This is a genomic window from Patescibacteria group bacterium, from assembly GCA_041660565.1.
Classification (GTDB): Bacteria; Patescibacteriota; UBA1384; order CAJBMM01; family CAJBMM01; genus JBAZWC01.
Map to the genome: position 1 here is coordinate 1 of JBAZWC010000002.1, position 374,447 is coordinate 374,447.

A 374,447-nucleotide genomic window follows, 5' to 3' on the forward strand; every position below is an offset into this window, starting at 1 on the left:
ATTTTAAATGAATAAGTGCCGAATGCTTAAATTTTTAAAAGGTTCCTTATTTAGTCATTTAAAAATTGGCTACCTTTCATTTGAAATTAAAAATTAAAAATTAAAAATTAAAAATTTTTATTCGCAATTCACCTTCAATATAGCACAAATTAGTAACGCGACGACCCCAGCTGGGATCGTCGCGCAACGACGTATCATATTCGGACAAACCCCCTTTAGGCAGTGTGCCGCACAGCGCGGCCCATCATGACGATCATGTCTGCCGGTGGTGTCATAGAACCAACACCCAAGGCAGACCAGTGGGTTTCGGAGCCCCACCACTCCTTCATGCGTGCCCATTGGTATGTCCTCTGCGACGCATGAACGGGTATAACAGGATAAGAACCGGAACAACGAGAACAGTAGAGACGATTGCTCCGACTGTCATCGCGACCCCGGTCAATGCCAGACTGACTCCCGGACTAATTCTCATCACTCCCTCCCTTCAGCCCATCTGGATATTGGGGCGTTGCTGGGCAGATTCGACGCTTTGCCCACCCGGCACACTGCGAAAGTGAATCGGGTTGACTGGTGCCACCCCAATCACTTCATCCATGCACCGCCCATTGCGACATCCGGGTAAAGCACCTGGGAACCCCGGCTTGAAGTACGGACAGCGGGCGCACGTCCACAAGTCGACTGTTCTGTGTCCCATAACTCTCTCCTTCAGAGTTGGTTGTGACTGATTCCGACCAGTACACCTCCGCGGTCGGCCAGTCTTCCTCGGACGTTGTCCGAGGGCTTGAACTTGCAAGCCGAAAGGGCGCAAGCCGGCAGAGCAGTCAGACATCCACCAGCCGGTACCAACTGCGCCGAAGTTGACGGGCGTCGGTGTGCACACCCGCTACACTTTGACGAATCGCCTCTTACTGTCCTCATTGAGCCCCTCCTTCCAGAGAGCACAAGCCAACAATATGTTAAGGCACTCGACAAACCAGCCGTCTAATGGTATTATATACTCATATAATCAAATGTAAAGGGTAATATGGCAACGGTAGCACTAATTGGACGACCAAATGTAGGAAAATCGTCCATTTTTAATCGATTAATTGGTCAACGTGTAGCGATTGAGGCACGAGAGGCGGGCACAACTCGTGATCGTATTTTTGGTATCGCCAACTATCGCGGTACCGAGTTTACGGTAATTGATGTAGCCGGAATTGACTCAGCCAGAACCGATTTTAATATGTCGGTTAGAGAACAAATAGAAACGGCTAAACTTCAAGCAGACGTAGTAATTCTAATTTTAGATAGTCAAACCGGCATTTTAACCGAAGATCAAATTGTAATTGATCAAGTTCGCGCCATGGGCAAACCAACTATTGTAGTAGCCAACAAGGCCGATGGCTTAGGGCAAACCAACGCGGTGGAAAGCTGGCCAAGCATTGGGTTTGGCAAAATATTACCGGTTTCGGCCATTCATAACAACGGCATCGATGATTTACAAAAACAGATTCTAGCCAAGTTGCCAAACAAATCAGACGCGCCTAAACAGCCCAAAAATATGGTTAAAGTGGCCATAATCGGCCGACCAAATGTGGGAAAATCTACTTTGCTAAATAATATTGCCGGCGAACAACGCGCGGTAGTATCAAATGTGGCTGGCACCACAAGAGACAATATCGACATCACCTTGCCATACAAAGAGATGCAATTTCAATTTATAGACACCGCCGGCATTCGCAAACGAGGAAAAATAGAAGTTGGAATCGAAAAATTTGCCGTAACCAGAGCGGTTGATGCGGTGCAAAAGTGTGACGTGGCTTTTTTATTGGTAAACGCAATGGAAGGCCCAACCGCAAACGACGCTCACATAGCCGGAATTGTGTTGGAATTTGGCAAGGGATTAGTGATTGCGGTTAACAAATGGGACAGCTATCTAAAAGATTTTGCCGAAAAAAACGCTAAAAAAACCAATGCGGAAACCGGTAATCTGGATGATTTAGCTCAGCGCGAGTTTTTGGCTGATTTACAAGCTACTTTTGCTTTTATTCCATGGGTTGTGGTGATTTTTATTTCCGCAGCAGACGGGCTAAATGTACACAAATTATTAGAGCAAGCGCACAAAGTTTATCATACTCGTATGATAAATCTGGAACAAAGCCAACTGGACAACATTGCCACAGTGGCAATGGCGAACAATGGCAACTTACCGCTTATATATAAGATAGAACAAATCGGCTCGAACCCTCCCACGTTTGCGGTCTATGTTAATCGCCCACAAACCTGGCATTTCTCACAATCCAGATATATCGAAAACCTTATTAGAGATCACGAACCGTTTCGCGGCACGCCAATTAAAGTTGAGTTAGTACCCTACTCTAAGTCGCAACCAAAAAAGCACTAAGCACCAAATTCTAAAAAAATTCGAAATAAAAAAATTCGAAATGTTTTTGAGTGTTGATTTACGTATTTTGGATTTATTTAGTGTTTGAATCTTGGAATTTAGAATTTACCTAGTAGGTGGCGTGGGCAATTAGTCCAAAATCGCTAAACGGATAAACAGTTACCCAAACTTTGCCGACCAAATTTTGTTTTGGCACGGTACCCCAACTGCGAGAATCGTCTGAATGATCTCGATTATCGCCCATCACAAAATATTGGTTGTTCTCAATTAGCCATGAACGCTCGGCGGTATCACCGTTAACCGATGTAACTTTTCCGGCGTCTAAGTAGCCCTCATTAAGCACTAATCCTTTTGGATTATCTGTATTGGTAATGATAACTTTACCATCAGAGATAGTTAGCTTATCCCCCGGTAAGCCGATTACTCGTTTAATATAATTTAAACTAGGATTTAAGGGGTATTTAAATACGATTACGTCGCCGCGCTCGGGCGCTTTTATTGCATAACTAATCTTTTGTACCATTAAAAATTCGTCGTTATGAAAATTTCTCTCCATCGAGCTGCCTTCAACTTGAAAAGGCTGAATTAACAAATAGTGCACTAGCGTATAAATTACCAAAACAACAACAACAGTTTTGCCGATTTCGTAAATAAATCGCAAAAACTGACCCAGCGGATGCTCGGCAATTGGGTGCTGAATATGTTGCGCGGCCTCTGTGTTCTCTGGCCGCGGCTTTTCTATGATATCTTTCAAACTATCTCCGTCTAGTATTAGATTACATAATAATAAGCTAGCTGACAATGAGCAGGTTATACACAACTATAACTATGACAAGACGCAGATACAAAAGTACCACGCTTAGCGTGGTCAAAAAAATCCATTCGTATATATTTGGTGGGACGCTGAGCGTCCCAATTACCACGCTTAGCGTGGTGGAACCGAGTGGACTTGAACCACTGACCTCTGCAATGTGAATGCAGCGCTCTAACCAACTGAGCTACGATTCCATAATTTCTTGCTTATATCATATCATTTTTTATCTAAAAGAAAAGATCCCCGCGAGCAGTGCGCCCGCGGGGGTTCGTATTCCAAGGAGCTAAGGATTGTCTGTCGTCCACGATAAACTCGAACCAGTGACTTCATAACCCCGGGTCTTATTTGCCGCCTTTCCGAAGCCACCCCGCTTGAGAATCTCTTGCGGAATTGGATCGTCAATCCGGCAGATGTAGACTCGGTACTCCACTGGTGTAACTGAATCATCATAGTTCGAGACAGCAATCCCCGTACTATCTGGAGACCATGCAAAGCTCTGAATCCCACTTCCTAGCGGGGGCATGATCTCGAGAACCGTGGCTAGGGTAGTCGCAGAAACCACTCCGACCCAACTGGAGTGCTGAACTGCAAGGTATTTACCGTCCGGTGATAGTTCGATGTTATACACGGTCCCCAAGTCACCATCAACACGCGCTACGATCGACTTGGTCTCCGGGTTGAAAAGCACCATCGATTTGCCGTAGGCAAATACAACATTCCCTTCTACCGTTGCCTTCAGGATCACTTGCTCGTTGAAGCTTGTGTCAAACTTGATGAGGTTCTCGGTTGGATACGTACGCGCCAACATTGAAGTCACAGTAACCCGTCTGAGGTAGGCGTACGTGCCATGCTCGTGATGAACGAAGTAAACCCACTGCCCATCACGAGAGAATGCGGGGTTGTGGCCATAAGTGGCAGCCGAGTCACTAGCAAGTTCCTCTATCGTCCCGTTTGTCAACAGCCTATTGAACGGCCCAAGACAGAATCCGGTCAGGATTCCAGAACTATCTGGAAACCATTCGAATGCAGAATCCCACGTTCGATCCCAGGTCAGTATCCGAGTACCATCTCGGTTGACTAGATGCCGGCCATCAGTAATATACTTCCCATCAGGTGACCATCTGATGAGCTGATCACTACCAAAGCCGGCAATCTCTTGCGAACCTGTTGGCGTGATGAGATTCGCGAAAGTTCGAAAGGGTCCATCCGAAACATCACGTTGGCTGTAGGCGATTAACCCGCTCCACGGCTTAAACTCGTGAGGGTTGTTGACAATGAACTTCCGCGCCATGCTCACTTCTTCCACCGGCCCAACTGCACGGAAGTTCAAGTAGTGAACACCATTGGTCAAGAGTGTGGTATCCAACGGAAACGAGTCTCCGGTGACCAATGTCTCTTTGCCACTATCGACCCGCCAGAACCCATCCGTGGTGTTCTGAAAGACGAATTTGGCGTTAATGGTGCCAACCACTGTTTGTTTTTCAGTTGGCGATGACACCGTGATCACCGGATGGGCGATGGCGGTGCCAGTGATCGGCGTTGTTGGCTGGTCTTTAGCGCCAATAACATGCGCTGTCAGGGTGAAACTACCAATAAAGTTCGGTTCACCAGTGAAGGTGTACGAACCATCATAGTTTGCGCCTGACATCTTGCCCGCGTCCACTGGTGCAATCGTCCATGTTGCCGGCACGTTAGTCGGTGCACGAGACGGCGCCAATGTGGCGATCCGAACGATCGTCTTGCCTGAAGTACGCGAGTTATCTGCTTGTGCCGCTACGATCATCGTGCCACCTTGGGCAACACGAAAGTCGGTTGGCGACACACTCGTACCCACAGGTGTAAGAGTGATAGTTGCCAACTGATCCGAGATTTCCATCCCGGCATCAGGGTCATCAGTCCCAGTGGGGTGATGCGCGCTGTACAAGAACGCAATTGTGCCCGACGCTGTGTTGTTAACCAAACGAAGGGACCCATCAGCGTTGATCGTCAAAGTTCCTAGATCTTGATGCATGCGCACCGAGTCAAACTTCACCGGGCCGTAATCAACGAATGGGTGCGTGGGCCCAATCCAGTGAGCGACAAGAGACCGCCCTTTCAGCTCATTGGAATCAAAAACCGACTGCATGAACCTGATCTCCCGCGTCCCCGGTGGGAAAATTGATCCCCCGCCAGGTCCCCCACTGCCACCACAACCAGCCAGAAACAACATCGCCATCACCGCCCCGAAAAGCTGCGCTTGCCGTTGCATTTTCTTGCCCTTTCGCGTCTCAAGCCGTCAGACGCCTGATCGTGGACCGTCAAGGGTTCTGTATTAGAGAGGTAAACCTAGAATGTTAAGGTTCACCTTAACACAACTATATCATTTACCATACAATACAAATATATTTATAATATGTCAATAGTCTTCATATGTAAATCCAAAAAATAAATGTCATTTTGATATTGAAGAAAATCGGCAATGCTTGCACTACAACCAATATTTTCTGTTACAATAATGTTAAGGAGGGAAAATGCATCCGATATTGTTTACTGTTGGATCGGTCACAATTTTTTCATTTGGATTATTTTTAGCACTTGCTATCTTAGTTGGGTCACTCTGTTTTGCCATACTTGCCAAATACAGCCGCCTAAACTTACCCGGTTTTTTTGACAACATACTTTTTATGATTTTTGTGGGCGTAGTTGGCGCCAGAATAGCGTATGTTATTACTTATCCGCAATACTTTCGCTTCCCTCAAGGCAGCTGGACCAACGCATTTGCTCTTTGGCAGGGCGGATTGGTATTTTACGGCGCAATTTTTGGCGGATTGTTCGCGGTTTGGTTGATATTGCGTAGCGAAAAACAGTACATCTTAAAATGGTTAAATATCTTAATTCTGGGCTTTTTGCTTGCAGTTGCGCTAGGGCAAACCGGCTGTCAGTTTGGCGGATGTGCTTTAGGGCAAACATCATCAGCGAAATTAGCGATTGATGGTAGATTGCCGATTGCACTGTATGAGGCTATCTTCTCATTATTACTTTTTGTCTTTGGATTAGTAATGTATCTTAAAAAACCACTGTGGCGCAAAGATGGCAAATTATTCTTCGTGTTATCGCTTGTTTACTTAGTCGGACGAGTGCTGTGTGACTACTTTAGAGAGCCGCTAGTAATGTGGAGAGGCCTATCTGCTTCAATTATTGTAGATATTGTATTGATATTTGCAGTAACCATAACTATGCTAATTGCCGCCAGAGTAAAGATGTTTAAAAAAGACGCCGAAGTAGTTTACTAAGGGCCAATTTTAAATTTCAAATTTGTTTCGAATTTCGTATTTCGAGCTTGAAAATAGTTAGTTCATTACCTGTTTGACCAGAGATGTAAACGCTTCCGGCTGTTTTTCGGCCATCTCGGCCAAGGCTTTGCGGTTTAGATCAATTTTTTTAATAGTTAATTGGTGAATGAATTGCGAATACTTGACGCCTTCATTTTGTAAGGCAATGTTGATGGTAGTAATCCACTGTGAGCGAAAATCGCGTTTTTTATTGCGACGATCTCGGTAAGCAAAAATTCCCGCATTTAAGGTGGCTTGTTTAGCCATGCGGATCAAATTATTACGCGTACCACGATAACCTTTGGTTAACGCAAGTAAATTTTTATGTCTTTTTCGGGAGATCATTCCCCGTTTTACTCTGGCCATCTTATTCCTTTATTGTTCAGACTTCGCTGTAAGCGAAGCTGAACTACGTGCCCCTATCGCCGAACGATGGGAGCTCGATCGGTGCGGCAACATTCGCTTAATTCGTTTAATATCTTTGCGGTCAATTTCTACCATTAATTTACTACGGTCGGATTTGTTCACGCGCAAGTGGGAAACAGCTGCTAATTTACGCATAATTTTACCGGTTCCGGTAATTTTGACTCTTTTTAACATGGCTTGATGGGTTTTGGTTTTCATAACTTCTCTTTATGCAATTGTAATGGATATTTGGTTACCTAGTTTGCTTGGGGACTGTTCGATCTTACCACCGATTTTCTGACCGATTTCGTTAATGGTAGCGAATGCTCTTTCCGCAAAAATCTGCTCTCTACCCTTCATTTTTATGACCACTCTAACTTTATTTCCCTGCGTTAGAAATTTTTTGGCCTGATTAATTTTCAGCTCCAAATCGTGATCAGAAATTTTTAAACTTAAGCGGATTTCTTTTACATCAATGGTTTTTTGGTTTGCTTTGGCTTTTCGCTCCGCTCTGGTTTCTTCGTAAATCATCTTGCCAAAATCTAGAATTTTACAAACCGGCGGAACAGCCATTGGCGAAACTTCAACCAAATCGAGGCCAATACTTTCAGCTAACTCTAACGCCTGGGCACGACTAACCTCACCTTGTGACTGACCGTTTTGATCAATCAGTAACATTGACGAGGCGGTTATTTGATCGTTTATTCGAAGCGATTTGCTACTTATAGTAAAGCCTTTTAGTTATTGACTCTTGAATAATAACACAATTTTACATTCATTACAACATTCTACTACTTAAATCCGTAAATTATTATGTCATTTCGACAAAGGGGAGCTGGCTCGAGCGACTACGTTGGCTCCGCCCGTAGACTACGCCCTAAGAGGGCAGGAAGCCAACAGTTCGACAACGCTCACAGGGTCGAGATGACAGGTAAAGTAATCTCCTGTGGATTAATTTCCGGATTCACGGCTAAAATGCTTGGAATTTGATATTTTGAATTTGTTTAGGATTTCGAATTTCGGATTTAGTGCTTAGTACCTACTCCGCCTCGGTATGTAACTGTCTAGCGGTAATAATTCGAACCGATTGCGGGATAACCGACAAACTAATGGGCATTTTGGCGATTGCATGACCATCTTGCACCACATCGCAATCTGATTCAGATTGAATTACAGCTGTATCTGAACGCATCAAAGTTTCAACGTTAAATGCGGGCTTACCAAAAATCGATTTGCTCCAAATTGGGCCGTTTTTGGCTGTGGTGTAAAAATTTAGCAATCCGGCAAAAGCAAACGGCATCTCACCGGTACAAAGGGTGATTCTAATGATATTGGAAAAAATCTCGGCCGAAAAACGATCGGTATGAAGATAAAAATGTTGGGGTTTAGCGGAATTTATCTTCACTTCCGAGAGGAAAAACAGCTCCGCGTTAATTACCCCAATGTCACGCAAAATAATTTTACGATGCCTAAGCGCTTTAATACCCACCCGCCAATCGGAATAACCAATTATTTGCGCTAAATCTGGCGATGCGTTAATTGGCAAAACCCCAAGCGCAATTGGTTGATCATAAATAGTACCGGCAATTTCAGCGGCTAAATATTCATTTCCCACCGCTACAATGGTGCTATATCCTTGGTCGATAGCTGATTTTGCCAATGTGGCCGCAGATTGTCCGGGTGTACGAAAAACGAACTCACCAGCGATGCCGTCTGGGATTAATCTGGCCCTAATTGCCGCGACCGCAGTTTGATCAACCTTGGTTTGTGGCGGATCTGCGATATAAAAATACAAAGTGATATCTCCTGGAGTAATTTAATTTTAAGGAATTATATTTTATGAGACATCAGAAAGTACCTATACGAATAAAATTACTAATGACTAATTACTAATGACTAATCAAATCCAAATTTCTAAAAAATCCATTAGACATTCGGTATTAGACATTAGGCATTATCAGCATCCGGCTCTGACTTCCCATTTTTATCGTGAATTACTTCGCTTTTGCCCACAAAAATTGCACCCATTTTGATCACCAAATTGCGAGTGGTAATATCACCATAAAGTTTGCCCTTGGGCTGAATTTCCAAACGATCATCGGCAAAAATGGTGCCGCTAACCTCACCGGAAATATCTACCACTTTGGCTTTAATTGGCCCGCGTACCACCGCGCCGGCACCCACAATCACCAAAGACTCGGACTTAATTTCACCCTCAACCGTCCCATTAACTTGAATGGCCCCTTGGTTACTTAGGTTCCCCTGCATTTTGACGCTCTGCCCAATGATCGTATCAAATGTTTCCATTTTCATTCCTCTGTTAATTGTCTAGGCACAACGTAAACTATTTTTGGTTTGAATGCAACAATGCCGCTAAAAACTCAGTATTGACAGGTCAAAGATGCCTTGCTAGTGTTAGGACGTGGCTGCGTTTGACCTATGGACGATGAAACACTAACCGTCGCCTATGGGTAGCAGGAGCAAGTGGCTCATCACACCAAAATTCAAGGGTTTAGGAGGGGGCATCTGGTATGTTTCTGTTTTGGTGTAAGCTAGTGCGCAATCAATAAATATCATGATTGCATAAAGGAGTGATGATGAGTCAATTCAAAAAACTATTTAAGACTTTATTGGTAGCCATTTTTGCCATAACCAGCTTGGCTAATATGTCTTTATTAGTACCCCAAGTGGCAAAGGCTGCGGATCCTTGTAGTCTTGATAGTGGATTATTTCATCTCGCAATAATTGCCGACCAAGGAACAGATCCGCTCACAAGAAATGTCGGACAAATAACCAAATATTGGGCACAAATTCAGGATAGTAGTGGAACGCCCGCGTGGTCATCATGCACTACGTATATAAGTATTGGTTTTGATAATTCAAACGTTATTAAAACCAATTCAAGTGGTACCGCTGATCCTAGAAATATTTCAATAAGTGCCACAACAGGCTCGACGCAGTACACCAGGGCAAGTTTTTATATAAAAGGGATTACGCCCGGATCGACTGCAATAACTGCCGAGACAACAACAGGGAGTAACTCTCCTTCCCAGCAACTCCAGTCTGGAGTTCAAACCGTAAATATTGTTGCCCCAGCGCCTGTATCAGATAAATTAGTCTTTAATGACGTTGCCCACGGTAACCCAGACTCGGTTTCGGGTATTGCCGGTGCATTGCCAAGTTTAAGTGGGATAAAAGCCCGGGCGTATTCCGACCTAGCGTTAACAAACCAAATTGGCACAGACGTTGATGTAAACTCAATTGATGGATCTTTTCCGGCAATTGAAACTGGCGATGACCAATATCGAACAGTTTTTATCGTAGCAGTTTACAATGGAACAACGTTAAGCGCGCCAACAGTTGTAACTCAAAACTACCCTTCCGAGGTGGCTCTTACAGTCAATCGCGTTAATAGCGATGTCCCGGTACTTACTTGGACCAATTTTGACGCTGGAAATACGTTTGTGATTTACCGATCAGATTTAGCTCATCCGGCTCTAACCCAAATAGGTACGTCACTTACCCCAACCTTTACCGACACAACCGCGAATCCAGAAATTCGATATACTTATGCGGTTAAACAGGTTAACGCGGCCGGTAGTTATACTCCCGAGTTTTTACCGACTCAGAATATTCGAATCGACATAACCAACGTGAACTATGATCCAGCGCGAATTAATGTCCAAAACGCATCGACAAAACCAGCTATCACCGCTAACGTTACACCGACTTTAGCGAGTGTTTGGTCAACCGCCATTACGGCATCGTGGACGAATAACGCCACGCAAGTAACAACTTTGGCAACGGTAACAATCAACGGGAATAATCTAACCGCCACATTGCCAGCCACGTTGCCTGACGGCAACTACACCGTCAGTATAGTAGCCAGAGACACGACACTTGATATTGATGATGCCGTTACTATCTCAAACAATTATCTAATTGACACCGTGGCGCCAACAGCACCGGTACTTTCAAATTTGCGATTTTCTAACGGCATTATCTCTGGCGTTATCAACTCGGTCGAAAAATCAATTTACGTAAATATTTACGACGCTAGCCATGCAATTGTCGCTCAACATATTGTTGCCGGCAGTGACGGATCATTTATTTCCGCCGGTTTACTGGCAAGTGACAAATATTACATCGAAGCCGAAGATTTTGCCGAAAACGTAAGCCCACAAACCTTATTTGATGTAACCCATGCGCCGTTTATTGACTCAAGTAAAATAACTATGCAGCAAAATGTGCCAGGCACTAGCGACAAAATCATCGGCGCAATAGGATCAGTAACCCCCGGCATCACCGTAAAAATTTACGGGTCGGACCCGGCGCTGACTAATGGTTTAGTACCAATTTATCAAACTATCGCCAATTCCGACGGCAGTTTTACGCGTGAAGTTGGGGATAACTTGGCTAACACTTTTTGGGTAACGGTTTGGAGCGGTTCCAATTTAGAAAGTGCCGCCGTTAAACTGGCAAACACAATTTCCATAAACCCCCCAACTAGCTTCACCGCCAAAGCTGGCAATGGATCTGTAACCTTAAATTGGACGCCGGTCTTGGGAGCAGAATACTATTTAGTAAATGTTTACGATGTTACTACCAAAAATAATGTAGCAGCGGTAACGATTAGCGGATTACAAACTACGTGGAAATTTGTGGGCGAGAACAGTCACACTTATCGATTTTATGTTAAGGCTCAGGATAGTTATGGTAACGTTAGCGCATATAAAGAAGTTGAAGCTACCCCTACTGCTCCGGTAGTGGCAGCCACGATCAAACAAACTACCCACACCACAACCGCGGCAACAGCTAAACCAATTGCAGCTGAAGAAATTGTAGCATCACCATCACCAGCCTCGACTCCGACACCAACAAATAACGACACAGGAAAAAATTGGACTGGTTGGATTATTGGGCTAGGGATAATAATTTTAGGCATCGCGCTTTCGGCGGCGTACCTACTTTGGGGCAAACCGGTGGAAACGGTGATTGTGACTAAAAAACCATCCATTGAGCCAACACCGGCGCCAAAAGCTGAAAAGATCGCAAACAATGATCAGTTGCTATCCGATTCGGTTGATGTAGAAAAGAAAGACGATGTCCCACCCAAGCCAAGGTGGTAGTGGGAAAATTTGATAATCGCGAGTAACCTTCGAGTGATTTCGATGCGAAGCGTCTAATTAGAATTTATTTCGAATTTCGGATTTAGTGCTTAGAATTTACCATATTTGTGGTATGATATGGTCAATGGCAATACAACATTTTCAAGAAGAAACACCCCGTTATCAGCCGAATTTTTTCCCATTGCAATATCTGGGAGTGCTTTTGGTGTTTGGTTGGTGTGTCTTTTTGGTATTCAGCAGTGTTTGGAAAGGGGTAAACCAATCTAAACAGCTTACGAGTTACAAGGATGATTTAGACCAAATCAAACTGGAAGTAGCGGTAAAAGAGCGCTACATAAAATATCAAAAAACCGATAGTTTTATTGAAAAACAAGCACGTGAGCATTTTGGCTATGCCAAACCGGGCGAAACTATCGTTAATTTGCCCGAGAACTCAGACCAATCGGCAGTTGTTAACGATGAAGAAGCGGCGGCCAGCGCCAAAACCAGCGAGTCCGTCAAACCATCATACGTCCGGCTCTGGTGGCAGTACTTTTTTGGAAAATAATATGATTATATTTATTTCTGGATTGAGTGGTACTGGGAAATCGGCATTGTGCGAGTATTTTCGAAACCACCCGATCTCGGGCTGGTCTTTCTACGATTTTGATAAAGGCAACGAAAAATGTCCCGAAGATCAAACTGAGCATTTGTCTTGGCGTACTCGACAAATGGAATACTGGCTTGGTGTCGCTAAAGATGACCAAAACACAAACACCATGATATTTGGCCTGACTATTTATCCAAATCAGATCATGGATTTAGCAAAACAACGTCAAATTGATCCAAAGACGATTCATTGTGCGTTGATAGATTGCGCTTCTGACGAGAGAAAGTCGAGAATATTTAAGCGCGGCACTCCTCAGCACTGGCAAGGCCATAAAGATTGGTACGACGAGTTTTACACCGTAATGCGAAATGAATGTGAGAATGAATTTAATACGACAAATAAATCCGTCGAAAAATCCGCTAAGGAGATTAGAGATTGGATAACATCGCTAGGTTGAAATGTCGCGGCGAGTGAAGACAACTAGAGCCACAATCAAACTAACCACCGCCACGCCACCAAACATCCAATAAGTGTACTGATCAATTTGGTTATAAATTAGCGCTTTCGGCGGATTGTAGTAGTAGAAAAACGAAACATATTTAATATCCGACAAGCTTTCTTTTAGTGTAGAGATAATGTTGATTACATACATCAAAACCGTGAGCCCGATGGATAAAAAGAACACTTTACCTTTTTCGGAGAAAATGGCAGATAACATGATGGCTAAATTATATATTGCCACGCCAAACAACAGCGAGAGCCATACAAAAGTATAAAAGTGGCTTGAACTAAGATTTATATCATACAGTTTGCACAACGGAATTGCCGCAAGAATGGTTAGCGGTGTGAATACTACCAACATTACCAACCCAACAAGATATCGGCTAAAAAAGAAATTTAGGCGCGATACCGGCTTAGCTAGCAAAAATTCGATTGTCCCCTTTTCAATTTCGCCGGCAAAGGCGTAACCACCGTAACCAACCGTTAGAGCAATCATCAACATTGGCCAGATAAACGAAAACTGCTCGGTGCTCAAAAATCCTTGAATAGTCACGAAGCTATTAATATCAAAGTTGAATGCTTTCATCATCCCCTCCGGGAATGCATTCATAAACGAGGTGTCAACTTTGCTAAAACTGGGGAAAAGCGCAATGTACATCCACATTAACGCAATGGAGAAAACGGTGTAGATGGCAAACATTAGCCAACGGTCTTTTATGGTTCGAAGAAAAATTGTGACCATTATTTGCCCCCATCGCGATAATATTCTAGAAAGATTTCTTCCAGCGTAGCATGAGTAATTTCCAGATCAATAACTTTATACGCGTTTAGTTTCTTAATAAGCGGATCAATTTCGCCTTTGACATCGATAATAAAGCCATCGGGTAGATCTTCCTGAATTTCACCCACTGAAGCAAAATCATCTTTCTTGAATTTATCGGCAAAATGAACGGTAGCGGTGTGGATACGCTTTTGCTTTAGATCATCAATACTTTCATTGGCGATTAGCTTGCCTTGTTTAATGATGGCAACACGATGGCAAATGCGATCTACTTCGGCCAGGTTATGAGACGACATAAAGATGGTGGCGCCGTTTTTTTGTTGTTGCTCCAAAATTCGATAAACCGCGTGTTGCAGCAGCGGGTCTAAACCAGATGTCGGCTCATCCAAAACAATCAGTTTTGGTTCGTGCATTAAGGTTAAAATGACCCCAAGTTTGCGTTTGTTGCCGGTAGAAAGGTGATGAAATTTGATTTTGGGATCAAAGTCAAAAGATTTGATGAGCTCTTTAAGTATTTTTGATTTACCATTTAGACCTTCACTAAAGTCAAAGTGATCTTGGCCGGTCCAGGCGTCGTTTAGGCGGACATCTGCGGGTAAGTAACCAATTTGTTTTTTAATTTCAGCGGAATTTTTTTGGGCATCAAGACCAAAGATTTTTATTTCGCCACTAGTAGGGTGAATAAAATCCATTATACAGCGAATAGTGGTGGTTTTGCCGGCGCCATTTGGGCCAAGAAAGCCAAACACTTCACCTTTTTCGACGTTAAAACTAATATCATTGATCGCTTTAACGGTACCAAAACTTTTTTTCAAATTTTTGACTTCTAAAATGGCCATTGCATTATCTTTCTATGAGTATAGATTATACAAAACCACGCATTGGTGTCAAATAAATAGGATGTGAACGCAAAAATTATTATGTCATTTCGACCCTACGAGGGTGTCAACCCGAGTGTGTTGGAGAAATCTGAGAATAAATCCCTTCCAGTCTTTTTTGAGATCTCTCCAACAGTTCGACAACGCTCACAGGGTCGAGATGACACCAGAATCTGGAATGACACCAAAAGCGGGAGGACATATGAGTCCTCCCCTACAACGGTCGTGACGCTAGCTGTTAATCAAAGTCTCAAGTTCTTTAACTTTTTGATCTACCAGTTCTTGAGATTTGGCTTCCACGTTGATGCGCAACAATGGTTCATTGTTCGAACCACGCACGTTAAAGCGCCACTCGCGGTCGTTATCTACCGATAATCCGTCAAAATGATCCAATTTATATTGGCCATACTGTGATTCAACTTTTTGCAAAACCGCTTTTTGATCTTTGACCGTAAAGTTGATTTCGCCCGAAATAAAATACTTTTCCCGAAATGGCTTAGCAAGCTCTGACAGTTTTTTGCCCTCAGAAACCATTTGCCAGATGATTAAGAACGGAATAAACCCGTTGTCGCAGTAGTAGAAATCTCTGAAGTAATGATGTGCCGACATTTCACCACCGTAAGGTGCGTTGTGCTCACGTACTTTTGAGCGTAGATAGATGTTGCCCACCTTGGCCATAACCGGTTCCCCGCCCATTTCTTTAATTACGTCTACCGTCGCCCACCATTGTCTAATATCGTAAGGAATTGGGCTTTTTGGATATAGCTCAAGAAAATATCGCGCTAAAATACCAACAATGTAGTATCCATCCACAAAATCGCCTAATTCATCATAAAAGAAACAGCGATCGCCATCGGCATCCCACGCCACGCCAAATGATACATCACTTTTCTTAATTAAATCGATGGTTTCTTGGCGCGTTTCTGGGCGCAGCGGGTCCGGACGGCCTTTCGGAAAATTACCGTCAGGTTCGGCATTTAGTGGCACCGGCTCAAATTTTACTTTTTCGAGCAATTTTTTATACGAGTAGCAAACCGAACCAAAATTAGGATTTAGGGCAATGCGCAGCGGTTTTAGTTTGGAAATATCGACAAATGACAGACATTTATTAAGGTAATCTTCCATAATGTCTTTTTGGGTAACGGTGCCGGCAACCGGAGCATCGGCGAACTGATTTTTAACCGCTAAATCGCAGACCTCGTTAACCCCGTTATCTCGCGTAAATGCCGCACCGCCTTTTAGGGCGAATTTTAACCCGTTGTATTCGGCCGGATTATGCGAAGCGGTTACAATTAAACTGGCGTCAAAATCATACGCGGCGGAAGCAAAATAGGACATGTCCGTGCCAATCATTCCAATGTCAACCACGTTCACACCGGATTTGGTTAGACCGGTAATAACAGCTTGCTTTAGTTCAGGGCCACTTAGGCGTACATCCATCCCTACTGCTACGGTTTTAGGATGGAAGAAAGTGGCAAAAGCCCGAGCCAGCCGTTCGTGCGAATCGGCGTTAACCTCGGTAGGATAAACCCCTCTAAAATCGGTGCGAAAAATAGCTGGATTAAAAGACATAGCGTCCTTTCTTCGAAAGGAAAATTCTAAGCACTAAATTCTAAATTCTAAACAAATTATAAATTAAAAAGTTTAAAAATTAAAAATTCAGATTTTGAATTTTCCTACAAATATAAATGTTTACCTTCATCCTTTAATTTATCTAACAATTTTTTAACATCGTGAGCTTTGGATTTGTCGGCGATCAGCAGTACGTCCGGCGTATCTACCACAATCACGTTACGCAAACCAACAGTGGCGATCATTTTCTCACCGGCGTAAACCAAACAATTTTCAGTATCATATCCGGCATGGTGACCTTTGGAAATTAGATGATGTCCGGTAATTGTGGTTAAAATGTCGTGCAACGAGCTCCACGTACCCACATCAGACCAACCTAAATCGGCCGGAATAACCGCGATTTTGTTGCATTTCTCCAAAATAGCCACATCAATTGCCACCGCATCCACTAAATCATAATGCTCGGCTAATACTTTGTGATATTCCGGCGTACCGATCGCTTTTTCTATTGCCATTAAATGTTTATATGTATTTGGCAACAATTCTTTGAACAGATCAAGCAACGTATCTACGCGCCACACAAAATATCCGGCGTTCCACAGGTACTGGAAGCTAGATAGGAATTTAACCGCGGTAGCAGCATCTGGTTTTTCCACAAACCGTTTCACTTTGTAAACTTGCTCTTCATCAATCACCTCAAACGCCCCATCCATTTGAATATAACCTAGTTCGGTTGAGGGGGTGATTGGGTTGATGCCCACGGTCATAATGTATTCAGGATGATGCTTAATAGTTTCGCAGGCAATGTGAATGGCTTTGTGAAAGTTACCCACCTCGGTCACGATGTGATCAGAATGAAGCGAGACCATAATGCTTTGCTTATCGCGGTGATACAAATGAATGGCAGCTAAACCAATAGCCGCGGCGGTATTCATCGCTTTTGGTTCGGCAATAACGTTTTCACGCGGTATTTGGGGAACCTGTTTTTCGATCTCGGGTACATATTTGGTGCCAGTAGAGACAAAGATATTTTCTTTTTCGGTTATGTTCTCTACACGTTCGTAGGTTTGTTGAATTAAGGTTTTATCCCCCACCAATTTTTGTAGTTGCTTAGGTAAATTGGTCCGACTCATTGGCCAAAGCCGTGTTCCACTACCACCAGCTAACAGAACAATGTTTATTGCCATATATGCCTCCGAATTGTATTAGATAGAGCTCGTCTACGTGGACGAAGCAATTTTGTTGATTATGAGTTACGTTTTATTTTCGATCTGTCCCAATTATAGCATAATTGGTGGATGGAGGATAGATATTAAACAAATCCCCGAGCGCGTGCGCCCGGGGGATGGTGTGCTAGCTTGTTGGTGGCGGTCCGGTGGGTGATGATCACCTCTACCTTTTGCCCCGGCCATGCAAAGCGCTTGATCGCCTTGACGATCTGGGTTTCAAGCTCTTGCCAGTGCTTGCCGTCGGTGGCATACACAGTGAGCGAGTGGACATCGGACTCAGTTGTCCGAACTGAATCAGGGACATGGACATCCACTTGCAACTGCGTCCAGCGTCTATCCGACCAGACTGAATCCCCTTTCCTAACGCGAGGCAGAAACACCACATCGTTGACGGTGAACGTCCGAACCGTCTCGGACTCGCGAGTGACAACAATCTGGTGCTTGACCGGCTGAGACAGGACGGCCATCAGCGCGAACGCGGCGACGAACATTCCTTGCCTCCTTGATCGGGGGAGTTACAGCGGAGCGAACGCCTCGAGCAATAGCAACGTGGAGTCGATGGTCTTCTCGTCCCTGATGTAGGCGAGACGAAACAGGGTTTCTGTCACGATGTCGCCTTTGCCAGCAATCGTATCGTACAGCTCATAAACTTCCCATGCCCGGAGGAGATGTACCCCGAGCCGCTCGCTGAACAGCTTTTCGAACTCTACCCTGTCCACGCTACGTCATCTCCTCTCCGGAATCTGACATGGATTAGCTAAGGTTGAAACCCTTCGACAGATCATCCAAGGTCGCTTCAATCTCCGAGCCTCCATGGATCACGTCGACTGCGAGGACTTCGACGACCGTATCGCCCACATCAGCTGCTTCATATCTACGCCAGACCTCCAGAGCGCGATTGAAGTTGTTACCAAGCGCAACCTCGAACAACATCCTGAACCATTGCTCGCGCATTCTTTGTCATCTCCCTTCTGGAATCTGACCTCTAACCTGACGATGGAGTTATTATAACAGAATACTTTACAAAAGACCAGTCGGGGAAACAATTTGAAATTTGAAATTTGAATTTGCGGAAAATCTTTCATAGACTGGATTCCCGTCTTTACGGGAATGACAGCTCTGACACTTTCGCAATTTTACACACATTCAGCTAGAATATAAGTAAGAGGAGGGACTGTTGGGTAAGTGGGGACATTTTTCGGCGGACGGCAAAGAATACATCATCACGCGCCCAGATACGCCGCGTCCGTGGATTAACTATTTAACTAATGGCAAATACTGCGCCATCTGTTCACAAACTGGCGGCGGTTATTCATTTATCGGCGATCCGGGATACAACCGCATTACCCGTGAGCATCCCGGCGACGAAATCTTTGAAGATCGTCCGGGCCGCTACATTTTCGTCCACGAACTCGAAACCGGCAACACTTGGTCATTAAACTGGCAACCAATGTTAAAACAGGTAGATAAATTTGAAGCCAGAGTTGGTTTGGGCTACACCAAAATTAGCACTTCATCTAGGTTATTAGACAGCGAAATCACCTATTTTGTCCCGACTGATGATAATATTGAGTTTTGGATGGTTAATTTGGTTAACCACTCATCACACAAGCGTACTTTTAGGCTTTACACTTATAATGAATGGACTTTGGGTGATTTTCACAGTGACATCATTGACCGTAGCTTTGTTAATCTATTCAACAAAACCTGGTTCGCTAAAAATATTTTATTCGCCACCAAAACCCGATGGACCAACCCGGAAGGCAAAATTATGCCATGGGACAAAGTTGCCTTTACCACCTTAAACATACCGGTTGATGGCTACGAAAGTATGCGCGAGAAGTTTTTGGGTGAGTACCAATATTTGAACTCGCCCAAAATGGTGATGGATGGCGTTTTGCCGGAACACACCGGCGATAGTGCAGACGCAGTTGGCAACTTGTGCGTTGATATCACTTTGGACGCAAACGAATCGGTAGATTTTGATGTAATTTGCGGCGCAGTAGAAAAAGAAGCCGAGGCGACAAAATTGAGGCAAAAATATCTTAGTCACAGCTCGGTTGAAAAAGCGCTTGAACAAGTGCATCAATATTGGGAAGACTATAATAATCACTTAATTGTAGAAACGCCTGACGCCAGTTTTAACACCTCGGTAAATATTTGGAATCGATATCAATGCTGGGTTACCTCGCAATGGTCCGAGATGGACAGTTATTATATCTCCGGCAGCGGCACCTACGGTTTTAGAGACGAATCGCAGCATATTTTTGGTATTTTGCCTCATGATTCCGAGCTGTACCGACAAAAGCTAACCAGTCTAATGACCCATCAATTTAATAACGGCATGACGGTGCATAACTGGAATACATTTAATCAAAAAGGCGAGGTTACCCATCATTCCGACGATCCGCAATGGCTGGCGATGGCAATATTAAATTACATTAACGAAACCGGCAATTTGTCGTTTTTGAGCGAGCTAGTACCATATTACGATAGCGGCTCAGGCGAAGTATATGATCATCTGATTAAAGCGATCGATTATTCACTGGTGCGAGTAAGCAAGCGCGGCATTAGCCTACGCCAGACCGCAGACTGGAATGATGCTTTAGGCGGATCAACCGATGGTCGTGGCGAATCGATGATGGTGGCGAATCAAATTTGCCGCAACATTCAAGATTTATTGCCAATCCTGCTAGCCAGACACAATCAAGAGGCATATGACCACTACCAAAAGCATTTTGATCGCTTAAATAACGCGTTAAATAAATACGCGTGGGACGGCCGATGGTATGTGCGTGCCACCTGTGATAACGGTCAAAAAATCGGAAGCCATACCAATGAAGAAGGAATGATTCACCTAAACGGGCAAACGTGGCCAATTATGTCTGGAGTGGCAGATAAAATTCGAGGCGAAACCGCCATGGATCAGGTATGGAAAAAACTAATGACTCCGTTTGGTCCGGCCATTTTTCTGCCGCCATTTACCGCCAAAAATGCCGATTTGGGAATTATTGCCCAATTTACCCCCGGCACCAAAGAGAATGGCACCATCTTTTTGCACCCGGCCGCTTGGTCGGTTATTGCCGAAAGCGTGCTTGGCCGTGGTGATAAAGCGTTTGAAATATGGCGACGCTCTTCGTTCATCACCCGAAGCCAAGATCCTAAATATAAATCTGAGCCATACGTTTATCCCGAATACATGTACGGCCCGGCACACCCTAAGTTTGGCCAAGGGTCATATACCTGGATTACCGGTTCCGCAGCCTGGTTTTACCGCGCCTGTACAGACTGGATTTTAGGCGTTCGTCCTACACTAGAGGGATTGTTGATTCTGCCCGCAGTACCAAAATCATGGAAAAACTGGAATGTCACACGAGATTTTCGCGGCGCCAGATACGAAATTAGCTTCATAAAATCAAAAAACCGCCATAAGCGGATTAAGATCTCTGTTGACGGAACGGAAATTGACGGAAATGTGGTACCAGACATGGCCGATGGTAAGACACATCAGGTAAAGGTTGAGATATAAGCACTAAATTCGAAGCACGAAGCACGAAAAAAATCACAAATCCCAATTTTTAATTTTTAAACCTTTGAATTTTATATTTGATATTTATTTCGAATTTTTGTTTGGCATGGCCATCTCTAACGCTGCCAACAAATACATAATAGTAGATTCGGCACCACGGTTTTGATTCAAACTGTTACTATGCAGACCGTCAAAGCATGATCCAATTTTTGGGTCCGCAACCTCTAAACCAACCATATTTTTACCGCTAAACCAATCAAACCAAAGTCTGGCCGAGTTTAAGTATTTTTTATTTTTTGTGACGGAATAGGCTTGTTTCAAGGCCAATATAGTCAGAGCAACATCTATTGGTTGCTGGTCAAAAAATGCTCTCTCCCCATCTTTGACAAACCAGCCGTTACTACCAATTGGTGCGGCCACTTTAATATCGTCAGCCAGTGCCATTTCAGTTTGAGATAGTATCCAGTCTAAAGATTTAATCCCCAGATCGATCATTTTTTGATCATTAATCGCCTGTCCACCCCCTAGCAACGCCATCGGAATAAGTGCGTTTGAGTAGGCTAAAATATTTTCAAACCACGGCCAGTTATTTGTTGAATATCGTTCAAACCCTTTTTCAAGATGAATCAATCCGTGCTTAATAATTTGTTTCCCCTGCTCAAAATCAGGATTTTTTCGCACATATGCTGATAATCCGCACAAAGCATAGGCAATTGCCCGAGGAGCGTTTAGCTCTTTAATATGAACGCAGCTAGCCAGTAATAGTTCTTCAGCTAACTTTGCTTGCGATTTATCCACCAAGTTTTCGCATGCCTCACCTAATCCCCAAATTGCGCGCCCAAACGAATCTTCAGAACCGATATCATCTACAAAATGTCGATCGTAACTAACAAAGTTATGCATTTTGCCGTCTTCGCGTTGGCACAAATTAATATATCCTAAATAAATACTGCACAACGAGGTAAATTCTTTGTTTTTAGGCTCAATCTGCTGGCAGCGCGATGCAAAAATCAACGCTCGAGCGTTGTCGTCTAAACAGTACCCATAGCGCAAATCCGGTACATCATATCGAGCGTGTTGAACAATACCGGTTTGATCGGTCAATTTTTTCAGAAAATAGATTGACGGAATTTTAACTTGAGAAAACCGGTTTAATTTCATTTTACCTGTTCGCAATTATTTTTGTCGCAAATACTAGTGAATAAATCGAGATGCTTTAACGCCACATTGTCCCATGTCATCTGACGGCCATAAGCGTAGGCATTTCGGCGAATTTTAAGAGCATAGTTTTTATCGGTCGCCAGCTTAACCACTGCCTTGGCTATCGAATTTTTGTCGCGATATTTTGCAAGCACTCCACGATTCTCATCCAACACTTCTTGCGCATAAATATACGGGGTAGAAACACAAGGTAGCCCGGCGCCAACCGCGTATGCCAAGGTACCGGAGGTAATTTGCTCCGGGTTTAAATATGGGGTGACATAAATATCAGTCGCTTGAAGATATGATATCAGTTCGTCTAAGGTTAGGTATCGATTTTCAAATCGAACGTGCTTTTTGATTCCTAAATCTTTAACCAGTTTGTTTAATTTGCGACGATATTTCTCGCCCTCTTGGCGCTTGACCACCGGATGCGTCTCTCCCAACACCAAATAAATCAAGTTCGGCACGGTCTTAATAATTTCCGGAATAGCACTAATAGCATATTCCAAGCCTTTGCCCTCATTTATCAAACCAAACGTAGACATTACCGTGCGATGTTTTAATCTAAATTTACCTTTGGCTGGCGGATTGATGGCAAAAGTGATGTCTGGCACACCGTGAGGGATCACCACCACTTTATGACGATCGATTTGGTAGTCTTGTTCTAATCGATCAGCGGCAGCGTTAATCATTACAATAATAGTTTCGGCAACCTCTGCGATTTGCTGTACGACATGTTTCAGAGAGTCATCCGGATGAGGCAAAACGGTATGAAAAGTAACGCAAATCGGTTTGTTTAATAGTTTCAAAAATTTAACAATATTTTCGCCATAATGACCACCAAACAGCCCAAATTCGTGCTCTAAGCACACGATCTCGGCAGAAGATTGATTGATGTATTTTGCCGCATCGGTATAAGTTTTCCAGTCATTTTGATCAAACCGAAATTTAACTTCCCACGGATAATCGTAATGATTTTCTGGCGGATTAACTGCCACAATTTCCGCCAAGCAAAGCGGATTTAGTACGTTAATAGAACTGGTTAGATCTTTGGTAAAGGTGGCGATACCGCATTGGCGGGGAATATAGCTACCGATATAAATCGCCCTAATGTTTCGTTCTTTTTTTGCCAGAACTTGGGCATAGTTAATTGACATAAACATATCATACCAAATAATCGTTAAATAAGCAATCCAATGACACCAATTCAACTAATTTATCCAATCTGTGCCGATAAATGACAGCCATCGAAAAATGTGGTATATAAACAGTGTTAAGGAAGGAGTCTAAAATGTCCGGACACTCTAAATGGGCCACCACCAAACATCAGAAAGCCGTTACCGACGCCAGACGTGGAGCGGCGTTTACCAAAATTGCCAATATGATCACCGTAGCCGCACGTGAAGGTGGCGATGTGGAATTTAATTTCAAACTGCGCCTGGCGGTGGAAAAAGCCAAAGCGGCCAGTATGCCCAAAGACAACATTGAACGAGCAATTGTGCGCGGATCGGGCAAAGGTGATGGAGCCAATAAATTAGAAGAGCTGACCTACGAGGCCTACGGCCCAGGCGGATCTGCCATGATTATCACCGCTTTGACTGATAATAAACTTAGAACATATACCGACATTCGGGCGATAATGAACAAGGCGAACGGCCGCATTGCCGAAGCTGGTTCGGTGATGTACTTGTTTAAGCATAGTGGCGAGATTATCGTTTCGCACGCACCGGAAAAATCAGACGAAGTACAGCTAATTGCCATAGACCAAGGCGCAGACGATGTTGAAAGCGATGAAGGGCTAACCCGCGTCATCACCGCCGTACCGGATCTGCAAAAAATCCGTCAGGGTCTACTTGATGCGGGATTGACGGTGGATGACGCCAAGTTGCAATGGATCGCCAAAACTCCGCATATTTTATCAGATGAAGATTTAGCAAAATTAGATAGATTAATTGAACTATTAGATGAACTAGACGATGTCACCGAAGTAGCAACAAACGTTGGATAGTAAGGGCGTTTAGGGGGCTTGGGGGAGTTAGGGTCATTGGGAGAGCCAAATGGTTCCCCAAAACCCCTAACCACCCTAAAATCCCTAACGCCTTTCGAATTTTTGACAAAAGAAAACGCCCCGTGCCATACAGGCCACGGGAGCGTTAGTGCGGGCGGGCTACTGCTCTGCCAGATACGCGGTGTATTCCCGCGCGTCCAGATCATAGGTCAGGATGCACCTGTCTCGGTTACCCGGAGTCAGGCTGCAATGTCGGGTAGTAGCGCCGATGGCGCTTGCGGGCGGTTCCACGCCGATGGGGGCGGGGACAACTGGTCGTCCTTGGAACGCACTCTTGACGCCCGTACCATCTGGGTGCCAAAGAATGTAGGCGGGTATTGCTTGCATAACCTTCTCCCGTGATATGAATCATCAGTGCAAGTTGGCCTTACGCCTTTAGTGTCTGTTTTTATATTCGCTTTGTCAAATATGTAAAGAAAACGCCCCGTGCCATACTGGCCACGGGGACGTTGATAAAAGCGAAGCCTAACCTTTTGCCGGGTAGGCGAAGTAGACAGTTCCCATCTTTACCAGCACGCAGTCTTCCTCCTGCCCGACTGTGGGGTATTGTGTTCTGGTTTTGGCAGATAATCCCGTCGGGGGTTTGTCTCCAAGGCGGGACGGGAAAACCGCCGCCCGCAGGTAAAAGGCCTTGACAGGATCTGTACCGGGGTTGTGACGGAGATGGCGACGCGGGTTATCGCCCCACGTTACCGTAAAACGAACGACCAGTTGTTGATCTTGCACCACCACGTCAGTCTCCTTTGTGGTTGGTGAAACGCCCCCGGCCGGGTGGCCGAAGGGCGTCGTCAAAGGCATGCTACTTGGTTGGGTTCAACACGATGGTGATTCGTCCGTCGGGGGACTTGGTGACCCCACCGAGCCGATATCCATCAGCGAGAGTCAGCACATTACCGTCGATATCGTATGTTGTGCATACTATAACCTCGACGACATCACCCTGATCCATGACTGGGAAAGCGAAGTACGTCTTCCCGGATGGACCAGGGACAAGAATGCAATCCTCCGAATCCCCAACAACAGGATACCTCTTTCGCGCCACCGCCCCGGAATCCTCTGGGGGGATATATCCGAGGTCCGACGGGAAAACGATCACGTTGCCGTGAGCTGCAACGCAGTTGCTGGAGCCAGGTTTCCTGTTCCAGCGCTCATTCTTCTGCCACGTGATAACGACACGAACACGGTCAGGTACTTCCGGCATTGCAATGTCCTTTCATTAACTAAAATGAGAGGCTGCCACAGTATCAGTATTAGCATATTGTCACATATAGAATAGAATGTCAATATGTTATTCGTTCGGTTTAGAGGTTATACTACAATGTGAAGTCGGATTAGGTTCGCCACAAAGCGGGCGGACATGCTAGTCCGCCCCTACACCACAGGGAAGAACAAGGAGGAAAATGAGAATTTTAGGAATTGATCCGGGTACCGCCATTATTGGCTACGGGATGATTGAATGTGATCACGGCGAAATCGTGTGCGGATATCATCACGCCATCTATGGCGCAATTCAAACCGACAAAGATCAAACCGCATCGGCACGCTTGTTAGTTCAGTACGGTCAACTTACCGGATTAATCAGGTCTGCTAAACCTGACTTAATTGTCACCGAGAAACTGTTTTTTGCCCGAAACGTTACCACTGCCATTGCCGTTGGGCAATCGCGCGGCATTATTTTGCTTACCGCCGAACAAGCCGGCGCACCATTGTTTGAATACACGCCAATGCAGATTAAGCAGCAGATTACCGGTTACGGCAAGGCAGATAAAAAGCAGATTCGCGAAATGGTTAAGAAAATTATGCAATTAGACACCGAACGCACTAAATTAGACGATGCGTGGGACGGCTTGGCCATTGCGATAACTCACTGCTATCTTGCGGGTTTGGCAGTCCGACCAGAGTTTATAGTACAAAATACGAAGCACTAAGCACGAAATACGAAACAAATTCAAAATTAAAAAAGTTTAAAAATTTCAAATTTCAAATTTCAAATTTTCATTATCGCCAAACAAAACGTATTGGATTCTGCCATCCACAATGACACCGCACACTTTTTAATCTAGAATAAAGTTATGCCCAGAATTCGTCAAAATATTGTTACCGGGGAATGGGTGGTGGTGGCACCTGAACGCGCCAAACGCCCCGAAGAATTTAATAAACGGCCTTTTTCGGCGGCCCTGCTGCACGACCAAGAATGTTTCTTTTGTGTTGGCGGTTCGGCGTGGAACGAACGACTAGACCGCGTTGGTAGTAAAAATATTTACGTTATTCCAAATAAATTCCCCGCTTTTACCAAAGAAACTAATATTGAAGAGACCGGACACGATTTTTTCTCCGACAACTCGGCCGAAGGTGTTCACGAGGTGATTATATTATCCAATCCAAATGATGCACTGAATAAAATATCGTCTAAAAATTTAGCGGATTTATTACAGGTGATGCGTGATCGCACCCGATTTTATCAACAAGACGTCAGTATTCGATCGTTTACCCCTATTTACAATCACGGCTTGGGTTCCGGCGCTTCGGTAAATCATCCTCACGCTCAATTTTTTGGCAATAATTTAGTGCCACCCAGACTACTCAATGAATTTATGGGCTCGGAACAGTACTTTCACCATCAGCGCAACTGCGTTTTTTGTGATTTATTAACTTTTGAGCTTAAAGAAAATTCGCGTGTTGTTTTTAAGAATGACGGCGCGGTGGCCGTGACCGCATACGCACCCAGATTTCCGTTTGAAACTTGGATTATCCCTACCGACCACTTGTCCACTTTTGCCGGAGCGTCTGACAAAACTTTGAAACAAGTTGCCGAAGCCTTGCGATCAATTATGAAACAGTTTGACCAAAAATTAAGTAATCCACCCCTAAACTGGTTTATCCACACTTCACGAAGTTTTGATTATCACCAAAAAATGACCTACCACTGGCATTTGGAAATTACACCACGGCTTTCCACCTACGGTGGTTACGAACTAGCCACCGATATGACTATCGAAACAGTAATGCCCGAAATCGCCGCCAGATTCCTTAAATCATAAGTAAATCTCACGAGCATCGTAGGGGCAATACCTCGTTTCACTTCGGAAACCAGAGGTTAACACGAATTGCCCGCGGGCGGTTCATGAACCGCCCCTACGGATTTTCTAAACATTTGTCTTTTCGATAAACTCCACCAAATAAAAATTAATATTGCCAAATACCACGGGAATAACCCGCCTTTTTGCCATGTAAATGATGCGTAGGGAATTTGACTCCCCAAGGCAATCACCCACAAAAACCCATGCAACGGATAGTACAAAATTGAGCTGGTAATTAAAGTAATTTTTAGCGGAATAGCCATCAAAATCACTCCCGCCAATCCAACTAACATCATTAGTGGAATCAGTGGCAAAATAACCAAATTACTTAAAGGTGAGATGATGGTTAGCTGACCAAATGCACCGAGCAAATATGGTAAGGTGGCAATTTGGGCGCCCACGGTTTGGCTAAATATCAAACGCAAGCTGTCTAGCCGTAGCCATTTGGTTTTAGGATAGAGCATCGGACCGATTTCAACCAAACCAAAAAATGCCAAAAACGACAAAATGAATCCGGCGTCATCTTTAACCGCAAACGGATTAATTATTGCCATAATAGTGGCCACGCTACAGATAAGTAGCAAACTGTGTGGCGCACGACCAATCAATTTACCCAACAGCATCACCCATGCCATTACCGCCGCGCGAACGATAGATGATGGCGCACCAGTAAAAATTACGAACAGCAAGACCAGCGCTGCGGAAAAACCAATCGCCCATTTTTTGTGCACCAAACCGGCCAACACTATTGGCCACAAGCTAATAATGGTTAAGTTATAGCCCGAAACGGCGGTCAGGTGCGAAATGCCGAGGGTGCGAAACTGGTCGGTAATTGCTTTGGGCAACAACCCCGATCCGCCAAATAGCAATCCAAACAACAAACCGGATTCGTTGTTGGGCAAAGCAATTTGATTGCGTGACTTAATGTAATCTTTAAATTGATAAAGATAGTGAGTCAGCGGATTGCCGCGGTTAGTACTGGTGGTTTGAAATTGAGTGATTGTGGTTTGGTATTTCGCACCGCGCACCCGCCAATATCGCGCACCATCAAATTTACTGGTAGCGGTAATTTCAGATAATTTGCCCGAGAATTTGACTTCATCACCGTAGTTTAGGGTGGCGGATTGCGGGAAATAGGCCAGAATCTGCGGGTGTGATGGAATGTTGGTGACAGTTAAGACTGCTTGTTTATTATACAAACCATCGTTAAGCGGCGTAGCAAGATGCCCGGTAATTTGCATGGCAGATCCGGTTGGAAGATTCACGTTCCAGCGGTTAAAATTCGTTTGCCATAATCCAATTCCGCCAATCAATCCAATTACACCAATTATTCCAATACGCACCCTTTGATTTGGCCAAGAAAGCACCAAGCTAACCAACAGCCCTAAGCCAAGCCAAAAAAGTGGCAGACCGGCGGGTACAAATTCGGCTACCACGCAGCCACCAATAAATCCGAGACACAAAAAACAAATCAGATTAAGCCGATCTCGCAGTTTCATAGCTCTACAATATCAGAAAACGGATGACGGAGGACAGAAGACGGAGGACGGATCGTCGTTATTGTCAAACCCCCAACCCGTGAATCCGGAAAATAATATGTCATTTCGACCCTAGGAGATTGTCAAATCGACTATGTTGGAGAAATCTGAGAAAGAATCCCTTCCAGTCTTTTCTGGAGATTTCTCCACCCTCGACTTGAATGTCGAGGAGTCGAAATGACAAACCGTAGATATTTTTATTTAATTTCCGGATTCACGTCCCAACACCCCTAATCCCCCTAAACTCCCTTACACCCCTACACAAAACCATCTTTTTCTGCCATAATTGAAGCTGACAAACGGAGGAAAAATGCCTAAAAAAGTTAAACCCGAGATTAATGAATACGAACAAAAAGCGAACGAATATTTGGCCGGATGGCAACGCGCCCAGGCCGATTTAGTAAATATGCGAAATCGCCACGAAGAAGATCGCAAATCGCTACTATCCTACGCTCACAGCGACATTGTAGAACAAATCTTGCCGGTTTTTGACAATTTTATGCGCGCCGCAGAGCACACTCCAACCGACGAATCAGCTAATTGGACCAATTGGGCTAACGGTATTAAGGCAATTGAAAAACAATTTGAAACTGTCTTAAACCAATGCGGTGTAAACCAAATTAAAGTTGCGATTGGCGACACATTTGATCCAAATTTTCACGAAGCGTTGATGACCGAAAAATCAGAGCTGGAACCGGATAAAATCCTTGCCATAATTGAACCGGGTTATATGTTGAATGATAAAGTACTCAGACCGGTTAAGGTTAAGGTGAGTAGTGGGGAGTAGATCGCACCTGTCATTTCGACCCTGCGAGCATTGCCGAGCTGTTGGAGAAATCTCCAAGAAAAACCGGAAGGGATTCTTTTCTAAGATTTCTCCACCGTGGTCGGGTTGACACCCTTCCCGAGTCGAAATGACAAAGAAAATAAGAAGGTTGACAAAATGTAAAGGATACTTTACATTTATTAGTAGTTAAATTAAGATTATAATTAAAGATCAGGAGGTTTTATGGGTAAAATAATCGGTATCGATTTAGGTACTACCAACTCGGTTGGCGCCGTAATGGAAGCTGGCAGCGCCAAAGTAATCCCCACCGCCGAGGGCGGTAACATTGTGCCATCTATTGTTGCTATCAACAAAAATAATGAGCGACTGGTAGGGCAAATTGCTAAGCGCCAAGCGGTCACTAATCCCGCCAACACTATCTTTTCCATTAAACGTTTTATCGGACGCAAATTTGACGATAAAGACGTTCAAGACGATCTAAAACATATTCCTTATAAAGCGGTTAAAGCAGCCAACGGCTCTGTTTCGGTGATGTTAAATGATAAAGAGTACACCCCGCAAGAAATTTCCTCGTTTATTTTAGCCAAAATTAAGCAAGATGCTGAAAGCTATTTGGGCGAACCGGTAACTGATGCGGTTATCACCGTGCCAGCTTATTTTGACGATGCCGAACGCCAAGCCACCAAAGACGCCGGCAAAATTGCCGGGCTGAACGTGCAACGTATCATTAATGAACCAACTGCTGCCGCACTGGCTTACGGCTTGGAAAAACAGAAAAATGAAAAAGTGGCGGTTTTTGATTTAGGCGGTGGTACGTTTGATATTACCGTGCTGGAACTATCCGCTGCCGATGGCGAATCAAGTTTTGAGGTAATTGCCACCAACGGTGATACGCATTTGGGTGGAGACGACTTTGACCAAAAATTGATGCAAGAATTACTTGAAATCTTTAAAAAGGATCAGGGAATTGATCTATCAAAAGACATCATGGCATTGCAACGTATTAAAGAAGCGGCCGAAAAAGCCAAAATTGAGCTTTCTAACACTTTGGAAACCGAAGTTAACTTACCGTTTATCACCGCAGACGCTAACGGGCCAAAACATTTGGTCACCAAAATTACTCGTGCGCGCTTGGAACAACTAACCGAAGATTTGGTTCAGCGCACCTTAGAGCCCTGCAAAAAAGCGCTAGCCGACTCAAAACTAAACCCATCCGATGTTAACGAAGTCATTTTAGTTGGTGGGCAAACCCGTATGCCACGAGTAATTGCGGCGGTCAAAGATTTCTTTGGCAAAGAACCAAACAAAAGCGTAAATCCGGATGAAGCAGTAGCAATTGGCGCCGCTATTCAAGGTGGAGTGTTGGGCGGCGATGTTAAAGACGTATTGCTGTTAGATGTTACCCCGCTGTCTTTGGGATTAGAAACTTTGGGTGGAGTAATGACCAGATTAATTGAGCGCAACACTACCATCCCGACATCAAAATCACAGGTGTTTTCTACTGCTAGCGATAATCAACCGGCTGTGGAAATCCACGTCTTACAAGGTGAGCGCGATATGGCCGCGGACAACAAAACCTTAGGCCAGTTTGTACTGGATGGCATCCCACCAGCCCCCAGAGGCGTGCCACAGGTTGAAGTTACGTTTGACATAGATGCTAATGGTATTGTTCACGTTTCAGCCAAAGACAAGGCCACCGGTAAAGAACAAAAAATCACCATCACTTCTTCTTCCGGATTATCCGACGAAGAAATTAGTAAGATGCAAAAAGACGCCGAAGCACACGCGGACGAAGATAAGAAGAAACGCGAACTTGTGGAAAGCAAGAATATCGCCGATAATATGATATATACGGCCGAAAAAACATTGCGCGATTTAGGCGAAAAAGCCGATCCGGAATTAAAACGAGCGGTTGAAGACGCGGTGCTGGCAGTCAAAAACACCCTAACATCTAACGATGCAGCGCAAATTGCCAAAGCAACCGAAGAGTTAAGTAATCACCTATCCAAACTGGGACAAGCGGCTTATCAAGAACCAGAAAAATCTGAAACAAAAACCGACGAGGCGGGGGAGAAGCCAAAGGATGACAAAGAGGGGCAGGATCAATCTAAATAGCCAGACAAGGCGAATGGTATGAATAAACGCTTACTGTTCGCTGTGGTTGGTATTGTAGTTGTACTTGGTGCAATCGCAGTAGTGTTGATGGTGTTTGCAAACAAAAAAACTGGAACCACCACCCCAACCTCTTCGCCTAGTGCCGTATCCAGCACTTCCCCATCTGCTTCCTCCTCGGCTTCGGCATCCACAGATTCAATTCTTTCCGCCGATACCAAATTAGCCACCGAGAACAGCATTAACCGTTTTGCTACCGCCAAAAGTCGAATTAGCCAATGGCCAATGTGGAAAAGCAACGCCACGTTTAGCGGGTTATTTATCTCGCTTAGCGCAACTCTAAAATTAGACAGCGCCAATGAAGTGTATGTTTTTGACTCAACCGATGACAACGCTAATCACTACACTATTAGTATTTCGCAAAGTACCGGCAGTAGCTTAAGAGCAATCATCCCCAAATCCGATTATCAAGGCTCTTTGTTGGCTATCGACACCGCCTATTGGAAATCCAGCTATGTTGATGCGGTGCAAATTGCAGATCAGAATGGGGGCAGTCAATTTTCATCATCAAATAAAGTGACCGGGGTAGATGTAAATTTACAAAGATCTACACCGAATAATTATTTATATTGGATTGTTACCTACAAAACTGCGGATGCCGGAACTAGTTTGGTGGTAAAAATCGACGCAAACTCGAAAACGGTGGTTAAGGAATAACGAGCATTTTCTGTCATTTCGACCCGAGGAGGTTGTCAAATCGACTACGTTGGAGAAATCTCAAGAAAGAATCCTGTCAATAATTTTAAATTTTAAAGGCTAAATTTTAAATGAATAAGTACCGAATGATTAAATTTTAAATGGTTCCTTATTTAGTCATTTAAAAATTGGCAACCATTCATTTGAAATTAAAAATTGAAAATTAAAAATTCTAATTGTTTTAGATTTCTCCAACGTAGTCACGCTGCGGCGCTCCTCGGGTCGAGATGACAGGTTATGGAAGTTATACGATCTTGAAAATATCCAATAAAAATTGTAGAATATCGGTATTACAACCAAGAAACGATTAATTGTGGCTAAAAATTATTATGAAATTTTAGGCGTTTCAAAATCTGCCTCGGCGGATGAAATTAAGCGTGCATATCGTAAATTAGCCCACGAGCATCACCCAGACAAGGGCGGTGGCGCCGCAGCCGAAGCCAAATTCAAAGAAATTAACGAAGCTTATCAAGTTTTATCTAACCCGCAAAAACGCCAATCTTACGACACCTTTGGCACCGCCGATGGTGCGCAATTTGGTGGAGCAAACCCCGGCGGCTTCGGTGGATTTGGCAATATGGGCGGATTCGATTTTGGATCTGGCGGAGTACACTTTGGTGGCGGTTTGGGAGATCTGTTTGAGGGGATTTTTGGTCAAACCATGGCGCAAGTCCAAGTTGAAGTTGAAATATCAATTACCCAAGCGGTTTTAGGCGATACCTTGCATTTACAAGTTGAGAACAAAAAAGTTGACCTAGCAATACCGGCTGGCACACAGGACGGCCATTCATTCCGTCTACGTGGGCAGGGGCGGGCGTTTCGTGGCGGGGTTGGTGATTTGATTGTCTCGGTTCGCATACGCGTGCCAAGACATCTTAGTCGCGAACAACGCGAACTATACGAAAAACTAAAAAATTTGGAATAAAGAAATAGCCGCCCACCATCTTTCGGGGGCGACTATTTGGCACATCAGCGGCAGGTAAGCCACCGAAGAAGAGCTCGTGGCCCTTTGGCCGGGCTAGGAGGCGGGCCACAGCAAGGCCGAAGCAGGGAAACAGCGTACTGAAGTGCCTTGTCTTCAGTCATCTCGTGTTCCTTGGCGTATTCGGCCAGAATTCGGTGCGACCTTGCTGTCAGGCTGAGTCGGCTTTTTTCTGGCACCGACGCGGGCTTCGTCATGACCGCATCTTTTCCCGCCTGATCGATTCGAGCAATGCGGCCAGCACTGATTTCCGCGAGCGCTTTGTCATTCCGGATTTAATCCGGAATCTATATAAAAAAAATTTCCATCATTTCAAATTTCAAATTTCAAATTGTAAATTATCTACATTTAGTCAAAACCGTGCTTAAAAGAGAACCGTCCCCTATTTCTGCCTTTCCATCCTCCATTCTCTATCCTCTATCCTCCAAATGTGCTATAATAATAATATGAAATTAAAACTGGTATATGCCCCAAGCCCAATCTTAAATCGCAAAGCCATCAGTGTGCCAAAAATCACGCCAGATTTGGTGAAGCTAGCCAACAATATGCTGGAAACAATGGTAGATGGCAATGGCATCGGCCTAGCCGCTCCCCAAGTTAATCAGAATGTTCGTTTGATCGTTGTGGGAAATTCACCCGAAAAAGAGGGTGAAGATTACATCCCAACCACCATTTTATTCAATCCTAAAATCACCAAATTCTCGTCGGAAAAAGAGTTCGCCACCGAAGGCTGCTTGTCTATTCCGGGAATTACCGGCGTGGTTGAACGATCAAAGTCGATTACGGTTGAATTTCTTGATGTTGATGGAAATAAGCAAACGCTAAACGCAAGCGACTTGTATGCGCGCGTAATTCAACACGAGGTTGACCACTTGGAAGGCGTACTGTTCACTGATCGTCTAAGACACTATTCGATCGTCTTTTACGGCACCTCCGATTTTGCCGTACCGGCGCTAGAAGAGTTGCTTCTGCACCCACAGTTTGAACTTAAAGCGATTGTAACCGAAACCGATAAACCGGCTGGCCGCGGACATCAGCTAACCGCGTCACCGGTGAAAAAATTCGCCCTTGATAATAAAATCAAAGTGCTGCAGCCAATGTCGCTTAATTGCCAACACAAAAACGCCACCAAAGCCCAGTCAGCCACAAATGCTTTTCAAGACTTAAGCAAAATTAAGCCTGATTTTCAGATTGTGGCCAGTTATGGAAAAATCATCCCGCAAGAATTTTTGGATTTAGCAAAACTGATCAACCTAAATATTCACCCATCACTATTGCCAAAATATCGTGGCGCCAGCCCAATTCAATCTGCCATTTTGCACGGTGAAACTCAAACCGGCGTGGCAGTGATGGCAATGGCGGCGGAAATGGACGCCGGCCCGGTAGTAACAATGTATCGCCACAATATCGACCCGGACGAAAATGCAGATCAGTTATCAAAACGGTTGGCTGAGTCTGGCGCAGCGCAACTGATTATGACCTTAGAGGAAATGTTAAGCAATAAATCGTCACTGTATGAGCAAGACCACACCAAAGCCACTTTCACCAAAAAGTTTGAAAGCGTGGACGGATTAATTGATTGGACCAAATCTCCAATAGATTTGCATAACTTTGTCCGCGCGCTAACCTCTAAACCGGGCGCGTTCACCCAGATTGATGGCCAAAACGTCAAAATACTGAAAACCCATTTGACAGAGGGTAAATTGACCATTGATTTGGTGCAATTACCCGGTAAAAAACCATTTTCAATGTCGGATTTGAAAAATGGATATCCAAAAATGTATCAAGAATTATTAAATCAATCCAATAAGTAATTGACCTTTAGCCAAAAATAAGGTATAAATAAAGTAAAACAAGATAAGGAAAAGAAGATATGTTACGCATCCGCCTAGCCCGACGTGGCCAAAAACATCAGCCGACTTATCGCTTAGTAGTTGCTGAGCACACCCGACCAACCACCGGTAAGTTTGTCGAGATTTTGGGTCACTACATTCCGACCACAAAACCAAAAGTGTTCGAAGTTAAAAAAGACCGCGTTTTGTACTGGATTGAGCGCGGCGCTCAGCCAACCGATACTGTGCACAATTTGTTAGTTGATGCCGGTGTGTTGACAGACAAGCGCGACATTCGCTACGCTAAAGAAAAGATCGAGGAGGACAAAGCAGAGAAGGTCGAAAAAGTCGAAGACGCCGCTAAAGATACAGTGCCCGAGGAAGTTCCAGAAGAATCAGTTGATAATCCTGTTGAAGACGCCACCGAAGAAAAAGTTGAAGAAGCTACCGAAGAAGTAGTTGAACCCGACGCCAATCAGTCATAAACATATCAAAAAATGGAGATAAGATGACGCAAATGTCAGACCAAGAGTTCGTCCAAACGATCGTTAAGGCGATTGTGGATCACCCCGAGGATGTCAAAACCGAGCGTGTGGTAGACGACAAAGGAATTCTAATCTCGCTAACGGTAAACGAAGAGGATATGGGAAAAATAATTGGTAAAGGCGGACGAACCGTCAACTCAATCCGCAAATTATTGCATGTTCTAGGTGCCAAAACCGACGAACGTATCAATCTAAAAATTTACGAGCCAGATGGCCAAGAGGTTTCCACCCCAACCGAAGACTCAGTAGTTGAAGAACCAGAGAAAAAAGAGGAAGTCGTTGAAGAAAGCGCTCCAGAAAAACCCAAAGATGAGCCGAAACTAGACGATGTCCCAACCGACGTATTAGTCTAACCATTAACAAAAAACAAAAAGCCACACCATATGTGGTTTTTTGTATAAAAATCATCACAATAAATCTATGCAATTTGATATTTTAACTTTATTTCCCAAAATGTTTGATGGCGTTCTAAATGATAGCATTCTTAAACGTGCTCAGAACGATCAAATTATCGGCGTAAAAACACACAACCTACGCGATTTTGCGCCGGACAAACATCACACCGTAGACGACACACCGTACGGTGGCGGGACCGGTATGTTGCTAAAAGTGGACGTAGTAGATAAAGCGCTAAAAGAAATCATCAGAAATCAGATTGAACGACCAAAGGTTATTCTACTTTCGCCCCAAGGCAAACGTTTCAACGCCAGAATGGCACAAAATCTGGCCAAAGAAAAACAGTTGGTGCTAATTTGTGGGCATTATGAAGGTTTTGATCAGCGTATTCGAGATCATTTAATTGATATGCAAATTTCGATTGGTGATTACGTTTTAACCGGCGGTGAACTACCGGCGATGGTTTTAGTAGATGCGATTTCGCGATTTGTACCGGGAGTTTTACCCGAGGGCGCACCAAACGATGATTCGTTTTCAATAAGGCAGGATGGCAAAGCGATGCTGGAATATCCGCAATACACCAAACCTGCCGAGTACAGTGGCTGGACAGTGCCAGATGTTTTGCTCTCAGGAGACCACGCCAAAATAGAACAATGGCGCAAATCTCAATTAAAAAAGATTAAATAGAGACATCTCAATCTGTCATTTCGACTCGGGGAGTGCGTCGGCACGACCTCGGTGGAGAAATCTAAATAAAAATCCTTTCCAGTTCTTGACGGGATCTCTCGCCCCGCTTCGCGGTGGTGTCGAGATGACATATTAAAAAAAAATCAGGGTAGCAAGTCTTACAGACCTACTACCCGGGTTTGACCAGTAACTCCCGCCATGGAGACTGCGTTAGATCCAGCGGTCCCAGATCCTCGTGGACCATTTCCCAGTGCACTCTGGTTAGCCCCTCCGCAATCGGGTTACCCTCTAGCACGGCGATCATCATGGCAACGCATGCGGTCATTTTGGTTTCCATCGCACCGAGCCAGTTGCCAACGTCCACCAGCCAGAAGTACCGATACAGGTTACCATAATCGGTATCTGGGCTGCTGTAGGCATAATCGGCATAGTGAGACGGCTGTTGCCCATTAATGTCAAGCGCGAAACACAGCGCCATATTGTACATCGAATGAGCAGCGACATGAACGATCGACGCGTTGAAGTCGTAATCCACAAACCGCTTTGGCAACAGCGATGCCACGGTTAACCGATTTGGGTAGCCTAACCCTCGTCGCACTTCATGACAAGTACCCTGATGGTCCAAATAGACGTCGACGAATTGAGCGATAGCGCTGATTCGTCGTTGCACTTCTGGCCAATCATGAACCCGCTGCACGTGACGCGATATTTCCAGTTCTCCAGTGAGCACCGGATTCGACAGTAACGGGATGCGCGGACGGAACTTGGCTGCTACTTCGGGGTAGTATTGCAATATCCCCGCTCTTTCCGCGCCCAGCTGTAAAGCTTGTGCGCCTTTTGAGCGCACTGATGTCCATGCGCTCATTTCTGAGTTTCTCCTTTAGAGAAAGCAGAGGCTCCCGGAACGTTATACAACGCGGGAGCCTTGAGTGTGCAGGAGCGGCGATCAGCGGGGAATACGGCGCGGGCCATGGGGCATGTTCGGCCTCTTGCCGGCGGTGAAGCCGGCGGCGGAATCCGTCGTGACCGGCACCCCGCTGTGGGTGCCTCCGAGCCCCCACGGCTTCCGTTCCGCGATCTCGGCGTCGCGAAGCGCGACGTACTCGTCTCGGGATATCTGACCGTTGTCCAGCTTCTCACGAAGATTGCTAGCCATCTCGATCCGACTCCTTCCAGAGAATGTGTGCCGCGATTGCCGGATGCGGCACAAATGATGGGTTCGCCCGGAGCCTGTCTGACGAAGCTCCAGCGTATGCATATATTGTATCAAAAATTTCAATACTTGTCAATAGCTGAAAAAGATGTTATGGTAGAAGTCACAATATAGTTCTCGGACACCAAGTGTCCTCGAACAAGAAATGTTACTTTCTCGTTCGAGCGTAAGCGAGAACTACCGCACAAGGATAAAAGGAAATATGACCAAGTTTGAATTACATGCCCCATATTCGCCATCGGGCGACCAACCAAAAGCGATTAATAATCTAACCGCCAACTTAAGTGCGGGCAAAAAACATCAAACCTTACTAGGCGTTACCGGATCGGGTAAAACTTACACCATTGCCAACATCATCAATAACGTCCAAAAACCCACGCTGGTAATCGCCCACAACAAAACGCTGGCGGCGCAATTAGCCAGTGAATTTCGCACCTTTTTCCCAAACAACGCGGTGCATTATTTTGTCTCGTTTTACGATTACTATCAGCCCGAAGCCTACATCCCCACGTCCGACACTTACATTGAAAAAGATTCGACGATAAACGACGAGATCGATCGCTTGCGCAACGCCGCCACTCAAGCACTAATGACGCGTAAAGACGTTATTATTGTGGCGTCGGTGTCGTGTATTTACGGTTTGGGATCACCTGACATTTACAAAACCGCGGCGATTCCACTGAGCGTTGGTGAGCAGATTGGGCAGCAAAACCTGATCCGTCGGCTGAACGATATTTTATACGAACGCAACGATTATGATTTGAAACGGGGCACTTTTCGGGTAAAAGGTGATGTGGTGGAACTATTTCCCGCGTATGACGATAAAACCATCCGTATTACTTTTGACAACAATCAAATTGAATCAATTTACACCGTAAATCAGATTGATGGCAATAAGTTAGAACAATTCAGTCAGATTGATATCTTTCCGGCGCGTCATTTCTTAACCGAATCTCGCGATCTCACCCCAACTTTAAAACAGATAGAATCAGATATGGAACGTGAAGTAAAACTATTCGAGAAGGAAGGACGATTAATAGAGGCGCAGCGTCTACGAGAACGCACCACTTTTGATTTAGAACTAATTCGCGAAACCGGCATCTGCAACGGCATCGAAAACTATTCACGCTATTTTGATATGCGCCCGGCCGGCTCCCCTCCATCGGTGTTGCTGGATTATTTCCCGTCGGATTATCTGTTAGTCATAGACGAATCGCATATGACCGTGCCGCAAATCCGCGGGATGTACAATGGAGACAAAGCGCGAAAAGACACTTTGATTCATTATGGATTTAGACTAAAAGCCGCACGAGATAATCGACCATTAAAGTTCGATGAGTTCTCAGACCGCATTAATCAGGTTATCTACACCTCCGCCACCCCAAACGATTACGAAAAAGAGTTGTCGGGATCAGATGGAATTGTGGAACAGATTATTCGCCCTACCGGCTTGGTTGACCCGGTAATCGAAGTCAAGCCAACCACCAACCAGGTTGACGATTTAATGCATCAAATTAATTTACGCGTCAAAAACGGGCAACGGGTTTTGGTAACCACTTTGACAAAACGACTAGCCGAGGATTTAACCGAATATCTGTCTGAAACCGGCATCAAAGTGCAATACCTGCATTCAGATGTGGCCACGTTGGATCGAACTGAAATTTTAGCAAATCTGCGTAACGGCAAGTTTGACGTTTTGATCGGTATTAACTTGCTTCGGGAAGGGTTAGATTTACCGGAGGTAGGGTTGGTGGCAATTCTGGACGCAGACCGAGAAGGTTTCTTACGTAACGCTACCAGTTTTATTCAAACCATCGGACGAGCGGCGCGAAATGTGAATGGCCTGGTGATTATGTATGCCGACACCGTGACAAAATCGATGAAAACCGCCATTGACGAGACTAATCGTCGGCGTCAAATTCAGATGGATTACAACCTAAAACACCATATTACGCCGCAATCAATCGCCAAATCACTTCATTCGGCTCTAGTTTTTGAAGAAAAAATTGAGGTAGATGAGATTCCGGAAAATCTACCAAAAGAAGAACGTGCTCGATTAATTAAATCTTACTTACAAAAGATGGAAAAAGCGGCCGGAAATTTGGAGTTCGAAAAAGCCGCTGATCTCCGCGATAAAATCGCACAACTACGAGGTTAATATTTTCACGCGTCATTTCGACTCGGGGAGAGTGTCGACTCGACCACGGTGGAGAAATCTGAGAAAGAATCCGTTCCATCATTAAAAATTTCAAATTTCAAATTTCAAATTCTCGCTTAAAATTCCTCCACCCTCGAGACAATCCGCCAGCTGACGGACGTCGGGGATGACATAGAGTGTTGAATTGCCCCAAACTATATTTAATGTTAATCTACATTTATGAATAAATTGACCATAAACATCGCCAAAATTAACCCAAATGCCATCATACCGGAATACAAAACCGACGGTGCGGCTTGTTTTGACATTTCAATTTGCGAAGATGTCGCCGTTGAACCAAACCAAACCGTTCTACTCCCCACCGGCTTAGTAATTGAAACACCACCAGATTATGCTCTGTTTATTGCCCCTAGATCTAGCATGGCCAAAACCGGCCTTATTATGCCCCACTCTTTTGGAATTTTAGACCCGGATTACTGCGGCCCAGAGGACGAGATGAAAATTTTAGTCAAAAATATCACCGATCAAACCATTTCTGTTACAAAAGGGCAAAGATTGGCACAAGGGTATTTTCTACCTATTCCCAAAACTGAGTGGAATATTATTGATAAATCTAAGCTAAAGCAATCTAGTCGAGGTGGGTTCGGCTCTACCGGATCTAAATAAATCACCTCTCGCTCATATTGTTTCGACTCGGAAAGCGCAACAACAGTGGTGGAATTTGTATAAACAATTTTAAATTTTAAAGGCTAAATTTTAAATGAATAAGTACCGAATGATTAAATTTTAAATGGTTCTTTATTTAGTCATTTAAAAATTGGCTACCTTTCATTTAAAATTAAAAATTAAAAATTTATTATTCTCGTTATATAGATTTCTCCAACATGGGCGGACATATGAGTCCGCCCCTACATGGTCGAGATGACAACTGCACGATGCGTTATATAGTCTGAGTGCTGGTTCTGCGGTGACTAACAATCGATTTAACCAATACCGGGGCGTAAATTGCCACTGCAAAATACACCGGTACGATAATTAAGTTACCAAGCAACATATTACGATAAAACGGAATACCCATCACATAGCACTGCATTAATCCGCTCCAAGTTTTGGGGTAAAAAATGCCATCACCCATCAACCATACCCCAAAGTTGGTATAAAAGAAGAAGAAAAATGACGATAACACAGCCGCAATAGCCGAAACGCCAACGGTTTTGATATTTTTTTCATACTTTTTCATACTTACACTAAGTAAGCCAATCAACCCAAAAGCGCTCCAAGTAAAAATAAAGATATTGGTATTGCCTATTAGTTTGTCGGTGATAACCATTACTGCCAGCGGCACAACAATGCGATAGTATTTGGGCAAAAATGCGGCGGCTAGTAACGTACCGGCGGTAATGAACTCCAGATTTGGCATATACATATATTGATGGTTTATCAATCGCCAGATTATTGCGATACCAATCAGTAGCGATGCGATACAGATGTGTTTTAGATGCTCTTTCAACTTTCCTCCTTAGTTATTAGAATGTGGCGATTTTCCATAAAATAGTGTCAGTGGATTTGGTGGTGTAACTGCCGGCACCAACGCTAGCTGCTGCGCCATTCACTAAGAACGACCAGTATTCTTTCTTGCTGTCAGAAGCAGCGCGACCATTAATTGAGGTCACGAAAGCATTTACGCCTTCACCGCTTGTTACCACCGTTGCTTTAGATTTTAGCAGATCTAACGCGGTTTGGCCATCTTGCCCGGAGTAGCTAAATTGGTCCGATGTAGTAGGCGATGGGGAAGCAGAAGTGGATGGAGTTGAGTTAGATACATATTGATTATACGCAAACCCACCCGCGACTATTATCACCAATACCACTACTATAGCCCAAATATTCCTTTTCATATTTTTCCTTTCTCTGAACAGTGCCAGAATTTGTTTAATATATTTAAAAATCAATAGTCTTCTTAGCCAAGTATCCTTCGTCGTACGGATGCTTTATTTTGGTCATTTCCGTCACTAAATCCGCTTTTTTAATCAGGTTGGGTAATTTGTCGGCATGCCGACCGGTAAAAACTATGTCAGTATCAACATGCTTGAGTTTAATGATTTCTAGTAAATCTTTTTCGGTGATTAACCCGCCTACCACGGCCCCAATTGACTCGTCAAGTATGACAACATCATACTTTTTTTGTGCTAAATGTTGCTTAATTACCTGTAAAGCACCTGCTGCTGCAGCTTTGTGTTCATCTGCCGATATTTTGTCACCCAAAATCTGATAAAAACCTTTTCCGGCTTGGATAAATTCAATGCTAGGTATTTTTTTAAGGGACTCAATTTCACCGGTGAACCAGCTTTTAACAAATTGCACGATTAATACTTGTTTATCATAGCCTGCGGCGCGAACTGCCAAGCCAATAGCGGCGGTAGTTTTCCCCTTACCTTCGCCTGTATAAATTATGACCAGTCCGCGTTTAAGCTGTTTCATATTCGTACCATTAACATTTAGAGAAACCACAATTTTCACATTTTTGGCATCCTTCAATGAATCGAAATGTCGCCATGCCACAATCCGGGCAGATATCGGCGTTTCCTTTTCTCTCTGGCTGGTCCATTTGCACCGTTTCGGTTTTTTCGGGCATTACTTCGATACCTTGCTTGTCAGATTCATGCTCTTTTAGCACCTTTGACACAGCATCGGCTAATGAACGAATGCGCATCGCCCCAAAACCGGTTGACCCTGCGCCACCAATACCGGTTAGCTGTTCAACCACATTTTGAGCAATACGCTCAGAAGTGTAGTGGGTAGGGATACGGAAGGTAAGGGAAATTAATCGTCCAATTGCTTCTGCGTCGGCAGTGATATCTGAACCGGCATGCCCCACGTTAATAAATACCTCAAAAATATTTTGATTCTCGTCTTCGTTAATAGAAATAAACGCTTTACCCACCGGCGTATTTACTTTATAGGTGCGACCGGTTAAAACGTGAGGACGCGGGCGTAGGGTAATCGGTTGGCTATCGGCTAAATCGATAACCGAGGCACTGGTCTTGCCCGCCATTTTATCGTAATAAGAATTCTCTTTTTTAGTCTCTAAAATCTGCTTTTCTCGGCTACCATCGCGATAAATTGTGATACCTTTGCAATTTGTCTCGTAAGCCATCCAATACGCCGTGCGAACATCTGCTACCGTAGCGCTGTTTGAAAAGTTAATAGTCTTGGAGATGGCATTGTCAGTATATTTTTGCAACGCGGCCTGCATCTTTAGATGCCACTCTGGCGCAATATCCCCAGCCACCACAAACACCTTCTTTAATTCTGCCGGAATTTGCTCCAGCGCTTGAATTGAGCCGTTATTACTCTGAATTTTCTCTAAAATGTCATCGTTGTGTAATCCATGGTCCTTAAGTGCCTGCAAAAAGTGCGGACTGGTCTGAAAAATTCGTTTTCCTTCGATGGTATTTTTGGCGTACGCAAGGGCGAACAACGGTTCGCAACCAGACGAACAATCCGCCAACATAGAAATTGTACCGGTAGGGGCAATGGTGGTTCTGGCGCCGTTACGCGGTTTGATTTCGCCTTTTTTATTGTAAATTGAATCCGGATACAATGGGAACGGCCCGCGCTCTTTTGCTAACAGTACCGAAGCGTTATCGGCCTCTTTTTGCATAAATTTCATTAGCTTTTCGCCAACTTTTAACCCCTCATCGGTATTATATCCAACACCTAACAGCAACAACGCATCGGCAAAACCCATTATTCCAAGCCCAATACGGCGAATGCTGCGAGTCATTTTTCGCACTTCATCTATTGGATATTCATTCATATCTAACACATCGTCCAAAAATCGGGTGGCGGTATGGATTGCCTCTCTCATTCCGTCCCAATCAAAATCTTTTCCATTCACATATTTTGCCACGTTAATACTACCCAACGTACAAGCGTCATAAGGTAACAGAGGTTGTTCTCCGCACGGATTTGTAGCTTCAATTTGGCCGAGTTTCGGTGTTGGATTTGCACGAGATTCGTTAATACGATCCAAAAAGATCATGCCCGGATCGCCGTAGTTCCACGCTAATCGGGTAATTAAATCGAACACTTTTTTGGCATTAAGATGACCGGCGATGGTTTTGTCATGCGGATTAACTAAATCATAACCATAACCGGGTCGGCTTTCGTTGCACCACTCTCTCAGTCGCTCAACCACTTTGTCCAACAATACCGTTTTAAGATCAATATCTCGGGTTTGGTGCGCGGTTCTGGCTTCTTCAATAATCTGATCATAATCGATATCTTTTTCGTATGTTGCCGGCAAACCCTCGGCATCAATTTTAACTTGATTAAAGAACTGTTCGGTTACCGTAACCGAGATATTAAAGTTGGTCAGCGAAAACTCATCCACTTTATAAATGGAGAACAGTAAGATATCTGGGTGATTGTAATTCAAAATACCCATATTGGCGCCACGGCGCACCCCACCTTGACGAACCGACGAAGCGATATCGTTATACATCTGCATAAACGAGATGGGGCCGGTGGAATGACCCTTGGATGATTTTATCACCGTGCCTTTTGGACGCAGGCGTGAAAACGAAAAACCGGTGCCACCGCCAGATTTGTGAATTTTGGCCATGTCGGTAGCGGTTTTCAAAATACTGGTTAAATTATCTTCTATTGGCAACACGAAACAGGCTGAAAGTTGCTGTTCCGGTTTGCCCGCATTTAACATCGTTGGAGTGTTCGGCATAAACTGCTGACATGCCATCATTGTATAATATTTTCTAGCGGTATCTAAATGCGATTTTTCCGGATTTTCTCCAAATTGGCGCTCGGCAGTGGCTACATTATAAGCAACCCGCCAAAACATATCCCGAGCGGACTCTTGTGGATTTCCCTGCTCGTCACGAACCGCATAACGAGTCTTACCAATATACCACGCGTTATCACTTAAACTAGGCTCAGGTAGGTCAGCTGGAGCTTTGGGGATGTCTTTACCAATTTGGTACAACTGCTCAACCGATGACGGCGCAGTAACGATGTCGTCCTTAAACAGTTCGGTGGGTTGTTCTTGATTTGTGGGCATATCGCGCCTCCTTTGTTTTACTGTTTTGTTGCCATTTCGAGGTATTCGCATCATTTTGTCATTTCGACCCTATGAGAGTGTCAACTCGAATATGTTGGAGAAATCTGAGAAAGAATCCGTTTTCCAATTCTCTTTTGAGATTTCTCCACCCTCGAGACAATGCTCGAGGAGTCGAAATGACATTGGAGATTAGCGTAAAAAGAAACCGTCTCGCATGGCTCGTCAACTTCGATTTTGCAAATGCTTCGCGTTAGGAAAAAAAGAGACCATTTCGCTCCGCTCAATCGGTCTCGATTTTCTTAATACTACCGTATTAAGAAAAATAAAAAACCGACCATCGTCCCTCGATTTGCCGGTTTAATACCGCAAGCCATCAGTGTTGTCAAAAAAATCGCTGTCAAAAGCAATTACTGACATGGTCAGATTGCTGCTAACTTAGCAACACTTTTTATTTGAGGGGCGTTTCTATCATAGCATAGATAATATTGGCATTGCCAATGGCCAATATTTTAAGCACCAAATCACAAACCCCAATTTTTAAACGAGTAATTATCTGAAATTTTAAAAATTATTAATTGAGATTTATGATTTTTCATCCCCCTGTGCAAAACTAGAAACAAAAAACGTTGATAAATGCAAATTCAACCATATCCACTATATCCCACGGACTTTTTGCGTTATCATATAAATAGGAAAAGGAGGAGAATGAAAGCGCTACAACTAGTTGGTACCCAAAAACTAAAATTTGTTGATATCCCGATACCAGAAATTAGTGAAGACGAAGTGTTGATTAAAATTAAAAAGGTGGGCATTTGCGGCACCGATCTCCATTTATATAATGGCGGCATGAAAGTACCGTTGCCGATTATTATGGGACATGAATTTGTAGGCGACATCGCCAAAGTTGGAGCCAACGTATCTAACATTAAAATCGGCGACAAAGTGGTGGCAGAACATGTAATTGGATGTGGTAAATGCCGATACTGCCAATATGGCAAAAAGAACTTGTGCGTTAAACCGACTGTTATTGGGCTGCAGATTCAAGGCGGGTTGGCTGAATATTTAGCTGTACCGGCAAATCTGGTCTATGTTTTGCCTAGTAATTTGGATTATGACGACGGGGTGTTGGTGGAACCAATCTCAATTGCAGTTTACGGAATCAGAAAAGCGAACGTTGGCGTTGGTGATAGCGTTGCGATCATCGGACAAGGCCCGATAGGACTATTTTTGGATCAAATTGCCAAAGCAGCCGGTGCCACCGTTTTCGGTATCGACATAATGCAACCTCGACTGGATTATGCTCTGGATCATCATTTAACCGATTTTGTGATCAACTCTAAAACCGAGAATGTGTTGGCTAGTTACCACAAGCATACCGGCACCGAAGGTGCTGACATCGTGTTTGAGGTTGTAGGGGTAGAGCCAACTATTGATCTGGCATTTGGATTAGTACGGCCCCAAGGTAAAATTGTAGTCCTAGGCGTGTTTGAGCACGATGTAAGCGTTAATATGATGGAGATTGTTAAGCACGAAGTAACGGTAATGGGATCGTGGACATGTGTTAATTCATTCGGGCCAACTATTAATTTACTCGAAAGCAAACGCATTAAAATTAATGGACTAATCACCCACCGATATCCGTTTGATCATGCCCAAGATGCATTTAAAGATTCGCTTAACTACTCCGACAAGCGCATTAAAAGCGTAATCGAGTTCTAATTTGGAGGATAATCTGACGGAAGATCGGCAACCCTATGAATTATCTCGTCCAGCTGAGACAGACAACCCAGTCGAGCATTTTAATCGTGCAGTTCGGTGGTTCATGAAAGAAGCGGATGAAAAAATTGTCCGAGACTATGAGCAAAATGAAAATCCTGACAATAACCTAAGCTATCATGACCACGAACATACGGAAGATGTAGTAAACTTGGCCAATAAAATTATTAAAAACCTCGATTTTGAAAACGATTCTGACCGTCATCACACTGCTGGTTTAGCCGTTATTGCGGCCGCAATGCACGACATTCACAAAAGCTGGCACGAGAAGCAAGTAGCCGATAGCAATGGCAATATTAGAATGGTGCGCGCAGACGGGATAGATCCGAAAAATGGCGAACCCTCAACTGATGAAGACGAGAGCGCTCTTGTGGCCAAATCGTTAATGCAAAAATATAACATCGATAACGGCCAAATTTTCAGCCAAGACGAAATAGATACTGTGGTAGAGGCAATTCGATCGTCGAAAACTACGATGGATAGCGATTATGTGATTCATCACCCGCAAATTACCGCCGAAAGCCCGCTAATCGCTCGGGTTTTGGCCTTAGCGGATATTGGACGGGCCGGATATCATCCGGGTTCATTTTTGGGTGACGGTGACAAGTTATTTGTTGAACAAAATCTTGACGTCTCTAGACGTTTACGAGAGGTTAAAGATACGCCACTAGCCGAGGCAGAACAGCGTATGTTTGCCTGGCGTATTTTGGATTGGAGCTTCACTCAAATAAAAATCGCTCAAGGGCTTAAGGATCACTTAATTGACGAGGTTTGTGATGGCCTAACCGACCAACAGAAAACGGACATTTCGTCGGTACTCAGCCACTTTGATCAAAGTATTGAATCGGCGCGAATCCAATACAACCAGCGATTTGTTATTTACCAAAACGGCGACTATGCCGAGTTAATTGATAGCGTCTACTAGGTTTTCTTTTTGCTTCTGCCGCCACGCTGGCCAGCCGCTCTAGCTTCTTCAGATGTAAAACGATGAGCGGAACCTTTAGCGTGAGCAGATTGTCCGCCTAAACGGGCGATTTCTTGACGACGCTCCGGAGACATTGATCCAAATCCACGTTTCTTAATATTATTCATATTTCTCTACCTCTTTTACTTATGATAAAGATCAGCTGTGGTTACAAAACGGAGAATTGAAAGATTACTGGTCACACTCCAGCACACTCGAGATGACTGTGCGATCAACTAATGATACAATTTGAGTAGAGGGACAGATGAAAATAGCCAATTTTGACTATATTTTTAATCCAAAATCGATTGCGGTCTTAGGCGCATCAAACGCAGCCGGCTCGGTTGGCAAAATGGTAATGGATAATTTAGTGTGGGGAAACTACACTGGAAAAATATTTCCGGTTTGCCAAACCCCGGAACAGTTTCCGAATCTCACCACCTACCCGTCTGTTCATGCCATTGACCAAAAAATCGAACTGGCAGTAATCATTGCCAATGAAAAAGATATTATTAAATCGATCAAGCAGACAATTGAGGCGGGAATAAAGGCGTTGATACTAGTTTCCACAGGCGAACAATTTTCTGAAAATACGCGAGACAACATCGTTAAAGTTTCTAATGACACAGATGCAATAATTATTGGCCCAAACAGTTACGGGGTAATAAACCCAAGCGCAAATGTGAATCTATCCAAAATCGGCGTAGCTCCCAGCAAGGGGTCAGTTGCTTTGGTCTGTGATAATGGTGCAATTTGCAGCGGATTGTTAGATTTAGCTAATGCTAATTCAATCGGAATTTCGAAAGTAATAAGTCTAGGTGATAAAATATTTTCTGATCTAGATTTATGGCAATATCTTGCAGATGATGATCAAACCAAAGCGATTGTGGTTTACGCAGATCACCTATCACCACATTCAGACTGGATAGAATCTGTTCGCAAAATCACTGCAAATCCAAACCACCCTAAACCGATTATTCTTTTATATAACGGCGACAACGATAGAGAAATAGCTGATGCGTTTTGCCGTCAGGCCGGAATCATTAAGGCTCACGATATTAACCAATTATTTACTCACACCGCATCTGCCATGCTTAACCCGGAAATGAAATCTGCGGACATAACCGTGGCCAGTAACACTGAAGCATTAACCACTTTGGCGTTAAGTGCCCTCAAACAAAACGGGCTTAATGTGATTAATCAGCTAGAAGTAAAAACCGACAAAGATTTTGTTGGATTAGCAAAACACCTTCAATCCTCCGCCCTACTAATTACGATTGCGCCGCAAATGAATTTGGATTTGCAGACTATCACTAAAGCGATATTCCAGCTTAAAAAAGACCATCCGCACCTAGCAATGTCCGTCTGTTTAATTGGAAGTGATTTAGTCCGAACCGCGGCGTCAACACTAAGGAGAGCGGATATCTGTGTGTCGTCATCCCCATCCGAAAGTGCAACGCAGCTTAAAGTGGCGCTAGATTTCTGTCAATCGAGCGGGCGCAAAATTACCTATCCCGCTCTGCCCAAAACTAACCATGTTGATATTGATAAATATCTGCCCAAAAAAGTTACGAATAAAACCACTGTTTTGGATTCCGAAACAGGTGCAAAAATTTTGACTGAGTTTGGGCTACCAATAGCAAATGACGCATTGGCGAAAACTGCCATCGAAGCCACAGCGCTTGCTCACGAAATTCAGTCTTTGGCCACTTTTGCCACAGTCTCAGTTGAAAACAGTGGCGGTTTAGTGATCGATTCAATGGATCATATTTCCGAATCAGAAAGTTCAAAAAGTTTTGATCAAATTATTAAGGCTACCAAAACTAAGCCTGACGGTAAAATTGATGGTGTGATTGTCTATCCTACCCAAAAGGCAGGCGACGCATATGCTATTACCATAAAAAGAGATCCAATATTCGGATCGATCATTCATATTAAATCACCAAAAAAGCACGAAACATTTATCTCCCCAATTAGTTCTGAAGATGCAAAAAGTATGAAAGAGTATGAAAATATCATTCTGCAATTAGAACAAATAATGCTTGCATGCCCGCGAATTGTCGAGGTAGGTTTAGAACCAATCGTTACAACCGACAGCAACAATAAACTCGAAATTTTATTTTCTAAGATCGTAATTAACTAAGATCAACGACACGACCACTGTAGGGGCGATACCTCGTTTCACTTCGGAAACCAGAGGTTAACACGAATCGCCCGCTGGATTCCGGATCAAGCCCGGAATGACAGTACCTAGCATCACGCACCAAAAATGTGGCTACTTATCGATTAATTTAATGTCTGCACCGAGTGCGGATAGTTTGGTAATTATTTGATCATATCCACGCAATAAATGACTGGCGTTATCTAAAGTTGTCTGATTTTTACACAGCATTCCGGCCATAGTTAAAGCAAATGCAGCCCTAAGATCAGTAATTTGGGCGTGCCCACCGTGAAAAGTGACTGGGCCATTGATGGTGGCATTATGATTATACTCACCCGCAAAACGACACTGCTTAAACGGATCGCATTCGGTTTTTACTTCAAATTTGCCACCCAGTAAATTGAGCTGCTCAAAATAGGCAAACCGTTTATCAAAAACAGTTTCATGAATCCGGCTAACACCCTCGGCTTGAGACAACATTACCGCAAAAACTTGCTGAAAATCAGTAGCGAAAGCGGGGTGTGGGTCTGTTTCTAAATCTATTGGACGTAAATTTGCACCACGCTTCACTAAAATGGTCTGACCTTCAATTTTAATATCAGCTCCGGCTTTGCGAAACATGGTTAACGCTGTAATAATACTATTCTGGTCAATTCCCTCTAACGATATTTCTCCATCGGTCGCCAGCGCCGCCGCCATATACGAAACAGCCTCTACACGGTCACCTATTACTCTTATAGGCACATTAATCTTTAATGGCTTATCTACGCCGGTAACGTGAATGTGCCCTTCTGAATCATATTCAATCAACGCGCCAGCCTGCTGCAACACCTTGATCAGTTCAATTACTTCTGGTTCATTAGCATGATTTTTAATGATTGTTTCGCCCTTTGCATACACTGAAGCTAACAAAACACCTTCAGTAGCACCCACACTTTTATATGGAAATTCAATCACATTGCCAGTTAGCTTACCTGACAAACTGATTAATCGATCGTCCTCGTTAATGGTAATACCAAGTGTGCGCAAATAATATAAGTGCAAATCTAGCGGGCGCTCACCAATCCGACAACCACCCGGTTTCTCCACCACGCATTTTCCAAAACGATGCAGCAGTGGCCCGGCCAATAAAATTGACAGTCGGTTACCTCGGCCTTCACCAAAAATGGCCTCATGGCGATTAATATGAGTTGAATCTACTACTAGCGTGTGACGAACTTTATCAAATTTAATAATAGAGCCCAAATGATGTAATAGTTCGGCCGTAATGGCTACATCGTCGATATCGGGCACGTTTTCCATCACCAAAGGGGTATCAAACAACGCACTTGCCACCATAAGTTTAGTGGCTTCGTTTTTTGCTCCGGAAATTTTGACCGTGCCTTTTAATGGCTTCCCACCAACAATTTTTATTTGTTCACTCATAAGCTTAATTATGGCAAATTTTTCACCATTCAGCAAATCGATTTTACCTATTCATCACATCCTGTCATCCCCGACGCCCACTCCGCCTCCGTCAGTTGTTGGACAGCGGAAGCGGGTATTATTCGGGGATCCAGAAAAAAAGATGATGAACATTTTTTCATAGACTGGATTCCCGCCTTCGCGGGAATGACATAGATTGCTGTCTTAAATTAAGATATAACAATAATTGTTAGTTGTCCTACTCACAGGAGGCGCAATCGTGAGAAAGAAAACGACAGAACCGCTGGGCAACGACGATAAAGATACGTTGCACCAGATGGAAACGCGACAACAGCTCGGTCTCCCTCACGGTGAGTCGGAACTCGATACCGATGAAGAGGGAGAATATCTGACTACCACTCACCAGACGACAGCCACCACAGACGCCAACGGGCGGGGATAAGATCCTCGCCCGTTATTCTTTAGTTTATTTACCCGAATTTATTCCATATCTTCAATTTTGTCTTTGACCTCTTTGCCTAGTTTTTTGGCCTCAGACTCCACCTTTTTGGCCATTTTGGTAGCGCTATCTTTAACTTTGCCCGCTACCTTTTTGAGTTTAGCGCGTTTTTTGGGATCGGCCAAATTAGTTGCCGCTACTCCAATAGCCACGCCCGCTGCTGCTCCAAGTGCTGCAGCTACGGCTGGATTCATTTCCTTTTTCTCGGTCATATTACTTCCTTTCTTTGTGTGTATTATATCACATCGCGTCAAAAGCTAGTTGAATTATTTATTCTACTCTGTGTTCCTGTACAACATGGGCTTTTTCAGGATGAAAAATTAAAAAACTATCATGGCCAGAATCCATGTCTCCCTCACCACCTTCGGTCGCAATTAAACCATCATAGCCGAGTGACTCGACATATTCGGTGAAAAGCGGCGTGAAGTAGTATGTTACTGTCCTTAATCCTTTTTTGACAGGATCACCGTTATCAATTGCTTCGATTGCTTCCGCTAAATTCTGAGCATAACCCCAGTTATCAGATCCAATACCACCGATATCAGACAACCTCTGCTCAAGAACTTTACGATACCCAGGCATAATTATTTCGATGTTTTCATTTTTTCGCAAATCTAATAATTTTATATTTTCAACATTTACTTCATAAATGACAGGGTGGCTTTTGGCGTCTCGTCTAGATCGACGATGGGCATATCCAATCGCGTCAGTGGCTTCCGAAGTAAAATATGCACCCGAGCCAATAGTATCCTCCTCTGCCGCATCCATAGTTTGAATATTGGGAATATTTGAACCATGATAAAGAGTTTTCTTTTTAAAAAGCACGCCCAACCCATCATCAACTACCTCTTCGTACACATTCTGACGCTCGGCGATTACATTTTTTCTGGCATCCCAATATTCAGGCGTCTCTTTGGCTTCATCCAACACACCCGCTCGCTCTTCTTTTGGAGTGTCTTTTAATTCATCAGCTAATGATTGCCGATATGATTCTGGGCTAAATCGTTCCATATCTTCAATATACTATTATTTCGTCTCGAAGCAATTTTTCTGTTATAATCAAGACATGAATCAACCCAAAGTTTTACAAGGTTTTCGTGATTATTTGCCCGCCGATATGCAAGTGCGGCATAATTTGATTGAAAAAGTACGCGCGGTTTATCAATCTTTCGGTTTTGAACCGCTAGACACGCCGGCGTTGGAATACGCCGAATTATTGATGGGCAAATACGGCGAAGACGAAAAACTAATCTATCATTTTGAAGACCACGGGCATCGCGATGTAGCGTTGCGTTACGACCTTACCGTGCCACTGGCGCGAGTGATGGCCGATCATCCCGATCTACCCAAACCGTTCAAGCGATACCAAATTGCAAATGTGTGGCGGGCAGATTCGCCCCAAAAAGGGCGTTTCCGTGAGTTCTTGCAGTTTGATGCAGACACGGTAGGCACATTGTCTCCGCTGGCCGATGCCGAAATGGTACTGATGATGGGCAAGGTAATGGATGCCTTAGACCTTCAACATTATCAAATTAAAGTTAACCATCGTGGTGTCTTAAGTGCAATTTTCCGTGCGCTCAAAATCAGTGCAGCGGACATCAAAACAGTAATGCGACAAATGGATAAGCTGGATAAAATTGGCTCATCTGAGACCAAAAAAATGCTTGCTTCTATCATCTCCGCTAAACAAATTGAAACGCTTTTTGACTTAATTGATGAAGTTGCCGAAACCAAATCAACTAGCTCAATTGCCCAACTAATCGAGACTGACCAAGACGGATTGAAGGAATTGGCCAATTTTGACGAAATTTTAAGCTTAATTGATCAAAAGAATCACCTAAAAATCGATCTGTCAGTAATGCGTGGTTTAGATTACTACACCGGTATTATTTACGAAACCGTTTTAACTGAAGGCGATAGTGTGGGCACAGTGTACGCCGGTGGGCGATACGACAAACTAATGTCAAATTTGGCAAACGTTGATTTACCGGCAGTTGGAGCTTCGCTTGGAGTTGACAGACTGCTCGCGGCGATTCAGAAGGACCGAAAAGTTCAGTCCGATCTGATTTTTATGCCCGTTTTTGCCGGTTTTGAACGCGAGACCTTTGCCCTAGCCGAAAAGTTGCGCTCAACCGGATTAAACGTTAGTTTATCGTTAACCAGCAATAAACTAGGTAAACAGTTGCAATACGCCAACACCATTGGCGCAAAATTGGTATTACTTTTTGGCGAAGACGAGATCAAAAAAAGTATGATCATTGTGCGAAATATGCAAACTGGTGATCAAAAAGAAATCAGCATTAGTGATATAAAAGAAACAGCAATAAATCTGAAGGAATTACTACCTTAGTCATCTCGAGTATAACGAGAGATTCCGTTAGTTGCCGAACCCATACGGGATTTCTCCCCGACGCGACGTCGGGGGCGAAACGACAATTCAAAAATGTTTAAAAATTTAAAATTTAAAATTTAAAATTTTCCCGGAGGGATATATGTGGTACGTTGGAATAGACATTGGTGGCACGAATATCGATTGTGTTGCGGTTGACGAAACTGGCGCTCAGTTTGAGATGCACAAAATCAGGCCGGTTAATCAGCCTTCAACTGAAGTAGCACTAGAAGTTCTAGAAGCGCTACTGAAAAGCATCCCAGCAAGCAAAAAACAGCTTAAAACAGTGGCTATTGGGTGGAAACACGGCCGAAACAAACAAAAAGTAATTGAAATAACTCGAGTTTTTGCCAAAAAAGGCATTCGGGTGGAAACGTTTTGGGATGCCGAAACTGCTTTCACCGGCGCTATTCCGGGCAAGCAAGGTATTTTAGTTTTATCCGGCACGGGGTCGTGCGTATATGGAAAAACTAAAAACAGTAAAGTAATTAGTAGTGGCGGCTGGTCACCATTATTTGGTGACCCGGGATCTGCCTTTGCCATCGGCCAACAAGCAGTGGTCACTGCCTTACGATGCTTGGATGGCTCGTGTGACAAAACCGACTTAGTCAAACAGATTCCCGATCATATTAAAATGTCACTGGATGATTTAATTGTAATGGCAGACGCTAATTTACCCGGGTCCGTGCCGATAATTGCGTCTATCGCTAAACTAGTTTTTCGGTTAGCAGACGAAGGGGACAGCGAATCAATTAGAATTCGCACCGAAGCCATCAGTCATCTATGCGAACGCATTGATTCCGTAATTCAACAATGGCCGAAAGACAACCCGTTAACTATCAGCTATGCCGGACAAGTGATGCTATCTCAACCCCAATTTAGGCAAGCAATTCAGGGTAATTTGACTAAAATGGGTCATAAAACTACTTGGCACGAACCGGTGTTTCGCCCACCATTTGGCGCCATTTTACTAGCTTATCCAAAACTACTTCCCGTACTCGAAAAAGCCAGCCAATCTCTCGATTGGCACCATGCGGATGTGGACTAAGAATTAAGCATCATAATTTGTCATTCCGGGCAAGACCTAAGAATCTATATATTAAGAAATCTTTTATAATCTGGGTCCACGGACCCTTGTCCGGGATGACTGCTCGTGATATTTAATATCGCACTCTTCCAAACGGAATCCTATCCGGGGCGGTTTGTTTAGCCGACATCATACTGCCGTTATAAATTGTATCTCGTCCGTATTTATCGTTAATTGTGTCTAGCGCCCGAGTTAGATGCAAAGTCTTTGCCACTTCGGGAAAAAGTGGCTCGGGCTCCACCGTCCCCGTTACTAAATCCGAAGCGGTTAGCGCCAGCTGAATAATATATTCACCATCATCCGGCCGGAGATCGAAAAGGCGATTAGCCAACTCGGTAATGGTGTGGCTATCACAGTACGGCATCGTATTTGTATAGTTTTCATACTTTGTATGATTTACATAGTGAATCAACAAGGTAGTCTTCTTAGCCCAAAAACTTTCATTACGTAACCGCTGACCAACCTTGTGCGCCAGCCGATTTAATACCTGTCGCGCTTTTTCGGGATGCCGCCACTCTGGTGCTAACACGTGCGAGTGCCCAATGTTTGAACGGTTAAACTGTACATCATCTATTTCATACCCCCGCAACCGATACCACCACAACAACCCATTAAACCCTAACATCCGCCGCCACGCTAACTGATCCATCTGGTAAAGTTGGCCGATGTGATGCACTCCCTCAGCACGCAGCCGCCGCGAAATCCCACCCGAAATACCGGTTAAATCGGTTAAATCCAAATCGGCTAATTTTGATGGCGCGTCAGCAACCGTCATAAAACCAAAACCGTTTGGCTTGCTCATTTCACCCGCCATTTTGGCCAAAAAGTAGTTGGGGCCAATGCCAACTGAAGTGGTGATGTACTGGCCAATCTCTTTTTTCAAATCTGATTTGATTTTAGAAGCAATATCTCTGGCTGCAAAAAAGTTCTGTTCCGATGGCGATAATTTCATACTAAATTCGTCAATACTCCTTGGATCCACAAACGGCGAAATTTTATTTAACACACTGGCAATTTGATAATGGATTTGTTTGTATAAAGCCGGACGCGCCTCTACTAAAATTAAATCCGGACAGTTTTTTCTAGCCAAATAAACCGGCATACCGGTTTTAGCCCCGCGTTTTTTGGCCTCAATAGAGGCAGCAATAATGCAACCGGATTCAACTAGCTGAGGGGTAACACCAACCGGCTTGTAGCGCAAAGCGGGATTTAACTGCTGCTCGCAAGAGGCAAAATACGAATCCATATCTAAAAACAGCATCGAAAAGTCTGTGGGTTGTTGGCTAAAGATAGACATAAATTAAATGTATCACTAAAACGAACAAAAAGCGAACAAGTTATTCACAAGTCCGGGATGACAGGCCTTGCGGTCTGTATAAAATCGGCTAGTTTTATGCTAAGCTGGGATATTAGATAAAGGACGCAAATGAAAATAAATATCACCGCCACCTCGGCCAGTCGCGCCGAAACCGACCTATTGGTCATTGGCCTAATAGACCAGCCTAAATTACCTGATTCGATTTTAGAGCTGGGCAACGCGATGACCGAAATAATCGATGGCCTGGTAAAACGTAAATTAGTGAAAAAAGAAGCCAAATTTGTCTTCATTTTCCCCACCTTGCACAAAATCCCCGCTAAAAACATCGCGTTAGTGGGTTTGGGCAAGAAAAACAAACTGAATGCCAATTTGATGCGTGAAATTGGTGGCATTATCACATCTGCTGCGGCGCAGCATCACCTTACTCACCTTACTATCAGCCCAGAATTGCTTAGCTTTCCCGCTGCAACACTTGAAGGATTACTTCTGGCCAATTATCAATTTCACGAATTCAAAACCAAACATTCGCCGAATTTAATCAAATCAATCAAACAAATTGATCTAACAGTTTTAGAAAACCAGCAAAAAGATTATCAAAAAATTGTTCACCAGGTTGAAACTGCCGTAAATGCCACCAAATTTGCTCGGGATTTAGTTAATCGCCCACCGTCTCTTATGCACCCGCAAGCCATAGCGCAAGCGGCAAGCGACCTCGCCAAATCTGGCGTTATCACCACTACTGTTTTTGATCGCACTAAATTAGCCAAAATGGGCGCCGGGGCAATTTTGGCAGTGGCCCAGGGCTCGCAATTTGATCCATATTTAATTCATTTGGAGTATTCTCCCGCCAACGCCAAAAAATCGGTCGCGTTAGTGGGTAAAGGCGTTACCTTTGATTCGGGCGGGCTATCACTTAAACCTTCTGCCAGTATGGAAGATATGAAATCAGACATGGCCGGCGCCGCCACCGTGCTCGGAGTATTCAAAGCGTTAGCTGACTTAAAACCAAGCGTCCATGTGTATGGCGTTATTCCAGTGGTGGAAAATATGATTTCAGACAAATCAATTAGAGTTGGCGATATTGTTTCTACCTTAAGCGGCAAAACGGTGGAGATTATGAATACTGATGCCGAAGGGCGGCTGATTCTAGCCGATGCCTTAACCTACGCCGAAAAACTTCAGCCAGACGCTATCATCGATTTTGCCACTCTAACCGGCGCTTGCATTGTGGCACTGGGCGATAGCTTTGCCGGATTGATGACGCGAAACTCTGACATGGAAAAAAGCCTGCTACAATCATCAATTTTAACCGACGAAAAACTATGGCCATTGCCGTTACCGGAAATCTACATCGATAAAATGAAAAGCAGTGTGGCTGATTTGTCCAATATTCATAAGGGTAACGGGGGAGGCGCGATAATGGGCGGGCTGTTTTTGCAACAGTTTGTAAATAAAACCCCGTTTGCGCACATCGATATTGCCGGCCCGTCTTTTGGTAAAGAGAACATAAACAGCTTTACCCCTGCTGGCGCTAGTGGATTTGGGGTAAGGTTGATGTTAGATTGGCTTGATAATATATAAAAGAAACGTGGCCGGAAACGCATATTGTAAAAATGTTAGTTTTGTGATATAAAAATAGTATCCGCCCGATATTCCAAGGAGGCAACGATGACTGACACCATACTAAGCCTGGGTCAAGTTGTGCAAGTTGACGTCCGTGGGAAAGGAAGACGCGGGCACATTCAGACGCTACAGCCAGACAAATGCATCGTCTGGCTCGACAAGGACCCGGACATTGGAGACGAACCCGTCAAGCAGCGCGCCGTCGAGCTACCGTTGACCAGCGAGGCAATCCGTCCCTATGCCTAGGAGCACTCAACCATGACCCGTCGCGACGATTGCGGCGGGTCTGATTCTTTTTTACATAGATTCCGGATCTAGTCCGGAATGACAGCTAGTAATATTTATTTCGTGTTTTTGATCGCGTCATCTAGGGCTTTTTTGAGCTCGGGATAGGCATATGAGCCGGTATATTTTACCCCGTTAATATAAAAAGTCGGTGTGGCTTCAACGCTGGCGGCAATACCATCGTTATAGTCTCGGTCAATTTTTGATTTATAAGTATTGGCTTGCACCGATGCTTTAAGCTTATCTACGTCTAACCCCAACGTAGACGCATATCCGCTAAAAATATCCAGTGGGGCAGAGGAATCGCTCCATTCTGATTGTTTTGAATAGAGCATATCGTGCATCTGCCAAAACTTACCTTGTGCCCCGGCTGCTTCGGCAGTTTCGGACGCAACCAGTGCGTTGGCGTGATAAGACAACGGGAAATTACGAAAAACATAGGTAACGCTATCTTTATAGTCACTGGCAATTTGGCTGATGATCGGAGCGGCCTGTCCACACGCCGGACATTCGTAATCTGCAAACTCTACCAGCGTTACTTTTTTGATGTCAGATGTAGATTTATACGAATCGCTTTTAATTAGAACAGATTGATCTACTTTTCCAGAAGAGCTGGTTGTGCTGGGCTTTGAACTAAACATTAGCACACCAAGCACCAAAAGAATCGCCATCCCGGCGATGGTAAGAATTGAACTAGTATCATTTTTTTTACTCATTGCGGCCTTTCGTTCGATACGAGTATCTTATCAAAATTACGAGATAATGAAAGTAGGGGCGGGTCTCGCCCCGCCCGCGGGCGGAACGCTGAGCGTCCCATTGCCCCGCTCAGTGTGGCGGACATGTTAGTCCGCCCCTACGAAGCTCATTATGCAGGATTTTGTCCGAGATGACAGCACGGAGTGAAAAATGCTATTATTAGATCGATGAACATTGTAGAAGTTAAAAATTTAACCAAAAATTATGGCAAAAACACCGCCGTTGATGACATTAGTTTTGAGGTACAAGAAAAAGAAATTTTCGCGCTCATTGGCCCAAACGGGGCCGGAAAATCAACCACGCTGCGCGTACTAGCCACCCTTTTATCACCAAGCGGCGGGTCTGCCACTATCGCCGGTTTCGACGTGCACAAGCAGGCCGATAAAGTGCGTGAAGTAATTTCATATTTGCCCGAAGAAGCCGGTGCGTATAAAAATCTATCCGGCATTGGTTATTTTAATTTTATGGCCGGGCTATATTTTGACGATAATCATAAACGCAAAGAGGCGGTTGACTTTGCTCGCGAAATTTCTGGGCTAGAGAACAGATTAAAAGATAAAATTAGCACCTATTCCAAAGGAATGTCGCGCAAGATTTTGCTAGCTCGCACCGTTATGACCAAACCAAAATTAGCGATATTGGACGAACCAACCAGCGGGTTAGATGTCATAAACGCTTTTGCCATTAGAAATATTATTAAAAAATTGTCAGAGCATGGCATGTCGGTTTTGCTCTCTAGCCATAATATGTTAGAGATCGAATTTTTGTCTGATCGTGTTGGTTTAATTAATAAAGGCAAGATATTAGAGATTGGCACGTCTAAACAGTTGAAAGAAAAATACCATGCAAATAATTTGGAAGAGGTTTTTGTGAAGATGGTTGAGGAGAAATGAAAAAATTTTGGGTCTTGTTAAAAAAAGAGGTCAAAGAATTAATCACTCCTATTATGGTAGTGCCACTTTTGGCTACGGTGGTATTGTTTATGGGTATTGGCAAAGTGTCCGATATCGAAGCAACCAAAGCCAAAACCCAACCGATCGAAATTGCGGTCATTGATCAAGATTCAACCGCCGCCTCCGCCGAAATTATTACCGGGCTAAAATCAGCCAAATACATCGTTAACTTGCCAACAGACTCGGTTCAGAACGTGCTTGACACCGCCAACAGCAACAAAAACGTAGCAATTATCATTATTCCAGCCGGATTCGGCAACAACATTCTCAGCGGTACAAATGGACAGATTGAGTTTTATTCGGTGGTCAAAAGCCTGTCTGCCACTGCCAGCCGAAATCAGCAAACCGTTAAGGCCATCATTCAACTAATCAACGAGCAGGTAAGCAACTCAATCATCAAATCTCAAAGCTCGTTTAATCCTAACTTTGTCAAACAACCAATCGTTACTTCTGATCACATTATTGTCGGCGATAAAAATGCACCAATTAGCATGGATCAGATGATGGCAGTGGTGCAAAATCAAACCTATTTTATTCCAATCATTTTATTCTTAGTGATTATTATTGCGGCGCAACTAATTGCCACCTCGGTAGCCACCGAAAAAGAGAACAAGACACTGGAAACGCTGCTTTCAACCCCAATTAGCCGTCGGGCGATTGTAACCGCCAAACTAATGGCAGCCGGAATTGTGGCAGGATTGTTTGCGGTTGTATATTTAATTGGCATGCGTTCGTACATGAACGGGCTGTCTGGTGGTGCTTTAACCGCCGGTCAATCCGCAGACGTTTCGAATGCCCTGCACACCCTTGGGCTAACCTTTGGCACTACACAATATATATTGCTTGGACTAACGCTATTCCTAGGCATATTGTGCGCGCTGGCGGTAGCCTTAATTTTGGGCGCGTTCGCCGAGGACGCCAAAAGTATTCAGGGGATAATTACGCCGTTAATGATTTTGGTGATGATTCCATATTTTTTGGTTTTAATATTGGATTTCAACTCACTTAGTCCGGCGATAAAATGGGCGGTTTACGCCATCCCGTTTGCTCACCCGTTTTTGGCGGTGCAAGCGATATCTCTGCACCAATACAGTTCGGTCATTTACGGCATCATTTATCAAGCAATTGTGTTTGTGATATTTGTTTCAATCGCTGCCCGTATTTTTTCGACTGATTTGATTGTTACCTTAAAATTAAATTTCAATAAAAAGGTCAAGAATAATTGAAAAAACTACTCTTTGTATTCATTTTTGCACTCTGCCTTGTTCCAACCAAAACTTTAGCCGCAGACACCGGCTGGACTATTACCAGTTTTAACTCAGACGCAAATATCCAAACAGACGGAACCGTATTGTTTAAAGAAACTATTGCGGTAGATTTTGAAAGCGCCAAACACGGCATCTATCGTGAAATTCCTTATATTTATCGAAACAGTGATAAAACGACATATACCAAAGTAGATATACAGTCTGTACTAATTGATCAGCAAGGCGAGCAGTTTACCTCTAGCAAGAACGGTGATTATGTTGAATTAAAAATTGGCAACCCTAATCAAACAATCACTGGCAAGCATACTTACGACCTAACATATGTTGTTACCGGTATTTTACTTGGCTATGCAGACTACGACGAGCTTTATTGGAACGTCACCGGAAATCAATGGGCTGTCCCAATAGAGCATGCCACCGCCAGCGTTACATTACCATTAGACGGCATGGTTCAATCTAGCTGCTACGTAGGGGCAGCCGGATCAACCGAAAGCTGCACCAAAAACGAGACTTCGTCCGGAAAAGTTACATTTAGTTCAACAAAGGTATTGAACCCGGAAGAACAACTGACATACGCGGTGGCTTTTATTAAAGAGATGGTGCCGCTGTTGACGGTTTCGTCGGACAACCAAACTCATTCCGATAGTTTTTATGCTGCAATGATTGGCACATTTTTACTGGTATTAATAATTGGTCCGGCAATGCTAGTTCGAAAGTGGTGGAAAAACGGGCGAGACCGAAAACTAATTAAAACCGCCAACAGTCAAATTGAGTCTAGCGTGGGCTTGTTTGAACACGAAACCATTGCCCCCGAGTTTGCCCCGCCTCTAAACTTACGTCCGGCCGAAATGAATGCGGTGTTAACCGAGAGAACAAAGCCAGCTGGCATTGCCGCCACTATCGTAGATCTTGCCGCTCGCGGGTATCTGACCATTACCGATCAGCCGAAAACAAACATTTTTAGCCGAGTAAATTTTGTAATGACTAAAACTGACAAGGTACCAAGCGATCTCTCTGAGTACGAAAAATATTTATATGACCAGCTTTTCCTTGGCCGAAATGAAATATCGACCAACGAGCTAAGCCGAAAATTTGTCACGCAAACACTGGAGATTAATAAACTAATCATGAACAAGGTTACTACAGATCAATACTTTACCGGCAACCCAGATGTTGTCCGCCGTCGCTATCTAATATGGGGGATAGTTTTGGCGTGCCTATCACCATTTTTAGTCTATTTTACCATCTTTATTGGACCGGAGTTTGTGAACGCGGTAGCTTATGGACTAGCTGCGGGGCTAACCATTTTCGGTGCTTTTATGGCGATATTTGCTTACGCCATGCCGGCAAAAACCGCACTTGGACACGAAACGGCCAATAAAATTTTAGGATACAAAATGTTTATTGGTTCAACCGAAAAATATCGGGCCAAATTTATGGAAAATAATAATATCTTTATCGATGTCCTGCCGTATGCAATCGTGTTTGGGTTGACAGATAAGTTGGCTAAGGCCTGTGCCGAGATGGGAATTGAGCCGAACAACCCAACTTGGTATCGTTCATCTACCGCGTTTAATATGATGGCATTTTCGACCTCAATGAACAGTTTTTCCACTTCAATGAATGCAGCCGCCGCCCCATCTGGTTCCGGTAGTGGCGGTGGAGGATTTAGTGGGGGAGGATTTGGCGGTGGCGGTGGAGGAAGTTGGTAAATCAGAAAATAGATGATCGATTTTTCGCGTTCGAACGGAGAGAGAACTAATCAGAACAACGCCGGAAAGTTCTCGTTTCACTCGAACAAGAATGTATAACCTGTCATTCCGGAAAAAATCTCTGAATCTATATAAAAAAAGAAGAAGCGCGGGTGGCCGGTTTGGCCCTCGCGCTCTTTTGAGTTGATCACGCCCCATGACGATGACGCCGATAGTCGATGAGGCAAGGAATGAACCACACAAGCGCCAACCAGCGACCCCTGTATGTCTTAGCCGCAAACATGTGGATCATGACGGATAGACAATAGGCCGCGCCCAGCATCACGATTCCGATCGAGATCCAACCGCGAGACCAGAGCGCCCCCATATGATGCCATCCCCCGATTACCCACAGTATGATCGCGGCCATCACCGGCGCGATCCACGACTTCCAGCATGCGAGCATCCTCAGGCCTCCCGTGAACAACGTCGCTTGCGGCGATCATTGAGCCACAGCTTGGGCCAAACAAAAGCCGTGAAAACCCGTTTGGGATCAACGGTGCCGATAAACGCCATCGTTATCGAGCAATATGCCGAGCCGGCGACATACAACACCAGTAGCAACCATCGGCCGTCGTTCCATCGCGAGGATACAAGATCCCAGCCTGCAACCAGGAAGAACACGAACCAGAGCAGAGACACCACCTTCATTCGCCAAGTCATTGCGTTTCCCTCCCGGGAGTCAAAACGGTAGTGGCCGTGTTAGGCCGATCGGTAATGATTGCGTATTTGCAGGTAGACGGTGTATGGCCACAAAAACGCCTCGATCCTGCCCTTGTCGTCGTCAGCACCAAGCATACATATCACCGTCATTGGAACGTATATGCACGCCAACGCGCCCACCACTTGCCAGAACGCCTGACAATCAAGGATGCCGTTGCACCATCCGTTATCCGCAACCAACAGTGCAACAAGAACGAGAGCTGGAGCAGCCAAAGGCCAACTACGCACAAGCATTGTACACCCTCCTTGCCGCAGAGTAGGGAAGTGCTGACCATAATATACCCTAAATTGAGGTAAATGTCACGGCATTCCCTCGTTATCCTTCAAAATCCTTAGTAATCCCTTAGTCCGACGAGACGGTCGAGTGGGGGATTGTCAAAAAACTTTTTACAAAACTATTTTTTCTTGTTCAACGGTAATTTTTTGTAATGAATAAAAATTCATTTTTTTAAGAAGATAAATTATTAGTGAATTCAAAACTAATACCAGCTGAAGAGCGATCTTGCCCACGAAAACCGCTAGTGAGAACATAATGTAAGCCACAGTCAGTGGGAGATAGCGCCCTACCCCACTAATAATTTCTTTTTCTTTACTACCAATAATTGTAGTTATAATATCTGGACGCTCGTTTATTGTCTCGTTGCCGGTTAGGTTCAAGTCCCCTATCCCCAGCTTGTCTAGTAGCTCTTGTCTAACATCTGCCGGCAATTCAGCGTCAATTGGTTGGTTTGCAAGAACATTAATGGTTTGGTTGACCGTTAAATTAGGATTAAAACTGGGCACCACCATTTGGATTATCTTAACTTCATATTTATATGGGATGTTGATACCATTTTTCAAGTTCTGTACCTGTGGTGCAGAGTAAGAGACTACCGCAATCACCACCGCCAGGCCCCAAAACAACAGCGATAAACTCTTATTCGCAATTTGATCTACCTGTGGCTTAATATAGAACTGCTTAGTCCTAATTGAGGTTGATATTCCCACGTACATTAAGATTGCTAAAAGCACCGTACCTAATAAAATGTATAAATTAAACGGCACGAATAGCAATAAAATTGCAGATGACAAAATAACGGCAAAGATATTAAACACCCAATCATCCAGCAAAACCGTCACAATACCAAAACATAGAGGCATAACCAAAAAAGTAAGAATCAAACTATAATAATGACCGTTTAAGGCCGCGTGTAATCCGTAAAATGAAATAAATGAAGACAACGCCAGCAAAAACACAAGCGCTGTTTTTTTGACTATTGAATTGCCCATTCCCCTCCTTTGACCTTATTTCGAATAGTGAGCCAATGAACTAGAGATAAACAACGCTAGCGCCACCACCACAATTGTTCCCCCACTAGCTAGGTTGGCGTAATACGACAAGAATAATCCCAAAGTTACCGCTACCAGCGATAAAATAACCGCATAGCCCATTACTTGCTTAAACGATTTGGCTAAACTGGTGGCGGTAATGACCGGAATAACCATCAATGCACCGATTAACAATGCTCCCACAATACGCATCGCTAACGCAATTGTGATTGCTGCTAGCACCACCAAAATTACATTAATTATGCCGGTTTTGATCCCAGAAGCCTGTGCATAATCTTCATCATACGAAATTAAGAAAAATTGGCGATAAAATAAGGCAATACAGATAATAGTAATGATACCGAGCGCTGCAGACACATACACATCGGTGTTAGTGATAGTAGTGATGCTACCAAACAGATAGCTGAACAGGTTGGCGTTAAAACCTTTGGCCAAACTGACCAAAACCGTGGCAATGGCCAGGCTACCGGACAGAAACAACGCCAATAGTGATTCGTTATAATATCGGTTTGATTTGCGCAAAAATTCGATAAAAATCGCTGCAACCACCGCGGTAAATAGTGCAACATAAAACGGATAAACGTTTATTAGTAACCCAATGGCCACGCCCATCAACGACACGTGCGCCAAGGTGTCGGCAAACAATGAGTAGCGCTTGACCACCAAAAACGATCCGATCATCGGCGCGGTTACCGCAATAATTAAGCCGGCAACGAACGCCCGAATCATAAAATCGTATTGAAATATCTCTAACATAATCACCTTGGTTTTAAAATTGTAAATTTAAAATTGGCCACTAGTGGTGGTGGTGAATAATACTGGTGCTGGTGCCGTATAATTTTTTTATCGCGTCGTTATTGGTCATCTCTTTTGGTGATCCGTGATACACCAGCGTATGGTTAAGGCACATTATCACGTTTACCTCATTGGCAATCACATCGATATCGTGTGAAACAAAAATGATGGTTAGCCCAAGCTTTTTGTTAATATCGCACAAGTAAGTATAGAACATCTCTTGCGATTGGCTGTCGATGCCCACCGTGGGCTCATCCAATATCAAAATTTTTGGCTCGCTAGCCAGCGCGCGGGCGATAAATACCCGCTGACGTTCGCCACCGGACAACGTGCTAACTTGGCGATTGGCCAGCTTCTCTACCCCCACCGCTTCCATCGCTTGATGTACCAAGTGCGCATCATTTCTTTTATAAGATGAAAGTAACCCCAAGCGTGCGGTGCGGCCACTCTGCACAATTTCAGACACGGTGGCCACAAAACTGCTATCGGCCCCCGCCACGCGTTGAGGCACATAGCCAATTAGATAGCGTTGATTAAAATCATCAGCAGTTTTGCCAAACAATTTAATTTCACCTTTGTCGGGCTTAATTAAACCTAGTAAAATTTTTAGCAAGGTGGTTTTGCCACCCCCATTTGGACCAATTAACCCAACGTATTCCCCGGCATGAATATCAAAACTAACTTTATCTAAAACAGTTTGGCCGTTATAGCTAAAATCTATATTTTTAAATTGAATTATTGCTGGCTGTGACATTATGTGCTGAAACCTTCATTATGACGTTTATCCCAATTGGACTAATTGGCTAAATTGGGCCGATTGGAATCGAGGTTAATTTTTATTTACATCCTAGGGCGACCCGCAAGTTTGTTAAGTTATCTTGCATTATTGTAACATAGTCCTGGCCGGACTGCTCTTGATCTGTCGTTAAACCTTCAAGCGGATTAAGTACCAGTGTCTTTGCGCCGGTTGCACTGGCAATGGTCTCTGATAACTTTGGACTGGTTAAAGACTCAAAAAAGATGTATTCAATCTGTTTTTGCGTTACCAAATTTGAAATCTCGGCCATTTGTTGAGCACTCGGTTCAGAATCGGGCGAGATACCGGATATCGCAATCTGATTTAAATCGTATCGCTTGGCTAAGTAAGCAAAAGCATCATGAGCGGTCACAAAATCGGTTATCTGACAGTTGTTTAATCCATTTTGATATTGTGTATTTAGACTGGTCAGTTTGGACTGCAAAATTAAGGCGTTTTGGTCGTAAATACTTGCATTTGCCCAGTCAATCTCAACCAACCGGTCTCGAATTAGAGATGCTTGCTGCTTAACCAAAACCGGGTCCAACCAAAAATGTGGATCATTCGGAACCGCAAGATTTACCTGATCCGACATTTTTAGCACCACTACATTTTCGGATTTTAGCTGCCCAGCTAATTTATCACCCCAAGACTCAACTAAACCGTTATAAATGAATAGCTTAGATTGGTACATCTGCACAATATCCCCCGCTGAAGGTTCAAAATCGTGCGGTTCGGCCCCGGCTGGAGTGATATTTTTAACGTCAACTAAATCCCCGCCAATTTGCTTTGCCAAATAGGCATATGGGTAAAAACTAGCCGAAATGGTCAGTTTATTCTGATTTTTGGCGGGTTGATTTGCAACCGCGTACGCAATCCAACCACCAGCAATGATTAGAACGGGCAAAATTGTGATTAGTAGTTTTTTCATTTATCATTTATCCCAATTCGAATATACCGTCATATATCAGTATATACAAATTAGTTGCAAAATGTGTTATTATTGCAAATAATTAGCAATAAAAGGATACTGAATGACTAAACGTCAAACTCAAACAAAAATTGCGGTTAGCCAATATTTGGCCAACATCACTAAGCCGGTTACAATCAAAGATATTTATTCAGCCATAAAAATTAACAATCCAAGCGTGGCGTTCTCCACCGCTTATCGAATTATTCATCAAATGGAGCAACAAAAAGAAGTTATCAGAATTGATTGGCGCGAAAGAGGCAGTTATTATGAGCCTGCTCACCTAGAACATCACCATCATATCGTTTGTAATAGTTGCGGATTGGTTATTGATGTTGATCACGCCACAATTAATCTGAACTTTCATCGAATAGAAAGTCTTACCCATTTTATTATCTCAGAGCATTCAGTAGAGTTCCGCGGGTTGTGTGAGAAGTGCCGAGAGAAATCATAATTTTTCAACTTTTGGACCAGATTTTTCGTCCAAAACGGAATAACCCAGCTTTGCAATCTGGCCGCGAAGCTCGTCTGACCTTGCCCAGTCTTTATCTGCCCGGGCTTTATCCCTTTGGCTAACCAGCGCCTCGACATCGGCTGGAATCTGACCAACTTTATCAGCCAATAAATCTAAACCAAAAACTTGGTCAAACCGACTGATTAAATCAATCTTGTCTGATTTTGACAATGCCGCATCACCTACCGCCTCCCACAATACAGCCAACGCCACCGCCGTGTTCAAATCTTGATTCACTGCTGCGGCAAATCGGTCAAGATATTTGGTTTGGTTTTCCAAATTAGATGTTTTGCTGTCGTCTTTTTTTATTTCTGCAATTTGATTTTTGAGGCGAGCCAAACTGTTCTTTGCCCCATCCATCGCCGCAAACGAAAAGTTCATTTTGGTGCGATAATGTCCACCGAGCAAATAATAGCGATAATCTAGCGGATCGTAACCCTTGTCGATGATGCTTTGCAGACGCAAAAAATTATCGTCCGACTTTGCCATTTTTACACCGTCTTGTACCTGCAAAAAGTCGTTGTGCATCCAAACATTTACCCATTTGTGCCCAAACGCCCCTTCACTTTGAGCGATTTCGTTGGTGTGATGAACCGCAATATGATCGACTCCACCGGTGTGAATGTCGATATGCTCGCCCAGATATTTGGTAGCCATGGCACTACATTCAATATGCCAACCCGGGAAACCCTTCCCCCACGGCGAATCCCACATCATGGCGTGATCTAAATATTTATAGCGGGTAAACCACAGCACAAAATCGGCTGGATGTTTTTTATTCGGATCGATTTCTACTCGAGATTCGGTTTGCTCCGTAGCGACTTTTGATCCTGACAATAGCCCGTAATGGTCAAATTTTGAGGTGTCAAAATAAACATTACCATCAGCGGTGTAAGTTAACTCTTTTTTTTCTAGTAAGTGAATTAGACTGATCATTTCTTTAATATGATCGGTTGCTTTTGGCATCACGGCGGGCGTTTCAATATTCAATAACTTCAAATCATCCAAAAACTGAGTGGTGTAAAACTTAGCCACTTCCCACACCGTTTTGCCCTCACGCTTGGCGCCTTTTTCCAGTTTGTCCTCGCCGCTATCGCTATCGCTAGACAGATGACCAACATCGGTAATGTTCATAACCTGCTTGACCCTTAGTCCGTTAAATTCGAGCATACGCCTAAGCGTGTCGGCAAAAACATACGCGCGTAAATTACCAATATGAGCATAATGGTAAACGGTCGGACCACAAACGTACATTTTAACCTCGCCATGTTTAATCGGCTCAAAGATTTCTTTCTGCCGCGCGAGGGTGTTATACAAATAAATTTGAGGATTTTTAATCGCAAACTCCACTCTTAAAATACCTCAATTTCGAGTAAATAGCAAAGCTTCGGCGCCTGTCATTCCCGCGAAGGCGGGAATCCAGTCTATAAAAAATCTCCCACAATTTCAAATTTCAAATTCATTATTAAGATTTCTCCACCCTCGAGACAACGCTCGAGGCTCTACCCGTAGGCGACGCCCGGAGGGAGTCGAAATGACAGCCGCTGGAACTAATCACTCGCCAAACGTTGCTTTGCCTAATTTGTATCCGGCCCAAATGCCCAGCAAACCGCCGATTCCGTTGCCAACAACCGACCAAGTTGATAGCCAACTGGCGCCAAAAATAGTGGGGATATATCCTCCCAGAGTTGAACCTATCAAAACCCCAATCCAGATAAATGTTTTAGTTGTCATACCACTAGTCTATCACAAACTATATCGCCACCACAGCAATCATTAGTCCACCAACTTCCCGTCCTGTAGTTTGAAAGTAATCGCGGCTTTGTCGGCGATGCCTTTATCGTGCGTGACGGCAATGATGGTAGTGCCCTCTGTTTCGGCCAGTTTTTTAAGTAGCTCGATAATGACGTGTCCGGTGGCACTATCCAGATTTCCGGTTGGCTCATCTGCTAAAATTAAGTTTGGTTTATTGGCCAATGCACGAGCGATTGCCACTCTTTGCTGCTCTCCACCCGATAACCTAGTAGGACGGCGATTAAACTTATCGTCGGTTAATCCAACCGACTTTAACAGCTTTTCTGCCCGTGTTAATCGATCTTTATATTTCACCCCGGCAAACTCCATTGGCAACATTACGTTATCGATTGCAGTCAAGTTAGGTACTAAGTTGTAGCCTTGAAACACAAAGCCAATTTTGTCGCGACGATATTTAATCAACCTACGGTCACCCATTTTGGTCACGTCTTGGTCATCAACCACTACCTCACCCGAGCTTGGGCGATCCAAAGCACCAATCAGCGAGAGCAAGGTACTTTTTCCGCTGCCGCTTTTGCCAATAATCGAGGCAAATACACCATTGGGCACTTCTAGTGTTACATCATTAACCGCCGTAACAACGCTATCACCAGACTGAAACTTTTTGGAAATTTTTTTAACTGAAAGCATAATTGTCCTTTCTATTCAGATCTTAATACTTCGGCCGGGCGTACTTTAGAGATAAGATATGCCGGAATGGCGCTTCCAATAATTGCTATGAGGATGGCCGCCAAAAATCCGTAAAGTAAAATATCATATCCCACATTGGCATTTAAGTTACGAAGCGCATCGCCGGTTTCGGATCCAATCCGAGCAAAAACCCGGCCAGCACCGCCGCCAAACCCACCCGGTCCACCGCTGGTAGAGGTGGAACTACTTGAATTATTAACTAATACATTTAGTACCGGGTTGGATAAAAGTAACCCCAACACCACTCCAACCGCCCCACTAATTAACGTTAAAATAAGTGATTCCGAAACAAACTGAGTGACAATAATGGCGTTTGATGCCCCGATTGCCTTAAGCACCCCAATTTCGCGGCGACGTTCGCGCACAATCATTACCATGGTTAGAAAGATGATGACTGCCCCTGCCGCTAATGAACCAATTAAACTGTATAAAGAAATAGTTTTGATATTTTGAAGTGGTGTAACAGCGTTGCTTGAACTATCTTGTTGCGAAACCACATCAACCGCGCTACCCAGCTTGGTTTTAATGTTAGTTTCAACACTTGAGACCTGATCAATTGAGCTAGCTTCTACGATCACTTGAGAAATCTGCCCGCTTTGGCCAGAGAGATTTTGCAATGCGGCAATTGGCATTACTAAGCCAGAGTTGGAAAAGGTGTTGCCGCCATCAAATATTCCAACCACTTTCACGTCTTTCCCGTACGCCTGAAAAGTAGAGCCAACCGACAAATTATTTTTAGTGGCCAAATCTTTGCCTACCATTGCCACGTTGTCCGATGTGTTAGCATCAAACTTTTCACCGCTAGTTACATCAAACGAGCTTACCCCAAGTGCGGCCGTAACCGATAAATCATTTACACCAGTGACCGTAACGGGCAGGGTAAAGTTTACCGGTGGCGTTGCGGCGGAAGTGCCGCTACCGGGATCGCCACCAAAATCGATATTACGTTGGCGGTTGCCAAACGACCCCGGATTGATAGCCGATGTTAAACTGGTATTAGTACCGTTAGTTAAACGATCTTCTGTAACTTTTACAGTTTTGGTTACGTTGGCAATTTTTGTAATATCAGACACATTCGCGTCGGTTAATAATGTGCCACCACCTTCGAATCCGCGAATACCTGCCGGAGAAACGGTGATGTAGTTTCCAATAGAGCTTTTGACGTTATCGATTTTTTGTTGCACCGTTTGCATTGAAATCAACATCACCAGCGACATTCCTAAACTAATTGCTAATATTATTACCACCGACAACGTCCGCACATTATTACGAAAGGCATTTTTAATTCCGCGCCGTACTGCACCCATATATTACACTCCTATTTTTTTGACTTATCTAATAGTTATACTCGTGGCCGTAATATTACCCGAGCTATCCGAAGTACCAAAAACTTGAACAAAATTACCAACAATAACATCGGACTGTTTGGCTACCGCCCCATTTTTGGAATACGATGTTGAGCTAGAGACATTTACCAAGTAAGCTGTTCCATCAAACGCGGTTACTGAAAAAGTATTGCCGTTAATTTTTGCGATATCGCCAGACAAAACCAACTGGCTTTCGTCCTGGCGATACATATGGCCGCGAGCAGCGAATCCATCGCGCATCCCGTTGCCCATCATCATTCTAGACGTGCCAAATTTAGCCATCTTACTTTGACGATGCCAGCTTCCCATTCGTCCCAATCCGAACCCGACTCCACCGATAACCACCAAAACTATCAGAATCAAAGCCATTTTCAACGCGTGAGGGTAATGATAACGAGTTTTTTCAACTATCTCGCTACTTTTTTCTTCTTTTCCCATTGTTATTCCTTTCTTAATATTACAGAGTTCATATTAAGATCGGAGGCTGAAATTATGCTTAACAATACTAATATTGTGTCAACAGTAGTTCTCGCTTCGCTCGAACAAGAAAAGGTTGTTCTTGTTCGAGAAGTCGCGCGACGAGAACTATCCCCCATTATTTAGTGCATTATTCTATCGGCAAGGTTACCGTAAACGTTGATCCTTCGCCAATTACACTACTTGCCGTGATTTCCCCATCGTGCAAATCGACAATATTTTTAGCAATAGATAAACCTAAACCATACCCATCAATTTTGGTTTTAGCCCGTGAGTTGTCTGATCGAAAAAAGCGGTTGAAAATCAACGGTAAATCAGATTGTTTAATACCATAACCCTGATCTTTTACTGCCACGTTGGCGGTTTTTTCGTCTTGGCTGATATTAATCGAAATAGTCGATTTTTCGGGGCTATATTTGATAGCGTTATCCAACAAAATCACGAACAGCTCCACCAAGCTGGCTTTATCTCCAAGCACCGCAACATCGACAAATTCATTATTAAATTCGATTTGTTTTTTATCAGCCAAATGCTGTACTTTTTCATACGCTTCGGTTACGGCGTTGGTTAGCTCAACTTTTTTGAACTCAGTTTTAACCTGTTCTTGATATTTAGCCAGACGCAACAGCGCGCTAGATAAAGATTCTAGTTTGCTAATTTCGTCCAAATTACTAGCCATCAACTGTTTTGCCTCGGCTAGTTTTAATTTCGGATCGCGTAAGGTCACCTCAATCTCGCTACGCATCGCGGTTAGCGGAGTGCGGAGCTCGTGCGAAGCGTCTGCAGTGAATCTATTTTGCGATTCCACCATATCTTCTATCGGCTGCAAAGTCTTTTTCGCGAACAAATAACTTGAAAGGGTGGATAGCAATAGAATTAGCAGATTAAAATAGAATAAATTCCCCTTTAACCGATTTGCGCTATCGGTTACTTGCGACTCTCGATTTTGCTCCAATTGCTTCATACGCGCCGGAAGTAATTCATCCGGAAAGTTAGAAAAAAACTGAGTCTGACGATTTAATCCTCGATTAATTTCAGCGGACGATATCTTATATACCGTCACCGAAAAAGCAACACTAATAAACATTACAATTAGCACGTAAAATAAGGTTAGACGTAAATAAGCGGATTTAAATGTAATCATAATTGGCCAATTTTTAATTATTAATTTTTAATTTAAAATTCTTTTATATTGTTTATTGTCATTCCGACCACGTAGACCTCCGACTCTACAAGCCGATATGCCTAGAGAGAGAATTCTAAGAAATAAACCCCCTCCATCATTTCAAATTGTAAATTTCAAATTTCAAATTGCTTTACCCTATTCTATACCCAAACCCACGCACCGTGTTAATTAATGCTGGTTTTTTGGCAAACGGCTTATCGATTTTATTTCGCAAATATCCAATAAACACTTCCACAGTATTCGGCAAAATGTCGGCATCATAATCCCAAACATGATCAATAATATTGTTTTTAGTCTGAATTCGGCCAGCGTTTCGCATTAGAAACTCCAATAGAGCAAACTCTTTATTCGATAATTCAATATTTTTCCCATCGCGCGTTACCGTAAAATTAACCGTATCTAACGCTAAATCTTGCACCTCTAGCACGTTTTGCTTAATGTCTGCGGGGCGTCGCATTAGTGCACGGGCGCGAGCTAGCAGCTCTTCGAACGCAAACGGTTTGACTAAATAGTCATCTGCGCCAGCGTTTAAGCCTTCAACTCTATCTTGAACCCGATCTTTAGCGGTTAACATGATTATTGGTGTTTTTTTCTTTTCTTCACGCATTGCCATGCAGATTTTTATCCCATCTACTTCGGGCAACATTCGATCTAATACAATTAGATCGTAACTGATGGTCATGGCAGACCCCAGACCATCTTTACCATCGTAGGCAACATCCACCGCGTACGATTCCTGCTCCAAACCTTTTTTGATTGCGCCAGCGATTTTATAGTCATCCTCAATCACTAAAATTCTCATATCTACCTCGTATTATTTATTGCATGTCTATCATACTCCAAATAATCTTAATTTCTACTGAGAAAAAAGCTAGTCGTTCTTAAACTGTACGAATAGCTAAATTATAAAAGATAACCGCTTTCTAGCTATTCCTCTGATTTGAGTTCTAAACGGCTAAAGACGTAAAAACCGGGGAAAAATGGCAGCCAATATAGCAACCCGCGAAACGCCAACGTAATAACCGCCGCCACCGAAAAATCGAGCCCAAACGAGGTTAGAGTAGAGATCATCGCCGTTTCTGCTACCCCAACACCTTGAGGGGTAATGGACACCACCGTAAACAGCAAACACGCCACATAACCAGCCAAAATAGCCAAAATATTAAATGTATTAGCAAAAGCGATAAAGATTATGGCAAATGTGACTAAGTTTAGTAAATGCGTACAAATAGCCAAACGCAAGCTGGGCCAAACCATCTCCAGATTAGTCCGTAAATCGGCACCGGTTTCTTGAATGATTTGATGAACGTGGCTAATGTTAACATTCTTTTGCCCGGCAAATTTGGCCACTACTTTAATCATCAACAAAAATAATTTATTAAGCGGTTTCTGCTGAATTGCCACCCGAACAATAAATAACAGCGCCAGCAACAGCAGAAACACTAATATCAGCAAGGTGTAGATCATATACAGCGGCGGGTGGTCAAAAATCGATAATGTCACCATCACCGCCGATGCCAATATGGCAAAAGCAACCAACTCAAATAAAAGCACAAACGAAATCCCAATACCCACATTAAGTGGTTCGTTACCATTGCGTTTGCCGTTACGCACAAAAATCGCCACCTGCCCCAAGGTAGCAACCGGTAAAGCGACATCAGTAAATTTGGATGCAAGATAGATAGGCAAAATTTGTTTACGTAACAATTTGACCTTAAAAATCTTAAAAACGCCCTCCACAAAATAGGCGTAAAAAGGATAGTAAAATAGTTGAATAATCACCGCCATCAATACCCAATACCACTGACCCTGGGCTAAAACGGTCAAAATATGTTTAGTTTGAGCGAAATACGAAACCGCAATCCATAGAAAAACGATCATCAAAAAAAAGAAAATTAACTTACCCGAAAAGATCTTGCGTCGTTTCATATTTTATTTTTGATTATTCTTTTTTGTCGTCAGATTCAGACTCAACCCGTCGCCACATCTGGTTATACCAGCGTTTCGGGCGCATCAAAATCCACAAACCGCAAGCAATGAACAACAACGGCCAAATTAACTGCGCTAAACTAGCGGTAATAATCCCTAAGTTGGACAATAGCCAGATAATTCCGACGATCACCAAAATCATTCCAAACATTTTATCTCCTTTGTTTATTCATTATACACGAATGAAATCGGCAATGAAAATGATTGTTTCAAAAAATTTGGTGTATAATCAAGCTGTAATAAGAAAGGAACTATATGAAAGGATACCACGCTAATATAGAGGAATTAACCCGAGCAAACGCCACATTTCGAACCGTTTTGTACACCTCGAAAGGTTTACAGTTGGTAGTGATGAGTCTGAAGCCAAGCGAAGAAATTGGGATGGAAGTGCATGATGTCGATCAATTTTTTCGTTTTGAAGTTGGCAGCGGCAAAGTAGTGATAGATCAAAATGAGTACAGCGTAGGTGATGGCGATGTTATTGTAGTACCTGCCGGAGCGCAACATAATGTGATTAATTTGTCAGCCGAAGCAGAGCTAAAGTTGTACACGCTTTACTGCCCGCCACACCACACCGATGGCACGGTGCATCAAACCAAAGCAGACGGCGAAGCAGATTCCGAACATTTCGACGGCAAAACTACTGAGTAGAGTTCGTTGTTGTCATTCCGAACTAGATCCGGAATCTATACGCATAAGAATAGGGGCGGGACATCGCTGTCCCGCCCCTTGCGGTAAACCTACTTCTTCTTGCTCTGCGACTTCTTCGCCGCAGAGCGGGCAAGCCACTCCGCGTCCTCAGCCGAGGCCTCGCGCCGTGCGGCAGCGAGAACCTTGCCCTCGTTACCCATGAGATCGGGGACCGTCACCCACTCCGGGTGGTCGGCCACGATGACCGGCGCCTGCTTCCGATGGTCAGGCCGGAACCCGCCCCGCTGAGGCGTCGCCTTGGCCTTGGCGTCGACAACCTCGCCGACGCTCAGATTCCCACCGTTCTCGATATGGTGCCGGCGCTCCACGGCGTTGAGTACTTCGTTGGCCTCGCCGAGCAGGTCTATCCCACGCTCCGAGTTACCCGCATCACGAGCATTCTTGGCGCGGGAGACCCATGTGTCGTACTCCGCCATCTCTGTGCCTGACACCCCGCCCGAGGTATTCAGCGCGATGTAGCGATCTTGAACGACACTGATCGCCACTGAAAACTGATCATACTTGCCCATCGTCGTACCCTTTCCTTGCCCGCGCGAATGGCGCAGGCTGGTCATGCCCCAACTTCGGGGCGGAATTCATGGTCAGGCGAAGCAGTCCTCACCGTAGTAGCCGGCAGCCCGACTCATTGCCGCATCGGCTGCTGTGATGATGAGCAACCCTTGCATCGGCTTGTTGTCGATGTGGGCAACTACCAGTGCACGGTCCGCCTGCTTGAAGTAATCGCTAACAGCTGACCCGTACAGTAGACCGGCGTGACGAAGTTCACAATACCTCTCTGCGATACGGGCAAATCCACATACGAACTTCTCAAGATCGCTCATCGACTGCTCCTCAAGCCCGATGTGGGCGAAACACCTGTGGATAGTTGCGAAAGTTCCTCGCAACCAGAATTGCTTCTTTCAGCAGTTCTGATTTTGATAGCAACAGTATATCACATAATTAACACTATGTCAATAGTTTATGAGTTCGAAATATTGATAAGTTAGTTATTGAGAAATTTATCGAAAAATTGAGTGATTGGCCTTTGCCATATATAAATCAATTTGCTCAGTCGCGCCGCTTTCACCATAAAACATCACGTAGCTATTGTCGTTAATTGGCACTACATCCGGATCAACAATTACCCCACTGGCACTTTTTTTATCCAGTACTTTTTCCTGCTGTACCCATGTTAAGCCATCCTTTGATGTTGCTTTGTAAATGGCGTTGTCACTTGGATTTAATTTAGAATAGTACATTACCCATTTTGCAGTTCCGCCCACAATGACATCCGGATCAACCGCAGAATCTTCTAGCCTGTATCCGCTGTCTCTGACCCATGTTTTTCCGTTGTCGCTCGAAAGCACCGAACCAATGGCATTACCGCCTGAAACATAATACATTCGAATTTGATTATTAGGTAATAAAATCATATCTGGCACAGAAGCAAAATAATTGTCTAATATGCTACTATCTAGTACTAATCCGGCTTTGGAGAACGTTTGTCCATCGGTTGAAGTAGCCAAGTATAAATTACGCTGATTGGTTGGCCCCGGGGGATTATTCTGATTGTTTGAGCCAGGTTGTTTAATTGGTTGTTGCTCGTAAATCATTATCCAATTGCTGTCGGTAATTTTTAATACGCTTGGGTTAGACATAAATTTACCCGCATCTTCAGTAATACCGGTTGATTTTGACGCACCAAATGCAAAGGTGCTGTCAGATTCGGCGTACACCATCTGCCCGTTTGACATGTAGTACATCCGATAAGAGTTGTCAGCTAATTTATGAGTATCGGAAGACGTTGTGCTGGTTAAAACCGAAGACGTGCCCGCAACCCAAACATCTTTTTGTACCGACGCCACAGGAGTAGCAGTGCTAGTCGAAGTTGCACTCTCCTTAGTTGTGGGGTTGGCTAACTTGTACCAACCTATCACAGCCACTGCAATCAATGCGATAATAACAACAACCCCAACCCACATCCAAACACGATTATTGCTTCTAAGTTTTGGCTCTGTAGTATCCATCTCCCCTCCTATTCATTACTACCATTATACCGCCACAACACAACACAACAATAGGGGGCAGGAGAATTTGTTCAGTTTTGATCATCCAAAAATGCTAGTACCCCGTCAGAAATACCTCTGGCAGACAAACTTGGTTGTTTGATAATAGTTTTGCGATCAGTTGCGTTAGTAATATATCCCACCTCAATTATTACACCGGGGGTAGAGGCAGAAATGGCGTGCTGATACTTAATAAAGTTAAAGGCGTAATATTCGGTCATATCCGTAGTAATATTTTTATCTTGATCCATTTTAGTGGAGGTCTGGTAGGCAGTTTCGATCAATTCAGCTAGCTTAGTAGATCGCGAAGAGGTGTCAAATACAGACGATGCCACTTTATAACCGCTCACATAATCATAATCATTGCCATCGGCATGTATTGAAACAAAACAGTCCGCTTCATAGCCTTCCGGTATCGTCGCCGGCAGCAAATCAACCATCACACCTTTATCGTTAAGATATTGTTTGGCCAATTCAGCAATTTTGGTTACGGTGGCAATCTCGGTATAATTACCAACTTGCGCCCCAAAATTCCACCACAACTTTGACAGCTCACCCGGTAATTTATCTACATCTAAATGACCAATCTGAATTCCTACCCGAGGAGCCGGATCGGCAGTGGACAAAGGTTGAGATGCGGTTGCGGACGCTGAAGTAGATAAGGGTTGATTGTTGGCGTTATACAACAACAAAACCGCGCAACTTAACACGATAATAAAAAAGACCGCAGACAGATTGATAAATTTATGAGTAATTATGCGCTTAACGATAGTATTATATCCTGATAATCTACTTAAATATACCCAGACCATCCATCAATCAAAAACATCTAACTCGAACTAGAAGCCTAGATGTCCCAGCAATTTGTATATTACTACCGCTGGCCAGACTATTGCCTCCAAAACTCCCAATACCCCAACCCAAAAAGTGTCGGCATGCTGAATAAAGAAAACTAATGCTCCTATTAAGCCAAAACCATAAACCGCTCCAGCCGGTGCTGTGCATGTATTCTTCATTACTCCTCCGTTATTTTACTTTTGCTACAATGACCACGTAATTGTGACCATATTTTTTGGCGCATTTGGGACAAGTAGTGTACCACATATACCATTTTTCGACATTTAACTTATTGTCCTTGGCGATTTTTTCAAAATCGTCGCACCAAGCCTTTGTGTCTTTAAAATCACCCTCATATACTTTACACAAAAACTTTCCACTTAAGGTAGTGTTTTCCGCGCTCGGAACTGGTTGATCCACAGCGACATAAAGATCCATATTCCACTTTGAGGTGTGCTCAGATAGCACCAAACCGTCTAGCATTTTAGCGTCGGATTTTTCGACTTTATCCACCACTTTTGTCATCACCGCGCCAAAATTAAGCGGAATAAATAAAAATGTGCGCACACTGGTTTTGATAAATTTCTTGTTATCCCACTCCAAAGTTTTGCCATCCCAAAGCGTGGGATCAAATTTCGGACAGCATTCGTTGTTTGTTTTATTCATATCTATATATTAGATTATTAGTTCAGTATTTTCAATTTTTGATTTTGGGCATAAACGCAACGTACCCAAGTTAAAAAGTAATTTTATTTTGAGCCTATTTTCGCTTCTAATTTATACCGCATTTCATCAGAAAATGGGCGGCACAAACAATTTTGGCTATGTGCAATATGCCAATCTAACCTCTGTTTAGGTGTTGGATTTTTCGGCATCTTGTTGACCAAATGCCACTCTTTATTTATCTGTCCCACATAACACTCCTAAATATATAATTAATTATCCATTTGTCCAGTTCCACCATTTTAGTTTTTCCGGATCGGGGTTTGGATTTTCGGCATAATAAACTGCCTCGCGAAAAACATATAACAAACACCGATCTTGAATTTTGCCTTCAAAACGATTTGACATCTCAAAAAGCTTTTCCGGATCTTTACTTTTCAAATCAGCTACCGTTTGAACGCCAATATTTCGCAAATTTAAAGCAATACTTTTGCCTATACCGGGAATAATTTGTAAATTATTTTTATCTTTTATAATATTCAATATTTTATATCCCCTATCATCGATTCGTATTCATTTAAATAGCTTAATAAAGTATATTCTGCATGTACAATAAAATTACTATCGGTAATATTTTTTTGCACCGGTGGCGGAAAATAAAGTTGGGCAAGAACCATTACCGTTCTTAATTTCAATTGTATCGGTATCAATTAAGTGAACATAAACCCAATCATTACTAAAACCTTTATAACACACCGACTGACCAACCAAAACGTCCTTGGGCAATACTTTAGGACTATAATCAGTGATTCTCAGATTCGTTTTCTCACTGTCATTTTTGACTACCAAATCGACTTGGCTAAAAGTTGCTCCAATAAGCAAAAATTCGCCATCCATATCTGTAGATTTATCATCTAAGAACCACCCTCCAGAAATTGTGCCGGCAATATCATAGGTAATTTGTCCGCAACTCTCGGCTTTAATAAAACCCGTATCTGAACTTAACCCGATTTTTTGATAATACTTAGTTTTAATGTCTTTTGTGAATAAGTCATAAGGACAAACAGAATAAAGTGATTGCTCCCACTCCCAGCGGGACGGCTTGATATGGAAAGTATTAAGATTGGAGTCTGTTACCAAAAAATCAAATGTCCTACCTTGAGCAGTACCGTCAGAATACCCCAAAAGAGTTCCTGCTTTTATTGGAATAGACAATGAATCGTTGGTAGCAGTCGAGGTGGATGGTTCGGCCGGTGCATATTTACTCAATTCATCGGAAATGCTATCTAAGTGATCAAGCAAAAATGTTGTGTCACATCCGGCATTAAACTTGAAACCGTATTCGCCACGTTCAGCGCCTGCTCCCCGAAAAGCATAAATTATCGATACCAAATTCGCATCCATCGGTGCGTAAACAGGCACAGTTTCTCCTTTTGAAATTGTGATGTAGCTGCGACCGCGTGAAGCACCAGTGATTGAGCCGATCGGCTGAAATGCGTCTATCTTTGAGAAATCAGTAAATTCTGCCGTAAAAACGACAGAGCCTTTAGAGCAACTTTCTTCTTGCTGGTCAGTTTGAGATTGGTTATTATTCGAATTATCCTTGCTTGTATCTTTCTTATCTTTTTGAATCGCAAATAAACTTGCTCCAACAATTACAATTATTAGAATTATCGTCCACCACAATTGGCGAGAAATAAATCTTCTTTGACCGCTCTGTTCCATTTTTCCTCCTTGCCTAGTTAAATTTGCAAAGTGTGACATTTTGTCACAGTTTCATCCCCGCCCTCTTTTTGCAACCGCTCATTTAGTTTTCGCTAATACGCAAGCGAATCAATACTTGTGATTAACACCGCAACAATGTCGGTAATCGAAAAATACCAAAGCTCTTTTTCAGTGTCTCAAAATCCACATTAAGCGTGGCGGAGAGGGGGAGATTCGAACTCCCGATACCCTTGCGGATATAAACGCTTTCCAAGCGTTCGCACTAGGCCACTATGCGACCTCTCCAAATAAAAAAGCCTGAGAAACCTCACGCTTACTTTAACATTTTTTTACCAATCTCTCAAGAAAGAAGATGGGGCGACAACGTTACAACGCCGACGCCCCACTTTGAGCCGAGAAAATCACGGGGACACGATAGGCGGGTCAGGGCCAAGGGGTAGTTAAACACCCTCATCGACGCCCAAAACCAGCAGCACACCCAACTCGGCTCGGTCAATTACACTTCTATTGTATCCGATAATACCTATATTGTCAATAGCTCTACAATATTGGTAAAGTAATTATTTATTCGTATCTTAGTGCCTTTAGCGGATTTAGACCGGCGGCACGTTTGGCAGGATAGAATCCGGTAACAGCGCCAACAACGGTCGAAAACAAAATAATTGCAAAAATAAACCACGGTGGACTGTAAAAAATGTTGGCTTGTTGCCCCCCGTAAACTCGGGCCAAGACGTTTAATATCGAGTTAGCTCCAAACGTCAGCAATAACCCTAACAAAACCCCCGCCAATCCACCACAAAATCCGATAATCGATGACTCTGCGATAAACATCTTCCAAATATCACTTTTGTCTGCACCTAAGGCTTTCATAATACCAATCTCTTTGGTGCGCTCTAAAAGCGATACTGTCATGGTGTTAAACATTCCAATCGATGAAATAATTAGAGCAATTAACCCCAAAGTGGCTAACGTGGCTTGAACCACAGCAAAAACCTGATTAAGCTGCTCCAATGTTTCCAGCGGCGCAGACGCAACATATCCCAAACCGCCAATCGCGTCCTTTACCCCAATTACGTTATTACGATCACTCGCTTGCGCTTTTAAGTTAGCGTATGGCACGGTTTTAACCAGCGCTTTCGCGTCTGTCATAGTAACATAGACAAACGAGGAAAAGTCGGGGTCTTTAATGATGCCGGCAACTGTATATTTTTTATCGTCTGGAAAATCCTGCGTTTTGGCGGTTGGTTGATTCGGATCGACAATGCTATAAGATAAGGTAAATGTTTTTCCAAGAGAAGCTTGATCTACCGGAAGGTTAAATTGTGACAAAAATGCGTCAGAAACTACCGCCTGATGGTCCGATTTATCACCTAACACATTGCCAAAATCGGCTCGGATGTCTCCAAGGGTAAAATAAGTTGGCGAAACTGCGTGCACAACCGTAGTGCCAAGGCTAGTTAAATTAATTTTAGCCTCTAAATCCATTTCGCTGGCTACTTCTACCACATTTGGTAACGCTTTGATTTTTGTAACCGCGTCATCATCTAACTTAATGATAGACGAGGATGACGACGTTGTGACATCAACAGTGGAAATGGTGGCAGAATTGGCGATCTGTTGTACGGTTAAGATCTGTAAACCATAACCAAATGAAACCAGAAACAAAATTGCCGAAGTCGCAACCGACACCGCCAGAATGGTTAAAAACGTACGCAATCGGTTGGTACGAAAGTTTCGTGTGGCTAACCTAAATACGTCAATTAAGCGCATTATTGATCTTTCTTGTCTTCGTCTTCTTTAATAGATGATAGTGCGGCGGTGCGCAATAGTTGTTCTTCACTCTCGGCTGGGATTAAAGTATCGTCTGCGACGGCTCGATTAACCACCGTACGGATAATTCGACCGTCACGCATATATAACACCCTGTTAGGATGAGTGATGTATTCGGGGTTGTGCGTAACTAGCAAAATGGTACGTTTTGATTTTTCGTTTAGGTCTCTAATTAGCGACATCACTTCATCAGCTGAGCGCGAATCCAAGTTACCCGTTGGCTCGTCAATTAACATAATCCACGGATTATTTACCAAAGCCCGAGCAATGGCGACGCGCTGCTGTTGCCCACCGGAGAGCTCATTTGGGTTGTAAAAGCGATAGCGCGAAAACCCGAAAATCTCTAACAAATGTTCTGCTCTGCGAACACGTCTCTTTAGGTGTAGCCCAGAGAAAACTTGAGGCAAAGAGATATTATCTAATACGTTTAATGACTTAATTAAATTAAACTGCTGGAATACCATTCCAATTTTGGTACGATGCTGCCTGGCAAGTTGTTTCTGATTATATTTAGTAATGTCGTCACCACGAATTTTGACCGAACCAGTACTAACCGGCTCTAGGCCGGCAACGATGTTAAGTAATGTAGATTTTCCGCAACCAGATGGCCCAAACAATATCACATACTCACCGGAATAGACTTCCAAATCGATATCGTGCAGAACTTCGACTTTGTTATTCCCGGTAGTGTATGATTTTGACACACCTTTGCAATCAATAACTTTTGACTTGGACATTTGCTGTCCTTTACGGTATTAGATCGTTTTCAGTTGGATGCTCGGCCGCAGTCACTGTTGATAACAATAGCCGCTGCTCAACCGATGCCACCAGCTTTCGGGTTGAAACGGCCACGTCTGGATTAACCGAAACCGAGGTGGAGCCAGATTTGACCAAAAGTTCGGTGATTTCCGGAAACACCGACGGCGCCTGACCACAACAAGAAACCGTAATGTTGTGTTTACGACAGACTTTACAAATATGCTCGAGTGACGCCACCACCGCATCGTCACGTTCATCAAATTCGGCGGCCAAAACCTGATTATCACGGTCAAGCCCCAAGGTTAGCTGGGTCAAATCATTACTACCAATGGATACACCGTCAATACCGGCTTCACAGAATTGATCAAGTAGAATAACGGCAGATGGAATTTCTACCATAATCCATAGTTTAAATTCGTTTGACTGCTTCAGGCCTAATTTGGCCATCATATCTCGAATGGTGGTGTATTCGTTCACCGTGCGCACGAATGGAATCATGGCATGCACGTTTTTTAAGTCGTATGCTTCGCGCACTTTTTTAAGAGCAGCAACTTCTAGCGCAAACACATCGGGCTCGCGAATGTAGCGGCAAGCTCCACGATAACCGATCATCGGATTATTTTCCTGAAACTCAAACTCGGCGCCACCTTTAAGATTTCGATATTCATTGGTTTTGAAATCGGTAAAGCGATAAATTACCGGACGAGGTGCAAACGCGGCAGCAATAGTATGAATGCCTTCGGCCAATTTATCAGTAAATTCTCCGCCACGCCCCGCTTTAAGCATTGCGCGTGGATGCTCACCAATACCAGCAATAATGAACTCGGCGCGCATCAGCCCAACCCCGTCTACCGGTAGCTTGGCAATTTTCTCCGCTAATTCTGGCTCACCTAAATTAACATAAACCTTGGTACCGGTAACCGGAACAGATTCGGCCGAAACCGATGTACCCGAAACTGCGGCGGCTGCGGCTGCTTTTACATTATTATTTAATTCCACTTTCCCTTTGTATACCTGTCCATTTTGACCATCTACCGTAATCATTTGACCGGTTTTGAGCACCGAGGTAGCGGTACCGGTACCAACCACACATGGGATGCCTAATTCACGGCTGACAATGGCAGCGTGACAAGTGCGACCACCGGTGTCGGTTACAATTCCGGCGGCGCGGCGCATTGCCGGTACAAAATCTGGCGTGGTCATCTCGGTTACTAACACGTCGCCCTCATTAACCTTGTCTATTTCGGATGGTTTGTGAATAATTTTAACCGGGCCAAACGCCGAACCCATTGATGCCGGAGCCCCTTTTAGCAAAATCAGATCGGCGGAAACTTTTACCGGTGCCTCGGCCGAATTATTTGCCGCGGCTGCAGTATCAACGTCTTTTAAGGTAGTCACCGGACGAGATTGAACCATAAAGACATGGCTGCCTTCTATTGCCCACTCGGTATCTTGCGGCGAACCATAATGATCTTCAATTTTTTTAGCGATAGCGGCGAGCGCCAAAATTTCTTCGTCGCTTAATTTTTGCACACTCTGCTCACCTTTTGGCACATTAACGTGCTTATCACCCTGTTTAGATTTAACGATCTTCCAAGTCTGAGTATGTAATTCTTTATTGGCAATTTTCATCGTTGCTTTATCAACCACATACCGGTCTGGTGTCACCGAACCGGAAACAATCGCTTCGCCCAAGCCCCACCCGGCTTCAATTACAATTTTGGTCAAATCTGAAGTAACCGGATCAACGGTAAACATAATACCGGATTTATCGCTTTCCACCATCCGCTGCACCGGCACCGCCAGCGCAACTTTGAAATGTTCGTATTTATTGATAATGCGATAGTAAATGGCGCGGGCTTCGAATAACGAGGCATAAGCGCGTTGTACCGCGTGCACCACTTCGGCATCGCCCGAAACATTCAAAAATGTGGCTTGCTGACCGGCAAAAGAGGCATCGGGCAAATCTTCGGCGGTGGCGCTTGATCTAACCGCCACCAAAACATCGTCTCCCATCATTTGATACGAATCGATAATTTCGGTTTCCAACGCTTTGGGCATTGGAGTGGCCATGATTAGTTTTTTAATATCTCGGCTAATGCTCTGTAGTTTTTTAGAGTCTTCGGGATTAACGTCTTTTAGCATTGTTACTAGTTTGCTAGCCAAGCCGGTTTTTTTAACGTAATTAAAATAAGCGTCTGCGGTAACGATGAATCCGGATGGCACTGGCAGGCCAGCCTTGGTCATTTCACCTAAGTTTGCCCCCTTACCGCCTACTAAGGCAACGTCATCTTTACCAACTTCGGAAAACCACACAATTTGCTTCATTTACCCTCCTACTTTAAAACTCGCCTATGTTTAGGCCTACTATTAGTCTATCAATCAGAGACAGAAATGTATAGGGGATGGATGACAGAGGATAGATTGTCTTCTGCCATTCCGGATTTAATCCGGAATCTATATAAAAGTCCCTTCTCCTCGAGAGGAGAAGGCGTCCGGAGGGCGGATGAGGAGGACAATCAATTGTTAAATGATAAATAAAGGAGTAAATTAAAGCTGAAATCACGGCCGTACATTCACAACCAGAAGGGTGGTGAGATAAGATGCATTCTATGACTGCGTCCGATGCCGTCGAGAGAAGATGCGACCGTCCACGGTGCTTGCCCAAAAGCCAACCGATGATGAAACCACGATTTCTCATCAAAGGCATCGTTGCCAAATTCGACAAGGGTGTCAGAGTCTGGTGCAAAACCTACTTGCCCGAATTCCACGTGGCACCCGTCGGACAAGCTGAGTGCGTACTTGATCAGGGATCGGTTTATCTGATCGGTCCTGTGGATGGAGTCGAACACGCCCGGTGTCAGTTAACCGACTATGGAGATGCCCTGCCTGGGTTCTACGCGGCGTACGCACTCGGCCGAAAGGGAGCGCTTTCTCCGATCATCAAGGGACCCGCGTACAACGTCCATGCGCCAGGTGCGGTTGTGCCACTTGCCGCTCTGCCAACCGCAGAACAAGTAGCGGAACATGCAAGACGATGCAGATGAGCAAGGAGCGGATTGATGTCAGATACAAACGCGCAAGTAGTTGAACCACTATCCGATGTTGATCGACTGACCAAACTCGAGCAGGAGCAGGCGAGAATGCGTGATCAGTTTACTGCGCTAGAACGTCGAGTGAGCCAGCTCGCCACCGAGAACGAACGGCTTAACCGACGAACACTGCCGATGCAGACGTTTGGCGGCCCACCGAATGATGGCGGCGGCCTATTGGACGACACCCTAGACGGTATGCCACCCTTGTAAGCACAATAAGGAGGTGATGCTACTTGTCAGACAAGCCAAATCGCCCATGGCACCCGACGCGATTGTCCAAGGCAGGTCTAGAAACAACTCTCACGTCGAAGTGGAATGACGCCGGCAACCCGGACAGATGTGTCGGCGACTCAAGCGTACAAGGGCTCGGGCTTGGGGAGCTGATCAATGAGTTGGCACTCAGAGGTACAACCAGAACGCGACCCGCCAAGTAGCGCCATACGGAGGAGACAATGCCGAACGACAGCCATGTTACTCCGCTTGCGCCTGAGGGAATCTCCGAGATTACCGATCAAGACGGCACTCTGACCGAAGAGCTTGATTCCCAAGCCCTGGAGTCGTTCGCCAGCAGGAGCAAGTACATCCACGAACGGACCAAACTGCTAGCCGCGTACTATCGGGGCCACCCCTTCGAGGACTTTCGGATAACCGCATGACCACGCACAACAGGAGCCCCGGCAAACCAGCCGTGCGGCTCCTTCTTTTTATCTAACTCGCCACGAGCTGTCATTCCGGGCTCGACCCGGAATCTATATAAAAAAATTCAACGTTAATTGTTAACTGTTAATAGTTAATTGTTTAATCACCTTTTATAATTCGATAAACCGCACCACTACTAAACCCGCGGGATTGTAAAAATCGGGCTAGCTTTTGTTTCGTTTCTTGATCGTCCAAATTATGATAATGAGACAGTTGTTTTTCGGCTACTTTTTTTGCCAAATCGTACTCTTCCTCAGCCGATAACTTGCTAGCGTCAGCAGCAATCTCTTTACTAATGCCGCGTTGACGTAATTTTAATTGCAAATATCGCCCGCCAATTGGCGCACTTCGCGAACGATAAGCCACATAATCGTGTGCGTACTTAACGTCATCAATTAATTTCAATTCCTCAAGCCGAGCAATGGTCTGGCTAATAATTTCGTCTTTAAATTCGCGCTTTTTTAGCTTCTCTATCATCTTAAATCTGGTCTGACTGGCACGATTTAAGATTTTTAACGCATCACCAAAACATCTTGTTAGATCTTGTTCTGACATTGTACCTCCAATTAGGGAATTTTAGGGTGATTAGGGACTTTGGGGGATCCGTCGGTTATCCCAATGACCCTAATGCCCATAATCCCCCTAATGTATTTAGTCTTCTGGCAATGCCACTACTGGCGCAACCGCTCCGGATAGATATTTTTCACGAATAGTATTTTCAATTTTATCAGCTAAATCTTGATGAGCTCTTAAGAAATTACGCGCCGCTTCTCGGCCTTGCCCTAATTTTTCCTCACCCAAAGTGAACCAAGACCCGGATTTGTCTATTACCCCACAGGCAACACCCAAATCTAAAATTTCGCCTTCATGGCTGATACCCTGATTATATAGGATATCGAACTCAGCTACCTTAAACGGTGGGGCTACTTTGTTCTTAACCACTTTAACCGTGCAGTGTGAGCCGATTACGTTTTCACCCTCTTTAATCTGTTCTTTGCGGCGGATATCTAACCGTACCGAGGCATAAAACTTAAGCGCATTACCACCGGTGGTGGTTTCGGGGTTGCCAAACATTATTCCAATTTTCATTCTAATTTGGTTAATGAAGATAACAATTGTTTTTGATTTAGAGATAGCACCCGCCAATTTACGTAATGCCTGGCTCATCAATCGCGCTTGCACTCCCACCATCGCATCACCCATTTCACCTTCAATTTCGGCACGTGGCACCAATGCCGCCACCGAGTCTATCACTACCACATCTACCGCATTTGAGCGTACCAAAGTCTCCACAATTTCCAGCGCTTGCTCACCGGTATCTGGCTGTGAAATTAGCAACTCATCCAAATTTATACCTAATTTACGCGCGTATTCCGGATCAAAAGCGTGCTCGGCATCTACCACTGCCGCCGTACCACCTTTTTTCTGTGCCGATGCCGCAATATGAATGGCTAGAGTAGTTTTACCTGAGCTTTCAGGCCCATATATTTCAATAATGCGTCCGCGCGGTATTCCCCCACCCACAGCGATATCCAGCGATAGCGACCCAGAGGGGATAGTTTCCACCTGCATTCCCACTGCTTCGCCCAACTTCATAATTGCACCCTTGCCAAACTGCTTTTCGATTTGCATCATCGCCATTTTCAACACTTCGGCTTTACCGCTATCTACCGGGCCGGTTTTTTCAACCACTTCTTTGACTTCTTTCTTTGCCATCACATTCCTTTGTTAATTGTTAATTGTTAATTGTTAATTGTTAATTGTTTTTTCAACCTTAATACTTCGAGTAATTGAACGTAACTTCCCCGTTCTGGATTCTGCGGTGATGATGATGGTGTGAATACCCACTTCGCCCGCGTTAACTTCTTGCGCAAAATTGCCGTTTTCGTCCACCGGAATCACTTGGCTACCCACCTTAACCGTTACTCCAGGCTCGGTTTTTCCCGATACCGTAAAGGTGCGAGAACTAACAACCGCTTGTTCAGACGGGCTGGAGATTGAAACCATTGGCACACCACTAAAAAAGTAAACTTGCGTGGCCAAATACCCAACAATCGCAATGACAGCCAGCGATATCACCGAAACCCAAATCAATTTTGGGGTAATGGCAAATCGACTCAGCCGCAGGTTAGATTTATACGATAGGTTTGACAACGACGCTTGATTAGCCACACCGTACTCTTTTTGGAACTGAGATAGTAGTTTAGTCGGATTAAGTTTCAAAAAACTGGCGTAATTCTGCAAAAATCCGGAAACATAAACCGAGTTAGGTAGCTGATAATACTTGGCGTTCTCTAGTGCTTCCAAATATTTAGCACGGATTAAAGTGCGCCGTTCGGCTTCTAACAGATCAATACCCATTTTTAAGCGCGCACGACGCAATTTTTCGCCCACAGTCAGCGGCACCTCAACAGATTTAGTTTTTTTACGTTTTGAAGCATTTTTTTTACTTAAAACAGCGTCTGAAGACGGTAGTTTAGGTAAAATTGAGGCGGATTTTACGGTTGTCATTTGCCCCTATCATAACGCAACGGAGGCAAAAAACAAGAGGACGCATTTTCCCTGTCATTCCCGCGAAGGCGGGAATCCAGTCTATAAAATAATTTTCTTGCTGGATCCCCGAATATTCCGCCAGCTGGCGGAGTCGGGGATAACAAGGGGTTCAGTCACTCCGAGACTAACTCAGAGAGTGGGCTGTTCGTGTTAGCCCCCGGTTTCCGAAGCAGAGCGAGGTACCGCCTCTACAATGCTCGTGATACATTCCTCCATCTTCCATTCTCTCTATCCTCTATCTTCTGATTTGTGTTACTATATTAGTGTACAAGGAGGGCTATTGCCTCGACATAAACGTCGACAAACCGGCCCGCGTTTTTGGCAACGCAAAAAAGATCGCGGCAAAGGTTATCAATTTGATTTCGGCATGAAAGAAGAGACACGTCGCGAAACCGTGGCGATTGTCAGTTTAGTGTTATTCCTTATATATATGTTGGCAATCTTTGGTTACGCCGGTCATTTTGGCAACTTTGTCTTAACTCAAACGCGCATTTTAATTGGTTTGTTGGCCTATTTGTTGCCATTTATCTTTTTGACCGTTGTCGCCAGCATTGTAAACCCCAAAATGTTTGAAATTCGCCTGTCCACCGTGGTTGGCATTATCTTATTCTTTTTCAGTTTTGGCGGATTATTGCAGATGCTATTAAATAATGACAACCCGGTTAGCTTAGCTTATTCCGGTAGCGGTGGCGGCTTAGCGGGATATTTTTCAGTCTATATTTTGTCATCAGTAGTAGGCAGTATTGCCACTTTCTTGATTTTATTTGCGGTGATGTTACTTTCGGTCTCAATGTCGCTTAATACATCGATTCTAAAGCTATTTGCATCTTTCTTTAACAACGAAGAAGACGACCGCCGCATCACCGTAAACGAGGGCGGCAACAAAGTTTCGGTCTTTACCACAGTCAAAAAAGGCTTTTCCGGGTTTAGATTTGGCAAAAACAAAGACTTGCCGTCTAAGGCACCGGTGTTAGAGGTAAAACCAATTGGTATGCCTAAGTCTGGTGGTGATGGAGTTTGGAGTCCCCCGCCAATGGATTTGCTGGAAATTCCCGAAAATAACAAAGCTAATCCGGGCAATATTCAAAAGAATGTGGAAGTGATAGAAAAAACGCTGCGAGAATTTAGCATTGACGTTACAATGCAAGACGTTAACATTGGGCCAACGGTAACGCAGTACACGTTCAAACCAACCGAAGGGGTAAAGCTGGCCAACATTACCGCCCGCAGCAACGATTTGGCGTTAGCGCTTGCAGCCAAAAGTTTGCGCATGGAAGCACCAATTCCGGGGCAATCGGCGGTTGGAGTGGAAATTCCAAACAAGCAAACCGCGCGGGTTACGCTGCGTGAGCTGCTGGAATCAAAAGAATATCAATCTAGCAAAGGTAAACTAACTATCCCTCTTGGAAGAGATGTTGCCGGCACCCCAATGGTAATTGACCTAGAAAAAATGCCTCACTTACTCATTGCCGGCGCTACCGGCTCTGGAAAATCAGTCGCCATTAACTCTATTATTATTAGTTATATAATGAATAACGCCCCGGCCGATTTGAGATTACTATTGGTTGATCCGAAACGGGTTGAACTAACCGGCTACAACGGCATCCCGCATTTGTCCACCCCGGTGATTACCGAACCGGAAAAGACCGTCAATGCCTTAAAATGGGCAGTGAGCGAGATGGAAAATCGATATCGATTATTTGCCGATTTAGGCGCGCGCAACTTAGCGGCATACAATGAAAAACCGGGCCCATTAGGCAAGTTGCCACATATCGTCATTATCATCGACGAGTTAGCAGATTTAATGGCAGTATCGGCCAATGACGTTGAATCATCAATCGTTCGCCTAGCCCAGATGGCCCGCGCCATCGGTATTCATTTAATCGTAGCGACACAGCGCCCAAGCGTAGATGTAATCACCGGATTAATTAAGGCCAACATTCCCTCCCGCATCGCCTTTACTGTGGCCAGCCAGGTTGACTCGCGCACCATTTTAGACGTTGGCGGCGCTGAAAAACTACTTGGACTTGGTGATATGTTATACATCGGCGGAGATATTACCAAACCAAAACGTATTCAGGGCTGTTTTGTGAGTGATAAAGAGATCAATAGCATTACCAACTTCTTGAAAAAAGACCAGTTTGTGCAATATGATGAGTCTATCACCGAATACCACTCTACCGGCGCATCTGTTGCCGGCAGCGGTAACGGCGTATCCGAGGATGATTTATATAATGATGCGGTGTCGGTGGTAGTTCAGGCCGGAAAAGCCTCGGCATCACTATTGCAAAGACGAATGCGCATTGGTTACGCACGTGCTGCCAGATTACTTGATCTGCTTGAGGCAGAGGGCGTCATTGGCCCACCGGATGGCGCAAGACCGAGGGACGTGCTGGTTTCACCAACCGAATTGCATACAGAGGACAGATAATAGAAATTTCAAATTAATTTATTATGGAGGTAGCATGAGTCACCACGACGACGAGCCGATAATCCCAATTGCTAGCGAGGAAGATCAATCTTCTTCACAGAGGGCAAAATTAGAGATTTTACATAAAACAACCACCGATAGAATTGTTGAATTGCGTACCGCCGAAGACGCGATTATGCAAGAGATCGAAAAGGGCGTTGCCGGTCATCTTGGAGACGATAAAATTAGTGAGTTAAGATCTAAACAATCCGAGATTCATACCGAAACCGAACAGCTATCGGTAAAATTAACCAAAATTGAGTTCGACCTTGAACAACTAAAGCAACAAGAGCCAAAAACTGAAAATTCGAAGCACTAAACTCGAAGCACGAAACAAATTCAGAAATATAAATTAAAAAAACCATAGTACAAGCTTTAGCTTGCTTTCAAATTTGTGCATAAACACGCTAAAGCGTGGGCCACGTTTTTTGTTTTTTTTCGTATTTCGAAATTCGGATTTCGTGCTTATGGTTTACTTGTCACTATTCGCCACATGCGCTCGACTGTGGCGGATTAGATCTATGACCGAATCAGGCGAAGAAACGCCGTGTAAAATCACTGTGCGTTCGCTAGTCTCGCTTTCTAACGTTATTGTGCCATAGTTCAATAACTGCCCTATTATCCCAGCATGACCCTCTACTCTGGATAAATCATGCAAACTGATGTATTTTTTTTGGTGAGTAATAAAGCCCTCAATCACCTCAATAGTTGATTCAGTCAAAATATAATATGTGCTGTACCAATCCATTAAAATAATAAACGCAATAATGCAAATACAAAACACAATTACCAATATTACTAGTCCAATTGCACCATAAGATAAATCTAAGCCATTACTAATATTCAAAAAAACGCCAATTAGCCCTAAACCAACCAAAAAGAACACCGCCATTGGCCCAACCAAAAACCAGCGCGATTTATGCACCTTAAAAATTTGCATTGGTTTGTCCGAAGTAGGTAAGTTGTCTTCCATAGCTTGCATTATAACACACTTTTCTCGTTGTCATTCCGGCGCTATGAGTATGTCGATCCGAGTACTCTGGCCTCCGGCTCTACAAGCCGATAGGCTCGGAGAGAGAAATCTAATAGAATATCACATGAATAATTTTAAATTCTAAAGCATGAAACTTGCGAGCTCGGCTCGCACAGTTACGAAATTGCTGAAGCAATTATAAATTTTAAAAAGGTTCCTTATTTAGTCATTTAAAATTGGCAACCATTCATTTGATAATCCCGAGCGTTCCGCGAGTGATTTCGATGCTAAGCATCTAATTAAAAATTAAAAAATTTATATTTCACTTTCACGGATTGTGAAGTTTTGCTTGATCTACTATACTAATTCTATGCCACCTAATCCGCAAGTTATCACCACCACACGTGCTACAGCCGTACCGATGCTCTCATCTGAAACGGAGATTTTTCGCGTACATAAAAGTTACTTTTTCCTAATTGCCCCGATTATTTTTGTCTCCCTGGTTGGAATAGCACTGATTATCGCCATAAACGTGCTCTCAAATCAGATCCCAACAAACTTAATTAACTACTTACGTATTGGCATTATTGCGATGATCGTCTTTATTGATGCTTTAATTTGGTTTGATTGGCTGACTACTATCTATACCTTAACCAATCGAAGAATACAGTACCGTTTTGGTGTTATTGGCGAACAAACAAAAACTATTGCCCTAGATCAGATCACCGACAACAAGGTGGTTATCGGTATTTTTGGACGCATTTTTAACTATGGCGATGTGGTAATAGATGCCGCCCATATTAATAGCACTATTTCATTCAAAGGAATCGGCTCTGCTGAAAGCCGAAAAGATCAGATTGACAATGCAAAAGGGTAAATTTTTAGGGCCGGCCGCGTAACAACGCAACCGACCCTACCTCCCCCTCGTCAAGTCAGACCCTCCTTAGGTCTTTGATATAGTCTCGAATCTCCGCCACTAGGACGATAACCAACGCGGGCAGAAACTCGAACCACACTCCGAGAATCTTCATCGTGCTGCCCTCCTCAATCCTGAGAAAGACTACCGCCGAAGTGGGTGATGATGACCCACATCCCGATCACCCACTCCAGGGCTGCACGGAGCACCGATATCATCTTGCCATCCTCCTTCTGACCTCTACCCTTCCCGGGTGACGAGGTCGCGGAGACATCCGAGCACGACCACCCTCGGTTGTGATCAGTCGGAGAGGGCGGTATTCCTGTCGTCGGCGGGCGCGCCTGACCTTGACGATCAGATACAGCCCCACCATGCCAACCGCAACAGCGTAAAAGCGGTTGATGTTGAGCCAGTCGGTGATCTGTATTGTGCCCAGATCCTCGAAGGCTGTATTGTACAGCCAGATGGACGCCGGGCGAATCGCCCATACCCACGCGGCCCAAAGCGAGCCGCAGCAGATGGCGATGATCCCACCCCAAACGGTGGAGTTAATCATCGCCCAGCGGTTGTCCGACAACCACTGGCGGATCGAATCGCGGCAGATGTACGCCGACGCAATCGCCGAAGCGATTACCATCGCCGCGAGCCACATCACGGGGGAGTCTTGCCCCCACATCGCACGATAAAACGCGTGCGACATGTTGTAATCGTCGTTCATGTCCGTTACCTTCCTCCCGCTTCATCGCGAGAAAAAATGAGACGAAACTGTGTTGTTCAAGAGCAATCTCAGCTACTTACAGCTCAGCATTATTACTTATATTATACACCCTACGTGTGTGTTTGTCAACCCTAAACCTCTATCACTACCGGTACCACCATCGGGCGGCGCTGGGTTTTAGTATACAGAAATTCGCCCAGTTTTTCCCGAATATCGTTTTTGAATAAGTTTGCATCTAGCGCACGAGTCTCGGTATGTCTGGAAAAGTGCTTTTTCACTTCGGCTCGGGCAGCATGCACCAAATCTTCATTTTCACGCATATAAATGAATCCACGTGAAATGATATCGGGCGATGTTACCATCTTGCCGGTGTTGTGATCTAGCGTAACAATTACCACAAAGATACCGTCTTCGGCCATCACGCGACGATCACGCAACACAATATTACCCACGTCACCGATACCTAAACCATCTACCATTACGTAACCGGCAGGCACACGCTCTTCGCTAACTCGTCCCACACCGCCGGAGAACTCTAGTACCTGACCATTATCACAGATCAGTACGTTTTCGGCCGGAATGCCCAAACTTTGCCCCAGTTGCCCGTGCATCACCAATTTATGGCGTTCGCCATGAATTGGCACCAAATGTTTTGGTTGCACTAGCGAGAGCATTAGTTTTAAGTCTTCTTGGTAGGCGTGGCCGGAACTATGGATGTCAATCATCTTGTTATAAATAACTTTAGCACCCTGTCTAAGCAGGTTATCCATGACAGATGAGATTGATTTCTCGTTACCCGGAATTGGTGATGTGGCAAGCACAATCGTATCACCTTTTTTGACCCGTACTTGACGATGTTCACCGGTTGAAATACGGTACAATCCCGACATTTCTTCGCCCTGTGCGCCGGTTGAGATAATACAAATCTTGTCATCTGGGTATTTACCGATGTCTCTAATATCAATCAGCGTATCCGCTGGCAATTTGATTGCGTCAATCGATAGCGCGGCGTCCACATTATCCACCATACTACGTCCAACCAGCGCTACTTTGCGTCCGGTTTTGGCCGAAGCGTTTAGCACTTGCTGAATACGTGAGATAAGCGAGGCAAACATTGCTACCATAATGCGCCCGTTGGTGTGATTTTCAAAAATATCTACCAAGTTTTTTTCGATTTCGCGTTCGGAAATTGAGTGACCTTGTTTATCAATGTTAGTCGATTCCGAAAACAACGCCAACGGCTGAGTAGCCGATAGTTGAGCGATACGACGCAAGTCGGTTGGTCGCCCGTCGGATGGAGTATGATCTAACTTCCAGTCGGTACAGTACATTAACATACCTTCTGGGGTAAAGACCGCTAGACCCATTGCGTCTGGAATAGAGTGCGCCAAGCGGAATGATTCCACTTTGAACACGCCGAATTGCAACACGTCAACGCCAATTTGAATAACGTTAACCGCCACTTTACCAACCAAACCAAACTCTTCCAGTCGTTTTTCCACTAGTTTTGCGGTTAGAGGTGAGGTAAATATCGGCGGATTACCCAGTTTGCCAATCAAATAAGGCACGGCACCAATGTGATCCAAGTGACCGTGAGTAATTACTACGCCGCGAATTTTATCTTTGCGTTCTTCTAAGTACGAGACATCCGGGATGACATAGTCGATACCCAACATCGCCTCGTCTGGGAACATCAAACCCATATCAATAATCATGATGTCATTACCATATTCGATGGCGGTCATATTTTTACCGATTTCTTCCACACCACCCAACGGGATAACGCGCAATTTTGGTGTGGCGGTCTGGCTGGACATTGGCTGAGTTGGAACTGCAGCGTGTCCGCTATCGCCGTTATGAATTAAAGCTTTACCGGTAAAGAAGTCATCGATGCTTTTTTTCTCACGTCGGTTACGCGTATTTCGACGGGCAGGACGACTGGTTCTGGTGTCATCAGCTTTATGAGCCGGTGTTTGAGTTGGGCGGGTTGTAGTTGGACGTTGAATGTTAGTTCTTTCTGGAGCACGATACTCCGAAACCGGCTGCCGCGAAATTGCTGCAACCATGTCTGTGGCTGGCTTTGGCATCTGGCCATTACCGCCTTTGGTTAAATTTGATAATACTGATTCCGCTGACGGAAATTTTGAGGCCGGTTTTTGGGCTTCCTCGGATTGGCGTTTGATTCTTTCGATATCAAATGCCGGCTGGCTACCTTGTGCAGCCATAGGTTGATTGTTGTTTGGTGTTTCTTCCACCATGTTCCTTTCTGTATTGAAACAAATAGTTCGTTTCAAAATTGTTATTTTTTGTCGATTAATTGATCGATTTTTTTAATTATTGCTGGGATGCGGCCAAAATCGTCCATTAGCGTCTGGCGCAAACCACCGTTATGCAGCGCCGCAGCCGGATGATAAAGGGGTAAAATGTATAAATCGCCACGATGCTTGGGTTGGCCATGAACTTCGGATATCTTAAAACCGGGTAAAAAATAGTTCATTGAATGCCTGCCTAAACAGACGATTAACTTTGGATTGATAAATTTGATTTGTGCTTCTAAATAGGGCAAACATGCCGCTTTTTCTTCGTCTTCCGGATCACGATTTTCCGGTGGACGGCATTTGACAATGTTGGTAATAAAAACTTGGGTGCGATCTAAATTGATACTGTTAAGCATTTCGTCTAAAAATTTGCCGGCGTTTCCCACAAACGGACGCCCCAACTTGTCTTCGTTAAATCCCGGGCCTTCGCCCACAAACAGAATTTCTGATTGAGGATTTCCTTCACCCGGAACCGAATTTAATCGAGTGCGATGCAAGGGGCAACGCTCACAGACGCGGACTTGATTTGCCACATCGGACAGATCATTAAACCCTAGTACATCGGGCACAAGACTCCTTGAAATAGGTTAGTTGATGAAAAACATATTTTTAGTACAAAATATTTACGTTCTAAGTGTAGCACATAGGATTAATATTGTCAATAGCAAAGTGTTGCGTCAGAATCGAAAAAGTGATATAACATAGTTAGCTACATCATCCCGATGGAGGAGAAACGCGATGACGGATCAGGTAATTCATCACGCTGTAACGCCCTCAGAAGAGGAGCCGATCACGCTGACCAAGCGCGAGACCGAGATCCTTACGCTGGTAATCGAGGGCCGGTCAAGCCAGGAAGTAGCCGACATGCTGTACGTCTCCAAGCGGACAATCGACTTCCACTTGGCGAACATCTACGAAAAGTTGCAGGTGAGCAACCGCGTGCAGGCCTTCCGGCGAGCAGCTCGCCTAGGCTTGATCCCGTTCGACCCGCACTTCGGAGAATCCGAGTGACGACCCAGCCCAGTTTACGCGCCCGCGACAAACCACCGTCATCGGGCGCCTTCTTTTTGCAGACACTTGACCCCGTCAGAGGTAATCGTCTCTAACGGGGTTGACATTACTCACCTAATCGCGTATTATAATGGATGTGCGAGGAATGGAGCACGCGCACAGTCGCACTGTTCGAGTTGCCACCCCGCTTAGCGGGGTAATCGGGACGTCAGCGGGACGCCCAGCGTCCTTAGCGTTCCACCATTTCGCCTACCTCGTCGGCCGGGGGGGAGAGGCAGGCGAAACGCCGGGTTGACGCGGGACTGTTTGGTACCCCCTTCCGGTCCCGCTCCCCGTCGCAATCATACCGCTCCTTTTCGGGAGCGAACGTCTCACCCGGGTGCCAACAGTGTTGTTGGTGCCCGGTTTTCTTTTATCTAAAATTCCAATTTATCCAATTTGCCTAATTAAGCCAATTTGAACTGTTTTTTATCACTCCGGCCGTCGTAACAGTACCACTTTTTATTCTGACCAAAATGTATTTCAACGCTAGCCAAAACCCCCAAAACTGCTCCCACCGCCGATGGACTAAAGCGTTAACTACGTGAAACGGCATCCAAAATAAATGCACCAGCAACATGGGCAAGTTGTCTATCGCCCGCCAGGTAAAAAGATACGCACCCTTCCAGCCATGGGCTTTTTTTATTAATGGCGTTGCCACCATCGAAGTAGTTGATTCATGATGGTGAATACAGCGGCTTTTTGGCACAAATATCGATTTCCAACCTTTTTTCCAAGCCCGAAAACACAAATCGGCATCTTCCCAATAAAACGGCCGAAAAATTGGTGAAAATCCACCTAAATCTAAAAACTTTTGCCGATTAAAAGCGCCGGCGCCACCACTAACGTAGAAAGTGTTTATCGGATCGCTAAATTTACGGTCAGGATACATCTCAAACACCGGCCGATGGCGCAACAAGCCCCGTTTCCACTCTGCCACCGTTCCCCCATCGTCGTATTCATGATCACCAGCAACGACACGCTGATACGCGCCAACCGCAAAAACTTTGTCATCCTCTAATTCTTTATATAACGGACTGAAAAAATCACCCTCGGTTTGAATATCGGTATTCAGCAACACCACAATGTCTGTTTTGGTCATTTTCACCGCGCGGTTATAACCATCGCCAAAGCCGTAATTCTGATCAAATGGCACCCATTTGGCGATTTTATGATCTTTAACCACCTGCGCACTGTTATCTTTTGAGCCGTTATCAACCACAATCACTTCAGTTGAAATGCTCGCCAGACTAGCCGATTTTATCACCGACGCCAAATTCCGGCGCAGCAACCCCTCGCCATTGTAGTTTAAAATAATTACAGAAGCAGTTTTTATATCGTTTCTTTCTGCACTCAGATTACCAAAATCTGATCCGTTATGATAGGTTGGACTAGCCCTGAGGCGATATTTGTTGTATAACTAGACCAGGAGATAACAAATGTCACTAAATATTGGGATTGTTGGACTGCCAAACGTGGGAAAATCGACGTTGTTTAATGCGCTGACCAAATCCGGCCAAGCCGCGGCAGAGAACTACCCATTTTGCACCATCGAGCCAAACGTGGGCATTGTGCCGGTGCCAGATGATCGCCTGCAAAAACTGGCAGATGTAGTTAAAACCAACAAACTAATCCCCGCCACCGTGCAATTTGTCGATATTGCCGGGCTGGTGGCCGGCGCGCACAAGGGTGAGGGTTTGGGCAATCAGTTTTTAGCCCACATTCGCGAAACCGATGCTATCGCCATGGTGGTGCGCTGTTTTACCGATGAAAATGTGATCCACGTGACGGGCACTGTTGACCCCAAATCTGACATCGAAACCATCAAACTAGAACTAATCTTAGCCGACCTGCAAACGGTGACAAAAATGCGCGGCGTGGCAGAAACCAAAGCCAAAGGCCACGACAAAGAGGCAATGGTTCTGTTTACCGCGTTAAATAAAGTTGAACACACCTTAAATCAAGAACAACTTGCGAGCCTTGCCGATCTTGGCGATGACGAGCGAAGCGCTATCAATTCGATTCAATTATTAACCAACAAACCGTTTCTTTACATTGGCAATGTTAGCGAAGCAGATGTGAACAAAGATCCGAGTGATTTTGGCCTACCAAGTGACGCAATTTTGATCTCGGCCAAAGTGGAATCGGAGTTAGTATCGCTTACTGACAGCGAACAAGCGGAATACCTAGCTGCACTTGGACTAAATGAATCTGGTTTAACCCGATTAATCCATCGCGCCTACAAAACTTTGGGCTTGCAATACTTTTTCACCGCTGGGCCAAAGGAAGTGCGGGCATGGACTATTCACCAAGGCTCAACCGCGCCAATTGCCGCCGGCGTTATTCATACCGATTTTATTAAAGGATTTATTCGCGCCGAAGTAATGTCTTATGATGATTTAATTACTCTGGGATCTGAACTAAAAGTAAAAGAAGCCGGCAAATTGCGCATTGAGGGCAAGGATTACGTGATGCGCGAAGGCGACGTGGTACATTTTAGGGTAACGAGCTAGTATTTATTGTCATTCCGGATTTAATCCGGAATCTATATAATTAAATTCTTTTTATAGCATGAACTCCGGGTCATGCCCTTAAGTGACAGCTGCTGACGTTTGACATATCAAATAATAAGCGTAAAGTAGTTTTTAATGCCTCAATCGCTCGAATGAGGAGCACTTTTCACATACATGTCGGCTCGGTAGGCCAAAAGGAGGCCAGCGTGGCGATACAGGAAGACGGAATCCCCAACGACCAAGACTGTATCCCCGCACCCGGGGAGAAAGCCGTGCGTCTGCTACTCGAGGACAATGCCAACCTACGCAGGGTGAACGAGGAGTTACGCGCGGCCAATGCAGACCTTCGCAGCAAGCTGATGGCAGCAACAGGACGGATTACTGCCCTGACGCGCCGGACAGATGTTCAACCCGCCACCCCAACGCGCACGTGAAGGAGAGAACGCATGTGCCCACCGCATTCCGTTGAGGAAGCGTCGACTGACCCATACGACACAATCGACCTTCTTGAACAAGACATCGAGAGTCGCGACCGAACCATTGCTGATCTGCGCCGAGAGAACGCCCAGCTGTTGACCCGCGTCAACGAGCTTGGTCAGCAGAAAGCCACAGCTGAGACGCTAGCTGAGGATCTCCAGCGAGACATAGCGCTGTTGCGCCGTGAGATCCAGCGCTTGCAATGTCAGGACACAACCACGCAGCCTGAAGATGCACCGCCAGCAACGCCATGGTTTGCGAACATCAGTTTCAGCACGAACGCATGGGAAGTGCTTGCCGTGCGTGCACCGGCGGTTGCCCGCGAGTTCAGCGAGAACTACGTCTCCACAGAGCATCTGTTGCTCGCGATACTCCGAGTTCCCGATTGTACTGCGGCGAAGTTTCTGGACTATCGCGGTGTCACCGAGCGCATCATTGCCGAGGTAAACCGGCAAGCGATGCGGGGAGATGATCGAACAACGGCTGAACCGCAACTAACCCCGCGCTGCAAGCGATGTGTCGAATTAGCGATCAACGAAGCTGCGGGCGACACTTTCGGCACCGGATACATGCTGCTCGGTTTGATCCAAGACGGTGAAGGTCTGGCGGCTCGTGTCTTGACCAAGATCTGCGGCGTGACACTCGAATCGGCTCGACGGGAGCTTCAAGCGCTGCGCCAACCCAATCCCACCCCAACGCCTGCGTAAAGGAAAGAGCGCCATGCCGACAGACGATAGCCCCGAAGCGAGGATCGAGAGTCAGCGAACGTACATCCAGCAACTCGAGAGAGAGAAGGCTCAGCTGTCGCAAGAGCTCGCCGACGTCAGGCAGGAGATCCAGACCACCAGGAACTCGCTGCGGGAAGCACAGGAAACGCTGGCGGGGGTCGCGCCGGAAAAGCTCGAGCTTCTCGGACAGCTGCGAACCGAGCAGACGCGAAACCGCCAACTGGAGGACCGATTGGGTCTGCTCCGGTCGGTTAGCGACCAACTTTCCGCCCTATCCGCGGAATACCCTCCGATCGAGTAGCCCACTTGCCCCCATCCGCTTGCGGACATGGGGGCTTGCTTTTTTGAAAAATATCTGTTAAATTAATAGTAATATAAACCAACTTTTTCCCGCGGCTAATTTGCCTCGGGTCGGGAATGAAAAAATATCCCGAACCACAGAAAGGACATTACGTGAAAACGTACGAAATTACCTATATCGTTTCAGACACCGTTGCCGAAGACAAAGTTAGCAACGAAATGGCCGAAGTCTCTAAAGAGCTCGAACGCCTTGGTGGCGTCATTGTTAAAGAAGAACCATGGGGCAAAAGACGTTTGGCATATCCAATTAAGCGAAGCCAGTTTGGTTATTATGTTACCTTGCAAAGTCATATAGAGAATAGCAAGGTTAAAGAATTAGATCGATTTTTCAGACTTCACAGCACCATTTTGCGCCATCTAATTTTAGCCTCAATTCCGGAACCGGTTAAAGCAGCCGATGAGACCGAATTGGTTGAGTCGATTGAGAAACGGGTTGAAGCATCCAAAGAGGCCGCCAGCGAAATCGTTGCCACCGAAACCAAAACCGCTTCGAGTGAGGAAGAGAAGCCAAAAACCACTCGCGTTAAAAAATCAGTCAAATCCAATGAATCAGAGAAAAAAGCTGAAAATGATGATGAGCGCCGCAAGCAGGTTGAAGAAAAATTAAGTGAGATATTAAAAGACTAATAAATCTCTTAAAGGAGAAAATATGTACAGTCTAAATCGTGCTCAAATACTGGGAAATTTGACTCGGGATCCGGAATTAAAATCTACCCCAAGCGGGCAAATGGTAACCTCGTTCAGCATTGCCACTAATCGCAGCTGGCAAAACCCGGATGGCACCCGCCAAGACGCCGTTGAATATCACGACATCGTGGCGTGGGGCAAATTGGCCGAAATTTCATCGCAAATTTTAGCCAAAGGCAAACAAGCGTATGTTGAAGGTCGCTTGCAAACTCGTAGCTGGGATAGCCAAGACGGTCAAAAACGACAAAAAACCGAGATTGTGGCCGAAAATATCATTGCTACCGGTTCAAGAGGCGAAAGAGACATTAAAATGTCTGACGACTCTGTGCAGTCATCCCCTAACGTTGGCAAACCAGAAAGAAAAGATAAAAAAGATGATGTAAAATCATCCGAATCTGCCAAAACAGATGAAGAAATTAACATCGATGACATCCCATTTTAAAGTAAAAGGAGCTTAATGCCAAAACCATATTACACCAAAAAAGAATGTCTATTTTGCAAAAAGCGCATGAACAGCGTGGATTACAAAGACGTTTCGCTATTATCTAAATTTACTACCCATTGGGGTCGTATTGAAACCGCCAAGAAATCCGGTACTTGCCATAAGCACCAACGCTTGTTAGGCACTGCAATTAAACAAGCAAGACACTTGGCCTTGATTCCGTTTACCACGAAATAATCATGCTAAGTATTACCGATCTACGTAACGGCACATTGGTTGAAATTGATGGCGATCCTCATATCGTGATCAACTATTCGCATCACAAAATGGGACGCGGTGGGGCTGTGGTTAAAACCAAACTTAAAAACCTCAAAACCGGCGCCACCTATGAGCGCTCTTTTCACGGTAACGACAAGTTAGATCAGGCTACACTGGACGAAAAACAGGCCAGTTTCTTGTATAAAGAAGGTAACAAATATCTATTTATGGATTCAAGCACCTACGAACAGTTTGAGCTACCTGATTCGGTGATTGCAGACAGCATCCCATTTCTGGCTGAAGGCATTGAAGTTAAAGTGATGTTTTTTGATGGCTTACCAATTGCGCTAAACTTACCGATTAAAATGGAATTTAAAGTTACTCATACCGAGCCGGGCGTTAAAGGTGACACGGCGCAAGGTGGCACTAAACCAGCCACCATTGAAACCGGCGCTTCGATTATCGTACCGCTATTCGTCAATATAGGTGACGTAATTAGAGTGGACACACGAAACTCTAGCTACATCGAACGAGTTAAGTAATCCTCATTTGCATCTTGATGCAGTCAAAGGTGTATAATGGAGTCGATATGCTTATTGCCGCATCTAAATTACAAAACGTGCCGTTAATCGGCATGGAATCTCACAGTAGGCTCGGTACCATTAAACAGTGCATTTTTCACCCCGATACCGGACAGCTTTTAGCGTTCGCAATTAACCTAAATTCCGTTATTCCAAGAGTGAACTACATCTCTTTTAACGATATTGTCTCTTTTGAACAACACGCGGTGGTAGGAGATAGAGAATGTCTTTTTGATTTGGATGACTACACCAAGGTCAAAAACATCTTGAGCCAAAAACGGCCTATTTTGGGTCAGAAAGTGCTCACCCGTGACCAGAAATATCTCGGAGACGTGACGGACGTGATGATTGAAAAAACCACCGGCCAGATGGTGGAGTTTGAAGTACATCATCTTTTTTCAAAACGAATCTTCCGTTTTAATGATATCGACCAAATTACCACCAAAGGCGTAGTGGTAAAAAATGATTTGGAAATGGTCAAATCTGGGGTAGCGGTTGAGACAAACACCGCATGACACGACATGGTTGTTAATTCGAGCATGTCAGAGAAATCTTAAAAATGAATCCGACCCAAATTTTAAATTTTAAAGGCAAAATTTTAAATGAATAAGTACCGAATGATTAAATTTTAAATGGTTCCTTATTTAGTCATTTAAAATTGGCAACCATTCATTTGAAATTAAAAATTTATAATTTAAAATTGTCTCGAATTTCTCGCTCTAGCTGATCCACATCATCCACCACCACTACGGCGTGGCTTTTTTGTAAGGTCTGTTTATCTTGGTAACCCCAGCTGACCGCAATAGACTTTACTCCAGCCGATTCTGCCTCAATTACATCGCCAGAAGTGTCGGTTATCAAAATTGATTGCACTGCGTCAATGCCAGTGTCAGCTAAGACGCGACGAATTTTATTGGTTTTGCTGTGGTCAACATCACCCCCTAACACTTGGGTAAAATACTCAGACAGGTTGTTTTCATCCAAATACCGCTTGATCGAGGCGGTGTAAGTGGACGAAATAATGACCAACGTAAAGTCTTTGGCCAAGTCTGGCAATAACGGCGCAATCCCATCTTTGACGGGGTCATGGACGATTTTAGCGTCATACTGATCAAAGAAGTTATCTACCGGAACGATTCCGTCCTGTTGGATTGACCTGTAAACTCCAGTGTTAAATATCTGACGGTACTCATCTTCGGTCAAATTTGGGTTCGTCTGGCGCATAATATTGTACGCATCAAAAAAGGTATTAACAATCACTCCGTCAAAGTCAAAAAAGATTATTTTTTTAGGCATTTTTGCTCCAAATATTTACCATCATCATAACACAAAATGCGGCGCACAGCGCCGCATTTTGGCTTCCCCCCTAGCAATAGATTGCTAAACCAGAGGACTAGACGATATTATAGTCTAGGCCTGGTTACAGAAGAGTTAGCCCCACTTCGCCCCGCAAAAGCGGAGCTACGAGGGGCGTCGTCGCTACCGCTCCTAGTAGTCCATTCCACCCATGCCACCGGCCGGCATACCCGCCGCAGGGGCATCTTTTTTCGGAATGTCAGTAATGGTTACTTCCGTGGTTAAAACTACTGCAGCCACGCTAGCAGCGTTCTGGAGGGCACTGCGCACCACTTTAGCAGGATCAATAATGCCAGCTTTGATCATATTCTTATATTCATCGTTCGCAGCGTCATAGCCATCGCCTTTTTGCATATTACGCACCTTTTCTACCACTACTGCGCCATCTTTACCTGCATTTTCGGCGATTTGTCTTAGTGGCGCTTCCAAAGTTTTGCGTAAAATTTGCAATCCGATTTTTTCGTCTCCTTCTACTTTAACTGAATCCAAAACGGTAATCACATCTACCAGCGCTACACCACCACCAGAGACAATTCCCTCTTCTACCGCTGCTCGAGTAGCATTTAGTGCGTCTTCGATTTTGAATTTGCGATCTTTAAGTTCGACTTCAGAGGCTGCACCAACTTTGATAACCCCGACCCCACCGGATAATTTTGCTAATCGTTCCTGCAATTTCTCTTTGTCATAATCCGAGGTTGATTTGGCAATTTGGGCTTTAATTTGTTCAACTCGAGATTTGATGGCCGCTGCTTCACCCTTACCATCCACTATCGTCGTATTTTCTTTAGTGGCTACCACTTTGCGCGCCCGACCAAGCTGGTCGATAGATACATTGTCCAATTTTAATCCTAAATCTTCAGAGATCACCTGGCCACCAGTCACACAGGCAATATCAGCTAACATTTCTTTGCGACGATCGCCAAAGCCCGGCGCTTTTACCGCGATGGCCGAAAACACCCCACGCAATCGGTTAACTACCAAGGTAGCCAACGCTTCGCCTTCAACATCTTCAGCCACAATCACTAATTCTTTTTTGCCGGCCGCGGCCAAACTTTCAAGTAGAGGCAAGATTTCTTGAATACTGCCGATTTTTTTGTCGGTGATTAAAATATAGGGATCATTTAAGACCGCTTCCATCCGCGCCGAATCGGTTACCATGTAGGCTGAGATGTAGCCAGAGTCAAATTGCATTCCTTCAACTACTTCTTTGTCTAAGCCCAACGTCTGCGATTCTTCTACGGTGATAACGCCGTCTTTACCCACCATATCCATAATTTCCGCGATTAAGTTACCTACTTCTTGATTGTTAGCCGAAATGGACGCAACCTGTGAAATTTCGGCTTTACCGCTGACCGGGGTAGACTCTTGCTTGATCGCTTCTACCACCGCTTTGGTACCTTTTTCGATGCCGTGTCGAACTGCTAACGGATTAGCGCCAGCGGCTACTACTTTTAAGCCTTCATTAATTAGTGCTTGCGCCAAAACCGTGGCAGTGGTGGTGCCATCGCCGGCCGCATCGTTGGTTTTTTTTGCTACTTCGATCACTAACTGAGCACCCATATTCTCAAATTTGTCTTCTAGTTCAATTTCTTTGGCGATGGTCACGCCGTCATTAGTGCTGGTTGGCGCGCCAAACCCTTTGTCTAAAACCACGTTTCGGCCCCTTGGCCCCATGGTTACTTTAACCGTATCGGCTACAATGTTAACGCCTTTTTTTAAACCGGTTCGAGCTTCTTCACCAAATAAAATTTGCTTTGCCATATTTTTCCTTTCCTTGTGTTTCTGATGTTAAATGTTAATAGTTATTCTACGATTCCCAAAATATCCGACTCATTCAAAACCAACAGTTCTTCGCCATCTATCTTAATCTCTGTTGGGCCATATTTGGTAAACATTACTTTCTGTCCCACTTTTACTTCCAATGGTTTCAATGTCCCATCAATATATTTTCCACTACCAACAGCAATTATTTCGCCCTCCTGCGGCTTTTCTTTAACCGTATCTGGTAGTACAATTCCAGATTTTGTTACTTCGTCTTTTTTGAGTGCCCTAACCAAAACGCGATCACCAAGCGGCTGAAACTTCATCCTAGCTCCTTTTCGTTTTATGTGTTGTCTAGGCTCAAGTTTATCGTTTGGGCGATAAAATGTCAAGTATACTTTGCATTTTGCGAATGTAGTTAGGACGATGATCCACCGAATGCATTTTAAGGATGTTTGGGGCGCATACCAGCAGTTTTGAATTTGCAAACTCCGAATCCCGCATTATTTTGCGCTGGCTAAGATGGAAAATGATTTTTTCTAGCACGCCATATTTTCCGACGTCCAACCCCTGCTCTTTGTCCCCCGCTAAATGCGCAACCTGATGCTTTTTCCAATTCGGCAACAAATCAAAAATATAATCGTTGACTTTAATAAATTGATTGTAAGTTTGGACACCAAACAACGGCACCATGGTAGCAATCCACATAGCATTGGTACGATCATCACACCGGTACTTTCTTACATCCAAATTGTCTTCAGTCAGCCAATAACCCAAACAGGCGCGCCCAGCTTGTAAATGATGGTTTTTGTGCAAACCAAGAATTTTTAATTTGATTAACGCTAAGGCTCTGGCAAAGTATAGATGCCCGGGCGCGGTGATGACCAGAAAATCAATGTCACTTTCTTTGCGATTTGTCTGCATTGCCACGCTATTCATTAAAATAACCGATTGTATGTACGGCGTAGAACTAATTATTGAAGCAATACGTAAGGCTCTCTGACGCAAAATGGTAAGCGTAGTCTGCCGGTTGATTGTGGCGGTGATGCTACTCTGAGAGAGAGCAATGTACCCACAGTCAACCACCAATTTATGTTTATTGCATAAATTATTGACTGTGTTAGCCAGTTGCTCGTCTGACAATGGCTGCTGGTATAAGAAATTTTTGATCTCAATAAAGGTTAGCGCCCGTTGCCACTGACCAAAATATGCCACGACTTCTAAGACTGAAAGTTCTTCTTTGTTCATAGCCAAATAATAGCATAAATTAAAAGCTTCCAAATATCCAATTAGCCCAATTCATCCTATTTATCCAATTCGGACTTTTACTTTTTGCCCGAGCCAAAGATGCTAGACCAAAAAGAGTTGTTTGCTTTCTTTTTACTTGTTGTCGATTCCGCCGGAGCGGTTAGTTGCTTCACTTGGTCTTTTAGGGTTTCGACTTGGTTTTGATAATAACCTAGCTGTCCGGCCATATTAAAGTTTTTCTCGCCAAATTCTTTTGATTCCTGACGCAGTTGCTCTTTTTCTTTTCTTAGGTTTTCTAACTCTTTTTCCAAAACCTCAATAGCATGGGCTATGTTAGGGTCTGCTGATGCAGTGTTAGGGACACTGTTTGTAACAGTATTTTTAACAGCCTTATCAATAGGCTTTCTACCAGTGTTAACCGGAGTGTCTTTAAGGGTCTGCTTAAGCTCTACTAATTCCTCGCGATTAAGCCGCATTTCTTGGCCGTTAAAGCCTTCAACATACTGCTTGCTGAGCTTGTTACTACGCACGTATGAGCGCACCGTGGCTGACTTTTTTCCCAAGATATCCATTGCTTCCCGCAAAGAAACATCGTAAACTTTTTCTGCCATATTTCACACTCCTCTTATTACCCTAAACATTAGGGTGTTATGAAACGGTTGTCAATAGGGGTGATAATAGAGTGCTGCTATAAGAAGAACAATTATAAATTTTAAAGGCTAAATTTTAAATGAATAAGAGCCGAATGATTAAATTTTAAATGGTTCCTTATTTAGTCATTTAAAAATTGGCTACCTTTCATTTGAAATTAAAAATTAAAAATTGGCTATGGTGTTGCCACTGGCCCTGTCCCAACCAGATATCTCGCCTGCCACGGTACATAATGGCTAACAAAGGTTTGTTTATTTCTTTCAGACCCATCGGCGTTCAAAACGGTGTACGTAAAGCTTGCGTTAGAGCCGGCATGGGCTTTTTCGATCTGTTTGGTAGTTCCGGTGGGTAACGTGTCAGTATTGACATAGACGGGGTCTGGGGGCTGTACAACATCATATACGCTAGGAGCTGTCTGTTGAACAGTACGCCCATCCTTTTTACCGTAGATATCAAAGGTAATTTTAGTGCCATCAACATGAGATTGGATTAGAATATTCGACGCGGTATCGTTTACAAATTTAAAGTCTGGGCTGCCTTCATAAATTGTGGCGTCCATGCCCACCGGTGGCTCATAATAGCCCACTCGATAAGAGTGGTTTCGACGATCGGTGATTTTCAATCCGGAGTTCATTGAGGCTCGAAAAAGCGTGGTTGAGACCTGACACAGTCCACCACCAAATTCCGGCTCGGTGCGATTTTCTTTAATCACCAATTCGGGTAAATAACCGGACGCACCATCAATCTTGCCTAAATTCTTAAGAGTCGAAAACTCCTCACCCGGTTTGATCAATATCCCATTCAGCGCCGCTGCACCAACTGTAATGTTATGAACACGATTTTGGGGACTTCCGGAAAAACTGGTAGTGCCACTCCCAATTAAATCCACAATACCCAGGCTGCTAATATTGCTCTCATTTACCTGCGGTTTGGTGACAATAATCACGGCCGGAATGGTAATAGTATCGTCACTCTTATTATTTTGAATAAAATCTTGCACCGCTTTTACCACGTTGGCATCGGTCTTGGCAACGTCAAGCTGTCGCCCATCCTGCCCGGGCACGGTAATGGACACGGTACTATTTTGCAAGGTCAAGCGCGATTCGGTTGGGTCTTGATTAATCTGTGACGTAATTTTATTTAACCAGGCCTTAACTGCTTCAGCGTTTACTCCAGCTTGAATTTGTTGATGCACCATCTCGGAGTTTATCCAACTATCAAGTTCGCTTTGAGATGGAGAGTAGGTTTTTGTGCCATCGCTAAGTTTAATTTTGGCTTGACGTAATTTTTTTGCCTGTGCGATAGCATTATCGGTGTGGCCGGCTAGATATAAAGGCGTCACTACCAACCGCTCAAGCAAAATCTGGTCTGACGACCCCAATTTCCACCGCGACACAATTTGTTTAATCGCCATATCTTGATCTAATCGATATCCCTTAGCGCCACTAGTCTCAACCACCTGCCCATTGTCAACTTTAATACCGGCGTTAACCTCGGGCTGATCCACTTTGGCGGCAAAATCACTCACCAATTTAGCTAATTTTTCTGCGTCATAGCTAATCACATAATCCACGGTTCGAGGATAAAAAATCTGCACCAAAGCTTCTGACATAGACGGGAAAATACTACTGCGCCGCCCGATTGCATAGGTGTTGATGGCGGTAGTTTTAGCATCGTAGGTTAGTCCAACGTCGGCTGCATGAATTTCTAAACTTTGTTTATTTACTTCTAATTTAACCGTAGCATTGGCCACCGTCTGAATTTGCGCTTCAAGTTTACTACCGGAATCTGGTAATGAAAGCCCGCTTAAATCTTGGCTAGCCACATAGATGTTAGGAAAAACGCGCGTGGAGTAGTACCACATATATCCGGCAAATCCACCCACGACCAAAACAACCGCTATCACCCCATAAGCAATCAACCAACGCCGACTAAAAAAGTGTCGAACGTTTTTTTTAGTTTTTTCTTTTTTTGTCGATACCATTTAAATGGTTCCCCTAATGGCCTAATCAGCTAATCACCTGCCTACGATATCAGTTCGTTCAATACCGCTTTGGTGGTCTGATCTTGGCGTTTTTGCGCCATGTCAAACTGCTCCACCGTGATGGCAACGTCATCACCTACTTTTAGGTTAACAGGAATGATTGCCTTGGGGCAAATAAAACTATCGGTCGCGTTAGTTAAGACCGCTTGATCATTCTCGATCGAGTCGATTTTGTATTGATGCAAAACCGGAGGATAAATTGTTGATCCCGGTACGTTACGAGTTGTCATTTCAGTTCCAAATCAAGTAAATTCGAAGCACTAAATCCGATAATCACGAGTATTCTGCGAGTGATTTCGATGCGAAACATCTATTTCGAAACAAATTTCAAATATAAAATTCCAAAAGTTTTGAATTTGATTTTTGGTGATTTGCGATTTTTTCGTGCTTCGTATTTCGTGCTTAGTGCTTTGCTACTTCGCTTCTTGGCTAACTTTGGGTCGGCGCAAATACGCAACAACCAACAGAACCACCACAAACACGGCCAATACAATCCACTTAGCTTGGCTTGTCAAAGCATGTTCGGTCATTAATGAGATAATCAACAACGCCACAATGTTCACCACTTTAATCATGGGGTTGATGGCCGGACCGGCGGTGTCTTTATATGGATCGCCTACAGTATCGCCGGTAACGGCGGCCTGATGAGCAAACGAACCTTTTCCACCAAAGTTACCAGATTCGATGTATTTTTTAGCGTTATCCCAAGCGCCACCGCCCGAAGTCATCGAAATTGCCACGAAGATACCAGTGACGATAGATCCAACCAGCAATCCACCCAAAGCCGATGGCCCCAGCAAGAATCCAACCAAAACAGTGGCTACGATAGGCAATACAGCCGGAATAACCATTTCTTTAATTGCAGATTTTGTCACAATATCCACTGCCGCCCGATAATCCGGCTTCTCAGTTCCTTTCATAATGCCCTTAAAGACTCGGAACTGGCGTCGAACCTCTTCTACTACCTGTGCGCCCGCTTTTCCCACCGCTTCCATAGACAACGCGGCAAAATAGTAGGGCAACAGACCACCAATAAACAGACCAACCAAAACGTACGGGTCGGACAACGAGAAAGTCAATTCTTGGCCGGTCAAAGTCTTCAAATCGGCCACATAAGACGCAAACAACACAATGGCGGCCAAACCAGCTGAACCAATGGCATAACCCTTGGTAACGGCTTTGGTGGTGTTACCCACGGCATCTAATTCATCGGTAATGGTGCGGATTGATTCCGGCAGCTCGGCCATTTCGGCAATGCCACCGGCGTTATCAGTGATCGGACCATAGGCATCAATAGCGACGATGATTCCCGCCAGCGACAACATCGCAACCACTGCGATGGCAACACCAAAGATTCCGGCCAAGCTGTACGAGGCCAAAATGGCGGCGCAAATAACCAAAACTGGCATTGCGGTTGAGCGCATCGAAACTGCCAAACCGGTGATCACGTTAGTACCGTGGCCGGTTTGTGAGGAGGCGGCAATTGATTTAACCGGCGCATATTTGGTGCTGGTAAAGTATTCGGTGATGACAACCAAAAGCGCGGTTACGGCCAAACCAATCAATGATGCAAAAAACAGATTGTTCACGGTATAGTCGGCACCATAGCTGGTTAATCCGGACATAAATTTATTCGTCACAAACCAGAACGCCACCGCCGATAACACGCCAGCGACGATCAAACCGTTGTACAGCGCGGCCATAATGCCTTGCTTGCCAAAACGGCGCACGAACCAAGTACCAATAATAGTGGCGACGATGGATACGCCACCAAGAGCCAATGGGTACAACAGCACGCTTTCGTTGCCCTTAAACAAAATGGCACCAAGCAACATTACCGCAATCATGGTAACACAGTAAGTTTCAAATAGATCGGCGGCCATTCCGGCGCAATCACCCACGTTATCGCCTACGTTATCGGCAATGACGGCCGGATTTCGCGGATCGTCTTCTGGAATTCCGGCTTCAACTTTACCCACCAAATCGGCACCAACGTCGGCGCCTTTGGTGTAAATACCGCCGCCCAATCGAGCAAAGATGCTAATTAATGATCCTCCAAAACCCAAACCAATTAAAGCTGAGGTGTCTTTGAAAATCGCGTAAAAAGCGGTGACGGCCAGCAAGCCCAAGCCCACTACCAACAATCCGGTTACGCTACCACCTTGAAAAGCCACTTTCAAAGCTGCGTCTAAGCCAGATTTTGCCGCTTCGGCAGTACGAACATTGGCGCGCACCGAGACGTTCATCCCAATGTAACCAGCCAACGCCGATAATGTTGCTCCCACCAAAAAGCCAACCGCAGTGTGCCAGTTAAGCGCGTAGAGCAGCACCACGAATAGGACAACGGCCACAAGTGCCACGGTTGAGTACTGGCGATTAAGAAAAGCCATTGCACCTTGTTGGATGGCCAACGCAATGTCTGCCATCTTTTTGGTTCCCACCGGTTTCTTTAGAATATTTAAGGCGGTCAATATGCCATATACAACCGCAAGGGATCCTCCGCCAAGTGCCAGGGTAAGCGCTAACTGGTAGGTGCTCATAGTTCATCTTCCTTTCAGATTTTGATAGGGTTTGTTTTCGTTTGTTTTCCTTATTTATATCAGTTTGAGACCTCAATAGCAAGATTTTAGGCCCTCCAACGTGCGGAGGGCCTATGGCTGGCGACTTCACCAGTCGATTGTAACGATGCGAGCAAACTGGCTAGATGCGGTCATGGGATCGGCATACAGCTTGACATAGGTGACGTCCAGGCCATCTTCGACCAGATACATCACCGCCCACAGCTTCCTCGATCGATCAGGAACCCCCGGGAAAACGTGTAATCCGGGCACATACAACGGAAAGTTCATATCGCTCCGACATTTCAGCCAGATAAACTGCATCACCCGCGCCAACGGGATCGGCACCCCACCTGCCTCATCGAACATCTGCTGGTAGGTTGCCCGACGCCCCAAGTTGTTGACGGTCACCGAACAGGGCAGCGGCTCTTGCATCAACACGTCGTCCCCAAAGACATCGTGGAACGATTTGTCGATGGACCATTTGGTCAGGCCATAACCAGATACCAGATCGCCGGTGGCCAAATGCAGTGGCACAAGGTTGTTAACCAGCGGCAAGTTCACCGAAATGGTCGGCTTCAGCAACCCCGTCTGTGATGCGGGCTCGCGCGGTACTGGCGACATCAACAACCTTCGCAACTCCGGACCAAGCAAGCTAGTGTGACCTTGCCAAAACCGTACGGCGTCAGCGGGAACTTCTTCAACGGGCATTGGAGACTGCTGCACTAGCATTGCATGCAGCTCTTTCAGCATTCTTGCTTGGGCTCTCTCATGTTCTGGCATGAGCTATCCCCTTTACGTTTTACGCCCGCCGGCGTAACGGCTCGCCTGTTCGAGCCGTTTGAATCCACACAAAAAATACCACAAAAAGTGGTAAATGTCTAGAATGAAATCGGCCCCGGGGGTTAGCCGGGGCCGGAGTGTTTGACGTGCCTGATGTCAACTGGCGTAGACCAGCACATTGGCTTGGACCGGATCATCCAGCGGGTGAGCATCCAACATAATCCACGACTTACCCGTGCTGTGATCCGGAGTAGCGCAAACGACAACATGAGCGCCATTGCGGTTCGGGACTCGGATGAAAGCGTGGCTGGTGTCACCCATACTGATCAAACTCTCGCATGACCGACACGCCACATGGAGGTACTGCCACACCCGTGCCAACGACAACGACCGCACCGGGTAGGCTATCGTCCCAGCAACGTCTTGGTAGGTATCTCTTTCTTTCGGATGTACGCGATTACAGACTGTCACGTTCCCAGCTAGCCACAGGATTATCGGCCCGATCCCTCTGAACGCCTCAGTGAACGAATCATCAAGGATCACGCCCCAATTGTTGATGGCAACGCCGTCAGATTTGTCAAAGCGCCGATTGTGCCAGTACTCATCCGGCGGCAACTGGATGGTTATCAGTTTCTCCAGTACCGTCTCGTCAAACGCCGGTGGAAAGACGCATCGTAGGCCAGCTTGCATCGCCTCCCCTAGCAGGCTCTTGTGCGCTAGCAGATATTCGACATGTTGCATCGAGATGCCAGCACCGGGAGTCGGCGCCTTCGCCAAGACAGCAGTGTACCAATCATGAACGTAGCCCGCAGTCAGCAAATCGACTCCCCGATCTCTTGCCTGGGCTGTCTCACGGTCCGTAGACATGAGCTATCCCCTTTACGTTTTACGCCCGCCGGCGTAACGGCTCGCCTGTTCGAGCCGTTTGAATCCACACAAAAAATACCACAAAAAGTGGTAGGTGTCCATATTTGACGTAAGGGTAGTTTGGGAAATTAGGGGTTTTAGGGGCATTAGGAACTCCCAATTTCCCTAATCGCCCTAATGCCCCTAACCGGCTTTATTTTCCCAACAGCTCTTCTATCCTTAATAGCTCATTATATTTGGCGATGCGTTCGCCGCGGGCCGGCGCGCCAAATTTAACATACGGCACTTGCAACCCCACCGCCAAATGCGCCAAAATTGGGCTTTCGGTATCGCCAGAGCGGTGCGATAACACTGGCGCATAACCCAACTTTACCGCTTCGATTATTGCTTCCACCGAACCGGTTAACGTGCCAATTTGGGTTGGTTTAATCATAATTGCGTTGGCAATGTGGTCAGTGGCGCCTTTACGTAACCGCGTGGCGTTGGTGGAGAAAATGTCATCGCCAATTACCATAATTTTATCGTTCAATTGGCGCGACAACTCAATCCACCCATCCCAGTCTTGATCTGCCAAACCGTCCTCAATACCCATCAACGGAAAGTTGGCGTGCAACTTGGTAAATTTGTCTATTAGATATTGTGCCGGTACATCACCATCGTGATGAGAAAGATGATACAATCGCGCATCGGTGTACAGATTATTCGCTGCCACATCCAACACAATGCCATGTCTTCGGCTTTGTAGCCGGCCAACTGCGTGCCCTCAACAATCAGCGACATACCCTGATCGGTGGTAGCGTTTGGCACCGAATACCCACCTTCATCGCCCACCTGCTTGCCAAACCCACTTTTCTGCAAAATGGTGCCTACAGCATGATAAATATCCGCCCCAACTTGCAACGCTTGCCTAAAACTAGAGGCATTTTTGATCACAATGTTAAATTCTTGCGCGTCGGTAGAGAAAGCCGCCAATTTGCCACCGTTAAAGATGTTAATCATTGGCTTAGGGATTTCTAATTTGGCGCTCGGGTCTAAATCTTCCCTAAGCATTCGAAAGCTAACATACGCCGGCTGTTTTTGACGATCTGCTTCGGCCATTGCATACGCATACGACAGGCAGAGGATGCCGTTGGCGCCGTAATGCTCCAAACTGGGAGTGCCGTCTAGGCCAACGATGTACTGATCAAAAACTTTTTGATTATTAAATTCCATCCCGATAATTTGCGGCGCTAGATAATGATTAACGTTTTCTACTACGCGGGTAACGCCGCGGCCTCGCAAACGGCCTAAATCGCCATCGCGTAGTTCATGCATTTCGTATGAGCCAATAGAGGTGCCACTACCAACGTTAGCGGAAGTAACGCCACCGCCGTCTAGGGCGATGTCAACTTCTACCGTCGGGTCTCCTCGCGAGTCGATAATTTCTCTGGCTTTTATGGTGGTTATTTTAGACAATAAAACCCCTCTGCTAATATGATAACAGAAAACAGATGACATGGGACAGAGGACAGACGCCACGACCTGTCATTTCGACCCTACGAGAATGTCAATTCGAGTATGTTGGAGAAATCTTAAAGAAGAATCCCTTCCAGTATATAAAAAGAACGCCTCCCAACTTGCAGGGAGGCGTCGAGTACACGTCAAGCAACGACGACGCGGGCGCCAGCGTTCAGCTCATCCGAACCATGGGCGATGTTGAAATGTACACGATTTTTTCCTGCCCAGCGTGTGAAATCCATTCTTACACCGTGTACATGTCCCAAATGGTCGAGCACGTATGGAATGTAGTATCGCCACGCCCAAGACTGGTCATCTTGGATGTACAACGCGACATACTGCCATACACGAGCCAAGGTTATTCCGATCTGACGGTGTAATTCTGGCGACACTCCGGTGCAGTCTGTCATCGAGGTGGTCTTGAGTATGTGAAGCTTAGCCGACATGCGCTCGTCAAGCCGATTTTCACTGTCGAGCATATCAGACGTGAAGATGGAACGGAACTCATCGCTCGTCTTCTCTATTCTCACCTCATCGCCAATAAACGCGCCCTGGGCAAACTTCTCCCTGAGGTCAAACCCCGTCAACGCTGGTAGTACAACGGAATACCAGAGCTCCAGAAGTTGTCGTCCCGCTGGTCTCGGCAGTTTGGACTTGACGTAAGTGACAAACTGGTCTGGGTGTTCGATCAACGCTTTTTGGAAGTCATCGTCCCCAACCCCACGCTCCTCCAGTAAGCGAGCCAGCTCGCCCACCTTTCTTGCACTAATAGGCTGCACGGTTGCCACCGCAACACCTATTTGCCTTTCTGCGCCCTTCGACGCGGCCTTGGCCCGACAGTTCGGACCGTTGGTAAAGAACTAGCCAAAACGATACCACTTTAATCCGTATTTGTCCACTGTCATTCCGGATTTAATTCGGAATCTATATAAGAAGAACGCCTCCTAAGCATCAGGAGGCGTCGAATACCGGTCAACCGATGACCAGACTGAATGATCTGAACGCGTCAAAGTTCCATCCGCGTCTGTTGTAACCGAGACGACAGATGACATCCGGATCGAACTTGACCCACACTCTGACGTGTGTGCCATTTACCGGCAGTACTCCGTCTGCACCTCGTCCCTGTGGTTTGATCAGCTGAATCAGGTGGGCGGGGTGGATCGGGATTGGTTGGTCGCCACTACCGACTCCCACGATCATCATTCCCGATGACTCCGAGGTGCGAAATGGGCGGTAAACCACGTCTACTGATGGAATAATTATGGGGGTTTTGTCGAAATCGAGTGCCGTCGCCCAAAAGTCTGGAGAAAAAGCATCGATCTTGACACCGTCACCTAGGTCCACGGTCCCGTTGTAGAGATCAGACACCACGACATTGCGTTGTTCTGGGAGGTGGATTCGAAAGCTGCCATCATGTCCGATCGACAACTGATGCGTGTACTGGTTCTTCAACGATTCCGGCGGCTCTCTGCGCAGGAATAGGCACAATTGCCTTAACCACTCAGAGCCATTTCTTCCGCATAGCTTATCCCACAAATCCTTCATCGGTCCGTGTGCATCACGGAGCGACACACCGAGCATGTCATCAGACATGGTCAGTTTTTGCCTTTCTGCGCCTTAAAGACGCGGCCTTGGCCCGACAGTTCGGACCGTTGGTAAAGAACTAGCCAAAACGATACCATCAAAACTAGCGCTTGTCGAGACGTAGAAAATCAAAATTTCAAATTCATCGTTATTCTTGCTACAATATCCCTATGAATCTAACGCGAAAAGTGGCGTGGAATACCGCCGTGCAAGGTTTTGGCCGCCTGCTGGCCATTTTAGTGTCGTTTGCCAGCGTCAAAATTTTAACCGTTAACCTGGGCCCGGCCGGCTACGGAGAGTACGCTGCTATTCTAAACTACGTTACCTTTTTTGCCGTGCTAGCCGATTTTGGTTTTTTCTGGATTTTAGTTAAAGAGCTATCAGTAGTTACCGATCGCGAGCGCACCAACTACATCACCGGTAACATTATGGCGTTTCGCGCCATCTTTGCCACTATCGTATTGGCTTGCGCCGTTATTGCCGTTTATTTGGCGCCAGCCGGCTCCATCGCCATTCTAACGCCAGCCGTTAAATGGGGCATTTTGGTGGTAGCTATCGCCACATTTTGGCAATCCATGAACAGTACTATGGTGGCGGTTTTTCAAGCGCATTTTAGGATGGAAGCGCCGGTTATTACCGATATCATCGGACGCATTATCTCGCTGATTGTTTTAATCCCGTTTATCATCTGGCATTTGAACGTGGCTTGGCTGGTTTCGGCGATGGTGTGGGGCGGATTTATTAATTTTGTCTTGAACATTATTGCCGGCCGCAAATACGCCGACTTTGGTTTTAAGTTTGATTTTGCATACTGGCGCAAAATTTGGTCGGAATGCGCTATTTTAGGCGTGGTTTCGGTGCTGGCGTTGGTCTATTTTAAGATCGACGGCGTGATGTTATCGATTATGAGAAGCGCCACCGATGTGGGTATTTATTCGGCGCCTTATAAAGTGATTGAAATTATCAACTTTTTCCCCGCCATCTTTATGGGGTTGATTTTTACGGCGTTAGCGCAAAGCTGGCAGACGGACAAAAAACGAGCGGCCACGCTGATTAATCGATCAACCGAAGCGATGACCTTGATCATCTTTCCCATTCTAATTGCCGGCATTGTGCTAGCCAAACCGATTATGCAGTTTGTTACCTCTACCAGTTATGCCGACTACTCCACCGTTACCTTGAATATTTTGAACCATCATTTGGTGTTTAACGGGGTGATGGTGTTGCAACTGTTGTTAGTTGCGGTAACTATTGATGCGTTTGCCAACATTTACGGCAAGGGGATCATTGCGTTTGGGTCAACAAAGCTGTTATTGTGGCCCAACGTCATCGCCGTTTTAGTGAATATTGGGCTTAATTTATACGTTATTCCGCGCTGGTCTTACGCCGGAACCACCTTTGTCACTATCATTACTGAATTAATTGTGTTAATAATTCAGATAGTCATTATTAAGCGATACGTTAAGATGGTTTTGCCATGGAAGATGTTTGGCCGCACCATTTTGGCTACCCTAATGATGGCGATAGTGCTTTTGCCACTGCGAGACGTGAACGCGTTAATTGGACTTGGGGTAGGAGCAGTGGTTTATACTGCGTTTGCTTGGCTCTTTGGCGCTATCACGCCTGAAACGGTGCAGATGGTGTTTAAGAAAAACGAGGGCGAGGTAAGCACTAAACTCTAAGCACCAAATTCTAAATAAATTCGAAATATCAAATTCAAAATTCAAAACGTATATTTTTTAATTTTTGTGCTTTGAATTTATTTAGTGCTTGGAACTTAGAATTTAGAATTTATTACTTATAGGTGTCGCTAATTATTAAGAAAATAAAGGTGTATAGACAATGAAGATAGGTATTGATATTCAAACCACCCTGGGCCAGAAAACCGGCTTTGGATTTTATGTGGACAATTTGGTCAAAGCCATGCAAAAAATTCGGGGAGATAACGAATTGGCGTTTTTTTATCCGGATTCAGAGCACGATTTATCCACCCCGCAGCGCTGGTGGTGGGATCAGATCAGTTTACCCAAAGCTGCTTACAAAGCCAAAGTAGATTTATTGCACCAACCGGCTTTTTCGGTGCCTATTTGGTATCCAGGTAAAAAAATTGTCACCATTCACGATACCATCAGCCTGTTTTACACCGACATTCCGTTTGTTTCACGCCAATATTACGCCAAATGGATGCCGTTTTCGTATAATTATGGCGACCACTTTATCACCATCTCAAATCACTCCAAAAAAGACATCATGGAGCGAATGCATATTCCGGCAGATAAAATTACCGTCACCTACGAAGCGGCTGACGAGCGATTTCGCCTCCCGGTATCGGCAGACAAAAAACATGAAGTTTGTGCCAAATACGGCATCAAACCGCCATTTTTACTAGATGTCGGCACCTTAAATCCTCGCAAAAACTTAGAGTTTTTAATTAAAGCTTTCGCCAAATCAATCAAGCATTTGGACAAGCCGTATCAACTGGTGCTAACTGGCAAAAAAGGCTGGCATTATGACCAGTTGTTTAAGTTGGTTGAGGATTTGGGCTTAAACGATCGGGTAATTTTTACCGGATATGTGGACGATGATGACAAACCGGCGCTTTATCACGCTTCTACGATGTTTGTTTTCCCATCGGTTTATGAAGGATTTGGTCTGCCACCGCTAGAGGCGATGACCTGTGGCGTGCCGGTCATTTCCAGCAATACCTCTTCCTTGCCCGAGGTGGTAGGTGATGGCGGTATTAGTTTAGACCCGCACGACGAAGCGGAATGGGTAAAATCGATTATTGAAGTTTTATCGCATGAAAAGCTTCACCATGACTTAAGCGAGCGCGCCGCTAAGCAGGCCGCAAAGTTCTCTTGGGATCGCTGCGCTAAAGAAACCCTAGCCGTTTACGAAATGTTTAAGAAATAATTTTTCTAGTCTGATCAATTTGATCACTCGCCGTTTCGAGCGTGCTATTTGGCATGTTCCAAGTTTGATAGATCAAATATCCAACCCACCCAATGGCGCCGAATAGCGCCAGGGCTCCCAGAAAATATATCACCCCACCAATCTGTTGATCAGATTGTAACAAAGACCAATGATCAAGTAACCAGTGCCAATCGTGTGACTCCGGATCGTCTGTAATCAACGGAAGCGATCGAGCCTGTGCATCTTTAATGTACACCGCTACATTAATCAAGCTATCGCCCAACCAAAATAAAGCAAAAGCGGCAGAGCCAAACTGCTTTTTTGACCAAAATGCAATCAAACAAATAATCGGAATGATCAGTTGAGTCAACGAGCCACCCAGAATACGCAGTACGTCACCAAATGGCGAGAATAGTACGTGGCCGGATTCGTGAAAAATCAGATTGACATAGTCAAGAAAAATCCACGGTTGCTCAACCGGTCTAAGCAAGCGGCTGGTTAGATATATCAATACCGCACCACCCAAAACTAACCCAATAATGCGGTTCCAGTTGCGGTTGATAGTTTCGGCGTTGTTTTGCATATTTTTAGTGTACCATGCCCAAATAGGCTAAATAAACTGACCGCTATTTCTGTTGATATATCGTGAATACGATTACCTCCGTTGTCATTTCGACCCGAGGAGCAGGCTCGAGCGACTACGTTGGAGAAATCTGAGAAAGAACCCCTTCCAGTTTTTCTCGAGATCTCTCCCTCCGGGCTTACGCCCTAAGAGGGCAGGAAGCCACCCTCGAGACAAAGCTCGAGGAGTCGAGATGACAGCAAAATGTAATTATTTCTATAGATATGTATATGTGTGTTAAAATATATTTATGAAAAAGATTAGTTATTTTATTCTCTCGGTTCTAATATTCGGAACGGTTGTGGGACAATCGGCTTTGACTGTACCAAAGGCCTCGGCCGCAACATTTGATCCGAATAATTTAATTGACGATACCACCTTTACCAACATTAATGCCATCTACACCTCGGGCATTCAAGCCTTTTTGGTAGCTCAGGGGTCATTTTTAAAAAACTATTCCGAGGGCGGCCGAAGTGCGGCGCAAATCATCTTTGATGCGGCGCATGGGTTTGGAGACAGCACCGGCACTATCAACAGTATTGCGATCAACTCTACCACCGGTACCGTGAGTCCGTACGTTATTCTTGCCACTCTACAAAAAGAGCAGGGGTTGATTAGCATGCCGACGCAGAATAACGCCAGCTTAAACGCGGCCATGGGTTACGCTTGTCCGGATGGCGGAGGCTGTAATGCGGCTTACGCCGGGTTCACCAAACAAGTTGAGAACGGGGCTTGGCAGCTGCGCTACAACTACGAGCGCGCCAACGGCCGCGGTTTTACGGACTATCAGGTAGGACAGTCAATGAGTTTTGTCGATTATAACGGCACTCACTCTGCTACTTTTTCCAATCGATCCACCGCGTCTTTATATCGTTACACTCCGCACGTTTACAACGGTAACTATAACTTCTGGTATTTGTATAATCTCTATTTCCCTTCCTACTTACATCAATTTGTCAGTCAAAACGGTTACCCCACTTTAGCCCCCGGAGATTCGTACAACTTTAGAGTGACGGTTAAAAACACCGGCAGCGCCAGTTGGTCATCCGGTACGATCCACTTAGCTACCAACCGCCACCAAGACCGTGTCCCCGGTTTTACTCGGGAAGGCAACGGCCCAAGCGGCTGGACATCTGACAACCGCGTTAGAATGCAGGAAGACAGCGTAGACCCAGGTGAAAACGCCACATTTTCTTTCTGGATGAGAAATGACGGCATCACACCGGGCACTTATCGCGAATACTTTAGACTAGTAGCCGATGGTATTCAGTGGATGGAAGACTACGGTATCTACTGGGATGTCAGGACTATCTCAACGGCAGATTCATACCATCACTCGTTCGTCAGCCAAAATGCTTACCCTTCGTTAGGCAAGCAGTCCGAATACAATTTTAGAGTAACCGTTAGAAACACCGGCACTGCCACCTGGCGTAAAGGCGTGGTTAATTTGGGCACCAGCCGCAACCTAGACCGCGTTTCCGCGTTTACACGAGAGGGTAACGGCCCAAGTGGCTGGGTTAAAGACAATCGCATTACGATGCAAGAAGACAGCGTAGCCCCGGGTGCGAACGCCACATTCTCGTTTTGGATGAGAAACGACTACGCCCCGATTGGCGTTAATCGCGAATACTTTAGACTAGTTGCCGACGGCATCACTTGGATGGAGGACTACGGCATTTATTGGGATGTTACGGCTCGTTAGTTCGAAACTCCGGACCGAGTGTAAATTTCGGTTCCATCCGGATATTTTGCTGACAATCTGAAGCTAGAAAAAGTTCTCATTTTGGCCGATATTTGATCATAATTAGCATAATACGGATAAACATCCTCCGAAGTTAACGGTGGGCGTGAAGCGATGTAGATTGTGAACACATCACTATGATTCACATCACCGTTTAGCTGCGTAGGCGAAATAATGGTTAAAACGTTGCGATTAACTAAATACTTAATAAACGGGTTGCCATTATTGGCCATAATTACCCCGCTTTCGGGAGTAATCGTGTTCATAAATTGAAACGCCCCAGACTGATCATTAGAGACTCTGATTAAGCTATGAAAAGGGTCGGGTAACGCGTACGGACGATGAAAACTACCAACAAAGTCAACACCAATACCAAGCACAATAATGGCCACCACCATCCATCCGCGGCGATGCGCGTTTGCCCATTGCCATAGTTGCCACCCCAAAAATCCGCCGCACAACGATAACGGAATAGCCAACTCACGCACAAAACGTCCGGGTAATCCAAAAAACGAGGTGGTGCTAAACCAGATCAAAATTAGCACCCAAAATATCATCAACATCTTTTGTGGAAAACGAGTACGCGAAAAAAGCATCGCCACCAGCCCAATTAATCCGGTATAAACTAACACCGGGTTATTCAATTCTAATAGCATTTGCCACGAAACCGAGTTACTGCCGGAGCCAAAATATTCGGCCAGCGACCTGCCTTGGATGATGTTCTCAATAAACGGCGTGGCAATTGGTCCGATAATCAGCCAACCAAGCCCGACAAACAACAATATCCCCACAATTACCCATAAAATCATCCCAATTTTCTCGTGATGTCGCTTTTTCCACAGTTGATTAACACCATATATTAGTGCCCACGGCCCGACTGCGATTAATAAATAAACCACCGTCAAATGGTGAGTCAGTACGATAAGCATTGAGAATACAACGGCATAGATTAGATTTTTCCAAGACGGTTTGGAAACCAACAGATAAACATAGGCTACCGCCAGCGGCAATATGACGCTAGAAGCCAGTAAATTCGGATAATTACCATCTCCAAACGCCCTAACTGGCCCAAGTGCAATAAACGCCCAAATCGCCGCAGCCACCGCCCCCACCATCTCACTTTCAAAAATCTTTTTTCCAGCCAAATAGATCGAAATAATCGGCAAAATCAACAGCAATGGAGTAAACCAAATTACCGCTTTTAGCGCCGTCATATGCAATATTTTGGTCAGAGCGATAATAATTAGGTGGAATCCCATTGGATAGCCGCTGGTCACTAACGAGATCTTATTCTGGAGCATAGTGGTAATGTAATATAGGTGATTCGCCGCATCATCGCCCGGAGGCACCAGATAATTAAAATGTGTTGGGGTCCAATAAGCATAGACCGCTCGCCAGATGAGAGCGGCTAACACCAACAACAACCATGGAGAAAGTTTTATCTTCACCTTTTTATTCTAGCAATATTATGGAGGATAGAGAATAGAGTTTCTTGTTCGATCCGCCAGCTGGCGGAGAGAACTATCACTAGATCACTATGGAGTAGTTCTCGTTACACTCGAACAATAATATGGCCGTCTTCCATCGTCCTACCAATTCAACTATAATTTGAACAATATGACAACCGATAAAAAAATAATCAAATATGCTGATCTGGCAAAGGTTAGGCGAAATGTATCGAAAAATCGCCAGACGATCGCATTCACCTCTGGCTGCTACGATATGCTTCATATGGGACACATTATTCATTTTAACTACTGCAAAAGTAAAGGTGATATTTTGGTTGTTAGTGTGGGTAACGATCAAAATGTTTCCGAGCTAAAAGGACCAAGCAGACCGATTGTGACCGAAAGTTTTCGGGCCAGACACATTGCTGCCTTAGCGTGCGTTGATTACGTGGTGATAAGCGAGGAAATGGGCATCATGGATCACAACCGCATGCTAGAGCTACTTAAACCGGATATTTACGTTGTCCCCGTATCAGACAAGTTGCTAAATGCCAAAAAAGAGCTGGTCAGTCGAAACGGCGGCAAAGTACACACCTGCCGACGGATCCCGCCGGAACATCTGAAAGGCGGTATTTCCACCACCAAATTGGAAGAAAAGATCCGTAAAAATACTAGTATTTTGTAAAATGGACAAATAAAGACGGCGGCTGGATCAACCAGCCGCCGGTAAGGCACGAGCTACTACAGGAGGGAATCGATGAACGTCGCCGCGCGCAAGGCGCTGTTGTCATCGAACGCGGGCCCGCGCCCAACCCGAGGAGGGGCATTCAGCATATCGCGCAGATCGGCGAGAGTACGTGCTTCTGCAACGTACCCAGCCTCGACCCAGGGAAACCTCGGGGCGATAGTGGCGTCTTTCTCGTACATCTTGTCCGTGTGCGGCAAAGCGTAGTTGACTGCCGAAACGCCCATCGCGGCGGCCCGACCAAGCACCGTGGAATACGGCGCGATAACCACGTCGGATGCCGCAATGACTTCATCGGTTGTGAAGTCGCTAGTGTCGACCGCCATGTCTCCCAGGCTCGCGAATGCAGCCTGATACGCCGCAAACTCCTCTGGCGCTCGCTCAGCCAAACGTGGATGCGGACGAAGCGCCGCGCGGACAGGGAACGTGCATGTCATGATCACGCGCACCACGTTGCGCATCATCTCGCCAGTCTGTTCAATACTACTGAACGCCGACACCAGGCACCACTCGGGCGAAATACCCAACTCCTGTCGGACCCAGCAACGTACGGCATCCATTTCGAACCCAGCCAGTCGGTCGAACGCCGGGTAACCGGTGACGACAGCGCGGTCGGGATTGAAATCGGGCCAGGCGCGCAGAATGATCTGCTTCCCGACCTCATCACCGGCGGTGATGTAGTCGGGCCGCGCGTTCGGCCACTCGTCGTTGGTGAGGGCGCCACTGACCGGATAGTCGGAAAGCGCTACCACCGGGCCGGTGTATCCGTTCTGGCGCAAGTGCTGCACCAGAGCGAACCCGATGTTGCCCGATGAATCGAGAGATGTTACGACCAGGTCAGGCATCCACCCGAGCTTGTCGCAGCATTCCGGCCCCAGGCAGAGATAGCTGGTCGCCCCTTCGATCAGTAGTTTGGTCGCCGGTCCATCGGCAACCACTCGAACCGTGTTGCGCTGGTCTTGTGCCAACTGCCGATACACCGGGATAATGCCCTCGGCCCCTCCGGTATCGGCGCAGATCATCAGGATATTGCGTTTGCTCAATCTCGTTCTCCTCCCTTCAGGACATGCAACGATCAGAGTACCAGTATTTTATCTCATTTATCTATTTTTGTCAATCTCGATACGCTATCAAATTATTGCGTAATAAACCAGACTCTATCATTTTTGCCCAGAAGTGCTATAACAGTTAATAGACAAGGAGATTCATGTTAGATGACAAGACAATACTGATCACCGGTGGCACCGGATCTTTCGGCAAAAAGTTTACCGAACGCATTTTTAAGGAATACAACCCCAAGAAAATCATCATTTACTCTCGTGATGAATTTAAACAGTACATGATGCAAAAGCAGTACCCACAGTTCAAAGACAAACTACGCTATTTTATCGGTGATGTCCGAGATCGGGAACGCCTACATCGCGCTTTTGATGGTGTTGATGTGGTTATTCACGCCGCCGCCATCAAACACGTACCCGCCGCAGAGTACAACCCGTTTGAAGCAGTTCAGACCAATATTATGGGCGCTAAAAATGTCATCGATGCCGCCATCGACCGCGGAGTGAAGCAAATTGTTGCCCTGTCTACCGATAAAGCGGCCAATCCGATCAACCTTTACGGCGCCACCAAATTAGTTTCCGACAAGCTGTTTACCTCGGCAAACGCCTACGTTGGCGGCAAAGACACTGTTTTCAGCGTGGTCAGATACGGCAACGTGGCCGGAAGCCGCGGCTCGGTTATTCCATTCTTTAAATCGCTGGTAGATCGCGGCGAAAAATCGCTGCCGGTAACCGACCTGCGTATGACTCGTTTTATGATTACCCTAGATCAAGGCGTGGATTTGGTTTTTCGCGCCATTAAAGAAGCCAGGGGCGGCGAAATTTACGTTGCCAAAATTCCATCGTTTAAAATTTCAGATTTAGCTCGCGTCATGCATCCGAAAGGCAAAATTAACGAAATCGGCATCCGCGAAGGCGAAAAATTGCATGAAGTAATGATAACCGAGGAAGATTCTCGCTTAACTTACGACTACGGCGACCATCACATCATCTACCCCAACTTTGAATGGTGGTCTATGGATACGCACTTCAAAGAGGGTGGCAACAAGGTGCCGGACGGTTTTCGATATGCCTCGGACACCAATGAATTATGGATGGATATTCCGGAATTAACCAAATTTATTGAATCATTGGAAGTGACTTACTAATATGCTTGATCATTTTATTTCATACGGTAAACAGTGGATTGATGACGATGATATCAAAGCTGTCACCGAGACGCTTAAAAGTGATTTTTTGACCCAAGGCCCAAAGCTGGCTGAATTTGAAAAGGCCATTTGCGATTATACCGGCGCTAAATACTGTGTTGCGGTATCAAACGGCACTGCCGCTTTGCATTTGGCTGTTTTGGCGCTAGATTTGCCAAAAGGCGAAGGCATTACGACACCAAATACCTTTGCTGCCTCGGCTAACTGTTTGTTATACGCCGGACTAAAGCCGGTTTTTGCCGACATCAAAACAGATACATATAATATTGACCCGGCCGAAATTACCCAGAAAATTACCAAAGACACCAGAGTGATTGTGGCGGTGGATTTTGCCGGACAAGCTGCGGATATGGAAGATATTTACCAAATGGCGCAAGCAAAAGGGATTGCGGTAATTGAAGACGCCGCGCACGCGATCGGATCAAAATATGCTGATGGCAGTTTGGTTGGATCATGTAAATATTCAGATTTGACCACTTTTTCGTTTCATCCGGTTAAAACCATCACCACCGGTGAAGGTGGTGCTATTACCACAAACGATGAGAAACTGTATCAGAAGTTGCTTTTACTGCGGTCTCACGGCATCACCAAAGATGCGGCGCTGCTTGGCCAAAACCCCGGCCCATGGTATTACGAAATGCAACAGATCGGGTTTAACTATCGCTTAACCGACATTCAAGCGGCATTGGGCATTAGTCAGTTTAAAAAACTAGATCGATTCGTGACGCGTCGCCGTGAAATCGTAGATCAATATAATACTGCGTTTGCCAGCAACGGTTTAATCACAACCCCGCACGAAAAAGCTGGATTAAATTCGACCTTTCATTTATACGTGGTTAAAATTGACTATGCCAAATTGGGCAAAACGCGGTCAGAGGTCATGATTGAACTAAAAAACCAAAACATCGGCACTCAAGTGCATTATATTCCGGTTCACCTACTGCCGTATTATCAAAAACAGTTTGGCTATAAGACCGGTGATTATCCGGTTGCCGAAAATTATTATGACCACTGCCTTAGCTTGCCTCTTTACCCCAAAATGACCGACGAGGATGTTAAGTTAGTAATCAAGACCATTAACCAAACACTGAGTTAGCCCCTGTCGCTGCACCTAATTGGTACAGTACGAATTATAAATTTTCAATTTTTAATTTCAAATGAATGGTTGCCAATTTTAAATGACTAAATAAGGAACCTTTTTAAAATTTAATCATTCGGTACTTATTCATTTAAAATTTATAATTGCTTCAGCAATTTCGTAACTGTGCGAGCCGTGCTCGCAAGTTACATGCTTTAAAATTTAAAATTAAGGGAAAACATGACTGGCATTATTATTCAAGCCCGATACAATGCATCTCGCTTGCCGGGAAAGGTGTTGAAAGAGCTGCCTTTAGGTAGTGGAATTTCAGTGTTGGCGCAAGTAATTAGACGACTAAAAAAGTGCCAGCTGGCTGATTTGGTGATTTTGGCCACCACCGAGAATCAATCAGATGACGCCTTAGTGGACGTTGCCAACGCAGAGAAGATCCAATGCTATCGCGGCAGTACCGAGAATTTACTGGAGCGATATTACAAAGCGGCGCAAAAATATAACCTCAGCACAATCGTACGTATTACCGCCGATTGTCCATGCATTGACCCAAAAGAGGTTGATCGGCTAATTAAGAAACACCTAGCCACCAATAGCGATTTCACTTCGATGGCGCTGGGGCCGCGCACATATCCGCACGGCATTGAAGTTGAGGTTTTCTCAATCAGCGCACTGGAGCAATCATACCAAAACGCCACCACGGATTACGAAAAAGAGCATATCAACATCTACGCCGAAGAAACCGCACCGCAGAAATTCAAAATCACCTCTGCTCCCGCCCCCAAATCACTTACCTCTCCGGACATCCGCATCACTCTAGACACCCCCAAAGACTACACCTTATTGTGCGCCGTGTATGACTTCCTTTATCCTGCGGACCCATTTTTCGACACAGCCGCAATTATCAAGCTATTTAAACTGCGTCCGTGGCTGTACGAGATCAATCGTGATGTAGTGCAAAAAAAGATGTATGCCACCGTCAAAGACGAGCTGCTAGAGGCAGAGAAGGTGCTGGGACTGCAGGAATTACATCGCGCTCGAAAATTTATCTTGCAGCAGCTGGAGAATAATGACCAACAATCCTAAAATTTACATCGTAACCGAGGGTGGGGGTGATATTGGATACGGCCACCTGATGCGTTGCCTATCACTCTGCCAAGCGTTCGCGGAAAAAAACATTGCGCCCGTAATGCTAATTGATAGTGATGGCGCCAAAGTTAAGCTTAATCAATTTCCAAATGCGGAAATGTTGGCCTGGCATAAAAACCTAGATTTACTCTACAATCACATTAAAGACGCCGATGTGGTGATTGTTGACTCATTGCTGGCACCGGAATCGCTTTGGACCGACATCCACAACTACTGCAAGGTAGCGGTTTTATTGGATGATTTTATTCGTCGCAAACATGTAAAAGGCGTTGTTGTTGACTGGACAGTGTTGGCCGACCAAAAATTTTATCAAGAGCAAAACCATGACGTCACTTACCTACTTGGCACCAAATACACCGCTTTGCGCCAAGAGTTTTGGGACATACCACCAAAGCAAATCAGCCCGACTCTTACGAACATTTTAGTCACGTTCGGCGGCAGCGATGTGGCTAATATGACACCATTAGTAGTTGAATTACTCAAAAGTCATTATCCCCACGCCGACGTGAAGGTGATAATTGGCCCCGGCTTTACCAACTTGAAGGAAATTGAAGGATTAGCGTATTTGAGCTGCGAGCTAATTATGCAACCCTCCGCTTCAGAGATGGTTAAGTTGATGCTGTGGGCGGATGTTTGCATTAGCGCCGGCGGTCAAACTTTTTACGAGCTAGCCCGCGTGGGCACGCCCACTATCGGGGTGCAAGTAGCAGATAACCAGCGCGATGATGTTTCAGGTTGGACTGCAACCGGTTTTCTGCAATTTGCCGGAGAAGCTGATGACCCTAATATTAAACAAGAAATCGCCAATCAACTTGATCATCTAGCTAATTTTGAATTACGAGAAAAAGTTTCAAAAATTGGACAAACACAAATTGACGGGCAGGGCGCGCGGCGTTTAGTCAAAGCGATTTTGGAGGAGGCATGAAACCGGTTTTTGAGCAACGCGCATCTACCATTTTATTTAACTTGTTTCGTCAGCTTGATCATACAAAATCGGTCATTGTTCCGGCAAACGTTTGTCCGATTGTAGCCGTAACGCTAATGAAAGCCGGGCAACCCTTTGAGCTGGTTGACATAAATAAAGAGACACTTTGCCTTGACGAAGAGTTCACTTTGCACCAGATCAAAAAACATCCGCAAAAATATGCCGGCGTGTTGTTTGTACATACCTACGGTAACCCCCATCAACCTGAACCATTTTTTCATTATATTAAGCAAATCGCCCCGGATATATTAATCATTGACGATCGATGCCCCGGTCTGCCCGAGTTTGATCTGCCGCCAACTGCCGCCGATGCGGTAATATTCAGCACCGGCTATGCCAAATACATTGAATTAGGTTTTGGTGGATATGGCTATATTAAACCCGAGGTAAAATATGAGCCAAAACAACTGCCGTTCAACGAGCACGATCATCAGGCGTTGGTTGAGCAAGAACGCCAGGCTCAAGAAACGTTGGCGCCTTTTAGCTATCATGATTCAGATTGGCTGGATACCACTAAACCAAAAATCTCATTCGACCAATACAAGCTAGAGATCATCGCTAAAATTCCGGAAGCGCGACTTCATCAACAAAAATTGAATCAGATTTATGCCAAAAATATCCCAGCAAAATATCAACTGGGAGACGAGTTTAGTCAGTGGCGATTTAGTATTCTGGTGCCAGATAAGGTAAAATTATTGAGGATGATCTTTGACCATGGGTTGTTTGCCAGCTCGCATTACCCATCGCTAAACGGGATTTTTGGACACGGCGCCGACCAAAACGCGGCAAAATTACATTCGCAAGTGGTTAACTTATTCAATAACCACCGCTACACCGAAGATCAAGCAAAGCTGACATGCGATGTTATAAACAAGCATCTAAAAGAATGTGCTTAGCCACCCCCCTGTCATTTCGACTCCCTCCGGGCAGAGCCTCGAGCATTGTCTCGAGAGTGGAGAAATCTATAATAATAAGAATTATAAATTTTCAATTTTTAATTTTTAATGAAAGGTAACCAATTTTAAATGACTAAATAAGGTACTTTTTTAAAATTTAATCATTCGGCACTTATTCATTTAAAATTTAACATTTAGAATTTAAAATTATTGGAGTGGAAACTCACGAGGTCAAAATGACAATTTAACCACACTAAATTAAAAAGGAGATCTAATGTTATTTAAGGATTTTGAGGGATTAAAATTTCCGGTTGAATACGTAACCCGATATTTTTTCAAAGAAAAACTGCATACCCAGTCCGGTCGAGTTTTGGAACTGGGCTCAGGTAATGGCAATAATTTGATGCTATTTTATCAGTATGGTTGGGATGTGGTAGGCGCCGATATTGATCCCGAGCTCATTAAACAAGCCGATCACAACTTTAAGCTAACCGGGCTAAAAAACCACTACGAGCACGTAGCGGCCGATATGGTGGAATTCGTGGAAAAGTATCAAGGCGAGCCGTTTGATGCGTTTCTAATGCCCCACAGCATCTACTACTTACCAATGGATCAGATTGTCAGGCTACTCGATTTGATTAAAAGCAAAAAGCTAATCAAACCCAATGCTTCGTTTTTTCTTACCGTGCGAACACCAGAGGATTATCGGTTCGGCCGCGGCAAACAAATCGGTGACAAAACATACGAATTGGCCATCGACGAAACCGGTGAAAAAGGTTGTACTATCACGTTTTTCAGCGAATTTGAAATCATCGAGCTATTAAAAAAATATTTTACTATCGATTCGCTCCATGTCTCTAGACAGCTGTATGGTAATTTTATGCATGATCGGTTGGTCAATAACAGCGATATTACTATTTGGGGTAACATTACAATTCGAAAATAGTGATTTTTTGCATTTTATTTTTATGTGATATACTTTAATAAAGCTCAGTTTATCTAATTAATTTTAAATGTTGTCGCCTAGACTGTTTACGTGTAAACGTAAGTGGTGGCAGTGTTTTTCCCCGTAAAAAAATATTTTGTTCGTTTAAAATAGGAGTAGTTATGGTTTTTAAGATACTGTTAGGAATTGCGGTGGCAGTACTGTTGCCGTTCGATGATGCACACGCATATATTGACCCAGGTACGGGTAGTCACGCTATACAAGTACTAATCGCCGTAATCGCCGGGGTATCCTACTCCGCTCGAATCTATTGGACCAACATCCGTGTCTTTTTAAGCCGTTTCAGCAAGAAAAATAAATAGACTATGACAGTACAAAGCCATATTGATAAAAACTCGGGCTCATTTCGAGATCCCAGTGGATACATTTTTCGTCATAATAACGAAATCTATCGCTACATTGCCCCAAATTATTTGCCCCATTACCGTATGTTAATGGATTCCGGCTTGTATCAAAAACTAGTCGATGAAGGCTTGCTAATCTCGCATCAAGAAAAACCAAATATGCCCGCGATTGATGGCGGTTTAATCATCAAACCAACCATGATTCCGTTTATATCGTATCCATATGAATGGTGTTTTAGCCAAATTAAAGACGCGGCGCTAACTACCCTTAAAATCCAAAAAATCGCCCTTGAACACAATATGGTGCTTAAGGATGCTAACGCCTACAATATTCAGTTTTTTCAGGGCAAACCGATCTTAATTGACACTTTGTCTTTTGAAAAATACGAGGAAAATGCGCCCTGGGTGGCGTACCAACAGTTTTGCCAACATTTTTTGGTCCCATTGTGCTTAGCCACGTACACCGACGTATTTTTGCCCAGATTAACCAGCATGTTTTGCGACGGCATTCCGCTGGAAATTGCGGTAAAACTGCTGCCAACGCGGGCTCATTTTAACTTGGGATTGCAAATGCATTTGTTTGCCCACGTTAAATTTCAAAAAAACTATAATGAAAAACCCAAAGACGCTAAGTCTTTTAAGATCAAGAAGTCTGGTTTGCTGGCGCTAATTTTTGATCTCGAACGCGTGGTTAATAAATTACATTTCCCAAGCAGGCACACCGAGTGGGGAGACTATTACACTAATACCAATTACACTTCCAAGGCGATTCTAGAAAAAGAAAATATGGTGGCAAAATTGATCGACAAATTGGATATTAAGACGGTTTGGGATGTCGGGTCAAACGATGGACGTTTTAGCCGCATGGCAACAGACAAAGGATTATTTACGATCTCATCAGACATAGACCCGGTGGCGGTAGAGAAAAACTACCTGCAAACCAAAGTAAAAAACGAAAAGTTGATGCTGCCGTTAATTGTGGATCTAAACAACCCCAGCCCTAACATCGGCTGGAACAATCAAGAACGAGAAGCTTTTTTTGGCCGTGCTAAAAGCGACTTGATTCTAGCACTGGCGCTAATCCACCATATTGCCATTTCCAACAACGTCCCATTTGATCAAGTAGCAAGCTTTTTTGCCCCGCTCTGTCGATATTTAATGATCGAATTTGTGCCCAAAGATGACTCCAAAGTGCAACGTCTGTTAGCCAGTCGCAAAGATGTTTTTGTGCACTACAACCAACCGGATTTTGAAAAATCATTTTCTCAGTATTTCAATATCAAAGAAAAGATTTTAATTAAAGGAACCAAACGCACCCTGTATTTGATGGAAACAAAGACTCGCGTACCTCACAATGAATAGAACAAAATTAATTAATAAAGTTAAAAAATACTTCAGCCCACTCTACCCTTGGCTTTATCTTTTGTACACCCTGCTTTTGTTTACCGGATATGGTATTCATTTCACTAATGTTTTTTACCTCGCACTAAATTTGATTATTGCCGGCATCGGACTGTTTGTTCTAATGCTAATTCTAGGCAAATTTACCTCAGACCGAGCCAAAATTGCCTGCATCACCCTGGTTTTTGAAGTAATTTATTTTAACTACAAAGCATTCGAAGACTGGGCGCTTACTCTACCTGCCTCTGATATTCTATTTAAACTGCACCTCCCCGTTCTACTGACCATCGCGGTTTTAATCTTTTTCAGCATCAAAGTAATCAAATTTTCCAAGCCGATCACCGCTTTTACCAAGGTTGCTACGTTTGTGGTGATAATTTTAGTGCTGGACAGTTTGTACGTAGTCATTGATGCTCGCGCGAAAGACTACTCATTAAGAAACAGGGTCGAAAACTCGGTTACCGAGTACCAAAGCGAGGATAAGCCGGACATCTATTACATTATTTACGATCGCTACACCGGCTCTAAGGCCTTAAAAAATTTGTACGGTTATGATAATTCAGCGTTTACAGACGAGCTAAAGAAGCGCGGTTTTTATTATGCGGACAAAAGCTCAAGCAACTATTTCGGTACTTTGCATTCGTTAACTTCAATTATGAATATGGATTTTAATGATTCCAAAGCCAGCAACGATCTGTTTAAAGACAGTGATTTGTTGGCGATGCTGGACAATAATCGGGTTACCTTTACCTTGCAGAAAATGGGTTATTCGACATACAACGTCGGATCTTGGTGGACCGACACCAACCGTAACCCCAATATGATATCACCAAAGCAAATGGCACCAATGACATTAATGGACTACACCACTTACTATTTGCTCAGGGGCACGTTGGCTGAACCACTTAAAAAGCCCATCACCAACTATCAAATGAAACACGTTTTTAATTATCGCGTAAAATCACTTGATGAAATAAAAAATAATCCGTCACCAAAATTTGTTTTTATGCATTCATTATCGTCTCATACCCCGTTTGTTTACGATGCCAAATGCAATATCAAATCTGATATCAGTCAAGAGAGTGTCGAGATATATTTGGATAATCTGCAGTGTGTTAATCAGCATATATTACAAATTGTGGATACAATTTTAAACAAACCGGGAGACAAACCGGTCATCATTCTACAATCAGACGAAGGGCACGAAATCACTCAAGCCCTACCAACTACTACTGATGCGCCAGACGCAGCTCTGCTTGAGAAATTTTCCACCCTCAGTACTTTTTATTTCCCAGATCAAAAATACGATCAGCTTTATCCGGAAATTTCATCGGTTAACACCTTTCGCGTGGTCTTGAATAAATTATTTAACGCCAATATTGCATTATTACCGGACAAAAGTTACGTCAGTGGCGATCAATTCGAGATAAACGATACCAAAGAGGTAACAAATCGCATTAGCGAATTGATCAGAAAATAGACTTATTACAAAATCTTTCAAAACAATGTATTATATACTGGAATATTGAAAGAATAATAAGGAGATCAATGGCTAATAAGGCAATCCACACCAAGGTAGTCTCAGCTAACCATGAAACGGAACTGCGTCGGGATTTTCAAAAACTATTTCGTGACTGCCCCATTCCGGACAATGAGATATTAGAGAATTTGTCCTTATTCTTAAACCGCCAAACTATGTCTCGTATTATATTTATGAACGAGATGTATCAGCGAATCATTAATGTTCACGGTGTAGCCATGGAATTCGGCACTCGTTGGGGCCGAAACTTGGCAATGTTTGAATCGTTTAGAGGAATGTACGAACCGTTCAACTTTAATCGTAAAATTGTTTGTTTTGATACCTTCTCCGGGTTTCCATCTGTCGATGCCAAAGATGGCAAAGCCGATATTATTAAGGAGCAAGCTTTTTCCACCACCGAAAATTACGATGAGTATTTAACCAAAGTACTGGACTATCACGAAAAAGAAAGCCCAATCTCACACATCAAGAAATATGAGATCGTTAAAGGTGATGCTACCAAAACCGTCCACCAATATTTCATTAATAATCCGGAAACCATTGTGGCCATTGCCTATTTTGATTTTGATATCTACGCCCCAACCAAAGAATGCCTGGTGGCGCTCAAAAACCACGTTACCAAAGGCACAGTCATCGGGTTCGATGAATTAAATCTACACGATTACCCAGGTGAAACATTGGCTTTCAAAGAGGTGTTTGAGTTGGATAAATATGCCATTCGCCGCTCACCTCTAGTCCCCAACGCTTCGTACATTGTGATTGAATAACAAATCTACGCGAGGTTAATATGAGATGCGCCATAATGCAACCGACCTATTTGCCATGGCTCGGCTACTTTGAGTTGATGCTGTCTTCTGACGTTTTTGTCTATTTTGACGATGTCCAATTTGTGAGCAAAAGTTGGCAGCAACGCAATCGCATTAAAACCGCCACCGGCGAGCTAATGTTGACCGTGCCAGTGTTAAAAAAAGGCGAGCACGAGCAGGTAATCAATCAAACTTTAATCAATAATCAAGAAAATTGGCGACGTAAACACCTTGGATCGATTGAAAACAGCTACCGCAAAGCACCTTATTTTGACCATTACATTGATGGGATACGTGAAATCTATGCGCGCGATTTTACCAAATTAATTGATTTGAATGTGGCGCTAAATGAGTTTGTGCGCGCAAAGGTGGGCATTACTACCCCGGTCAAATATTCGTCTCAAATTTGCCCGCCCGCAGAACGAAACGCCCGCATTGTTGACATCTGCCATAAAATTGGTGCCACCGAGCTGTACGACGCCGCCGGCGCTGAGGCAATTTTGGATTTGGATTATTACAAAAAGAATAACGTTAAAATGATTTTTCAGCATTATAACCATCCGATTTACAAGCAACAGTTCGGCGAATTTCTGCCGTATATGTCGGCAATCGACCTGCTCTTTAACGAAGGTGAAAAAGCCAAAGAGATCATCATTAGCGGAGGCATCAATGATTGAAATTGGTCACCGAAAGATTGGATCGGGGGAACCGGCGCTAATTGTAGCGGAGATTTCGGGGAATCACCTGCACAAGTTTGATCTGGCGGTCAAAACCATCCACGCCATGAAAGAAGCCGGTGCGGATGCGGTAAAACTGCAAACCTTCACCGCCGATACTATCACTTTAGATGCAAACACCAAGTATTTTCAGATTAAAGACACCATTTGGGCCGGGCAAAATATGCACAAACTTTTTGCCGAGGTAAGCATGCCCTGGGATTGGCAACCGAAATTGAAAAAGGTGGCCGAGGATTTGGGAATGATGCTTTTTTCGACCCCGTTTGATTTTAGTTCGGTGGATTTTCTAGCTGAAATGGGCGTACCGTGTTACAAAGTAGCCTCGCCGGAGATTGTTGATTTACCGTTAATTGAACATATCGCCTCTAAAAACAAACCGGTCATATTAGCTACCGGTGTGGCGGCACTAGCCGATATCCGCGCTGCCGTTAATGCTTGCCACAATGTTGGAAATCACCAAATTATCATCCTAAAATGTACTTCGGCGTATCCAACTCCGTGGGATGAGGTCAACTTACAAACCATGGTAGATATTAAGAAAAAATTCAAGACCGTGGTCGGCATATCTGACCACACCCCCGGATCAGTAGTACCAATTTCGGCAGTAGCGCTAGGCGCATCAATGATTGAAAAACATTTTATTTTAGACCGACATTTGGGCGGCCCGGACTCATCATTTTCGCTTGAACCCAATGAATTCAAAAAAATGGTAGACGAAATCCGTCAAGCTGAGAAAGCGCTCGGTCACGTCAACTATCAGCTAACGCCGGGGATGAAGATTGAGCGAAAACAAGGGCGATCTTTGTTTGTAGTGGCTGATATTAAAAAGGGCGAGATTTTTACCACAGACAACGTCCGGTCCATCAGACCCGGTGATGGCTTACCGCCAAAATTCATAGGCGAAGTTTTAGGCAAAAAAGCTAAATCTGACATTAAAAAAGGCAATCCACTAACCTGGAAACAAATTATTAAATGAATATTATTATCAATGACTTTGACGACCCGGAGCTGTCCGAAGTAACTTTTAAAATTTTGCGTGATTTTAAGGCGCAACACTGCGCTGCTATCTATAACAACGTGCCAACCAAGGTGCCAAAACACGTTAAATGCGATCGATTTGATTGGGAGAAAATTATCTTTTTTGCCGATTACGACGTTAATTGGAATAATATTACCCCGTTAGACGAAGAAATTATCGAGTCTTACTCTCAAACTGAAACAGTGGTAATAAAAATGATGGACCGGCTGGAAGTCCGGCGTCCCCTCTCGTATCAGATGCGCAAAGAAATGTATTTGAAACACCTTCGATTTTGGCTAGATTACATCAAAAAGAATCACATTGACTTATTTTTTTCGACCAACACCCCACACGAAATATATGACTTTGTGATTTATGATATTTGCAAAAAGCAGGGCATTCCCACCCTTTTTACCCACCAATCGCAAATTGATGATACCTCTTTGTTACTTAATGATTGGCAAAAATCGATCGACAACTTACCTTTAATAATGAGCCAGCTCAAAGGCAAACCGATTAAGTTATCTGAACGATTCGAACGGATTTTTAGCTACTATTCCCACTCTAACCCTACCCCCGGGTCAAAAATCACCCTAAGTTATACCAACCAACGTTTTACCATTCATAAAATAATTCAGCCAATTCAGGTGATAATTAAATTACTCACCACCTTAAAACGTACTATCAAGCGCCTGCCCATTTACCTTGTCGTTTATACTCGACGAGAGATAATTGGCATTAGTACGGCTTATTTACACTGGTTTTATCGCCAACACACCACAAAAGCTGATCTAAAACAAAAATACATCTACTTTCCGTTGCACTATCAGCCCGAATTAACCACTTCACCTGGTGCTGGCGAATTTGTTAACCAGGTTTTAATTGCTACCTTGCTGTCACATTACGCGCCCAAAAACGTCTTGATTTACATTAAAGAGCATCCGGCACAAAACGCTCGCTGCCGATCCACTAGTTATTTCCGAGAGTTGCTAAACATGCCGAACGTACGGTTAATGCCCGTAAAAACTAGCACGTACGAGCTAATCGATCACGCCCAAGCGGTGGCAACCGGTATGGGCACGGCAGGTTGGGAAGGAATTTTTCGGGGTAAACCGGTATTGATGTTTGGCCACGATTTTTACCAGTACGCCCCGGGCGTATTCCCCATCAAAACAAATGCGGACTGCGCTAAGGCGATGACCCAGATTTTTACCGGTCAGTATAAATATGACGAAAATAATTTACGCATATTCTTAAAAGCAGTGGAGATGACTACCATTTCGGGAACAACAGATCTGCTTTACCGCCAACAATTTGGAGTCAACGAAGCACAAAATAGCCAGAATATCTATGGCGCCATCGCCAAACGCCTAACTGACATGGGATTCGCCAAAAATGATCGATAGCATCAAATCTATGTTAAAAACTGCCAGTTTGCGCCAAATTATCGCCAACTCGTTTTGGATAATGCTGGATAATATTGTGCGCATTGGCGTGGGTTTTTTTGTTGGGGTTTGGGTAGCGCGCTACCTTGGTCCAAGCCAATACGGATTATGGAACTACGCCATTTCTTTCGTAGCTATATTTAGCGTGATCGCCAACCCCGGTTTTAATGATATTGTCATTCGTGACGTGGTCAGAATGTCCGAAAAAAGAGGTGAGGTTCTGGGCACCTCGTTTTTCTTACGCCTCGTTGGCGCTTCAATCGCCTCGGTTTTGGCAATAATAATTATTTTAATACTGTCACACCGCGACTTTCTAACCACCGCATTGGTAGCAGTTTCGGCGGTTGGCTTAATTTTCCAGTCATTTGATGTGATTTCATTATGGTTCGAGTCAAGAGTGAAATCTCAAAAATCAGTCACAGTTAGATTGATTGCTTTCTCTGTTTCCAGCGCGATTAAAGTAGCATTAATACTTTCACACGCCTCTTTAATTTACTTTGCCCTGGCCAGCATTATCGAACTTGGTTTAAGCGCCATCGGGATAATTCTGGCATACTGGCACGATAAACAGTCGTTTCGCGCTTGGCAATTTACCATTCCTTATGCCAAAACGATGCTTCGCAACTGCTGGCCAATTATGGCAGCAGGCGCATTGAGTATGGTTTACCTACGCGTGGATAAAATATTGGTAGGTAATTTGATTAGCGATTCCGCTTTGGGTAACTACTCCGTTGGCACCATGCTAACCGAATCATTGCGTTTTGTGGCCATCGCCATCACCGCCTCTGTCTTCCCGGCAATCATCTACTCCAAACAGCAAAACGAAAAACTATACCTGCATCGGCTGCAAATGCTTTATAACTTTATGATTTTGATGGCGGTGGTAATAGCCGTGCCAATTACCATTTTTGCCCATCAAATTATCCATTTACTCTATGGTGATCAGTTTAGCCAAGCCGCCACGGTGTTATCGATTTACATTTGGACGAATGTTTTTATGTTCTCCGATTTTGCCGCGTCAAAATGGTTCTACACCGAAAATCTGCAAAAATTCATCCTGTATAAAGATTTGGCGGGCGCGATAGTCAGTTTGGCGCTCGATTTGATATTGATCCCACGCATTGGAGTAATCGGCGCCGCCATCTCTGGGATCATCTCGATTATGATTGTAACCTACCTTGGCAACCTGTTCTTCCCCCAAACCCGAATCGTTTTCCGAATGCAAACCGCTTCCTTTTTCCATTTTTTGTCGTATCATAAGCTTAAAAGCGAGATAAACAGTGATTAAAGTATTGTGGATTCTAAATAAATACGTTGACGGGCAAAACCACAGCCAGTTTTATCCGTATTTTTTGGCGGATTTGGAAAAAGAGTGCTTATCAAAAGAAATTCAACTTGAGTTTACCTATTTTAGCGATGCGCAAAAAAAGTGCGATCGGACGCAACATCATCATTTTTTCTTTGAACATCATCGCAAAATAACTGATTTCCACCGAGAAGCGGCTCGCATTGAAAACGAATATAATTTTACCCTAAATCACGCCTATTATTCGGACATTATTCAGGTCACCAAAACTCAAGATACTCGTCGCATAACCGTACCGGAAAAAGAGCTTAATAATCATCAATTATTAGTAGAGAAATTTGTCTACCTAGAGAACTTAGTCAAAAAGAACGGGTATGACGTTATTTTTTGCGATCAATCTCCTGAGGCCGAAGCGGAATTTGGACGGGTGATAGCGCTGAAAAATAATTTGGTTTTCATTCGTCATGGCGAAGGTTTTTTGGCCAACAGCTTATTCAGCCAACAATTCGAGTTCGGCAAAGAGCGATTGTCAGAAGCGGTTTTGAATACAGACGTTACACTAGAACAAGCCAAAGAGTTTGTGCGAGATTTTATTAAAAACAAAAGGCCGCCGTATCAATATCCGGAAACCCACAAAGCCAGCGCCTTAAAGTTTTATTCCGCTCGCATCGCTCATTTTTACCGCTACCCCAATTTTATTAAAATGGCTTTGTCTCAGCCGTGGCTGTGGTTTGAGGAAAAATGGCTAAAAAGACGACTGGAAAAGCAGTTTGACCCCACCGCATCGTATCTGTTTTTAGGATTGCAGCTGCCAACCGAATCTACCATAGTGCTGCGTTCGCAACCATACGCCAATCAATCACTAATTATTGAGGCCATCAGCCGAGTCTTACCCGATAACACCCTGTTATATGTGCGTGAACATCCAAAATGGCGTAAACATTTTCCGGCGCGATTCCTTGGTCAAATTGCCTCACTACCAAACGTGCGTTTAATTTCGCCACAAATCCCGGCATGGGAGGTTATTCATCATGCCAAAGCGGTTTTAACCTACAACTCTACCATCGGCATTGAAGCGCTAATGCACGGCAAGCCGGTGCTCTCTTTTGCGCCAAATGTCTACATCAACCAACACCCGGCCGTTACTTTGTGCACAAATTTATATGATTTGGACCATAGCTTGGCTAAGTTGGTTAATACTAAAGTTGAGATAGAGGACACTTACAAATACATCTACAAAATGATGCGTATCAGCAGCTGGGTGCCATTGTGGGCCAGCGGATTTTTATCTGAAGATGATGCCCAAAAAAAGGCCGGCGTGTTTAGCCAGCATTTACTATTAGCGATTAAAGATTGCCAAAATTGGCAAAAAAATAACGGGCACTTGCGCTAGCAAGCACCCGCTTTGGAGCAACCATCAGCTGGTCAGGAGAAGAGTGCCAGCACCACTCCAGAGACGAACAACCATTGTCCGAGCAACGCCTCCGGGGTCAGTCTGACGTAGTACTCTATCAGCCACTCGTCTACCGTCTTGGAGTAATAGCCCAGCACCACGTCTCCAGGTATTGCCCGGACGAGATAACGCCGCCCGTTTGCGGTGCCGAACAGTCGGTAGAAAGTTGGCGAAAACGGCCCGAGCCAGGTTAGCCCGCAGCCATTCGCCTCGCCTGTGCTGTCGTGCACGAAGTGCATGATCAGGCAAGTGAATGCCAGCAACCCCCAGAACAACTGGTTTCCGTGCAGCCACTGAGCGATCAGCACCGTGACAGCCACCACCACAGGGACGAACAGGATGGGGAAGTGGAACAGATCGCGATGGTGTTTGATCTTCACTCCCATTCTCTTGAGCAAGGCGCCGACCACAATGTCGGCGTCTGGCAGCACCGAAAACGCCATGCCCGCCAGATAGCACCAGTAGCTAACGTGGACATCGAGTCCCTTTGCCAGCAGGTACGTCAGCCACAACCCTACACCAAAGTCATGCAAGGCGGCGTTGGTCAGCCCAAACAACCTCGTCGTGGGCGACATTGTCCCCCTCCTAGGGTATGGGCGAGATGATTCCCGACGCGGAATAGCGTTTGACGCGCTCGATCTCGCCTTCGAGCACCTTGGACAGTCTGACGTTGTAGCCGTATCCCATCAGAGACGGGATACCAACGACTTCACGTGTCACGCTGGTTAGACCACCAATCCAGTGTCGTGCGGTGCGGAATACCCGAGGAACATGGTAATCCGTCGTCACCAGCACAACATGTCCGATAGTCTCGTATCGCAGGTAATCTGCCAGAACCTGAAGTTGAGTACCGGTGTTTGCCGACCCTGTTGGGCCGCAATCGAGGTAAGTGATCGCGTCGGCGGGCATACCAGCCGAGACAGCGATGCCGCGACTCTCGATCTCCTCTTCGGTCTCGCCATCGATCACGAGGGTGGGGAGACAGGACGCAGCTTCGAGTACCATTCTGACAGCGGCACGAATTCGATCCGCGTTCTCTTCGGTGTCAGCGTGCTCACGCGGGCCGGTCTTTGGCCCACAGTAGGTGCCGGTCAACATCACCACGTGAGTGGTGTTGTCCGGGACAGTCAATGGTTGTCGCGCCGCATTGTAGCACGCGACGTACTCGTCAATCAGGCCGCCCCGGTCCGGGTATCGGCAGCGCAGAACATCCCATTCCCGATCAGTCACATGCATCACTCGGTTTTGATCCAATGACGTTTCCCCCTTTGGGATCGATTTGTTAAGGAAGCGTGTATTACAGATCGCACACCTGCGACGATAAACCATATCTTACTTTATTTTAGCCCCCTTGTCAACCAATTCGGAAGATTGGGGATGGAAAATAGATGATAGATTTTGGTAATTTTCCTTTGTCATTCCGGGCTTGACCCGGAATCTATATAATCTAAAATTAAAACATACACCAAAAGAAATACTATGCTCGCGACAATAATAATTTGGATTTATATCACCCTAATTTCGTTTGTAGTTGGGGTACGGTTTTGTAAACAACCGATTCCGCGGTTTGCCTCTACTACTATTGTCGGATTCATTATTTTAACCGCGTTAGCGACATTATTATCCCTTTTCATGCCGATTAGCGGATGGGCTTCTGCGGCCTCTCTGGCACTGGCAATTTTACTGATAGCCATTTATCCGCAAAGATACCTAAAAATCGCCTCAGCGGGCTTTAGACGCCTGCTAGAGCGCGATATGATCTGGATTGCTCCCCTGTTTTTAATTTTTGCCGCATTTTTCATCACCCAAACAATTCAACCAATACAAAATTACGACACCGGCTTGTATCACGCCCAAGCGATTCGCTGGCTAGAGCAGTTTGGCACTGTGCCCGGTTTGGGTAATTTACACTTTCGATTGGCAATGAGTAGCGGGTGGTTTGTTTCCGGAGCGCTGTTTAGTTTCAGTTTTCTTAAAACGCAATCATTCCACGTAATCAACGGCTGGCTTATTTTAATGTCAACGCTTTATTTGCTTACAAACTGGAATTTTAAGAAGCCGGATATCTCCACCATTGCCAAATTGTGCGCCCTACCCCTAATGTTTTTTCTATTTACCACCGATGTAGCCACGCCATCACCAGACGTCCCAGCCGCCATTTTTGTAGTCCTATCCATTCTTTTCGTGCTTGAGAAACTAGATGATAAAGTAATAATTTTGATGGCTTGTTTTACTCTTACACTAAAGCTATCTGTCATTACTGTTTTGCTTATTCCTCTTTACTTACTGATCCGAGAGGTGGTTAAAAAACGATGGCGGGCGGTTTTGGTAATGGTTGCGATAATGTCGGCGGTGATTATTCCCGCATTGGTTCGTAATTATATTCAATCAGGATACATCACCTACCCGGCAACCTATCTCAACTTCATGCACCCAGATTGGCAGCTAAACAAAACGGATGCGGTAGCGGTGCAACAATCGATCGAACAGTGGGCCAAAGTTCCCCACGCCACTTCAAACGATTATTTTAACCAGGGCATCCGCGGCTGGTTTCCAACTTGGTATCAGAATCAACCGCAATATTTAATAAATTATTTGTGGGCAATTGCGGCACTAAGCTTCATCAACCTAATTGGATTGTTGATAATGGCAAAAAAACGCCCCGGATTTATTCAGGAACACGCGCTTGTCATAATTTCCGGCATTAGTGTAATTGGCGGGGTGGTTTTTTGGCTGATTAGTGCCCCATCTTTTAGATTTGGGCAAGGATTTATTGCCGCTAGCAGTATGATGCTAATTTCGTACCCGCTGTATTTAGTCTGTCGCCGAATTCCACGGGCGACGATTATTATTGGCATTGTTAGCATTGTATATTGTTTAATTTACACTAACGATCATTTTACCTCATACTCCATCGTTAAACTCCACCTAAAATATCCCGCCGACTACCCCGTCACCGCGGTCGAAGATCGCTTGGGTACCGGAACAGTTTGGTCCCCGGTTAATGGTGATCAATGTTGGTACGCCACGCTACCATGTACACCGTATCCGAATGGCACGATGACTTTACGAGGGGAGTCATTAAAAAATGGGTTTAGGCGATAGCAATTATTTTCGGACACACAGTGTAAATTGCAAATAATTACCGGATATCTGACAGCTAAAATCTGACAAATTAAACCAACTTGGGGGATTGGCTTGAAAAAGCGTCAGCACATCCGAGAAAACCAGCACCGCGTCTATTTTTGAGGTGTCTGTGATATTTACGGAACATTTATTACCGCAAAAACTGCTTGGATTTTGTTGGAATGTACTCTGCTGTGCGGCGTTGTTTGATATCGGCAACGCGTAAAGATTGGCTCGGTCCGATTCGGTGGATATAAAAGTTTTGATTGACGAGCTCCACTCCGGTGTGACCGACGGATCAGAAACAATTACCACATTGCTTGATGCACCAGTGTTGAGTTTAATCGATTGCAACATCGCTCGGGTTTCTTGCCCTTCCGCAGAGTAACTTTTAGCTTTTAGCAAAGTGGTTTGAAGCGCCCCGAATAAAAAATACACGTTAATTATCACCAGCGCCAAATAGAGCCAGTAGTTTTGCTTATCATCTCTCAGCTTTTGCATCAGCCACACCACCCCCAAGCCCAAAGCGAGCGTTGACGGCAAAATGTAGCGGTCGGCATTGATGCCAGATTTCGCGTATAACACCGATTGCGGCAGGATGATTAACAACACGATAAAAATTGGCCATCTTAATTCCACCACCAACCGCCGACATCGCGTCATCAGCTCTTGACTGCTCGAAACTCCGACGATTAATATCGACAACACCGCCGCCAAAGCAACTAACGACCAGCCATTAAATCCTAAAATAGTGCGGAAAATAAAGAAGTAGCGCAGCGGCATAAATCCTTCCACACCGGCGTAGCTTAACCCACCCATTTTCATCCCAAATTTTATAAACAATATCTCGGCCAGACCAACCAGCAGCGGCACCACTAACCAGAGATAATCAACCGTATTTAATTTTCGCCCATCTTTTATCTGTAAAAAGTATTTTAATGCGATCATTCCCGGGATTACCATCACGAAGCTCTCTTTGACCAGCGACATTAAGGTAATGGCGATGATGAATGATATCTCGTACCACAGGCGATATCGTCGGTGTTGTGCGGCTAAAATCATCAACAACAGCGCAACCGATAACAACACCGTACCGATGGTTTCGGCCGGACCCAGCCGCCACCAAATCGCCATTTGCCGCCCCACTAACAACCAAGCCACAAATAGCGCGGCAAGCACCGTGGATTTAGTCAGTTTTTTGGCAAAAACATAAAAGAAAAACGAAGTGATTACCGCCAGACCGGCCAAGCAAATTGACCAAACGCGTTGATCGGTTTTGAGCACCGCAATTTGGATAAAGCGAAAAGTGTAATAAAACGGTCTAAACCGGCCGGTACCAAAAATATCGGAGTGAATATAGCCATATGCGTGATTAATAAAGCCCAAACTGGCGGTGGTGGCGTTGTGATAGAGTTCAATAATTTCGTGATCGTCGGTTAGATGGAAACCAGATTTGTATGTGCCGGTAATGGCGTAAAACAACGCCCAAAACACCAAAATTACCGCAAACGCCACGATGTAATGATGCTTTTGATAAAAGGTGCCAAGCTGCTGCATTTAATCCACTTTCCGGGCCAGAGTTAACGTGGCAAATGATAGTTTGCGACCAATTAGATTTCGCATAAATAATTTATCAACCGCAAAACTAGCCTTTACCAGCCATTTCCCGCCAATGTTTAACCATGGGAATACATCCGGATTGTAAAATAAGATATATGACAACAATCCGGGGTACATTTGATCTATAACCTCTAAGCGATGATCTGACATTAATTTATTTAGATCTTTTAAGTCAAAAGCGCGCTCGGTCTCTTCATCAAAAAAATCATTTTTCTGATATGTTTTGGCCCGAATACGCTTAAACAATCGGTTATTTTGGGTTGGCTCAAGCGCAATAAAATAACCGCCTTTATTTAGCCCATCGCTCAAACTAGCCATCAAGGTCTCAACGTAGTCAGGGACATGATGCAATCCGCCGATCACAATAATTAAATCGTATTTTTTCGTCGGCTTAAAAGTGGTGGCATCACCGACAAAAATTCGACTGTCAGGATGTTTTTTTTGCGCCGCTTCCACCAAGAACTCACTGATATCAAAACCTTCATAAACCACTTTGGTTTTTAGATGATCTTCAAGGATTTCTTTACCCTCTCCGTACCCACACAACGGCTCTAACACCAACATCTGATCTTTTTTGATCGATTGATGGCGTTTCAAAAAATGACCCCACATTAGATCTTTTAACAGCAAATGGTTGGGTAGCTGACGACTAGTAAAATATTTTTCGGATACGCTCTTAAAATGCTTGGCCTGCTGTTCCACTTTCGACATTTTTATTACCCCTTTCGCCCATCTAAATAAAATAACACAATGCCGCTTAATACCAACAAGATGGCGACTAGTTTTAACGAACTGAATTTTTCGCCAAGTGCAAAATAACCTACCAGCTGTGTAGCGATAATCAAAGAACTGGCGGCAATCGGAAAGGCGGTTGAAAGCGGATTAAGTTTAAGAATAATAATCCAAATCACAAAACCGGCACCGTAGCAAAACAGTCCGAATAAAAATGGGAAACCAAAATATCCACCACCCGCATTTTTAATTTGAAATAATCCATACGAGCTCACAATTACATAAAATAGATACAACAAGATGTCTCTGTATATCACCAAATCTCCTCATCTTTAATAAATCGTGGGCGCTTTTTGACTTCTTGATATATTTTGCCAATATATTCACCCACCACTCCCAAAGAGAGTAGCTGCACCCCACCAATAAAGTAGATCGGCAGTACAGTAGATGCCCATCCCGGAACAGTGTGATTCACTACTACCGATTCATACAAAACATATCCACCCATTATCAGACTAAGTAGAAAAATTATAAAACCGATTAGTGCCACCACCCGCAGCGGCACCACGCTAAACGAGGTCACCCCGTTTAAGGCAAAGGAAATCATCTTTCGCATATTGTATTTGGATTTACCCAAAGCGCGATCTGTAACGTCAAAATAGACAATCGCTGTTTCGTACCCAAGGTCGGTAACGATGCCACGCAAAAACAGGTTTGTTTCTTGATATTCCGCCAAGGTGTCCAAAGCACGTTTAGAAATTAAGCGATAGTCGGCGTGATTGCGAATCACCCCCGTGCCCATTAATTTCATGAATCGATAGAAGAATAACGCCGTCAGCTTTTTGATCATACTGTCGGTTTGGCGATTAGACCTAATGCCATAAACAATATCTGCTCCATCCAGATATTTCTGCACAAATTGATGGATCGCTTTTTGATCCTGTTGCAAATCGGCATCAATCGAAATTACACAATCAGCTTTATCTTTAACAGACAACAGCCCGGCCAGCAGTGCGTTCTGATGCCCGACGTTTTTGGCTAACTTTAGTCCTTTAACCCGATCGTTTTGGCGGTTAGTTTGAGTAATAATTTGCCATGTAGAGTCTTTGCACCCGTCATCAACCAAAAACAAAAAGCTGTCATTGTGAATCGATTTTTGGCATTTTAGTTCATCAACCACCTTTAATAACTTGGCAATGGTGGTAGGAAGCACCTCTTCTTCGTTAAAGCACGGCACCACAATGGCTAAAATTGGTTGAGCTGTTTTTTGCGATCGAGCCATCACTCCACCTTATTTTTTAATATAAACCGCGGTGACGGTATGCCCATACGGTGCCGTTTTTACCGACATTCCGCGCTTGAAAAACAATGCCAAAACTTCTGCTTTAATTAGCGACAGCCAAAACACAATCGAAGTATCAACTACACGCTGTTTACGCCAAAATAATTTGTAAAAACTTTTCATAAAGATCGTCCGCAAATACAGTTTGTACTGGGTTGGTGGCAGGGTTTCGTGATAAATGTCCTTCATTTCAAGATTAAACAAGGTAGCTATCCCGGCTAGTGCGCCATCCGTCCATCTGGTTTGATGATGAGGCGGTAGGTTTAATGCCCCATTAATAATTTCGCCAACATAGCTATCTTCACTTGGCACCGACATTATTAACGTGCCACCTTTTTTCAAACATTTCACCGCAGACTGTAAAAATTCGCGCGGATTTTCGATATGCTCCAATACTTGAAAAGAGCAAACCACGTCGTACTTTTCGGCGTTAGACTTAGCGTGAGTGGCGATATCCTCTATCAAGATCTGAGGATTTTGCTTGGCCGCCTCTTTATTGATCTCTAACCCAACATATTTTTTAGTCGGAATCAGTTTAGAAAAATACCCGTTGCCGCTACCGATACTTAACACATGGTCAGATTCAGAAATCAGTTTTTTGGCATAATCATATTCATCTTTATGCTGAGCGTAATACCAAGGAATTGCAGATAATTTGTGATAAAAACCACCGTCGCCCACAATCGCCGGAGTATAAAATCTCAGTTGGCATCCCTCGCATTGCATCAGATTAACTCGTGAAATCTCTTTGGGCATTTCGATATTCAGTTTCAAAGAAATCCGATACAAAAATTTAATACTACGCGTAGAAATCGACTGAACGGACGTTAAATTTTGACTCTGGCAAAGCGGGCAAGTATTTTTCATGGTTTAATCTCGTATAATTGGCTGTTAGGGTTATTTACTATTAATGTAGCGTGACTGATAAAATACTGCTCAAGGGCAATTCCGTTATCGGTATAAGCGCCCCAATTTTTTAAGTCAATAAACTTTTGGCGCAATCGCACGTCAACCGCCAGTAATTTGATCTTATTTTGGCTGATAAAACCGGCATAATCTGAATCGCTAGGGACGGCATAGGTGTAACTATTACCGTTTTCTAAATAATACTGAGCGGTGTGATTCCAAATATTCAACGTTACGACACCTTGATAATGATGGTTAATGTAATCCGTCACCAGTGCAAAATCGCCCAGCTTATAACGCAAATAGGCGCTTTCACCAATGCGCCCGGTGGCGTACGCCGCTTCTTCCACCTTAAATGTATCATAAAATAGGGAATTTAGAATACGTCTGGTCGGAACAAAAGGATTTAGACTGTTAATTATCACTACCGCGATCAGAATAACTCCACCGACTTTGTAGGCAATCGGCTTTAGGTTTGACAAAGTGATGGCAGATAAAATTGATAGTACTACCAACGCCGGAAACAAAAATCGCTGTTGGTGACTAATGACAAAAAACCACGCCACAATGTCGACTACGACCAAGGAAGACAATAGCAGTGTAGTGCGACGATTTTTAGGATTGAGAAGGGCAAACGGGGCGAAAAATGATGAAAAGATGAATAGATTATAATATCCGGCGGTATTCTGCCAAAATATCTCCGGAATACGTAGAAAATTGGTCAACGTGCGCGGAACTGAGAAGTTTTTGATCGCCGCGTTTAAGGTATTAATTTCATTATCGGTATATCCCGGGTGAACCAAAATTAGCGGATAGGTGGGATTATGAAATACGATCCAGTTTTTGACGTACCAAAACCCACCTACCAGCGCGGCGATTCCGGTAAAATACAACATAGTTTTAAGAAATTTCGCCGACCACTGACGACGAACCGTTAAGAATATTGCTACCACCACCACTGTGGTCAAAATACCATAAAAAGCCGAGTATTTGATTCCCGCTGCTGCCCCAAAAAAGAATCCGGATAACCAAATATAACGCTCGGATTTTGATTCAAGCCACGCTGTCATCGATAAAATAGCCATTACCTCCATCACCGCCTCGCCTGCGTCGATGTAACCACTAGTGGCGTTCTCGATTAGTTGAGGCACAAAAAATATCAATATAGCAGCAATAAGGCCGGTATTGAGCGAATACCTCTTGTGCAAGAACCCAATAATTGCCACCATCATCGCCAAAAAGTAGCTAAAGTGCAGCAAATGCATTAACGATACACCTTTAACCATCATTCCAAACGCAAAGAGGGTCTCCATGGATATTGGCAAATTGCCATAAAATTTCGACCCGCCTAGCGGCAAAACGAATCCGGATTGATGAACGATGTAATTTGCTTCGGGTAAATGATAAGCCACCTCATCCCAGGCAGTGGCAGGCGCAAAACAAGCTAAAATGTTTACACCGGCTAAGATAATCAACGGGATAAGCAGCCATTTTTGTTTCTTAATTTCCGCTAAAATATTCCGGCGGTCTATGCGGCGTTTGCGCAGTTGTTTAATTTCGCCCAGAGCGACTAGAAACATCGCCACAGCGGCAATTGAAACAGTCCAGCCGTTAAACCACCTTAATATGCCCAAAAACTCAAGTAGGAGTACGAATATGGTCAAGCCAATAAGATACGAAGACGCGACGACAAACAACTTACTTTCGGGTAAATTAAATACCAACCGCCATACCCTTTGCCCCGCGAGTGTAACCACAGCAATAAATAACAAAAAAATTGATAGGGTAATAAGCAAATTTAAGATCATTATTTTTTAACCAAGTGATAAAACTGTAAATCTTCATTTTCATAGTATAGTTGGTATTGGCCAAATTGTTCCATCGATTTAATTTTCTGATTATTCGCTTCATTTTTTTGTTTCAATTTTTCTTGCTTGGCATCAAACGAGCTCAACCCTTTGGCATCTGCTACCGCAATTTGGGCTAACACCGGATTAGTAGGGTACGGCTGTTTTTCAAAAATCAGAAAAACCTGATCGGTACCATAATTCTTTTTCAAATTTTCATCGTTAAGCTTGCCGTAAGCTAAACGCTCAGACATCATTGTAAAATCACGGCAACTATCATTGGCTAAAAGCAAAATATGACTGCTTGGAAAATCACGGGCAATTTTGGCACTTTCATCAAACCCGGAAGTATAATATCCGCGATAAAAATGAGCCGGGTAAATAAACGGTGATACCCACAGAGCCACTAATAAGATATAAAGCGCAATGCGGAATTTCTGACGGTAGAATTCGTCAAAGGCATAAGTAAGCCCGAGTATTGACAACAGCAGCAGATACCACCCGCTTCGTCCGCGATACAACATCAATTCAAATACTCCGGTTTGGGTGGAGAAACCCAACACCAAACAGAATATGGAAATGATAAATAGTGGCAGGCGTTTTTTAATTAACGCATAAATTAGCAACCCAAGCGACAAAATCATCCATAAATACGCTCCGACTGAGAGAATATTATTCATCGGCCGAATGTTTTTAATTTTGACCCAATCTTTGCCGGTACGTATTGCGGGGGCAATATATCGTTTATAAAATTTGCTGCTAACAAAACCACTCGGTTTGCTACTTATGCTAGGCGGACTGCTGGTAAAGGTATTCGGAGCCTGATTTGACTCCAATACAATCTGGCCGTCGGAAGTGGTAGATGATACCGCAACGTTCGGGAATCCGCCGTATCTGCTTAAAACTGTGGCTTGCAAATAAACATGACCAAACGATAGCAGTAAGCCGATGGCTGCGATAGCGACAAACGTTACCAAATACTTGAAATAGTCGTGATTCCACCGACGCTTAAAAATAAAGCCCAACAGCGTCGCAACCAACAGAGCCGGAATGTATTGAACAAAAAAATACGGCACCGTAATTGCCAGCGCGGCCGAAAACCACAGTCCCAGTGCCACTGAACGTAAAAAGCCAACTGTTTTGACTGAATAAATTAGATAAAGCAAGGGCACAAATAGCATAAAACTTAGAACTGAGGAGAAAAAGCTAATCGTTTGCAAAGTAAGTTGGTTATAAATCGGACAAGCCAGCAGCAGAAGCAAAAGTATCATCATTATTTGATGCTTAAAGGTGTCTCTCAGCAATAAATAAACTGACAGCAGAAAGATCAACCCGATCGCTGGTCCGGCATATCGAAAAATCTCGGTGATGCTAACAAAATGAAATAAAGGAAATAAAAATATATGAAACCCTGGCGCGTAATACCCGGTACTTAAACGCCCCAAAGTTCTTAAACTATCTAACAACACATAATGGCCAAAAGTATCGTTTGCTCCGGGATACATAAAATTATATGCGTCGTAGCAGCGCGAATAAAGCAACGGAATTAGTATCGCAACCACCCACCCCACTTGGCGAGGCTTCCATCGTTTGATCCGAGCAACAATGTCTTTCATCTTAATTTCTAAAACAAAAGATGCGTATACGTTTACCACAAACACCAGTATCAACCAAGCCGCCGGGTAATATTTGATGATATTCAAATTATAAAAAATGTAGCCAAACAAAATTTGGGCGGAGATAGAGACCGGAACGGTGAATTTTTGCGCCATTTTGGCGTCTTTGAAAATGAGAATTAACGGCAAATAGGCAGTCACCGAGCACAATCCCAAAACGGCAATGATAATTAATGCTGATAGATAGGTGTTCATCATATTTGATATGTTTTAATTAATTTTGATACCGAATTTGAGAGAGAAAAGTGGTCTACAAAGCGAACCGTATTTTTTTGCAATGTCTTTTGCAGATCAGTATTGCTTAATATTTGTGATGCCGCTTCAACGGCTGACCCAACGTCATCCACTACCCTACCAACGCCCATCTGTTCGATCTCGGGTAGATTACAATCTTTGGAACAAACTACCGGCACCCCTAACGCCGAAGCTTCAAGAACGGTCATAGGAATACCCTCCGATCGCGACATCAGCAAAAACAAATCGGAGCTTTTCACTACAGATAGTTTTTCTTTGCCCGACAATAAACCAGTATATATTACATTATCTGAGATTTTCAATTCTAAGGCAAGTTTGTCTAAATTGGCTTTTTCACCTTCATCCGGGCCAATAATCAAAAAAACCACGTTCATGCCGGGTTTTTTTAATTGTTTGATAACCTGAAAAGCAATATCCAGTCCTTTAATGTACTGAATTCGCCCCACGAACGAAATCACTTTTGACTCCGGCGCAAGATCAAATTTTTGCACCAAGTTAACTTTTGGCACATCTAAAAATTCTAATGGATCCACTCCATTGGTAACAACGACCACCTTACTTTTGACACTCGGATAAAGTACTGAAATATCTGATAGTTCTTTGGGTGAAAGCGCAATGACCGCGTTCGCACGATCAACAATGCGATGAAATAACCGAATAAATGTAGTTTTGACCCACGATAGTTTGGCTTGGCGACTAACCAATGATAACACACCATGAGGTTGGACCACGTATGGCACATCATTTGCAACGCAAACACGACTGGTAATGATGTTTTGGACCGTAAAATAATCGTGACAGTGCACTACGTCAAAATTTTTAACATTTTTTTTCATCCACCCCGCAAACCCGAACGGTAGATAAAAGTTATGAAATTTCGCCAAATTGTTGCTGGGATTACGAAAACGAACAATTTGGATGCCGTCGATAGTCTCTGCGGTTTTGTTAATGCGATGAGGTGCGTCTCCGGCGTCAGAGGTAGCCACCGTTACCTTTATCCCCCGCTTTACCAATTCGCAAGCTTGATTATACGCTACCCGTACCACCCCACCGTAACTCCATGCCGGTGCAAAATACGGAATCACCATTAGCACGCTTTTTATCTGACGCGGCTTCGGCCCTAAATCAATCTCGCTCTTAGCCATCACTTTGTCATCCGGTACGCGAGCTTAATTAAGCCGTTATGGACAAAATGCAAAAAGATCAAAAAACTATTACTGGAATACTTTTTTACGCTCAAATAATCTTGGTCAAACTGCTTAATGTAGGCCGTTTTGCCTTTAGAGGCGCTGTGAATACGAAAATTGGCCAAAAATTGTTTGATAATCACCGGACGGTTTACCTTACCAATTTTTAACCAATAGTCATAATCCATAGTGTAGTGCAGACTTTCATCAAAAAAGCCGAACTGATCCAAAGCTTCTCGACGCCAAAAGGTGGCGGGTTGGCAAACATAATTTAAAACCTGCAGCGTGACGTAAGAATATCGCTTCAACCAGAAGTTTTTGTATCGCGTCACCAAGTTCGAAATCAACCGGCCATTCTCGTCAATAATATGACAGTATCCGGTAGCCCATAGTGATTTGGGATGATCTGAAAACGCCTTAACTACCTGATCAAACGCACCCGCGCAATAAGTGTCGTCCGAGTTAATGTAGGCAATGATGTCTCCAGATGCGATACGCATCCCTTTATTAATCGCATCTGACTGCCCGTGATCTTTTTCGCTATGCCAAATAAAATCAACCAGGTTAGATTGCTTTAACTTTGTCTCATACTCTTGTAGCACCTTCACGGAATGATCGGTGGAACCGCCGTCCATCACAATATATTCAATCTTAAAATCCCCTTCTTGGTTGATTACGCTTTCGATAGTTTGGCGTAAAAAATCAGCTTGATTAAAAGAAGGGGTAATAACGCTAATTTTTCTTTGTTTTTTTATTGTCATCAATTTCCCTTAATGATAAATCGCGAATCGTTTTCTCTAAAGTTTTTCGCAAACGATCCAAATTAACGTAAGTGTAAAACGAAATCCCCAAAACAACCGTAAACCCGAGTACCGAAAAAAGGTCAAAAGCGCGCGCCGTGCCTAAATTGCTACTAAAAACTTGAAACATGTTCGGGTAAAGAGTAACTAAAACAAAACAAACCCAAATAGTCTGCCATCCTAAATATTCGCGAATGGTAAATTGGGTGCGTTTATAGGCTAAATAAGTAAAATAGCTTAAAACTAAACCAAAAAGGACTCCAATGATTTGAATTCCCGAGACCATAATAACCTCCACTTCAACAACGTTCGCAAGATACGCAAACCATCAACAACCGTTGTGCCTTTAAAATTATCTAAGTATATTGTATCGATTTCGACTTCGTGACAGGGGATGCGACGATAAGTTGATAATATCAGCATCTCGGTCTCCATGCCATAGTCACTAGATCGCCAGCGAATTTGCGGATAAATTTCGGCGGGAAATGCTCGAAAACCGGATTGAGTGTCTCTGACATGAATGTTAAATAGCATTTGAGACAAAAACGAGAGCGACCAATTGGCAAAACGCATGGTCATCGGCATCGCCTTGCATCGCGGACGGGAACCAATTACTAACGCTGATCGTGATTCCAAAACTGGCGCCACCATTTTGGGAATGTCGTTTACCCGATGCTGGCCATCGCCATCCATTAACACAATGACGTCGGCTTTCATTTTGCATGCCGCATCACAACCGGTTTTGGCCGCTGCCCCCTTGCCCAGATTTGTAACGTGCCTAAGTACCGTCACGCCTTTAACCGATTTGGCATGCCTTGAGGTGTCATCTTTTGAACCGTCGTCAACCACAATCGCACACAGTTCGTGCCCATTAATAAACTGCGGCATTTGCTCAAGTAATGCTTTGATATGTTTGGATTCGTTGTAGGCCGGAATTACGACCGCAATTTTCATATCTTTATAATGCCAAAAACCAGCTGAAATACAAGGACAGGAGAAATTGTCTTAATTGGAGTCATCGGAATTTGGAGTTTTTTACATAAATTCCGGGTACTTCTCGCAACCTTGCGGTTGGAGTCGTTAGTTCCTAAAGGAACAATCAAGCCCGTAATGACAGTGATGGCGCTTGCAAAACGATTGATTTACTGTCATTATGACCTGTTCTGGGAGGGGCACAAAAAATAATTTTAAATTTTCAATTTGAAATTTTAAATTGGAGCCCCACCATGTTAGTTCAACCGAAAATTTTAACCGTAATTATTGCTAGTCCGGACAGCGCTAAAACCTACACTACTATTCGTAGTGTGCAACAAATGCGCTATCGTAATCACGAAATCGTTTGCACCGTTCCTTACGAGCGCGATTTATTGCGTCACAATTTATTACGTGATTTTAATTGGTTACCGTTAATTACCGCCCCGCGCGCTTCACTAAGTACCCTGTTATCAATTGCAGTTGAGCGCGGCCGATATTCCAATGTCGATGCGGTCTGTTTTATTCAATCGGGCTGCACGCCCGAACGTGAATTCCTAGCCGAGATGGCGGTACCTTTACGCACTCACACCAATATTGATTTATTTATGCCCTCCATGGTGCGCCCAGATGATAAGGGAATTGTTTTTGGCGCCACGCGTTTTGGCAAGTGGCCACATCAGATGAAATCGGTTATCGAAATACCCGAAGACGAATTAAACATCGCCAACAGTCACTTCTTGGGGCATTCCGTGTTAGTGAGATTATCAACCTGCTTGAAAAATCAGTTTTCCGATATTAACGACGATCTAACGTTGTTATACTGGACTGAAAAAATCATTAACAACAAGCACCAAACCATGGCCATTTCATCAATCAAAATATTTTTTGATGGCGTCATTTTTCCCGATCTTTCCAGCGCGCTGGTTGTGCCTAAGGGGTGGTATAAGGATATGGAGCGCTATATTCAAATATACGGCTCGTGGTATGATAAAGTAGGTTTTGTGTTGCGATATCGTTGGCGCCGCGAGGGCAGTCTGTTCTCACGGCTGGTTGATAGCTGGTGGCAAAACCAAGCAGCATACAAGCGCGAATTTTAAATTTTTAATTTTAAATTTTAAAAAATTCCAATCAGCCCAATTTATCCAATTTGACCAATTGACGAGCAAGGAAATTTTGTGAAAAAAATCTATCTGATTACTCTAACTTTACTACTAGCCACGGTCTCCGGCTTCTTCTTTGCCCACGATTTGGCCATTGTACCAGCGTTAATTTTGGGCGGGCTGGTTTTTATTTTCTTTTTGACAATTATCATTCCAAATCCCAAGTTTGGCTTACTGGCCTTAATTTTTGCCCTGCCATTTGAACGTATCCCCTCAATGGCTATCGGAGGCACTACCGTACGTATGAGCCAGATCATTCTGGGCGGTTTGATTATCACCGCCATTGCCCGACTAATTAAAAACCGGCACGCAAAAATTAAATTTTCTCCCTATTTTTATCCCTACATCCTATTTATCATCTCGATGCTATTATCATTTCAAAATATGGAGAACCTTGGTCGCGGTGTAATGGTGTTCACATTCATTTTATTCACTTCATTGACCATTTGGATTGTGCCATCCCTGCTAAAAACTTCAGCCGACTTAGATAAAGTGATTCGAGTATTGTTTATTGTTACAATTCTAATCTCGATATTCGGCTTATATCAATTTGCGGGCGATATGATCGGGCTACCAACATCACTTACCGGCTTACGCGAGCTATATACAAAAATTGTTTTTGGCTATCCACGCGTACAATCAACTGAGCTTGAGCCACTATATTTAGCCAACTTCTTGATCATCCCACTCACCCTTGCCTTTACCTTTGTGGTACGTCGCGCCAACTATTTTTCAGCTTGGATGAACTGGGGGGTGATCGGGTTTGCCGGGCTAGCGTTTATCTTAACCATCTCTCGTGGTGGATATTTAGGGTTGGCATTTAGCTTCTTACTAGTGATATTGGCCAGCGTGTTTGTCTTTTTGCGACCAAAATTAATCTTTGGTATTACCACCGGTTTGATCATTTTGAGCGTAGTTGCAGTTGTGGCGCTAAATGTTAGCGATATCGGGCAAAAGACTATTGCCATTACTGAAAAGCACTTTTTTGAGGCAACACAGACCGCATCAACTCAATTTCGCTTTAACGCCTATAGCCAAGCGCTTGAAGCATTTAGCCAACACCCTATTACCGGCGTCGGTATTGGCAATTTTGGCCCGTGGGTGGCAAACTATCCCGACAAATTGCCTGTTAGCGGTTGGGCAATTGTGAATAATCAGACTTTAGAATCTTTAGCGGAAACCGGCGTGGTCGGGTTGGCCGCATTGGTGATATTTATTTTGATATTATTGATACGGTCTGTTGCGGCATTTTTCCACGCTACCGATCCAAAGCTACGCGCTGTGACGATAGGACTGTTCGCAGCGATGATTGGGGTATTAGTGCAATATCAGTTCTTTTCAACTCTTTATGTGATGCATATTTGGGTTCTGACAGCACTCATGATTGCAGTTCAAAACATCATTTTAATTCCGGATAAATCAGAATGAAAATTTCAAATTTAGTCGCCATTCTTCCTGGTCTAACCATCTTATATCTGATCAAGCTGACAATTTTCGGTTTACCTACCAATTGGTGGGAGATTTTGGTTTATCTGTGCGCGTTCGTCTTTCTCTTTATCAAAAAATCGACTCGACTTAAAAAATCCGAGATTGCATCAATTGCACTTATTACGCTCATAACACTTATCGCCACCTATACTTCGCCCGAGAAACGAGAGGCGCTGGGCATAATTAAAGGCTGGATTGTCCCGGCAATTTTGCTTTACTGGATGCTTAAAAACGCCTGGGCTGATCCAAAGAATATCACGCTGACTATAAAAGCGATGGTTTACCAAGGCATTTTAGTGGCGCTAGTTGCCATTTTGCAAACTATCCCCGCTATCTCCAACTGGTGGATTACTCGCGCTCCAGATTTAGCCCAATATCTAAACACCGGGCGATACACTAGCATTTTTAACTCGCCCAATTCGGCGGCAATGATTTTAGCCCCAGCGTTAATTTTAGCTCTATATTGTCATTTCGACCCGGGGAGCTGGCTCGAGCGACCACGTTGGCCTCTGGCTCTACTAGCCGATAGGCTCGGAGAGAGAAATCTTAAGAAAGAATCCCTTCCTCTGCTTGCATCGCTAGTCATAATTATCGGATTGGTCCTAACCCATTCCCGCGGTGGCATCGTCGCGGCCATAATCGGGATTGCTCTACTAGCGCTCAGTCGATTCGATAAAATCAGCCGAGCGTGGGCAGTGGTGATTGCCGCCTTGTCGTTACTTATTTTTAACCCCATTATTTTATCACTGTCGGCCTTAAACGACCCTAACCACAGCGACATTCGCATTTTAATTTGGCAAAAAAGCTGGCAGATGGTGAGTCAGCACCCAATTTGGGGTATCGGGCTAGGCCATTTTCATCAAGCTTTCGCCTCCTTCACCCTACATCAGCCTAACTTTGACGAATTTATTACACCTTATGCTCTTCACCCTCATAACGTGATTTTATACGTTTGGTTGAGCTTCGGGATAATTGGGTTAATTGGACTAATTGGGTTGATTGGAGCTTCGGTTCGAGCGTTTTTACGAGACAAATCACCGTTACGCGCGTTAGGTTTTGCCTTGCTAGTAGTGATGCTGACTCAGGGTATGGTAGATACTACAATTTTTAAAAACGATCTGATAATTTGGTTTATTATTGCGGTTTTATTAACATTCAGACAGTCGGAAAACACAAAATGACAACAATCGGAATTGATACATTATTGCTCGGGAGTTCCGAGCTTAATGATTATTTTATCTATGGCTTTTTAAATCAACTCGTCAAAAGTAACGCCGAGCTTGTTTTTATTATTTTAATTCCCAAGAAACAAGAAAAACGGTGGACAAGCACCGACAAAATTAAATTCGTACCGATTGACCCAGAAGTTAAGATTTTTAAAAAAGAGATTACACGATATAGAAAAGATCCCGCCATCTCACTATGGTTGTGTCTAAACGGCCAGGTTAGGTTTGATGGCCGCAAATCGATCTTATTTTTAGATCAGCTTCCCGTAATTAAACCACCCGTAGTCAAACATATTATCGCCACTTCGGTTCAACTTAAACGACAGCTAGTGCAAAAATTTCATCTTGAAGCAAGCCGGATATCGGTTATCTATCCGGGTGTTAACCCACTCTCAGCTAATCCCGAACCAAATCAAATTACCGTCGTTAGCGGCGGATCGGCAAACGAACTAATAAATGTGGTTGATATTGTGGCAACGTCGGCACTAAAGCACCGCACCAGACATTTTAATTTATTGGTAAACGAGGCGCGAGTTTTAACCACTCGTGCCAAAGTAGATGCGCGACGCGTTGGAAACATCTCGGTATTGCCAAATCGACCGGATCAATTAGAATCAACTCTGTCGTACACTCAATTTGTGATTGCCGATCACCTAAAGCCGGATACGCTACCATTAGCCCTGATTGTTTTGTCGTTCGGTATTCCCACTTTATGCGACAAAAACAGTTTTAATTTAGAAATTTTTGAGGATGGCGCATTATACTGCAACACCGCAGACACGGTAGAGATGGTGGACCAAATTAGCCATACCATTAAACAGACCGGCTTGCGCCAAATTTTATCCGAAAAAGCCGCGGAACAAAAAAAACGGTTTACTTGGGATGGCTGTGTCGATGCGGTCATTAATCTTATTCGCAATCAAATTTCTAATGACTAATGCCTAATGTCTAATCAATTTCTAATTTTAAAATTTCTAAGCCGTTTCAATATTCGGATTTCGAATTTCAATCGACATTCGTTATTAGTTATTCGTCATTGTTTGTCGTGGTTCAAGCAAAATTGGCATTGGGTGGCTCTGACGGCGATTATTGTTCTAGGCGCATTTTTAAGATTTTATTTGCTCTATTCCGGAATGCATTTTGATGTAGACGAAGCAAATCATGTTAAATCCGTCTACGGTATATGGACAAATCATCAGCTGCTAACCCAGGGGCCACCAACATCCAGCGGTCTGGGATTATATCACGGCGCATATTACTATTATTTGTTACTAATCCCAGCTGTCATTGGAGAAGGCAACCCGTTAGCGGTCGTTACTTTCTGCGCTTTGTTGAGTACCTTAGCCGTATTTTTCATCGGCAGTGCGGTGATGAAACAGTATGGGAAGCTACCGGGGATCTTGGCGGCACTGTTGATGGCGGCGTCATTCGACCTAGTCCAATACGGACGATGGATCTGGAATCCAAATTTAATCCCGTTTTTTATGGCGTTATCTCTTTTTGCCCTGGTAAAAACTAGCCCAAAACGCCCCAAATACCTAATACTGTTCTCGTTCGCACTAAGCAGTATTACTCAACTGCACCTGGGCGGCTTTGTGTTTGTACCAATTTATCTACTATTAATTCCATTTCTGATTAGAGTGGTTAAGAATAAGCGCATTTGGGCAATCAGTATTCTGGCATTCATTATCCCGTGGACGCCTACCATCTATTACGAAACCACCCACAACTTTGAGATGTTTCGAGGAATTATCTCCTTGCTTTCGGCGCAATCTAATATATCGTTTTGGCAACATCTAACCACCGGCTATAACTATATGTTATTTATGTTTGACCGAACGCTGCATCTACCCGAAATCACCCGCTCGATATTTATTTATTCCGGAATTGCAGCTCTGTTACTACAGCTTAAAAACTGGCGCCATGCCGAATCGGTTTTACTGCCCATTTATTTATTAATTTCGCTAATTTTTACCTTTTTGATCGTTTCTTTCTACCCGGATTATTTGTACGTTCATTTGGCCGAACAGTTGTTTGTGATTTATATCGTGCTAGTCGTATTTATTTTGCAAATATTATTTATGCATAATGAGACCATTATCGTTTCGCTACTGATTTTGGGATTCTTTTTGCAACAAAATCTGACCCTGTTTCAAGATAAGATTGTAAACGGCAGCCATCAATACGAAATAATCGATAAAGCGTGCCGATCGTTAAAAGATCAGCATTTAGACAACGTTGAGATGATGGTTAATAATCAGAAAAATCCGGTTTATCTAACGTACGTTTGTTTAAACCAATACGGCGTTCACACCGGTAGTAAATTCACCCTCACACTGTCACCGGATCAAGCAAAAGGACTGGGGCGCCCGATTGAACAATATATGTTCAATAATAAGGTGATAGACCCGAGCATTAAAAATTAGTGCGAAAACGTCCAGGTTCGATTAGCAAAAAAGTTCCAGAACATCGCCACAGCCGTAGCGGTGGCAAGCCCGTATATTGTGTCCAAATTGAGCATTTGCGGGGAAGTGATAATAAAAAATATCGAGTTGTTTATCACTAAGCCAACCAATGCGACCAATAAAAATTTGAGCGCCTCACGCCGAATTTGCGGATTAGTCGACCTAAATGTCCAACTTCGATTCATCGCATAGCTTGAAGATGCCGAGAATACGAACGACATCGCTTTAGCAATTTGAGCGCCAACCTGACCGGCTGGCCTGAGTGACAAGTGAAAAACATAAAAAAGCGCCCAATCTAGGGCGGTATTAATTGCCCCAACTATCGCAAATTTAACAAATTGTCTAACGGCTGGCTTGTCTCTCATTAAAATCCTTCATTTGAACAGATCAATCATAACTGATATTATGCGTTTATGGAAGAAAAGAAACCTCAATACAAGACATTATCAATCGTCATTCCGGCATACAACGAAGCCGCTACCATTGAGCAACTGATTGATCGGGTCAAAAAAGCCAAATGTTTCGGGATGCAAAAACAGATTATTGTAGTTAACGATTGTTCTAAAGACAAGACCAAGGACGTGGTGGCTAAAATCGCCGACATCAAATTAATCAATCAAAAAGTCAACGGCGGTAAGGGAAAAGCGTTAAAAACAGGTTTTGAAGCCGCGGACGGCGACATTATTATGATTCAAGACGCCGATTTGGAATACAATCCAGATGAATACGAAATTTTACTTGATCCCATTCTGCATGGCACCGCAGATGTAGTTTATGGTTCGCGTTTTATGGGTGATCACCCTCACCGCGTCCTTTACTATTGGCACAGCGTTGGTAACAGTTTTATTACCTGGCTTTCCAATATGATGACCAACTTAAACATCTCCGATATGGAAACCTGCTATAAAGTGTTTAAAAAAGATGTATTAAAACAAATTGTACCTAAATTGACCTCTCCACGTTTTGGGTTTGAGCCCGAGGTAACCGCCCGTATTGCCCACCTAAAACCGCGAGTTCAAATTTATGAGGTTGGTATTTCTTATGCGGGCCGCACCTACGAAGAAGGTAAAAAAATCAACTGGAAAGACGGCTTCGAAGCGATCTATTCGATTATCAAATTTAATCTGTTTCGATAGCCAGGCTAATAAATATGACAGGCGACCAATTTCTGATAATTTCTGGCTATTTTTTGATCGTATTTATCGCCGCATTTTGTTTGGGCACTTTGGCTGCTCAATTTATCCGATATGTTCTCAAGCGATTCAAAATCAACCTAAACTCAGACGATTCACCCACTTTTTACGGCGTGAATTTAATGGTCGGAATGGGGCTGCTCAGTAATTTATGGTTGGTTTTGGGGTTGTTGGGCTGGTTCACTCGGCCGGTAATTTTATCTAGCCTAATTTTAGTCGTATTTTTGTTTATTGGCATTTACTGGAAACGAATTCCCAGGCGCTTCACCATCAAACCAGTCGATCTTCGTCATCTTTCATACATTCACCTAGTCCTAATTGGCATTGCAACTTACTTTTTACTAACGTTTTATGCTGCCGCCATGCTACCTCCGCACTTATGGGACGAGCTCTCTTATCACTTGCCTGAAGCCGGTAACATCGTGCAACATCATCGCATATTCCCTCATTTTGAGGCGTATCTGTTTTTCGGCAACATCCCCAAATTAATGGAGGTTTTATACGCCGGCGCAATTTCGTTAAGCGGCACTACGGCGGTTGGAGCGTTGGCGCATTTGATGCATTTCACCGTGATTTTAGGATTGTTAATGTTGGTGTACCAATGGCTTCGCCATAGATTTGGCACCAGAACGGCGGCAATTGGCTTGATAATGCTCGTTCTGTGCGATCAACTGATGCAAAATGGGATTATCGGATATATCGACGCCGCAACCGCCGCATTTGAAGTGGCGGCTGTAATTATGGCAATTGAGTGGATAATTAGCAAAAACACTTACGCACTATCACTATCGATGCTGTTAATTGGTTTTGGATTAGCATCTAAATACTCCGCGTCTCCTTCCTTTTTGGCTGTTTTGGCATTGTTAGCTGGAGGACTATTTAGATTTAAACTACCCCAAGTACAAATTAAAAAACTGGCAGTCTGGTTAATATTATTGTTCGTATTTGCGTGCGGTTATTGGTATATCAAAAACATCTATTTTTATGGCAATCCGTTTTATCCGTTATATTTTGGCCACCGCTTTATTAGTGATTCGGAATACCTCGAGATACTGGCTTCGGTGCGACAAATAAGCGACCGCAGCTTATCCGGAATTATCGAGATTGTGACTAATTTTCTGACCCCGGCCAACTTTAACGTATTTTGGGCCATTATTTTATTTCCAATTGCCTTATTGGTGCGCAAATCTCGATCAATTACTGCCATTTTAGTAGTGTACGCAGCCAGCTATTTTGCATACTGGTATTTCTTTGCCTCACGCCAAGATCGATTTATGATCGCCGCAATCGTGGCCGCCACCATTTTGATTGCGATATTACTTGGCTCAATTCGTTATCGATGGTCAATTCCGATAGTGGCAGTTTTTCTGATAATGTCGTATTTCTTAATCAATCACCACGCCAATGGAGTGGTAGAATACCGCAAAGCGTTAAAAGAAAAGCGAAACCAAGTTGGTGTACAATACGTTCTTGGCCAGGTCTCAACCAGACAGTATATGAGTAGCTTATTTGGCTGCGCGTATCTCACTTTTGATGATATGAAAATTAATGGCTGGAACGGCAACGTAATTGATAACTGGACGGTCTGGCACGACCCAAACGTCGGTTTCTTCGCCACCAACATCGGGTTAGTTCAATTTAATGCCCCATTAGGCACTACCGACGCTCAATTAAATGAAATGGTGCACAAGCAAAGTCTCAAATTTTTGTACTTTAACCAAGGGACCAAAGAGCGATTTGCTCAAGAGACAAACACGGGAATGGTGGAATACCGCCAAGGCCGAGCAGAAGTGGAAGCTAGATTGCTGCAAAACGCCACACTGATTAGTCAGCAAGGGCCGTGCATGCTATACAAATTAAATTATTGATCGTAATTTTGCTTAAACGCCTAATTTAACCTAAAATAGAGTTATGCTAAAAAAACTGTTAATCGCCGGTGTAGCCATCACCCTAATTGGGGTGATTGTTTTGGTCGTCCTAAATTATCGAAGTAAGAACAGTAGCTCATCCCAAACTCCGGTAGTGGTCAGCCCCATCGCCGCACCAACCGACTTTCACTGGGGGGCGCAACTTAGAGCATACAATTTGTCTACTTTTGATGCTGCTGAAGTACACCAATCAATTGCAGATCAAATTGCTTTGGCAAAAGAGCTAAAATTAACCGATATTCGAGCCAATATAGAAGCAAGCGACGTAGTTAACGATGACTTTGTGAATCAAACCATCGCCGCCGGTCTGAATCCGGTAGTAATTATTGAACCCAATTATTCTGTGGCCGGATTTAATCGCCAAAGCGCCTACGATTATGCCTATAAATACGCATTACGGTATAAGGGCAAGGTTCATTATTATCAACTAGCCAACGAAGCCAGCGGAGTTACACTCAAACCGACTCATGGTGGCGATAAAACAGACGACTACGATGTTGCTAAATATCAAGCATTTAAAGAGCTACTACTTGGATTTAGCGAGGGTGTGTATGCCGCTGATCCGGCTGCAAAGCGTATTATTAGCTCAAATTGGGTTGGGGTAGCGGTAATTGATAAGTTAATTACCGACCAAGTTAAATTCGAGGTGATTGGTTGGAATTGGTACTCCAGTATGGGCAACGATTTAATCGTCAAAGCAAGCGGAAACACGCTGAATATTCCCGAATATCTTAAAAAATACGGCAAACCAATTTGGGTGGTTGAGTTGAACCGAACCGAGGGCACCCTAGACGGCAACTTGTCCGCTCAATCAGACTTTTTATATACGTTCATCAACAATACCCTTTCACATAACAATATTAATGGGATCTTCGTTTACTTATTAACCGATCAATGTGCTGAACTGAGCAAGGGCGTCGGCAACATGGGTATTGTAAAGCTAATCAAATCCGGCACCACCTGCACTCTGGGTGACAAAAAGCCGGCATTTACAACCTACAAGAATATCATTAGTCAATAGACTTTTTAAAGAACTTCCGATTGTTTAAAAATTTAAAATTTAAAATTTAAAATTTTCTATGTTACTCTAAATACGGAGGGGTTTATTGTGCCCAACAACGTCGGTGACAAAATTTTACAGTTAGACCGAGATCAAGAAGAGGTTCAGGCTAAAATTAAAGCCGAGGCTCTTAAAATGCCGTACATTAATTTGTCCGGACGGCACATTGACGAAAATATTCTAAAACTAATTCCCAAAGAACAGATTGAGGGTTTGCAGTGCGTACCGATCGCACTAGCCGGTCACCTTTTAACTGTCGGCGTAGTTGATCCACAAAGCCAGGGTGTGGTAGATGGGTTGAAAACTCTGCAAGAAATGACCGGCTATCAAATTAAAACCGCACTCGTATCTGCCACCAGTTTTGCTTACGGCAAAAAGTCATACGATCTTCTAGTTAAAACCAACGAGGGTGAACGCCCGGTTGTGCTTGATAGTAAAAATCAAGACGAGCTTTTGCAACTATCTGCGCAGCTTAAAAGTGGCAAAGTTGACCGAGAAGTAACGGTGTCGGATTTATTTCTGGCGATTATGGCCGAAGCGGTGCAGCAAAAATCATCGGATATTCACTTTGAACCAGATTCAGAAAGCTTAAAAATCCGCTTCCGCATTGACGGTGTTTTACATTTGGTAATGGAGCGCCCAACCGGCGATTATCACGGTCTGGAATCTCGCATCAAATATCTGGCAAAGATGCCCTTATCTGCCACCTCAAAGCCGCAGGACGGCCGTTTTACCATCCAAGTGTCAGACGCGGCACTAGATCTCCGCGTAGCCAGTCTGCCCACCGTATACGGCGAGATGATGGTAATTAGAATTCTAAATCAAAGCCAAGTAATGCTGCCACTTAGCCAACTGGGCTTAAGGCCAGACCTGGAGCAGATGGCCAGAAGCGCGTTTACCAAACCGCACGGACTAATTCTAGTTACCGGCCCTACCGGATCTGGTAAAACCACTACCCTGTATGCCATCTTGCAAGAGTTAAACACGCCCGAGCGCAAAATTATTACTATTGAAGATCCGGTGGAATATAAAATTGCCGGGCTAGAACAAAGTCAGGTAGATGCCGAGCGTGGCTATGATTTTGTCGATGCTTTGCGCGGCGCACTGCGCCAAGACCCAGACATTATTATGATCGGTGAAATTCGCGATAAAGAAACCGCCAACATTGGCATCCGTGCCGCTTTAACCGGACACATCGTGTTAGCTACGTTGCACAGTAACACCGCTCCGGCATCGTACAGTCGATTACTAGAAATGGAAATTGAACCATTTTTGTTTTCCGGCAGCATCAATCTAATTATTGCTCAACGATTAGTGCGACTGCTTTGCCCAAACTGCAAAAAGGGGCGCGAAGTCACCAGTCAGGAAGCAAAAACCTTTCAAAAAGAGATTGGCCGCATTCCCAGCCAAATTTTTGACGCGGTTGGTTGTAGTCAGTGCCGCAATATCGGCTACTCCGGCCGCACCGCAATTTTAGAGGCATTCACACCTAGCCGAGCCATCGAGCAAATGGCCATCTTACAGGCATCGGTAGCCGACTTTGAGCAACAGGCGCACAAAGACGGCATGATCACCATGACTCAAGATGGATTATTGAAAGTAGAACAAGGCATCACCACGATATCAGAGATCTATCGGGTAACGGCTGAATAAAATTCTAAATTCGAAATCCGAAGCACGAAACAAACATCAAGCACAAAACCTCAAATTCAAAATTTTTCGAATTTCGAGTTTCGAATTTCGTGCTTAAAAGTTATTTACATGAACATTCTGGCGACGGTCTTTTCGATCACGAACGCTAACACAATCACAATAATACCAATAACCGCGTTGACAATACCTTGTCGAGCTTTTCCGGCTTTGGCTTCGTCTCCACCGGCAGTAATGTATTGAATACCGGCAATTAACAGGTAAATAACGGCTAATGCACCGGCGATGAATAGAATATCACCGATAATAATGTCAACCAAAGCGCTGAACGTGTAGTTTCCGGTTAGAGGTTGTAATGGCGAGAAGTTAGCTGAATACCCTAGGTTCTGTGCATGTGCGGTGGCGATGTGGAATAGTGACATATTGTCCCCTTTGTTAATTATTATTAAAGAGATATTTGATCAGATACTGGAGTTGGTGAGGATGTCGAGGTTGAATCACCTTTGAAAATTCGGGTTGCGGCGGCCTGAATGGCTACTGCCAACAGAATGATAACAATTCCAATGATAGCATTCAAGATGGTGTTACGTGCCTTAGTCGCCTTCGACTCGTCGCCGGCCGAGGCAATGTAGCTAATACCTCCCCAAAGCAGGAAAATAATCGCCACCACGCCACCCACATAAAAAAGAATATTTAACACGGTGTCTATAATGTTGCCAATGCTCCAACCGCTATCTAAAACCGGCACCAACTTGGTGTAATATTTAAGGCCACTGCCTAATTCTTTATTAACGTTGGCGTTAATGTCGGTAGCTGCGTGTACAGCAGCGATATGAAACAAATTCGAAAAAATCATAATAACCTCTCTGATAATAGCTTAGATTAAAAAGCAAATGGTTGTCAAATGGTGTGGCGTTATGAAAGAATTCGGCCGATTACTTCTATCATCGTAAACGACAATATCACAATCATCATTCCAATTAACCCGTTAATGGCTGCTTGGCGGCCCTTTTTGGCTTTAGCTTCATCACCCGCCGAAGAAATATACAAGATTCCACCCCAAACAATCGCCACCACCGTTACCACGCCGGCGAGTGTTAATAAAATGTTAATCCCGATAATTGCAAAAGACACCAAATAGCTGCTCGAACCATCACCCGGATTCGGTGAGTTAATGGGGGTAAATAATTTGGCTAAAGCGGCTAAATCCATTTAATTTCCTAGCGGCGAAACCACGTTCACCGGAATTGGGTTGATGTTTGATGCGGGCATAATGAATCGCAACACTTCATAGATTATCACATTGGCTAGAATGATAATAATCATCCCGATAAAAATATACAAAATACGCTTCTTTGCCGTTTCGGCCTTGGCTTCGTTGCCATACGCCGTAAAGTAGGTGATAGACGCCATAATCAATCCGACAAAAGCGGAAACGGCGCCAATCCAAATTAGTAGGGTACGAGCATAATCTAAAATGTTTTGTACATCGGACAACGTTAAGCTGGTCGGATCTTTCCCGCCCGTGACAATCTCGATAATAGTTTTTCCGGTGTTCATTCCTGCCATGTTTCTATCCTAGCATCCTTATTCTAATCACCTATTGAATATAATTTACTAGCCGACTGACTATCGTGATAACGGTTATCGAAGAAATCATTATCGCCACCCCAATTGACGCCCAAACCAAATTTTTCTTCGCTTTTTCCGCTTTTGCCGCATCTCCAAACGATAATCCGTACTGTATGCCACTAACAATGAACGCAATTCCGGCTAGTAAGCTGGCAATAATAATAAACAGGTCAATCACCGTTTTGGCTAGCCAAACAATGATTTCAGAACCGGTTTTGCCTTTCAGTGTGGATAAATCTGGCACGGAAAATGAAATGGGCGAAAGAGATCCGGAGCCACCTGAGCCTCCAGAATCTGGCGGAGTGACACCATCTTTGCTGGTGGTTGTCACGGTGTTATCGTTGTTTTTATACGCGATGAAATCTGCCCCCGTCACCAACGATCCGGTTGATCCGGATTGAAAACGGGCGTTTAGGGTGTGAGCGCCTGCGGCACTGCCCGATGCGTCCCAAGTAAACGTCATCGCTCCACCCGATAGTTTATAATCAGCGGTTTTGTCCACGCCATCAACTAACAAATGGAACTGGTTGCCAGAAGTGTAAGCAGTCAAGTTTGATGCCGAAACCGACACTGTCACACTCGCCTGACCCCCGCTAATCCCCGATATTGCCAGATCACTGGCGTTAGGCACAATCTCGCTACTTGACGCGGCACAACCACCTTTGTAGCTGGCGATCACAAACGAGGTGGTAGCAAGGTCGTTCGTCACACTCGGCAAGCTGGCCAAACCGGTGCCTCGTAATATTATGGTGATATTTCCGTTAGTAAAGTCTTGATTACCGGCGCACAAATCCCAAGTATACGGAGAGTTAAAAACCTTGGTTTTGTCGCCACCATGTTTTTTGAATTCAGAACCACCGTTCATAATATACAGATCGTATATATTGTATAAACGTTCCGTTGGGCCTGATACCGAAATGGTAATTTGCGGATGACTGCCGCTTTCAAAAGTGTACGACGAAGTACCCAAGGTACTACCGGGGGTTGGTGATAAAGTGATGCTGTAATCAGCCGCGTGAACCGGCTTGGCTAGAAAAATGAACGCGAAAAGAAATAAGAAGCTTAAGTTTCTTAAGATACTTAACGTCTTGGAAATTTGTTTATATTTCATAATTATTTAAAATTGTGATTTGTTTTTCACTTCTGCAACAAATCAGTAACAGTATTGGCGGCGGCATCGATGGATTGCTGCAACGGTTGCCCCTTTAGCACGTTGTTAATCATATCGTTAAAGGCCGCAGTTACTTTTTCTGGTGATTTACCTTGTTCCCAAGTAGTAGATGTAGTTACCTGATCGATAAACGGATCTGAAGTTTTGGGGTTTCGCGGATCTGGCAATAACGCCGAGGTACGCTTGGTGGCATTCAAATAGCTATTGGCGTGTGTGGCAGCATAAGCCAGAAAGTCCCAAGCAGTTGATTGATTTCGACTGTTGTTTGTTACGGTCTCGGTCCAATAATTGGCGTAATTAACCGTGGTTGCGCCTTTAACTTGAGGCATATACGTAACTTGATATTGCAACGTAGGTGCTTGTTGCTTTAAGGTTTGAGCGATGTATTGGTAGCCAATCATCATTGCCAGCTGGCCGTTCTCGAATGCTTGCAGAGCATTAGGCTGGCTATTGTTCCATGTGTAGTTACTTTTTGCAGGGTTAGAAAAACTGGTATAGAAATCAAGAGCGTTAGTGCCATTATAAATTGGTTTACCGGATGCATCGTTGACCAGAGTATTAAACCGCGCCGATTTTGTTGGAGTATCAACCATGGTAGTGCCGTTTTGCATCATCAACAGAGACAAAATGTCAGCCGAGAACGACGTATTATTAGCGGTGCCAAGCGCAATGCCACCTTGGGTGATGTTGCCACTTGCATCCTTTTTAGTCAAATATGGCAGTTCAGCCAACAGCTCATCCCATGTACCCGGGAAATTGCGGAAAAGCGAGTCATCAAAGCTTTGATTATTCGAGTTTGCTTTGCGATAGGCGCTGCGGCCGTTATCCCATAGTTGCTGGTTAACGTATAACGCTAAGTTATCTACGTACATTGGCAATCCATAAATCTTACCATCGATAAGATTATCGTTGGACACGATTTTAGCGAACGTTTGACTGTAATAATCTTGATTGTTACGCGTCTCTTTCTTGGTCTTAAAGAAGTCGTCCGGCATCGTAACCAGCTTATCCAAATCTCGCGGGATCCAGGTGTTGTTAATACTCCAAATATCCGGCCCGGTACCGGCCGCCAAAGCATTTATTGTGGCATCTTCGTAATCTGCCAAATCTTTTTTAACATATTTGATAGTAACGTTGGGGTGAGCTTCTTGATAGTTCTGGATAATCTGAGAATACGTGTAATCTTCATCAAAAGTGCGCCACACGGTTAGCGTAATGTTACCGTTGGTTGTGGGGGTGGTGGTTTTTGTTTTGCCGCTAGACAACGCAAAAATCACAATAATTACCACAATAATTAGAGCAAATATCGCAATTGCCGCCGCAATCAGTTTGTTGTTCATCCCACCCCTTACTCGACTTTGTCGAAAAAATTCTAACCAAACTTCCAATTATCTCAATCCAGCCAATCAGTCCAATCTAGACCGATCGACATTCACAGCTTCCCCAGATACTTTCGTAAATCTTCCCCAATATCAGGGCGCTGCAATGCAAATTCTATGTTGGCTTTAATATATTCCAATTTGTTACCACAATCGTAATGACGCCCATTTTGGACATCATACGCCAACACACTACCATTCTGCGCTAATTGGTTAATGGCGTCAACTAACCAAATCTCGCCATTTTTACCCGGGGTGATTGATTCTAAAGCGTCAAAAACCTCAGGATTAAAAACATAACCTCCGACACTAACAGCGTAAGGTGGGATTGCAGACGATCCGGGTTTTTCGATTACCGATTTAAGCTTAATCAGTCGATCATCTACTTTTTCCCCAACTGCGATTGCGTACAAATCAGTCACCTTTGGATCTGTGCTTTGGTAAGTCATAATGATATTGGTTTGGTGCTGATTGTAAGCATCGATTAACTGCTTAATTCTGGGAGGATTTGCCTGAAACAGTTCATCACCCCAAACTACTACAAACGGAGAATCGCCAATAACCGATTTAGCTTGCAAGACAGCGTGGCCGTTACCTAATTGTTCGCGTTGGCGAATATAAACAAACCGCGCCATATCTGAAATGGCCCGGATTTCTTCGTACTGCTCAGTTTTTCCCGATCGTTTTAACAACTCTTCTAACTCAAAGTTATAATCAAAATGATCCTCAATCGGGCGCTTGGTACTACCGGTAATCAACACCACTTCTTCGATGCCCGAAGCAACGGCTTCTTCTACGATGTATTGAATAACCGGTTTATCCACAATCGGCAGCATCTCTTTTGGACTGGCTTTGGTCACCGGCAAGAAACGAGTACCGAATCCGGCGGCCGGAATGACAATTTTAGTTACTTTTTTAGCCATTTATCCCGCCTGCACCGTTACAACTTTAGTACGGGAACGCGCGTCTTTTGGTACAGTAATGGTTAAAATGCCTTCTTTGAGAAGCGCGTTAGCTTTGTCGGCAATCACCAGCGCCGGCAAGGTATATGTGCGTGAAAATGGCCCCCAGTAGCACTCTTGAACTAAATAATCGCCTGCATCAGCTTGGTTTTGATTATGTCTCTCACCTTTAATGATAATGGTTTCGTCGGTGATAGAGATGTCCAAATCTTCGGGACGAACTCCGGCAATCGGGGCTTTTAATACGATGTTCTCGACAGACTGATAAACATCAATGGCCAGTTGGCCGTCTTCGGTGTTTTCTGGGCTATTTGCTTCCATAAAAACCTCCACTTCTTACAAATATTATACCTTAAATACAAATATTTTTCACATGTCATTCCCGCGAAGGCGGGAATCCAGTCTATAAATAAAATATTCAATCATTTCAAATTTTAAATTTTAAATTGTTTTTTATACTCTCGCCACTGTAACACCAACCACTTTTTTTGCTCCGGCGTGCTTTAACGCCGCCGCGCAAGCGGATAAAGTTGACCCGGTGGTGGCAATATCGTCGATCAAGAAAACGGTCTGATTTTGCATCTCTAAGCACTCAAAAACACCTTCGAGATTGTGTAAACGGCCGCGTCGTTGCAGTTTCATTTGGGGGATGGTGTAAACGGTGCGAAACAATCGATTAGATAAAATGGGCAAACCAAACTGATCCGCAAAAATGCGGGCAATTAAATCACTTTGATTAAAACCACGCCACCACAATCTCTGGCGATAAAGTGGGACTGGCACGATTATACTGTCGGGTTTGATCAAAGAGTTAAGATCTTTGATAACGGTTTGATTTTGGTTGATGATTTGCTTAAAACTATTTAGTGCATCGACGCGGCCTTCGTATTTGTACTGATGCATTGCTTCTTTAATTGGCCCTTCGTAATAGGCAAAAGCGAGTAAGTTATCGAGCTCTGAATGCTCGCGACATTTGGGGCAAGTGCGGCCAAGCGAAGATAATTTTTCACACCTCACGCAGCGCTGTTTAAGCATCAGCGTTATTTGATCAAAACATTTGGGGCAAATAGTCTGGTCTGCCTCACCACACCCTACACACAGCCGCGGAAACACCGTGTCAACTATGGGCGTGATGATTTTCTCTGCGATTCTCATAGCTCAATAATACGCTTCACTTTACGGCCAGTGTAGGGGCAATTCACGTTGACCGGTAGGTCATCCGATGCGTTAGCTAGGACGGCGCCCGTCTAATTGAAAATATCCATCATTAGTCTAGAATAATTGGTGTCGGAGAGGAAAAATATGAATAAATATCAATCACAAATCAAAGATTTTGCCGTCGAACGGGACTGGAGTCAATTCCACAACCCCAAAGACCTACTACTTGGAATCGTAGAAGAGATCGGAGAAATTAGAAACATTATCAAATGGGAACAAGATCCAGAGACCTTACGCAAAGTGCTAAATGATAACAAGGCGAAGCTAGAAGACGAAATTGGCGATATCTATTGGTTTTTGGCTTTACTGGCAAACGGTACAGATATTGATATTGATCAGGCAATTGAGAATGTGATTGCGAACAATAAAAAAAGATTTCCGGTTAAGAAAGTAAAATCACGCCATACCAACCTGTACCTCGGTGGCTCCGACGGCCAATACGAAAAATAACCGAAGCCATCGCAGTTTTTATTGTACATTAGCTCAAAAAATGTTATTGTAAGTGTGCTGTTAATTGTTAATTGTCAGCCGTTAATAGTTGTATGGAGAGGTACCCAAGTGGCTGAAGGGGCGGGTTTGCTAAACCTGTAGTAGGCCGTAAGGCTTAGCGAGAGTTCGAATCTCTCCCTCTCCGCCATCCTTCGCTAACGCTTCGGAATGGCAAGCCATTTTGGAGCGATTAGTGAAGGAAAAGGAGAATTGGTATTCCGTAGCATTTGCGTAGGATACCTCTCCGCCACGCTTAGCGTGGCATTTGGGACGCTCAGCGTCCCGCCATATGTGCCTGTAGCTCAGTGGATAGAGCGTCAGATTGCGGATCTGAAGGTCGGAGGTTCAAGTCCTCCCAGGCATACCAAGCCAAAATTTCAAATTTTAAATTCTAAATTTTAAAACATTAAGGAAGCTCTTAATGGATCAAGCGGAGTATCGTTCTAATCCTAACAATCTCTATCACATTTCTTGTGGCGGCGTGGTTTATCGTCAAAATAATCAAAAAACTGAAATCGCTCTCCTCTACAAGAACAAGCGCACTGCATGGAATTTACCAAAAGGAACATTGCATCACAATGAAACTCTTGAACGCTGCTGCCTGCGCGAAATCAAAGAAGAAACTGGCTTCGAAACTATCGTTGAACAGTATCTTGGTGCGCTGACAGACCAGTGGTTCGATGAAACCCAAGGATACGACATCGATAAAACAGTGCATTATTTTCTGTGCAAATACGTTCCGTCTGGCAGCGAGATAATGGATGAAGAACACGACCGTGTTGAGTGGCTTGATGTCACGAAAGTTAGAGAACTCCTAACCGAGGGTCCAAAAAACGAGCATTTGATTATTGATCGAGCTGCTTTGCATTTTTGATTGATTGTGCCAGAATATAAATATGGCAGATGATAACGACAAAAAACCAATTGAAAGCGATTTAGGGCAAGTTTTTGCATTCAAAAACGATATTCGCTGGTATGCCAGTGCGTTTGGCATTGCTGTAATTTTGATCGCTATTGCCTTTGTAGCGAAAGATTATCTGTTAATTTCACCCTGGATAACCGTTGCCGCCATTACTGTTTGTCTGATAGCTTTAATAGCACACGGCCTGCAGCAGAAAAAATAATTATTTAGTATTTTCATTGACCAAACCACCATATGGTGGTATTTTGTTGTTGGAAGGGAGACGGACTAATGGACGAAGTGTCTGGAGTAGTGAAGGGCATTGATCCGACCATGGGTCATATCGCCGTGGACGTTCTCGACGAAGGCATCCGACACGTTGTTCGCGCAAAGGTGCGTGATAAGGTCTCAGAAGGCGATCCGGTGGTGGTAACCAGAGCTCGCGGAACCGAGATCATCACAAGCGTTCGTCTGGCAAACTCGGGCGTTAGCAGGTAGCGACGCCACACTCCCTATTCAATCATCGGCCGAAAATTTCGGCCGCTCCACGACGGCCGGCCTCCGGTCGTCTTTTCTTAACAAAAAAGGATTGAGTATTTAATCAATCCTCTATTCTCCACATTCCAAATTGGCTTGCCATTCCGAAGCGCTAGCGAAGGATGGCGGAGAGGTATCCTACGCAAATGCTACGGAATACCAATTCTCCTTTTCCTTCACTAATCGCTCCAAAATGGCTTGCCATTCCGAAGCGTTAGCGAAGGATGGCGGAGAGGGTGGGATTCGAACCCACGAGGAGCTTGCACCCCTGACAGTTTTCAAGACTGCTGCACTAGACCACTATGCGACCTCTCCATTAATATAATCATAACATAAATTAACATCTGCGTCTATTAACGCGAAAACAACATTATAAATAATCGAATTAGTCACATTTTTTGTTAACAAAACCGACCCAGAACCACTGGCGAATGAAAAATTATTCATTAGCCGTTAGTTATTAGCTTGAATAATTTCTAGATATTTCTCGGCGCTAGGGAAAGTACCGCCGCTATTAGTCTTGCTCATGTCTGTGCGGAAATCATCAAACGTATAACGGGTAAAGAAAATGCGCTCGGCTCCAGCCGCAATCGCACCAGACACGCTAGTCTTAGTACTTTGGTAATTTTCTTCCCCGGTAGTACCGTAAAATGCCTCGGCTTCTGTGACCCAAATTGGCTTGGCTGTCACACCAGCATCTGAGAGCATTTTTTTGTACGCAGCCACATTAAAATCATGAGTCATACGATCATTAGAAATGCAATGAACGTTGCCGATATCAAACGACGTCAACGCTTCAGCGTTAGTAAATACTTGACGATAAAAATTCAGCATCCGGCTATCTGCACCTGCCGCGCCAGCGATTAAAACGTTCGCATTTGTGTCAGATTTCTTTACCGCTTGGTATGTTTTAACTAGCAACTGAGCGTATTCATCTGGTCCTTGTTTATAAAAATTCAGACTACTTTCACCTGCCTGCGGTAGATTGTTTTGATATTGTAAATCGGGCTCATTCATTACTTCCCAGTACTTTACCGGCATTACCAGCCCGGGCATATCGTTTACCCCATCGCCGTCGTACCGCTCTACAATTTTTTGCACAAAAGTTTGGTACGCTACCCAGTCGCTCGGATTACATCGATACTGGGGAATATATGCTCCGCGACCCTTTTTATCATTCTTAGACAAAAACTCATCATTATCACCAACTTTGCAGGCTACGGGGTTGGTAAGTTTTTGTTGATCCCAATCTGCAAACGGCCAGATTGTTACCATTATTGCCACATTATTTTTCGAATAATTCTGGATTTCTTGATCGGCTAGGGTAAAATCGATCTCGCTACTAGCTGATTTCTGCATTGCATCCCATACAAACGAACCGGGGTGCGGCCGAACCCACGCACCTCCTCGATCGATAATCGTCGACCCATCGTCTTCAGCGCCACCACCTAACCAACCAAATTTATTTGTCAAAATCTTTTGTGATATTGATACAGGCGCGCCTGAGCTGGCGGTTGCGGATGCAGCGGTAGAGGTGCTATTTTTCTCGTTGCCTGACCGGTCTTTGACAACAAAAAACCAGATTAAAAATCCGGCGACTATTAGTACAAGTAAAGAGACGAACACCCACAACCATACCCTTGAACCATTTTGTTTATTTTCATCCATATTTCCCTCCCTTGTTTAATTATACAACCATATTTCAGCCCTGTACCAGAGTTGGCACAGGGCTGTTTCAGACATTGCGCTTAAAGTTCAGCGCTTCACCGGCGCCAGCGTCATCGTCCCACCCGGGACTAGTTTGGCGCCAAGGTTGACCGATCGCGGTGTTGACGGTCCCGACCCGTCCTTGTCTAGCAGTTGGAACCGCTTATGGGACGAGAACGGCCGATTGGCGCTGTCAGTACCATTCACCCACAGGTCAATGGTCTTGGCATGGGAATCGTACGATGTGTTTCCATACGAATTCCAGTACTTGTCGAAAGTACACCCGATGAGCGGCAACGCATACTCGCCGTCTCGCGGCACCGTTATGTCAACCAGCGTCCGGGTATCTGGGAAATACCCGCCGAAGAAATTGGTAGCGTACCACTGCCTCCAATATTCGGTTCCGCTCCGGTTGGAGGTTTTGAAGATGATCTCGTTAACATGGTAAGGTGCACCGACCGTTTGCCCTCCCAACAGGTCAACGTAATAGTTCCAGCCGCTGTCAGTCGGCTTGCCGTAGTTGGTGCCGATAACAGTGATAGATGGGCCATTATTCAGCTTGGTGGCGATCAGTAAGTCAATCAACTTGTTGCTTAGACTGACGGACCAGAAATCCGTATGACCGCAACCCCACCTCCGGCTCGTATCGCGCGGCCCAAGCGTTGCTCCATCGGGCAGATGAGCGGCGCTCCCCACGGTAACAAACTGGTCATTGGTCCCACCAACCGTGTAGTATGACACGCTGTTCAGATGATTGGTCGGGTAGTCCAGATCGTGGATGAAAGTGGACCAAGTCAGCATCTGCGTGATCGATAGCGCGATGGACTTGAGGCTGGACCACTGGCAGTCGGCGCTTTCCGGATTCATCACAGCGTCGTCACGCAGGGCAGTCAGAATCACATCAGCTTGTAACGACCCTGCGTTAGGTGTGGCCAACATGACCAGTTCTTGGACATGATTCGACGCCCTATCTGACAGGTCAGTGTCTTGCTCAAGAGCGTAGCGAGACACCAAACCGCCCATAGAATGGGCAATCATGACGACCCGCTGTTCTTTTGGTTGTAGTTTGAGTAGGCGATTCAGCTCTTGTGCGTTCAGTGTGATATCGATCGCCCATGGATATTCGAAGGCATAAACCGCCTTGAATCCCCCTTGACTGACAAGCGCCTGAGCAGTTGACTTCAGTTTGGAAGCGTCAGTCCACATACCGTGTACTAGCAACGCCACTCGACCGGTCGACGGGAAGACATGAGCGTCTCCTGTACCTGCAAGTAGCGAAATCTGGCAGACGGTTTCCTTTTGGTCAGAAAACGCAAGCAAGACGCCGTAGATGATAAACTGCGCCACGCCGCGGCTGGAGGATGACACTGGCATGGCAATCGTGGCCTTGCCGCCGGACTCGGTAACGTCTGCCCACTTCCACGTGGTACCATCAGACAAACGATACGCGCCCACCAACACCGTGTTGGCTGGGTGAGTTGATGGCATGGACACAGTTGCCACACCATCGTTCACCGTCGTCGCCGTCTTGGCTTCGAACGCCAGTATCGGATTCGGAGCCGATGGTGGTTTGGACGGGATTGACGCGCCCTTGTACACCGTCGCGGTTACCGTGCCATTGGCATTCAACACGCCCGATGGGACAGAGACCGAGACGCCGGTTGCACCTACATCAATCGTACCACCCGACGGAGTCATATCCTTGGTCACCGAGAACTTGTTCGACGCTGGCGGGGCGGGCGTTCCGCCTCCTCCACCGCCACATCCAGACAACGTCGGCGCTGTGAACAACACGCCGATCAAGCAGACCCACGAAAGCTTCATAGTCTCTCTCCCCCGAGAAAAGTGTTGTTCACGTACACTAGCTCAGCCATTACATCAACTTTGTTATAGCAGAAAAATGCATACCTGTCACGAAACTTTTGACTTTTTTTACATCATTCTTTACACTTAAATAAATAAGGAGGGCAAATGCATGTTCCCATAGAGAACATCGTTTCGGTTAGTTCTATGAAGGATAAATTAGAGAAGGCTGTTAATGATATGGGGCGTGATGATATTTACGTCATCACTCACGGCGATAAGCCAGCTGCTGCGTTAGTTAGCATGGATCATCTTAAAAGTTTGATGAACAAAAGCGGCGAGAATGTTGATGTTCCGGCGCCAAAACCATCATCACCTTTGCCTCCACCGCCATCATTTAACTCAAACCCAACTCCGCCACCAGCTCCGATGGCGCCAAAACCATTACCGCCGCTACCGCCACTGCCTCCTTTGCCACCGGCACCTAAACCGATGATCGATGAGAAACCGGCCGATGCGCCGCTAGTAACTGAAAAAGAAGCCGACAAAGCGGTCTCAACCGGCACAGTTCTACCACCGCTACCTCCTTTGCCTCCTATCGGATCGACCCCAACTCCTCCACCAGCACCTAAACCATTTGCTCCTGAGCCACCAAAAGTGACATCACCGTTTAGTAATTTGCCAAGCGCAGACATCAACGCTTCCAAACCGGCCGACGAGCCAGAGGAAGAAGATGGGGATAGCATACTATAGTAAAATTTTAAATTCTAAATTTTTAATATTAAAACAATGATGAAGAGCGGACCGAAACGTCCGCTTTTCTTGTGTTTTTGTGCTACATTAATAGAAAAGGAGAGTTATGAACGAACAAGGATTTGGATCACCGGAAAAAGAAGTAAAAAGCCCTGAAGAGGCTAGAGCGGAGGCAGCTGATCGAGATTTGCGAAAGCTGGCCGAGTTAAGAGAATCCGGAGAGATCGAACCAGAAGATTTTCCGATCGACACTCTATTACAGCTTAATGAATACGACCAGCCAGTGGCTCGCAAAGATGCTGGGAATCAGGCAATCGTGATTAACCCTGGCCAATTCGAAGAGTTAGGATACATTGACTTTGTTGGGGCGGGCGGAGAGTTAATTACACTCGACTTTGAAGATCAAGTTACAACGCACCCGCTGATAATTTTCCCATCCGAACTCGGCGACTTACCAGAAAATGTCATTCCGGGCCCGGCTCAGAATTTATAATAATAAAGTTTACTTTTCCAGCATAATTATCTCGCACAGTGTATATCCCAAGGCTATGCCCGGCTTGATAGCCATTTATCGTGTTTGGGAGAGCTTGAATAGAATATGAGTTACACAGACTGTTGAGTCTGATTAATTCTTGAAAATCCGTATCGTTTGAGACGACTACTACTCGGTTAGATACCAGCAGTACTCGTACTATTTCAGGATTAATTTGATTAAGTAACATGTCAATCTTATTCTTGACGGTGATATTCAGCTGTTCGACATTGCCTTTTCCTCGATTGCATAATAGACACAGGGTTTGATAGTTATTCAGATCTCCCGATCCCCCCTTGGAGAAAGGCTTAATGTGGTCAGCCTCCAGTTTGACCGCGTCGATCTCCAACTCAGGGTATAAAGAAGGAGACTTGCCACAAGACCGACAAGTAAAATTATCCCGTTGCAAAATTTGTAATCTTTTTTTGGCCGAAACAGGTGGCCGGCGCTTATTCTCCATTTGTTTAAAATCCCTTAACGATATCAACTTCTTTTTCTAGCACCGTGTCGCCCTCACCAAAGACAAACTTGGCTTTTAGCTTTTTGCCCTCTATTACCTGCGGCAACCAAAAAATATCGTCTGGCCACATTTCTTTATATGGTAGCTTATTTACCTCAAACCATTTTGGAGACATCTCTTCAGATTCGGTTGGCTCCCCTGTCCACTTTTCGCACAAATAAGCATAGACAATTTGATTCCACTCCGGTTTATGCGGAAAAGTAAAATCTATTTCCGCAACTTTGTCTAAATCTTTTACATCAACATCAATTTCTTCTTTGGCTTCTCTAATAGCAGCTTGTTCCACCGTCTCACCTTCGTCAATTTTGCCACCAACCCCGTTCCAACGATTAACCCCGAACCCGCGCTTTTTCATCGCCAGACAAATTTGGGTTATCTTTCCCCCATCACGTTTGATTAGAAATACCAACGTAGCATTTTTCATCATCAGCCTTTCGTGATATTATTCTCCGCGTTTTTGTGGTTGTATTTAGCTAAAATCTCGGTTTTAACCTGATTAAATGCACTTTCGATATCCACATCTAGCTGATTAGCCAACCGGCACGTCGCAAAAAACAGATCACCGATACCGTCTACAAATATCTCTTTATTTTCTTGCACAAATTTGATGCGCTCCGGCTCAGACTTGTATCGCAAATGCTGTGACATTTCAATCAACTCTTCATGCAAGTGATCAAATTTATCGACGTTGGGCACGTCTTTCCAGCCGTTTCGTTCGGCAAAAAACCGCAGCAACTCCTGCGCCTCTTTCAAGGTGGAAATTCGCTTATCTTTCATTTATACTCCAACATTTATTCAATAACATAATCCCAACCCGGTTGCCAAGCTTTTCTTTTGCGCCAATCTTCCGCAAACGCCTGCTCCCATGATTTACCCTTGAGTAATACATCAAGCGCTAATTGCGGCGCTTTGTGAGCAACTATAGCCACAGTTTTGCCATCATAGTCATCTTTTAGGAAACTGACGAAATTGGATATACGATTTTTAACATCCTCGTAACTCTCGCCTTCTGGAAATGGCTCGGAAATGCACTTTTCTTGCATGGGCTCGACAATTTCTGATGATTGAGCGTTAAATTTTCCATAATTGCACTCTCTTAACCGCTCGTCTATTACGATCGGCACGATCCCCTTGAAAGTCAAGTTTGCAGAGTCAATGGCTCGTTTTAAATCGGAGCAGAACACTGCATCAAACTTCTTACCCACGATTTGCTCTTTGAGATCAATTGACTGCTTGACGCCTAAGCCTGATAAGCCAACATCAAACCAACCAGACGACACCCCTTTTTCATTGTCTGTTGTAGTGCCATGAACGAAATAAGTAATGTTTATCGACATCACGATTTCTTTTCTAATTGCTTAACCAAATCCTTAACTCGTTCGTGGGCGTAAAGCCGGCCGGTTTCACGAATCCGAGGCATTTGCGAAAAGTCATACCAACTGAACTCTTGTACCATCGGTGTAAAGACAAAATCTGCCTTGTCTAGCTCGTAAGCGTTGATACGGCTTTCCATAATATCAAACGCGCGCGAGGCAATTTGCACTCGGCTGGGGCGACGCAGTTGTTTATTAAAATCCGCTAGTTTATATACCGATGATACGATCACAAAACCAACTCCTTGATCTTTTAATGGGCTAACAGGCAAGTTTAGGCTGATTCCCCCATCTATATAGTGATGCTCACCCACTTTTTGTATTGGGAATAACCCCGGATACGCGGCCGAAGCGATGACGCACTTAACCGGATCTCCGGTAGTAAACAATTTAACCTCACCGCTAATAATATCGGTAGCAACACACGAAAAATGAATTGGCAGCTGGTCAAATCGATCAACTTTTACAATCTTGCGAATAATTTCTTCCAGTTGTTTGAATATTCTTTCCGGACGGCGCAGGCGGATGACGTTCTTAAACGTAAAAATGCCCAGCTTATCCAGTTGGACAAAAAATTCATCTATACCATCACTACCTTTCGCAGCGTATAAAACGCCCGCGATTGCACCTACCGATGTACCGCAAACACTGTTTATTTTGATGTGATTTTTCTCTAGACTTTCAATCACACCGGCGTGTGCCGCGCCCAGAACTCCCCCACTACTTAACGCTAATCCAATTTTCATAAGTTAATAATATCATAATATGAAATTATTGAAGCGGTGGTGAAATTATGATGGCTTTTGAATAATCAACTCTAATACCTTATGCTTATGCTCAACAGGTACGTAGTCAGTCCGTTCGAATACAACTTGATCAATGAGGCTAAATTTTGCAGTTAATCCCGCCACATCTTCTAGTTTATACGAATAATCGACTTTACCAGTTTTGTCAGATATTTCGATATTAAAATGAACAAAGAAATAGCCGTTTGGTTTTAGCGCTCTAACAATCTCCGAGATCGCTTTTTCTTTATCCACGTAGTGGATTACATTAATCATATAAAACGCATCTACCGAATTGTCAGCAAGTTTCAATTTTTCTACATCTTGAACTTCAAACGTTAACTCCGGGTAATTTTTACGCGACAGGGCAACCTCATCGGTTTTGTTGTCGACCCCGATGGAACGAAATCCCATTTTGACAAAACAATCTACGTCGCGCCCATTTCCACATCCAATATCGACTAATAATCCGCCAAAGCCAACCTCTTTGAGAAATTTCGCAAAAGTCTCGGCATACACGGTTGGGTGGTTTTCCCAATGACGTCCATTAGAATATTTTTGGTAAAGTTTTTCTGATTTCATAGCGTAATGTTAGCACATTTTGCTAGATAACTTGTAGGACGTCTGTTAGTTGTTTGATCCGGATGATGTTTTTGTGATCTGAAACGCCATGGTTCCACGGCCTGTCAAACAGCAACACCCTCACCCCGGAATTGGCGCATTTCTCTGCCCATTCCGGCGAATCGTCAATTATCAGATCAACTTTTTCACGTAAACAAACATCGTTTTTCTCTCCTCGTGCGTTACCGTCATTAGAAAAATGATGGGTCAAAATAATCTTAGAGAATCGTTGTGGAAAATGGCTGTCTAACCAGCTTGTAGTCTCAGCGGTTAACTGTGTTGGACGGGAAGTGATAACAATTAATTCGTGATCTTTTGATAATTTTTCCACCACGTCGACCGCTTTGTTCTGAGGTTGCAATGACTTAAGACTGCCCGATTGGTAAAACTTAAATACCTTATCGACTATCTCTGCGTGAGGGCGCTTGAACAACGGCTGTAAATCGTATTCAAGAACGTCTGATAATACAAAACTCGTGCCGTCGTTTTCGTTGCAGTAGCGCAAAAACTCAGACACAAAGTCGGTTAGCACATCATCAAAATCAAAAGCAATTTTCATAAAGCCATATTAGCACATTTAGGAAACGCCGGCCTCATCTTCCGAGTTAATCTGATGAAAATACTTCATTACGGATTCTCCAATAATGTCTAGGTCCGTCAATAATTCTTCGCGATCATCTTTTGGATCAATAATTCCTTTTGCCTGCGATGGAGATAAAATATAGTAAATCGGCATATCCATAGATGTATTGGCGCTATAAACTTCAATAAGCCACGGGAATTTCTTGTGTACAGTTCGCCTATAAACTACTTCGATGATATCCTTTAATAATTGTTTATCGTCGCAAGCAAACCAAATTACTGGTAATTCCTCGCCGTGACCCTCACAAGATTCTACGGTTATAAGACCGTTGTTTGTCAACACCTGACAAATTCTTTTCATTGGTTCGTCTGTGATTGGTAAGTTCAGTTCAATATCTCTGTACCGCTGAACTGATTTCTCGGTTTCCGCTCTGTATTGCGCAATTCCCTCCGGGGACCATCTTTCATCACATATTCGACTAACAATTAAGTCAGCACTAATTCTTGGCTTTACGCCTGATTGACCAACCTCGGATTCGCCTGAGATATATTCATTCATTTGTGACTCCAAATGATTTAATTTTCATAAAGCCATATTAGCACATTTAGGATTGTTAGGGGATTTGGGGGGATTGGGGGCTTTTGGGAAGTGACAATTCCATCCTCCATCTTCTATTTTCCATCCTCTGATATGGCGGAGACGAGAGGATTTGAACCTCTGAAGGGCTTGCACCCTTACCGCGTTTCGAATGCGGCGCAATCAACCACTATGCGACGTCTCCATTTAACTTCGTTATTATATCACGATATTGCTGTTTTAGTAACCGCTTCCCCTCAGTCGTTTTTAGAAATCTTTCGCGCCTCTGTGCATCGGTTTTAAGCGCGTAGCACTCGTACCCGATTAAGGTTAATGGTCGCTTGAATTTTGTCGACGTTACGCCACCTTGATTATGTTGACCAACGCGTCTTTTTAAATCGCTGGCACTACCAGTATAAATATGACTGTCGTTTTGCATTAAAAAATAAACATAGTACATGGCTTCATAATTTTACCGCATTTCGCCCTATCATTCGATAGCGCGCCCTGTCGCATGACAGGGCGAAACCGGAGCACTAGGCCACTATGCGACCTCTCCAGATAACAGTTAACATTTAACTTGAAACAATTAACAGGATCGACAAGGGAAAATAAGGGATTGCGATGGATTCCACAAAGGGATGCGACGTCTCCATTTGACTTCGTTATTATATCACGATATTGCTGTTTTAGTAACCGTTTCTTCCTGGCTTGATTTGTTTCGACTTTGCGCATAAAATCAATTCGGAGCAACACTGTCTCAGAGGAGATAACGATGCAGATGATTGGAGACGTGAATCTGCTATCGCAATACTCGGGTTACGGCAACCTGCTAGCCCATCTAAGGAACCTCCCAGAAATGCTGGAGTTATACAGCGGTTACTGTTTCGAGAAGGGAAGCCGTGGCAGGGGAAATGGGCAAGCATCATCACCGCTTGCTGGGAGTAACATTTGGCTTGCGGACGAAGACGAGTGCGTCATCATTTGCCAAGCCGAGAGAGGCCGCGGCGCGCTGGTAATCCGTGTCTACACGCTTAACCATGGTTCGAAGTGTCTTAGTCAGCGCATTTGGCAGATCATTCATCAGCACAACCTGCCTTACGCCATCACTGGCTCGCCGTAAAAGCGGGCCAGCTATTTTTTTATTCAATTAACAGGGTGCTTTTAGATATTTAGGAATTAGACATTTTTCTATATAGATTCAAAGGTCTTGCCCGGAATGACAGGTGATTATTTTTTCTTCACCGTAACCGTAACGCCGCCTTTTTTCTTCTCCACCTTCACCGGGGCAGATGAAGTGGGCGCACTCGAGGTTGTTTTTTCGGCTTTATCAATTGTCTTTTCAGTTCGGGTGGCTTCTTTTTGCAGCTCTTGAAGCGTCAAACCCTGTTTTTTAAGCACATATTGCTGTTGAGCCACGCCAAACAAGTTGGTCACCGCCCAGTAAAGCGGCAGGGCGGCCGGCAAACTACGGGCAATTATTAAGGTGATTAACGGCGCCAAATAAATCATTTGTTTCGAAAACGCCGCTGTTGGATCGTCTGGATTGTTGTTCGGGATAAAGGTTACTTTGGTTTGCCAGTACTGAGTTAGCCCGGCAATGATAGGTAAAATGTACAGATCTGGTTTAGCTAGATTGATGCCAAAAAAGTTAGTATTTACGTCTGACGGGCGCAAGGTGAACGAATAGAGCTGATCAAAATGCGCGGTAGTTAAACCGTTACGGAAGACTTGGTACAACACCACCAAAATTACCAGCTGTACGATCATCGGCAAACAACTTGAGAACGGGCTAACGCCCTCTTCTTTATACAGCGCCATTAACGCCTGAGACTGCAGAGCTTTGTCTTCTTTGTGCTTAGCGCGTAGCTCGTCTATCTTTGGTTGCAGCAATCTCATTCTCACCTGAACCCGAGCGGTGTGAACTGTAACCGGCAAAAGTACGATGCGGATTATTAAGGTAAGAATGATGATAGCCCATCCCAGCTCGTGTCCCGGCATAATTGCCATCAAAAATACCAAAAAATTGAACATTGGTGTGTATAAAATGGTGGTGAATAATTTGATCATTGTTGTCCTTAAATTTTATGGAACTGGATCGTGGCCAACCTCGTGCCAAGGGTTACATCTTAAAATTCGGGCCGTTCCCAATCGTACGCCCTTAACAATACCATATTTTGCCACTGCCTGATAGGTGTATTGGCTGCACGTTGGGGTAAACCGACAAACGCCACTGGGATAAAATACCCTTACCCAGCTGTGGTCAGGCGACAAAGTGTACTGATAGATAACGATCAGCATCAATACAATTTTCCGTGGCAAAAGATATATTTTTTTTAACATATAGTTATAAATTCGAAACTCGAAGCACGAAATAAATTCGAAAGTTCAAAATCAGAAATTCAAATTTTTGGATTTTTTTATTTTTTGTACTTGTTTCGGATTTCGGATTTAGTGCTTCGTGCTTAAACTTTTTGGATTTGCCCAAAAAGTTCCATGCACTCTTGCTTAATATCCACACCGGCGCCGTAGTTGCTAACATAAACACACAAATCGAATGCTAGAGCTGGATTATCTTTGATAAATTGATCAAATTGAGCACGAATTTGGCGCTTGACTCTGTTACGATCCGTGGCGTGCTTGATGGTTTTAGTGCCCACGATAACCGTGAATCTAATGTGCCCGGAGCGATTTGGTAAAATTTGGATACGTAAATTGCGCCCGGACAGCTTTTTGCCTTTTTGCTGTACCCGACGCACATCGCGGTTACTTTGCAATCGATATTTTCGACTGACCATTATTAGATCCTACACAGTTAACTTAGCGCGACCTTTGTTTCGACGTCTTTGTAGTACGTTTTGACCGTCTTTATTGGACATACGCGCCAAAAAGCCGTGATCCTTTTTAGATTTGACGTTCTTGTGTTTATAATTTAGAAACATTACATTGCTCCGCTGTTGTTTGTCTTAAAATATCACGTTTCGGCTAAAAAAGCAAACGGCGACCCCCTACAAGTAGAAGGCCGCCGAATTGTGTCTTCATGCCGATTCCTTAGCCTAACTCTCTGCCACCGTCACCAAGATGGCATTGCAGCCCTGGTACTTCACAAACAGAACGTCGTTGAACGCAATGTCGACGGCATGGAGGCCGCCCCCGATCGGGGAACAGTCAGCAAAGTGAAGCCATTTCGGTCCCCGATAGAATCGCACCCTCCATCGTTCTCCGTCGAGACGAACTATGCGCATTTTGTTGTGTTCGTTGATGGCCTGGTAGGCATCCTCCGGAAATACGGCCTTGATTGCCGGCCACCAGCCATCAACATGGTCGTCGTTGACCTGCCTCAGACGAACCAGGACCGCGCCTGCTGGAATAAGCGCGTCGCGAACCGCTGCCCTGATCTTCATGTGCACGTACGCTAGAAATACAACAGCCAGCGCCGCCGCAATCCAGAAACTCGCGTGCATCTCACCGCCCTCCTAGAGCTTCGGTAGATAGCTGGAAACCACGATGCGGTCGCAACCGCACTCCGCTGCTAGCCGTAGACAGTTAGCGGTAATACGAGCCCCGCCAAGAGTCATTGGCGCATACTCAGCGTTGCTTTCGTCTAGGTACACTATGGTCGCGTCGCCCCGCTTGAACTCCACAACGACCTTAAGATATGATCGCTTGGCAAAGACATGCAACGCGTACTCCCCAGACACACAACTAGTCTCAAAGGAGGACTGAAGGGTGAATTGCTCGGGCGGGAAGAGACTCCTAATCCGTCCCCAGCACTCCTCACAGACACGCCCCTGAGTCAGACAATCACAGTCAAGGTCGATCGGCTCGTCCATCAGCCGCTTCTTGCGACCCCGACCTAGTGTCAAAGCAGCGCCGAATGCGATGACACAGATCGCCGCGAAGGCCACACTCAAAACCCCGATCCCGATCACCAAAGGCACATCCACGGTCACTTTCGTAACCTTTCTGCCCCCAAATGGGCGGTATATGTTGTCAGGTACTGCGCTATCAGATTGATAAAATATCACATTTCGGCTAAAAAAGCAAACGGCGGCCTTACTGTAATGGAAGACTGTCCATCCCCCATCCCCTATAGATACTATGCATCTAAGAGCCAAAAACTCACAGATTGAGGCTCTATTTACCATCTTCCAAATATGCTATGCTGTGGATAACTTTTAAGGCGAGGTGATTATGATCGACAACGAAAAATTATGGCAAACCGCTCTGGGAGAGTTTGAGGTTAGCTTAAGTAAAGGCAACTACACCACCTGGTTTAGGGGCTCGTTTATTTATAAAATTGATGATCACTTGGCCACGATAGGCGTATTCAATAACTTCTCTCTTGAATGGCTGCGGAAGAAATTTCATCAGCAGATTATTGATACTCTTAACAAGCTAACCAAAGGACAGGTTACCGAAGTTGAATACATGGTGGCTAGTAAAGACGAGCAGCCAAAGCACATCAATAGTTCTCCACTTATCAACAACCCTGTGGATAAAAAAGCGACCCCTGTTAACCCAACATTAACACCGTTGAGCAAACCGCAATTGAACGCGAAATACACCTTTGACCACTACATTGTCGGCAACAGCAACCGCATGGCACACGCCGCCGCCGAAGCAGTAGCAGACAATCCCGGCCACGCTTACAACCCGTTATTTATTTGGGGTGGCGTTGGTTTGGGAAAAACTCACTTAATCCAAGCTATCGCGCATCGTGTGTTGCAAAAAGACAGCAATAAGAAGGTGGTCTATACCACTTCGGAACAGTTTACTAACAGCTTTGTAGATTCATTAAGAAAAGGTAAAGCGAACGAATTTAAGCACCTTTATCGGGGCGTCGACGTTCTTATCATCGACGATATTCAATTTATTGCCGGCAAAGAAGCGGTGCAAGAGGAATTTTTTCACACCTTTAACGCCCTGCACCAACAAAACAGTCAGATCATTATCACTTCTGATCGAATCCCCAAAGCCATTCCCACATTAGAAGATCGCTTGTCATCTCGCTTCGAAATGGGATTGATTGTGGATATCAATTTACCCGATGTCGAAACCAGAACCGCTATTATTAAATCTGCATGCGAAGAAAAGGGATTTGAGATTACCGATGAAATCGTGAATTATTTGGCGGTTAGAATATCGCGGAATATTCGCGAAATCGAGGGAGCAGTAAACCGATTGGTAGCTTATTGTGGATTAAGCAACATTGAGCCAACCGAAGCTTTAATCGAATCCACCTTACAGCAATATCTAAACAACGAAGAAACCAAACAAGTAACCGCCAACAAAATCATCAAAATGGTTGCATCGTTTTATAACATCACCGTTGATCAGATTTTGGGCCAACGTCGCACCAAAGACTTGGTGCACCCTCGCCAGGTAGCAATGCACTTACTTAGATCAGAACTAAACATCTCATTACCAAACGTAGGCAAAGAGATGGGTGGTAAAGATCATACTACGGTAATGTATGCCTGTAATAAGATTGAAAAAGAATTGCTTAAAAACAATACACTTCAACAAGAAATAGCTACTTTGAAAGAAAGATTGTATTCGGTATAGACATTAATATTATTTAATTAATATACCTAGTAGTAATAATAAGGGATGTTAATAGCGGGGATAAGTGGTATTTTAATCTTGATAATACCGGTAAAACGTCTAAAAACTCTGGGGAAAATAAAGGATAAGTTGGGTAGTTTTGCACAGGTTAGCGGTATTAACAAGATCAGGAAAATCTCTGTGGAAAACAATAAGAGTAATTAAATAATTATCAACAGGCAAAAAGGAGATAAAATGAAGGTCGTAGTTACACAAGAAAACCTACATAAAGCGATGAACGCCATTAGTCGGGTGGTTAGTAACCGCGTTAGCCTGCCAATTTTAGGAAACGTTTTGTTACAAACCGATAACGGTCGGCTTAAATTATCGGCTACCGATCTTGAAATCGGCTTGACCACTCAAATTGGGGCCAAGGTTGAATCCGACGGGGCCATCACTGTGCCGTGTCGCGCCTTTAATGAATTTGTTGGCTCGGTGTTTGATTCCACCATCACCTTGGAAACATCAGAGTTGATTCTAAAGCTGTCCAGCGAACGTAATAAAGCTAATCTACGCGGTGTGGATGCGGAAGAATATCCGGTTATCCCAAGTGTGGATAAAAAGTCCGACTTATCGGTTACCGCCGCCGAATTCCTATCTGCCCTCAAACAAGTAACCATTGCCGCTGCCACCGACGATACACGTCCGGTATTGGCGGGGATATTGCTGAATTGGAGTGAGGATCAGCTTATTCTGGCCGCAACCGACAGTTATCGCCTGGCCGAAAAGAGATTAAAGTTGGCCGAAAAGGTAGCCGAGGAGAAAGCGGTCATTGTGCCGATTCGCTGCGTTAACGAGCTAATTCGAGTGCTATCCGGTTACACGCAAGAGAAGGTTAGCATTACCATTAAAGATAATCAGATTCTGTTTGCGTTTGGCGATGTTGAAATTGTGTCGCGTTTAATTGACGGCAAATATCCCGACTACGTCAAAATCATTCCTGACAAAAAAACCACCACTATTACCGTGAGCGCCGAGTTGTTTCGCCAAACATTACGTTCGGCCAGTATTTTCGCCAAAGAATCGGCCAATACCGCTAAATTAGTATTTAACACAGCAGGCACGTTGGCAATTAAATCGACCGCTTCGAATTTAGGTGATACCGAAACCACCGCGGCGGTAGAGGTGGATGGGGAAGACGTAGAAGCGAATTTTAATATCAAATATCTGCTAGACGCGGTCAGCGTGATTACCGATGAAAAGGTAGAGTTTGGGCTGTCCGGCAAGTTCTCTGCCGCCCTGCTGGTTGGCGTCGGTTCACCAGACTTTAGATATGTAATAATGCCGCTTAAAACAGAGTAGGGGCAGTTAGGGGGGGGCTTAGGGAGATTTGGGGCATTGGGGGAACCGTTGGCTCTCCCAATCACCCCAATGTCCCCAATCCCCCTAATAGGCCTTTAACTATGATAACAAATTTAACTCTAAAAAATTGGAGATGCTACTCTGACGCTAGTTTTGACTTTGGTCAAACTACGGTAATTTTGGGACCAAACGGGGTGGGCAAAACAAACATCATTGAGGCAATTTATTATTTATCCACCGCGCGTTCGTTTCGTACTATTCATGACAAAGATTTAATCAAGGCCAAAGCGCCTTTTGCCCAAATTTCTTCGGGCCCGGTGCAAATTACTATCGTTGATGGTCTAAAAATCCAAAAACAGCTTAAAGTGCATCAAAAACCGGCGCGGATGTTGCAAATTTTAGGGGTGCAACCGTCGGTGCTGTTTACCCCGGAAAGTATGGCGCTTGCAAACGGCTCACCGAGCTTAAGACGGCTTTTTATGGATGTGGTGCTGTCCCAGACCGATTTGGTTTATGCGCGCCAACTGATCGAATATCAGCGTGCTCTACGGCAGCGCAACTTACTACTACATCAAATTAAGCTAGGTACGTCCTCAACCGAATCGCTTAAAATGTGGGATGAGTTGTTGGTAACGTGTGCCATTCCGATTGTGCTGGCGCGTAAAAAATTTGTAAATCAGATGGCAGGCATCAACCAGTACTATCGCCAAATTAGCCAAAGTGCCGGCGAGCTATCAGTTAATTATTTGTGTTCGATTGAGAGGCATGGGGCGGTGGTTGAAACCGAAGCGGCGCTAACCTCGCGATTTCATCAGCGTTTAATTGATCGCCGGGTAGCCGAAATGCAAAGTGCACGCACGTTGGTTGGCCCGCACCGAGACGATCTGGAAATTTTACTGGATCAGAATTTGCTGGCGACGTTTGGCTCACGCGGGCAAATGCGCACCGCGGTAGTGGCGCTAAAGTTGTTTGAGTTTGAATATATGAAATCTCAGTCTGATAGGGTGCCAACATTGTTGTTTGATGATGTTTTTTCCGAATTTGACTTAACACACCGCCGCCAGATGTTAGATTTGGCGCTTGGTGCTCAAATAATCTTCACCGCCACTGATCTAAGCGGGTTAGGGGAGTTGGGGAAAGAAGTAAAGATTATAAACTTAGGGGCGTAAGGGTGGTTTGGGAAGTTAGGGGTGTTGGAAAAGCCGATGGTCTACCAACCGCCCAAACTACCCCAACGACCCTAACCGTCTTAGTTGACAAAAACTGGCAAAAAGTGTATAACCTAGTCAGCTAGGTTCTTTAAGATTGGCCCAAACCGTTGGGCCATTAACCGCCTCTTGTGGGGCAGAAAGAGACAGGGCTGACCATGTCTGATGACATGCTCGGCAAGGTTGTAAAGAAGCTCGCGAAGGTCCCCGAAATGTGGGGGTTGATCGACGACCTTCTGACGAAGATCGAGAATCCTGATATGCTCGCGGCCATTAAGCAGTGTTTGCGCGGGAGTAATCCTTGGCCGCGCACGCGGCGAGAACTGCTGCAGGCCTGCGCTAACGCTGGCATTTCGTTGTTTGGTGGGAGCGTTGAGTCGGCGGACCACGAAGGCCAACAGCTTCCGATCAGGGGTGATCTACCAGAGCTGCTGCGCGACTTCGACGAGGTCCTCCGATTGCAGGAACAAGGAAAATCGCCAGTCGACCCGATCTTAGGTCAGCCTGACGATGACAACTGCCGACTGCTAAGTGTCGAAGAGACTCTCGTGGTTATTCTGGCGTGGTTTCGCAAGAACAAGCGGGCGCCGGATAGAGTTGTTTATCTGAGGTGCCGCAACACCTGCGGCCGCGGCTTCTCGCTCCTCGTCTACTGGGGCCCCGATGACGGGCTGTGCGTCCGCTGGTACGGCAATGGCAATCGCGTTTCGGACGCCGGTGGGCTGCTCAGGGCGTGACGGGGGACATGACGGGTGTGGTGCAAGATGCACCGCACCCGTTTTCATTATCAAAAATAATCAGATAGAATCAAGCCATGGATGACATTAAAGAACTATTACTAAAGCGGATGAATCAACATCATTTGGGTAGTGAAGCGATTGCCTCCCAAGTGTGCTACAGCATTAACCAAATTGCCGAAGGTAGATTTGAAGCCATTCGGTATAAAAATGGCGTGTTGACCGTTACAGTGCCGTCTAGCAGTGCCGCCAGCGACCTTCAAGGTGGTATGTCGGCCTTAAAAATCAGATTATCACAAAGAGTCAGTCCGAATAGAATTATTAGAATAATTATAAAAACAAAATAATTCCAAATTTCCAATCAAGCCAATTTATCCAATTTGGCCAATTGGATTTTTTTTATACAGATTTCTCCAACAGCTCGACAAGGCTCGCAGGGTCGAAATGACAGGCTGTGGCATTGGCCTAGAACCCTAGGTGAACTCTATCTGTCGTTTTATCAAACCATCCCGGGCCAATTTTGGCTGGACGGGTGGTTAGGTTGCCGTAGAGCGATGTCGAAATTGTCTCAAACAAATTTAGGTCGTTGGTATCGTACGTGCCAATTTGATTTGGTTTAAGGTTGGTATTGCGGGTGCGATCTTTCATTAACAATAACGAACCAATTACGCGCCGTACTTCGTATTGCGCCCCCGCTTTGATCCCTTTGCGATACGAATCGTTGCTGGTGCCGCTAAACTGGTTGGGTAGTTTAAGTTGTGAATCCAAGCTGGAGCTGGCGGTGATGTTAGCCGTTTCGGTAGTCTGACTGTTTAGAGCAGTTTTGAGTGCGGCTAACGAAGCGTTAGCTTGATTGGCGTCGGCTGATCCCGAAAGCGGGTAGTAGTCGATGGCGCAGGTAACGGTGGTTTTTCCCCAGATAAAGTTGAAGAAGATAAATAATCCTAAGCTAATTGGATCGGGATGAATTAGATATTGGATTAGGTAAATTAGCGTGCCGGATTGCAATCCCAGCACTGATTCAACTTGTCCAATTTGTTTTTGGAAGATCACGTTGGCTACCGCGGCAATAATCATCGATGTCTGGGTTTTAAACTGACGCGAGGCAGAGTTCATGTTACTGCTGGCGTTATCTAACGCTTCGTTAAACGCTTCGGTGCCCATGGTGCTGGCGTCTGACAGGCTTTGCATCGCTTGCATAGAGGCGTTTTGATAGGTGGCCAGGGCAGTTTGGTATTGGGTGATGCCTTGGTAGATGGTCATTGTGGTGCCGGATTGCATCCCTAGCGTTTTATCGGCCCAGTTAAAAGCGGCACCTTGCCACGATGTCCACAAGTTGGCTTGCAATTTGGCAGTGTCGCCACTGAATGCGTATCCAACCAGCGCTGAGCCGGTGCCCGGGGCCAGATCGATGTTGAATACTTTGTTGGTTAGTCGATCAAAGCTGGTGCCCAGTTTATCGATGCCGGTGCGGCCGCCGGCGTCTCTGGCGGTTAGTTGAGTCTCGAGCCAAGCGTCATCACCGGAATGTGAAGTAACGTAGTCGGTTAAAATCCCCAGCGTGTCGGCCGGAATGCCCATATCTTTAAGAATTGGGATGTTGTTTACCGCGTAAGACACCATAAAGTCTTTGGCGTAGCGCCAGCGGGCGGCGTCGCCGGTTAGGCTGATCGTTTTGCCGGTGATATCAACGTAGGTGTATTGCCCGCCAATTAATGCTTTGGCGAATCCGGGCTGAATGAATTTGGCGACATCATCAGGCAACAGTTTGCGCGCCTGATAATCCATATATTTGTACGATAGATTTTGGCGGGCGTTGTTCATAAACTGACGGTTTAGAGATTCTACATCGGACATATAAAGTAAGGCAATGTCGCCACCGGCGGCCGCTAGCTCAGGGTGAGCGGTTGCTAGTTGGGCGTTGATGTAATCTTGCTGTGCAATCGGATCGCCGATAATCGAATTACGGATGTCGGCGTAGGTAATGCCAGCCTCTTTCATATCAGCGGTGTTAGCCATCATGGCGGCGCCGATGTAGGTCATGCCAATGGTAAAGTGACCATTAAATAGGTTTGCCGCATCCACGCTGGTAAACCCGTTAACGTTGACTATCTTAGCCGCTTCTTCGCTTAGAGCGTTAGTGTAGTTCCCTCGAAACATCATCTGGAGCGAAACGGTGCTAATGCCGGTGATTTGCGATAGTTTGAGAGCGCCTTGATAAATTAGAGTCCGTTTAAGCTCGGTAACGTTGTTCATATTGGCCAGCAAGTGCGAAAAAGTACCCCTGTCCCAACCGACTTGCGCGTCAACATAAGTGCCACCAAAGCCGCCGACTAAATCTTGAAACGCTTTCATATTCTCACCGTTGGCCAACGCGCTGATTACGTCTTTGCCGAGAATCGAATATTTATCCGGAATACCTAAAATGCTAGCCAGCTCACCCGCAATGCCATCGGTAACGGCTTTCTTGCTGGTGGCTTGAACATAATCATCGGGTGATATGCCGCCTTGCATCATCTTCAAGGTCGAACCGCTTTCAATGCCTAACGATTGGTCGATAATATCAAATCGTTTTAGGGTGACATCAGAGAAATGACCTTCCGCGCCAACGCTTGGGCCGATGGTAGAGGTTAGATAATTGTAAACAATTTGGTCGCGCTGAGATTTCATCGCATTGGTGCTGTACGAAAAACTGACTGCGTTTAGTTGCGCTTGTACCGTGCTAGGTAAAATGATGCCGTACGCGCTGGCAAACGATTCCGCACCGGTTTTCTTAGCCACATCTAGCACGGTATTACCGTAAAATGAACTTGCGCCGAAACCAAGTGCTTGTTCGATGGTTGACTGCCCGATGGCGGATTGTACACCGGCAATCGAATTGGCGTGGGATAGATCGATGGTGTTAAGGTGAAAGACCGAGGCGACTACGTTAGTACCTAAAGCATACAGGCTGATGTTATCTGTTCCGGTTAGCAGAGAGGTTGCCAATGCACCCACCGGCAGACCGTGATTTTTTTCGGTGATGCGCTGGCCAATACGATTTAGGACGTTATAGTACGAACCATCAATCAAATCGTAGAAATCTTGTCCGCTTAAACGATAACCGGCTACTTTGACATCAAACTGCGACGCTAAAACCGATCCGGCATTATAACGCAATTGAGCATTGCCAATGCGTTTTTTATAATCCGCAAAGGTGATTTTGCCGTCAAATAAATCTTTAGTCGAGCCGTAGTCGATGTGGTAATAATCATCGGTTGAGCCAAGTTGAGGCGCGATTGAGGTGAGATATCCACTGTCTTTGTTCACGATTTTAGTGTAATCAACGGACTGTAATCTGAATATTTGTTGCGCTTGTGATTGGGTTAGCGCCGATTGCCAGTTGTCACTATTTAGACTACCGGTCAATAATCCGGCAATGTTCTCTAAAGCGGATTGTCCCACGCCACCAACTCCGCTGTTACCGTTGGCGCCAAGTAAGTTGGCGGCAAACGAAAGGGCGGTTGGAGGCAGGTTAAGGGCGGTTGAAACCTTCATCGCGCCATATTGCAAAGCGATACTGTTTAAGGCGGTCGGGTTGTTGAGTAGCGAATAAACCAGATTCGGCGTAATTTCGGAAGGATTCGAGGCTTTAGTGGCAAGGGCGGTGTACTTGATGGTGACGGTGTTGCTACCCAGGTTGTTGTATTGGTTGCTGGGTAGAGTAACGGTGGTGCCATCGGCGCTGACACTGTAGCTGGACGGCGAAAGCGGTGCCCCTTCGCGATCGGTAACTGTAACAGACGAAACTTTAACCGCTTTGTTTGATAGATGGTAGGTCAAAGCACTGGCGTCGCTGACCGGGAACGACTCAATGGTTTCGCTGGTTGACGGCCGAGATCTGTCGTATTGATACAACAGATTAGCTAGGTTTTGATCGCCGATTGCTTTGGTAGCAATATTGCTGAAAGTGTAGTTCATTTGGCTTTCCGCAACTTGACGAATGGTGTTTTGGCGCTGGGTGGCCGCGGTCTGGTAGTTTTTTGATGATGAAGTTGGTGCCAAAAATGATCCGACAACACTCAAAAACTGGTTTGGTGATAGATTTGAGGTTAGACTGGCGTTGGCGGCGGAAAAATTAAACGTCCGTTTGCCGTTAATGGCATCAAACACCATTCCGGTATTTGATAGCACCGCATTATCTTTGTAGCTCTGGCTGAAGATTTTATCTGAGCTCATTTGCAGCGACTTGGCCACGGCATCAACCCCCAATGCTACCCAGTAATTCTTATTGCCTTTAATCAGCTCGGATAAAAATTGATTTTGCGGATATTTGTGCAGAGTGGCGCTAGGTGGCACCGGGGTGGTTCCGCCGAAAATACTAGACTCAATACGCACGTTTGTGCCGTCAGACGTGGTGTAATAACTCGGTTGATCCATCGGTAGATCATAGGCGGTGGTGGTGCTTTGATATGCGCCGTATTGGTTTAATATTGACCCGTATCCCAACGCCGCTTCGTAATCGGGCAGGCTTAAATCACCCACTACAAAACGGTACGTCATATCGTTGCGGTCGGTATTTTTAATCTGGTCGATGTACGAAATGTAACCATCACTGAAAACCGATTTATTCTCGGTGTTAGACATATCCGGGAAAAGCTGTTGATCAAAATTACTTAAGTTAGCTTTATATTTTTGGCCCTGGGCGCTGTTCCAAAACGAACTGTTTTTATTGGTCAAATCGCCTACCGACACGCTCGTTGGGATATTCAAGGCGCCTTTGATTAAACTGCTGGCGTAGCTAGAACTGGAACCGGTTAGACCTAATTTTCCGGTAATATTGTTGATGATGGTATTGATGGCCGAATTGGCTGAATTAGACACATCGCCCGCACCGGTGGGTAGGTGATAATAGGTTTCCAGCTTTGCTTGCCCGATGGATAGTAATACGTTTTGCGGGCTATCTAGACTACCGCGCAGGCTTTGATTTTGCAGCCCCAAGCTTTTTTCTAGATAGCGCTGGCCGGCATTGGTCATTACTTCTTCTACAGAATTACCGTTTAAACTGCCAGCGGACAAGTTCAGATTTTTTTCCACTGATCTGAGTAAACTGTTAGAAAGTAACGTTTCGACGTTGTTTTGGCTGGTGTTAAGTGGATTAGCGGTAGTGTCGGAAGCGTTGATGTAAGGATTAAAGACGGCCGAGTTAGGTAAATCCATTAGGTCGGCTAATGCAGCATAACCAAGAGTGCGATAATCGAGTGCGGCGGTGTTAGGATCAAACGTAGATGGTTTAATGCCCATTTGATTTGCCAACAAGTTATATCCCATCATGGTAAATGCGCCTTTTAAGGCTTGAGCTTGAAAAGTGCCATCAGACGATTCAAATCCGGCCAAAAACTGGTCTAGCCCGGCAGTGGTAGACATTGAGTCATAGGTGTTGCCGAACGGTGTTTGCACATTGGCTACGCCAGCGTCGGTTTGCCACGCCACTTTGACCGGCCGCGGCGCTTGCCGAGTGATTTTAGCACCAATCCCCATTACTCCACCCGATTTAGTGGTGCACATCACCAAGCCAGCCGCGGTAATGTCCGCCGCCTGGCCTTTTTTATGCACCGTAGACACGCCGTTGGGTTCAGTCTGCGCAGAGGTGTTTACGCTCGCGGCTTCGGTAAGCGGGGCGATGACCCCTGAGATCGACTTGTAAATCTTGATGGCGGCCGAGCTGTTAGATGGGCTAGCGCTAGCACTTGGTTGTGAGCTGGGCGCGGTTTTAAGTAACGGATAACCCGGGTTGTTTGGATCGGCTGTCTCGCCGTCAAATATTACCGGATAAGCGGTGCCAATTGAATCCGGTGAGTTCTCTTCGGCGCAACTTTTACCAAAAGTCACATAAAGGTAAGTCATACCGGCGCCGCCATTGCTTACCGGAGTAACCAAGTAGTTTAGTGATTGCAGTACGCGCTGATCAATTTGACCCGATCGTACCAGCTGTTGATCGCACTGAGACATCCCAATTTTGGGTAAGGTCTGATTGTTGTTGCTAAAGTTGGGGCGACGCGACTGCATATCCGATAAATTGCTGTAAATATTGGCAATGTAGTTTGCGGATAAACTAGGAGTAAAATCTTGGGTGATATCATCTTCCCCATCTCCGGTGTCTATCTCGCCCGAGGTTACAATAGTATCACCAATACCACCCTCGGCACGCGCCTGGCCAAGTTGAGCCAACGCAATTGATGGCACCATAGTCAAACAAATTAAAATATAGGTTATGACTTTTTGCATGATGCTACCTTTAATCTGGCAATAGTGTCGAGTATTTTGCTGTAACTTTTTGAGACTGTGGGATTGTGGCTACCGATTGAAGCGGCAGCGATCTGGCCATTGCCGATGTAAAAACCGACATGCCCGTATCCTCCGCCTACTTTCTTACCGTGCGAGTCGTATCTGATGGGGCTTTTGCCAGATCGGTAAAGTAAATCACCCTGGGCAAATTGTGAGTAAAAATCGGACCCGGACTTTGAGAAATCAACCTTAATTACTTCATAGCACGCTGTTTGTTGTTTGACGTATAAATACTGATCGTAAGCGACACCAGTGAGGTTATCGTCAGCGTCGGTCTCGTGCATCACGCGAATGGCAAATGAGTTACAAGCGGTTTTATCACTAACATCGCAAGTTGCGTATTTTTTAATTCCTTCCGGATCCGAGGCGTAATATCGAGCCAACTTAGCGATTTTTTGTCCGATTTCACTGGCTGGCACGCCACCGTATCCCCAAATGTTTAGTTGATTAATATCATCCATCATTGCGATCAACGATTTTTTATCCACATCTGTGTCGTTGCTGGAGTAGGTAGCTAGTCGAGTGGATAGATCGGTTAGCTTGTCTAGCGCAGCTTGATCTGGTTTTGGCCGTCCGGTTGGGGGATTGTTGGTGGCGGCACTTTGGGCGCTTTTGATTACATCGAGAATGATTTGTTTACTGGCCGCGTCTAACTGACGGCGCGAGATTATATCCCCGGCATTCATTAAGGTGATGGTTTTTTCAGACGAGGCACTGGCTTGTTTAGGACTACTGCCACCGTTTATTGAGACGGCGATAGCAATTGCGATCGCAATAATTATTAGTATAACCAGAAAAATAATCGCTGATACCGGATTTGCAAATAGCGCCATCGCCCCTCGCGCCACTCCTTGCCCGACTAACTTAACTCCCTGAGCTACGACTTTTGTTGCTTCAGTAGCGGCTTTTCCCGCTACTTTACCCACTTGCCCGGCGGCTTTACCGGTTTGGCTGGCTACTCTGGTGGTCTGCTCGGCCGCTTTACTGGCTTGGCTGGCAACTTTGGCTGATGCTTCAGTTGTTTTACCAACTTTGCCTACCGAGGAAGCCTCTGCCGTACTTTCCGGGCTATGCAAAAATCGATTAAAAATTGACTGACGCGGATTTACATCGTCATTAATGCCTTTACTGGGAGTGCCGGTTGGGTTGCGGTTAATTGGTTTAAGGCCGGCTTGCTGGGCTTGGTCGTACCGGGTTTTCTGATCATCAGCATCGACAGCGCCAACCTCGCCCGTTGGTATTTCGGGAGTAACTTCATCGTCTACTATGTCAAAGTTTGGGTCTGGCATATTTTACTCGTAGGTTGGGGTGGTTAAGCTAATCGACATTAATTGATTGCCAACAGTAAACATCACCCGATCGTCGTTTGGAATAGTAATCAAATTGTCGGGAGAAAAATCAATTCCGCTTGGCTTAGTGTATTGATAATCTGTAACCGTGCCGTCAAGCGTCACATTGACCAGTTTTTGTCCGGTTGCGCTTGAAGTAACGGCAATGATCGATTTGCTACTATTCACCCAGGCAATTTTGGATACGCCGGATAGTTCTACGTTCAATGGTATAACACCACTGCCGTCAGATTTGGCCACCCACAGCAAGTTAGATGTTCCCCCGCTGGAAGTAGTGCCCGGAGCAACGTAAGCGACGTACTGGCCGTTTGGACTCCATTTTGCCCCTTCAACATCGCCCTCGGTGGTTAGACGGGTCATTTTTTGGGCAAAAATATCGTAAACATACAAATAGTTGGTTTTGGTCTGGGTGCTGTTTGATTTAAGGAAGATCTGCTGCCCGTCCGGTGACCAGGTAATAGTGGGGTGATCGATGTTGTCGATGGTCAAATTGTAAACGCGACGCAAGTTAGCGTTTTGGACATCGGACAAGATTAAAGTTTGCTCGCCATTGGTGCCGTAATAGGTGTATGCTGCTTGAATGGAGCTTGGCGACCACGCAAAATCATCAATATTGGTGCCCCATAAAGTGAGAGTTTGATTTAGTAAATCGTGGCGGGCAAAATCATATAAATACACCCCGTCTGCCTTTTTCATTAGCGCTACCGCTCCGTCCGGGCGCATTTGCACTTTGGAAATATCGGTGAGGCTGTCTGGAGTAAGCGCTACTACGTTAACGGCGGTCTGGCCGGTGACGGTTTGAGTGCGGTATAGGGTGTGCCCCAAATTTCCGACAAAATAGACGTCGCTTTTATCTAGCAACTTAGGCGAATTGGTGACCGACGCGCTAAGCACTACCGGTGTGGGGATGTTTTTCATTAGCACGGGTAGCACCAGCTTTTGAGCGCGGGTTAAGGTGATTTTTTTCTGATAGGTTACGTATCCGTCGGCGGTTAGTTTGACCAAATGATCGCCAACCGTGGTAGTGATGGAATGGCTGTGAATAACGGCGTTATCAAAAGTGATCTCGGCGTTGTCCGGGCTAGATTGAATGATCAGCTTGGGTGAACTTAAGACAAAAGTGTACAACAAAAGCGCTCCGGCCAAAACGGCCAGCGTGGCGATAATTCCGATTAATAAGGCTTTATGTGCTTTCATTCATCTCCTACGACCCCGACAATGATGGTAAGGGAGACGCAAAATTATCTCGGGTGCAACCATTCCCTACATATATTGTAGCACCAGAAACGTTTAAGTCACCTAGGTCGCCATTGGTTGAATTAATATAGCTTGAGTCGCTGGTGGCGATGTCAAAGTGAAATGGATTGTTACCAAATTCACTAAATGCTCCGGTATCTACTATCCGAAACTCAATTCCTTTGCCGTTTAATTTTGCGGCAACACCGGCTTTTTTCTCTAAATCCGGAATATATGCCTTGGTACCGTATTTGTAAGTATTAGTGCTACCCTTTAATGTCTCCAGGTTGGCGGCCAAGCCTGCGTAATTGCCCTCCTTGGCACTTGAATATTTGCCATTAAGATAATCTTCAAGTTTGTGTACTACTACGCCGCGAGCATCATTTACCCCTCCTTCAATGCCGCCTTTGCCAGGAACATAGGTGGTTGCCTCTTTTAGCGTGACGGCGTTGCAATCCGGGCCAACGTTGACTGTTCCGCCGGCGACAGTTGAATTGCCGGTTGGTTTATTCCACGTGCCGCTGGGGTTGTAAAAAACAGCAAAGATCACGCCAAACATGATCAACGGGATAGCAATGGCGGCCACGCCTAAAATAATCATCAGAATTTTGCGTCCGGATTTCTTTGGTGCAGGTTGTTGATTTTCAGTCTCGTCAGGCATATAAACATCCAAACAATTTTTAATTTTTAATTTTAAATGAAAGGTAGCCAATTTTTAAATGACTAAATAAGGAACCATTTTTAAAATTTAATCATTCGGTACTTATTCATTTAAAATTTAGCCTTTAAAATTTAAAATTATTCTTGTACTTTCTGTTGATCCATAATTTCTTGTGGGTTGGTGGTGATAATTTGGTGCTCGTTATAACTGGCGATAATCTTAATGGCCACGTGTTCTTGACCGGCAAAGAACAGCCCTTCACCAATGTCTGATTCTAATAGCAGCATTTTCTCACCGTCGGTTAAGCCAAATATTTGACTGATTTTTTCGATTGATGAGGTGGATTGTTTGAGCAAAATCTGTAATGACGAGTTGGAAACCACCGCCTTACCATATTGCCCTTGCAAAAAATCCTCAACGTCTTGGCTGATAATGGTTAATCCTAAGAAATATTTACGCGATCGCTTGGCTAATCCGTACAAAAATCGCGCCGAATCTTCGTATTGCATCATGGTCCACGCTTCATCCACCACCATAATACGCTTCTTAAAGTTAAGTCTAATTTGAGTCCAAATGTAGTTCAAAATCACATACATTGCTACCGGTCGTAACTGCTCTTCCAAATCGCGAATGGAAAACACCACAAAGCCCTCACCCAAAGCAAAGTTGGTTGGTTGATTAAACAGGCCGGCATAGGTGCCCTCAGTATATTTGGAGAGGCGCTTGGTTAGCGAATCTGTGCCCGAAAGGTTGGCCAGCACCGAGACTAAATCGGACATTACCGGCGGCTCGTTAGTTTGAGTTTTTGGATCAACGGTAATATCTTTGATGGCGTAGGTTTCATACAGCGCTTTGTCCAAAATCGAATCTTCCTCGGGAGTTAAGCCGCCAGTCATCAGTGAAATTAGACCGTGTAAATCGGTGATAGTCGAACGTAAAACATCGTCACCGGTTTGATCGTTGTCGGCGTGCGGTAAATCAAACGGGTTAATGCGTTTTTCGGAATTCAGGCTAACCTCAAGATAACTGCCTCCTACTGCATCACACAGTGCTTTGTACTCGTTTTCCGGATCAACAATAATGATGTCGGTGCCTAGCATTAGGCTGCGCAGCACCTCTAACTTGACCACGTATGATTTTCCGGCGCCCGCCTTGGCAAAGACCACCGAGTTGGCGTTTTCCAACTTAAACCGATCAAATAAAATTAACGAATTATTGTGACGGTTAACGCCATACAAAATGCCTTCGTTGCTGGTCAGTGTGGCGGTGGTAAAGGGGAAGGTGGTGGAAAGCGAACCGGTGTCTAGGTTGCGGGTGATGTTTAGTTGATCGTTGTGCAAGGGCAGTGAGGCGTTAAAACCCTGCTCCATCTGATAAAGCGCCTGTTTGGTGTAAATTAACATTCCGCCAAGCACCGATTCCAGCTGTCTGGTGATGGTTTTCAAATCTTCGCGTGATTTAGCGTAAATAGTGAAATATAACGCGTAGTGAAATAGGCGAGATTCGCCTTTTTGTAACACATCGCGCAACTCTTCGATATCACCCACCGCTGTTTCTAATTCGGGATCTCGCACCATCCCTTTTTCCTGTTTGATGGTGACGGACGATGAAAGTTGCCCCAACTCTTTTTTAAGATCGGTCATTACATCTTTGGTATCAAGCGGATAAATGAACATCGAAATGTCCATTGGGATATCGTAGTCAATGATGTTAGCCAGCCAGTTAGTCTCCAAATAACGCGGGTAAGTGTAGGTGAACAGGGTTTTGACAAACTGTTCGCCCAGTTGAATATCGTTTGGCGACACTACAAAAACCGACGGCGCAATAATATCTAGCACGCTCGCCATGCCCTCGGTAAAGACTTGCTGGGCATTGTTTTGAGCCGCAACTGCTTGCTTGTCTAGTTTAATTGGGTTTGGCGTGTCGGTCATGTTGTCTTGTTTTCAGTTGATATTATATTTTCGGTTAACTCGGTTGGTTGCTCAACACGCTCAGATGCGGCAATGTCAAAGTTATAAGTGTTATAAAGCGATCGAATGATACCATCGGAGTCTAAAACAGTAGTCTTCAATCCAAAAGATGCCAAGCCGCTGGCAACCACGTTGGCTCGCTGCATCAACTCTTCGCGATGAATGTTAAATTGTGATTCGCTAATTTTTAAGTAAGATGGCGCTTTGCTCTTAAACAATCCGGCAAAAAGTGATTTGCTGTCCTGCACCACCGGCGAATACGAAATCACCACAAAAAATTTTTTATCCATAATGTTAGCCACCGTAATTAGCTCGCGCACATAGGCGACGTAATCGGTAGTCTGAGTTTTAATCAGCTCATTTTTCTGCCCCACGGTAGTAGATTCAAGCTGTTTTAAGTACGGCTCCAAATCTAACGAACGTGATTGCATTACAATCTGAATTGAGTAATTAAGAGAGTTCAAAAAGTTTTGATAGGCCATTATGAGGGCGTTTTGTTCTTGCTCAGATTTCAACATAAAGTTGGTTGAGCCAACAGAAATTATGGCACGATAAGATCCATCGTGCATAATTACTACCCCGTTTTCAACTCCAACCAGAGGAAGGTGAGACTGGGTGCTGGCCGGTTTGGCAGTTTTTTCTGCCATTACAAAACCCCTCCTGATTTAAGGATAACACAATTATTTAATCTTTGTAATTTTCCTTTTAATCGTGTCGAGGGCGGTCAAAATAAAAAAGCACTAAGCACTAAATTCTAAATCCGAAATAAATTCAAATTGTAAATTGTAAATTTCAAATTCGGTCTATATCGGCACGTATTCCGTGACCCAGGTGATAATCAGCGCTACCATTTGTATAATCGCTTTTTGAATATACTTAGCCATTAATTTTAGCGCATTACCGATAGTGTTATTGAGAGCCGTATTAACTGCGTCAGAATTTATTGTATTCCCCTGTGATGTAAATAAACCTTTTTTTGTATCAATTTGGCATCCCCCGGTAGCTTGTGTCATAGCAATTGTGCCGAAATCTAAATCCGCAGTTGTAGTGGTGCTTTCTTGGGCTGATGTAATGGTTAAGCTTTTCTTTCCTTCGAAATTATCACTCCCAACGGCTTTGCAGGCGTAAAGAAACACGGTTTGTCCTTGCGGAACATAATTTAATTGTATCGCTTCAGTACCGGACCCTGGCCAGGAAATGGTAGCGTTATTATCCTCGCCTTCTAATTGAGGTTGGGATGGGACATCGACATGAAAGGTGACTCGTCCATCAGCGATGTCAGGGATACTGGCTTTGATGTTAAACTTTGCCAAATGACCACTAAGAAACTGATATCCTGGCGAATTATCACCGTTTATTCCATAGTCGCCCATCCAAACGAGTGGGGTATCGCCAGATAGCGCAGTCCATATCCCACCAAATGAAGGAAGTGTTGCGTAAATATTCCAGTAATTCGGGCCAGCGGCTGCAACACATCCCGAACTTGAACAAAACGCATAAGCGTCACGTCTAACTGGGCTCCCTCCTGACACTGCATTTCCTAATGCGGTGTAACTTGTGATGTGTACAACGCCAATGAATGCATAAGCGGTGTCTGCTTTTGAATATCGGTAAAGTGTTTTATAGGTGCGTGGGTCAAGAAAATATGGGTCAAGATCTTGATAACCACTATCTGACGCGTGGATTAGTATCAAGTGGGATGCGTCAATAACATCAGTCGAATGGTTGTTGATGTAGTTTGATAAATCAGATTGATATGGGTCGCTTAGATTGCTGGTTTTCTGGGTTGCCTGACCATTAGAGTCAAGAAAATACAAACCATACTTAATTGAAGTTGGCGTTGTAGTCGACAGTATTATTCCGATATTAGTATTGGATAATTGGTAAATCGGCCCCGAGAAAGTACCCCCACTATTATTGTCAGCAGGGATACTCGATGTTTTACCAGTATTTTGAAATTGTGCGGTCGATTCGGTAACATTACCATTAACCGTTGAAAGATATCTGTCTGTGATTGTGTTTTGCCCGTTGCTGTAATAAAAGTAATGGCTGAAAACATTAGTGCCAGATGGGGTTGGAATATTTGGCGTGTCGGCGCGGGCGGAGAGCTGATAAATTGTGTATCCAACCACAGCCAAGATCACCAAAACCACGCCCACATTGACGTAGTCAATCGAGCGCTTTGTTAGCCATTTTCTTAAAACTTTTTGGCGCATTATCTTTAGCTTAAGACAAAGCGTCATTAGTTGCAATAAAATGCGAAGACCGCCGTATGGAAACGTCCACGCGGCGGTCTATTAGGCGGATGATACTTCATGATTGTTCGTATCGCCGATCGACGACCTTGTTTGTCGCTGGATCAACGATTATATACAGCACCTCAAGCACGGTGTGCGGGTCAGCGGTGCGATATACGTCATATGGTACCCACACAAGCCCGCCGACCACCTTGGAGTCCTGGGTTCTCGAGCGCCCACTGAACTTATCCAGTCCGAACTTGGATGTGCCGCCGGTCAGGAAATCGGATGGGCTGAGCAATGCAAGCGACTTAGCGAACTCGGACGACATGTACTGAGTCGCGGCGTCGAAGGCAGCGGTGTCGGCGTCGCCCCACCTGACGTTGTTCATCATCGTGATGGCGGCTTGAATTGCTGGGAAGTACTGGCTGTTCGATCCGACCGGCTGGTCGAAAACGACTTGATTGGTCGTTGATGGTGCAGTTGTCGTGCGTGGCATGAACATTACTGCTAGCACAAGCAACACCGCACCGATGCTGATCCCGCCGGCGGCTTGAAAGACCACGGGCGGAATGCGGGAGCTGCTGACGCTCCCATGAGGATGTGCGACGGACATTGTAGTTTCTCCTACCCACGCGAAGTGGGTCTGGTATGGGCGGTTAAGCCCGAAGTTGTGAATGGGGCACGTAGTGAAGCCCCTCGATTGATATATTAACTATACACTATTACGCTTGATTTGTCAATCACGCACATAGTATGATGAGCGTGAGAATAGCTTATTGATCTCCATAATTTGGATCGAGCTCGAGTGCGTGCTGATGGGCGGTTGCGGCAATATCAGCATTATTTTTGGCTTTTGCGACAGTTTCTAAAAGTGCCCAACCATCGCGAAACTGGGGCCAAACAGTGGTTAAATTCTGAGCACAAACCAACGCCAGTTCTGGTTGATTCTGGTTATAAATATTTTGGCAGACGGCCAGGGCTGTTGGGGGAGTTAGGGCGGTTAGGGATTTTTGACTGGTTTGATCAAATAAATCAATCATTTTGGTATTACCTTGATCAATATAGAATTGGCGCAGGGTCAGCACGTCTTTTTGTCCATCTCGCGCCGTTTTTATCAAGCTGATGGCTTTAGCGTCACTCATTTTGATCAGGCGAAGTTTTTGATAATCGGTGATCGCTTGGGAATAGTTACCATTTGAGAGCGCGTTGTTGCCCGCTTTCATAATTTCACGGTAGGCGTGATTTTTTAACGGCTGCACGGCCAGAATTAGCATTAAAACCATGGTCCAATAAAAAACCGACCAACGTTTTTTGGTGGAGGTGGTTTTTTTAATTAGGGATTTTAGGGAGATTAGGGTCATAAGGGTAATTGGGGGTTCTTATGTTCCCCCAATATCCCCAATCACCCCAATGTCCCCAATTGGTCCTATTATTCTGGCCACTTGGCCGATATAAGCATTGGTTCGGTGACCAATTTTTGCTTACTCAGTTCTTGCCAGATTGCTTCGGTCACAAACGGCATAAACGGATGAATTAGTTTTAATGACGTGGTTAGCGTGGTCAATAACGCGAATTTGGTCTCGTCGGCGTATTTTTCATCTGCCATTAGCAGTTTTGATTCCTCAAGATAGACATCGCAAAACTGATGCCAGAAAAAGTCGTGTATGACATCGGTGGCTAGCGCGTATTGGTGTTGGTTGAATGATTTGGTCACTAACTTAACCGTTTTATCTAATCGGTGCAGAATTTCTTTATTTTGTGATTGTTTAACATCGCACGATTTAACTGTTGGGGTAGATTGCATCACAAATCTAGCGGCATTCCAAATCTTGTTGGCAAAGTTTCGTCCACCCACCACTCGGTCTTCGGTCATATTAAAACTTTGGCCGGCTGATGTCCCGTGAATTACCGCCCAGCGCAACGCATCGGTGCCGTATTTATCCATCAACACCAGCGGATCAACCACGTTGCCTTTGGATTTGCTCATTTTCTTGCCTTTGGCGTCTAGCACTAGCCCGTGCAGGTAGATGTGCTTGAACGGAATTTTGCCGGTAACATAAAGCGACATCATAATCATGCGCGCTACCCAGAAAAACAAAATGTCGCCACCGGTTTCCATTACGCTGGTGGGGAAAAAGCGCGCGGCTTGATCGCCTTTGGGATAATGCAGCGCGGCAAACGGCAGCTGCGTAGACGAAAACCAGGTGTCAAAGGTGTCAGTGTCTTTTACCCACCCGTCTCCCGGCGAATCGATCTGAATTTTGGGCTCTTCGCCATCCTTAAACCACGCCGGAATCGGAATGCCCCACACAATTTGCCTAGAGATATTCCAGTCGGTAATATGCTCAAGCCAGCGCGTTAGTTGCGTTTTGGTCTCTTTGGGGGTGATGGTGATTTCGTTTTTGCGTAAAGCCTCGATAGCGCGGCGAGCCAAATGGTCGGTTTTAACCCACCACTGTTCTTTGGGCAAGATTTCGATTGGAGTTTTGCATTTGTAGCAAACACCAACGCGGTGCACGATTGTTTCTTCTTTTTCGATCAATCCGAGCTTTTTCAGTTCGTCGATAATTAGCGTGCGGGCTTCGTTTGTTTTCTTGCCGATCAAGTTTTGTGGAATATCTCCACACATTTTGCCGCGAAAATCGATTACTTCAATTGAGTCTAGCCCGTGTGTTGCTCCGATTTCAGCGTCGATGTGGCTGTGGGCGGGGGTAACTTTAACGTTGCCCGAGCCAAAGTCTTTGACTACGCTTTTATCAATCACAATTGGAATTTGTCGCTGAACTAGCGGCAGCTCGACCATTTGGCCGGCGTGTTTGGCTAGTGGGCTGGTTGGCGCTACCGCTACCGCTACATCACCCAACATGGTCTCTGGTCTGGTAGTGGCTACCACCACGTGGCCAAGTTTTTTATCGACAAACGGGTATTTGATGTAGGTTAGGGTGCCCGGGCGCTCTTCGTACTCTACCTCTAGGTCGGAAAAACTGGTGCCGTGTTTGGTGCAGTAGTTAACCAATCGTTTGGCGCGGTAGAGTAGGTTATCGTGATGCATTTTTTGAAAAGTGGAATAGGCGGTGTCAACGATATTTTGATCAAGCGTAAAGTAAAGTTTGTTCCAATCACAAGATGCCCCCAGCTGTTTGATTTGCGAAATGATCGTTTGCTGTTGTTCTTTAACGTAGTGATGTATTTGGCCGCGTAGCTCATCGCCGGTAAAATCAAACCGACTTTTATCTTCTTTCTGCAATTTGCGTTCATAAACCACTTGGGTTTCGAAGCCAGCATGGTCTGTGCCCGGAACCCATTCAACGCTCATTGAGTTCATGCGGGCGTAACGCACCATCACGTCTTCGATGGTTACCATTAAAGCATGGCCAACGTGCAGGCTTTCGTTAGCGTTTGGCGGTGGCATTAATATCGAAAATGACTCGCCATCTTTGGCGGGTGCAAAACTGTTTTTAGCCAACCACAAATCGTAAGTGTCTGATTCGTGATTTGCGGCGATGTATGATTTTGGGATTTCGCTCATTTATTTCTTTCAACATCTACATTATACCAGTTAAAGCGTGTTTCAGCGAGTGATAGGCGATACGCCGCCGCGCCAATCATGGCGGCATTGTCGGTGCAAAATTGCATTTCGGGCATAACCAGCTCAAGGTTGATCTCGTTTGCTTTTTGCTGATGCCTGTTTCTGAGCTCGGAATTGGCAGCCACACCGCCACACAGGGCAATCCGTTTGGCTTGGTATTTGGACGCAGCAAAAATAGTCTTGGTTACTAAACTGTCAACCACGCTATCTTGAAAACTAGCGGCCAGGTTTGATTGCTCTTTTCCCAAATCGACTCCGGATTTTTCGAGCTTTTTCATTAGGTCGGCCAATGCTGTTTTCAAACCAGAGAAAGAGAAGTCGAGCTCAGATTTTTGCGATAGCCCACGCGGTAGGCGATATTTGGTATAGTCGCCTTTAGTGGCGGCAATGCTTATCGATGGGCCGCCCGGATAGGGTAGGTTTAGCAACGCAGCTGCTTTATCAAAGGCTTCGCCGGCAGCATCATCACGCGTTTGCGAAATCATTTTAATCTCTTCAGCGGATGTTAAATACAATGCGGTGTGTCCACCAGAAACAACCAGAGATACGGTTGGGTATAGGATTTCGGTGTTTTTACTCAAATAAGGGCTAAAGATGTGGCCAAAAAGGTGATTAACCGGAATAAGCGGCTTATTTAGGGCAAAAGCGAGGGCTTTGGCGCTGTTGACGCCAACTAAAAGTGATCCGATCAAGCCGGGGTGAGTGGTAACGGCAATAGCGTCGACGTGCTGTTTGATTAAGTCTCGAACATCGCCATCACCAAACGCTTCCAAAATTGCCTGCTCAATCACAGGTAAAATTTGCTCAACGTGGGCGCGGGCTGCAACTTCGGGCACGACCCCGCCAAATCGTGCGTGCAGTGGAATTTGGCTGGATACCACACTAGACAGCACCTCGGTGCCGTTTCTGATCACCGCAGCCGCCGTCTCGTCACAGCTAGATTCTATGGCTAAAATAGTACGAATTTTATCTGACATAACACTTTTATATCACATTTTGCGCGCTTGAGCAAAGTTTATGCATTGACAGTAATGAATAATAGTGGTAATATGCAGTTGCTCGTCAGTTTCAGCAACAGGGCTGAATGACAACCGTGTCGTGGCGGCCACGTTAAACACCCGCCCCCTTCCGTTTTCACGGAGGCAAAGGGAGACGCAGATGAAAGAGTACCCCGTCGGGTTGCATCACCTGCTGACGAATGATCCGCGACGAGAACGTGTAGTCCAGTACGATGGGAAGATCCTGGCGATGTGTCTGATTCTGCGCGCAGATAAGCGAGCGCAGGGGTTTGTCCCCGACATCAGTGGCGACGTCTACCCTCCTGAGTATGAGCCCACTTGCCCAGGTGAGAACATCCCGCATTGGCTAGCATGTGCCTTTCGACGTGTTGCTCAGCATTTTGACACATTGGTGTCATACAGAACGGGGACTGTCGATCCGTATTTCGGTGACAACGAAATGACGCGGTGGGTCGAGATTTGCGTCACTGGGTTTGACCAGATCGCGTCTCCGAGTCGAGTTGTTGCCACGATCGCACAGCTTTTCGCCGGCGAGGAGCGACGACTACGCTGAAACATGACGCCTACGCCCCCGTGCCGATTTATGGCCCGGGGGCGAACTTTTTATAATCGGGCGGACATCCCCCTTCGCTCTCCAAGCTACGGAGGACAAGTATGAGTCCGCCCCTACTACCACTTTCTTGGTAATTTGTTTAGACTTAAGATATGCAAACAAGTTATATGCAAACAAAGTGGTGGGGGGATTTTAAGGCTGCCAACGGCTGGCAAGCGCATCATGCTTTAGATTTATCTGTGCTCGAAAACGCGCCACGCTTAAATAAATCTTTCTTATATATACCCGAAATCTCGATTAGTGATGACCATCTGCCCGCAATGGCAGCTAAGGCATCAAGCGCTCTAAATCATTTTAAAAAATCAAACACCGTATTCGGCCGTGCTGAATTTTTGGTGCCGTACTCCGATGAAGCTGCTGCAGTTTTGCGTCAGGGCGGATTTATTAAAGCCAAGGACGAGGTGCAGCCGGAACATCGCCAAGAAATCGACATTACGCCGTTGGTGCAGGATATTTTGGCACAGATGAAGCCAAAAGGGCGATACAACATTGGGGTGGCTCAGAAGCACGGTGTTGAGGTCGTCGCCACTAATCAGCCCGATGATATCGTCGCGTTTATTAAACTAAACGAACAGACCACTAAGCGCAAAAAGATCAGTGGTCGCGGCGGAAAATATTTACGCGATCTAATCCAGCTGTTAGAAACGAACGGTGCCGGTGGGCTGTGGGTAGCAAAATATCAGGGTGATGTGCTTGCTGGCGCTATCGTCGCGCTGTGGCAAGGAAAGGCAAGTTATCTGTATGGCGCCTCATCAGACCAAAATCGAAACGTGATGGCACCCTATCTGTTGCACTTTACTATCATCTCAGACGCCAAAAAGTTTGGGTGCTCGGTATATGATATGATCGGCGTCGCGCCGGAAAATGCATCACCAAAACACCCGTGGCACGGTATATCGCGGTTTAAGCGCGAGTTTGGCGGCCAGACGGTGCACTATTTGGGTAGTTTTGATAAGGTTTATAACCCGGTTTGGTATAAGTTGTACCAGCTTGGGAGAAAAAAATGAAAAATACGATTAAAAAAATAATTGGTCGAGGACCTCTCAAAGCGTATCACTCTGTTCGCTCTGAGATAGTTTCACGTCAGTTCGGTCGGCCAGCAAAGCAGATGCAGGTAATTGGCATTACTGGCACGAACGGCAAAACCACCACCGCCAATTTAATTTCCTCAATTTTCGAGACGGCCGGTTATCGAGTCGCTTTGTTGACCACTATTCAGTTTAGGATTAACGGCGAAGAGGTGGTTAACGGACAGAAGATGACCGCGCCTTCTCCTCGCATACTAAATCAATTTTTAGCCAAAGCGCGCGATGCAGGGTGCAACTTATTTATCGTTGAGGCAACATCACACGCTCTAGACCAGCATCGATTTGCCGGCATTAAGTTTGATTGTGGGGTGCTAACCAATATCACGCACGATCATTTGGATTATCACGGCACGTTTGATAGATACGTTGCGGCGAAGCGCCAGCTGTTTAACGATTTAAGATTGTCGGTGGTCAATTTAGATGATCCAAATGGTGCGGAGTTTAACGATTTGCCGGCAGATTTGCACATTCCGTATAGTCGTGACGTGACAAAACAACACGCTCTGGCTTTGTCCGAAGTTACAGCACAAGACGGATACTCAACCCTAACATTTAATCTGCCTAATTCAAACAGCCAGTTACAAGTGAACACTAGGCTGGTTGGGCAGTTTAATTGGCAGAATATTATGGCCGCGGTGGCGGTGGCGCTTGGCTTCGGTATTCCTACTCATATTATTCAAAACGGTATTGCTAAAATGACGGCAGTGCCCGGGCGAATGCAGAAAGTAGAGTGTGGTCAGCCATTTACGGTCATTATTGACTACGCTCATACGCCAGACGCGTTAGAGAAAATGTACGATGCATTGAAACCGGTGCAAAATGATGGGGCGATACTATCGGTTTTGGGTGCGTGCGGTGAGCGAGACGTAACAAAACGCCCAATTTTGGGTCAAATTGCCGGGCGAGAGGCGAAATATGTGGTGATTACTAATGAAGATCCGTATTCGGAAGATCCGCAATCAATCATCGATAGCGTAGCTAGTGGAATTGAAAAGGATAATCCGCGACAAAGTGAGGGCGTAACGTACTGGCGTACTTTGGACCGTCGCGCCGCTATTCGCCATGCATTTTCGTTAGCAAAACCAAACGACGTTGTAACCATCACCGGAAAGGGTGCCGAAACCGCAATGGCGGTTAAGGGTGAGTTTGTGCCTTGGTCTGATAAAGAAGTGGTGATTGAAGAATTGGTTCGCGCCGGGTATGGGAACAGGTAAGGGCATAAAGCAAGTTTTCTACACAGTGTTTTTGTAATAACATAAGCTAGAGGGGCAAAAATGAGAAGTATGGTTGAACATTTAGTACACGCCGGACTAACGTCTTTGCAGGCACGAGTTTATGTTAGTGCGCTTGAGCTTGGTGAGGCTGGTGCAACCGAATTGGCAGCAAAATCGGGTATTAAGCGTGTTACCGTTTACACCGCACTGAACGATTTGCTTGAAATGAACTTAATTACCTCTGACGATTTCGAAGCGGTGCGAGTATATAAACCAACTCCTCTTGAGAATCTGGATCAACATTTTATGATGCGAGCCAAAGAAGCAATTCAATCTTATCGTTTAATTCAAAGCTTGTTACCGGATCTAAAACAGATCACCAAAGCTACGTTTACCGATCCAACTACCACTTTAATCGAAGGGTCGGTGGCCGTTAAGCAGTATATTGAGAGCGTTTTGCCCAAGGAGCTTTTGCATTCTGCTTACATTAACGATCAAGCGCACTACGAATTGGTCAAGCCTCTGGCTAAAAAGGCCATCGATTCCGAGTTTCGTCCCAAGGTAATTGTGCCTAACTCGGTTAATGCCGATTTAATTGTTTATTTGGATCATCGTGTAGTACCGAATAAAAAAGTCCAATTTCCGGCCACTACTTTGATTTTTCAACATCGCGTGGGCACTTTCCTAAGCGAAAATGGGATGATTCAGCTTTATTTGCAAAACGATGACCGCATTGCCGCTCAATACCAAGCTATTTTCGATCTTGAATGGCGGATTCTCTCCGGGGAACATTTAATTCTGCCTACGGCAGAATAGAATTTGAATTGCGTCACGACCTGTCATTTCGACTCCCCGATGTTCAAATCGGGGGTGGAGAAATCTCAAGAAAAAACTGGAAGGGACTCTTTCTCAGATTTCTCCCTCCGGGCGTAGTCTACGGGCGGAGCCAACGTAGTCGCTCGAGCCAGCTTCTAGGGTCGAAATGACAGCTCTACGTGGTGCTCTTTGACTTTTGGTGATCAACTTAGTTTAATGGTGGTATGCAAACACCAAAACCGACTTTACTTCTAATTGATGGTAATGCCCTGATTCATCGTGCCTATCACGCGATACCATTAGGCATGAAAACGGCCAGTGGTGAGCTGACAAACGCCATTTATGGGTTTACTAGCTCGTTAATTACCGCCATCGCCACCGCCAAACCGTCATACGTGGTGGCGTGTTTTGATGTTAAAGGAGACACTTTTCGCCACAAGCAGTATCCGCAATATAAAGCTCAGCGCAAGCCGATGGAGCAGGAGTTGGTTGACCAAATTCCGCGTATTCACCAAATCGTCGAATCAATGCAAATTCCAATATTGACCCAAGTAGGCGTAGAAGCAGATGACCTAATCGGCACCATCGCCAAGCAACACGCAAATGGAACTCACGTTTACATCCTCACCGGCGATAAAGACACGCTGCAGCTACTTGACGACCATATTTCGGTCATCACGCTTGGCTCCGGCATCAATAAGTCCGAAATCATCACTCCCAAAGAACTTGAACACAAAATGGGGTTAACTCCGGCCGAAATAATCGTTTACAAAGCGTTGCGCGGAGATCCGTCTGATAATATTCCCGGCGTGGCCGGCATTGGTGATGTAACAGCGACCAAGCTGGTTACGCATTATCATACCCTGGACAAGATTTACGCCGCGCTGGACGACGAAAATCAGCCGTTGTTGCAGGGTAAAGTGAAGCAGAATTTAATTGATCAAAAAGAGACAGCGTATTTGTCTGAGGTGCTGGCGACGATTGATACTAATATTAAGATTGATTTTGATTTGGACAAAGCCAAATGGGACGGCCGCGTAACGCCAGAGACCGAGAAAATATTTAGCGATTTGCAGTTTCACAGTTTAATGACGCGATTGCGCGGGTTGCGAAGTGGTCATCTCGACACCGCGAGTGAATCGAACGGCGAGCGACCCCGTCTGGCTCAGATAAAAACGGAATCTCTCACTGCGTTCGAGACGGCAGGTGATAGTGTCGCATTGGTCTTAACCTATGAAGGAGATTCACCGCGACGCGGTCAAATTACCGGAGTCGCAATCGCCACCAGCGCAGATCAAGCATATATTTTAAAATGGGACGATAAATCAAAGTCGATATTAAATAAAATACTGGCATCGGGCGTCGAAATAATTTCTCCAAATATCAAAAATGTCATTTTCTTACTCGAAAACGCCGAGTCGTCACTCAAGCAGCCGTATTTTGACGTAAATCTTGCCATCAACCTAACACAAGACGAGGCTAGAATCGATAATGTGAAAACGTTAGAAGACGCCGCTCAAATTGCATGTCAATGTTTTGCTCTAAGAAAAAATTTGGGTGAAAAAATTGACGAATCTAAAATGACCAAGCTTTGGCAAGAAGTTGAGCTGCCGCTAATTCCGGTTATCGCTAAAATTGAAAACAACGGCATATTAGTAGAGCCGCACAAGCTAAACGATTTATCAACTGAATTCACAGCGCAAATTGCCAAAGTGGAGAAAGAGATATGGCACCTGGCCGGCCAAGAGTTTAACATCGCCTCGCCTAGTCAATTAAGCGATATTCTGTTCAACAAGCTCCAAATTAGCGCTAAGGATGTTAAAAAAAACAAAACGGCGTATTCAACCGATGCCGAGACGCTAGAGGTACTCCGGTCGGCGCATCCTGTGGTGGATTTGGTGTTGCGATATCGTGAATTAGCCAAGCTTAAAAACACCTATTTAGACGCGTTGCCGGCGTTAATTGACCCTAAAGACGGGCGAATTCACACCACCTACAATCAGCTCGGTGCGGCAACCGGCCGATTTTCGTCAACTGATCCGAATTTACAGAACATCCCAATTCGATCCGAGTACGGTGATCAAATTCGTCAAGCTTTTGTGGCGGCGCCCAAAACAAAATTAGTTTCGGCCGATTACTCGCAAATTGAGCTGCGCGTTTTGGCGCATTTGTCTGGCGATCAGAATATGATTTCCGATTTTAATTCCGGTTTGGATATTCACACCGCTACGGCAGCCAAGATTCATCAAATTGACCCAAAGTTGGTTACTAGTGAGTTACGACGGGCAGCTAAAACAATCAATTTTGGTATATTATATGGGTTGTCTGCGCATCGCTTGTCCGGCCAACTTAGTATTAGCCATGCTGAAGCAAAACAGTTTATCGATCGATATTTTGCGTCCTACCCCGGTATCAAACAGTTTTTGGAAAAAGTAATTGAGCAGTCCAGGCGAGATGGCTATTACACTACTTTATTTGGACGCCGACGCATTTTCCCCGAGATCAATTCGGGCGCATGGGCGGTACGGGCGGGGGCAGAGCGCATGGCGATGAACTTTCCAATGCAGGGCGCGGTGGCTGATATTTTGAAGATGGCGATGATCAAAGCTGGTCACGAATTTGCATTGCACCAAGATCAGATTAAGCCGGTGTTAACGATTCATGACGAGTTAATTTTTGAAGTAGCCGAGGCCGAAGTTGATTTTGTGGCTAAGAATTTGCCTCAAATTATGACTAGCGTGTGCAAATTGGATGTTCCGCTGGTAGCAGAGGTTAAAGTGGGTGAAAACTGGGGAAACATGAGCAAATTCGAACAATAGAAACTTCCTGTTTCTGTCATTTCGACCCTGCGAGCATTGTCGAGCTGTTGGAGAAATCTTAATTAAGAATTTGAAATTTGAAGTTTGAAATTTGAAATTTTTAATTCTGGAAGGGATTCTATTCAGATTTCTCCGCCGCGGTCGTGTTGACACACTCCCCGAGTCGAAATGACAGGTGATAGAGGTAAAATTTATGATTAAAAGCAATATTTATTTATTTTACGGTGAGGATAGCGCGGCGATACGGGCTAAATTAAAGCAATGGACCGATAAGCTATCTAAGCAGACAGATTTATTATTAGACAGCATAGACTTAGATGCGTCTGAAGTTACTTTTGATCAAATTCAGAACGCCGTATCACTAGTGCCGTTGTTTTCCGGGAAAAGATTAGTAGTGGTACGCAACGTTTTTTCAGCGCCCAAAAATGTGGCCGAGAAAATGACGGCGTACTTGCCTAGTGTGCCAGAATCAACAGTGCTGGTATTAGTCGAAGAGGGCAAAATTGATCCAAAAGACGCTTTGCTTAATCAGCTTAAAAACAACTATAAGGTGGATTATTTTGCACCGGTTTCGTTGGCCAGCATTAACAAATCCGCTACGCTGATTATTCAAAAATCTGACATCAAAATTAACTTTGCCGCCAAGAATTTACTATTAAATCGAATTGGATTAGACAGCTTTCGGTTGGCAAACGAGTTGGAAAAATTGCGTTTGTATGCAAATAGCAAAGAAATCACCACAGAAATGGTCGAGACGTTGGTGCCGGAAACGCTCGAATCGCGTATTTTTCAACTATCTGATGCTATTATGGGGAATCAAGTAAAAACTGCGTGTTCGCTTATGCTTAATGAGTTAAGATTTGGTGCTGATCCGTTAAAAATACTAGGGCTATTAATTAGCCTGGTGAGAAAACAACTAATAGTATCTGATAATGCCCCGGGGAAGATGTCTGATGCTCAGATAAGTGTCAAAATGAACATCAAACCGTTCGTGATTCAGAAGATGAAAGCGACTGCGCAAAAGACTGGCCAAGTTAAGCTAATAAACTACTATACGCGGTTGTGTTTGGCAGATATCAACCTAAAACTCGGCCTTGAGGCCGAGCCGGTAATGCTGAATTTATGTAGAATTTGAGAAGACGGTTAGGGGGCTTAGGGTGATTAGGGGTATTGGGGGAAACCGTTTGTTTTCCCAATCACCCAAATGTCCCTAATTCCCCTTATTGGTCTTTTTCTTTTTCGTGGCTGTTTTGGCCTTGGCTGAAACCGCTTTTTTGGTCGGTTTTACGACCGGAGACGTTGCTTTTGAAGCTAATCTTGAGAGTAATCGGCTAGCGGTGCGGCGATGTAGCAATTTGGTTTTTACCGCTTTGTCTAGCGAGCTTTGGGCCTGAGAAATCGCGTCGGTTGCGCTATCCGGGCTAACCAACACTAACTTGCGCGCCTCTTTTAGGGCACGTTTGTAGGTGTTTTTTAGCACGATGTTTTCGCTGGCACGGCGTTTGGCAACAGATACAGCTTTTTTGGCAGATGATGTAATTGGCATATCTCAAAATCCTTTTGATGGTTGGTTTAACTAATATATTAACATATAAAATTGTCTTGTGCAAATATTTTATTAGTAATCGTCCACATTTATGGAAACCCTTCTCCTCACGAGGAGAAGGTGCCCGTAGGGCGGATGAGGAGCTCCTCACCCGGCTTGCAGCCACCCTCTCCTCAGTAAGGAGAGGGGACAAAGGCTATTGCTCTTTTGTCGCTTTTTTGCTATATTAATCTGTCAGCCAATTTGATAAAGGCAATATGGAATTAACTCCAAAACAACAAATCGTCGAGTTAGCAAAAGGGGCAAACAATATCTTAATCGTAACTCATGATCGCCCAGACGGCGATGGTCTTGGTAGTGCGTTGGGGCTTAAGCTGGCTTTAACCAAGCTAAACAAATCGGTAACTATTGCTGCTGCAAACCCAGAGCATCAATTACATCATTTTTTACCCGGTATCACCGAAATTCAATCTCAAATTAGCGCTCACAAAGATCTAATTATCTCTATTGATACCGAGCAGACGCCGGTAAAAAAGGTGATGTATCAAAAATCACCCGATAACCAACTAAATATTATTGTGACGCCGGATCAAAATATTACTATTGATGCATCGCGTTTAACATTTTCGACCGGCCAATACGCGTGGGATCTGATTATTGCGCTTGACTGCGCCGATATTGAGCGAATTGGAGACGTTTATACTCAGAATCCGGATATGTTTTTCGATGTGCCGGTGGTAAATATTGACCATCATCCCGGAAATGACCATTGGGGTCGAGTAAATTTGGTAGATATGACCGCTACATCCACCTCGGAAATACTGGTTTCGGTGATTGAATCTTTGGGTCGCGAACAGAATTTGCTTGATGAAGACACTGCTACCTGTTTGCTGTGCGGCATTATTAGCGATACCAACAGTTTTCAGAACAATAATACTACGCCGAAATCGTTTACGGTGGCAGCACAGTTAATTGCGGCCGGCGCCAGACAGCAAGAAATCATTCATAATCTGTTTCGCACCAAATCTTTGTCAACACTCAAGCTATGGGGAACAATTTTGGCGAATGTGCAAGAAGAAGCTGATTTTGTGTGGTCTTACGCTACCGCAACCGAGATTGCGGATGCCGGCGCTGCTCCAGAGCAAACCAGCGGCATTATTGACGAATTGCTCAAGACTACTACCGGGTCTAGTTTCGCTTTGATGTTATCGGAGCGAGACGGGGGAGTTCATGGCTCGTTGCGCGCGATTAATAAAACGGTTGATGTTTCGGTGATCGCCAATCTTTTTGGGGGTGGTGGACATGCGGCCGCGGCTGCGTTTGATATTCCAAATACCACGCTTGCGGACAGTCAGGCATTAGTAATCGACAAAGTGAAACAGCTTCAAGCAGATCGGTCGGGGAAATAGGGTGTTGCGGGGAAACCTAAAGCAAGAATTTGAAATTTGAAATTTGAAATTTTTAATGGTGGAAGGGATTCTTTCTTAGATTTCTCCACCCTCGAGACAATGCTCGAGGAGTCGAAATGACAGTTTATGAGGCTTGTCTTGACCAAATCAACTATCAGTGATATAACTAAGCAGTAGGATAACAAAAGTAATTAAGGATAAACATGGCAGAGAAGAATCTGATCAAGAAATATCAAACCCACAAAGAAGACACCGGATCAACATCGGTGCAGGTTGCGGTATTGACCGCTAAAATTAAAGAACTAACCGAGCATTTGCGCGAACATCGCAAAGATTTTGATAGCAGAGTCGGTTTGTTAAAAATGGTGGGCAAACGTCGTCGCTTGCTTAATTACATGGCCAAAACCGATTTAGAAGGCTATGAAAAAATCATCGCAGATTTAGGTCTGCGTAAGTAATACTTATCATTTAACAAATTAATGTTTTTGGACAGTTTAGTCTAATTAGTCTTTAGCGAAATGGAGCAAGACCAAAAGTATTTCGTGCTTCATCCGATAAAGTCCAATTAGTACTACTTGTCCTAAAGAAAGGGCACATGGACATAAAAACGATCAAGACCGAGCTCGGCGGCAAAGAGCTTTCTTTTGAGATAGGTAAATTTGCCGGATTAGCCGATGGATCGGTAACAGTTCGATACGGTGACACGGTAGTATTAGCCACGGCAGTAATGGCGCCGGAAGCTAAAGATGGCACCGATTTCTTTCCACTCCAAGTAGAATATGAGGAACGATTGTACGCGGCCGGCAAAATTTCCGGTAGCCGCTTTATTAAACGTGAAGGTCGTCCGTCTGACCAAGCCATTTTAACCTCGCGCTTGATTGATCGCAGCGTACGCCCGATGTTTTCAAAATACGAACGTCGCGATGTTCAAGTAATTGTAACCGTGTTGTCTTTTGATAACGAAAATGACCCAGACGTAGTCTCCATCGTTGCCGCTTCAGCCGCCTTGATGGCATCAACCGTGCCATTCCGCGGACCAATTGGTGCTGTGCGCGTTGGTTTAGTCGATGATAAATTTATTATCAACCCAACTCGCAGCGAGCGAGAAAAAAGCTCGCTTGATTTAGTAGTTTCAGGAACATCCGAGCGAGTGGTGATGATTGAGGCCGGCGCTAATCAAGTACCGGAAGAGACGGTAATTAAAGCAATCGCTTTTGCGCAAGAAAATCTTAAACCAACCTTAGAAATCCAGAAAAAATTAGTCGATATAATCAATCCGGTCAATCAAACCGAAACCGGCCTAGACACCACCATGCACGATAAAGTGGCGGATTACGTTGGCGGACAGCTAGACGAAATTCTAACCATGGCCGACAAAGAACAGCGCGAAACTAGTTTAGCTGCGTTTGAAACTCAAGTGCTGTCTAACTTTGATGGTGATTACAAACAAGTTGATCTAAAAGTGGCGTTTGCCAAAGTGGTAGAAAAGAAGCTGCGCGCTGCCATTTTAGACAAAGGTATCAGACCCGATGGCCGTCATCCTAAAGAAATTCGACCGTTATTTATCGAAGTCGGATTGCTGCCTCGTACGCATGGTAGCGGTTTGTTTACTCGAGGCCAAACCCAAGCTCTAACCATCGCCACCCTAGGAGCGCCAGGCGAAGAGCAAATTATTGAAACGATGGACGAAGAAAGCACCAAGCGCTTTATGCATCACTACAACTTCCCACCTTTCTCAACCGGTGAAGTACGACCGGTGCGTGGTGCGTCTCGTCGCGAAATTGGCCACGGCGCCTTAGCCGAACGCGCGTTATATCCGGTTATCCCAGATCAACAAACATTCCCATACACCATTCGTTTAGTGTCCGAAGTGTTGTCTAGCAACGGCTCGTCATCGATGGCCTCAACCTGCGGCTCCACCTTAGCGTTAATGGACGCGGGCGTGCCAATTTTAGAGCCAGTTTCCGGTATTGCCATGGGCTTGATGACAGACGAAAAAGGGAAATACTGCGTGCTATCCGACTTGCAAGGGTTGGAAGATTTCTCGGGCGATATGGATTTCAAAATCGCCGGCACCAAAAATGGTATCACCGCAATTCAGCTAGACGTTAAAATTGCCGGGCTCACCCCCGAAATTATCCACGACACGGTGATGCAAGCCAAAGAAGGCCGAATGTTTATTTTGGGTGAAATGCTTAAAGTGATCCCAGAAGTGCGCAAAGATTTATCACAATTTGCCCCGCGAATTACCGCTATTAAAATTGATCCGGAAAAAATCGGCATCGTAATTGGTGGCGGCGGTAAAACGATCAACAAAATCGTCACCGAATGTGGCGGCAAAGAGATTACCAGCATCGACATTGATGATGACGGCACCATTATGGTTTCGTCCACCGATCCCGAAATGTCTAAAAAAGCGATCAGCTGGATTGAAGGGCTAACCAAAGAAATTAAAATCGGTGAAAAATACACCGGTGAGGTAACCAATATCGTGAAAGACCGCATGCGCGGTAACGAAATTGGCGCAATTGTGCAAATTACCCCGAATCAAGATGGAATGGTGCATATTTCAGAAGTAGCACCGGAACGTATTGAAAAGGTGTCCGATGTGCTGAAAGTTGGCCAAACCGTTAACGTGGTTGTTACAGATATCGACAAAGAGCGTGGCCGCATTGGGCTCTCTATCAAACGATACGGCGAACAAAACCAGCCCGTTGAACAACGCTTCCACGAATAAATAATTGAATTACGATGAGCGTCGTAGGGGCGGACTTGTAAGTCCGCCCTTTTGGTATCTAAAAAAGAACCGCCCAGCGACTACAAGAGTCGGGGCGGTCGGTCGAGGTAATCCGCGCGGTCACTGTTCGCCGTAACCCCTGTACCACGCTTCCAGCTCGTAAGATCGGTCAGGCGCTTTTCTGCCTGTATGGGGTGTACGACGGGGCGCAAAAACGCTGGACGTCATGCCTGCCAGCAGTTCTTTAAAGGTAATCGCGTGCGCCATGTAGCCACAAGCCCGGAGTCCTTCTATCGAATTGAACTCAACGACTACGCGCACAAGCCCTTCGACTTGGGCGATTGGCGTCTCGGTGAGCTGGCATAGACCAGCGTCCCGAGCGTAGCGAAACGCCAGTATATCCGGCGATTTGCACCCTACTACGGTTTCTTGACGCAGAGGTACGCACATGGCCATCACCCCGAAGCGAGATAGTTTTATAGTACAGTATTATTCAGTTTTGTCAACAGGAGGTTCTTCTACTTTTTTATCATGAAAAGCAGTGTGGATGTCTTTTAAGTGTTGATTTGTTACGTGCGTGTAAATTTGCGTGGTATTCAACGAGGCGTGCCCCAACATCGCTTGAACATCGCGAATGTTGGCGCCATTCATCAACAAATCGGTGGCAAACGAGTGGCGCAAAGTATGCGGAGTGACAGTTTTAACAATGCCAGCCGCTTTGGCATATCCCTGCACAATTCGTTCAATTGATCGGTCAGATAAGCGTAAGCTGCGGTCAAGTTGTTGCTCGGCCTCTGGGATCGGATCTTTTAACCGAATAAACACGGCGTTATCATCGTCGGTGCGGCTAATTAAATACTGGCGCAGATACTCGGTAGCCACCGCCGACAAAAAAACAATCCGTTCTTTGCGTCCCTTGCCAATCACCGCAAATTCGCCGCGTTCCAAATTAACCTGATCTCGATTAAGTGATGCAATTTCGGACACTCGCAATCCGGTCGAGAATAAGGTATGCAGCAATGCCAAGTCACGCGCACCTTTAATCGTTTTGGGGTTAGGCATCTGCAACAATCGCACCAATTCTTCGTGATCCAAAAACTGAATCTGGCGCGAGTCGTTCGCCGGTAAATCAATCTTCTCTGCTGCCATCGCCACCACATTTTTGCGATTTAAATAGCGCAAAAGTGATCGCAGCGCAATTAAATGATAGTTTTGAGTTGATTTTGACAGCGGTTCGTCTTTTTGATTTTTGAGACGATTCAAATACTGGCGAAATCGCAGCACCAAATCATCGGTAATTTGATCAACCGAGGTAACGTTTTGCTCTTCTGCCCAAGCGTTAAATCGGTTTAAATAATGCGAATAGCTCTCGATCGTGTGTAATGATCGATTTTTTTCAAGCTCCAAATGCTGCATAAAAGCATCAGTTGCGTCGGATAATGTCATAAAAAAAGTATAACACAAAGAGACGAATTTTAAATTTTCAATTTTTAATTAGATGCTTAGCATCGAAATCACTCGCGGTACGCTCGAGATTATCAAATGAAAGGTAGCCAATTTTAAATGACTAAATAAGGAGCCGCCTTTTTAAAATTTAATCATTCGGTACTTATTCATTTAAAATTTAGCCTTTAAAATTTAAAATTTTATTGGCTTGTGTTATCCTAAATGTAGGAGGGCCAGAAACTGTAATTTCTGGGTGAAATGCAGGTAAAATTTAATCTCCGGCAATTTGGCGTATCTTGCGCTTTACTTATGATAGTTATAAGCGCTGGTTTGATGTCGGCTAGGCCGGCTTTTGCAGGAACCAGCTTGAATGTACAAGCATCTTTAAGCGCTGATAACACTGTAACCGTAAAATTTGACCAATATGACAACGCTCAAACGTATAACATTTCTAGAGTAAGTGGCACTACCGTTGCTCCAATTAGCTCGGTTATCGGATCTGTTGCATTTAGTGGCGGGGTCACAACTACCTCCCAAACACTATCTGGCGAGCCGGTGGGAGTGTGGGAATATCAAGTGGAAGCGTTTAGTAGCTCAACTGCCAGTGGTACGGCACTTTCCTCGCAAAAGTCATCTGCAATTACTATTTCGGCTGCGGCTGCTTCTGGCGACACAACAACCCCTGTGGATGAGAACACGGTTATACTTAATCCAACTACTATGATGGCGGATTGTGTAGCGGCCAAGAAAACTGTTGACGATGACAAGAGCAAAGCCAGTAGTTCTATCTCTAGGAGAAGTTTATACGATGCCATCAGTGATAACAGCGTTAAGGCAGTTTTCAAATGGACACTCAGCTTAGTTAATATTCTGGTACTAATCTTTCTGCTTGTGGTATCATTCTCCAGTATTTTACGTGTGCAAATAGACACCTATGCGGTCAAAAAAGTGCTGCCCGCGCTAATTATGGGCATCGTTTTGGCCAACTTTAGCTGGCTAATTTGTCGATTCTTAATCGAGGTCTCTACATTAATAACCAACTCACTGTTGGCACAGTATGGTGGCGCTGGCGAGCTGTTTAGAAAAATTGCCGAGAGCTACGGACTAAGAGACACCTTATGCACCACCGCTACCACCGGCAACTTTGCCAGCGGGCTGTTAGGCGTATTTGTTGGCACGGTTTTGGTGGTAGTAGCCGCTATCTTAATGCTAACGCTGTATATGCTACTGGTGGCACGCATCTGGATTATCACCTTGCTAATGATTTTAGCGCCGTTAGCGTTCATCTCGCTCGGCTTCCCGCTAACATCAAGCTATTTCAAAAAATGGTGGACGATGTTCTTTAACTGGGTGTTTATGACGCCGGCCGCATTCCTTATCCTCATATTAGCGGAAAGGGTGTCGATTATTGGCAAAGAAGCAAACTTAACTCGATATATTTTGACCACGGCGTTGTTGTACTTTGCCATTCAAGTGCCGTTTAAGATGGGGGGCGATTGGATGCGCCAGTGGGGTGGCTACGTCTCGCAATTCAAGAAAAAAGCGTATGAAGGAACTGCTAAAGCTGTCGATCATTCAACCAAAGGTACGCGTGAAGATTTAGCTAATCGGGCTAGGTTGATGTATCGCAATAGTGCGGTTGGGCAAGATGTCGGCCGCCGCATTGCCGGTATCCAAATGCGGCGAGACTTGCGCAAAAAAGAGCTGGATAACTTAAAAGCAAGAGATCGCGGAAATGCCCGTGATGCCGCGGTTAAGTCAAGAAAGCTGACTGCCGCTCAAGCGGCTCTACAGGACGCCCAGCAAGTTGGTCCAAAGCGTAAAGAAATTGAAGACAATATGTTGAAGGCTTTCGGTGGAAATACAGCAAAATTAGAACAATTTAAATCTCTTACTGAAGACGAAAAGTCGCGTCGAGTAAACATGGCCCGATCTACCGATACGTCTCTGACAAAGAAGGAGCGGGACAAAGCGGCAAGAGCAGTAGCTAGTTTGAGTACAAAAATTGCCAGCTCGAGATCTAGGTTTTCTGCAGCTGAACTAGCTGACATCGACAAGCAGATGCCAGGGAATCTTGACGCACACAAAGCTGATCAAGACAGAATAAAAGCCGCACAAGACCGTTTAGCGGCAACACAGAACAAAGTGTACGGTCGATCGTACGAAGCTGCTGAGAGCGCTCTAGAGTTAATGAAAGGCGAGGAAGGCTCGAAAAAAACAAACCAAGCCGCCTTTGACGAAACAGAGCTTGGCAGGCAGCATATGAACTGGATGACTGAGTATGCGTTCAAGATGGCCAAAATGGATGCCAGAACTCAGATTGCGAAAGAGCAACAATCAGGCCGATGGCTTAAGGCTTTTGGGGTTGATCCAAATAAACCCACCGCCGAATTAATTCAATTGGCTAAGGAAATCGGGGCAGATCCAAAGGAGCTTGGCAAGGCAATCAGCGACAACTTTACACTGCGATCAGATGCAGCGGCGCTTAAAGATCGCAACGCAAAAACAGACGAAGATAATTTGGTTAAGGTGGCTCGAGAACAACTGACTCTGCATAATACTGTGTATAAGGTTAGAAATTTACGCGATCAAATGACTCAAACGCAAGGTTCGCTAGACGCTGCAATTATTTCTGGTGATAAAATTCAAGAGAAGCTTTTGACTGAGATGCTTAAAGTATTAAAATCACAACATGACGCTGCCGTTGTAGATCACGACTCGACAATTGATAAATTACGTACCGACAGTAACAACAATTTTTCTGCGCTTGCACCGCATCTTCAGCAGGTAATGACTGAGGGCGCTGGTGGGACAATCGCAGGCGCTAAAGAACTTGATAGTGGTACTGTGTTGAGATTGGTTGGTCGTGTAAAGGCGTGGGAAACGGGTAAAGCCGCAAATAGATTAGATGATACTGGAATATTGGCTCTGTCGCAAAAGTTACAAGCCGGTAGCCCCGAGGATGAAATTACGCAGAAGCAGGTTGAGGCGTATCGTGCAGGAAATTTTGCCGCCATAGATGATGATATTTCTAAGCGCGCGGATATAGTTTCAAAAATAAATATTTGGACAGCGGCTGTAAGTAAGACCCTGGGCGGAACTACAAATCCTGATAGCGATATGGTTTCTGAGATGAGCCTTAACCAACTCATAACACCGGAGACAAGGCACTCAGTGGCGCTTCAAATAGCACGTTCTGCAAAAGGCAGAGGATTCTTTAAAGATAATGGAATTGATGTGGAAACTGCATCACCTGATTGGTATACTACCCCAGCTGCAATGAATGTTATGAACAAGGCACTGACCAATAATAAGAGTCGTAGATTAGTAATTGGTGCGCTTAAACAAGTATTTACCACCCAAGGGAAAGGTAACTAATCATGGCTGATGAAAATACCACCACAACTCAAAATCTTGATCCGGATGATTATCTACTGGAGCTAGAAACAGATCCGGAAAGCGACTGCTATAAGCTTATTCAAGATCAAAAATACGATCAAATAATGCCGGTGCTGGCACCGCTACCGTTAAAAGTGCAAATTAGGGTTTGCGAGCTGTTGCGCGAAACGTTTATCGATCAAATGCGCCACCTGATCAACTCTACTCCAGCCGATATCTACCAAAAAATTACCGCTACTATTACTAAGACGAGTGGTGATGATCAGGCAAAACTGGCTCAAATTCGCGACCACTATTTTGTGACAATTAGTATGTTGATGACCTTAAAAGCGCCGAGCACACAAAAACGTTTGGTCAAAATTGCCGCTCAAAAATATAACGCAGACACCTCTTATCGTCAGATTGACATCGAACAACAGTTGGCCGAAACCATGTTGCGCGCGTTGCCAAATATTGCCGAGACAGAAACAGATTACATTCAAAAAATCGCCGAATTTACCGGGGTCGAAATGAGCGATCAGCCGTTTACCGATTTTGTTTCTAAAGCGGTTGATGCGCTTTATTACATCGCTTTGCTAGACGATTTATTGTTGCTGAAAATTGGAACGCAGACCGGTGATGATAAGATCGACTTGACGGTGTTGCAATCACAGGGAGTGATTGAGTTCGTACGTATGGTGATGATGTTGCGTGATCCGTTTTTGCAGGCGTTGTATAGCGAATCTGAGCTGAATACATCAGTTGCTGCGATGCCCGAAATTTCACCCGAGACGGTGAAGCAGACTCCAGCGCCCGAAACTGAAACAACTAATTATGATATCGTGTAATTAGAGGAAATATGCAATACAAAGTGCCGCAAAATATCGATAAAGAGGACGAAATCGTTGGCCCGCTAACGCTGGTTCAATTTAGCTATTTGGCCATCGCCTTTGCCATTGACTTTTTGGCATTCAAATCTTTGCCATTGGCACTAAGTTTGATCATCATTCTGCCTCTTTCGGTATTGGCTTTTGCTTTGGCATTTTTGAAGATTCAAGATCGGCCGATGCTGACATTTTTGATGGCGGTGCTGCATTTTTCTCGTGATGATAAAGCCAGAGTGTGGAGTAAAACATCTGACCGCCCCATTTTGCAGATCGACAAAACGGTAGCGCCGGTGGTAGCTACCGATGCTACACAGCACAAACAGTTCGATTCTGCTAAAGCCGAAGCACTGGCCAATGTCATTGACGCACGCGGTCAAGCCCCAGCACCTGCCACGCCCGAGCCGACTAAGATGCCGTTTACAAATGTAGATCAAAACATCTTGAAAAAGAACGATTAGGGTCATTGGGGTAGTTAGGGCAGTTGAATCCCCCTAACCGTACCTACCGCCTGACAGTCTCTCAAACAATCTTGGCAAAGGGTTTGGCGTTTGTTACGCTACCAAAGTAAAGGATGTGGGCAAGCGTGTTTTCGACTATCGACAGCCAGATTGTGCTGGCATTAAATCATTTAGCCCTCACAAACGACTTGACCAAATTCGTCGTCGTTTTTTGTTCGAACGGTTTAATTGCGATTGTGGTCTCGGTGGCTATTATGTATTTTTTATTTAATTTTCCGCTTTCAGCCGGTCAGCGAGTCCGCCCGATTATCGGATACGCCGCAGTCAGCATTTTGCTGGCGATGGCGGCGGGCTACATCATCGAGACATTTATTGGTCGCGCCCGCCCATTTGCGTTGCTAAGTGATATTTCGGTTATTGGATCAATCCCCAAAAACACCTCTATGCCCAGTTTGCATACGTTGGCTGCATTTGCCTTTGCCGGTGCGTTTATTTTTTGGCGACCAAAGGTAAATCATGCATGGTGGTTAATTGCCGCCGCCACTTTGGTGGGATTATCGCGTATTGCGGCCGGTTTGCATTACCCAACCGACGTGTTAGTTGGAGCGGCCATTGGCATCACCTGCGCTTATCTGGTAGTATACGAAGGATCCCCGGTGTTTAGATGGCTTTCTAGAGGACAGCAAAGATAATTTGAAATTCGAAATTTGAAATTTTTAAACATTTGGGAATTTTTTATTTTAAATTCGGATCTTGTTCATTTCAAATTGTAAATTTTATATTTCAAATTCTGGAGGTACCGTGTCTTATTTACAAGCAATCGTTTTAGGATTAGTACAAGGATTAGGTGAGTTTTTGCCTATTTCCAGCTCGGCTCACCTGGTATTGGTCCCGTATATTTTTGGCTGGACCGCACACACGGATATTTTTGATGTAGCTTTGCACTTGGGCACGCTTTTAGCGGTGGTGATCTTTTTTGCCAAAGACATTTGGCGTTTGCTTAAAGCCGGTTTAACTCAGGGCATCAAAACTGTTGATGGCAAGCTATTCTGGCTGATTATGGTGGCTACCGTGCCAGCCGGATTGATTGGCTATCAATTTGAAGGCTTTGTTGACGATAAGTTGCGTACCGCTTACTTGGCCATTGCACTGGCGATGGCAATTATGGGTGTTGTACTATGGCTTGTCGATAAATATGCATCCAAAAAACTGGATGAAAATAAACTAACGTGGGGACAATCAATTTTAATTGGTGTTTCGCAGGCGCTTGCGTTGTTACCAGGTGTGTCTCGATCTGGTGCCACTATGACCACCGGTTTATTGTTTGGTCTAACCCGAGAATCGGCTGCCCGTTTTTCATTTTTGATGTCGGTGCCCATTATTGCCGGCGCCGGATTACTTAAATTAACTAAATTGCATGCATCAGACGTTGATGGGCAATTTATCGTTGGAGTGGTTGTGGCGGCAGTAGTTGGCTATCTAAGCATTCGCTGGTTATTAAATTATTTGAACAAAGGTCGTTTTGATATTTTTGCTTGGTATCGGTTTGGCTTTGCCGCACTTGTGATCATCCTTCTTGTCGTCAGACGGTAACCAAGGGTATAATTTCAAATTTTTAATTTTTAATTAGATGTTTAGCATCGAAATCACTCGCGGAACGCTCGAGATTATCAAATGAAAAGTTGCCAATTTCTAAATGACTAAATAAAGAACCATTTAAAATTTAATCATTCGGTACTTATTCATTTAAAATTTAGCCTTTAAAATTTAAAATTCAAATCGGGGTCAAAATGATAAACGTTTTAGTCAATTTTGTTACCAATGTCATTGGGCAAGTAGGATACGCCGGGGTTTTTGGCTTAATGCTATTGGAGTCGGCGAACATTCCTATTCCGTCCGAGGCCATCATGCCGTTTGCGGGCTTTCTGGTGGCCCGTGGAGACCTTAACATCTGGTGGGTGGTACTAATTGGCACCTTGGGTAATCTGGTGGGTTCTATGCTGTCCTACTGGGTTGGCGCTACCGGCGGGCGCACTCTAATTGATAAGTACGGCAAATACGTACGGCTTAACCATCATCACCTTGACCTGACCGAAAAATGGTTTGCCAAATATGGCGAATCGTCGGTCTTTTTTGGCCGCTGGATGCCGGTGGTTCGCACTTTTGTTTCTTTACCCGCTGGTTTAGCTAAAATGAACTTTACCAAATTCTCAATTTATACCTTCCTTGGTGCGCTGCCGTTCTGCTATCTGTTAACTTGGATAGGGTATAAATTGGGGCAAAACTGGGAACAAATTCGTCCATACTTCCACTATTTGGATTTGCTGGTGCTTTTTGTAGTGATAATTTGGCTGCTAAATCTTTTGCTTAAAAAACGTACTAAACCTGTTGCCAATTAGTCTGATTGGATAAATTGGATTTTTTGGTGTGTGGAATTTTTTTGTCATATAGATTCCGGGTCGAGCCCGGAATGACAAACTCCAAAAACCAGTTGACGTGCTCTTATTTATATGACATACTGCGGCTAACACTCGGGGTACACTCAAGCGCCCCACTGACAACAGAATCCGGAGGGTGGAACGATGCAAGCTAAGATCGTCCTGATCATCGTGATGGTCTTTCTGGTAGCCATTTGCGGCATGACTGCGCTGGACTACTCGCGTCACACCGGGGCGTCGTTGCTGGAGATCACAGTTACCGGCGCCGAGATTGAGTCGGTGGGCAATGGCGGTACCGCATCGTCTTTGTCCGCCGACAAGACGGTTGCGCACATGGCTTTCGTCGGCGACAGGTGTGTTACCTCACTAGAGGTCAAGCCGAAGGATGACTTAACTACTGAATACCAAGTTCGGATAACGGTGATTGACCAGTCCGGGCGGAACTCGTCCAGCCGTGACTTCACCATGAAGCCCGAGGACGAAGGGTTCAACCTGGAGGTGCGGGTCTTTCCGCCTGAGCCCGGGCAGATCCGGATTGTGGTTGCCCCGCCTTCGATCGATTAGTGCGAGCAACGGGCTCGGGTGGCAATGCGCCGCCCGGGCCTATCTTTTTGCCCTTAAATCTGCTTTAATTATGTTAATGAAATACGAACTAAATACATTATCAAATGGCGTCAAAGTTTTACAGATCCCAGTCGCCGGCGTCAAATCTGTCACTGCTCTGGTGCTTTTTGGCGTTGGTTCGCGCTATGAAAATCAACCGATAAACGGTTTGTCACACTTTTTGGAACACTTATTTTTTAAGGGCTCCAAAAAACGCCCCACCGCCGAGCAGATTTCGATTGCGGTAGATGAAGTGGGCGGCGAAATGAACGCTTTTACCAGCAAAGAATACACCGGTTATTACATTAAAGCGGCATCGCAGTTTGGCGAGCTGGCGTTAGACGTTTTGTCTGATATGTTGCTTAACCCGCTGTTAAAAGAGGATGAAATCGATCGCGAACGTGGGGTGATTATCGAAGAAATTAAGATGTACGAAGATCAGCCAATGATGTATGTGGGTGAGCTTTTCGAAAATCAACTTTTTGGCGATACCCCGCTAGGTTGGGACACTATTGGCACTCGCCAGAACATTAAGGCGATGCAGAAAAAGCAGATTAACGATTATCGTCAAAACTTTTACACTGCGGATAATATGTTAGTGGTAGTGGCCGGTGATATCGCGCAAACTACGCCGCATTTGGAAAAGTACTTTGCTCAGTTTTCCGGATCGCGCCATCAAAATTATCAGAAATGGGCGCTTGAATCGCGTTCAGCATATAAAATGCACGTCAAACCAACCGAACAGACACATTTGTGGCTAGGTTTTTTGGGCTTGCCTGCCAATCATCCCGACAAATACGTGTTAAAGGTGATTTCGGCCATTTTGGGTGGGGGGATGAGTTCGCGGTTGTTCCTCTCGGTGCGCGAGCGCCAAGGTTTGGCATATTATGTTCGTGCCGCATCTGAGCACTACCTAGACAGTGGTTACTTGGTTGCCTCGGCCGGCGTAGCGACAGAAAAAGTGGAACAGGCAGTAAAGGCGATTTTGCTTGAGTTCCAAAAATTGCGCGATGAAAAAGTTAGCGCGACCGAATTAAACAAGGTAAAACAATATCTTAAAGGTAAATTGTTGTTAAAAATTGAACAGACCGATGAGTTGGCTGGAATGCTTGGAATGCAACAGTTATTGCAGGGTGAAATTAAAACGCCTGAAGAGATAAATCAGTTAATCGACGCGGTGACATTGGATGATATTTCTCGCGTTGCCAAGCAAATTATCACACAGCAAAATCTTTGTGGCGCGTTTATCTCGTCTGAGGATTTCAGTAGTTGGCTAGACATTAATCTAAAAATATAACCAATTAATCCAATTAGATTTTATTATATAGATTCCAAAGTCGAGCCCGGAATGACAAAAAAATATAAGGAGCAGAATATGCAACATCCAAAAGAAGAGCGAACGGTCGTTTTAGTAAAGCCCGATGGGGTTATGCGCGGTTTGGTGGGCGAGGTTTTAACTCGTTTTGAAAAACGCGGTTTGAAGATTTTAGGTTTGAAAATGGTATATCCGTCTCGTGAACACGCTGCGGCACACTATTCGGGCTCCGAAGAGTGGTTGCGTGGGATGGGCAATAAGACGCTTGAGGCGTTTGCCAAATATGGCATAGACGTAACTGCAGAAATGGGCACTGCCGACGCATTGGAAATTGGTAAAAAGGTGCAGCAATGGAACGTTGACTACTTGGCAATGGGTCCGGTAGTGGCAATCGTTCTGCAGGGTATGCACGCTATCACCACCGTGCGCAAAATTGTGGGAAGTACTTTGCCGGTGTTAGCCGATCCTGGTACCATCAGGGGCGATTTTTCGGTTGATTCAAATGTTGCCGGCAATTTTGATAAGCGCGCGATTCACAATATCGTTCACGCCTCTGGTGATCCATCCGAAGCCGGGCACGAAATTGCGCACTGGTTCAAAGAGGAAGAACTAATTAAATATTCTCGCGCCGACGAACAGATAATGTTTGGATAAAAAAATAACCCAACGTGGGTTAAGACGTGTGATTAAAAAGAAGAACGGTCGGGCACAGAGTGCGCCCGACCGTTGTCGTGCTTGGTGCTAGAGAGGCCGGCACCCGGGGCTAGACCGTGTATGCCCGGTTGCCGCCGTGCAGCGGTTCGTGTCGCCCGATGTTCGCGTTGACGTCGCTCAGGTAGAAGGTATGGTTTCCGCCGTTACAAGGTGCCCGCAGAGCGGGCGCGGGACGAACGCCGGATCTGGCTGTCGCGTAGATGCCGTGGCCGTCGATGGCCATGCTGTTCGTCGCGTTGATCGTCGCCCAATGGTTGTACGTGTCGCCGATGTTCACCTTGACGCCGTTGGCCGGCGGGCCGGTGTCGATCGCGTTGAGGCCGGTGACCGGGGCCGTGTCGAAGTCGCCCGTCGCCGTCGTGCAGATGTCAGTCGCTGTCCATAGATTGTACGTCGAATCGGCCGTCGCCAAAGTCGTCAAGGTGACGACGGTCGGCGGCGAGCTGTCGACGGCGAACGCGGTGTCGTTCCGCACCGTTGCCGTAGCGGGCAACGTGAACAGGACGAGCATCGCGAACACCGCCGTCACGAGAGCGAGCACATTCCTCATGGGCTTGTCCCTCCTTGGGGTGGGGTGTTCGACTTGTCTTGTACTAGGATATTTGCATTATAGCGCAAACGCTACAGTGTGTCAAGAGTTTTAAAGAGTGTTTTTGGAGGTAAAATTAGCAATTTAATGCTTACGCCGTGACGAAACGGAGATATTTGGATAAAAACATTCCCCCCGCGGCATCATTTTGCCTCGGGGGTGGGGTTCGTAAACAGCTCTTGGTTGCAGTAGGCGCAGCGTGCTCTGCGGTCTTGTCTAGAGAGGTGGATTCGAGTGCCGTCGCGCAATTGAAGGTGATATCGCCGTGGCCCACAGTGACCGCATTTCGACATATTTGGGGCAATGGTGTAGAACTGATCCCAGAAACTCCTTTCTCTGACAATGATAATCTCTGGATCGATTTCAGGCATCCGATTTCCTCCGCGGAGTGGTCATTACTAAGTATAGAATAGGACGATTTAGCAAATTGTCAAATTCCAATACAAAAATCCGGAAATTAATCCAAGGGAGATTATTTTACCTGTCATCTCGACCCTGTGAGCGTTGTCGAACTGTTGGCTTCCTGCCCTCTTAGGGCGTAAGCCCGGAGGGAGAGATCCCGCCAGTAGCTAGATCAATACGGGATTTCTCCATCAAGCGGGCGGACATATGAGTCCGCCCCTACACCAAGAGATTGTCGAAATGACAATTACTGGGATTATGCCTAACTTTGAATTGTGTTATATTTGTTGTATGAGTAACCTAGTTTGGCCGATTATTATTTCTACGCTAGTTAGCTTTGTGCTGACCTATTTGGTTAAGCAATATGCGTTAAAACACCATTTAGCCATGCCAATTCGTGCTCGCGATGTCCACACCAAACAGATTCCGCGCCTTGGCGGCTTGGCAATTTTTGGCGCATTTTTAATTGTGGTGATAATTTATCAAGTTGCGAGCCAGAATAATTTTTCCGGTTTTGGCTTTCCGTTTGCCATTTTTGGCATTAGTATTGATAAACGATTGTTAGCGGTTCTGATTGCGTCTGTCGTTTTAGTCGCGACGATGGCTTACGACGATATTAAAGGTCTAAAACCATATCAAAAATTATCGGCGCAGATTTTGGTGGCGTTAATCATTATTGCCGGCGGAATTGGCATCCGTTATATCAATAATCCGTTTGGCGGGCTGGAATTTAGGCTTGACCAGTGGCAAATTCCCGTTCAAATTGGGGCAGCCACTTATCATTTTGTGGTGCTGGCTGATTTGCTTGCCGTGGCGTGGTTATTATTGTTGATGAATGTGGTTAATTTTAGTGATGGCGTGGATGGCCTAGCCGGCACTATGACTGCGATTGCGTTACTTGTGCTGATGCTTTTAAGCTTACGCGACCCTGTTAATCAACCGGCCACCGCGTTGTTGTCATCGATTGGTTTTGGCGCAGTGCTCGGGTTTTTGTTTTGGAACTGGCCACCTGCCAAAATTTTTATGGGAGACAGCGGGGCGATGTTTTTGGGGTTCCTAATTGGGGTGATTGGGCTGATTGCCGGTGGAAAGATTGCCACCATTTTAGTGGTTTTGGCCTTGCCAATATTGGATGCGCTGCTGGTGATTTTCACTCGCCTAATTCACGGTTATAACCCGCTTACTCATCCCGATCAGAGCCATTTGCATCATCGATTTTTGCACGCAAACTTTTCGGCTCGCCAAACATTAACCGTGCTGGGTGTTTTTTGCGCCACCTTTGGCATAATCGCTTTGAAATATACCGGGTTGGTTAAAGCGGAAATGTTTGGTATAGCTGTAATCGCACTGGTGATTATAATCATCGCGTTGAGTGCAAAGAGCCGTAATGATAATTCGAAATTGTCATCTGCCAATTAGTCCAATTGGGGGACGACTGTGGGACGTGGATATTTTTTTGATCTGTGCTAAGCTGATAGTATGTTAGACATTCATTTTGATGGACAGCAAAAGGACGAAGAAGTGGTGGCGATGTTTCATCGTAGTATTTGGGTTTATTTTAAGTGGATCGTAGCTATTATCATCTGCCTGATGTTCTCAATTGTTGTACTGATTTTAAGTAATTTCCATACTCCGGGATTGTATATCGCCGGTTTGCTATTTTTTGCTGTGGTTTATCTGATTGTTCGGACATGGTACATTTGGTCGAACAATTTATTCATCGTTACTAATATGCGGGTGATTGGTCTGGTGCAAAACAGTGTTTTTGAGCGTCAGCTAAAAGAATCTTACCTTGATAGTATTTGTCAGGTGACGGCGGTGGTTAAGGGTGTGATGCCGAATATGTTTGGCTATGGGCAAGTGCTGGTGCAAACAGAGGAAGTGATGATTTTGGAAGGAATAGAGACGCCGTTTGATGCCAAACATGCTATTTTTATGGCTATTGATCAATCAAAAAGAGCTAACCCGAATCTTAAAAGAGACTAGGAAACGAATTTTTAATTTTTAATTTTTAATTTCAAATGAAAGGAAGCCAATTTTTAAATGACTAAATAAGGAACCATTTAAAATTTAATCATTCGGTACTTATTCATTTAAAATTTAGCCTTTAAAATTTATAATTATCTAACCTCGGTCTGGTGTGGGCCAACTAATCGCGCAATTTGATCTAACAAGCTGAAGTCAATTTTTACTGTCAGCCTTGGTTTAATTTCTTTTTGGTCCGGTAGATGCAAGATGAAGGCATTTACGCCGTTATGTAGTGACAAAACGTGTTTTAGCTCGGACAAAGTTTTGGTACTGGTGTCTTCGGGAATGGTGATATGCAAAATAGCGGATTCGGGAAACATCTGCACCGGTTTTTCACTCGCTCCGGTTGTGGGTGCTGCGGCGCGTCCGTTTTGGCTTTTGCCGTTACCGTTTTTATATGACGTAAGTGCGGGCAAATCTATACCATCCACTGACCGCGCCTCGGTGATATCCCACGCCGCGTTGACTAAAATTTTTAAGCTGCCATCTTTATCGTTCACCTTGCCATCTGCCACTATAATGCGGTCATTTTGCCATAAATCCTTGGTTTCGGCATATAAATTGGGGAAGATGATTAGCTCAATATTGGTAGTAGCGTCTTCCACTTTCACAAACGCCATTGCTTGGTTGGATTTGGTGATAATCGATTTGACACTGGTGATCATACCGATAATGCGCACCGATTTATCTACCATATTTTGTTTAATTTCACCGATTTTAATGATGTCGTGCCCCGAAATTGAGTTCAAATCTGACATTGGGTGCTCTGAAAGGTAAATGCCAAGCAGGTCTTTTTCCCATTGCATAATTTGTTGTTTGGTGGCGGGAGCGGTTGGGGTTAAATTAAGCAAAACCATCTCTTCGTTTTCGTCTGAGCCAAACAACCCAATTTGGCTGTGATGATCTTTGTGAATACCGGTGGCGTACTTTAGAATTGCTTCGATATTAACAAACAAGGTGTTTCGGTCTGAAAAACTATCCAAAGCGCCCGCTTGCGTCAAGCTCTCCAATGTTTTTCGGTTGATTACTTTTCCATCAGTCCTTTTGATAAAATCAGTCAAACTAGTAAACAAACCATTTTTTTTGCGCTCTTTGACGATCACCTCTGCCACGCCGTGCCCCACATTCTTAATTGCTCCTAGCCCAAACCGAATATTCTCGTTTTTATGTTGATCGTTCGGGACTACGCCAAAATCCGGAAAAGACTCGTTGATGTCCGGAGGCAGCACCTTAATGCCCATTCGATTGCACTCGTTTAGGGCGAACGATACTTTTTCAATGTCACGGCTTTGCTCCGAGGTTAGCCATGCCGCCATAAACTGGCTGGGATAGTGCATTTTAAGATACGCGGTTTGGTACGCAATCATCCCGTAAGAGGTGGCGTGCGCTTTATTAAATCCGTAACGGGCGAACGGCTCTACGAAGTCGAATAGCTTTTCGGCCAAGCTTTTGGTGATGCCGTTTTGCACCCCTTTTTCAATCCATTTATGCCGCTGTTCCAATAATAATTCTTTGATTTTTTTACCAATCGCTTTGCGCAGAACATCGGCTTCGCCGTATGAAAATCCGCACAAATCGCGAGCAATGCGCAAAATTTGTTCCTGATAAACGGCAATACCGTATGTTTCTTTTAGAATTGGCTCGAGCTTGGGATGAAGATAGGTGACTTTTTTGGTGCCATGTTTGCCGGCAATATAATCTGGAATTAATTCGATTGGTCCGGGACGATATAGCGCCACCATCGCAATAATATCGTTGATGACGGTTGGTTTTAGCTCTTTTAAGTACCGTTTCATCCCATCTGACTCTAATTGGAACACCCCAGACGACTCGCCGCGAGAAAGCAGCTGGTACGTTTCTTTGTCATCAAGCGGTATTTCGGCGGTAATTATATCAACATCTCGAGTGGCTTTGATGATCTCCAGCGCCCGCTCAATGATGGACAGGTTGGCTAGACCCAAGAAGTCCATTTTAACCAAACCAACTGCCTCTAACTCTTTCATGGCAAATTGAGTCACGATGCCAGACTGCTCTTTATCGCCGATACGTTGCACCGGTACATAGTTGGTGATGTCTTTGTCCGAGATAACTACGCCAGCGGCGTGCACCGAGGCGTGGCGAGCCACTCCTTCTACCTTGCCCGCCAGATCAATCAGCTTTTTAATTGCGGGCTCGTTGTTGTAGCGATATTTTAACTCAACGTTGGTTTCTAGCGCGATATCCAGTGTTGACCCGAGCGGGATCAGTTTAGAAACCGCATCTACTTCGCCATACGGCATGCCCAAAACTCGCCCCACGTCGCGGATGCTGTTTTTGGCTGCAATCGTACCAAAGGTAATAATCTGTGCCACCTTGTCGGCGCCGTATTTTTCGGTGACGTATGCGATTAATTCGCCGCGTCTGGTATCGGCGATATCCAAGTCAACATCTGGCCAGTCAATACGTTCTTGGTTTAGAAATCGTTCAAAGATTAGACCGTACTTTAACGGATCGATGTCGGTAATGTTGATTAAATACGAGACTAATGAGCCAGCGGCTGATCCACGAGTGTTGGTAAAAATGCCCATTTCCTTGGCTTTGTTGTTGTAGTCTGCCACCATCAGCATATAGCTGGCAAAGCCGGTTTTGCCGATGACATCAAGCTCATATTCAAGTCGGGTTTTGTACTCTTCATCTAAATTGGACGGGTATTCCGAGCGTTCGCTGGGTTGATTAGTCTTGACCACTTTAGCCCATAATCCGGCAATACATCTCTCGCGCAGATAATCATCCGGTTTTGCCCCACCCGGTATTGGAAACGCCGGAAAGATATATTGACCGGTCTTGATTTCGAATTGGCACATATCGGCAATTTTGCGGGTGTTTGATATTGCCTCTGGCAAATCTGCAAAATTGGCGGACATTTCATCACTCGTTAGCATTGATATATCAATGTAGCGACCATCTTGTTTCATTGACATTCGATTTTGATCTGCCATAAACTTGCCGGTTTGAATACACAGCAATGCATCTTGCGCCTCGGCATCATCATGCTCTAAATAATGGACATCATTTGTGGCCACTAGCCCGAGCTGGTGTTTTTGCGCCAAGCTGGTTAGATGCCGATTGGCTAAGACTTGCGCTGGAAGCTCTGGGTGGTGCTGTAGCTCGACAAACAGTCGCTCATGCCCAAAGATCTCCAGATACTGTTTTAACGCCTCGTCGGCCTTTTCGGGGTCATCCTGACCGGCCGGACGCGCCACTTCGCCTTGCAAACAGGCGGTCAGACAAATTAGCCCCTCGTTGTACTGCTTGAGCAGGTTTTTGTCCACGCGGGGTTTGTAATAGTAACCATCTAAATGGGCAATGCTGATTAATTTTAGTAAATTATGATAACCGGTTTCATTTTGACACAGCACGATTAGGTGATAAGGATTTTTATCAAGCTGACTGACTTTTTCGGTGTGCGTGCGTGGCGCAACATACAACTCGCAGCCGATGATTGGTTTGACACCGGCTTTTTTGGCCACTTTACTAAACTCTACCGCCCCGTAAAGCACCCCATGGTCGGTTAAGGCCAATGTGTCCATATTCAATTTTTTGGCATGGTCAACCAATTTGGGTACGGTACCAAGCCCGTCAAGCAGGCTGTAGTGAGAGTGAACATGAAGATGAGTGAAGTCAGACATAAGAAGGTTTCTTTCGTTCGGGGGATTAGGGACATTAGGGAAGTTGGGGATTTTGGGAGTGCCTTTGGCTCCCCCAATGCCCCTAATCACCCCAATCTCCCTAATTTGTGTTATAATTATTCATAATGAATAATTGGTTTGCAATCACGGGCAAAACACCCGATTTATCTTTAGCCGAGCTGCGCGCGCTAAAACTAGACGTTGCGCCTTTTAGCGTATCGAAACAGGTGATCAATGGCAAGGGGGATTTTCCTTCAGTCGAGACGTGGAATCGACTGGGCGGCGTGGTCAAAGCCGGAGTTTGGGTGGCGGAATGTACATCAGCTCGACTAGAAGATAAGTTGATTGAAGTCCTGTCATTTCCATCCCCAGATTCGGGTCGCATTGACTTTGGTTTATCATTTTATCCTACTACTTACAATCCGAAACAGATTGAACGATTGTCGCTGTCAATCAAAAAACAACTTAAATCATCTACCAAGCAGCCGGTAAGGGTTTATCTGCCTACCGACGGAATAATTTCGCCCGTTATTACCGCAAAAGAACTGTTGCCCAAGGGTGGCAAAGAATTGGTGATAATGTTGGAGCACGGTCAGATTCAAATTGGTGAAGTGGGTTGGGTGCACCGGTTTGAAGATTGGTCCAAGCGCGAATTTGGCGACAAGCAGGTTGACGCCAAAAGCGGGTTATTGCCGCAAAAATTAGCCCGCATGATGGTCAATTTGACCGGTTTAAACGCCGGAGACGTGACGATTTACGATCCTTTCTGCGGAGATGGCACGGTGTTAATGGAGGCTTCTGAGCTTGGATTTAATATTCTAGGGTCAGACATTAGCCCAACCGCTGTTGAACACAGCAAAACAAACACGAGGTCCGACAATTTTATGGTAGAAGACGCGCGCATTACTCGTCCCAAAATTAGTACTAGCGAAATGGCCATCGTAACCGAACCGTATTTGGGGCCGGTAAATGCAGAGATAAATCAATCAAATCACATCGTGAATCAATTAACTGAACTGTATTATCAATCGTTAAAGCAATGGCGATCGTTCTTGAAACCCGGCGCAGCGGTAGTGATGGTATTCCCGGTAATTTCAAATCTTTCCACCTTTGCAAAAATCGTTGACAGGTTAAGTAGTTTAGGATATAGTACCTCTATAGGTCCGCTACGATATGAACGCGTAGGTCAATTAGTGCAACGTGACATCGTACGGCTAACGGTAATATAAGCAAAATTCTAAATTCCAAGTTCCAAATTCTAAATAAATTCTAAATAAAAAATTCAAATAGTTTAGAATTTAGTGCTTAGTGCTTAGAATTTACGACTGTAAGGAGTATCTGTGGCTCATAAAAAAGCCGGTGGTTCAACTCGGTTAGGTAGAGACAGCCAATCAAAACGATTGGGAGTTAAGGTTTTTGGTGACCAAATGGCCACAGCCGGTGCTATTATTATTCGTCAAACCGGTCAAAAATTTCGTGCAGGAGAGAATGTCGGTGTTGGAACCGATTTTTCGTTGTATGCAAAGACAGCTGGAAAAGTAAAATTCAGTAATAAAAAAATGGTTCGCTTCACTGGATTGCTCAAAGACACTCGAATTGTATCAGTTGAGCCGTTCAAACCGGTTGCCAAAAAGGAAAGTAAATAATGGACAAATTAGCTACAGTTGCACAGTCTTCACTAAAGCAAAACCCACCGTTAGTAAAACCCGGTGATACGGTTAAAGTGTATCAAATTGTTCGCGAAGGAACGAAAGAGCGCGTGCAGATTTTTGAAGGCGTGGTGCTATCGGTTAAGGGCGGTACAGGCATCTCGGCTACGTTTACGGTTCGTAAAATTTCCTTTGGATACGGCGTCGAACGCACTTTCCCATTGCACTCACCTCGTGTGCTAAAAGTTGAACGCATTAAATCATCTAATACTCGTCGATCAAAACTTTATTATCTGCGCGAGCTAACCGGTAAAGCGGCCAGATTAAAGAATGAAAAAATGGATTACTGTCTTTGGGAAGAAAAAGGGGCAGAGGAAAAATTAGAGCAGATTGAAGAAGCGGTGGCCGAAGAAGCCGAAGCCAGAGCGGAAGAAAAAGCTGAAGAAGCTGGTGACGTGGTTGTTGAAGAGACAGTGGCACAGACCGATGAAGAGAAAGCAGCCATTGCAGCCGGGGTTGAAAACGAAGTCAAATCAGACGACGAAACACCAACTGAAGTAACTCGTCATGAAGAACAAGACAAAGTAGAAAAATAACCAAAAATTTTAAAAAAGGTCCCAGATGGACCTTTTTTTGGTATAATAAACTCATGGAAAATAAGCAAGTCGGTAGAATTGGTGAAGATATCGCGACGGATTTTTTGCGCAAATTGCATTTCAAAATCATTGGTCGTAATGTGATTCGGGCAGGGGTTGAGGCTGATATTCTGGCTGAGGATGGTAAATGTGTGGTTATTGTTGAAGTCAAAACCAAAACCAGTGATGAATACGGTTTGCCGCAAGAAATGGTTGGCCCGGCCAAGCAACACCAGCTAATCCGATTTGCCAAAAGCTATTTATCTGAGTATGGTGAGGTGGCAATACGGATAGACGTTGTCGCCGTCACCTTAACTAACGATGAGCCGGTTATTGAACATCTAAAAAATTGTGTGGGAGAATAATATGTCTGAGCAAATCAAATATCGCACTCGTGTTGCCCCTAGTCCAACCGGTGATCCGCACGTTGGCTTGTTGCGTAACGCTTTATATAACTATTTTTTGGCGCGTCAAAGCGGCGGGCAGTTTATTTTGCGGATCGAGGATACAGACCAAGCGCGTGAGGTTGAAGGCTCAATTGATCGCATTTTAGCAGCCTTGAATTGGATTGGTACCGTGCCAGACGAAGGCCCGTTTAAGCAATCCGATTATAAAGATGAATATCTAAAATTAGCTAAAGAATTGATTAACAAAGGCCACGCGTACTACTGTTTTTGCTCATCAGAGCGCCTTGACCAGTTGCGCGCAGAACAGGCTAAAAATCACCAAGCGCCACGTTATGACCGCAAATGCCGTGAATTAGATAAAGCCGAGTCTGAAAAGCGATCACTTACCGAGCCTCACGTAATTAGAATGAAAATGCCGGATGATGAAGAAATTGTGCTACGCGACGCAGTAAAAGGCGAGGTTAAATTTAATTCAAACGAAATTGACGATCAGGTGATAATTAAATCCGATGGTTTTCCCACTTATCATTTGGCCTCGGTGGTGGACGATCATCTAATGAAAATTAATTTAATGCTCCGGTCCGACGAATGGTTGTCGTCTTCGCCTAAACATTTGATGTTGTACCGATATTTTGGCTGGGATTTGCCTACTTTTGCCCATTTACCGTTAATTCTGAACCTCGATCGGACTAAAATTTCTAAACGTAAAAATGACACTTCGGTATTGTCGTATAAGGCCAAGGGTTATCACCCCTTAGCCATGGCGCACTTTTTAATGTTTTGCGGTTGGAATCCGGAAAAAACGCAGGACACGTATTCCTTTGCCGATTATGAAAAACTTTTTTCGCTCGATCGGGTGGGCAAGTCGCCGGCGGTGTTTGATATCAAAAAATTGGATTGGCTAAGCCATCAATATTTCAATCAAGATAAAATTGACGATGTTTTTGCCGCGTATTTGGTTTGGTTAGGTGATAAGGCGGAGAATACCGAAGTTGAAGAGTTATTTATCAAGCTTGCCCGTGAAAATCATTCTGCTGCACAAGCAATGCTTGATATAGTACGCATGCGCGCAGATTATTTTACGCAGTATTCAGCTACCGCGGCCACTTTTTTCAATCAAGATAAATTAGGCCAACTATCTGCAGTCGACTTATTGCAGGACGGGAAAATTGATAAAGTCGAGGCGATTAAGGCGCTTGAATTAGTGAAGCAGTCGATTTCAAAAATTGAAAAATCTTGGTACGACGAAAAATCAGCCGAGAAGCGGTCTAAACAACTAAATGAATACTTTCGTCAGGTACAGCCAGCAGAGCTTTCTCCAGCGGCCTATTTGCATCCAACTCGGGTAGCCATTACCGGCGAGAAACAATCAATGAATATGTTTGAATATCTATCGGTTTATTTGTTGATGGACAAAGGTGTGGCAGAGATTGAACATCGTCTTGATCACGCAGCCGCAATTTTGAAAAATGAAAATAATTAGTCAGATCAAAAACCTATTTCGATCGTACGATACCGTATCAAAGGTGATTCGGCACGATCAAATGTGGCAAAGTGCCAATGTGTCCGGTGCGGTCAAAATTGACCCGATCAGTCGCGACGACAAAAAACTTAATGTTTTGATTTTGTCACCAAGCCCGGGTGACGAAATTTTGGGATGCGGCGGGGCGTTAGCTCGGCACTTATTGCGTCAAGACGCGGTTCGGGTAATTACCTTAACCGATGGTAGTCGAGGCACGCCATCCGGAGTGCGTGACGCCCAGTTAATCAAGGGGCGTGAATCTGAATCTAAACAAGCATTGGCGGTTTTGGGTGAGGCCAAGGTGGATTTTTGGCGATTTGAAAACGGCAAACTTAAGGCAAATCCAACTACGTTAGGCTTATTGAAGCAGATAATGATCGAAGCACATGTGGATCGAATTTATGCGCCGTGGTGGGGCGATGATAATCAAGATCATCAGCAGACAATCGAAATTCTGTCTCAATCATTACAGGCTGCGCCGCAAAACTGCGAAATTTGGCAATATGAAACTTCATCACCGCTTTTGCCGAATCGTATTGTGCCAATTGACAACGTGTTTGATGTAAAAATTCAAGCGATTCGAAAACATATCAGTCAGTTAAAATTACGGCGTTTTGATCACGCTATTGCCGGATTAAACGATTATCGTGGTGAAATGCACAATCAAAAACAGCCCGCTGAGGCATTTTTGGTATTGTCTGCTAAGCAATTTTCCGAATTATATGGTCATTTTGACGATAAAATTGATAAATAAACGTCCAGAGTTTCTTTTGCACATTTATCCCAACTAAACTTGGCTAGCTGATCTATCTCTCTTGCGCGCAATGATTTATCTAAATCATGATCCTGGGTGATCTTTTGCATCGCCTCAGCTAGCTTTGCTACATCTTTTGTTGGAAAATATATCGCTGCGTCTCCGGCTACCTCTGGCAGCGAAGAGTTGTTAGCTACAATTACCGGTGTGTTATAGCTGTATGCTTCTAGCACCGGCAGACCAAAGCCTTCGTACTCCGACGGCACAACGAACGCGCATGCATTCTTATATAAGGAGGCCAAAACGTCATCTGGCGCAAACCCGGGTGCTAAAATATCCGCTTTAAATTCCGAATTTTTGATCGCATCCAATACCTCTAGCGTAGCCATTTTTTGACTACCAAGCAGCACTAACCGATGCGGCAATTTTGTCTCGCGCTTAAATTGCTCAAAAGCGCGTACCAAAGTTAAAATACCTTTATGTGGCCGCCACTGGCTAACAAATAAAAAGTACGGTTGATTGGTTTTAAGATAGTTCTGAGCCAGTTCGAGGTGATTTTTAGGTAATTTGTATGGATCGGGGCCGCCCTCGTAAACAACCGCAATTTTATCGGATTTTACATGAAAATATTTTTGGATATCGTTTTTGGTGTAGTTAGAAATGGCAATCACTTTGGTTGCTTTGGTTGATGCGTGCTTAAAAATATATCGGAACGCTACCCGACGAACCGGTTTCTGTTTTTTCTGTCCGCCCGGAAAGAAAAACAGGGTCATATCGTGAATGGTAGTCACAAATGGACGAAGATAGCCAATTGGATGATTAAAGTTCAAAAAATGCACCAGATCAAAATGATGTTGATTTAATATTTGCAGGAATTTTGTTTGTTCAGATAGGGAATAGTGGATAATTGGTACCACCAGCGGGGTAAAGTTTGCTTGATCGATGTCCCATTCCGGCATATCGTCGGCGGTTAATAACACGGTGTAGTGATTAGTTTTATCAAGCTCAGCCAGGTGTTTGATTAGTTCGCGAGTGTAGCGGCCAAGCCCACCGGTTTCGCTTCGCCAAAACCGCGCATCTAAACAGATTGAATATGGTGGTTGATCTTTCATTTCCTAGATTATACCACAGATTTGTTAATAATCCGTAGGGGCGGACCTATGTGTCCGCCCGCATAGTATTGTTTATTGTAGAGTTTTGTGGTATAACAACACTGCAAGCACTCTACGTTTCAGGAGACAGTCCATGAAAGCGTTTGGCAAGGTCGTTTTGGCTTTTGCGCTAGTGCTCGCTCTACTCCTTCCGTCCGCCTGCTTCGCGCAGGCGCCGACTACTACTCCCAAGGTGGCTGTTCTTCCTTGGGTCTTCACCGAGAACGGGCGGGCGACTAACTCGACCAAATCCTCGGCGGTTACCACTGTCGAGAAGATGGTGGTGGACCTGCTGGCGAAGGTTGGGCTCGAGCGTGTGGACGACGGCAAGGTTACGGGGGTATGGTCGCGCGATCTGGGCAAAGAGTTGCCAACCGGCGCCGCCTTCCCTGACGACCGAGACTTACTCGCATTGGGTCAGAAGCTGGACGTCGACTACGTCATGGTCGGCAACTGCGCCTGGCGCGTGAGGTCCGTCTGGGTGGGGTTTGGCCCCAAGACCAAGGCGGAGTGCGAGGTGTCGGTTCGCGTTATCGACGTCAAAGCTGGCGTTGTTGACTACAAGACGGTGGCCAACTCCGACTCCACCAAAAAGGAGGACCCGCTCGCCATCGCCGGGACACTGCTGATTACACCAATCTTCACCTTCGTCAGTGGCGGTCCGAAGACCCCTCATATGCAGAGGTCCGGGGGATTCGCCACGGCTAAGGCGGTCGGTGGGTGGGCGACCAAGTTCGCGACGACCGGGCAGAAGATCAAGATCGACGACAAGAAGTAGGCGTGTGGGCGCCGGCACAAAACGGCTCGGATGCAGTGCATTCCGAGCCGTTTTTCATTTAGTTACGTGAAATTTCTTCATTATCATATTCGATTTAGGTGTTACGTATTGAATATTATTTATTTTTATGGTATAAAATAGTTTGCATGCACACTACGCTTCGGGAGGCTGTCCGTGAAATGGTTCTGCCATGTCGTGCTTGTTCTTGTTATGTGTTCGTCTGCGTGCTTTGCGAAGGCGCCAACAGGATCGCTCAAGGTGGCGGTGCTACCGTGGGTCTTCACCGAGAATGGGCAGGAGACCACCGTGGCAAAGTGCCCCGCGGTGACGGCCGTCAAGGGTATGGTGACAATACTGTTGCCCAAGGCGCGGCTCATTTGTCTGGACGAAGCCAAGGTCACGGGTGTCTGGATGCGCGATATGGGCAAGAAGCTACCTTCCGGCACCGCCTTCCCCGATGATCGTTCGCTGGTGGCTTTGGGTAAGAAGCTGGGCGTAGACTACGTGATGGTTGGCAACTGTGCCTGGCGGATGCAATCGCCTTGGGTGGAGCGGGGACCGAATTCCAAGGTAGAATGCGCCGTCAGCGTGCGGATCGTCAACGTCAAGACCGGCGTTGAGGCCTACAAGAACACCGCGAGCACCAACTCGTCCCGCAAGGAAGCTCCACTCACGATCACCCGTGACATGCAGATCTCCTCAATGGTGATCAACAGTGGCCCCAAGACTCCGCGCATGGGGCTAACGGGCGGATTTGCGGCGGCCAAGGCGCTTAACCCGTGGGTGTCCAAGTTCGCCGGCAAGAAGTAAGGCGTCACGTGGACGCCGACACAAAACGGCTCGGATGCAGTGCATTCCGAGCCGTTATTCATTTTATAGTCGAATTGGCTTGCCATTCCGAAGCCTTCTTGACCTTCCGTAGCTTTGGCGAAGGAGGTGGCGAAGGATGGCTGGGGAGGAAGGATTCGAACCTTCGATCTTCTGCTCCAGAGGCAGACGCCGTACCGCTTGGCCACTCCCCAATAATGCTATTATTATACTCAAAATGCGTCATATTTGCAATATTTAATATAAAATATGCCCCACGGTGTTGGTTGCCGTGGGGCTAGTGTGTGAGTGATGTACGCTGCGTCACTTCTTGACGAGGGCGGCCACGATTTTATCCGCGGCCACCAGCGTCTCCAACTTGGATGTGGCCTCAGATATCAGAGACTCCGTTGCCGCCAGCTCGTCGCGTTGTCGCTGTGCCAACGCGGTTCGATCGTCTATGACCCGGGTCAAGCGGTTGATTGCCTGCTGGAGCTTGTCGGGTGCGGGTGTGGCGGGCGTGTTCTGCGGGTGTGGCGTGGGTGGCACTGGTGACGCGCCGTTATGCCCCGCCTGGTTAAGACGGTCCATGGCCAGAGCGATCAAGTCGTACTCGTGGCCAGGTTTCAGCGTCAGATCGTCCTCGAGGGTAGCCGCCCCGCCTTTGAGGTTTGTCATTACCTTGATGGGCGTCGCGAATACCAGGGGTTGATTGAGACCGGGTCTAGCGAAGGCGTGCTTGCTCCGTAGTAAGCAGTTGGTTGCTGATGTTACTTCACGGCTCGACGCGCCGATCTGTTTGCCGATTCGAACGGAGCGCACTTTACCGCCGTTCTCAAAGATCTCCTTGATCAGGTGGTATGCTACTTTGATCTGGACAGGCCCGGTTAGAATCACCGGATCCCCGGTTAACTCAGGCATCGAATATCGTGCCGGTGCGGTGTCTGCCATTGCGTTGTCTCCTGGGAGTGCGCTGGGTTGGTCTTGGGGTGGTGATGGTGCAACTTCGTCGTCTGGAGTCAGCGTTTGATCGAGCGGAGTCTGGCAGGTACCGTGCGCCCCGTTTCGGTGTTGAGAGTGGGTGATGAAAGGCTGGGTCATGTCTGTGCCATCCGTTGCACACGCCATGTCTTGTAACCACCCGTTGTTAAGCAAGCGCTTTCTTGCTTGCCGTTCCAGTTGGTACACCCTCGACTCTGACCGGCGCAAGACTTCACCGATCTCTTTGTATGTCATCCCGCCGAAGTAGTAGCAGAGAGCTACCTTTCTTTCATTACTCGGTAGGGTATTTACAGCTTGCAGGATGACGCGACGTGCTTCATTATCCTCGGCTTCCGCTGCTACATCAACCTGCTTGTCTCGAACCATATCTGCGATGGTAATGGTTTCCTCGGTGTCAACCGGTTTGTCGATCCTGACAAGGGAAGTGCGTTCTTTCTCTGCGCACAAGCCAAGGTAGGATTTGATGTCTAGCTTCAACTCACGCGCAACCTCGTCATCTGTCGGAGGCCGACCCATCATTGATTCCAAACGGGCTATAACAGCTTCGATCACCTTGATGTTCTCACGTACGGTACGGGGAACCCAGTCTTCTTCGCGCAGTCCTTCCAGGATCGCTCCTCGAATTAGCGCGATGGCGTAGGTTTCGAACTTAACCATTCGGGTCAGATCAAATTGGTCCACTGCCTTGATTAGACCAATTGCGCCATAACCCGCTATGTCGCCTATCTCCATCGTTGGTGGCAGACACGGTATCATTCTACCAGCCGATACTTTGGCTAGGTAAGAGTAGTGGGTGATCAACGCGGCTCGAGCCCGTGGATCACCCCATTGCTTGAACCGGCGCCAGTTTTCACTGATGCTTTCGGGGCGATCCTGAATTGCCGTGGCCACGTTGTCCTCCGTGTTGAGTCGGGAATTGCGGCTGTTTCGGTTAGAAAGGTACGCGGTGGATTTGACATCGATACTTTATCAGATTTGGTGGTTAGCGTCAATTATTGCAGAGTTACTGACCGCGCATTAATGACAAAATCTGTGCTACAATTGGCGTATGACAGGGAAGACACATCAAGTTATTGGCATAACGGTTGGGTTAGGGTCGTTTTTGATTCTTAATCCGGCCGAATACGGCCCCGCCACCTTTGCGGCGGTGCTGGTTATTTCGTCCCTCGGATCGCTACTACCGGATATCGACTCTGCTGGTGGCGATATTTGGCACACTTTGCCGTTTGGTCACACCATCGGCAAAATATCCGATCCCATTTTGGCTCATCGCAACATTACCCACTCCATTTTAGGATTTGCTTTAATTACTTACGGATTTAATCTGCTGCTCAACCTCGCCCCAACCTATTGGGGGCTTAACACGCATTACATTTTAATCGCGCTAATCGCTGGATACGGTAGCCATTTGGTCGCAGATATGATAACTGTAGAGGGGATTCCGTTGCTCTGGCCAATCCAAAAGATGTTTGGCATTCCGCCCAAGCCGTTTGATGGTGTGCGTATTGTCACCGGCAAATGGTTTGAAAACCTAGTCATCTTCCCGGCAGTTAATTTAGTGTTAATTATTCTGGTCGCATCAAAGTGGGATGTGATTAAAACAATTTTATTAAAATAAATCATCAATTATAAAATGCCAATTGAGCCAATTAATCCAATTTGACCAATTGAGAATGAGGAAATTATGGTACAACCGATACTTGTAACCGGGGGAGCGGGGTACATTGGCAGCCAAACCGTGCAAGCGCTGCTTGACGCCGGTAAATCGGTGGTAGTGGTGGATAATTTGTCGGCCGGATCACGTCGGCTTGTGCCCGATGGTGTCGCGTTCGAGCAGGCAGATACGCGTGACGTTACCGAAATGAATCGTATAATGAAGCAATATCATCCCAGTGCGGTGATGCATTTTGCCGCGCACTTGGCGGTGGGCGAATCGGTTGAAAAGCCAATAGAATATTACGATAACAACGTGGTTGGGGTGATTAGACTGTTAGATGCGATGCGTCAGAATAACGTTAAGCGGTTTATTTTCTCATCTACCTGTGCCATTTTTGGTCAACCAAAGACCGTGCCAGTGTCCGAATACCTGCCCCCGAATCCCGAAAGCCCGTACGGGCAGACCAAATTAGCGGTGGAACAGCTGCTGCCCTGGGCGGAAAAAGCCTATGGTATCAAATGGACTGCGCTGCGTTATTTTAATGCCGCTGGAGCAGCCCACAACGGCACATTAGGGTTGATCCAATCAAACCCTAGTCAACTGATCCCCAAAGCCATTACAGCGCTTTTAGCAGACCAAGAAGTCGAACTGTACGGCACAGATTGGCCGACGCCCGATGGCACGTGCGTTCGCGACTACATCCACGTTGAAGATTTGGCCAGCGCGCATATTTTAGCGTTGAATCGGTTGGAAAAAGGGGGAGAAAGCACGGTTTATAATTTGGGCACCGGTACGGGAACCAGCGTAAAGCAGATTTTGGATGCAATTGAAAAAGCATCGGGCAAAAAGTTGAAAATAAAAATGATGCCTAGGCGTTTGGGTGATCCGGCTAAGGTGTGGGCAGATAACACCAAGGCGGTTAAAGAGCTCGGCTGGCAACCGAAATATACGGACATCAACGACATCGTCAAAACCGCCTGGAGTTGGCACTCAAAATTATCCAAATAGAGATTTGCCTTTTGGGGGCGCTAGATTTAATATATAAATATGATATTTCTTAAGAAAAACTTAACTTTTATTTTAGGAATTTCGATCCCGATATTAATGATTATCGCGGTGGCGTTAAGCGTGTATATACCCTCGTTATTCAACCAGCCAAAATATAATTTTATTTATTCCAGCGGGTACTCTTACTCGGGCGCCTCGTATTCGGTGGAGAAAGGTAAGTTGGTTACACCAGCTACTCCAACTCCAAAAGTATATTCGGACACTCAAAGTTATTCGACAAACTATTCGTACTCAACCACTGATACCACAAAGTTGTTTTTATACGATGTAACAAAGAATCAAAGCACCGAAGTTACCGCCGAAGAAGTTCAGGGTATGCAGTTAAATTCTAGTACCACGTCCTTGGATGGCTATACAATCACCAGCGGTTTGTCGGGTGAAAATTTATTGTCGTATGGCACCAAATACATTAAAGGCCACGGAGTAAGCAAGCAGATCAATCTTGACAGTGAAAGTAAATACTCCTTTAAATTTATTGGATGGGTAGAGTAAGATGGCAACAAAAGAAGAGATTTTAGATTACATTAAACTGTTGGCCGAGCAAAAAGTGGTGAGCAAAGAAGAGCTTAATTTAGCGTTTGATTCGGGCAACGGTGGCCAAATAGACGGTACGACTCCCAAAAAGCTTAACATCTCTGAAGTGCTGTATTTCTTGGGTGGTGGGATTGTGTTTTTGGGCATCGCTATCATGATCGCGCAAAACTGGGTAGGCTTAAGCAGCTTTACAAAAATATTAGCAACACTTGGGTCCGGTATCGCCGCCTATGCGGTTGGTTACGTATTCAGTCGAGATCATCGTACCGAAGCAGTTAGCTCCGCATTCTATTTATTGTCTGCGCTGGTTTTGCCAATTGGATTATGGGTGGTTTTTGGCGGCTCACCCACGTTCGATCCTAAGCATGGTATCCAAGCGATCATCGCCGCAATATTACTAGCATTATTCTTGGGATCATATCTGGCATTCCGCAAGAATTTATTTGCCTTGTTTAGCGTTATGTATGGAACGTGGTTGTTCTTTAGCCTAACTTCTATGATGGCAAGCGGGAATGCATATTTGTACGGTGTAAATTTTTATCAATACCGCGCCCTCGCGTTGGGTGTGTCCTATATGCTACTTGGAAACGCTTTTTCCAAGAACTCACTAATATCGATTCACGGATACCTTTACAGCTTTGGAATACTTGGGTTTCTTGGCTCGGCATTGTCACTATGCAACTGGTGGTCAAGCGAAAATCTATTTTGGGTGTTTGCTTTTCCGCTCTTAGTATTGGGGGCAATCTCTATTAGTGTTCGTATCAAGAGCAAAGCATTTTTGGTTTTTGGCACAATTTATCTAATGATTTATATTTTGTTGGTTACGGCAAGATACTTCTCCACTGGCCTTGGTTGGCCACTTTCACTGGTGATGGCCGGGTTAGCGTTGATTGGTATTGTTTTTGCCGCTGTCTCGGTTAAAAAGAAATATCTAACCAAGTAAATTTTATATTTTATGCTTAAAGTCCGATTGCCAACCGGACTATTTAGCGTATAATAAATATATCTGTACCTGCCCTTATCTCTTTCTTCGGGAGAAAGTAATGCGCGCGTTTGGCTCGTGGTTTTCCAGTGTCTGGATGAGCCTAAAGGGTTGGCGTCCGTTCCAATCTCGGACTGCGCAATATCGCGTCCAGGCCGAGGTTGTGGCAGACTGGGTGGCGAGTCAGGTTAGGTTGATGCTTCAGATCAAACCTGGTTCAGACCTAGACTGGGACATCTCGCACTTCTCACTCTATTTGGCTCGCGCCATTGCGGAGGAACTGGGGCGAGAGGACGGCATACTCTCAATCGTCAATACCGAGAGCACCCGGCCAATCCCTATCTTTGCCAGAGCACTTACGCTGGCTCGTATCAATCAGCGGAGGGTGGTCAATTCTATCCCTTGTTGTCGGATTCGAATTGTTCCCGGCTGGGTCAAGGCGTATAGCCTAGAGGACCATGAAGCCGCCCCAAAGACGTTGCAATGTCCCGACTAGCCCTGTCCTACCGGCCGCCCCGCGCTTTCTGCGAGGCGGCTCTGCTTTGTTGTACTAATATCTAAATAGTGATATAATAACATCACCGGCTAGGAATTGTTGCCGGAATTCATCCCAAGGGGGATAACGGTCTTGTCAGAAACCGAAATACGCTCACAGCCAATGGTGTGCAAGTGCGGCACGGCGGCAGTAGTACATCCCGACTCAGAGAAGGGGGTCGGAAAGAAGAACTGGGTGCAATGCCCAAGGTGTAAGGCGGAGTGGTATCCGCGATGGTGCTGGAACTGCGGTACCAATGTCGACAGTCGCGTTGATGGGCAGTGTAATAGCTGCGCCTGGCGGATTTGCCCAAGCTGTGGTGCGTGCAAGAACTCGATAGATCGAGATAAGTGCAAGAAGCAAATGGAAACAACCTATTAGTTCCAACCTATGGATCACAAAGCCGGTATGCAACGTCGCGTGCCGGTTATTATTTTCTTGAAGGTTGTCCGAAGTAACGATTTATTATTGAATGTGAATTATATAGGCCACCCTTTTTTGAACGCATTCCAATATGCATCAATAAACATTTTTTGAAGCTGATCGCGGTGAAACTCGCTTTCGTATTGGACTAATAATGACGACCCACCCTGTCCTGTGATTTGATACGTATCAACCAAAGTCATTCCCCATGACGCGACATCTTGTGGTCGGGTATCAAGGTGGCAGAAGCCGACTGGATATGCGTCGTGAACAATAGAACAACGCATTTGATAAAAATTTTTGGATAGTTTTATTAGAAATTTGTTAAGTGACGCAATATTTATGCTGTCGATATAATTGATGCAGCAGCAACTTGCGCCAGTGCCATTGATGTTTGAAAAACAATATTTTTCTGCATAGTGTCGGTTTTTGCGTATCAGTGAATTGTACACAAGATGTCGGGTAGTTCTTCTTTCAAGAGGGAAAATCCCTGGTTTTGCGAATTGATAACCTTTTAGTAATAGTCTTTTATCGGTCTCACTGAGGCATTCGATCATGAATCTGGTAAAACGAGCAGGTTTGCTATTCCTGTACCTTTTGATGCTCTGTCCCTTTATTTTCCCCGGGCTAAATTTTCCTGCACTACGGGGTGATATAGCTTCTGAAGTAATTATCGAGGCAAGCAAAGGTATTGTTCTCGCTTTTTCGCTCAGTTCGTTTTGAGTTACTCCTTGCCAAAAAGATAATGCAAAAAAGAAGGAGAGCAAATCCTTGTGTCTATTAATGTAACTTTTCGAGGCTTCAAAAATTTCCTGCTGGGTTTTACCAAAGATCGTTTGCAATAGCTTTGAGCATTTTTTTGAATGGTTCAATCGTTCCTGTTGAGTAACGCCTGTCTTGTGTTTGACCGGATCAATGGCAAAATATGGGTTCAATATAGTTCGCATTTGTTGGTCTCGTTCGAGGGATTAAGAATACGATTACATTATGAGAAACATTGTATTCATAATTTAAATATTGAGGATTAATATGTTATAAAGCTGGTAGCCTCACGGGGAATTGAACCCCGGTTTGCAGGATGAGAACCTACTGTCCTAACCACTAGACGATGAGGCCATAACTATTAGATTATAACATTTTTACCACTATTTTGCAAAAACGTTAATTGAATCTAAAATATATTCCAGTTCAGGGGCGAAGGGGTGGCTAGCTGATCGTAATTGATCTACCTCGTCTTTTGCATAAAACTGCACATCATCTACTTCATCGGGACTAAGTGAAAACGGTCCATTATGAATTGCCTTAAAAACCGCGATCGATTTGTGGAGCGGTTTGTCTTGGCGTGTATCTATATACCAGTTCATATCTAACATCTCGATTTTTGTATCAATTCCGATTTCTTCGAACAACTCGCGCTTAGCCGCGTCTTCGTAACTTTCATCTGATTTAACGTGCCCCCCGGCGGCGGTGCCAAAATGTCCACCGAATATTTTACGGTTTTTACTCATTTTGGTAAGCAAAATTTTGCCATCATTATTAAAAATAAGCACGTGGACAATGCGGTGGGGTAGTCTTTCGGCGTAGATTTGTGCCCGCGTTGCCTTGCCAACCACATTATCATCCAAATCAATTACATCTAATAGCTCGTCGTTCATAAAATAAAGGTACAATAAATGGAAGTTTTTTTATAGGGAGTATTGTTTAAAAATTGAGATTTGAGATTTGTTGCGATATACTAATATCGTAACAAATGAGGGGCATGGGACTGATTGTCGGACCAAATAGTTTTATCTCTTGGTGGGTGTTTGCCGTACCCAAACGCCTGTATCTTTGGGGTATGCGCGTTGTTGGCATGGTGGGCGACACTTTTGCCGTTAAGCAAATGGCCACTCACATTGGCGAGCCGATTTTCCAAGATCCAACCTGGCAGGGGCGCTTAATAGGCATCTTTATACGCTTTTTTCGATTAATTGTTGGCTTGCTTCTTGAAGGCGTATTCTTTGTTTTGGTTTGCGCGGTGGTGATTGGTTGGTATTTATTGCCGTTCTTGGCAGTGTACGAGGTGATCAGATGACCGAAGCACCAAATCAATTGCAATTTAAACAAACTGCCGCCGAATTTGTGAGCGGATGGAACAGTAGCCGCGCCTTGGCCGGTATTGGTCAGGTAATTGGATTCGGATCTTTGTTGGTTAGTATGCTGGCGTTGGCTTTGCAAACTTATCGTGGCTGGCTGGATGGGGAGATGCCCATTGTTTCATTGTTTGGCGGCTCTGCGTTGGCGCGGATGATGTGGGTTTTGATTCTATTAGACATTGTGGCGGTCTATTTATTGGATGAAATTAGACGTCGAAAAACATATACCTCGAGGGACGATGTATACAACTTTTTAGATCAAAATAGCCGTTCTTTCCTTGCCCAAGCCTTATCTGTTGCCGACAAAAACAAACAAAAATTAACGGTAAATATGGCGTTGCATTTAATGTTGCAGTCCGGTTCCATGCGATATTATTTGGCAAAATTAGAAATTGTTTCGGACTCGGTGTATGAGGCGGTCAAGCAACAAATACCGCTTGATTCGGTGCCTCAGTCTAAAAACGCTATGGAAATGGATAACACTTTTCAGCAATATCTATTAGATAGCGCAAATCGTGCCGCGGCCAGAGGCGATAGTTCATTTGGCTTGCCGGACATCTTTTTAACGATTTTAGAAAAAGACGCCAACATTGCGCAGTTCTTTAGTAAAATTGACATTACGCCTAAGCGTTTTGCGGTGGTGATTAACGATTCGTCAACTCGCGATCATTTACTGTCAACTTTTGATCAATTAAAGCAACAGCGCATGCACACCGGGCCGGTTAATCGCGCTTGGACATCTACCCCCACGCCGATGTTGAATCAATTTGGTCAAGATTTGACTGTTACCGCCTCGGCCGGTGCCATCCCGCTGGTTACAGTGCGACAAAAAGAGGTTGATGAAGCCATTCGAGTGTTGGCGCGTGCTACCAAAAACAGCTTGTTGTTGGTGGGCGAGCCGGGGGCGGGTAAAGCAACCGTGGTGGATCGCATTGCATTTCAAATGTTGTCCGGGTCCGTGCCCAAAGAGTTACAAGATAAACGTTTAGTGCAGCTAGATGCGGCAGCGTTGCATGGATCGCCCGAAGGATTTTCGGTGGCGTTTGAGCAGCTGTTGGCTGAAACCGAGCGTTCGGGTAACGTCATCTTGTTTATTCCCAGTTTGCAAGATTTAGCTAGCGAGCAAACATCCGGAGTTGCGGTTGCTGAATTGTTATTGCCATTGCTTGATCGCGCTAGAATGCAGGTGATTGGCGCTACTACCATCAAGCAGTATCGCGAGGAAATTGAGCCCAATGTTAGCTTTGCCAAAGCGTTTGGGGTGGTGCAGATTAACGAAATGTCGCCGGATCAGGCTATGACCGTGCTAGAAGAAACGGCGTTAGAGCTTGAGGGCCAGCACCACGTTAAAATTTCGCTCAAAGCAATTGAAGCCGCGGTTACCTTATCCGCTAAATTTATTCACGACCGGGTGCTGCCCGAGAAGGCGATTGATATTTTGGATGAGGCATCAGCGATGGCCAGTGCTGCCAAAAAAGCCGAGGTAACCGAAGCTGACGTGCAGACAGTAATCAGCCAAAAAACCAATGTGCCAACCGAGGCGATAGGTCAGAATGAGCAATCAACCTTACTAGATTTGGAGAAGATTATTGGGTCCAGGGTGGTGGGTCAGGTTGAGGCGGTACAGGCGGTGTCTAAGGCGCTACGAAGGGCTAGGGCGGGCTTATCTGATAGTAATAGACCAATTGGCACCTTCTTGTTTGTGGGGCCAACTGGCGTGGGTAAGACCGAATTGGCCAAGGCGTTAGCTTCTAGTTATTTTAAGGGTGAGGATACAATGGTGCGGTTGGATATGTCCGAATTTCAGTCGGCCGCTTCGTTAGTCGATTTAATTGGCCAGAATAATAAAGAAGGCGTGTTAACCGGACCGGTGCGCAATCGTCCGTTCTGTTTATTACTGCTAGATGAGTTTGAAAAAGCCTGTGATGAAGTGCGCAACTTATTCCTATCCATATTTGACGACGGGCGCATTACCGATGGCAACGGCCACTTAATTGACTTTAAAAACTGTATAATTATTGCCACATCTAACGCCGGTTCACTCGAGATACAGCAGGCGATACAGTCAAACGTGCCTTACACCGACATTCAGAAAAAGCTTGGTTCAACTTTATTGCCGCAGATTTTTCGCCCCGAGCTACTCAACCGTTTTGACGGCATTATTGTGTTCAAACCTCTCACCGCTGACGAAATTCTCAAGATTGCCAAATTACAAGTCGAAGCGGTAATTAAGCAGACAGAAGCCACGTCTGGGGTAAAACTGGCTGTTACCGACGCGGTGATACAAAAACTAGCCACCGATGGTTTTGATCCTACGATGGGTGGGCGTCCGCTACGTCGAGTAGTTCAAGACGAGTTGGAATCGCCATTAGCCAACAAAATCATCGCCGGCAACGCCAAGCGTGGCGACCAAATTACGATTGATGTTGGAGACCTCGGGTAGGAAGCACCAAAAACGGTTAGGGAGATTAGGGACTTTAGGGATTTTGGGAGACCATCGGTTATCCCAACCGCCCTAATCACCCTAAAACCCCTAACCGTCTTTAGAATTTTGGCTTAGACGGCTGGTTTTTGTTCCGGCCCTAGATAGCGATTTAACACTTCTACTACCATGCCTGGCTCATACTCAGCTTTAACTAGATAATTTACAGCGCCAAGTGACTTAGCTTTCTCACCGCTGGTATGTTCGGGCAAGTTGGTGGTCATAAATACCGGAATACTCTGTGTCTCTGGGTCTTCTTTTAGTATCTTTAACACATCAAAACCGTTAATCTTTGGCATAATAATATCTAGCAAAATGATGTCAGGCTTCTCATGTTTGGCAATTTCAATACCCGCAGTGCCAGATAGGGCAGTAAATACTTTGTACTGGCTTTGCTCCAGTTTAATCTTGTACATCTCAATAATGGCTGGTTCGTCATCGATGATTAGAATGCTGTGCATAATATTTTCTCCTTCTCATTATCAATATATGGACAATTTATTATAAAGTAAAGCCGGTTAAGACTTTAGGCGAATCAAGAAACTCAAGGGATTTACCTTGGGAGTGAAAAGAAGAATGTTGATCCTTGATTCTCTTTGCTCTCTACCCAAATTTTGCCTTGATGGCGGGTAATGATTACTTTGGCGATGTACAGACCAAGACCGGTTCCGCGAGTGTCCATAGATAGCACATTGCCGCTGCGGAAAAAGCGTTGGAACAATTTGGGAATATCGGCCGATGGTATACCAACCCCGTTATCACTAACCGAAACTACCACGTCTTTTGGCCTAGTCTCAATTTTAACCACAATTTTGCCTCTAGGATTGGTGTATTTGATGGCGTTATCAATTAAGTTCTGCACCACTTGAGTAATTTTTTCTCCATCCATATTTAGAGTAGGAGTGCTACTAGAAGGTTTTTCAAAAACGATGTCAATTTTACGCTCAACCGCCAGTGTTTTCATCTCTTCCACCGCACTTTGTACTACTGCGGTAATGTTAGTCTGGGAAAAGTTAAGCACAATTTTGCGTTCTTCTAACCTGGAAATTGATAATAGCTCGGTAATGAGATTAACCATTTTTTTAGTAGATTCCAATGTCTGATTTAGAAAATAATGCTGTTTTTCGTTAATCTTGCCTAAATCACCTTGCATCAACATGGATAAATGGCCGCGAATAATTGAAAGTGGGGTGAATAATTGGTGTGAGGTCATAGAAACAAACTCGTGTTCCATTGATTCAGCCTCGTGAATTTTGGTCAGATCTCGAATCAAAATCAAACTAGCGCCTCTGTGACCCGGGAATTTTTTAGCTTTGGTGCATCGTACGCCCACATCAATATGTTGACCGTCTTTGGTTAACATCTGCACTTCTTCGTAATGCGTTGGATTCTCCTCGGTTAAAAAACCAAGACCAAATGCAATACCGGTCTCTTTGTATTTCTCGGTGCGGAAGATATCGGGGCAGTAATGGCCAACCGCGTCAGCGGCGGTATATCCCGAAATATCTGTCATAGCCTCGTTAATGCGTAAAATGTTATTATTCTTATCTAAAACAATGATGCCATCGTGAGTTAGGGCAAAAAAGGCCATATGGCGATCACGCTGAAATCTTAGTTCTCGGCTGTCTTCTTCTAGCTGTTTTTGATCGTTAACGCTGCCTTTGCCTGATTCTAAAGCCCGAATTGTCCAATACGCCGCTAGCAATATTGCTAATACGGCGCTAAGCTTCTCTTCTAGCGAATAATCTTGCGCTATAATACCAAAATAGACGTAGGTAAGAGTTAGTATCCAAATTAATGCGTCAAACGCACTGCGAATTTGTCTAGGTGTCATATTTTTATTATAGGGTGGTAGCGTAGAAAAGTATAGGGACGTGATTCAATTCACCTTTGCTAAAGATTCTGGTACGATTAATAGGTAATATTTGGAGAAGGATGGGGCAGTTTTTCAACGTGCTATTGTGGGAATTCTACGGAATCGGATACGACGCTATTTCGGTATCTTTACCTCATCGATACCTGCGACAAGAAGTAATTAAATTGATTGATGCTCAGGGTCGCGTCCATTCCGTAATGGATGTAGGGTGTGGGACGGGCACTCTTTTACTTGAACTTTCCTCGCATCATTCTGAGATCAAGCTATCGGGGATTGATTTTTCATGGGTGATGCTTACTCTGGCTCGGATCAAAAAATTTTTGTGGAACAGAAAAATAACATTCTCTCGATTATCAATTAGCGAATTAGATCAAGTATCAAATGAGAGTGCTAACGTTGTTGTTTCGGTTAACGCAATTTTCGCCACAAATGACCCAGCCCCCGTTTTAACACAGATTAATCGAATATTAACCACAAACGGCAGGTTGGTTTTAGTTACCCCGTCTGATAACTTTAGTTTTGGTAGAATGTTGAAATTGCATCGACAAATTTTTAGAAAACTCACCGTTATTCAAAAAATTGCACTCAGTTTGTTCACAATTTTAACAATACCGCTATGGATCATTGTTTGCGTTGCCAACGTGATTATTGATGTGTTAGCGACAAGGGGACATTACCAGTTTGGCAAGTTAGACGACGTTGTTAACGTGGTGTCTAACGCTGGTTTTAAGATTATTTCTCAAACTGCTTTTCTTGATGGCCAAGAGCTAACAGTTGTAGCACAAAAGATGGGTGCAGTATGATTACTGACATATGGAACATGGCAATCGATCAATATCATGTTAATCCGATAATCTTTATTGTTATTTATGTCGTTACCTACATACCTTGCTGGTTGATTGTGTTTAAAATCGTCAAAATGTTTAAGCATAAAAATACCGAATCGTTGTATTTCTACATTTTGTTGGAATTGGCTTTGCTACTTATGCCGTATCTATATGTATTATTATTTGGGCGTAATTTACCCATTTGGGCCTATCTGCTCCTATTTGTACTAATTATTATGTCAGTTAACAGTACGTATCGGTATTGCGTTAAATTACTCAAAAATAAAAAAACAGGGAAACAAATATGAGTGTTCAAGATATTATATTAAACCGGCCAAAGCTGGCTTGTTGGCTACTTTCCAAACTGCCCGCCGCGTATTGGTCAAAAGAGGGAGAAAAGCTGGCGTGTGATATTGCCAATCAAACTATCCGCGAAGTTAAAGCATATCAACAATTTTTATCAGACCACAGTAAAAGCATAAAATCAGTATCATCGATTAGAGATTTTGAAACCCTACCGGTAATGGATAAAGATAATTATATCGCTAAATACAAAACTGACGATACTTTGATACAGAACCATATATCGGAAAATTATGCCATTGAAAGAAGCTCTGGTCATAGCGGCGAAGCGCAATACTGGCCAAGAGACGCTGTAGTTGACAGTTTTTTTGCAAAATATATCGAAATTGCCTTCAACCAGGCCTACAAAATTAGCCAAAAATCATCTTTGGTGGTTTTAACCTTTGCTTTGGGTACATGGACAACCGGCGAAAAAACAGCCGACGCATTAAGAAAACTCGCTGCTACGGGTAGATATCGGTTGTCAGTAATTACTCCGGGGGCAAATTTGGCTGAATCGGTCGAAATTTTACAGAGATTATCAAATCAGTATGATCAGACAATCATTATTGGGTATCCGCCGTTTGTTAGATCGATTGTTGACGGTGCTATCGAAGCTGGGATAGATTTATCGAAGTTAAATATTAAAATTGGGCTTGGTGGTGAAGGTCATTCTTTGTTCTGGAAGAAAGATATATCAAAAAAACTTCATATTTCATCTAACGATTTGACGTCCATCTCAAGCGCATATGGAGCCGCCGATGTCGGTATAGGGATCGGTAGAGAATATCCGATTTCAATATTGATTAGGCAGTTGGCATCGGATAATAAAAAATTAGCCAATGATTTATTCGGACAGTCTGATGTTCTGCCGGGTTTATATCAGTTCAACAACTCGTCATACGTTGAGGCGGTAAATGGAGAGTTGATTTTTACTGCCATGAACGGTATCCCGGTGGTAAGATATAATATCCACGACCGCGGTGGGGTGATAAAATACAATCAGATGCTGAAGATATTGCTTGAGCATGGCATCGACATCAGAAAAATGCTTCAGGAACGCCATTATACATCGGCTGATGTATGGCGTTTGCCGTTCTTTTACGTATTTGGACGCACTGATGGTACGATTTCGTTCGGGGGCGCGAATATTTATCCAGAGAACATTGAAAACGCTTTGATTTCAAGTAATCAAAGTCAGCTGGTAAGCGCGTTCAAATTAGGTGTTGAAAAATCAAAATCAGGAAAAGAATGCCTAGTTGTTCACATCGAACTAAAGCAGAAAAGTTCGGTTGAATCTGAGGGTGAAAAAAAACGTCTCGCGACTACATTACATCAGGTGGTGGTGGAAAAACTAAAAGAGATCAATACTGATTATAGTGACGTATATCAGTTTGATCCCAAGTCTGCCGACATCGAAATTCGAGTATGCGATTATGGAACCAGCCCGTTTATGTTGGACAATAAAAAGATTAAAAGAAACTACCTATTAAAATAAGAGAAATATGTTACAGATTTTATTATTAACCATCGTTTCAGCGGTCAACATATACCTTGCCTTTTTGGTTTGTCTAAAAGGTAAAGATAAAGTAATAAACTACTATTTTGGTGTGCTAGTAACTTTTATGGTGCTGTGGATGGTGACAAACTATCTATGTGACAATCCGATTATGCCGGCATGGGCTCTGTTTTGGAATAGATTGACCTTTGCTGTGGCCAGTGGATTAATTATGTCTTTCTTCCTTTTCTCTTGGAACTTTCCTCGAAATATCTTTGATTTTGGCCGTCATGTTACTACGATTGGGGTCATCTTGACTTTGGTTGTGGCCACGTTGTCGGTTTCAACCAACACTATTATCAAATCGGTTGATTATTACAGCTGGGGAACAAACGCCGTTCCGGGTACGCTATATCCTTTATTTTTAATCCTTTTTGCGGTCTTTGTCGGCTTGGGTTTTTATAGTCAAATTGTAAAATTCATCCGATCTCGCGGTAAATCACGGTCTCAGCTAGCCTTTTTGTTTTTAGGATTACTACTCTCGGCGGTTGGTGTTAGTGTGTTTGGCATAATTATCCCAATCATCACCGGTTTGACGAACTATGGTAAGACTGGAGTGTACTCGCTGGTTATCTTCACCGCTCTAACTTCGTACGCTATCATTGAGCATCATCTTTTCGATATTAGGTTTATTATCAAGCGCACCATTGTTTACTCGGTGCTGCTATCGTTTGTGTTAATGACCTACGCGTTAGTTGTATTCTTTTCATCTCAAATAATCGGTGGAGACCTGTCGTTTGGTATCAAATCGTTCGCGCCAAACATTATCGCAGCGTTGTTAATAGCCGTTGGATTTGATCCGCTGAAACAATGGTTGTCCAAAGTAACTGACAAATATCTGTTCAAAGGTGAATACGATACACAAGAAGTGGCAAAAAAACTGGCCAAGCAGCTCTCAAATGTGGTCAGCTTAGATGAGGCATTGGACACTACAATGTCAATTGTGGCTGACGAAATGCGCATCAGTAGAGTGGCAACGATCATATTACGTCGTATCGAAAAAGATACGGTGGTAAAGCGAGTTAAATCAACTGGTTATAGCAATGTGGTTAAATTGGAAGATAAGCCAATTGGATTTCTGGTTGACTATTTGACTAAACATCCGGTAATGGTGGTTGTTGAAGACTTACGCGATGATCTTAGCAAGACCGCTATCAATCGCACTGTCATCAATGGAGTGATCTCGCAAATTGATCAATTTCAGGCGGTGGTGGCGCTGCCAATTCAGGTTAGTGGGGCGGTTATTGGTATTATGCTGGTTGGCGAAAAGTTGTCCGGTGACAGCTTTGATGAAGAAGACTTTGACACTTTAGAGCTGGTGGCGAATCAAACCGCGTTGTCAATTGAGAAAGCTCAATTTTATGAGGAAGATAAGTTAAAATCTGAATTTATTTCTATCGCTTCTCATGAACTGCTCACCCCAACCGCAGCGATTGAAGGATATTTGTCGATGTTGCTGGACGAAAAGGCGGTGCCAACCAAAGAGCAGGCACATTTATATGCCACGCAGGCGTATCAAAGTAGTCGTCGTTTGGCCGATTTAGTCAAAGATTTGCTTTCTATCTCTCGAATTGAGAGTGGTAGATTAAAGATTACGGCAGTACCGATGGATTTGGTGCCAAGCATTGAACAAGCAACATCGGAATTAGCTAATATCGCCAAGGAAAAAGGATTGAAGCTAACCTTTGTTAAGCCGGGTGCTGGTTTGCCAAAGGTAGTCGCAGATCCCGATCGGGTGTTACAGATCTGCGTGAATTTAATTAGTAACGCCATTAAATATTCAATGAAGGGTGAAATAAAAGTATCGGCTGTGCCTAAAAAAGATCATGTTTTAGTATCTGTGCAAGATAATGGCATTGGTATTTCAAAGACAGATCAACAGCATTTGTTTGAGAAATTTCATCGCATTGATAATGCTAAAACAAGCGGGATTATGGGAACAGGCTTGGGGTTGTACATCACCAAAAATTTGGTAACATTGCTTGGTGGTGAGATGAAAGTGGTAAGCGAACCGGACAAAGGTAGCGTGTTTAGCTTTACTCTACCAATGTCAAAATGAAAAATGTGATAGTATATAGTTAGTCGGAAGCGACATGGTAATAAGCAGGAGGGAAAATGTCTGAATTAAACGGTAAAACAGTGTTAGTGGTGGACGATGACGAGTCGTTGCGTCAGATGTACCGTTTGCGTCTAGAAGCGTCCGGATACGCCGTTGTAGAGGCAACCAATGGGGAAGAAGCGATGGCTAGAGCAGTAGATACCCAGCCAAGCTGTATTTTACTAGACATTATGATGCCAAGAGTAAACGGCTTTGACGTGTTAGACATTCTTAAGACAACCGCATCAACTAAAAAAATTCCGGTGGTGGTATTGACTGCTTTAATGCAAGACGACGCTCGTAAGCGCGTACAAAACGCCGGTGCGGCGGCTTGTCTGGTTAAATCCGAAGTAGTACCGGCGCAAGTGGTAGCTACGATTGACGCCGTGTTAGCCAAACCAACAACATAACAATTATCCTTTTGACAGTGGGGGGTTAAGGGGTTTTGCAGAAGTAATAAGGAGAGTTTATGTCAGTGATACTATTGGCCGATGACGATAAAACGTTGCGAGATATGTATCGAATACCTTTGACCAGAGCGGGACACGTAGTTCACGAGGCGATAGATGGGTTAGCGGTTATCGAAATTGTCAAAACTATTCATTTCGATCTAATTTTACTAGACATTATGATGCCAAAAATGAACGGCTTGGACGTTTTGAAACTATTGCGTTCAGATGATGCCACAAAGCATGTTCCAATAATTATTTTAACCGCGTTGGCACAAGATTTAAGCCAAACCAGCGCTAGTGAGATTAAGGCAGACCGATATTTTTCCAAAGCAGACACTACGCCAAACCAGTTGGTGCAATGCGTTAGCGAGCTTTTAGCTCAAAAGCCGAATTAAGTATTTATCTCAAATTTATTATTGCCCGACGAACGGATTTTCACGGCCGGAGGTGTTTGGCGTTAATTGTGCACTAACATCTATATGCAATCTGCCCGTAACCAACGCCATATTGGTGGTATCTAGTTTAGACGTGCTTACGCTTTCCACAACATCGGACGATAAATCTTCGGACTGTTTGGTCAACAAGCTGGTGTAATAAATACTGCCATTAATTAACAGCAAAGCGATGATCGCAATGACAATTATTACCGCTTTACTTTGATTTTTAGCTTCTTCCATATCGATTCCTACTTACTTTACGTAATAAAAACTGAATTTAATATCAGCGGATAAATTATTGGCATCACTCTCGGTTGGAATAATGGTTACAGATGTAATTGTAAGAATTCTATCTAGAGTTTCGCTTTCGGTTAATAGAAGTTTGATGTTTGGGTACGTGCCATTTACGCTCATCGATCCGGTTAGTTCTTTGTAATAGCTACTGGTTGATGCGGTGGTAGCCGCGGTATTTTTGGTAGTGCTGGTTAGCGGGGATAAGTTAATATCATTTACTTTTAGTTGGTGGCTGTTGGCCAGAGTTTCAAGGGTAAGCAAAAGAGTGTCATAATCGGGCGTTTTCGGGATAGCTAGTGTAGTAATATTTTGGGCCTGAGTAATGTCAGTCTGGCTTTTGTTAAGTTTTATTAGATCATTTAATTTATCTTGGCTTTGGATATACTGCTGATTTTTATTTTTTAATTCCGTGATACTGTTGTTAACTCCCGATACAAAAGGTTTGATACCAAAAACTGTGCCACCACCAAGAATGGCGATGTAGATGATGGTGATTAATACGACGCGATAATTAATCATTATTTCACCTTTGGTGTTTGGTAGCCGGCGTTTAGGGTGAAAGTGAATGGGGCGGTGGTGTCAACTGATGTGTCGGCGGTAATAGTGTAGGTAATCCCAGTAAACGCCGCGTTGTTCTCTAAGGCCCGTTTGAAATCAACAATACTTGATCGTTGTTTTGCTGTTCCGCCAATGGTAATTTGAACCGGAGCGGCAGTAACAGCCGGAGTCGCACTCTTTGTTGTGGTAGCAACTGTTTTATTTACCGTAATCGTTTTTATTATTACATCGCTGCCAATCACGGCCGAAATCTGATCTAAGATTGTGTTAGGTTTGATCTGCTTGTCAAGAATAGTTTTGATTGCTTTGAGGCCGGTGTTTGCGCTTGAGACGTTTGATTCCAGATCTTTGTACACCAAGGTTTTATTTTCGATAGTTTCTATTTGATTATTGAAACTGTTAATTTTTTCAGCAATGGTAATTCGAACCGTGGTTAAAGCTACCACAAACCCAGCTAAAATGACCAAAATGGCGAAAAATCCGATCGAAATATAGGTCATCAAATTTACTGATAATCTTTTCTGTTTCTGAGATTGTGGTAAAAGGTTAATGTCGCTCATTTTCTCACCTTAATATGGCCTCATACTTAATCCAAGCGATACCGCGTACTGTAAATTTACTTCAGTGGTGCCGGTAACCAGCGGCAAACCGGGTTCGCACTGAATATGCATTGACCCGACAACGGCCGGAATAATACCAGGGATGGTTGACCCCTGCCCAACCAGAATTGCACGCTTAATTTTGTCGGCTTGATAGTCTCTGGTTTCGTGAAAACGGTTGGCAGAAACTGCTTCTTGAACAATTGGGGCAACGGCACTGGAAACTACACTGTCAATTGAACTGCTTTTATGATTGGATAAATAGTCCCTAACCTCGTTTTCAGGTTGGTTCAGTTTTTCACCAATGGTTTTTAGTAATTGCGCTTCGCCGATGTTTAAGGAGGTGGTTAACCACACGTTGCCGTGGTCCGAAATAGTCATACGGGTAGATTCAGATCCGATCTCAATAATCTGAATCGCGTCGGTACTACCGGCGGGTAGTAGCGATCGGGTGATTGCGGTAGATTTTGTTTCCAAAGCCGATAGCTCAAACCCAGCCTGGTTGGTTATGTCTATCAAGCTGTCAACCATCTGTTTGGGAGCGGCAAATATGGCCACATCAATTTGTTGTTTGTCTGGATGCAACGCCAGTGGGGTGTAATCAATATACATTTCGTCAATTGGCATCGGAATAAACTGGCTGGTTTCAAACGGGATTGCTTTTTGGAGCTCGTTTGGAGGCAAGTTTGGCATTTGGATTACTTTGGAAAAAATGTAAATCTCGGGTAACGCGGCCACCAGTGTTTTGGCGGTAATGCGGTGCGGGGTGGCGTTTTGCAAGGCAGATTTAATTGTTTCAATTAGTGCGTCCGGATTGGCAATAGTGCCTTTTTCAAGCGTTTTTTTAGGTAGTTCGGCGATACCTAAACTGACCAGGCGAGAATGTTGCCTTGGTCGTTTTAGTTGAGCTACTCTAACCGAGTGTTGCCCAATGTCTAAGCCGACTACTTCGGTTCGTAATCCTAAGAACGATGATAAACTCAAATACCCCTCCATAAATAGTATAACAATAGAAATTACAAATCACAATTTTTAATTTTTAACCTTTTATGGATTTAACTCTTCCCGCCAGGAGAGCAAGGCGTATTGGCCGGTAAGGGGGAAGCTGGGTGGGGGCGCATATAATAGATATTGGTCGTAGGTTTGAGTGGTGGTGCGGTATCCGGAAATCACGTTATTACCATTTACCCATGTCCAGTTCCAGTAGTTAAAACATCCAATAGATCCATAAACTGTGATGGCATTACGAATATTGTATATACCCTGACCGCAATTATCGTTCCAGCAAATTGGACGATAAACTCGTCCGTTTTGCGCCAGCATAGCAGCGTTAATTTCTAATGTGTTTGGAGAAAGTGGCCCCACTTTGACATCTCGTTGCGCAGCTAAACCAAGGGCATCGGTACCATCTTTAGCGGTATAGACCAGGTTATTGGTGATGGTAATATCACGATAGGTGGCCACTGCGGCCGGTAGGGTGGCCGCTGCAATAGTATATCGCCCATGAACTGTGCCACTAACCCAAACGTGATCCGCAGCGAATATGATGCCATTTGCCGGGGCGGGCTGGTTTACTAACGCGGTAGTGCTGAATTGGTTCAAAGTAGAGTTTGTAACGGTGGCTAAATTATAGGTGCCGTTGGCTAAAAATTGAATGTAATACCCGAGCCCGGTCGATTTTCCAAGCGATTTTCCACCACTAGCCGCGCTGGTTTGTAACGAAAGAAAATCCGCCGTGATGTTTTGGAAGTTTATACGTGGTACCGGATAGATCCATTGATCGGTTGGTCCGCCGCTGCCCCAGACGCCGTTATGGGTGGTGTGACCATCGCCGCCAAACTGTGTAGCCGGGACATAACTAGCGTTTGCCGAGCTAACAATACCGTTGTTGGTTCCGTCGTAATGAATACCGGTGTTGGAATGAACCGGACCGTTGGTGTTTTCGCTATCACCAAACCAAATTTCGTTATTGGTTACGACCGCATATTGACTAAAGGATGGTATACCTAAAACCGCTTTGACCGTTCTAGTGGTGGATGATCCGTTTAGCGTTCCGGTGGATTCGACAGTAGTAACTGTGCTTCCGTTTACCGGTGGGGTAATTAATAACGAATACGATCCAATGTTTTTACCGGTATTGTCTATGTACTGATGGACATAGGGGCCGTAAGGGGCACCACCCTGTGGTGCGCCATTGCCATCGGTGTAGTCGGCGTTATTGTGAGACAAATGCCACAGATAGTAACTCACCCCGGCCTCAGAGATCCCTAGTGCGTCAATTTTATTCTGGCTGGTTTTGCTACTTTTACGTTGCATTATTGCAACTTCAACCAGGGCTACACTTAGGGTAATAAATGCAGCACATAGGATCAAGATGATTGGGAGATAGAACGATTTGCGTTTGGATATTACTTTTTTGTTCATCATGATTCCAAATTTGTCTGATAAGTTTTTATAGATTTGTTTTAAGGTTGCGTAAGTTAACTTTTGTGCTTGAGGTGGTGGTGTAGGTTGAATTGTAGGTGGAAAAGATGGTTGACGATACCGTAACTAAGTGTACCGCAGGTAATGAAATTGGTAAATTCAGTGTCCCCATTTCTGATTCGTATTGAAACAGAGGTGTGGCTGGGTTAGTAACAAAATGGGTGTTGATGGTTCTAGTAGTCGCGGTGCCGGGGTCATAAGTATAGGTGCTACCAGATGCCACTCCAATTATAGTGGAAAGAGTGATGTTTGCGCCGGTTTTGGTGATGGTGACTTGTGTTGGAGTGGCGTCGGCAGGGGCAAAATAGGATAGCACGGTGATCTGTGAAGCATCTGCTGACACAACTTGATAAGTTCCACGAAGCGCATTGGCAATTCGTGTGGTTAATGTGTCTGCCTCAGTTTTGGTTAGCGAAAGATACTGTCCGCGATAGTAGAGCGTGTAGGTATTACGAACGAAAGCAATTAAAATAGAGCCAATTATGGTCAAAATGGCTACCGTAACTAACAACTCGACTAAACTAAAAGATTTTGTTTTCATTCGATAACTATTGCCTCTGTTTGACGCGCCGTGTGGCCTTGGGCATCACGATATATCAGATCGTAACTGCCAAGTGTTAGCGCCGAAAAATCGACTGTGCCACTGACAAGCGTGTTGTTTTGACCCACTGTCAGGCCGGTGTTGAATGGAATTTCCGCATCTGAACCGCGCTGAAGTGAGAACTCGGGTAAAGTTAAGTTGGCGCCAGATATTTCGATACTTACCCCAGCCGCAGCCGTGAATTGGTTTGGGTTAATATTTGAAATGCGCACGTCAGTTGGATCAATGGTGAAGTCACAGTTAACGGTAATGGCGCTATTAGGTGAAACGATAATGGGCAAGGTTGGGGAACAAGTTTTAATAAAAAATCCGATGGGAGGAGTAATGTTATAGCTATCGAACTCCAAATTACTAATCTGGACAATCGGGTTGATTACAAATAATACCTGATTTTTAACCACATCTGGATTCTGTCCGATTAGTTTTTGCCCCACTAGCGCCGCGTCTCCACCGAAAACTACCACACCGGTAATGTTAATGGTTAATGATGAGGTCAGGTCTATTGATAGTGTTACCTCAGTTGGTTGTTGCAGTAGGATTGTAGCATCTGGATTGGTTGGGCTTGGATTGGCAACTGAAATAGGGGTGGTTGAATCAGAGCTGTAGTTAACTTTTGAAGCAACAATGTGATAATTACCGGCTGGGGTTAGATTTGGGATGAAAACACCTCCGGCGGCATCGGTGGTGGTAGTGACATTAACGGGTGGGTTAACGGATGCGTTGGTTAAAACGATTGTTGCATCTGGAACCGGGCTGCCATTGGCATCCAAAACTTTTAATTTTAATACGCCGGTATTAGAGGCGGTCTCAGCGGCTCTGGAGGCAATATCGGTTGAAAGCGTGGCTAGAACGGATGAATCGGTGTCTAGCACGGTAATGGTAACCCGTTTGTAATCAGCCGGATTAAGATCTCCGCTCCCAACCAAACTGTCATAAGCATCGTCAACATATCTAATGTCGGTGTGCACAACAAACTGAAATTTGTCTCTAGTAACCGATTCTTGATCTAAAATGTTGCCCTGTGGCACAATCGGGCCGTTTTGAGTGGCCAAGCTATCATATGAAAGGTTGCGAATATGCTCTAGCTTCTCATTTACTAGCTGCCCAGCGGCGGCAACTCTAGACGATTGATTAACGGTCTTGATACTACTCGCCATCGCCATTATTACCACCGTAGAGATAAGCGAAAGAATCGCCATATCAATCACAACCTCAATAAGGGTGACAGCTTTTCTGGTTGATGATAGTTTAATGTGAAGCCTCATATTCATCCGATTCCAAGTCATTTCCCAATTGGTCAAATTGGTCCAATTGGATAAATTGGATTTTGTATTTATGTGATTGATGATGTGAGTGAATAAATTGGCAGTAATATGGCAATCACAATCGAGCCAATAACCCCACCCATTATTAACATCAGCGCCGGTTCGAGTAATGTAGTTAGGTTTCGGGTTAAGTTATCCACCTCTTTTTCCATAAAATTAGCTAAATTATTAAAGATAACATCGGTATTTCCGCTTTTTTCACCTACCGCAGTCAGCTGGACCATCATTCTAGGCATGTGTGGTTGTTTTTTTAATGCTGCCGAAATATCTAACCCGTTTTCAACGTCTTTGCCAGCTTTTTCTATCTCAACCCTGAATATATCATTGCCAACAACGTCTTTTGAGGTTGAAAATATCTCTTGCATTGGCAACCCGGCGCCAAGCAAAGTGGCAAAAATGCGGGAAAATCTGGCTAAACTAACCTTCCGAATAAGGGTGCCAAAAATTGGAATATTAATCTTAATTAGGTCAATGCGATGTTTGCCCTTGGCGGTGCGATAGTAGAAACGATAGCCGAAAAATACCCCAACAAGGGCGATAATAATAATGTATCCCTGGCGGCGGATAACGTCTGCTAATCCAATTACCATACGCGTAACCAAGGGTAGCTTGGCATTATTTTCAATAAATACCGCCTGTATTTGAGGCACAATGAACAACATAATAAGAGTGACAATAACCACCATCGCGACTAAAACAAAAATCGGGTATGCCATTGCACCTTTTATTTTGGCTTTGATATCGTTATCTTTTTCCATCTGAATTGTCAGCCGGTCTAGCACCTCATCTACTTTTCCGCTTTTTTCTCCGGCTTTTAGAATGCTCACGTAAACCGTATCAAAGATGTCCGGATGTTTGGCAAACGCCTGAGATAACGCCAAGCCACCTTCAACATCTGCGGTGATGGTTTTAATGATCTGGGCAAACTTTTTGTTATTTGTTTCTTCTTGCAGAGATCCGAGCGCTTGGCTAATTGGTAGCCCGGCCTTGGTCATAATGGAGAGCTGCTGAGTAAAAACAAATTTGTCTTTATCACCGATTCTGTTAAACAATGACCCCCCAGCCTTTTTAGCCGACTTAGATGAGGATAAATTGCCCTCAGAAATATCTAAAATTATTAAATTTTTATCTCGCAATTTTTTAATCGCGTCACTTTTCGAATCCGCAGAAATTACGCCATTGGATTTCTGGCCCTTTGAATCACGGGTGATGTATCTAAAATCAGCCATCTTACTCCTTTGTCACTCGCCATACTTCTTCTAATGTGGTTAACCCATCAAGCGCTTTTAAGATTCCGTCTTGAATCATGGTAATCATGCCATCTGCAACGGCTTGTTTTTGGATGACGCTACCCGAAACGCGTTCCAATGCCAATTTTTTCACCGTTTCGTTGATTTCCAGCACTTCAAAGATACCGATTCTGCCTTTATAGCCAGTGTTTTGACACAGATCGCATCCCTTGCCGCGATAGAAAGCGATCTCTTTTTTAGCCACTTCTTTTCGGGGGATTTCTGGCATCTCGCTAATAATTTTATTCACTAATTCTTCTTCGGATTTATCTGCCGCTACTTTTTGTTTGCAGTCTTGGCATACTTGGCGCGCCAGACGTTGGCCGACCACAGTGTTGATAGAAGAGGTGATTAGGAACGGCTCGATGGCCATATCGATTAAACGTGGGATTGCACCGGCAGCATCGTTAGTGTGCAAGGTTGAAAGGACAATGTGCCCCGTTAGCGATGCTTGGATGCCCATTTCGGCAGTTTCTTTATCACGAATTTCTCCCACCATAATAATGTTTGGGTCTTGACGCACAATCGCTCGCAAACCGTTGGCAAAGGTGTAGCCAATGTCGGCATTAATCTGGCTTTGGTTTACGCCAGCCATGCGGTACTCCACCGGATCTTCAATAGTCAAAACGTTCACTCCGGGATTCATAATTTGAGTTAGCAGCGCGTAAAGAGTAGTGGTTTTCCCAGATCCGGTTGGCCCGGTCACCAGCGTCATACCGTGGCTTTTGGATACCGCACTGTCTAGGGTTTTACGTGATTCGCCCCTTAAACCAAGCTGATCAAGCGTCAAAATTCCGACGCTTTTATCTAAAATACGTAACACGATTTTTTCGCCCGTAACCACCGGAATAGTGGACATACGAAAATCGATATCTCGGCGGTCGATAATCAGCTGAATACGGCCATCTTGTGGCAATCTTTGCTCGTCAATTTTTAGGTTAGCTAAAATCTTTAGTCGTGAAGCTACCGCTGCTTGAATTTCTTTGGGCAGCGTGACCTTTTTATGCAAAATGCCATCAAGCCTAAACCGAACAATCACTTCTTTTTCATCCGGTTCAATATGAATGTCCGAAGCTTTTTCTCGCACCGCTTTTTTTAATAATGAGTAAACAATGCGGGCTGTGGGAGCGTTTTCGTTCTCGGGTTCTTCATCTACCTGCTTAATTTCTTGCTTTTTCTCTACTCCTAAATCGGCGTCAGAAATAGCGTCTTCCAGATCGGCCTGAAAACCGGAATATTGATCTAAAATATGACCAACATCATCGGTTGTACACAGCTTTGGCTTAACCGCGTAGCCGGTCTTGCGTTTAATTAGCTCTATTGTCTCCACATCCTGCGGATCTACCATCGCCACGTTTAGAGCGTTATTTTCGAGCGATATTGGCACCGCTTGGAACTTGCGAGCGATGTGTTCGGGAATTAAGTTAAGGATTTCTTTGGGGACGTTAACTTGACTAAGGTCTGCGTATTCAATATTAACTGTGCCGGCGCTTAAAAATTTCTCCGCTTCAGACGCGGACGTGTCTTTAACCAGGTCAGCTTGTGATAAAACTGGCGGAATATTTGCGTTTATTGGCACCGGTGTGCCGTTATTTTGATCGGTCTGATCTGCCATACAAAAAGCCCCTCTATTAAAAGAATAACAGAAAAAATTTCTAAGTTCTAATTTCTAATGTCAAATGTCACGGTCTGTCATTCCGGACTAGATCCGGAATCTATATAAACAAAGAACCCGGCGCTCGCATCGTGGCGGCGCCGGGTGGTAGGACTAGGACTTGGCGTAGGGGACAAGAAACCCCTTGCAGTTGGTGGCATGAAGCAACTTTGCGTCCTGAATGCTGACTAGAACTTCCGGGAACGGGTTAACCCAGGGATGGCCTGGAGTGACACGAACCTCGTCATCGTCTACCAAGACGGTTAGGTTGCTATCTAGCTGTGCCTGGAGGCTGTCGACTTTGGCAGAGAACTGCTGGGGAGTCATCGATCGGTCATTCGCGATGACGATCATCTTAGCGGTCATCTGTCGTTCGGGGTACCTCTGGCCACGAGCATTGCCTTCGAGAATTCTGAACCCGCTGACGAAGTAGCCGAGGCCAAGCAGACGAGTCAACCGGCCGAATGGAGCTGATTGTCGGGCGTCATAATCGACTAGAAACTTGTGTCGCCCGAAGCAATAGTACCAGCCGGTGTACGGCCTGGCCTGCCGCTGCTTTCGCTGTTTCAACCAGCGGCAGTAGCACCAAGACCCGCCCATAACGGTGACGATAGCTGCTTCGAGCACACCGTATACCAACAGGAGCACAATCGAAACGGTGCAGAAGTAGATCGGCACAATCTGGTCGATGGTCGAGATTGTCTTTTCGCCTTTAGGGACCCAAAGGCGACTGGCAATTCGCAGAAAAGCCAGCAGTATTCCCACACAGCATCCGACGAAAAACAGGTAAAACAGAATTACGTTCATTTGTTCTCTCCGTTTCTTAACGGTTTGGTTTAGGCTCTTGGCCCGCCGTTAAGATAAACGAATGGTACCACAGCTTGCGCTGTCATATTTGTAATACCATAATTTAATGTTTTTGTAAATCATCTTCTCTGACTTGATTTTAATCATCCGACGGGGTAATTTTAATGAGCAACTAACAATTAAGGACAAAAAATGACATTGGCTTGGTACCGCAAATGGCGGCCGCAGCAATTTAGTGATGTAGTTGGACAAGATCATATTGTTCAAACTTTGAATCATGCCATTCAGCAAAATGCCACTAGCCACGCCTATTTATTTACCGGGCCGCGCGGAGTGGGTAAAACCACGTTGGCGCGCTTGCTGGCTAAATCGGTTAATTGTGTAGATTTGATCAAATCCGAAACTGGAGTTAATCCGTGTAATAAATGTGAGTTGTGCAACGATTTTAATCACGAAGCTTTAACCGATGTTTTTGAAATTGATGCAGCCTCTAACCGTGGTATCGATGATATTCGTGCTCTGCGCGACACGGTGGCGTTTTCTCCGGTTAAAGGAAAATTTAAGATCTACATCATTGATGAAGTGCACATGTTGTCTAAAGATGCGTTTAACGCGTTACTTAAAACTTTGGAGGAGCCGCCGGAGCATGTCATTTTTATTCTGGCTACCACCGACGTTCAGAAAATCCCTGCTACGATTCTGTCGCGCTGCCAGCGGTTTGACTTTAACCCACTCACCATTGGTGATTTGCAGAAACATATTTTGCAAATTGCAAAGTCAGAGAAAATTGATATTACCGAGGATGGGGCAAACGTGTTGGCCGAAGCAGCTACCGGTTCGGGGCGCGATGCCGTGTCATTATTACAACAAATGAGCGTACATCAGACCAAAATTGATCGGGAAACTGTTGAAAAATTACTTGGGTTTATGCCGATGTCGCATGTTTCGAAATTGTTGCAGCTTTGTCGTGAAGGAAAAACCGACTTGGCCCTAGATTTCGTACGCCAGCTACTAGACGGTGGCGGGAACGCCGAGCAATGCATTCGAGCAGTTTTACGGTTATTTAGCATTGCTTTGAACAATCGTGAAAAATCCGACTGGGCTGAGGGGCTTTCGGTATCAGAAATTATCACCGGCTCAGATCAGTGGGCATGGGCGCTGAATCAGGTCGCAAAACATCCCGAACCGTTTTTGGTGTTGGCCACGGCGGTGGTTGGGTGTTCTACGAATTGGGGTAAGGGTGTAGGGGTGGACTCAGATGTCCGCCCGCCGTCAGTTGAAGCTCCCGCTTCAGCTCCTGTTGTTGAGCAATCGCCAAAATCGAAACCAACCGAAGAAATTCACACGGTTGCGGTAGAGAAATGGCATCCCGGGCAGAGCGAAAAACAGCTATGGGATCAATTTATTGAGGCAGCAAAGCCGTTTAACCACTCATTGGCTTCATTATTGCGTGATGCCGACTTATTGGGGGTAACCGACGGTGATCCGGGTAAGATAACGATTGGGCTGCGCTTTCCGTTTCATCGCGAACGTATTATGGAAGCCAAAAACCGTCGAATTTTGGGCGATATTTTGAAGCAGATTACCGGTAAAGATTTTCAGATCGAATGTGCTCAGATTGCAGACACAAAGAATAAGAGTATGGTAAAAGCAGAAGACGTATCAAAAGCCGCTGAAGAGATATTTACGGAGTAATTTAGCTGTCATTTCGACTCCTCGACATTCAAGTCTAGGGTGGAGAAATCTCCAGAAAAGACTGGAAGGGATTCTTCCTTAGATTTCTCCAACACAGTCGTGTTGACACACTCCTAGGGTCGAAATGACAAAGAGAAGTAGGAAACGAAATGCAAGCCAACACAAAATCGAAACAAGAACTCGTTAAATCGGTTTCCGACCCCGATCTATTGCCGCCGCAGAATTTGGAGGCAGAGGAGTCGGTGCTGGGCGGTTTGTTGTTGGAAAAAAACGCCATTCTTAAAGTGGCACCAATATTGACCAGCGAAGATTTTTATCGAGATCATCATGGTACTATGTACGCCGCCGCATTAAGATTGTTTGATAAGCGTATCCCAATCGATCTGATCACACTGGCCGAAGAGCTAGAGCAGATGAAAAAATTGGACCAAATTGGTGGTCCGGAAACTTTGGCAAACCTGGTAGCAAAAGTGCCTTCGGTGGCGCATATTACGCACTACGCTCACATCGTCAAAGAAAAAGCAGTTTTGCGCCGTCTGATTACGGCGGCGAATCGCATTATTCAAATTGGTTTTGACCAGACTGTCGAGGCGTCGGCGGCGCTAGATCAATCTGAACAAGCGTTATTTGCGGTGTCACAAAAATTTTATGACAAAAACTTTATCCCGATTGCAGATTTGCTGGCAGAGAGCTTTGAACGGGTAGATTTATTGCACAAGAATAAAGGGATGACGCGCGGAGTGCCTACCGGTTTCAAAGATTTAGATAATTTACTGGCCGGATTGCAGCAATCGGATCTGATTATATTGGCGGCCAGACCAAGCGTAGGAAAAACCGCTTTAGCCTTAAATATGGCGGAGTACGCAGCTGTACACGAAAAGAAAACGGTAGCAGTTTTCTCCTTGGAAATGAGCAAGGAACAGTTGATTGATCGATTATTGTGTAGCCAATCCGGAATCGATTCGTGGAAATTGCGAACCGGTAATTTAAATGAAGACGATTTTCGCAACTTAAACTACGGTATGGGTGTGCTGTCTGAGGCTAAAATATTTATTGATGATTCGCCGTTAGCCAACGTAACTGAAATTCGAGCCAAGGCGCGTCGATTGCAGATGGAGCAGGGGCTGGATATGATTGTGATTGATTATTTGCAGCTGATGGAAGGTAGCCATGCGGGAAGTGGTGAAAGTAATCGTGTGCAAGAAATTTCTGAAATCTCCCGTGGCTTAAAAGGTTTAGCGCGTGAGTTAAACGTGCCGGTGCTGGCTCTGTCGCAGCTGTCGCGTGCCGTTGAGCAGAGGCATCCTAAAATTCCCCAGTTATCCGATTTACGTGAATCTGGGTCCATTGAGCAAGATGCTGATGTGGTGATGTTCTTATATCGCGAAGATTATTATGAAAAAGATACCGACCGCAAGAACATTACCGATGTGTTAGTGCGAAAACATCGTAATGGCCCGATTGGAGATATCTCTTTGTTCTTCCAACCAGAGCAGACCAAGTATTTCAACCTAGACAAAGCACATAATACTGCCACCACCGAAGAGTAAATCTACTACTTTTACTTCACGTTTTGTGGTACATCGAAGGTCGATGTATAGGGGTATTGACAAGAATTTATATCTATGCTAGGTTGGATATGTAGGGTATAAGTACATGAACAATTTGTCCGGTGGATGTCTTTCTTTGGAAGTGCCGGGGTATCGGAAGGGGATGTGTAAGTTCTAGAGATGAGCTTAGGCAATCCCTTCTGATCAAAGTTAGAGGGGCACTTAGATCACGGGTCTCAAGGAACTCTTGGAACTGTCTGGAACTATTTTTGGAGGGAGGCTATGGATTAATTCTTTTGGAGGACTTTTCTTTCCGCACATTTGCTTTCTGGTCTTTATATAGGTTGGAAGGCTAACGAAGTGCTAGGTATCTAAAAATCGCTGAGTCAACGGTATGAACTTAAAATAAGTGTCTACCCCGTTACCACTTGGCGATTTTTTTGTATATAAAACTTCCTTATGCTTAAGTAGTAATAGTCCGCACTTACGAAAAAACCCTTCTCCTCACGAGGAGAAGGTGCCTGCAAGGCGGATGAGGAGCTCCTCACCCGGCCTACGGCCACTCTCTCCTCCCTGAGGAGAGGGGACAAAGAATCCAAGCTTAATTCTTTCATGGTTGTGAGCTGTTACCTTAAATCACTTATGCTATAATTGGAGTAATGAACTCAGTTTTAGATAATCTAAACGAACCGCAACAACAGGCCGTAAAGCATTTAGACGGCCCGGTTTTAATATTAGCCGGTGCGGGCAGCGGTAAGACAAAAGTATTGACCCATCGCATCGCTTATCTTTTACTAAATCATCACGTTAATCCGGAAAACATTTTGGCCGTGACATTTACTAATAAAGCGGCCAATGAAATGAAAGAACGAGTCTCTAAATTATTATTAGAGAATAATTTCAAGGGCGGCCAGATGTTGCCGTGGCTGGGAACCTTTCACGCGGTCTGTGTTAAGATTTTACGCCGAGAAGCAGATAAGATTGGTTATTCGCCCGACTACGTCATCTACGACGATTCAGACCAGAAGCAGGTTCTAAAGCGCATTATTGATGAATTAAAGTTAGACCCCAAAACCTTTCAAGTCTCAACGGTGCAGTATTTTATCTCTGGGGCCAAAAACGAAATGGTTTCAGAAGAGGCGTATGCCAATTTTGCCAACGGATATTACCAAGAACAGATTAGCGTTATCTATAAAATGTATCAGCATCGAATGCGGCAGGCGAATGCGATGGACTTCGACGATCTTCTTACCTTGACCGTCGAGGTATTCACTAAAAATCCTCATATTTTAGATAAATATCAGCAGCTTTTTCGCTACATTTTAGTTGATGAATACCAAGATACCAACGCAGTGCAGTATAAATTAACCAAGTTGCTGGCCGAGAAACATCACAATATCTGCGTGGTGGGTGATGATTATCAAGCAATTTACTCATGGCGCGGCGCGAACTTTCGTAATATCTTAGATTTCGAACGAGATTACCCAGATGCCTTTGTGGTTAAACTGGAACAAAACTACCGTTCAACCAAAATAATTTTAGATGGGGCAAATGCTGTAATTGCCAAAAATACCAATCGTACCGACAAAAAATTATGGACAAATAAACTTGGTGGCCGACCAATTACTTTGTATCAGGCGCTTAACGAGGCGGATGAAGCCGATTTCATTGCCGGTGAGATTACCAGCTTGCGCAGGTCAAAACAGTTCCCACGTTTTAGAGATTTTGCCATTTTGTATCGAACCAATGCTCAGTCTAGGGCAATTGAAGACGTGTTTGTGCGCAATCAAATCCCGTATCGGGTTATCGGCGGCTTACGTTTTTATGAACGTAAAGAAATAAAAGACGCCATCTGCTATTTACGCGTGGTTGCTAATAAGGCTGATAGAGTCAGTTTGGGGCGAGTCATAAATACTCCAACCAGAGGTATCGGAGAGAAAAGTGTGGAAACAATTTTGCGTGAAACCACCGACCGAGTGTTTGACCCGAACTATGATATTCCGAATCTGTCGGGCAGAACAGCGGAATCGTTTAAGCGTTTTCGACAAATGATATTGGATGGACGTAAATTGTATGATCAAAACGGCGATCTGCTTGAACTGTTTAATTTTTTAATGGAACAGTCAGGCTATCTGAGCTGGCTTGATAGTCATACTCCCGAAGGATTAAATCGCCTGGAAAACATTGATGAGTTAAAAACTGTACTCAAAGAAGAACCAGATCTAACTACATTTTTAGCCAACGTCAGTTTAGTTTCAGATATCGACCAATATGACGCAAACGCAGATAGCGTAGCGTTAATGACAATGCACTCGGCTAAGGGGCTAGAGTTTCCGGTGGTGTTTATCGCCGGTATGGAAGAAGGAATTTTTCCGCATTCGCGCAGCAGTTTGGACCCATCCGAAATCGAAGAGGAGCGCCGGTTGTGCTACGTTGGTATGACGCGAGCCAAAGAGCGGTTGTATTTGTTATATGCCCGAGAGCGCCGGTTGTACGGCGGCATTCAAGCAAATCCGGTGTCAAGGTTTATTGGCGATCTGCCCGAGGAACTGATCGAAGAATTATAATTAATTCCAATTGATCCAATTTGTCCCATTAATCAAATTTGAGAAAGTCAACTTTAGTCTTGTATTTGTGCTATAATATAATCCAATTGGAGGAATCATTAGAAAGTGGCACTGGCTGGTTATTGGTGTAGTCAGTATTGTGGCCGGATTAGGTCTGGTTTTGTATAGTTTTAATAAATCTAACTATACATATGCCGCAGATCTCCGATACGTTTTTTTGGTGCGTGATGTTAGCCCGGATTCGCTTCATAGCATTACTGAGTCGTCTATTATATCTAATAGCTTAGACGCTAGTGTGGCGCTAGCAGCAAATAATATTCCGGTTAACGACCAAGACCGCATTATTAATACTCCAAATGGAGTGGGAAATGTGGGCGGGGTGATTACTATTGAGCGTGCCCCAGTTATTCGTCTAACCGATGCAAAGAAAACCAAAACGGTGCGTAGCTGGCAAAAAACCGTCGGCGACTTGTTGACAGAACAAAAGGTACCGGAAATTGGGGAACAGGACACGGTAACGCCAGCAATTAGCGCGCAAGTGGTTCACAATATGTCTGTGACCATTGTCCGAGTACAAGAAACAGATATTATCGAAAAAACTGTGGTAGCTTTCCAAACCTCGGTAGTTGATGATAACACGCGTTATCGGGGCGAGCCAGACACGGTTACCCAAGCCGGTAAGGATGGGCTAATCACAAAAACTTATCACATTCGTCGTGAAGATGGGGTTGAGGTGAGTAGGAAATTGCTCAAAACCGATACAGTTGCGATGGTTAAAAAGATTGTTTCCCATCCGGTTAAACTGAAAATTGATTCGTCACAAACAAGATCTGGACGAGCTACTTGGTATTCGTCGCGATATCAAGCTGCGTCTAATTATCTTGATAGAGGCACAAATGTGCGCGTGACAAATTTAGTGAACGGTAAATCTGTGTTAATTCAAATACAAGATCATATGGCAAATGACGGGTCAGATGGTAGAAATGTAATAATTGATTTGCATCCAACGTATTTTTCTCAACTCGGAGTTCCAATAAGTCAGGGTCTTATGTCTGTAAAAGTCGAGGTAATTGTAAATTAAATCTACGGCGGTCGTCTCCTCACCCGGCCTAACGGCCACCCTCTCCTCGGGGAGGAGAGGGAAACCCTGGAACCCTTCTCCTCTAGAGGAGAAGGTGCCGGTACGGCGGATGAGGAGGAAATAAAAGGAAAATATGCGGCAAAAACTCGGACAACATTTTCTAAATGATCTAAACGTTATTAAAACGGCGGTTATTAATCTACCCAAACCAACTGATGATTTATTAGTGGTAGAGGTGGGGCCGGGTCAGGGCGTGCTAACGCGTGAATTACTTAACGCTGGCTATCAGGTTTTGGCGATTGAGTGGGATGAGGAGCTGCTCGCTAGTTTGCAAGCCGAATTTAGCGGTCAAAAGCGCCTACATTTAATCAATGCCGACATTCGCACATTCGACCTGGTCAAACAAATTAAATCACTCAAATTTAGCCGATACGTCATTGCTGCAAACCTGCCGTATTATTTATCGTCGTATTTCTTGCGCAGTGTGTTTGGATATCAGCTGCTACCTGAAAAGATGGTTTTATTATTGCAACAAGAGGTGGCGCAGCGTCTAGCGGCGGAAGTTGGCAGCAAGAAACGTAGTACTTTATCCATTTTAGCCCAAAGTTATTGCCGTCCCGAAGTGATATTGTCTGTCCCAGCGTCTTCTTTTACTCCGCCGCCAAAAGTAACCAGCGCTTTAGTTGAAATGGATCAGATTAAAAATCCGTTTAAGTCAAACGAAGAATCCAAACGATTTTTTCGGGTGGTGAAAGCGGGATTTGGCGAGAAGAGAAAGACCATCATTAACTCGCTTGCCGGAGGAATGCACTTGGAAAAGGACGAGATTGGGCTAATGCTGAGCGAATTAAAAATCGATTCAACTTTGCGCGCAGAGGATTTGTCGATTGAACAATGGCGAAAACTTACACAAGAATTTGAAATTTGAAATTTTTAATGGCGGAAGGGATTTTTTCTCAGATTTCTCCCTCCGGGCGTAGTCTACGGGCGGAGCCAACGTGGTCGATTTGACAATCTCCCCGGGTCGAAATGACAATGGATTGATGAGGTAAGTATATGTTATACGTTGTAGCAACCCCAATTGGAAATTTAGAGGATATCACAGATAGAGCTAGACGAATCTTGACGTCGGTAAGCTATATTGCGTGTGAAGACCCGAATCACAGCCGGATATTATTACAAAAAATTGGGAGTGTAGCCAAAACTATTGCTTTGAATGCTCATTCAAAATCTCCTAAAGTTGATCAAGTAATTTCTTTGCTGCTGGCCGGAAATGACGTGGCTTACATTACTGACGCGGGTACGCCGGGTATTTCTGATCCGGGTGGGATTTTGGTTGAGGCTGCTCACAATAAAGAGATTGAGGTTTGTCCAATCCCGGGGCCATCGGCAGTGGCTTGCGCGTTATCGGTTTGCGGGTTCTGTGCTGATCAATTTATTTTTTATGGCTACATCCCCAAGAAAAAAGGTCGTCAGACATTTTGGCTAAAATTGCAAAACCAAAAAATAACCGCTGTGATGTTTGAATCTCCAGACCGAATTGCCAAGACATTGGCCGAAATTCGTGCTACAATTAAGCCTGATAGGCGGGTGTGTATTTGCCGCGAATTAACCAAACAGTTTGAACAAATATGGCGGGGCACTATCGCGCAAATTGAATCCGCTAAAATTATGGCAAAAGGGGAATTTGTGATCGTTTTGGAAGGTGACTAATGTTAAATAATTTCTTAAATAAACCGAATTATAATTTATCGCCTAAAATATTGGCGGCGATCGCCAAGATAGAGCGGGCACAGGGAATCATTGACGCATCGCCGTTGGTGCCAACTTTTGAGCGAGATTTGCAATACGAAGCAATGTTGGCCACAATTCATGCGTCCACGCATATTGAGGGCAATGTTTTGGGTCAAGGCGCGGTAGAGCGCATTCTAAAAGGCGAAATCGTAACCGCTCGGCAGCGCGACATCCAAGAGGTAGTGAACTATCGCAATGTTATCGAATATGTTGGTAAAGTTTTTCGCAATACCAAGCAGCCGTTTACTGATGTAATGATTCGTGAGTTTCATCGCGTTTTAATGCGCGATCTACTGCCCGAAGAACAGTTAGGCCAGTATCGCATTGTCCAAAACTATATTGTTGATGCCCGAACCGGCAAAACCATTTATACCCCGCCTCCAGCCAGAGACGTGCCAAAGCTAATGTTGGCGCTAACCGACTGGATAGTAGGGCAGAGCCCAGGCAGTTGTCATCCGGTCATTAAAGCGGCCTTGGCGCACTTTTTGGTAGAGGCAGTGCATCCGTTTGTAGATGGCAACGGCCGAGTTGGCCGTGTAGTGGCGATGTTTCTGCTTTACCGTGACGGCTACGATACGCGGCGATTGTTTTCGCTAGAAGATTATTACGATCAAGATCCCAAACAGTACTACCAGTCTTTGCGCTCGGTTTTGACTGCGCGGGCAGACGCCACAGAGTGGGTAGAGTATTTTGTAACCGGATTTGCAGTGCAGATTGATCAGATTTCGCAAAAAATCAGAGCGTACCTGGACGGCGAGAAAAATCGCGATAAATTTGTAAAACAAGAGTTAAACAAGCGCCAGTTTGATGCTGTGCGTTGGCTGCAACATCACAAATCGGTGACGGCACTAGAATATGCCGAGCATTTTAAGGTTTCAAAACGCACTGCTAACTACGATCTTTCAGAGTTGGTGGGTAAAAAAATGGTTCTCCAAGAGGGCGAATCCCGTTCCTCGCGGTTTAAGCTAGCATAGAGTTTAGGAAAATATCACGACTGGTGTAGGGGCGGACTCATACTTGTCCTCCGTAGCCTTCTTGACTTTCCGTAGCTTTAGCGTAGGAGGTGGCGAAGGGGGATGTCCGCCCGTTTGGGGTGATTTAATCGACAATAACCAGTAAAAGTGATATTATGATTCCGAAACAATAGCTGTCTTGGCTAATCGCTGTCGACGTAACGAGAACACCTGAAAGGAGAAACAGGTCATGCTCGGTAAAGTCGGGTACATAACGGTAGCGATGGTTACCATTCTTCTCGGGATATTGTGCCTAATCATTCGAGACGATGGCCCACTGTTCGACGATCGTTCCGCGACGTTGGTGGCGCAGATCGATGCCGCCGACATGTCGGATTGTATCTCTCTGGTTGGTGCAGACACATCGGTGCTGACGAAGTCTCGGACGATGGTGGTGGTGTCGGTGCCGTTTGGGAATGCCAGTAGCCCGCCACTTTTCCAGAATACGTCGAAAAGCGCGACGACTGTGCGCTGGTTTCTGACCGGGGAGGAGAGAATACCGCTCAGTCTGACCACACAGGTCAAGGCCGGAACGTCCTATATCTCGGCTGAGCCGATCGATCTCGGCCACGGAAAGATGCGACTAAGGGTCTCGCTATGACGGCGGGCGTGGGGTCGGATGACAAGAGTTGTCCGACCCCGTTAATTTTTTATATAGATTCTGGGTCAAGCCCGGGATGACAATCTATCCTAATCACCATATCTTTGCTATATTTAGGGTGGAGATATGATGAAAAAGTTTTTTATCACCACCCCAATTTATTACGTTAATGATGTGCCGCACCTTGGGCACCTTTACACCACTTTAGCGGGTGATATTTTGGCGCGCCATTATCGTTTAACGGGGCGCGAGGTTTATTTTTTAACCGGCACCGATGAACATGGCTCCAAAATCGCCGAGGCAGCCGAAAAACATAATCAATCACCACAGGCCTTTGTAGATAACATTTCAGAGCAGTTTAAGCAGGTGTGGCAAAAGTACGACATCACTTTTGATCGATTTATTCGCACTACCGAAGAAGAGCACGTTAAAGTGGTCCAACAATTTCTGACCGATTTGCAGGCTCGTGGATATATTTATAAGGGCGAGTATTCCGGTTTGTATTGCCGTGGTTGCGAGGAGTACAAAAAAACATCAGATTTGGTTGATGGGCTTTGCCCGGTGCACCAGCGCGCTCCCGAATCTTTGGCTGAGCCGGCCTATTTTTTCAAATTGTCCGCTTTCGCCGATCAGATTTCTAGTTTAATCGATTCGCGTCAGTTGGAAATTCAGCCGGAGTCACGCCGCAACGAAGTACTATCATTCTTATCTAGCGGTTTAGAAGATGTGGCCATTTCGCGCCAAAACGTCGAATGGGGCATCCCGCTGCCTTGGGATCAGTCTCATACTATTTACGTGTGGATTGACGCCTTAATTAACTATTATACCGCGGGTCTTAAAGTAGACTGTTGGCCGGCAGACTGGCATTTAATGTCTAAAGACATTTTGCGATTTCACTGCGTTATTTGGCCGGCAATGCTGCTGGCGCTTGAGTTAGACTTGCCAAAATCAATTTTCATTCACGGCTATTTTACGGTTGATGGTCAAAAGATGAGTAAGAGTTTAGGCAACGTGGTTAACCCTCTCGAAATGCTGCAGAAATATGATCGTGATGTAATTCGGGTCTTCCTTTTCAAATCGTTTCCGTTTGGTGCCGATGGTGATTTTTCGTGGGAGTTACTTGATCGATTTTATAACGGCCAGTTGGCTAACGAGTTGGGCAATTTGGTACAGCGCGTGTTGGTGATGGCGGACAAATATTGTGACGGGATAGTGCCAAAGGGTGGCGGGTCGGTTTTGTCTGAGTTGACGCTGGATTTTGTTCAAAATACCCGCAAAGACATCGAAAAATTAGCTTTTGGCGATGCCCTGAATCATATTTTTAGTTTAATTCAGTTGGCCAATCGTCATATTGATAATATTAAATTATGGGATAAATCGAACGAACAAGCATTCATCAACCAAGGCATCGCGGAGTTGATCGAATTAATTAGGCATCTTTCAATTGCGCTTTTGCCGATTATGCCCGATACCGCCCACAAAATTGCGCATTCACTTAATTTTGATCTTAAAAACAGTTATACTAAAGATGAATACGAAACAATAATAAGGTGGGGAAACTATCTTGAAGGGCGCAAGATTGTGGTGCCTGAGGTGCTGTTTCCACGAAGAGGAGAAAGTTGATTGTCGGAATTTTAGCGGCCATTGGGTTTGCCGGTGGGGTTTTAGTTGATAAATACGAGCTTTCTAAGCGTCGGATACCGGTGCGTACCTACGTTCCGTTGATGTTCTTAACTTTGTGTTTATTTACCGGCATTGCGCTGGTTATTTTTCAACAACCAATTATGCAATATGGTACATCACTAAACTTCTCTTATGTTTTTGCATTTCTAGCGATGATTTTGGTGGCGCTGGCTTGGAATCTGTTTTACTATCGCGCCCTAATGAAAGAGTCACTGCAAGAATTTGACCTAATTTTACTCACCGAGCCGCTAATTACTATCGCAATGGCCGGGCTGTTATTTAGAAGTGAGCGTAATGCCACGGTGCTGCTACTGGCGTTAATCGCCTCAATTACCCTAGTGATTGCGCATATGCGTCGCAAAAAAATTAAATTTGACCATTATGCCAAAGAACTTATTTTAGCGATTTTCCTAATGTCGCTTGAAGTGATGATTATTCGCTATCTACTTGAAGTATTTTCACCGATTGGGTTATATTTCTTGCGTACTTTTGTGGTCTATCTATTGGTAACGGCAATTTATAAGCCGAATTATAAAACCGTTAAGCATGCGGATGCGGCTGCTATTGCTTTGACTGCCGGTTTTGGGGTAATGCAGATGGTGCTTCGGTATTACGGATATGAAATGGGTGGTGTGGTTATTACTACCTTAATGCTTTTGCTTGGGCCGTTGATTGTGGAAATGGTAAGCGTAAGCTTGTTAAAAGAAAAGGTGAATATTAAAACCGTCTCGGCTTTTATTGTTATTGCTGCCTGCGTGCTGTTCGCTTCAGTTCTTGGAACGTGATGATTGACACACATACTCATTTGAATTTTATTGATTTTGAGCCCGATCTTTCTGACGTGTTGTCACGGATGAAAGACGCTGGGGTAATTTCTGCGATTGTGGTAGGCACGGATGATGAATCAAATATCAGTGCAATCAATTTAGCCAATCAGTATGAACAGTTGTATGCCGCGATTGGCATACATCCCTCAGACGTTAAAGGTGATTTTGACATATCTGATCTAAAAAATCTGACCAAGTCCCCAAAAGTGGTGGCTATTGGCGAAGTGGGGTTAGATTATTCATATGATGTTGACCATGGTTTACAGGCTAGGGCGTTTGAGGAATTTATGGCATTATCCGCGCAATCAAACTTGCCGTTAATTATTCATTGTCGAGATGCTATGGACGATCTAATTACAGTTTTGTCTAAGTCGAACCAAGTTACCGGCGTAGTGCATTGTTTTACCGGTACATTAGCACAAGCGAACCGTCTGATAGCGCTCGGATTGCATATTTCGTTTACCGGAATGATTACCTATCCAAAGAACGAGGAGCTCCGTCAAGTAATATTAAATCTGCCACACGACAAAGTGTTGGTAGAGACTGATTGCCCGTTTTTGCCGCCACAATCCAAAAGAGGGAAGAGGTGCGAGCCGAAAGACATGGTAGAAGTGGCTGCCGCCATTGGACAAATATGGGATAAAAATGTAGAATATGTTGACAAGGTAACTTCTGACAATGCTAGGCGGTTATTTAAGATCAAATAACAATACATCGATGGACGAGGTATAACGAAAATTTTAAATTTTAAATTTTTAATTTTAAAAATTATGAATAAATATTTAACAAAACAATCTGCGGTTAACCAAATAGAAATGGTTCTGGACCAAATCCGGCCGGCGTTACAAAATCATGGTGGAAACGTCGAAGTGGTTGGATTTGACAATGGAGTGGTGAAGGTAAAATTGACCGGGCATTGTCACGATTGTCTTATTTCGACCGTAACGCTCAAACTAGGAATCGAACGTGCTTTATGCGCCAATCTACCAAATTTGGTGAAAAAAGTAATTGAGGTAAAATGACAGCAAAATTATTATTAGGTCAGCCTGTTGCAGATCAGATTTACGCTGACATAAAATTTAAATTGACCCATTTACCCAGACCGGTGCATATTGCCGCTATTTTGATTGGCGACGATATGGGGTCGGTAACTTATTTACGAATGAAAGAGAAGCGATGTGCCGAGTTGGGGATAGGTTTTACTTTGGTCAAATTGGCTCAAGACATTAAGACCTCTAAAGTTGAATCCGAAATAAGTAAGCTAAACGCTGATGAAAAAATTACTGGCGTTATAGTCCAATTGCCGCTACCAAAACATTTAGATCAAGATTATCTACTTAAACAAATCAATCCCAAAAAAGATATTGATGCATTTGGCTATTTGAATTCATCTGACGCTAAAAATCAGATCGTATATCCGCCAACGCCAACCGGAATGCTGAAGTTATGCGAATTTTATGATATCGACCTGAAAAATCAAAAAATCGTGGTCATTGGCGATGGATTATTAGTCGGGCTACCACTACATCGAATGTTGTGCGACCTTGGGTTTGGTTCTATGCTGATCAACAATAGCGATGCGCCTCAGTCTAGAAAAGACATTATTGAAGCCGATGTGATTTTTTGTGGTGTGGGCAAGGCAGATTTAATTACGCCAGAGATGATCAAAAATGGTGTGGTCATAATTGATGCTGGTTATTCTAAAGTAAGTGGGCAAACTCGTGGCGACGCTGATCCGGAATGTGAGAAGAAAGCATCGGCAATAACTCCGCCTGTCGGAGGTGTTGGGCCATTAACTGTCGCGTGCTTACTATTAAATGCAGTCAAACTTGTAGAAATAAAGTGAATTTTATGAGCTGTCATTTCGACTCCTCGAGCGTTGTCTCGAGGGTGGAGAAATCTTTCAAAAAGACGGGAATGGATTCTTTCTTGAGATTTCTCCGACACAGTCGATCTGCGGCTCTCCTAGGGTCGAAATGACAAATAAAAAACATTCAAATCAAACTGTTTGTGTCGCCATGTCCGGTGGAGTGGATAGTGCGGTGGCTGCGGCATTGTTAGTAGAACAAGGCTTCCGGGTTATTGGCGCATTTATGAAGAACTGGTCTTTGAATCAACAAGGAGTTAGTTACCAGCCGTGGGAAAACGAAGCTAACGTGGCGAAAGCGGTTTGTGAAAAACTAAAGATTCCTTTTCATATTTTTGATTTCGAAAAGGAATATCTGTCTCGGGTGGTACAATCGTTTGTCCAAGATTACGCGCGCGGACTGACGCCGAACCCCGATGTTTTATGCAATCGTGAAATTAAATTTGATCTTTTTATTAAAGAAGCGCAGAAACTGGGTGCAGATTTAATTGCCACCGGCCATTACGCTCAAATCAAACCGGTCGAGGGTCGGCTTGGATTGTTTGCAGGTGCGGATTCGAACAAAGATCAGTCGTATTTTTTGTACACATTAGGTCAGCCCGAACTCAAATTTACTTTGTTTCCAATTGGGCATCTAACCAAGCCTGAGGTGAGAAAAATAGCAGCGGATCTGAATTTGCCAAACGCGGCTAAAAAAGATAGCCAAGGTGTATGTTTTATCGGTCCGGTTTCAATGCGCCAATTTTTGCAACATTACCTTAAGCCGCAGTCGGGTGAAGTGGTGGACCAAAATGGGCGCGTGATCGGTCATCACGACGGGGTGATTTATTATACCGAAGGCCAGCGTCATGGCTTTAGCACCGGCGGAAATCACGAGCCATTATATATTGCACGCAAATATATTAAGAAAAATCAGTTGGTGGTGGTGCCGGCAAACGACCCGATGTTATATTGCCAATCGGTCAATCTAATCGACTGCAGTTGGGTAGATCAACCTATCCCAGATCAAACAAAATGTTTGGTGCGAATTCGCTATCGTCAGCCGTTGCAGCCGGCAATTGTTAGTGTTAACGATGGTAAATATCAAATCGATTTTGAAAATCCAATTGAGTTTGTCAGTGCCGGCCAATCTGCAGTGATTTATTTGGGCGAGCAAGTCCTTGGTGGGGGGATAATTGCCTAAGCAATAAAATTTCTTGTATGATGGTTATGGAGGGCTGCATCGTTCGCCTGATTCGTTATAGTTTATTATCAACATTGTTGGTTGCATTGCTAATACAATCGACCGGTTTAGCATATGCACAATCACTAATTAGTCCGAATTACGAAGTTGATGCGATGGGATTCTTCTCAACAGATTTGCCTCAAGATTTTGCTCCTCCTGAAATTTTGACTGGTCCGACAGTTAGCTCGGTTACTTCTGGGTCGGCTATTGTAGAGTGGACCACCGATATTGTTAGTAGCTCGGTGGTGGCGTTTGGTTTGACCACCGATTATGGTCAAGAGAGCGCAAAAACCAGCGATCGTGTGACCAGCCATACGGTAAAATTAAACGGCTTATCGCCAGAACGCACCTATCACTATCTGATCAAGAGCGCGGACGCAATGGGGCGATACGGTACCGGAACCGACCAAGTTATCACCACCACTTCTAATATCTCGCCTATATCTGAAGTACAAATTACTGATATCACCTTAAGTTCCGCTATTGTTAGTTGGAAAACAGCAGCGCTGTCAAATTCAACCGTGAATTACGGTCAATCTTCTTCTTATGGTCAAACAGTTGGCGACCAAAGCGCCGGTACTACTACGGCTCATACTATTAGATTGAGTTCATTAAGTTCTGGCACCACATATCACATTCGTGTGTCCGGCGTAAATTCAGAAGGCGCCGACATCTTTTCTGACGATTATATCTTTACCACCCTTAGCTTACCGGTGTTAGTAAGCTATTCTTTAGGCACGATTACCGGTAATACGGCTGAAATATTGTGGACTACGAATGTACCGGTGGACTCGTTTATTTCTTATTGGAAAGAGGGCACGGATGAAAGTAGTGCCAAAACTCAGGCAAAACCAGAATTGGGCAAAACGCACATCATGGTTATTACTGGGTTAGAGGGTAAAACGCACTACTATTTCCGTATTACAGGGCGCGATGCAAATGGTAATAATTTAAGATCAGAAATTTTATCATTTAATACACCATTGGACACCACGCCTCCGGTAATAACTAATATAAAAAGTGAGGTCAACTCCAACTCTAAAAGTGATTCATTACAGCTTGTAATATCGTGGGATACAGACGAGCCGGCAAAGAGCCAGATCGAGTATAATCTTGGTCCGGTTGCCACGACTTACAGCCTGAGCTCAAAACCAGATGATGGGTTAAATGTTAACCACATTATTATCGTGTCACCGCTGAAATCTTCCTCAAACTACCACTTTAGAATTAAAGCTACTGATGCTTCGGGCAATGCTGGTTTTAGCGCCGATTACAGCGTTTTAACGCCGCAGAAACAGAAATCGTTGTTACAGATTATTTTAGATAAATTAGAACAGACTTTTGGTTGGTTGCGAAAAATTGGCTCATAAATAAAGTTGACCCCGGCGCGCCTAAGCGGTCGGGGTCTTGCTAGCAATGGCTTGGCGGAGTTGGGCCAGATAGTGAATGGCTCGTCTCAGGCCAGTTGGGGCGCCGGATTCTATCCGAAGTCGTTTGGCTAGTTGGTCGATGATCTTGCGCTCGTCCTCGGGCAACATCATGTAGATATTCCGGCCCCACCGGCCGAGGGTACATGGCGCAGACTGAAGTGGGTTGGTTCGCGTTGGTGTGCGAATTATGGCTCCGCCGACACAGGCGCTCGAAACGAATTCGCTAATGGTGATACAGTCTCCGTACGCTCGGTGGCGCGTGAACTGGCCGAATGTCGACATGGGCGGGTGCTTGCCTGCCTCCTCACCCAATACTAACGTCAACAGCTTGGTGGAATATCTGATGTCGCCTGCCCGATAAAGCAGCCCAATGATCACATCGTGCGGGATCGACGTTACCACAGACATCGAACCACCTCCCAGAGATGTTCTAGCAAGACACGGTCTTGCTTGATTTGGATGATAGCACAAACTTCGCTTTCCGTCATTAGTTCTCTGATTCCCTTTACATCCATTTTTTTTATTGTTACCATTATTTATGAAAGTGAGGAACAAATGCGACGAAAACGAGTAATTTTATCAATTGCGTATATTGTGATTGCAGCAGTAGTGGTTTATGCCATTGTTTATACCAAAGGGTTTGGTTTATTTGATAAAAAAGACAGTGGGTCTGGTTGGTCGGCCGTGTTCCTAACCAATGGTCAAGTGTATTTTGGCCATCTAAAGGGGCAAAACAATCAGTTCTCAACGCTTTCAGACATTTACTACTTGCAAGTTGAGCAACAGTCTTCACTACAGCCAGAAGCAACAAAATCGACTGTCGCATCTCCTTCTGCTTCATCTAACCTGTCTTTAATTAAGCTAGGAAATGAGTTGCACGGGCCAAAAGATCAAATGACCATTAACCGTGACCAGATTCTGTTTATCGAAGAGATGAAAACAGGTTCAAAGGTGGTTACTGCTATCGAAGCATATATAAAGAACCCAACCGCAACTCCAACACCATAGTATAAACTGATTTTCAATATCGTATTGGCGGAACTTTGTGTCCGCCTTTATGATATTAACAAAATCTCAAATCCAAATTTTTAATTTTTAAAATTGTAATTTAGAATTTCGCCTCGTATGTGCTATAAATAACGTATGATAACTTTAGATTCTCCAATTGAGGTGGTGGCTGGGGTAGGGCCGGCGATTGCGGCTAAACTGCACAGCCGCGGTATTAATATTGTGCGTGATTTGCTGTCGTTTACACCCATGCGATATATCGATTTTAGCCATCCCAAAAAATCGAACAGCCTAATGGCGGGCAAATGGGCGGTGATTTCGGGGACAATTACCGGATGTCATCAGGAACACAGTTTTCGTAAGCGGATGGCGATAATCAAAGCGGAAATTACAGACGATGCCGGTAAAATTGAAGCGGTGTGGTTTAACCAGCCGTTTTTGACTCAAATTTTACGTGTTGGCCGCCCGGTGCGTTTACATGGCCTGGTTATTCAAGACCAGTTTGGAAAAAAGATCTTGCGCAATCCGGAAATTCAATTAACCGCTGATGGCAAGCCGGAAGTGAGATATTCCACCAAGAGTGGCATCGAAAGCGGGCGTTTTAAGCATATTATCAACTCAATTCTGCCATTAACCGACAGCTTACCAGATCCGCTGCCACCAGATTTGCTCAAAAAACTCAAATTGATTTCATTATCGCAGGCGCTCAGGTGGTGCCATCAACCCGAAAAAATTTCAGATGTAACATTGGCGCGAACGCGTTTAGCAATTGATGAGTTGTGGACTTTGATGGTGCTAACCAAATTAACCAAACAACAAAACCAGGCTCATCCGGCATTAAAAATTGCGGTGGACGAGACGCGGGTTAAAAATGATGTTGACCGTTTGCCATTTAAATTAACCGATGGTCAAAATAAGGCGATCGGTCAAATTCTGTCCGACATATCTAAAACGGTGCCGATGCGACGGTTGCTGAATGGCGATGTCGGATCAGGCAAAACGGTGGTGGCAATGTTGGCGTGTCATCAAGCCATTTTATCGGGTTGGCGGGCAATTATGATTGCGCCAACAGTGGTTTTAGCCTGGCAGCATATACGTAATTGGCAAAAACTGTATCCAAATGTGCCCAGTTTTATTTTTACCGGCAACGGGGTGTGGTTTAACGGGCAAAAGATCAAAACATCTGAAATAAAATCGACATTAGATAATAATCCGGCCGCATTTATCTGCGGCACACACGCGGTATTTTCACCGGAACTGGAATTGGTAAATAATACCGCGCTGGTGATTGTAGATGAACAGCATCGGTTTGGGGTAATGCAACGAGCATTTTTCTCCCAAAATCCCAAAGCGGTGCCGCATTTGCTATCGATGTCCGCCACCCCAATTCCGCGCACTGCGGCATTGGTGTTGTACGGCGATATGGACGCCAGTATTTTACCCGAGAAGCCGGCTGGACGAATTCAAATCACCTCAAAATTAGTATCAGACAACGGCCGTGAAATGATGTACAAATTTATCGACCAACTAATTGATAAAGGGGAGCGTGTTTACATTGTTTGCCCTCTAATTTCACCACCAGATCCGGACGAAGAGTTTGGCCAGTTTAACTTTGGTGATGATCGTAAAACCGTGATTGCCGAGTTTGAAAAGTTGCAAAAAACGGTCTTTAGTCATCGCCGCATTGGTTTGTTGCACGGTAAAATGAAAGCCGCCGAAAAAGATGCGGTGTTAACCAGTTTTCGAGATGGAGAGTTGGACATTTTGATCACCACTTCGGTTATCGAAGTGGGGGTAGATGTGCCCGAGGCCACGGCGATGGTGATAGAAGGGGCAGAGTATTTTGGTTTGGCGCAGCTGCATCAGTTGCGTGGGCGAGTGGGCAGAAGTGATAAGCCTTCATACTGTTTCCTATGCGCTGCCAACTGGAACGAAAGCACTCAAAGCCGTTTAGAGCTATTGGTAAAATATCATGATGGATTTAGCCTGGCCGAACAAGATTTGCAACTGCGTGGCCCAGGTGAGCTTTACGGTACTATTCAAGCGGGGGTAATTCCGTTTAAATACGCCTCACTCGCCGACAAAAATTATATTGAGATTGCCAAACAAATCGCTGATGAAATTATTACCACCCCAGTCGAAAAACGCTCTCCCGAATTAGAGTCTTGGCTCTCTACGCATCAAAATATGTTACATGTGGAATAATTTGGGTTAACCTCGTACATCATGACTAGTGTAGGGGCGGACTCATATGTCCGCCCTCTGGCGGTAATTTGTCTAAATATTTGCTGAGTGATATTATCTATTTAAGGAGATCGGAAAAGTATGGAAGATTATGATGACAAAGCAACGGATTCGCAAAATGGTTATAATTGGGGTGCGTTCTGGCTGACTGGGATTTGGGGTGCCTGCCACGGATATTGGCTATCATTGGCATATATTCCTCTTATTCTTGTTGCATTATTTTTATCAATATTTTCTATTGTCAATGTGGCCGCGCACCTATCTCGAAGCTCTTTAGCATTAGCATATCCATTAATCTTATTGTCTGTGGTAGTCGATATTTTGACGGTTATTACCTTGTACAGATTTGGTCGTAAAGGGAACAAACTTGCTTGGATAATGCGAGGTTCTCGTGACAAAGAGTCATATAAAAAACGTGAAAAAAATTGGGCGATAGCTGGTTGGGTCGTTGGAGTGATAGCTGCTGTATGGTATGTGAGTGTGATTTATGTTTCAGTTGCTAATGAATATTCCTCGCCAGATTGTGGTGACGTAATGTCAATTGAATGTTTTCAGATATCGAAATAAATTAAATGAGCGCTGACCTATAAAAAATACGCCATATCTGTTATAATAAATACGTGGACAAGCTGCTAGATTGGTTAGAAAAGTATCGAGTGGTGATGGGAGGGGTGATCGCCGTTGTTATTGTCGGCATTGGTGGATTGCTGATTTGGTACGACAGGCATCCAAACACCACCACCATTTCTACGCGCACGTTAGTGAGTCAAACTACAGTACCGGCGAGTGGGGCGGAAATTACCACAACATCCGCCAAATCTAACTCCAGTTTGATCAACATTAACACGGCAAATGCCGAGCAGTTAGACAGTTTGCCCGGGATTGGGGCAACATACGCTCAGCGGATAATTGATTATCGCGTTGCGCATGGTAACTACAAAACAACTCACGATTTAGTTTTAGTTAAGGGAATTGGTGAAGGTACGTACACTAAATTGAAAGATTTAGTGACAACAGGAGGGGAATAGTATGCGGATGTGGTGGAATGGCAGACACGATAGCTTTAGGAGCTATTGGAGGAAACTCCGTGGAGGTTCAAGTCCTCTCATCCGCACCATAGTGTTGGTACCATTTATTTCAACTTTTATTTCATCTCAAATTCATTTGGCGTTTGCCGCCTCACCTAGTGCGTCTGCGGTAGTGAGTTCGTCCAGCAACTTGCTTGGGGCGACCAGTTTAAGTGATTGGGTGACCAAATTTGTTACTTGGGCTACAACTATCGGTATTTCGGTGGCCGCATTGATGATTTTGTACGCTGGAGTGGAGTATATCAACTCGGGCGGGAATGAAACAAAAATTAAAGGTGCCAAAGATCGGGTGATTGGCACGCTACTTGGGATCATAATTTTGTTACTAATTGGCACAATAATGAGAGTTTTACTCAAAACGAGCTAGGGAAATGTTTAGGGGGATTTGGGGGTTTAGGGTGATTGGCTCCAGCCCGTAGGGCTTACGCCCGGAGGGGAGATCCTTGGGTTCCCCCAATGTCTCTAATCACCCTAATTCACCTAAAATGGTCCTCTAATTTTTTCCCACCGGGCTAGTGACGGCTCCGGTATTTGAGTCATATAAAATATCACGGTTAAGTGGGTCTTTGGGGATTTCGGTCAGATAGTGTTTTTGTACTAACTCGTTCAGATCTTTTGGGTAATGACCGAATTTATTTTTGTAATCTTTAATCATATTAGTTAATCCTTGCAAGATGGTGTAGTGATCGACAAACAGTTTGGCGCGATCTTTAAAGTATTGCGTATCACTACTTTCCGCCAATCCTTCAAAAATCGCCAATGCGGTTTGGTAATCATTTGATCGATCAAACTCAACTGCCGATAAAAATTTGGTTTTAGACGGCGCTCCGGGTTTTTCTGAAGCGCGTTTATATGCGGCGGCCGATTGCGCGTAATCTTTTTTGTTGATGTAGTAAATTGTGCCCTCGTAATATGGAATTTCCCAGTTGTTTGGTAACGCAACCTCGCCGTCTTTTAGAATTTGCAAAGCTTGATCAGAAAAACCTTCACCGGAGAGCACGATGCCGGAAAATTGATACGGGTAGCTGAATTTATTATCCAGAGACAAAATTGAGCTCATTAATTTGGGTAATGCTTGATATTTGCCGTATGGATCACCCCCGCCGTAGTATTGGATGGTGTTTAGCCACAATAAATCTGCCATAAAATTATTGTTTCCAAGCGCGCTAATTTTGAGCATATCTTTATTCGGCACTATAGGTTCAATAATTTGATTATAAGTTACAGTCGATTTGCGCCACTGGCTGGCACGTACCCGGTCAAAATTGAGCTGCGTTAATACTACCAGCGCTAAAAGGGCTGGGACGGTAAGCCATTTAATTATTGAGGTGATTATTTTATTCATTTTCATTGTTTTTTTGATGATGTGCTCCTCACCCGGCCTACGGCCACCCTCTCCTCAGGGAGGAGAGGGGATCCCCTTCTCCTCGTTTTTGAGGAGAAGGTGCCTGTCAAGGCGGATGAGGAGGGAGTCGATCCTATAATTCCTGCTTGCGGAAGGCAGCGTTGGCCAAAAACAACAATATCGCACTGTAAACAACGGTATAAACTATCACTAATGAAATTTGCTCAGCAGTGGGCTGGATATGGTAAACCACATTATTGCGCAAATTAAATTTTTCTAAATTTGGAAAGATGTAATAAACCGCTTTGTACAAATCTTTAATCCAAACAGGGCTATCTTGGCTTAAATTTACCACCGTTGCCGATGAATGGCCGATAATAAAGATCGCTAAGGCGTAAACGGTGCTTATAACCGCCGAGCAAAAACTGGAAAACATTACGGTTAAGGCAATAAGCAACACCATCTCTAGATAAGTATAAAACAGGGCAAGAATCAGCGTGACATCAATAACTTGCCAGCCTAGCCGAATGACCAACAAAGCTCCAAAAATTACTGACATCATGCCAATTAACATCAAAACGGTTAAACACAAGCCCGCAAATTTGCCTAATAAGTAGGTGAGGCGGGTGATTGGGCGCGCCAGCACTGTGTATGCGGTGCGTTGGTCTAACTCTTTGGCGATACTGGAGCCGCTTAGGAAGATGGTGATGATGATGCCGAAGAAAAATATGCCGGTTAAGCCAAGTTCGATGATAATTTTGCTGTCTTGGTCTAGCGAGATTGAGCCCAAAAATAAGGTAGCGCCAAGCAGTAAAACGGCAAAAACTCCCAGAGTGATTAAAATTCGATCACGGATGCTTTCTTTGTAGGTGTTAAGGGCTATGACTTTTATGGCATTGATCATTTTTTAATCTCCTTGAGACGCGATTGATTAATTCGATCGACAAAGAATTGCTCCAAAGTTTGGTGGGGTTTAAGGAACGATTTAGTTTCGCCAATTTCGAGCAACACACCGCGGTCAATAATACCAATTTGATCACACATCTCTTCGACATCACTTAAAATGTGTGAGTTGAAAAAGATGGTGATTTTTTGTTTGCGCAAATCTTGGATCAGCTTTTTCATTTCGGCGCGGCCAAAAGCATCTAAGCCGTCTAGCGGTTCATCTAAAAATAGAATTTTTGGATCGCCAATTAGCGCTTGGGCTAAGCCCAGTCTTTGCACCATGCCTTTGGAATACCCGCGAATAGAGCGGGTTTGTGAATCTGTGAGGCCAACCTGATTTAAGAGCGCGGACGCTCGATTGCGCGCTGATTTTTTAGCTAGCCCCGCTAATTGCCCATGCATGGTGACAAACTCTAGACCGGTTAAGTATTGGTAAAATCGGGGATTTTCGGGCATAAAACCCAGTTCTTTCATCGCTGCCACTGTTCCGGCGGGGTGATTAAAGATTTTTATTTCGCCTGAATCTGGTTTGGCTAGCCCAACAACCATTCGCATGGTGGTAGTTTTTCCGGCGCCGTTTGGGCCTAAAAAACCAAACACGGTGCCAGCTTTTAGTGCAAAAGAAAGATGGTTGACCGCGGTTTGGCTGTATTTTTTTGTCACGTCTTTAAGTTCAAGCGCGTACATTTACTCTCCTTGTCGAATATATTGTAGCCGTGAAATTGGCAAAAAACAAGAGTAAAAGAAATCGTCCCGGGGCACAGAGCGGCCTCGGGACGGTGATAATCGCGCCCCATTGTCAGTTGCTATACCCAGTCACCATAGCTTGTTGTTGACGGTCACCTGTTGGGCTGGCAACTTCCGGCTTCGCACTTCATGGAACAGGCCGAGCAATAGGAATGCGCAAACGAATAGTACAAATACGATGTCACGCCACCGTGTATCTTTGTTCATCTGACGTCTCCCGTTGCTAGAATGTGTCAGCATGTGCTATATTATAATGACTATGAAACAAAAAGTCAAACAAATTATCGTGCTCGCGGGGCCAACTGCTAGTGGTAAAACCGATCTGGCTGCTGATTTGATCAAAAAATATCCGCTCGAAATAATTTCGGCTGATTCGCGACAGGTTTATCGTGGGCTGGATATTGGTAGTGGCAAAGATAAAACCGTGCCACAGTTCTTAATTGATGTGGTTAATCCGGAGAACGGATTTACTGTGGCGGATTTCAAGAAACTAGCCGAAGAAAAAATTGAACAAATCTGGCAAAGAGGGAACACGCCCCTAATTGTCGGCGGCACCGGCTTTTACATTGAGGCATTGATGTTTGATCAAACCACAAACCAAACGCCGCCAAATAAGTCGATCAGACAAAAACTCGAGCCGCTTTCCGGTGCAGAGCTATTAGAAATAATCGCGCGAGTTGACGCGATGACCGCTAGCAAAATCGATGTCAATAATCGCCGACGTTTAATTCGCGCAGCGGAAATTATCTCGGCAACAAAAAAGCCGATTGCCCCGGTTTCGCATCAGTTGCGCACCGACGCTCGGGTTAGCTGCTTCGTGCTTGATGTACCGCGTGAGGAGCTGTATAAGAGAATCGATAAACGAGTAGATGATCGGTTGAAGATCGGAATGATCGAAGAAGTTGAGCATTTAATCTTGGCCGGAGTCTCAAAAGAGTGGTTAGTTTCACTCGGGCTTGAATATCGCGCCATCACTCGATTCCTATCAGGTGAGGTTGGGCGCGACGAAATGGTGAAACAGTTAAAATATGACACGCACGCCTTTGCCAGACGGCAAATATCATATTTTAAGAGATGGAAATTCGCCGAAGCACTAAGCAAAAAAAGAATTTTAAATTTTAAATTTTAAATTTTCAAAACTTGGAATTTAATTAATCTTATGGTTTCACGCCGTAAACATTGATTGCTTGCTCGTAAATATCGTCAGCAACCTCATCAAAATTTAAGCTCTCGGTATGATACATAATTTTGGGCAAGGTGCTGTCGTGATAAAGCGCCAACAGTTTATATTGATACATTTTATACCACTCCACGGCGTTGTCCTCGCTTTGCCCGCGTCGTTTTAGCTCTTCTTGCCACTTGGTTTCATGAAGCGCTTTAGAGTACAGTAAGCGTTGCTTAATTATATCTTCGGGTACTTGCAATAGCACTAGCATTGGATTGTATTCGCGAATTACTTTTTCAATTTCAACCAAGTCGGCCGGTGATCCGTTAGTAATATTTAGGTGATAAAGATGGAATCGGCAACAAATGGTCACTTTTTTATCAGACGAGCACTCTTTTTTTAAGAACGCGGTAAGTTGCGCGATACTGTTTTTCGGATCAGGGTGCGTGTAGGTTTCAGGTGAAATCCTTTTTGACTCGTCAAAAACTTCGCATGATACGCCCCGACTTTTGAATTTTTCACCAAGAACTTTAATTACATCAGTCTTGCCACTGGTTGGTATGCCTTCAAGAATAATAATCATATGCTTTCTCCTAATCCAAGCATATCAAATTTTTGTGTCATCAACTAAATTATTTCGTTAGATTGTCGCTTTGGTGAGTTCGAGTAGAGTGGTGGCGATGGCGTTTGACTACATTAATGCGGTTTAAGTTGCGCTCTAATAATGCGGCGGCGTGAGCAAATTCAACATCGTTTTTAGCCTTGTCTTGCAAAGAGGTGGCTGCTTTAACAGCGGCCTCGGCGGCGGCCAGATCAATTGAATCAACGTGCTCGGCGCGATCCGCCATAACTGTGACGGTTTTGTCGGTAATTTCGGCCACACCGCCAAAAACAGAGAAATGATTGGTTTTGTTGCTGGAATGAGTGGTAATTTCGCCGGTTTTAATCATTGTAATTAAATTAACGTGATTTGGTAGCACGCCAATTTCACCGAGTGTGGTCGGTAATAATACTTCGTCAACTTCGAACTCATCAACGACGCGGTCTTGGCTAATTAGGGAGAAGGTGATGGACATTGGGTCCTTAATTTACAATTTGAAATAGTGGGAGATCTTTCATAGACTGGATTCCCGCCTTCGCGGGAATGACTACCACTGATTATGCTTTTTGATTCTTAATTACCTGTTCTAAAGTGCCGGCCATGTAAAACGCTTGTTCTGGAATATCATCGTGTTTGCCGTCTAAAATGGCTTTGAAATCGGCCACGGTTTGCGCAATTGGCACGTATTGTCCGGCGCGTCCGGTAAAACCTTCTGCAACGTGGAACGGCTGGGATAGGAACTGCTGGATTTTGCGAGCGCGAGAAACAATCAATTTATCGGATTCAGATAGCTCGTCCATGCCCAAAATGGCAATAATGTCTTGCAGCTCTTTGTAACGTTGCAATACTTTTTGTACTCCTCGTGCCACCGCGTAATGTTCTTCACCAACGATGTTTGGGTCTAAAATGGTTGAAGTTGAGTCAAGTGGGTCAACAGCCGGATAAATACCAAGCTGTGACAATTCGCGAGACAAAACTACGGTAGAATCTAGGTGAGCAAAGGTGGTAGCAGGGGCCGGGTCGGACAAGTCATCGGCCGGAACATAAACTGCTTGGACCGAAGTAATGGATCCCTTGAGGGTCGAGGTAATACGTTCTTGAAGCTGTCCCATCTCGGTTGCCAAGGTAGATTGGTAGCCCACAGCCGATGGGATACGTCCCAAAAGTGCAGACACTTCGGATCCGGCTTGGGTAAATCTAAAGATATTATCGACAAACAGTAACACATCTTTACCATCATCACGAAAGTTTTCGGCCAGTGTTAATCCGGTCAGCCCAACGCGCTGTCTGGCGCCTGGTGGTTCATTCATCTGCCCAAAAACCAACGCGGTTTTGTCCAAAACCCCCGATTGTTTCATTTCGTGATATAAATCGTTTCCCTCACGAGTTCGTTCACCAACGCCGGCGAACACCGAATACCCGCCGTGTTCAGCGGCAATGTTTCTGATAAGCTCGGTGATAACCACAGTTTTACCCACGCCCGCGCCGCCAAACAGTCCCACTTTTCCACCTTTGGAGATAGGTGCGATAAGATCGATCACTTTGATTCCAGTTTCCAGAATCTCGGTTTTAGTATTCTGATCGGTAATGTCTGGCGCGGCACGATGAATAGGGGAGGTTGTTTTAGTTTTGATTGGTTCTAGCCCGTCAACCGGTTCGCCTAGAACATTGATCATGCGCCCTAGCACCTCTTTACCAACCGGAACGGTGATGGCTGAGCCCGTATCTTTAACCTCTAACCCACGCTGTAAGCCCTGAGTATCTCCCATGGCAATGGCGCGTACAGCCGAAGACGACAAATGTTGCTGTGTTTCTAGCACTAGCGTATGGTCGTTATCTAATTTGACGGTTAAGGCATTAAGGATGGTGGGCAGGCCTTCGGTAAATTCCACGTCCACTACCGGCCCGATAATTTGGGTGATGATTCCTGTCATAGGTCTCCTTTACTGCTCAAGGGCGGTGATACTTGAGGAAATCTCCGCCATTTCGGCTGTAATTGCTGTTTGTCTTTCGCTGTTAAATGTTAGTTGTAAGTCGTTTGATAAATCTTCGGCGTTATCGGTAGCTGATCTCATTGCAATCATGCGCGCAGAATGTTCTGAAGCGGCTGACTCAAGCATCATTTCAAAAAATAATTGATCTACTAATTTTGGTAAAAGCCCTTTGAGCAACTCAGAAACGCTTGGCTCAAACATTGCCTCGGCGTCTGCAATTTGTTGGTCTTTGTTGGCTGTTTCGCGCGCTGATTCCGGGTGAACAAACAATGGCAAAAGCTGAGTTACGGTTGGAACTTGAACTAACGTTGATTGAAAATGACTGTAAACCACGTTAACCAGGTCGTATTTCTTAGCTAAAAAGTTTGTGGTGGCAAACAAAGAAATTGGTCGGCAAAACTCAAATGGTACATTTGCTGGTACATCGATAAAAGTGGCAGCGATGGGAAATTTGTACTTAGCCAAAAGCGAGTTGCCCTTTTTGCCTATTACCACTAAATCCGTGTCGTGACCGGCTTCTTTAATTTGGGTTAGCGCTTTTTTAATCACCTGCGCGTTGATGCCGCCAGCTAAGCCACCGTCGGAAGTGATAATGATCAGCAATTCATTTTTAATTGGCCGAATGTCTAGTAAAGGATGATGAAATTCCAAATTTTGTTGCTGCAAGCGGTCAATTAACGCCGAGATACGGGTAGCGTATGGTCTTGCCCCCACAACGGCCTGGCTAGCCTTATGCATTTTTGCAGCCGACACTAATTCCATCGCTTTGGTAATTTGTTTGATATTACCAACCGATCGAAGTCGTCTTTTAATTACTAAACTGTTGCTCACGCCGTTGCTTCCTTAAATGCCTTAGTAATGGTTTCTTCGTCCGATTTTTCTATCGTATCTTTTGTGGTCAATTCGGCTAATAATTTTGCATAGCCAGATTTTAATCCAGTCAAAAACTGCTTAGTGGTTTTGGCGACATCATCTATATCTACACCGTCGTAAAGTCCGTTGGTAACCGCCCAAACCAACGCAATCTGCTCGCCGACCGGTAGGGGAGAATATTGTGGCTGTTTCAGGATTTCAGTAATTCTGGCACCGCGGTCGAGCTGGCTCTTGGTGGCATCGTCTAAGTCTGAACTAAATTGGGCAAAAGCGGCTAATCCACGATATTGTGCCAAGTCTAAGCGCAATTTTCCGGCCACTTTTTTCATATTTTTAATTTGAGCGTCACTTCCAACGCGTGAAACCGATAATCCAACGTTTAATGCCGGTCTGATTCCTTGATAGAATAGATCAGATTCAAGATAAATTTGTCCGTCGGTGATAGAAATAACGTTGGTTGGAATGTAGGCCGAGACATCGCCAGATTGAGTTTCGATAATCGGTAGGGCAGTAATTGATCCGCCGCCGGCTTCTTTATTTAAGTTAGCGCTGCGTTCGAGTAATCTGGAGTGCAGATAAAAAACATCACCCGGATAAGCTTCGCGACCCGGTGGGCGACGGAGCAATAGCGAGATTTGACGATACGACCAGGCGTGCTTGGATAGATCATCATAAACTACTAGCACGTCTTGTCCTTTAGCCATGAAATATTCGGCGATAGCGCAACCGGCGTACGGAGAGAGAAAGACTAATGATGCTGGGTCTGAAGCTCCTGCCACTACCACAATGGTATGTTTTAGCGCGTTCATTTCTTCAAGTTTGGCTACAATTCTGGCGGTTTTGGACTTTTTTTGACCGATAGCAACGTAAATACAGATGACGTCGGTATCGCGCTGGTTAATGATGGTGTCGATGGCGATGGCAGTTTTACCGGTTTGGCGATCTCCAATAATCAGTTCGCGCTGACCACGGCCAATTGGAATCATCGAATCGATGGCAATGATACCGGTTTGAATTGGCTTGTTGACCTTCTGCCTGGTAATGACGCCCGGCGCCACTTTTTCAACCGGCATCATAGTAGTTTTTTTGAACGCGCCTTTGCCGTCAATTGGTTCACCGAGTGGGTTAACCACGCGCCCGATCATCTCTTCAGATGCAGGGACGCTCATAACCTGTCCGGTGCGCTTAACGCTGTCACCGGCTTTAACCTTAGTGGTATCACCTAAAATGGCAGCTCCAACCCGAGTTTCTTCTAAGTTTAACACTAAACCAACCAAATCATCGTTAAAGGTAACGAGCTCGCCAGACATCACCGAAGATAGGCCAGAGATAGTGGCAATTTCATCAGCCACACTCAGAACAATCCCGGATTGTCTTTGCTCCGGCGTGTATTCAATATCGGCAAGTTGTTTTTTTAGTTGATCGATAAGGGTTTCGCTCATGTCGTTCCTTTTTATTCAGATGTGTTTAGGGCTAAACTAATTTGTCTTAACTGTTGTCTTAGGCTATTCTCATAGGTCTGGTCGGAAACAGTCAGTCGCACGCCGGCCAGTAGGTTTGAATCTAACCGAGAAATTATGATGCTGTTGCTCCCAAACTGTTTTTTGATCTCGGTTTCATCCACTTGTGTCTTAGCATAATCGATCTTGATAATCGGAATGCCAAGACGTCGTAACTGTCGCTCAAAAGCGGATAATACTTTGGGGATTATTTTAATACTGCGATCTCGGTGTAAAATTAAAACCAAATTGGTGAGCGGTTTCACCGTGCCTTGGGTAGAAAGCAATGATTTTAGCTGGCTTGTGGTTAAATTGCTTAATTTTGATGGGCACTCGGTGGCAATTTCGGCTAAGTCTAATAAAACTTGATAACATCGTCCGTAATCGGATGATTCAACCTGATCTAGCAACGCTGTTGCAGCTAGCGCGTGATTAATCATCGTTTTTCTTCCCCACGGCCTTCAAAGTGGTCTCGATGTATTTTTGCTCAATACTGGTTGGCATTTTTTCTAGCAAAATCGATTTAACAGCTAGCATCACTAAGTCAGCAGCTTCAGACTGAATCTGCTTTTTTATTTCAGAGGCTTGCTGAGACAACTTAGCCTCGGTTTGGCTGATCATTTTTGCCGATTGTTCCTTGGCTAAATCCAAAATCTCTAATTGACGTGATTTGGCTTGATTCTCAGCTTTTGCAATTAACTGTTCTGCATCAATACGAGCTTGGTGCAAGATTTTTTGCTGCTCGTCAGTAGTCTCGGCCAGCTTTTTCTCGATTGTCTCGGCATTTTTTAAGCTTTCGTCGATCTTATTTTTGCGCTCATCCATCACCTGTAACAATGGCTTGTACACAATTTTATTTAACAAAAATAACAAGATCACAAAGTTTATCGTGCTTGCGACCAATAGTTTCCAATCAACTCCAAAAGAATTAAGAATTTCCATATTTATCCGATTCTTTTATATTTATCCGCGGAAGGCTAAAAGTAGGGCGTAAATGGCGATAGCTTCGGCAAATGCCATACCAAGCAACATTGGCACCAGCACTTTTCCAGCTGCTTCCGGATTGCGACCAATTGATTCCATTGCTTTCATGCCAATCAAGCCAATTGCAATGGCAGGGGCAAAACCACCCAAAGCGATAATAATTCCACCGGCGAATGTAATAGTCATTTTATGACTCCTTTTTTAATGCGCGTCGTGTTCGACGGGCTGGCTGATAATACTAAAGAAAACAAGGGTTAATAACGCAAAAACGGTCGCCTGGACTAACCCGACGATCGTTTCGAGCATTAAAAATGGTACCGGAGCAATGTACCCGGCCATACCGGTAATAGTGCTAATTACTACATCTCCGGCATAAACGTTACCAAACAGTCGAAACGATAACGAGATTATCTTAACAAATTCTGATACAACTTCCAAGAACCCCACAAAACCGCCAATGGCGATCCCAAGTAGAATAAAGGCGATTCCGCCCTGCAGAGGGTTATGAAAATATCGTTTAACATAGCCGTATATGCCGTTGAATCGGATGCCGTAGTACTGGGTTAATATCACGGTAATTAAAGCGAGTGCCAGCGTTGTATTTAGATCAGATGCGGCCGAGCGAAAAAGCGGTACGAACACGGTTCCATGCGCGGAGTGTTCATATATCCCGATGGCATTTAAACCGGGAATCAGACCAAACCAGTTTGCGCATAAAATAAACAAAAAAAGTGTGGCGATAATCGGGAAAAAAACACGAGCCCGATCTGCCGCCACCGATTTTACCAAGTCATAAAGCGTTTCTAAAATATATTCCATAAAATTTTGCAGTTTGCCGGGGTGCAATTTGATGTGCCTAGTAGCTAACAATCCCAAAATAATCAAAGTTGACATTACCAACCAAGACATCAGCAGTGAGTTGGTAATAAAAAAATGTCCAATGTGGACGACATTTTCTGGCTTTAATGGGACTTCCACGATAATCCTTATGTAAATTATATTAAATATTTGTCAATGACATTCTAGCATTACGAAGGGGTTTTTGGCAAGAACAGGCAAATATTTGATAATTATGCTTCGTATTTATTGACGCCCAGCGGTGCTAGTCTATACTAAACCTATAGAGGGGATTCGTATGACTGTCATACAGCTGTACTGGCTTAGCTTAAGTGTCTTAGTAGCCGTGATTGTTGCGGTGATTTGGGTTTCTGCATCAAAACGACGATCTATGAAACGAAGCGTAGAAGCGCATAAAACCGAATTTTTTTCACTCGTTGCGCACTATTTTATGACTCCGCTATCCATTATCCGCGGAAATGTATCCGAGCTAATTGACCCATCGTCAGCCAGCCTGTCGAAATCACAGCTAATAACATATTATCTGAACATCCAAGTATCGGCTGCCCGTTTGATCATGTTAGTTCAAAACATTATGACGGTATCGGAAATTGATCAGCAGACCATCTCGCTTAATCCGACTGCGGTTAATCTAATGGATGTAATAGATAAATGTATTACCGAGGTGCACTCAGAGGCGATGCAGCGAGGAGTAAACATTAGATTTGATCGTACCCTAGAAGAATCGGCAAGTCAGGTTACTATTGATCCGGAAAAATTCCGACAGGCTTTAATTAATATTCTGCATAACTCGGTAAAATTCACGCGGCCGGGTGGTAATATTCAAGTTACGCTCAAAACTAGCTCAAATTCCTTTGAAATACAGGTTGCTGATTCCGGTATTGGCATTTCCAAAGATGAAATGACTAAACTGTTTACCCGGTTTCACCGTGGCACCAGCTATTTGAATTTGGATTATGAGGGCGTTGGGCTGGGATTATATATTGCCAAATATCTGATTGAACTTAACCGCGGGCAAATTAGGGTAGATAGTGAACTAGACAAAGGCACTGTGGTAACAATAAATTTGATTAAATAATATTCAAATGTGATATAGTTGAGCTATGGCGATATCACGCGTAAATTCGGTGGTAATTCAGGGGCTAGATGGTATCAGCATCATCGTCGAAGTTGATCTTGGCTTAGGTCTGCCTAAATTTAGCATTGTCGGTTTGCCCGATAAAGCGGTAGATGAAGCAAAAGAACGTACTAAATCTGCACTCAAAAATTCAAACATCCCATTTCCGCAACATTTGGTGACGGTTAATTTGGCGCCAGCCGATGTTAAGAAGTCCGGTACCGGTTACGATCTGCCGATTGCTTTGGGGATCGCCGTAGGATTAGAACAAGTGGAGCAATCCGCACTAGAAAACGCTGGGTTTATCGGTGAATTGTCTTTAAGTGGTGATATTAAGCCGGTTTCGGGCATTTTGCCGGCCACCATGCATGTGCGTGACTTGGGTTGGAAATCGCTTTATGTGCCTTCTGCAAACGGGGCAGAGGCGGCCATTATTGATGGTATTGATATTTATCCGGTGGAAAGTCTACGGCAATTAATTTTACATTTGCGCGGTGAAAAGCTAATCAAACCACTACCCCAAACCGAGTGGCAAGGGCAAGTGGACAAAGCAGTTTATACCGATATGTCATCCATTCGCGGGCAAAATCAGGCCAAGCGATCATTAGAAATTGCTGCGTCTGGTGGTCATAACGTGTTGATGAGCGGGCCTCCGGGAAGTGGCAAAACCATGCTGGCCAAAGCGTTTGCTGGCATTTTGCCTACCATGACTAAAAACGAAGTGTTTGAAGTGACCAAAATTTACAGTGTGGCTGGTTTGCTAACCGCCGACGAGCCGATTATGTTACGCCGACCTTTTCGTTCCCCGCACCACACCAGTAGCACTATTTCTTTGATTGGCGGAGGGCAATGGCCCAAGCCGGGGGAGATAAGCCTTGCCCATCGAGGTGTGCTGTTTTTAGATGAATTTCCCGAGTTTCCCAGAAGTGCTTTGGAAAGTTTGCGCCAGCCACTGGAAGATGGCACCGTTTCGATATCTCGAGCTAACGGCTCGGTGCATTTTCCGGCTAAGTTTATTTTGTTGGCAACTCAAAATCCTTGCCCGTGTGGTTATTTGCACGACACCATCAAGCGTTGCCGTTGCTCGCAAACCGAGATAAAGCGTTATCACCAACGCTTGTCTGGCCCGCTTTTGGATCGCATTGACTTGCATATTACCGTGCCACGAGTTGAAGTGGATGATTTAAGTAATGCCGGCAACGGAGAGACGACCGAAAGTATCCGTCTGCGCGTTGAAAAAGCGCGTAAAATTCAGTCGGTGCGTTTTGAAGGCACAAAGATAGTCTCGAACGCGGAAATGGGAGTTAAAATGATCGATCAGTTTTGTGTGCTCGATGTAGCGTCTCGAAATTTATTAAACAAGGCGGTGGAAAGGTACGGTTTATCGGCTCGGTCATATCATCGTATCATTAAGGTTGCCAGAACCATTGCTGATCTGTCTGGAGAGGAAAACATCCAACAAAACCACATTGCTGAAAGTCTGCAATTTAGAGAAAGCTCTCAGGATGAGGAAAATATTAGATAAATTTTTAATTTTTAATTTTTAATTTCAAATGAAAGGTTGCCAATTTTAAATGACTAAATAAAGAACCATTTAAAATTTAATCATTCGGTACTTATTCATTTAAAATTTGGGCGATATATTATAGACTGGATTCCCGCTCTTCGAGCCTGAGCCTGAGGGCTTATCCCTCAGAGTCGAATGACCTGCGCGGGAATGACAGATCGTCTAGTTATTTATATGTAAAAACTGGCTAAAGCTGTTGCTAAAGTGCTGCAAATAGTCAGTTTTTGCGTTTACTATGACCGTGGCCACTAAAATAATTATTAATAAGCCAAATACAAAACCAACTCGGCGTAGCTCTTTAACTACTAACGTAGATGAGTGGCTAAGCGAAGATTCTGGCTCAACAACGGGTTTTGCAGCGATTGTAACTGTTTCGGATACGGTTGGAATTTGATCGGGTTGGCTAATAGGAATGGTGGAAACTGGGGCCGAAACTGTTTTTTTGAAAAACTTTTTCTTATGTTTTTTTGACATTTATTGCCTCCGGTTATTCTCGCCTCGATCATATCGCTTTTTCCACCTTTTACACAAGAGGGGGTTTTGTGTTATAATCGGATACATACGAGCGAAATGCGAGAGTAGTTCAGTGGTAGAACGCTTCCTTGCCAAGGAAGAGGCCGGGGGTTCAAGTCCCCTCTCTCGCTCCAATATTCTTTTGGTCTGGTGGCCGAGCAGCTAGGCAGCGGTCTGCAAAACCGCGTACAGCAGTGCAACTCTGCTCCAGACCTCCACAAGACAAAATTCGAAATCCGAAGCACCAAGCACGAAATAAATAATAAATACAAAATAAAAAAGGTTTCTAACATTTGAATTTGAAATTTGGGATTTGTTTCGAATTTCGGATTTAGTGCTTCGAATTTGCAAAGGATATTTATGGCTGATAATACAGGGATGATGATTGCTCAGGTTGTTGTGTCATTGTTGTTAGTTGCAACGGTGTTGCTGCAGCAACGGGGGACAGGACTTGGTGGAGCATTTGGTGGTGAAGGTAACGTGTATCGATCAAGACGCGGCACCGAACGATTTTTATTTGGTTCGACGATTGTTTTAGGCGTGGCTTTTGTGGCTTTAGCTGGAATATCCGTTTTCCTCGCCAGATAAATAGGTAATTATGATTAAGTTATCAATCAATCCCGGGAGAATGACGTTAATTGAGAGGCTGGGGTCGGTTTGGCGTCGGCTAATCCGATTACCAAAAGTGCTTCGGCCAAAAGAAAAACGGGCGATTTTATTCTTAGCTCTAGTGATGCTTGGTGCGTTGCTGTGGAACTTAATCAGTAGTCACGGTTCTAACCCGGCCTTTGGTGGTACTTATGTGGAAGGGTTTGTGGGAGAGGCAAAATATATCAATCCGGTGCTGGCCAGCTCAGATGCTGACACCAGTATGGTTAAACTTATTTATTCCGGATTAACCAGAATCGATGAAAATGGTGATATCCAGCCAGATTTGGCCTCGTCTTGGGAGATAACCGATGGCGGCAAGACTTACATTTTCCATTTGCGCAATGACGTAGAGTGGCATGATGGGTCGCCGTTCACTGCCAAAGACGTGGTATATACTATCGGGTTGATCCAAGACCCGGCAGTCCAAAGTTGGCATTTCGACGCGTGGAACAACATTTCTGCAAGCGCGCCCGATGACTACACGGTAAAGTTTAGCTTGCCCGAGGTTACATCTACCTTCATTTGGAACACCACTATTGGTATAATGCCAGCAAAAATTGGCAGCTCCGATATTAATCAAAGTTTTGTGGGCACCGGGCCGTATAAATATTCTAAGGTAAGAGTTAAAAACAATAAGATCGAATCCATCGTGTTAGTCCGGAATACCCATATCTATCATGTTTCGGCGCCGTACATCGATGCAGTCGAAATTTGGCTTTTCCCATCATTAGCTGAAGCAAAATCTGCTTTGCAAGATCAGAAGATACAGGCGTTGGCCAAGCCGGAAGTAAATGATAGCCGTGCCAATAGTTATCAGCTAATTTTGAATCAAAAAATCACTTTGTTCATTAACAGCCAGAGCGCTTTGTTATCCGACCTAAATGTGCGGCAGCAGCTGCTAAGTGGTACGGTTACAGCAAGCATTACCAAGCCGCTTGTGGTGGTGGTTGACACTGCACACGCTAATGATTCGGTAATAACCGAAACCATCAAGCAGTGGGAAAAAGAGGGGATCACAATTACGTCGCAAAACTTGTCACTAACCGCTATCAAAGCGTCCATATTACCATCGCGAAAATATGATGTGCTTATTTTGGCGGTTGAAGACGGCCCGCAGTTTGATTATTATGCTTATTGGCATTCGTCGCAAATGAGTGGGCTCGGGTTAAACTTTTCGAGCGTGAAAAATAATGATCTGGACAAATTATTGTCAGATCAGCGCAAGGCACTAACCATTGCCGATCGCAGTACCTTAACTGACCAGATTGAAAAGATGCTAGATGGTTTGGCAGTGCGAAAAGTGTTGTCTCAGGCAAAATTTGAATACGCAATCAGCAAAAATGTGCATGTTGTGCCGACAAAGGTTGGTAACAGTGGAGCCGATCGTTTCAATAGTTTTGAGAAATGGTACATTAAAACCAGGCGGTAAACCGCCAATTTTCTATTTTTATTTTAAAATTTTAAAACATTTGGAAATTCATTTAAAATTTATAATTTATACTTTAAAATTTAAGTGCTTGGGGATGTGGTGAAATGGCAGACACGCAGCGTTCAGGTCGCTGTGAGCGCAAGCTCGTGGAGGTTCAACTCCTCTCATCCCCACCATTCGACTCTCCGCCGGTCGGCGGATCGCTCACGTTCGACACCGCTACGCGGTGCTCAGGGCCTGAGTGTAATCGAAGGCATGGTCTACGACCCTGAGCTGAAGAAGTAAGGCGAATGCCCTGAGAATTGTAGAGGGGCTTTTTTGTTGTCAAAATATCGACAAAACATAAATAATATGATAATATAATGCCAACTCGCGCGAAAGGGGGACGGATGAATGCGCGTTTTGGTGGTACCAAGCAGTGGCATGGTCCCGGTTGATCAGCTTGGACCAGACACGCTGATGCGCTGCGAAAAAGCGCTTGAGCTGTGGCGGACGGGACAGTTTGGCTGCCTGGTGGTTACCGGCGGTCGGTGTCACCCGTCATACGTGGAGACACGGTCGGCTGCGGAATCGATGCAAGTGTGGTTCGATTTCGGCCGAGTTCCGCTGTCATGCATTCTGGTAGAGCCGGAGGCCAAGGACACCTTCGGAAACGCGATCAGCACCGTGGCGGGGCTTCAGCATTGGGGGATCGACACAGACAACATCACAGTGGTCAGTCACTGGTTGCACTGTGTTCGGCTCCGGATCACCTTCCGACTAGCCTGTAGGGTTCGGGTCAAGACGGTGCCGCTTTACTACCCAATCGGGTGGAAGGGCGCGTTTGCCGAGGTCGCGATGATCTGCTACCACGTGCTTGATCGGAAAGGGAATGGCTGGATTGCCCGGCGCAACCGCGCCAAGCGAACATTCTCGAAACCATCCTGATGTAGAATGGAGGAGTCGATGTGCGACAAGTACGTATATCTCGCAGGGCCGATTGCGGGGCAGACTTACGACCAGAGCAACGACTGGCGTATCAATACCGGTGACCGGCTCAGAGAACTTGGGATGGTTCCGCTTTCACCGATGCGAGGGAAAGACCCGCAAGCGTTTGTTCCGGGGTTTGACCGTGAATCCACGCCGCTGACCTCCGCCCGTGGCATCAAGGCTCGTGATAAGTATGATGTGCACCGATCATCGGCAGTCCTGGCCAACTTCCTTGGGGCCACGGACAAGTCTATCGGCACAGCGTGCGAATTCAGTTGGGCTGATGACGCCGGGGTGCCGGTCATCGCTGTCATGGAGCCATCGGGTAATCCGAATGATCACCCGTTCATTCGAGAAACCGCGTTCTGCGTGGTCACAACTCTTGGTGAGGCGATCGAGGTTCTCAGATGGATCGTGCTTCCATGACAACGAACCGTCACTGCCGGGGCTTAACCGCCCCGGCTATTATTTTTCGTTGACTTTTGGTGCTGAATCACGTAATATAAAAGATAGCCGAGATGGATGGCCAGTTTTTTGTTATTTGGGATCGTGGTGGAATTGGCATACACAACAGGTTGAGGGCCTGTGGGAGAAATCCCGTGAGGGTTCAAGTCCCTCCGATCCCACCATTCAGAGGATAGAAAATGGAGGATAGAGGATGGACTGTTTTCCTAACATTACAATAGGATCGAAATAAACAATCTATTTTCCACCTTCAATCATCCATTCTCCGATCTGGAATCTTAGCTCAGTTGGTTAGAGCGCCTCGTTTACACCGAGGAGGTCAGTGGTCCGAGTCCACTAGGTTCCACCATTCGACTTTTCGACCAAATTATTTGCCCAGATAGCTCAGTGGTAGAGCGCTGCCCTGAAGAGGCAGGCGTGGTCAGTCCGATTCTGACTCTGGGCACCAACCTTCGCCATCGCGTACGCTCGGACTATGGTTGGCAAGCCAATCAGTTTACTCTAAAGATTAGGTAATAATTGCGAAGGTTGCCGTCCGAAGTCGTTATGGAATAACGCGAAGGATGGCTAGGCAAATATAATGGAGTACGTTAATGTCCACATTTTTCCCGCCAATAGATGGTACGAGTGCGCAATATGGCACCATTTGGATCGTATTACTTCTTGCAACCGCGCTTTTAATTGGGCTATGGTGGTTCATGCACAAAGCAGTGATGCGAACATCAATATTACGTTATCTATCTACAGTAGTGGTAATGGGGTTCATTGTTTACTGGTTTAGGTTCGAAAACGTAATGTACTTTACCGCAGATTGGATTATCTGGTTGTGGGTTGCGGTGGTGGCAATTGGCTTGCTCTGGTTGTTGTCGATCCGCCTGATAAAAGTGCCCAAAGTTAAAGCTAAACAATCAGTAGTAGATACCAAAACAAAATACCTTCCGAAATCAAAAAATACAAAGCCAAGGATTAAAAAATAAATCAGTAAATGTCATTTCGACCCTCGGAGAGCGTCAGCTCGACGGTGTTGGAGAAATCTTAAAAAGAATCCCTTCCAGTCTTTCTTGAGATCTCTCCAACCTCTCGACAAAGCTCGAGGGGTCGAGATGACAATTATCGGATCATAAAAATTATAAACAAAAATCAAACAAGAAATAGTTTAGGAGAACAATGGTCAATAAGCCGAATACAGAAGAGACGATGGAAGAGCTAGTTACCGAGGCTGGTGAGAACCTGGTCCCATTTAAAGTTGGCAGCGTAGCCGACGTAGTTGTAACTGCAGTTACTAAAAACAGCATTTGGGTAGATGTTGCGGGCGTGGCGGTTGGAATAATTCCAGACCGTGAGTTTTCGTTTGGTACGGGGGATCTAAAAGTGGGCGATCATGTTGTGGCGTATGTTTTGTCTCAAGAAGACAAAGAGGGTCATGTAGTCTTAAGCTTGCGCAAAGCAGACAGAGAGCGCTTGTGGGTTACCTTAAAAGATAAATTCGAAAGCGGTGAAGTACTTCAAGCTAAAGTAGCCGAAGCAAACAAGGGTGGTTTGATGGTAGAAATTGGCGGCGTGGTTGGTTTCTTGCCGATATCGCAGCTTGCGTCAAACCATTATCCTAGAGCAACTCAAGGGAATCGAGACGAGGTTTCAACCAAACTTAATGAATTAATTGGCGAAACCATGAACGTCAAAATTATTAACTTTGATAAAATTACCAATAAATTAATCTTTTCTGAGCGCGCCGCCGGAGATACCGTTGCAGAAGAAAAGCTAAGCAAAATTAAAATTGGCGAGATCTTAAAAGGTAAAATTACCGGTATCGTAGATTTTGGTTTGTTTGTTAGTATTGGTGATGATTTAGAGGGCTTGGTACACATCTCCGAAATTTCGTGGAAAAGGGTTAGTGATTTACGCACCATGTTTAACATTGGTGATGAAATCAACGTCTCCGTGACTGGCATAACCGACGGAAAAGTGTCGTTGTCAATGAAGCGATTGCTAGAAGACCCATGGGTAGAAGCAGCTAGTAAGTTTAAAGTAGGTGATATTGTATCTGGCGTGGTTACAGGTGCTACCCGATTTGGCGTTTTTGTCCGCTTGAACGATACTGTTGATGGCCTGGTACACAAATCTGAGTTGACCGATGAAAATGTAGAAGATCCATCAACCATATTACCAATTGGTCACAAAGATCAGTTTAGAGTAATTAGCATCGATTCTCCGGCTCATCGCTTAAGTTTAAGCTGGAAGGGTCTAAAAGCCGAAGCAGACAAGCAAGCTGCCAAAACGGCCAAGAAATTACCGGAAAAAGCCGAAGTTCAAGAGGAAGTTAAAGAAGAAGTCAAAAAGGAATCACCTAAAAAAGCACCTGCCAAAAAGCCGGCTGCCAAAAAAACCTCCAAAAAAGAATAAAGAGGTAATATGATTATTACGCGCAATTCTGAACATGCTTTAGAGTTTAAGACCAAAGAAGCGGCGATTAAAGTAAACACAGACGTGGTTATTAACGATGTAAAGATAGCTGGCCCGGGTGAATACGATGTGGCAAAGGTTTCGGTGATTGGGTTTCCTACAAAAACGCAGACGGTTTACCTGTTGGCTGTGGACGATGTTACAGTGTGCTATTTTTCCGTCAAACCGGAAAAATTGGCCACCGATGTAATTGAAAAGATGGGTAATGTTGAGATGCTTGTGGTTACGCTTTGTGCAGACACAACTCCAGAGGAAGTGGTTAACTTAATTAACGCGCTTGAGCCGAACGTAGTGATGCCAATTGGTGATAAAGGTGCGGTGGAAAAATTAATGCAGACATCTGGGGCAGATAACACCGAGATTGATTCTTATAAAATTACCAAATCCACCTTACCGGCTGACGACCGACAAATGATCGTACTCAAGTCGGGTAGATAATAGAGGATGGAATATGGATCCGTAGGGGTGGACTCATATGTCCGCCCGTTTGTGGAGAGGCCTGATGTTCAGCCCCGATCTAAGTAAATCTCTAAAAGACATTATCGCAAATTCACCTCGAGTTTTGCTGATTTGTCATGAAAAACCGGATGGTGACGCGATCTCGTCATTACTAGCAACTCGGTTAATGTTATTTGGCCTGAATTGTTTGGACGTGCAAATGGTCAGTATAGATGGCGTGCCAAAGGCGTTTGAGTTTTTACCTGATTCAAATTTGATAAAATCCGATTTTTTACGAGGTGATTTTGAAGTCATTATTACTTTGGACTGTGGCGACTTTAAACGCACCGGATACTCTGATCGCATAGCTAAGATGATCGAAAAGGGCACCAAATTAATTAACATAGATCATCACCCTAAAAACGATATTTTTCGGATTGCACACCTAAATTTAAGCGATACAACATGCGCCTCAACCACGCAAATAATCTATCAACTTTGCCAGTTTTTTCATCTCAAATTAGATGTCAAATTAGCAACTTTGTTATTTGTTGGGCTTTACACCGACACGGGTGGTTTTCAGCACATCGTAACGTCGCCGGAAGTGATGCGTATGGCGGCCGAGCTGGTCTCTAGCGGCGCGCAAACCAGGCTGATCAGCCAATACCTAACCGGCACCAAATCTTCGGCGCAATTAAAGTTGTGGGGGCGAGTGATTAGCCGAGCACGAGTAAGTAAGGATGGGGTAGTGGTTGCGGGGGTAACTCAATCAGATTTGAAAGCAGTTGGCGCTAACGAGGAGGACGTAGCGGGGCTGTTAACGATGCTAGAGACCCTAGACCAGTGTAAAATGGCGATATTGTTATGTGAAACCGCGGATGGTGTGATTAAAGGTAGTTTGCGCTCTAACAACAGCCAAATTGATGTTTCTAAAATTGCCAGATATTTTGGGGGCGGTGGGCACGTTAAGGCGGCCGGATTCACTCTTCCAGGGAAACTGGTTATAGACAAGCACAGCGTAAGCGTGGTATAATAAGACAAAATTCTAAATTTTAAATTTTTAATTTTAAAATAATTGGAATTTGTTTTTGCCCAGGTGGTGGAATGGCATACAATAATAACGATCATTGCAAACACCTCTGCCATATGCCATAATTGATTTATGAAAGATAAATCGTGGACAGAAGCACAATTAAGGTCAGCCGCCCAAGAATCTCGAAGTATCCGTCAGATTTTACAGAGACTTGGATTAGCAGAGGCGGGCGGAAATTACGCTCAGATTAAAAAATATTTGCACATTTACAATATCAATATGGAAAATATTAAAGGTAAATCTTGGTGCAAAGGGTTGAATGTCGAAGGACATCCAAGAGTGCAGTTAGATCAATTATTGGTAGAAAACAGTAGTTTCCAAAGTTACAAGCTAAAAAATCGACTTTTCAATTCGGGGTTAAAGCCCAGAAAATGTGAAGAATGTGGGTGGTCAAAAATAACGCCAAGCGGTCATTTGCCTTTAGAAATACATCATATCAATGGGGATCGGTCTGATAACAGAATAAATAATTTAGTCATTCTGTGTCCCAACTGTCATAGTCAAAAGCCGAATTATCGTGGTAGGCGAAGAGATTAGTAAATAAGCCCGGGTGGTGAAATTGGCATACACGCGACACTTAAAATGTCGTTTCGAAAGAATTGCGGGTTCGAGTCCCGCCCTGGGCACCAAAAATTGCAGCATACCCTCGTCATTCCGGGCTTGACCCGGAATCTATGTAAAAAGAAAAAAATGAATAAATATACCGGCACTATCGTTGAAGAGTCACTAGACGACAATCGGCTTATAAATGAATTTAATATCTTAAATACTCGTATTTCCGGGGCAGAAAATCCTGCCGACCGCTGGCACTTATATAAAGTCGATGCAACTAAAGAGCAGCTTGAGGAGCTATCAAAACATATTAAACCGCAAAAGTGGTATGCTCATTTTTGGTGTGACGACGAGATGATAGTAGTTTTCCGAGATAAAATGTTTGATCAAAAAGTTAATGATAAAAATACTTGGGAGCCAGCAATTAGATACGGGCTCTCTCACGGTATCCCAATAAAACAGCTTGATTTTGTTGTTGAGTGAAAAATAAATGATTGAAGTTGAGAAGAAGTTTAAATTAAGCGGGCAAGACATTGAACGGCTAACCAGGGATGCCGAGTTTTTGAAAGAGCGGACTTTTACTGACATTTATTTTGACGATGAAAAATATTCTCTAACCTCGAACGATAAATGGTTGCGTGCGCGAGATGGCCTTTATGAACTAAAATTGCCAATGCATGCGGGGGTGGATAGAAAAGCAGACCAGTACGATGAAATTGAAGATGAACAAAAGATTCGCGAAGTGCTAAATATCCCCACCGACCAGAAAATTGACGAAATTTATGCACCATTTTGCAATGTCACCACTACGCGCAAAAAATATAAAAAAGATCAATTTATTATTGATTTAGACGATGTCGATTACGGTGATTTTAAGTATTCGCTTGGTGAGATTGAACTATTAGTAAATAATCAGTCAGATATTGAAAAAGCAATTGCGGAAATTATGGATTTTGCGAATAAGTATCAATTGTCCGTCGCAATGGTTCGTGGAAAAGTAATTGAATATCTAAAACAAGTTAAACCGGAACATTATCAAGCTCTAATTAAAGCCAAAGTAGTGAAAGATTTCTGAATAGAGTGAATGCCCGTCCGAAGACGGGCATTTTGGTGTGGCGGGTAGGCGCACTGGCCTACTCAGCGTTCTTGTTGGCAGGTACGATGCCAGAGCCGTCATAAGGCTCGATCTCGATGACGCCTGCAACGAATGCCTCGTCAGCCTTGGCGACGTTCCTGACAAATGTCCATTCACCGTCCGGGCCTTCGTGGAAACGCCCGATGATCGTACCAGTGTCTCGAACGCGATGGGGCAGCTTTCGTTCTGGCCCGTGGCCGTCCTGCATTCCAACGAGCGCATCAGTTTCCAACATGGCCGCAATTCCGGACAGACCCTCGTTCTCCATTGCTCGACTCCTTTGGTATCCGAATCGATGAAAAGATCGACAGGAGTGATTGCTTATCCTGCTATGCCGTGATCATATAATTATTTGTCTTGTGATTCAAGCTATTTATATAGATTCCGGGTCGAGCCCGGAATGACAGCGGAACGAATATGTTATAATGACGGCATGAAAAGGGTTATCTTCAAATTTATTTCTACACTGATAATTTTAGGCCTCGCTGCGGCAGGGGGATATTATTACTATCAAACTTGGCGATACCCGCTAAAATATCAAGATGAGGTAAAGGCAGCGGCAATACAGAATAATTTGCCCAAGAACTTTATCATGTCGGTAATTCGTGAAGAAAGCCGATTTAATCCAGATGCCAAATCTAACGCAGGGGCAGTAGGGCTGATGCAAGTTTTGCCCACCAGTGCTAAATGGATGGCCACAAAACGGGGTAAAACATTAGATTTAAGCACGTTAAATGACCCAAAAGTGAATATTGATTATGGTTGTTGGTACTTAAGTTATCTACTAAAAACGTTTAACGGCAACTATACCACGACCATCGAGGCATACAACGCGGGGATGGCAAATGTAACAGAATGGGAGAAAGTGCAATCGGGTTACATTGCATTTCCAGAGACCGCAGAGTTTGTGAAAAGAGTGAAGCAATCGAACGAGATTTATGATAAGCTGTATGGAGAAAATTGGGATGCGAGTCGTTATGACATTACCCGCGTTCTAAGGTAGGAGACCAATATGATCACCAGAGAGCAATTGATCCAAAAATACAGAGAGTTTTTTGAATCCCATGGACACAAGTGGGTGGCTGGGGCTTCGCTTGTGCCAGAAAACGATCCGACAGTGCTATTTACTACCGCCGGGATGCATCCGTTGGTGCCATATTTAATGGGCGAAAATCACGCCGAGGGTAAGCGCATTGCCAATGCGCAGAAATGTATTCGAACCGATGATATCGACGAAGTGGGCGATGCTACTCATCAAACCTTTTTTGAAATGCTTGGTAACTGGTCGTTTGGTGACTATTTTAAGTCAGAAGCTATCCAATGGAGCTACGAATTTTTGACTGATCCAAAATGGTTGGGGCTTGATGTGGCGAAATTAGCCGTGACGGTTTTCGCCGGAGATCAGGATGCACCATTTGACACTGAAGCATACGATTTATGGATCAAGACTGGGATTAAACCGCAGCGAATTGCCAAGTTGCCAAAATCTGATAACTGGTGGGGGCCGGCAGGGCAGGTGGGGCCGTGTGGACCGGATACCGAGATGTTTTATTGGACAGGTAGTGATAAGGCTCCGGCCGAGTTTGACCCGAAAGACACGCGTTGGGTGGAAATTTGGAATAACGTCTTTATGCAATACAACAAGACCGAGGACGGCAAATTCGTTCCTCTTAAACAGACTAATGTTGATACGGGTATGGGATTGGTGCGTACGCTGGCGGTTATTAACGGCCAAGCCGATAACTATCAAACCGAACTTTTTTGGCTAATTATTCAAAAAATCGAACAGATTTCGGGAAAAAAATATGCTGATCATTTAATCGAATTTAGAATTGTTGCCGATCATATTACCGCGGCCATTTTTGCCATCGCAGATGATGTATTGCCATCTAATAAAGGTGCCGGATACATCACTCGCCGTTTAATTCGTCGCGCAATTTCAAAAATGCATGCATTGGGAGTTAAGGGTGCTTGCGTATATCAGATTGGGCTAGAGGTTGTTCATTTATATCAGCAAGATTATTCAAAGCTAGCAGACAAATCGATTTTGGAAACGCTGGAACAGGAAGAGAAAAAGTTTTTGGCCACTCTGGTTTTGGGTTTGAAGCAACTTGATTCGTGCAAAAATCCAGACGGCAAGTTTGCTTTTAATTTATTTCAAACGTATGGTTTCCCGGTTGAAATGACGATGGAGCAAATGCGTCTGCAAAAAATCGGCTTCGATAAGGGTCAGTTATTGCGCGAGTTTGGCCAAGAAATGACGGCGCACCAAGATTTATCCCGTACGGCATCGGCGGGGATGTTTAAGGGCGGGCTGGCTGATGCAAGTGAGATAACCACCAAATATCATACTGCTACGCATTTGTTGCAAGCTGCGCTACGTCAGGTGCTAGGAACAGAAGTTTACCAGCGCGGATCTAACATTACTGCCGAAAGAATGCGGTTTGATTTCTCGTATCCGGACAAAATGACTGACGATCAGATTGCTCAAGTCGAGCAACTAGTTAATGGTTGGATAAAAGATTCGCTAGTTGTTCAAATGGAAGAAATGTCTCCTGCTGAAGCAAAGCAAAGTGGTGCGTTAGGCATTTTTGATGATAAATATGGTTCTAAAGTGAAGGTTTATTCGGTGGGTAAGACTAGCCGCGAGATCTGCGGTGGTCCGCATGTATCTAATACCAAAGAATTAGGATTATTTAAGATAACTAAAGAAGAAGCTTCCTCCGCCGGGGTCAGGCGTATTAAAGCCACGCTGATATAAACATTTCAAATTGATATTGGTCGACTTTATGTAGTACAATGATATAAACGAGGGGATTGTTTATGTTTGGTGTGGGTAAAAGCAAGAAAAAAAATCAGTACGCCATATCGTTGGATATTGGCACTGAGTTTGTGAAGGCGCTTATTTTCCGCATTGAGGGTGAAAAAGGTTATGTGGTGGGAGTGGGGCGAGAACGCCAGCGTTTATCCGATATGCAGGGTGGAACTGTTACCGACATCGCCGGAGTAATCTCTAACTGTGAAAAAGCCTTAAAACAGGCAGCCGAACATGCCGGTGTTTTGCCTCGCCAGGTAATTATTGGAATCGCAGGCGAGCTGGTTAAAGGGTTAACCACGCATGTGCATTACGTTCGGCCAAATTCCAGGCAGAAAATTGGTTTGAATGAATTGCAGGAAATTGTGCATCAGGTTCAGTCAAAAGCGTTGGAACAGGCTAAAACCGCTTTGGCATGGGAAACAGGGCATAAAGAAATCGATGTGCGCTTGGTTAACTCTGCTGTGGTTGAAGTTAAAATTGATGGATATCGCGTTACAAATCCAATTGGTTTTTATGGTAAAGATGTTTCGGTGGGCGTTTTTAACTCTTTTGCACCAATTGTGCACCTTGGCGCTTTGCAAACGATCGCCGAGGAGCTTGGCTTAGATTTGTTATCAATTGCGGCCGAGCCGTATGCTGTTTCGCGCTGTTTGGGGATGGAAGAGTCGGTTGATTTTTCAGCCATCTTCATCGATGTTGGTGGTGGCACAACCGATATTGCCGTGGTGCGCAACGGTGGTGTTGAAGGCACTAAGATGTTTGCCATTGGTGGCCGCAGTTTTACCAAGCGGGTGGCCAACACTTTGTCTCTGGGGTTTGTTGAGGCTGAGGAGATGAAAATTAATTACGCAAATGGTCTGGTAGAAGGCGAGCAAAAACAAGCTTTAGCTAAAGCAATTAAGGCTGATGCAGAGGTGTGGTTGTCTGGGGTAGAGCTAACGCTTGAAGAGTTTGCTGCCAAATCCAAAACCGGTGATTCCGATCTGTTGCCGACTCGCATATTGCTCTGTGGTGGTGGTAGTATGTTACCCGAGATTTATCAAACCTTAAAAGAGGCAAAGTGGAGTAAGAGTTTGCCATTTCCACACGCGCCAAAGGTGGAATATATTATGCCGAAAGATGTGGTGGCAATTGCAGACGAGACCGGGGTATTAAAAGACCAACAAGATGTTACCCCAATGGGGTTAGCTAATTTGGCTATCGATTTTGCCGGGGTAGAGGGCGTAGTGGATAGCGTTTTGGAAAAAGTAACTTCGGGATTAAAATCATAATATGGAACAGATTTTTCTAGCATTAGATGATGAAATTACCGGCGTTGTCGAAAAGATACAGCAAAGCGTATCCGATGACGTAGTATTAATTGTGCCGAAAGGTGCTACAATTTTGCAAAGTTTGGTCAATATTCGCTTGCTAATGAAGAAAGCAGACGAATTTGACAAAAAAGTCTCTGTGGTAACGTCGGATGCGATTGGAAAACAGTTATGTGCTCAAGCGGGGTTGAAGGTTTATCAATCAGTCCCCGATGGAAAACCAGTGGTAAAAGATAAGATGCCCAAAACAGCAGTTGGGGATGATGTGGTTGTCGACTCAGATCAAAAAGTGGAATCGCATGATGGTGCCGTTAGGGTAACGCACTACAATGCATCGGCCACCGAGGCATTAAAGAAAGCGGGCATAGAACCGGCTGAAAAAATCGATGAATCACCACCGGAGGCGTCGATCGAAGTAACAGAAGATTCGGAAATATCCGATGAAGCAGAAATTGACATACCGGCAGAGCCCGAAGTTAAATCATCTGCATCATCTGATGTGATTATGGGTAAAGTAATCGAAGATGATGTTGAAGAGCATCCGCATAAAACTCGAATTAAGTTAACTCGAAAACCAGTATCTTTGCCGAAGTGGTTGTGGCGCGGTGTAGCACTGACATTGGTACTAGTGGTGTGCGCGGCTATAAGTTATGCCATTTTTATTCCTTCTACTAGTGTGGTGATAAATGTTCCGAGCGAAAGTGTTAAGAAAACCGCGTCGATCGTTGTTGATACTTCAGCGTCGGGAATAAATCAAAATGTCATTCAAGGTTTGGCGCACCAGACAACAGCCGATAGTATTGGTACGGCTAAGGCAACAGGTAAAAAACAAGTTGGCGACAAGGCAACCGGTACGGTTACAATATCCAATGCCGATAGCACAGACGTCGTGACAATTGCCAAAAACACCGCCCTTACTTCTACTGATAGCAAATTGGTATTTCGTACTCAAGTTGCAGTTTCGGTTCCCGGAGACACTGTAACCAAAGTAAACGGCAGATTTGTGGATAATCCGGGTAGAGCTGATGTAGCAGTAATCGCGGATCAGCCGGGAGACCAATACAATATCAAAGCAACTAGTTTTACGATTGCTGGTGTTTCATCATTAATTACCGGAGCCAGTGCAAAAGCGATGTCTGGCGGAACCACAAAAGAGCTGACTATTGTAGCTGAGGCAGACATTACATCGGCCAAGAACGATGCTCAGTCAAAAATGTCAGATGCGGCATTAGCAGCTTTGCAAAAATCAATTCCATCTAGCGAAACGGCTTTCTATCAATCTGTTAGCGATGTAACTTATTCGGGGCAAGACCATCAGGTGGGTGATGAGGCAAGCACAGTTTCCATCACTGCCAGTGGTAAAGCAAACGGGGTTTCGTATCGTGGAGATGATATTGCAAGCGTGCTTAAGAGCCAGTTTGCCGATGATATTCCACCAGCTAAAAACCTGGTTTTACCGGTAGTGGCGGATATTAAGTTTGACGTAAAATCAGATTCTAGCACCCGATTTACCTTGACCAAGGAAATTGAAGGAAAGTTAATTGCGAATATTAATACAACCGAAGTAAAAAATAAGTTACGTGGGCGAACAGTGAAGGGTTCGGCGGAGAATATTAAGAGTGCGTACAGCGCAGATGCCGTTACAATTACCGCAAGCCCGTCTAAATGGCCACTAATTTCGATTCTCGCTAATCATATTAATGTGACTGTTGCGGAGTAGCCGTGATTTTAGCGATTGATTTTGGCTTAGTGCGAATTGGTTTGGCAATGGGCGAGCAGATTGCATCGGAATATCGAACTATTTTGAATAATGATGGCGCAATATCTGAAATTCTAAAGATTATTGGTGATGAGCAAGTTGACACTGTGGTTATTGGTCGTCCGGTACGTAGCCGAGGCGAAAAAGGCAGTATCGATGAACACATCGATTTTTTTGTCCAAGCTATTAAATTAGCGGTGCCACATATTACAATTTGTGAATCAAATGAGGCGTTTACTACGTCTGCGGCGCTCTCAGATTTGAAGGAAAAAGGGTTGTCTATAGAAGCGAGTAAGAAAAGAGTAGATCAATACGCCGCCAAATTATTGTTGCAACAGTATATTGATGAACAAATGAAAAAGGCGTAAGGATGAAACTTTGGGTTAAGATTAGTTTATTGATAATCGGAATTATTATCGCGATTGGTTTGTCGGGGTATCTTTGGTTTATTAATCAAATTAATGCCAAAACAACCGCTTCGGTTACTACATTCGAGATTACATCCGGAGAAAGCTCGGCAGATGTTATTAGTCGATTATACTCCAGCGGTATTATTAAGTCCGAAACGGTGGCGCTGATTTATCAAAAAATATATCGCCCTAAGTTGTTGGCGGGTACGTTTTCGATCCCTCAAACTTATTCCGTTAAATCTTTATTTAATGTTCTTGGCTCTCCGGAGTTAGAGCAGAAGAAGTTGACTGTTAAAGAAGGATGGGCCAAGGAGCAAATTGCCGATAAGATTACGGAATTCGGGCTGTCTTCATTTACATTTCTGAATTTGGCAAAAAATTCAGAAGGTAAATTGTTCCCCGACACTTATTTTATTGGTAAGAAAACGACCGAAGAAAGCCTGGTTACGGCGATGACCGATCAGTACAGCAAAGAAACGGCCAGTTTGAATGTGACAAAAAATCAACTTATTTTGGCATCAATTGTCGAACGAGAAGCGTTGAACGATGCGGATAGAGGCATTATTGCCGGGATTTACTCAAATCGATTGAAAATTAATATGTCAATGGGCGCGGACCCAACGGTGCAATACGCTAAAAATATCGATCTTGGATTAGCGCCGGTTAAGGATGGGATAACGCAGTGGTGGGCGCCAATTACGGCGGCGGATTATAAATCGGCCAACTCATTGTATAACACTTACCTACATGTTGGGTTGCCTCCAGCGCCAATTTGCAATCCCGGGATCGCCAGTATTAATGCAGCCCAAAATCCAACACCGTCGGACGACTATTATTTCTACTACGATGCAAAAAGTGTTTTAATTACCGCTAAAACACTTGCCGAACGAAACGCGCTGCTTCGAACATATCCAATTCATTAGGTGATTAGCTGATTAGGCTCCGCCCGTAGGGCTACTCCTCTCCGAGCCGTAGGCTCTACGAGCTGGAGGCCGGAGGGTGATTAGGGGTTCCATAGGGGCGATACCTCGTTTCACTTCGGAAACCGAAGGTTAACACGAATCGCCCGTTTCGGCGTAGTTGAAGATTATCTATCGAAGTAATATATTGATGTTGTCAGTCTGAATGACTCGTATCTCAGGGGAGAAGCGCATGGAAGGGAATCGTGGCCTCGCGTCGTTGGAGGATCTGGTACGGTCTATCGGCACTGATCCAATCGATCCAATGTTCGCCACGTCGAGCGACAAGGAACGATTCGATGGGTCTTTGCGGACGGTGCTGGAACCGCTCTGGGCAGAGGACGACGTTGCTCGCGCCAAGTCGGTCGAATCTGGCCGAAGTTACATCGTATATTGAGCTACTGTCACGGAGGTTTGTGAGATGTATGACGAGGAGCTGACCCCGATAGAGAAGCTTGTCTTGTCTAACTCGGGTGGAGTGCCTGCTGCCCATCCCGTACTGGCAACTCGGGCAGACATCGATGCGTTTGAGGGGAGAATGCGGATTGCAACAGAGCTGACTCTCAAGGCAGACCGAAGAGCCATGGATGAGTCATGGCAGGCTGCGCGCTTCAAGCTGATCGACTGAGTGTCGGGTGATAGGCCGGGTGGATGTTCCACTCCGGCCTTTCTCTTTTTAATATTTTGATTTTGAATTTATTCCGTGCTTGGTGCTTAGAATTTAGTGCTTATTCAACCCGGCGGGTTGAATTAATCTGTCAGATTGATATAATCAGCGCCAGACGGAGATTTTTATTGTGGTCAAAATAATTGACACCCTATTCAACTTTTTTTCCCAAGATATTGGCATCGATTTAGGTACGGCCAACACCTTGGTTTATGTACGCGGAAAAGGAGTGGTTATTCAAGAGCCGTCGGTTGTAGCCATCAACGAGCGCACTAAAAAAGTATTAGCCATTGGTAACGAAGCCAAGCGGATGGTAGGGCGTACCCCGTCACATATTGTGGCTGTTCGTCCACTTGTAGATGGGGTAATCTCTGATTTCGAGGTGACCGAGGCCATGCTTCGCTATTTTATTGATAAAGTAACTCAAGACAAATTTAAATTATTATCCAGACCTAGGGTGGTAATTGGTATCCCGTATGGTGTAACCGAAGTTGAGCGTCGCGCTGTTGAAGAAGGAGCGCTGAATGCCGGTGCGCGGCAAGTTTTCTTAATTGAAGAGCCGGTCTCGGCGGCTATTGGGGCGCGTTTGCCAATTCACGAACCATCGGGCAATATGATCGTTGATATTGGTGGCGGTACTACTGAGGTGGCTGTATTAAGTTTGGGAGGGATTGTTGCGTCCAGATCGCTTCGAGTGGCCGGCGATGAGCTGAACCAAGACATCATCCAATACGCTCGTGATCAATTTAATATCTTATTGGGCGAAAAAACCGCCGAAGATGTTAAAATTAATATTGGTAGTGCCTTCCCCCTGAATGAAAAATTGCAGACGCCAATGCGCGGGCGTGATTTGGTTAGCGGATTGCCTAAAGAAATTATGGTAAACGATGAACAGATTCGCGAAGCGATGAAGAAATCGATTAAAATTATTGTTGATAGTATTCGGATGACTATGGAAGAAACTCCACCGGAGTTGCTGGCAGATATAATGGAGCGAGGAATTATTTTGGCTGGCGGGGGTGCAATGTTGCGCGGGCTGGATAAGTTGATCGCTCAGGAAACCAGAACCATTGTGCATATTGCTGACGATCCGTTGACATGCGTTGTGCGAGGAACAGGGGTGGTGCTTGAAGATTTGGATAATCTACGGGAAGTACTGTTACCGACCGTTAGATAAACTGCTCGTATTGTCATTTCGACTCCTCGACATTCGAGTCGAGGGTGGAGAAATCTCAAAAAAGACTGGAAGGGGTTTTATCTCAGATTTCTCCAACACAGTCGTGTTGACACACTCCTAGGGTCGAAATGACAGGCAAAAGGATTGTTTATGTGGAAAAGATTTCGGTCTCAAATTATTATTACGATAGTTTTGATTGTGCTATTATTTTTGCCAACCAGCTGGTCTAACTCGGTTCGATCTGGCATAAAAACTGTTATTACTCCAATTGTAGAGCCAATTTATCAAAGCAGTACATACTTACGCAAAATCTCAATAACATTATCCGGATTATCCAGTTTGCCCGGACAAAACGATCAGCTTTCGGCCGAGGTATCTAGGCTGTTGGTTGAAAACGCGCGGTTGCAAGAAGTTGATCACAATAACACCGTGCTTAGAAACGAATTAAACATCAATCAAACTTCTGGTACTAGGAAACTGGTTGAGGCAAGAATTACATCGCGTAGTACTTATGTATTTCAAGATAAGATATCCATAGATGTTGGCAGTAATAACGGAATCAAAGTTGGCTTTCCGGTAACCAGTAGCGGTGCATTGGTTGGGCGGGTAACTGTGGTTAGTGGCAATCAATCCGAAGTGGAATTGGTTACCAGTAGCACTGCGGTAACACAGGCCCAACTGCAACAATCACGAATGACCGGTATTGTACGGGGCGGTTTAACGGGGTTAGTGTTAGAAAATATCCCGCAAGACACCAAGATTAACGAAGGCGAAGTAGTGCAGACGAGTGGGTTGGGCGGTTTCTTGCGCCCCGGCTTATTAATTGGCACCGTGTCCGAGGTTATCTCAAAAAAGAATAATGTATTTCAATCCGCGCTAATTTCCCCAACGGTCAGTATTAGTCGTTTAGACACGGTTTTTGTGGAATTGCCATGAAAAAAACCAGTCAAATTATCAGTTTTGGGTGGTGGTTGATTTTGGCGATATTCCAAGTTGGGGTGGTGGTTAACTGGCGAATAGATGGCATGGTGCCAAACATCATTACCATCGCGATTGTAGTTTTGGTGGTGCAGAAAAATCAAACCGTGCCGTGGATCAATATTTTGGGGGCAAGTGTGGTGCTAGACACTGTCAATAACATTAGAATTGGCGAATCGGCTTTTGCGTTAATTATGATTTTGTTGATGCTGGAACTGGTTAAAAGCCGGTTCGTTCGAGAAGGATCGGTCATCTTTGCTATGGTCGCTTTGTTCTTAACCTCAGCGATTTTTGATTTCATTATGACAATATTATCCGCCCCGTCATCAATTTCGCTTAGCCGGTTAATTGGTAACGGGGTGTACTCTTTAATTATTGGGATGCTTATAATTGGTTTGTTTACTTTAAGTCAGGATTGGTTTAAGGCCAAAAGTCAGATGAGGATTGAGTGAGTATATTTGATCAATATGAAAACAGCACCGACCAGATAGATCATAGCGATGTGGTAGATTATCGTTACACCGATCCGGAGAGTGAAGACAATCCGGAAATGGCAGAAAAACCGAGTAGTCATCATTATCGAGGATTCGTTTATCTATCATTGCTGATTTTTGGATTGTTAATATGGCGTTTAGTGGATGTACAAATTGTACAAGGAACAAATAACGCCGTGTTGGCCAAGGCGAATAGTGTTCGTCAGGTAATTAATCCGGCAAAACGGGGAGGTATATTTGACAGTCGCGGGGTGTGGTTGGCTCGAAACGTAGCTACATTTCAAGTTCAACTTACCCCCAGCAATTTGCCGAAAAAGTTATCCGACCGAAACAAGGTTTACGATCAGATAACGAATGCACTTGGCTGGACAGAGGCCGAAAAACAAAGTCAGATCACGCAAATTGAAAAAAAGATATTGGTTAGCATTGAAGCAATTGTGCTTAAAGATGAAATGACCAGGGACGATGCCTTAATTTTGACCGAAAAGTTAAATAATATCGACGCGGTGGCAGTGGTTCCAACCAGTATTCGGCAGTATAACAATCCAACAAATGGATTATCGTTTATTTTGGGATATGTGGGTAAAGCAAACAATGATGATATTATTAACGGCTCGTATCATCTAAATGATACGGTGGGCAAAAACGGTTTGGAATCGAGCTATGATATTCAAATGCGCGGAACAGACGGGGTAATCCAAGAGGTAGTAGATAGCCGTGGAAAAGTTTTACAGGCCCTGAACGATAGTAATTCCGCCCCGGTTTCTGGTAATAATTTGGTTTTAAAAATCGACAACAAATTGCAAAACATCATGTACACCGAACTGTCAAAAGGATTGCAGACAGCGGGGATTACCTCTGGCGTGGCAATTGCGATGGACCCGCGTGACGGCGGTATTTTGGGCATGGTGTCGTTGCCCGCGTACGATAATAATTTGTTTGCCAACGGTGTGTCTAGCGATGTCTATCAAAAATTATCCACCGATCCGACCAAGCCGTTATTTAGCCGGGCCACTCAGGGTACTTATCCTTCTGGATCAACCATTAAACCGTTTGTGGCCTCGGTTGGGCTAAATGACGGGGTAATTACCGAAAATACCAAAATTGATACTCCTCCCGAGATTACCATTGGTCCTTGGCGATTTCCAAACTGGCAGAATAAATTAATTACAGGTGTAGATGTTAAGAAAGCTATTGCAGAATCGAATGACATTTTCTTTTATGCTGTTGGGGGTGGATATGACAAGATTGGTGGGCTTGGTGTAGATCGGTTGTCTAAAGGATTAGGACTGTTTGGATTTGGCAAGAAGACCGGCGTAGATTTGCCATCGGAGTCGACCGGGTTAATTCCAAACGCCGCTTGGAAGAAAAGCTACAAAGGAGAAAGCTGGTATATTGGCGATACTTATCACATGGCCATCGGGCAAGGTGACCTGTTGGTAACGCCATTGCAGTTGGTTACGGCGTTGTCGGCTGTGGCAAATGGCGGCACGCTATATCAGCCCCATATCGTCGACAAAATTATGGATGATAATGATAAGGTGGTATCAACCATTAAGCCAACAGTTGCGTCAAGCAATTTTATTGATCCCAAAAATATTCAGATAGTACGCGAGGGGATGCTGCTGACCAACACCAGCGGATCTGGGCGGTCATTGGCTACTTTGCCTGTGCCATCCGGAGGAAAGACCGGTACGGCGCAGGTGGGGGCAAATAACGAGTATCTAAACGCTTGGTACGAGGTTTTTGCGCCGTATGACAACCCAACCATCGCATTAGTGGTATTGGGCGAAAAAGGCCCGCTAACCAACGAAGGTAACTCAACCGCTGTGCCAGTAGCCAAAGCGATTTTGCAGCAATATTTTAGTCCGGATTATAGTAAATAGGCTCCGCCCGTAGGCTGATTAGAAGTCGCGAAGGGGATCGAACGATGCAACGGAGGACAAATCAGCTATTTAATCGCGGCTTTGATGAACTGTTTGAATAACGGGTGGCCGGTTTCTGGGCGGGATTTAAATTCGGGATGAAACTGACAACCAACGTAAAATGGATGATTTTTTAGCTCGATAATCTCCACAATGCGATCGTCGGGCGAAGTGCCGGCAATCACCAACCCGGCCTCTTCCAGTTTTTGGCGATACAAATTATTAAATTCAAAACGATGGCGATGGCGCTCCGAAATCAACTCTTCCCCGTATGCCATTTTGGAAATCGATCCTTCCTTCAGCTGACACGGATATGCGCCCAGCCGCATGCTGCCGCCGTAATTATGTTCCAGCATCTTTTTTTCTTGGTCTGGCATAATGTGAATAACCGGATGAGCAGTTTTAGGATCAATTTCGGTGGTGTGGGCATCTTTTAGCTTAGCTACGTTTCGCGCGAATTCAATTACGGCAATTTGCATTCCATAGCATAAACCTAAATAGGGGATTTTGTGCTCGCGGGCATACTGTGCCACCGCGATTTTCCCTTCGACACCGCGGTTGCCGAATCCGCCCGGTACCACAATGCCATCAAATTGCCTTAACTCTGGCAGTTTGGATGGATTTTTCTCAAAATCTTCAGCATTAAGCCATGTTAATTTTGGTTTGCATTTGTTTGCCCAAGAGGCGTGTTTTAGTGCTTCAATAACTGAGATGTACACATCCGACAGCACAAAATCGCCGGTGGAAAAGTATTTGCCTAAAATGCCAATGTTTACTTCTTTGGTGTAGGTATTGATTTCTTTAACCCAGTTGCTCCACGACACCAGATCATCTTTTCGTACTCGCAGATGCAATTTACGTAGAATTTTTTCGCCCAGTTGCTGGTCGTTGTAAGTATCCGGTACGGCATAAACACTTGGCGCATCCGGAGACGAGATAATGTCTTCTTGCGACACATTACACATCATACTCATCTTGCGCTTTCGCGGCTCGTCTACCGGTTGCTCACTTCTGGCCAAGATAAAATCCGCCTGCAAACCGGCGGCATTTAACGAATGAGATGCGTATTGAGTTGGTTTGGTTTTCATTTCGCCAATACTCTTGGGGATCGGTAGGTAACTGACTAAAATACACAGAACATCTTTTGGGTGGGCCAATTTCATCATTCTAGCGGCTTCCAAAAATAAGATGTTTTGATATTCGCCCACAGTGCCACCAACTTCGATAATGACGATATCGGCTTTAGCTTTTTTGCCGGCATTTTTAATTCGTTTAATCACTTCCTCTGGAACGTGTGGCACCACTTCTACACAATGACCATTATATTCCAAGGCGCGTTCGCGCTCGATTACGGTTTTATACACCCGTCCGGTGGTCATGTAGTTATAGGATAAAATGTCTTCATCCAAAAAACGCTCGTACGAGCCGATGTCTTGGTCAGTTTCGTCACCATCGTCGGTGACAAAAACCTCGCCGTGTTCAATTGGGTTCATGGTACCGGCATCAACATTGACGTATGGGTCAATCTTTACTGCGGTAACGGCTAGCCCTTTGCTTTTGAGAATTTTGCCAATGGATGCAGCAGCTGTGCCTTTGCCTACTCCACTCATTACCCCGCCGGTCACAAAAATAAATTTGGCGATTTTGCACCTCCATTCTTAGTTTTGAGTATAGTCGAATTACTGTTTGCGTCAACTATTGACAAACCCTAAACCCATCCCTATATTACTAGAGTAAATAATGTCCTATTATAATTAAGGTATAATAATTTAGTTGACCTTGTATGGTCGCTTTTTAAGTTACGTAACGCGAAAGCGTTAGAAAGGTTGATATGGCGGATGCTGTATATTTAACCAAAGAGGGTTTGGAAAAAATCGAGGTTGAGCTGAAAGAGCTAAAGACAGTTAAGCGTAAAGAAGCAGTTAAACATATTCAAGAAGCAAAAGAATTTGGTGATTTGTCGGAAAACAGTGAATACGAAGACGCAAAAAATGAACAGGCGTTTGTTGAAGGCCGTATCTCTGAGCTAGAGGATGTGGTTCGTAAAGCAAAAATAATTGATTCTAGGGGAAAATCCGATCAAGTGGTAGGTTTGGGCTGCAAAGTGGTAGTAACCGTTGATGGTGGTGACGAAAGCTATACTTTGGTAGGCGCAACCGAAGCAAATCCACGCAAAGGCGCTATCTCGGTTGAAAGCCCAACCGGAAAAGCGTTGCTTGGTGCCAAAAAAGGCCAGAAAATTGTGGTGTCTGCTCCGGCGGGTAAAATTGAATATGTGATCAAATCTGTCGAGTCCATCTAATCTCTGTATTCCATTCTCCGTTACTTTTTGTTATTCTCGAAGATGAATGGCGGAGTTGATGGTAGAGAAAAAAGAAGAAAATGACCTAATTAAAGCACGGGCTGAACATCTTAAATCCCTAATTGATTTAGGGGTTGATCCTTTTGCTAGCCAGAGTGAAAAAACGCATAGTATTAAACAAGCGTTGGATTTGTGGCAAAAAAATCAGAAAGCTTGGGGGAAAGACGTTGGATCTCCGGTAGAGGACGCAGATAAATTAACGCTAGCGGGCCGCGTTACCGCGCTTAGAGGCCACGGCGGGGCTACTTTTGTGGATATTGAAGATGGTGTAGATAAAATCCAACTCCTAGCCAGTCAATCTGCGCTGGGGAAACAGTACAACTTGTGGGAGTTATTTGATTTAGGTGATTTTGTGGAAGTGTCTGGGCGATTATTTATTACCAAACGTGGCGAAGTCACGCTACACTTAGATCATTTTAAATTGCTAACCAAATCGCTCCGTCCGCTACCCGATAAATGGAGTGGGCTGGAAGACACCGAAAAACGCTATCGCGAACGCTACGCCGATTTAATTGCCAACCCAGAGGTTAGGCAAATCTTCCGTACGCGAAGCGCAATCGTCGCCAATCTGCGAGCGCAGCTGGAATCAAACAATTTTATGGAAGTAGAGACACCAATTTTGCAATCTTTAGCCGGTGGTGCCACCGCCAAGCCGTTTATCACGCATTACAACGCCTACGATGCCGATGTGTATTTGCGCATTGCTCCCGAGCTGTATCATAAGCGGTTAGTGGTGGGCGGGTTTGAGCGAGTTTACGAGTTCGCCAAATGTTTCCGAAACGAAGGGGTAGATCATTCTCATAATCCGGAATTTACCAACCTCGAGTTTTACGTGGCCTATTTTGACTATCAAAAACTGATGGCGTTTAGTGAAGAGATGATTCGTAAATTGGTAAAAGAGGTGATGCAGTCGGATACCACGCAATACAAAGATCACAAGATTAATTGGGCGAGACCGTTCGAACGGATTACCTTTAGAGATGCAGTAAAACATCATACCTCAATCGATATTTGGGCGGAAACAGAGGATAGTTTACGCGCCAAACTAAAATCACTCAAAATCGATACGCCACGGTCAGCTGACTTTGGCCGAATGTGTGATTTACTACTTAAACATATGGTGCGACCAAACATTATTCAGCCTACCTTTATTATCGATCACCCGACCGTCCTGTCGCCGTTGGCAAAAAGTAAAAACGATAAAGAGGTGCAGCGATTTCAACTTTTGGTGGCTGGGGAATTTGAGCTATGTAACGCGTTTTCAGAGCTAAACGATCCGAATGTGCAGAGAGAGCGCTTTGAAAATCAGCAAAAACTGCGTGAAAAAGGCGATGAAGAGGCGCAAAGTTATGACGATGATTTTGTGCGTGCATTAGAGTACGGCATGCCGCCGACAGCCGGGTTTGGAATGGGAATTGATCGCTTGTGCGCGTTGCTAACCAACTCGAACACACTTAGAGAGGTAATTTTATTCCCATTTATGAAACCGAAAGGGAAAAATGATTGATATTCAACTTATTCGCGAACATTTAGACTTGGTCAAAAAAGGACTGACAAAAAAGCAAAGCAATCCAGAGCTGGCCGTTGACGCTTTCAAACTAGACAAAGAAAAACGACGCTTGCAAACCGAAGTCGAAGCTTTTCAATCTAACTTGAATCAGGTGTCAAAAGAAATTGCCAAAGAGTTTGGTCAAAAAAAGGTTGATTTACTTAAGCAGGCGAACCAAATTTCGGAACAGATTGACAAGCATCGCCCGCATTTAGACGCGCTTGAAAAGGATTTGAATGAGGTGATGGCGCAAATTCCAAATATGCCCCTTGACGATGTTATTGCCGGACATTCCGATAAAGATAACAAAGTTGCCTACAAAAAAGGCGATGTACCAAAATTTGGGTTTACAGTTAAAGATCATATTCAGTTGGCGGCAGATTTAGATTTAATCGAATTTGATGCGGCGGCCAAGTCTATGGGTTCACGTTTTGCGTATCTTAAAAATGAACTAGTAGTGCTTGAATTTGCTTTAATGCGCTACGGGCTAGATCAGGCGATGAAAAGTGGGTTTAAGCCCATTCTGCCTCCAATTTTATTAAATCGAGCGGCAATGGATGCGGCGGGGTATTTGGGACAAGCCGAAGAAGAAATTTACAAAACTCAAGATGATTTATATTTAGCGGGCACCGCCGAACAGCCCCTGTTAGCTCTGCACGCTGGGCAAATGCTCAAAAAAGAAGATTTACCGTTAAGATACGTTGGATTTTCCAGCTGTTTTAGGCGTGAAGCTGGCAGCTATGGTAAAGATGTAAAAGGCATTTTACGTATGCATCAATTTCAAAAACTGGAACTATTTAGCTTTGTAGAGCCCGAAATGGCCGAACAGGAACACAAAAAGATTTTAGAGTTAGAAGAAAAACTAATGGCCAGTCTAGACATTCCGTATCAAGTAATCGACATTTGCGCGGGGGATTTAGGTTTTCCGGCCGCCAAAAAATGGGATATTGAGGCGTGGATGGCGGGGCAAAACACTTATCGCGAAACGCATAGTTGTAGCAACTGCACCGATTTTCAAGCTAGACGGATGAATATTCGGTATAAAGATGAAAAAGGCACGCGATTTGTTTATACCTTAAACGGCACTGTTTTTTCCGAACGCCCGCTAATTGCCATTTTAGAAAATAATCAACAAAAAGACGGTTCAATTAAGGTACCAAAAGTTCTAGCGCCTTACACCGGGTTTGATGTTATAAAAAAATAATTCCTCCTCGTCCGCCCGCTGGGCACCTTCTCCTCCACCCTCCTTCGCAATGCTTCGGAAGGGCAGGGAGGAGAAGGGCTTTTCTGGTATTTCCCTCTCCTCTCAGAGAAGAGGGTGACCGTAGGCCGGCCACCGGCTCGTAGACCCTCCGGGCGTAAGTCCTACGGGCTGGAGCCTACGGCTCGGAGAGGTGAGGAGTCTTGTATATAAAAGAACAGGACCGAGACGCGCGATGGCGTCCCGGTCCGAAAGCGGAGCTACTTCTCCAGCTCCTGCATGATGTGCTTGAAGTCGCCGTCGTCGAGACGTCGCGCTATTCGGTCGAATTTGCCAGCGACGTCCATTGGATCTGGGCCTTCATGTATAACAATATCTCTTCCGTCGACCATCTTGACCCTAATGTTGCTCAGGCCGGGTTGTGCTAGCGTCTGATCGGCATAAAACGGCTCGATGCAATCGACATAGTCAGAGTTGATAACGAGCCTCTTCACATGCGGGACGCCTTAGGCCTTGGGCTCGCGCACGTCCACAACCGTAAAGAACGCCATTTTGCTCACCCCCTCCTTGTCGCCACGCCTAATCTGGTGTATCTTTAAGGCGTAGGTGACAGTGATATTATTACACTATTTTACGATTTATGTCAATAATTTGTAGGGCGGACACACGGGTCCGCCCCTACACAGGTCGTGATGTAGCGAAAGGAAATATGATGTTTGGACTGTTTGGCGATCTAAATAAAAAAGAAGTTTCTAAAATTGAGCCGATTGTTGGGCAGATAAATCAGCATAGCTCGACCATCGAGGCATTAACCAAAGAGCAGATCCGTATTCGAGTAGAAGAACTAAAAACAAAGGTACAAGACGAAATTAAAGCCGTGGTGGGCGACGAATCCGAATCCGCATTAATTCAAAACGAAGACGAACGCGAAAAATGGCAAATTGATCGCCTAAAAAAAGTCGAACAAAGCGTACTAGATGAAATATTGCCAGAAGCGTTTGCCTTGGTTAGAGAAGCGGCAAAACGCACCATTAAAGAGCGCCATTTTGATGTGCAGCTAACCGGTGGGGTGGTTCTGCATCAAGGTAAAATTGCCGAAATGCGTACTGGAGAAGGTAAAACTTTAGTGGCAACACTGCCCGCTTTTCTGAATGCGCTAACCGGTAAAGGCGTGCACATCGTAACGGTTAACGACTATTTGGCTAAACGTGATGCGGCTTGGATGGGGCAGATTTTCGATTATTTAGGCGTTACTGTGGCGGCAATTGGGCACGAAACTTCGTTAATTTACGATACTAAAGCCAAAAAACAACAAGAAAAAGACGCGCAGTTAGCTGCCGAAGAGCAAGGTTTGGTTTATACTTCGGACGATTCGCCTTTAGCCGCGGTTAGCCGCAAGGCTGCCTATCAGGCCGACATCGTTTACGGCACCAATAACGAGTTTGGTTTTGATTATTTGCGCGATAATATGGCACAAGATCCGGAGCAGATGGTCCAACGTGAATTGCATTACGCTATCGTAGATGAAGTAGACTCCATTTTAATTGATGAAGCGCGAACGCCGCTGATTATCTCGGCACCGGCTGAGGAATCGGCTAGTGAATACCATCGCTTTGCCAAATTGGTGACCAATCTTGAAGCCGAAAAAGATTATACCGTTGATGAAAAGATGAAAGCCATCAGTTTAACCGATGCCGGCATCGCCAAAATGGAATCTTTGCTCGGTTTGAAAAACATTTACGAGCAGGGCGTGCATTTGGTGCACTATATGGAAGAATCACTTAAGGCCAACATTTTATTCACGAGAGACAAAGACTATGTGGTTAAAGATGGCGAGGTGGTAATAGTTGACGAATTTACCGGCCGTATGATGCCCGGGCGTCGATATTCCGAGGGCTTGCACCAAGCTATCGAAGCCAAAGAAGGCGTTGAAGTGCAAAAAGAGTCGTTAACGTTGGCCACCATTTCGTTTCAGAACTTATTCCGCATTTACCAGAAACTATCGGGTATGACCGGAACCGCGGCAACCGAGGCAGAGGAATTTCATAAAATCTATAAATTAGAGGTTGTTGAAATCCCGACAAATCGCCCGAACCAACGCCACGATTTTTCAGACCAGATTTATCAGACCGTTGACGAAAAGTTTAAGGCTGTGTGCAAAGACGTAGCTGAGCGGCATCAAAAAGGCCAGCCAATTTTGATTGGTACAATTTCGATCGAAAAAAACGAATACTTATCACAGCTTCTAACTAAAGCCGGGGTAAAACACGAGCTGTTAAACGCCAAAAACCACGAAAAAGAGGCGCATATTATTGCGCACGCAGGCGCGGTGGGCGCGGTTACGGTGGCTACAAACATGGCAGGGCGTGGTACGGATATTAAAATTACCAAAGAGGTGGCGGAGGTTGGCGGATTGCATGTGATCGGCACTGAACGCCACGAATCACGCCGCATTGACAATCAGTTGCGCGGACGTACCGGACGTCAGGGTGATGTTGGATCGAGCCAGTTTTTTGTATCGATGGATGACGATTTGATGCGCATTTTTGGTGGCGAGCGGTTAAAATCGATTATGACCACGCTGCGCCTTCCCGCTGATATGCCAATTGAAAATAAAATGATTAGCCGGGCTATCGAGAGCGCCCAGAAAAAGGTGGAAGGACACAACTTTGATACTCGTAAGCACTTGGTTGAATACGATGATGTAATGAACAAACATCGCGAAGTGATTTACAAACGTCGTCGTCGAATTTTGCACATGAACACCGCAGAAGCGCAAAACCACTACATTAAGAATCAATTTTTATCCACTGCCGAAGAGCGCATTCGCGCTACGTTAAATAGTTATTTAGAGACAAATCAAGACTTAACAAAAGCCAAGGACGAAATCCAGAGAATTATTGGCGTAGATTTGGCTGGGACCGAGGCGAACCTTGATTCCATATTATCGCAGGTCAAGCAGCAGTATGACGCGAGAGAGCAACGATTTGGGGCCGAAATTATGCGCCAAATTGAAAAAGCAATTTACTTGCGTGCCATTGATACGGCGTGGATTGATCATTTAACCGCGATGGATCATTTACGCGATGGGATTGGGCTTAGAGGCTATGGGCAATATGATCCGCTAGTTGCGTATAAACAAGAATCGTACAAAATGTTTCAGCGATTGTTACAGGTGATTGACAGCGCTGCGCTAGAGATGATCTTTAGAGTTGAAGTGGCACAGGCAGCAGCTCAGCCAAAGCCAGAGAAGGTGCAATTAAAGGGAGCGGATGAATCGGATAGCGGTGGCGGGTTTACCAAAGAAAAAACATTGGAAAAAACCAAGGTGCAAAAGTTGATGTCTAGCGAGGCAGACAGATCTAGTAATAAGCCAACCGGCGAGTCCAAAAAAGTCGGCCGAAATGATCCATGCCCATGCGGAGCGAAAAAAGCAGATGGAACACCGGTTAAATACAAACATTGTCATGGGCGATGACGTTGGGCATAAATCGAGCATAGCGGAGTCCTCCGTAGCTCGAAGAGCGTAAGAGGATGAAAATGGTAAGAAATACAAAAAATGCCATGGAAAATAAAGGATAACTAGGGATGGCGATGGGTTCCGTAGGGGCGGACCCATGTGTCCGCCCGCCAACAGAAAAAAAATGCCACGGGAGGTAGTATGGATGAGAAATCTCTAAAATTCTTAATTAATTCTAGACAAAGCACTTATGCCTCTGGGATGAAGGCGGATGAGATCAATGGTGGTAAAACGTACGTTATTAAATCAGGTAATTTAGAGTATCGCGATACGTATTTCGATCAGCACTTAATTTTTCAAGGTCAAGAAGTTTTGTTTGAAGATGGCCAGCCAGTTTGGTCAATGAGCTATAGGGGTGCGGCGGTCGAGGGAGTTGATGCTGGTGCGGTTTTTGCAGTTTTGCAAAAATTTATTAAAGAATATTCCGACAAGGTCAGATTCGGTAACAACTTTGAAAAAGATGAAGGCGAATATAAATATAGTTGCTCCGCAACGGGGGATCCAAGTGAGTTCAGTGGCCGCGAAGAGATTTATCAAAATGGAAAACTGGTTCATTGGATGAATTATTTTGGCGGATCTATCCAATAAATGTAATAAGGTAAACGAAGGATAGCTAAGGATTGCGAAGGATGGCAAGGGAGGTAGTGGCCGCGAGATCTATTTTTTAGCAGTAAGGCGGACGGAGAATTTGAAGCCGCGTTGCGAACCATCGGTAACCTCAATTACCTCGCTTTTTCTTTCTATGCGATATTCTATTAGCTCTTCCGAAAGCATCTCTTTTAAGGTCATAATTTCGTCGCGATTTTCTTTGATTTCAACTTGTAATTTATTATTTGCGGGTTGGTTGTAGATTTCGGACAGAATTTGTTTTTTCTTGCTGCTGGCTACTTTGGCTTCCTCGGCGGCGTCAGTGTAAGCTGAGTCGTTGGTTAAGGCCTCGTTAAGCATATCCTTCGCTATTTTGATTTCACCCTGTAGCTTCTCAATTAGTTCGATTCGCCTTTTTATCGTATCTGTATCCACGTTGCTCCTTTTCTTAATGCGTCTAGTGTAACGTGAATTTATTCTGTTGCCAAGCTAGAAAGAATTGGGACGATTGGAGATATTGGATAAATTGGGGAGTCCAAGCTTGATAATAATCACCAATTTATATATTCTTAATACGAAATAGGAGATCTAATGCATACAAAACTTGCTATTATTGGTTCGGGGCCGGCGGGATTAACCGCCGCCATTTATGCTGCCCGTGCCGAGTTAAAACCAATTGTTTTTGCCGGTGCCGTACCAGGCGGACAACTAACCGAAACAACCGAGGTAGAAAACTTTCCCGGGTTTGATGATGGCATAATGGGGCCGGATTTAATGGCCAAAATGCGTTTGCAAGCCGAGAAATTTGGTTCAGTTACTGTTGATGCCTCGGTGGACAAGGTAAACCTCAAAAAACAGCCATTTACAATTGAATCAGGGGATAAATCGTATTCGGCTGACGCAATTATTGTAGCTACCGGTGCCAGCGCGATGTGGTTAAACGTTAAAGGGGAAACGGAATTTAAGGGAAAAGGCGTTTCGGCTTGCGCCACTTGCGATGGTTTTTTCTTTAAGAATAAGGCAGTGGTCATTGTTGGCGGCGGTGACGCAGCCATGGAAGAATCAATGTTTTTGACTAAATTTGCTTCTAGCGTCACTATTGTTCATCGTCGAAATGAATTTAGAGCTAGCAAAATTATGCAGGAAAAGGTACTAAATAATCCTAAAATCAAAGTGGTTTGGGACTCTGCGGTGGTGGAGATAAAAGGTGGGGCAAAAGTTGAAGCAGTAGTGGTGGAAAATATTAAAGATCAATCAAAATCTGAAATTAAAACCGATGGAGTGTTTGTGGCGATCGGCCATAAACCAAATACAGATATTTTCAAAGATCAGCTTGAAATTGATGAAAAGGGCTACATCGTTTTGCACGGTGAAACAAAGTCAAACGTCGAAGGTGTATTTGTTGCGGGTGATGTGTATGACCACCGATATCGACAAGCTATTACCGCCGCCGGGTCTGGCTGTAAAGCGGCCATAGATGCAGAGAAATACTTGGCTGAGTAAAGCATCACGACTTGATACGCGGAACCCTTCTCCTCACGAGGAGAAGGTGCCCGTAGGGCGGATGAGGAGCTCCTCACCCGGCTTTCAGCCACCCTCTCATCAAGACAAAACTTTGCAGTTTTGTCTTGTAGTTCCTTTCCGACACGGATCTATCGGGAGGAGAGGGAACAAAGATCGAAATGACAGTTGCTGACGTTCTGTGTTAGAATAAACCTAGGTGGGTAATTTGATTGAGTTTATTCATGTCTCAAAAAAATATGGTAAAAAGACCGCGGTTGAAGACCTAAACTTCTTCATTGATCGCGATGAGTTCGTGACCTTAGTTGGGCCATCGGGCTCAGGGAAGTCCACGTTAATTAAGCTGCTCATTGCCGAAGAAAAACCAACCAGCGGACAAATAGTAGTCGCTGGGCGCGATATTACCACCTTAACCTCACGCGAACTGCCATTCTTTAGACGTAAAATTGGGGTGGTTTTTCAAGATTTTAAGATATTGCCTCATAAAAATGTTTATGAAAACATTGCGTTTGCTTTGGAAGTAAGTGACGCAGAACAAAGCGTAATCAAATTAAAGGTGCCAGAGATTTTGCAGCTGGTTAATTTGTCGGATAAAGCCAGAAGTATGCCTAACGAATTGTCTGGTGGGGAAAAACAGCGAGTCTCAATTGCCCGTGCCTTAGTTCACGAGCCAAAATTATTGATTGCCGATGAGCCCACCGGAAACTTGGATCCAATAAATAGTTGGGAAATTATTGATTTGTTATTCAAAATTAACAAAAAAGGCACCATTGTCCTCCTCGCCACGCATGATAAAGAAGTTGTAGATGCCTTAAAAAAACGAGTAATTACCTTACGTGAGGGCAAAATTGTAGCCGATCAAGCAAAAGGGAAATACATTTTATAGAATTTGAAAAAGGGTAAGGAATATTTGTAATGAAAATGGTGGCGTTAATCAGAATTTTGAAAATTGGGGTGGTGGATTTCTGGCGTAATCGCTGGCTGAGTTTGGCGGCCATTATGATGATGACGCTCACTATTTCGATTATTTCATTATTTGTCGCTTTGGATTTATCCATCAACCAAACTGCAAAAATGCTTGAAGACAAGATAGATATTTCGGTTTTCTTTAACGATAACGCTACAGACGCCAATATCACCGCTTTGCAAAATTCTTTGCTTGGGCGTTCGGACGTAAAATCAATCACCTATATTTCACGTGAGCAGGCACTGGCACGCTTTCGTGAACAATCTCAATACCGATCCACGGTGCTAAAGTTGTTAGATCAAGGGTATGGCTCGAAATTGCCGCGCAGCATCGAGATTAAAGCCAACGGACCGGAGAATTTACAGTCAATAGCCGATTACGTTAATCAATCGCAATATAAAACATCCATCGACAAAGTAAGCTATCAGGAAAACAAGCAGTTAATCGATAAATATATTAAATCGGCTCAATTTGTCAAAGAAGTTGGGCTGGTTTTGAGTGCGATATTCATTTTGATTGCCATTTTGGTTATTTATAACACCATTAGACTGACCATTTTTATGCGCAGAGAAGAGGTAGAGATTATGCAATTGGTTGGTGCTACTGGTTGGTACATTAAGTTCCCATTTGTGCTTGAGGGGATTTTGTATGGGGCTTTTGCTACGGTTATCACCACAATCTTGCTGATCATCGGGGCAAAATCAGCCTCACCATACATTACCAATTATGTCGGCAGCGCATCGTTTAATTTTGGTCAGTTCTTTACCGCGCATTTGTGGTTGATAATTCTGGTTGAGATATTCGTAGGAGTGGTCATTGGCGGATTGTGTAGCTACTTTGCCGTTAGAACGCATGTGAAGTAACCCATAAGCTTGTCATTTCGACTCCTCGAGCATTGTCTCGAGGGTGGAGAAATCTTAGAAAAGAATTTGAAATTTACAATTTGAAATTTGAAATTGCGGAAGATCTTTTGTAGACTGGATTCCCGCCTGCGCGGGAATGACAGAGTTCGCCGGGCTGAAATGACAAAAAATATAATATGCAAAGGATGTAATTCCTCAAACCAATTCATATAATAGACAGACTATGAAAAATAAATTGTATCAAAAAAGACTAATTCTAAAATCATCACTGGTTATTCTATCATCATTGGTGATGATGTTAGGTCTATTTGTTGTATCACCGCAAGCGGTCCAAGGGGCATGTAATAGCGTAGCCAGCTGTACGGCAGAAAAAGCGGCGTTGCAAAACTCAATCAATGCCCAAAAACAAGCCCAGGCCCAGGCTCAGGCCGTTCAGAGTCAGCTCCAGACCGAAGTAAATAGTATAAATACCACTATCCAACAGACTCAAAACACTATTACCAAAATTAACAATGACATTAATAACACGGCCAAAAGCATTGATGATGTTACAAATCAAATTAACACCAAAACCACCGAGATTGCTGCCGAGAAGATCAAGCTAGAAGAAGCCCTAAATAATATGTATATCGATAGTGAAACGTACTCACCCTTATTGGCATTAGCACAGGAAAGCATATCTGCCTCAATTTCTACCCAGCAAAATTATCAAGCCATTGAAAACAGTATTCAGTCCAAGGCTGACGAAATCGATGCACTCAAAAAACAGCTCGAACAGCAACGAACTGATTTGCAAACCAAACAGTCAAATCTACAGCAGATGCAAAGTTCTCAAATTCAGCAAAAAAATGCCCTCAGTGGCCAGATGAATCTAAAGAGCTCATTGCTAAGCAATACTATTTCGTCGATTTCGCAGTTGCAATCTACTATTACTCAATACAAAACGCAATTGAACGCTGTAGACGGCCGTATTAGTGATTTCATTGCGGCAATGAATTCCGCCGGAAAATACACCGCGGCGAGCGGCGATTTGGTTGTGCTGAATTCGCAACCGTGGCATTTTTTTCAAACTGATTCAAGGTGGGCAAACCGGTCACTGAACCCAAACTATAGTAACAGCGACACCTTTGCGGAGAGTGGGTGTTTGGTTACGTCAATTTCGATGGTTGCAAATTACTATGGAGTTGGCGGTACGCCGCCAGATATTCTAAGCAAACTTATTAGCGGCGGGGCAATGTACGGTGATTTAGTGTCGTGGGGCGGGGTTTCGGGTGCATTTGGTGGCAGATTAGGTTTTACGTATGGCAAAGAGCGGATTAGCTGGGGAGTGGTGGATAGCTATGTAAAGCTGGGTAAGCCGATTATTGTGCATGTTGCCGGGGGAAACTACGGGCACTGGATTGTGATAAGCGGAAAATCCGGAGACAAGTATTCCGTAGAAGATCCATATTTTAGTAGCGGTCAGGCATATCCATCTTCTAAGATTGATTACATGGCCAGGCTGCAACCATAACAAAGAATAATAAGGAACTGAATGTTACAAAAATTACGAACTAAATTATCGCTAAAAATTACCGTTTTAGTCCTGACATTGGTCGGGATGTTTTTGTTGGGATTTGGTACAGCTAGCAGTATGTCTGACGGTTGGATTGGCCAAGAACTAACCGCGTTGCGATATGGTGCAGACGCTCCAAATGACGTTGACTTTAAATTATTATGGGACGCGTGGAACAAAGTACATCAAAATTACGCCGGACCAATTGATGATCAGCAGTTGGTTTATGGGGCAGTAAAAGGGATGACAGATGGGCTTGGTGATCCGCATACCGTATTTTTTACTCCAACGGAATCTAAGCAATATAAAGAGAATGTTAATGGTGAGTTTGCCGGTATTGGGATTCAGCTTGGTATTACCGATGGCTATATTTCGGTGGTCGCACCTCTGGACGATACCCCAGCGTCTCGTGCCGGGATCAAAAGTGGTGATATTATCGCTAAAGTTGATGGAAAAGACACTCTAAATATGTCTATTGATGAAGCTATTACCAAAATGCGCGGCACCAAGGGTACCACTGTAAAACTAACTTTGTTACCAAAAGGGGCATCGGAGTTTAAAGAAGTAACACTAACCAGAGAAACCATCACAGTAAAATCGGTTAAATATGAAGTTAAAAATAGCAACATTGGCTATTTACGCATCACTCAATTTGCTCAGGATACGCCTTCAATGGTGCAATCAGCCATCACGGATTTGAAATCTAAAAATATCAATGGATTAGTGTTAGATTTACGCGACAACCCAGGTGGATATTTGACTGGCGCACAGCAAATTTCTAGCTTCTTTATCTCGCCTGGCGTGGTTGTGAGTGAGCAGTCAAAGGATGGTAGTAAAACGGATTTGCGTACAACCTCTGACCCAATGTTGCCAGATTTACCACTGGTGGTGTTGGTTAATAACGGTTCGGCATCGGCATCCGAAATAACCGCCGGGGCAATTCAAGATCGTGAACGCGGTAAACTAGTGGGCGAGAAAACGTATGGCAAGGGAAGCGTACAAAATATATTTGATATGGCGGGCGGGTCAGGTATCAAAATCACCATAGCCAAATGGCTTACTCCGAAAGGTCGTCAGATAAATGGAGTCGGGATTACGCCAGATGTGGTGGTAACGTTATCCGCAGATGATGCAAAAGCTGGAAAAGATCCACAATTAGATAAAGCGTTGGAGATATTAAAGTAAAACGTCAGCTCTTGTCATTTCGACTCCCTCCGGGCGTCGCCTACGGGCAGAGCCTCGAGCATTGTCTCGAGGGTGGAGAAATCTTAGAAAAGAATTTGAAATTTACAATTTGAAATTTGAAATTGCGGAAGATCTTTTGTAGACTGGATTCCCGCCTGCGCGGGAATGACAGAGTTCGCCGGGCTGAAATGATGGTTAAGAAAAGGATTGTTATGAAAGTAATTTTTATCAAGGATGTGCCGGGAATCGGTCGAAAAGGGGAAACTAAAGAAGTGAAAGACGGTTACGCTCTGAATTTTTTGATTCCGCGTGGGCTGGTGACCAATTTACATAACCCGACCGCTCAAAAAATCTTTGATGATCAAAAACGTCAGGTAGCGGAAAAAGATCGAGAACAAGATCAAGCAAAAGAACTGGCGCATAAGTGGCAAGGTCAGAAAATTGTGATCAAAGCTAAGGCCGGTGCTAACGGTAAGCTTTTTGGCGGGGTGACAAAAGATGATGTTGCAAAGGTTATGGGGATAGATAAAAAATTTATCAAATTAGACAAGCCAATAAAACAGCTTGGTGAAGTAGGTGTAGAAGTCGTATTCGGTGCCGATGCAAAAGCTAATGTCGCCGTAGTTGTTGAACCGATCGTATAAATTTCTTATTGGTCAAATTGGACAAATTATTTTTCTCGTTGTAGCATAAAGGAGTGGAGGGAAAATTGGACGACACTAAAATTGATAATTCTACTGACGCTGGTAGCGTCTCTCAGCCGGTGGCTGGCAATAGCGGTGTTGCACCGTCATCAGATCAGTGGCAGGTACCAGAAATTAAAACCGATACTTCATCGACAGACGCAAAAGTACCCCCGCCTCTGTCCGGCTTGAATTCGGGTTTATCAGGCGCGGCGACCCCTTCTGTTTCATCCGATTCAGACAGCGCGCATCCAACATCTTTAGATTCAGGTCAAATAACCGTTGATTCAGTTACAAATTTACCCGGGTCAAACTTATCTCCAACTCCACCTACAACCCCGTTTACGCCTCCTGCAAGTACGCTTGCTTCCACTCCATTACCTACTCCACCAGCGCCGCCAGCGGCTAGTCCAGACACAACTTCCCCTGCACCCGCCTTGTCTGACTCAATAATGCCACAGACAGCACCCGCAGTGCCAAAAAGTGGCCCTAAAATTGGAAAAATTATTTTCGGATTTGTGGCGGTAATCGTTTTATTGCTAGTTGTTGGTGTGGGATTGGTTTTTGCCGATGACAAAGGGTACCTGGAAACTGGCATCAGTTCAAAACTTAGTTTTCTGCCACTTTCGCCATTGTGGGGTGGATTATCAACTAATCCGGCCACTGCATCGGTTCAAATGGCAACCGCACTAAAAGACCAGAGTAGTTTAACTTATTCGGGAACATATGTTGGATATGGTGGGTCAGTTAGCACCGAGGATTTATCTAGCCAAACCGGTTCATTCAACTTAAACGTGGCAGGAGCTAACTATAGCTTGGTATTTACGACTACCGGCTCAACCAGCCAAGTTAAAAACGAATATCGAGTTGTTGACGGTAGCCTATACTACGGCGTGACTACGGTTGATTTGGCTGGCACAGCCACTACCAGTTCCACTGCGTCGCCAAGTCCAAGCGCGTCAGCGTCAGCTACAACCGTTACTAGTCCATCGCCATCAGTGTCATCCACAGTCGTAGCTAGTCCGTCACCATCAACTACTTCGACTGATAATACTGACTGGAGTCAACTAGGAAAGGCTCCAACCTATTCCGTTACATCAGTTAAAGATAAGTTTGGTACGATTTTGGGCAACACCACCTTTTCCGGAGCGGAAAAAATTGGTGAGGATAGTGTTTATCACTACACAACAACGTTATCCGGAACAGACGTGCCGTTCTTTTCTGGGATAAAAAGTTTATCAAAATGGGTAACAGCTAGTGGGTCAGCGGATGTTTGGATTTCTCGAACCACACATCTACCAATCAAAATTGTTAGTAATTTAAAAGATAGCTCCGGAAACGAAATGTCATTGACCGCAATATTATCTATTGCGGGTTCGTCCGTATCTAATCCAAAATCATTGGCAAGTAGTAGCACATCAGCCTCCCCATCCGCAGTTGCTTCCACATCTGCGACAACTTCAACCTCATCGCCAAGCGCCACCAGTTCCGCATCAACCTCAATAAGTACTGCGGACATTCAACGCAAGAGTGATTTGAAAGCTATTGAAACTGCTTTATTAAGGTACAAAACAGACCATTCCAACAGCTTGCCTGTTTCAGTGGCTATTGAACGATTAGATAGCTCGTCCTCGGTGCTGGTTCAGGCGCTGGTGCCATTGTATTTGAGCACGATGCCAAAAGACCCCAACACGTCTAAGTATTATGGGTATAAGTCCGACGGCACCACCTATCAATTAAGCGCGGTGTTGGACAATACTACCGACTCTGAGGGTACAAAATCAGGCTCATTGAATTTGTACATTCGCCCATAGTAAATTGACAGATGTAGTGTAAACTGATTACATTAAAGAAAAAGGAGCGTTTATGATTTGGTGGATTGTATTAGCTGTGGTTGTGGTTATTGTTTTATGGTTGGTTTCTGTTTACAACCGGTTGGTAACACTGCGTATTAGATCAGAAGAAGCGTGGAGTGATATTGATGTTCAATTAAAACGCCGATATGATTTAATCCCCAATTTAGTCGAAACGGTTAAGGGATACGCCAAACACGAAAAAGAGCTGTTCGAAAAAGTTACCGAAGCCAGAACAGCGGCGATGGGTGCAAAAGGGATGGCAGACAAAGCAAAATCTGAAAATATGCTAACCGAATCACTAAAAAGTGTGTTCGCGGTTGCAGAAGGTTACCCGGAATTAAAAGCCAGCGAAAACTTTTCCAAATTACAAGATGAAGTTACCGACACCGAAGACAAAATTGAAGCAGCGCGCCGATTTTACAACGCCAATGTGCGCGATCTGAATATTAGCATAGACACATTCCCATCCAGTTTTGTGGCTAATATGTTTAAATTTGTGAAAAAAGAGCTATTTGAAGCCTCGGCGTCCGAAAAAGAACCAGTGGCAGTCAAATTTTAAGGTAAAATACCGTCAATTGTGCTATAATTGTATCGTAAATCAGTCTCAAGAAAAGAGATACAATGTACAATCAAATTGATTCAAATAAGCGTAAAACCGTACTAATAATGGCAATCTTTTTTGCCGTAATGATTGGTATCGGTTACGTTTTTAGCTACGTATACAACAACTCATTTTTTATGGTCATTGCTGTTGGTATCGCATTAGTCCAGGCATGGGTTAGCTATTATCATGGTGATGCCGTCGCACTGGCGGTTTCGCAAGCTCAGCCGCTTAAACGCGAACAAGCATTGCCGTTGTTTCGTATTGTCGAAAATCTGACAATTTCGGGTGGTTTGCCAATGCCGAAATTGTATTTGATTCAAGATAGTGCGCCAAACGCTTTTGCCACCGGGCGCGATCCCAAAAACGCATCGTTAGCGGTAACATCCGGACTATTAGATAAGTTAGACAAACAAGAGCTAGAGGGCGTAATTGCTCACGAGCTATCACACATTGGCAACCGCGATATTTTGGTAATGTGTGTGGTGATGGTATTAGTTGGCGCCATCGCCATGATTTCCGATTTCTTTATGCGCAGTCTATGGTTTAGAGGGCGTGATAATAGAGAAGGCGGAAACATTTTGATGATCGTAGGAATTGCACTGGCGATTATTGCCCCAATTGTGGCTACATTAATGCAACTTGCCGTCTCACGTAAACGCGAATATCTTGCCGATGCCAGTGGCGCGCTATTAACTCGTTATCCGGAAGGATTGGCCAGTGCTTTAGAAAAAATCGCCGCCGACAAAGAACCATTAGAAGTGGCAAACAAAGCCACCGCAATGCTATATATTGAAAATCCGTTAAAAGATCACGCTGGGGCGTTAAATAATCTGTTTTCAACTCACCCGCCCGTAGCCGACCGCATCAAAAAACTTCGCCAGATGGCGTAACAGTCAGGGAACTGAATGAACAAAAGTGAAGCTAAAGACAGAATTGACAAGCTAAAAGCGAGTATTAACCAATACCGCTACGATTATCATGTGCTAAATAAATCGACCATTCCGGATGCGGCGCTAGATTCATTAAAACATGAGCTGTCGCAACTAGAGTCGCAATTTCCAGATTTAATCACTTCAGATTCGCCTACTCAACGGGTGGCGGGCCAACCTCTAAAGCAATTCAAAAAAGTGGCGCATCAGAAACGAATGATGTCATTAAACGATGTTTTTTCGTCCGAAGAATTGGGCGATTGGACGGTGCGGATTTCGAAATTAGTTTCGCACGCTAATTGGGATTATCTGGTAGAACCAAAGCTAGATGGCTTAGCGGTGTCGTTGATTTATCAAGAAGGCCAGATGGTGCTAGGGGCAACCAGGGGTGATGGGCGAGTTGGTGAAGATGTGACTCAGAATTTACGCACTATTGAGGCTGTGCCACTGTCTCTTTATAGACTGGATTCCCGCCTTCGCGGGAATGACATTGCTCGCGGGAGGTTTGAGGTGCGGGGTGAAGTGGTGATTAGCCGCAAAAACTTTGCCAAGATTAATGCCGAGCAAACGAAAAAAGGTTTGCCCGTTTACGCTAACCCGCGCAATTTAGCCGCCGGTTCAATTCGCCAACTTGATCCAAAACTAGCCGCCTCGCGTCATTTGGATTTTGTGGCGTATCAGGTGATGGCCGATTTTGACATCTTAACTCATGCAGAAGAGCATCAGTTACTTCGAAATCTCGGGTTCAAGAGTTTAGACGTTGGGGAATGTCGGGATGTAAGGGAGATTAGGGATTTTCTAGACGATTTGCAACAAAAACGGGAACATCTGCCATATCAAACCGATGGCGCCGTTATTTCTGTTAACCAAAAATCTTATTGGGAGCCACTTGGATTTGTGGGCAAGGCACCACGTTATGCCGTAGCGTATAAATTTGCGGCTGAAGAGGTAACTACCAAAATAATCGATATTCAGGTGCAGGTGGGGCGTACCGGGGCACTGACGCCGGTTGCTATTATGGAGCCGGTGGTGGTGGCGGGCACCACGGTTAGCCGCGCCACTTTGCATAATCAAGACGAGATTGCCCGAAAAGATGTGCGCATTGGCGATACGGTAATTTTGCGCAAGGCCGGAGATGTTATTCCCGAAGTGGTGCAAGTTTTGACTGAGCTACGCACTGGTAAAGAGAAAAAATTTGTGATGCCCGAAAAATGTCCGCTTTGTGAATCCAAGGTTGTTCGTCCCGAGGGTGAAGCAGTAGCAAGGTGTGCTAACAAAAATTGTTTTGGTCAGGAAAAAGAGCAGTTGGTTCATTTTGTATCGCGCGCCGCGTTTGATGTTGATGGTGCGGGCGAAGCAGTAATTGATCAGTTGTTAGACAACGATTTGATTGGCGATGCGGCCGATTTATTTTTCTTAAAAGTTGGTGATGTTGAAGCGCTCGATCGGTTTGCGCAGAAGTCGGCCGATAATTTAATTACCGCTATTGCAGCGCGTAAAACCATTGCTTTGAACCGATTTTTGTACAGTTTAGGCATCCGTCATGTGGGCGAGCAGACTGCGTTTGCATTGGCACAATTTTTGTCGAATAAGGTTTCGGGTGAGATAACTCCAACTGATTTATGGCATCACTTACAAAAAATTGATCTTGAAACGTGGCAAGAAATCGATGATGTTGGTGTAGTGGTTGGCCAAAGCATTTTTGATTACGCTAGCTCATCGATCGGTCAAAACCTAATGCAGAAATTCACTAAAGCCGGCATCAAAATTACCATACCTAGCCCATCAACCCATACCTTGCCGTTAACCGGAAAAACTTTTGTTTTTACCGGAGAGATGGCAAGCCTAACGCGTGAAGAAGCCGAATCAAAAGTGCGTGAGTTAGGCGGCAAAGCGTCTAGTTCAGTTAGTGCCAAGACAGATTACGTGGTGGTGGGTGAAAATCCCGGTTCCAAAGCCGACAAGGCCAGAGAACTTCATGTTAAAATAATCTATGAAAAAGAAGCTAAAAATCTATTAAATATGGTGTAGGGGCTTAACTCTGTGTCCGCCCGCGGGAGGACACACGGGTCCTCCCCTACGGAGGTCATGATAAATACCAATACCAAAACCATTTTTGAGGCTCTAAAATTAAGCGAAATGCTTAAGTTAGTTGTCAGATACAAAGAATCTGCTGACGATGCTGAAAGAGAATCCGTGGCCGACCACTGTTGGCGGATGGTCTTTATGTTAATGGTGGTGACGGAAGAATTAAATCTAAAAATTGATGAATTGCATGCCATCAAAATGGTGCTTGTTCACGACATTATTGAGGTAGTTACTGATGATATCGATGCAGTTTTGGTAGCAGAAGGAAAGGTTTTGGCAGAGGATAAGCAACGTGGCGAGGTTGAGGCGATAAAATATATCGAAACAAAAATTGGTGGCAAAGCAGGAAAAACAATTCGAGCGCTTTGGGAAGAATTTGAGACAGCGAAAACCCCAGAAGCTAAGTTGGTTAAGGCGTTAGATAGAATTGAAGCGATGAGCCATTTATCCTTAGTTGGGCTTAAAAATTGCAATCATGCAGATCATATTCCAAATTATGCTGACAGAGCGGTAAAAAACGTGCCAGAACTGTCTGGATTATTAATTGAATTGAAAAAAGAACTCAAGATTGAGTTTGAGAAAAATAATATTCCTTGGGTAAATAAATACGATTAAAAATTGAAGAGGCGGGACATCGTTGTCCCGCCTGGTTCGGCAACACGCTTAGTTCGCGTGGGGTGTGCTCTCGGTCATCATGTCTGGCGTCTGCCATGGTGTGGCGAATCGCGGATGCTTCGGGTTAGAGCCCGATTGGAGCTGCTTGAGCAGCTTCGCTATCCGCTTTGAAGCCGGAAGATGGTAATCTCGCTTCGGCCTTCGTTCACGACCAGGACGATGTCCAGATAGCATGGTGTGTTGACTCCTTGAGTCTTGACTCCGACCAGAGATGCGAGCTATAACGTAGAAGGCGTGATTGGAACTGGCTAGGCGGATCCCCAGCCGATGGCGAGGATGATGTTCTGTACTCGGCGCTCATCGCGACGAAGGGGGGAGCGCGCTTGCACAGCGCTGGCCTTGTACTTTGGGCCGGCTACTAGGAAGGAGGGGTTCTTGCTGCGTCGAGACGACTCAGACCGCGAACGATTTCTACGCACCGTTGTTCCTCCGAGATGTGGCCTAAAGCCACGGGGTATAGTAATGATTATACTCGAGCAAGCGTCTTTTTACAATAGACTTTTTATGCTACACTTTGCCTATGGATAAAATAGACAAAACCGAAGTCAAACACATCGCCGAGTTGGCGAGTTTGAGTTTAACTGAAAAAGAAGTTGATCGGTTTTCGGTTGATCTAACCAATATACTTAAATACATCAATCAGCTTGATGAAGTAAAGGTTGATTCGGGAGCAATCGACAATGAATCGCTTTACAATATTTGGCGCGAAGACGAAATTACCAATATTAATATGCGCGATCAGCTGTTACAAAACACCCCAGACCAGAAAGATGGTTTTATTCGAGTAAAGGCGGTGTTTGGTGACTCTTGATTTTTTAACCATTATCGACGCCGTAAAAATGTTGGACGAGGGAAAAATTACCTCTGTTGAGCTAACCAAACATTATTTAGATAAGATTAACAAGTTAGACCGAAAAATTAATGCGTTGATTTCCGTTACGCCTGATTTGGCGTTGAAAGAAGCGGCCAAGAGTGATGATCGTCGGGCGAAAAATAATTTGCGATCTGCTATCGATGGCGTTCCTGGCACGCTGAAAGACGTTTTGGTAACACAGAGCGTGCGAACTACCGCAGCGTCAAAAATGCTAAATGATTTTATTCCGCCTTACGAGGCTCATGTTGTATCGTTACTCAAAAATGCCGGTATGGTGGTTTTGGGAAAAACAAACCTAGATGAATATGCCATGGGCACCACCACTGTGAATTCGGCTTATTTTATTACCAAAAACCCGTGGGATACCACGCGGGTTGTTGGTGGGTCGTCCGGTGGTTCGGCGGCGGCAGTGGCGGCTGATTTTGGTGTTTTCTCACTGGGCACCGATACTGGCGGCAGCATTCGCTTGCCCGCGTCTTGGACCAACACAGTGGGCGTGCGCCCAACTTACGGTCGGGTATCGCGCAATGGAGTAATTGCGATGGCGTCGTCTTTGGATCAGGTTGGGCTATTTACACGATCAGTTGTAGATGCGGCGCTGTTATTATCAATCATCGCCGAACCAGATAAAGGTGATAGCACTTCGGTGCGAAAAACAGTGCCAGACTATCAATCGTTATTAAAATCTGACTTACACGGGATTACGGTCGGCTTAGTGAAACAGTTTATGTCGGACGGCGTCGATGAAAATATTAAAAAAAGCGTGCTGGAAGCGGTGGCGCAACTAAAATCGCTTGGCGCTGAAGTTAAAGAAGTCTCTATCCCGCTTTCCGAGATGTCGTTGGCAGTGTATATGATTTTGGTGCCGTCCGAAGTATCAACCAACTTAGAGCGGTACGATGGCATTCGGTATGGGTATTCGGGCGCGAACCACGCCAAAAATCTTAAAGACGTTTATTTACAGTCGCGCACCCATTTTGGCGATGAGGCTAAGCGACGCATTATGCTTGGTAGTTTTGCGTTGTCGAGTGGCTATTACGATGCGTATTATAATAAAGCTAAACGAGTGCGGGCAATGATTTCGCATCAGTTCGATCAAGTTTTTCAGAATGTTGATGTGCTGGTGGGCCCGGTGGCGCCAAGTTTGCCGTTTAAGATTGGCGATGATTTGTCAGATCCATTAAAATTATGGATGGCAGATTTGCTGGCGGTGCCGGTTAATGTGGCCGGTTTGTGCGGAGTTTCGGTGCCGTGTGGCTTTAGTGAAAACTTGCCGGTTGGATTGCAGATAATGGGTAAGGCATTTGACGACGAAACCATTTTAGCCGTGGCTAACGCATATCAAAAATCAACAAATTGGCTAGACAGCCACCCAAACTTATAGGAGTGAAAATGGGAAAACGAGCGCAAGTCAAAAGACTTGAGAAACAACAAGAGAAGCCGCCAAAGCGTAAAATCATCGATTTTTCGGTCATTAAGCATCCTTATTTATGGATTATGGTAATTGCATTTGCGTTAGTCGTCGCATATCCAATTGCCACAAACACCACTTGGTATAAACAACACATAGCAAAATTAACACCGGAGCAACTAATGGTAGAAACAGCAAACACCGCCACAATTACTACAGATAAAGGTGAAATCGTCTTTGATTTTTACAAAAAAGATGCACCAAAAACGAGCGAAAACTTTATCAGGTTAGCTTTTAAGGGATATTATAATGGGTTAAATTTTCATCGAGTAGAAGCGGGATTTGTGATTCAGGGAGGCGATCCCAAGGGTGATGGCACCGGTGGCGAAAGTATTTGGGGCGGCACATTTGCCGATGAAATTAACACCTCTTCACCTTTATATCAACGGGGGTATGTTGAAGGCACGGTAGCGATGGCAAACTCGGGCGCCAATACAAATGGTAGTCAGTTCTTTATTACCTTAGCCGATCAGCCAAACTTGCCAAAAAGTTATACTATTTTTGGGCATGTAACTAGCGGTATGGACGTAGTTAAAAAAATCGCCAAAGGGGATAAAATGATTAAGGTTGAGGTTAAATAATGACCAGACGGGAAACAGTCGAGGAAAAGCTGGTGATGGGGCTACTGCGGGCAATCGCGTGGCCGTTTAAGACGTTATTTGGTTCAATATCACCATCAAAATCGACCAATCGCTCGTCTCTTGACTATCAATTTGTAGCTAGTAGTTGGAATGATATTGAGCAACTGATGCAACTAAGTGGATCTGCTCATTTTCATCAAGCCGTTACCAAAGCGGATACATTATTCGACTTTGTGTTAAAAAGTGTCGTGAGCGGCGGCGCAACGATGGGCGAGCGACTAAAACTGGCCGAAGGCAAGATGTCAAAACCGGCTTATAATCAAGTTTGGGAAGCCCACAAACTGCGCAATCGTTTGGTACACGAAGCTGATGCCGAGGTGATGGTGTGGGAGGCTAAGCAAGCAATTCAGAGTTTCAAAAACGGTTTAATCGAATTAAAAGCACTGTGAGATAAAATGTCAGATAAGTACGAACCGATTATTGGCCTAGAGGTTCATATCCAATTAAATACAAAATCCAAAATGTTTTGTGGTTGCGATAATAACGCCGAGGGTAAGGAACCAAACACCACTGTTTGCCCGGTTTGTTTTGGTATGCCCGGAACGTTGCCGGTGATGAACAGATTGGCGGTTGAGAAAACATTGCTTTTGGGGCTAGCATTGGGCGGGAAGATTAGTGAAAAGTGGAATTTTGAGCGCAAAAACTACTTTTACCCCGATTTGCCCAAAGGTTATCAGATCACCTCTTCTACAAATCCGCCGGTTATTGGCGGTACGGCAGAAGTGGTAGATTTAGAAAACGGGACAACATTTAACGTCAAAATAAATCATTTACACTTGGAAGAAGATGCTGGTAAATTGGTGCATAAAAATGATGGTTATACCTATGTCGATTTGAATCGTGCCGGCACTCCGCTGATTGAGTTGGTAACCGAGCCAGATATCCATAGCGCTTCAGACGCCAAAGCGTTTTTGCAGGAGCTACAAGCATTGGCGCGCCGAACTGGAGTAAGTGATGCCGATATGGAAAAAGGGCATTTAAGATGTGACGCAAATATCTCGATTAAAAAAGTTGGTGCTGATAAACTTGGCACAAAAGTAGAAGTTAAAAATCTGAATTCGTTTAGAATGGTAGAGCGGGCAATTAAATATGAAATCGACCGTCAAGCGTCTATTTTAACGTCTAATGGCAAAATAGAACAGGAAACACGCGGGTGGGATGATGCTAGGGGGGTAACTACCGGACAGCGTAGCAAAGAAGATGTGCAAGATTATCGCTACATGCCTGAGCCAGATTTACCGCCAATTATCGCCGAAAAAGCAGATGAACTCTCTGCTAGCCACCTGAAAAAACAACTCTCAGAGCTGCCGTCCGATTTACGTGCTCGCTTAAGCGCCGAATACGGTTTGACTTTAGACCAAGCGCAAACTTGCGTTCTTGACCCCGGTTTTTGTCATTACATTGAGCAAGTGTACAGCCAATTTGATCAAAAAGAGTTAGTAAGTGGCGCCACCCGTATTTTGTTTGGTGATGTAAAACGAGTTGCCTCGCAGAATGGACTAAATTTTACTGATATCGTATTGTCTCCAAAAGAGTTGAGCCACATAATTACTTTGATTATTAACGATACCTTGGGGCACAATGTATTCAAAAATAATTTGATGGATTTGCTATCTGGCAAAGTTAAAGTCGCCGAGTTTTTGAAAACGTCAGTCAGCACAGAAGCCAAAGACTACACCGATATAATTTTGTCCGTGTTAGTGCATAACTCAAAGGCGGTTGAGCAGTACAAGAACGGCGATACCAAGGTGCTTGGATTCTTGGTGGGGCAAGTGATGAAAGAAGTCGGCGGCTCCGCCGATCCAAAATTAGTTAATAAACAGCTCGTAGAACATATTAACGCATCAAAATAGTGCTATAATAAAACCATGGATTACGGAATAAATTCATTAGTAAGCGGTTTTGTTAGTTTTGTGCCGAAATTGCCTACCGTGGCGGTTGATTTTTTGGTTGGTTATTTAATCATTTACATTTCTGTGGCGATATTCGGGCGAACATTAAAAATTGCCGGAGTGCAAAAATCGCTTATCGATATTCTTAAATCACTATTATCTTTTATTTTCTGGGTGGTCTTAATTGCTCATATTTTACGCAACCTTGGATTATCTCAGATTGCTGTGACACTTTCCGGGTCATTATTGGTAGTAGGTTTGGCAGTCGCTAATGGTGCCGGAGCAATGGTTTCTGATATTATTTCCGGTTTGTTTTTAGCCCGCGATAAAGATTTTGATTTAGGATATCGGGTAAAAGTGGGCGATACCGAAGGGTTTATTGAAACGATGGATTTTCGCAAAACCAGAATCAGAACAGATGACGGCAGGTTGGTGGTATTACCAAACTCAATGATCGACAAAGATCGCTGGTATGTAATTTCTCGCAGCGAGCATCATACATTATTATCTAAAGTTAAAAATAAATTTCATACTAAAAAAGAGGTAACATGACAAGCGCGTTAATTTTCTTATATTTAGTTCTGGCGATTGCAATAATTTTTATTGCGGTTTATCTTTGCATTTTAATGAATCAAGCAACCAAAGTGCTAAAAAACACCGAATCAATCACTAAAAGGGTGGATAATGTAGCGGCCTCGGTAGAATCGGTGACCAAGAATGGGCTTTTGCCGATTATATCTAGCATTGGTACCATTTTAAGTAAAACCACAGGATATTTTAGCAATCTATTATCAGAGAACAAAAAATCTAAAAAATAGTTTTTAAGGAGTGGCGTGGAAGACGAAAAAAGTGATCAAACCGAGGATGTGGCTAGGCCTCAAATTCATCCGACTTTGGTAGCAATGAATCGTTCGGTGCTGGTTTTTACAATTTTGATGTGTTTGATAATGGGTGGGGTTGGCGGCGCTGGCACAGTTTATGTAATGTCTGGGCTAAACCAAAATAGCAGCACGGGCGGATTGATTTTGCCGGTTAAACAAAAGATTTCGTTAGAAGAGAGTTCTAAGTTTGTGGATGTGGCTAAAGCGGTTAGCCCGTCTGTGGTGGCGATTAGCGTTACCTCTAGCACCACCAACTTTTTTGGCCAGACTGTTTCTTCGTCTGGTGGCGGGACCGGTTTTGTAATCTCGTCAGACGGTCTTATAGCCACAAATAAGCATGTTGTATCCGATGCGAACGGTAAGTACACCGTTAAATTGGCCGATGGCTCAGAATACAGCGCCACGGTTAAAGATTTAGATCCAATTTTTGATTTTGCCATCATTAAAATTGATGCCAAAAATTTGAAGCCGGTTGATTTTGGCGATTCCGACGCCTTGCAGGTTGGCCAGTGGGTAATGGCTATCGGCAACGCCTTGGCCGAATTCCAAAACACGGTTACGGTGGGAGTAGTTTCTGCTAAAGAACGCACCATTACCGCCAGTGATAGCTCTGGGGTAAGCTCGGAAAACTTAGAAGGGGTTATCCAAACAGATGCTGCCATTAACTCGGGCAACTCGGGCGGAACCTTGGTTACGCTGGACGGAAAAGTGGTAGGAGTCACTACCGCCATGGCAGATGCGCAGAGTATCGCTTTTGCTATACCAAGCAATGTGTTAGAGCCGGCAGTTAATAGCGTGATCAAAACCGGTCATATTGAGCGGGTTGCGTTAGGGGTGCGTTACACGATTGTGGATAAAGAAACGGCCACTGCCGACAAATTACCGGTTGATCATGGCGCTAAAATTACTAATGATACCAAAGGAAATGCGGGCGTAATCTCGGGCGGATCGGCAGATAAAGCTGGCTTAAAAGTAGGTGATATAATTACGGCAATTAATGATCAGGTGGTTGATACCAATCATGGTTTAGTCAATTTAGTGCAAAAATACTCCGTGGGGCAAAAGATCAAAGTAACCTACTGGCGTGACGGTAAAGAGCAGTCAGTTGACGTAACGTTGCAGCTATATAAGAGTTAGAGTTTGAAAGAATGTAGGGGAGGACCCATGCCTGCCCCTCGTAGCTAGGAGAGCGTAGTGGGGTGTCCTCCCGCGGGCGGAACGCTGAGCGTCCCATTGCCCCGCTCAGCGGGGCGGACATGCAAGTCCGCCCCTACGATGGTCATGATATTTTTCTCAACACCGCAAAACGGGTCCGGCCAAACGAGTCGGGTAGTATTTTAGTCTCAAAATCAGTAAATTTCTTGAAATGATCAATATTGTGCTCGTCGTAAATTTCTAAAAAGATTACGCCGTTTGGTGTTAGTTTTTGCTTAGTTTGTTCTAGCAACTTATCGATCAAAAAATACCCGTCTTTTCCGCCGTCTAACGCTAACAGTGGTTCATATTTGGTGACAGACAAATCTAACTTTTCCAAATCTTTACTTGGGATGTAAGGCAGGTTTGCAACAATAATATCAACCGGTTCGGTAATTGGGTCAAGTAAATTTCCGCATCTAAAATCTATTTGGCTAGATTGGATTAATTGGGCGGAATTGGATTTTGCTATGTCGAGTGCTTTTGGCGAAATGTCAGTGACGATAATTTTGAGATTGATTTTGTTCAGATTTGCCCATTTTTTTAGTGAGATGGCTATTACACCAGATCCGGTCCCAACATCAACAAGAGTCAGCGGGTGGCTTACCTCTGTTAAATGTTTTTTTATTAATTCGATCAACTCGGCGGTTTCGGGACGGGGGATTAAAACATCGTGGTTGACCGCCAGCTTTAATCCATCAAACAAAATGGAACCGACAATATATTCGATCGGTTCACCATTATGCCAGCGTTTTACCATTGCGTCGATCTTTTTGTGGTCACCCTCAGAAATTTCAACATCACCACAAGATATCGTCCATGCTTTGTAATCTAGCGTGGTCTGTGGTTTGAGTACCGCAAAAACAATCTGTGCGATTTCAGAAGATGGGGGGTTGAGGATGGAGGATAGAGTCCGTCTCATATTATAGATTTTGAGAATCTGACAACTGAGGAGTCTCGGTCTGTAATTTAGCTGTTTGGTCTGCTTGAGCCAGTGCAGCGATAACCGGTTCTAAATTTCCGTTCAAAATGGTAACCATATTATGCCAAGATTGATTGATGCGATGGTCGGTAATACGATCTTGAGGGTAGTTGTAGGTGCGTATTTTTTCACTTCTGTCTCCACTGCCAATTTGATTGCGACGCATTTGCCCACGTTCTTTGGCGGCTTTTTCTTCCTCAAACGCCAGTAATCGAGAACGCAACACCACCATCGCTTTATCGCGGTTTTTAAGTTGTGATTTTTCATCTTGGCATGTTACCACCAAACCCGAAGGAAGGTGAGTGATGCGCACCGCTGAATCGGTGGTGTTAACGCTTTGACCGCCGTGCCCGGTGGAGCGATAGACATCAATCCGCAAATCGTTTGGATTGATCACAATGTCGGTTTCTTTGGCTTCCGGCAAAATGGCTACAGTTGCTGCTGACGTGTGAATACGCCCCGATTTTTCGGTTTCCGGTACGCGTTGAACGCGATGCACGCCGCTTTCATATTTTAGTTTGGCATAGACATTTTCACCACTAATTTGACCGGTAACCTCTTTAATGCCACCGATTGAGGACATGTTTTGGTCAATAATAGACAAAGACCAGCCCAGTGATGCAATATAGTTGGCGTACATTCGAAACAGCTCAGCCGCGAATAATTCGGCTTCATCTCCGCCCGTACCGGCGCGAATTTCCAGAATAATATCATCAGTGTCATGCGGATCTTTGGGTAATAAGGCTACAGTTAAGTCGGATTTTAGTTGTGATTCAGCCTCAATTAACGCCGCAAGCTCACTTTCGGCCATATCTCGCATTTCGCCATCGGTTTCACTGATCAATTCTTTAGTTTGATCTATCTGATCTGTTACAGATTTGTATTGATCGTAAAGATCGACCGTTTTGTTGATCTCTTTTAGTTCTGCCAACGCCTTGTTTATTGTTTCAGCTGAAGCAGAATCGTACGAATTGACAATCTTATCTAACTCGCCTTTGCGTACAATAAGCGGGTTAACAATTTCAATAAAGTTTAGATCGGATTGCATATAACATGCCCCTAGTCTTAAAATCTAAGCTTCGACAGGTGTTTGGTTTGTGTCTTCGGCTTTAGTTTCAACTTTGGGGGCGCGTTTGGTCACTTTTTTTAGTTGAGCTTGTTCTACTCGAGCTTTGAAGCGATCTACTCGGCCAGCGGTGTCAATAAACTTCTGTTGTCCGGTGAAGAACGGATGGCACAGGTTGCAAATTTCTACTTTAATTTCCGGCATGGTAGAACCAACGCTAAATTTGTTACCGCAGGCGCAGGTAACTGAAGCTTGATGATAAGTTGGGTGAATGTTTGCTTTCATAGCTATAATTTAGCACAAGTTTTAGCATATGTCAAAGGTTTTTTCTCGCTGACATTCCCGCGAAGGCGGGAATCCAGTCTATAAACAACTTTTTTATATATATTCCGGGTCGAGCCCGGAATGACAAAGAAGAATTTTTACCTGAGATGGAATGACGAAGGAAAAAATACAGGCCGCGGGGATGTTCTCCCGCGGCCTTTTGCCGGTGTTACGCTGGCTTCCCCAATGGTGTGAGTTCGACAGCGATCTGCATGGGGAAATCGAACAGAATGTGGCTAACGGTGATCTCCCAGAGCGCGAGGTCCAACACATAGCCGGTGATAGCGGTGTACGTCTGTTGGACCGCGTCTCGCCACGAGATACAGTCGATGTTCGGGAACACCGTCCGTTTTCCGAGCCCGACAATAGCAACCTCCATTCCTGTTTGAGGAATAAGGTTGTCAAGCACAGGGATAGTGTTGTCGACCTGATCCATCACTCTCCTCCCCTCGCTAGCGTGCAGCTGCCAAAGCAGCCTGGCGCGTCATCGTGACCTTGATCCGAAGTACCTCGCCCTCCTCAATTGCCGCTTCGAGAGGAACAATGAGGTCAGAATAGACGACCTGAAGCGTCTTGCTGGCGCAGGCGCCGGCCACGAAGACGATGAGTGGCATTCCTGCGCTGGTAGATGCAACCTTGTATGGCTTTTTGTCGTCGTACCCCTCGACTTCGATGATTGCTCCACCGTTTGGAACAGAAACTTGGTCCAAACGGACGTCCTTTGGCCACGGGTCCATCTGGGTTCTCCCTTCGCTAGTGTGCGGCTGCCAAAGCAGCCTGGCGCGTCATCGTGACAGTAATACGAAGCGGGTTCTTCTTCGCCTCAAGCAGGACGATGTCCCACTCGCTGTCGTTGAAAGGTGCTTGGCACAGAACCATATAGGCTGTGCCCACCACACTCTGGAGCGTTTCGCCCTTACTACCGTTGACGATATGCCTGCCGATATCCTCGATTACCACAGTCACAGATTGCGCTCCATGCAGCTTGGTCTTGAGGCTGATTTCGTCCATTCAACGTCCTCCTAGAACCCTGGGATGTACTCGCGAGCGAATTCGACGAACTGATCTTCCTGTGCCCGAATCCACGCCGGCCACTCGCGTTCCAACACGCCGATGACCACACCGCCGCCGGATTTGCGCGTTACTTCTTGCCATCCACATTCGTTACAGACGCGCTCCATTAGCGTTGTGTCGGGTTGCGGGTCTGTTCCGGTCACGTTGTATTCGTCGTACGTGTTGTAGTCAACGTGCTTGCAATACGCCCATATAGCGATCATCGAGTGTATTTCGTCCTCGGTAACCCGCACGACAGGGCGACTCGAGATGATCGATTCGTGACGACTGTCGCGAACCATAGACTCCAGATCGTCGAAGAACAGCTGAACGGCACGCGGCTGGCGCTTGTGCCAGCCATAGTATCTTGCCCACGTCCGTCTTGGCAGTGGCATGTTCGTATCCCCCTAATGCCCATCATTATAGCGATTTGTCAAATAGTTGTAAAGATCGTCATTTTGTGGTACAAATAGAATAACATTAATTTTTAAGGAGTTTATGTCTAATCCAACACTACGCGAAATGATGGAAAACGGGGTTCATTTTGGTCATGTAAAATCTCGGTGGCATCCAAAAATGAAGCCGTTTATTTTTACCGAACGAGACAAAGTTCACATTATCGATTTAGAGCAAACGAAATCTCAGCTAGACAAAGGTTTGGCGTATTTGTCAGAACTTGTTGCCAAAGGTGGGATTGTGCTTTTTGTCGGTACCAAAAAACAAGCCAAAGATTTGGTTAAAAAAGCGGCTAACACTTGCGAAATGCCTTACATTTCTGAGCGTTGGTTTGGTGGCGCGTTGACCAATTTTGACGTTTTGCGTAAAAACGTTAAAGTTTTGGAACAAATGGAACAAGATGAAAAAGATGGGGGATACGCCCATTTGACCAAAAAAGAAGTTTTGCATTTGACCGATAAAAAAGCCAAATTATTGCTCACACTTGAAGGCGTACGTAACATGACTAAACGTCCAGATGCATTATTTGTGGTTGATGCCGGTAAAGAAGACATCGCAATTAAAGAAGCTACTTTATTGAAACTGCCGGTAGTGGCCTTGGTTGATACAAACACAAATCCAGATGTGGTTGAATACCCAATACCTGCCAACGATGACGCAACTAAGTCATTAACTCTAATTATGGATTACGTTGGTCAGACCTTAAAGACAGCAAGACAAGGTTATGTTAAAACCGCTGCTGCGACAGACGAAAAAGTGACTGAAACAAAGGCTTAATATGAGTTCACTAGAGAAAATTCAAAAATTACGAGAAGCTACCGGTTTAGGGGTAATGGAGCTTAAAAAAGCATTAGAAGAGACCGGCGGCGACGAGGCAAAAACACTTGAGATTCTAAAAGAAAAGGGTGTGGCGATGGCCGAAAAACGAGCCGAACGTGCAACGTCTAACGGTGTGGTGGTGTCGTACGTGCACGCTGGGCGAATTGGCGCTTTGGTAGAGTTAAACTGTGAAACCGATTTTGTAGCTCGAACCGATGATTTTCAGGCCTTTGCTAAAGAATTGGCTATGCAAATTGCCTCAATGAATCCGCTTGATTTGAACACTTTGCTCGATCAGGCTTACATTAAAGACGCAAACACAACCATTCAAGATTTATTAACTCAAATAATCGCTAAAACCGGTGAAAACATTCGCATTGGTCAGTTTTCCCGTATCGAACTCGGCGGGAATTAAGTATCAGGTATCGCTTGTAGATTGTCATTTCGACCCCTCGAGCCTTGTCGAGAGGTTGGAGAAATCTATGCAAATGAGAATTATAAATTTTTAATTTTTAATTTCAAATGAAAGGTAGCCAATTTTTAAATGACTAAATAAGGAACCTTTTAAAAATTTAAGCATTCGGCACTTATTCATTTAAAATTTAGCCTTTAAAATTTAAAATTATGGAT

At 44.6% G+C, this 374,447-nt stretch carries 370 protein-coding genes, 16 tRNA genes and 4 pseudogenes; 207 read left to right on the forward strand and 183 right to left on the reverse strand.

Annotated features, from left to right (window positions below; genetic code table 11):
* Positions 1-484: 484 nt before the first annotated feature.
* The gene (locus tag WC773_02555; GenBank protein MFA6082266.1) at positions 485-694 is read right to left on the reverse strand and encodes a hypothetical protein; all 210 of its coding nucleotides are present in this window, start codon (positions 692-694) and stop codon (positions 485-487) included.
* A 330-nt stretch (positions 695-1,024) separates the two neighbouring features.
* On the opposite strand from WC773_02555, the gene der reads away from it, so the two are divergent.
* Positions 1,025-2,386, forward strand: a complete 1,362-nt coding sequence (gene der, locus WC773_02560; protein ID MFA6082267.1) for a ribosome biogenesis GTPase Der — start codon at positions 1,025-1,027, stop codon at positions 2,384-2,386.
* 109 nt (positions 2,387-2,495) lie between these two features.
* Here the strand turns inward: der and lepB are convergent, their stop codons facing one another.
* The 3 genes from lepB to WC773_02575 all read right to left on the reverse strand — a co-directional run bounded on the left by lepB (position 2,496) and on the right by WC773_02575 (position 5,448).
* On the reverse strand, positions 2,496-3,140 hold the full coding sequence (gene lepB / locus WC773_02565; protein MFA6082268.1) for a signal peptidase I: 645 nt from the start codon (positions 3,138-3,140) through the stop codon (positions 2,496-2,498).
* Between the two features lie 177 nt (positions 3,141-3,317).
* Positions 3,318-3,394: transfer RNA gene (locus WC773_02570), tRNA-Val, on the reverse strand.
* A gap of 89 nt (positions 3,395-3,483) precedes the next feature.
* Positions 3,484-5,448: a WD40 repeat domain-containing protein gene (locus WC773_02575; protein ID MFA6082269.1), complete on the reverse strand. Its 1,965-nt coding sequence runs from the start codon at positions 5,446-5,448 to the stop codon at positions 3,484-3,486.
* Positions 5,449-5,710: 262 nt separating this feature from the next.
* Here WC773_02575 and WC773_02580 point away from each other — a divergent pair, with 262 nt between their 5' ends.
* Positions 5,711-6,472, forward strand: a complete 762-nt coding sequence (locus tag WC773_02580) for a prolipoprotein diacylglyceryl transferase family protein (GenBank protein ID MFA6082270.1) — start codon at positions 5,711-5,713, stop codon at positions 6,470-6,472.
* A 57-nt stretch (positions 6,473-6,529) separates the two neighbouring features.
* Here the strand turns inward: WC773_02580 and rplT are convergent, their stop codons facing one another.
* From rplT to WC773_02605, 5 genes and pseudogenes are all read right to left on the reverse strand, one after another.
* A complete protein-coding gene (gene rplT, locus WC773_02585; protein MFA6082271.1) occupies positions 6,530-6,877 on the reverse strand; it encodes a 50S ribosomal protein L20 in 348 nt (115 codons plus the stop codon).
* Between the two features lie 87 nt (positions 6,878-6,964).
* Positions 6,965-7,135 (reverse strand): annotated as a pseudogene (locus WC773_02590) (bL35 family ribosomal protein).
* A 9-nt stretch (positions 7,136-7,144) separates the two neighbouring features.
* Positions 7,145-7,642 (reverse strand): translation initiation factor IF-3, encoded by a 498-nt coding sequence (gene infC, locus WC773_02595; GenBank protein ID MFA6082272.1) that lies wholly within the window; start codon positions 7,640-7,642, stop codon positions 7,145-7,147.
* A 313-nt stretch (positions 7,643-7,955) separates the two neighbouring features.
* Positions 7,956-8,711 carry a hypothetical protein gene (locus tag WC773_02600; GenBank protein ID MFA6082273.1) on the reverse strand — a complete coding sequence of 252 codons (756 nt, stop codon included), beginning with the start codon at positions 8,709-8,711 and terminating at the stop codon, positions 7,956-7,958.
* A 152-nt stretch (positions 8,712-8,863) separates the two neighbouring features.
* Positions 8,864-9,223 carry a polymer-forming cytoskeletal protein gene (locus tag WC773_02605; protein MFA6082274.1) on the reverse strand — a complete coding sequence of 120 codons (360 nt, stop codon included), beginning with the start codon at positions 9,221-9,223 and terminating at the stop codon, positions 8,864-8,866.
* Positions 9,224-9,510: 287 nt separating this feature from the next.
* On the opposite strand from WC773_02605, the gene WC773_02610 reads away from it, so the two are divergent.
* From WC773_02610 to WC773_02620, 3 genes are all read left to right on the forward strand, one after another.
* Complete coding sequence (locus WC773_02610) at positions 9,511-12,045, forward strand: hypothetical protein (protein MFA6082275.1); 2,535 nt, start codon at positions 9,511-9,513, stop codon at positions 12,043-12,045.
* Between the two features lie 124 nt (positions 12,046-12,169).
* Entirely contained in the window at positions 12,170-12,592 is a 423-nt protein-coding gene (locus WC773_02615; protein ID MFA6082276.1) for a septum formation initiator family protein, read from the forward strand.
* A 1-nt stretch (position 12,593) separates the two neighbouring features.
* On the forward strand, positions 12,594-13,091 hold the full coding sequence (locus tag WC773_02620; protein MFA6082277.1) for a hypothetical protein: 498 nt from the start codon (positions 12,594-12,596) through the stop codon (positions 13,089-13,091).
* On the opposite strand, the gene WC773_02625 is transcribed toward WC773_02620, so the two are convergent.
* The 7 genes from WC773_02625 to WC773_02655 form a co-directional block, all read right to left on the reverse strand.
* A complete protein-coding gene (locus WC773_02625) occupies positions 13,083-13,877 on the reverse strand; it encodes an ABC transporter permease subunit (protein ID MFA6082278.1) in 795 nt (264 codons plus the stop codon). The genes WC773_02620 and WC773_02625 overlap by 9 nt on opposite strands.
* Positions 13,877-14,755, reverse strand: a complete 879-nt coding sequence (locus tag WC773_02630) for an ABC transporter ATP-binding protein (GenBank protein ID MFA6082279.1) — start codon at positions 14,753-14,755, stop codon at positions 13,877-13,879. Before WC773_02630 ends, WC773_02625 begins: the two co-directional genes overlap by 1 nt.
* Positions 14,756-15,025: 270 nt before the next feature.
* A complete protein-coding gene (locus tag WC773_02635; GenBank protein MFA6082280.1) occupies positions 15,026-16,366 on the reverse strand; it encodes a phosphomannomutase/phosphoglucomutase in 1,341 nt (446 codons plus the stop codon).
* Between the two features lie 104 nt (positions 16,367-16,470).
* A complete protein-coding gene (locus WC773_02640; protein ID MFA6082281.1) occupies positions 16,471-17,553 on the reverse strand; it encodes a mannose-1-phosphate guanylyltransferase in 1,083 nt (360 codons plus the stop codon).
* 125 nt (positions 17,554-17,678) lie between these two features.
* On the reverse strand, positions 17,679-18,086 hold the full coding sequence (locus WC773_02645; protein ID MFA6082282.1) for a hypothetical protein: 408 nt from the start codon (positions 18,084-18,086) through the stop codon (positions 17,679-17,681).
* Positions 18,087-18,110: 24 nt separating this feature from the next.
* Complete coding sequence (locus tag WC773_02650; GenBank protein ID MFA6082283.1) at positions 18,111-18,314, reverse strand: hypothetical protein; 204 nt, start codon at positions 18,312-18,314, stop codon at positions 18,111-18,113.
* A gap of 34 nt (positions 18,315-18,348) precedes the next feature.
* A complete protein-coding gene (locus WC773_02655; protein ID MFA6082284.1) occupies positions 18,349-18,549 on the reverse strand; it encodes a hypothetical protein in 201 nt (66 codons plus the stop codon).
* Positions 18,550-18,772: 223 nt separating this feature from the next.
* Between WC773_02655 and WC773_02660 the strand changes: the two genes are divergently transcribed.
* A complete protein-coding gene (locus tag WC773_02660; GenBank protein MFA6082285.1) occupies positions 18,773-21,124 on the forward strand; it encodes a hypothetical protein in 2,352 nt (783 codons plus the stop codon).
* 84 nt (positions 21,125-21,208) lie between these two features.
* Here WC773_02660 and WC773_02665 read toward each other — a convergent pair whose 3' ends face one another.
* On the reverse strand, positions 21,209-22,285 hold the full coding sequence (locus tag WC773_02665; GenBank protein ID MFA6082286.1) for a hypothetical protein: 1,077 nt from the start codon (positions 22,283-22,285) through the stop codon (positions 21,209-21,211).
* Positions 22,282-23,484, reverse strand: coding sequence for a glycosyltransferase family 4 protein (locus WC773_02670; GenBank protein MFA6082287.1), 1,203 nt, complete (start codon positions 23,482-23,484; stop codon positions 22,282-22,284). Before WC773_02670 ends, WC773_02665 begins: the two co-directional genes overlap by 4 nt.
* A gap of 134 nt (positions 23,485-23,618) precedes the next feature.
* Here WC773_02670 and WC773_02675 point away from each other — a divergent pair, with 134 nt between their 5' ends.
* On the forward strand, positions 23,619-24,335 hold the full coding sequence (locus tag WC773_02675; protein MFA6082288.1) for a YebC/PmpR family DNA-binding transcriptional regulator: 717 nt from the start codon (positions 23,619-23,621) through the stop codon (positions 24,333-24,335).
* 525 nt (positions 24,336-24,860) lie between these two features.
* Here the strand turns inward: WC773_02675 and WC773_02680 are convergent.
* Together WC773_02680 and WC773_02685 are read right to left on the reverse strand one after the other, a co-directional pair.
* Positions 24,861-25,193: a hypothetical protein gene (locus WC773_02680; GenBank protein MFA6082289.1), complete on the reverse strand. Its 333-nt coding sequence runs from the start codon at positions 25,191-25,193 to the stop codon at positions 24,861-24,863.
* Between the two features lies 1 nt (position 25,194).
* Positions 25,195-25,596 carry a hypothetical protein gene (locus WC773_02685; protein MFA6082290.1) on the reverse strand — a complete coding sequence of 134 codons (402 nt, stop codon included), beginning with the start codon at positions 25,594-25,596 and terminating at the stop codon, positions 25,195-25,197.
* A 199-nt stretch (positions 25,597-25,795) separates the two neighbouring features.
* On the opposite strand from WC773_02685, the gene ruvC reads away from it, so the two are divergent.
* Both ruvC and galT read left to right on the forward strand, forming a co-directional pair.
* Positions 25,796-26,323, forward strand: a complete 528-nt coding sequence (gene ruvC, locus WC773_02690) for a crossover junction endodeoxyribonuclease RuvC (GenBank protein ID MFA6082291.1) — start codon at positions 25,796-25,798, stop codon at positions 26,321-26,323.
* A gap of 144 nt (positions 26,324-26,467) precedes the next feature.
* Positions 26,468-27,436, forward strand: coding sequence for a galactose-1-phosphate uridylyltransferase (galT, locus tag WC773_02695; GenBank protein ID MFA6082292.1), 969 nt, complete (start codon positions 26,468-26,470; stop codon positions 27,434-27,436).
* Positions 27,437-27,492: 56 nt separating this feature from the next.
* Here galT and WC773_02700 read toward each other — a convergent pair whose 3' ends face one another.
* On the reverse strand, positions 27,493-28,974 hold the full coding sequence (locus WC773_02700) for a ComEC/Rec2 family competence protein (GenBank protein MFA6082293.1): 1,482 nt from the start codon (positions 28,972-28,974) through the stop codon (positions 27,493-27,495).
* 349 nt (positions 28,975-29,323) lie between these two features.
* Between WC773_02700 and WC773_02705 the strand changes: the two genes are divergently transcribed.
* The 8 genes and pseudogenes from WC773_02705 (at position 29,324) to trmD (ending at position 37,092) form a co-directional block, all read left to right on the forward strand.
* Positions 29,324-29,800: a nucleotide exchange factor GrpE gene (locus WC773_02705; protein MFA6082294.1), complete on the forward strand. Its 477-nt coding sequence runs from the start codon at positions 29,324-29,326 to the stop codon at positions 29,798-29,800.
* A gap of 222 nt (positions 29,801-30,022) precedes the next feature.
* Positions 30,023-31,915: a molecular chaperone DnaK gene (gene dnaK, locus WC773_02710; protein ID MFA6082295.1), complete on the forward strand. Its 1,893-nt coding sequence runs from the start codon at positions 30,023-30,025 to the stop codon at positions 31,913-31,915.
* Positions 31,916-31,933: 18 nt separating this feature from the next.
* Positions 31,934-32,629 carry a hypothetical protein gene (locus WC773_02715; GenBank protein MFA6082296.1) on the forward strand — a complete coding sequence of 232 codons (696 nt, stop codon included), beginning with the start codon at positions 31,934-31,936 and terminating at the stop codon, positions 32,627-32,629.
* 352 nt (positions 32,630-32,981) lie between these two features.
* Positions 32,982-33,593 carry a DnaJ domain-containing protein gene (locus WC773_02720; protein ID MFA6082297.1) on the forward strand — a complete coding sequence of 204 codons (612 nt, stop codon included), beginning with the start codon at positions 32,982-32,984 and terminating at the stop codon, positions 33,591-33,593.
* Between the two features lie 503 nt (positions 33,594-34,096).
* Positions 34,097-35,464 carry a methionyl-tRNA formyltransferase gene (fmt, locus tag WC773_02725; GenBank protein MFA6082298.1) on the forward strand — a complete coding sequence of 456 codons (1,368 nt, stop codon included), beginning with the start codon at positions 34,097-34,099 and terminating at the stop codon, positions 35,462-35,464.
* Positions 35,465-35,523: 59 nt separating this feature from the next.
* Positions 35,524-35,967, forward strand: coding sequence for a 30S ribosomal protein S16 (rpsP, locus tag WC773_02730; GenBank protein MFA6082299.1), 444 nt, complete (start codon positions 35,524-35,526; stop codon positions 35,965-35,967).
* 32 nt (positions 35,968-35,999) lie between these two features.
* On the forward strand, positions 36,000-36,380 hold the full coding sequence (locus WC773_02735; protein ID MFA6082300.1) for a KH domain-containing protein: 381 nt from the start codon (positions 36,000-36,002) through the stop codon (positions 36,378-36,380).
* A 67-nt stretch (positions 36,381-36,447) separates the two neighbouring features.
* Positions 36,448-37,092, forward strand: a pseudogene (gene trmD, locus WC773_02740) (tRNA (guanosine(37)-N1)-methyltransferase TrmD).
* 187 nt (positions 37,093-37,279) lie between these two features.
* On the opposite strand, the gene WC773_02745 reads toward trmD, so the two are convergent.
* Both WC773_02745 and WC773_02750 read right to left on the reverse strand, forming a co-directional pair.
* Complete coding sequence (locus WC773_02745) at positions 37,280-37,840, reverse strand: hypothetical protein (GenBank protein MFA6082301.1); 561 nt, start codon at positions 37,838-37,840, stop codon at positions 37,280-37,282.
* 216 nt (positions 37,841-38,056) lie between these two features.
* Complete coding sequence (locus WC773_02750) at positions 38,057-38,266, reverse strand: hypothetical protein (protein MFA6082302.1); 210 nt, start codon at positions 38,264-38,266, stop codon at positions 38,057-38,059.
* A 259-nt stretch (positions 38,267-38,525) separates the two neighbouring features.
* Here WC773_02750 and uvrB point away from each other — a divergent pair, with 259 nt between their 5' ends.
* Together uvrB and dut are read left to right on the forward strand one after the other, a co-directional pair.
* Entirely contained in the window at positions 38,526-40,481 is a 1,956-nt protein-coding gene (gene uvrB / locus WC773_02755) for an excinuclease ABC subunit UvrB (protein MFA6082303.1), read from the forward strand.
* 219 nt (positions 40,482-40,700) lie between these two features.
* Positions 40,701-41,147 carry a dUTP diphosphatase gene (gene dut, locus WC773_02760; protein MFA6082304.1) on the forward strand — a complete coding sequence of 149 codons (447 nt, stop codon included), beginning with the start codon at positions 40,701-40,703 and terminating at the stop codon, positions 41,145-41,147.
* 274 nt (positions 41,148-41,421) lie between these two features.
* Here the strand turns inward: dut and WC773_02765 are convergent, their stop codons facing one another.
* From WC773_02765 to WC773_02780, 4 genes are read right to left on the reverse strand one after another with little or no spacing between them, the layout of a single operon-like run.
* Entirely contained in the window at positions 41,422-41,991 is a 570-nt protein-coding gene (locus WC773_02765; GenBank protein MFA6082305.1) for a DUF6580 family putative transport protein, read from the reverse strand.
* A gap of 16 nt (positions 41,992-42,007) precedes the next feature.
* Positions 42,008-42,379 carry a DUF4430 domain-containing protein gene (locus WC773_02770; GenBank protein ID MFA6082306.1) on the reverse strand — a complete coding sequence of 124 codons (372 nt, stop codon included), beginning with the start codon at positions 42,377-42,379 and terminating at the stop codon, positions 42,008-42,010.
* 43 nt (positions 42,380-42,422) lie between these two features.
* Positions 42,423-43,001, reverse strand: coding sequence for a cob(I)yrinic acid a,c-diamide adenosyltransferase (locus WC773_02775; GenBank protein ID MFA6082307.1), 579 nt, complete (start codon positions 42,999-43,001; stop codon positions 42,423-42,425).
* Entirely contained in the window at positions 42,973-45,558 is a 2,586-nt protein-coding gene (locus WC773_02780) for an adenosylcobalamin-dependent ribonucleoside-diphosphate reductase (GenBank protein MFA6082308.1), read from the reverse strand. The genes WC773_02775 and WC773_02780 overlap by 29 nt, the downstream gene beginning before the upstream one ends.
* A 705-nt stretch (positions 45,559-46,263) precedes the next feature.
* Here WC773_02780 and WC773_02785 point away from each other — a divergent pair.
* Both WC773_02785 and WC773_02790 read left to right on the forward strand, forming a co-directional pair.
* Positions 46,264-47,277, forward strand: a complete 1,014-nt coding sequence (locus WC773_02785) for an alcohol dehydrogenase catalytic domain-containing protein (GenBank protein ID MFA6082309.1) — start codon at positions 46,264-46,266, stop codon at positions 47,275-47,277.
* A gap of 103 nt (positions 47,278-47,380) precedes the next feature.
* Entirely contained in the window at positions 47,381-48,259 is an 879-nt protein-coding gene (locus WC773_02790) for a hypothetical protein (protein MFA6082310.1), read from the forward strand.
* Here the strand turns inward: WC773_02790 and WC773_02795 are convergent.
* Positions 48,256-48,426, reverse strand: a complete 171-nt coding sequence (locus WC773_02795) for a KGG domain-containing protein (GenBank protein ID MFA6082311.1) — start codon at positions 48,424-48,426, stop codon at positions 48,256-48,258. The two genes, WC773_02790 and WC773_02795, sit on opposite strands and share 4 nt — an antisense overlap.
* 137 nt (positions 48,427-48,563) lie before the next feature.
* On the opposite strand from WC773_02795, the gene WC773_02800 reads away from it, so the two are divergent.
* Complete coding sequence (locus WC773_02800; protein MFA6082312.1) at positions 48,564-50,441, forward strand: CoA-binding protein; 1,878 nt, start codon at positions 48,564-48,566, stop codon at positions 50,439-50,441.
* A gap of 132 nt (positions 50,442-50,573) precedes the next feature.
* On the opposite strand, the gene murA is transcribed toward WC773_02800, so the two are convergent.
* Entirely contained in the window at positions 50,574-51,884 is a 1,311-nt protein-coding gene (murA, locus tag WC773_02805; protein MFA6082313.1) for a UDP-N-acetylglucosamine 1-carboxyvinyltransferase, read from the reverse strand.
* Positions 51,885-52,143: 259 nt separating this feature from the next.
* On the opposite strand from murA, the gene WC773_02810 reads away from it, so the two are divergent.
* Positions 52,144-52,326 (forward strand): hypothetical protein, encoded by a 183-nt coding sequence (locus tag WC773_02810; protein MFA6082314.1) that lies wholly within the window; start codon positions 52,144-52,146, stop codon positions 52,324-52,326.
* Between the two features lie 38 nt (positions 52,327-52,364).
* On the opposite strand, the gene WC773_02815 is transcribed toward WC773_02810, so the two are convergent.
* Entirely contained in the window at positions 52,365-52,595 is a 231-nt protein-coding gene (locus WC773_02815) for a hypothetical protein (GenBank protein ID MFA6082315.1), read from the reverse strand.
* Positions 52,596-52,653: 58 nt separating this feature from the next.
* A complete protein-coding gene (locus tag WC773_02820; GenBank protein ID MFA6082316.1) occupies positions 52,654-53,394 on the reverse strand; it encodes a hypothetical protein in 741 nt (246 codons plus the stop codon).
* A gap of 55 nt (positions 53,395-53,449) precedes the next feature.
* On the opposite strand from WC773_02820, the gene hisS reads away from it, so the two are divergent.
* Together hisS and WC773_02830 are read left to right on the forward strand one after the other, a co-directional pair.
* The gene (gene hisS, locus WC773_02825; GenBank protein MFA6082317.1) at positions 53,450-54,733 is read left to right on the forward strand and encodes a histidine--tRNA ligase; all 1,284 of its coding nucleotides are present in this window, start codon (positions 53,450-53,452) and stop codon (positions 54,731-54,733) included.
* Between the two features lie 142 nt (positions 54,734-54,875).
* The gene (locus tag WC773_02830) at positions 54,876-55,820 is read left to right on the forward strand and encodes an ROK family protein (GenBank protein MFA6082318.1); all 945 of its coding nucleotides are present in this window, start codon (positions 54,876-54,878) and stop codon (positions 55,818-55,820) included.
* A gap of 112 nt (positions 55,821-55,932) precedes the next feature.
* On the opposite strand, the gene WC773_02835 is transcribed toward WC773_02830, so the two are convergent.
* A complete protein-coding gene (locus WC773_02835; GenBank protein MFA6082319.1) occupies positions 55,933-57,156 on the reverse strand; it encodes a DNA polymerase IV in 1,224 nt (407 codons plus the stop codon).
* A gap of 129 nt (positions 57,157-57,285) precedes the next feature.
* Between WC773_02835 and WC773_02840 the strand changes: the two genes are divergently transcribed.
* Positions 57,286-58,758 carry a leucyl aminopeptidase gene (locus tag WC773_02840; GenBank protein MFA6082320.1) on the forward strand — a complete coding sequence of 491 codons (1,473 nt, stop codon included), beginning with the start codon at positions 57,286-57,288 and terminating at the stop codon, positions 58,756-58,758.
* 87 nt (positions 58,759-58,845) lie between these two features.
* Positions 58,846-59,046 carry a hypothetical protein gene (locus WC773_02845; GenBank protein ID MFA6082321.1) on the forward strand — a complete coding sequence of 67 codons (201 nt, stop codon included), beginning with the start codon at positions 58,846-58,848 and terminating at the stop codon, positions 59,044-59,046.
* 95 nt (positions 59,047-59,141) lie between these two features.
* On the opposite strand, the gene WC773_02850 is transcribed toward WC773_02845, so the two are convergent.
* Positions 59,142-59,801, reverse strand: a complete 660-nt coding sequence (locus WC773_02850; protein ID MFA6082322.1) for a thioredoxin domain-containing protein — start codon at positions 59,799-59,801, stop codon at positions 59,142-59,144.
* A gap of 207 nt (positions 59,802-60,008) precedes the next feature.
* Here WC773_02850 and WC773_02855 point away from each other — a divergent pair, with 207 nt between their 5' ends.
* Genes WC773_02855 through WC773_02865 form a run of 3 tightly spaced genes read left to right on the forward strand, consistent with a single transcriptional unit; the run spans position 60,009 to position 63,774 of the window.
* On the forward strand, positions 60,009-60,734 hold the full coding sequence (locus WC773_02855; protein MFA6082323.1) for an ABC transporter ATP-binding protein: 726 nt from the start codon (positions 60,009-60,011) through the stop codon (positions 60,732-60,734).
* Entirely contained in the window at positions 60,731-62,020 is a 1,290-nt protein-coding gene (locus tag WC773_02860) for an ABC transporter permease (protein ID MFA6082324.1), read from the forward strand. Before WC773_02855 ends, WC773_02860 begins: the two co-directional genes overlap by 4 nt.
* Complete coding sequence (locus tag WC773_02865) at positions 62,017-63,774, forward strand: DUF2207 domain-containing protein (protein ID MFA6082325.1); 1,758 nt, start codon at positions 62,017-62,019, stop codon at positions 63,772-63,774. Before WC773_02860 ends, WC773_02865 begins: the two co-directional genes overlap by 4 nt.
* A gap of 447 nt (positions 63,775-64,221) precedes the next feature.
* Here WC773_02865 and WC773_02870 read toward each other — a convergent pair whose 3' ends face one another.
* The 5 genes from WC773_02870 to WC773_02890 all read right to left on the reverse strand — a co-directional run bounded on the left by WC773_02870 (position 64,222) and on the right by WC773_02890 (position 68,387).
* Positions 64,222-64,464 carry a hypothetical protein gene (locus WC773_02870; GenBank protein ID MFA6082326.1) on the reverse strand — a complete coding sequence of 81 codons (243 nt, stop codon included), beginning with the start codon at positions 64,462-64,464 and terminating at the stop codon, positions 64,222-64,224.
* A gap of 459 nt (positions 64,465-64,923) precedes the next feature.
* Entirely contained in the window at positions 64,924-65,805 is an 882-nt protein-coding gene (locus WC773_02875; GenBank protein ID MFA6082327.1) for a hypothetical protein, read from the reverse strand.
* 15 nt (positions 65,806-65,820) lie between these two features.
* Positions 65,821-66,621 carry a metal ABC transporter permease gene (locus WC773_02880; protein MFA6082328.1) on the reverse strand — a complete coding sequence of 267 codons (801 nt, stop codon included), beginning with the start codon at positions 66,619-66,621 and terminating at the stop codon, positions 65,821-65,823.
* Positions 66,622-66,661: 40 nt separating this feature from the next.
* Positions 66,662-67,414: a metal ABC transporter ATP-binding protein gene (locus WC773_02885; GenBank protein MFA6082329.1), complete on the reverse strand. Its 753-nt coding sequence runs from the start codon at positions 67,412-67,414 to the stop codon at positions 66,662-66,664.
* A gap of 82 nt (positions 67,415-67,496) precedes the next feature.
* Positions 67,497-68,387, reverse strand: coding sequence for a zinc ABC transporter substrate-binding protein (locus WC773_02890; protein MFA6082330.1), 891 nt, complete (start codon positions 68,385-68,387; stop codon positions 67,497-67,499).
* Positions 68,388-68,490: 103 nt separating this feature from the next.
* On the opposite strand from WC773_02890, the gene WC773_02895 reads away from it, so the two are divergent.
* Entirely contained in the window at positions 68,491-68,880 is a 390-nt protein-coding gene (locus tag WC773_02895; GenBank protein ID MFA6082331.1) for a transcriptional repressor, read from the forward strand.
* Here the strand turns inward: WC773_02895 and cysS are convergent.
* The 9 genes from cysS to WC773_02940 all read right to left on the reverse strand — a co-directional run bounded on the left by cysS (position 68,875) and on the right by WC773_02940 (position 76,615).
* Complete coding sequence (cysS, locus tag WC773_02900) at positions 68,875-70,290, reverse strand: cysteine--tRNA ligase (protein ID MFA6082332.1); 1,416 nt, start codon at positions 70,288-70,290, stop codon at positions 68,875-68,877. The genes WC773_02895 and cysS overlap by 6 nt on opposite strands.
* A 204-nt stretch (positions 70,291-70,494) precedes the next feature.
* Entirely contained in the window at positions 70,495-70,674 is a 180-nt protein-coding gene (locus tag WC773_02905; protein ID MFA6082333.1) for a hypothetical protein, read from the reverse strand.
* 42 nt (positions 70,675-70,716) lie between these two features.
* The gene (locus tag WC773_02910; GenBank protein MFA6082334.1) at positions 70,717-71,385 is read right to left on the reverse strand and encodes an ABC transporter ATP-binding protein; all 669 of its coding nucleotides are present in this window, start codon (positions 71,383-71,385) and stop codon (positions 70,717-70,719) included.
* Between the two features lie 11 nt (positions 71,386-71,396).
* Complete coding sequence (locus WC773_02915; protein MFA6082335.1) at positions 71,397-72,752, reverse strand: FtsX-like permease family protein; 1,356 nt, start codon at positions 72,750-72,752, stop codon at positions 71,397-71,399.
* Between the two features lie 24 nt (positions 72,753-72,776).
* Positions 72,777-73,250, reverse strand: coding sequence for a DUF5666 domain-containing protein (locus WC773_02920; GenBank protein MFA6082336.1), 474 nt, complete (start codon positions 73,248-73,250; stop codon positions 72,777-72,779).
* A 169-nt stretch (positions 73,251-73,419) separates the two neighbouring features.
* A complete protein-coding gene (locus WC773_02925) occupies positions 73,420-74,433 on the reverse strand; it encodes a HAMP domain-containing sensor histidine kinase (protein ID MFA6082337.1) in 1,014 nt (337 codons plus the stop codon).
* Positions 74,434-74,605: 172 nt separating this feature from the next.
* The gene (locus tag WC773_02930) at positions 74,606-75,277 is read right to left on the reverse strand and encodes a response regulator transcription factor (protein ID MFA6082338.1); all 672 of its coding nucleotides are present in this window, start codon (positions 75,275-75,277) and stop codon (positions 74,606-74,608) included.
* Positions 75,278-75,402: 125 nt separating this feature from the next.
* On the reverse strand, positions 75,403-76,404 hold the full coding sequence (locus WC773_02935; protein ID MFA6082339.1) for a lysylphosphatidylglycerol synthase transmembrane domain-containing protein: 1,002 nt from the start codon (positions 76,402-76,404) through the stop codon (positions 75,403-75,405).
* Between the two features lie 13 nt (positions 76,405-76,417).
* A complete protein-coding gene (locus WC773_02940) occupies positions 76,418-76,615 on the reverse strand; it encodes a DUF5668 domain-containing protein (GenBank protein MFA6082340.1) in 198 nt (65 codons plus the stop codon).
* A gap of 104 nt (positions 76,616-76,719) precedes the next feature.
* On the opposite strand from WC773_02940, the gene WC773_02945 reads away from it, so the two are divergent.
* Complete coding sequence (locus WC773_02945) at positions 76,720-77,115, forward strand: cupin domain-containing protein (protein ID MFA6082341.1); 396 nt, start codon at positions 76,720-76,722, stop codon at positions 77,113-77,115.
* 89 nt (positions 77,116-77,204) lie between these two features.
* Here WC773_02945 and WC773_02950 read toward each other — a convergent pair whose 3' ends face one another.
* From WC773_02950 to ppsA, 12 genes are all read right to left on the reverse strand, one after another.
* Positions 77,205-77,729 (reverse strand): hypothetical protein, encoded by a 525-nt coding sequence (locus WC773_02950; GenBank protein MFA6082342.1) that lies wholly within the window; start codon positions 77,727-77,729, stop codon positions 77,205-77,207.
* Positions 77,730-77,756: 27 nt separating this feature from the next.
* Complete coding sequence (locus WC773_02955; protein ID MFA6082343.1) at positions 77,757-77,996, reverse strand: hypothetical protein; 240 nt, start codon at positions 77,994-77,996, stop codon at positions 77,757-77,759.
* 177 nt (positions 77,997-78,173) lie between these two features.
* Positions 78,174-79,181, reverse strand: coding sequence for a hypothetical protein (locus tag WC773_02960; protein ID MFA6082344.1), 1,008 nt, complete (start codon positions 79,179-79,181; stop codon positions 78,174-78,176).
* Between the two features lie 71 nt (positions 79,182-79,252).
* Positions 79,253-80,032 carry an N-acetylmuramoyl-L-alanine amidase gene (locus WC773_02965; GenBank protein ID MFA6082345.1) on the reverse strand — a complete coding sequence of 260 codons (780 nt, stop codon included), beginning with the start codon at positions 80,030-80,032 and terminating at the stop codon, positions 79,253-79,255.
* A gap of 27 nt (positions 80,033-80,059) precedes the next feature.
* The gene (locus tag WC773_02970) at positions 80,060-80,236 is read right to left on the reverse strand and encodes a hypothetical protein (protein MFA6082346.1); all 177 of its coding nucleotides are present in this window, start codon (positions 80,234-80,236) and stop codon (positions 80,060-80,062) included.
* A gap of 10 nt (positions 80,237-80,246) precedes the next feature.
* Positions 80,247-80,723 carry a hydrolase gene (locus tag WC773_02975; GenBank protein MFA6082347.1) on the reverse strand — a complete coding sequence of 159 codons (477 nt, stop codon included), beginning with the start codon at positions 80,721-80,723 and terminating at the stop codon, positions 80,247-80,249.
* A gap of 273 nt (positions 80,724-80,996) precedes the next feature.
* On the reverse strand, positions 80,997-81,263 hold the full coding sequence (locus tag WC773_02980; protein ID MFA6082348.1) for a helix-hairpin-helix domain-containing protein: 267 nt from the start codon (positions 81,261-81,263) through the stop codon (positions 80,997-80,999).
* Between the two features lie 78 nt (positions 81,264-81,341).
* Positions 81,342-82,445, reverse strand: coding sequence for a hypothetical protein (locus WC773_02985; GenBank protein ID MFA6082349.1), 1,104 nt, complete (start codon positions 82,443-82,445; stop codon positions 81,342-81,344).
* Positions 82,446-82,640: 195 nt separating this feature from the next.
* Positions 82,641-82,730: transfer RNA gene (locus WC773_02990), tRNA-Ser, on the reverse strand.
* 279 nt (positions 82,731-83,009) lie between these two features.
* Complete coding sequence (locus WC773_02995) at positions 83,010-84,215, reverse strand: FtsX-like permease family protein (GenBank protein ID MFA6082350.1); 1,206 nt, start codon at positions 84,213-84,215, stop codon at positions 83,010-83,012.
* A complete protein-coding gene (locus tag WC773_03000; protein MFA6082351.1) occupies positions 84,215-85,012 on the reverse strand; it encodes an ABC transporter ATP-binding protein in 798 nt (265 codons plus the stop codon). Before WC773_03000 ends, WC773_02995 begins: the two co-directional genes overlap by 1 nt.
* Positions 85,013-85,022: 10 nt before the next feature.
* Positions 85,023-87,362: a phosphoenolpyruvate synthase gene (gene ppsA / locus WC773_03005; protein ID MFA6082352.1), complete on the reverse strand. Its 2,340-nt coding sequence runs from the start codon at positions 87,360-87,362 to the stop codon at positions 85,023-85,025.
* Between the two features lie 734 nt (positions 87,363-88,096).
* Here ppsA and WC773_03010 point away from each other — a divergent pair.
* Together WC773_03010 and WC773_03015 are read left to right on the forward strand one after the other, a co-directional pair.
* The gene (locus tag WC773_03010) at positions 88,097-88,339 is read left to right on the forward strand and encodes a hypothetical protein (GenBank protein MFA6082353.1); all 243 of its coding nucleotides are present in this window, start codon (positions 88,097-88,099) and stop codon (positions 88,337-88,339) included.
* Between the two features lie 242 nt (positions 88,340-88,581).
* On the forward strand, positions 88,582-88,785 hold the full coding sequence (locus WC773_03015) for a hypothetical protein (GenBank protein MFA6082354.1): 204 nt from the start codon (positions 88,582-88,584) through the stop codon (positions 88,783-88,785).
* 142 nt (positions 88,786-88,927) lie between these two features.
* On the opposite strand, the gene WC773_03020 is transcribed toward WC773_03015, so the two are convergent.
* The 3 genes from WC773_03020 to WC773_03030 all read right to left on the reverse strand — a co-directional run bounded on the left by WC773_03020 (position 88,928) and on the right by WC773_03030 (position 91,339).
* The gene (locus WC773_03020) at positions 88,928-89,383 is read right to left on the reverse strand and encodes a regulatory protein RecX (GenBank protein MFA6082355.1); all 456 of its coding nucleotides are present in this window, start codon (positions 89,381-89,383) and stop codon (positions 88,928-88,930) included.
* 96 nt (positions 89,384-89,479) lie between these two features.
* On the reverse strand, positions 89,480-90,544 hold the full coding sequence (gene recA, locus WC773_03025) for a recombinase RecA (GenBank protein ID MFA6082356.1): 1,065 nt from the start codon (positions 90,542-90,544) through the stop codon (positions 89,480-89,482).
* A 33-nt stretch (positions 90,545-90,577) separates the two neighbouring features.
* Positions 90,578-91,339: a helix-turn-helix domain-containing protein gene (locus WC773_03030; GenBank protein ID MFA6082357.1), complete on the reverse strand. Its 762-nt coding sequence runs from the start codon at positions 91,337-91,339 to the stop codon at positions 90,578-90,580.
* Positions 91,340-91,661: 322 nt separating this feature from the next.
* On the opposite strand from WC773_03030, the gene WC773_03035 reads away from it, so the two are divergent.
* Both WC773_03035 and WC773_03040 read left to right on the forward strand, forming a co-directional pair.
* Positions 91,662-93,812, forward strand: coding sequence for a DNA translocase FtsK 4TM domain-containing protein (locus WC773_03035; GenBank protein ID MFA6082358.1), 2,151 nt, complete (start codon positions 91,662-91,664; stop codon positions 93,810-93,812).
* A 34-nt stretch (positions 93,813-93,846) separates the two neighbouring features.
* Positions 93,847-94,170 (forward strand): hypothetical protein, encoded by a 324-nt coding sequence (locus WC773_03040; GenBank protein ID MFA6082359.1) that lies wholly within the window; start codon positions 93,847-93,849, stop codon positions 94,168-94,170.
* A gap of 153 nt (positions 94,171-94,323) precedes the next feature.
* On the opposite strand, the gene WC773_03045 is transcribed toward WC773_03040, so the two are convergent.
* Positions 94,324-94,824 (reverse strand): PH domain-containing protein, encoded by a 501-nt coding sequence (locus WC773_03045; GenBank protein ID MFA6082360.1) that lies wholly within the window; start codon positions 94,822-94,824, stop codon positions 94,324-94,326.
* 370 nt (positions 94,825-95,194) lie between these two features.
* Between WC773_03045 and WC773_03050 the strand changes: the two genes are divergently transcribed.
* A complete protein-coding gene (locus tag WC773_03050; GenBank protein ID MFA6082361.1) occupies positions 95,195-95,701 on the forward strand; it encodes a PH domain-containing protein in 507 nt (168 codons plus the stop codon).
* A 253-nt stretch (positions 95,702-95,954) separates the two neighbouring features.
* Here the strand turns inward: WC773_03050 and WC773_03055 are convergent, their stop codons facing one another.
* The 3 genes from WC773_03055 to WC773_03065 form a co-directional block, all read right to left on the reverse strand.
* On the reverse strand, positions 95,955-96,458 hold the full coding sequence (locus WC773_03055) for a hypothetical protein (GenBank protein ID MFA6082362.1): 504 nt from the start codon (positions 96,456-96,458) through the stop codon (positions 95,955-95,957).
* Between the two features lie 131 nt (positions 96,459-96,589).
* On the reverse strand, positions 96,590-98,683 hold the full coding sequence (locus WC773_03060; GenBank protein ID MFA6082363.1) for a ribonuclease J: 2,094 nt from the start codon (positions 98,681-98,683) through the stop codon (positions 96,590-96,592).
* A gap of 74 nt (positions 98,684-98,757) precedes the next feature.
* The gene (locus tag WC773_03065; protein ID MFA6082364.1) at positions 98,758-99,345 is read right to left on the reverse strand and encodes a uracil-DNA glycosylase; all 588 of its coding nucleotides are present in this window, start codon (positions 99,343-99,345) and stop codon (positions 98,758-98,760) included.
* Positions 99,346-99,514: 169 nt separating this feature from the next.
* On the opposite strand from WC773_03065, the gene WC773_03070 reads away from it, so the two are divergent.
* Entirely contained in the window at positions 99,515-99,787 is a 273-nt protein-coding gene (locus tag WC773_03070) for a LuxR C-terminal-related transcriptional regulator (protein ID MFA6082365.1), read from the forward strand.
* A gap of 442 nt (positions 99,788-100,229) precedes the next feature.
* Here WC773_03070 and WC773_03075 read toward each other — a convergent pair whose 3' ends face one another.
* The gene (locus tag WC773_03075) at positions 100,230-101,183 is read right to left on the reverse strand and encodes a glycosyltransferase family 2 protein (protein ID MFA6082366.1); all 954 of its coding nucleotides are present in this window, start codon (positions 101,181-101,183) and stop codon (positions 100,230-100,232) included.
* Positions 101,184-101,265: 82 nt separating this feature from the next.
* Between WC773_03075 and ychF the strand changes: the two genes are divergently transcribed.
* The 8 genes from ychF to WC773_03115 all read left to right on the forward strand — a co-directional run bounded on the left by ychF (position 101,266) and on the right by WC773_03115 (position 106,387).
* Positions 101,266-102,339 (forward strand): redox-regulated ATPase YchF, encoded by a 1,074-nt coding sequence (gene ychF, locus WC773_03080; protein MFA6082367.1) that lies wholly within the window; start codon positions 101,266-101,268, stop codon positions 102,337-102,339.
* Between the two features lie 446 nt (positions 102,340-102,785).
* Positions 102,786-103,523, forward strand: coding sequence for a Clp protease N-terminal domain-containing protein (locus WC773_03085; GenBank protein ID MFA6082368.1), 738 nt, complete (start codon positions 102,786-102,788; stop codon positions 103,521-103,523).
* Between the two features lie 13 nt (positions 103,524-103,536).
* Positions 103,537-103,845, forward strand: coding sequence for a hypothetical protein (locus tag WC773_03090; protein ID MFA6082369.1), 309 nt, complete (start codon positions 103,537-103,539; stop codon positions 103,843-103,845).
* Positions 103,846-103,961: 116 nt separating this feature from the next.
* Complete coding sequence (gene rpsF, locus WC773_03095; GenBank protein ID MFA6082370.1) at positions 103,962-104,531, forward strand: 30S ribosomal protein S6; 570 nt, start codon at positions 103,962-103,964, stop codon at positions 104,529-104,531.
* 22 nt (positions 104,532-104,553) lie between these two features.
* Positions 104,554-105,033, forward strand: a complete 480-nt coding sequence (gene ssb / locus WC773_03100; protein ID MFA6082371.1) for a single-stranded DNA-binding protein — start codon at positions 104,554-104,556, stop codon at positions 105,031-105,033.
* 15 nt (positions 105,034-105,048) lie between these two features.
* Positions 105,049-105,270 (forward strand): 30S ribosomal protein S18, encoded by a 222-nt coding sequence (gene rpsR / locus WC773_03105; protein MFA6082372.1) that lies wholly within the window; start codon positions 105,049-105,051, stop codon positions 105,268-105,270.
* Positions 105,271-105,272: 2 nt separating this feature from the next.
* The gene (efp, locus tag WC773_03110) at positions 105,273-105,833 is read left to right on the forward strand and encodes an elongation factor P (protein ID MFA6082373.1); all 561 of its coding nucleotides are present in this window, start codon (positions 105,273-105,275) and stop codon (positions 105,831-105,833) included.
* Positions 105,834-105,880: 47 nt separating this feature from the next.
* The gene (locus tag WC773_03115) at positions 105,881-106,387 is read left to right on the forward strand and encodes a PRC-barrel domain-containing protein (protein MFA6082374.1); all 507 of its coding nucleotides are present in this window, start codon (positions 105,881-105,883) and stop codon (positions 106,385-106,387) included.
* Between the two features lie 172 nt (positions 106,388-106,559).
* Here WC773_03115 and WC773_03120 read toward each other — a convergent pair whose 3' ends face one another.
* The 14 genes from WC773_03120 to WC773_03185 form a co-directional block, all read right to left on the reverse strand.
* Positions 106,560-107,168, reverse strand: coding sequence for an HAD-IA family hydrolase (locus WC773_03120; protein ID MFA6082375.1), 609 nt, complete (start codon positions 107,166-107,168; stop codon positions 106,560-106,562).
* A 192-nt stretch (positions 107,169-107,360) separates the two neighbouring features.
* On the reverse strand, positions 107,361-108,989 hold the full coding sequence (groL, locus tag WC773_03125) for a chaperonin GroEL (protein ID MFA6082376.1): 1,629 nt from the start codon (positions 108,987-108,989) through the stop codon (positions 107,361-107,363).
* 41 nt (positions 108,990-109,030) lie between these two features.
* On the reverse strand, positions 109,031-109,315 hold the full coding sequence (locus WC773_03130; protein MFA6082377.1) for a co-chaperone GroES: 285 nt from the start codon (positions 109,313-109,315) through the stop codon (positions 109,031-109,033).
* 40 nt (positions 109,316-109,355) lie between these two features.
* Positions 109,356-110,237: a nucleotidyltransferase domain-containing protein gene (locus WC773_03135; GenBank protein ID MFA6082378.1), complete on the reverse strand. Its 882-nt coding sequence runs from the start codon at positions 110,235-110,237 to the stop codon at positions 109,356-109,358.
* Positions 110,238-110,314: 77 nt separating this feature from the next.
* A complete protein-coding gene (locus WC773_03140) occupies positions 110,315-110,848 on the reverse strand; it encodes a hypothetical protein (GenBank protein ID MFA6082379.1) in 534 nt (177 codons plus the stop codon).
* Positions 110,849-111,063: 215 nt separating this feature from the next.
* Complete coding sequence (locus WC773_03145) at positions 111,064-112,872, reverse strand: VanW family protein (GenBank protein ID MFA6082380.1); 1,809 nt, start codon at positions 112,870-112,872, stop codon at positions 111,064-111,066.
* A gap of 41 nt (positions 112,873-112,913) precedes the next feature.
* Positions 112,914-113,162, reverse strand: coding sequence for a hypothetical protein (locus WC773_03150; GenBank protein MFA6082381.1), 249 nt, complete (start codon positions 113,160-113,162; stop codon positions 112,914-112,916).
* 183 nt (positions 113,163-113,345) lie between these two features.
* Entirely contained in the window at positions 113,346-115,472 is a 2,127-nt protein-coding gene (locus WC773_03155) for a sodium-translocating pyrophosphatase (GenBank protein MFA6082382.1), read from the reverse strand.
* 126 nt (positions 115,473-115,598) lie between these two features.
* Positions 115,599-116,273, reverse strand: a complete 675-nt coding sequence (locus WC773_03160; protein ID MFA6082383.1) for a hypothetical protein — start codon at positions 116,271-116,273, stop codon at positions 115,599-115,601.
* A gap of 156 nt (positions 116,274-116,429) precedes the next feature.
* The gene (locus WC773_03165) at positions 116,430-116,963 is read right to left on the reverse strand and encodes a hypothetical protein (GenBank protein ID MFA6082384.1); all 534 of its coding nucleotides are present in this window, start codon (positions 116,961-116,963) and stop codon (positions 116,430-116,432) included.
* A 370-nt stretch (positions 116,964-117,333) separates the two neighbouring features.
* Positions 117,334-117,852 (reverse strand): hypothetical protein, encoded by a 519-nt coding sequence (locus tag WC773_03170; protein ID MFA6082385.1) that lies wholly within the window; start codon positions 117,850-117,852, stop codon positions 117,334-117,336.
* The gene (locus tag WC773_03175; GenBank protein ID MFA6082386.1) at positions 117,771-118,595 is read right to left on the reverse strand and encodes an enolase; all 825 of its coding nucleotides are present in this window, start codon (positions 118,593-118,595) and stop codon (positions 117,771-117,773) included. Before WC773_03175 ends, WC773_03170 begins: the two co-directional genes overlap by 82 nt.
* A 185-nt stretch (positions 118,596-118,780) precedes the next feature.
* Entirely contained in the window at positions 118,781-119,425 is a 645-nt protein-coding gene (locus tag WC773_03180) for a hypothetical protein (protein ID MFA6082387.1), read from the reverse strand.
* Between the two features lie 184 nt (positions 119,426-119,609).
* A complete protein-coding gene (locus WC773_03185) occupies positions 119,610-120,230 on the reverse strand; it encodes a hypothetical protein (protein MFA6082388.1) in 621 nt (206 codons plus the stop codon).
* Positions 120,231-120,391: 161 nt separating this feature from the next.
* Between WC773_03185 and WC773_03190 the strand changes: the two genes are divergently transcribed.
* On the forward strand, positions 120,392-121,903 hold the full coding sequence (locus tag WC773_03190; GenBank protein MFA6082389.1) for a flippase: 1,512 nt from the start codon (positions 120,392-120,394) through the stop codon (positions 121,901-121,903).
* A gap of 160 nt (positions 121,904-122,063) precedes the next feature.
* On the forward strand, positions 122,064-123,134 hold the full coding sequence (locus WC773_03195; GenBank protein MFA6082390.1) for a glycosyltransferase family 1 protein: 1,071 nt from the start codon (positions 122,064-122,066) through the stop codon (positions 123,132-123,134).
* On the opposite strand, the gene WC773_03200 is transcribed toward WC773_03195, so the two are convergent.
* Positions 123,124-123,717 (reverse strand): hypothetical protein, encoded by a 594-nt coding sequence (locus WC773_03200; GenBank protein MFA6082391.1) that lies wholly within the window; start codon positions 123,715-123,717, stop codon positions 123,124-123,126. The genes WC773_03195 and WC773_03200 overlap by 11 nt on opposite strands.
* Before the next feature lie 289 nt (positions 123,718-124,006).
* On the opposite strand from WC773_03200, the gene WC773_03205 reads away from it, so the two are divergent.
* Entirely contained in the window at positions 124,007-125,458 is a 1,452-nt protein-coding gene (locus tag WC773_03205) for a hypothetical protein (protein ID MFA6082392.1), read from the forward strand.
* On the opposite strand, the gene WC773_03210 is transcribed toward WC773_03205, so the two are convergent.
* Positions 125,455-126,945, reverse strand: a complete 1,491-nt coding sequence (locus tag WC773_03210) for a 6-pyruvoyl-tetrahydropterin synthase-related protein (protein ID MFA6082393.1) — start codon at positions 126,943-126,945, stop codon at positions 125,455-125,457. The two genes, WC773_03205 and WC773_03210, sit on opposite strands and share 4 nt — an antisense overlap.
* A gap of 169 nt (positions 126,946-127,114) precedes the next feature.
* On the opposite strand from WC773_03210, the gene WC773_03215 reads away from it, so the two are divergent.
* A complete protein-coding gene (locus tag WC773_03215; GenBank protein ID MFA6082394.1) occupies positions 127,115-127,630 on the forward strand; it encodes an adenylyltransferase/cytidyltransferase family protein in 516 nt (171 codons plus the stop codon).
* 56 nt (positions 127,631-127,686) lie between these two features.
* Here WC773_03215 and WC773_03220 read toward each other — a convergent pair whose 3' ends face one another.
* Positions 127,687-128,733 (reverse strand): hypothetical protein, encoded by a 1,047-nt coding sequence (locus WC773_03220; protein ID MFA6082395.1) that lies wholly within the window; start codon positions 128,731-128,733, stop codon positions 127,687-127,689.
* Positions 128,734-128,897: 164 nt separating this feature from the next.
* On the opposite strand from WC773_03220, the gene pseB reads away from it, so the two are divergent.
* The 15 genes from pseB to WC773_03295 all read left to right on the forward strand — a co-directional run bounded on the left by pseB (position 128,898) and on the right by WC773_03295 (position 145,072).
* Complete coding sequence (pseB, locus tag WC773_03225; GenBank protein MFA6082396.1) at positions 128,898-129,896, forward strand: UDP-N-acetylglucosamine 4,6-dehydratase (inverting); 999 nt, start codon at positions 128,898-128,900, stop codon at positions 129,894-129,896.
* 1 nt (position 129,897) lies between these two features.
* The gene (pseC, locus tag WC773_03230) at positions 129,898-131,052 is read left to right on the forward strand and encodes a UDP-4-amino-4,6-dideoxy-N-acetyl-beta-L-altrosamine transaminase (GenBank protein ID MFA6082397.1); all 1,155 of its coding nucleotides are present in this window, start codon (positions 129,898-129,900) and stop codon (positions 131,050-131,052) included.
* Positions 131,053-131,274: 222 nt separating this feature from the next.
* Entirely contained in the window at positions 131,275-132,132 is an 858-nt protein-coding gene (locus tag WC773_03235) for a glycosyltransferase family protein (GenBank protein MFA6082398.1), read from the forward strand.
* A complete protein-coding gene (gene pseG / locus WC773_03240) occupies positions 132,116-133,120 on the forward strand; it encodes a UDP-2,4-diacetamido-2,4,6-trideoxy-beta-L-altropyranose hydrolase (protein ID MFA6082399.1) in 1,005 nt (334 codons plus the stop codon). The genes WC773_03235 and pseG overlap by 17 nt, the downstream gene beginning before the upstream one ends.
* Positions 133,117-134,076, forward strand: coding sequence for a hypothetical protein (locus WC773_03245; GenBank protein ID MFA6082400.1), 960 nt, complete (start codon positions 133,117-133,119; stop codon positions 134,074-134,076). Before pseG ends, WC773_03245 begins: the two co-directional genes overlap by 4 nt.
* A gap of 274 nt (positions 134,077-134,350) precedes the next feature.
* Positions 134,351-135,022, forward strand: a complete 672-nt coding sequence (locus tag WC773_03250) for a class I SAM-dependent methyltransferase (GenBank protein ID MFA6082401.1) — start codon at positions 134,351-134,353, stop codon at positions 135,020-135,022.
* A gap of 161 nt (positions 135,023-135,183) precedes the next feature.
* Positions 135,184-135,384 (forward strand): hypothetical protein, encoded by a 201-nt coding sequence (locus WC773_03255; protein ID MFA6082402.1) that lies wholly within the window; start codon positions 135,184-135,186, stop codon positions 135,382-135,384.
* A 3-nt stretch (positions 135,385-135,387) separates the two neighbouring features.
* Positions 135,388-136,788: an SAM-dependent methyltransferase gene (locus tag WC773_03260; GenBank protein ID MFA6082403.1), complete on the forward strand. Its 1,401-nt coding sequence runs from the start codon at positions 135,388-135,390 to the stop codon at positions 136,786-136,788.
* Positions 136,781-138,307 carry a sulfatase-like hydrolase/transferase gene (locus tag WC773_03265; protein ID MFA6082404.1) on the forward strand — a complete coding sequence of 509 codons (1,527 nt, stop codon included), beginning with the start codon at positions 136,781-136,783 and terminating at the stop codon, positions 138,305-138,307. Before WC773_03260 ends, WC773_03265 begins: the two co-directional genes overlap by 8 nt.
* Positions 138,308-138,375: 68 nt before the next feature.
* Entirely contained in the window at positions 138,376-139,134 is a 759-nt protein-coding gene (locus tag WC773_03270; GenBank protein MFA6082405.1) for a crotonobetainyl-CoA--carnitine CoA-transferase, read from the forward strand.
* A 35-nt stretch (positions 139,135-139,169) separates the two neighbouring features.
* Entirely contained in the window at positions 139,170-139,850 is a 681-nt protein-coding gene (locus WC773_03275) for a WbqC family protein (protein ID MFA6082406.1), read from the forward strand.
* A complete protein-coding gene (pseI, locus tag WC773_03280; protein ID MFA6082407.1) occupies positions 139,843-140,886 on the forward strand; it encodes a pseudaminic acid synthase in 1,044 nt (347 codons plus the stop codon). Before WC773_03275 ends, pseI begins: the two co-directional genes overlap by 8 nt.
* On the forward strand, positions 140,883-142,334 hold the full coding sequence (locus WC773_03285) for a hypothetical protein (protein MFA6082408.1): 1,452 nt from the start codon (positions 140,883-140,885) through the stop codon (positions 142,332-142,334). Before pseI ends, WC773_03285 begins: the two co-directional genes overlap by 4 nt.
* Entirely contained in the window at positions 142,324-143,661 is a 1,338-nt protein-coding gene (locus tag WC773_03290) for a flippase (GenBank protein MFA6082409.1), read from the forward strand. Before WC773_03285 ends, WC773_03290 begins: the two co-directional genes overlap by 11 nt.
* On the forward strand, positions 143,654-145,072 hold the full coding sequence (locus WC773_03295; GenBank protein MFA6082410.1) for a hypothetical protein: 1,419 nt from the start codon (positions 143,654-143,656) through the stop codon (positions 145,070-145,072). Before WC773_03290 ends, WC773_03295 begins: the two co-directional genes overlap by 8 nt.
* Positions 145,073-145,104: 32 nt before the next feature.
* Here WC773_03295 and WC773_03300 read toward each other — a convergent pair whose 3' ends face one another.
* Together WC773_03300 and WC773_03305 are read right to left on the reverse strand one after the other, a co-directional pair.
* The gene (locus WC773_03300) at positions 145,105-145,707 is read right to left on the reverse strand and encodes a metal-dependent hydrolase (GenBank protein MFA6082411.1); all 603 of its coding nucleotides are present in this window, start codon (positions 145,705-145,707) and stop codon (positions 145,105-145,107) included.
* A 10-nt stretch (positions 145,708-145,717) separates the two neighbouring features.
* Positions 145,718-146,386, reverse strand: coding sequence for an ElyC/SanA/YdcF family protein (locus WC773_03305; GenBank protein MFA6082412.1), 669 nt, complete (start codon positions 146,384-146,386; stop codon positions 145,718-145,720).
* A gap of 225 nt (positions 146,387-146,611) precedes the next feature.
* Between WC773_03305 and WC773_03310 the strand changes: the two genes are divergently transcribed.
* Complete coding sequence (locus tag WC773_03310; protein MFA6082413.1) at positions 146,612-148,237, forward strand: hypothetical protein; 1,626 nt, start codon at positions 146,612-146,614, stop codon at positions 148,235-148,237.
* Between the two features lie 3 nt (positions 148,238-148,240).
* Here the strand turns inward: WC773_03310 and WC773_03315 are convergent, their stop codons facing one another.
* From WC773_03315 to WC773_03365, 11 genes are all read right to left on the reverse strand, one after another.
* The gene (locus WC773_03315) at positions 148,241-149,815 is read right to left on the reverse strand and encodes a hypothetical protein (protein ID MFA6082414.1); all 1,575 of its coding nucleotides are present in this window, start codon (positions 149,813-149,815) and stop codon (positions 148,241-148,243) included.
* The gene (locus WC773_03320) at positions 149,816-150,589 is read right to left on the reverse strand and encodes a class I SAM-dependent methyltransferase (protein ID MFA6082415.1); all 774 of its coding nucleotides are present in this window, start codon (positions 150,587-150,589) and stop codon (positions 149,816-149,818) included.
* A 5-nt stretch (positions 150,590-150,594) separates the two neighbouring features.
* Entirely contained in the window at positions 150,595-150,927 is a 333-nt protein-coding gene (locus tag WC773_03325; protein ID MFA6082416.1) for a hypothetical protein, read from the reverse strand.
* Positions 150,924-151,892 carry a glycosyltransferase family 2 protein gene (locus WC773_03330; GenBank protein MFA6082417.1) on the reverse strand — a complete coding sequence of 323 codons (969 nt, stop codon included), beginning with the start codon at positions 151,890-151,892 and terminating at the stop codon, positions 150,924-150,926. Before WC773_03330 ends, WC773_03325 begins: the two co-directional genes overlap by 4 nt.
* Positions 151,893-151,901: 9 nt before the next feature.
* Positions 151,902-152,726 carry a class I SAM-dependent methyltransferase gene (locus WC773_03335; GenBank protein MFA6082418.1) on the reverse strand — a complete coding sequence of 275 codons (825 nt, stop codon included), beginning with the start codon at positions 152,724-152,726 and terminating at the stop codon, positions 151,902-151,904.
* Positions 152,727-152,815: 89 nt separating this feature from the next.
* Positions 152,816-154,654, reverse strand: a complete 1,839-nt coding sequence (locus WC773_03340; GenBank protein MFA6082419.1) for a hypothetical protein — start codon at positions 154,652-154,654, stop codon at positions 152,816-152,818.
* Between the two features lie 11 nt (positions 154,655-154,665).
* Entirely contained in the window at positions 154,666-156,579 is a 1,914-nt protein-coding gene (locus WC773_03345; GenBank protein ID MFA6082420.1) for a hypothetical protein, read from the reverse strand.
* On the reverse strand, positions 156,576-157,781 hold the full coding sequence (locus tag WC773_03350; GenBank protein MFA6082421.1) for a glycosyltransferase: 1,206 nt from the start codon (positions 157,779-157,781) through the stop codon (positions 156,576-156,578). The genes WC773_03345 and WC773_03350 overlap by 4 nt, the downstream gene beginning before the upstream one ends.
* Positions 157,781-158,584 (reverse strand): glycosyltransferase family 2 protein, encoded by an 804-nt coding sequence (locus WC773_03355; GenBank protein ID MFA6082422.1) that lies wholly within the window; start codon positions 158,582-158,584, stop codon positions 157,781-157,783. Before WC773_03355 ends, WC773_03350 begins: the two co-directional genes overlap by 1 nt.
* Positions 158,556-158,909, reverse strand: coding sequence for a DUF2304 domain-containing protein (locus WC773_03360; protein ID MFA6082423.1), 354 nt, complete (start codon positions 158,907-158,909; stop codon positions 158,556-158,558). The genes WC773_03355 and WC773_03360 overlap by 29 nt, the downstream gene beginning before the upstream one ends.
* Positions 158,867-159,577, reverse strand: a complete 711-nt coding sequence (locus tag WC773_03365; protein MFA6082424.1) for a glycosyltransferase family 2 protein — start codon at positions 159,575-159,577, stop codon at positions 158,867-158,869. The genes WC773_03360 and WC773_03365 overlap by 43 nt, the downstream gene beginning before the upstream one ends.
* Before the next feature lie 272 nt (positions 159,578-159,849).
* Here WC773_03365 and WC773_03370 point away from each other — a divergent pair, with 272 nt between their 5' ends.
* The 5 genes from WC773_03370 to WC773_03390 all read left to right on the forward strand — a co-directional run bounded on the left by WC773_03370 (position 159,850) and on the right by WC773_03390 (position 165,898).
* Positions 159,850-160,695, forward strand: a complete 846-nt coding sequence (locus WC773_03370) for a hypothetical protein (protein ID MFA6082425.1) — start codon at positions 159,850-159,852, stop codon at positions 160,693-160,695.
* 78 nt (positions 160,696-160,773) lie between these two features.
* A complete protein-coding gene (locus tag WC773_03375) occupies positions 160,774-162,186 on the forward strand; it encodes an O-antigen ligase family protein (protein MFA6082426.1) in 1,413 nt (470 codons plus the stop codon).
* Positions 162,183-163,427 (forward strand): O-antigen ligase family protein, encoded by a 1,245-nt coding sequence (locus tag WC773_03380; protein MFA6082427.1) that lies wholly within the window; start codon positions 162,183-162,185, stop codon positions 163,425-163,427. The genes WC773_03375 and WC773_03380 overlap by 4 nt, the downstream gene beginning before the upstream one ends.
* Positions 163,424-164,410: a hypothetical protein gene (locus WC773_03385; GenBank protein ID MFA6082428.1), complete on the forward strand. Its 987-nt coding sequence runs from the start codon at positions 163,424-163,426 to the stop codon at positions 164,408-164,410. The genes WC773_03380 and WC773_03385 overlap by 4 nt, the downstream gene beginning before the upstream one ends.
* Before the next feature lie 132 nt (positions 164,411-164,542).
* Positions 164,543-165,898 carry a hypothetical protein gene (locus WC773_03390; protein MFA6082429.1) on the forward strand — a complete coding sequence of 452 codons (1,356 nt, stop codon included), beginning with the start codon at positions 164,543-164,545 and terminating at the stop codon, positions 165,896-165,898.
* On the opposite strand, the gene WC773_03395 is transcribed toward WC773_03390, so the two are convergent.
* Complete coding sequence (locus WC773_03395; GenBank protein MFA6082430.1) at positions 165,895-166,302, reverse strand: GtrA family protein; 408 nt, start codon at positions 166,300-166,302, stop codon at positions 165,895-165,897. The genes WC773_03390 and WC773_03395 overlap by 4 nt on opposite strands.
* Before the next feature lie 48 nt (positions 166,303-166,350).
* On the opposite strand from WC773_03395, the gene WC773_03400 reads away from it, so the two are divergent.
* From WC773_03400 to WC773_03415, 4 genes are all read left to right on the forward strand, one after another.
* Positions 166,351-167,073, forward strand: a complete 723-nt coding sequence (locus WC773_03400) for a glycosyltransferase family 2 protein (GenBank protein ID MFA6082431.1) — start codon at positions 166,351-166,353, stop codon at positions 167,071-167,073.
* 14 nt (positions 167,074-167,087) lie between these two features.
* Positions 167,088-168,998 (forward strand): hypothetical protein, encoded by a 1,911-nt coding sequence (locus tag WC773_03405; GenBank protein MFA6082432.1) that lies wholly within the window; start codon positions 167,088-167,090, stop codon positions 168,996-168,998.
* 43 nt (positions 168,999-169,041) lie between these two features.
* Positions 169,042-170,079, forward strand: coding sequence for a hypothetical protein (locus WC773_03410; GenBank protein MFA6082433.1), 1,038 nt, complete (start codon positions 169,042-169,044; stop codon positions 170,077-170,079).
* Between the two features lie 87 nt (positions 170,080-170,166).
* Complete coding sequence (locus tag WC773_03415; GenBank protein ID MFA6082434.1) at positions 170,167-171,771, forward strand: GspE/PulE family protein; 1,605 nt, start codon at positions 170,167-170,169, stop codon at positions 171,769-171,771.
* Between the two features lie 104 nt (positions 171,772-171,875).
* Here WC773_03415 and WC773_03420 read toward each other — a convergent pair whose 3' ends face one another.
* From WC773_03420 to WC773_03460, 9 genes are all read right to left on the reverse strand, one after another.
* Positions 171,876-172,190, reverse strand: coding sequence for a hypothetical protein (locus WC773_03420; GenBank protein ID MFA6082435.1), 315 nt, complete (start codon positions 172,188-172,190; stop codon positions 171,876-171,878).
* Between the two features lie 23 nt (positions 172,191-172,213).
* Positions 172,214-172,624 carry a pilin gene (locus tag WC773_03425; GenBank protein ID MFA6082436.1) on the reverse strand — a complete coding sequence of 137 codons (411 nt, stop codon included), beginning with the start codon at positions 172,622-172,624 and terminating at the stop codon, positions 172,214-172,216.
* A gap of 59 nt (positions 172,625-172,683) precedes the next feature.
* Complete coding sequence (locus tag WC773_03430; GenBank protein MFA6082437.1) at positions 172,684-172,980, reverse strand: hypothetical protein; 297 nt, start codon at positions 172,978-172,980, stop codon at positions 172,684-172,686.
* Positions 172,981-173,337 carry a hypothetical protein gene (locus WC773_03435; GenBank protein ID MFA6082438.1) on the reverse strand — a complete coding sequence of 119 codons (357 nt, stop codon included), beginning with the start codon at positions 173,335-173,337 and terminating at the stop codon, positions 172,981-172,983.
* Positions 173,338-173,368: 31 nt separating this feature from the next.
* The gene (locus WC773_03440) at positions 173,369-174,511 is read right to left on the reverse strand and encodes a hypothetical protein (GenBank protein ID MFA6082439.1); all 1,143 of its coding nucleotides are present in this window, start codon (positions 174,509-174,511) and stop codon (positions 173,369-173,371) included.
* Positions 174,512-174,537: 26 nt separating this feature from the next.
* The gene (locus WC773_03445) at positions 174,538-175,911 is read right to left on the reverse strand and encodes an extracellular solute-binding protein (GenBank protein MFA6082440.1); all 1,374 of its coding nucleotides are present in this window, start codon (positions 175,909-175,911) and stop codon (positions 174,538-174,540) included.
* A 92-nt stretch (positions 175,912-176,003) separates the two neighbouring features.
* Positions 176,004-176,873, reverse strand: a complete 870-nt coding sequence (locus tag WC773_03450; GenBank protein MFA6082441.1) for a UTP--glucose-1-phosphate uridylyltransferase — start codon at positions 176,871-176,873, stop codon at positions 176,004-176,006.
* Positions 176,874-177,233 carry an Hsp20/alpha crystallin family protein gene (locus WC773_03455; protein MFA6082442.1) on the reverse strand — a complete coding sequence of 120 codons (360 nt, stop codon included), beginning with the start codon at positions 177,231-177,233 and terminating at the stop codon, positions 176,874-176,876.
* 132 nt (positions 177,234-177,365) lie between these two features.
* The gene (locus tag WC773_03460) at positions 177,366-178,067 is read right to left on the reverse strand and encodes a ComF family protein (GenBank protein ID MFA6082443.1); all 702 of its coding nucleotides are present in this window, start codon (positions 178,065-178,067) and stop codon (positions 177,366-177,368) included.
* A 147-nt stretch (positions 178,068-178,214) separates the two neighbouring features.
* Here WC773_03460 and WC773_03465 point away from each other — a divergent pair, with 147 nt between their 5' ends.
* The 6 genes from WC773_03465 to WC773_03490 all read left to right on the forward strand — a co-directional run bounded on the left by WC773_03465 (position 178,215) and on the right by WC773_03490 (position 180,018).
* Positions 178,215-178,580, forward strand: a complete 366-nt coding sequence (locus WC773_03465) for a MazG nucleotide pyrophosphohydrolase domain-containing protein (GenBank protein ID MFA6082444.1) — start codon at positions 178,215-178,217, stop codon at positions 178,578-178,580.
* Between the two features lie 94 nt (positions 178,581-178,674).
* Positions 178,675-178,767, forward strand: a tRNA-Ser gene (locus WC773_03470).
* Between the two features lie 143 nt (positions 178,768-178,910).
* Positions 178,911-178,986, forward strand: a tRNA-Arg gene (locus WC773_03475).
* A gap of 54 nt (positions 178,987-179,040) precedes the next feature.
* Complete coding sequence (locus WC773_03480; GenBank protein MFA6082445.1) at positions 179,041-179,493, forward strand: NUDIX domain-containing protein; 453 nt, start codon at positions 179,041-179,043, stop codon at positions 179,491-179,493.
* A 22-nt stretch (positions 179,494-179,515) separates the two neighbouring features.
* Positions 179,516-179,743 carry a hypothetical protein gene (locus tag WC773_03485; GenBank protein ID MFA6082446.1) on the forward strand — a complete coding sequence of 76 codons (228 nt, stop codon included), beginning with the start codon at positions 179,516-179,518 and terminating at the stop codon, positions 179,741-179,743.
* A 68-nt stretch (positions 179,744-179,811) separates the two neighbouring features.
* On the forward strand, positions 179,812-180,018 hold the full coding sequence (locus WC773_03490; GenBank protein MFA6082447.1) for a hypothetical protein: 207 nt from the start codon (positions 179,812-179,814) through the stop codon (positions 180,016-180,018).
* 264 nt (positions 180,019-180,282) lie between these two features.
* On the opposite strand, the gene WC773_03495 is transcribed toward WC773_03490, so the two are convergent.
* From WC773_03495 to WC773_03505, 3 genes are all read right to left on the reverse strand, one after another.
* Positions 180,283-180,372: transfer RNA gene (locus WC773_03495), tRNA-Ser, on the reverse strand.
* A gap of 138 nt (positions 180,373-180,510) precedes the next feature.
* Positions 180,511-181,725 carry a glycosyl hydrolase gene (locus tag WC773_03500; protein MFA6082448.1) on the reverse strand — a complete coding sequence of 405 codons (1,215 nt, stop codon included), beginning with the start codon at positions 181,723-181,725 and terminating at the stop codon, positions 180,511-180,513.
* 87 nt (positions 181,726-181,812) lie between these two features.
* Positions 181,813-183,588: a hypothetical protein gene (locus tag WC773_03505; GenBank protein MFA6082449.1), complete on the reverse strand. Its 1,776-nt coding sequence runs from the start codon at positions 183,586-183,588 to the stop codon at positions 181,813-181,815.
* A 147-nt stretch (positions 183,589-183,735) separates the two neighbouring features.
* On the opposite strand from WC773_03505, the gene WC773_03510 reads away from it, so the two are divergent.
* Together WC773_03510 and WC773_03515 are read left to right on the forward strand one after the other, a co-directional pair.
* Positions 183,736-184,320 (forward strand): hypothetical protein, encoded by a 585-nt coding sequence (locus tag WC773_03510; GenBank protein MFA6082450.1) that lies wholly within the window; start codon positions 183,736-183,738, stop codon positions 184,318-184,320.
* A 106-nt stretch (positions 184,321-184,426) separates the two neighbouring features.
* Positions 184,427-184,813, forward strand: coding sequence for a hypothetical protein (locus WC773_03515; GenBank protein MFA6082451.1), 387 nt, complete (start codon positions 184,427-184,429; stop codon positions 184,811-184,813).
* On the opposite strand, the gene WC773_03520 is transcribed toward WC773_03515, so the two are convergent.
* From WC773_03520 to WC773_03565, 10 genes are all read right to left on the reverse strand, one after another.
* A complete protein-coding gene (locus tag WC773_03520; protein MFA6082452.1) occupies positions 184,785-185,312 on the reverse strand; it encodes an HNH endonuclease in 528 nt (175 codons plus the stop codon). The genes WC773_03515 and WC773_03520 overlap by 29 nt on opposite strands.
* Before the next feature lie 4 nt (positions 185,313-185,316).
* Complete coding sequence (locus WC773_03525) at positions 185,317-185,799, reverse strand: 8-oxo-dGTP diphosphatase (GenBank protein ID MFA6082453.1); 483 nt, start codon at positions 185,797-185,799, stop codon at positions 185,317-185,319.
* On the reverse strand, positions 185,799-186,149 hold the full coding sequence (locus WC773_03530; protein ID MFA6082454.1) for a hypothetical protein: 351 nt from the start codon (positions 186,147-186,149) through the stop codon (positions 185,799-185,801). Before WC773_03530 ends, WC773_03525 begins: the two co-directional genes overlap by 1 nt.
* A gap of 14 nt (positions 186,150-186,163) precedes the next feature.
* The gene (locus WC773_03535) at positions 186,164-186,709 is read right to left on the reverse strand and encodes a histidine phosphatase family protein (GenBank protein ID MFA6082455.1); all 546 of its coding nucleotides are present in this window, start codon (positions 186,707-186,709) and stop codon (positions 186,164-186,166) included.
* Positions 186,709-187,491, reverse strand: a complete 783-nt coding sequence (locus WC773_03540) for a patatin-like phospholipase family protein (GenBank protein MFA6082456.1) — start codon at positions 187,489-187,491, stop codon at positions 186,709-186,711. Before WC773_03540 ends, WC773_03535 begins: the two co-directional genes overlap by 1 nt.
* Before the next feature lie 45 nt (positions 187,492-187,536).
* The gene (locus WC773_03545) at positions 187,537-188,112 is read right to left on the reverse strand and encodes a methyltransferase domain-containing protein (protein ID MFA6082457.1); all 576 of its coding nucleotides are present in this window, start codon (positions 188,110-188,112) and stop codon (positions 187,537-187,539) included.
* A 22-nt stretch (positions 188,113-188,134) separates the two neighbouring features.
* Positions 188,135-188,710, reverse strand: coding sequence for a hypothetical protein (locus WC773_03550; protein ID MFA6082458.1), 576 nt, complete (start codon positions 188,708-188,710; stop codon positions 188,135-188,137).
* A gap of 18 nt (positions 188,711-188,728) precedes the next feature.
* The gene (locus WC773_03555; protein ID MFA6082459.1) at positions 188,729-189,292 is read right to left on the reverse strand and encodes a hypothetical protein; all 564 of its coding nucleotides are present in this window, start codon (positions 189,290-189,292) and stop codon (positions 188,729-188,731) included.
* 133 nt (positions 189,293-189,425) lie between these two features.
* Positions 189,426-189,515: transfer RNA gene (locus WC773_03560), tRNA-Ser, on the reverse strand.
* A complete protein-coding gene (locus WC773_03565; protein ID MFA6082460.1) occupies positions 189,501-189,770 on the reverse strand; it encodes a GIY-YIG nuclease family protein in 270 nt (89 codons plus the stop codon). The genes WC773_03560 and WC773_03565 overlap by 15 nt, the downstream gene beginning before the upstream one ends.
* 315 nt (positions 189,771-190,085) lie before the next feature.
* On the opposite strand from WC773_03565, the gene WC773_03570 reads away from it, so the two are divergent.
* Positions 190,086-190,433 (forward strand): hypothetical protein, encoded by a 348-nt coding sequence (locus WC773_03570; GenBank protein ID MFA6082461.1) that lies wholly within the window; start codon positions 190,086-190,088, stop codon positions 190,431-190,433.
* Positions 190,434-190,540: 107 nt separating this feature from the next.
* Here WC773_03570 and WC773_03575 read toward each other — a convergent pair whose 3' ends face one another.
* From WC773_03575 to WC773_03600, 6 genes are all read right to left on the reverse strand, one after another.
* A complete protein-coding gene (locus WC773_03575; protein ID MFA6082462.1) occupies positions 190,541-191,380 on the reverse strand; it encodes a YidC/Oxa1 family membrane protein insertase in 840 nt (279 codons plus the stop codon).
* A 15-nt stretch (positions 191,381-191,395) separates the two neighbouring features.
* Positions 191,396-191,653, reverse strand: a complete 258-nt coding sequence (yidD, locus tag WC773_03580; protein MFA6082463.1) for a membrane protein insertion efficiency factor YidD — start codon at positions 191,651-191,653, stop codon at positions 191,396-191,398.
* Positions 191,654-191,775: 122 nt separating this feature from the next.
* The gene (gene rnpA / locus WC773_03585) at positions 191,776-192,108 is read right to left on the reverse strand and encodes a ribonuclease P protein component (protein ID MFA6082464.1); all 333 of its coding nucleotides are present in this window, start codon (positions 192,106-192,108) and stop codon (positions 191,776-191,778) included.
* A 9-nt stretch (positions 192,109-192,117) separates the two neighbouring features.
* A complete protein-coding gene (rpmH, locus tag WC773_03590) occupies positions 192,118-192,252 on the reverse strand; it encodes a 50S ribosomal protein L34 (GenBank protein MFA6082465.1) in 135 nt (44 codons plus the stop codon).
* Between the two features lie 114 nt (positions 192,253-192,366).
* Positions 192,367-192,774, reverse strand: a complete 408-nt coding sequence (locus tag WC773_03595; GenBank protein ID MFA6082466.1) for a hypothetical protein — start codon at positions 192,772-192,774, stop codon at positions 192,367-192,369.
* Between the two features lie 12 nt (positions 192,775-192,786).
* Positions 192,787-193,011: a hypothetical protein gene (locus tag WC773_03600; GenBank protein ID MFA6082467.1), complete on the reverse strand. Its 225-nt coding sequence runs from the start codon at positions 193,009-193,011 to the stop codon at positions 192,787-192,789.
* Between the two features lie 493 nt (positions 193,012-193,504).
* On the opposite strand from WC773_03600, the gene dnaA reads away from it, so the two are divergent.
* From dnaA to WC773_03625, 5 genes are all read left to right on the forward strand, one after another.
* Positions 193,505-194,878, forward strand: a complete 1,374-nt coding sequence (gene dnaA, locus WC773_03605; protein ID MFA6082468.1) for a chromosomal replication initiator protein DnaA — start codon at positions 193,505-193,507, stop codon at positions 194,876-194,878.
* A 234-nt stretch (positions 194,879-195,112) separates the two neighbouring features.
* On the forward strand, positions 195,113-196,219 hold the full coding sequence (gene dnaN, locus WC773_03610; GenBank protein MFA6082469.1) for a DNA polymerase III subunit beta: 1,107 nt from the start codon (positions 195,113-195,115) through the stop codon (positions 196,217-196,219).
* A gap of 101 nt (positions 196,220-196,320) precedes the next feature.
* Positions 196,321-197,388, forward strand: a complete 1,068-nt coding sequence (locus WC773_03615) for a DNA replication/repair protein RecF (GenBank protein MFA6082470.1) — start codon at positions 196,321-196,323, stop codon at positions 197,386-197,388.
* A gap of 197 nt (positions 197,389-197,585) precedes the next feature.
* Positions 197,586-198,164, forward strand: coding sequence for a hypothetical protein (locus WC773_03620; protein ID MFA6082471.1), 579 nt, complete (start codon positions 197,586-197,588; stop codon positions 198,162-198,164).
* Positions 198,165-198,241: 77 nt separating this feature from the next.
* Complete coding sequence (locus tag WC773_03625; GenBank protein ID MFA6082472.1) at positions 198,242-198,511, forward strand: hypothetical protein; 270 nt, start codon at positions 198,242-198,244, stop codon at positions 198,509-198,511.
* A 118-nt stretch (positions 198,512-198,629) separates the two neighbouring features.
* On the opposite strand, the gene WC773_03630 is transcribed toward WC773_03625, so the two are convergent.
* From WC773_03630 to tsaD, 11 genes are all read right to left on the reverse strand, one after another.
* On the reverse strand, positions 198,630-204,431 hold the full coding sequence (locus tag WC773_03630) for a hypothetical protein (GenBank protein ID MFA6082473.1): 5,802 nt from the start codon (positions 204,429-204,431) through the stop codon (positions 198,630-198,632).
* Positions 204,416-205,780, reverse strand: a complete 1,365-nt coding sequence (locus tag WC773_03635; protein ID MFA6082474.1) for a hypothetical protein — start codon at positions 205,778-205,780, stop codon at positions 204,416-204,418. The genes WC773_03630 and WC773_03635 overlap by 16 nt, the downstream gene beginning before the upstream one ends.
* A gap of 3 nt (positions 205,781-205,783) precedes the next feature.
* On the reverse strand, positions 205,784-207,037 hold the full coding sequence (locus WC773_03640) for a PEGA domain-containing protein (protein MFA6082475.1): 1,254 nt from the start codon (positions 207,035-207,037) through the stop codon (positions 205,784-205,786).
* A gap of 7 nt (positions 207,038-207,044) precedes the next feature.
* Positions 207,045-207,737: a hypothetical protein gene (locus tag WC773_03645; GenBank protein ID MFA6082476.1), complete on the reverse strand. Its 693-nt coding sequence runs from the start codon at positions 207,735-207,737 to the stop codon at positions 207,045-207,047.
* 137 nt (positions 207,738-207,874) lie between these two features.
* A complete protein-coding gene (locus tag WC773_03650) occupies positions 207,875-209,668 on the reverse strand; it encodes a DUF87 domain-containing protein (protein ID MFA6082477.1) in 1,794 nt (597 codons plus the stop codon).
* The gene (locus tag WC773_03655) at positions 209,665-210,354 is read right to left on the reverse strand and encodes a TraC family protein (protein ID MFA6082478.1); all 690 of its coding nucleotides are present in this window, start codon (positions 210,352-210,354) and stop codon (positions 209,665-209,667) included. Before WC773_03655 ends, WC773_03650 begins: the two co-directional genes overlap by 4 nt.
* Positions 210,355-210,510: 156 nt before the next feature.
* Complete coding sequence (locus tag WC773_03660) at positions 210,511-211,923, reverse strand: hypothetical protein (protein MFA6082479.1); 1,413 nt, start codon at positions 211,921-211,923, stop codon at positions 210,511-210,513.
* Between the two features lie 97 nt (positions 211,924-212,020).
* The gene (locus WC773_03665) at positions 212,021-212,560 is read right to left on the reverse strand and encodes a hypothetical protein (protein ID MFA6082480.1); all 540 of its coding nucleotides are present in this window, start codon (positions 212,558-212,560) and stop codon (positions 212,021-212,023) included.
* Between the two features lie 160 nt (positions 212,561-212,720).
* Positions 212,721-213,308, reverse strand: a complete 588-nt coding sequence (locus WC773_03670; GenBank protein ID MFA6082481.1) for a hypothetical protein — start codon at positions 213,306-213,308, stop codon at positions 212,721-212,723.
* 68 nt (positions 213,309-213,376) lie between these two features.
* Positions 213,377-215,476 carry a valine--tRNA ligase gene (locus WC773_03675; GenBank protein ID MFA6082482.1) on the reverse strand — a complete coding sequence of 700 codons (2,100 nt, stop codon included), beginning with the start codon at positions 215,474-215,476 and terminating at the stop codon, positions 213,377-213,379.
* Positions 215,473-216,513 carry a tRNA (adenosine(37)-N6)-threonylcarbamoyltransferase complex transferase subunit TsaD gene (gene tsaD / locus WC773_03680; GenBank protein ID MFA6082483.1) on the reverse strand — a complete coding sequence of 347 codons (1,041 nt, stop codon included), beginning with the start codon at positions 216,511-216,513 and terminating at the stop codon, positions 215,473-215,475. The genes WC773_03675 and tsaD overlap by 4 nt, the downstream gene beginning before the upstream one ends.
* A 747-nt stretch (positions 216,514-217,260) precedes the next feature.
* Between tsaD and WC773_03685 the strand changes: the two genes are divergently transcribed.
* The 5 genes from WC773_03685 to holA all read left to right on the forward strand — a co-directional run bounded on the left by WC773_03685 (position 217,261) and on the right by holA (position 224,240).
* Positions 217,261-218,175: a peptidoglycan bridge formation glycyltransferase FemA/FemB family protein gene (locus WC773_03685; protein MFA6082484.1), complete on the forward strand. Its 915-nt coding sequence runs from the start codon at positions 217,261-217,263 to the stop codon at positions 218,173-218,175.
* Positions 218,172-219,470 carry a UDP-N-acetylmuramoyl-L-alanyl-D-glutamate--2,6-diaminopimelate ligase gene (locus WC773_03690; protein MFA6082485.1) on the forward strand — a complete coding sequence of 433 codons (1,299 nt, stop codon included), beginning with the start codon at positions 218,172-218,174 and terminating at the stop codon, positions 219,468-219,470. Before WC773_03685 ends, WC773_03690 begins: the two co-directional genes overlap by 4 nt.
* 60 nt (positions 219,471-219,530) lie before the next feature.
* Complete coding sequence (locus tag WC773_03695) at positions 219,531-220,286, forward strand: helix-turn-helix domain-containing protein (protein MFA6082486.1); 756 nt, start codon at positions 219,531-219,533, stop codon at positions 220,284-220,286.
* Positions 220,287-220,510: 224 nt separating this feature from the next.
* Entirely contained in the window at positions 220,511-223,105 is a 2,595-nt protein-coding gene (locus WC773_03700) for a DNA polymerase I (protein ID MFA6082487.1), read from the forward strand.
* A 193-nt stretch (positions 223,106-223,298) separates the two neighbouring features.
* Positions 223,299-224,240 (forward strand): DNA polymerase III subunit delta, encoded by a 942-nt coding sequence (holA, locus tag WC773_03705; protein ID MFA6082488.1) that lies wholly within the window; start codon positions 223,299-223,301, stop codon positions 224,238-224,240.
* A 75-nt stretch (positions 224,241-224,315) separates the two neighbouring features.
* On the opposite strand, the gene rpsT is transcribed toward holA, so the two are convergent.
* The gene (gene rpsT / locus WC773_03710; GenBank protein MFA6082489.1) at positions 224,316-224,651 is read right to left on the reverse strand and encodes a 30S ribosomal protein S20; all 336 of its coding nucleotides are present in this window, start codon (positions 224,649-224,651) and stop codon (positions 224,316-224,318) included.
* Positions 224,652-224,908: 257 nt separating this feature from the next.
* Between rpsT and WC773_03715 the strand changes: the two genes are divergently transcribed.
* The 3 genes from WC773_03715 (at position 224,909) to WC773_03725 (ending at position 228,797) form a co-directional block, all read left to right on the forward strand.
* Positions 224,909-226,060 (forward strand): DHH family phosphoesterase, encoded by a 1,152-nt coding sequence (locus WC773_03715; protein ID MFA6082490.1) that lies wholly within the window; start codon positions 224,909-224,911, stop codon positions 226,058-226,060.
* A 203-nt stretch (positions 226,061-226,263) separates the two neighbouring features.
* Positions 226,264-226,518 carry a 30S ribosomal protein S15 gene (gene rpsO / locus WC773_03720; GenBank protein ID MFA6082491.1) on the forward strand — a complete coding sequence of 85 codons (255 nt, stop codon included), beginning with the start codon at positions 226,264-226,266 and terminating at the stop codon, positions 226,516-226,518.
* A gap of 137 nt (positions 226,519-226,655) precedes the next feature.
* A complete protein-coding gene (locus tag WC773_03725; protein MFA6082492.1) occupies positions 226,656-228,797 on the forward strand; it encodes a polyribonucleotide nucleotidyltransferase in 2,142 nt (713 codons plus the stop codon).
* A gap of 489 nt (positions 228,798-229,286) precedes the next feature.
* Here WC773_03725 and WC773_03730 read toward each other — a convergent pair whose 3' ends face one another.
* Positions 229,287-230,243 (reverse strand): tyrosine-type recombinase/integrase, encoded by a 957-nt coding sequence (locus tag WC773_03730; GenBank protein MFA6082493.1) that lies wholly within the window; start codon positions 230,241-230,243, stop codon positions 229,287-229,289.
* A gap of 258 nt (positions 230,244-230,501) precedes the next feature.
* On the opposite strand from WC773_03730, the gene WC773_03735 reads away from it, so the two are divergent.
* The 9 genes from WC773_03735 (at position 230,502) to WC773_03775 (ending at position 239,976) form a co-directional block, all read left to right on the forward strand.
* On the forward strand, positions 230,502-233,621 hold the full coding sequence (locus WC773_03735) for a hypothetical protein (GenBank protein MFA6082494.1): 3,120 nt from the start codon (positions 230,502-230,504) through the stop codon (positions 233,619-233,621).
* A 2-nt stretch (positions 233,622-233,623) separates the two neighbouring features.
* A complete protein-coding gene (locus WC773_03740; protein ID MFA6082495.1) occupies positions 233,624-234,469 on the forward strand; it encodes a hypothetical protein in 846 nt (281 codons plus the stop codon).
* An 11-nt stretch (positions 234,470-234,480) separates the two neighbouring features.
* Positions 234,481-234,966, forward strand: a complete 486-nt coding sequence (locus WC773_03745; GenBank protein MFA6082496.1) for a PrgI family protein — start codon at positions 234,481-234,483, stop codon at positions 234,964-234,966.
* Positions 234,967-235,091: 125 nt separating this feature from the next.
* On the forward strand, positions 235,092-235,658 hold the full coding sequence (locus WC773_03750) for a phosphatase PAP2 family protein (GenBank protein MFA6082497.1): 567 nt from the start codon (positions 235,092-235,094) through the stop codon (positions 235,656-235,658).
* A gap of 109 nt (positions 235,659-235,767) precedes the next feature.
* A complete protein-coding gene (uppP, locus tag WC773_03755; GenBank protein MFA6082498.1) occupies positions 235,768-236,559 on the forward strand; it encodes an undecaprenyl-diphosphatase UppP in 792 nt (263 codons plus the stop codon).
* A 197-nt stretch (positions 236,560-236,756) separates the two neighbouring features.
* Positions 236,757-237,365 carry a DedA family protein gene (locus WC773_03760; protein ID MFA6082499.1) on the forward strand — a complete coding sequence of 203 codons (609 nt, stop codon included), beginning with the start codon at positions 236,757-236,759 and terminating at the stop codon, positions 237,363-237,365.
* Positions 237,366-237,548: 183 nt separating this feature from the next.
* Positions 237,549-237,968, forward strand: coding sequence for a hypothetical protein (locus WC773_03765; protein MFA6082500.1), 420 nt, complete (start codon positions 237,549-237,551; stop codon positions 237,966-237,968).
* A gap of 76 nt (positions 237,969-238,044) precedes the next feature.
* Positions 238,045-239,304, forward strand: a complete 1,260-nt coding sequence (locus tag WC773_03770) for a pitrilysin family protein (protein ID MFA6082501.1) — start codon at positions 238,045-238,047, stop codon at positions 239,302-239,304.
* A gap of 78 nt (positions 239,305-239,382) precedes the next feature.
* Complete coding sequence (locus tag WC773_03775; protein MFA6082502.1) at positions 239,383-239,976, forward strand: nucleoside-diphosphate kinase; 594 nt, start codon at positions 239,383-239,385, stop codon at positions 239,974-239,976.
* Positions 239,977-240,085: 109 nt separating this feature from the next.
* Here WC773_03775 and WC773_03780 read toward each other — a convergent pair whose 3' ends face one another.
* The gene (locus WC773_03780) at positions 240,086-240,586 is read right to left on the reverse strand and encodes a hypothetical protein (protein ID MFA6082503.1); all 501 of its coding nucleotides are present in this window, start codon (positions 240,584-240,586) and stop codon (positions 240,086-240,088) included.
* Between the two features lie 732 nt (positions 240,587-241,318).
* Here WC773_03780 and WC773_03785 point away from each other — a divergent pair.
* Both WC773_03785 and WC773_03790 read left to right on the forward strand, forming a co-directional pair.
* Positions 241,319-242,446 carry an MraY family glycosyltransferase gene (locus tag WC773_03785; protein ID MFA6082504.1) on the forward strand — a complete coding sequence of 376 codons (1,128 nt, stop codon included), beginning with the start codon at positions 241,319-241,321 and terminating at the stop codon, positions 242,444-242,446.
* A 60-nt stretch (positions 242,447-242,506) separates the two neighbouring features.
* Entirely contained in the window at positions 242,507-243,013 is a 507-nt protein-coding gene (locus tag WC773_03790; protein ID MFA6082505.1) for a hypothetical protein, read from the forward strand.
* Between the two features lie 134 nt (positions 243,014-243,147).
* On the opposite strand, the gene WC773_03795 is transcribed toward WC773_03790, so the two are convergent.
* A complete protein-coding gene (locus WC773_03795) occupies positions 243,148-246,723 on the reverse strand; it encodes a DNA polymerase III subunit alpha (GenBank protein MFA6082506.1) in 3,576 nt (1,191 codons plus the stop codon).
* Positions 246,724-246,848: 125 nt separating this feature from the next.
* Between WC773_03795 and WC773_03800 the strand changes: the two genes are divergently transcribed.
* The 6 genes and pseudogenes from WC773_03800 (at position 246,849) to WC773_03825 (ending at position 251,690) form a co-directional block, all read left to right on the forward strand.
* Complete coding sequence (locus WC773_03800) at positions 246,849-247,952, forward strand: DNA methyltransferase (GenBank protein ID MFA6082507.1); 1,104 nt, start codon at positions 246,849-246,851, stop codon at positions 247,950-247,952.
* Between the two features lie 111 nt (positions 247,953-248,063).
* Complete coding sequence (rpmA, locus tag WC773_03805; protein ID MFA6082508.1) at positions 248,064-248,369, forward strand: 50S ribosomal protein L27; 306 nt, start codon at positions 248,064-248,066, stop codon at positions 248,367-248,369.
* Positions 248,369-248,710 (forward strand): annotated as a pseudogene (gene rplS, locus WC773_03810) (50S ribosomal protein L19). Before rpmA ends, rplS begins: the two are co-directional and overlap by 1 nt.
* Before the next feature lie 311 nt (positions 248,711-249,021).
* Positions 249,022-249,372 (forward strand): YraN family protein, encoded by a 351-nt coding sequence (locus WC773_03815; GenBank protein MFA6082509.1) that lies wholly within the window; start codon positions 249,022-249,024, stop codon positions 249,370-249,372.
* 1 nt (position 249,373) lies between these two features.
* On the forward strand, positions 249,374-250,897 hold the full coding sequence (gene gltX, locus WC773_03820; protein MFA6082510.1) for a glutamate--tRNA ligase: 1,524 nt from the start codon (positions 249,374-249,376) through the stop codon (positions 250,895-250,897).
* Positions 250,884-251,690, forward strand: coding sequence for a PIG-L deacetylase family protein (locus WC773_03825; protein MFA6082511.1), 807 nt, complete (start codon positions 250,884-250,886; stop codon positions 251,688-251,690). Before gltX ends, WC773_03825 begins: the two co-directional genes overlap by 14 nt.
* Here WC773_03825 and WC773_03830 read toward each other — a convergent pair.
* The gene (locus WC773_03830) at positions 251,663-252,802 is read right to left on the reverse strand and encodes a glycosyltransferase family 1 protein (protein ID MFA6082512.1); all 1,140 of its coding nucleotides are present in this window, start codon (positions 252,800-252,802) and stop codon (positions 251,663-251,665) included. The genes WC773_03825 and WC773_03830 overlap by 28 nt on opposite strands.
* A gap of 133 nt (positions 252,803-252,935) precedes the next feature.
* Here WC773_03830 and WC773_03835 point away from each other — a divergent pair, with 133 nt between their 5' ends.
* Both WC773_03835 and WC773_03840 read left to right on the forward strand, forming a co-directional pair.
* Positions 252,936-253,619 carry a hypothetical protein gene (locus WC773_03835; protein ID MFA6082513.1) on the forward strand — a complete coding sequence of 228 codons (684 nt, stop codon included), beginning with the start codon at positions 252,936-252,938 and terminating at the stop codon, positions 253,617-253,619.
* 264 nt (positions 253,620-253,883) lie between these two features.
* Positions 253,884-254,429 carry a hypothetical protein gene (locus WC773_03840; GenBank protein MFA6082514.1) on the forward strand — a complete coding sequence of 182 codons (546 nt, stop codon included), beginning with the start codon at positions 253,884-253,886 and terminating at the stop codon, positions 254,427-254,429.
* Between the two features lie 137 nt (positions 254,430-254,566).
* Here WC773_03840 and WC773_03845 read toward each other — a convergent pair.
* Positions 254,567-254,641, reverse strand: a tRNA-Gln gene (locus WC773_03845).
* A 109-nt stretch (positions 254,642-254,750) separates the two neighbouring features.
* Complete coding sequence (locus tag WC773_03850) at positions 254,751-256,319, reverse strand: sigma-70 family RNA polymerase sigma factor (protein ID MFA6082515.1); 1,569 nt, start codon at positions 256,317-256,319, stop codon at positions 254,751-254,753.
* Positions 256,320-256,476: 157 nt separating this feature from the next.
* On the opposite strand from WC773_03850, the gene WC773_03855 reads away from it, so the two are divergent.
* From WC773_03855 to WC773_03870, 4 genes are all read left to right on the forward strand, one after another.
* A complete protein-coding gene (locus WC773_03855; protein MFA6082516.1) occupies positions 256,477-257,046 on the forward strand; it encodes a metal-dependent hydrolase in 570 nt (189 codons plus the stop codon).
* A gap of 66 nt (positions 257,047-257,112) precedes the next feature.
* Positions 257,113-258,093 carry a UDP-glucose 4-epimerase GalE gene (gene galE / locus WC773_03860; GenBank protein ID MFA6082517.1) on the forward strand — a complete coding sequence of 327 codons (981 nt, stop codon included), beginning with the start codon at positions 257,113-257,115 and terminating at the stop codon, positions 258,091-258,093.
* Between the two features lie 39 nt (positions 258,094-258,132).
* Positions 258,133-258,645, forward strand: coding sequence for a hypothetical protein (locus tag WC773_03865; protein MFA6082518.1), 513 nt, complete (start codon positions 258,133-258,135; stop codon positions 258,643-258,645).
* Between the two features lies 1 nt (position 258,646).
* Positions 258,647-259,630, forward strand: coding sequence for a DUF2157 domain-containing protein (locus WC773_03870; GenBank protein ID MFA6082519.1), 984 nt, complete (start codon positions 258,647-258,649; stop codon positions 259,628-259,630).
* 1,053 nt (positions 259,631-260,683) lie between these two features.
* Here WC773_03870 and WC773_03875 read toward each other — a convergent pair.
* The 3 genes from WC773_03875 to WC773_03885 all read right to left on the reverse strand — a co-directional run bounded on the left by WC773_03875 (position 260,684) and on the right by WC773_03885 (position 262,282).
* A complete protein-coding gene (locus tag WC773_03875) occupies positions 260,684-261,562 on the reverse strand; it encodes a hypothetical protein (GenBank protein ID MFA6082520.1) in 879 nt (292 codons plus the stop codon).
* Positions 261,563-261,668: 106 nt separating this feature from the next.
* Positions 261,669-261,743, reverse strand: a tRNA-Glu gene (locus WC773_03880).
* 29 nt (positions 261,744-261,772) lie between these two features.
* Positions 261,773-262,282, reverse strand: a complete 510-nt coding sequence (locus WC773_03885; protein MFA6082521.1) for an NUDIX domain-containing protein — start codon at positions 262,280-262,282, stop codon at positions 261,773-261,775.
* A gap of 104 nt (positions 262,283-262,386) precedes the next feature.
* Between WC773_03885 and WC773_03890 the strand changes: the two genes are divergently transcribed.
* A complete protein-coding gene (locus tag WC773_03890; GenBank protein ID MFA6082522.1) occupies positions 262,387-262,701 on the forward strand; it encodes a hypothetical protein in 315 nt (104 codons plus the stop codon).
* A complete protein-coding gene (locus WC773_03895) occupies positions 262,698-265,205 on the forward strand; it encodes an ATP-dependent Clp protease ATP-binding subunit (protein MFA6082523.1) in 2,508 nt (835 codons plus the stop codon). Before WC773_03890 ends, WC773_03895 begins: the two co-directional genes overlap by 4 nt.
* A 113-nt stretch (positions 265,206-265,318) precedes the next feature.
* On the opposite strand, the gene WC773_03900 is transcribed toward WC773_03895, so the two are convergent.
* Both WC773_03900 and WC773_03905 read right to left on the reverse strand, forming a co-directional pair.
* Positions 265,319-265,705 (reverse strand): response regulator, encoded by a 387-nt coding sequence (locus WC773_03900; protein ID MFA6082524.1) that lies wholly within the window; start codon positions 265,703-265,705, stop codon positions 265,319-265,321.
* Positions 265,706-265,797: 92 nt separating this feature from the next.
* Positions 265,798-267,078, reverse strand: a complete 1,281-nt coding sequence (locus WC773_03905; GenBank protein MFA6082525.1) for an ATP-binding protein — start codon at positions 267,076-267,078, stop codon at positions 265,798-265,800.
* Positions 267,079-267,179: 101 nt separating this feature from the next.
* Between WC773_03905 and WC773_03910 the strand changes: the two genes are divergently transcribed.
* The 6 genes from WC773_03910 to WC773_03935 are packed head-to-tail and all read left to right on the forward strand — an operon-like array spanning position 267,180 to position 272,792.
* Complete coding sequence (locus WC773_03910; GenBank protein ID MFA6082526.1) at positions 267,180-267,923, forward strand: class I SAM-dependent methyltransferase; 744 nt, start codon at positions 267,180-267,182, stop codon at positions 267,921-267,923.
* Positions 267,920-268,255: a hypothetical protein gene (locus tag WC773_03915; GenBank protein MFA6082527.1), complete on the forward strand. Its 336-nt coding sequence runs from the start codon at positions 267,920-267,922 to the stop codon at positions 268,253-268,255. Before WC773_03910 ends, WC773_03915 begins: the two co-directional genes overlap by 4 nt.
* Positions 268,252-269,787, forward strand: a complete 1,536-nt coding sequence (locus WC773_03920) for a hypothetical protein (GenBank protein ID MFA6082528.1) — start codon at positions 268,252-268,254, stop codon at positions 269,785-269,787. Before WC773_03915 ends, WC773_03920 begins: the two co-directional genes overlap by 4 nt.
* Before the next feature lie 7 nt (positions 269,788-269,794).
* Positions 269,795-271,906: an ATP-binding protein gene (locus WC773_03925; protein ID MFA6082529.1), complete on the forward strand. Its 2,112-nt coding sequence runs from the start codon at positions 269,795-269,797 to the stop codon at positions 271,904-271,906.
* A gap of 56 nt (positions 271,907-271,962) precedes the next feature.
* Positions 271,963-272,355 (forward strand): response regulator, encoded by a 393-nt coding sequence (locus tag WC773_03930; GenBank protein MFA6082530.1) that lies wholly within the window; start codon positions 271,963-271,965, stop codon positions 272,353-272,355.
* A gap of 59 nt (positions 272,356-272,414) precedes the next feature.
* Complete coding sequence (locus WC773_03935; GenBank protein ID MFA6082531.1) at positions 272,415-272,792, forward strand: response regulator; 378 nt, start codon at positions 272,415-272,417, stop codon at positions 272,790-272,792.
* An 18-nt stretch (positions 272,793-272,810) separates the two neighbouring features.
* Here the strand turns inward: WC773_03935 and WC773_03940 are convergent, their stop codons facing one another.
* From WC773_03940 to WC773_03985, 10 genes are all read right to left on the reverse strand, one after another.
* Positions 272,811-273,074: a hypothetical protein gene (locus WC773_03940; GenBank protein MFA6082532.1), complete on the reverse strand. Its 264-nt coding sequence runs from the start codon at positions 273,072-273,074 to the stop codon at positions 272,811-272,813.
* Between the two features lie 12 nt (positions 273,075-273,086).
* A complete protein-coding gene (gene pilO, locus WC773_03945) occupies positions 273,087-273,647 on the reverse strand; it encodes a type 4a pilus biogenesis protein PilO (protein ID MFA6082533.1) in 561 nt (186 codons plus the stop codon).
* Positions 273,647-274,246 carry a PilN domain-containing protein gene (locus WC773_03950; protein MFA6082534.1) on the reverse strand — a complete coding sequence of 200 codons (600 nt, stop codon included), beginning with the start codon at positions 274,244-274,246 and terminating at the stop codon, positions 273,647-273,649. The genes pilO and WC773_03950 overlap by 1 nt, the downstream gene beginning before the upstream one ends.
* 9 nt (positions 274,247-274,255) lie before the next feature.
* On the reverse strand, positions 274,256-275,281 hold the full coding sequence (gene pilM, locus WC773_03955; GenBank protein ID MFA6082535.1) for a pilus assembly protein PilM: 1,026 nt from the start codon (positions 275,279-275,281) through the stop codon (positions 274,256-274,258).
* Between the two features lie 51 nt (positions 275,282-275,332).
* On the reverse strand, positions 275,333-276,712 hold the full coding sequence (locus tag WC773_03960) for a hypothetical protein (GenBank protein MFA6082536.1): 1,380 nt from the start codon (positions 276,710-276,712) through the stop codon (positions 275,333-275,335).
* Between the two features lie 25 nt (positions 276,713-276,737).
* Positions 276,738-277,310, reverse strand: a complete 573-nt coding sequence (locus tag WC773_03965; protein MFA6082537.1) for a hypothetical protein — start codon at positions 277,308-277,310, stop codon at positions 276,738-276,740.
* A complete protein-coding gene (locus tag WC773_03970) occupies positions 277,307-278,635 on the reverse strand; it encodes a carboxypeptidase regulatory-like domain-containing protein (protein MFA6082538.1) in 1,329 nt (442 codons plus the stop codon). The genes WC773_03965 and WC773_03970 overlap by 4 nt, the downstream gene beginning before the upstream one ends.
* Before the next feature lie 68 nt (positions 278,636-278,703).
* The gene (locus WC773_03975) at positions 278,704-279,924 is read right to left on the reverse strand and encodes a type II secretion system F family protein (protein MFA6082539.1); all 1,221 of its coding nucleotides are present in this window, start codon (positions 279,922-279,924) and stop codon (positions 278,704-278,706) included.
* 1 nt (position 279,925) lies between these two features.
* Positions 279,926-281,599, reverse strand: a complete 1,674-nt coding sequence (locus WC773_03980) for a GspE/PulE family protein (protein MFA6082540.1) — start codon at positions 281,597-281,599, stop codon at positions 279,926-279,928.
* Positions 281,600-281,752: 153 nt separating this feature from the next.
* Complete coding sequence (locus tag WC773_03985) at positions 281,753-282,445, reverse strand: hypothetical protein (protein ID MFA6082541.1); 693 nt, start codon at positions 282,443-282,445, stop codon at positions 281,753-281,755.
* A gap of 192 nt (positions 282,446-282,637) precedes the next feature.
* On the opposite strand from WC773_03985, the gene dnaX reads away from it, so the two are divergent.
* From dnaX to WC773_04020, 7 genes are all read left to right on the forward strand, one after another.
* On the forward strand, positions 282,638-284,140 hold the full coding sequence (gene dnaX / locus WC773_03990) for a DNA polymerase III subunit gamma/tau (protein ID MFA6082542.1): 1,503 nt from the start codon (positions 282,638-282,640) through the stop codon (positions 284,138-284,140).
* Positions 284,141-284,289: 149 nt separating this feature from the next.
* Entirely contained in the window at positions 284,290-285,690 is a 1,401-nt protein-coding gene (dnaB, locus tag WC773_03995) for a replicative DNA helicase (protein MFA6082543.1), read from the forward strand.
* Between the two features lie 659 nt (positions 285,691-286,349).
* Positions 286,350-288,257, forward strand: a complete 1,908-nt coding sequence (locus WC773_04000; GenBank protein ID MFA6082544.1) for a UvrD-helicase domain-containing protein — start codon at positions 286,350-286,352, stop codon at positions 288,255-288,257.
* Positions 288,258-288,396: 139 nt separating this feature from the next.
* Positions 288,397-289,338: a G5 domain-containing protein gene (locus tag WC773_04005; protein MFA6082545.1), complete on the forward strand. Its 942-nt coding sequence runs from the start codon at positions 288,397-288,399 to the stop codon at positions 289,336-289,338.
* Between the two features lie 133 nt (positions 289,339-289,471).
* Entirely contained in the window at positions 289,472-290,266 is a 795-nt protein-coding gene (gene rsmA, locus WC773_04010; GenBank protein MFA6082546.1) for a 16S rRNA (adenine(1518)-N(6)/adenine(1519)-N(6))-dimethyltransferase RsmA, read from the forward strand.
* A gap of 128 nt (positions 290,267-290,394) precedes the next feature.
* On the forward strand, positions 290,395-291,051 hold the full coding sequence (gene rsmI / locus WC773_04015; protein ID MFA6082547.1) for a 16S rRNA (cytidine(1402)-2'-O)-methyltransferase: 657 nt from the start codon (positions 290,395-290,397) through the stop codon (positions 291,049-291,051).
* Positions 291,051-292,106: a Fic family protein gene (locus WC773_04020; GenBank protein MFA6082548.1), complete on the forward strand. Its 1,056-nt coding sequence runs from the start codon at positions 291,051-291,053 to the stop codon at positions 292,104-292,106. The genes rsmI and WC773_04020 overlap by 1 nt, the downstream gene beginning before the upstream one ends.
* Before the next feature lie 153 nt (positions 292,107-292,259).
* Here the strand turns inward: WC773_04020 and WC773_04025 are convergent, their stop codons facing one another.
* Complete coding sequence (locus WC773_04025; protein ID MFA6082549.1) at positions 292,260-292,670, reverse strand: hypothetical protein; 411 nt, start codon at positions 292,668-292,670, stop codon at positions 292,260-292,262.
* A gap of 202 nt (positions 292,671-292,872) precedes the next feature.
* On the opposite strand from WC773_04025, the gene metG reads away from it, so the two are divergent.
* From metG to WC773_04090, 13 genes are all read left to right on the forward strand, one after another.
* Positions 292,873-294,369 (forward strand): methionine--tRNA ligase, encoded by a 1,497-nt coding sequence (gene metG / locus WC773_04030; GenBank protein ID MFA6082550.1) that lies wholly within the window; start codon positions 292,873-292,875, stop codon positions 294,367-294,369.
* The gene (locus WC773_04035; GenBank protein MFA6082551.1) at positions 294,366-295,214 is read left to right on the forward strand and encodes an EamA family transporter; all 849 of its coding nucleotides are present in this window, start codon (positions 294,366-294,368) and stop codon (positions 295,212-295,214) included. The genes metG and WC773_04035 overlap by 4 nt, the downstream gene beginning before the upstream one ends.
* Positions 295,214-295,963, forward strand: a complete 750-nt coding sequence (locus WC773_04040; GenBank protein ID MFA6082552.1) for a TatD family hydrolase — start codon at positions 295,214-295,216, stop codon at positions 295,961-295,963. Before WC773_04035 ends, WC773_04040 begins: the two co-directional genes overlap by 1 nt.
* A 63-nt stretch (positions 295,964-296,026) precedes the next feature.
* A complete protein-coding gene (locus tag WC773_04045) occupies positions 296,027-296,278 on the forward strand; it encodes a NifU family protein (protein ID MFA6082553.1) in 252 nt (83 codons plus the stop codon).
* Positions 296,275-297,102 carry a bifunctional 5,10-methylenetetrahydrofolate dehydrogenase/5,10-methenyltetrahydrofolate cyclohydrolase gene (locus WC773_04050; protein MFA6082554.1) on the forward strand — a complete coding sequence of 276 codons (828 nt, stop codon included), beginning with the start codon at positions 296,275-296,277 and terminating at the stop codon, positions 297,100-297,102. Before WC773_04045 ends, WC773_04050 begins: the two co-directional genes overlap by 4 nt.
* Positions 297,103-297,232: 130 nt before the next feature.
* Complete coding sequence (mnmA, locus tag WC773_04055; protein ID MFA6082555.1) at positions 297,233-298,306, forward strand: tRNA 2-thiouridine(34) synthase MnmA; 1,074 nt, start codon at positions 297,233-297,235, stop codon at positions 298,304-298,306.
* A gap of 17 nt (positions 298,307-298,323) precedes the next feature.
* Positions 298,324-299,718: a fibronectin type III domain-containing protein gene (locus tag WC773_04060; protein ID MFA6082556.1), complete on the forward strand. Its 1,395-nt coding sequence runs from the start codon at positions 298,324-298,326 to the stop codon at positions 299,716-299,718.
* Positions 299,719-300,333: 615 nt separating this feature from the next.
* Positions 300,334-300,786 (forward strand): hypothetical protein, encoded by a 453-nt coding sequence (locus WC773_04065; GenBank protein ID MFA6082557.1) that lies wholly within the window; start codon positions 300,334-300,336, stop codon positions 300,784-300,786.
* A 135-nt stretch (positions 300,787-300,921) separates the two neighbouring features.
* Positions 300,922-302,991 (forward strand): ATP-dependent DNA helicase RecG, encoded by a 2,070-nt coding sequence (locus WC773_04070; protein MFA6082558.1) that lies wholly within the window; start codon positions 300,922-300,924, stop codon positions 302,989-302,991.
* A 120-nt stretch (positions 302,992-303,111) separates the two neighbouring features.
* Entirely contained in the window at positions 303,112-303,597 is a 486-nt protein-coding gene (locus tag WC773_04075) for a hypothetical protein (protein MFA6082559.1), read from the forward strand.
* Positions 303,598-303,650: 53 nt separating this feature from the next.
* Positions 303,651-304,058 (forward strand): ComEA family DNA-binding protein, encoded by a 408-nt coding sequence (locus WC773_04080; protein ID MFA6082560.1) that lies wholly within the window; start codon positions 303,651-303,653, stop codon positions 304,056-304,058.
* A 3-nt stretch (positions 304,059-304,061) separates the two neighbouring features.
* Positions 304,062-304,147, forward strand: a tRNA-Leu gene (locus WC773_04085).
* A gap of 2 nt (positions 304,148-304,149) precedes the next feature.
* On the forward strand, positions 304,150-304,485 hold the full coding sequence (locus tag WC773_04090; protein MFA6082561.1) for a hypothetical protein: 336 nt from the start codon (positions 304,150-304,152) through the stop codon (positions 304,483-304,485).
* 126 nt (positions 304,486-304,611) lie between these two features.
* Here WC773_04090 and WC773_04095 read toward each other — a convergent pair whose 3' ends face one another.
* The 3 genes from WC773_04095 to WC773_04105 form a co-directional block, all read right to left on the reverse strand.
* Entirely contained in the window at positions 304,612-305,469 is an 858-nt protein-coding gene (locus tag WC773_04095; protein ID MFA6082562.1) for a hypothetical protein, read from the reverse strand.
* Between the two features lie 127 nt (positions 305,470-305,596).
* A complete protein-coding gene (locus tag WC773_04100; GenBank protein MFA6082563.1) occupies positions 305,597-306,367 on the reverse strand; it encodes an ABC transporter permease subunit in 771 nt (256 codons plus the stop codon).
* Positions 306,364-307,095, reverse strand: a complete 732-nt coding sequence (locus WC773_04105) for an ABC transporter ATP-binding protein (protein ID MFA6082564.1) — start codon at positions 307,093-307,095, stop codon at positions 306,364-306,366. Before WC773_04105 ends, WC773_04100 begins: the two co-directional genes overlap by 4 nt.
* Before the next feature lie 319 nt (positions 307,096-307,414).
* On the opposite strand from WC773_04105, the gene miaA reads away from it, so the two are divergent.
* On the forward strand, positions 307,415-308,284 hold the full coding sequence (gene miaA, locus WC773_04110) for a tRNA (adenosine(37)-N6)-dimethylallyltransferase MiaA (protein ID MFA6082565.1): 870 nt from the start codon (positions 307,415-307,417) through the stop codon (positions 308,282-308,284).
* Positions 308,285-308,312: 28 nt separating this feature from the next.
* Here the strand turns inward: miaA and WC773_04115 are convergent, their stop codons facing one another.
* The 9 genes from WC773_04115 to atpB form a co-directional block, all read right to left on the reverse strand.
* A complete protein-coding gene (locus tag WC773_04115; GenBank protein ID MFA6082566.1) occupies positions 308,313-308,903 on the reverse strand; it encodes a hypothetical protein in 591 nt (196 codons plus the stop codon).
* Positions 308,904-308,952: 49 nt separating this feature from the next.
* Positions 308,953-309,396, reverse strand: coding sequence for an ATP synthase F1 subunit epsilon (gene atpC, locus WC773_04120; GenBank protein MFA6082567.1), 444 nt, complete (start codon positions 309,394-309,396; stop codon positions 308,953-308,955).
* An 82-nt stretch (positions 309,397-309,478) separates the two neighbouring features.
* The gene (gene atpD, locus WC773_04125) at positions 309,479-310,855 is read right to left on the reverse strand and encodes a F0F1 ATP synthase subunit beta (GenBank protein MFA6082568.1); all 1,377 of its coding nucleotides are present in this window, start codon (positions 310,853-310,855) and stop codon (positions 309,479-309,481) included.
* Positions 310,856-310,864: 9 nt separating this feature from the next.
* Positions 310,865-311,746 carry an ATP synthase F1 subunit gamma gene (gene atpG / locus WC773_04130; GenBank protein ID MFA6082569.1) on the reverse strand — a complete coding sequence of 294 codons (882 nt, stop codon included), beginning with the start codon at positions 311,744-311,746 and terminating at the stop codon, positions 310,865-310,867.
* Positions 311,743-313,230, reverse strand: coding sequence for a F0F1 ATP synthase subunit alpha (atpA, locus tag WC773_04135; protein MFA6082570.1), 1,488 nt, complete (start codon positions 313,228-313,230; stop codon positions 311,743-311,745). Before atpA ends, atpG begins: the two co-directional genes overlap by 4 nt.
* A gap of 11 nt (positions 313,231-313,241) precedes the next feature.
* Complete coding sequence (locus WC773_04140; protein ID MFA6082571.1) at positions 313,242-313,727, reverse strand: F0F1 ATP synthase subunit delta; 486 nt, start codon at positions 313,725-313,727, stop codon at positions 313,242-313,244.
* Positions 313,720-314,229, reverse strand: a complete 510-nt coding sequence (atpF, locus tag WC773_04145) for a F0F1 ATP synthase subunit B (protein MFA6082572.1) — start codon at positions 314,227-314,229, stop codon at positions 313,720-313,722. The genes WC773_04140 and atpF overlap by 8 nt, the downstream gene beginning before the upstream one ends.
* Positions 314,230-314,250: 21 nt before the next feature.
* A complete protein-coding gene (locus WC773_04150; GenBank protein MFA6082573.1) occupies positions 314,251-314,457 on the reverse strand; it encodes an ATP synthase F0 subunit C in 207 nt (68 codons plus the stop codon).
* Positions 314,458-314,472: 15 nt separating this feature from the next.
* A complete protein-coding gene (gene atpB, locus WC773_04155; protein ID MFA6082574.1) occupies positions 314,473-315,249 on the reverse strand; it encodes a F0F1 ATP synthase subunit A in 777 nt (258 codons plus the stop codon).
* A gap of 157 nt (positions 315,250-315,406) precedes the next feature.
* Between atpB and WC773_04160 the strand changes: the two genes are divergently transcribed.
* Both WC773_04160 and WC773_04165 read left to right on the forward strand, forming a co-directional pair.
* A complete protein-coding gene (locus WC773_04160) occupies positions 315,407-316,207 on the forward strand; it encodes a HAMP domain-containing sensor histidine kinase (protein MFA6082575.1) in 801 nt (266 codons plus the stop codon).
* A gap of 25 nt (positions 316,208-316,232) precedes the next feature.
* Complete coding sequence (locus WC773_04165) at positions 316,233-317,771, forward strand: YifB family Mg chelatase-like AAA ATPase (GenBank protein ID MFA6082576.1); 1,539 nt, start codon at positions 316,233-316,235, stop codon at positions 317,769-317,771.
* 204 nt (positions 317,772-317,975) lie between these two features.
* Here the strand turns inward: WC773_04165 and WC773_04170 are convergent, their stop codons facing one another.
* Positions 317,976-318,287: a hypothetical protein gene (locus WC773_04170; GenBank protein MFA6082577.1), complete on the reverse strand. Its 312-nt coding sequence runs from the start codon at positions 318,285-318,287 to the stop codon at positions 317,976-317,978.
* A 98-nt stretch (positions 318,288-318,385) separates the two neighbouring features.
* Here WC773_04170 and WC773_04175 point away from each other — a divergent pair.
* The 18 genes from WC773_04175 to WC773_04260 all read left to right on the forward strand — a co-directional run bounded on the left by WC773_04175 (position 318,386) and on the right by WC773_04260 (position 327,461).
* Positions 318,386-318,460, forward strand: a tRNA-Gly gene (locus WC773_04175).
* A gap of 10 nt (positions 318,461-318,470) precedes the next feature.
* A tRNA-Cys gene (locus WC773_04180) sits at positions 318,471-318,544 on the forward strand.
* Positions 318,545-318,686: 142 nt separating this feature from the next.
* The gene (gene secG / locus WC773_04185; GenBank protein ID MFA6082578.1) at positions 318,687-318,914 is read left to right on the forward strand and encodes a preprotein translocase subunit SecG; all 228 of its coding nucleotides are present in this window, start codon (positions 318,687-318,689) and stop codon (positions 318,912-318,914) included.
* A 10-nt stretch (positions 318,915-318,924) separates the two neighbouring features.
* Entirely contained in the window at positions 318,925-320,406 is a 1,482-nt protein-coding gene (locus WC773_04190; protein MFA6082579.1) for an ABC transporter substrate-binding protein, read from the forward strand.
* A gap of 90 nt (positions 320,407-320,496) precedes the next feature.
* Positions 320,497-320,582, forward strand: a tRNA-Leu gene (locus tag WC773_04195).
* Positions 320,583-320,829: 247 nt separating this feature from the next.
* The gene (locus WC773_04200; protein MFA6082580.1) at positions 320,830-321,333 is read left to right on the forward strand and encodes a YdcF family protein; all 504 of its coding nucleotides are present in this window, start codon (positions 320,830-320,832) and stop codon (positions 321,331-321,333) included.
* Positions 321,334-321,351: 18 nt separating this feature from the next.
* A complete protein-coding gene (locus WC773_04205) occupies positions 321,352-321,801 on the forward strand; it encodes a nucleoside 2-deoxyribosyltransferase (GenBank protein ID MFA6082581.1) in 450 nt (149 codons plus the stop codon).
* Positions 321,802-321,918: 117 nt separating this feature from the next.
* Positions 321,919-322,004 (forward strand) — tRNA-Leu (locus WC773_04210).
* A gap of 108 nt (positions 322,005-322,112) precedes the next feature.
* A tRNA-Val gene (locus WC773_04215) sits at positions 322,113-322,189 on the forward strand.
* A 24-nt stretch (positions 322,190-322,213) separates the two neighbouring features.
* Positions 322,214-322,288: transfer RNA gene (locus tag WC773_04220), tRNA-Phe, on the forward strand.
* Positions 322,289-322,433: 145 nt separating this feature from the next.
* Positions 322,434-322,817 (forward strand): hypothetical protein, encoded by a 384-nt coding sequence (locus tag WC773_04225; protein ID MFA6082582.1) that lies wholly within the window; start codon positions 322,434-322,436, stop codon positions 322,815-322,817.
* Positions 322,818-323,007: 190 nt separating this feature from the next.
* Positions 323,008-324,243 (forward strand): S1 RNA-binding domain-containing protein, encoded by a 1,236-nt coding sequence (locus tag WC773_04230; protein MFA6082583.1) that lies wholly within the window; start codon positions 323,008-323,010, stop codon positions 324,241-324,243.
* A gap of 9 nt (positions 324,244-324,252) precedes the next feature.
* Positions 324,253-324,741, forward strand: a complete 489-nt coding sequence (locus WC773_04235) for an MBL fold metallo-hydrolase (GenBank protein ID MFA6082584.1) — start codon at positions 324,253-324,255, stop codon at positions 324,739-324,741.
* 64 nt (positions 324,742-324,805) lie between these two features.
* Positions 324,806-325,774: a bifunctional oligoribonuclease/PAP phosphatase NrnA gene (locus tag WC773_04240; GenBank protein ID MFA6082585.1), complete on the forward strand. Its 969-nt coding sequence runs from the start codon at positions 324,806-324,808 to the stop codon at positions 325,772-325,774.
* 129 nt (positions 325,775-325,903) lie between these two features.
* A complete protein-coding gene (locus WC773_04245) occupies positions 325,904-326,371 on the forward strand; it encodes an HNH endonuclease signature motif containing protein (protein MFA6082586.1) in 468 nt (155 codons plus the stop codon).
* Between the two features lie 7 nt (positions 326,372-326,378).
* Positions 326,379-326,463, forward strand: a tRNA-Leu gene (locus WC773_04250).
* Between the two features lie 61 nt (positions 326,464-326,524).
* Entirely contained in the window at positions 326,525-326,869 is a 345-nt protein-coding gene (locus WC773_04255; GenBank protein MFA6082587.1) for a hypothetical protein, read from the forward strand.
* Between the two features lie 7 nt (positions 326,870-326,876).
* Positions 326,877-327,461 (forward strand): CYTH domain-containing protein, encoded by a 585-nt coding sequence (locus WC773_04260; protein MFA6082588.1) that lies wholly within the window; start codon positions 326,877-326,879, stop codon positions 327,459-327,461.
* A gap of 58 nt (positions 327,462-327,519) precedes the next feature.
* Here the strand turns inward: WC773_04260 and WC773_04265 are convergent, their stop codons facing one another.
* On the reverse strand, positions 327,520-327,789 hold the full coding sequence (locus WC773_04265) for a hypothetical protein (protein MFA6082589.1): 270 nt from the start codon (positions 327,787-327,789) through the stop codon (positions 327,520-327,522).
* A gap of 165 nt (positions 327,790-327,954) precedes the next feature.
* Between WC773_04265 and WC773_04270 the strand changes: the two genes are divergently transcribed.
* The 11 genes from WC773_04270 (at position 327,955) to mrdA (ending at position 339,979) form a co-directional block, all read left to right on the forward strand.
* Positions 327,955-328,524 (forward strand): lytic transglycosylase domain-containing protein, encoded by a 570-nt coding sequence (locus tag WC773_04270; protein MFA6082590.1) that lies wholly within the window; start codon positions 327,955-327,957, stop codon positions 328,522-328,524.
* A gap of 9 nt (positions 328,525-328,533) precedes the next feature.
* Positions 328,534-330,282, forward strand: a complete 1,749-nt coding sequence (locus WC773_04275; GenBank protein MFA6082591.1) for an alanine--tRNA ligase — start codon at positions 328,534-328,536, stop codon at positions 330,280-330,282.
* Between the two features lie 62 nt (positions 330,283-330,344).
* Positions 330,345-331,610 (forward strand): cell division FtsA domain-containing protein, encoded by a 1,266-nt coding sequence (locus tag WC773_04280; GenBank protein MFA6082592.1) that lies wholly within the window; start codon positions 330,345-330,347, stop codon positions 331,608-331,610.
* Position 331,611: 1 nt separating this feature from the next.
* A complete protein-coding gene (locus tag WC773_04285; protein ID MFA6082593.1) occupies positions 331,612-333,369 on the forward strand; it encodes a hypothetical protein in 1,758 nt (585 codons plus the stop codon).
* Positions 333,370-333,371: 2 nt separating this feature from the next.
* The gene (ruvX, locus tag WC773_04290) at positions 333,372-333,776 is read left to right on the forward strand and encodes a Holliday junction resolvase RuvX (GenBank protein MFA6082594.1); all 405 of its coding nucleotides are present in this window, start codon (positions 333,372-333,374) and stop codon (positions 333,774-333,776) included.
* Positions 333,777-333,778: 2 nt separating this feature from the next.
* A complete protein-coding gene (mltG, locus tag WC773_04295) occupies positions 333,779-334,741 on the forward strand; it encodes an endolytic transglycosylase MltG (GenBank protein ID MFA6082595.1) in 963 nt (320 codons plus the stop codon).
* 457 nt (positions 334,742-335,198) lie between these two features.
* Positions 335,199-335,405, forward strand: coding sequence for a hypothetical protein (locus WC773_04300; protein MFA6082596.1), 207 nt, complete (start codon positions 335,199-335,201; stop codon positions 335,403-335,405).
* A gap of 178 nt (positions 335,406-335,583) precedes the next feature.
* Positions 335,584-336,621 (forward strand): rod shape-determining protein, encoded by a 1,038-nt coding sequence (locus tag WC773_04305; GenBank protein ID MFA6082597.1) that lies wholly within the window; start codon positions 335,584-335,586, stop codon positions 336,619-336,621.
* Between the two features lie 150 nt (positions 336,622-336,771).
* Entirely contained in the window at positions 336,772-337,557 is a 786-nt protein-coding gene (mreC, locus tag WC773_04310) for a rod shape-determining protein MreC (protein ID MFA6082598.1), read from the forward strand.
* Positions 337,554-338,051, forward strand: a complete 498-nt coding sequence (locus WC773_04315) for a hypothetical protein (GenBank protein ID MFA6082599.1) — start codon at positions 337,554-337,556, stop codon at positions 338,049-338,051. The genes mreC and WC773_04315 overlap by 4 nt, the downstream gene beginning before the upstream one ends.
* On the forward strand, positions 338,048-339,979 hold the full coding sequence (mrdA, locus tag WC773_04320; protein ID MFA6082600.1) for a penicillin-binding protein 2: 1,932 nt from the start codon (positions 338,048-338,050) through the stop codon (positions 339,977-339,979). Before WC773_04315 ends, mrdA begins: the two co-directional genes overlap by 4 nt.
* Before the next feature lie 65 nt (positions 339,980-340,044).
* Here the strand turns inward: mrdA and WC773_04325 are convergent, their stop codons facing one another.
* Entirely contained in the window at positions 340,045-341,661 is a 1,617-nt protein-coding gene (locus WC773_04325) for a CTP synthase (GenBank protein ID MFA6082601.1), read from the reverse strand.
* 188 nt (positions 341,662-341,849) lie between these two features.
* On the opposite strand from WC773_04325, the gene greA reads away from it, so the two are divergent.
* The 6 genes from greA (at position 341,850) to WC773_04355 (ending at position 349,238) form a co-directional block, all read left to right on the forward strand.
* Positions 341,850-342,320 carry a transcription elongation factor GreA gene (gene greA, locus WC773_04330; GenBank protein ID MFA6082602.1) on the forward strand — a complete coding sequence of 157 codons (471 nt, stop codon included), beginning with the start codon at positions 341,850-341,852 and terminating at the stop codon, positions 342,318-342,320.
* Positions 342,321-342,366: 46 nt separating this feature from the next.
* Positions 342,367-343,887, forward strand: coding sequence for a lysine--tRNA ligase (lysS, locus tag WC773_04335; protein MFA6082603.1), 1,521 nt, complete (start codon positions 342,367-342,369; stop codon positions 343,885-343,887).
* On the forward strand, positions 343,880-345,133 hold the full coding sequence (gene serS / locus WC773_04340) for a serine--tRNA ligase (protein MFA6082604.1): 1,254 nt from the start codon (positions 343,880-343,882) through the stop codon (positions 345,131-345,133). The genes lysS and serS overlap by 8 nt, the downstream gene beginning before the upstream one ends.
* Before the next feature lie 200 nt (positions 345,134-345,333).
* Positions 345,334-345,558, forward strand: coding sequence for a hypothetical protein (locus WC773_04345; protein MFA6082605.1), 225 nt, complete (start codon positions 345,334-345,336; stop codon positions 345,556-345,558).
* A gap of 281 nt (positions 345,559-345,839) precedes the next feature.
* Positions 345,840-348,608, forward strand: coding sequence for a preprotein translocase subunit SecA (secA, locus tag WC773_04350; protein MFA6082606.1), 2,769 nt, complete (start codon positions 345,840-345,842; stop codon positions 348,606-348,608).
* Positions 348,609-348,791: 183 nt separating this feature from the next.
* Complete coding sequence (locus WC773_04355; GenBank protein MFA6082607.1) at positions 348,792-349,238, forward strand: DUF5680 domain-containing protein; 447 nt, start codon at positions 348,792-348,794, stop codon at positions 349,236-349,238.
* Between the two features lie 69 nt (positions 349,239-349,307).
* Here WC773_04355 and WC773_04360 read toward each other — a convergent pair whose 3' ends face one another.
* Complete coding sequence (locus WC773_04360; protein ID MFA6082608.1) at positions 349,308-349,673, reverse strand: hypothetical protein; 366 nt, start codon at positions 349,671-349,673, stop codon at positions 349,308-349,310.
* Between the two features lie 156 nt (positions 349,674-349,829).
* Here WC773_04360 and trxB point away from each other — a divergent pair, with 156 nt between their 5' ends.
* The 19 genes from trxB (at position 349,830) to WC773_04455 (ending at position 369,060) form a co-directional block, all read left to right on the forward strand.
* A complete protein-coding gene (gene trxB / locus WC773_04365; protein ID MFA6082609.1) occupies positions 349,830-350,741 on the forward strand; it encodes a thioredoxin-disulfide reductase in 912 nt (303 codons plus the stop codon).
* 226 nt (positions 350,742-350,967) lie between these two features.
* Positions 350,968-351,645 carry a cell division ATP-binding protein FtsE gene (gene ftsE / locus WC773_04370; protein ID MFA6082610.1) on the forward strand — a complete coding sequence of 226 codons (678 nt, stop codon included), beginning with the start codon at positions 350,968-350,970 and terminating at the stop codon, positions 351,643-351,645.
* A 29-nt stretch (positions 351,646-351,674) separates the two neighbouring features.
* On the forward strand, positions 351,675-352,589 hold the full coding sequence (locus WC773_04375) for a permease-like cell division protein FtsX (protein ID MFA6082611.1): 915 nt from the start codon (positions 351,675-351,677) through the stop codon (positions 352,587-352,589).
* Between the two features lie 223 nt (positions 352,590-352,812).
* Entirely contained in the window at positions 352,813-354,102 is a 1,290-nt protein-coding gene (locus WC773_04380; protein MFA6082612.1) for a C39 family peptidase, read from the forward strand.
* Between the two features lie 21 nt (positions 354,103-354,123).
* The gene (locus WC773_04385; GenBank protein ID MFA6082613.1) at positions 354,124-355,329 is read left to right on the forward strand and encodes a S41 family peptidase; all 1,206 of its coding nucleotides are present in this window, start codon (positions 354,124-354,126) and stop codon (positions 355,327-355,329) included.
* A gap of 212 nt (positions 355,330-355,541) precedes the next feature.
* Positions 355,542-355,973, forward strand: coding sequence for a 50S ribosomal protein L9 (gene rplI, locus WC773_04390; protein MFA6082614.1), 432 nt, complete (start codon positions 355,542-355,544; stop codon positions 355,971-355,973).
* Between the two features lie 65 nt (positions 355,974-356,038).
* Complete coding sequence (locus tag WC773_04395; GenBank protein MFA6082615.1) at positions 356,039-357,826, forward strand: hypothetical protein; 1,788 nt, start codon at positions 356,039-356,041, stop codon at positions 357,824-357,826.
* A 55-nt stretch (positions 357,827-357,881) separates the two neighbouring features.
* Positions 357,882-358,427 carry a LemA family protein gene (locus WC773_04400; GenBank protein ID MFA6082616.1) on the forward strand — a complete coding sequence of 182 codons (546 nt, stop codon included), beginning with the start codon at positions 357,882-357,884 and terminating at the stop codon, positions 358,425-358,427.
* 62 nt (positions 358,428-358,489) lie between these two features.
* Complete coding sequence (locus WC773_04405; protein ID MFA6082617.1) at positions 358,490-359,362, forward strand: M48 family metalloprotease; 873 nt, start codon at positions 358,490-358,492, stop codon at positions 359,360-359,362.
* 15 nt (positions 359,363-359,377) lie between these two features.
* Entirely contained in the window at positions 359,378-361,432 is a 2,055-nt protein-coding gene (gene ligA / locus WC773_04410; GenBank protein MFA6082618.1) for an NAD-dependent DNA ligase LigA, read from the forward strand.
* Between the two features lie 57 nt (positions 361,433-361,489).
* Positions 361,490-362,104: an HD domain-containing protein gene (locus WC773_04415; protein ID MFA6082619.1), complete on the forward strand. Its 615-nt coding sequence runs from the start codon at positions 361,490-361,492 to the stop codon at positions 362,102-362,104.
* Between the two features lie 580 nt (positions 362,105-362,684).
* Positions 362,685-362,975 carry an Asp-tRNA(Asn)/Glu-tRNA(Gln) amidotransferase subunit GatC gene (gene gatC, locus WC773_04420; protein ID MFA6082620.1) on the forward strand — a complete coding sequence of 97 codons (291 nt, stop codon included), beginning with the start codon at positions 362,685-362,687 and terminating at the stop codon, positions 362,973-362,975.
* A complete protein-coding gene (gatA, locus tag WC773_04425) occupies positions 362,965-364,422 on the forward strand; it encodes an Asp-tRNA(Asn)/Glu-tRNA(Gln) amidotransferase subunit GatA (GenBank protein MFA6082621.1) in 1,458 nt (485 codons plus the stop codon). Before gatC ends, gatA begins: the two co-directional genes overlap by 11 nt.
* 8 nt (positions 364,423-364,430) lie before the next feature.
* A complete protein-coding gene (locus WC773_04430; GenBank protein ID MFA6082622.1) occupies positions 364,431-365,090 on the forward strand; it encodes a peptidylprolyl isomerase in 660 nt (219 codons plus the stop codon).
* Entirely contained in the window at positions 365,090-365,539 is a 450-nt protein-coding gene (locus WC773_04435) for a hypothetical protein (GenBank protein MFA6082623.1), read from the forward strand. The genes WC773_04430 and WC773_04435 overlap by 1 nt, the downstream gene beginning before the upstream one ends.
* Before the next feature lie 6 nt (positions 365,540-365,545).
* Positions 365,546-367,003 (forward strand): Asp-tRNA(Asn)/Glu-tRNA(Gln) amidotransferase subunit GatB, encoded by a 1,458-nt coding sequence (gene gatB, locus WC773_04440; protein ID MFA6082624.1) that lies wholly within the window; start codon positions 365,546-365,548, stop codon positions 367,001-367,003.
* Between the two features lie 15 nt (positions 367,004-367,018).
* A complete protein-coding gene (locus WC773_04445; GenBank protein MFA6082625.1) occupies positions 367,019-367,594 on the forward strand; it encodes a mechanosensitive ion channel domain-containing protein in 576 nt (191 codons plus the stop codon).
* The gene (locus tag WC773_04450) at positions 367,591-367,860 is read left to right on the forward strand and encodes a hypothetical protein (GenBank protein ID MFA6082626.1); all 270 of its coding nucleotides are present in this window, start codon (positions 367,591-367,593) and stop codon (positions 367,858-367,860) included. Before WC773_04445 ends, WC773_04450 begins: the two co-directional genes overlap by 4 nt.
* 15 nt (positions 367,861-367,875) lie before the next feature.
* Positions 367,876-369,060, forward strand: a complete 1,185-nt coding sequence (locus tag WC773_04455) for a trypsin-like peptidase domain-containing protein (GenBank protein MFA6082627.1) — start codon at positions 367,876-367,878, stop codon at positions 369,058-369,060.
* Positions 369,061-369,202: 142 nt separating this feature from the next.
* Here the strand turns inward: WC773_04455 and prmC are convergent, their stop codons facing one another.
* From prmC to WC773_04490, 7 genes and pseudogenes are all read right to left on the reverse strand, one after another.
* Complete coding sequence (gene prmC, locus WC773_04460; protein ID MFA6082628.1) at positions 369,203-370,039, reverse strand: peptide chain release factor N(5)-glutamine methyltransferase; 837 nt, start codon at positions 370,037-370,039, stop codon at positions 369,203-369,205.
* A 1-nt stretch (position 370,040) separates the two neighbouring features.
* The gene (gene prfA / locus WC773_04465) at positions 370,041-371,147 is read right to left on the reverse strand and encodes a peptide chain release factor 1 (GenBank protein MFA6082629.1); all 1,107 of its coding nucleotides are present in this window, start codon (positions 371,145-371,147) and stop codon (positions 370,041-370,043) included.
* 105 nt (positions 371,148-371,252) lie between these two features.
* A pseudogene (rpmE, locus tag WC773_04470) lies at positions 371,253-371,450 on the reverse strand (50S ribosomal protein L31).
* A gap of 208 nt (positions 371,451-371,658) precedes the next feature.
* The gene (locus WC773_04475; protein ID MFA6082630.1) at positions 371,659-371,928 is read right to left on the reverse strand and encodes a hypothetical protein; all 270 of its coding nucleotides are present in this window, start codon (positions 371,926-371,928) and stop codon (positions 371,659-371,661) included.
* Positions 371,929-371,941: 13 nt separating this feature from the next.
* The gene (locus WC773_04480; GenBank protein MFA6082631.1) at positions 371,942-372,226 is read right to left on the reverse strand and encodes a hypothetical protein; all 285 of its coding nucleotides are present in this window, start codon (positions 372,224-372,226) and stop codon (positions 371,942-371,944) included.
* A 16-nt stretch (positions 372,227-372,242) separates the two neighbouring features.
* On the reverse strand, positions 372,243-372,500 hold the full coding sequence (locus WC773_04485; protein MFA6082632.1) for a hypothetical protein: 258 nt from the start codon (positions 372,498-372,500) through the stop codon (positions 372,243-372,245).
* Positions 372,501-372,511: 11 nt separating this feature from the next.
* On the reverse strand, positions 372,512-372,766 hold the full coding sequence (locus WC773_04490; GenBank protein ID MFA6082633.1) for a hypothetical protein: 255 nt from the start codon (positions 372,764-372,766) through the stop codon (positions 372,512-372,514).
* 274 nt (positions 372,767-373,040) lie between these two features.
* Between WC773_04490 and rpsB the strand changes: the two genes are divergently transcribed.
* Positions 373,041-373,775 (forward strand): 30S ribosomal protein S2, encoded by a 735-nt coding sequence (gene rpsB / locus WC773_04495; GenBank protein MFA6082634.1) that lies wholly within the window; start codon positions 373,041-373,043, stop codon positions 373,773-373,775.
* A 1-nt stretch (position 373,776) separates the two neighbouring features.
* Positions 373,777-374,232 carry a translation elongation factor Ts gene (gene tsf / locus WC773_04500; protein ID MFA6082635.1) on the forward strand — a complete coding sequence of 152 codons (456 nt, stop codon included), beginning with the start codon at positions 373,777-373,779 and terminating at the stop codon, positions 374,230-374,232.
* Positions 374,233-374,447 lie beyond the last annotated feature (215 nt).

What these genes read in the sequence shown, in the direction of transcription:
- WC773_02555 (MFA6082266.1), bottom strand. Translation starts at nt 694, where the DNA reads ATGGGACACAGAACAGTCGACTTGTGGACGTGCGCCCGCTGTCCGTAC.
- der (MFA6082267.1), top strand. Translation starts at nt 1,025, where the DNA reads ATGGCAACGGTAGCACTAATTGGACGACCAAATGTAGGAAAATCGTCC.
- WC773_02575 (MFA6082269.1), bottom strand. Translation starts at nt 5,448, where the DNA reads ATGCAACGGCAAGCGCAGCTTTTCGGGGCGGTGATGGCGATGTTGTTT.
- WC773_02580 (MFA6082270.1), top strand. Translation starts at nt 5,711, where the DNA reads ATGCATCCGATATTGTTTACTGTTGGATCGGTCACAATTTTTTCATTT.
- rplT (MFA6082271.1), bottom strand. Translation starts at nt 6,877, where the DNA reads ATGGCCAGAGTAAAACGGGGAATGATCTCCCGAAAAAGACATAAAAAT.
- WC773_02605 (MFA6082274.1), bottom strand. Translation starts at nt 9,223, where the DNA reads ATGGAAACATTTGATACGATCATTGGGCAGAGCGTCAAAATGCAGGGG.
- WC773_02610 (MFA6082275.1), top strand. Translation starts at nt 9,511, where the DNA reads ATGATGAGTCAATTCAAAAAACTATTTAAGACTTTATTGGTAGCCATT.
- WC773_02615 (MFA6082276.1), top strand. Translation starts at nt 12,170, where the DNA reads ATGGCAATACAACATTTTCAAGAAGAAACACCCCGTTATCAGCCGAAT.
- WC773_02620 (MFA6082277.1), top strand. Translation starts at nt 12,594, where the DNA reads ATGATTATATTTATTTCTGGATTGAGTGGTACTGGGAAATCGGCATTG.
- WC773_02625 (MFA6082278.1), bottom strand. Translation starts at nt 13,877, where the DNA reads ATGGTCACAATTTTTCTTCGAACCATAAAAGACCGTTGGCTAATGTTT.
- WC773_02630 (MFA6082279.1), bottom strand. Translation starts at nt 14,755, where the DNA reads ATGGCCATTTTAGAAGTCAAAAATTTGAAAAAAAGTTTTGGTACCGTT.
- WC773_02635 (MFA6082280.1), bottom strand. Translation starts at nt 16,366, where the DNA reads ATGTCTTTTAATCCAGCTATTTTTCGCACCGATTTTAGAGGGGTTTAT.
- WC773_02640 (MFA6082281.1), bottom strand. Translation starts at nt 17,553, where the DNA reads ATGGCAATAAACATTGTTCTGTTAGCTGGTGGTAGTGGAACACGGCTT.
- WC773_02645 (MFA6082282.1), bottom strand. Translation starts at nt 18,086, where the DNA reads ATGTTCGTCGCCGCGTTCGCGCTGATGGCCGTCCTGTCTCAGCCGGTC.
- WC773_02655 (MFA6082284.1), bottom strand. Translation starts at nt 18,549, where the DNA reads ATGCGCGAGCAATGGTTCAGGATGTTGTTCGAGGTTGCGCTTGGTAAC.
- WC773_02665 (MFA6082286.1), bottom strand. Translation starts at nt 22,285, where the DNA reads ATGAAATTAAACCGGTTTTCTCAAGTTAAAATTCCGTCAATCTATTTT.
- WC773_02670 (MFA6082287.1), bottom strand. Translation starts at nt 23,484, where the DNA reads ATGTCAATTAACTATGCCCAAGTTCTGGCAAAAAAAGAACGAAACATT.
- WC773_02675 (MFA6082288.1), top strand. Translation starts at nt 23,619, where the DNA reads ATGTCCGGACACTCTAAATGGGCCACCACCAAACATCAGAAAGCCGTT.
- WC773_02680 (MFA6082289.1), bottom strand. Translation starts at nt 25,193, where the DNA reads ATGCCTTTGACGACGCCCTTCGGCCACCCGGCCGGGGGCGTTTCACCA.
- WC773_02685 (MFA6082290.1), bottom strand. Translation starts at nt 25,596, where the DNA reads ATGCCGGAAGTACCTGACCGTGTTCGTGTCGTTATCACGTGGCAGAAG.
- ruvC (MFA6082291.1), top strand. Translation starts at nt 25,796, where the DNA reads ATGAGAATTTTAGGAATTGATCCGGGTACCGCCATTATTGGCTACGGG.
- galT (MFA6082292.1), top strand. Translation starts at nt 26,468, where the DNA reads ATGCCCAGAATTCGTCAAAATATTGTTACCGGGGAATGGGTGGTGGTG.
- WC773_02700 (MFA6082293.1), bottom strand. Translation starts at nt 28,974, where the DNA reads ATGAAACTGCGAGATCGGCTTAATCTGATTTGTTTTTTGTGTCTCGGA.
- WC773_02705 (MFA6082294.1), top strand. Translation starts at nt 29,324, where the DNA reads ATGCCTAAAAAAGTTAAACCCGAGATTAATGAATACGAACAAAAAGCG.
- dnaK (MFA6082295.1), top strand. Translation starts at nt 30,023, where the DNA reads ATGGGTAAAATAATCGGTATCGATTTAGGTACTACCAACTCGGTTGGC.
- WC773_02715 (MFA6082296.1), top strand. Translation starts at nt 31,934, where the DNA reads ATGAATAAACGCTTACTGTTCGCTGTGGTTGGTATTGTAGTTGTACTT.
- fmt (MFA6082298.1), top strand. Translation starts at nt 34,097, where the DNA reads ATGAAATTAAAACTGGTATATGCCCCAAGCCCAATCTTAAATCGCAAA.
- rpsP (MFA6082299.1), top strand. Translation starts at nt 35,524, where the DNA reads ATGTTACGCATCCGCCTAGCCCGACGTGGCCAAAAACATCAGCCGACT.
- WC773_02735 (MFA6082300.1), top strand. Translation starts at nt 36,000, where the DNA reads ATGTCAGACCAAGAGTTCGTCCAAACGATCGTTAAGGCGATTGTGGAT.
- WC773_02750 (MFA6082302.1), bottom strand. Translation starts at nt 38,266, where the DNA reads ATGGCTAGCAATCTTCGTGAGAAGCTGGACAACGGTCAGATATCCCGA.
- uvrB (MFA6082303.1), top strand. Translation starts at nt 38,526, where the DNA reads ATGACCAAGTTTGAATTACATGCCCCATATTCGCCATCGGGCGACCAA.
- dut (MFA6082304.1), top strand. Translation starts at nt 40,701, where the DNA reads ATGAATAAATTGACCATAAACATCGCCAAAATTAACCCAAATGCCATC.
- WC773_02770 (MFA6082306.1), bottom strand. Translation starts at nt 42,379, where the DNA reads ATGAAAAGGAATATTTGGGCTATAGTAGTGGTATTGGTGATAATAGTC.
- WC773_02780 (MFA6082308.1), bottom strand. Translation starts at nt 45,558, where the DNA reads ATGCCCACAAATCAAGAACAACCCACCGAACTGTTTAAGGACGACATC.
- WC773_02785 (MFA6082309.1), top strand. Translation starts at nt 46,264, where the DNA reads ATGAAAGCGCTACAACTAGTTGGTACCCAAAAACTAAAATTTGTTGAT.
- WC773_02790 (MFA6082310.1), top strand. Translation starts at nt 47,381, where the DNA reads ATGAAAGAAGCGGATGAAAAAATTGTCCGAGACTATGAGCAAAATGAA.
- WC773_02795 (MFA6082311.1), bottom strand. Translation starts at nt 48,426, where the DNA reads ATGAATAATATTAAGAAACGTGGATTTGGATCAATGTCTCCGGAGCGT.
- WC773_02800 (MFA6082312.1), top strand. Translation starts at nt 48,564, where the DNA reads ATGAAAATAGCCAATTTTGACTATATTTTTAATCCAAAATCGATTGCG.
- murA (MFA6082313.1), bottom strand. Translation starts at nt 51,884, where the DNA reads ATGAGTGAACAAATAAAAATTGTTGGTGGGAAGCCATTAAAAGGCACG.
- WC773_02815 (MFA6082315.1), bottom strand. Translation starts at nt 52,595, where the DNA reads ATGACCGAGAAAAAGGAAATGAATCCAGCCGTAGCTGCAGCACTTGGA.
- WC773_02820 (MFA6082316.1), bottom strand. Translation starts at nt 53,394, where the DNA reads ATGGAACGATTTAGCCCAGAATCATATCGGCAATCATTAGCTGATGAA.
- hisS (MFA6082317.1), top strand. Translation starts at nt 53,450, where the DNA reads ATGAATCAACCCAAAGTTTTACAAGGTTTTCGTGATTATTTGCCCGCC.
- WC773_02830 (MFA6082318.1), top strand. Translation starts at nt 54,876, where the DNA reads ATGTGGTACGTTGGAATAGACATTGGTGGCACGAATATCGATTGTGTT.
- WC773_02835 (MFA6082319.1), bottom strand. Translation starts at nt 57,156, where the DNA reads ATGTCTATCTTTAGCCAACAACCCACAGACTTTTCGATGCTGTTTTTA.
- WC773_02840 (MFA6082320.1), top strand. Translation starts at nt 57,286, where the DNA reads ATGAAAATAAATATCACCGCCACCTCGGCCAGTCGCGCCGAAACCGAC.
- WC773_02845 (MFA6082321.1), top strand. Translation starts at nt 58,846, where the DNA reads ATGACTGACACCATACTAAGCCTGGGTCAAGTTGTGCAAGTTGACGTC.
- WC773_02850 (MFA6082322.1), bottom strand. Translation starts at nt 59,801, where the DNA reads ATGAGTAAAAAAAATGATACTAGTTCAATTCTTACCATCGCCGGGATG.
- WC773_02855 (MFA6082323.1), top strand. Translation starts at nt 60,009, where the DNA reads ATGAACATTGTAGAAGTTAAAAATTTAACCAAAAATTATGGCAAAAAC.
- WC773_02860 (MFA6082324.1), top strand. Translation starts at nt 60,731, where the DNA reads ATGAAAAAATTTTGGGTCTTGTTAAAAAAAGAGGTCAAAGAATTAATC.
- WC773_02870 (MFA6082326.1), bottom strand. Translation starts at nt 64,464, where the DNA reads ATGAAGGTGGTGTCTCTGCTCTGGTTCGTGTTCTTCCTGGTTGCAGGC.
- WC773_02875 (MFA6082327.1), bottom strand. Translation starts at nt 65,805, where the DNA reads ATGGGCAATTCAATAGTCAAAAAAACAGCGCTTGTGTTTTTGCTGGCG.
- WC773_02880 (MFA6082328.1), bottom strand. Translation starts at nt 66,621, where the DNA reads ATGTTAGAGATATTTCAATACGATTTTATGATTCGGGCGTTCGTTGCC.
- WC773_02885 (MFA6082329.1), bottom strand. Translation starts at nt 67,414, where the DNA reads ATGTCACAGCCAGCAATAATTCAATTTAAAAATATAGATTTTAGCTAT.
- WC773_02890 (MFA6082330.1), bottom strand. Translation starts at nt 68,387, where the DNA reads ATGAAAAAACTACTAATCACAATTTTGCCCGTTCTAATCATTGCTGGT.
- WC773_02895 (MFA6082331.1), top strand. Translation starts at nt 68,491, where the DNA reads ATGACTAAACGTCAAACTCAAACAAAAATTGCGGTTAGCCAATATTTG.
- WC773_02905 (MFA6082333.1), bottom strand. Translation starts at nt 70,674, where the DNA reads ATGACAACTAAAACATTTATCTGGATTGGGGTTTTGATAGGTTCAACT.
- WC773_02910 (MFA6082334.1), bottom strand. Translation starts at nt 71,385, where the DNA reads ATGCTTTCAGTTAAAAAAATTTCCAAAAAGTTTCAGTCTGGTGATAGC.
- WC773_02915 (MFA6082335.1), bottom strand. Translation starts at nt 72,752, where the DNA reads ATGGGTGCAGTACGGCGCGGAATTAAAAATGCCTTTCGTAATAATGTG.
- WC773_02920 (MFA6082336.1), bottom strand. Translation starts at nt 73,250, where the DNA reads ATGGGAAAAGAAGAAAAAAGTAGCGAGATAGTTGAAAAAACTCGTTAT.
- WC773_02925 (MFA6082337.1), bottom strand. Translation starts at nt 74,433, where the DNA reads ATGATTACATTTAAATCCGCTTATTTACGTCTAACCTTATTTTACGTG.
- WC773_02930 (MFA6082338.1), bottom strand. Translation starts at nt 75,277, where the DNA reads ATGAGAATTTTAGTGATTGAGGATGACTATAAAATCGCTGGCGCAATC.
- WC773_02935 (MFA6082339.1), bottom strand. Translation starts at nt 76,404, where the DNA reads ATGAAACGACGCAAGATCTTTTCGGGTAAGTTAATTTTCTTTTTTTTG.
- WC773_02940 (MFA6082340.1), bottom strand. Translation starts at nt 76,615, where the DNA reads ATGTTTGGAATGATTTTGGTGATCGTCGGAATTATCTGGCTATTGTCC.
- WC773_02945 (MFA6082341.1), top strand. Translation starts at nt 76,720, where the DNA reads ATGAAAGGATACCACGCTAATATAGAGGAATTAACCCGAGCAAACGCC.
- WC773_02950 (MFA6082342.1), bottom strand. Translation starts at nt 77,729, where the DNA reads ATGACCAGCCTGCGCCATTCGCGCGGGCAAGGAAAGGGTACGACGATG.
- WC773_02955 (MFA6082343.1), bottom strand. Translation starts at nt 77,996, where the DNA reads ATGAGCGATCTTGAGAAGTTCGTATGTGGATTTGCCCGTATCGCAGAG.
- WC773_02960 (MFA6082344.1), bottom strand. Translation starts at nt 79,181, where the DNA reads ATGGATACTACAGAGCCAAAACTTAGAAGCAATAATCGTGTTTGGATG.
- WC773_02965 (MFA6082345.1), bottom strand. Translation starts at nt 80,032, where the DNA reads ATGGTCTGGGTATATTTAAGTAGATTATCAGGATATAATACTATCGTT.
- WC773_02970 (MFA6082346.1), bottom strand. Translation starts at nt 80,236, where the DNA reads ATGAAGAATACATGCACAGCACCGGCTGGAGCGGTTTATGGTTTTGGC.
- WC773_02975 (MFA6082347.1), bottom strand. Translation starts at nt 80,723, where the DNA reads ATGAATAAAACAAACAACGAATGCTGTCCGAAATTTGATCCCACGCTT.
- WC773_02985 (MFA6082349.1), bottom strand. Translation starts at nt 82,445, where the DNA reads ATGGAACAGAGCGGTCAAAGAAGATTTATTTCTCGCCAATTGTGGTGG.
- WC773_02995 (MFA6082350.1), bottom strand. Translation starts at nt 84,215, where the DNA reads ATGCGCTTAATTGACGTATTTAGGTTAGCCACACGAAACTTTCGTACC.
- WC773_03000 (MFA6082351.1), bottom strand. Translation starts at nt 85,012, where the DNA reads ATGTCCAAGTCAAAAGTTATTGATTGCAAAGGTGTGTCAAAATCATAC.
- ppsA (MFA6082352.1), bottom strand. Translation starts at nt 87,362, where the DNA reads ATGAAGCAAATTGTGTGGTTTTCCGAAGTTGGTAAAGATGACGTTGCC.
- WC773_03010 (MFA6082353.1), top strand. Translation starts at nt 88,097, where the DNA reads ATGTCAGATACAAACGCGCAAGTAGTTGAACCACTATCCGATGTTGAT.
- WC773_03015 (MFA6082354.1), top strand. Translation starts at nt 88,582, where the DNA reads ATGCCGAACGACAGCCATGTTACTCCGCTTGCGCCTGAGGGAATCTCC.
- WC773_03020 (MFA6082355.1), bottom strand. Translation starts at nt 89,383, where the DNA reads ATGTCAGAACAAGATCTAACAAGATGTTTTGGTGATGCGTTAAAAATC.
- recA (MFA6082356.1), bottom strand. Translation starts at nt 90,544, where the DNA reads ATGGCAAAGAAAGAAGTCAAAGAAGTGGTTGAAAAAACCGGCCCGGTA.
- WC773_03030 (MFA6082357.1), bottom strand. Translation starts at nt 91,339, where the DNA reads ATGACAACCGTAAAATCCGCCTCAATTTTACCTAAACTACCGTCTTCA.
- WC773_03040 (MFA6082359.1), top strand. Translation starts at nt 93,847, where the DNA reads ATGAGTCACCACGACGACGAGCCGATAATCCCAATTGCTAGCGAGGAA.
- WC773_03045 (MFA6082360.1), bottom strand. Translation starts at nt 94,824, where the DNA reads ATGGAAGACAACTTACCTACTTCGGACAAACCAATGCAAATTTTTAAG.
- WC773_03050 (MFA6082361.1), top strand. Translation starts at nt 95,195, where the DNA reads ATGCCACCTAATCCGCAAGTTATCACCACCACACGTGCTACAGCCGTA.
- WC773_03055 (MFA6082362.1), bottom strand. Translation starts at nt 96,458, where the DNA reads ATGAACGACGATTACAACATGTCGCACGCGTTTTATCGTGCGATGTGG.
- WC773_03060 (MFA6082363.1), bottom strand. Translation starts at nt 98,683, where the DNA reads ATGGCTGCACAAGGTAGCCAGCCGGCATTTGATATCGAAAGAATCAAA.
- WC773_03070 (MFA6082365.1), top strand. Translation starts at nt 99,515, where the DNA reads ATGACGGATCAGGTAATTCATCACGCTGTAACGCCCTCAGAAGAGGAG.
- ychF (MFA6082367.1), top strand. Translation starts at nt 101,266, where the DNA reads ATGTCACTAAATATTGGGATTGTTGGACTGCCAAACGTGGGAAAATCG.
- WC773_03085 (MFA6082368.1), top strand. Translation starts at nt 102,786, where the DNA reads ATGTGCCCACCGCATTCCGTTGAGGAAGCGTCGACTGACCCATACGAC.
- WC773_03090 (MFA6082369.1), top strand. Translation starts at nt 103,537, where the DNA reads ATGCCGACAGACGATAGCCCCGAAGCGAGGATCGAGAGTCAGCGAACG.
- rpsF (MFA6082370.1), top strand. Translation starts at nt 103,962, where the DNA reads ATGAAAAAATATCCCGAACCACAGAAAGGACATTACGTGAAAACGTAC.
- ssb (MFA6082371.1), top strand. Translation starts at nt 104,554, where the DNA reads ATGTACAGTCTAAATCGTGCTCAAATACTGGGAAATTTGACTCGGGAT.
- rpsR (MFA6082372.1), top strand. Translation starts at nt 105,049, where the DNA reads ATGCCAAAACCATATTACACCAAAAAAGAATGTCTATTTTGCAAAAAG.
- efp (MFA6082373.1), top strand. Translation starts at nt 105,273, where the DNA reads ATGCTAAGTATTACCGATCTACGTAACGGCACATTGGTTGAAATTGAT.
- WC773_03115 (MFA6082374.1), top strand. Translation starts at nt 105,881, where the DNA reads ATGCTTATTGCCGCATCTAAATTACAAAACGTGCCGTTAATCGGCATG.
- WC773_03120 (MFA6082375.1), bottom strand. Translation starts at nt 107,168, where the DNA reads ATGCCTAAAAAAATAATCTTTTTTGACTTTGACGGAGTGATTGTTAAT.
- groL (MFA6082376.1), bottom strand. Translation starts at nt 108,989, where the DNA reads ATGGCAAAGCAAATTTTATTTGGTGAAGAAGCTCGAACCGGTTTAAAA.
- WC773_03130 (MFA6082377.1), bottom strand. Translation starts at nt 109,315, where the DNA reads ATGAAGTTTCAGCCGCTTGGTGATCGCGTTTTGGTTAGGGCACTCAAA.
- WC773_03135 (MFA6082378.1), bottom strand. Translation starts at nt 110,237, where the DNA reads ATGAACAAAGAAGAACTTTCAGTCTTAGAAGTCGTGGCATATTTTGGT.
- WC773_03140 (MFA6082379.1), bottom strand. Translation starts at nt 110,848, where the DNA reads ATGGCAGAAAAAGTTTACGATGTTTCTTTGCGGGAAGCAATGGATATC.
- WC773_03145 (MFA6082380.1), bottom strand. Translation starts at nt 112,872, where the DNA reads ATGGTATCGACAAAAAAAGAAAAAACTAAAAAAAACGTTCGACACTTT.
- WC773_03150 (MFA6082381.1), bottom strand. Translation starts at nt 113,162, where the DNA reads ATGACAACTCGTAACGTACCGGGATCAACAATTTATCCTCCGGTTTTG.
- WC773_03155 (MFA6082382.1), bottom strand. Translation starts at nt 115,472, where the DNA reads ATGAGCACCTACCAGTTAGCGCTTACCCTGGCACTTGGCGGAGGATCC.
- WC773_03160 (MFA6082383.1), bottom strand. Translation starts at nt 116,273, where the DNA reads ATGCCAGAACATGAGAGAGCCCAAGCAAGAATGCTGAAAGAGCTGCAT.
- WC773_03165 (MFA6082384.1), bottom strand. Translation starts at nt 116,963, where the DNA reads ATGCAAGCTGGCCTACGATGCGTCTTTCCACCGGCGTTTGACGAGACG.
- WC773_03185 (MFA6082388.1), bottom strand. Translation starts at nt 120,230, where the DNA reads ATGTCTGATGACATGCTCGGTGTGTCGCTCCGTGATGCACACGGACCG.
- WC773_03190 (MFA6082389.1), top strand. Translation starts at nt 120,392, where the DNA reads ATGAATCTAACGCGAAAAGTGGCGTGGAATACCGCCGTGCAAGGTTTT.
- WC773_03195 (MFA6082390.1), top strand. Translation starts at nt 122,064, where the DNA reads ATGAAGATAGGTATTGATATTCAAACCACCCTGGGCCAGAAAACCGGC.
- WC773_03200 (MFA6082391.1), bottom strand. Translation starts at nt 123,717, where the DNA reads ATGCAAAACAACGCCGAAACTATCAACCGCAACTGGAACCGCATTATT.
- WC773_03205 (MFA6082392.1), top strand. Translation starts at nt 124,007, where the DNA reads ATGAAAAAGATTAGTTATTTTATTCTCTCGGTTCTAATATTCGGAACG.
- WC773_03215 (MFA6082394.1), top strand. Translation starts at nt 127,115, where the DNA reads ATGACAACCGATAAAAAAATAATCAAATATGCTGATCTGGCAAAGGTT.
- pseB (MFA6082396.1), top strand. Translation starts at nt 128,898, where the DNA reads ATGTTAGATGACAAGACAATACTGATCACCGGTGGCACCGGATCTTTC.
- pseC (MFA6082397.1), top strand. Translation starts at nt 129,898, where the DNA reads ATGCTTGATCATTTTATTTCATACGGTAAACAGTGGATTGATGACGAT.
- WC773_03235 (MFA6082398.1), top strand. Translation starts at nt 131,275, where the DNA reads ATGACTGGCATTATTATTCAAGCCCGATACAATGCATCTCGCTTGCCG.
- pseG (MFA6082399.1), top strand. Translation starts at nt 132,116, where the DNA reads ATGACCAACAATCCTAAAATTTACATCGTAACCGAGGGTGGGGGTGAT.
- WC773_03245 (MFA6082400.1), top strand. Translation starts at nt 133,117, where the DNA reads ATGAAACCGGTTTTTGAGCAACGCGCATCTACCATTTTATTTAACTTG.
- WC773_03250 (MFA6082401.1), top strand. Translation starts at nt 134,351, where the DNA reads ATGTTATTTAAGGATTTTGAGGGATTAAAATTTCCGGTTGAATACGTA.
- WC773_03255 (MFA6082402.1), top strand. Translation starts at nt 135,184, where the DNA reads ATGGTTTTTAAGATACTGTTAGGAATTGCGGTGGCAGTACTGTTGCCG.
- WC773_03260 (MFA6082403.1), top strand. Translation starts at nt 135,388, where the DNA reads ATGACAGTACAAAGCCATATTGATAAAAACTCGGGCTCATTTCGAGAT.
- WC773_03265 (MFA6082404.1), top strand. Translation starts at nt 136,781, where the DNA reads ATGAATAGAACAAAATTAATTAATAAAGTTAAAAAATACTTCAGCCCA.
- WC773_03270 (MFA6082405.1), top strand. Translation starts at nt 138,376, where the DNA reads ATGGCTAATAAGGCAATCCACACCAAGGTAGTCTCAGCTAACCATGAA.
- WC773_03275 (MFA6082406.1), top strand. Translation starts at nt 139,170, where the DNA reads ATGCAACCGACCTATTTGCCATGGCTCGGCTACTTTGAGTTGATGCTG.
- pseI (MFA6082407.1), top strand. Translation starts at nt 139,843, where the DNA reads ATGATTGAAATTGGTCACCGAAAGATTGGATCGGGGGAACCGGCGCTA.
- WC773_03285 (MFA6082408.1), top strand. Translation starts at nt 140,883, where the DNA reads ATGAATATTATTATCAATGACTTTGACGACCCGGAGCTGTCCGAAGTA.
- WC773_03290 (MFA6082409.1), top strand. Translation starts at nt 142,324, where the DNA reads ATGATCGATAGCATCAAATCTATGTTAAAAACTGCCAGTTTGCGCCAA.
- WC773_03300 (MFA6082411.1), bottom strand. Translation starts at nt 145,707, where the DNA reads ATGTCGCCCACGACGAGGTTGTTTGGGCTGACCAACGCCGCCTTGCAT.
- WC773_03310 (MFA6082413.1), top strand. Translation starts at nt 146,612, where the DNA reads ATGCTCGCGACAATAATAATTTGGATTTATATCACCCTAATTTCGTTT.
- WC773_03315 (MFA6082414.1), bottom strand. Translation starts at nt 149,815, where the DNA reads ATGCAGCAGCTTGGCACCTTTTATCAAAAGCATCATTACATCGTGGCG.
- WC773_03320 (MFA6082415.1), bottom strand. Translation starts at nt 150,589, where the DNA reads ATGTCGAAAGTGGAACAGCAGGCCAAGCATTTTAAGAGCGTATCCGAA.
- WC773_03330 (MFA6082417.1), bottom strand. Translation starts at nt 151,892, where the DNA reads ATGGCTCGATCGCAAAAAACAGCTCAACCAATTTTAGCCATTGTGGTG.
- WC773_03345 (MFA6082420.1), bottom strand. Translation starts at nt 156,579, where the DNA reads ATGATGAACACCTATCTATCAGCATTAATTATCATTGCCGTTTTGGGA.
- WC773_03350 (MFA6082421.1), bottom strand. Translation starts at nt 157,781, where the DNA reads ATGGCTAAGAGCGAGATTGATTTAGGGCCGAAGCCGCGTCAGATAAAA.
- WC773_03355 (MFA6082422.1), bottom strand. Translation starts at nt 158,584, where the DNA reads ATGACAATAAAAAAACAAAGAAAAATTAGCGTTATTACCCCTTCTTTT.
- WC773_03360 (MFA6082423.1), bottom strand. Translation starts at nt 158,909, where the DNA reads ATGGTCTCGGGAATTCAAATCATTGGAGTCCTTTTTGGTTTAGTTTTA.
- WC773_03365 (MFA6082424.1), bottom strand. Translation starts at nt 159,577, where the DNA reads ATGAAAATTGCGGTCGTAATTCCGGCCTACAACGAATCCAAACATATC.
- WC773_03370 (MFA6082425.1), top strand. Translation starts at nt 159,850, where the DNA reads ATGTTAGTTCAACCGAAAATTTTAACCGTAATTATTGCTAGTCCGGAC.
- WC773_03380 (MFA6082427.1), top strand. Translation starts at nt 162,183, where the DNA reads ATGAAAATTTCAAATTTAGTCGCCATTCTTCCTGGTCTAACCATCTTA.
- WC773_03385 (MFA6082428.1), top strand. Translation starts at nt 163,424, where the DNA reads ATGACAACAATCGGAATTGATACATTATTGCTCGGGAGTTCCGAGCTT.
- WC773_03395 (MFA6082430.1), bottom strand. Translation starts at nt 166,302, where the DNA reads ATGAGAGACAAGCCAGCCGTTAGACAATTTGTTAAATTTGCGATAGTT.
- WC773_03400 (MFA6082431.1), top strand. Translation starts at nt 166,351, where the DNA reads ATGGAAGAAAAGAAACCTCAATACAAGACATTATCAATCGTCATTCCG.
- WC773_03405 (MFA6082432.1), top strand. Translation starts at nt 167,088, where the DNA reads ATGACAGGCGACCAATTTCTGATAATTTCTGGCTATTTTTTGATCGTA.
- WC773_03410 (MFA6082433.1), top strand. Translation starts at nt 169,042, where the DNA reads ATGCTAAAAAAACTGTTAATCGCCGGTGTAGCCATCACCCTAATTGGG.
- WC773_03420 (MFA6082435.1), bottom strand. Translation starts at nt 172,190, where the DNA reads ATGTCACTATTCCACATCGCCACCGCACATGCACAGAACCTAGGGTAT.
- WC773_03425 (MFA6082436.1), bottom strand. Translation starts at nt 172,624, where the DNA reads ATGATTTTTTCGAATTTGTTTCATATCGCTGCTGTACACGCAGCTACC.
- WC773_03430 (MFA6082437.1), bottom strand. Translation starts at nt 172,980, where the DNA reads ATGGATTTAGCCGCTTTAGCCAAATTATTTACCCCCATTAACTCACCG.
- WC773_03435 (MFA6082438.1), bottom strand. Translation starts at nt 173,337, where the DNA reads ATGGCAGGAATGAACACCGGAAAAACTATTATCGAGATTGTCACGGGC.
- WC773_03440 (MFA6082439.1), bottom strand. Translation starts at nt 174,511, where the DNA reads ATGAAATATAAACAAATTTCCAAGACGTTAAGTATCTTAAGAAACTTA.
- WC773_03445 (MFA6082440.1), bottom strand. Translation starts at nt 175,911, where the DNA reads ATGAACAACAAACTGATTGCGGCGGCAATTGCGATATTTGCTCTAATT.
- WC773_03450 (MFA6082441.1), bottom strand. Translation starts at nt 176,873, where the DNA reads ATGGCTAAAAAAGTAACTAAAATTGTCATTCCGGCCGCCGGATTCGGT.
- WC773_03455 (MFA6082442.1), bottom strand. Translation starts at nt 177,233, where the DNA reads ATGGAAGCAAATAGCCCAGAAAACACCGAAGACGGCCAACTGGCCATT.
- WC773_03460 (MFA6082443.1), bottom strand. Translation starts at nt 178,067, where the DNA reads ATGAGAATCGCAGAGAAAATCATCACGCCCATAGTTGACACGGTGTTT.
- WC773_03465 (MFA6082444.1), top strand. Translation starts at nt 178,215, where the DNA reads ATGAATAAATATCAATCACAAATCAAAGATTTTGCCGTCGAACGGGAC.
- WC773_03480 (MFA6082445.1), top strand. Translation starts at nt 179,041, where the DNA reads ATGGATCAAGCGGAGTATCGTTCTAATCCTAACAATCTCTATCACATT.
- WC773_03485 (MFA6082446.1), top strand. Translation starts at nt 179,516, where the DNA reads ATGGCAGATGATAACGACAAAAAACCAATTGAAAGCGATTTAGGGCAA.
- WC773_03490 (MFA6082447.1), top strand. Translation starts at nt 179,812, where the DNA reads ATGGACGAAGTGTCTGGAGTAGTGAAGGGCATTGATCCGACCATGGGT.
- WC773_03500 (MFA6082448.1), bottom strand. Translation starts at nt 181,725, where the DNA reads ATGGATGAAAATAAACAAAATGGTTCAAGGGTATGGTTGTGGGTGTTC.
- WC773_03505 (MFA6082449.1), bottom strand. Translation starts at nt 183,588, where the DNA reads ATGAAGCTTTCGTGGGTCTGCTTGATCGGCGTGTTGTTCACAGCGCCG.
- WC773_03510 (MFA6082450.1), top strand. Translation starts at nt 183,736, where the DNA reads ATGCATGTTCCCATAGAGAACATCGTTTCGGTTAGTTCTATGAAGGAT.
- WC773_03515 (MFA6082451.1), top strand. Translation starts at nt 184,427, where the DNA reads ATGAACGAACAAGGATTTGGATCACCGGAAAAAGAAGTAAAAAGCCCT.
- WC773_03520 (MFA6082452.1), bottom strand. Translation starts at nt 185,312, where the DNA reads ATGGAGAATAAGCGCCGGCCACCTGTTTCGGCCAAAAAAAGATTACAA.
- WC773_03525 (MFA6082453.1), bottom strand. Translation starts at nt 185,799, where the DNA reads ATGATGAAAAATGCTACGTTGGTATTTCTAATCAAACGTGATGGGGGA.
- WC773_03530 (MFA6082454.1), bottom strand. Translation starts at nt 186,149, where the DNA reads ATGAAAGATAAGCGAATTTCCACCTTGAAAGAGGCGCAGGAGTTGCTG.
- WC773_03535 (MFA6082455.1), bottom strand. Translation starts at nt 186,709, where the DNA reads ATGTCGATAAACATTACTTATTTCGTTCATGGCACTACAACAGACAAT.
- WC773_03540 (MFA6082456.1), bottom strand. Translation starts at nt 187,491, where the DNA reads ATGAAAATTGGATTAGCGTTAAGTAGTGGGGGAGTTCTGGGCGCGGCA.
- WC773_03545 (MFA6082457.1), bottom strand. Translation starts at nt 188,112, where the DNA reads ATGAAATCAGAAAAACTTTACCAAAAATATTCTAATGGACGTCATTGG.
- WC773_03550 (MFA6082458.1), bottom strand. Translation starts at nt 188,710, where the DNA reads ATGAAAATTGCTTTTGATTTTGATGATGTGCTAACCGACTTTGTGTCT.
- WC773_03555 (MFA6082459.1), bottom strand. Translation starts at nt 189,292, where the DNA reads ATGAATGAATATATCTCAGGCGAATCCGAGGTTGGTCAATCAGGCGTA.
- WC773_03565 (MFA6082460.1), bottom strand. Translation starts at nt 189,770, where the DNA reads ATGTACTATGTTTATTTTTTAATGCAAAACGACAGTCATATTTATACT.
- WC773_03570 (MFA6082461.1), top strand. Translation starts at nt 190,086, where the DNA reads ATGCAGATGATTGGAGACGTGAATCTGCTATCGCAATACTCGGGTTAC.
- WC773_03575 (MFA6082462.1), bottom strand. Translation starts at nt 191,380, where the DNA reads ATGATCAAATTATTCACCACCATTTTATACACACCAATGTTCAATTTT.
- yidD (MFA6082463.1), bottom strand. Translation starts at nt 191,653, where the DNA reads ATGTTAAAAAAAATATATCTTTTGCCACGGAAAATTGTATTGATGCTG.
- rnpA (MFA6082464.1), bottom strand. Translation starts at nt 192,108, where the DNA reads ATGGTCAGTCGAAAATATCGATTGCAAAGTAACCGCGATGTGCGTCGG.
- rpmH (MFA6082465.1), bottom strand. Translation starts at nt 192,252, where the DNA reads ATGTTTCTAAATTATAAACACAAGAACGTCAAATCTAAAAAGGATCAC.
- WC773_03595 (MFA6082466.1), bottom strand. Translation starts at nt 192,774, where the DNA reads ATGCACGCGAGTTTCTGGATTGCGGCGGCGCTGGCTGTTGTATTTCTA.
- dnaA (MFA6082468.1), top strand. Translation starts at nt 193,505, where the DNA reads ATGATCGACAACGAAAAATTATGGCAAACCGCTCTGGGAGAGTTTGAG.
- dnaN (MFA6082469.1), top strand. Translation starts at nt 195,113, where the DNA reads ATGAAGGTCGTAGTTACACAAGAAAACCTACATAAAGCGATGAACGCC.
- WC773_03615 (MFA6082470.1), top strand. Translation starts at nt 196,321, where the DNA reads ATGATAACAAATTTAACTCTAAAAAATTGGAGATGCTACTCTGACGCT.
- WC773_03620 (MFA6082471.1), top strand. Translation starts at nt 197,586, where the DNA reads ATGTCTGATGACATGCTCGGCAAGGTTGTAAAGAAGCTCGCGAAGGTC.
- WC773_03625 (MFA6082472.1), top strand. Translation starts at nt 198,242, where the DNA reads ATGGATGACATTAAAGAACTATTACTAAAGCGGATGAATCAACATCAT.
- WC773_03630 (MFA6082473.1), bottom strand. Translation starts at nt 204,431, where the DNA reads ATGCAAAAAGTCATAACCTATATTTTAATTTGTTTGACTATGGTGCCA.
- WC773_03635 (MFA6082474.1), bottom strand. Translation starts at nt 205,780, where the DNA reads ATGCCAGACCCAAACTTTGACATAGTAGACGATGAAGTTACTCCCGAA.
- WC773_03640 (MFA6082475.1), bottom strand. Translation starts at nt 207,037, where the DNA reads ATGAAAGCACATAAAGCCTTATTAATCGGAATTATCGCCACGCTGGCC.
- WC773_03645 (MFA6082476.1), bottom strand. Translation starts at nt 207,737, where the DNA reads ATGCCTGACGAGACTGAAAATCAACAACCTGCACCAAAGAAATCCGGA.
- WC773_03650 (MFA6082477.1), bottom strand. Translation starts at nt 209,668, where the DNA reads ATGACCGACACGCCAAACCCAATTAAACTAGACAAGCAAGCAGTTGCG.
- WC773_03655 (MFA6082478.1), bottom strand. Translation starts at nt 210,354, where the DNA reads ATGGCAGAAAAAACTGCCAAACCGGCCAGCACCCAGTCTCACCTTCCT.
- WC773_03660 (MFA6082479.1), bottom strand. Translation starts at nt 211,923, where the DNA reads ATGCGCCAAAAAGTTTTAAGAAAATGGCTAACAAAGCGCTCGATTGAC.
- WC773_03665 (MFA6082480.1), bottom strand. Translation starts at nt 212,560, where the DNA reads ATGTCCGTCGCACATCCTCATGGGAGCGTCAGCAGCTCCCGCATTCCG.
- WC773_03670 (MFA6082481.1), bottom strand. Translation starts at nt 213,308, where the DNA reads ATGACCCTAATCTCCCTAAAATCCCTAATTAAAAAAACCACCTCCACC.
- WC773_03675 (MFA6082482.1), bottom strand. Translation starts at nt 215,476, where the DNA reads ATGAGCGAAATCCCAAAATCATACATCGCCGCAAATCACGAATCAGAC.
- tsaD (MFA6082483.1), bottom strand. Translation starts at nt 216,513, where the DNA reads ATGTCAGATAAAATTCGTACTATTTTAGCCATAGAATCTAGCTGTGAC.
- WC773_03685 (MFA6082484.1), top strand. Translation starts at nt 217,261, where the DNA reads ATGCAAACAAGTTATATGCAAACAAAGTGGTGGGGGGATTTTAAGGCT.
- WC773_03690 (MFA6082485.1), top strand. Translation starts at nt 218,172, where the DNA reads ATGAAAAATACGATTAAAAAAATAATTGGTCGAGGACCTCTCAAAGCG.
- WC773_03695 (MFA6082486.1), top strand. Translation starts at nt 219,531, where the DNA reads ATGAGAAGTATGGTTGAACATTTAGTACACGCCGGACTAACGTCTTTG.
- WC773_03700 (MFA6082487.1), top strand. Translation starts at nt 220,511, where the DNA reads ATGCAAACACCAAAACCGACTTTACTTCTAATTGATGGTAATGCCCTG.
- holA (MFA6082488.1), top strand. Translation starts at nt 223,299, where the DNA reads ATGATTAAAAGCAATATTTATTTATTTTACGGTGAGGATAGCGCGGCG.
- rpsT (MFA6082489.1), bottom strand. Translation starts at nt 224,651, where the DNA reads ATGCCAATTACATCATCTGCCAAAAAAGCTGTATCTGTTGCCAAACGC.
- WC773_03715 (MFA6082490.1), top strand. Translation starts at nt 224,909, where the DNA reads ATGGAATTAACTCCAAAACAACAAATCGTCGAGTTAGCAAAAGGGGCA.
- rpsO (MFA6082491.1), top strand. Translation starts at nt 226,264, where the DNA reads ATGGCAGAGAAGAATCTGATCAAGAAATATCAAACCCACAAAGAAGAC.
- WC773_03725 (MFA6082492.1), top strand. Translation starts at nt 226,656, where the DNA reads ATGGACATAAAAACGATCAAGACCGAGCTCGGCGGCAAAGAGCTTTCT.
- WC773_03730 (MFA6082493.1), bottom strand. Translation starts at nt 230,243, where the DNA reads ATGACATTATCCGACGCAACTGATGCTTTTATGCAGCATTTGGAGCTT.
- WC773_03735 (MFA6082494.1), top strand. Translation starts at nt 230,502, where the DNA reads ATGCAGGTAAAATTTAATCTCCGGCAATTTGGCGTATCTTGCGCTTTA.
- WC773_03740 (MFA6082495.1), top strand. Translation starts at nt 233,624, where the DNA reads ATGGCTGATGAAAATACCACCACAACTCAAAATCTTGATCCGGATGAT.
- WC773_03745 (MFA6082496.1), top strand. Translation starts at nt 234,481, where the DNA reads ATGCAATACAAAGTGCCGCAAAATATCGATAAAGAGGACGAAATCGTT.
- WC773_03760 (MFA6082499.1), top strand. Translation starts at nt 236,757, where the DNA reads ATGATAAACGTTTTAGTCAATTTTGTTACCAATGTCATTGGGCAAGTA.
- WC773_03765 (MFA6082500.1), top strand. Translation starts at nt 237,549, where the DNA reads ATGCAAGCTAAGATCGTCCTGATCATCGTGATGGTCTTTCTGGTAGCC.
- WC773_03770 (MFA6082501.1), top strand. Translation starts at nt 238,045, where the DNA reads ATGAAATACGAACTAAATACATTATCAAATGGCGTCAAAGTTTTACAG.
- WC773_03775 (MFA6082502.1), top strand. Translation starts at nt 239,383, where the DNA reads ATGCAACATCCAAAAGAAGAGCGAACGGTCGTTTTAGTAAAGCCCGAT.
- WC773_03780 (MFA6082503.1), bottom strand. Translation starts at nt 240,586, where the DNA reads ATGAGGAATGTGCTCGCTCTCGTGACGGCGGTGTTCGCGATGCTCGTC.
- WC773_03785 (MFA6082504.1), top strand. Translation starts at nt 241,319, where the DNA reads ATGAGTAACCTAGTTTGGCCGATTATTATTTCTACGCTAGTTAGCTTT.
- WC773_03790 (MFA6082505.1), top strand. Translation starts at nt 242,507, where the DNA reads ATGTTAGACATTCATTTTGATGGACAGCAAAAGGACGAAGAAGTGGTG.
- WC773_03795 (MFA6082506.1), bottom strand. Translation starts at nt 246,723, where the DNA reads ATGTCTGACTTCACTCATCTTCATGTTCACTCTCACTACAGCCTGCTT.
- WC773_03800 (MFA6082507.1), top strand. Translation starts at nt 246,849, where the DNA reads ATGAATAATTGGTTTGCAATCACGGGCAAAACACCCGATTTATCTTTA.
- WC773_03815 (MFA6082509.1), top strand. Translation starts at nt 249,022, where the DNA reads ATGGAAAATAAGCAAGTCGGTAGAATTGGTGAAGATATCGCGACGGAT.
- gltX (MFA6082510.1), top strand. Translation starts at nt 249,374, where the DNA reads ATGTCTGAGCAAATCAAATATCGCACTCGTGTTGCCCCTAGTCCAACC.
- WC773_03825 (MFA6082511.1), top strand. Translation starts at nt 250,884, where the DNA reads ATGAAAATAATTAGTCAGATCAAAAACCTATTTCGATCGTACGATACC.
- WC773_03830 (MFA6082512.1), bottom strand. Translation starts at nt 252,802, where the DNA reads ATGAAAGATCAACCACCATATTCAATCTGTTTAGATGCGCGGTTTTGG.
- WC773_03835 (MFA6082513.1), top strand. Translation starts at nt 252,936, where the DNA reads ATGAAAGCGTTTGGCAAGGTCGTTTTGGCTTTTGCGCTAGTGCTCGCT.
- WC773_03855 (MFA6082516.1), top strand. Translation starts at nt 256,477, where the DNA reads ATGACAGGGAAGACACATCAAGTTATTGGCATAACGGTTGGGTTAGGG.
- galE (MFA6082517.1), top strand. Translation starts at nt 257,113, where the DNA reads ATGGTACAACCGATACTTGTAACCGGGGGAGCGGGGTACATTGGCAGC.
- WC773_03865 (MFA6082518.1), top strand. Translation starts at nt 258,133, where the DNA reads ATGATATTTCTTAAGAAAAACTTAACTTTTATTTTAGGAATTTCGATC.
- WC773_03870 (MFA6082519.1), top strand. Translation starts at nt 258,647, where the DNA reads ATGGCAACAAAAGAAGAGATTTTAGATTACATTAAACTGTTGGCCGAG.
- WC773_03885 (MFA6082521.1), bottom strand. Translation starts at nt 262,282, where the DNA reads ATGAACGACGAGCTATTAGATGTAATTGATTTGGATGATAATGTGGTT.
- WC773_03890 (MFA6082522.1), top strand. Translation starts at nt 262,387, where the DNA reads ATGGGACTGATTGTCGGACCAAATAGTTTTATCTCTTGGTGGGTGTTT.
- WC773_03895 (MFA6082523.1), top strand. Translation starts at nt 262,698, where the DNA reads ATGACCGAAGCACCAAATCAATTGCAATTTAAACAAACTGCCGCCGAA.
- WC773_03900 (MFA6082524.1), bottom strand. Translation starts at nt 265,705, where the DNA reads ATGCACAGCATTCTAATCATCGATGACGAACCAGCCATTATTGAGATG.
- WC773_03905 (MFA6082525.1), bottom strand. Translation starts at nt 267,078, where the DNA reads ATGACACCTAGACAAATTCGCAGTGCGTTTGACGCATTAATTTGGATA.
- WC773_03910 (MFA6082526.1), top strand. Translation starts at nt 267,180, where the DNA reads ATGGGGCAGTTTTTCAACGTGCTATTGTGGGAATTCTACGGAATCGGA.
- WC773_03915 (MFA6082527.1), top strand. Translation starts at nt 267,920, where the DNA reads ATGATTACTGACATATGGAACATGGCAATCGATCAATATCATGTTAAT.
- WC773_03920 (MFA6082528.1), top strand. Translation starts at nt 268,252, where the DNA reads ATGAGTGTTCAAGATATTATATTAAACCGGCCAAAGCTGGCTTGTTGG.
- WC773_03925 (MFA6082529.1), top strand. Translation starts at nt 269,795, where the DNA reads ATGTTACAGATTTTATTATTAACCATCGTTTCAGCGGTCAACATATAC.
- WC773_03930 (MFA6082530.1), top strand. Translation starts at nt 271,963, where the DNA reads ATGTCTGAATTAAACGGTAAAACAGTGTTAGTGGTGGACGATGACGAG.
- WC773_03935 (MFA6082531.1), top strand. Translation starts at nt 272,415, where the DNA reads ATGTCAGTGATACTATTGGCCGATGACGATAAAACGTTGCGAGATATG.
- WC773_03940 (MFA6082532.1), bottom strand. Translation starts at nt 273,074, where the DNA reads ATGGAAGAAGCTAAAAATCAAAGTAAAGCGGTAATAATTGTCATTGCG.
- pilO (MFA6082533.1), bottom strand. Translation starts at nt 273,647, where the DNA reads ATGATTAATTATCGCGTCGTATTAATCACCATCATCTACATCGCCATT.
- WC773_03950 (MFA6082534.1), bottom strand. Translation starts at nt 274,246, where the DNA reads ATGAGCGACATTAACCTTTTACCACAATCTCAGAAACAGAAAAGATTA.
- pilM (MFA6082535.1), bottom strand. Translation starts at nt 275,281, where the DNA reads ATGGAGGGGTATTTGAGTTTATCATCGTTCTTAGGATTACGAACCGAA.
- WC773_03960 (MFA6082536.1), bottom strand. Translation starts at nt 276,712, where the DNA reads ATGATGAACAAAAAAGTAATATCCAAACGCAAATCGTTCTATCTCCCA.
- WC773_03965 (MFA6082537.1), bottom strand. Translation starts at nt 277,310, where the DNA reads ATGAAAACAAAATCTTTTAGTTTAGTCGAGTTGTTAGTTACGGTAGCC.
- WC773_03970 (MFA6082538.1), bottom strand. Translation starts at nt 278,635, where the DNA reads ATGAGGCTTCACATTAAACTATCATCAACCAGAAAAGCTGTCACCCTT.
- WC773_03975 (MFA6082539.1), bottom strand. Translation starts at nt 279,924, where the DNA reads ATGGCTGATTTTAGATACATCACCCGTGATTCAAAGGGCCAGAAATCC.
- WC773_03980 (MFA6082540.1), bottom strand. Translation starts at nt 281,599, where the DNA reads ATGGCAGATCAGACCGATCAAAATAACGGCACACCGGTGCCAATAAAC.
- WC773_03985 (MFA6082541.1), bottom strand. Translation starts at nt 282,445, where the DNA reads ATGAACGTAATTCTGTTTTACCTGTTTTTCGTCGGATGCTGTGTGGGA.
- dnaX (MFA6082542.1), top strand. Translation starts at nt 282,638, where the DNA reads ATGACATTGGCTTGGTACCGCAAATGGCGGCCGCAGCAATTTAGTGAT.
- dnaB (MFA6082543.1), top strand. Translation starts at nt 284,290, where the DNA reads ATGCAAGCCAACACAAAATCGAAACAAGAACTCGTTAAATCGGTTTCC.
- WC773_04000 (MFA6082544.1), top strand. Translation starts at nt 286,350, where the DNA reads ATGAACTCAGTTTTAGATAATCTAAACGAACCGCAACAACAGGCCGTA.
- rsmA (MFA6082546.1), top strand. Translation starts at nt 289,472, where the DNA reads ATGCGGCAAAAACTCGGACAACATTTTCTAAATGATCTAAACGTTATT.
- rsmI (MFA6082547.1), top strand. Translation starts at nt 290,395, where the DNA reads ATGTTATACGTTGTAGCAACCCCAATTGGAAATTTAGAGGATATCACA.
- WC773_04020 (MFA6082548.1), top strand. Translation starts at nt 291,051, where the DNA reads ATGTTAAATAATTTCTTAAATAAACCGAATTATAATTTATCGCCTAAA.
- metG (MFA6082550.1), top strand. Translation starts at nt 292,873, where the DNA reads ATGATGAAAAAGTTTTTTATCACCACCCCAATTTATTACGTTAATGAT.
- WC773_04040 (MFA6082552.1), top strand. Translation starts at nt 295,214, where the DNA reads ATGATTGACACACATACTCATTTGAATTTTATTGATTTTGAGCCCGAT.
- WC773_04045 (MFA6082553.1), top strand. Translation starts at nt 296,027, where the DNA reads ATGAATAAATATTTAACAAAACAATCTGCGGTTAACCAAATAGAAATG.
- WC773_04050 (MFA6082554.1), top strand. Translation starts at nt 296,275, where the DNA reads ATGACAGCAAAATTATTATTAGGTCAGCCTGTTGCAGATCAGATTTAC.
- mnmA (MFA6082555.1), top strand. Translation starts at nt 297,233, where the DNA reads ATGACAAATAAAAAACATTCAAATCAAACTGTTTGTGTCGCCATGTCC.
- WC773_04060 (MFA6082556.1), top strand. Translation starts at nt 298,324, where the DNA reads ATGATGGTTATGGAGGGCTGCATCGTTCGCCTGATTCGTTATAGTTTA.
- WC773_04065 (MFA6082557.1), top strand. Translation starts at nt 300,334, where the DNA reads ATGCGACGAAAACGAGTAATTTTATCAATTGCGTATATTGTGATTGCA.
- WC773_04070 (MFA6082558.1), top strand. Translation starts at nt 300,922, where the DNA reads ATGATAACTTTAGATTCTCCAATTGAGGTGGTGGCTGGGGTAGGGCCG.
- WC773_04075 (MFA6082559.1), top strand. Translation starts at nt 303,112, where the DNA reads ATGGAAGATTATGATGACAAAGCAACGGATTCGCAAAATGGTTATAAT.
- WC773_04095 (MFA6082562.1), bottom strand. Translation starts at nt 305,469, where the DNA reads ATGAAAATGAATAAAATAATCACCTCAATAATTAAATGGCTTACCGTC.
- WC773_04100 (MFA6082563.1), bottom strand. Translation starts at nt 306,367, where the DNA reads ATGATCAATGCCATAAAAGTCATAGCCCTTAACACCTACAAAGAAAGC.
- WC773_04105 (MFA6082564.1), bottom strand. Translation starts at nt 307,095, where the DNA reads ATGTACGCGCTTGAACTTAAAGACGTGACAAAAAAATACAGCCAAACC.
- miaA (MFA6082565.1), top strand. Translation starts at nt 307,415, where the DNA reads ATGAAACAAAAAGTCAAACAAATTATCGTGCTCGCGGGGCCAACTGCT.
- WC773_04115 (MFA6082566.1), bottom strand. Translation starts at nt 308,903, where the DNA reads ATGATTATTATTCTTGAAGGCATACCAACCAGTGGCAAGACTGATGTA.
- atpC (MFA6082567.1), bottom strand. Translation starts at nt 309,396, where the DNA reads ATGTCCATCACCTTCTCCCTAATTAGCCAAGACCGCGTCGTTGATGAG.
- atpD (MFA6082568.1), bottom strand. Translation starts at nt 310,855, where the DNA reads ATGACAGGAATCATCACCCAAATTATCGGGCCGGTAGTGGACGTGGAA.
- atpA (MFA6082570.1), bottom strand. Translation starts at nt 313,230, where the DNA reads ATGAGCGAAACCCTTATCGATCAACTAAAAAAACAACTTGCCGATATT.
- WC773_04140 (MFA6082571.1), bottom strand. Translation starts at nt 313,727, where the DNA reads ATGATTAATCACGCGCTAGCTGCAACAGCGTTGCTAGATCAGGTTGAA.
- atpF (MFA6082572.1), bottom strand. Translation starts at nt 314,229, where the DNA reads ATGGAAATTCTTAATTCTTTTGGAGTTGATTGGAAACTATTGGTCGCA.
- WC773_04150 (MFA6082573.1), bottom strand. Translation starts at nt 314,457, where the DNA reads ATGACTATTACATTCGCCGGTGGAATTATTATCGCTTTGGGTGGTTTT.
- WC773_04160 (MFA6082575.1), top strand. Translation starts at nt 315,407, where the DNA reads ATGACTGTCATACAGCTGTACTGGCTTAGCTTAAGTGTCTTAGTAGCC.
- WC773_04165 (MFA6082576.1), top strand. Translation starts at nt 316,233, where the DNA reads ATGGCGATATCACGCGTAAATTCGGTGGTAATTCAGGGGCTAGATGGT.
- WC773_04170 (MFA6082577.1), bottom strand. Translation starts at nt 318,287, where the DNA reads ATGTCAAAAAAACATAAGAAAAAGTTTTTCAAAAAAACAGTTTCGGCC.
- secG (MFA6082578.1), top strand. Translation starts at nt 318,687, where the DNA reads ATGGCTGATAATACAGGGATGATGATTGCTCAGGTTGTTGTGTCATTG.
- WC773_04190 (MFA6082579.1), top strand. Translation starts at nt 318,925, where the DNA reads ATGATTAAGTTATCAATCAATCCCGGGAGAATGACGTTAATTGAGAGG.
- WC773_04200 (MFA6082580.1), top strand. Translation starts at nt 320,830, where the DNA reads ATGGTCCCGGTTGATCAGCTTGGACCAGACACGCTGATGCGCTGCGAA.
- WC773_04205 (MFA6082581.1), top strand. Translation starts at nt 321,352, where the DNA reads ATGTGCGACAAGTACGTATATCTCGCAGGGCCGATTGCGGGGCAGACT.
- WC773_04225 (MFA6082582.1), top strand. Translation starts at nt 322,434, where the DNA reads ATGTCCACATTTTTCCCGCCAATAGATGGTACGAGTGCGCAATATGGC.
- WC773_04230 (MFA6082583.1), top strand. Translation starts at nt 323,008, where the DNA reads ATGGTCAATAAGCCGAATACAGAAGAGACGATGGAAGAGCTAGTTACC.
- WC773_04235 (MFA6082584.1), top strand. Translation starts at nt 324,253, where the DNA reads ATGATTATTACGCGCAATTCTGAACATGCTTTAGAGTTTAAGACCAAA.
- WC773_04240 (MFA6082585.1), top strand. Translation starts at nt 324,806, where the DNA reads ATGTTCAGCCCCGATCTAAGTAAATCTCTAAAAGACATTATCGCAAAT.
- WC773_04245 (MFA6082586.1), top strand. Translation starts at nt 325,904, where the DNA reads ATGAAAGATAAATCGTGGACAGAAGCACAATTAAGGTCAGCCGCCCAA.
- WC773_04255 (MFA6082587.1), top strand. Translation starts at nt 326,525, where the DNA reads ATGAATAAATATACCGGCACTATCGTTGAAGAGTCACTAGACGACAAT.
- WC773_04260 (MFA6082588.1), top strand. Translation starts at nt 326,877, where the DNA reads ATGATTGAAGTTGAGAAGAAGTTTAAATTAAGCGGGCAAGACATTGAA.
- WC773_04265 (MFA6082589.1), bottom strand. Translation starts at nt 327,789, where the DNA reads ATGGAGAACGAGGGTCTGTCCGGAATTGCGGCCATGTTGGAAACTGAT.
- WC773_04270 (MFA6082590.1), top strand. Translation starts at nt 327,955, where the DNA reads ATGAAAAGGGTTATCTTCAAATTTATTTCTACACTGATAATTTTAGGC.
- WC773_04275 (MFA6082591.1), top strand. Translation starts at nt 328,534, where the DNA reads ATGATCACCAGAGAGCAATTGATCCAAAAATACAGAGAGTTTTTTGAA.
- WC773_04280 (MFA6082592.1), top strand. Translation starts at nt 330,345, where the DNA reads ATGTTTGGTGTGGGTAAAAGCAAGAAAAAAAATCAGTACGCCATATCG.
- WC773_04285 (MFA6082593.1), top strand. Translation starts at nt 331,612, where the DNA reads ATGGAACAGATTTTTCTAGCATTAGATGATGAAATTACCGGCGTTGTC.
- mltG (MFA6082595.1), top strand. Translation starts at nt 333,779, where the DNA reads ATGAAACTTTGGGTTAAGATTAGTTTATTGATAATCGGAATTATTATC.
- WC773_04300 (MFA6082596.1), top strand. Translation starts at nt 335,199, where the DNA reads ATGTATGACGAGGAGCTGACCCCGATAGAGAAGCTTGTCTTGTCTAAC.
- mreC (MFA6082598.1), top strand. Translation starts at nt 336,772, where the DNA reads ATGTGGAAAAGATTTCGGTCTCAAATTATTATTACGATAGTTTTGATT.
- WC773_04315 (MFA6082599.1), top strand. Translation starts at nt 337,554, where the DNA reads ATGAAAAAAACCAGTCAAATTATCAGTTTTGGGTGGTGGTTGATTTTG.
- greA (MFA6082602.1), top strand. Translation starts at nt 341,850, where the DNA reads ATGGCGGATGCTGTATATTTAACCAAAGAGGGTTTGGAAAAAATCGAG.
- lysS (MFA6082603.1), top strand. Translation starts at nt 342,367, where the DNA reads ATGGCGGAGTTGATGGTAGAGAAAAAAGAAGAAAATGACCTAATTAAA.
- serS (MFA6082604.1), top strand. Translation starts at nt 343,880, where the DNA reads ATGATTGATATTCAACTTATTCGCGAACATTTAGACTTGGTCAAAAAA.
- secA (MFA6082606.1), top strand. Translation starts at nt 345,840, where the DNA reads ATGATGTTTGGACTGTTTGGCGATCTAAATAAAAAAGAAGTTTCTAAA.
- WC773_04355 (MFA6082607.1), top strand. Translation starts at nt 348,792, where the DNA reads ATGGATGAGAAATCTCTAAAATTCTTAATTAATTCTAGACAAAGCACT.
- trxB (MFA6082609.1), top strand. Translation starts at nt 349,830, where the DNA reads ATGCATACAAAACTTGCTATTATTGGTTCGGGGCCGGCGGGATTAACC.
- WC773_04375 (MFA6082611.1), top strand. Translation starts at nt 351,675, where the DNA reads ATGAAAATGGTGGCGTTAATCAGAATTTTGAAAATTGGGGTGGTGGAT.
- WC773_04380 (MFA6082612.1), top strand. Translation starts at nt 352,813, where the DNA reads ATGAAAAATAAATTGTATCAAAAAAGACTAATTCTAAAATCATCACTG.
- WC773_04385 (MFA6082613.1), top strand. Translation starts at nt 354,124, where the DNA reads ATGTTACAAAAATTACGAACTAAATTATCGCTAAAAATTACCGTTTTA.
- rplI (MFA6082614.1), top strand. Translation starts at nt 355,542, where the DNA reads ATGAAAGTAATTTTTATCAAGGATGTGCCGGGAATCGGTCGAAAAGGG.
- WC773_04405 (MFA6082617.1), top strand. Translation starts at nt 358,490, where the DNA reads ATGTACAATCAAATTGATTCAAATAAGCGTAAAACCGTACTAATAATG.
- ligA (MFA6082618.1), top strand. Translation starts at nt 359,378, where the DNA reads ATGAACAAAAGTGAAGCTAAAGACAGAATTGACAAGCTAAAAGCGAGT.
- WC773_04415 (MFA6082619.1), top strand. Translation starts at nt 361,490, where the DNA reads ATGATAAATACCAATACCAAAACCATTTTTGAGGCTCTAAAATTAAGC.
- gatC (MFA6082620.1), top strand. Translation starts at nt 362,685, where the DNA reads ATGGATAAAATAGACAAAACCGAAGTCAAACACATCGCCGAGTTGGCG.
- WC773_04430 (MFA6082622.1), top strand. Translation starts at nt 364,431, where the DNA reads ATGGGAAAACGAGCGCAAGTCAAAAGACTTGAGAAACAACAAGAGAAG.
- WC773_04435 (MFA6082623.1), top strand. Translation starts at nt 365,090, where the DNA reads ATGACCAGACGGGAAACAGTCGAGGAAAAGCTGGTGATGGGGCTACTG.
- gatB (MFA6082624.1), top strand. Translation starts at nt 365,546, where the DNA reads ATGTCAGATAAGTACGAACCGATTATTGGCCTAGAGGTTCATATCCAA.
- WC773_04445 (MFA6082625.1), top strand. Translation starts at nt 367,019, where the DNA reads ATGGATTACGGAATAAATTCATTAGTAAGCGGTTTTGTTAGTTTTGTG.
- WC773_04450 (MFA6082626.1), top strand. Translation starts at nt 367,591, where the DNA reads ATGACAAGCGCGTTAATTTTCTTATATTTAGTTCTGGCGATTGCAATA.
- prmC (MFA6082628.1), bottom strand. Translation starts at nt 370,039, where the DNA reads ATGAGACGGACTCTATCCTCCATCCTCAACCCCCCATCTTCTGAAATC.
- prfA (MFA6082629.1), bottom strand. Translation starts at nt 371,147, where the DNA reads ATGCAATCCGATCTAAACTTTATTGAAATTGTTAACCCGCTTATTGTA.
- WC773_04480 (MFA6082631.1), bottom strand. Translation starts at nt 372,226, where the DNA reads ATGGACCCGTGGCCAAAGGACGTCCGTTTGGACCAAGTTTCTGTTCCA.
- WC773_04485 (MFA6082632.1), bottom strand. Translation starts at nt 372,500, where the DNA reads ATGGACGAAATCAGCCTCAAGACCAAGCTGCATGGAGCGCAATCTGTG.
- WC773_04490 (MFA6082633.1), bottom strand. Translation starts at nt 372,766, where the DNA reads ATGATCGCTATATGGGCGTATTGCAAGCACGTTGACTACAACACGTAC.
- rpsB (MFA6082634.1), top strand. Translation starts at nt 373,041, where the DNA reads ATGTCTAATCCAACACTACGCGAAATGATGGAAAACGGGGTTCATTTT.
- tsf (MFA6082635.1), top strand. Translation starts at nt 373,777, where the DNA reads ATGAGTTCACTAGAGAAAATTCAAAAATTACGAGAAGCTACCGGTTTA.